The sequence below is a fragment of the Lysinibacillus louembei genome (genome assembly GCF_033880585.1).
In the GTDB taxonomy this organism is placed as follows: Bacteria; Bacillota; Bacilli; order Bacillales_A; family Planococcaceae; genus Metasolibacillus; species Metasolibacillus louembei.
Genome location: NZ_CP137624.1, coordinates 2844215 through 3305587 on the forward strand (window position 1 = coordinate 2844215; position 461373 = coordinate 3305587).

459 protein-coding genes, 6 pseudogenes, 8 CRISPR repeat arrays, 6 riboswitches and 3 other annotated features (2 of these 482 only partly in view) are annotated in these 461373 nt (G+C 38.9%); of the genes and pseudogenes, 164 read left to right on the top strand and 301 right to left on the bottom strand.

Annotated elements, in window-relative coordinates; translation table 11 throughout:
- Window positions 1–509 carry the 3' portion of a YhdH/YhfP family quinone oxidoreductase gene (locus R6U77_RS14140; protein WP_319836121.1) on the top strand. 481 nt of this gene lie to the left of the window's left edge, so the window shows 509 of its 990 coding nt (coding positions 482–990); its start codon lies beyond the left edge, outside the window; its stop codon occupies window positions 507–509.
- A 145-nt stretch (window positions 510–654) separates the two neighbouring features.
- On the opposite strand, the gene R6U77_RS14145 is transcribed toward R6U77_RS14140, so the two are convergent.
- Together R6U77_RS14145 and R6U77_RS14150 are read right to left on the bottom strand one after the other, a co-directional pair.
- The gene (locus R6U77_RS14145) at window positions 655–927 is read right to left on the bottom strand and encodes a DUF1450 domain-containing protein (RefSeq protein WP_293920397.1); all 273 of its coding nucleotides are present in this window, start codon (window positions 925–927) and stop codon (window positions 655–657) included.
- 193 nt (window positions 928–1120) lie between these two features.
- Window positions 1121–1996: a LysR family transcriptional regulator gene (locus R6U77_RS14150; protein WP_319836122.1), complete on the bottom strand. Its 876-nt coding sequence runs from the start codon at window positions 1994–1996 to the stop codon at window positions 1121–1123.
- 119 nt (window positions 1997–2115) lie between these two features.
- Between R6U77_RS14150 and R6U77_RS14155 the strand changes: the two are divergent.
- The 14 genes and pseudogenes from R6U77_RS14155 (at window position 2116) to R6U77_RS14220 (ending at window position 17932) form a co-directional block, all read left to right on the top strand.
- Window positions 2116–3276, top strand: a pseudogene (locus tag R6U77_RS14155) (MFS transporter).
- 12 nt (window positions 3277–3288) lie between these two features.
- A complete protein-coding gene (locus R6U77_RS14160) occupies window positions 3289–4353 on the top strand; it encodes a PQQ-dependent sugar dehydrogenase (protein ID WP_319836123.1) in 1065 nt (354 codons plus the stop codon).
- Window positions 4354–4364: 11 nt separating this feature from the next.
- Window positions 4365–5357 carry a cyclophilin-like fold protein gene (locus R6U77_RS14165; protein WP_319836124.1) on the top strand — a complete coding sequence of 331 codons (993 nt, stop codon included), beginning with the start codon at window positions 4365–4367 and terminating at the stop codon, window positions 5355–5357.
- 321 nt (window positions 5358–5678) lie between these two features.
- Entirely contained in the window at window positions 5679–7343 is a 1665-nt protein-coding gene (locus R6U77_RS14170; RefSeq protein ID WP_319836125.1) for a sensor domain-containing protein, read from the top strand.
- A 203-nt stretch (window positions 7344–7546) separates the two neighbouring features.
- Window positions 7547–9367: a dynamin family protein gene (locus R6U77_RS14175; RefSeq protein ID WP_319836126.1), complete on the top strand. Its 1821-nt coding sequence runs from the start codon at window positions 7547–7549 to the stop codon at window positions 9365–9367.
- Window positions 9368–9429: 62 nt separating this feature from the next.
- Window positions 9430–10551 carry a radical SAM/CxCxxxxC motif protein YfkAB gene (yfkAB, locus tag R6U77_RS14180; RefSeq protein ID WP_319836127.1) on the top strand — a complete coding sequence of 374 codons (1122 nt, stop codon included), beginning with the start codon at window positions 9430–9432 and terminating at the stop codon, window positions 10549–10551.
- Complete coding sequence (locus R6U77_RS14185; RefSeq protein ID WP_319836128.1) at window positions 10544–10936, top strand: nucleoside deaminase; 393 nt, start codon at window positions 10544–10546, stop codon at window positions 10934–10936. Before yfkAB ends, R6U77_RS14185 begins: the two co-directional genes overlap by 8 nt.
- A gap of 83 nt (window positions 10937–11019) precedes the next feature.
- The gene (locus R6U77_RS14190) at window positions 11020–11454 is read left to right on the top strand and encodes a hypothetical protein (protein WP_319836129.1); all 435 of its coding nucleotides are present in this window, start codon (window positions 11020–11022) and stop codon (window positions 11452–11454) included.
- 134 nt (window positions 11455–11588) lie between these two features.
- Window positions 11589–12329, top strand: a complete 741-nt coding sequence (locus R6U77_RS14195; protein WP_319836130.1) for a WGR domain-containing protein — start codon at window positions 11589–11591, stop codon at window positions 12327–12329.
- Window positions 12326–13162, top strand: coding sequence for a CbrC family protein (locus R6U77_RS14200; RefSeq protein ID WP_319836131.1), 837 nt, complete (start codon window positions 12326–12328; stop codon window positions 13160–13162). The genes R6U77_RS14195 and R6U77_RS14200 overlap by 4 nt, the downstream gene beginning before the upstream one ends.
- Window positions 13163–13183: 21 nt before the next feature.
- Window positions 13184–14041, top strand: a complete 858-nt coding sequence (locus R6U77_RS14205) for a YwqG family protein (protein WP_319836132.1) — start codon at window positions 13184–13186, stop codon at window positions 14039–14041.
- A gap of 97 nt (window positions 14042–14138) precedes the next feature.
- The gene (locus R6U77_RS14210) at window positions 14139–15818 is read left to right on the top strand and encodes a DUF6138 family protein (RefSeq protein ID WP_319836133.1); all 1680 of its coding nucleotides are present in this window, start codon (window positions 14139–14141) and stop codon (window positions 15816–15818) included.
- Window positions 15819–16189: 371 nt separating this feature from the next.
- A complete protein-coding gene (locus R6U77_RS14215; protein WP_319836134.1) occupies window positions 16190–17632 on the top strand; it encodes a DHA2 family efflux MFS transporter permease subunit in 1443 nt (480 codons plus the stop codon).
- A gap of 147 nt (window positions 17633–17779) precedes the next feature.
- Window positions 17780–17932 (top strand): hypothetical protein, encoded by a 153-nt coding sequence (locus R6U77_RS14220; protein ID WP_319836135.1) that lies wholly within the window; start codon window positions 17780–17782, stop codon window positions 17930–17932.
- Window positions 17933–18198: 266 nt separating this feature from the next.
- On the opposite strand, the gene R6U77_RS14225 is transcribed toward R6U77_RS14220, so the two are convergent.
- Window positions 18199–20070 carry a right-handed parallel beta-helix repeat-containing protein gene (locus R6U77_RS14225; RefSeq protein ID WP_319836136.1) on the bottom strand — a complete coding sequence of 624 codons (1872 nt, stop codon included), beginning with the start codon at window positions 20068–20070 and terminating at the stop codon, window positions 18199–18201.
- Window positions 20071–20324: 254 nt separating this feature from the next.
- Here R6U77_RS14225 and R6U77_RS14230 point away from each other — a divergent pair, with 254 nt between their 5' ends.
- The 8 genes from R6U77_RS14230 (at window position 20325) to R6U77_RS14265 (ending at window position 32216) form a co-directional block, all read left to right on the top strand.
- Window positions 20325–21155: a DUF2785 domain-containing protein gene (locus tag R6U77_RS14230; protein WP_319836137.1), complete on the top strand. Its 831-nt coding sequence runs from the start codon at window positions 20325–20327 to the stop codon at window positions 21153–21155.
- Between the two features lie 41 nt (window positions 21156–21196).
- Complete coding sequence (locus tag R6U77_RS14235; RefSeq protein WP_293920357.1) at window positions 21197–21814, top strand: hypothetical protein; 618 nt, start codon at window positions 21197–21199, stop codon at window positions 21812–21814.
- 144 nt (window positions 21815–21958) lie between these two features.
- The gene (acnA, locus tag R6U77_RS14240; RefSeq protein ID WP_319836138.1) at window positions 21959–24664 is read left to right on the top strand and encodes an aconitate hydratase AcnA; all 2706 of its coding nucleotides are present in this window, start codon (window positions 21959–21961) and stop codon (window positions 24662–24664) included.
- 716 nt (window positions 24665–25380) lie between these two features.
- Entirely contained in the window at window positions 25381–26742 is a 1362-nt protein-coding gene (locus R6U77_RS14245; RefSeq protein WP_319836139.1) for an S-layer homology domain-containing protein, read from the top strand.
- Window positions 26743–26964: 222 nt separating this feature from the next.
- Complete coding sequence (locus R6U77_RS14250) at window positions 26965–29193, top strand: 5'-nucleotidase C-terminal domain-containing protein (protein ID WP_319836140.1); 2229 nt, start codon at window positions 26965–26967, stop codon at window positions 29191–29193.
- A gap of 326 nt (window positions 29194–29519) precedes the next feature.
- Window positions 29520–31205 carry a methyl-accepting chemotaxis protein gene (locus tag R6U77_RS14255; protein WP_319836141.1) on the top strand — a complete coding sequence of 562 codons (1686 nt, stop codon included), beginning with the start codon at window positions 29520–29522 and terminating at the stop codon, window positions 31203–31205.
- Window positions 31206–31338: 133 nt separating this feature from the next.
- Entirely contained in the window at window positions 31339–31893 is a 555-nt protein-coding gene (locus tag R6U77_RS14260; protein ID WP_319836142.1) for an SF0329 family protein, read from the top strand.
- Window positions 31890–32216 (top strand): antibiotic biosynthesis monooxygenase family protein, encoded by a 327-nt coding sequence (locus R6U77_RS14265; protein WP_319836143.1) that lies wholly within the window; start codon window positions 31890–31892, stop codon window positions 32214–32216. The genes R6U77_RS14260 and R6U77_RS14265 overlap by 4 nt, the downstream gene beginning before the upstream one ends.
- Window positions 32217–32250: 34 nt before the next feature.
- Here the strand turns inward: R6U77_RS14265 and R6U77_RS14270 are convergent, their stop codons facing one another.
- Window positions 32251–32544, bottom strand: a complete 294-nt coding sequence (locus R6U77_RS14270; protein WP_319836144.1) for a YxcD family protein — start codon at window positions 32542–32544, stop codon at window positions 32251–32253.
- Window positions 32532–32996: a hypothetical protein gene (locus R6U77_RS14275; RefSeq protein ID WP_319836145.1), complete on the bottom strand. Its 465-nt coding sequence runs from the start codon at window positions 32994–32996 to the stop codon at window positions 32532–32534. Before R6U77_RS14275 ends, R6U77_RS14270 begins: the two co-directional genes overlap by 13 nt.
- Before the next feature lie 143 nt (window positions 32997–33139).
- Between R6U77_RS14275 and R6U77_RS14280 the strand changes: the two genes are divergently transcribed.
- The 3 genes from R6U77_RS14280 to R6U77_RS14290 all read left to right on the top strand — a co-directional run bounded on the left by R6U77_RS14280 (window position 33140) and on the right by R6U77_RS14290 (window position 36415).
- A complete protein-coding gene (locus R6U77_RS14280) occupies window positions 33140–33709 on the top strand; it encodes a hypothetical protein (protein ID WP_293928196.1) in 570 nt (189 codons plus the stop codon).
- 28 nt (window positions 33710–33737) lie between these two features.
- Window positions 33738–33955 (top strand) — a binding site (T-box leader).
- 45 nt (window positions 33956–34000) lie between these two features.
- Window positions 34001–35674: an arginine--tRNA ligase gene (argS, locus tag R6U77_RS14285; protein ID WP_319836146.1), complete on the top strand. Its 1674-nt coding sequence runs from the start codon at window positions 34001–34003 to the stop codon at window positions 35672–35674.
- A 3-nt stretch (window positions 35675–35677) separates the two neighbouring features.
- Window positions 35678–36415: a metallophosphoesterase family protein gene (locus R6U77_RS14290; protein ID WP_319836147.1), complete on the top strand. Its 738-nt coding sequence runs from the start codon at window positions 35678–35680 to the stop codon at window positions 36413–36415.
- Here the strand turns inward: R6U77_RS14290 and R6U77_RS14295 are convergent.
- Together R6U77_RS14295 and R6U77_RS14300 are read right to left on the bottom strand one after the other, a co-directional pair.
- Window positions 36386–36649, bottom strand: coding sequence for a YqhV family protein (locus R6U77_RS14295; protein ID WP_293928190.1), 264 nt, complete (start codon window positions 36647–36649; stop codon window positions 36386–36388). The two genes, R6U77_RS14290 and R6U77_RS14295, sit on opposite strands and share 30 nt — an antisense overlap.
- Window positions 36650–36742: 93 nt before the next feature.
- On the bottom strand, window positions 36743–37117 hold the full coding sequence (locus R6U77_RS14300) for a nucleotide excision repair endonuclease (RefSeq protein ID WP_042472975.1): 375 nt from the start codon (window positions 37115–37117) through the stop codon (window positions 36743–36745).
- Window positions 37118–37562: 445 nt separating this feature from the next.
- On the opposite strand from R6U77_RS14300, the gene R6U77_RS14305 reads away from it, so the two are divergent.
- Both R6U77_RS14305 and R6U77_RS14310 read left to right on the top strand, forming a co-directional pair.
- Window positions 37563–37949, top strand: a complete 387-nt coding sequence (locus tag R6U77_RS14305; RefSeq protein ID WP_319836148.1) for a MerR family transcriptional regulator — start codon at window positions 37563–37565, stop codon at window positions 37947–37949.
- A 37-nt stretch (window positions 37950–37986) separates the two neighbouring features.
- Complete coding sequence (locus R6U77_RS14310) at window positions 37987–39312, top strand: hemolysin family protein (protein WP_319836149.1); 1326 nt, start codon at window positions 37987–37989, stop codon at window positions 39310–39312.
- Between the two features lie 42 nt (window positions 39313–39354).
- Here R6U77_RS14310 and R6U77_RS14315 read toward each other — a convergent pair whose 3' ends face one another.
- Window positions 39355–40239, bottom strand: a complete 885-nt coding sequence (locus R6U77_RS14315) for a LysR family transcriptional regulator (protein ID WP_319836150.1) — start codon at window positions 40237–40239, stop codon at window positions 39355–39357.
- A gap of 107 nt (window positions 40240–40346) precedes the next feature.
- On the opposite strand from R6U77_RS14315, the gene R6U77_RS14320 reads away from it, so the two are divergent.
- The 8 genes from R6U77_RS14320 (at window position 40347) to R6U77_RS14355 (ending at window position 46180) form a co-directional block, all read left to right on the top strand.
- Window positions 40347–41087, top strand: a complete 741-nt coding sequence (locus tag R6U77_RS14320; RefSeq protein WP_319836151.1) for an acetoacetate decarboxylase — start codon at window positions 40347–40349, stop codon at window positions 41085–41087.
- Window positions 41088–41099: 12 nt separating this feature from the next.
- Entirely contained in the window at window positions 41100–42122 is a 1023-nt protein-coding gene (locus tag R6U77_RS14325) for a ketopantoate reductase family protein (protein WP_319836152.1), read from the top strand.
- Between the two features lie 75 nt (window positions 42123–42197).
- Window positions 42198–42611, top strand: coding sequence for a YugN family protein (locus R6U77_RS14330; RefSeq protein ID WP_293928177.1), 414 nt, complete (start codon window positions 42198–42200; stop codon window positions 42609–42611).
- 57 nt (window positions 42612–42668) lie between these two features.
- Window positions 42669–43556 carry an alpha/beta hydrolase gene (locus R6U77_RS14335; protein WP_319836153.1) on the top strand — a complete coding sequence of 296 codons (888 nt, stop codon included), beginning with the start codon at window positions 42669–42671 and terminating at the stop codon, window positions 43554–43556.
- A gap of 166 nt (window positions 43557–43722) precedes the next feature.
- On the top strand, window positions 43723–44382 hold the full coding sequence (locus R6U77_RS14340; protein WP_319836154.1) for a M15 family metallopeptidase: 660 nt from the start codon (window positions 43723–43725) through the stop codon (window positions 44380–44382).
- A gap of 117 nt (window positions 44383–44499) precedes the next feature.
- Window positions 44500–45018, top strand: a complete 519-nt coding sequence (locus tag R6U77_RS14345) for a hypothetical protein (protein ID WP_319836155.1) — start codon at window positions 44500–44502, stop codon at window positions 45016–45018.
- Between the two features lie 292 nt (window positions 45019–45310).
- A complete protein-coding gene (locus tag R6U77_RS14350) occupies window positions 45311–45655 on the top strand; it encodes an ArsR/SmtB family transcription factor (RefSeq protein WP_319836156.1) in 345 nt (114 codons plus the stop codon).
- A gap of 18 nt (window positions 45656–45673) precedes the next feature.
- Window positions 45674–46180 (top strand): SRPBCC domain-containing protein, encoded by a 507-nt coding sequence (locus tag R6U77_RS14355; RefSeq protein WP_319836157.1) that lies wholly within the window; start codon window positions 45674–45676, stop codon window positions 46178–46180.
- A gap of 393 nt (window positions 46181–46573) precedes the next feature.
- Here the strand turns inward: R6U77_RS14355 and R6U77_RS14360 are convergent, their stop codons facing one another.
- Window positions 46574–47365, bottom strand: coding sequence for a hypothetical protein (locus R6U77_RS14360; protein ID WP_319836158.1), 792 nt, complete (start codon window positions 47363–47365; stop codon window positions 46574–46576).
- Between the two features lie 454 nt (window positions 47366–47819).
- Between R6U77_RS14360 and R6U77_RS14365 the strand changes: the two genes are divergently transcribed.
- A complete protein-coding gene (locus R6U77_RS14365; RefSeq protein WP_319836159.1) occupies window positions 47820–48785 on the top strand; it encodes a hypothetical protein in 966 nt (321 codons plus the stop codon).
- A 141-nt stretch (window positions 48786–48926) separates the two neighbouring features.
- Here the strand turns inward: R6U77_RS14365 and R6U77_RS14370 are convergent, their stop codons facing one another.
- Window positions 48927–49256: a hypothetical protein gene (locus R6U77_RS14370; RefSeq protein WP_319836160.1), complete on the bottom strand. Its 330-nt coding sequence runs from the start codon at window positions 49254–49256 to the stop codon at window positions 48927–48929.
- 230 nt (window positions 49257–49486) lie between these two features.
- Here R6U77_RS14370 and R6U77_RS14375 point away from each other — a divergent pair, with 230 nt between their 5' ends.
- Together R6U77_RS14375 and R6U77_RS14380 are read left to right on the top strand one after the other, a co-directional pair.
- A complete protein-coding gene (locus R6U77_RS14375) occupies window positions 49487–49759 on the top strand; it encodes a hypothetical protein (protein ID WP_319836161.1) in 273 nt (90 codons plus the stop codon).
- Between the two features lie 88 nt (window positions 49760–49847).
- Window positions 49848–50099 carry a hypothetical protein gene (locus R6U77_RS14380; protein WP_319836162.1) on the top strand — a complete coding sequence of 84 codons (252 nt, stop codon included), beginning with the start codon at window positions 49848–49850 and terminating at the stop codon, window positions 50097–50099.
- 118 nt (window positions 50100–50217) lie between these two features.
- On the opposite strand, the gene R6U77_RS14385 is transcribed toward R6U77_RS14380, so the two are convergent.
- Together R6U77_RS14385 and R6U77_RS14390 are read right to left on the bottom strand one after the other, a co-directional pair.
- A complete protein-coding gene (locus tag R6U77_RS14385; protein ID WP_319836163.1) occupies window positions 50218–50832 on the bottom strand; it encodes a stalk domain-containing protein in 615 nt (204 codons plus the stop codon).
- Window positions 50833–51135: 303 nt separating this feature from the next.
- A complete protein-coding gene (locus R6U77_RS14390; protein ID WP_319836164.1) occupies window positions 51136–52236 on the bottom strand; it encodes a type I restriction endonuclease in 1101 nt (366 codons plus the stop codon).
- 325 nt (window positions 52237–52561) lie between these two features.
- Here R6U77_RS14390 and R6U77_RS14395 point away from each other — a divergent pair, with 325 nt between their 5' ends.
- The 5 genes from R6U77_RS14395 to R6U77_RS14415 all read left to right on the top strand — a co-directional run bounded on the left by R6U77_RS14395 (window position 52562) and on the right by R6U77_RS14415 (window position 59444).
- Window positions 52562–52987 carry an acyl-CoA thioesterase gene (locus R6U77_RS14395; RefSeq protein WP_319836165.1) on the top strand — a complete coding sequence of 142 codons (426 nt, stop codon included), beginning with the start codon at window positions 52562–52564 and terminating at the stop codon, window positions 52985–52987.
- A gap of 93 nt (window positions 52988–53080) precedes the next feature.
- Window positions 53081–56803 (top strand): DEAD/DEAH box helicase, encoded by a 3723-nt coding sequence (locus R6U77_RS14400; RefSeq protein ID WP_319836166.1) that lies wholly within the window; start codon window positions 53081–53083, stop codon window positions 56801–56803.
- A gap of 9 nt (window positions 56804–56812) precedes the next feature.
- A complete protein-coding gene (locus tag R6U77_RS14405; RefSeq protein WP_319836167.1) occupies window positions 56813–57517 on the top strand; it encodes a nucleoside-diphosphate sugar epimerase in 705 nt (234 codons plus the stop codon).
- Entirely contained in the window at window positions 57504–58349 is an 846-nt protein-coding gene (locus R6U77_RS14410) for a patatin-like phospholipase family protein (RefSeq protein ID WP_319836168.1), read from the top strand. Before R6U77_RS14405 ends, R6U77_RS14410 begins: the two co-directional genes overlap by 14 nt.
- Window positions 58350–58442: 93 nt before the next feature.
- The gene (locus R6U77_RS14415; RefSeq protein ID WP_319836169.1) at window positions 58443–59444 is read left to right on the top strand and encodes an LLM class flavin-dependent oxidoreductase; all 1002 of its coding nucleotides are present in this window, start codon (window positions 58443–58445) and stop codon (window positions 59442–59444) included.
- A 10-nt stretch (window positions 59445–59454) separates the two neighbouring features.
- On the opposite strand, the gene R6U77_RS14420 is transcribed toward R6U77_RS14415, so the two are convergent.
- Window positions 59455–59991 carry a GNAT family N-acetyltransferase gene (locus R6U77_RS14420; protein ID WP_319836170.1) on the bottom strand — a complete coding sequence of 179 codons (537 nt, stop codon included), beginning with the start codon at window positions 59989–59991 and terminating at the stop codon, window positions 59455–59457.
- Window positions 59992–60110: 119 nt separating this feature from the next.
- Between R6U77_RS14420 and R6U77_RS14425 the strand changes: the two genes are divergently transcribed.
- From R6U77_RS14425 to R6U77_RS14435, 3 genes are all read left to right on the top strand, one after another.
- Window positions 60111–60851 carry an SH3 domain-containing protein gene (locus R6U77_RS14425; protein ID WP_319836171.1) on the top strand — a complete coding sequence of 247 codons (741 nt, stop codon included), beginning with the start codon at window positions 60111–60113 and terminating at the stop codon, window positions 60849–60851.
- A gap of 136 nt (window positions 60852–60987) precedes the next feature.
- Window positions 60988–61094: riboswitch (SAM riboswitch) on the top strand.
- Window positions 61095–61188: 94 nt separating this feature from the next.
- Window positions 61189–62127 carry a homoserine O-acetyltransferase MetA gene (gene metA / locus R6U77_RS14430; RefSeq protein ID WP_319836172.1) on the top strand — a complete coding sequence of 313 codons (939 nt, stop codon included), beginning with the start codon at window positions 61189–61191 and terminating at the stop codon, window positions 62125–62127.
- A complete protein-coding gene (locus tag R6U77_RS14435; protein ID WP_319836173.1) occupies window positions 62111–62524 on the top strand; it encodes a group-specific protein in 414 nt (137 codons plus the stop codon). Before metA ends, R6U77_RS14435 begins: the two co-directional genes overlap by 17 nt.
- Before the next feature lie 43 nt (window positions 62525–62567).
- On the opposite strand, the gene R6U77_RS14440 is transcribed toward R6U77_RS14435, so the two are convergent.
- A complete protein-coding gene (locus R6U77_RS14440; protein ID WP_319836174.1) occupies window positions 62568–62861 on the bottom strand; it encodes a HesB/YadR/YfhF family protein in 294 nt (97 codons plus the stop codon).
- 118 nt (window positions 62862–62979) lie between these two features.
- Window positions 62980–63582, bottom strand: a complete 603-nt coding sequence (gene plsY / locus R6U77_RS14445) for a glycerol-3-phosphate 1-O-acyltransferase PlsY (protein ID WP_319836175.1) — start codon at window positions 63580–63582, stop codon at window positions 62980–62982.
- A gap of 270 nt (window positions 63583–63852) precedes the next feature.
- Here plsY and parE point away from each other — a divergent pair, with 270 nt between their 5' ends.
- The 5 genes from parE to R6U77_RS14470 all read left to right on the top strand — a co-directional run bounded on the left by parE (window position 63853) and on the right by R6U77_RS14470 (window position 70952).
- Window positions 63853–65820 carry a DNA topoisomerase IV subunit B gene (parE, locus tag R6U77_RS14450; RefSeq protein ID WP_319836176.1) on the top strand — a complete coding sequence of 656 codons (1968 nt, stop codon included), beginning with the start codon at window positions 63853–63855 and terminating at the stop codon, window positions 65818–65820.
- A 3-nt stretch (window positions 65821–65823) separates the two neighbouring features.
- A complete protein-coding gene (parC, locus tag R6U77_RS14455; protein ID WP_319836177.1) occupies window positions 65824–68247 on the top strand; it encodes a DNA topoisomerase IV subunit A in 2424 nt (807 codons plus the stop codon).
- A gap of 163 nt (window positions 68248–68410) precedes the next feature.
- Complete coding sequence (locus R6U77_RS14460) at window positions 68411–69598, top strand: MFS transporter (protein WP_319836178.1); 1188 nt, start codon at window positions 68411–68413, stop codon at window positions 69596–69598.
- A 16-nt stretch (window positions 69599–69614) separates the two neighbouring features.
- On the top strand, window positions 69615–70517 hold the full coding sequence (locus tag R6U77_RS14465) for a DMT family transporter (protein ID WP_319836179.1): 903 nt from the start codon (window positions 69615–69617) through the stop codon (window positions 70515–70517).
- Window positions 70518–70529: 12 nt separating this feature from the next.
- A complete protein-coding gene (locus R6U77_RS14470) occupies window positions 70530–70952 on the top strand; it encodes a DUF1801 domain-containing protein (protein ID WP_319836180.1) in 423 nt (140 codons plus the stop codon).
- A gap of 223 nt (window positions 70953–71175) precedes the next feature.
- Here the strand turns inward: R6U77_RS14470 and R6U77_RS14475 are convergent, their stop codons facing one another.
- Both R6U77_RS14475 and R6U77_RS14480 read right to left on the bottom strand, forming a co-directional pair.
- Window positions 71176–71349 carry a hypothetical protein gene (locus tag R6U77_RS14475; RefSeq protein WP_319836181.1) on the bottom strand — a complete coding sequence of 58 codons (174 nt, stop codon included), beginning with the start codon at window positions 71347–71349 and terminating at the stop codon, window positions 71176–71178.
- A complete protein-coding gene (locus R6U77_RS14480) occupies window positions 71346–71885 on the bottom strand; it encodes a ribonuclease FAU-1 family protein (protein WP_319836182.1) in 540 nt (179 codons plus the stop codon). The genes R6U77_RS14475 and R6U77_RS14480 overlap by 4 nt, the downstream gene beginning before the upstream one ends.
- Window positions 71886–72019: 134 nt before the next feature.
- On the opposite strand from R6U77_RS14480, the gene R6U77_RS14485 reads away from it, so the two are divergent.
- Window positions 72020–72478: an NUDIX domain-containing protein gene (locus R6U77_RS14485; protein ID WP_319836183.1), complete on the top strand. Its 459-nt coding sequence runs from the start codon at window positions 72020–72022 to the stop codon at window positions 72476–72478.
- A gap of 50 nt (window positions 72479–72528) precedes the next feature.
- On the opposite strand, the gene R6U77_RS14490 is transcribed toward R6U77_RS14485, so the two are convergent.
- The 4 genes from R6U77_RS14490 to R6U77_RS14505 form a co-directional block, all read right to left on the bottom strand.
- Entirely contained in the window at window positions 72529–74073 is a 1545-nt protein-coding gene (locus tag R6U77_RS14490) for a solute symporter family protein (RefSeq protein ID WP_319838379.1), read from the bottom strand.
- An 8-nt stretch (window positions 74074–74081) separates the two neighbouring features.
- Complete coding sequence (locus tag R6U77_RS14495) at window positions 74082–74402, bottom strand: DUF485 domain-containing protein (protein WP_293927223.1); 321 nt, start codon at window positions 74400–74402, stop codon at window positions 74082–74084.
- Between the two features lie 795 nt (window positions 74403–75197).
- Entirely contained in the window at window positions 75198–76748 is a 1551-nt protein-coding gene (locus tag R6U77_RS14500) for a solute symporter family protein (RefSeq protein ID WP_319836184.1), read from the bottom strand.
- Entirely contained in the window at window positions 76745–77074 is a 330-nt protein-coding gene (locus R6U77_RS14505) for a DUF485 domain-containing protein (protein ID WP_319836185.1), read from the bottom strand. Before R6U77_RS14505 ends, R6U77_RS14500 begins: the two co-directional genes overlap by 4 nt.
- Before the next feature lie 518 nt (window positions 77075–77592).
- On the opposite strand from R6U77_RS14505, the gene R6U77_RS14510 reads away from it, so the two are divergent.
- Entirely contained in the window at window positions 77593–77763 is a 171-nt protein-coding gene (locus R6U77_RS14510; protein WP_293927231.1) for a DUF2197 domain-containing protein, read from the top strand.
- A gap of 324 nt (window positions 77764–78087) precedes the next feature.
- Here R6U77_RS14510 and R6U77_RS14515 read toward each other — a convergent pair whose 3' ends face one another.
- The 9 genes from R6U77_RS14515 to R6U77_RS14555 all read right to left on the bottom strand — a co-directional run bounded on the left by R6U77_RS14515 (window position 78088) and on the right by R6U77_RS14555 (window position 88255).
- Window positions 78088–78855 (bottom strand): GNAT family N-acetyltransferase, encoded by a 768-nt coding sequence (locus R6U77_RS14515; protein ID WP_319836186.1) that lies wholly within the window; start codon window positions 78853–78855, stop codon window positions 78088–78090.
- A 641-nt stretch (window positions 78856–79496) separates the two neighbouring features.
- Window positions 79497–80567: a hypothetical protein gene (locus R6U77_RS14520; protein WP_319836187.1), complete on the bottom strand. Its 1071-nt coding sequence runs from the start codon at window positions 80565–80567 to the stop codon at window positions 79497–79499.
- 461 nt (window positions 80568–81028) lie between these two features.
- Window positions 81029–81844: a hypothetical protein gene (locus tag R6U77_RS14525; RefSeq protein WP_319836188.1), complete on the bottom strand. Its 816-nt coding sequence runs from the start codon at window positions 81842–81844 to the stop codon at window positions 81029–81031.
- Between the two features lie 245 nt (window positions 81845–82089).
- Window positions 82090–82974 carry a serine hydrolase domain-containing protein gene (locus R6U77_RS14530; RefSeq protein WP_319836189.1) on the bottom strand — a complete coding sequence of 295 codons (885 nt, stop codon included), beginning with the start codon at window positions 82972–82974 and terminating at the stop codon, window positions 82090–82092.
- A gap of 27 nt (window positions 82975–83001) precedes the next feature.
- On the bottom strand, window positions 83002–83559 hold the full coding sequence (locus R6U77_RS14535; protein ID WP_319836190.1) for an isochorismatase family protein: 558 nt from the start codon (window positions 83557–83559) through the stop codon (window positions 83002–83004).
- 102 nt (window positions 83560–83661) lie between these two features.
- A complete protein-coding gene (locus R6U77_RS14540; RefSeq protein ID WP_319836191.1) occupies window positions 83662–84093 on the bottom strand; it encodes a MarR family winged helix-turn-helix transcriptional regulator in 432 nt (143 codons plus the stop codon).
- Window positions 84083–84379 (bottom strand): transporter suffix domain-containing protein, encoded by a 297-nt coding sequence (locus tag R6U77_RS14545; RefSeq protein WP_319836192.1) that lies wholly within the window; start codon window positions 84377–84379, stop codon window positions 84083–84085. Before R6U77_RS14545 ends, R6U77_RS14540 begins: the two co-directional genes overlap by 11 nt.
- 122 nt (window positions 84380–84501) lie before the next feature.
- A complete protein-coding gene (locus R6U77_RS14550; protein WP_319836193.1) occupies window positions 84502–87603 on the bottom strand; it encodes an MMPL family transporter in 3102 nt (1033 codons plus the stop codon).
- Between the two features lie 94 nt (window positions 87604–87697).
- Window positions 87698–88255, bottom strand: coding sequence for a TetR/AcrR family transcriptional regulator (locus R6U77_RS14555; RefSeq protein ID WP_319836194.1), 558 nt, complete (start codon window positions 88253–88255; stop codon window positions 87698–87700).
- 152 nt (window positions 88256–88407) lie between these two features.
- Here R6U77_RS14555 and R6U77_RS14560 point away from each other — a divergent pair, with 152 nt between their 5' ends.
- Window positions 88408–88899: a PaaI family thioesterase gene (locus tag R6U77_RS14560; RefSeq protein ID WP_319836195.1), complete on the top strand. Its 492-nt coding sequence runs from the start codon at window positions 88408–88410 to the stop codon at window positions 88897–88899.
- A gap of 65 nt (window positions 88900–88964) precedes the next feature.
- Here the strand turns inward: R6U77_RS14560 and R6U77_RS14565 are convergent, their stop codons facing one another.
- Window positions 88965–89354 (bottom strand): Lrp/AsnC family transcriptional regulator, encoded by a 390-nt coding sequence (locus R6U77_RS14565; RefSeq protein WP_319836196.1) that lies wholly within the window; start codon window positions 89352–89354, stop codon window positions 88965–88967.
- Window positions 89355–89471: 117 nt separating this feature from the next.
- Between R6U77_RS14565 and R6U77_RS14570 the strand changes: the two genes are divergently transcribed.
- Window positions 89472–90014, top strand: a complete 543-nt coding sequence (locus R6U77_RS14570) for a cysteine hydrolase family protein (protein WP_319836197.1) — start codon at window positions 89472–89474, stop codon at window positions 90012–90014.
- Between the two features lie 53 nt (window positions 90015–90067).
- On the opposite strand, the gene R6U77_RS14575 is transcribed toward R6U77_RS14570, so the two are convergent.
- The 6 genes and pseudogenes from R6U77_RS14575 to R6U77_RS14600 all read right to left on the bottom strand — a co-directional run bounded on the left by R6U77_RS14575 (window position 90068) and on the right by R6U77_RS14600 (window position 98645).
- A complete protein-coding gene (locus R6U77_RS14575; RefSeq protein WP_319836198.1) occupies window positions 90068–92038 on the bottom strand; it encodes a Na+/H+ antiporter in 1971 nt (656 codons plus the stop codon).
- A gap of 62 nt (window positions 92039–92100) precedes the next feature.
- Window positions 92101–93888, bottom strand: coding sequence for an ABC transporter ATP-binding protein (locus R6U77_RS14580; RefSeq protein ID WP_319836199.1), 1788 nt, complete (start codon window positions 93886–93888; stop codon window positions 92101–92103).
- On the bottom strand, window positions 93878–95632 hold the full coding sequence (locus tag R6U77_RS14585; RefSeq protein WP_319836200.1) for an ABC transporter ATP-binding protein: 1755 nt from the start codon (window positions 95630–95632) through the stop codon (window positions 93878–93880). Before R6U77_RS14585 ends, R6U77_RS14580 begins: the two co-directional genes overlap by 11 nt.
- 571 nt (window positions 95633–96203) lie before the next feature.
- The gene (locus tag R6U77_RS14590) at window positions 96204–97394 is read right to left on the bottom strand and encodes a multidrug effflux MFS transporter (protein ID WP_319836201.1); all 1191 of its coding nucleotides are present in this window, start codon (window positions 97392–97394) and stop codon (window positions 96204–96206) included.
- A 270-nt stretch (window positions 97395–97664) separates the two neighbouring features.
- Window positions 97665–98180, bottom strand: a pseudogene (locus tag R6U77_RS14595) (GNAT family N-acetyltransferase).
- Window positions 98181–98192: 12 nt separating this feature from the next.
- Window positions 98193–98645 (bottom strand): MarR family winged helix-turn-helix transcriptional regulator, encoded by a 453-nt coding sequence (locus R6U77_RS14600; RefSeq protein ID WP_293927314.1) that lies wholly within the window; start codon window positions 98643–98645, stop codon window positions 98193–98195.
- A gap of 100 nt (window positions 98646–98745) precedes the next feature.
- Here R6U77_RS14600 and R6U77_RS14605 point away from each other — a divergent pair, with 100 nt between their 5' ends.
- Window positions 98746–99342: a YczE/YyaS/YitT family protein gene (locus tag R6U77_RS14605; protein ID WP_319836202.1), complete on the top strand. Its 597-nt coding sequence runs from the start codon at window positions 98746–98748 to the stop codon at window positions 99340–99342.
- Window positions 99343–99383: 41 nt separating this feature from the next.
- On the opposite strand, the gene R6U77_RS14610 is transcribed toward R6U77_RS14605, so the two are convergent.
- From R6U77_RS14610 to R6U77_RS14620, 3 genes are all read right to left on the bottom strand, one after another.
- On the bottom strand, window positions 99384–100367 hold the full coding sequence (locus tag R6U77_RS14610) for a zinc-dependent alcohol dehydrogenase family protein (protein ID WP_319836203.1): 984 nt from the start codon (window positions 100365–100367) through the stop codon (window positions 99384–99386).
- Between the two features lie 148 nt (window positions 100368–100515).
- Complete coding sequence (locus R6U77_RS14615) at window positions 100516–101388, bottom strand: GNAT family N-acetyltransferase (RefSeq protein ID WP_319836204.1); 873 nt, start codon at window positions 101386–101388, stop codon at window positions 100516–100518.
- A 92-nt stretch (window positions 101389–101480) separates the two neighbouring features.
- Window positions 101481–105803 (bottom strand): S-layer homology domain-containing protein, encoded by a 4323-nt coding sequence (locus R6U77_RS14620; RefSeq protein ID WP_319836205.1) that lies wholly within the window; start codon window positions 105801–105803, stop codon window positions 101481–101483.
- Window positions 105804–106167: 364 nt separating this feature from the next.
- Here R6U77_RS14620 and R6U77_RS14625 point away from each other — a divergent pair, with 364 nt between their 5' ends.
- Complete coding sequence (locus R6U77_RS14625) at window positions 106168–107538, top strand: nucleoside-diphosphate sugar epimerase (protein ID WP_319836206.1); 1371 nt, start codon at window positions 106168–106170, stop codon at window positions 107536–107538.
- Window positions 107539–107849: 311 nt separating this feature from the next.
- Window positions 107850–109259, top strand: coding sequence for a VanZ family protein (locus tag R6U77_RS14630; protein WP_319836207.1), 1410 nt, complete (start codon window positions 107850–107852; stop codon window positions 109257–109259).
- 113 nt (window positions 109260–109372) lie between these two features.
- Here the strand turns inward: R6U77_RS14630 and R6U77_RS14635 are convergent, their stop codons facing one another.
- Entirely contained in the window at window positions 109373–111076 is a 1704-nt protein-coding gene (locus tag R6U77_RS14635) for a putative bifunctional diguanylate cyclase/phosphodiesterase (protein WP_319836208.1), read from the bottom strand.
- A gap of 451 nt (window positions 111077–111527) precedes the next feature.
- Here R6U77_RS14635 and R6U77_RS14640 point away from each other — a divergent pair, with 451 nt between their 5' ends.
- Window positions 111528–111683 carry a transcriptional regulator gene (locus tag R6U77_RS14640; RefSeq protein WP_293928465.1) on the top strand — a complete coding sequence of 52 codons (156 nt, stop codon included), beginning with the start codon at window positions 111528–111530 and terminating at the stop codon, window positions 111681–111683.
- A gap of 43 nt (window positions 111684–111726) precedes the next feature.
- Here R6U77_RS14640 and R6U77_RS14645 read toward each other — a convergent pair whose 3' ends face one another.
- Window positions 111727–112677, bottom strand: coding sequence for a tyrosine recombinase XerC (locus tag R6U77_RS14645; protein WP_319838380.1), 951 nt, complete (start codon window positions 112675–112677; stop codon window positions 111727–111729).
- A 13-nt stretch (window positions 112678–112690) separates the two neighbouring features.
- On the bottom strand, window positions 112691–113866 hold the full coding sequence (locus tag R6U77_RS14650) for an MFS transporter (protein ID WP_319836209.1): 1176 nt from the start codon (window positions 113864–113866) through the stop codon (window positions 112691–112693).
- Between the two features lie 55 nt (window positions 113867–113921).
- Window positions 113922–114167 (bottom strand) — a binding site (T-box leader).
- 90 nt (window positions 114168–114257) lie between these two features.
- Here R6U77_RS14650 and R6U77_RS14655 point away from each other — a divergent pair.
- Window positions 114258–114685 (top strand): annotated as a pseudogene (locus tag R6U77_RS14655) (GNAT family N-acetyltransferase).
- 86 nt (window positions 114686–114771) lie between these two features.
- Here the strand turns inward: R6U77_RS14655 and R6U77_RS14660 are convergent.
- The 6 genes from R6U77_RS14660 to R6U77_RS14685 form a co-directional block, all read right to left on the bottom strand.
- Window positions 114772–115224, bottom strand: a complete 453-nt coding sequence (locus R6U77_RS14660; protein WP_319836210.1) for a DinB family protein — start codon at window positions 115222–115224, stop codon at window positions 114772–114774.
- Between the two features lie 162 nt (window positions 115225–115386).
- Window positions 115387–115806, bottom strand: coding sequence for a hypothetical protein (locus R6U77_RS14665; protein ID WP_319836211.1), 420 nt, complete (start codon window positions 115804–115806; stop codon window positions 115387–115389).
- A 303-nt stretch (window positions 115807–116109) separates the two neighbouring features.
- Complete coding sequence (locus R6U77_RS14670; protein ID WP_319836212.1) at window positions 116110–116772, bottom strand: DNA alkylation repair protein; 663 nt, start codon at window positions 116770–116772, stop codon at window positions 116110–116112.
- A 58-nt stretch (window positions 116773–116830) separates the two neighbouring features.
- On the bottom strand, window positions 116831–118561 hold the full coding sequence (locus R6U77_RS14675; protein ID WP_319836213.1) for a SulP family inorganic anion transporter: 1731 nt from the start codon (window positions 118559–118561) through the stop codon (window positions 116831–116833).
- A gap of 24 nt (window positions 118562–118585) precedes the next feature.
- Window positions 118586–118912, bottom strand: coding sequence for an ArsR/SmtB family transcription factor (locus R6U77_RS14680; protein WP_293928458.1), 327 nt, complete (start codon window positions 118910–118912; stop codon window positions 118586–118588).
- A 137-nt stretch (window positions 118913–119049) separates the two neighbouring features.
- A complete protein-coding gene (locus R6U77_RS14685; RefSeq protein WP_319836214.1) occupies window positions 119050–120192 on the bottom strand; it encodes a 3-phenylpropionate MFS transporter in 1143 nt (380 codons plus the stop codon).
- 82 nt (window positions 120193–120274) lie between these two features.
- Between R6U77_RS14685 and yeiL the strand changes: the two genes are divergently transcribed.
- On the top strand, window positions 120275–120943 hold the full coding sequence (yeiL, locus tag R6U77_RS14690) for a transcriptional regulator YeiL (RefSeq protein ID WP_319836215.1): 669 nt from the start codon (window positions 120275–120277) through the stop codon (window positions 120941–120943).
- 26 nt (window positions 120944–120969) lie between these two features.
- Here the strand turns inward: yeiL and R6U77_RS14695 are convergent, their stop codons facing one another.
- The 6 genes from R6U77_RS14695 to R6U77_RS14720 form a co-directional block, all read right to left on the bottom strand.
- On the bottom strand, window positions 120970–121377 hold the full coding sequence (locus tag R6U77_RS14695) for a hypothetical protein (RefSeq protein WP_319836216.1): 408 nt from the start codon (window positions 121375–121377) through the stop codon (window positions 120970–120972).
- Window positions 121378–121447: 70 nt separating this feature from the next.
- Window positions 121448–121759, bottom strand: a complete 312-nt coding sequence (locus R6U77_RS14700; RefSeq protein WP_319836217.1) for a DMT family transporter — start codon at window positions 121757–121759, stop codon at window positions 121448–121450.
- Window positions 121759–122091, bottom strand: a complete 333-nt coding sequence (locus R6U77_RS14705) for a DMT family transporter (protein ID WP_293928450.1) — start codon at window positions 122089–122091, stop codon at window positions 121759–121761. The genes R6U77_RS14700 and R6U77_RS14705 overlap by 1 nt, the downstream gene beginning before the upstream one ends.
- Window positions 122092–122139: 48 nt before the next feature.
- Window positions 122140–122245: riboswitch (guanidine-I (ykkC/yxkD leader) on the bottom strand.
- A 36-nt stretch (window positions 122246–122281) separates the two neighbouring features.
- Window positions 122282–122674, bottom strand: a complete 393-nt coding sequence (locus tag R6U77_RS14710; RefSeq protein ID WP_293928448.1) for a hypothetical protein — start codon at window positions 122672–122674, stop codon at window positions 122282–122284.
- A gap of 1 nt (window position 122675) precedes the next feature.
- Window positions 122676–123533 (bottom strand): aminoglycoside 6-adenylyltransferase, encoded by an 858-nt coding sequence (gene ant(6) / locus R6U77_RS14715; protein ID WP_319836218.1) that lies wholly within the window; start codon window positions 123531–123533, stop codon window positions 122676–122678.
- A 30-nt stretch (window positions 123534–123563) separates the two neighbouring features.
- Entirely contained in the window at window positions 123564–124439 is an 876-nt protein-coding gene (locus R6U77_RS14720; protein ID WP_319836219.1) for a tyrosine-type recombinase/integrase, read from the bottom strand.
- A 225-nt stretch (window positions 124440–124664) separates the two neighbouring features.
- Between R6U77_RS14720 and R6U77_RS14725 the strand changes: the two genes are divergently transcribed.
- Entirely contained in the window at window positions 124665–125459 is a 795-nt protein-coding gene (locus R6U77_RS14725; RefSeq protein WP_319836220.1) for an enoyl-CoA hydratase/isomerase family protein, read from the top strand.
- Between the two features lie 3 nt (window positions 125460–125462).
- Here R6U77_RS14725 and R6U77_RS14730 read toward each other — a convergent pair whose 3' ends face one another.
- The gene (locus R6U77_RS14730) at window positions 125463–126269 is read right to left on the bottom strand and encodes a hypothetical protein (protein ID WP_319836221.1); all 807 of its coding nucleotides are present in this window, start codon (window positions 126267–126269) and stop codon (window positions 125463–125465) included.
- A 199-nt stretch (window positions 126270–126468) separates the two neighbouring features.
- Here R6U77_RS14730 and R6U77_RS14735 point away from each other — a divergent pair, with 199 nt between their 5' ends.
- Together R6U77_RS14735 and R6U77_RS14740 are read left to right on the top strand one after the other, a co-directional pair.
- Complete coding sequence (locus R6U77_RS14735; RefSeq protein ID WP_319836222.1) at window positions 126469–127086, top strand: S-layer homology domain-containing protein; 618 nt, start codon at window positions 126469–126471, stop codon at window positions 127084–127086.
- Window positions 127087–127333: 247 nt separating this feature from the next.
- Window positions 127334–128470 (top strand): aminotransferase class I/II-fold pyridoxal phosphate-dependent enzyme, encoded by a 1137-nt coding sequence (locus R6U77_RS14740; RefSeq protein WP_406601107.1) that lies wholly within the window; start codon window positions 127334–127336, stop codon window positions 128468–128470.
- Window positions 128471–128535: 65 nt separating this feature from the next.
- On the opposite strand, the gene R6U77_RS14745 is transcribed toward R6U77_RS14740, so the two are convergent.
- From R6U77_RS14745 to R6U77_RS14755, 3 genes are all read right to left on the bottom strand, one after another.
- Window positions 128536–128907 (bottom strand): DUF4830 domain-containing protein, encoded by a 372-nt coding sequence (locus R6U77_RS14745; protein ID WP_319836224.1) that lies wholly within the window; start codon window positions 128905–128907, stop codon window positions 128536–128538.
- Entirely contained in the window at window positions 128897–130123 is a 1227-nt protein-coding gene (locus tag R6U77_RS14750) for an AI-2E family transporter (protein WP_293928436.1), read from the bottom strand. The genes R6U77_RS14745 and R6U77_RS14750 overlap by 11 nt, the downstream gene beginning before the upstream one ends.
- Window positions 130124–130194: 71 nt before the next feature.
- Complete coding sequence (locus tag R6U77_RS14755; protein ID WP_293928435.1) at window positions 130195–131133, bottom strand: LCP family protein; 939 nt, start codon at window positions 131131–131133, stop codon at window positions 130195–130197.
- Window positions 131134–131298: 165 nt separating this feature from the next.
- Between R6U77_RS14755 and msrA (R6U77_RS14760) the strand changes: the two genes are divergently transcribed.
- The 5 genes from msrA (R6U77_RS14760) to R6U77_RS14780 all read left to right on the top strand — a co-directional run bounded on the left by msrA (R6U77_RS14760) (window position 131299) and on the right by R6U77_RS14780 (window position 133713).
- Window positions 131299–131817, top strand: a complete 519-nt coding sequence (msrA, locus tag R6U77_RS14760; RefSeq protein ID WP_293928433.1) for a peptide-methionine (S)-S-oxide reductase MsrA — start codon at window positions 131299–131301, stop codon at window positions 131815–131817.
- Between the two features lie 95 nt (window positions 131818–131912).
- Complete coding sequence (locus R6U77_RS14765; RefSeq protein ID WP_293928472.1) at window positions 131913–132626, top strand: AzlC family ABC transporter permease; 714 nt, start codon at window positions 131913–131915, stop codon at window positions 132624–132626.
- Window positions 132623–132949, top strand: a complete 327-nt coding sequence (locus R6U77_RS14770) for a branched-chain amino acid transporter permease (protein ID WP_319836225.1) — start codon at window positions 132623–132625, stop codon at window positions 132947–132949. Before R6U77_RS14765 ends, R6U77_RS14770 begins: the two co-directional genes overlap by 4 nt.
- Before the next feature lie 19 nt (window positions 132950–132968).
- Entirely contained in the window at window positions 132969–133454 is a 486-nt protein-coding gene (locus R6U77_RS14775) for a hypothetical protein (protein ID WP_319836226.1), read from the top strand.
- Between the two features lie 136 nt (window positions 133455–133590).
- Entirely contained in the window at window positions 133591–133713 is a 123-nt protein-coding gene (locus tag R6U77_RS14780; RefSeq protein WP_319836227.1) for a hypothetical protein, read from the top strand.
- A 69-nt stretch (window positions 133714–133782) separates the two neighbouring features.
- On the opposite strand, the gene recQ is transcribed toward R6U77_RS14780, so the two are convergent.
- The 3 genes from recQ to R6U77_RS14795 form a co-directional block, all read right to left on the bottom strand.
- Window positions 133783–135552 (bottom strand): DNA helicase RecQ, encoded by a 1770-nt coding sequence (gene recQ / locus R6U77_RS14785; protein WP_319838381.1) that lies wholly within the window; start codon window positions 135550–135552, stop codon window positions 133783–133785.
- Window positions 135553–135581: 29 nt separating this feature from the next.
- Window positions 135582–136436: a hydroxymethylglutaryl-CoA lyase gene (locus tag R6U77_RS14790; RefSeq protein ID WP_319836228.1), complete on the bottom strand. Its 855-nt coding sequence runs from the start codon at window positions 136434–136436 to the stop codon at window positions 135582–135584.
- Between the two features lie 69 nt (window positions 136437–136505).
- Window positions 136506–137672 carry an MFS transporter gene (locus R6U77_RS14795; protein ID WP_319836229.1) on the bottom strand — a complete coding sequence of 389 codons (1167 nt, stop codon included), beginning with the start codon at window positions 137670–137672 and terminating at the stop codon, window positions 136506–136508.
- A gap of 174 nt (window positions 137673–137846) precedes the next feature.
- Here R6U77_RS14795 and R6U77_RS14800 point away from each other — a divergent pair, with 174 nt between their 5' ends.
- Entirely contained in the window at window positions 137847–139451 is a 1605-nt protein-coding gene (locus tag R6U77_RS14800; protein WP_293928423.1) for an ABC-F family ATP-binding cassette domain-containing protein, read from the top strand.
- Between the two features lie 78 nt (window positions 139452–139529).
- Here R6U77_RS14800 and R6U77_RS14805 read toward each other — a convergent pair whose 3' ends face one another.
- Complete coding sequence (locus R6U77_RS14805; protein ID WP_319836230.1) at window positions 139530–140168, bottom strand: NAD(P)-dependent oxidoreductase; 639 nt, start codon at window positions 140166–140168, stop codon at window positions 139530–139532.
- A 180-nt stretch (window positions 140169–140348) separates the two neighbouring features.
- Here R6U77_RS14805 and R6U77_RS14810 point away from each other — a divergent pair, with 180 nt between their 5' ends.
- Window positions 140349–140780, top strand: a complete 432-nt coding sequence (locus R6U77_RS14810) for an Rrf2 family transcriptional regulator (RefSeq protein ID WP_293928421.1) — start codon at window positions 140349–140351, stop codon at window positions 140778–140780.
- Window positions 140781–140902: 122 nt separating this feature from the next.
- Here the strand turns inward: R6U77_RS14810 and R6U77_RS14815 are convergent, their stop codons facing one another.
- A complete protein-coding gene (locus R6U77_RS14815) occupies window positions 140903–141103 on the bottom strand; it encodes a cold-shock protein (protein WP_004225195.1) in 201 nt (66 codons plus the stop codon).
- Between the two features lie 267 nt (window positions 141104–141370).
- Here R6U77_RS14815 and R6U77_RS14820 point away from each other — a divergent pair, with 267 nt between their 5' ends.
- The 4 genes from R6U77_RS14820 (at window position 141371) to R6U77_RS14835 (ending at window position 143296) form a co-directional block, all read left to right on the top strand.
- The gene (locus R6U77_RS14820; RefSeq protein ID WP_319836231.1) at window positions 141371–141973 is read left to right on the top strand and encodes a hypothetical protein; all 603 of its coding nucleotides are present in this window, start codon (window positions 141371–141373) and stop codon (window positions 141971–141973) included.
- A gap of 261 nt (window positions 141974–142234) precedes the next feature.
- The gene (locus tag R6U77_RS14825) at window positions 142235–142450 is read left to right on the top strand and encodes a hypothetical protein (protein WP_319836232.1); all 216 of its coding nucleotides are present in this window, start codon (window positions 142235–142237) and stop codon (window positions 142448–142450) included.
- Between the two features lie 27 nt (window positions 142451–142477).
- Window positions 142478–143005 carry an AAA family ATPase gene (locus R6U77_RS14830; RefSeq protein ID WP_293928416.1) on the top strand — a complete coding sequence of 176 codons (528 nt, stop codon included), beginning with the start codon at window positions 142478–142480 and terminating at the stop codon, window positions 143003–143005.
- A 135-nt stretch (window positions 143006–143140) separates the two neighbouring features.
- Window positions 143141–143296 (top strand): hypothetical protein, encoded by a 156-nt coding sequence (locus tag R6U77_RS14835; protein ID WP_293928415.1) that lies wholly within the window; start codon window positions 143141–143143, stop codon window positions 143294–143296.
- A gap of 120 nt (window positions 143297–143416) precedes the next feature.
- On the opposite strand, the gene R6U77_RS14840 is transcribed toward R6U77_RS14835, so the two are convergent.
- The 3 genes from R6U77_RS14840 to R6U77_RS14850 are packed head-to-tail and all read right to left on the bottom strand — an operon-like array spanning window position 143417 to window position 146258.
- Window positions 143417–144355, bottom strand: coding sequence for a hypothetical protein (locus R6U77_RS14840; protein ID WP_319836233.1), 939 nt, complete (start codon window positions 144353–144355; stop codon window positions 143417–143419).
- Window positions 144356–144382: 27 nt separating this feature from the next.
- On the bottom strand, window positions 144383–145741 hold the full coding sequence (locus R6U77_RS14845; RefSeq protein ID WP_319836234.1) for a DUF6241 domain-containing protein: 1359 nt from the start codon (window positions 145739–145741) through the stop codon (window positions 144383–144385).
- Complete coding sequence (locus R6U77_RS14850) at window positions 145731–146258, bottom strand: sigma-70 family RNA polymerase sigma factor (RefSeq protein ID WP_319836235.1); 528 nt, start codon at window positions 146256–146258, stop codon at window positions 145731–145733. The genes R6U77_RS14845 and R6U77_RS14850 overlap by 11 nt, the downstream gene beginning before the upstream one ends.
- A gap of 470 nt (window positions 146259–146728) precedes the next feature.
- On the opposite strand from R6U77_RS14850, the gene R6U77_RS14855 reads away from it, so the two are divergent.
- A complete protein-coding gene (locus R6U77_RS14855) occupies window positions 146729–147307 on the top strand; it encodes a histidine phosphatase family protein (RefSeq protein WP_319836236.1) in 579 nt (192 codons plus the stop codon).
- Between the two features lie 20 nt (window positions 147308–147327).
- Here the strand turns inward: R6U77_RS14855 and R6U77_RS14860 are convergent, their stop codons facing one another.
- The 3 genes from R6U77_RS14860 to R6U77_RS14870 form a co-directional block, all read right to left on the bottom strand.
- Window positions 147328–147462, bottom strand: a complete 135-nt coding sequence (locus R6U77_RS14860; protein ID WP_319836237.1) for a hypothetical protein — start codon at window positions 147460–147462, stop codon at window positions 147328–147330.
- A gap of 16 nt (window positions 147463–147478) precedes the next feature.
- Window positions 147479–147643, bottom strand: a complete 165-nt coding sequence (locus R6U77_RS14865; protein ID WP_319836238.1) for a hypothetical protein — start codon at window positions 147641–147643, stop codon at window positions 147479–147481.
- A 198-nt stretch (window positions 147644–147841) separates the two neighbouring features.
- A complete protein-coding gene (locus R6U77_RS14870; RefSeq protein ID WP_406601048.1) occupies window positions 147842–149263 on the bottom strand; it encodes an SgrR family transcriptional regulator in 1422 nt (473 codons plus the stop codon).
- Window positions 149264–149351: 88 nt separating this feature from the next.
- Here R6U77_RS14870 and R6U77_RS14875 point away from each other — a divergent pair, with 88 nt between their 5' ends.
- On the top strand, window positions 149352–149873 hold the full coding sequence (locus R6U77_RS14875; RefSeq protein WP_319836240.1) for an MFS transporter: 522 nt from the start codon (window positions 149352–149354) through the stop codon (window positions 149871–149873).
- A 4-nt stretch (window positions 149874–149877) separates the two neighbouring features.
- On the opposite strand, the gene R6U77_RS14880 is transcribed toward R6U77_RS14875, so the two are convergent.
- From R6U77_RS14880 to R6U77_RS14900, 5 genes are all read right to left on the bottom strand, one after another.
- On the bottom strand, window positions 149878–150579 hold the full coding sequence (locus R6U77_RS14880) for a class I SAM-dependent methyltransferase (protein WP_319836241.1): 702 nt from the start codon (window positions 150577–150579) through the stop codon (window positions 149878–149880).
- Between the two features lie 326 nt (window positions 150580–150905).
- On the bottom strand, window positions 150906–151385 hold the full coding sequence (locus R6U77_RS14885; RefSeq protein ID WP_319836242.1) for an SRPBCC family protein: 480 nt from the start codon (window positions 151383–151385) through the stop codon (window positions 150906–150908).
- An 88-nt stretch (window positions 151386–151473) separates the two neighbouring features.
- The gene (locus tag R6U77_RS14890; protein WP_004230088.1) at window positions 151474–151674 is read right to left on the bottom strand and encodes a cold-shock protein; all 201 of its coding nucleotides are present in this window, start codon (window positions 151672–151674) and stop codon (window positions 151474–151476) included.
- Between the two features lie 242 nt (window positions 151675–151916).
- Window positions 151917–152204, bottom strand: coding sequence for a DUF1033 family protein (locus R6U77_RS14895; protein ID WP_293928393.1), 288 nt, complete (start codon window positions 152202–152204; stop codon window positions 151917–151919).
- A 63-nt stretch (window positions 152205–152267) separates the two neighbouring features.
- A complete protein-coding gene (locus R6U77_RS14900; protein WP_319836243.1) occupies window positions 152268–152738 on the bottom strand; it encodes a hypothetical protein in 471 nt (156 codons plus the stop codon).
- 118 nt (window positions 152739–152856) lie between these two features.
- Between R6U77_RS14900 and R6U77_RS14905 the strand changes: the two genes are divergently transcribed.
- On the top strand, window positions 152857–153480 hold the full coding sequence (locus R6U77_RS14905) for a CGNR zinc finger domain-containing protein (RefSeq protein ID WP_319836244.1): 624 nt from the start codon (window positions 152857–152859) through the stop codon (window positions 153478–153480).
- 42 nt (window positions 153481–153522) lie between these two features.
- Here the strand turns inward: R6U77_RS14905 and R6U77_RS14910 are convergent, their stop codons facing one another.
- The 3 genes from R6U77_RS14910 to R6U77_RS14920 are packed head-to-tail and all read right to left on the bottom strand — an operon-like array spanning window position 153523 to window position 155607.
- A complete protein-coding gene (locus R6U77_RS14910; RefSeq protein WP_319836245.1) occupies window positions 153523–154329 on the bottom strand; it encodes a sugar nucleotide-binding protein in 807 nt (268 codons plus the stop codon).
- Entirely contained in the window at window positions 154326–154967 is a 642-nt protein-coding gene (locus R6U77_RS14915; protein WP_319836246.1) for an HAD family hydrolase, read from the bottom strand. Before R6U77_RS14915 ends, R6U77_RS14910 begins: the two co-directional genes overlap by 4 nt.
- A 16-nt stretch (window positions 154968–154983) precedes the next feature.
- Window positions 154984–155607: an NUDIX hydrolase gene (locus R6U77_RS14920; protein ID WP_319836247.1), complete on the bottom strand. Its 624-nt coding sequence runs from the start codon at window positions 155605–155607 to the stop codon at window positions 154984–154986.
- An 82-nt stretch (window positions 155608–155689) separates the two neighbouring features.
- Here R6U77_RS14920 and R6U77_RS14925 point away from each other — a divergent pair, with 82 nt between their 5' ends.
- Entirely contained in the window at window positions 155690–156379 is a 690-nt protein-coding gene (locus R6U77_RS14925; RefSeq protein ID WP_319836248.1) for an aspartate/glutamate racemase family protein, read from the top strand.
- A gap of 29 nt (window positions 156380–156408) precedes the next feature.
- Here the strand turns inward: R6U77_RS14925 and R6U77_RS14930 are convergent, their stop codons facing one another.
- From R6U77_RS14930 to R6U77_RS14940, 4 genes are all read right to left on the bottom strand, one after another.
- Complete coding sequence (locus R6U77_RS14930) at window positions 156409–156792, bottom strand: VOC family protein (protein WP_319838382.1); 384 nt, start codon at window positions 156790–156792, stop codon at window positions 156409–156411.
- A 107-nt stretch (window positions 156793–156899) separates the two neighbouring features.
- Window positions 156900–156995, bottom strand: a complete 96-nt coding sequence (locus R6U77_RS19880; protein WP_406601049.1) for a hypothetical protein — start codon at window positions 156993–156995, stop codon at window positions 156900–156902.
- A gap of 79 nt (window positions 156996–157074) precedes the next feature.
- The gene (locus R6U77_RS14935; RefSeq protein ID WP_319836249.1) at window positions 157075–158526 is read right to left on the bottom strand and encodes an ATP-binding cassette domain-containing protein; all 1452 of its coding nucleotides are present in this window, start codon (window positions 158524–158526) and stop codon (window positions 157075–157077) included.
- Between the two features lie 235 nt (window positions 158527–158761).
- Window positions 158762–159229 carry a hypothetical protein gene (locus R6U77_RS14940; RefSeq protein ID WP_319836250.1) on the bottom strand — a complete coding sequence of 156 codons (468 nt, stop codon included), beginning with the start codon at window positions 159227–159229 and terminating at the stop codon, window positions 158762–158764.
- A 184-nt stretch (window positions 159230–159413) separates the two neighbouring features.
- Between R6U77_RS14940 and R6U77_RS14945 the strand changes: the two genes are divergently transcribed.
- Complete coding sequence (locus tag R6U77_RS14945; protein ID WP_319836251.1) at window positions 159414–160037, top strand: class I SAM-dependent methyltransferase; 624 nt, start codon at window positions 159414–159416, stop codon at window positions 160035–160037.
- A gap of 77 nt (window positions 160038–160114) precedes the next feature.
- Here R6U77_RS14945 and R6U77_RS14950 read toward each other — a convergent pair whose 3' ends face one another.
- From R6U77_RS14950 to R6U77_RS14980, 7 genes are all read right to left on the bottom strand, one after another.
- Window positions 160115–160531 (bottom strand): hypothetical protein, encoded by a 417-nt coding sequence (locus R6U77_RS14950; RefSeq protein WP_319836252.1) that lies wholly within the window; start codon window positions 160529–160531, stop codon window positions 160115–160117.
- A gap of 12 nt (window positions 160532–160543) precedes the next feature.
- A complete protein-coding gene (locus R6U77_RS14955; protein ID WP_319836253.1) occupies window positions 160544–161269 on the bottom strand; it encodes a hypothetical protein in 726 nt (241 codons plus the stop codon).
- Window positions 161262–161972, bottom strand: a complete 711-nt coding sequence (locus R6U77_RS14960; protein WP_319836254.1) for a hypothetical protein — start codon at window positions 161970–161972, stop codon at window positions 161262–161264. The genes R6U77_RS14955 and R6U77_RS14960 overlap by 8 nt, the downstream gene beginning before the upstream one ends.
- 101 nt (window positions 161973–162073) lie before the next feature.
- Complete coding sequence (locus R6U77_RS14965) at window positions 162074–162619, bottom strand: NUDIX hydrolase (RefSeq protein ID WP_319836255.1); 546 nt, start codon at window positions 162617–162619, stop codon at window positions 162074–162076.
- Between the two features lie 56 nt (window positions 162620–162675).
- Complete coding sequence (locus R6U77_RS14970; RefSeq protein ID WP_319836256.1) at window positions 162676–163224, bottom strand: hypothetical protein; 549 nt, start codon at window positions 163222–163224, stop codon at window positions 162676–162678.
- A gap of 150 nt (window positions 163225–163374) precedes the next feature.
- Window positions 163375–163584 carry a hypothetical protein gene (locus tag R6U77_RS14975; protein ID WP_319836257.1) on the bottom strand — a complete coding sequence of 70 codons (210 nt, stop codon included), beginning with the start codon at window positions 163582–163584 and terminating at the stop codon, window positions 163375–163377.
- 276 nt (window positions 163585–163860) lie between these two features.
- A complete protein-coding gene (locus tag R6U77_RS14980; RefSeq protein ID WP_319836258.1) occupies window positions 163861–164751 on the bottom strand; it encodes a 3-hydroxyacyl-CoA dehydrogenase in 891 nt (296 codons plus the stop codon).
- Between the two features lie 337 nt (window positions 164752–165088).
- On the opposite strand from R6U77_RS14980, the gene R6U77_RS14985 reads away from it, so the two are divergent.
- The 4 genes from R6U77_RS14985 (at window position 165089) to R6U77_RS15000 (ending at window position 168941) form a co-directional block, all read left to right on the top strand.
- On the top strand, window positions 165089–166804 hold the full coding sequence (locus R6U77_RS14985) for a methyl-accepting chemotaxis protein (protein ID WP_319836259.1): 1716 nt from the start codon (window positions 165089–165091) through the stop codon (window positions 166802–166804).
- A gap of 17 nt (window positions 166805–166821) precedes the next feature.
- On the top strand, window positions 166822–167100 hold the full coding sequence (locus R6U77_RS14990; RefSeq protein ID WP_293928364.1) for an acylphosphatase: 279 nt from the start codon (window positions 166822–166824) through the stop codon (window positions 167098–167100).
- Between the two features lie 141 nt (window positions 167101–167241).
- Complete coding sequence (locus R6U77_RS14995; protein ID WP_293929347.1) at window positions 167242–167883, top strand: 5-bromo-4-chloroindolyl phosphate hydrolysis family protein; 642 nt, start codon at window positions 167242–167244, stop codon at window positions 167881–167883.
- A 2-nt stretch (window positions 167884–167885) separates the two neighbouring features.
- Window positions 167886–168941: a toxic anion resistance protein gene (locus tag R6U77_RS15000; protein ID WP_319836260.1), complete on the top strand. Its 1056-nt coding sequence runs from the start codon at window positions 167886–167888 to the stop codon at window positions 168939–168941.
- 41 nt (window positions 168942–168982) lie between these two features.
- On the opposite strand, the gene R6U77_RS15005 is transcribed toward R6U77_RS15000, so the two are convergent.
- The 4 genes from R6U77_RS15005 to R6U77_RS15020 all read right to left on the bottom strand — a co-directional run bounded on the left by R6U77_RS15005 (window position 168983) and on the right by R6U77_RS15020 (window position 171872).
- Complete coding sequence (locus tag R6U77_RS15005) at window positions 168983–169180, bottom strand: DUF6501 family protein (protein WP_293929343.1); 198 nt, start codon at window positions 169178–169180, stop codon at window positions 168983–168985.
- Window positions 169181–169483: 303 nt separating this feature from the next.
- Entirely contained in the window at window positions 169484–170218 is a 735-nt protein-coding gene (locus R6U77_RS15010) for an amino acid ABC transporter ATP-binding protein (RefSeq protein ID WP_293929341.1), read from the bottom strand.
- Window positions 170215–170952 (bottom strand): amino acid ABC transporter permease, encoded by a 738-nt coding sequence (locus R6U77_RS15015; protein ID WP_319836261.1) that lies wholly within the window; start codon window positions 170950–170952, stop codon window positions 170215–170217. Before R6U77_RS15015 ends, R6U77_RS15010 begins: the two co-directional genes overlap by 4 nt.
- A gap of 71 nt (window positions 170953–171023) precedes the next feature.
- Window positions 171024–171872, bottom strand: a complete 849-nt coding sequence (locus tag R6U77_RS15020; protein ID WP_293929337.1) for a transporter substrate-binding domain-containing protein — start codon at window positions 171870–171872, stop codon at window positions 171024–171026.
- A gap of 116 nt (window positions 171873–171988) precedes the next feature.
- Window positions 171989–172175: riboswitch (Lysine riboswitch) on the bottom strand.
- 144 nt (window positions 172176–172319) lie between these two features.
- On the opposite strand from R6U77_RS15020, the gene R6U77_RS15025 reads away from it, so the two are divergent.
- Entirely contained in the window at window positions 172320–172586 is a 267-nt protein-coding gene (locus R6U77_RS15025; RefSeq protein ID WP_319836262.1) for a hypothetical protein, read from the top strand.
- Between the two features lie 150 nt (window positions 172587–172736).
- Here the strand turns inward: R6U77_RS15025 and odhB are convergent, their stop codons facing one another.
- The 5 genes from odhB to R6U77_RS15050 form a co-directional block, all read right to left on the bottom strand.
- Entirely contained in the window at window positions 172737–173978 is a 1242-nt protein-coding gene (gene odhB, locus R6U77_RS15030) for a 2-oxoglutarate dehydrogenase complex dihydrolipoyllysine-residue succinyltransferase (protein WP_319836263.1), read from the bottom strand.
- Between the two features lie 69 nt (window positions 173979–174047).
- Complete coding sequence (locus tag R6U77_RS15035) at window positions 174048–176873, bottom strand: 2-oxoglutarate dehydrogenase E1 component (RefSeq protein ID WP_319836264.1); 2826 nt, start codon at window positions 176871–176873, stop codon at window positions 174048–174050.
- Between the two features lie 245 nt (window positions 176874–177118).
- A complete protein-coding gene (locus tag R6U77_RS15040; protein WP_319836265.1) occupies window positions 177119–178492 on the bottom strand; it encodes a sensor histidine kinase in 1374 nt (457 codons plus the stop codon).
- A 3-nt stretch (window positions 178493–178495) separates the two neighbouring features.
- Window positions 178496–179167 carry a response regulator transcription factor gene (locus R6U77_RS15045; protein ID WP_319836266.1) on the bottom strand — a complete coding sequence of 224 codons (672 nt, stop codon included), beginning with the start codon at window positions 179165–179167 and terminating at the stop codon, window positions 178496–178498.
- Between the two features lie 82 nt (window positions 179168–179249).
- Window positions 179250–181286 carry a diguanylate cyclase domain-containing protein gene (locus R6U77_RS15050; protein WP_319836267.1) on the bottom strand — a complete coding sequence of 679 codons (2037 nt, stop codon included), beginning with the start codon at window positions 181284–181286 and terminating at the stop codon, window positions 179250–179252.
- A 711-nt stretch (window positions 181287–181997) separates the two neighbouring features.
- Between R6U77_RS15050 and R6U77_RS15055 the strand changes: the two genes are divergently transcribed.
- Window positions 181998–182546, top strand: a complete 549-nt coding sequence (locus R6U77_RS15055; protein ID WP_293929324.1) for a GNAT family N-acetyltransferase — start codon at window positions 181998–182000, stop codon at window positions 182544–182546.
- 51 nt (window positions 182547–182597) lie between these two features.
- Here R6U77_RS15055 and R6U77_RS15060 read toward each other — a convergent pair whose 3' ends face one another.
- The 4 genes from R6U77_RS15060 to R6U77_RS15075 all read right to left on the bottom strand — a co-directional run bounded on the left by R6U77_RS15060 (window position 182598) and on the right by R6U77_RS15075 (window position 187422).
- Window positions 182598–183680, bottom strand: coding sequence for an undecaprenyldiphospho-muramoylpentapeptide beta-N-acetylglucosaminyltransferase (locus tag R6U77_RS15060; protein ID WP_293929322.1), 1083 nt, complete (start codon window positions 183678–183680; stop codon window positions 182598–182600).
- Between the two features lie 300 nt (window positions 183681–183980).
- A complete protein-coding gene (locus R6U77_RS15065) occupies window positions 183981–184682 on the bottom strand; it encodes a CAP domain-containing protein (RefSeq protein WP_319836268.1) in 702 nt (233 codons plus the stop codon).
- Window positions 184683–184957: 275 nt separating this feature from the next.
- Entirely contained in the window at window positions 184958–185860 is a 903-nt protein-coding gene (locus R6U77_RS15070) for a CobW family GTP-binding protein (RefSeq protein WP_319836269.1), read from the bottom strand.
- Window positions 185861–185910: 50 nt separating this feature from the next.
- The gene (locus tag R6U77_RS15075; protein WP_319836270.1) at window positions 185911–187422 is read right to left on the bottom strand and encodes a lmo1851 family serine protease; all 1512 of its coding nucleotides are present in this window, start codon (window positions 187420–187422) and stop codon (window positions 185911–185913) included.
- A 173-nt stretch (window positions 187423–187595) separates the two neighbouring features.
- Between R6U77_RS15075 and R6U77_RS15080 the strand changes: the two genes are divergently transcribed.
- Window positions 187596–187958: a hypothetical protein gene (locus tag R6U77_RS15080; RefSeq protein ID WP_293929314.1), complete on the top strand. Its 363-nt coding sequence runs from the start codon at window positions 187596–187598 to the stop codon at window positions 187956–187958.
- Between the two features lie 3 nt (window positions 187959–187961).
- Here R6U77_RS15080 and R6U77_RS15085 read toward each other — a convergent pair whose 3' ends face one another.
- The 5 genes from R6U77_RS15085 to R6U77_RS15105 all read right to left on the bottom strand — a co-directional run bounded on the left by R6U77_RS15085 (window position 187962) and on the right by R6U77_RS15105 (window position 190788).
- Window positions 187962–188576 (bottom strand): DUF2238 domain-containing protein, encoded by a 615-nt coding sequence (locus tag R6U77_RS15085; protein WP_406601108.1) that lies wholly within the window; start codon window positions 188574–188576, stop codon window positions 187962–187964.
- Between the two features lie 127 nt (window positions 188577–188703).
- Entirely contained in the window at window positions 188704–189168 is a 465-nt protein-coding gene (locus R6U77_RS15090; RefSeq protein WP_319836272.1) for an immunoglobulin-like domain-containing protein, read from the bottom strand.
- 6 nt (window positions 189169–189174) lie between these two features.
- A complete protein-coding gene (locus R6U77_RS15095) occupies window positions 189175–189624 on the bottom strand; it encodes a hypothetical protein (RefSeq protein WP_319836273.1) in 450 nt (149 codons plus the stop codon).
- 143 nt (window positions 189625–189767) lie between these two features.
- On the bottom strand, window positions 189768–190472 hold the full coding sequence (deoD, locus tag R6U77_RS15100) for a purine-nucleoside phosphorylase (RefSeq protein ID WP_319836274.1): 705 nt from the start codon (window positions 190470–190472) through the stop codon (window positions 189768–189770).
- A gap of 91 nt (window positions 190473–190563) precedes the next feature.
- Window positions 190564–190788 carry a YozE family protein gene (locus R6U77_RS15105; protein WP_319836275.1) on the bottom strand — a complete coding sequence of 75 codons (225 nt, stop codon included), beginning with the start codon at window positions 190786–190788 and terminating at the stop codon, window positions 190564–190566.
- Window positions 190789–190912: 124 nt separating this feature from the next.
- Here R6U77_RS15105 and R6U77_RS15110 point away from each other — a divergent pair, with 124 nt between their 5' ends.
- Entirely contained in the window at window positions 190913–192703 is a 1791-nt protein-coding gene (locus tag R6U77_RS15110) for a methyl-accepting chemotaxis protein (RefSeq protein WP_319836276.1), read from the top strand.
- A gap of 476 nt (window positions 192704–193179) precedes the next feature.
- Here R6U77_RS15110 and msrB read toward each other — a convergent pair whose 3' ends face one another.
- The 5 genes from msrB to R6U77_RS15135 all read right to left on the bottom strand — a co-directional run bounded on the left by msrB (window position 193180) and on the right by R6U77_RS15135 (window position 196781).
- A complete protein-coding gene (gene msrB / locus R6U77_RS15115; protein ID WP_319836277.1) occupies window positions 193180–193608 on the bottom strand; it encodes a peptide-methionine (R)-S-oxide reductase MsrB in 429 nt (142 codons plus the stop codon).
- On the bottom strand, window positions 193601–194131 hold the full coding sequence (gene msrA / locus R6U77_RS15120) for a peptide-methionine (S)-S-oxide reductase MsrA (protein ID WP_293929300.1): 531 nt from the start codon (window positions 194129–194131) through the stop codon (window positions 193601–193603). Before msrA (R6U77_RS15120) ends, msrB begins: the two co-directional genes overlap by 8 nt.
- Window positions 194132–194710 (bottom strand): YpmS family protein, encoded by a 579-nt coding sequence (locus tag R6U77_RS15125; RefSeq protein ID WP_319836278.1) that lies wholly within the window; start codon window positions 194708–194710, stop codon window positions 194132–194134.
- Window positions 194711–194718: 8 nt separating this feature from the next.
- Window positions 194719–195630 (bottom strand): GDSL-type esterase/lipase family protein, encoded by a 912-nt coding sequence (locus R6U77_RS15130; RefSeq protein WP_319836279.1) that lies wholly within the window; start codon window positions 195628–195630, stop codon window positions 194719–194721.
- 308 nt (window positions 195631–195938) lie between these two features.
- Window positions 195939–196781: a DegV family protein gene (locus R6U77_RS15135; RefSeq protein ID WP_293929294.1), complete on the bottom strand. Its 843-nt coding sequence runs from the start codon at window positions 196779–196781 to the stop codon at window positions 195939–195941.
- Window positions 196782–196975: 194 nt separating this feature from the next.
- Between R6U77_RS15135 and trhA the strand changes: the two genes are divergently transcribed.
- From trhA to R6U77_RS15150, 3 genes and pseudogenes are all read left to right on the top strand, one after another.
- Window positions 196976–197614: a PAQR family membrane homeostasis protein TrhA gene (trhA, locus tag R6U77_RS15140; protein ID WP_293929292.1), complete on the top strand. Its 639-nt coding sequence runs from the start codon at window positions 196976–196978 to the stop codon at window positions 197612–197614.
- 96 nt (window positions 197615–197710) lie between these two features.
- Window positions 197711–198547 carry a DUF6612 family protein gene (locus tag R6U77_RS15145; RefSeq protein ID WP_319836280.1) on the top strand — a complete coding sequence of 279 codons (837 nt, stop codon included), beginning with the start codon at window positions 197711–197713 and terminating at the stop codon, window positions 198545–198547.
- A 99-nt stretch (window positions 198548–198646) separates the two neighbouring features.
- Window positions 198647–199030, top strand: a pseudogene (locus R6U77_RS15150) (DUF6612 family protein); the annotation flags it as partial.
- Window positions 199031–199087: 57 nt separating this feature from the next.
- Here R6U77_RS15150 and R6U77_RS15155 read toward each other — a convergent pair.
- On the bottom strand, window positions 199088–200662 hold the full coding sequence (locus tag R6U77_RS15155) for a flotillin lipid rafts scaffold protein FloT (protein ID WP_406601050.1): 1575 nt from the start codon (window positions 200660–200662) through the stop codon (window positions 199088–199090).
- Window positions 200663–200680: 18 nt separating this feature from the next.
- Window positions 200681–201211 (bottom strand): NfeD family protein, encoded by a 531-nt coding sequence (locus R6U77_RS15160; RefSeq protein WP_319836281.1) that lies wholly within the window; start codon window positions 201209–201211, stop codon window positions 200681–200683.
- A gap of 739 nt (window positions 201212–201950) precedes the next feature.
- On the opposite strand from R6U77_RS15160, the gene R6U77_RS15165 reads away from it, so the two are divergent.
- Entirely contained in the window at window positions 201951–202196 is a 246-nt protein-coding gene (locus tag R6U77_RS15165) for a hypothetical protein (RefSeq protein WP_293929591.1), read from the top strand.
- 525 nt (window positions 202197–202721) lie between these two features.
- Here the strand turns inward: R6U77_RS15165 and abc-f are convergent.
- On the bottom strand, window positions 202722–204347 hold the full coding sequence (gene abc-f, locus R6U77_RS15170; protein ID WP_319836282.1) for a ribosomal protection-like ABC-F family protein: 1626 nt from the start codon (window positions 204345–204347) through the stop codon (window positions 202722–202724).
- Between the two features lie 337 nt (window positions 204348–204684).
- Here abc-f and R6U77_RS15175 point away from each other — a divergent pair, with 337 nt between their 5' ends.
- Window positions 204685–206394 (top strand): methyl-accepting chemotaxis protein, encoded by a 1710-nt coding sequence (locus R6U77_RS15175; protein ID WP_319836283.1) that lies wholly within the window; start codon window positions 204685–204687, stop codon window positions 206392–206394.
- A 21-nt stretch (window positions 206395–206415) separates the two neighbouring features.
- Here R6U77_RS15175 and R6U77_RS15180 read toward each other — a convergent pair whose 3' ends face one another.
- The 3 genes from R6U77_RS15180 to R6U77_RS15190 form a co-directional block, all read right to left on the bottom strand.
- Window positions 206416–206760: a hypothetical protein gene (locus tag R6U77_RS15180; RefSeq protein ID WP_319836284.1), complete on the bottom strand. Its 345-nt coding sequence runs from the start codon at window positions 206758–206760 to the stop codon at window positions 206416–206418.
- A gap of 100 nt (window positions 206761–206860) precedes the next feature.
- Window positions 206861–207286 carry a GatB/YqeY domain-containing protein gene (locus R6U77_RS15185; protein ID WP_293929595.1) on the bottom strand — a complete coding sequence of 142 codons (426 nt, stop codon included), beginning with the start codon at window positions 207284–207286 and terminating at the stop codon, window positions 206861–206863.
- A gap of 19 nt (window positions 207287–207305) precedes the next feature.
- Complete coding sequence (locus tag R6U77_RS15190) at window positions 207306–208013, bottom strand: SIR2 family NAD-dependent protein deacylase (RefSeq protein WP_319836285.1); 708 nt, start codon at window positions 208011–208013, stop codon at window positions 207306–207308.
- A gap of 97 nt (window positions 208014–208110) precedes the next feature.
- On the opposite strand from R6U77_RS15190, the gene R6U77_RS15195 reads away from it, so the two are divergent.
- The 4 genes from R6U77_RS15195 (at window position 208111) to R6U77_RS15210 (ending at window position 211887) form a co-directional block, all read left to right on the top strand.
- On the top strand, window positions 208111–208740 hold the full coding sequence (locus R6U77_RS15195; RefSeq protein WP_293929597.1) for a GntR family transcriptional regulator: 630 nt from the start codon (window positions 208111–208113) through the stop codon (window positions 208738–208740).
- A 232-nt stretch (window positions 208741–208972) separates the two neighbouring features.
- Window positions 208973–210172 carry a quaternary amine ABC transporter ATP-binding protein gene (locus R6U77_RS15200; RefSeq protein ID WP_293929598.1) on the top strand — a complete coding sequence of 400 codons (1200 nt, stop codon included), beginning with the start codon at window positions 208973–208975 and terminating at the stop codon, window positions 210170–210172.
- Complete coding sequence (locus tag R6U77_RS15205; protein ID WP_319836286.1) at window positions 210165–211001, top strand: ABC transporter permease; 837 nt, start codon at window positions 210165–210167, stop codon at window positions 210999–211001. The genes R6U77_RS15200 and R6U77_RS15205 overlap by 8 nt, the downstream gene beginning before the upstream one ends.
- Window positions 211002–211014: 13 nt before the next feature.
- Window positions 211015–211887, top strand: coding sequence for a glycine betaine ABC transporter substrate-binding protein (locus tag R6U77_RS15210; RefSeq protein WP_293929600.1), 873 nt, complete (start codon window positions 211015–211017; stop codon window positions 211885–211887).
- Window positions 211888–211957: 70 nt separating this feature from the next.
- Here the strand turns inward: R6U77_RS15210 and R6U77_RS15215 are convergent, their stop codons facing one another.
- Entirely contained in the window at window positions 211958–213019 is a 1062-nt protein-coding gene (locus R6U77_RS15215; protein WP_319836287.1) for a mechanosensitive ion channel family protein, read from the bottom strand.
- 165 nt (window positions 213020–213184) lie between these two features.
- On the opposite strand from R6U77_RS15215, the gene R6U77_RS15220 reads away from it, so the two are divergent.
- Window positions 213185–213688, top strand: coding sequence for a ferritin (locus R6U77_RS15220; RefSeq protein ID WP_293929602.1), 504 nt, complete (start codon window positions 213185–213187; stop codon window positions 213686–213688).
- Window positions 213689–213730: 42 nt separating this feature from the next.
- On the opposite strand, the gene R6U77_RS15225 is transcribed toward R6U77_RS15220, so the two are convergent.
- Together R6U77_RS15225 and R6U77_RS15230 are read right to left on the bottom strand one after the other, a co-directional pair.
- The gene (locus tag R6U77_RS15225; protein ID WP_319836288.1) at window positions 213731–215005 is read right to left on the bottom strand and encodes a DUF4179 domain-containing protein; all 1275 of its coding nucleotides are present in this window, start codon (window positions 215003–215005) and stop codon (window positions 213731–213733) included.
- The gene (locus tag R6U77_RS15230; RefSeq protein ID WP_319836289.1) at window positions 215002–215469 is read right to left on the bottom strand and encodes a sigma-70 family RNA polymerase sigma factor; all 468 of its coding nucleotides are present in this window, start codon (window positions 215467–215469) and stop codon (window positions 215002–215004) included. The genes R6U77_RS15225 and R6U77_RS15230 overlap by 4 nt, the downstream gene beginning before the upstream one ends.
- A gap of 317 nt (window positions 215470–215786) precedes the next feature.
- On the opposite strand from R6U77_RS15230, the gene R6U77_RS15235 reads away from it, so the two are divergent.
- From R6U77_RS15235 to R6U77_RS15250, 4 genes are read left to right on the top strand one after another with little or no spacing between them, the layout of a single operon-like run.
- The gene (locus R6U77_RS15235; protein WP_319836290.1) at window positions 215787–216302 is read left to right on the top strand and encodes an RNA polymerase sigma factor; all 516 of its coding nucleotides are present in this window, start codon (window positions 215787–215789) and stop codon (window positions 216300–216302) included.
- Window positions 216280–217227, top strand: a complete 948-nt coding sequence (locus R6U77_RS15240) for an anti sigma factor C-terminal domain-containing protein (RefSeq protein ID WP_319836291.1) — start codon at window positions 216280–216282, stop codon at window positions 217225–217227. The genes R6U77_RS15235 and R6U77_RS15240 overlap by 23 nt, the downstream gene beginning before the upstream one ends.
- Window positions 217228–217237: 10 nt before the next feature.
- The gene (locus tag R6U77_RS15245; RefSeq protein ID WP_319836292.1) at window positions 217238–217630 is read left to right on the top strand and encodes a hypothetical protein; all 393 of its coding nucleotides are present in this window, start codon (window positions 217238–217240) and stop codon (window positions 217628–217630) included.
- 20 nt (window positions 217631–217650) lie between these two features.
- The gene (locus R6U77_RS15250) at window positions 217651–217902 is read left to right on the top strand and encodes a hypothetical protein (RefSeq protein WP_319836293.1); all 252 of its coding nucleotides are present in this window, start codon (window positions 217651–217653) and stop codon (window positions 217900–217902) included.
- A gap of 52 nt (window positions 217903–217954) precedes the next feature.
- Here the strand turns inward: R6U77_RS15250 and R6U77_RS15255 are convergent, their stop codons facing one another.
- Window positions 217955–218614 (bottom strand): precorrin-2 dehydrogenase/sirohydrochlorin ferrochelatase family protein, encoded by a 660-nt coding sequence (locus R6U77_RS15255; RefSeq protein WP_319836294.1) that lies wholly within the window; start codon window positions 218612–218614, stop codon window positions 217955–217957.
- Window positions 218615–218695: 81 nt separating this feature from the next.
- On the opposite strand from R6U77_RS15255, the gene R6U77_RS15260 reads away from it, so the two are divergent.
- Window positions 218696–219715, top strand: a complete 1020-nt coding sequence (locus R6U77_RS15260; RefSeq protein ID WP_319836295.1) for a beta-carotene 15,15'-monooxygenase — start codon at window positions 218696–218698, stop codon at window positions 219713–219715.
- Between the two features lie 27 nt (window positions 219716–219742).
- Here the strand turns inward: R6U77_RS15260 and R6U77_RS15265 are convergent, their stop codons facing one another.
- The 17 genes from R6U77_RS15265 to R6U77_RS15345 form a co-directional block, all read right to left on the bottom strand.
- Window positions 219743–220165, bottom strand: a complete 423-nt coding sequence (locus R6U77_RS15265; protein ID WP_319836296.1) for a DUF4362 domain-containing protein — start codon at window positions 220163–220165, stop codon at window positions 219743–219745.
- 180 nt (window positions 220166–220345) lie between these two features.
- Window positions 220346–221539, bottom strand: coding sequence for an acetate kinase (locus R6U77_RS15270; protein ID WP_319836297.1), 1194 nt, complete (start codon window positions 221537–221539; stop codon window positions 220346–220348).
- Between the two features lie 285 nt (window positions 221540–221824).
- Window positions 221825–222665: a CRISPR direct-repeat array (repeat unit 33 nt; unit sequence ATTTCAATCCATTCTCTCTATACAGAGAGAAAC).
- A 401-nt stretch (window positions 222666–223066) separates the two neighbouring features.
- Window positions 223067–223912: a CRISPR direct-repeat array (repeat unit 33 nt).
- A gap of 173 nt (window positions 223913–224085) precedes the next feature.
- The gene (gene cas2, locus R6U77_RS15275; RefSeq protein ID WP_319836298.1) at window positions 224086–224376 is read right to left on the bottom strand and encodes a CRISPR-associated endonuclease Cas2; all 291 of its coding nucleotides are present in this window, start codon (window positions 224374–224376) and stop codon (window positions 224086–224088) included.
- Window positions 224377–224385: 9 nt separating this feature from the next.
- A complete protein-coding gene (gene cas1c, locus R6U77_RS15280) occupies window positions 224386–225417 on the bottom strand; it encodes a type I-C CRISPR-associated endonuclease Cas1c (RefSeq protein ID WP_319836299.1) in 1032 nt (343 codons plus the stop codon).
- Window positions 225417–226067, bottom strand: coding sequence for a CRISPR-associated protein Cas4 (cas4, locus tag R6U77_RS15285; protein ID WP_319838384.1), 651 nt, complete (start codon window positions 226065–226067; stop codon window positions 225417–225419). The genes cas1c and cas4 overlap by 1 nt, the downstream gene beginning before the upstream one ends.
- The gene (cas7c, locus tag R6U77_RS15290; protein WP_319836300.1) at window positions 226057–226905 is read right to left on the bottom strand and encodes a type I-C CRISPR-associated protein Cas7/Csd2; all 849 of its coding nucleotides are present in this window, start codon (window positions 226903–226905) and stop codon (window positions 226057–226059) included. Before cas7c ends, cas4 begins: the two co-directional genes overlap by 11 nt.
- A complete protein-coding gene (cas8c, locus tag R6U77_RS15295) occupies window positions 226902–228806 on the bottom strand; it encodes a type I-C CRISPR-associated protein Cas8c/Csd1 (RefSeq protein ID WP_319836301.1) in 1905 nt (634 codons plus the stop codon). The genes cas7c and cas8c overlap by 4 nt, the downstream gene beginning before the upstream one ends.
- A 1-nt stretch (window position 228807) precedes the next feature.
- Window positions 228808–229524, bottom strand: a complete 717-nt coding sequence (gene cas5c / locus R6U77_RS15300) for a type I-C CRISPR-associated protein Cas5c (RefSeq protein WP_319838385.1) — start codon at window positions 229522–229524, stop codon at window positions 228808–228810.
- Window positions 229525–229547: 23 nt separating this feature from the next.
- On the bottom strand, window positions 229548–231941 hold the full coding sequence (cas3, locus tag R6U77_RS15305) for a CRISPR-associated helicase Cas3' (RefSeq protein WP_319836302.1): 2394 nt from the start codon (window positions 231939–231941) through the stop codon (window positions 229548–229550).
- Window positions 231942–232053: 112 nt separating this feature from the next.
- Window positions 232054–234791: a CRISPR direct-repeat array (repeat unit 36 nt; unit sequence GTTTTACTACTCTCTAAAATTACATTGGTCTAAAAC).
- Window positions 234792–234856: 65 nt separating this feature from the next.
- Window positions 234857–235711 (bottom strand): hypothetical protein, encoded by an 855-nt coding sequence (locus R6U77_RS15310; protein WP_319836303.1) that lies wholly within the window; start codon window positions 235709–235711, stop codon window positions 234857–234859.
- Window positions 235708–236016 (bottom strand): CRISPR-associated endonuclease Cas2, encoded by a 309-nt coding sequence (gene cas2, locus R6U77_RS15315; protein WP_319836304.1) that lies wholly within the window; start codon window positions 236014–236016, stop codon window positions 235708–235710. The genes R6U77_RS15310 and cas2 (R6U77_RS15315) overlap by 4 nt, the downstream gene beginning before the upstream one ends.
- Before the next feature lie 16 nt (window positions 236017–236032).
- Complete coding sequence (gene cas1 / locus R6U77_RS15320) at window positions 236033–236926, bottom strand: type II CRISPR-associated endonuclease Cas1 (RefSeq protein WP_319836305.1); 894 nt, start codon at window positions 236924–236926, stop codon at window positions 236033–236035.
- A gap of 4 nt (window positions 236927–236930) precedes the next feature.
- Window positions 236931–240908, bottom strand: coding sequence for a type II CRISPR RNA-guided endonuclease Cas9 (gene cas9, locus R6U77_RS15325; RefSeq protein WP_319836306.1), 3978 nt, complete (start codon window positions 240906–240908; stop codon window positions 236931–236933).
- A gap of 449 nt (window positions 240909–241357) precedes the next feature.
- Entirely contained in the window at window positions 241358–242119 is a 762-nt protein-coding gene (locus R6U77_RS15330; RefSeq protein ID WP_406601052.1) for a DUF817 domain-containing protein, read from the bottom strand.
- Window positions 242109–242330, bottom strand: a complete 222-nt coding sequence (locus R6U77_RS15335) for a helix-turn-helix domain-containing protein (protein ID WP_319836308.1) — start codon at window positions 242328–242330, stop codon at window positions 242109–242111. The genes R6U77_RS15330 and R6U77_RS15335 overlap by 11 nt, the downstream gene beginning before the upstream one ends.
- Window positions 242331–242341: 11 nt before the next feature.
- The gene (locus R6U77_RS15340) at window positions 242342–242815 is read right to left on the bottom strand and encodes a DUF2975 domain-containing protein (RefSeq protein ID WP_319836309.1); all 474 of its coding nucleotides are present in this window, start codon (window positions 242813–242815) and stop codon (window positions 242342–242344) included.
- A 117-nt stretch (window positions 242816–242932) separates the two neighbouring features.
- Window positions 242933–243322: an NUDIX domain-containing protein gene (locus R6U77_RS15345; RefSeq protein ID WP_319836310.1), complete on the bottom strand. Its 390-nt coding sequence runs from the start codon at window positions 243320–243322 to the stop codon at window positions 242933–242935.
- Window positions 243323–243419: 97 nt separating this feature from the next.
- On the opposite strand from R6U77_RS15345, the gene R6U77_RS15350 reads away from it, so the two are divergent.
- Both R6U77_RS15350 and crcB read left to right on the top strand, forming a co-directional pair.
- Window positions 243420–243788, top strand: a complete 369-nt coding sequence (locus R6U77_RS15350; RefSeq protein WP_319836311.1) for a fluoride efflux transporter FluC — start codon at window positions 243420–243422, stop codon at window positions 243786–243788.
- A complete protein-coding gene (crcB, locus tag R6U77_RS15355) occupies window positions 243785–244138 on the top strand; it encodes a fluoride efflux transporter CrcB (RefSeq protein WP_319836312.1) in 354 nt (117 codons plus the stop codon). Before R6U77_RS15350 ends, crcB begins: the two co-directional genes overlap by 4 nt.
- On the opposite strand, the gene aac(6') is transcribed toward crcB, so the two are convergent.
- The 5 genes from aac(6') to thiM all read right to left on the bottom strand — a co-directional run bounded on the left by aac(6') (window position 244130) and on the right by thiM (window position 247422).
- Window positions 244130–244570 carry an aminoglycoside 6'-N-acetyltransferase gene (aac(6'), locus tag R6U77_RS15360; RefSeq protein WP_319836313.1) on the bottom strand — a complete coding sequence of 147 codons (441 nt, stop codon included), beginning with the start codon at window positions 244568–244570 and terminating at the stop codon, window positions 244130–244132. The genes crcB and aac(6') overlap by 9 nt on opposite strands.
- 2 nt (window positions 244571–244572) lie before the next feature.
- Entirely contained in the window at window positions 244573–245166 is a 594-nt protein-coding gene (locus R6U77_RS15365) for a hypothetical protein (RefSeq protein ID WP_319836314.1), read from the bottom strand.
- A gap of 71 nt (window positions 245167–245237) precedes the next feature.
- The gene (gene thiE, locus R6U77_RS15370) at window positions 245238–245858 is read right to left on the bottom strand and encodes a thiamine phosphate synthase (RefSeq protein WP_319836315.1); all 621 of its coding nucleotides are present in this window, start codon (window positions 245856–245858) and stop codon (window positions 245238–245240) included.
- Window positions 245855–246670, bottom strand: a complete 816-nt coding sequence (thiD, locus tag R6U77_RS15375; protein ID WP_319836316.1) for a bifunctional hydroxymethylpyrimidine kinase/phosphomethylpyrimidine kinase — start codon at window positions 246668–246670, stop codon at window positions 245855–245857. The genes thiE and thiD overlap by 4 nt, the downstream gene beginning before the upstream one ends.
- Window positions 246671–246675: 5 nt before the next feature.
- Window positions 246676–247422 (bottom strand): hydroxyethylthiazole kinase, encoded by a 747-nt coding sequence (gene thiM / locus R6U77_RS15380; RefSeq protein WP_293929793.1) that lies wholly within the window; start codon window positions 247420–247422, stop codon window positions 246676–246678.
- A gap of 65 nt (window positions 247423–247487) precedes the next feature.
- Window positions 247488–247588, bottom strand: a riboswitch (TPP riboswitch).
- Window positions 247589–247682: 94 nt separating this feature from the next.
- Between thiM and R6U77_RS15385 the strand changes: the two genes are divergently transcribed.
- A complete protein-coding gene (locus R6U77_RS15385; RefSeq protein WP_319836318.1) occupies window positions 247683–248255 on the top strand; it encodes a YdcF family protein in 573 nt (190 codons plus the stop codon).
- Between the two features lie 40 nt (window positions 248256–248295).
- Here R6U77_RS15385 and R6U77_RS15390 read toward each other — a convergent pair whose 3' ends face one another.
- From R6U77_RS15390 to R6U77_RS15455, 14 genes are all read right to left on the bottom strand, one after another.
- A complete protein-coding gene (locus tag R6U77_RS15390) occupies window positions 248296–248829 on the bottom strand; it encodes an NADPH-dependent FMN reductase (RefSeq protein WP_319836319.1) in 534 nt (177 codons plus the stop codon).
- A 390-nt stretch (window positions 248830–249219) separates the two neighbouring features.
- Window positions 249220–249522: a CRISPR direct-repeat array (repeat unit 33 nt; unit sequence GTTTCTCTTTGTATAGAGGGAATGGATTGAAAT).
- Between the two features lie 117 nt (window positions 249523–249639).
- Window positions 249640–250781, bottom strand: a protein-coding gene (locus R6U77_RS15395) for an IS3 family transposase (protein WP_319835761.1) whose coding sequence is annotated in 2 segments (ribosomal slippage) — window positions 249640–250508 and window positions 250508–250781 — 1143 coding nt in all. Because the reading frame shifts where the segments join, the coding sequence is not laid out codon by codon here.
- A 587-nt stretch (window positions 250782–251368) separates the two neighbouring features.
- Window positions 251369–251698: a hypothetical protein gene (locus tag R6U77_RS15400; RefSeq protein ID WP_319836320.1), complete on the bottom strand. Its 330-nt coding sequence runs from the start codon at window positions 251696–251698 to the stop codon at window positions 251369–251371.
- 265 nt (window positions 251699–251963) lie between these two features.
- Window positions 251964–254915, bottom strand: coding sequence for an S-layer homology domain-containing protein (locus R6U77_RS15405; RefSeq protein WP_319836321.1), 2952 nt, complete (start codon window positions 254913–254915; stop codon window positions 251964–251966).
- Between the two features lie 421 nt (window positions 254916–255336).
- Window positions 255337–255636: a CRISPR direct-repeat array (repeat unit 34 nt; unit sequence AGTTTCTCTCTGTATGGAGAGAATGGATTGAAAT).
- 169 nt (window positions 255637–255805) lie between these two features.
- The gene (locus R6U77_RS15410; protein WP_319836322.1) at window positions 255806–256243 is read right to left on the bottom strand and encodes a VOC family protein; all 438 of its coding nucleotides are present in this window, start codon (window positions 256241–256243) and stop codon (window positions 255806–255808) included.
- Between the two features lie 105 nt (window positions 256244–256348).
- Entirely contained in the window at window positions 256349–257257 is a 909-nt protein-coding gene (locus R6U77_RS15415) for an ABC transporter permease (RefSeq protein WP_319836323.1), read from the bottom strand.
- Window positions 257235–258158 carry an ABC transporter ATP-binding protein gene (locus R6U77_RS15420; RefSeq protein WP_319836324.1) on the bottom strand — a complete coding sequence of 308 codons (924 nt, stop codon included), beginning with the start codon at window positions 258156–258158 and terminating at the stop codon, window positions 257235–257237. The genes R6U77_RS15415 and R6U77_RS15420 overlap by 23 nt, the downstream gene beginning before the upstream one ends.
- 1 nt (window position 258159) lies before the next feature.
- Entirely contained in the window at window positions 258160–258849 is a 690-nt protein-coding gene (locus R6U77_RS15425) for an ABC transporter ATP-binding protein (protein ID WP_319836325.1), read from the bottom strand.
- Entirely contained in the window at window positions 258849–259211 is a 363-nt protein-coding gene (locus R6U77_RS15430) for a GntR family transcriptional regulator (protein ID WP_319838386.1), read from the bottom strand. The genes R6U77_RS15425 and R6U77_RS15430 overlap by 1 nt, the downstream gene beginning before the upstream one ends.
- Window positions 259205–259981, bottom strand: coding sequence for a hypothetical protein (locus tag R6U77_RS15435; RefSeq protein ID WP_319836326.1), 777 nt, complete (start codon window positions 259979–259981; stop codon window positions 259205–259207). Before R6U77_RS15435 ends, R6U77_RS15430 begins: the two co-directional genes overlap by 7 nt.
- Window positions 259982–260328: 347 nt before the next feature.
- Window positions 260329–260451: a hypothetical protein gene (locus R6U77_RS15440; protein ID WP_319836327.1), complete on the bottom strand. Its 123-nt coding sequence runs from the start codon at window positions 260449–260451 to the stop codon at window positions 260329–260331.
- A 180-nt stretch (window positions 260452–260631) separates the two neighbouring features.
- Window positions 260632–261102 (bottom strand): dihydrofolate reductase, encoded by a 471-nt coding sequence (locus tag R6U77_RS15445; protein ID WP_319836328.1) that lies wholly within the window; start codon window positions 261100–261102, stop codon window positions 260632–260634.
- A gap of 286 nt (window positions 261103–261388) precedes the next feature.
- Window positions 261389–262066 carry an exosporium glycoprotein BclB-related protein gene (locus R6U77_RS15450; protein ID WP_319836329.1) on the bottom strand — a complete coding sequence of 226 codons (678 nt, stop codon included), beginning with the start codon at window positions 262064–262066 and terminating at the stop codon, window positions 261389–261391.
- 83 nt (window positions 262067–262149) lie between these two features.
- On the bottom strand, window positions 262150–263505 hold the full coding sequence (locus R6U77_RS15455) for a hypothetical protein (protein WP_319836330.1): 1356 nt from the start codon (window positions 263503–263505) through the stop codon (window positions 262150–262152).
- Window positions 263506–263745: 240 nt separating this feature from the next.
- On the opposite strand from R6U77_RS15455, the gene R6U77_RS15460 reads away from it, so the two are divergent.
- From R6U77_RS15460 to R6U77_RS15475, 4 genes are all read left to right on the top strand, one after another.
- Window positions 263746–264399: a BMQ_0737 family morphogenetic spore coat protein gene (locus R6U77_RS15460; protein WP_319836331.1), complete on the top strand. Its 654-nt coding sequence runs from the start codon at window positions 263746–263748 to the stop codon at window positions 264397–264399.
- 72 nt (window positions 264400–264471) lie between these two features.
- Window positions 264472–265017, top strand: coding sequence for a hypothetical protein (locus tag R6U77_RS15465; protein WP_319836332.1), 546 nt, complete (start codon window positions 264472–264474; stop codon window positions 265015–265017).
- Between the two features lies 1 nt (window position 265018).
- Window positions 265019–265210: a hypothetical protein gene (locus tag R6U77_RS15470; protein ID WP_293929725.1), complete on the top strand. Its 192-nt coding sequence runs from the start codon at window positions 265019–265021 to the stop codon at window positions 265208–265210.
- 15 nt (window positions 265211–265225) lie between these two features.
- Window positions 265226–265804 carry a hypothetical protein gene (locus tag R6U77_RS15475; RefSeq protein ID WP_319836333.1) on the top strand — a complete coding sequence of 193 codons (579 nt, stop codon included), beginning with the start codon at window positions 265226–265228 and terminating at the stop codon, window positions 265802–265804.
- A gap of 190 nt (window positions 265805–265994) precedes the next feature.
- A CRISPR array of direct repeats spans window positions 265995–266298; the repeat unit is 33 nt; unit sequence ATTTCAATCCATTCTCTCTATACAGAGAGAAAC.
- Window positions 266299–266522: 224 nt separating this feature from the next.
- Here R6U77_RS15475 and R6U77_RS15480 read toward each other — a convergent pair.
- The 10 genes from R6U77_RS15480 to R6U77_RS15525 all read right to left on the bottom strand — a co-directional run bounded on the left by R6U77_RS15480 (window position 266523) and on the right by R6U77_RS15525 (window position 276575).
- Window positions 266523–267002: a hypothetical protein gene (locus tag R6U77_RS15480; protein WP_319836334.1), complete on the bottom strand. Its 480-nt coding sequence runs from the start codon at window positions 267000–267002 to the stop codon at window positions 266523–266525.
- 22 nt (window positions 267003–267024) lie between these two features.
- Window positions 267025–267969 carry a thymidylate synthase gene (locus tag R6U77_RS15485; protein ID WP_319836335.1) on the bottom strand — a complete coding sequence of 315 codons (945 nt, stop codon included), beginning with the start codon at window positions 267967–267969 and terminating at the stop codon, window positions 267025–267027.
- A gap of 275 nt (window positions 267970–268244) precedes the next feature.
- Window positions 268245–269153: a CRISPR direct-repeat array (repeat unit 33 nt; unit sequence ATTTCAATCCATTCTCTCTATACAGAGAGAAAC).
- A gap of 367 nt (window positions 269154–269520) precedes the next feature.
- A CRISPR array of direct repeats spans window positions 269521–269891; the repeat unit is 33 nt.
- A 191-nt stretch (window positions 269892–270082) separates the two neighbouring features.
- Window positions 270083–270910 (bottom strand): DnaD domain-containing protein, encoded by an 828-nt coding sequence (locus R6U77_RS15490; protein WP_319836336.1) that lies wholly within the window; start codon window positions 270908–270910, stop codon window positions 270083–270085.
- Window positions 270911–271018: 108 nt separating this feature from the next.
- Window positions 271019–271606, bottom strand: a complete 588-nt coding sequence (locus tag R6U77_RS15495) for a YpjP family protein (protein ID WP_293929720.1) — start codon at window positions 271604–271606, stop codon at window positions 271019–271021.
- A gap of 654 nt (window positions 271607–272260) precedes the next feature.
- Complete coding sequence (locus R6U77_RS15500) at window positions 272261–272851, bottom strand: YitT family protein (protein WP_319838387.1); 591 nt, start codon at window positions 272849–272851, stop codon at window positions 272261–272263.
- Between the two features lie 111 nt (window positions 272852–272962).
- On the bottom strand, window positions 272963–273571 hold the full coding sequence (locus tag R6U77_RS15505) for a flavin reductase family protein (protein WP_293929719.1): 609 nt from the start codon (window positions 273569–273571) through the stop codon (window positions 272963–272965).
- A 5-nt stretch (window positions 273572–273576) separates the two neighbouring features.
- Window positions 273577–274524, bottom strand: a complete 948-nt coding sequence (locus R6U77_RS15510) for a ring-cleaving dioxygenase (RefSeq protein WP_319836337.1) — start codon at window positions 274522–274524, stop codon at window positions 273577–273579.
- A gap of 27 nt (window positions 274525–274551) precedes the next feature.
- Window positions 274552–275145 (bottom strand): NADPH-dependent FMN reductase, encoded by a 594-nt coding sequence (locus tag R6U77_RS15515; protein ID WP_319836338.1) that lies wholly within the window; start codon window positions 275143–275145, stop codon window positions 274552–274554.
- A 222-nt stretch (window positions 275146–275367) separates the two neighbouring features.
- On the bottom strand, window positions 275368–276156 hold the full coding sequence (locus R6U77_RS15520; protein WP_319836339.1) for a class I SAM-dependent methyltransferase: 789 nt from the start codon (window positions 276154–276156) through the stop codon (window positions 275368–275370).
- Window positions 276144–276575, bottom strand: a complete 432-nt coding sequence (locus tag R6U77_RS15525; protein ID WP_293929715.1) for a BrxA/BrxB family bacilliredoxin — start codon at window positions 276573–276575, stop codon at window positions 276144–276146. Before R6U77_RS15525 ends, R6U77_RS15520 begins: the two co-directional genes overlap by 13 nt.
- A 1192-nt stretch (window positions 276576–277767) precedes the next feature.
- Between R6U77_RS15525 and R6U77_RS15530 the strand changes: the two genes are divergently transcribed.
- The 4 genes from R6U77_RS15530 to R6U77_RS15540 are packed head-to-tail and all read left to right on the top strand — an operon-like array spanning window position 277768 to window position 280530.
- A complete protein-coding gene (locus R6U77_RS15530; protein WP_319836340.1) occupies window positions 277768–278004 on the top strand; it encodes a hypothetical protein in 237 nt (78 codons plus the stop codon).
- 14 nt (window positions 278005–278018) lie between these two features.
- On the top strand, window positions 278019–278567 hold the full coding sequence (locus R6U77_RS15535; protein ID WP_319836341.1) for a hypothetical protein: 549 nt from the start codon (window positions 278019–278021) through the stop codon (window positions 278565–278567).
- Between the two features lie 23 nt (window positions 278568–278590).
- Window positions 278591–278833: an ABC-three component system middle component 6 gene (locus R6U77_RS19885; protein ID WP_406601053.1), complete on the top strand. Its 243-nt coding sequence runs from the start codon at window positions 278591–278593 to the stop codon at window positions 278831–278833.
- The gene (locus R6U77_RS15540) at window positions 278815–280530 is read left to right on the top strand and encodes a hypothetical protein (protein ID WP_319836342.1); all 1716 of its coding nucleotides are present in this window, start codon (window positions 278815–278817) and stop codon (window positions 280528–280530) included. Before R6U77_RS19885 ends, R6U77_RS15540 begins: the two co-directional genes overlap by 19 nt.
- Before the next feature lie 464 nt (window positions 280531–280994).
- Here R6U77_RS15540 and R6U77_RS15545 read toward each other — a convergent pair whose 3' ends face one another.
- The gene (locus R6U77_RS15545; protein WP_319836343.1) at window positions 280995–281633 is read right to left on the bottom strand and encodes a hypothetical protein; all 639 of its coding nucleotides are present in this window, start codon (window positions 281631–281633) and stop codon (window positions 280995–280997) included.
- Between the two features lie 353 nt (window positions 281634–281986).
- On the opposite strand from R6U77_RS15545, the pseudogene R6U77_RS15550 reads away from it, so the two are divergent.
- Both R6U77_RS15550 and R6U77_RS15555 read left to right on the top strand, forming a co-directional pair.
- Window positions 281987–282485, top strand: a pseudogene (locus R6U77_RS15550) (GNAT family N-acetyltransferase).
- 659 nt (window positions 282486–283144) lie between these two features.
- Complete coding sequence (locus tag R6U77_RS15555) at window positions 283145–283321, top strand: gamma-type small acid-soluble spore protein (RefSeq protein WP_319836344.1); 177 nt, start codon at window positions 283145–283147, stop codon at window positions 283319–283321.
- A 67-nt stretch (window positions 283322–283388) separates the two neighbouring features.
- On the opposite strand, the gene R6U77_RS15560 is transcribed toward R6U77_RS15555, so the two are convergent.
- The gene (locus R6U77_RS15560; protein WP_319836345.1) at window positions 283389–283976 is read right to left on the bottom strand and encodes an NAD(P)H-dependent oxidoreductase; all 588 of its coding nucleotides are present in this window, start codon (window positions 283974–283976) and stop codon (window positions 283389–283391) included.
- A 123-nt stretch (window positions 283977–284099) separates the two neighbouring features.
- On the opposite strand from R6U77_RS15560, the gene R6U77_RS15565 reads away from it, so the two are divergent.
- Window positions 284100–284537 (top strand): MarR family winged helix-turn-helix transcriptional regulator, encoded by a 438-nt coding sequence (locus tag R6U77_RS15565; RefSeq protein WP_319836346.1) that lies wholly within the window; start codon window positions 284100–284102, stop codon window positions 284535–284537.
- Window positions 284538–284627: 90 nt separating this feature from the next.
- Window positions 284628–284870 carry a translation initiation factor 2 gene (locus R6U77_RS15570; protein WP_319836347.1) on the top strand — a complete coding sequence of 81 codons (243 nt, stop codon included), beginning with the start codon at window positions 284628–284630 and terminating at the stop codon, window positions 284868–284870.
- 84 nt (window positions 284871–284954) lie between these two features.
- On the opposite strand, the gene R6U77_RS15575 is transcribed toward R6U77_RS15570, so the two are convergent.
- Window positions 284955–285434, bottom strand: coding sequence for a DUF2165 family protein (locus R6U77_RS15575; protein ID WP_319836348.1), 480 nt, complete (start codon window positions 285432–285434; stop codon window positions 284955–284957).
- 307 nt (window positions 285435–285741) lie between these two features.
- Here R6U77_RS15575 and R6U77_RS15580 point away from each other — a divergent pair.
- Window positions 285742–286015 (top strand): annotated as a pseudogene (locus R6U77_RS15580) (hypothetical protein).
- A 41-nt stretch (window positions 286016–286056) separates the two neighbouring features.
- Here R6U77_RS15580 and R6U77_RS15585 read toward each other — a convergent pair.
- The 9 genes from R6U77_RS15585 to R6U77_RS15625 all read right to left on the bottom strand — a co-directional run bounded on the left by R6U77_RS15585 (window position 286057) and on the right by R6U77_RS15625 (window position 295388).
- Entirely contained in the window at window positions 286057–287382 is a 1326-nt protein-coding gene (locus R6U77_RS15585; RefSeq protein WP_319836349.1) for an IS3 family transposase, read from the bottom strand.
- A gap of 125 nt (window positions 287383–287507) precedes the next feature.
- Window positions 287508–288434, bottom strand: coding sequence for an aminopeptidase (locus tag R6U77_RS15590; protein WP_319836350.1), 927 nt, complete (start codon window positions 288432–288434; stop codon window positions 287508–287510).
- A 13-nt stretch (window positions 288435–288447) separates the two neighbouring features.
- Window positions 288448–289209 carry an IclR family transcriptional regulator gene (locus R6U77_RS15595; protein ID WP_319836351.1) on the bottom strand — a complete coding sequence of 254 codons (762 nt, stop codon included), beginning with the start codon at window positions 289207–289209 and terminating at the stop codon, window positions 288448–288450.
- A gap of 88 nt (window positions 289210–289297) precedes the next feature.
- Window positions 289298–290566, bottom strand: coding sequence for a M20 family metallopeptidase (locus tag R6U77_RS15600; protein WP_319836352.1), 1269 nt, complete (start codon window positions 290564–290566; stop codon window positions 289298–289300).
- A gap of 4 nt (window positions 290567–290570) precedes the next feature.
- Window positions 290571–291512, bottom strand: a complete 942-nt coding sequence (locus R6U77_RS15605; RefSeq protein ID WP_319836353.1) for a DUF1177 domain-containing protein — start codon at window positions 291510–291512, stop codon at window positions 290571–290573.
- A gap of 27 nt (window positions 291513–291539) precedes the next feature.
- Entirely contained in the window at window positions 291540–292532 is a 993-nt protein-coding gene (locus R6U77_RS15610; RefSeq protein ID WP_319836354.1) for an ABC transporter ATP-binding protein, read from the bottom strand.
- Window positions 292519–293538, bottom strand: coding sequence for an ABC transporter ATP-binding protein (locus tag R6U77_RS15615; RefSeq protein ID WP_319836355.1), 1020 nt, complete (start codon window positions 293536–293538; stop codon window positions 292519–292521). The genes R6U77_RS15610 and R6U77_RS15615 overlap by 14 nt, the downstream gene beginning before the upstream one ends.
- A gap of 15 nt (window positions 293539–293553) precedes the next feature.
- The gene (locus tag R6U77_RS15620) at window positions 293554–294423 is read right to left on the bottom strand and encodes an ABC transporter permease (protein ID WP_319836356.1); all 870 of its coding nucleotides are present in this window, start codon (window positions 294421–294423) and stop codon (window positions 293554–293556) included.
- Between the two features lie 2 nt (window positions 294424–294425).
- Window positions 294426–295388, bottom strand: a complete 963-nt coding sequence (locus R6U77_RS15625; RefSeq protein ID WP_319836357.1) for an ABC transporter permease — start codon at window positions 295386–295388, stop codon at window positions 294426–294428.
- 211 nt (window positions 295389–295599) lie between these two features.
- On the opposite strand from R6U77_RS15625, the gene R6U77_RS15630 reads away from it, so the two are divergent.
- The 4 genes from R6U77_RS15630 (at window position 295600) to R6U77_RS15645 (ending at window position 300231) form a co-directional block, all read left to right on the top strand.
- Window positions 295600–297216: an ABC transporter substrate-binding protein gene (locus R6U77_RS15630; RefSeq protein ID WP_319836358.1), complete on the top strand. Its 1617-nt coding sequence runs from the start codon at window positions 295600–295602 to the stop codon at window positions 297214–297216.
- Window positions 297217–297350: 134 nt separating this feature from the next.
- Window positions 297351–298415, top strand: coding sequence for an amidohydrolase family protein (locus R6U77_RS15635; RefSeq protein ID WP_319836359.1), 1065 nt, complete (start codon window positions 297351–297353; stop codon window positions 298413–298415).
- Complete coding sequence (locus R6U77_RS15640) at window positions 298412–299563, top strand: amidohydrolase family protein (protein ID WP_319836360.1); 1152 nt, start codon at window positions 298412–298414, stop codon at window positions 299561–299563. The genes R6U77_RS15635 and R6U77_RS15640 overlap by 4 nt, the downstream gene beginning before the upstream one ends.
- Window positions 299560–300231: an AroM family protein gene (locus R6U77_RS15645; RefSeq protein ID WP_319836361.1), complete on the top strand. Its 672-nt coding sequence runs from the start codon at window positions 299560–299562 to the stop codon at window positions 300229–300231. The genes R6U77_RS15640 and R6U77_RS15645 overlap by 4 nt, the downstream gene beginning before the upstream one ends.
- Before the next feature lie 54 nt (window positions 300232–300285).
- Here the strand turns inward: R6U77_RS15645 and R6U77_RS15650 are convergent, their stop codons facing one another.
- Window positions 300286–300759 (bottom strand): excalibur calcium-binding domain-containing protein, encoded by a 474-nt coding sequence (locus R6U77_RS15650; protein ID WP_319836362.1) that lies wholly within the window; start codon window positions 300757–300759, stop codon window positions 300286–300288.
- Between the two features lie 62 nt (window positions 300760–300821).
- Window positions 300822–301274 carry a hypothetical protein gene (locus R6U77_RS15655; protein WP_319836363.1) on the bottom strand — a complete coding sequence of 151 codons (453 nt, stop codon included), beginning with the start codon at window positions 301272–301274 and terminating at the stop codon, window positions 300822–300824.
- A gap of 104 nt (window positions 301275–301378) precedes the next feature.
- On the opposite strand from R6U77_RS15655, the gene R6U77_RS15660 reads away from it, so the two are divergent.
- Window positions 301379–301630, top strand: a complete 252-nt coding sequence (locus R6U77_RS15660) for a translation initiation factor 2 (protein ID WP_293919793.1) — start codon at window positions 301379–301381, stop codon at window positions 301628–301630.
- Between the two features lie 71 nt (window positions 301631–301701).
- Window positions 301702–302865: an endonuclease Q family protein gene (locus R6U77_RS15665; RefSeq protein ID WP_319836364.1), complete on the top strand. Its 1164-nt coding sequence runs from the start codon at window positions 301702–301704 to the stop codon at window positions 302863–302865.
- 106 nt (window positions 302866–302971) lie between these two features.
- On the opposite strand, the gene R6U77_RS15670 is transcribed toward R6U77_RS15665, so the two are convergent.
- From R6U77_RS15670 to R6U77_RS15690, 5 genes are all read right to left on the bottom strand, one after another.
- Window positions 302972–303628, bottom strand: coding sequence for a Type 1 glutamine amidotransferase-like domain-containing protein (locus R6U77_RS15670; protein ID WP_319836365.1), 657 nt, complete (start codon window positions 303626–303628; stop codon window positions 302972–302974).
- Window positions 303629–303672: 44 nt separating this feature from the next.
- Complete coding sequence (locus tag R6U77_RS15675; protein ID WP_319836366.1) at window positions 303673–304485, bottom strand: MBL fold metallo-hydrolase; 813 nt, start codon at window positions 304483–304485, stop codon at window positions 303673–303675.
- 12 nt (window positions 304486–304497) lie between these two features.
- The gene (locus tag R6U77_RS15680) at window positions 304498–305316 is read right to left on the bottom strand and encodes a methyl-accepting chemotaxis protein (RefSeq protein WP_319836367.1); all 819 of its coding nucleotides are present in this window, start codon (window positions 305314–305316) and stop codon (window positions 304498–304500) included.
- A 75-nt stretch (window positions 305317–305391) separates the two neighbouring features.
- Window positions 305392–306108 (bottom strand): reverse transcriptase-like protein, encoded by a 717-nt coding sequence (locus R6U77_RS15685; RefSeq protein WP_319836368.1) that lies wholly within the window; start codon window positions 306106–306108, stop codon window positions 305392–305394.
- A gap of 216 nt (window positions 306109–306324) precedes the next feature.
- Window positions 306325–307905, bottom strand: a complete 1581-nt coding sequence (locus R6U77_RS15690) for a Na/Pi cotransporter family protein (RefSeq protein ID WP_319836369.1) — start codon at window positions 307903–307905, stop codon at window positions 306325–306327.
- A gap of 261 nt (window positions 307906–308166) precedes the next feature.
- On the opposite strand from R6U77_RS15690, the gene R6U77_RS15695 reads away from it, so the two are divergent.
- The gene (locus R6U77_RS15695) at window positions 308167–309090 is read left to right on the top strand and encodes an NlpC/P60 family protein (protein WP_319836370.1); all 924 of its coding nucleotides are present in this window, start codon (window positions 308167–308169) and stop codon (window positions 309088–309090) included.
- A gap of 70 nt (window positions 309091–309160) precedes the next feature.
- Here the strand turns inward: R6U77_RS15695 and R6U77_RS15700 are convergent, their stop codons facing one another.
- A complete protein-coding gene (locus tag R6U77_RS15700; protein WP_319836371.1) occupies window positions 309161–310552 on the bottom strand; it encodes a UDP-N-acetylmuramoyl-tripeptide--D-alanyl-D-alanine ligase in 1392 nt (463 codons plus the stop codon).
- The gene (locus tag R6U77_RS15705; RefSeq protein WP_319836372.1) at window positions 310549–311931 is read right to left on the bottom strand and encodes a Mur ligase family protein; all 1383 of its coding nucleotides are present in this window, start codon (window positions 311929–311931) and stop codon (window positions 310549–310551) included. The genes R6U77_RS15700 and R6U77_RS15705 overlap by 4 nt, the downstream gene beginning before the upstream one ends.
- 157 nt (window positions 311932–312088) lie before the next feature.
- Here R6U77_RS15705 and R6U77_RS15710 point away from each other — a divergent pair, with 157 nt between their 5' ends.
- Window positions 312089–313294 (top strand): ATP-grasp domain-containing protein, encoded by a 1206-nt coding sequence (locus R6U77_RS15710; protein ID WP_319836373.1) that lies wholly within the window; start codon window positions 312089–312091, stop codon window positions 313292–313294.
- Between the two features lie 794 nt (window positions 313295–314088).
- On the opposite strand, the gene R6U77_RS15715 is transcribed toward R6U77_RS15710, so the two are convergent.
- The 10 genes from R6U77_RS15715 to R6U77_RS15760 all read right to left on the bottom strand — a co-directional run bounded on the left by R6U77_RS15715 (window position 314089) and on the right by R6U77_RS15760 (window position 323707).
- Window positions 314089–316317 carry a YheC/YheD family protein gene (locus tag R6U77_RS15715; protein WP_319836374.1) on the bottom strand — a complete coding sequence of 743 codons (2229 nt, stop codon included), beginning with the start codon at window positions 316315–316317 and terminating at the stop codon, window positions 314089–314091.
- Window positions 316318–316417: 100 nt separating this feature from the next.
- Window positions 316418–317695: an FtsW/RodA/SpoVE family cell cycle protein gene (locus R6U77_RS15720; RefSeq protein ID WP_319836375.1), complete on the bottom strand. Its 1278-nt coding sequence runs from the start codon at window positions 317693–317695 to the stop codon at window positions 316418–316420.
- The gene (locus R6U77_RS15725; protein ID WP_319836376.1) at window positions 317685–318080 is read right to left on the bottom strand and encodes a hypothetical protein; all 396 of its coding nucleotides are present in this window, start codon (window positions 318078–318080) and stop codon (window positions 317685–317687) included. The genes R6U77_RS15720 and R6U77_RS15725 overlap by 11 nt, the downstream gene beginning before the upstream one ends.
- Entirely contained in the window at window positions 318080–318613 is a 534-nt protein-coding gene (locus R6U77_RS15730; RefSeq protein ID WP_319836377.1) for a sigma-70 family RNA polymerase sigma factor, read from the bottom strand. The genes R6U77_RS15725 and R6U77_RS15730 overlap by 1 nt, the downstream gene beginning before the upstream one ends.
- A gap of 55 nt (window positions 318614–318668) precedes the next feature.
- Entirely contained in the window at window positions 318669–319883 is a 1215-nt protein-coding gene (gene tyrS, locus R6U77_RS15735; RefSeq protein ID WP_319836378.1) for a tyrosine--tRNA ligase, read from the bottom strand.
- 52 nt (window positions 319884–319935) lie between these two features.
- Window positions 319936–320180 (bottom strand) — a binding site (T-box leader).
- A 48-nt stretch (window positions 320181–320228) separates the two neighbouring features.
- Window positions 320229–320654 carry a hypothetical protein gene (locus R6U77_RS15740; protein WP_319836379.1) on the bottom strand — a complete coding sequence of 142 codons (426 nt, stop codon included), beginning with the start codon at window positions 320652–320654 and terminating at the stop codon, window positions 320229–320231.
- Between the two features lie 13 nt (window positions 320655–320667).
- Window positions 320668–321057, bottom strand: coding sequence for a hypothetical protein (locus R6U77_RS15745; protein ID WP_319836380.1), 390 nt, complete (start codon window positions 321055–321057; stop codon window positions 320668–320670).
- A 116-nt stretch (window positions 321058–321173) separates the two neighbouring features.
- The gene (locus R6U77_RS15750) at window positions 321174–321374 is read right to left on the bottom strand and encodes a thymidylate synthase (protein ID WP_319836381.1); all 201 of its coding nucleotides are present in this window, start codon (window positions 321372–321374) and stop codon (window positions 321174–321176) included.
- A gap of 13 nt (window positions 321375–321387) precedes the next feature.
- Window positions 321388–321918 carry a tubby C-terminal domain-like protein gene (locus R6U77_RS15755; protein WP_319836382.1) on the bottom strand — a complete coding sequence of 177 codons (531 nt, stop codon included), beginning with the start codon at window positions 321916–321918 and terminating at the stop codon, window positions 321388–321390.
- Between the two features lie 10 nt (window positions 321919–321928).
- Window positions 321929–323707: a glycerophosphodiester phosphodiesterase gene (locus R6U77_RS15760; RefSeq protein WP_319836383.1), complete on the bottom strand. Its 1779-nt coding sequence runs from the start codon at window positions 323705–323707 to the stop codon at window positions 321929–321931.
- Window positions 323708–323841: 134 nt separating this feature from the next.
- Between R6U77_RS15760 and R6U77_RS15765 the strand changes: the two genes are divergently transcribed.
- Window positions 323842–324393 (top strand): dihydrofolate reductase family protein, encoded by a 552-nt coding sequence (locus R6U77_RS15765; RefSeq protein WP_319836384.1) that lies wholly within the window; start codon window positions 323842–323844, stop codon window positions 324391–324393.
- A gap of 79 nt (window positions 324394–324472) precedes the next feature.
- Here the strand turns inward: R6U77_RS15765 and R6U77_RS15770 are convergent, their stop codons facing one another.
- The 3 genes from R6U77_RS15770 to R6U77_RS15780 all read right to left on the bottom strand — a co-directional run bounded on the left by R6U77_RS15770 (window position 324473) and on the right by R6U77_RS15780 (window position 328742).
- Window positions 324473–325831, bottom strand: a complete 1359-nt coding sequence (locus tag R6U77_RS15770; RefSeq protein WP_293919947.1) for an aspartate kinase — start codon at window positions 325829–325831, stop codon at window positions 324473–324475.
- A 518-nt stretch (window positions 325832–326349) separates the two neighbouring features.
- On the bottom strand, window positions 326350–326580 hold the full coding sequence (locus R6U77_RS15775; RefSeq protein WP_319836385.1) for a hypothetical protein: 231 nt from the start codon (window positions 326578–326580) through the stop codon (window positions 326350–326352).
- 107 nt (window positions 326581–326687) lie between these two features.
- Window positions 326688–328742, bottom strand: coding sequence for a type IA DNA topoisomerase (locus R6U77_RS15780; protein ID WP_319836386.1), 2055 nt, complete (start codon window positions 328740–328742; stop codon window positions 326688–326690).
- Between the two features lie 126 nt (window positions 328743–328868).
- Between R6U77_RS15780 and R6U77_RS15785 the strand changes: the two genes are divergently transcribed.
- Together R6U77_RS15785 and R6U77_RS15790 are read left to right on the top strand one after the other, a co-directional pair.
- Window positions 328869–329015 (top strand): hypothetical protein, encoded by a 147-nt coding sequence (locus R6U77_RS15785; protein WP_293919954.1) that lies wholly within the window; start codon window positions 328869–328871, stop codon window positions 329013–329015.
- Between the two features lie 375 nt (window positions 329016–329390).
- Window positions 329391–329777 carry a glucosamine 6-phosphate synthetase gene (locus R6U77_RS15790; protein ID WP_319836387.1) on the top strand — a complete coding sequence of 129 codons (387 nt, stop codon included), beginning with the start codon at window positions 329391–329393 and terminating at the stop codon, window positions 329775–329777.
- A gap of 45 nt (window positions 329778–329822) precedes the next feature.
- On the opposite strand, the gene R6U77_RS15795 is transcribed toward R6U77_RS15790, so the two are convergent.
- Window positions 329823–330302 (bottom strand): RNA polymerase sigma factor, encoded by a 480-nt coding sequence (locus R6U77_RS15795; RefSeq protein ID WP_293919957.1) that lies wholly within the window; start codon window positions 330300–330302, stop codon window positions 329823–329825.
- Between the two features lie 650 nt (window positions 330303–330952).
- Here R6U77_RS15795 and proB point away from each other — a divergent pair.
- Both proB and R6U77_RS15805 read left to right on the top strand, forming a co-directional pair.
- Window positions 330953–332044 carry a glutamate 5-kinase gene (gene proB / locus R6U77_RS15800; RefSeq protein ID WP_319836388.1) on the top strand — a complete coding sequence of 364 codons (1092 nt, stop codon included), beginning with the start codon at window positions 330953–330955 and terminating at the stop codon, window positions 332042–332044.
- Between the two features lie 4 nt (window positions 332045–332048).
- Window positions 332049–333299: a glutamate-5-semialdehyde dehydrogenase gene (locus R6U77_RS15805; protein ID WP_319836389.1), complete on the top strand. Its 1251-nt coding sequence runs from the start codon at window positions 332049–332051 to the stop codon at window positions 333297–333299.
- A 39-nt stretch (window positions 333300–333338) separates the two neighbouring features.
- Here R6U77_RS15805 and R6U77_RS15810 read toward each other — a convergent pair whose 3' ends face one another.
- Both R6U77_RS15810 and R6U77_RS15815 read right to left on the bottom strand, forming a co-directional pair.
- The gene (locus R6U77_RS15810; RefSeq protein WP_319836390.1) at window positions 333339–333911 is read right to left on the bottom strand and encodes a hypothetical protein; all 573 of its coding nucleotides are present in this window, start codon (window positions 333909–333911) and stop codon (window positions 333339–333341) included.
- Between the two features lie 41 nt (window positions 333912–333952).
- Window positions 333953–334510: a hypothetical protein gene (locus R6U77_RS15815; protein WP_319836391.1), complete on the bottom strand. Its 558-nt coding sequence runs from the start codon at window positions 334508–334510 to the stop codon at window positions 333953–333955.
- 118 nt (window positions 334511–334628) lie between these two features.
- Between R6U77_RS15815 and R6U77_RS15820 the strand changes: the two genes are divergently transcribed.
- Window positions 334629–335507, top strand: coding sequence for a DMT family transporter (locus tag R6U77_RS15820; RefSeq protein ID WP_319836392.1), 879 nt, complete (start codon window positions 334629–334631; stop codon window positions 335505–335507).
- Between the two features lie 22 nt (window positions 335508–335529).
- On the opposite strand, the gene R6U77_RS15825 is transcribed toward R6U77_RS15820, so the two are convergent.
- The 6 genes from R6U77_RS15825 to R6U77_RS15850 all read right to left on the bottom strand — a co-directional run bounded on the left by R6U77_RS15825 (window position 335530) and on the right by R6U77_RS15850 (window position 342841).
- Window positions 335530–337215 (bottom strand): methyl-accepting chemotaxis protein, encoded by a 1686-nt coding sequence (locus tag R6U77_RS15825; RefSeq protein ID WP_319836393.1) that lies wholly within the window; start codon window positions 337213–337215, stop codon window positions 335530–335532.
- 147 nt (window positions 337216–337362) lie between these two features.
- Window positions 337363–338490 (bottom strand): conserved virulence factor C family protein, encoded by a 1128-nt coding sequence (locus tag R6U77_RS15830; protein ID WP_319836394.1) that lies wholly within the window; start codon window positions 338488–338490, stop codon window positions 337363–337365.
- A gap of 12 nt (window positions 338491–338502) precedes the next feature.
- Window positions 338503–340389 carry an ABC-F family ATP-binding cassette domain-containing protein gene (locus tag R6U77_RS15835; RefSeq protein WP_319836395.1) on the bottom strand — a complete coding sequence of 629 codons (1887 nt, stop codon included), beginning with the start codon at window positions 340387–340389 and terminating at the stop codon, window positions 338503–338505.
- A gap of 213 nt (window positions 340390–340602) precedes the next feature.
- The gene (locus R6U77_RS15840) at window positions 340603–341559 is read right to left on the bottom strand and encodes a S66 family peptidase (RefSeq protein ID WP_319836396.1); all 957 of its coding nucleotides are present in this window, start codon (window positions 341557–341559) and stop codon (window positions 340603–340605) included.
- Between the two features lie 52 nt (window positions 341560–341611).
- Complete coding sequence (locus R6U77_RS15845) at window positions 341612–342316, bottom strand: hypothetical protein (protein WP_293919973.1); 705 nt, start codon at window positions 342314–342316, stop codon at window positions 341612–341614.
- Window positions 342317–342514: 198 nt separating this feature from the next.
- Entirely contained in the window at window positions 342515–342841 is a 327-nt protein-coding gene (locus tag R6U77_RS15850) for an HAD hydrolase family protein (protein WP_319836397.1), read from the bottom strand.
- 99 nt (window positions 342842–342940) lie between these two features.
- Here R6U77_RS15850 and R6U77_RS15855 point away from each other — a divergent pair, with 99 nt between their 5' ends.
- The gene (locus tag R6U77_RS15855) at window positions 342941–343384 is read left to right on the top strand and encodes a hypothetical protein (RefSeq protein WP_319836398.1); all 444 of its coding nucleotides are present in this window, start codon (window positions 342941–342943) and stop codon (window positions 343382–343384) included.
- A gap of 111 nt (window positions 343385–343495) precedes the next feature.
- On the opposite strand, the gene R6U77_RS15860 is transcribed toward R6U77_RS15855, so the two are convergent.
- Both R6U77_RS15860 and R6U77_RS15865 read right to left on the bottom strand, forming a co-directional pair.
- Window positions 343496–344125: an HD domain-containing protein gene (locus R6U77_RS15860; RefSeq protein ID WP_319836399.1), complete on the bottom strand. Its 630-nt coding sequence runs from the start codon at window positions 344123–344125 to the stop codon at window positions 343496–343498.
- Window position 344126: 1 nt separating this feature from the next.
- Window positions 344127–345800 (bottom strand): formate--tetrahydrofolate ligase, encoded by a 1674-nt coding sequence (locus tag R6U77_RS15865; RefSeq protein WP_319836400.1) that lies wholly within the window; start codon window positions 345798–345800, stop codon window positions 344127–344129.
- Window positions 345801–345987: 187 nt separating this feature from the next.
- Between R6U77_RS15865 and R6U77_RS15870 the strand changes: the two genes are divergently transcribed.
- A complete protein-coding gene (locus R6U77_RS15870; protein ID WP_293919979.1) occupies window positions 345988–346188 on the top strand; it encodes a cold-shock protein in 201 nt (66 codons plus the stop codon).
- 114 nt (window positions 346189–346302) lie between these two features.
- Window positions 346303–347628, top strand: a complete 1326-nt coding sequence (locus tag R6U77_RS15875) for an IS3 family transposase (RefSeq protein ID WP_319836349.1) — start codon at window positions 346303–346305, stop codon at window positions 347626–347628.
- Between the two features lie 67 nt (window positions 347629–347695).
- On the opposite strand, the gene R6U77_RS15880 is transcribed toward R6U77_RS15875, so the two are convergent.
- From R6U77_RS15880 to R6U77_RS15895, 4 genes are read right to left on the bottom strand one after another with little or no spacing between them, the layout of a single operon-like run.
- The gene (locus R6U77_RS15880) at window positions 347696–348496 is read right to left on the bottom strand and encodes a VOC family protein (protein WP_319836401.1); all 801 of its coding nucleotides are present in this window, start codon (window positions 348494–348496) and stop codon (window positions 347696–347698) included.
- A gap of 13 nt (window positions 348497–348509) precedes the next feature.
- Entirely contained in the window at window positions 348510–348986 is a 477-nt protein-coding gene (locus R6U77_RS15885) for a YbaK/EbsC family protein (RefSeq protein ID WP_319836402.1), read from the bottom strand.
- On the bottom strand, window positions 348976–349656 hold the full coding sequence (locus tag R6U77_RS15890) for a phosphopantothenoylcysteine decarboxylase domain-containing protein (RefSeq protein ID WP_319836403.1): 681 nt from the start codon (window positions 349654–349656) through the stop codon (window positions 348976–348978). Before R6U77_RS15890 ends, R6U77_RS15885 begins: the two co-directional genes overlap by 11 nt.
- A gap of 12 nt (window positions 349657–349668) precedes the next feature.
- Window positions 349669–350559: a LysR family transcriptional regulator gene (locus tag R6U77_RS15895; RefSeq protein ID WP_293919986.1), complete on the bottom strand. Its 891-nt coding sequence runs from the start codon at window positions 350557–350559 to the stop codon at window positions 349669–349671.
- 234 nt (window positions 350560–350793) lie between these two features.
- On the opposite strand from R6U77_RS15895, the gene R6U77_RS15900 reads away from it, so the two are divergent.
- Window positions 350794–351693 carry a DMT family transporter gene (locus tag R6U77_RS15900; RefSeq protein WP_293919989.1) on the top strand — a complete coding sequence of 300 codons (900 nt, stop codon included), beginning with the start codon at window positions 350794–350796 and terminating at the stop codon, window positions 351691–351693.
- Between the two features lie 200 nt (window positions 351694–351893).
- Window positions 351894–352862 carry an SEC-C metal-binding domain-containing protein gene (locus tag R6U77_RS15905; protein ID WP_319836404.1) on the top strand — a complete coding sequence of 323 codons (969 nt, stop codon included), beginning with the start codon at window positions 351894–351896 and terminating at the stop codon, window positions 352860–352862.
- Between the two features lie 31 nt (window positions 352863–352893).
- Here R6U77_RS15905 and R6U77_RS15910 read toward each other — a convergent pair whose 3' ends face one another.
- Complete coding sequence (locus tag R6U77_RS15910) at window positions 352894–353085, bottom strand: zinc-finger domain-containing protein (RefSeq protein WP_293919995.1); 192 nt, start codon at window positions 353083–353085, stop codon at window positions 352894–352896.
- Between the two features lie 110 nt (window positions 353086–353195).
- Between R6U77_RS15910 and R6U77_RS15915 the strand changes: the two genes are divergently transcribed.
- Together R6U77_RS15915 and R6U77_RS15920 are read left to right on the top strand one after the other, a co-directional pair.
- Window positions 353196–353591 carry a ribonuclease HI family protein gene (locus tag R6U77_RS15915; RefSeq protein ID WP_293919997.1) on the top strand — a complete coding sequence of 132 codons (396 nt, stop codon included), beginning with the start codon at window positions 353196–353198 and terminating at the stop codon, window positions 353589–353591.
- Between the two features lie 100 nt (window positions 353592–353691).
- Complete coding sequence (locus R6U77_RS15920) at window positions 353692–354873, top strand: chromate transporter (RefSeq protein ID WP_319836405.1); 1182 nt, start codon at window positions 353692–353694, stop codon at window positions 354871–354873.
- 39 nt (window positions 354874–354912) lie between these two features.
- On the opposite strand, the gene coaW is transcribed toward R6U77_RS15920, so the two are convergent.
- Entirely contained in the window at window positions 354913–355740 is an 828-nt protein-coding gene (coaW, locus tag R6U77_RS15925) for a type II pantothenate kinase (protein WP_319836406.1), read from the bottom strand.
- 16 nt (window positions 355741–355756) lie between these two features.
- The gene (locus R6U77_RS15930; RefSeq protein WP_319836407.1) at window positions 355757–356818 is read right to left on the bottom strand and encodes a 3'-5' exonuclease; all 1062 of its coding nucleotides are present in this window, start codon (window positions 356816–356818) and stop codon (window positions 355757–355759) included.
- A gap of 164 nt (window positions 356819–356982) precedes the next feature.
- On the opposite strand from R6U77_RS15930, the gene R6U77_RS15935 reads away from it, so the two are divergent.
- Window positions 356983–357801 carry a squalene/phytoene synthase family protein gene (locus R6U77_RS15935; protein WP_319836408.1) on the top strand — a complete coding sequence of 273 codons (819 nt, stop codon included), beginning with the start codon at window positions 356983–356985 and terminating at the stop codon, window positions 357799–357801.
- 630 nt (window positions 357802–358431) lie between these two features.
- Here the strand turns inward: R6U77_RS15935 and R6U77_RS15940 are convergent.
- The 3 genes from R6U77_RS15940 to R6U77_RS15950 form a co-directional block, all read right to left on the bottom strand.
- The gene (locus R6U77_RS15940; RefSeq protein WP_319836409.1) at window positions 358432–359850 is read right to left on the bottom strand and encodes a sensor domain-containing diguanylate cyclase; all 1419 of its coding nucleotides are present in this window, start codon (window positions 359848–359850) and stop codon (window positions 358432–358434) included.
- 45 nt (window positions 359851–359895) lie between these two features.
- Window positions 359896–360207: a hypothetical protein gene (locus R6U77_RS15945; RefSeq protein ID WP_319836410.1), complete on the bottom strand. Its 312-nt coding sequence runs from the start codon at window positions 360205–360207 to the stop codon at window positions 359896–359898.
- Window positions 360208–360567: 360 nt separating this feature from the next.
- Window positions 360568–362562 carry a methyl-accepting chemotaxis protein gene (locus tag R6U77_RS15950; protein ID WP_319836411.1) on the bottom strand — a complete coding sequence of 665 codons (1995 nt, stop codon included), beginning with the start codon at window positions 362560–362562 and terminating at the stop codon, window positions 360568–360570.
- Between the two features lie 190 nt (window positions 362563–362752).
- On the opposite strand from R6U77_RS15950, the gene R6U77_RS15955 reads away from it, so the two are divergent.
- Window positions 362753–362938 (top strand): hypothetical protein, encoded by a 186-nt coding sequence (locus tag R6U77_RS15955; protein ID WP_319836412.1) that lies wholly within the window; start codon window positions 362753–362755, stop codon window positions 362936–362938.
- A gap of 65 nt (window positions 362939–363003) precedes the next feature.
- On the opposite strand, the gene bioB is transcribed toward R6U77_RS15955, so the two are convergent.
- Window positions 363004–364008, bottom strand: coding sequence for a biotin synthase BioB (gene bioB / locus R6U77_RS15960; protein ID WP_319836413.1), 1005 nt, complete (start codon window positions 364006–364008; stop codon window positions 363004–363006).
- Between the two features lie 15 nt (window positions 364009–364023).
- Window positions 364024–364614, bottom strand: coding sequence for a biotin transporter BioY (locus R6U77_RS15965; protein ID WP_293920010.1), 591 nt, complete (start codon window positions 364612–364614; stop codon window positions 364024–364026).
- A 121-nt stretch (window positions 364615–364735) separates the two neighbouring features.
- Between R6U77_RS15965 and R6U77_RS15970 the strand changes: the two genes are divergently transcribed.
- The gene (locus R6U77_RS15970) at window positions 364736–365167 is read left to right on the top strand and encodes a VOC family protein (protein WP_319836414.1); all 432 of its coding nucleotides are present in this window, start codon (window positions 364736–364738) and stop codon (window positions 365165–365167) included.
- Window positions 365168–365493: 326 nt separating this feature from the next.
- Complete coding sequence (locus R6U77_RS15975) at window positions 365494–365937, top strand: GNAT family N-acetyltransferase (RefSeq protein ID WP_319836415.1); 444 nt, start codon at window positions 365494–365496, stop codon at window positions 365935–365937.
- A gap of 430 nt (window positions 365938–366367) precedes the next feature.
- Here R6U77_RS15975 and R6U77_RS15980 read toward each other — a convergent pair whose 3' ends face one another.
- Entirely contained in the window at window positions 366368–366823 is a 456-nt protein-coding gene (locus R6U77_RS15980) for a Dps family protein (RefSeq protein WP_293920012.1), read from the bottom strand.
- 36 nt (window positions 366824–366859) lie between these two features.
- Window positions 366860–367969, bottom strand: a complete 1110-nt coding sequence (locus R6U77_RS15985; protein WP_319836416.1) for a glycerate kinase — start codon at window positions 367967–367969, stop codon at window positions 366860–366862.
- A gap of 328 nt (window positions 367970–368297) precedes the next feature.
- Between R6U77_RS15985 and trhO the strand changes: the two genes are divergently transcribed.
- Window positions 368298–369245: an oxygen-dependent tRNA uridine(34) hydroxylase TrhO gene (trhO, locus tag R6U77_RS15990; protein ID WP_319836417.1), complete on the top strand. Its 948-nt coding sequence runs from the start codon at window positions 368298–368300 to the stop codon at window positions 369243–369245.
- A gap of 42 nt (window positions 369246–369287) precedes the next feature.
- Here trhO and R6U77_RS15995 read toward each other — a convergent pair whose 3' ends face one another.
- The 23 genes from R6U77_RS15995 to R6U77_RS16105 all read right to left on the bottom strand — a co-directional run bounded on the left by R6U77_RS15995 (window position 369288) and on the right by R6U77_RS16105 (window position 392241).
- Entirely contained in the window at window positions 369288–370421 is a 1134-nt protein-coding gene (locus R6U77_RS15995; protein ID WP_319836418.1) for a mannitol-1-phosphate 5-dehydrogenase, read from the bottom strand.
- Window positions 370421–370852, bottom strand: a complete 432-nt coding sequence (locus R6U77_RS16000) for a PTS mannitol transporter subunit IIA (protein ID WP_293920016.1) — start codon at window positions 370850–370852, stop codon at window positions 370421–370423. Before R6U77_RS16000 ends, R6U77_RS15995 begins: the two co-directional genes overlap by 1 nt.
- 5 nt (window positions 370853–370857) lie before the next feature.
- Complete coding sequence (locus R6U77_RS16005) at window positions 370858–372948, bottom strand: BglG family transcription antiterminator (protein ID WP_319836419.1); 2091 nt, start codon at window positions 372946–372948, stop codon at window positions 370858–370860.
- A gap of 109 nt (window positions 372949–373057) precedes the next feature.
- Window positions 373058–374446, bottom strand: coding sequence for a PTS mannitol transporter subunit IIBC (locus tag R6U77_RS16010; protein ID WP_319836420.1), 1389 nt, complete (start codon window positions 374444–374446; stop codon window positions 373058–373060).
- A gap of 491 nt (window positions 374447–374937) precedes the next feature.
- Entirely contained in the window at window positions 374938–376362 is a 1425-nt protein-coding gene (locus R6U77_RS16015; protein ID WP_319836421.1) for an AAA family ATPase, read from the bottom strand.
- 18 nt (window positions 376363–376380) lie between these two features.
- Window positions 376381–377253 carry an NUDIX hydrolase gene (locus tag R6U77_RS16020; RefSeq protein WP_319836422.1) on the bottom strand — a complete coding sequence of 291 codons (873 nt, stop codon included), beginning with the start codon at window positions 377251–377253 and terminating at the stop codon, window positions 376381–376383.
- A 15-nt stretch (window positions 377254–377268) separates the two neighbouring features.
- On the bottom strand, window positions 377269–378291 hold the full coding sequence (gene nadR / locus R6U77_RS16025; RefSeq protein ID WP_319836423.1) for a multifunctional transcriptional regulator/nicotinamide-nucleotide adenylyltransferase/ribosylnicotinamide kinase NadR: 1023 nt from the start codon (window positions 378289–378291) through the stop codon (window positions 377269–377271).
- On the bottom strand, window positions 378288–378998 hold the full coding sequence (gene pnuC, locus R6U77_RS16030) for a nicotinamide riboside transporter PnuC (RefSeq protein WP_319836424.1): 711 nt from the start codon (window positions 378996–378998) through the stop codon (window positions 378288–378290). Before pnuC ends, nadR begins: the two co-directional genes overlap by 4 nt.
- A 427-nt stretch (window positions 378999–379425) precedes the next feature.
- Window positions 379426–379722 carry a hypothetical protein gene (locus R6U77_RS16035; protein ID WP_319836425.1) on the bottom strand — a complete coding sequence of 99 codons (297 nt, stop codon included), beginning with the start codon at window positions 379720–379722 and terminating at the stop codon, window positions 379426–379428.
- Window positions 379723–379737: 15 nt separating this feature from the next.
- Entirely contained in the window at window positions 379738–380718 is a 981-nt protein-coding gene (locus R6U77_RS16040) for an Rpn family recombination-promoting nuclease/putative transposase (RefSeq protein WP_319836426.1), read from the bottom strand.
- 33 nt (window positions 380719–380751) lie between these two features.
- Complete coding sequence (locus tag R6U77_RS16045) at window positions 380752–381222, bottom strand: NUDIX domain-containing protein (protein ID WP_319836427.1); 471 nt, start codon at window positions 381220–381222, stop codon at window positions 380752–380754.
- A 9-nt stretch (window positions 381223–381231) separates the two neighbouring features.
- The gene (locus tag R6U77_RS16050) at window positions 381232–381783 is read right to left on the bottom strand and encodes a histidine phosphatase family protein (RefSeq protein WP_319836428.1); all 552 of its coding nucleotides are present in this window, start codon (window positions 381781–381783) and stop codon (window positions 381232–381234) included.
- Window positions 381780–382013, bottom strand: a complete 234-nt coding sequence (locus tag R6U77_RS16055; protein ID WP_293920026.1) for a hypothetical protein — start codon at window positions 382011–382013, stop codon at window positions 381780–381782. The genes R6U77_RS16050 and R6U77_RS16055 overlap by 4 nt, the downstream gene beginning before the upstream one ends.
- A 120-nt stretch (window positions 382014–382133) precedes the next feature.
- Window positions 382134–382325: a hypothetical protein gene (locus R6U77_RS16060; RefSeq protein ID WP_293920027.1), complete on the bottom strand. Its 192-nt coding sequence runs from the start codon at window positions 382323–382325 to the stop codon at window positions 382134–382136.
- Between the two features lie 13 nt (window positions 382326–382338).
- Window positions 382339–384621, bottom strand: a complete 2283-nt coding sequence (metE, locus tag R6U77_RS16065) for a 5-methyltetrahydropteroyltriglutamate--homocysteine S-methyltransferase (protein WP_406601109.1) — start codon at window positions 384619–384621, stop codon at window positions 382339–382341.
- A 185-nt stretch (window positions 384622–384806) separates the two neighbouring features.
- Window positions 384807–384988: riboswitch (cobalamin riboswitch) on the bottom strand.
- Between the two features lie 120 nt (window positions 384989–385108).
- Entirely contained in the window at window positions 385109–385933 is an 825-nt protein-coding gene (locus R6U77_RS16070; protein ID WP_319836430.1) for a hypothetical protein, read from the bottom strand.
- Between the two features lie 59 nt (window positions 385934–385992).
- Window positions 385993–387060, bottom strand: coding sequence for a pyridoxal phosphate-dependent aminotransferase (locus tag R6U77_RS16075; RefSeq protein WP_319836431.1), 1068 nt, complete (start codon window positions 387058–387060; stop codon window positions 385993–385995).
- Complete coding sequence (gene cbiB, locus R6U77_RS16080; RefSeq protein WP_319836432.1) at window positions 387035–387988, bottom strand: adenosylcobinamide-phosphate synthase CbiB; 954 nt, start codon at window positions 387986–387988, stop codon at window positions 387035–387037. The genes R6U77_RS16075 and cbiB overlap by 26 nt, the downstream gene beginning before the upstream one ends.
- A complete protein-coding gene (locus R6U77_RS16085; RefSeq protein ID WP_319836433.1) occupies window positions 387985–388653 on the bottom strand; it encodes an adenosylcobinamide amidohydrolase in 669 nt (222 codons plus the stop codon). Before R6U77_RS16085 ends, cbiB begins: the two co-directional genes overlap by 4 nt.
- Window positions 388640–390121: a cobyric acid synthase gene (locus tag R6U77_RS16090; RefSeq protein ID WP_319836434.1), complete on the bottom strand. Its 1482-nt coding sequence runs from the start codon at window positions 390119–390121 to the stop codon at window positions 388640–388642. Before R6U77_RS16090 ends, R6U77_RS16085 begins: the two co-directional genes overlap by 14 nt.
- Window positions 390122–390137: 16 nt before the next feature.
- A complete protein-coding gene (locus R6U77_RS16095; protein ID WP_293920034.1) occupies window positions 390138–390488 on the bottom strand; it encodes a DUF4181 domain-containing protein in 351 nt (116 codons plus the stop codon).
- Between the two features lie 21 nt (window positions 390489–390509).
- A complete protein-coding gene (locus R6U77_RS16100) occupies window positions 390510–391778 on the bottom strand; it encodes a D-serine ammonia-lyase (protein WP_319836435.1) in 1269 nt (422 codons plus the stop codon).
- Window positions 391771–392241 carry a YaiI/YqxD family protein gene (locus tag R6U77_RS16105; protein ID WP_319836436.1) on the bottom strand — a complete coding sequence of 157 codons (471 nt, stop codon included), beginning with the start codon at window positions 392239–392241 and terminating at the stop codon, window positions 391771–391773. Before R6U77_RS16105 ends, R6U77_RS16100 begins: the two co-directional genes overlap by 8 nt.
- Before the next feature lie 178 nt (window positions 392242–392419).
- Here R6U77_RS16105 and gdhA point away from each other — a divergent pair, with 178 nt between their 5' ends.
- From gdhA to pepF (R6U77_RS16120), 3 genes are all read left to right on the top strand, one after another.
- On the top strand, window positions 392420–393790 hold the full coding sequence (gene gdhA / locus R6U77_RS16110; RefSeq protein WP_406601110.1) for an NADP-specific glutamate dehydrogenase: 1371 nt from the start codon (window positions 392420–392422) through the stop codon (window positions 393788–393790).
- Between the two features lie 124 nt (window positions 393791–393914).
- The gene (locus R6U77_RS16115) at window positions 393915–394598 is read left to right on the top strand and encodes a phosphoribosylaminoimidazolesuccinocarboxamide synthase (RefSeq protein WP_293920038.1); all 684 of its coding nucleotides are present in this window, start codon (window positions 393915–393917) and stop codon (window positions 394596–394598) included.
- A gap of 372 nt (window positions 394599–394970) precedes the next feature.
- Window positions 394971–396776 (top strand): oligoendopeptidase F, encoded by a 1806-nt coding sequence (gene pepF / locus R6U77_RS16120; RefSeq protein ID WP_319836438.1) that lies wholly within the window; start codon window positions 394971–394973, stop codon window positions 396774–396776.
- Window positions 396777–396826: 50 nt separating this feature from the next.
- On the opposite strand, the gene R6U77_RS16125 is transcribed toward pepF (R6U77_RS16120), so the two are convergent.
- Complete coding sequence (locus R6U77_RS16125) at window positions 396827–397555, bottom strand: class I SAM-dependent methyltransferase (protein ID WP_319836439.1); 729 nt, start codon at window positions 397553–397555, stop codon at window positions 396827–396829.
- Between the two features lie 108 nt (window positions 397556–397663).
- On the opposite strand from R6U77_RS16125, the gene pepF (R6U77_RS16130) reads away from it, so the two are divergent.
- Entirely contained in the window at window positions 397664–399466 is a 1803-nt protein-coding gene (pepF, locus tag R6U77_RS16130; RefSeq protein ID WP_319836440.1) for an oligoendopeptidase F, read from the top strand.
- Between the two features lie 48 nt (window positions 399467–399514).
- Here the strand turns inward: pepF (R6U77_RS16130) and R6U77_RS16135 are convergent, their stop codons facing one another.
- A complete protein-coding gene (locus R6U77_RS16135) occupies window positions 399515–400717 on the bottom strand; it encodes an NAD(P)-dependent malic enzyme (protein ID WP_319836441.1) in 1203 nt (400 codons plus the stop codon).
- Window positions 400718–401104: 387 nt separating this feature from the next.
- On the opposite strand from R6U77_RS16135, the gene R6U77_RS16140 reads away from it, so the two are divergent.
- Entirely contained in the window at window positions 401105–401842 is a 738-nt protein-coding gene (locus R6U77_RS16140; RefSeq protein ID WP_319836442.1) for a sulfite exporter TauE/SafE family protein, read from the top strand.
- A gap of 15 nt (window positions 401843–401857) precedes the next feature.
- On the top strand, window positions 401858–402676 hold the full coding sequence (locus R6U77_RS16145) for a S1C family serine protease (RefSeq protein WP_319836443.1): 819 nt from the start codon (window positions 401858–401860) through the stop codon (window positions 402674–402676).
- A 61-nt stretch (window positions 402677–402737) separates the two neighbouring features.
- On the opposite strand, the gene R6U77_RS16150 is transcribed toward R6U77_RS16145, so the two are convergent.
- The 5 genes from R6U77_RS16150 to R6U77_RS16170 all read right to left on the bottom strand — a co-directional run bounded on the left by R6U77_RS16150 (window position 402738) and on the right by R6U77_RS16170 (window position 407382).
- Entirely contained in the window at window positions 402738–403085 is a 348-nt protein-coding gene (locus tag R6U77_RS16150) for a DUF4351 domain-containing protein (RefSeq protein ID WP_319836444.1), read from the bottom strand.
- Window positions 403086–403232: 147 nt separating this feature from the next.
- Window positions 403233–404783, bottom strand: coding sequence for a YndJ family protein (locus R6U77_RS16155; protein WP_319836445.1), 1551 nt, complete (start codon window positions 404781–404783; stop codon window positions 403233–403235).
- Window positions 404755–405360, bottom strand: a complete 606-nt coding sequence (locus R6U77_RS16160; protein WP_319836446.1) for a DUF4166 domain-containing protein — start codon at window positions 405358–405360, stop codon at window positions 404755–404757. The genes R6U77_RS16155 and R6U77_RS16160 overlap by 29 nt, the downstream gene beginning before the upstream one ends.
- Window positions 405357–406265: a DoxX-like family protein gene (locus R6U77_RS16165; RefSeq protein WP_319836447.1), complete on the bottom strand. Its 909-nt coding sequence runs from the start codon at window positions 406263–406265 to the stop codon at window positions 405357–405359. Before R6U77_RS16165 ends, R6U77_RS16160 begins: the two co-directional genes overlap by 4 nt.
- Window positions 406255–407382 carry an NAD(P)/FAD-dependent oxidoreductase gene (locus tag R6U77_RS16170; RefSeq protein WP_319836448.1) on the bottom strand — a complete coding sequence of 376 codons (1128 nt, stop codon included), beginning with the start codon at window positions 407380–407382 and terminating at the stop codon, window positions 406255–406257. Before R6U77_RS16170 ends, R6U77_RS16165 begins: the two co-directional genes overlap by 11 nt.
- Before the next feature lie 191 nt (window positions 407383–407573).
- Between R6U77_RS16170 and R6U77_RS16175 the strand changes: the two genes are divergently transcribed.
- Genes R6U77_RS16175 through R6U77_RS16185 form a run of 3 tightly spaced genes read left to right on the top strand, consistent with a single transcriptional unit; the run spans window position 407574 to window position 411002 of the window.
- Entirely contained in the window at window positions 407574–408890 is a 1317-nt protein-coding gene (locus R6U77_RS16175) for a spore germination protein (RefSeq protein ID WP_319836449.1), read from the top strand.
- Complete coding sequence (locus R6U77_RS16180) at window positions 408887–409966, top strand: GerAB/ArcD/ProY family transporter (RefSeq protein WP_319836450.1); 1080 nt, start codon at window positions 408887–408889, stop codon at window positions 409964–409966. Before R6U77_RS16175 ends, R6U77_RS16180 begins: the two co-directional genes overlap by 4 nt.
- Window positions 409956–411002 carry a Ger(x)C family spore germination protein gene (locus R6U77_RS16185; RefSeq protein ID WP_319836451.1) on the top strand — a complete coding sequence of 349 codons (1047 nt, stop codon included), beginning with the start codon at window positions 409956–409958 and terminating at the stop codon, window positions 411000–411002. Before R6U77_RS16180 ends, R6U77_RS16185 begins: the two co-directional genes overlap by 11 nt.
- Before the next feature lie 68 nt (window positions 411003–411070).
- Here R6U77_RS16185 and R6U77_RS16190 read toward each other — a convergent pair whose 3' ends face one another.
- Window positions 411071–412756, bottom strand: coding sequence for a methyl-accepting chemotaxis protein (locus R6U77_RS16190; RefSeq protein WP_319836452.1), 1686 nt, complete (start codon window positions 412754–412756; stop codon window positions 411071–411073).
- Between the two features lie 287 nt (window positions 412757–413043).
- On the opposite strand from R6U77_RS16190, the gene R6U77_RS16195 reads away from it, so the two are divergent.
- Entirely contained in the window at window positions 413044–414225 is a 1182-nt protein-coding gene (locus R6U77_RS16195; RefSeq protein WP_319838389.1) for a winged helix-turn-helix domain-containing protein, read from the top strand.
- Between the two features lie 96 nt (window positions 414226–414321).
- Window positions 414322–414816, top strand: coding sequence for a GNAT family N-acetyltransferase (locus tag R6U77_RS16200; RefSeq protein WP_319836453.1), 495 nt, complete (start codon window positions 414322–414324; stop codon window positions 414814–414816).
- Between the two features lie 106 nt (window positions 414817–414922).
- Here the strand turns inward: R6U77_RS16200 and R6U77_RS16205 are convergent, their stop codons facing one another.
- From R6U77_RS16205 to R6U77_RS16235, 7 genes are all read right to left on the bottom strand, one after another.
- Window positions 414923–416611: a methyl-accepting chemotaxis protein gene (locus tag R6U77_RS16205; protein WP_319836454.1), complete on the bottom strand. Its 1689-nt coding sequence runs from the start codon at window positions 416609–416611 to the stop codon at window positions 414923–414925.
- Between the two features lie 277 nt (window positions 416612–416888).
- Entirely contained in the window at window positions 416889–417803 is a 915-nt protein-coding gene (locus R6U77_RS16210) for a copper amine oxidase N-terminal domain-containing protein (RefSeq protein WP_319836455.1), read from the bottom strand.
- Window positions 417804–417996: 193 nt separating this feature from the next.
- A complete protein-coding gene (locus R6U77_RS16215; RefSeq protein ID WP_319836456.1) occupies window positions 417997–419406 on the bottom strand; it encodes a copper amine oxidase N-terminal domain-containing protein in 1410 nt (469 codons plus the stop codon).
- 213 nt (window positions 419407–419619) lie between these two features.
- Window positions 419620–421047 carry a copper amine oxidase N-terminal domain-containing protein gene (locus tag R6U77_RS16220; protein ID WP_319836457.1) on the bottom strand — a complete coding sequence of 476 codons (1428 nt, stop codon included), beginning with the start codon at window positions 421045–421047 and terminating at the stop codon, window positions 419620–419622.
- Between the two features lie 68 nt (window positions 421048–421115).
- Entirely contained in the window at window positions 421116–421931 is an 816-nt protein-coding gene (locus tag R6U77_RS16225; protein ID WP_319836458.1) for an MBL fold metallo-hydrolase, read from the bottom strand.
- Between the two features lie 296 nt (window positions 421932–422227).
- Window positions 422228–423034 (bottom strand): sulfurtransferase, encoded by an 807-nt coding sequence (locus R6U77_RS16230; RefSeq protein ID WP_319836459.1) that lies wholly within the window; start codon window positions 423032–423034, stop codon window positions 422228–422230.
- Window positions 423035–423061: 27 nt separating this feature from the next.
- On the bottom strand, window positions 423062–426691 hold the full coding sequence (locus tag R6U77_RS16235; protein ID WP_319836460.1) for a dynamin family protein: 3630 nt from the start codon (window positions 426689–426691) through the stop codon (window positions 423062–423064).
- 355 nt (window positions 426692–427046) lie between these two features.
- Between R6U77_RS16235 and R6U77_RS16240 the strand changes: the two genes are divergently transcribed.
- The 4 genes from R6U77_RS16240 (at window position 427047) to R6U77_RS16255 (ending at window position 429975) form a co-directional block, all read left to right on the top strand.
- Complete coding sequence (locus R6U77_RS16240; RefSeq protein WP_293920058.1) at window positions 427047–427505, top strand: chemotaxis protein CheX; 459 nt, start codon at window positions 427047–427049, stop codon at window positions 427503–427505.
- 171 nt (window positions 427506–427676) lie between these two features.
- Window positions 427677–427799 carry a hypothetical protein gene (locus R6U77_RS16245; RefSeq protein WP_293920059.1) on the top strand — a complete coding sequence of 41 codons (123 nt, stop codon included), beginning with the start codon at window positions 427677–427679 and terminating at the stop codon, window positions 427797–427799.
- Between the two features lie 30 nt (window positions 427800–427829).
- Entirely contained in the window at window positions 427830–428330 is a 501-nt protein-coding gene (locus R6U77_RS16250; protein WP_293920060.1) for a cytochrome c oxidase subunit II, read from the top strand.
- Window positions 428308–429975: a b(o/a)3-type cytochrome-c oxidase subunit 1 gene (locus R6U77_RS16255; protein ID WP_319836461.1), complete on the top strand. Its 1668-nt coding sequence runs from the start codon at window positions 428308–428310 to the stop codon at window positions 429973–429975. Before R6U77_RS16250 ends, R6U77_RS16255 begins: the two co-directional genes overlap by 23 nt.
- Before the next feature lie 35 nt (window positions 429976–430010).
- On the opposite strand, the gene R6U77_RS16260 is transcribed toward R6U77_RS16255, so the two are convergent.
- The 6 genes from R6U77_RS16260 to R6U77_RS16285 form a co-directional block, all read right to left on the bottom strand.
- Window positions 430011–430553 carry a hypothetical protein gene (locus R6U77_RS16260; protein ID WP_319836462.1) on the bottom strand — a complete coding sequence of 181 codons (543 nt, stop codon included), beginning with the start codon at window positions 430551–430553 and terminating at the stop codon, window positions 430011–430013.
- Window positions 430554–430781: 228 nt separating this feature from the next.
- A complete protein-coding gene (locus R6U77_RS16265) occupies window positions 430782–431636 on the bottom strand; it encodes a DUF4652 domain-containing protein (protein WP_319836463.1) in 855 nt (284 codons plus the stop codon).
- A 322-nt stretch (window positions 431637–431958) separates the two neighbouring features.
- Complete coding sequence (locus tag R6U77_RS16270; RefSeq protein ID WP_319836464.1) at window positions 431959–433461, bottom strand: carboxypeptidase M32; 1503 nt, start codon at window positions 433459–433461, stop codon at window positions 431959–431961.
- 55 nt (window positions 433462–433516) lie between these two features.
- The gene (locus R6U77_RS16275; RefSeq protein ID WP_319836465.1) at window positions 433517–434434 is read right to left on the bottom strand and encodes a hypothetical protein; all 918 of its coding nucleotides are present in this window, start codon (window positions 434432–434434) and stop codon (window positions 433517–433519) included.
- Window positions 434421–434927, bottom strand: coding sequence for an RNA polymerase sigma factor (locus tag R6U77_RS16280; protein ID WP_319836466.1), 507 nt, complete (start codon window positions 434925–434927; stop codon window positions 434421–434423). The genes R6U77_RS16275 and R6U77_RS16280 overlap by 14 nt, the downstream gene beginning before the upstream one ends.
- Window positions 434928–434972: 45 nt before the next feature.
- Window positions 434973–435515 carry a TetR/AcrR family transcriptional regulator gene (locus tag R6U77_RS16285; protein ID WP_319836467.1) on the bottom strand — a complete coding sequence of 181 codons (543 nt, stop codon included), beginning with the start codon at window positions 435513–435515 and terminating at the stop codon, window positions 434973–434975.
- A 154-nt stretch (window positions 435516–435669) separates the two neighbouring features.
- Here R6U77_RS16285 and R6U77_RS16290 point away from each other — a divergent pair, with 154 nt between their 5' ends.
- Window positions 435670–436428: an SDR family oxidoreductase gene (locus R6U77_RS16290; protein ID WP_319836468.1), complete on the top strand. Its 759-nt coding sequence runs from the start codon at window positions 435670–435672 to the stop codon at window positions 436426–436428.
- 41 nt (window positions 436429–436469) lie between these two features.
- Here the strand turns inward: R6U77_RS16290 and R6U77_RS16295 are convergent, their stop codons facing one another.
- From R6U77_RS16295 to R6U77_RS16360, 14 genes are all read right to left on the bottom strand, one after another.
- Window positions 436470–436877, bottom strand: a complete 408-nt coding sequence (locus R6U77_RS16295; protein WP_293920069.1) for an Asp23/Gls24 family envelope stress response protein — start codon at window positions 436875–436877, stop codon at window positions 436470–436472.
- A gap of 330 nt (window positions 436878–437207) precedes the next feature.
- Window positions 437208–438569, bottom strand: a complete 1362-nt coding sequence (gene accC, locus R6U77_RS16300) for an acetyl-CoA carboxylase biotin carboxylase subunit (protein WP_319836469.1) — start codon at window positions 438567–438569, stop codon at window positions 437208–437210.
- Window positions 438570–438583: 14 nt separating this feature from the next.
- On the bottom strand, window positions 438584–439084 hold the full coding sequence (gene accB, locus R6U77_RS16305) for an acetyl-CoA carboxylase biotin carboxyl carrier protein (RefSeq protein ID WP_319836470.1): 501 nt from the start codon (window positions 439082–439084) through the stop codon (window positions 438584–438586).
- A gap of 286 nt (window positions 439085–439370) precedes the next feature.
- The gene (locus tag R6U77_RS16310) at window positions 439371–439907 is read right to left on the bottom strand and encodes a SpoIIIAH-like family protein (protein ID WP_293920072.1); all 537 of its coding nucleotides are present in this window, start codon (window positions 439905–439907) and stop codon (window positions 439371–439373) included.
- Window positions 439891–440274, bottom strand: a complete 384-nt coding sequence (locus R6U77_RS16315) for a hypothetical protein (protein ID WP_293920073.1) — start codon at window positions 440272–440274, stop codon at window positions 439891–439893. The genes R6U77_RS16310 and R6U77_RS16315 overlap by 17 nt, the downstream gene beginning before the upstream one ends.
- A gap of 127 nt (window positions 440275–440401) precedes the next feature.
- The gene (locus R6U77_RS16320; RefSeq protein ID WP_319836471.1) at window positions 440402–440539 is read right to left on the bottom strand and encodes a hypothetical protein; all 138 of its coding nucleotides are present in this window, start codon (window positions 440537–440539) and stop codon (window positions 440402–440404) included.
- Entirely contained in the window at window positions 440536–441447 is a 912-nt protein-coding gene (locus R6U77_RS16325) for a stage III sporulation protein AE (protein WP_319836472.1), read from the bottom strand. Before R6U77_RS16325 ends, R6U77_RS16320 begins: the two co-directional genes overlap by 4 nt.
- A 3-nt stretch (window positions 441448–441450) precedes the next feature.
- A complete protein-coding gene (locus R6U77_RS16330; RefSeq protein ID WP_293920076.1) occupies window positions 441451–441825 on the bottom strand; it encodes a pyruvate formate-lyase in 375 nt (124 codons plus the stop codon).
- A 2-nt stretch (window positions 441826–441827) separates the two neighbouring features.
- Window positions 441828–442037: a stage III sporulation protein AC gene (locus tag R6U77_RS16335; protein WP_293920077.1), complete on the bottom strand. Its 210-nt coding sequence runs from the start codon at window positions 442035–442037 to the stop codon at window positions 441828–441830.
- Window positions 442038–442580: 543 nt separating this feature from the next.
- Window positions 442581–443588: an NAD(P)H-dependent flavin oxidoreductase gene (locus R6U77_RS16340; protein WP_319836473.1), complete on the bottom strand. Its 1008-nt coding sequence runs from the start codon at window positions 443586–443588 to the stop codon at window positions 442581–442583.
- A 100-nt stretch (window positions 443589–443688) separates the two neighbouring features.
- The gene (gene efp, locus R6U77_RS16345) at window positions 443689–444246 is read right to left on the bottom strand and encodes an elongation factor P (protein WP_293920079.1); all 558 of its coding nucleotides are present in this window, start codon (window positions 444244–444246) and stop codon (window positions 443689–443691) included.
- Window positions 444247–444263: 17 nt separating this feature from the next.
- Window positions 444264–445322: a M24 family metallopeptidase gene (locus R6U77_RS16350; protein WP_319836474.1), complete on the bottom strand. Its 1059-nt coding sequence runs from the start codon at window positions 445320–445322 to the stop codon at window positions 444264–444266.
- 5 nt (window positions 445323–445327) lie between these two features.
- Window positions 445328–445768, bottom strand: a complete 441-nt coding sequence (gene aroQ, locus R6U77_RS16355; protein WP_293920082.1) for a type II 3-dehydroquinate dehydratase — start codon at window positions 445766–445768, stop codon at window positions 445328–445330.
- Between the two features lie 18 nt (window positions 445769–445786).
- Window positions 445787–446236, bottom strand: a complete 450-nt coding sequence (locus R6U77_RS16360; RefSeq protein ID WP_293920083.1) for a hypothetical protein — start codon at window positions 446234–446236, stop codon at window positions 445787–445789.
- A 171-nt stretch (window positions 446237–446407) separates the two neighbouring features.
- Between R6U77_RS16360 and R6U77_RS16365 the strand changes: the two genes are divergently transcribed.
- A complete protein-coding gene (locus tag R6U77_RS16365) occupies window positions 446408–447292 on the top strand; it encodes a DUF1385 domain-containing protein (RefSeq protein ID WP_406601111.1) in 885 nt (294 codons plus the stop codon).
- Window positions 447293–447395: 103 nt separating this feature from the next.
- Here the strand turns inward: R6U77_RS16365 and R6U77_RS16370 are convergent, their stop codons facing one another.
- The 9 genes from R6U77_RS16370 to R6U77_RS16410 form a co-directional block, all read right to left on the bottom strand.
- Window positions 447396–448283: a DMT family transporter gene (locus tag R6U77_RS16370; protein ID WP_319836475.1), complete on the bottom strand. Its 888-nt coding sequence runs from the start codon at window positions 448281–448283 to the stop codon at window positions 447396–447398.
- Between the two features lie 99 nt (window positions 448284–448382).
- Complete coding sequence (locus tag R6U77_RS16375; protein ID WP_319836476.1) at window positions 448383–449504, bottom strand: hypothetical protein; 1122 nt, start codon at window positions 449502–449504, stop codon at window positions 448383–448385.
- 50 nt (window positions 449505–449554) lie between these two features.
- Complete coding sequence (locus R6U77_RS16380; RefSeq protein WP_319836477.1) at window positions 449555–449914, bottom strand: DUF4181 domain-containing protein; 360 nt, start codon at window positions 449912–449914, stop codon at window positions 449555–449557.
- An 11-nt stretch (window positions 449915–449925) separates the two neighbouring features.
- Window positions 449926–450705: a lipoate--protein ligase family protein gene (locus tag R6U77_RS16385; protein WP_293920338.1), complete on the bottom strand. Its 780-nt coding sequence runs from the start codon at window positions 450703–450705 to the stop codon at window positions 449926–449928.
- A gap of 173 nt (window positions 450706–450878) precedes the next feature.
- Entirely contained in the window at window positions 450879–451748 is an 870-nt protein-coding gene (locus tag R6U77_RS16390; RefSeq protein ID WP_319836478.1) for a metal ABC transporter permease, read from the bottom strand.
- Window positions 451745–452617, bottom strand: a complete 873-nt coding sequence (locus tag R6U77_RS16395; protein ID WP_293920089.1) for a metal ABC transporter permease — start codon at window positions 452615–452617, stop codon at window positions 451745–451747. Before R6U77_RS16395 ends, R6U77_RS16390 begins: the two co-directional genes overlap by 4 nt.
- Before the next feature lie 11 nt (window positions 452618–452628).
- The gene (locus R6U77_RS16400) at window positions 452629–453357 is read right to left on the bottom strand and encodes a metal ABC transporter ATP-binding protein (protein ID WP_319836479.1); all 729 of its coding nucleotides are present in this window, start codon (window positions 453355–453357) and stop codon (window positions 452629–452631) included.
- A gap of 9 nt (window positions 453358–453366) precedes the next feature.
- The gene (locus R6U77_RS16405; RefSeq protein ID WP_319836480.1) at window positions 453367–454278 is read right to left on the bottom strand and encodes a metal ABC transporter solute-binding protein, Zn/Mn family; all 912 of its coding nucleotides are present in this window, start codon (window positions 454276–454278) and stop codon (window positions 453367–453369) included.
- Between the two features lie 96 nt (window positions 454279–454374).
- On the bottom strand, window positions 454375–454524 hold the full coding sequence (locus tag R6U77_RS16410; protein WP_319836481.1) for a hypothetical protein: 150 nt from the start codon (window positions 454522–454524) through the stop codon (window positions 454375–454377).
- A 283-nt stretch (window positions 454525–454807) separates the two neighbouring features.
- Here R6U77_RS16410 and R6U77_RS16415 point away from each other — a divergent pair, with 283 nt between their 5' ends.
- Window positions 454808–455191 (top strand): rhodanese-like domain-containing protein, encoded by a 384-nt coding sequence (locus R6U77_RS16415; RefSeq protein WP_293920092.1) that lies wholly within the window; start codon window positions 454808–454810, stop codon window positions 455189–455191.
- 195 nt (window positions 455192–455386) lie between these two features.
- On the opposite strand, the gene gcvPB is transcribed toward R6U77_RS16415, so the two are convergent.
- From gcvPB to R6U77_RS16450, 7 genes are all read right to left on the bottom strand, one after another.
- A complete protein-coding gene (gene gcvPB / locus R6U77_RS16420; RefSeq protein WP_293920093.1) occupies window positions 455387–456847 on the bottom strand; it encodes an aminomethyl-transferring glycine dehydrogenase subunit GcvPB in 1461 nt (486 codons plus the stop codon).
- Window positions 456840–458186: an aminomethyl-transferring glycine dehydrogenase subunit GcvPA gene (gcvPA, locus tag R6U77_RS16425; protein ID WP_319836482.1), complete on the bottom strand. Its 1347-nt coding sequence runs from the start codon at window positions 458184–458186 to the stop codon at window positions 456840–456842. Before gcvPA ends, gcvPB begins: the two co-directional genes overlap by 8 nt.
- Before the next feature lie 72 nt (window positions 458187–458258).
- A complete protein-coding gene (gene gcvT / locus R6U77_RS16430; RefSeq protein ID WP_319836483.1) occupies window positions 458259–459344 on the bottom strand; it encodes a glycine cleavage system aminomethyltransferase GcvT in 1086 nt (361 codons plus the stop codon).
- A 165-nt stretch (window positions 459345–459509) separates the two neighbouring features.
- A riboswitch (glycine riboswitch) is annotated at window positions 459510–459602 on the bottom strand.
- A 173-nt stretch (window positions 459603–459775) separates the two neighbouring features.
- Entirely contained in the window at window positions 459776–460288 is a 513-nt protein-coding gene (locus R6U77_RS16435) for a shikimate kinase (protein ID WP_293920096.1), read from the bottom strand.
- 292 nt (window positions 460289–460580) lie between these two features.
- Window positions 460581–461024, bottom strand: coding sequence for a hypothetical protein (locus tag R6U77_RS16440; RefSeq protein ID WP_319836484.1), 444 nt, complete (start codon window positions 461022–461024; stop codon window positions 460581–460583).
- The gene (locus tag R6U77_RS16445; RefSeq protein WP_319836485.1) at window positions 461009–461311 is read right to left on the bottom strand and encodes a type II secretion system protein; all 303 of its coding nucleotides are present in this window, start codon (window positions 461309–461311) and stop codon (window positions 461009–461011) included. The genes R6U77_RS16440 and R6U77_RS16445 overlap by 16 nt, the downstream gene beginning before the upstream one ends.
- Window positions 461301–461373 carry the end of a type II secretion system protein gene (locus R6U77_RS16450; RefSeq protein WP_293920099.1) on the bottom strand. It continues 362 nt past the right edge of the window, so only the last 73 of its 435 coding nucleotides appear in the window; its start codon lies beyond the right edge, outside the window; the stop codon is at window positions 461301–461303. Before R6U77_RS16450 ends, R6U77_RS16445 begins: the two co-directional genes overlap by 11 nt.

Here is a 461373-nt window from a genome sequence, read left to right on the forward strand (position 1 = left end):
GTGGCGTAGGCAGTGTCGCTCTGCAAATTTTATCAAAAATTGGCTATACAAATATTACAGCGGTTGTTCGTAAAGAGCATCAAGTAGATGTAGCCAAAGCTTTAGGGGCTACAGAGGTTATTTTTGCAGTAGACATAGGAGACTCTCAAAAATCATTAAATAAAGCGAAATATCATTATGTATTAGATACGGTTGGTGGTCAGGTTGCAGCAGCACTTATTCCTCAAATTCACTATGGTGGAAGCATGACAATGTGTGGGCATGCAGGAGGGGCACAATTAGCAACAAATGTGCTACCATTTATCTTAAGAGGCATTAATCTGTTAGGCATCGATTCCGTCAATGTGCCGATTGAAAAGCGTGCACCAATTTGGGAAAAAATTGCGCAAGACTGGAATATTAGTGCGACAACATTAGCGCGAGAAATTCCTCTTGAGGAAGTGCCAGAAACAATTGAAGCAGTGAAAAACGGACAGCATTTAGGAAGAACGATTATTAAAATGAGATAGTTGAAAGAGCAGCCAGCGTCAATTGTTGGCTGTTTTTTTCTATGCCTTAAAGTTATTAAAAAAGCCTAAAGCAGGGCGCTTTAAGCTAAACGTAGAATAAAACTCAAAAAACGTAGAATAAAAACTTGAAAATGTAGAATAAACGCTAGACAACCGAATTGTGCGTTAATTCCTCGTCAATTTGCTGCAATAATTCAGATGCGCTATCTGCTGCTAAAGTCTCACCGTTCACGATGGCATAATAGTGATGGTCACACGTTTCACATTGCGAGTTGCAGCCTACCTCGTGAATATCAATATCCTCACGGGCTAATAGTGTATCGATTTCTTCACTATCGTAAATGCGATTTGATACGCAAAGCTCAACTTGATTTTTTAGCTGCTGCGGCTTTGATCGTTGGAAAAGTTTTTTAAACATTGGTATACCTCTTTTTGTTAGTTATCTTCATTTTAAGATTACTTTGTTACAAGAGGCTATACAACTAATGAATGAATTATTGCCTACGTTTTCACAATCTGGACAAAAAGCTACTCATATTATTGGGTGAGCTTCTTAATGTATTGTAGCAGTCACAAAATCTTTTGCACTTTACAGGTGAACTTACCTAGATTTAAAGACTCTCCCTTAAATATTTCAAAAATACCTTCGTAGCATTTGAGAACGCTTGATGTTTTTTCCAAATGATGTCGAGCCTCGCCTCAAGCTTTGGCTGAAGGGGGCGGAAGCAAAGGGCGCTCTCCTCAGAAATGTCCATTAACTTGTCTAAGCAAATCGCATAGCCGATATCCTCCTTTACCATGACAGAGGCGTTATACAGTAGATTGTATGTGCCGATAATATGCAGATTTTCAACTGCTGCGCCGAACCAGCCTGAGAGGACGTTGCTCACTGCACTTTGCTTTGAAATAATCAACGGTTTATCTAATAAATCCTTTGGCTGTATGACTGTTTTGTTAGCAAGTGGATTGTCCTTGCGCATTAGCACGCCCCATGTATCTGTAGCAGGTAGGCGCACATAATCATATTTTTGCTTATCTGCTGGCTCGATGACAACGCCAAAATCCAGCAAGCCGTTATCTAGTTTCACTGTAATGTCGTCTGCGTTTCCGCTATATAAGTGAAATTTAATATTTGGATGATGTGTGACAACTGTTTTGATGGTTTTTGCAATGAAATGCATCGCCTCCGTTTCACCGCTACCAATATAAATTTCTCCACTGACAATATCAGAGGGGTGATTAAAATTGGCTTCTGTTTTATCTACTAAATCAACAATTTCCTTTGCGCGTTCAAGTAAAAACATACCCTCATCCGTTAGCGAAATTTTGCGATTGCCGCGCATAAAAAGCGTCGTACCAAGCTCCTCTTCTAAGTTTGTTAATTGTCTTGATAGTGTAGGCTGTGATAAATGTAGCGCCTCAGCGGCAGCCGATATATTTTCCTGTGTAGCTACTGCGATAAAATAGCGCAAGACACGTATATCCAAAAGCAACATCTCCTTTATATGCCTTTTTGTTATATGAAATTATTCAATATAGGCATTGGTTATTTTTATGCTAGCATTTTATAATGAATTTAACAAAAAAGAAAGAGATGATTGATTCAATGAAGGGTTCTAAAAAATTATTAATTTTTATATTAGCGGTCGGTGTGTTCGGCATTTTAAATACCGAGATGGGCTATATCGGTATTTTGCCAGCGCTGTCAGAGCATTTCGATGTTAGCGTGTCACAGGCAGGGCTAACGGTGAGCCTTTTCGCATTGGCAATTGCGATTGCAGGCCCAACATTACCTTTAGTGTTTTCAGGTATTAATCGCAAGACGGTGATGGTGGCTGTCCTTGTTATTTTTATTATAGGTAATATCATTTCCATTTTTACAACAAATTTCACGGTTGCTTTAGTTGCGCGTGTGCTTCCCGCTTTTTTCCACCCTGTTTATGTATCAATGGCTTTATCTGTAGCAGCAACTTCAGTTTAGGTGAAGGAAGCACCGAAGGCGGTGGCGAAAGTATTTATAGGAGTGTCTGCAGGGATGGTGCTTGGCGTGCCGGTATCGAATTTTTTAGCTAATACGTTTACATTGGAAATTGCGCTAGCATTTTTTGCAGTTGTGAACATTTTTGCACTAGTTATGACGCTATTGTTTGTGCCGTCAATGCCTGTGCAGGAAAGACTTTCTTACGGCTCACAGCTAAAAATTTTAACAAAGGGCATTACCTGGTTGTCAATTCTCGCTGTAACGTTTTTAAATGGCGCAGTATTTGGCATTTATAGTTATTTAGCAGAATATTTAGATGTGGTGACACATATGTCGCCGTATATCATTAGCGTGATGCTGTTCGTTTATGGGCTGGCGAACATTATCGGCAATGTGTGGGCAGGGAAATTGCTAACGATTAATTCAATTCGGACGGTGGTGCTATATCCTGTCATACTATTTGGGCTATATATCGTTTTCTTCTTTGCAGCGGACTTGGTTATTCCAACAGCGATTATCATTTTAATTTGGGGCATTTTAGGTGGTGTTGGTGGCAATATTAATCAATATTGGATGATGTCCTCGGCGCCAAAAGCACCAGATTTTGCGAATGGTTTATTTTTAACATCGTGTAATTTAGGAACAACGATTGGCGCAAGCATTGCAGGCATTATTATTGCGCAATTCGGTATGCATTATATTTTATTTGTAGGTATGCTTGCATTAATTATCGGATTTATTTGTATTATATTGCGCAATACATTGTACAAAACAACAGAAGCATAAGGGGGAATGAAGATGAAAAAATGGCTAGCATCCTATTTCATTACAACGGCTTTACTTGTTGGCTGCTCGGCTGACGAGCCGCAAAATACGGCGGTTGAGCAGCAACTACCAGACACGGCTCAAAAAATTGAGATTGTTGCGGAAAATTTAGCTGCACCGTGGGCAATAAGCAAAATTGATGATACTTTTTTTATAACGGAGAGAGCGGGAAATATTATTAAAATTACAAAAGATGAGATGGTGACACAGCGTGTGGAGCTAGAAAAGGAGCGTTCAACCGCATCTGAGGCAGGGCTGCTTGGCTTTGTGCTCGCGCCCGACTTTGCACAATCCAATGAAGCGTATGCCTACTATACGTACGAAAATGAAGGGGAGCAGTTTAATCGAATTGTTGTACTGCAATTAGACGGAGATGTATGGAAGGAGACAACTCTACTGCTGGATGAAATTCCAAGTGGCACCTATCATCATGGTGGACGCTTGCAAATTGGTCCAGACGACAAGCTATATGCCACAACAGGTGATGCTTCTAACCGCGATATTGCGCAAGATGTCAATTCATTAGGAGGGAAAATTTTAAGGCTAAACTTCGATGGCTCGATTCCAGCAGACAATCCATTCGATAACTCTTATGTTTACAGCTATGGTCATCGCAACCCACAAGGTATCACTTGGGCGCCAGACGGCACGATGTATGCAAGTGAGCATGGTACTAGCGCTAATGATGAAATCAATCGAATTGAAGCAGGGCAAAATTATGGCTGGCCAATTATTGAAGGAAATGCAACACAAGATGGCTTAGTATCACCTCTTTTCACCTCTGGTAGTGATACTACATGGGCGCCATCGGGTATGGGCTACTACCATGACTCTTTATATGTAGCTGCATTAAGAGGCACAGCGCTATTGCAATTTAATTTAGCAACAAATGAAACACGCGAAGTCGTGACAGATTTAGGGCGCATTCGCGATGTATTGATTGAAGGGGCTACCCTTTATTTCATTAGCAATAACTCGGATGGTCGTGGTAATCCATTAGAAAATGACGATAAGCTATATCGTATCGAGCTAAAATAAGGAGGATATATATGCGTAATAAATTATTAATGGCTACACTTGCAATCGCAACACCAGCGCTCATTGTTCCAATACAAGCACACGCCTTTCAGGATGTGCCGAAAACACATGCTGGCTACAATGAAATTATGGCAATGAAAAAGGAAGGCATTATTAATGGTTATTTAGATGGTACATTTAAGCCAGAGCAAGGCATTTCACGCCAGCATGTAGCAAAATTACTAGCACATGTACTGCCATTGGAGCCAATCAGACCAGCAACTACCTTTACAGATGTACCGACCAATCACCCATATTATAACAATATTCAACGCCTTTACCGTGCAGGCATTATCGATGGCTTTGAAGGGAAATTTAATCCAACAGGTGCGTTGACACATGCACAAATTGCGAAAATTTTATGTTTAGCATTTCAGTTTGAGTTAGTGCAAGGCGAAGGTACGCATTGGTCGAAGGATTATGTCGCAACATTATATGCACGCGGTATTATGACAGGTGATTGGCAGCGTGATGCAACGGTCACGAGAGCACATTACGCAATCTGGCTGTATCGCATATTAAATATAGAACAAGAGGAAACACCGTCGTTAATTCCAGCGCCAATTGAAATTGACCCGCCTGTTTACATACAGGAGGCGAGTGCTCCTAAAATCAAGCTGCGCTTTAACAATGAGGAAGTCCTCGTTAAATTAGAACAAAATGCCGCAACGCAAGATTTGATTGCAGCGCTCCCGCTTACATTAACATTTGCAGATTATGCAGGAACTGAAAAAATTAGCTACTTGCCGAAAAAATTATCGACAGCAGCAACAGGGGCAGGGATAGACCCAGCAATAGGGGATTTAGCCTATTATGCACCTTGGGGGAATTTAGCATTGTTTTATCAAGATTTTGGCTACTCCAGTGGGCTAATTAAGCTTGGAGAAGTAGAGGCAGGCTTAGAAAAATTCGCCAAAATGCAAGGGGAATTTACCGTGACAATTGAGCGAGTGGAGGAAAAATAAAAATAGTATATTGACTAAAGGGGGCGTTCAAAGTGAACAGCCCTCATTTTATGTATTAGTCCCTCAAACTATCGCGATATTGTGCCAATTTTGTAAAGTTGCCACCAAAGTCATGCTCAAGGAAGAAAAAATTTTTATCGGAAATGCAAATAATCTAAAAAGATGGCATGAAAGCATGATAATATAGAAAGAAAAATCGAGTTTTCCGCTTTGCTTGAAGGCATAACTTATTTTAAGGCAAAAGCCTTATTGACGATAAATATCGAAATGATTACTATATTAGTTCTTATAAGGAATTGATAAAATATCGAGGTGAGAACGATGGAGAAGATGCTGAAGCAAGTATATGATATCCAAATGGCATTAAATTCGACAACAATATTAGCCATAACGGATGCTGCTGGACGTATTACATATGCGAATCAAAAATTTTGTGATATATCCAAGTATCCAGAGGAAGAGCTTGTTGGCAAGACACATCGTGTCATTAATTCTGGTTACCACCCTTCATCGTTTTTTAAAAATATGTGGAACACAATTAAGACTGGTGAAACATGGCAAGGCGAGATATGCAATCGAGCGAAAGATGGTTCTATTTACTGGGTTGATACAACGATTGTGCCCTCCTGTAATGAACATGGCAAGCCATATCAATATATAGCGATTCGTCATGATATTACAGACAAAAAGCTGTTAGCATTAGAGCTAGAAAATCGATTAATTTATGATGAGGTAACAGGCTTACCAAACCATGTCTTTTTGAAGAAAATGGCGGAGCACAAAATTCAGCAAAATGAGCCGTTTTATTTAGTGAAAATTAATATCGATGATTTTAAAAGCTTTAATGAAAGCTTAGGAACGGACTGTGCTAATGATATTTTAAAGGCAATAGGAGAACGTTTACTAGCATTTTGCGAAGATAAGCCAATGACCTTAACGAAAACATATGGAGATGAATTCATTTTATTATGCTCAGTGGAGCCCCAGCAAATGGCAAGGCATGTCCAAGCACTATTTCAAGCTTTTGAAATGCCAATTGCTTATTTAGATGGTGGCTATTATATTACATTTTGTGTCGGTGTTGCCTATTACCCTGAAAATGCCCACACGTTTTATGATTTGATTCATGCTGTTAGCATGGCGATTGAGCAAGCGAAAAAGAATGGAAAAAATACATATGCTTTTTTCCATCAGGATATGCTAGAAAATTCACGTAAAAGTCTGCAATTAAAAAACAAATTGTTTGAAGCGATTCGCTTAAAATCATTTATGATGTATTATCAGCCACAATGGACGGGACAAGGTGAGCTAATCGGCTTTGAGGCGCTTGTTCGTTGGGAAGATAAGGAGTTAGGCTTTATTTCACCATCGGAATTTATTCCATTAGCAGAGCGGACAGGTTTGATTACATCATTAGGCTACGTTTTATTTGAGCTAATGCTAAATGATTTTGCTCGGCTACAGCAGGCGGTAAATGAGTCGATTAAAGTTTCATTTAATTTATCATTGCGCCAATTTTTTGATACAAAGCTTATCGCTCGTTTACTAGAATTATGTGAGCTTTATCAAGTTCCTCCCCATTTTGTGAAAGTTGAGATTACCGAAAGGGTTGCTAGCTCTAATATCGAGCATGTTATAGCCATCATTCAAAAATTGCGAGATATTGAGATGGAAGTAGAGCTAGATGATTACGGAACAGGGTTTTCAAGCCTGAAATATTTGACCAATTTTCCGATTAATTGCATTAAAATCGATAAAAGCTTTGTTGATAAATGTCTTACATCAGATAAAAACAAGACAATTATTAAAAGCATTATTCATGTCGCGCATGAGCTAGGCTTCACAACGATTGCAGAAGGCGTGGAGACGGAAGAGCAGATGCACTATTTAATTGAGCAGGGCTGTGACAACTTTCAAGGCTACTTGCTAGGTAAGCCGCAACCTGCTAGCTATTATGAAACACATAAATTAACATTCCGCACTTAGTTGTCTGAAAAAGCGTTTTTCAGACAACTAACTCTCAAAAAAATCCTCCCTACCATTATTATATGTATATTTTACTATAAAAATCATACTGTTATAGCGTGTGAAGTAAATATTTAGGTCTTTTTGCTTTTTTATCTTTAAGCAAAATAGACTTATCATTAAAGGTAGTAATAAATAAGATTTACTATGGGGGTTGCGTCACCATGATAGAGAGGAATGGAGAAGTGGAGCAAAATTCATTACATCAACTGATTGAGCGCATGAAGCCATTGCATGTTATGCTAGAGCAAAATACATATATAATGGACACAACGAAGCGTCTAAAGCTAATTATTGAAGATGCGCAGGAAAAAGAGGCGATTCTTTTTTTAGGAAAGGAACGCGTAGGGAAAACGACATTAATTAATGCCTTATTGGGGAGAGAGCTACTGTCTGTCAGCACAAAAAATCCAACAAGTGTCAATACATTTATTAAATATGGTGAACGTGAATGTATGAAGGCCTATTTTTTAGATGGAATGATTGCTACATTTGATCTTGATAAGATTGAGCTATTGACAACAGGAGATACATTTAGTGCGCAAATTATTCGTGAGCATTTAGATTATATTGAAATTTATATTCAGCATGAATTATTGCAGCATGCTACAATTGTGGACACGATTTCCTTGCAGGCAGGGGCGGAAAATACTGCTTATTTTTCAAGCATTATATTAGAGCGCGTACAGGAGGTTTTTTGGGTATTGCGCAATGGCTCACCAGCAACGGAAGAGGAATATAATTTATTAGTAAACATGAATCAGCAAAATATTAAGCCATACTTCGTGGTTAATGCTACTGATCAACGTGGCATCGCAGCAAGTGACTTTGTCAAGGAAGAGCTTGCAAGATACGGCGAACTATGTAAAAAAATGATTAGTGTTTCCGCAATACAAGCAATTGAAGCGAAAAAAACAAATAATACACAGCTACTCATTGATTCCAATATAACGCAGCTTACACAACTTATAAAGGAAGTAGGTAACGACCCTGCTAAAAAATCGCAGCACACCGCTGAACGCTTTAGCAAGTGGTTAAGCCGCTTTTTAAGTGAATTACAAATGATTCCAGAACGTGATCCTTATTTATCTGCATTGACGAATGTGAAAAAATATGTGGAGGAAGCTAATGTAGAATTTTCATTACAGCAACGTGATAAAGCTATATTAGCTGCATTCGAAGAGGACTATAAGCAAGCAAGCCAAGTATTGAAATCTGTTCAGACATTGTATCAGCTATTACAAGTTTTAGCGACGGAGCTTTATTTACGCGATGAAACGATTGAGCAATTTGAAGCGCAGGCGATTGCTTATCAAGAGGCGGTGCGCGATTATCGCAAAGGGCATACAGAATATATGCAGCTACTGTCACAAGTTGAGAAGCAGTTCGAAAAAACATACGCTATCGATTTAAGGGAAGGCTTGCGAAATGGCGTGGAATTATCCGACCTTTTCAAGGAGCAAATTGAGCGACTTGATGCATTGCAACAGCGTTGTGCAGAGCTATTTGCGATGATTAAAGAAAAGGAAAACGATATTTTTAATCAGCTTTATGCGGTGCAAAATCATATTACAGAGCTTGCAGCGGCTCGTTTAAAGGCGATTTTACAGCAAGTAAATGATATAAGCAGACAGCAACAAAAAGAGCGCACATTTATGCAATCATACTCCGATAAATTAAACGAATTTACGTGCATTATTGAGGCACAAAACTTTGTACGCGATGCGATTCGTCCATTTTTACAGGCAGAGAATACGTTGCTAGCATCAGAGCAGCTAGAAGAAACGCTCACAGCAATTGATGCAATTTCGACGTTATTATTGCCGCATGAGCATTTAAATGAACAAATGCCATCTTTATTAAATGAGCATACGATTATTAAATGTGACTTCGATTCAAAATATAAATTACAGCCGCTCCATTTAACAGAAGCAGACGTTGTATCAGCAGAGCTACCGGAGCTGCCTGCAAAGCTGATGTCATAACAATACATTGATAAACTCCCTTACATATGCGAAAATCGTATACGTAGAAAGGGAGTTTTTTTATGAGCACAATGACAAAACCTTATGATCAATGGGAAAGCTATCATGACATTGACCGTTATGGCAAATTAACATTATCCAATATCGAGTTCACAACGACGAACTTATGTAATATGCGCTGCGCCCACTGTGCAGTTGGTTATACATTGCAAACAAAGGAAGCAGCAGCAATACCGAGCGAGGAAATTATTAAGCGCTTGGATAGCGTTGAAACGTTGCGTGTAATGAGCTTTACAGGAGGCGAGCCGTTGTTAACAAAACGAGGCATTCGTGACAATTTGTTGCCGTTGTTAAAATACGCAAAAAGCCGTGGTATAAAGACGCAAATTAATTCTAATTTAACATTGCCAATGTCACATTATGAGCTCGTAGCACCTTATTTAGATGTTATGCATATTTCGCATAACTGGTGCGATGAACGGGAGTTTGTAGAAACGGGATTTGCGATGATGGAGCAGAAGCCCTCTATTGAAAAAAGAGCATCACTGTATCGCAATATTTTAGATAATGCACGTGAGCTATCGAAGGGCGGTATGTTCGTATCTGCTGAAACGATGCTCAATCGTAACACGGTACCGTTCATTGAGAAAATTCATCATGAAGTTGCCGATGAAATGCTCTGTAAGCGTCATGAAATCCATCCGATGTATGCGAGTGATTTTGCAAGTGCCTTAGATGTAATCAATTTGGATGAATATCGTGATGTAGTGAATCAAATTTTAGATTTCCGTAACGAAGATATTTGGATTTTATTTGGCACATTGCCATTTTACCCATGCAGCACAGATGAGCGTGACAAAGCGCTATTAAGCCGCATTCATGAAGCATCTAACATTACGATTCGCAATGATGTAGATGGTCGATCACGTATGAATTTAAATATTTTTACTGGCGATGTATCCGTTTCCGATTTTACAGATGATGGGGCAGCGCTTGGTAATATTAAAACTGCTTCTTTAGAAGAGATTTATACAAAATGGCTAAGCACTAATATTTCATCAAGCATTAACTGTCATTGCCCAGCTGTCAAATGCTTAGGTCCCAACATTATCGTAAAAAATATGTATTACCCAACGCAAAAATTTACAAGTGGTACAGTGAAGGGAGACTATTCACATGCATAAGCAATTTATGGCGCAAGCAATTAAGCTAGCGGAGGAGAATGCGGCACAAGGTAAACAGCCTTTTGGCGCGGTACTTGTTAAGGATGGAGAAGTGGTCGCAACTGCGGTGAATAATGTCGAAGCGACACTCGACCCAACGGCACATGCAGAAACGCTTGCAGTGAAGGAGGCATGCCAAAAGCTACAAACGTTTGATCTATCAGGTATGGTGATGTATGCAAGCGGTGAGCCTTGTCCAATGTGTTTAGGCACAATGTACTTAACAAATATTACGGAAGTATATTATGCAAATGCTTGTCATCCAGAAGGTTTATCTGCTTCGATTTATGCGGAATTAAAGCTGCCACAAGCCGAACGAAAATTGCTGCAAATTAAACAATTGTAATAGTAGGTGTTGAAAGAGCATGATTTGTTATGCTGTTTTCAACAGTTATTTTTTAATATTAAAAACGATAAAGAGGGGTATATATGAAATATATTTTTGTAGATTTTGAAGGGTTTCAATATTGGATAGAAGTAAATCAACATGGCTTTGCATTACGTCAAATAACAAAAGAGAATGATTGTGTCCAAATATCCTGTAGGGATAACTGCCTAGCGGAAGGAATAGTAGATATCGATGAGTATTGTCAACAAATAACGGCTCAACAATTTGAGCATATGTGGCACAATACAACGAAACCATTTCGCCGAATATGGGAGATAGAAAAGGAAAAATACGCTATCGGTCAACGTATATCAGGTGTTATCCAATATTTTTACCCACAAGGAGCGATTTTTTCGGTAGGTAGGATTCAAGGCTGTAGTAATAGGTCAACGTCTCAATCTATTCATAGCGAAATAAGCGGTGTCATTTCGGGCTTTGATGAGAAAAATATGTGGCTTCTTCTTAAGGAAGAATAAGCATGAAAATAGGGATATAGCAGTGATAAATTTTCGTACGAAAGTCATAAGGAAATTGAGTTTTCAAAAAATTACCTACATGTTATAATCGAAAGAGAACATACTTTCGGTTTGGGGGTAAAACTAAAGAGAGGGTGAGTCCAATCAGAAGAGCTTTTATTTACCAAGATGAAAAGTCACATAAATTTTGGACAATTGATTACAGTGACATTGCAATCGGCGTGCATTATGGCAAGAGTGGAACAATAGGGAAATATGAAGTCAAGGAGTATGCCTCACTAGAAGCTTGTGAAAAGGAAGCCAAAAAGCTGATTGCAAACAAAGTGAAAAAAGGCTATCAAGAAGCAGAAACCTTTGATTTTGAAAGTTGTTTTTATATAGACACAGTGGAGTATGGACCACATCCAAAAACATCTCATCCACGCTTTGTAGCTCATTTTACAGAGGATTTTTATTATGATTGTGGAGATGAGGAAGCTCCTTTTGGTAGTGACGAAGGCTCAGACACTTTATCAGAAGTAGAAGAAATGATTAGAAAAAAGCGCCCCATTGCCTTTTCAACACTTCCACAATATATTGTTGAGCAACTATGGGGAATGCAATATATAGCTGTCACGACATTAGATAAAGAAGAAGTCGAGCAAATGAAGCAAAAACAGGAAATAGATATGCAACAAAGTGATATGGTGACCTATTCCTCTGCGTTTGCACAAATTAAAATTACAGGGCAGCTAGACCCAAAATTAAAGAATAAAGCCTTATTGGCACTAAAACGCTTTGCGATAATGTATACAGCTAGTGCTTTCACTGAAACACAGCAAACAATGTATGAGGATTTATTGGCATTTGAAGCAACTGTGGAGGAATCATTATGACACAATATCTTATAGCACAATGGCAGGAGCAAAGGAAATCCTTTAATGCAACAAATGCTGAAAAGATTAATGCTATGCATGAATTAAAGGAGCAAGTGAAACAAGCCGAACCAACTGAGGCTAATTTACGCATGCTTGTAGAAATCTATTGCCTGTTGCGCATGTATGATGAGGCATACAAAATTTTTACATCGATTATGGACTTGCACAATAAAAAAGATCAGAAAAAATATGGTGCCATTCGCTATTGGATTGACAACCCACAAAATGTGACACCTTTATTACCGCGTGTCATTCGAGAGGAAGCTAAGCTGAATACCCCTTTACCAATGTTTAAATATATGCCAAACCCAATGCAAGCAAATATTTTCGAAACAGGTGAAATCGTTGTTTGTGATTGCTGTGAACAGGAAGTCGATATTTATTATAAAGGTGGGATATACGCAATTGAGGAAGTTGAATATTTATGCCCAAGCTGTATTCATAGTGGACGTGCAGCTAAAAAATTTGATGGCGAATTTCAGCAAGATTTACTCAATCCAGAGCTTGTTAACAATGCTGACTATACAAATGAGGTATTGCACTGCACACCAGGCTATTCTAGCTGGCAAGGTAATAATTGGCTTGCCCATTGCACAGATTACTGTGCATTTATTAACTATGTTGGCTGGGATGAGCTTGTAGCGATGGGCATTACAGAGGAGTTAACACATTATGATGACTACAGCAATGAAGAACTAGCTGCTAGTTTGCGCAATAATGGTTCGCATCAAGGCTATTTATTCCAATGTTTAGAATGCCAGCAATACGTGCTTTATTCAGATTTTGATTAACTCGTAAAGGGGATAAGGACGATGGAAAAACTGCGTACAGCATTGCAAGATTTTGAGCTTGGTGAGGTGACAGACCGAATCCTACAATTCGCTAAAAATTCAATACGGGCGATTGCCACGCCAACCATAGAGAATGAAATTCAAATTGGTCAATCGAAAATCGGTGGTGCACCAGATGTACCAACAGATTTTATATGGCCGCAGACAAATGATCAACACCCATTATATTTTTTATGTCAATTGAATTTAGCAGAGATAAAGCCATTTGATTCGAGTAATTTACTGCCTGCAAAAGGACTCTTATCCTTTTTCTATGATGCGGAGAGGCAACCATGGGGCTATGACCCGAATGACTACGATGGCTTTCGAGTTGTTCACTTTACCGAAGAGAAGCTCCAACGTATGGAACAACCTAGCATTTTAAGGGAGCACATTGATAGCGCGATATTGCATTTTAAAAACGAATGGACATTACCCGATTGGGAATCTCCTGATGGTCAAATATTAACTGATCTTTTAACAGAGGAGCAAGAAGAGGCCTACAATGACTTCTTATTTGATTGGGTGGACGAAGAGGAGACCGAGCAGACAACGCATCGCATTGATGGTCACCCGAATACGATTCAAGGGGATATGTATTTACAATGCCAACTTGTCACAAACGGTTTATACTGTGGTGATTCAACGGGCTACGAGCATCCTTTACGCAAGGAGCTAGAGCCACAAGCAAAAGATTGGCGCTTACTATTACAGCTTGATTCTGAGGATGATCTCGGTTATATGTGGGGCGACAGTGGTAAGCTTTATTTCTGGATCCGCGAGCAAGACTGCCAAAATAAAGCCTTCGATAAAGTGTGGACAATCTTGCAATGTTACTAGGCTAGTAGTCATGACGTCTAAAGGTATGTTTGGATAGGGGATAGCAAGGCAATCCATATGTAAAACTGCTTTTGATGAAGAAAAGGAGGACATGAATTTGTCGCAATATATAGCACGGTTTTGGACAGAGGTATGGCAGCAGCTAGAACATTTTTACCAGCAGGAAAACGATAGAATTAGTCAGATAAAAGATTGGAGTCAGCTTCATCTAGGTGTTCATCATTATGTAAAAGTGAAATGGACATCGAAAAAATTGAATAAATTACAATGGGGAACACCTCACTATGGTACGATTTCGATTGATACACATGAGCCATTTAGCTGGAGTGATGATGCGTATAAGATTGCTGCGGGTGATTACATGCGGGAGATAACTGATATAAGCCACATAGAAGCATTATTTTCAACATTATGCAAGGAAATGGATGAAGTTTTCCAATCAAATAAATTTCATGCGAAGCTTTTTGATTATCGATTTCAAATAATATTGGAATTTGAGCATGAGGGGCGTGAGATTAGCTATCAAAAAGAGCTGATCAATCAAGAGAAGCTTGCAGCAGCGAAACAAACAATTGCTGCTTTTATTGAAACAAAAATAATGGCTGATTTACCTGTACGTCCTGCTGAAAAAGATGGGTTTTTCTTTGCGCGTCACCTAATCAATCCAGACTTTTTTGTGCAGCATGAGGCGGTAATTGAACCGTTGAGGCAACGCATAGCGGACAAGTATCGTGGAAATGAAGAGCGCCTCAATCAATGGATGTATGATTATACAATGGCATTTAAAGATTGGGCGGAGAAAAATATTTTATCGATTTACTTTGAATCGGAGGGGGAATATACAACAGGGTGGAGATTGAATTCAGAGCTTAGGCCAACACAGGAGGAGTTGACATTCTTTGTTTACATTGCGCTGCAAATCGGAGCAAAAGAGCCTGACACACGTAAACAATATATTGAATTGGCACAGCAGCTTGGTTCACAAGAGGCAGCGATTTACTTACAGCATGGCATTTGTAAGCATGCAAGCAAAACTGTACATTTTCAAGGTGTAGCCAATGATATTTTGAAAATCATTACAATCCAAATCCTTATGGAGAAGGAAGAAGCTTATCGTGAAGCGCTGCAGTATATCATTGGTTTGCTACAAGAGGGCTTTGTCAAAGGCTATAATTTGCAGCTTGAGAGTGAGCAAGAAAATTATTTGCCTATGCAGGGACTTGCGAAAACTGAGCTACATCAGTTTTTTGCAAATTGCCTTGCATATCCTAATTTGTACCCATTGATAGCAGACTACGCACAAATTGCGATGGAGGAATATGCATGGTATGAGGATGTAGAGCCTAGCGAGTTATCGGCTATGCCTGGAACGTATGCAGTCTTTGGTCTAGGGCTATACAGTGATGCGTATTTCTCACTCGTGCAGCATTATATGTCACTTGTTGATTGTGAGCATCAGCTTGTGCAAAATGGCTATGCAGAAGCATTTCTTGCAGCGCATAACTTATCATTAGACACATTGCCAGTACTGCTAGATATTTTGTTGAGTGCTAATGAAGGAGAGCTTGAGCCATTAATAGGCTTGGTGTTTGATGAGCCAAAGCTACTAGCTGAATTGATTCATCAGCTAGAGCAAAAAGAGGACTATGAACGTGGATATGTACTTTATCGAATTTTTGGTAGTTCAAGAGAGCTAGCACAGCATATTGAGCAAGCGCTATCTCCCATCAAAGAAATGCTGGGAAAATTAACAGAATGGATGGAGGACTACGAATAAAGCTTTCATAATGAGGCGAAGTGAGATGCATATAAATTTATTCCACAAGTGGTAAAGAGATTCCTCACATAGCTATATTGACTTCTAGAGTGGTCGTTAGTTTGTTTTTCTTGCATGATATGATAGACAAAATACTATCGTAGCCTTATTCTTATTGACTTGAAGAGTATTTTAATTATTTTTCAAAGTGGATAATCAAAGATGAGGTACAAGTATTGTTAAAATGGTAAGGTGAAGTAATAAGTGAATTATTAAAATCGCCACTTCTTTTTCATCCAAAAACGATTTTTTCACCAAATTCCATCTTTCCTCTTTTCTTTTCATCTTAAAATTGTTAATGTATGACATGCAGGAAAGGTAAAGGTGACAACATGAATAAAGTATTTATTGCATTGCTGCTTGTAACAGCACTTGCGGCGATTGAAGGGACCATTGTGAGTACCGCAATCCCAAGCATTACTGCTGATTTGCTAGGCGTTGATTTAATTAGTTGGATTTATTCCGCCTATTTATTGGCATCCGCCATTGCAGCAATTATTTTTGGCAAGCTCGCTGACTTATTCGGGCGTAAACGAATGATTATTATCGGTATTATTATTTTCTTAGTAGGTTCGATTTTATGTGGCCTAGCACAAACGATGGAGCAATTAATTGTATTCCGTGCGATTCAAGGAATCGGGGCAGGTTCGATATTACCTATCACTTTGACGATGGTAGGGGAACTATTCAAAACAGAGAAAGAACGAGCAAAAGGACAAAGCTATTTAAGCATGGTATGGGGCGTATCAGGTGTAGTTGGCCCTTTATGTGGTGGCTTTATCGTTGACCAAGTATCATGGCATTTTATTTTCTTCATTAATGTACCATTCGGCCTAGCTTCTATTTATTTAATTGCGAAGCATTATAGCGAACAAGTGGAGGCAGTAAAGCAAAAAATTGATTATTTAGGTGCAGTATTATTTACAGTCGGAATGGTGGCGCTGCTATATGTTATTATTGATAACAGTAAAACGCAGGCGTGGTTATCAAGCCAATCCTTGATAATGTATGTAGTAGCACTTGTTTTTTTAGCGATTTTTGTTCGAGTAGAGCTAAAGGCAGAGGAGCCAATTATTCCATTAACATTGTTTAAAAACGGTCGCTTAATGATTATTAACGGTTTAACATTATGTGCGATGTCCATTGTTATTGGTGTAACGGTTTATATTCCGATATTCGCACAGAGCGTGCTCGGCAAAAATGCAACACAAGCAGGGTTATTATTAACACCGATGTCTATTTTTTGGACAGTGAATTCGATTATGGCAGGTCATTTAATTGGTCGCTTAACGAATAAGCGCATTATTCAAATGGGGACAATCCTCTTAATTACAGGAACGGTGTTGCTTGCAAGCTTATCGGATAGCTCGAGTGACTTCAATGTTTACATTGGCTCCTCTTTAATTGGTTTAGGTATGGGCTTTATTATGCCAATGCTTATGATTTCCATTCAAAAGGTAGCAGATCCGAAGCAACTCGGTACCTCTATTGGGCTAAATTCCTTTACAAATACATTTAGCCAAGCTGTTGGTGCTGCATTTTTCGGAATGATTTTCAATTTGGTAACAAGTGAAAAAATGGTATCATTAGGAAAAGGTGAGATTCAACTAAACGGCGAATTTGCGAAGGGCGGCTTTAGTATAGAAGAAGTAGGTTTCTTGAAGGAAACGATTGCAAGTGGCATTAGCTATATTTACATAGCAGCATTAATTTTTGCTGTCTGCACATTTATTTTTTCATTTTTTATCGCAACAAAATCAAAATCGCAGCTATAGCCAAAGGTGTTACGATATTGCATCGTAGCGCCTTTGTTATTGCTGACAACCCATTTTTAAGAACATTTGTTCTTTTTTGTGTTAACAAATAAGTAAAGGCATGCTATACTGATTACAATAATTCATTTTAGTAAGAAGGGCTTGCAATTGAGTGAACAAAAATTGGATTTGATTTTAGCTGAGTTACAAAAGGTAAATGACCGCGTAACAATGATTGATGACCATGCAACAACAATGAATGATTGCATGACAATAATTTACAATTTTACAACATATATGGAAAAAATATTCAACAGTTGATTCAACTCGTAGGAACAACAAATACGAAACTTAATAAATTTGAACAGACCACTATCAAGTGTTTCAGCCAAATAGATCGCAACCTTCGTTTACTGGAATCTGATTTTGATTTAGTCCTTCAAAAAACAAATGCACATGAGCGTGCTATTAATCGATTGAAGCATGTTGAATAATATAGTAGTCCGAAAAATTTTATATTTCTGAGTAGCTGTGTTGTCATGACAAGCTTCTGCCATACTCTCGACCATTTTTCCTAGCATGCTTTATTAGCAACCTCGTTCTTTCTTTTCATCAATTTGTAAATAATTATTCATTGTGGATTGTTCAATGGACATTTCAGAAAATTGCGTTGCTTGTGCATTTGGGGCTTGTTTATTGTTTGTAAAGGTACAATGTTCAATAGTTGCCTTTGAATGGTGTGAAATATCAACATTCACCGTATGTCCACCAGTTAATTGTGTGTTAAGTAGAGTAATTGCTGAATATAAAGTAGCTATTAACTGTGTATCTCGATGTTGCAATATTTGACATTTCTCAATACGTGCATCGCAATAATTACTAAGAGCAATCGCATTTTGTAGCCCCTTTTCAACAAGGCTATCCAATAGAACAAGCGAACTGTGATTCATCACAATTTGTTGTAAAGGATGTGCGGATATAGTGCTACGCATTATATGAATGAAGCAATTATTGCTTGCTTTAATGGCCTCACAGCGCCCGTTATATAGCTTTGATTCGACAATATAAATTTTTGTCGAATTATTTCCTGTAATTTGTGCATCATTTCCGTCATAAATTGCACTTTCGGTCATATATAATAAAGAGGAGTCCGCAATATACATACCTTTGCCACGAATGAATTTACTTTTGTTAATTGTAATATTTGTTTTTTCTGTTGCCATAATATGAGATAGCTCATTGTCTGAAAAGCGGTTGTTTTCTAACATAACCGCCGCTTCGTGCTGTGCCGTTAAGCCATATCCATTATTTCTTATAATTTGGTTGTTAAGTGCAATAAATTCACTATCATAAATCGCGATGGCAGCTTGCTGGTGATTGCTAACGGTGCTATCAAGCAATGTGCAGTATGAACGTTGCTGTACGACAATTCCTTGTTGTCCAGTGCAAAATGTACATTGCTCAATGGAAGCATAGGCGCTTTCAGATAACAATAGCTGAATTTCTTGCTGGTGCTTGAATATTGTATTAGAAAAATGGGCGACAGACTTTTCTTGTAGCTGAATGCCAATTTTTGTAGGACCGTGCAATGTGCTGTTTGTCATAAATAACGCGCATTGAATAGCACTATCAATATGCGCATCGTGATTTTGCAAAAAATAACATTGGTCAATTGTAGCCTCTGCATATTGGACAAGCTGTAAGCCACATTTTCTACCATGTTGAATTTTGCATTTTTCTATATGAAGTGCACAGCACTGTAGAATGATTTGTGTCATTAGGTGATGCTGGATAAGGGTGTTTTGGAGTTTGATTCGACAGTGCATTTCGCCGCGTAGCGCACTAGTATAACCATTTTCAATTGTGCTATCACGAATAAATAATTCGCTATTATTTTGAACTAGCAATTGGATATGGCGTTGCTTCGTAAAATGGCATTGTATAATGTTTGCTTTCGCATGCTCTTTTAACACAACAGCATGTAAGGCATCTTCAAAATGGCAATCAACAAGTTCAATTTGTGCACGAGTCATTATAATAGATGACGTGTGACATGTTGAAAAGTGACAATTGTTTAGCATGGCATCGCTGTTATTTGTTATGGAAATAGGTGCATTTGTAATGGTACAGGCAGTCATTTTTAGCTGCCCGCAATTAGCTGTGATTGTTTCAGTTTCTATAAAGTGGCATTGATGAAATAGAGCAGTTCCTTCAATTAGAATTTGGCTGTTTTGCTGAAATGTTATATGTTCAAAATGCACTATTACGCCTTTGGGAACCGTTATAGAGCCAGTAATTGTTGCTTTTTTCCCTTTTAATCGTAGTGATTGCTGAAAGAATAAAGGCATATGGTATTGACCAGGCATTAACTGAAGACAATCGTTATGTTGTGCTCTTTTTAATGCAGCTGATAGTGTTTGATAAAAAGAAAATTTAGAAGCAGATACTTTATGTAGCATAGCAAGGAAACCTCATTTCAATATATTTTCCTTGTTAGTGTAACCAAAAATAGTAAAAATTTTTCATATGAATGACGAAAAATATTTCAATATACCTGCTTGTTAAGTACACATTACTTTCGTAATAAAAAAACATTATTGAACTAAGGGAAATAGTGGATAAAAATCTAAAAATTCAAAAATTTATTTAATTTGAACTATGAAAATAATTAGGTATCTATTAAAATAGAAGTAGATATACATGGAGGCGCAATATGACAACAATTTATGAACCATTGCTGCAAATGGATTCCTTGCAGAGAGAACAACATATGCAAATGCATAGGGAGGAAGTACTAACGGAGTTATTGCAGCATATTGGCAGTGCAAACGAAGAGCATCACGACAAAATTGTTTATCGCCTTTTTGGTGAACTGATGACAGAGGGGCTTTTTTTAACGGAACAACTTGCACGTACAGCACTCCTGTTGCCAACGAAAGACTACCTATTTAAAAACATTGCAAATGGCGATGCAGATAGTGTGTTTACACGTTCATTTTCAGCGCTTTGGCTTGTTTATTTATTGTATTACGATGGCCAACTTTCCTTTTTAACGCCTGAGGAGGCGCAATTTGTGATGACAGAAGCAAGCCGTTATTTAGAGAGGGAACAGGATGTACGTGGCTTTGTTGAGGGGCAAGGCTGGGCACACAGTGTCGCACATGGAGCAGATTTATTTGCAATGATGATAACTCATCCGCATTTCCAACCACAATTAGTACCTGTTATTTTACAAGGCATCAAAGTGACATTTTGGAAAGGAACCGTTTATGCAAATGAAGAGGAAGATCGCTTAGCACAAATTTTTGAGCAGCTAGTAAAAACTGACTTCCCAGAAGAAGTATGTATTGAATGGGTTGAACAAGTGTTTGATAAGCTAGCTTTACAGCGTGAGAATGAAGGCTATACGATGCGGTTTTTTGATGCAAGAATGAATGTTTTACGTTTTATGCGTGCATTGTACTTCACATTGAAGTTTTCGCATAAAATGCCGCAATTACAAGGCGTTGTTTCGATTTTTATTGGGAAATGGACAAAACTATAATGCGAAAACAAGCATATTTCGAAAGAGAAAGGATGTGCCAGATGGAACGTAAATCTATTCAAAAATATCATACAATTTTTTCGATTGAAGAGGGACAAATCGATCAGTTTTTTCAAGTATATGATACCTTTCAATATTTATTACCTTTATTAGAACATCAACCTACAGAGAATGTGGAATGGCGCATGATATTCAATAATTGGCTATTTTTCTCGACAGAAAACACAAAACTGCATGTTTGTCCTAACAAAAGCAAGGTTTCTAATCCGACAAGTGTACTTTTTCAAGAATTACTAAAGCGCCCGCTCATGAAGCACTATAAGTATGAAGTTATGCATAATGAAATGTACACTTTTATTGCTGCAGTGACCATCACATTGGAAGTACTTGATTGGTATAAGCAAAATATTTATATAAAAAAAGATGAGTTTCAAATCATTTCCATGTTATTGACGAGTATACAACAAGGACAAGAGTATATGCTTGTAAAGATGAAATCTGTCTTGTTAGAGCAAATGACCAATAACTCAGATTTAGCATTAGAGCTTGATTACTGTCTAACGAATGCTATGGGGAAAGCAAAGCAGCTTTTTAAGCTTTTTTATGATGTGGAAGATTCCTGTAATTATTTAGAAATGCATTATATGAAATTATGCTAATGGCTATAGTCATAAAAAAAACTTATCGCAAAACATAATATTAATGTAATTTACTTATGTATCAAAGTAAGCTATCATAAGAACTGGAGAAAAGAAGCTTTACCATAAATAATCTTTTCAAAAGAAAATATAGGGGGAATAAAAATGGCACAAGAGAATTTACACAACAGCCGCGCTTCATTTGAAGTAAATGGTAAGACATATAACTACTACCGTTTAGCTGCAATTGAAGAAGCCGGTATTGCAAACGTTTCACGCCTTCCTTATTCAATTAAAGTATTATTAGAATCTGTTTTACGTCAATATGACAACTATGTAATTAAAGAAGAGCACGTAAATGAATTAGCTAAATGGGGTAAAGATGCTAATACAGAAGCTGAAGTACCATTCAAGCCATCACGTGTAGTATTACAAGACTTCACTGGTGTACCTGTAGTAGTTGACTTAGCTTCATTACGTTCAGCAATGAAAGAAATGGGCGGCGATCCAGCTAAAATTAACCCAGCGATTCCAGTTGACCTTGTAATTGACCACTCAGTACAAGTTGACAAATACGGTAATGCTGCTGCATTACAAGCAAACATGGATTTAGAATTCGAGCGTAATGCTGAGCGTTACAATTTCTTAAAATGGGCACAAACTGCATATGACAACTTCCGTGCTGTACCACCAGCAACAGGGATTGTTCACCAAGTAAACTTAGAGTACTTGGCGCCAGTTGTGCACGTGAAAGAAAATGCAGATGGCACATTCGAAACATACCCAGATTCAGTAGTAGGTACTGACTCTCATACAACAATGATCAACGGTCTTGGCGTTCTTGGATGGGGTGTAGGTGGTATTGAAGCAGAAGCCGGTATGCTTGGTCAACCGTCATACTTCCCAATTCCAGAAGTTATCGGTGTGAAATTAGTTGGGGAGCTACCAAACGGTGCAACAGCAACTGACTTAGCATTAAAAGTAACACAAGTATTACGTCAACGCGGCGTAGTAGGGAAATTCGTTGAGTTCTTCGGCCCTGGTATTACGAAATTACCATTAGCTGACCGTGCAACAATTTCAAACATGGCACCAGAATACGGTGCAACATGTGGTTTCTTCGCAATCGATGACGAATCATTAAACTATATGCGTTTAACAGGTCGTGATGAAGAACATATCGCGGTTGTTGAAGGCTACTTAAAAGCGAATGATATGTGGTTCAAACCTGAGTTAGAGCCAGTTTACACAGATGTAATCGAGCTAAACTTAGCAGATATCGAGCCAAACCTATCAGGTCCTAAACGTCCACAAGATTTAATTCCTTTATCAAAAATGAAGGAAACATACCGTGGTTCTGTTGTAGCACCACAAGGTACACAAGGCTTCGGTTTAACAGAAGACGAGTTTGCTAAAACTTCTGTAGCGAAATTTGCAGAAGGCGATGTAGAAATTCCAACAGGTGCTGTAGCAATCGCTGCGATCACATCTTGTACGAATACATCAAATCCATACGTTTTAATCGCGGCTGGTTTAGTAGCGAAAAAAGCGGTAGAAAAAGGCATCAAGCCTGCGAAATGGGTAAAAACATCTTTAGCACCAGGTTCTAAAGTAGTAACAGGTTACTTAGAAGCTTCTGGCTTACAAAAGTACTTCGATGAAATTGGCTTTAACACAGTTGGTTACGGCTGTACAACATGTATCGGTAACTCTGGTCCATTATTACCAGAAATCGAAGATGCAATTAAAGACAATGATTTATTTGTAACATCTGTACTTTCTGGTAACCGTAACTTTGAAGGTCGTGTACACCCATTAGTAAAAGCGAACTTCCTAGCGTCACCACCATTAGTAGTTGCTTATGCATTAGCTGGTACAGTTGATATCGACTTACAAAAAGATGCAATCGCAACAGACAAAGATGGCAACGATGTGTTCTTCGCAGATATCTGGCCATCAACTGAAGAAGTAAATGCAGTATTAAGCCAAGTTGTAACACGTGAACTATTCCAAAAAGAATACGAAACAGTGTTCACAGCGAATGAAGCTTGGAATGCAATTGAAACTTCAACTGAATCATTATATACATTTGATGACAAATCAACGTATATTCAAAACCCACCATTCTTCACAGGTTTATCGAAAGAGCCAGGTGCAATCCAAGGTCTTGATAACTTACGTGTGATGGCGAAATTCGGTGATTCAATTACAACTGACCATATTTCTCCAGCAGGTGCAATCGGTAAAGATACACCAGCAGGTAAATATTTAATCGAAAACGGTGTGGCAATTCGCGACTTCAACTCTTACGGCTCTCGTCGTGGTAATCACGAAGTAATGATGCGTGGTACGTTTGCAAATATCCGTATCCGTAACCAAATCGCTCCAGGTACAGAAGGTGGCTTCACTACTTACTGGCCAACAGGCGAAGTGGAATACATTTATGATGCATGTATGAAATACCAAGAGCAAGGTACTGGCTTAGTCGTACTTGCTGGTAATGACTACGGTATGGGTTCTTCTCGTGACTGGGCAGCGAAAGGTACATTCCTACTTGGCGTGAAAACAGTTATCGCACAAAGCTATGAGCGTATCCACCGTTCAAACTTAGTAATGATGGGCGTATTACCATTACAATATTTAAATGGTGAGTCTGCTGATTCATTAGGCTTAACTGGTGAAGAAACAATCTCTGTTAACATTACAGACGCGGTAAAACCACGTGATATTTTAACAGTGACAGCGACATCTCCAGATGGCACTGTGAAAACATTCGACGTATTAGCTCGCTTCGATTCAGAAGTAGAAGTAGATTACTACCGTCACGGTGGTATCCTACAAATGGTATTACGTGCGAAAGCAGCTGAATAATAGCAAAATTAAAAGTGTGTCTCCAATATGTTGGAGGCACACTTTTTCATTTTATGCAGCAAATAAGCTGATATTAAACAGCTAAACAATATATGGGGCTACGGACTATCTTTTAAAATGATAAATTTGTTTCATTTTTAGAAATCTTATTGCTGATGACAAAGTAATTAGCTACATATATTTTTAGCGCTCTCCAAAGAACAAGGCACAGTCCTCCCTTTAAAATACTGTCAACCACAGTTTTGAAGATGAGCTAATTATAATTAAAATAATGAAACCTTTTGCAATTGTTTTTCGTAAAGAAAGAAAACGAAGGGAGGAGAAACATATGGTAAAAGGCATGTTCTTACTAATTATTGTTTTAACTACCATTATCATTCAAAATGTCAGAAAACCTAAGAAAGAATAGCTATATTTCTTTATGGAATGAAGCTAATAATATTGTTTTGGTTACATCTAAACATTTTAGCTTCCTTCTAGCAAATTTCATATTGCTTATCACTTAAAGGCTAGCTCGCTTCAAAATATATGCAACATCACAATTAGTCACAGCACTTTAAAATACCTATTTAGCGTGCTGCATTAAGTAGGATAACAACGTTCAAATGTTTGGTAAATTGTCATAATTACAAAAAAAATACTGTAAAACAACTGGATTTATATCCTATATTTAGATAGAATAATATCATATTGACTTTAAGGGGGATTCTTTCATTATGAAAAAGAAATTTTACACAGTGGCCGTTGCTTCATTAGCAGCAACAGCAGTAGCAGTTGCACCAGCAGCAGCAGCAGATACGTTTTCAGATGTGAAAAAAGACAATGCACATTATGAAGCGATTACAGCATTACATACAGCTGGTGTTATTAGCGGTTATCCAGATGGCACATTTAAGCCAGCAAAAGATGTAACACGCGGACAAGCAGCAAAAATGATCGCTGGGGCACTAGGTTTGGATACAAAAAATGTTGAGAATCCAAAGTTAGCAGATTTACCAAAAACGCATCAATACTACGGTCCAATTGCAGCATTAGCAGAGCTTGGTGCTATTGAATATTATGTAGATGATAACACTGTTGCACCAAATGAAGCTATTTCACGTGGTGAATTTATCTTTATGCTAGCAACAGGTCTTGGCATTGAGGAAGAAATCGAAGTGGAGGATGCAGACGCTACAATTACACGTGGTGAAGTAGCATCATTCATTTATGAAACATTAAGTGAAGAAGCTGAAGAAGAAACAACGACAGAAGATTCAGCAACAGTTGAACAAACAACTGCGGATGCAGCATTATTAGAAACAGTGTTCACAAAAGCAGCTGAAAAGCAATTAGCAACAGAAAGCTTGAAAGCAGCAATTACTATGGCACAATCAATGGTAATTCAAGATGGTGAAGAAGCAGTAACAGTTGATGCAAACATAAAAATGGATATGTCAATTGTCAATAAGCCAATGGCATTCTTTGCTGAAGGTACAGTAGCGATGGTTGAACCAACAACTGGTGAAGCAATCGAGATGCCAATTAAAATGTATATGACTGAAAAAGATGGTATGTACGTGTATGAAGGCTTAACAAAAACTTGGGTTAAATATCCTACTGAAATGTTTGACGAAATTTTAGCACAAACAGGTGCACAAATAAATGCAGCTGAGCAATTAGAAATGCTAAAAAAATTCGCAACTGATTTCAAAATTAAAGAAGAAGGTAATCACTATATTTTATCTTTAACAGGGGCTGGCGATAAATTTACTGAGCTAGTTCAAGAGCAAATGGGTGCATTAAACTTAGGCTTAGATGAGGAAGCTCTTGCTGAAATTAAAAACATGAAATTTGATACATTCACATATGACATCAAAATTAATAAAGAAACATTTGATATCGAAGAAATGGTTATGAATTTCGGTTTTGGCATGAAGGCTGAAGGCATAACAATGGATGTTACAAATAAATCAACAATCAAATACACAGACTACAACAGTGTATCAACAATTACAATTCCAGAAGAAGTATTAAAAAATGCTAAGACATTTGAGGAATTAGATTTATCTGCTATTGAAGAAACAGAAGCAAAATAATAATGAAGCTAGTTGAAAAACATAACAAAACAATAGAGTAAGAAATATATGGGTCGGTTTATGCTAGGATTTTAGTATAAATCGACTTTTTCAATACTATCAATATGACAGGCATGTTTTTTTATTAAGAATATTATTAATTATCTAGAATTCTATAGCGCTTTCATGTAGAATTTAAGTGTACACTTTAGATTTGATATGAAGATGGAGGTAATTTCCCAAATGACGAAAAAACGAAACAAATTTTACGCAGCAACAGCTGCTGTTGCTGTTACAGCTACTGTAGTAGCTGTAACACCTGCATTAGCAGCAGGCACTTTTTCAGATGTAAAAGCTGGCGATGCACATTACGAAGGAATTACAGCATTACATGAAGCAGGCGTTATTAAAGGCTATCCAGATGGTACATTTAAACCAAATCAAAATGTAACACGTGGACAAGCAGCAAAAATTATTGCTGGTGTATTAGGTCTTGATACGCAAAAAGTAGAAAATCCAAAATTTGCGGATATTCCAACATCACACCAATACTATGGACCAATCGCAGCGTTAGCAGCACTTGATGCAATCGAAATCTATGAAGATAACACAATTGAGCCAAACGAAACAATTACGCGTGGCGAATTAGCATTCATGATTGCGCAAGCATTAGGTCTAGAAGCAGAAGGGGATAGCCCGTTCAAAGATGTACCAGCAGATAATGACTATGCATACTTTGTGACAGCATTATATGAAGCAGGTATTGCACAAGGTCTTTCTGAAACACAATTTGGCGTTGAGCAAAATGTAAAACGTGGGCAATTAGCAACATTTATTTTAAATGCTGTGAACACATTAACTGAAGAGCCTGAAACACCAGAAGTAACAACAGGCGATACATTTACATTATCTGTATTACACGTTAATGACACGCATGCACGTGCAGATAAAATGCCTAAATTAGCTACAGCTGTGAAAGAGCAGCGTGAAGCGAAGGAAAACGTTTTAACACTACATGCTGGGGATGCTTTCAGCGGTACATTATACTTCAATGAATTCCATGGGAAAGCGGATTTAGAGCTATTAAATGAAATCGGCTTTGATGCAATGGTGTTCGGTAACCATGAGTTTGATTTAGGTTCATCACCTGAAGGACATCAAGCATTAGCAGATTTCGTAGCAGGTGCTAAATTCTCATTCGTTTCAGCAAACGTGGATTTCTCAGCTGATGATAAGTTCAAAGGCTTATTTACAGACTTAGTTTCAAGTGAGCCTGAAAATGGTAAAATTTATTCAGGTATCGTGAAAGAAATTAACGGTGAAAAAGTAGGTATCTTTGGCTTAACAACGGAAGAAACAAAAGATATCGCATCACCTGATAAAGTAGTATTCTCAAACTATATTGAAGAAGCAGAAAAAGCAGTAGCTGCATTTGAAGGTATGGGTGTTAATAAAATTATTGCGTTAACACATATCGGCTATAATGATAATCCAAACGTTGACAATGATATTTTACTAGCGAAAAGTGTACCTGGCATCGATTTAATTGTTGGTGGACATGACCATACAAAATTAGAAGAGCCATTTGTTGTTGATACAAATACTGTTGGTGAAGACAAAGAGGCAACATTAATCGTTCAAGCAAATGAATATGTAAACTATTTAGGAACAATTGATGTGACATTTGATGAAAATGGCGTTGTCACAGAATATGATGGTAAGCTAATCGACTTAGGTGAAGTAGCAGAGGATGAAGCACTAGTAAAATTATTAGCTCCATACAAAGCACATGTGGATGGCGTAAATAATAAAGAAATCGGTGTGACATTAACTGAAGATTTAGCAAGCCCACGCGCAACTGAAAATAGCTTAGAAAGTGTACGCAGCAATGAAACAGTACTAGGCAATATTATTACAGATGGTATGTTAGCAAAAGCACAAAAATACACTGATAAACCAGTTGTAATGGCATTCCAAAACGGTGGTGGTATTCGTGCAGCGATTCCAGCTGGCAATATTACAGTTGGTCAAGTAATTACTGTACTACCATTCGGTAATACACTAGCACTTATGGATGCAACAGGTGCAGAGCTAAAAGCAGCATTTGAAGTATCAGTGAAAAATGCACCAAAAGAAAATGGTGGTTTCCTACACGTTGCAGGTGCAAAATTAAAATATGATTCTTCAAAAGAAGTAGGTTCTCGTGTTGTATCAATCGAATACTTCGATAAAGCATCTGGCAGCTATGTAGCACTTGAAGATGATAAAACATATACAGTTGCAACTAATGCGTTTACAGCTAAAGGTGGAGACGGATTTGATATGTTTGCAAAAGCATATGCAGAAGGCCGTGTAACAGATTTAGGTTTATCTGATTGGGAAAACTTCCAAGAGCAATTACTTTCATTAAAAGAAGTACCAACAAAGACAGAAGGTCGCATTGTTGATGTTGCACTAGAAGAAGCAAAATAATAATATAATGCTATATTATGTAAAAAAATAGCATTGCAAGCAAAGCCTGAACAAGGAAGTAAACGCAAACATCGAGCGTTTTACAAAATTGTTCAGGCTTTTTTAATTTGCATAAGAAAGCTTATAGCATCATATTTCAGCATTTTTTTGCGAAATCAACAAAATTTCACTTTTATATGATGATAAAGGATAGTAGATTAGATGATTTTTGAAAATAAAAGAAGTTGATATTGCTAGAAAACTTATAACATTCGATTAGCAACATTGACATAGTATAAAAGAAATGCATATAATGAGATTGTGTGTGAAAAAGGGGGTATTTTTGGTTGAGTATTGGGAAAAAATTATACATATCTTTAGGTACATTAGTTGTGATTATCTTCGGTATTTCAGTTTTTAGCTATTTGCAAATCTCAAAGGTCAATAATAGGTATAATGAACTGATAGATAGTCGTTTAGAGCAAGTTTATTTGGCAGCAGATGTGCAGTCACGTATAGGGGGACAAGGGGCTTTTTTACGACAATATGTATTAGCAAAGGGTTCTGACGCACTGTCGAGCTTAGAAAATGAGCAAAAGGCGATTGCAGCTTCATTACAGCGCTTAGAGGAGATTGCATCTGCTGGTACAATGCAGGAATTACTTGCCCAATTAATTGAAGCAAATAATAACTATAGTGAAGCAGCAGCACGTGTAATTGGCTTAGTGGATGATGGGAAAGTTGATAGTGCGATTCCAATATTAAATATTGAAGTGCGTAAAGTCAATAATAAACTAAGTGAAGCAGCGAATGAAATGCTTATCTATAATAAAGAACGATTTACTGAAACGCAAAAGGAAACGGGCAAGCAAGTAGAGCAAGTAACGATTATTTTAGCCATTATTTCGCTTATAAGTATTATTATCGGTATTATAAGTGTTTTAGCAATTATGCGCGTAGTTGTAATGCCATTAAAGGCATTAGCAGGAGCAGTAGACCAAATTGCAACAGGGGATTTAACAGTTGAGGACGTTGCCATAAAGTCAAAAGATGAAGTAGCAACAATTGCGACATCCTTCAATTTAATGAAGGCATCACTGCGTGAATTAATTACTGTGGCGAGTGAAAATGCGGAGCAGCTTTCAAACATCTCGAAAGAGCTGACAACAAATACAGCGCAAGTATCCTCAACGTCTACAACGGTTGCAAGCAGCATTGAACAAATTTCATCAAGCACACACGGATCATCACAAATCGCAACAGATACTTCAGTTGCAATGGATGAAACAGCCTTTGGTATTCAAAATATTGCGGAGTCTACGCAAACGGTACACAATGAGGCACAAAATACGCAAGTCATTGCAAGTAAAGGGCTTGTTACGATTGAAGACGCGAAAGAGCAAATGCAAGATATTTATAGCTCAACGAAATTAACAACAGAGTTAATTTCAAAGCTAATCACACATTCACAACAAATTCAAAGCATTACAAATGTTATTACAGATATTACAGATCAAACGAATTTATTAGCATTAAATGCTGCAATTGAAGCAGCACGCGCTGGCGAGCATGGTAAAGGCTTTGCTGTCGTGGCAGATGAGGTGCGCAAATTAGCAGAGCAATCGAAATCATCCGCTAATTTAATTGTGAGCTTAACGACAGAAATTTTACATGAGACGAAAAATGTAGAAGGCGCTGTTGCAGATAGTTTACAGCGTGTTGAGACAGGTGTACAAGTTATTGAAGTAGCAGGAGATTCCTTCAATCAAATTACTGGAGCAATCGAAAATATGACGATGCGCATTGCGGATGCATCTGCTGTTACAGAGCAAATTTCAGCAGCAACAGAGGAAGTTTCAGCATCTGTTTCAGAGCTAGCTTCCAACGTCAATGGTGTAGCGAACAGTACGGAAGAAATCGTGCTGCAAATCAGTGAGCAAGTGGCATCGATTCAGGAAATTAACGCTGTATCTGCAGAGCTTGAAATAAAAGCAGGAGAGCTTACACAAGCAATTGCGAAATTTAAAATTTAACTTGAATCAACAGAAGTCCCGACGCAATTACGTCGAGGCGTAATTGATTAATCAAACGCAAGAAAGCCATTGTGGCTTCTTGCGTTTTTTATGTACAATAAGAATAAAACTAACAGCATGAATGGAGGAAGCGATGCGATTTAGTAAACAGCAGCAGCAATTTGAGCACTTTTTAGCCGATAAGCTGAAAGGGCAAGTACAGCTTTATGCGACAGTACATCGAAAGGCGCATGACCAGCCTGCAAAAGTATGGCTAGTATATAAAGGTGAGGAAATTTTGCGCACGGATGATTTAGCATTCCAAGTACGTGTGAATCAGCAATATACAAAGCAAGCAATGGAGCTACCGCGAATACCATACAACGAAAATTGGGAAGTGATGATGCAATCAACAGAACGCCAGGCACTTGTGAATTTAAGCGATCAAATCGAACAGCAAGTAATGAATGAGGGACTTTACCCTGCTTGGTTGTTCTATCAAGCATTAGATGCATTTTATGGACTTACAATAGAGGGGGCACTGCATCATGAAAATGAGCTAGTGCAAGTGCTTGCAATGCTTGACCGTAGACTAGGAAAACGCAGACTTGCAGCAATGGAGCCACAAACTCCACTTGCACAAAAATTCCATGCTTTACGCTGCGAAGTAGAAGGTATAATTAAAATAGGCAGGAGTGGAGGAAGATGAGTCATTTAGCGAATACATATGAGCTACCCTATTATGCGGTAATTTTTGCTTCAGAGCGAACAGAGGGTGACCAAGGCTATCATGTGATGGCCACAAAAATGGCGCAATTAGCGAGTAAGCAAAAGGGCTATTTAGGTGTCGAAAGTGCAAGAGATGCACATTTAGGTATTACCGTTTCCTACTGGCAAACGCTTGAAGATATTGCAGCCTGGAAGGCAAATGCCGCTCATCAGGTGGCACAAGAGCGTGGAAAAAAGGAATGGTATAGTCGATTCGCATTACGTGTATGCAAAGTAGAACGCGATTACTTATTTGAAATGTAAATAAAAAACCTCTCGCTAAGGAGAGGCTTTTTATTTACCATGAAACATTGGCAATCATGCCAGCTTCATCATCAATATCAAGTGAGATTCGTGCACTGATTGAATCACGTTGTAGCTTTTCATCGATATAAAGACGTAACGCGGTAATAAAATTAACAGTATTGTATAGTTCAACTTGGCCATTCACATAGGCTTCTGCTGTATAGCCTGCTAAATCATCATACATTAGCTCAACTTCTACATTTTCAGGCTGAACATTTTTAAAGCGTGCATGGAAAATGCAAATCGCATTAATTAAATCCTGCTCGAATAATGTTAGTTGTTCCATGTTTTTGACGTCTCATCTTTCTTTTTACGTGTCATTACTTGGTAAATTTTAATGCATAGGAAGACGATTACCGCAATCGCTGCTGCATTGACCATAAAGCCTAAAATTGAGCCTAAAATACCTAAATCGCCGAATAAGCTACCAAATAATAAGCCCGCTAAACCACCGATAAAGAGACCTTTCATTAAGCCGCCAGAAGTGAAGCCACCTTTTTTCGTTTGAGTGGTATCGCTTTTTGATTTATTCGTGTTATTTTGATTTGTTGTCGCGTTGTTATTGTCCTTATTGTCTTTTTGAATATTAGACTGATTGTTATTGTTGGATTTAAAGCCCTTTTTCCCTGATTTATAAGACTTTGCCTCCACTTGGTGGTCACCACCAAAAAAGATTGTCGTTCCTACACTTGAGAAGACAAGTGTAAATGCTAGAAATACTGCTGCAAGTTTTTTCATTTCTTTCCTCCATAAAATGTTCTACAACTATAGTATAACAAAAGAGTGAATTGAAGAAAAATAAATACACTACAATTTTTGTCCAGTGCTATGCTGATTTTAAAAAATATGGTATCTTTGTACAAGGTGAAAGGGGGATCAAGATGTCGGCACAGCAACAATACAATGGTCTTATTTTATTAGCATCCTACATACAGCGCATTTACATAGCAGAAACAATCAACGAACGTACAGGACAACAAGTGAGCTCAGCACGTCTATCTCAAGCGAAAAAATATTTAGATGAGCTCAATATGCTCATGCCATTGTTTGAGCAAACACGCACATTAACAGATACGCAATTACAGCGTGTAAAAGAAATAACAGCGAGCACAAAGCATTTTATGGAAGGCTATTTTCCGCAGTCTCCTGTGACATTCTTACAAAAGCTTGCCATTGTTGGCTCCTCTTTATATGGCGAGCAGGCAATGAATGCAGGCGTGCTGCGCTTAGGACAGCTATTCCAAAAGGAAGTAGGCAAAGACTTTGCAATGCGCGTCAAATTTTATGAGGAGCGCACACAATTTATTGATGCGGTCGTTCATACGCTGTATCAGCACGAGGAGCTAGAGGAAAATTTACAGCAAATTATCGCCAATTGGTTTGAAGGCATTATCGCCAATCGCCAATACGTACTACAAGATATGGATAAAATCGATCAATTTTTCGCTTGACGCACGTATTGTTCATTGTTAAAATAATTGAAATTCGATGAAAAAGACAGTAGCTATTTGAGTGAGCGAAGCGAGTTAGGGATGGTGTGAGCCTAATATTATGAAAATAGTGAAGCGCACTTTGGAGAAATTACCTGAACAATGAAGTAGGGTCAATCGGGGAGTCACCTCGTTAACAACAGTAAAGTGGTCATTTCGATGACAACTAGAGTGGTACCACGGGAATTTACAGCTCTCGTCTCTATTTTTTAGAGGCGGGGGCTTTTTCTATGCAAAAAAGGAGAGGAAAATATGAAAAAGCAATTAGCAACAATCATTAGCATAGCATTGCAAAATGAGTTATCAGTAACAGAGGTGACAGCATTATTGGAAAAGCCGAAGCATGAGCATTTAGGGGATCTTGCTTTTCCATGCTTCATATTAGCAAAAAAATTGAAAAAAGCACCAGCTATCATTGCGACTGAGCTAGCATCGTGTATTCAAGCAGATTTCATTAAAGAGCTGAAGGTGGAAGGTGGCTATCTTAATTTTTATTTACAGCAGCTACCAATTGCACAGCAAGTTATCGCCCAAATTATGGCTGAACAAGGACAGTATGGCACGCGTTCTACCAACAAAGAAGCAATTGTGCTTGACTTTTCTTCACCGAATATTGCCAAGCCCTTTTCGATGGGGCACTTGCGCTCCACAGTCATTGGGAATGCATTAGCGAATATTGCTGAGAAAATGGGCTATCAGGCAGTGCGTATTAATCATTTAGGGGATTGGGGCACACAGTTTGGCAAGCTGATTGTGGCATACAAATTATGGGGCAATAAAGAAGCAATTGAAGCGGCACCAATTGCTGAGCTGTTAAAAATTTATGTGCGCTTTCATGAGGAGGCAGAGCACAATGATGGGCTAAATGAGCAGGCACGTCAAGCATTTAAGGCATTGGAGGATGGTAATGAAGAAGCACACGCATTATGGCAATGGTTTAGAGCAGCTTCTTTACAGGAATTCCAAGCAATTTATCAATTGCTCGGCATCACATTTGATAGCTACAACGGGGAAGCCTTTTACAATGATAAAATGGCACGCATTGTGACAGAGCTTGAAGAAAAGCAATTATTAGTCGAATCAGACGGAGCCATGGTTGTGCCACTTGCTGATATGTCGCCATGCTTAATTAAGAAAAATGATGGTGCCACATTGTATGCAACACGTGATTTAGCGGCTGCTGTTTACCGTCAAGAAACATATGCACCAGCGAAAGTTTTTTATGTTGTAGGCAATGAGCAATCGTTGCATTTCAAGCAATTGTTTGCGGTTTTACAACAAATGGGCTATGACTGGGCAAAAAATTATCAGCATATTCCATTCGGCATGATGCTCGTTGGTGGCAAAAAAATGTCGACGAGAAAAGGCAAGGTTGTACTGCTTGCAGATGTGTTAAAGGAAGCGATTGATGCAGCCTTCCATAATATTGAGGAGAAAAATCCCACGCTTGTAAATAAGGAAGAAGTAGCAAAAGCGGTTGGCATTGGTGCAGTGATTTTCAACGATTTAAAAAATGACCGCATGCATGATATCGATTTTGATATTGAGCAAATGGTGACATTTGAAGGAGAAACAGGTCCATATGTGCAATATGCATATGCAAGGATTCAAACGCTGTTGAAGAAGGGGGCTTATGTAGCTAATGAGGAGCCAATCATACATGTGGATGAAGCGGCTTGGCCATTAATTAAGCAATTACAGGACTTCCCAGACAGCCTAGCAAAAGCATTCAAAGATGCGGATCCATCGCAAATTGCCAAATATAGCTTACAGCTAGCGCGCAGCTTTAATAAATATTATGCCCAAACGAAGCTACTAAGCGGCGACGAATACCAGCAAGCCCGTTTAGCTATCGCACATTGCGTGGCACTAGTGTTAGGCGAAAGCTTACGCTTATTAGGAATTGCAAGCCCAAAGGAGATGTAGATAATGCAGTTTGCACTTTTGACAGATATTCATGGCAATGCTGTTGCTTTACAGGCAGTTTTACAAGATATAAAGGAGCGAGGTGTGGATGAGGTCTATTGCACAGGTGATTTAATTGGTATTGGACACCAATCAAATGAAGTATTGCAGTTGCTCAGCGCCTTGCCACATTGTGAAATTGTTTGTGGTAATCACGATGAGGCAGCGTTAGCAATTATTGAAGGTCAGCCTTACCCAAAAAGTCATGCGGGCATTCGTGCGCATCATGAATGGCTTGCGGCAAGGCTCGATCCAGCATTGATTCCTTTGTTACAGCAGCTGCCACGTGAAATAGAGAAAACGATTCATACGAAGCGCTTTTTATTTACGCATTATGCGTTAAAAGGAAAGAATATGCCTTTCCATGAAGACCCGTTTGCCTCAATTCATCAGCCATCACTTGAAAATATGGAGAAGCTATTTCAAGCTTATCCAATATATGATTGCATTTGCTTTGGACATCATCATCCAACACATGTCTTTGAAAATGACAAGACCATGTATATCAATCCAGGTGCTTTAGGCTGCAATAGTCCAAACAAGGCGAAATATGCGATTTGCACTGTTGATACAGCTATACATTGGACATTTATTGAAGTGGCCTATGACGGTGCCGCGTTTATTGAGCAATTTAAGCAGACCGATATTCCTGACAAGGATTTTATTTTGACATCATTTCATGCGGAGGCTAATAAAAATTAGCAAAATACCACTAAATAAACAAAGCATTTTTGCGAAGGAAATTTTATCCTGCATCCCAGCTAAGCCGATGCCTGTTGTGACAATAAAAATAATGGGACCAACGAGCGCAAGAGAGGTATTGACAACGAACGCCTTTTCTAAAGCGCCAAGCTTGTACATCAGAAATGCAGCTGCAATATCAATGCTGCCAGATAAAATACGGAGCCAAATCATATAAAGAAGTGCTAGTTCCACTCATGTCCCACCTTTCCTTGCTACTATATGAAGGAGATGGGGGAAATATTAAAAAAGCCTACACGTAAAAATAACAGTGTAGGCTTTCGCTTATTATTCAAAGAAAACTTTATCGATGTTGTACTTCGCACGTAATGTGTTGATTGCGTATGTTTCGTAAATTTCACGTTCCATTGGGTCTTCGATTTCGTACACTTCGATTTTAAAGATTTCATCGCGATATTTTTTCATCGGTGACACATTGTCCTCGAAATGCTTTTTAATGCGCTGGCGAATTTTGCGCGCTTTCCCAACGAATAAAAGCTCGTTTTTTTCGTTGTAAAAGAAGAAAATTCCGCCTTTTTCGCGTGTGATTTTATGGAAGTCGATAAAGCCGTGGAATGGTGTAATCTCTACATCACCTGGTTTTAACACTTGTTCACGTTGACGAATAACAAGATCTGGTTTTGGTAATTCAATTTTAATCAAAAAATTCACGTCCCTTACTGTATTGAAGCTTAATTCTATCATGAATTCATGAGCTTGGCTATTATCAATCATCTTTCCAATGAAATATAGCAATCATCCATATGGCATAGTTATATCAATAACAACTCAAGCAACCTATTAAAGCGTTAAATATACTTAATATGTAAAAAGTGTTGTTATTCAATTTTAAAAATTGTAAAGTATGCTGTATGAGAATTTAGCGTCTCCAATAGATAAATAATTTCATTATACCTACATATTATACGACACCTCATTTTAGAAATTTATTTTTATATCACACGCCCCATACTACTAACAAAACAATATTCAATTCTCGCACAATTTATAACGATAAATGAAAGTGAATATAATTGCAAATTATCTTTATTTATGAGTATACTAAAAGTATCACGTGATAGTTTGGAGGGATTGATTTGGGATCGAGATGCTGAAAATTGGTGAACTAGCTGAAATGACAGGGATTACGAAGCGCACAATTGATTATTATACGAATCTAGGTTTGTTGAAAGCAAAGCGATCTAGTTCTAACTATCGCTATTACAATCAAGAGGCTATTGAGCAGCTACATTTTATTGAGCGCAAGAAAAAGGAAGGGCTTTCATTAGAGCAAATTAAACATTTGATTGAACCGAAGATGGAGGAAATTGATATTCAAGATATTCGTGTGCAGATGCAGCAGCTAGAAAAAGAGGTAGCATTGCTCGTGACAAAGTTATCAAAAGAAGACCAGCTTGCAAAACAAAATATTGTAACAAAAATGAAGCAAGATAGTAACACATTAATACAATCATTACTACTATTAATCACTTAGGAGGTGAAGTCTTACGTTTCAAGCGTAAGACAACTGATTGACGACCAGTATCAACTTAACCATTTTTATTATTTTATTAGCATTAACAGCATTTTTCGTGGCAACAGAGTTTGCTATTGTAAAAGTGCGCCAATCACGTATTGATCAGCTACTTGCAGAAGGTGTAAAAAGCGCACCATCCGCAAAGCAAGTAACGACACATTTGGATGAATATTTATCGGCCTGCCAATTAGGAATTACCGTAACAGCACTTGGTATCGGGATGGTAGGGGAGAAAACGTTTGAGTTTATTCTTCACCCATTTTTTGAAATGCTAGGTATTGGCACAGATTATATTAAGTTTTTCACAATTGGTGGCGCTTTTGTTATTGCCACGTTTTTACACGTTGTTGTTGGTGAATTAGCACCAAAAACAGTAGCAATTCAAAAAGCTGAAAAAGTAACATTGCTGTTTTCAAAGCCAATTATGCTTTTCTATAAAATTTTATATCCATTCATTTGGTTTTTGAATGGCTCAGCGCGTTTATTAGTGGGCTTATTTGGCATGAAGCCTGCGAGCGAGCATGAGCTGTCACATACGGAGGAAGAGCTACGCTTACTGCTTGCAGAAAGCTTTAAGAGCGGTGAAATTAATAAAAATGAATTGAAATACGTAAATAATGTATTCGAATTCGATGATAAAATTGCACGCGAAATCATGGTGCCACGTACAGAAATTGTTGGCTTCGATATTAGTGCTAATTTCCGCGAAATCATTACACTTATTTCAGAGGAACGCTATACACGCTACCCAGTTTATGATGGAGATCGCGATAACATTATCGGCTTCCTAAATATTAAGGAAATTTTAACATTGGGAATTAATAATCGAATTACAGAGGAAACATTTAAATTTGAAGATTTTATTAATCCTATTTTAAAAACAATCGAAACAATTCCAATTCACGATTTACTGACGAAAATGCAAAAAGAACGTGTGCATATGGCCGTTTTATTGGATGAATATGGCGGTACATCAGGCTTAGTAACAGTTGAAGATATTTTAGAGGAGCTAGTTGGTGAAATTCGCGATGAATTTGATGGAGATGAGGTTCCAGACATTCGAAAAGTAGGCGAGGGACATTATATTTTATATGCAAAAATGCTGTTAGATGACGTGTCAAAGCTATTACATATCGAATTGGAAAATCCTGATATTGATACAATTGGTGGCTGGTACTTCTCACAAAATACAGATTTAGTTGATGACGTTGTGATCGAATATGAAAATTATGCATTTTCAATTTACGAAAAAGAAGATATTTATTTGCGTTACATTGAAGTGCGGAAGCTAGAAGAGAAAGAGCTAGTAGTGGAGGAGTAAAAAGACGTCGGGAAATGACAGTTTCCCGACGTTTTTACATTTTTATAATTTATAAAATACTTTATTTCGTTCATAATAATCGATAATAAAATTTCGCAACATTTCAATTGCAGGTGTAGGCATTTTATTTTTATGCCAAGATAGTCCAATTGGGTATGTATAGGCAGCATCCGCGATTTGGACATAATGTAAATTGCCCATGCGACAGGCGGAAATGGGAAGAAGTGCAACTGCCTGATTTAATTTGATGACCTCCTTTAGTAGCTGTGTATCCACTTCAAAGCGTATTTTTGGTGTGAAGCCAGCTCCCTCGCATAACTTTGTTACATAGTCACTGTATTCCTCATTATTGGCAAGCGTAAGAAATGGTTCGCTTGCAATTTCATGTAAGGCAACCTTCTCTCGTGCTATTAATGGATGATGTGCTGGCAATGCTAAGACAATATCCTCGTCCATTAATAAATGGCTCTCGATTTCAGCGTCCTGAATGGGTGGGCCTGCTATGCCTAAATCAATTTCTCCCTTCCTCAGGCTCATAACGATTTCACGCTTTAAGGCAATCCCTTGCTGCAAATGAATGGTCGGGTACGCTGTAATAAAATCACTAATTAAATTCGTTAAAAAGCGTGGATTGGATAGAGTAATTTTGACAGTATTGAACTCCTCTTTTTGTATCGTTTGTACTGCTAATTTTGCGTTTTCCAGTTCTAATAAGATGCGATTGACATGTTGCAAAAAGGCTTTGCCGGCTGCATTTAATTGAATATGCCGCCCATTGCGCTCAAACAATGAGACACCTAGTTCATTTTCCAAGCGTTTAATCGTCAAACTTAAGGATGGCTGTGCAATATTTAGTTGCTGTGCTGCCTGTGATAGATGCTCTGTATGGGCAACTACTTGAAAATATTTTAATTGCAATAGCTCCAACAATGTTCACCTCTTATTTATTTAAATAAATATTATTATAACTTATTATGTATTGGATTAAATAGAAGAACAATACTAAAATTAAATTTCAATAGGAGGGGATTGAAATGAAAAAAGAAGATGTCATCAAACAAATTACAACACCTTTAGATGCAGGAGCATATCCATTACCACCATATCGCTTTTATAATCGCGAATACCTCAATATTGTATATAAAACAGATATGGAAAGCTTGAGAAAAATTGTACCAGAGCCACTAGAGGTAACAACACCTTATGTGAAATTTGAAATAATGAAAATGCCTGATGTTTCAGGCTTAGGCTCTTATACAGAATGTGGACAAATCATTCCAGTAGAGCTAAATGGCGAGCAGGGCGAATATTTGCACTCGATGTATGTCGATAGCTTTCCAGCAATCGCCTCAGGTCGAGAAATTAGTGGCTATCCTAAAAAATTGGGTAAGCCGAATTTATATGTTGATTCAGATGTATTGGTAGGAACACTTGATTATGGAACGCTACGTGTGGCAACAGCGACAATGGGCTACAAGCATTTCCCAATGTCACAGGCGGAAGCTTTAGCTGAAATTACAAAGCCAACATTTATGCTAAAGAAAATACCAGGCTACAATGGCGCACCGCTTGTTTGTCAGCTTGTACGCACAGAAATTACAGATGTTGAAATAAAAGGTGCATGGATGGGACCAGCACGCTTGGAGCTATTTGCACATGTTTTAGCACCAATGAAGGATTTACCTGTTTTAGAAATCGTTTCAGCCTCACATATTGTGACAGAGCTATCGCTCAGTGGGGCTTCCGTCGTATACGATTATTTAGAGGAAGAATAGGAGGCTTTTATGATGAGAATTGCAATTTTAGGTGCTGGTTCACTCGGCACAGTAATCGGCGCATATATCGCTGAGGGTGGACAAGATGTTGAATTAATCGATGTGTATGAGGCACATGTCCAAGCTTTAAATGAAAAAGGCGCCAAAATTATTGGTACAACGGAGATGACAGCGAAAGTAAAAGCGGTCACACCAGAAAAGATGACAGGCGTGTATGACTTAGTGTTGCTATTAACAAAGCAACTATACAATGATTCTGTTTTAACAAATTTACTACCATTTTTACATGACAGCAGTGTGGTTTGCTCATTACAAAATGGAATTCCAGAAAGTAAAATAGCAGAAATTGTCGGATGTGAACGCGTGATCGCAGGTGCAGTGGAATTTGGTGCAACCTTTACAGAGCCAGGTGTTTCAGAGCTGACAACAGAATACAATCGCTTTAAGCAATATGCCTTCCAAATTGGTGAATTAAACGGTGAAAAAACGGCACGCATTCAAAAAATTCAGGAAGTATTAGCCCTTGTTGGTGGCACACATATTTCAGAAAACCTTGTCGGCACAAAATGGTCGAAACTTTTAATTAATAACGCATTTAGCGGGCTTTCTGCAGCGATGAACACAACATATGGCGGCGTATTAGATAATGAAATTAGCGTGCGTAGTGCAGCTCATATTATTGATGAAACAATTAAAGTTGGTCATGCAAATGGTATCACATTTGCCAAAATGAATGACTTTGACATCGCCTCATTAGAAATAAGAGAGGCAGATGATATCGAACAACATATTAAAACATTGCGTGTTATTATTGAGCCAGCCCGTCTGTTAAAAGCAAGCATGCTACAGGATTTAGAAAAAAAACGCAAAACAGAAATTGACTTTATTAACGGTGTTGTGCCGCAATTAGCGAAAGGCATTGCCACACCGTATAACGATTTAGTTGTAGCAATAGTGAAACAGGCGGAGCAAGAAGGAAGTTTACCCGACTTTGATACAACAGTCCTTGCCTTGGCAGAGTTGAACAATAAGTAAATGAAAATCCCTTTTAAACAGCCGTTTAAAGGGGGTTTTTTTAGGCTACACTCCACGATAAGGAGGTAGATTTTTTTGTTATTATTAGAAACAGCTCTTGTAGGGCGTGAGGCAAAATATGGCTTATTGCGTAGCCAAATTTGTAAATATGGATTTTCGATTGGTGGTAACTGGGATTATGACAAAGGAAGCTTTGATGTTGCGTTATGGCGCGAAGGAGGAACGACGATTTATTTGAGAGCTCCTTTCGTTGTAGTAGAAGGAGAAATGGATTGCTATGACTGCATTATTCGCTTTCAAAAACCATTTATTATTAAGCATATCGTCAATATGGGGTTGGATTACGATGAAAGCTCTTGGCTTGATGCAACGGGAGCAAGTCAATTCCAATCCCCAGTTGAAAAGGACGCAGAAATATGTCAAAAAAGCAAATGGATGAACGTAGGGCAGGATGTCATTGAAAATCAATTAATCCCGTATATTCACTAAAAATAACAGGATTCGCGTCTCCTCCTCACGAATATATAGTCGTAAGGAGGGGAACGTATGAGAAGCTGGCAAAGTTTTTTATTTGAGCAATTTTTAATTTGGCGTAAGACGAAGCAAAAGTTTTTAGATGTGCAAGAAATGGCACTTTTTATCGAGGAAAGAAGACAAGCACCAGCCTATGAGCTTGATGAAAAATTTCAAGCAAAGCATCATATTACTAAATATCAATACGATGGTATGCTGTACTATGTTTTGAATGAGCATATTGACGCTCAGAAAAATCTTCTTTATTTTCATGGTGGCGCTTATATTAATGACCCGCTGATGTTTCATTGGCGCTATCTTGTAAAGCTAGCTGAACGCACACAGTTTCGTATTATTGTGCCGATTTATCCAAAGTTACCACATTTTACACATGAGGCATTGTATGAAAAACTGCACTCATTTTACGCTATGCTTTGTGAAAAACATAGCGAGCCCTTTATTTTTATGGGAGATTCAGCTGGTGGAGGGATTGCACTCGCTTTCGCACAGGATGTTATGCTGCAAAATAAGCGACGGGCGGAACAAATCATTTTATTTTCCGCATGGCTTGATGTCTCAGGGGAGGACCCGCGTTATGCAGATGTTGAAAAAATTGATCCGATGCTTGGCTTAGCTGGTGCGCAAATGCTTGGAAAGCTGTGGGCAAACTCTCAAGATATTTCACACCATTTAGTTAGTCCACTGCACGGCCCTTTGCAGGATATTGGACGCATTACATTGTTTGTTGGTACAGGAGAAATGCTGATTGTTGATGCTCATATGCTACTTGAAAAAGCAAAGAAGGAAGACGTTGATCTACTCTATTTTGAATATCCAAAAATGAATCACGTATTTCCTGTTTTTCCAATTCCAGAGGCTAAAAAAGTATGGAAGCAGCTACTGCCAATTTTACTTAGATAATTATTGTTTAGTTTTTGTATAGGCTTATTATGTTATTCTACAAAAGAACGCGCATAAAGTTTCATAAAAAACGAGTCTTCATTCCTGGAGGCTCGTTTTTTGTGTTAGATAACATATAACAACATGCTTGATGAACATAAAATACAAAGAAAGTAGGTGATAATAGATGAGTGTAGAAGCGACTATTCGAGATATAGCGGAGCTTTTACCGACAGCACAAACAGCTTGTAAATTACTATTTCAAGAATGTTATAAGGCAGGAATTCGCAATGTTTTTATTACCGAGACGTACCGCAGTCAAGAGCGCCAAAATTACTTGTATGCACAGGGACGTACAAGATCGGGGGCAATTGTCACATGGACGCTTAGTAGCAAGCACAAATCACGTTTAGCATGGGACATCGCTGTTGGACCACCAAACACCTTGTATGATGCTTCCATATTAAATAAAGTCGGGGCAATTGCCCGCAAATTAAATATTACATGGGGCGGTGATTGGGCAGGCAGCATTGATAGAGTACATTTTGAAATCAATTCAACATGGAAGATGCCGTCTGGCTATAAACTAGAAGGGAATATCGTTGTTCCAACAAGCAGTACTGTACCTGTTCAATTTGATCCAAAGGAGGAAGTGCCAATGTCACAAATATGGAATCCAGGAAGTCCTGCTATGCAAACAGCAGCAGAAGCCTTTATAGCGCAAGCCGTACAAGAGGGCATCATTCAAGCATCACATTTGACAGATTTGCAAAATAAGCAAATGACTACTGACCGTTTGTTAGGCTTGTACATTACGATTGATCAAAGACGAAATGTTACGAAATAAAGTGACTCTGAAGCCTGCCATAAAAGCGGGCTTTAAAGCATATATCCCCTTTTTTCTACATAATTAGTAGTAGTATGTCTCCAAATTATGTATAGTAATAGATAAGGAGGAGAATTTATGAAAAAACTACTACCATTTTTATTCGCATTATCTCTTATTTTAGTAGCCTGTAATCAAAATGTTGAAATCAAGCTACCTGCATCTTTCCTAGAAGGTCAAGATGTAGATGAGGTAATTGCACAAGCAAAAGAAGAAGGCATTGGCGAAATCAAGCAAAACGATGATGGTTCTTTGACATATACAATGTCGAAGGAAAAGCATAAAGAAATGATGAAGGAATTGGAGGACGGAATACTGGAATCAGTTGAAGAAATTAAAAGCACTGATAATTTCCCGTCCATCAAAGATGTCGCTTATAATAAAGATTATACTGAGTTTACATTAACAGTTGAAAAAGAGAGCTTTGAAGGTAGCTTTGATTCAATTGCTTCATTTGGGCTAGCTATCGCTGGCATGTATTATCAAGTGTTTAATGGCGTTGATGCAGACGCATACAAAGTAACGATTCATTATAAAGATGAGGCGAACGGCGAAATTTTCGATACAACCGTTTACCCAGATGATTTGAATAATTAACAAGCAGGTAGCTGTAGGAAATGTATATTTTTATAGCTACCTGCTTTTTTATGAACATAAATGCTAAAGCAACGCACAAAATAGAAAACCTACTTTCTTTTTCTTTTCATAGAAGCAGAAATTGCTGCAAAAAGTGCATCATCTCCTAATTTGTCTAATAGTAGTTACGTTTAGAATAGTAAGAAGTTCCGAAATGATATTGTCCAGTTGAAAAGGTTTTATAATATGCCTTTACAGGAATATTCTTGTTGAGGTATATTTATGATAATCAGCATTTTATGAGGTGAGGAACATGTTAGGGAATAATTCGGGCATAAACATATTGACATTGAGCGCTTTAGCCGAATCAAATCGTATGCATATTGTCGAACTCCTACGCCAAGGCCCTCAAACTGTTGGGGAAATTGCTGACCGATTAGGATTAAAGCAGCCCCAAACTTCAAAGCATTTAAAAGTACTGAGTGACAGCGGAATTGTAGAAGTGCAAGCACAAGCGAATCGACGAATCTACAAGCTTCGACCAGAACCGTTCCAAGCACTGGACTCTTGGATACAATCCTTCCAGTGTGTCATGCAAGAAAGATTTGATAATTTAGATGCGTATTTGAAGGAATTGCAGGAAAAAGAACAATCATAAAACTAAGGAGGATTTACAATGTCAATGGTATCAAGAGTAGAAAACGATCGTGTACTTATACTGGAGCGCATTTTTGATGCACCACGTGATTTATTATTCAACATGTTTAAGGAGCCAGAGCATTTAAAAAATTGGTGGGGACCTAAAGGGTGGGACGTGCCTGTATGTCATATCGACTTCCGTCCAGAAGGCATTTGGCACTACTGTATGAAATGTGTTGACCAAAGCCAAGGGGAATTCTTTGGTATGGAATCTTGGGTGAAGGTGGTTTATAAAGAAATTATCGAGCCAGAAAAAATTTGCTATACGGATTATTTTTCAGATGCAGAAGGCAATCTAAATGACGAACTGCCTTCAACTGAAGTCACATTAGAATTTGTTGATTTAGGTGGAAAGACGAAGTTAATTAACCGTGCTGAATACGTATCCGCAGAAAGTCTTCAGACCGTGTTAGATATGGGCATGTTAGAAGGCATAGGAGAAACTTGGGATCGCCTAGCGGAGCTTGTGCAAACGAAGAAATAGATTGAATTGTGAGCTTTTCGAATAAATAGATAAATTTTGGACACAATACTAATGATGGTTGGTTAGCCATCATGTTAAAAGGCGCTAAAGATTCTAAGGAATCTGGCGCCTTTTGGTTATGTGCAACAATAAAGATAAAGAAAGCCCACCATACTCAAATTTATGCGTATATTGGGCATTTTCTTTATTTTTGAATCTGGATATCATTAAAATGATAATCCTCAAAATATGCATTTAACACAAGATTGATTTTATCAGCGCTTACAGGTTTAAATTTTTCAGTTATGTCAGGTTCAATAAACTCGGCCACATGTTTATCAATTCGAATAGTAACTTCATTAATTGTTTTAATGTACTCTTTAAAATATATTAACTACAAGAAACGTCTTGATATCAATATCTTGAATAAGAACCCCCATCTAAATAATCTCGCCAGCCAAATTCAGTAATTTTAAACTCATCGTATTTTAGCAAGCTATACGCCACTCTAAAACGAAATCGAGTATCTTCATCCTTGGCATATTGGAGGGCCAAAGCATGATTGTCGTATCGTTTATTTATAAAGTCATAGTGTGTTTGTGTTACCTTCCAGTAATCGTCTGGCTGAGGACCCGGCCATTCAATCCCTAGATCAATAGGCTCATAATTAGTCCAACTTAAAGATTTTGATGTGTTATGACCTCGCTGTATATATTTATAGGTATACCAAGAATCATAGTCCTGCCCCAATATTTTTTTGTTAGGCAATTTTTTCATTAAATCTTCTGCCATAGTTTTGAAAAAATCATTTAGTTGTTTCCTTGCTTTTGCGACATCTTCTTGAGCTGTATCTCGATGCTTAATTGATTCCAAATGCCCGTTCATCGAAGCTTCAAATGTCATTGCATATGGTGAAAGCGATAAATCATAGTTAATAAAATAATCATATGGATTATATATACTATCATTTTCAGTTACAGTATAATCAAACTTTACTGTAACAATATCAGTTATTAACTTTGGATATTTTTCCATCAAATAAGTTTGTAGCTCACTAGCTGAATTAATTGTAGGCTCAACGCCATCTTTAGAAGCACTCGCCTTGTTTGTAGTAATGGCTGCTTGTACTTTTTCATCATTAGTTGAAATGAACAACGCTGATACAAGGATACTACTAAAAATGAATCCTAAAAAAATTTTTCTCATGATATTCCTTCTATTCTTATATAAAATTATTTTAGGTAATTTGACATGATTTGTATATAGGGAAAATGGAATGAAGCATGATGATTAGACAAAAGATGCTAGGGAATATGATTTCACCAGTGCAAATAAAGTATTTTAGCGAGTGAAATGAGAAGAAATGTATTGAATTTACACTAACAGTTGAAAAAGAGAGCTTTGAAGGAAGCCTTGAGGTGATTGCCTCATTTGGACTCGCATATATTATCAAGTCTTTCATGGTGCTGACGCTGACGTATACAAAGCAACCATCTGAAGGCAAACGGTGAAAAATACTGCCTAAAAGCGTGCTGCTTTGCGGTTTTGACTAGTTTTTTATTTGGGTTTAGTACTATTGAACCGAGAGCATTGTGAGACTCAGCATAGAAATTTCCTCATTATCCATGTATATTAGTAGTATCAATAGGGAGGTGTGATAGTGAAAATTCTGTGGCGCAGTGCGGCACTATTTTTATGGTTTTGGATGTTGATTTTCGTGATTGGAGGGGTTACAGTTATCTTCCGAAGCACATTCAATCTAGTTGCCTGTTTAACCATTTTAGCTACTAGTGCAATTGTTATTTTATTGTGGCATACTGGTGTATTCTTCTGGAGAAAAGGGGGCTCGTTTAGTACTCCTGTGAAAATACAAACACCCGATAATCGCTCAGCCAAAGAAAATAGTGCAATGAAACAAATAATATTGTTAATCGGAATCTTTCTAGTAGGTTCTTATTTTATGTATGGGTTAATCACCGTCATATCTAAATTAAAAAGCTATCGGATGATCGATTTATTGATTGTGATGACCGTGTTGCTATTCATTTTTTTCCTTGAACTATTTTTAATCAAGGAAATAACGAAAGGAATTCGAAAAAAATTCAACATCAAAATACCACTAAAATTCAAGTGGAAATTACCACTAAAATTTCATATAAAAAGTACATATAAGAAGTTAACTATACCGCGCATAAAAAAGACACTGGTACCTGATGAAACAGAAATACAATTGCAAAAGAATTTAACGATTTTACAACAATCCGTCGATTTGATGAAGTCGACAAAAAATATTGAGACCTTTATTAATCAATATGCTGTCGCAAGTAACACAGCACTCCAGATTGAACAGGCCAAAGCACCTGATATAACAATCAAACAAAAATTCCTGTCTGGCAAGGAAGTCCATGAATTAGCAGGTAAATTACTGCCAACGGTCTTAAATGATTCGTATTTAAGAATGAAAATGGATGCCTTCCAATTTAAAACAAAAACAGAGCGGCGAGAAAAGTTCGAAGAATATTTGAAATTGCTCCAAAAGCGCAAAGATGATTTATATTTGGCTAATAACTATGAGCTGGTTATTTCCAAAGTAGAAGATGACATAAGCGGTTTCAAGGAAGAATAAGCAGCAAATGCGCCTTTCTATATCATGGTGAAGAATTATGAGTTTGGCTAATAATTAAACAGGATGGCTAGATAGCTATCCTGTTTAAAGGCGTAAAAGATTCTAAGGAATCTGGCATCTTTTGGTTACTCGTATAAAATTTTAGGATATAAGCTTCTTCACAAGCTTCATATCCATTTCCAGCTCAGCAATTTTAGCGACAGCGTTATCTAACGAAGGCTGAAGCCTAGCATTGTGAGCTGTTTGTGCAACTACAGTATCCAATGTTACCTGTAATACAGCAATATCCTCACTATTTCGAGCAACCTGCTGTGTGACTACATCTAGCTTTGTATCCATCGATGACACTCTTTCATCAAGTTGTACTAGCTTTGTATCCATTGATGTTACTCTTTCATCAAGTTTCATCAATTTCGTATCAATGTTGTCCATCTTTTTTAAGATGCCCTCAAGTAATTCACGATCCGTCATGAATGCCTCCTCCTTTCCTTCAATGATTTGTTCCTTTTTTATTCAAGTAGCTCGCCATTCTGATTATCTCGTAACGAAATTTGGAACACTCCGCTCACACTTTAATATATTTTATGATGCTACCGACCGAAATAGATAATTTTATTTTATCATCTGGGCTTGGTGGAGAACAATAGATTGATTTTATTTATGGTATATTTGAAGAAAACAATGCAAAGGGGTAAAAATTTATGGATTACTTATTCATTTCTAATATTTATGATCAAAATGGAAATCCTTTAACACAAATTATAAGTTCTGTACCATCTATTACAATAGCAGTCATTGCCTCATCTAGTGTACTCGATAAGCACAATACTACTCATGGCACCTATGTAATTGATTCTATTTTAAACCAATCTACAGTAGAAAATGAAATTGATAGCTATCTATTATCTAATGCAGGTACAAATCATTTTCAAAAAGATATTTGTTCTAATGGAACGATAATGTACAAGTGGTGATTTTAGTTTAATTGCATTTGCACAACAGCATTTGGGGAAGGGATATCATCTTAGTTAGACAACAGCCTACTAAAGGAGGATTATTTGAATGAGTGAAATAGATAAAAGAAATAAATTAAATGAAGAACCGTTTGATTACCAAGTAACGAAAAAAGGAACAATTTTAATCTCTTATAAAGGGGAACAAATTAAAATTGTAAAGGATAAGGAGGCGGAGCGTCTTCTGACAAAAATTAAAGCTGAGGAAAATAATAGCGCCGCAGTCCAGTTATTATTAGCTAAAATTACTGGTAATTTTAAACGGGGTAACGAGAAAGTTGGGAAAAATATTAGAAAGTAGAGCAGGGCATTATTTGTTTCTTTATATATGCAAGTGAAAAATAGGATGACATGCAGCTGCTAAGCAACTCTATGTAAAACTGCCCAGGTGTTCAAAAGAAACCTGAGCAGTTTTGCATTTATTTTTGAATTTTCACGTCGTTGAAACGGTAATCTTCAAAATTTGCATTTAATACGATATTGATTTTATCGCCTGTTACAGGCTTAAAGAAAATAACTGACTTTTCGGTTACGCCAGCTTCAATAAAATCAGCCGCATGAGGTACATCTTTATCGTAATACCTGCTAAAATTAAAATCGAAATCAAAGCCGTGTTGTTTTCCATTCACTACGATTTTTGTTAAGCTATCACCAGTCATTGCTTCCTTCTTAGATTTATTAATATATGATACATAAATCTTTAAAGAATCAGCATCTTGAACAACTTTATCGATTCGAATTGTTACATCTTTAATTGTTTTTGTCATACTACTCTGTGATGCAGGGGCATCCTTAGTTGGAGCTTTGGATGTAACAGCATAAGTTTTAGTTTTGTTATCATATGCGACTTTACCTCCATATAAACCTACAATGCTATCTAGCGGTACATATGCTTTCTTATTGATAATTTGCACATCAACCTCTTTGTTCTTGCCATCAAAAGTGAATTTATACTTTGTTGCAGCGTATGTCCCCATACTAAATGCTAGGAACAATGCAAATACACTAATAATGAATATTATTGATTTTTTCATTAAAATTCCTCCTTTTGTTCCATTTTAGGTAATTTGGCATGAATTGTACATAGTAAAAATGGATAGCTTAAAAAATAAAATTTGGATACTTATAAGTAAATTTGAATATGCCAATTAAGTCAGGAAAATATCTTAACTTTTTACACCTTTAAAAGCCCAAACTACTCAACGAATGAGTACTTGGGCTTTTTTATTAAGCAAATAAATTTGTAACCGAAATTTAAAAAACAAGCTACAATCGAAGAAGTAATGCATGTATATCTACAAGGGTGTTGCATTTAAAGGACGTATGTTACTAAGCTTCTAACTGTTAGCGTATGCAGCAACCAAAGGAATAATTTTCTCTCCATAATTGATCAAGTCCATTGGTTGGTTAAATTCAATAATAGTACGCTCTTTATCAGTAGCTGCATCATTCAACATAATGTAGTTTCTATTTTTATCAAAGAACACACGGATAATCCATTTGCGAATGTTATCATCAACAACAATGTTGAAATAACTGCGGTTATCACGATAGAAAATACGGTCTGGAGCGATTACATCTTTCAAAAGTACTTTGATGATTGAATATGACTCTAATTCTTCAGGTGTTGTCACAATACCTTCGCCTTCTATTTTTTCATTGACAGGTGCTGGTTGTACTTCTTCAGTAGGATCGGGTAGAGTCACACGTACTTTACTGTCACCAGTTGATTTAAGAGCGGCATTTAATTTATCATTTACTTTTTCATTAATCAACTGTTTTATGCCTTTTGATATAATCGGTGTAAATTTTTCAAGTGCGCTCTTCGTCTTTACTCCATCATATATTTGGTTTACTAAAAACTTAACAAACTCTTCATCAGGTGTTTCAAATTGTACAGATAAATAATTCTTAAGTGCGTTTAGATATTTTAAATCCGAAGCTGTACTTGAAATATTTTCAAGGTCAAACGTTTCTTTACGGAATTTAGCAACTTCTTGAATATGGATATCACGTAATTCTAAAATATTAAATGTGAAAAATGGGGTAGTGTCCATTTTATTTGGCTCTTCTAAATCAGTAAAAAGCTTATACTCAATGCCATTTGTTAAAATACCAAATTTTGCTGAAGTAGTACCAAAATATCGGAATAATTGTGAATCATGTTTTGTTAGGTTTTCAGTAATACTTTTACACTCTATTAATATGACAGGTGCACCATCATTTAAAATAGCATAATCAACTTTTTCTCCTTTTTTAATGCCAACATCAGCAGTGAATTCAGGACTAAACTCTAAAGGATTAAATACATCATACCCGAGAATTTGGAAAAATGGCATAACAATTGCAGTTTTTGTTGCCTCTTCTGTTGTAATAGAGCCTCGCAAAGAATCAATACGTGTTGCTAAGTTTTTTAATTGATCTATGAATTTTTCCATGTTTATCCCCCTAATAATAGATTGAGCGTATATACTGGACTACATATTTTAATTCTATTTTTCTAGTATAGTTGCAAGTATATTGCAATTTATTCTTACTTTTGTATGTCTAATGATTTATTAAATCATATTACTATTTTATCATCTCTTATTATGGTAAAACAACCAATTATAAAATATAGTAAGATTTTTTAGTTTATTTAAGATATGAAAACCTTAAAGTTTTAATTTCTTTATAGATATAAGTTTTTTACTTTCTAAAATAACACCTCAAACCTGACAAACTCCCACCCAAAGCGGTATGATAGACCATGAGGTGACCAAAATGCATATATCAGAAAAACAAATTGAAATCCGCTATGCGGAGACGGACCAGATGGGTGTGGTATACCACGCAAATTACATCATTTGGCTAGAAATCGGGCGTGCACAGCTTATCCATGATTTAGGGTTTGCTTATACGAAATTAGAGGATGAAGGCTATTTATCACCTGTCATCGATGTGTCGATTCAATATAAGGCGGCGCTTCGCTATGGACAGATTGCAACGGTTCGTACGTGGATTGAGTCACATTCGCGTTTGCGTACAACATATGGCTATGAGGTATTGCATGAGGATGGGACTGTAGCGGCAACTGCGAAAACAGTACATACATTAGTGCGAAAAGATAATTTCCGTCCGATTTCCTTAAGTAAGGTTGATCCAGCGTGGGATGCGGCATATATTGAAAATATGCGCGTGCAGGAGTAGATGTGCTAGTTTTAGCGCATCTTTTTTTATTTAATAACATAGAGTTTCTTGATATAATGATGTTTGTGTCAAATTTGCAAGGGAGGGTTGTTCATGGTACAGAAGGTTGCCGTTGAAACGGTGCGATGTCATATATTGTTGACGAATACGGCACGTGAAGCCATTCAGCAGCATGTTCAAGATGAACAGGCCTTTTTTCGTTTGCAAAAAAACTTTATTGTTTATATTGAAAAATTAGCGATTGAGCAAACACAGCTCGCGTTAACACTATATTTTGATAATGAAAAAAACCGCGTTTTAAAGGAAAAATTTCAAGAGCGTGTCGTGATTATGGATTGCGTATTTGATTTGAAAAATGGGCTTGTTGCGAAAAGCTTCCGTACAAGGGGGAAGGGAACACCCGTTGCAACAAATCGCCGTGAAAGGCTGTTAATTCATTTTGTACCATCACGCATTAGTGGACATACATATCCGGATAAATTTATTGAAACGCTTGCTGCGCTTCCTGTTGCCCAGGAGCGCTTTGATTATGTCAATAAACGCATCACCTCATGGGAAGGCTATTTAAAGGTGCTGAATCAAAATGCGGATATAGAGGATATCGAAGCGAAATTTACGACACATACACTGAATGCTGATTTCACACATATTACATTCATTTGTAGTGAGATGAATGATAAAGAGTGGAAGCAATTGAAAGGGTTAAGTGCTCGTGTACGTGGCTTAAAGCTTGATTTAGGTGAGGTTGTTAAAGTCAACCGTGGGGCACGTGCTGTTGAAATTGCATTAAAGCCTGATGCGGTGCGTCTTGCGAGGAAAAATGAGCTGCATTTTGAGATGAATACAATCGATTTCAGCAATGCCTCGACAAAATCGCAGCTCAATCGTCTGTTAAAAGGCTTTGATCGTTTAAAAGAAGGGCTTGCAGAAAATGCCAATTTAGAAAATATTTTATTTGAGGATAAGCCTGTAATTGCCGCACACAATGCAGATGTTACACTTGATTTTCATAACCAATTAAATGAATTCCAACGTAAAGCGGTAACAGGGGCAATGAGTGCGGAAGATTTATATGTGATTCAAGGGCCTCCTGGAACCGGGAAAACAACCGTTATTTCAGAAATTTGTTATCAAAATGCCAAGGCAGGCTTGAAAACGCTAGTGGCCTCACAGTCGAATTTAGCGGTTGATAATGCACTAAGCCGCTTGCTTTCCAACAAAGATATCCGCATTTTGCGATACGGACGTACGGAAAGCATCGAAGAGGAAGGCAAAAAGTTTATTGAGGAAAATGTTGCGACCTATTGGCAGCAGCAAACGTATGAGGCGATTAGCCTTGAAGTGTCGCAGCAGCAGGACAAAAAGCAGCTATTAGAGCAGGAAATTATTGATTATGAAGCACAGCTCACACAGCTACAGGAAGAAAAAATTAAGCTTCAGCAGGACATTGAACGAAAACAACAGGCAGAGGAACAGCTTAAAGCACTGACAGAAAAAATCATCGCGCTGAAAAAACAGCTTGTCCCATTAAAAAAAGAGCGTGAGCAAGCAGAGGAGCAGCTCGAAAGGCTAGAAGCATCAAAGGCGGAGCTAACAGCAAGCATCACTACCTATCAAGAGCAGCTTGTTGAGCTTCCAACAGTGCAAGAGCTAGAAGCGTTAGAACAATCGAATACGGAGCAGCTCACACAGCTTAGCGAGGCGATTCAAGCTGCCGAAATAAGCTCAGCAAAGCAACAGCTTGAGCAGCAGCTCGCAAGCGTAACCGGTCAGCTACAACACTTGTCACCAGATGACGGGGCAATGGAGCGATTAACAACGCAAATTACGGAGCTAAAAAAGGTGCAGGATGTAGAGGATTTCATTGTGGCGCATCAAATACGTCGCAGCTTTGTTATTGATCGTCTCCTTGCCTCTTTATCCAAGCTGCAGCCTGAAATAGCGGCATATAAGCCGATTAAAGATTTAAGTGAACGGCTGGAAAAAGCCTTAGCTTACAGTGAAAAAGCATTACAAATTCATGTTACAGCACCACCATTGCCACCGAATCATACGTACTCAATTAATGAGGTGCAGGAATTTTTAACGAAGCTCAGCCATGCCTTTGCAGAGCGAAAAATTAATGCTCAAAATGGCGCACGTTCAATTCAAGGTGTGCTATTGCGTAAAGCATATGTAGAGCAGCTACAGGTGAAATATCAGGATTTATTACGTGAAGTTATGCTTATTTTTACGAAGCTGAAAGAGGAGCTTGTTGATTTATATAAAGAGCAGCTTGGTCAGAGTGAAACACAAGTACAGCAGCTGCGTAGCACAGAGCAGCAATTGCAGCAAAAGCTCCAACAATTGAAAGACGTACCAGCAATAGATGTAACTGTTGAAGAGCTACAGCAGCAGCGCAACGACTTAGAGCACAGCAAGCAGCAGCTTGCACACCAAAAAATGAAGCAGGCAACGCTGACGGTGACTTACGAAGCAAAAACAGCGGAGCTACAGCAAGTCAACGAGCAGCTTACACATGGCAATGAGCTTATCCAATCATTAAAGGAACAGCTTAAAGAAATCAATAGCACGGGTCTTGCATTAGAAAAAGAACGGGAAGAGCTTGAGCAGCTAACAAAGCAAAATCCGGAGGCAGCATTATCCGGAGTCGAACAACGCATAACAGCGACGCAAGCAGAAATCGCAAAAACTGAGCAAAGGCTTGAGCTATTACCTGTCACACAGCAGCTTCAAAGTGAATGGAAAATAATGCTAGAAAATGCAAGTGAGCATGACTTAGAGGAAATTCGCAAGCTGTATGTGAAGCATGCCAACGTTATTGGGACAACTTGTGTTGCATCAGCGAACAAAGAATTTATGGACAATTATCCAACATTTGATGTGGTTATTATCGATGAAGTATCGAAGGCAACGCCGCCAGAGCTATTGCTACCGATGCTAAAGGGCAAGAAAATCATTTTAGTTGGGGACCACCATCAGCTACCACCATTGATTGGGGACGAAACTTTCGAGGAAACGCTAGAGCAAGTCATTAAAAATAGCGATACATTTGAGGAAAAGCGTGAGCTTGAAAAAATGTTAGAGGAATCATTGTTTGAGCGCTTGTATAAAAATTTGCCACAGTCGAATAAAACGATGCTAGCAATTCAATACCGCATGCATGAAAAGATTATGAAGACAATTGTGCCATTTTATAAAAATGAGCATGATGCCCTGCAATGTGGCTTACCTGATTCAGACAAAGCGCGTGACCATTTGCTTGAAACACCTTTATTTAACCGCCAAAATCATTTGCTATGGCTTGATATCCCGCATGACCAAGCCCATTTTGAAGAACGTATGAAGGAAGGGGCAAGCTTATTTAACCGAGCAGAGCTAGAAAAGGTAAAAGAATTGTTAACATCCATTAATGAGGCAACAAAGCAGGCAAAGGAGCAAGGCTTATTGCCACAGGATGCACAGAAATCTGTTGGTGTCATTAGCTTTTATGCGGAGCAGGTAAAACGCATTAATGAGATGGTGGAGCAAGGGTATCCTCATCTGCATATTCGTACAGGCTCTGTCGATAAGTTCCAAGGGATGGAGATGGATGTCATTATCGTTAGCATGGTGCGAAATCATGATGGGCAAGGCAGCATCGGCTTTGCGCAAGATTACCGCCGCTTAAATGTCGCATTATCACGCGCACGCGAATTATTAATTATGGTCGGTAGCACGGAAATGTTTACAAAACGTCCAAAGAAACAAGAAACGCGCCAAATGTATCAGCATGTGCTTGATGTTGTGAAAGCGCAGGATGGCTACCGCGCATAGGAGTGACTTATGGAATTACAACAGCTGGAACGACAAATTCAAAAGCAATTACCGCGTCCTAATGGTGTGGAAATTGTAAAAACAAAGCAATTTTCGATACCCATTCAGACAATTTTAGCGAAATACACGCCGATTCGTCGCATCCCAATGGATATTTTAATGAAAATGATGCTCCTAACCTTTCAAACAGGGCGTTTCCAAGATGTTGAAATGGTTGCGGATGTGCTCTTAGTAGAGGCTTTATTTATTGAAGATTTACTGCAAAAAATGAAGAAAACAGGGCTAGTTACAGTGGAAGAAACCATTCAATTGACAGAAAAGGGCAGGTCACAGCTAGCAGCAGGTATCTTCGAGGAACAGCTAGAGGAAATGGAGCAAGAATTGTATTATAGCCCATTGCACGAAGCGTTTTTACAAGGGGAGCTAGCGGAATTTGATGAGTTTCCTGACGAGCTTTCGCACGAAAAAATGGCTGTATGGACAGATGAGCAAATTGTTGCTGCCTCGTCAAATGATGATGATGATGAGACATTTATTACATCCATCAATAGCGCAGAGGAATTACAAATCCACGATGTGCCATGCTTTCAATATGTTTTACATGATACAAACAAAAATACATTTGATATCCGCGTTTTTAACACATTCACCAATGCATGGGATGTACAGCTAGAGCAATTGATAAAGGCGAGTGAGCAAAATGACAAAAACTAGTTTAATTTTAGAGGGTGGGACATTTCGCACGATTTATACGAGCGGCGTGTTAGATGCCTTTTTAGAGCACAAGCTACATATGCCTTACATAATTGGCATTTCAGCTGGTGCGATTAACGGCTGCTCCTACGTATCGAAGCAAAAGGAGCGTACATTGCGCGTGTTTACCAACTATCGCCATGATAAACGTTATATCGGCTGGCGCAACTTTTTAAAGGAGCGCAGTTTGTTCGGGCTGAATTTTGCCTATGATACCATTCCAAATGAGCTAGAGTTGTTTGATTGGGCGACATATGAGCAATTTGAAGGGCAGTTTGAAATTGGTGTGACAAATGCTTATACAGGGGAAGTTGAATATTTAGATGCGCTGCAAATGGATAGGGCTTGCACGATGCTGCGAGCAACCTGTGCCATTCCGATTTTATTTCCTGAAATCAAATTGGAGAACATTCCATATTATGATGGTGGGCTAGCGGACCCGATTCCTATTACAAGAGCAGAGGAAAAGGGCTTCGAAAAGCATGTCATTGTCTTGACACGCCCACATGGCTATCAAAAATCATTGGATCGTCAAACGAAATTTGCCATTAAAATGCTTGGCAAGCGCTATCCCGCATTAGCAAAGCGCATGCTACAGCGTGCCGCGCGCTACAACGAAACACTCGCTTATTGCAAGCAGCTTGAGGAAGAAGGCAAAGCGTTTTTATTCCGTCCGAACTATGCGATGAACAGCTTTGAAAAGAATTTAACGCAAATCCATAGCAATTATAATATGGGCTATCAGCATGCACAGGAGCAGATGGCAGCATTGCAGCAGTTTTTAATGAAGTAAACTAGAAAAAGCCAAAAGGTTAATGACCCAACCTTGATTTACTTTAGCATATAAGCATATTGCAAGCATCTATTTCCAAATTTCGTTATAGTAATGTGTGAGGTGATCCCATTGTTAAAAAATATTCCCGTGTCTGTTCTAGATTTAGTAACGATTGCAGAAGGACAGACAACATTTGAGGCGTTTCAACGCTCACGCAACTTAGCGGTCTTAGCAGATGAGTTAGGCTATGAGCGTTATTGGGTAGCGGAGCACCATAATAGCCGAGCGATTGCTAGCTCTGCAACAGCTGTCGTTATAAGCTATTTAGCGAATGCAACGAAAAAAATTCGTCTTGGCTCAGGTGGTATTATGCTACCAAACCATGCACCACTCATTGTTGCCGAGCAATTTGGCACACTTGATGCAATGTTTCCAAATCGTATTGATTTAGGCTTAGGACGTGCACCAGGCACAGACCCGTTCACTGCAAGAGCATTGCGCCGTCGTGACGCTGAGGATTTTGAACATAATATAGAGGAATTAGAACGCTATTTAATGCAAGCGAAAGAAACCGACCATATTAAAGCATATCCGGGCTTTGGTGCAAATATTCCGCTATGGCTGTTAGGCTCGAGCTTATTCAGTGCTGAGCTTGCAGCGCGTCGTGGCATGCCATATGCCTTTGCTAGCCATTTTGCACCAGATTATTTAATGCAGGCGATTGATATTTACCGTACACAATTCCGTTCATCAGAAGCATTGGAAAAACCAAAAATGCTGGCATGTATCAATGTCATTATTGCAGACACAGATGAGGAAGCACAAAAATTAGCGACAACGCATTATCAGCTTTTCTTAAGCATTATTCGCCGTACACATGATTTGCTACAGCCACCAGTTGACGATATGGATGAAATTTGGACACCGTTTGAAAAACAGGCGGTGCTACAGCAACGCCAATATATGTTTGTCGGCAATCAACAAACGGTTAAAGAACAGCTTGAAAAATTTGTTGCTGATACACAGGTAGATGAATTGATGGTCACTGCTTCAATTTATGATGAAGAGGCGAGAGCCAAGTCATTTACGTTATTGAAGGAGCTTTTTGAATAAGACAGGGAAATCACCCCTGTCTTTTTTGTACCTTCGCATATATATTGACATCATGTGCGTAACCATCTTGATACATATAATTGCGCAAAGTGCCTTCTTGTTCAAAGCCCTGCTTCAACAACATTTCATTAGACGCTGTATTTTCAATATAAACAGTCGCTCCAATGCGCGTTAACTCCAGCTCCTGAAAGCCGTATTCTACTATTTTCTCCAGCGCCTCGGATGCAAGGCCCTTACGCCAAAAATCAGGATGTATTTCGTAGCCTACCTCAGCTCGTCTATGAACAGGTACCCATAAATTAAAGCCAATTGTACCAATTAAACGATTGTTCCCTTTAATTGTAATACCCCAACGCATACTTCTTTTTCCTTGAAAGCCTTTTGTAAACCCTTCGATTAATTGTTCGGCTTGTTCAATATCCTCCAATGCTTGCATACCATAATGCTTTGTTACATCCTCGTTTGAAAAATAGGCAAAAATATCGCCAGCATCTTCGTGTACAATCTCTCGCAAAATTAATCGTTCTGTTGCTAATGTTGGAAACATGGCTAAACCCCTTTGTTTTTTTATTAACTAAAAATAATAGTGTAACTTACATTTCAATAATAGGATAGTGTTTCCTCCTATGATACAATTTAACTAATATTATGAAGGGAGTGCGTTGAATGAAGTTCGTCAAATGGATCATTGCAGTATCGTTATGTTTTATTGCACTAACGGCTATGGATTATGGGGATGCTCAAGCATCAGCTAGTACCTCTGAAACGAAAGTATCAAAGCAAACTGTGAATCAAACAAAATATGTGAAATCAGAAGGAGGATTAATTGTCAGAAAAGAAGCACATTCGAAAGGTGCTAAAGTAACGATGCTGAAAGATGGCTCGAAAGTTTTTGTATACACAACGGACAGCAACGGTTGGTCACACATCAAACAAGGAAATGTCAAGGGGTATGTAAAGGATGCTTATTTAGTAGTGCAAGAACAGAGCGCTCAAAATAAAAATCGAAAAATTGATTTTTCTATGAGTATAAATCAAGTTGAGAAAGCAGAAACAGCAAAGTTACTTAGAAAATCACAAAAGGGAAATGTGTCTACTTTAGTTTACTCAGCAATGAAATATGGTTACTCAACAGAATTGATATATTATTATGAGGATAAAAAGCTTGGTGCGATTGGATTTGATTTCTTCCCTAATAGAGACCGTTATAGTGATTGGTCGGAAATACAACTTATCCATGACACGCTTTATAAAGAAGGTCTTAAGGAGCTAGGACGTAATGTGGAAACACGTTCAGACGGTAGTTATTATATTTCAAGCTTATGGGATAAAGGCTCTTATTACGTTATGTTAGATGTTAATCGTATAGACGGCTATACGATGGCGACTTTAATATATTATCAGTAAAAAACATGATTCATATAAAAGGGATTGTAAAAATTGTATGGAATTTGATTTAAGAAGTGTAGAGTATTGACAATAGTATTTTAAACCCTATTGTCAAACGCTTTCAATAATGCTACAATAAACAAAATTAAAAAAACACTTATCAAGAGAAGCCGAGGGATATGGCCCGTTGACGCTTCAGCAACCTCTAACATTGATTAGAAAGGTGCTAATTCCAGCGGGGGGACTCCCGAGAGATAAGAGTGAACGGATTGCTTACAAAACCCTCACATTCTCTATGCTGGAATGTGAGGGTTTTTTGTATTGATTTGTTATTTCAAGAAATGGGGGAAAAGCAATGCCAATTAATATTCCGAAGCAGTTGCCAGCAGGTGAGCTACTAAGAAAAGAGAAAATTTTCGTGATGGAGGAGGACCGTGCGAGAACACAGCAAATCCGTCCGTTAAACATTTTAGTTTGTAACCTAATGCCAGAAAAGGAGAAAACAGAGCTGCAATTATTGCGTTTATTAGGGAACACACCTTTACAAGTAAATGTCACATTTTTGAATACAGCAACCTATGAATCGAAAAATGTCTCAAAATCACATTTGCAAACGTTCTATACGACATTTGCTGAGATTAAACACCGCCGCTATGATGGCATGATTATTACAGGTGCGCCAATTGAACGCATGGAATTTGAGGACGTTATCTATTGGAAGGAAATTACGGATATTATGGATTGGGCAAAGCTAAATGTCACATCCATCATGAATATTTGTTGGGGTGCGCAAGCGGCTTTATATCATCATTACGGCATTGGTAAATTTGAGCTGCCGAAAAAATGCTCAGGCGTATACTCACATGTTATTACGGATTTAACGGTAGATTTAGTGCGTGGCTTTAGCGATGAATATGTAGCACCACATTCAAGACATACATCTGTATCAATTGATGAGGTGCGTGCGCATCCAGATTTACGCTTGCTGAGCTATTCAGACGATGCGGGTGTCTTTATTGTACAATCGAAGGACAATAAGCAAATTATGATTACAGGACATTTAGAGTATGATGCGACAACGCTTGCTGATGAATACGAGCGAGATATCGCCAAGGCAGATAATGTAGAAGTGCCTGTGAACTACTTCCCAAATGATGACCCAACGAAAGCACCAAAAAATACATGGCGTGCCCATTCGCATTTATTGTTCTACAACTGGTTGAACTATTACGTATACCAAGAAACGCCATACAAATGGGATTTTGTTGAAGAGGAGATTGAATATCATATTTAGCACACCGAAAAAATTTTACATTGCCTCCAGCTTTCAAAATATAGAGGATGTCCGTTATGTAAGAGACCAATTAACAGCAAAAGGCTTTCAGCATACGTATGACTGGACACAAAACAGCCGTGCAGCCAATTTAGAGGAATTGCAACGTATTGGCAATGCAGAAAAAGAAGCGGTTCAACTTGCTGATTTTTTAATCATTTTATTACCTGCTGGGAAGGGCGGTCATATTGAGTTCGGACTTGCTTTAGCGAATGATATAACCATTTATTTATATTCACCCAATGAGGATATATATGATATGAATTTTACGAGTACATTTTATCATTTGGACAATGTCCGCATCATTGTTGGCACACATCGGCAGCTTCTTGAAAATATTTTCATAAATGAACAATAAAAAGCGATGCAACGACTCCACAAGAGCCTGTTGCATCGCTTTTTTATGCCTGTTTGTACTCATAAGCTAATTCATCTAGCTTTTCATTCACACCTACATGCAAATCATGCTCATTGAAAAACCATTCATCATTGCGCTCTATGTAAAAATGAACGCCATCCACAATCGTTTCTACGCCAATTTCATGTGGTAATTCGCGATTCATACCAAGTGAAAATCCTTCATGGAATGGCGATGACCCACCGTATCTGGCATAAAAGCGTACATAATCACCCTGCTGTACTTCCATTTCTGTGTGAAACCAATTTAAAGCTGCATCCGTCAAAATAATTTTCATGAAGACCTCTCCCGACATACATTAATAATGTTATTTTAGCGGATTTCCTAAATGAGGAACAGCAAATTGCTTAGTTAGATGCCAAAGTGCTGCTAATTCAGACCTTGGCATTTTAAAGTTAAATCCATTTCACTTTCGGTTCTGTGCCAGCTTTAATACGTTTAATATTTTCGCGATGGCGATAAACGATAAACGTAAATAAAATGACAATTAAAATAAATAAGGCGAAATCACCTGTTAATACAAGATAGATTATGCTATAAATAAGGGCGATGAGTGCAACAATCATCGATGTTAAGCTCACCATTTTTGTTAATTTCAATGTAATAAAAAAGGCAACAAATAAAAGCAAAAATAATGGCCATGCGTAGCCTAGTACGACACCTGCAGAAGTAGCTACTGCTTTGCCACCTCGGAAGCTGGCGAAAATAGGGAAGATATGTCCTATGACAGCCACAACACCTAAAATTAATGCATGAATTTGCACATCCGCAAAAAATGGTAATAGCGGTAGCAATACAGCCGCAGTTCCTTTTAACACATCCATAATTGTGACAATTATCCCTGCCTTTTTGCCAAGGACACGGAAGGTATTGGTTGCACCTAAATTACCGCTGCCTTGCTGTCTAACATCTGTATGATAAAAAATCTTACCAATCCATAAAGCAGAGGGGATGGAGCCGATTAAATAAGCGCAAATAACAATTATAGCAATTGACATATATACGCTCCTTTCAAAATTGATAGTTGGTACTAATAGGTTGTAATAATGATTATACACTGATTACCTATTGATTGAATAGTAGATTGATTATTTTTTGTAATGTATGAATAAATACACGGCTCATATGAATAAGAGAAGTAAAGCACTTATTGAAAAATTGTGGTAGAATATCTATTTGTGTAGGGCTTTAGCGTATTGACAGCTAAGCTTATTCTTTAGTACGATAAAAGAAAAGAACGTTTGTTTGTATTTTTAGGGGGTATTTTTTTGGTGAAAGAACAACCAATCGCATACAATGACGATGCGATTCAAGTGTTAGAAGGCTTAGAAGCTGTTCGTAAAAGACCGGGTATGTATATCGGGTCAACGGATGGACGTGGGCTTCATCACTTAGTTTATGAAATAGTAGATAATGCAGTCGACGAAGCACTTGCAGGCTTCGGAGCGCATATTATTGTCAACATACATGAAGATAACAGCATTAGCGTGCGTGACTTTGGACGAGGAATGCCGACAGGAATGCATAAAATGGGTAAACCAACACCTGAAATCATTTTCACTGTTTTACATGCCGGAGGAAAATTTGGACAAGGCGGCTATAAAACAAGTGGTGGATTACACGGTGTCGGTTCATCTGTCGTCAACGCTTTAAGCAGCTTTTTAGAAGTATCGATTCATCGCGATGGACAAATTTATCGCCAGCGTTTTGAGGATGGTGGAAAGCCTGTAACATCGCTTGAAATTATCGGAAAAACAAAAGAAACAGGAACGCTCGTTCATTTTTTACCGGATGCAACGATTTTTTCTGTGACGAAATTTAATTATGATACGTTAGCAGAGCGTTTACGTGAATCTGCCTTTTTATTAAAGGGATTAAAAATTGAATTAATTGATGAACGTCCTGAAGGTATACATGAAGTATTTTATTATGAAAATGGGATTGAAGCATTTGTTACGTATTTGAATGAAGAGAAGGATGTTTTACATCCAGTTAAATATGTAGAGGGCATGCAGCAAGAAATCGAAGTGGAGTTCGCATTCCAGTTTAATGATGGCTATTCAGAAACAATGCTATCATTCGTTAATAATGTACGCACACGTGACGGTGGCACGCATGAAACAGGAGCAAAGGCTGCCATGACGCGTGTATTCAATGACTATGCACGTAAAATTGGATTGTTAAAGGAAAAGGAGAAAAACTTAGAGGGCACAGATGTGCGAGAAGGCTTGACGGCCATTGTATCGGTTCGTATCCCTGAGCATTTATTGCAATTTGAAGGGCAAACAAAGGGCAAGCTTGGAACAAGCGAAGCGCGTTCAGCCGTCGATGCCGTCGTATCGGAGCAGCTCTTATATGTATTAGAAGAAAATGCTGAACTATCAGCATCCTTGGTGCGTAAAGCGATTCGTGCACAGCAAGTACGTGAGGCGGCTCGAAAAGCACGTGAGGATGCACGTAACGGCAAGAAAAGTAAAAAAGGCAGCACGCTGTTGTCTGGAAAGCTAACTCCTGCTCAATCACGCAATGCAGCGAAAAATGAGCTATATTTAGTCGAAGGTGACTCAGCAGGTGGCTCTGCAAAGCAAGGGCGTGACCGTTCGTTTCAAGCCATTTTGCCATTGCGCGGAAAAGTTATCAATACTGAAAAAGCAAAGCTACAGGATATTATGAAAAACGAGGAAATTGCTACGATTATTCATGCAATTGGTGCGGGTGTCGGCTCTGATTTTGCCGTAGAGGATGCCGCATATGATAAAGTGGTGATTATGACCGATGCCGATACTGATGGTGCCCATATTCAAGTATTGCTCTTAACGTTCTTCTATCGCTATATGAAGCCGCTTGTGGAAGCAGGGAAAGTATACATTGCTTTACCGCCACTTTATAAAGTATCGAAAGGCGCAGGCAAAAAGGAAGTAATTGAATATGCTTGGACGGAAAATGAACTAGATGCTGCTATAAAGAAAATTGGCAAAGGCTATATTATTCAGCGTTATAAAGGATTAGGTGAGATGAATGCGGATCAGCTTTGGGATACGACAATGAACCCGGAGACGCGTACATTAATTCGTGTAACGATTGAAGATGGTGCACGTGCAGAGCGCCGTGTAACAACATTAATGGGTGATAAAGTAGAGCCTCGTCGTAAATGGATTGAGACACATGTTAACTTCGGAATGGAGGATGAGGTCAATATTTTAGAAAATGAATTCATCCATCATGAGGAGGACTAAGGAATGACAACGGAAAAATTTCAAGATTTACCTTTAGAAGAAGTAATGGGTGACCGCTTTGGTCGCTATTCAAAATATATTATTCAAGACCGCGCGTTGCCAGATGCACGTGACGGATTAAAGCCTGTACAGCGCCGTATTTTATATGCGATGTTTAATGAGGGCAATACACATGATAAGCCATTCCGTAAATCGGCAAAAACAGTCGGAAACGTAATCGGTAACTTCCACCCGCACGGCGACTCCTCTGTTTATGAGGCGATGGTGCGTATGAGTCAGGATTGGAAGGCACGTTATATGCTCATTGAAATGCATGGTAATAATGGCTCAGTTGATGGAGACCCACCAGCTGCAATGCGTTATACAGAGGCACGTTTATCACAGGTGGCGGCGGAAATGCTGCGTGATATTAACAAACGCACAGTTGATTTTGTGCCAAACTTTGATGATCAGGATATGGAGCCAGTTGTTTTACCTGCTCGTTTCCCGAACCTGCTTGTGAACGGCTCCACAGGGATTTCGGCAGGCTATGCGACAGATATTCCCCCACATAATTTACAGGAAGCATTGGATGCTGTATTAATGCGTTTAGACAAGCCAGGGTGTTCCGTTGATGAATTAATGACGGTCATTAAAGGACCTGATTTCCCGACAGGTGGTATTATTCAAGGTGTAGATGGTATTAAAAAAGCCTACGAAACGGGTAAAGGGAAAATTATTATTCGCGCGGCTGCAACGATTGAAGAAATTAAAGGCAATAAAGAGCAAATCGTGATTACAGAGCTGCCATACGATGTCAATAAAGCGAATTTAATTAAAAAGATTGATGAACAACGCGCTGATAAACGCTTAGAAGGTATTGCAGATGTAAGAGATGAATCGGATCGCACTGGCTTACGTATCGTTATTGAAATGAAAAAAGATGTGCAGGCACAGGGCATTTTAAATTATTTATTAAAATCTACAGATTTACAAATTACGTATAGCTTCAATATGATTGCGATTCATAACCGTCGTCCAACATTAATGACGTTGCCGCTTATGCTTGATGCGTATATTGCGCACCAAAAGGAAGTCGTTAGCAAGCGAACTGCTTATGATTTGACAAAGGCCAAGGATCGTTTACATATTGTAGAAGGCTTAATGAAGGCCTTATCTATTTTAGATGAGGTGATTCAAACAATCCGCTCTTCTAGTGATAAGCGCGATGCCAAAAACAATTTACAGGAAAAATTCCATTTCACAGAAATACAATCAGAGGCAATTGTGAGCTTGCAACTATATCGCTTAACAAATACCGATATTACCGAATTGCGTACAGAGGAAGAGGAGCTTATTCAATTGATTGATAAGCTAACAAATATTTTAAATGATGAGAAAAAGCTAATCCGTGTTATTAAGCAGGAGCTGCTTGATGTGCGCAAGCGCTTTGCGCAGCCACGTCGCTCTGTTATCCAAGCAGAAATCGAGGAAATTAAGCTAACGCTCGATGTGCTTGTACCAAGTGAGGAAGTTGTGGTAACAGTAACGAAGGATGGCTATGTCAAGCGCACAAGCCTGCGCTCTCACAGTGCATCGAACGGACAAGATTTTGCCATGAAGGAATCAGATTACTTATTATATGAAGCAACGCTCAATACGCAGCACTATGTATTGCTATTTACGAATAAAGGCAATTATATTTATCAGCCTGTGCATGAGCTCCCTGATATTCGCTGGAAGGACCTTGGGCAGCATATTTCAAGCATCGTGCCGCTTGATGCAGAGGAATATATTATTGAAGTGATTGGCATTGAGTCATTTGACAAAGAGGATACTTTTATCTTTACGGCAACGAAGGAAGGGCAAATTAAGCGCTCGCCATTAGCAGATTATGTGGTCACTCGTTATTCGAAGCCTATTAAAACAATGAATGTCAAAGGTACTGACGAGATGATTTATGCCTCGTTGTTAACACCTACACAGGAAATTTTATTAACAAGCAATACGAGCTATACAATTCGTTTTACAGCAGAAGAATTACCTGTTACAGGTGTGAAGACAGGTGGTGTTAAGGGCATCGTTTTAAAAGATGGTGAATACTTAGCTGCTGCTAATTTAATCAGCCCTGAGAGCAATCAGGAGCTTGTCGTTGTGACACAGCGTGGAGCGATCAAGCGAATGCTGCTATCTGAAATTGAGGTAGGCAATCGTGCAAAACGTGGTGTCGTCATTTTAAAAGAATTAAAATCGAATCCGCATCGTGTGTATGCGGTGTTACTTGCAACAGCGCAGAATCATGTGCTGTTAGAAACAGAGCGTGGCGTGCAGGAAACGATTCACGTGTTGAACCTATCAAGAGCGGACCGTTATTCAAATGGCTCGCTAAAAGTGGATACAGCTGTAGACGGCGCATTAGTAAGGGCCGTGTTACTGCCGAAAGACTAACAGTAACCCAAAAGGCTGTCTGAAAGGAGGATATCTTTTCAGGCAGTCTTTGCTTATATACTTATCCTAGGGTGACGTTTTTGCTATATTGACATTTCTCCCATAATACTATATCATTCAATTTATTTCGGAAGTCGTTATATCATAGAAGGGAAGCTCATTCATGTGGAAAAATAAAAATGTATGGATTGTATTAATAGGGGAATTTGTCGTCGGCTTAGGCTTGTGGGCAGGCATTATCGGTAACTTAGCATTTATGCAGGAAACGGTACCGTCCGATTTTCATAAGTCGCTTATATTAGCACTCGGCATGATTGCAGGTGTTGCGGTCGGTCCATTAGCAGGTCGTATCATTGATTCATCAAGTAAAAAGAAAGTATTAATTGTAGCGAGCGCAGGGCGAGTTGTCTCGGTGCTCTTTATGTTTGTCGCTTTGGCAACGAACTCGGTTATCTGGATGCTCTGCTTTTTAGTAAGCCTGCAATTGGCAGCAGCCTTTTATATGCCTGCATTACAGGCTGTTATTCCAATGATTGTGAAAGATCGCGATTTAATTACCTTAAATGGCTGGCATATGAATGCCCGTACCATTTCACGTATTATTGGGACTGCAGCGGCAGGTTTAGTACTAAGCTATTTTGATGTAAAATGGTTATATATTGCCTCGATGGTCATGTATATTGTAATGCTAGGCATTACCTTTACGCTGGATTTACAGGAGCAGACAAAAGAGAAGCAGACAAAAGAAAAGAGCAAGGGTAGCTTTAAAGAAGTTTATCCAATGCTAAAAGAGCAGCCAGTTGTGTTAATGACATTGGTGTTAATGGTCATTCCGATTTTATTTTTAGGCTCATTTAATCTTGTCATTATGAAAATTACCGAAATCCATCAATCACAAAGCTTGTCAGGTATGATTTATGCGGTAGAAGGAACCGCCTTTATGCTAGGGGCAGTATTTATTAAGCATTTAACGAAAATTGCCAAAACGGGCACGATTTTATTTATGTCAGTCTTTATTATTGGCTTGATGGAGCTAATGCTCTTTTTATCAGATATTCAATTATTTGCATTATTAACCTTTGCGTTATTTGGCTTTACGGTAGGCTGTTTCTTTCCAACAACCATGACGATCTTCCAGCGTCAAGTGCCGAAGGAATATCATGGACGCTTCTTCTCCTTCCGCAATATGCTAGACCAAGTGCTGTTCCAAATTGTTTTATTATCGACTGGAGCATTGCTTGATTTAATTGGTTTACAGTGGATGGGGGTTACGTTCGGTGTGTTTAGCTTGCTATTAAGCTCTTATTTCTTATTCATTATTCGTCGTCGCAAGCTTGAAATGGCGATGTAAAGGAGGCACGATAGCAATGGCAGTAGAAAATCGCAGAAAGGGGATTGTGCTTGTTCTCCTTGCTGCACTGTTTTGGGGCATTTCTGGTACGGTATCCCAATATTTATTTCAAACGTTACACATGAGCACAGAATGGGTAACGACGATGCGTTTATTAGCTGGCGGGCTCATTTTATTAACCGTTGCTTATCGCCAACAGGGCTCACATATTTTTCACATTTGGCGGCAAAAAGTAGATATTTTATCACTGCTTATTTTCGGCATTATTGGGATGATTGGTGTACAATATACATATTTAGCTGCAATTAATTATGGCAATGCTGCAACAGCAACAGTATTACAATATTTAGGGCCAGCTATTGTTACAGCTTATTTTATTGCTTTAGCAAAGCGCCTGCCAACAGTGAAGGAGCTTTTAGCTGTAGGATTCGCCTTGTTCGGCACATTTTTACTTGTTACACATGGTAATGTGAATTCCTTGTCGATTTCAAAAGAAGCGTTTATTTGGGGAATATTATCTGCATTCGGCTTAGCATTTTATACAATCCAACCTATTTCCTTGTTGCGCCGCTGGGGGGCTATGCTAGTTGTTGGATGGGGGATGCTCGTAGGTGGAATTGCCTTCAGCTTCGTTCATGCACCGTGGAAATTCGAAGGGGAATGGCATATTTCGGGGCTGTTTGCCTTAGCCTTTGTCATTTTATTCGGTACAGTCTTTGCTTTTTACAGCTATTTAGAAAGCATCAAGTACTTAACACCAGCTGAGACGAGCTTACTCGCCTGTGCAGAGCCATTATCTGCTGCAGGCACCTCGGTGCTCTTTTTAGGTGTAGCATTCGGCTGGATTGATTGGTTAGGTACATTTTTCATTTTAGCAACAATCGGCGTTTTATCGATACAGAAAAAGAAACCTAGTTAGGAGATGCAAAATATGATTGAACCGAAGATGAAAGAAAACGACACTAGTGTAGTGGAGTTTATTGAAAGTGTGGAAAGTGATAAAAAAAAGGCAGATGCCTATCAATTACTCGAAATTTTTGAAGAGGTCACAGGCTATCCAGCAAAAATGTGGGGTCCTAGTATAATTGGTTTTGGTAGCTATCACTATAAATATGCATCCGGACGTGAGGGAGATGCCCCTTTAGTTGCTTTTTCACCAAGAAAGGCAAAAATCAGTCTTTATTTAGTCTATGAAGGTGAGGAAAGAGATGCGCTATTAGAGGGCTTTGGTAAGCATACGAAAAGTAAAGCCTGCATTTATGTGAATAAGCTAGCTGATATTAATATCGACGTTTTAAAGAATTTAATTCAACATACAATGGAAACTTATCAAAAGCTTTATCCAAATGAATAAAAATTGTAACCCTATCTTTATTAAGATTGGGGTTATTTTTATTATGATTCATCAGTAGTTGAAGATTATGCCTTGTTATTTTCTAACCATTTGAGCGTATAAGTGTTAGTTGTTTTGGCAAATTCCCTAGAAGTTGATGTTTTTCCTACTGCACTTGCTCCTTCTAAACAAATCAATGACATATTTTCACCTCTATAAAAATTAATCTAAATTTCATCATAATTTATTCCTGAAAATGTCTTTTGTATTTTTTATACGTCTGGTCAATCGTTTCCTGCTTCGTCTTTGTTTTACGTTCATGTGTAGAGAAGGAGGCAGTGCCGCGTTGTTTTGTAACGTCTGTACCACCTGTACGCTGCTTCGCTAAACGTTTTTTCTTTGCCTTCGATTGTGTCATGTTATCACCTCATTTGCTAGACGATTGCGGTGTACTAAGCTCATATCAAAATAGGGGAAGCTGCCTTCTTCAATAAGCGCTAGCACCTCATGGAAGGTACGATAAGCAAGCTCATATTGTTGCTGGGTGATGAGCTGTTTATCAAGTGCCCAAGCTAATTCATCTTTATCCTTTTGAATGACTTCACCTGTTGGCAGTACGACAATATCTAAAAATAAATCGTCCATGTAAGGCCTGCCGTTTTCCACACCGTTCTCATTGGTAATATCAATATACCATTGAATAACCTCTCCATTTTGATCAAACATAGTTGTCACCGCAAAATGCTCATTGAAAGGGAGCTGCTGTAACCAAGAATAGTGCGCATCCACGATACAAAGCTCTTTGTCGCCATATTTTTTCTTAAGTGGCTCCGTCACTTCATGCATCTGAAGGAGTGCGATATAGCCTGTAAAATCATCCTCAATAGGTAATTGTCGATAATTTCTATGAACGATGCGTTGCCAATCACCACGCTGTAAATAACGTCTTTTCATCCTACCACCTCTTTAAGAAAAATTTTACATAAAAGAAGATGAAAAAACAACTGCCTTTATAAAAGCAGGAAAAGTACATCTATGAATTGAATAAGTAAAAGAAGTCTTATTTGTAAAAATAAAGGGGAATGAACATGCATATTAGAAATTCAGCAAAAGCAGTGATTGTGAAAGATGACAAATTATTAGCTATAAAAATACAAGAAAAGGGGCATACATATTATATTTTGCCAGGGGGCGGTCAAGAGCATGGTGAAAATTTGCATCAGGCATTAGTAAGGGAATGTCAAGAAGAGCTAGGCGTAGCAGTGGATATTGGGGAGCTTATTTTTGTGCGCGAATACATAGGGAAAAATCATGAGCTAGCTGCTTACCATGCGCATGCACATCAGACGGAATTTATGTTTTTATGTGATGTCCATCAAGAGACGTTTGATAATGGCACGCAGCTAGACAAAGGGCAAACAGGTACAGAATGGCTGCCATTAGATGATTTACTGCAATATCAGCTATTTCCACGCGCTTTACGGACGCACTTAATTGCATATTTTAATAACGGTAAAGCAACAACTTATGTAGGGGATATTAATTAAAAAAGCAAAGAGGTCATACAGAACGTGCTCTGTATGACCTCTTTTTGCTTTTAGTGAGAAACATCCTGTACAGAAATACCTGTATTTGCTTTTACATCTACTTCGCGGTATTTTGCTTCGTCTGCTTTTTCTTTTGATAACAATGTACCAATCCAACCGCCAAGGAAGCCAAGTGGAACAGAAACTAATGCAGGGTTTGAAAGCATGAATAATGGCTCACCTACAAAAATTGCTTTTCCTTCTGGACCCCAAACGTTTGGAGATACAGCTACAAGAATTAATGCAGATATTAAACCTGTTAACATTGCTGTTACTGCACCTGCTGTATTAAAGCGTTTCCAATAAATTGTGTAAATAATTACTGGCAAGTTAGCAGAAGCCGCAATACAGAACGCTAACGATACCAAGAAGGCTACATTCAATGTTTGTGCACCTAAAGCTAAAACGATCGAAATAATTGAAATTGTAATTGAACCGATACGAGCAGCCATAACTTGCTCTTTTTCAGAAATCTTACCCTTTTTAATAATTTGACCGTAAATATCATGTGATAGGGCAGATGCACCTGAAAGCACTAGACCTGCTACTACCGCTAAAATTGTTGCAAATGCTACGGCACAGACGAACGAGAATAAAATGTCGCCACCTAGGGCCTTTGCAAGAAGTGGCGCAGCCATATTACCTGCGGCATTCGCTGTTACGATTTCTTCTTTACCAACGAATGCTGCTGCACCGAAGCCTAAGAAGATTGTTAAAATATAGAAAATACCTACAATCCAAGTTGCCCAAATAACCGAAGAACGCGCTGTTTGTGCATCTTTTACTGTGAAGAAACGCATCAAAATATGCGGTAAGCCAGCAGTACCTAATACTAATGCAATCAGCATTGAAATAGTATCAAGACCATCTGTATAACGTAAACCTGGATTTAAATAATCTTCACCATGCTCTGTAACCGTTGCCATTTGTGTGAACATGTTAGCAATGCTGAAGTCGAACTTTGCTAAAACTAAGAATGAAATAATAACAGTACCTAACATTAATAAACAAGCTTTAATAATTTGTACCCAGCTTGTTGCTGTCATACCACCGAATAGTACATAGACCGTCATCATAACACCTACTAAAAGAACAGCCATCCAATATTCAATACCAAGTAATAACTGAATTAATGCACCTGCACCTACAAGCTGTGCAATCATGTAGAATAAAACGATTGTAATTGTACTTAATGCAGCTGTACCACGTACTTTTGCTGTATCAAAGCGCGCTGTAATCATATCTGCTAATGTGAAGCGACCTAAGTTACGTAATGGCTCTGCTACGATATAAAGTACCACTAAGTAAGCTACTAAATAACCTAAAGAGAAGAAGAAGCCGTCAAAGCCGAATAGGGCAACTGCACCTGCAATCCCTAAAAATGATGCTGCTGATAAATAGTCACCAGCAATCGCAAGACCGTTTTGCCAGCCTGTTAAGCCTCCGCCTGCTGTATAGAAATCACTTGCTGAAGATGTGCGCTTTGATGCCCACCAAGTAATAACTAATGTTAAACCTACGATGGCAACGAAGAAAAACACCGCTGTAAAGCTCATACCATTCATTAACGTTGCCCCCTTTCATATTCTGCGATAATGGCTTTTGCTTCTTTGTCATACTTGCCAGCTTTCGCTACATACAGGTGTGCTAAGCTCCAAGTCATAATAAACAAGCCCGCTGAATAAATCCAAACCCATGTAATGTCGCCAATTGCCTTGGCATGTAAGATTTTTGTGTAAGAAGTTAGCACAGGTAACAACATGTACGCAATTAAGAAAATAGCTGTTAACGTCCATAAGAATGAGTTCTTTTTCTTTACTAGTTGTTTAAAAGAGTCAAGTTGCGCAATTTTGTCATAGTCAATATGCTTTTGTTGATTTCCCATAAATCTTATCCCCCCATTTTTGTCTAAAATTACTGCATTTTGTACGTAAATTGCTCTATCAAGAATTTACAATTTTCATTCTATTTGACCGTTCACAAAATTGCAATAGTTTTCAAGAAAATTATGTGAAAAAAATTTTTAGAAAAGTAACTTAAGCGAGAAAAATGATAGGGTAAAAGGGGAGAAGTAGGTATTTTTGAAGACGAAATTATTTTACTAAATATTGATATATCAATGTATAAAACGATGATGATAAACAATTTTAGTTCCTGAAAGAGAAAATTTTGTTATTTTCGACAGATTTTTTTGTCTTTTAAAAATGATGTTTTTAAAAGTGTTTCGCAAGAAATTAATATATTATTATAATATTTTTAGGGTATGAAGAATAGTAATTAGATCTTCACTTCAAATAGTATCCTTGACAAGTTAATATGATATAACAAATACAAAAACTGATATTTTGTGTTATAACAATATTAAAACTGTAAATAGATAATCAGATAAAGCTATTACCGATTTTTCGTTTGCTATATTTTCTTATTTTAAACAAAATACAAATCATATTTTCGAGTTGTTGTTATAATTGCTATATAACAAAGGGGAATTATTGATGTTGATTTAAGTATGCTAGCTGTTAAATACAATAGAAAGAGAAGGTGAATATGTGAAGAAATCAATATATTTTAAAGGGTTGATTGATGATAAGCAGAATAAGTAATTCGATTAATCAGAATTTCCCTAGATACAAAACATACGCACAAAGCATGGCCATGCTTTGTGCGTATGTTTGATAAATTAATGTGATACATCAGATACAGATATACCTGTATTTGCCTTTACACGTATTTCTTTGAAAATTTCCTCTGATTGTTTCGTAGTCTGTTTATTTGATGATAAAACAGTTCCTAAATAACCAGCAAGGAAGCCTAATGGAATTGTAATGATTGCTGGTACCGATAAGTTTACTAAAGGTTTTCCTACAAAAATGGCTGATCCTGTTTCACTCCAAAGGTTTGGACCTAATGCACCGAGTATTAAGCAAGAAGCCAAACCTGTTACAATTGCTGCCACAACGCCAGTTGAATTGAATTTTTTCCAATAAATCGTGTACAAAATAACAGGTAAATTCGCTGAAGCCCCTAAACAAAAGGCAAATGATACTAAAAACGATACATTCAAGCTTTGAGCAAATAATGCCAAAATAATAGAAACAATTGCAATAGAAATAGAGCCTAAGCGAGCCGCCATTACTTGTTGCTTCTCTGTTAATTTTCCATCCTTTAAAATTTCACCATAAATATCGTGGGAAATCGCTGAAGCACCTGTTAAAACTAGACCTGAAACAACTGCTAAAATTGTTGCAAACGCGACTGCACTAATAAACGATAACAAAATATTACCACCTAAAAACTCGGCTAAAAGTGGAGCAGCTGTGTTACCGGCAGCGCTAGATGCTTTAATTGCATCCAATCCAACAAAATGCATCGCGCCAAATCCTAAGAAAATAGTTAAAGCAAAGAAAATCGCTGTAATCCAAGTTGCATATGAAATCGATGTTCGAGCTGTACGCGCATCCTTTACCGTAAAGAAGCGCATTAAAATATGTGGTAACCCCGATGTTCCTAATACAAGTGCCATCATCATTGAGACAGAATCAATCGTCGATGTATATTTTATTCCTGGCACTAAATACTCTTTGCCATGATCTGCCGCGATTGTATCAAACATTTTCACTAAATTAAAATCAAATTTATAGAACACTAAAATCGCAAGAAGGGCAGTACCGAATAATAGTAAGCCTGCTTTAATAATTTGTACCCAGCTTGTTGCCGTCATGCCACCAAATAATACGTATGTTGTCATCATCACACCAACAATTAGCACGGCAATCCAATACTCAATCCCAAATAATAGTTTAATTAATGCACCTGCACCAACGAGCTGTGCAATCATATAAAAAATAACGATAATAATTGTGCCTGTTGCTGCCACGCCACGTATCCGCTTTTCATTGAAGCGAGCCGTCAGCATATCTGCTAATGTATAACGTCCTAAATTACGCATTGGCTCTGCAATGACATATAAAAGAACTAAATTGGCTACAACATAGCCAACAGAGAAGAAGAAGCCATCGAAGCCTGTTAAAGCAATCGCACCAGATACACCTAAAAATGCTGCGGCAGATAAATAGTCGCCTGCAATCGCAAAGCCATTTTGCCAGCCTGTCAAACCGCCACCAGCAGTGTAAAAATCACTTGCAGAAGACGTTCGCTTCGCTGCGATATATGTCACGATTAATGTTAACCCAACAATCCCAAGGAAAAAACCCGCTGATACTAAATTCATAATGATTGACCTCCTTCATATTCTGCTAAAATTGCCTGTACTTCTTTATCCAGCTTTGCTGCCAATTTGCCATAAACGGTACATAATATAACCGTCATCACAAAGAGAGCAGCAGAGTATACCCATACCCAAGTAATGGAACCAATTGCACTCTGTTGTAGAACAGTTGTAAACGCTAAAATCGGTAAAAAGATATAAAATGTTAAAAATGCTGCGGTAATTGTGAATAATAGCTTATTTTTCTTTTTGACAAACGTATTAAAGGACTCCATTTGATTAATTTTTTCAAAGTTAATTGCATTTTTTTCTAGTGAAGCACTACGCATAAATATCCCCCTAAATTGTTAATTTGGATGAATTAGCGTGAAGCAAATTCATGTTAGATGTCATTTTAGAAGAAAATTATTTTATTTGCAATACCATTTTTATAATATTCAGAATTTTAAATATCGTAAATAACAATAGAATTACCAAGGCTTATAAGAGATATCCAGAATAAGTAATCACTTTCTTATACTCTATAATGCTATAATAATGACAATATTTTTTATGTAAGCGCAGAAAATTTATACATGAAGTACAAAATTATATTTCGGCAGGCTAAATGTTAAAAAAGGGGCTGAAATAGAAATTGTTATATAACACCAATGGAAATGATAAAAATTTGTGGTGAAAATTTTTTTATTTGTTGATTATATTATCCAATTATCAGGAAAATCGACGGAAATCAATCCAATTTTGGCAGAGTAGATTTTTTTATTCGATTTATTTGCATGACCGTACTAAAATAAAACTATGCGTACAAATAATAAAACAACTAAAAAGTAATATGTCATGTAGGAGGATGCTGATGTTTTACTACGAGGTAACGTGTTCGAGCTGTAAAAACAAATTTAGGGTATATGAAGATTCACTAAGATTTCGACAAGTAAAAGAAAGAACCAGTAAAATTTTTCGCTGTGAGGAATGCTATAGCAAAATCCGTATGGACGCCATTAAAAATTTCTTTAGATAGCTATACAAAATTAGTTGTGCATGATAAAAACACTTTGATAATTTAAACTGGAATGGTGAATAATTAAATTTGAAATGCTTTATTTTCCGTTTCGTCTCAATATTAAAAGTATACTTATTAAAGATATATAACTTCCTATAATTTATATTATGTAAACTAAAATCATTTTACTTGGAGAAGTGCTTTGTTACTGTCATCCTTTGTTGTATGAGGATGTATAATGAATAATTTATGACAAGAACCTGCAGACGTTTTACGAAAAAATTCCATCCAAACTTGTATTTGGGAACGTTATTAGTTTAATTTTGTATGCTTTAAAAATCCTTATTCAAATACAACCATTTCTCCAATATCTATAAATCCAAAGCGCTTATAGATATTTTTTCCATCATCTGATGCTTGTAAGACAACGGGTTTTTGTTTATCTTTTGTCTGTGTAAGAAGGTATTGAAACATTTCACTGCCATATCCTTTACCTCTAAATGTTTCTTTTGTCATAACATCATAAATACCATAACTTTCTTTGCTATCTATTAGTAAACCAGTAGATACAGTTATTTCACCAACACGTCCAATAAACATTTGAATTTCAGAACCTAAATTTACTTCAGAAAATTTATTAAAATATTTTTCTAACGCATCTTTTTCCGTTGTACCTTCAAATAGGCTTAAAAAAACCTCTTTATATTCCTTAAGTTCTTCAAAATTTCTCACAGGAGTAATCATAAGCTGATGAGATTTTCTTTGACAGACATTTAGCGTATTTTCAAGTTTCATCATCACATTACGTTCTGCTTCATTTAGGTCGTATTCTTGTATCAAGTCTTGCCAGCCAGCGTTCAAATACCGAGAGTCAATCCACATACTAAAGGGATATTCTTTAAGAGACATATTTTCGATGCTACTTCTAATATTAGATGCATTTTTTATATGTGCAGATTTCGGCAAAAGTATATTGAATGTATCAGTAGGTATTTCTGTATTCGCTAAAACGAAATCTTCTTCTTTGATAAGCTTTCCATTAACTACATGAGTGAATATTCTTAATTTTTCTTCAAGATTGTTTATAACTAATTGTTGATTTGCAATCATTTCCTTGCCCCTTCCAATTACATAGAGCGCGCTCTCTTTTTATTATAGGGGTATTTCAATAATAATGATACATTGTTCACAGTTTCTATATCCTCCCATAATTTTCAGAAAACTTAAAGTACACTTATTTACTCCAAAGTCCCGTCTTGTATTGAACTGCTTCGTTGAAAAAAGTGCCAAAGCGTCGTTTGGAATGTTATTCAATAATCTAGTCTGATTGCTGAATAAAAAATTCCTCCAAAACAATAAGTTTTATTTTAAATTATTAGATTCTGTTTTAAACTTTATTTTAAAGCCACACCAATACCAGAACCGTGACCTTCTTTTATCCATTTTTCGATTTTAGATGTTCTTGCTCGTTTAGACATAAAAACACCTCTTTAGACAACTATAATCTAAAGGGGCATTTCATCGCAACTTTATTTCAAATCTACAGTAATGGCTATTTCCCCATTTTTGAAAATTTATTTTTTCAGCTCTTTTGCTCATATCCGTGATTAAAGGCTTGTACATTTTACTTCACCTCACATAAATTCGTAATTTTCGGAAAATATAAGGTATAGAAGTTCTTGTCCTCATACAAAAAAGCCTAATTTCTCAAATATAAATGTTAAGAAATTAGGCTTTTTTGTTTTGAAATTTTAAGATGAAAAACTATCATTTAACAGTACTTTCTGCTGAAAATCACTTACTTCATTTAGCTTTACCTTGAGTGGCATATTTCTCGAATCAGCTAGGAGGAAATTTAAAATAAACATACAAAAATAATCCTTTTTTAATTCAGGTTGAAACTCAAGTTGGAAAATATCAAAAGCTTTTTTAAAATGGTTATCCAATTCCCCACTTAGATAGCATTTATAATATTCATAGCGATTATTCACATCCAGTTCATTCCACATGAATTTGAAAAAATCATAAAAGAAAATGTAATCTCCTGATTCATCCCAGTCAATATACCACAATCTTGAAGGTCCATTTTGTTCTTTTCCTAAAAGAACATTTGCTGTCCATAAATCACCATGAAGTTTGATAAATGGAAACTCAGCTTCAAATAATTGAGTATCTATATTGTTAACTATGTGCTTAAAACGTTCTACATGAATTGCATTAGAGCTGGTTTTTAAAAGATCGTTCAATGTATAATGAGCTGGTTGTGATTCACGGTTAATAGTTGAAAAATAATTAGTATAATCATCATAAATGCTTTTCAATATGAATGGATTATCTTGATTACTTTGCCTTTGAAAATTAATATATTTTTCTATCAATTGATATTTATTATCATCTTGATATACCAGTTCTGGAAGCTTGAAAAATCTTGAAAAATACGTATAGTTCTCAATCTTATTCAAATAGTTTTCTTTGTTATTACAAATAATCAATGTTTCAGTTTTAGAAAATATTTTAATGTCTCCATTGCTGCAAAACCAGATAATATTTCCTTGAAACAATTTATGTTTCTCTTTTTTAACTTTTAAGGGTTTTTGCCAGCTTTTCAACTTTCCCTTTGTCAATGGGAGTGACCATTTTTGATCAAAGTCATAAATGTCAAATGAGCTATCGAGAATAGGAGAATTACTCTCCTTCGTATTAAACAAAACTCTCAATTCTTTATCAAACTCATAGGTACCACAAGCTAGATAACGTTCTAATTGACGTACTTTCTTGGTTTTAGCCTTTTTTTCTTGTATATATTGATTTAGTTTGTCCACTGCTTACTCTCCTTCTAAAATTTCATATTTATTTCCCCACCTTCTGATGCTTGTAAGACAACGAGTTAAGGTATTGAAATATTTCACTGTCATATCCTTTCCCTCTAGATGCTTCTTTTATCATAACATCTTAAGTCCAAGCTAACAGTGGACTTGCTGTAGCATTTTTTATTCTTTCTTCACTAATTTTAATTTTTCATAGCCTTTGACAGCTAAAGAAAGTGTTTGCTGTTCATTCTCAGAGGACTTTAAAGCAGATAGAATAAGGAAGTGGAGACCAATAGAGTTAATTATGCTTACCAGCAAACTTAGCTACAAGTAATAAATAGAAACAGCCATCATGCTAAATGATGGCTGTTTCTATTTATTATATTTTAGCAAGCTACTTACTATGTCCTCCCTATCTTCGATTTCTTTTTGCAATGGGCCCAATCGGTGAATAAAGGCTATGATTATAATGCTCATTTGAACACATCAAAGACTTTGCTTTCACCATCTTCATACGGGCAATTAACAATTTGTAGGTCTTTCATTTCCCATTTTGCGGAGCGAAGATATATAAATGACTTATCAAGTTCTACAATATTGTGACTCGTACCATATTGTAAATCGTCGTATTGCTCATGATAACCTGGTTGTTCAATAGTTTTAGGACTAAATAAATTTGGTGGCTGTTGTGTAGTTTTTTTGATTATTCTAGTACTAATATCATATTGATGAGTAAATATATATTGATTAGACGACATAGACATATCATCATTTCCAATAAAGATTGTTGTACCATCTTGCGATACAGATGCCAATATCATTGAAATGCCATATGACTTAATTTGCTCATATGAAATCCGATTCGTAACAATTGAATCTTGCATATTATATACGACTACTCCAAATGTACCTTGCATAACTGCTATCTGGTTATCGGCATATAAAAGTCGAGGCATCTCGGCACCAATATTCATTTGTTCAATGTCAGACAGGTCCACCGCTAATTCTTTACCTTCAGGTAAGGTAATATTTTCATTACCAGAACCCTGTGCAACATACTCGTTTTCTGGAACTATAATTGGACTTTTTAGAAAGGATAGGCTTAGTATGATAAAAATAATTGCTGCAAAAGCCAAAACTGTCCAATATAACGGATTCCCACTTCTTGATTTATAAAACTCTTGTTGAATTTTTAGGTGAATTTTCTTACTTTCTTCAGTCGAAAATTCAACATTTTCTCCTAAATAACTCTTCACTTTACCTGATATCTTCTTATCAAAGTTATTCAAGTTGACTACTCCTTTAAAGACTTATTTCCTTCATGTTCATTTCCTGATAGTAATAAAGAATGAGAACATCTTTGTATTTTCCTGAAAGACCAGCGATTTGTTTTATTATTTCTTTGGAATGTTGTTGTTGAATATATTCATTTTCGGATGAATGACTTGTATTCAATAAATAAATTTCTGGTTTATAAATTAGATTCTTAAGGTTAGACGAATGTAAAGCTGCTTTTGATCCGTTTAAATTGGAATTACACTTCTAATAGGTAGTCCATAAAATATTGTAAGGGTCTTGCTGATCCATCTTTAAAACTACTTGTGAAAACCGTTACTAATTGATAGTCCGGTGCGACAATAATATACTGACCTTCACGTCCAACAGCCAAAAAAATTCTATCTATTTGATTGTCGGATGTTACATTCCACCAATGATACGCGTATGCATAATTATCATCTGTCTTGATCTTTGGACTTGTAGATTCCTCAATCCAGTGATATGGCACAATTTGTTTAGATTTGCATACGCCATTATTTAAATAAAGCGTACCGATTTTTAACATATCAACTGTTTTCATCGCTAATCCGAATCCGCCAATGGCGATACCTTGAGGGTCACAGTTCCATCTATAATCTGTTATGCCCAGAGGTGTAAATAAATACTTTTTAGCGAAGGCTTCTGTATGTAGTCCAGTAGTCTTTTGTAAGATGGCACTTAATAATTGTGAAGAACCACAGCTGTAGACCATTTCATTTCCTGGAGGATGAGCAATGTCCTGCTGCAGCACAAAATTGACCCAATTTTTGCTCGGTATCATCCCATTATTACCTGGCCAGTATAATCCTGATGTCATTGTTAACAGATGCTTAATTGTAATTTTCTCTTTTTCTTTATCTTGATCAAATTCCGGAAAGTAATGACTGATTGGCATGTTCACATGTTCAATAAAGCCTTTGTCAATCGCAATGCCAATCAGTGCGGACAAAATGCTTTTTGTAACAGAATATATTTTATGCTGTCTTTCCTTCATTTTGTTGTTTCGATAATATTCAAAAATCATGGTATTATTTTTCTGTACAAGGACACTATCAATTTTGTCTTTTTTTATTATTTTTTCAAAATCGGTTAAAGATTGCATTTTATTGAGAATCGCCCCTTAATTAAACTATCGGTAATTATTATGAATAGGTTGAAACACATCTTCATTCGCATTTCTAACCATTGAAAAATTGTCGACATTGTAATGTCCATGAAGAATTTTATTATGATGGCCGATAATTTGTTCAGCCGTTAAGCTTTGGGAATCTGTTGTTGAATGACCGTTCTCTATTAAAGTAACATCAAAACCGCTTACAGTTGCTGTCCTGACTGCTGTATCTATACAATGCTCCGTTTTGCAGCCCATTATGACAAGGTGCTGCACCTTGTTCTCTTGTAAACAGCTCAATAATGGCGTACCGTAAAATGAATTCGTTGCCTTTTTATCAAATACTATTGCTTCTTGGGGAATATGGATGGCTTCGTGGACTTCGAAACCTTTACCTACGCCTTCAGCTACATCCTTATCTCTTATAAAAATAATTAAGCTATTTGCCTCTAATGCTTTTTTTACTACTAAATTAATATTATCCAACAAAGATGCTTTATTAAAAACGCTTTGTTCTTGCTCATTCCCATCAATCAATTGTTGTTGTGCATCAATAACCACTAAAGCTTGTTTCAATAGAAAACCCCTTTTCATTTATCATTTCACTTTAGATAACTATAAGCTAAGGAAGTATTTTATCGCAACTATTATAAAGGCTGTACATTAGGAAAACCTTACTTAAAGCTCATCAATAACTAGCGTGAGCTTTTGAAGTGCAGACAAAAAATTTGTTAATTCTTCAAATGACAAGCTTGCATAATATTTTTCTGATATTTGCTGCATAAATCTTTCCATTTCACTTTTATAAAGCAATCCTTTTTCGCCTAATTCAACTGAAAATGCACGCTTATCTTCTGGATGCTGCTTTCTATAAATATAACCTTCCGTTTCAAGTCTTACTAGCTGTTGACTGATAGCGCTTTTCGTAATATTCATTTTTTCTGCTAGCTCTGTAGGTGTGGAGGATGGATGGCGAATAATTAGTGTTAATAACGTATATTGCTGATTATTTAAGTTGAAATTTGTATAAGCTCGTTCTTTTTTTTCAAGTAAGATCCATAGCTCTTCAAGTGTTTGATTGATTTGCTCAGGTAGGTTTTCATTGTCCATCTTGTTGTTTACCCCCTTTTCTTCTCCAATTTTTAGGGTTTAGCTTACTTTTATATTTGGTCACGACTTCTTTTCCGACAAATGCCACACCTATTAAAAACAGGATTTCTCCCACTACTATACATGCTGGAATAATAATCGCCTTTATATGAGTAGGAAACGGGGTAAATGGGACGATAGCAGCAAATCCCCATAATATAGGATAAAGGATAAGAAGCCCTATCCCAAGTTTAAAAAGGAATGGTTTCTTTTGTTTATCTGCGTTAGAAATTATATCTTTTTCCAATTTTAATTCCTCCTAATTTAGTTAAGTTAACTAAATTATATAACGACGCTTTTTTGATTACAACATTTTGAAATAAAAAAACATTTGGTGTTGTTAGCTAGCAACACCAAATGTCTATGCATTTATTTCTTTGTAAAGCCTTTCACCTTATTCATCAAGCCAATCAACCCCGGCAATAAAACCGGCATCGCGATAAAGCTCAAGAATACTAGCCCGATTAACACAACTAGTGCTACTTGAATTAATGTTAAGACACCTGAAGGAATCAAGGCTGCAAACGTGCCGCCTAAAATTAAGGCAGCTGATAGAACGACACCACCGATATGACGCGACGCTTGCACAATTTGCTCTGTTGGATTATCTTCTAGCTCGTTGTAGCGCATCATTAGGAAAATGCTGTAGTCGACCCCTAATGCGACAATCATAATAAAGCTAAAGAATGGAACATTCCAGCTTAGCTGATCGATATTTAAAACGTAGGAGCTAATCAATTCACTTGCACCAAGCGCTGTGAAGTAAGCTAAAAGCAATGAGCCTACGATAAAGATGGAGTGTGCAATTGAACGTGTGATGACCATTAGCACAAGCGCAATGCCAATTAACATAATTGTCGCTGTGTGTAGGAAATCCTGCTCTGAGACATTTTTCAAATCGACATTTTCAGAGGATTTGCCACCAATGGCTGCCTTCGTATCCTGTAAGCTAGTGCCCTCTAAGGCTGTAGCTACTTGTTGCTTGATTTCTTGTACGATTGGCATTGCCTGTTGTGAATATGGGTTAGTCTCTAAAATAATCGTCATTGTTGCGAATTGGCGATTATCGGACATGTACATATTTAAAGCTTCCTGGAAATCCTCACTCACGAGTATATCCTGTGGTACATAAAACTTCTCTGATGACTTGGCTGTGCTCAAATCGCTTAAATAGTCTTGTGATTGTTGTAAGCCATCACTTACCTGCGCAAGCCCCTCAGTGCTTTCTGTAAGCCCTGCCTGCAATTGCCCCATTTGCTCTTGCAAGTCCTGAAGCCCTGTTAATAGTTGCTGCTGGCCTTGATGAATTTGTGCAACACCTTGCTGTAATTGCCCTGTATTGCTAGCAATTTGCTGAGAACCATCCGCTCCTTTTTGGAAACCATTTGTTAATTCATTAGCGCCTTGCTGTAGATGAGCAACGCCTGTTTTCATTTGATCTAAGCCTGTATTTACTTCACCTAGAGCTCCGTTTGCCTTTTTAAATGAAGTCATCGCCATTTGGTGCTGCCCTGCTAGCTGCTGCACTTGGCTTGCAAGCTCCTGTAATTGCTGCTGTGCAGATTTGGCAATACCTAATGTTTGTTGAATGTTGGCATCCTCTGTCAATTCAGGCTTTGTTTCTAGTAAACTAGTCATTAATGCTTCGATTTGCTGATAGCCTGCCGCAGCACCATCAATTGCCTGTGCAATGCTTGTAAAATGCTGATTATACGAAGCTAAGCCGTTTTCTAATTGGTTGTAAGCTGTATGAAGCTGTGCAGTTGCATTTGAAAGAGCTTGAATATTGTTGTTCAAGCTAGTTAAGCCATTTGCTAGCTGCTGTGCACCAGTAGTGCCGTTTGTCAGCCCTGCTGTTAAGTCATTTAAGGCATTGTTTAAGGCAGCTACTCCATTTTTCACTTCACTCGTACCATCAATAAGCTGCTGCACATTGGCTAAGTCATTGGTATCACCACCTGCCATTTGCTCGTTGGCAGAGGCTAGCCCTTCATGAATTGTACCAATACCGCTATTGGCATCGCCAAGCCCTGCTTTTAATTCGTTTGCCTGATCGTTAATATATAATTCTTTAATTTTTTCTCCCGCTGGACGAGTGGGTGCATAAACCTCTGAAACACCGTCAATTTTAGAAATTTTATCAGCTAGCTCATCTAGTATTTGCAACGAGCTGACATCGTCCAATGGTTGCTCAGCCTGAAGAACTAATGTGGCTGGCGATGAGAAGCCTGGTGAAAAATGCTTTTCAATGACGTTAATGCCCTGCTTTGATTCATATTTATCGTCCACTTCCCATAAATCATTGAAGTTCAATGTGTTGGAATAGCTCATAATAAATGGAATGGAGATGACCAACACTAAAATAACAGCAAAGAATGGTCTAAATGCAGCGCTTTTTGCTAAAAAGCCCCATAAACGGCTATCACCATGCCCTTTAAATGTTTTAACAGGATAGAACATCTTTTTCCCTAATAGCACCATAAAGAATGGATTCAATGTCATTAAAACAAGCAGCAGCACGGCTACCCCAATGGCTACTGCCGACGTTGCCTGATACAGCTTGAAATTTGCTAAAATAAGTGAGGCAAAGCCGATTAATACAGCGATACCACTATATACAACCGTTTTTCCAGCGAACTTAAATGTCGCCTTTGTTGCTAAAAAAGCATTGTCCTGACTGCTTAATTCCTCTTTAAAGCGCGTATATAGTAAAATATTATAATCTGTTCCGATACCAAACAAGACGACCACTAAAAATACTTGTGTAAAGTTGGAAAACGGAAAATTAAACTGATCAACAAGTTGTGCGATAACGCCCATTGATACTAAATAAGAAACACCTACTGTTAAAAGAGAAATAACTGGAACAATCGGTGAACGGAATACTAACACTAAGACAGCAAGGATAAAAATCACAGCAATGATTTCCGTCTTTTGTACCCCTTCTTGTGTTGAGTTCATAAAATCTGTGCCTACTAGTTCACTACCAGTTAAATAGGTTTGAAGCGCTGAGCTGTCAATGATGCTATGTAGTGCCTCTGCAACCTCTGTAATACTTCCCTGCTCTCGAGTTACAGAGAGCTGCGTTAAAATTGTCGTGCCATCTTCTGCGACTAATTGCTTTTCTATTTCTTCACCATCTAAATGGGAAACCATTTCTGTAATGCCTAATTGCTGCTTTTTGCTTTGTAGCTCTTTAACAACGTCTGCAACTTGCTGTCGTTGCTCAGTTGACAAAGCCTCCTCATTACCACTGTTAAAAACGGCGATAATGGAATAGGCTTCCCCGCCTTTTGGGTCCATTTCCTGTAGCATCTCGTAAGCAATGGCACTTTGTTCTGTTTCAGGGATAGCAATTTGCCCTTTTTCTTTAATCAGCCTATCCATATCTGGCATTGTTATTAAGACAATAGCCGTGACAAGCGTCCATAATGCGAAGGAAAGCGTTCTCCAATTTTTTAATTTGCTCATCATATATCACCTTTCTTTAAGTAGGAATGAATATTCATTCCGTATATAGCGCTTTGACAGATGAATTCGTTTCATTCGTCAAAGATGTTTCAAGTTAAATCATTCGAATAGCGTTCCAACAGCTTTCTCCAAGCTCCTTTAACAATTCTTCCTTGCCCAACTGCTCCATTTTAAATAGCATAATAAATGCGCCATAAACAATAGCAATTAATGCGTCGGATGGCAAAAGGCGAATTGCCCCCTCTTGTTGGCCAGCTTCTATCGCACGAATAATAAAGGTAAGGAAATCATTATACACGTTGATGCTATCCTCATTCAGATAATAGCCATTACAATGCGAATCAATAAAAAGTAAGGCAGATGGATTATGATTTGCGAATTGCACCATGCGGTAAAAAATATGTGAAAACTGTGCACGCACATCCCCATTATTTGCTGGAAAATCATTTTTCAATAGCTCTGCAAATTGCGACACACATTTAATAAATAAAGAGTTAACAAGCGATTCTTTATTATCAAAATAACGATAAATCGTACCAGCACCAACCTTCGCTTTCTCAGCAATCATTGGAATTGTTGTGCCATCATAGCCTCGCTCTGCAAACAGCTGCATGGCTGCCTCGAAAATATCATCCTGTTTATTTGTAGACATCTTGCTCACCTCATTTCGGAATGAATGTTCATTCCTATATTTTACCCTCTTTTTCTTGTAAGTCAAACTAAAACACATGAAAGAATATTTTGACTTTTATGGAGAGGACAACAATAATGAAGAAGAAGGTATTGATTGAAGGAGGCAGGAACATGAAAGAATTTGTAGTCGAAAAAGCAATTCAAGATATTTATCCAGACGATTTTGCCTGGTGCTACGGATGTGGTCGATTGAATGAGGATGGACACCATTTTCGAACAGGCTGGCAAGGCGATAAAACGATAACGATTTATACACCTGAAGCAAAATATATGGGCATTCCTGGTTTTTTATATGGCGGATTAATCGCCTCTTTAATAGATTGTCATGGCTCAGGCTCTGCCGCCCTTGCTTTGCATCGGAAAAATGGACATGAAATTGGTGATGGCGCCATACCACCTCGCTTTGTAACAGCTAGCCTCAATGTGGATTTCCTAAAGCCGACACCACAAGATGTTGCTTTAAAAGCGATTGGCACGATTGAAGAAATTCATCCGAAAAAATGGAAGGTTGAAACGGAGGTTTACGCTGGGGAGACACTTTGTGCAAAAGGTACAGTTGTACTTGTTGTTATGCCTAGCACGTTTCTGAAGAAGGAAGATTAATATTTTAAGGCTCAGATATAACCTATGATTCGGTTGTATCCGAGCCTTTTTCGGTACAAAGCATATTACTTTTCAGCTATGACTGTGTCAACCGTATATCTGCCCCATGCGGATATGCTGTTAATAAATGTCACTAAGCGTTGATTCGTAAAATGACCGATGATGATGTAACATGCTTGGCCTGATACTTGATAAAGATGTTCTACTTCTTCAAATTGCTTGACCGCTGTTTCAAATTTTGTAAATTGATTTGTGTTCATAAATATGCGAATAAATTGCGTGTTCTCATATTGAATATGCACAGAAAAGTTTTTAAAAATGCCTTCTTCCTGCATTTTTAAAATACGGTTTCCCACTGCCTGCCCTGTCATATGTACCACTTCCCCAATTTCTTTATTGGTTAATCGTCCATTTTCCTTTAATAATGCAAGAATTTTTTTATCTATATGGTCCATTATTTCACTCTTTTCATAATGAAAGTAATTACAAGTTTTGTTTTTCAGGAAGTTATGTACCATTTTTCGAAATCCCGTTAGACTAAGTACAACTAATGAAAGGAAAGAGGGATTCCAATGAAACAAGCACTTCTTGTTATTGATGTTCAAAATGATTATTTTCAAGGTGGGAAAATGGAGCTTCCCCATTCGAATGAAGCTTTAAGTCAAATTAACGAGTTAGAAAAGCATTTTCATTCTTCACAATTACCGATTATTTATATTCAGCATATTAAACATCAAAAGCCTGCTGATTTTTTCGAGGTAGATACTTGGGGGGCACAGCTTCACCCTCATTTGCTGCTTAATGAGCATGCCTATATCCTTGAAAAGCACTATCCAAATGCCTTTCTGCAAACAGATTTACTCAAGGTTCTACAAGCCCTGTCAATCAGGCAGCTTGTCATTACAGGTATGATGACACATATGTGCATTGACTCCACTGTGAGAGCCAGCAGAGAATTTGGCTTTCAGTCCATTGTTATTGCAGATGCCACTGCTACAAAAGCATTGAGCATAGAAAATACAATCGTCCATGCTAGCGATGTACAAACAGCTTTTCTTGCTGCCTTATCTAGCTTTGCAGCTATTCAAACAGCAAAGGAATTTTTAAGTAAATAAGTGTAAACAAAGAGCTCTTTTCATTTATTTAGCAAAGGGCTCTTTGCCGTAGTTTATTCTCCAGCCTCTAATAAAATAACGCTTTCTAAGCTATTAACAAATCTCCGTAATTCCTTCGCAGACTCACTGCTAATTTCGCCTGCTTGATACCACTCATTAATTAAAGCTCTTTGCGCCTCAATTGCAGCTAACGCTAAGTATTCCTTTTGCTCCTCTTGTTTTGTGACATCTGCTTTATAGACAGAGTATTGTAATTGACGGTAGTATAGCTCTATTTTTTGTATGATGTCAGGTGTTAGTTTATTTGTTTCCTGAACATCCTTAATAATAGACTTTGCTATATATTCCGTCAGCTCTCTTTTAATCGTATGAATTTGTTCTACCGTATAGGATGGCAAACGCCCCATTTTACGTCCACGTAAGAAATGGCGGAGCTGGCGTTTGATTAGCGTCAATGTGTGCGTGTCGAGCATATCTTTTCTTTCTTTCATCATGTATTCTAGCTCTTGCTGTATGGATTCGTCTAAGTTACGCTCAGCAAGAAATTGCTTCGTATAGAATATTTCAAGCTCAATGCCGATTTTTCTAGCTTCAAGCATTTGTTGGCGATACTGCTGGAATATATCCTCTGACTGCTGACGCTTAATATTTAATAGCATGGCATTATATTGATTAATTAAGGTCAATGCAACAGAGCCATTTTCCTCTACCGTTTCGAGTTGAATTCGGCGAATTGCCTGCTTGATCATTTGTCGCTTGCGATCTGTTAAATCGTTTTCTTGCACCGTTTCCTGCGGGTTTAGTAAAGGTAGGAACAGCGTTGCAACAATTAAGGTGAATAAAATAACACCTGCTGCTAAAAAGATCAGTAATTGGCGACTTGGAAAAGCAGCGCCCTGCTCTGTTAGTAAAGGTAATGATAAAATACCGACCATCGTAATCGTCCCACGTACACCAACAAGCGTCGTAATTAAATGCTCCTTTAGCGTCACATGGTCATTGTTGCTACTCAATAGCTTACTTGAAAGCATTACCCAGACAAAGCGAATAGATAAAACGACGATACCAATCGCGAGCACGTATAAAATTAAAATGGCATTATGAATTTCTTGGCTCGCTAAAATCGCCTTCGTTGCGGGTGGTAATAACAAGCCTAATAGAAGGAAAATGATGCCGTTCAACGCAAAGGTAATAATGGACCAAACATGCTCTGTTACGACCTGCTCTCGTGCAATAAAGTTCTCTGTTTTTTCCTTAAAAATAGCAGCAATAACCCCACCGGTTACAACGGTAATAACCCCGGAGGCATGGAATAGCTCCTCCGCCACTAAAAATAAAATAAACGGTGTTAATACTTGTAGTAATACATAAAATGTCGAATCAACAATGCCGATGCGGCGCAAGTGGAGACGAATTAAAAAGATGAAAAATGCACCGAGTACCCCAATCAATACGCCGACTAAAAACATATATGTAAAATCAAAGGTTGCTGACTTTAAAGAAAAATAGCCTGTGACAATGGCAGCTACCGCATATTTAAAGCCAATTAATCCCGATGCATCATTAATTAATGATTCGCCGCGTACTAAATTCATAATGCGCTCTGGAATATGTACCCGCTTTGCAATTCCATTTACTGCTACAGGGTCAGTAGGTGATAAAATCGCCATTAATGCAAAGGCTGCCGCTAATGGAATAGATGGAATGAGCCAATGAACAAACAATCCACCAACAATAGTTGTTAATAATACTAATATGATAGCATTTCCAAGAATAGGTAAGCGCATTTTCCATAATTGCTCGCGTGGGAAATGGGCTCCATCGTGATAAAGTAAGGGAGCGATAAATAATAATAAAAACCACTCTGCTTCAATATCGAGTGTAAAATCCTGTGCAACAAGTGCCACGATAATACCAGAGGCAATTTGGATTAAGGCAATGGGGATAAATGAAATATAATGTGCTAATACGTTTGTCACTAATAATAAAACAAGTAAAATTAAAATTGATGTTAAAATTTCCATAACTTCTTCCTCTCACAAGAAGTTATCTGAAAAGGACATGCCTTTTCAGATAATCGACTTTCTTACGAAGCATCCTCAAATTGGCTATTATATAAATCCGCATAAAAGCCTTGCTGGGCAATGAGCTGCTCGTGGCTGCCACTTTCGATCACATCGCCATCTTTCATCACTAAAATTACATCCGCATTTTTAATCGTTGATAGTCGGTGTGCAATAACAAACGATGTTTTGCCTACCATCAGCTTGTCCATCGCCTCTTGAATTAACACCTCTGTTCGCGTATCAACAGAGCTCGTTGCTTCATCCAGAATAAGCAAAGGTGCTTTTTTCACAATCGCTCGAGCAATCGTTAAAAGCTGCTTTTGTCCAACAGAAAGGCTTGCTTTATCATTTAATAGCGTGTTATAGCCCTCTGGCAATGTTTTAATAAAGTGATTTAAGCCAACTGCCTTACAAGCAGCTTCAACCTCTTCATCTGTCACATCGGCTTTGTTATAAATAATATTTTCCTTAATCGTTCCTTCGAATAGCCATGTATCCTGTAGCACCATACAAAATAGCTCGTGGACGTTTTCACGCGTAATTGATTGGATTGGCACACCATCAATGGTAATTTCCCCACGATTTACTTCATAAAAGCGCATTAGCAAATTGACAAGCGTTGTTTTCCCAGCACCTGTTGGACCGACAATGGCTACCTTTTGCCCTGCCTGAATATTCATTGAAAAATCCTTGATAACAAGATGGTCTTCCATATAGCCAAACTGCACATTTTTGAACGCTACATGTCCCTCGACATTTTTCGCCACTAAGACCTCAGTTTTATGACGCTCATCCTCTAACTCGTCTTCCTCTAAAAATTCAAAAACGCGTTTGCTTGCCGCAGCTGTTGCCTGTAAGCTTGTTGCTGCTTGTGCCAATTGTGCTAAAGGCTGTGTAAATAAGCGAATATAGACCATAAAGGAAACAATCACCCCGAAGGTAATGGAGCCTTTAACAACGAGTGCTGCCCCTACAACGCAGACAACAACATAGCCTAAATTACCAATAAACATCATTAAGGGCATCATCATACCCGACATAAATTGTGACTTCCATGCACTCGTAAAGAGACGTTCATTAATTTCATCAAATGTACGTGTTGCCTCTTGTCCACCGTTATATACTTTGACAACATTATGCCCAGAGTACATTTCTTCAATATGGCCGTTAATTTTCCCTAAGTCTTCCTGCTGTCGAATAAAGTATTTTTGCGATTTTGAAATAATAAGAAACATCAGCACAAAGCCGACAACTGTTGCGGAAACTGCTGATAATGCCAGTGGCACATTAATCCAAAACATCATAATGAGCGAGCCAAAAAACATGACACCAGCTGTTACTAATGAGCCGATGCTTTGGTTCAATGTTTGCCCAATCGTATCAACATCATTTGTCACACGGCTTAAAACATCTCCATGTGTCGTTGAATCAAAATATTTCAACGGCAATTTATCCATTTTATTTGAAATATCGTTGCGCAGCTTTTTCGAAATCCGCTGTGTAATCGTCGCCATAATAAAGGATTGGATATATGTGAAGACAAAGCTTAAACCGTAAAGCACCGCTAGAAACAGACCGATTTTGCCAATCGCCTCGATATCCATTGTGCCCATCATGCCCTCTGCGATTAAATCCGTAATATCGCTTAGCTTCTCAGGACCAATAATCGTGAAAACCGTGCCGAAGATTGCTAGAATTAGCGCAAAAATAATAGCAAATAAATAAGGCTTACAATAAGCAATGAGCTTGCCCCATGCTTGCTTAAAGCTTTGTTGTTGCTTTTCAGAACTTTGAGGGTTATTTGTCATTTTCAAGCTCCTCCTTTGATAGCTGTGAATAAGCAATTTCTTGATATGTTTGGCAATTTTGTAAGAGCTCCTCATGCTTACCTATACCAACGATTTTTCCTTCATCTAATACGATAATTTTATCGCAATCTTTAATTGTGCCGATACGCTGTGCCACAATTAATGTCGTCACACCTTGTGTTTCTTGCTTTAAAGCCATGCGCAATTGGCGGTCTGTTTTGTAATCTAACGCCGAGAAGGAATCATCGAAAATGAAAATTTCAGGCTCACGGTTAATCGCTCTCGCAATGGAAAGACGCTGTTTTTGCCCACCAGAAAGGTTTGTTCCGCCTTGTGTGATAGTAGCCTCGTAGGAATCCTCCATTTTTTCAACAAAGTCTTGCCCTTGTGCAATCGCAATGGCTTTTTCCACTTGCGCCTCTGTTGACGATTTCCCATAAGCAACATTGGATTTCACTGTACCTGAAAATAGTACTGCCTTTTGCGATACATAGCCGAGCTTGTCATGCAGTGCCTCCTGCGTATATTCCTTTACATTCACACCATCAATTAGCACTTCCCCATCCGTTACATCATAAAAGCGTGGAATTAAGTTGATTAATGTACTTTTCCCACTACCTGTCGAGCCGATGAAGGCAACCGTTTCCCCTTGTTGAACAGTGAAGTTAATATTTTGTAAGACATACTCCTCTGCATTTGGGTATTTAAAGCTCACATTACGCAGCTCAATTTCCCCTTTACGATTCGTTGGTGCAGCTGTTAGCTGACCATCAATAATTACTGCCTCTGTCGACAATACCTCATTAATACGCGTTGCAGATACAGATGCTCTCGGCAGTAAAATAAAGGTCATCGCCAGCATCATAAATGCCATCACGACCTGCATTGCATAGGCTGTGAAAACAATCATATCGCTGAATAAGCCGATTCGCTCTGTGCCTCCTGCATCCATAATTAAATGTGCACCAATCCAATAAATAGACAGCGTTAAACCTGACATAATTAGCGCCATACCAGGCTGCATAATTGCCATTAGGCGATTGACGAGTAGATTCGTATTTGTTAGTTGTGTATTAGCACTATTAAACTTTTCGCCTTGATACTCCTTGGCATTGTAGGCACGTACTACATGAATGCCCATCAGTCCCTCTCGTGTCACACGATTCAAGTTATCTGTTAATCTTTGCACAATTTTAAATTTCGGTAAGACGAAAATAATTAATGTGCTAATCATAATGAGTAGTGCAAGCACTGCGATACCTGTTGCAAACGACCAATGCCAATTTTTATCGGAAATTTTCCAGATAGCCCAAACGGCTAAAATTGGCGCTTTAATCATTACTTGTAACCCCATTGCAACAGTTTGTTGAATTTGTGCAATGTCATTTGTGGAGCGCGTAATCAAGCTGGCTGTGGAAAAACGATTAATTTCCTGTAATGAAAAGGATAATGTTTTTTCAAATAATGTTTTGCGCAATGTTTTAGCATGTGATGTCGCAACCATTGCAGCAAAATAACCAACAATTACTGCTAATAATGCACTCCCCAGTGCGCACAGCAGCATTTTCCCACCAGCGAGCCAAATATCCCTCGTTCCACTGCTCTGTGTTTGTACAAGTGTTGTAATTTCGGACATATAGTCAGGCAGCTTTAAATCGAGCCAAACTTGTCCAATAATAAAGATGATACTTGTTAGAATAAGCAGCCATTCCTTGCGGCTTAAGTAGGCAAATATTTTCAGCATATTTGCATTCCTCCTTGTCTTGTTAGCGCGCAAACTATAATGAGTAAAAGCTTCGGTGTGATAGATCTCATCCCTATGAATAATCGTTACTGACACAAGACGCCCACCTCAAAATATTTGAGATGGGCGATGAACTGTCCAATTTGATGTTTCATTTTATTCAATTATAGTTTTACATTTTATAGATGTTACTATCTTATGCGAGAATTTGTTTTTTTGCAAAAAAGAAGTCCCTTGAAGCATGATTTTATTGTTTCATATTTAACTAGAAAATCCCTTCTTAACCCGACCTCCTCCGCTGAACACCAATCCTAGTGAAGCTTGATATGACGGGCTATAATTAGAGGGGGCATGCATTTGCTGTGAAATTTTTATTTTCTCCATCGACTTTTGTTAGGGTGAAAGAAAGTCTGATTAAAAATATCACGCAAAAACTCATTCTAGACAAATAAAAAGAATCCATTTTGACAAAAGATTAATCAAAATGGATTCCTACCTGTAAATAACCACTTTCAGATTATGTGGCATGATGGTCAAGTATTTATTTTTTGTTAAAGCATCATGACATTATTCAAATATCGCATCTTTTTTTATAAAGTAAGGGCAAGCTTATGAAAAGCATAACAATCCCTAATGCTAAAAAATATAGTGGCATCGCAAGGAGTGTTCCGTTATGAAAAACACTCATCCCATAGATTGTAGCACTGACGAGTAAATAATAACTTAAGCTAAATATCGCACCCGCAGAACCAATGACGTCTTGAAAATCAATGAGTGCTAAGCTTAAACAATTTGGTAAAGCGATCCCTGTACCAAATAAAATAATGAACACGCTAACAATCATAATTGTCATTTGTAATGTAATCGGCAAAAAATGTACCGATGTGGCTAGTGTTGTACCGATGAGCATAATAGCTAACCCACATACGATAATCTTCTCAGGTTTTGTATGGCTAACGAGTCGTTTAGATAGCATCGCACCTGCGATAGAAGAGAGCGCAACGATAATACCTAAAAAACCATACATTGCACTTGTCAGTGTAAAGTATTTTGTAAAAATAAACGGTGCTTCGGCATAGTAGCTAAATAATACACCGTTAATACCGCCTATTAATATGCTATAGCGCCATAGACGGGCATTTGTAATCATGCGTTTTATTATCGGTATGAAAGGCTTCGTATCGATTGTAGTAAGCATTGTTTCAGGTAAGCGTAAAAACGCATAGCAAAATACAATAACACTCATAACGACTAACACCCAAAATACGACTTTAAAGCCAAAATAATAATCGGTAAAGCCACCAATTAACGGACCAAGGGCAGGTGTGAAGGCAAGGGCAGCTGAAATTTGAGCGAACAATTTATGTCGCTCAATGCCAGAAAAACTTTCGCGTAAAATCGTTTGTGTCACAACTGAGCCAGCACTTGCACCAAACGCTTGAATAGAACGTGCTATTAATAAAACTACCATTTCATTTGCTACTAAACAAAATATGTTACCAACAAAATATAAAAACAGCCCATAAATCATTGCCTTGCGACGACCGATTTTATCGGATAAACGCCCAAAGAAAAATACCCCGAAGGCAAAAGCGATAAAGTACACACTCATCGTAAGCTGTGCATCACTCATAGAAGCTTCAAACGCTTCTGCGATAGAAGGTAATGATGGGCTAAAAATGGTTTCACTAATTTGTGGGAAGCCTACTAATACAATCAGTAATAATAAGCTAGGTGCTTTGTTTTCGATGTTTTTCTTCAAAATAATCCTCTCCTAGATAATTATAGGTTTGAAAGAAAAACATCGTAGCTTGGGAAATGGTGGCTTCATGAGTTTAATTTTTTCTAAATCACTCATGAGTTCACTTCCTTCCATTAAAAATACATAGGAAATCATACTATCTTTTTAGTAAGCATTCAATAAAAAGTTTAATTCTTTCTACTCCATCAATTTAAATTTCAAGAGGCAAATAAAAAGTAATCACCTAGTAATTTAAGATGATTACTTTTTCCATGAACAATTTAAATAGGTTTATATGGATTTCTTCATAATCCAATCTGTTTGCTTATCGTCGCCCATGTAAAAGGCGTGTGCACCTATTTTAATGAAGCCTGCCTTTTGATAAAATCCAATAGCAGCTTCGTTTTTCTCCCAAACACCGAGCCAAATGCTTTGTTTGTTTTGTGCTGTTGCACGCTCTATAGCTTTGTTCATTAAATGTTTGCCTAAGCCTTGTCCTTGATAGCGATTGCGAATATAAATTCGCTCAACTTCAAGCGTTGTATCGCCCATATTCTCACTTTATGCCTCGCTGATATTGACCTTTAAATAGCCTGCTACTTCTCCCCCGACATAAATCAAGTAAAATTCCGAGAGCTCGTTTGCTAGCTCTTTTAGAAGCTGCTCTTCATTAAATGCTTTGGCTAAATAGGTCTCCATATTTTCAGTGCTGTTTTGATCTTTGAACGTTTCTTCAAATGTTTCAATGCTTACTTCCTGTAACTTTTTCACATCGGCTTGCTGACATTTTTTAATTGTAATTGTCATCTATATGCTCCTTTAGTAGTTTCTTTTATGACCTTTTTTGACGAGCTCCCAGTCTATCTCTACATTTTCCCGAACTCTTTTTAGCAGCTGGAAAATTTGCTCTGCTTCCTCAGTTGAGAAGCCTGTTAACGCGATGTTGTTTGAGTGATCATTTTCTCTTTTAATGATCGGAAATATCGTTTTTCCTTTAGTTGTTGGAAACAGCTTTTTAATTTTTTTATTGTGCTCATCATTTCTTTTTTCAATAAAGCCATTCGTTTCTAGCTTTTGAATCGCACGAGCTGCGGTCGTTCGGTCTACTTTAATCATTTCAGCTAGCTTTTCTTGAATAATACCTGGATTTTCACATATTCGTACAAGGTACAAATATTGACCTTTGGTTAAATCATATTCCTTGAATTCAATATTACTAATGGAATCTAGTGCTCTAGCAATCATGCCAATTTCACGAAGAATTTCTGTCATTGCCAACCTCCTTTATGTTGCAAATACAATAAAAAAATTATATAGTTAATATAATTTAATTTTGTTGTATTTGCAACATAAAAATGAGGGTGCAAACATTATGAAGTATATTTTTTATCTGATAGGTATTATGATGTTAACACTTGGTATTTCTTTAACGATTCAATCCAATTTAGGGACATCCCCCTTTGACGCATTGCTAGTAGGATTATCTATACATGTAGGATTGACGGTTGGCAGCTGGGAAATTGTTATTGCGATACTACTGATAGGCTGTAACGCGATTTTAGCGAGGCAAAGACCAGAATTTTTAGGTTTAGTAACAGCATTCATTACAGGGGTTGGTATTGATTTGTGGCTTTTTTTATGGCGTGATACGTTAATGCCAACAGTATGGTATACCCAAGCAATTTGCTTTATCGTTGGCTTAGTTATAATAGGGTTAGGCACAGCTATTTATTTGTATGTTAATTTTGCCCCGATTCCTATTGATCGGCTTACATTGCTTCTTCAAAAATTAATGAAAACAAATTTGCTAATAGCCAGAACGTTAATTTATTTTGTATTTCTAGTGCTAGCGATGCTATTTCATGGCCCTATTGGCATTGGAACAGTGTTAACCGTTTGCCTAGGTGGCTTTCTTCTTCATTTCTTTATGCCCTACACAGAAAAAGCTTTGAGCCGCTTTGTTACATAACGATAGAAGGACTGCTTATAAACATTCGGCAGCCCTTTTTCTCAAACTAAAAAAATTTTACCCATTTTCCTTTTAGCGGCTTCCACATGCTGTACAGCCTCTTTGACATTAGCTAAATCATATGTGGCAACGGCGGGCATAAAGCTTAATTGCCCCTGTTCAATTAATGTCATTAATTGATTGAACGTGTTTTGCCAGTGAGCGATAGAGATTTTTTTATTCCAATGACGCAAATGGAAGATTGCAGCGTTTGCTTGTGCGTCCTTTGCAATTTTTGTCCAATCGACTTGTATACCTGATAGCAGACCAATTGTTAAAAATTGACCTTGTGGACGTAAGGAAAAGGCTAGCTCTGTTCCTGCTGCCCCACCAATTGAATCAATAGCGGCACTTGCCCCTAGTCCATTCGTTAATGTCATTATTTTTTCTCGAACAGCATGCTCTGAGCAAATGACATGAGCAGCGCCTAGTGCTAATAGCTGCTCCGTATGTATAGCTGCTCGTGTAATGGCAATTAAGCGAAAGCCAAGCACCTTCGATAATTGCGCGAAAACATGTCCAATCGCAGAGCCACATGCATTGACAACGAGTGTATCTGTTGGCTTTAGCTTTAGCACCTCCGTACAAATGACCCATGCAGTAATTGGATTAATATACATTTGCGCAGCTGTAAAGCTATCGATTGTTTTGGGAATAGGAATGGCGAGTGCAGCAGGCGCCTTTACATAGTCCTGCCAAGTGCCCTCACCTCTTAGTGGTAGTACGCGCTGCCCAATTAAATTTTTATTCACATTTGTCCCAACATCTTCTACAATCCCAACACCTTCATAGCCTGGGATTGTTGGCAAGGGAATGCGATGAGCATAGGCTCCCTTAATCGGAATTAAATCAGAAGGGTTGATGGGCCTTGCTAGCATGCGTACAAGCACCTCGTCACTTGCTGGTGGTTCAACAGTTGTTTCTGTTACAGTTAACACACTTGCTGGTTCACCAAACTCATGAAATGCGATATATTTTGCTTTCATTCTTGTCATCTCCTTCTTTTTGGTGACTTTTTATGAAAGCCCTATGGACAAGTATATAATTTTTTTAAAATGTATACTACGGTATTCTGTGGCATTATAAAAACCGCTCCATCCCTTGAAGCGGTTTCCTTTTATTCATGAGCTGGCATTACGGTCTTAATATTTTATACGAACTATGAATTTCTATTGTCTGATAAATATAACGTCTAAAAAAACGTTTAAAAAATTTTAATACCTTGTTATCTTGATTCCTCACATCAAAATGAGTATAAGGTATGTGAAGTTGGAGTTGATTTTTTATTACCTCCCCCAATAATGGACGTAAAATATAATGACTTCTACAATCCTCTTTAATAAAGAGAGATGTAACAACTAAATATTCATTATTGATATTTTTACTTAAGATCCACCCAACGATTTCTCCTTTAAAGTAAACCCAAAAGCTTGTTTGTGGGCTCGTTTCACCAAATTGAAAATCCTCTAAGGGTGATAAATGCTTAGGATACCAATTGGCATTACGTAAGGGTTCTAGCTCTGTTTCATGAATTTGATTCAAGCTTTTAATAGAGAAACCTTCAGGAAAAGTGCTCGTTTCAATCCATTTTTCTTGGTTCATATCCTTCACACTAATAATAAAATGCGTCTTATCTAAAGCTGGTGGCATCCACGACTGCTTTCTTAATGTAAATTTCATATTTGGGCTTGTTTCAGGAAAAATATTGGTGTATAAAACTTTAGCTCCTTTTGCCTTCAGTTCCTTTTCGGCAAACTTCAATAGCTTTTCTTCCATGTTTGTATTTTGCGAGTTCTCTCTAACATTGACCGAATAAATGATGCCCATCCTATTTAGCTCTTTATATTCCGCTAAGACAAGCCCAAGTATTTTCTCATTTTTATCCGCTGAAATGCCTATAACAAAGGAGTCGTTGTCTAAATTATTTAATAAAAAATCACCCTTCACATTTTTAAAATGTGCGAATACTTCATTTACTTTTGTTTGCTTTAATTTTTGAATTTGCATGATTTTTACCTTCTATATAAAAATAATTTTAGCTACAAAGATGAAAAGGACCACTTAACATAGTGATCCTTTTCGGTTATTAATAGGCTGTATTAAGGGGGAGTAGCTACCCCTGGAAGACTTTTTATATAAGATGCAGGTTTTTCTGCGGTTGCTTTTATACGGATATGAATATATTGTGGGGAGCTAGCCTGAATTTCCAGAGAAGGAACCCCCGTTATAGGTGTAGCAGTTGCCCATTCTGGTGCATTATCTGCTGCGCTATTATTATTATCAACAAAATATTCATAGCTCTGATTAGAATCAAAATTATATAATTTTGTGAATCCTGCATTAGACGGTAACGATGTATAAATATCAGGTGCTGCAGCAGGCTTAATATCAATTAATTCAATTTGCCCTATGTCTTGTATAGCATTTGTTGGCTGCCCTGGTGGTGCAGCTACACGAATATGCACATATTGCCCTGCATTGATCTGAATATTGTCAATTTCAGTGATTCCTATTAGGGGAGCTGTTACTGCCCCTGCCCAATTTGTACTAGCAGATGTTGTGGCACTGTCATCAACTATATATTCATAAGTAACACTACTTGTTAAGCCTGTCAGCTTTATTGTTCCTGCATTCGTTCCTTGTGCTTTTATTGCAGTAGGTGCTGGTAAAGTAGATAATGGAATATTCGTTATATCTATTGTTTTTGAAATAGAATAAGAATTTTCATCTACAAATTCTTTTTGAGGCTTCGCTTTATTAGAGGCAGCGTCTCTTAAAGAAATATTGTTACCATTATCACTTATTGTAATAGTTGTATTTGGTTCGATTTTTGATACGGTCGTCGCACCTAATGTGACCGTGACCGTATTTCCTGAAAGTGCAAAGATATCATCATTAGCAAAAGCAAATGTAGGATTTGTTTGATTGCTTAATGTGAAATCATCCACTAATTCAACTAAATTACCAGAATTAACATTTACTTCTTCTGAGAAAGTAACGGTTAGCTTGTCTCCTGCATTTACATTGTTAGAACCATCATTGTCAACGAAAGCTGAACTAATAATCACTGGTGCAGCTTGATCCACTGCTGTCACATTAATCCCAGTTATATGCACGCCATTCATATCTACTATAGATACGCTTGGATTTTGAATAACTGTTGGTGTAAAGTGGGTGCCAGTCACTGGTGCAACTCGAATTGTGATATATTGATTTTCACCTTGAGTATGCCTAGAATCAGGTGTTACACCATCACTAAGTAGCGGTGTTCTTCCATTTTTATCTGTTACTTTTATAGACTCCACAGTATAACCAGGAATAGTAAATGAATTAATATTGACTGTCGCTGGATCAATATTTGCTGAAAACTTCAGGCGAATCGTTTCCATTTGCCCATCTTGAGAGCTGACGCCATCTTTCCCGTCTATCGTAACTGTTTCTAATAATGGATTATTCGCTACTGTGTTCGCAATAACTTGTCCCATCTTTCTTGCAAGTTTATCTGTTGTTGTTCTTTCTACTACAACTACGAACTTGCCAGCAGCTGCCGTAATTTTCCCATCTGGTGGAAGTGCATCCCAAGAAGATACATCTGTATTAAATGATGGTTTACCTGTCATAACTGCAACCACATCATCAAAAACTTTATAAGCAAACTCATTTCCTGCATCTGCTGATTCAGTGACTGTGATAGTTACTTTGTCATTGCTTAATGGATCATCCAGTGAAGTAACAGTTAAAGTTCCTAGCGCCTCAACGCTCATGCGCGTTCTTAAACTCTCCGCATATTGTGTCCCATTATCTGCTACTTTTACAATCGCTACATCAATTTCAGTTGTTCCGTTGGCAAAACCAGAGAAAATCGAAATTGTTTTTTCATCAATTCCATCAGGTAGTAAACTCCATGTTAATTGATTGCCTAACACATCATATACAGTAATTATATAATCGCTTATTGGTGAAGGAAGTTTCACTTTCACTGTATCTGCCCCAAAGGCATTGTCAGTAACCGTAATATCATTAATCGCTGGCGCATTCGGGAAAGTCGTTGGTACGCCTTTTTCTACCCTTGCACTTTCTGTTTTTCCGCTCTCTGTCACCGTTACATACACTTTATCAAGACCTAGAGGAAAACCTCCTAGAATGTTTACCATATTAAATTGAGAGACAGTCGTAACTGTCAAACTTCCAATAATATTGCCATTTGTACTTGCATCATATACATTAATGATTGAGCCTATTGGCAATGTAGGTACAGCAACAACATCATTGCCTGGTGTTTCATAATTAATCAATTGGATAGATGAGGGTGCTTGTGATTGTCCTGCACTTGGAACAGACACTGGTGTTGATAAACTTGCTGGTGTGCTTCCATTTGCTGCAAAACGAACTTCATAGATTCCTGCACTTAAGCCTGTAATTTCTGTCGCTAATAAAGGTACATCTACCCAGTTTGTATCAATGATTTGTTTATATTGATAAGTCTTACCTGCATCCAGGCCTGTAATTTTCCCATCATTACCTGCCAGTGTTGGAGATACTCCCTGCAATCCCGTTGGTGCTGCTGGCGCTAATGCAAAGGAATCCGTAACAGTAGTCACCATTGCCACATTCGAAATAGCTGAGCGATTGTTACTCGTATCTACGGCATAAACTGTATAGTAGTATATTGTTCCTGCAACAACAGACGTATCCGTAAATGTTGTTACTCCTTTTCCAATATTACTGCTTACTTTTGTTGCGCCAGTAGTGCCATTTGAATTAGTTGATCGAAATACTTCATAATATGAAAGGTCAGATGCTGTACTAGCTGTCCAAGAAATGCTGTTTTGCAAGCCACCTAGTGCTAGAGGGTTTGTATCTAGACTTGACCCAGTGACCCCTGACACTGCGGCTGGTGCTGTTGTGTCTGTTATTCCACTACCACCACCTCCTGAAGGCACTGCAGGTGTAGGCTCTGAATCCTTTCTTCCATTAATTAGTTCGATTCTTTCTTTTATAGCATCATAGTTTTGAATGACATCAGTAGGCTTTAATCCTGACGGAAGGATTAGATTACCGATTCTCATTTCTGCTCCTATCGTTACTTTTGACTCTTTATTCCTGATTTCAAGAGTGCTCACATTTGAGTTAATCGTAACATCAGTAGCACCTGGAGCAATAACAACCCTAGACAAGCTGTTAGCAGTTAACATGACATTGCTATTAACAATGATTTCTCCTACTGTTGTAGATGTTCCAAGGAAAATAACATCTGCATTTTTATCGATTCCCACATCACCCAACTGGAATTCACTGAAAACAACTCTGCCTCTCGCATTATTGATAGCTACAGGGACAGGATTTGTTGAAGCAAGCTTTGCTATTTGTAAGGAATCATCAATCGTTGTTTTCCCTTCTACTTTCAAAAATTCAGAAAAGAAAGAATTTTCAACACCTTGGCCCACATGGAAATCCGCTTTAATTGTGATATTTTTGATGGTGATATAGTCACCATTTACTGTGACATTCGCATCAATGCTTGCACCGTTTCCATCAAATACAACGTGATTTGCATAGGGATTAGCTGTATCTGTACTTGATGTACCCTTTGCAATAAGTTCAACAGATTGTATTTTTTCGATTTTATTGCCCTTTGATGTTAATGCTAATCTAGCTCCTTCTAGAGCTGCTAAATTACTAGGGTTTATCCATTTCTTTTGTTCGTCTGAAAGCGTGTATGTTCTTTCAGATGTAACGAGAGTTTCATTTGTAATCGTAGCTATTGTTTCATTTACTTGCACAGGTGTGAGCTGGCTTTCACTACGATAAACGAACGCGGCTATTTGCCCACGAGTCACACTTTTATTAGGCGAAAATGTTGTTGGCGTCGTACCAGTTGTGATGTCATTTTCAATCAATGCACCAACATAATTTTTAAACCAATCACCTTGCTTCACATCTGTAAATACGAGCTGCTGTGAATCCTTTATGTCGAAACTATAGGCTAAAGAGAGAATTTTCGCTGCCTGTGCACGAGTGACAGGATGATTTGGTTTGTATTCTCCTTCAAACCCTGTAATAATTCCCTTATTGGCTAAAGCCGCGATATATTTATAGGCACTGTGCCCCTTCGATACATCTTTAAATTCTGGATCTGTGATGTTTGTTGTATCCAAATTTAATGCAAGTGCAATGATTTTCGCTACCTGTGCTCGCGTTAGCGTTTCATTTGGACGGAATGTGCCATCCTCATAGCCACTAATAATATGACGTGCATGCAAACTATTCACAGCCTCGTAAAAGTAAGCATCTGACTGCACGTCCTTGAATGTCGCTTCGGCTGCATTAGCATTTGGTGCGCCTGTCGCTAAAGTACTGACTACAACTGATGCCGTAATTGTAGATGTCATAATTTTATTAAAATTTTTCTTCTTTTTCATAGTCTCACATTCTTTCTCTTATTATTGAGGGGACTGTTATACAGATACATAGTGTCTACACTTTAGGTTGGAATATCTCCCTTTCTTTATATTTAGTTCCACCCTTTTTGGATAGTAATAGGTAAAAATTACTATTTAAACTTTCTGTGACGTTCATACTATAAGTGGTATAAGTAGTTTATACTAAAAAATAAAATTTTTATATAAATTTTTGCTATTTATAATGTTAAGAAAATTTAACTTCCATTGGAGAAAAACCAATTATGTTGGCACCATTTCTTAACTATGGCTTAAAAGCATTGATACGCGGCACTTTCCTACACATTTCTTCCATGAAAGTATATAATAGCTTAGGGGGTTCATTATGCTAAAAATTAAACAAATTGATTTTATAAAAACGGTTTATGATGACTCGATGTCACATAATATTTTTTCCATTGCTAATATTACCTTTTCTAATTATGAGCCAATTTATGGTGCATTGCTTTATTGGTGCCGCAATACAACAAAAAGTGAATATACACCTGAAGGGGATTATAAATTCTTTTACGATATGGCAAATGTTACGTATTTTGCTTCTGTGAAATTTCCGAAGCATGTACGTTTAACGCGCGATCAAAAGCAGGAGCTTGCTTATATATTGCTAGAGGAACGAGGTTCCATCGGGTCATATAGCTTCCCAACACATAGTAATCGTCGAAAATATGATATTCAAAAGGAATTTGAAGCGCTCACTTTCCCGGAAAATTTTAATCCAGAAATGATTGAGCCAACGTTGAAGCAAATATCCATGAAACAGGTATTGGAAATTCAGCAACAGCATCCTGATTTCAGCAAACGTTTTATTAGACAGTATATTCAGTGGCGTTCACGTGCATCGCAAATGCATCCAAATGATTTACAGCCATATTTATCAGTAATTAGCTTTGCACATATATGCTTAACAAATCCATATTTAACGGAGCAATATTTAATTGAGCATTTAGACCAACTGTCACCATCATTGCAATATAACTATCCTGTATTAAATCGTTTAACAGGCTCCTTTAAGCGCTATTTCATTGATTTTTTACAGACACGTCAAGTACCATTAAACGAGGACTTTGCTAATTATGTGGAGCAGTTTATTAACGATGATAACTTTTATGCAAGCCAGGAAGTTCATTATATGGAGCTAGACGAGCTTGAAGAGGAAATGGATTTACAATTTTTTGAATATGATGTTGGCCCAAATAAGTGGAGCGGTAGCGAGCATTTAGTGAAAGGTATCCCATCTTTGGCATGCCAAAAATATGATTCACATGGCTTTAAACGAAAAACAAATAAAGAAATGGACGAGATGATCGCTTCATTTAGCGAGGTACAATTAGATTTGCTTTGTGCTGTTCTGGAGCCGCATTGGCTACATCGTTATCGCAATCAATTAAATTGGACAAAAATTTGCCGATATAATCGCTATTTAGCGGAGGATTTTATTGTTGCACATATTAAATTTATTGATTTTGAAGCGCTCGGTGAGCATACAAGCTGCCAGCTATCTGAGGAGTTTATGTTGAAGTATATGAAACGCTTTAACCATAAACACCCTGTGCCGCTCGTATTGCGCCATTTAACAGTACCTCTTTATGAGGCATACAAAGATATGATTAAAGTGGATTTGCAGCTTTTGCAGGAATATCGCACTTTGATTGCGGAGGAAGACCTGCAGCAATTGCAAAAGCTGTTGTCGGAATAAATTATTAAAAGATTTAACAAGAATGTTACACATTATAGTAGCTTTTTGCAGAATTAGTTGAAGGACTAATTCTGCTTTTTTATATAGATGTAGCTTTTAATAAAGCTTGATTGCAAATGCTGATTTTATACAGAAGGAAACCAACTGTTTTGAAACAAAGTTTAATCAAAACAGTTGGTTTTCTATTTATCTAGGCGAATAGCAACCATCTTTTTGAAATCCTTCATAAAATCTTAAGTTTTACACTAAAAAAACCTTAAGAACTTCTTGCTACAATGAACAAGTCAAATCATTTAGGAGGTTACGTTATAATGGATTTAATTAGTATAGTATTCGGTCTTTTACCATATGTAAAATATTCTATTTTTATCATCGCAATTTTGATGATTGGCTACTTTATATATAGGAAATTTTATCAGAGAAAGTATCCAATACGTTTTTCTAAATTTGTTTTCATCACCTTACTTATTTGTTGGTTCATTGTTGTACTTGGAATCACTACTCTCAGTCGAGGGGCAAGGTATACAGGGCAGATTAATTTTGATTTATTCACCAGTTATATAAATGCATGGAATGCTTGGTCGCTGACTGAATTTCAATTAATCATCTTTAATATGTTAATGTTTGTACCGCTAGGTGTGCTATTACCGTTGATTCATCATAAAAACAAATCATTTTGGCGTGTGCTCGTCATATCAATTATTTTCACGGCTTGTATTGAAATGTCCCAATTGATTACGGGTAAAGGGATTTTTGAATTAGATGACCTTTTGCATAATACCATTGGGAGTTTAGCAGGGTACTTTATCGTGATGGTATTCATTTTATGGAACGAACAACGAAAATTAACATTCATCCCGATTGTGAAAGCTATTTCTATTCCACTAGTTTTTATTGCGTTATTTGGTGTGGCAAATGGTGTGTATAACGCACAAGAATTTGGAAATCTGCCATTCAAACCCGCTCAAAAACAAAATATGGAGCACATCAAAATGGAACTGGAAACGGAGCTTTCCAATAAATCACTTAACGCATGCGTTTATTACAATAAAGATGTGAATGATGTAAAAAAGGGAAATTTAATTGCTCAATCTATTGCAAAACAATTTAATTTGCAACAACAAGGTGGCATGCGGATTGATGGGGATAATCGTATATTTACATTTCAAGATGATGAAGGAAATGCCTATTATTTAACGTATTTCATGTCAAATGGCTCTTGGTCTGTATCATTAGATAATATAAATGATGCCCCTTTAAAAGTTGATATTAAACAACAGAAGCAACTTTTAGAAAATTGGTTAAAAAATGAAGGATTACTACCTAATAACGCTATCTATCAGCAACAAGATGAACGTACAATTCGTTGGGATTTAGCTGAACCAGAGAATTTACAATTCACATGTGAAGATTTCTCTAAAGGTCTGGTTATGATTAGTCTGTTTAATCAGCCAGTACCCGACATCTTATTTGATATTAGTGACAATGAAATGGTTGCGAAAAAGCAATTAATTTCACAACAGCAAGCATATAATGCATTGGTAAACGGAGAGTTTAGCACGTACCAGCCTTTACAAAAAGGTGATACATTAACGATAAAGAATGTTCGCTTAACCTATACTTATGATACAAAAGGTTATTATCAGCCTGTATATGTATTTACATGCAATGTAAATGATCAGGACTACCTAATTGAAGTTTTAATATCAGCTATTCAGTAAATAAGATTGTTTGGTAAGAAAAAGAATGGCAGTCCAAAAATAAGCAAGTCCCATATATTAGATATGACTCGTATATGGGACTCTTTTTATTTTTAAAAATAGAGTGGCTGCTTTCATTTTTGCTTTTGCGCTGCTAGTAATGCTGTTAAATTTTCTACTGTTAATGGTTTACTGAAGTAATATCCTTGCACAGATTGACAATTATGCTTTTTCAATATGTCGAGCTCTTCAGATTGTTCAACACCTTCAGCAACAACATTTAAATTTAAAGCATTTGCTAATGAAATAATCGCTGCAACCATCGATTCACCTGAAGGCGTCGTTCGGATGTTTTGAATAAATGTACGATCGATCTTTAAGGCATCGAATGGAAACTGACGCAAATAGCTTAATGAGGCATAGCCTGTACCAAAGTCATCTAGCGATATTGCAATGCCCATTTTTTTCATCTCTTTTATTTTTTCAATGAGCTCATCGGTGTAATCCATCATCGACATTTCAGTAATTTCAATTTCTAAATGCTGCGGGTTTGCCTGCGTTTCATCTAATATTGCTTCTAATCTCGGAATAAAGGTTGCTTCTGCAATATGAATCGGCGAAATATTGACTGCAACGCGTAAATGGCTATTGTAGGCTTCGTTCCATTTTTTTATTTGCGCAGTTGCTTGTTTTAAAACCCATTCCCCAATTGCAGATATTAAACCACATCGCTCAGCAAATGGAATAAATTGATCTGGTGGGATAAAGCCTAATTCATCATCATTCCAACGTATAAGTGCTTCCATCCCTGTCATTTTATTATCCTGCAAACTATACTTCGGTTGATAATGAAGCTCGAAAGCATCATCTCGAAGCGCTTGGTGTATTTTTGTTTCAAGATGCAGTAAGCGGTCATCGACACCTTTCATGTTTGCTTCAAAGATAACATAATTATTTCTGCTTTTTTGCTTAGCTGCATACATCGCAATATCTGCGCAGCGCAACAATTTTGATATTGTATTACCGTGGTCAGGGAATATACTGATCCCCATGCTAACGCTAATGTAAAACTCATAATCGTAAAAGCTGAAGCTCTCTTTGCAAATATTGATAATGCTTTGTGCGATTGCTTTAATTTGTGAATCATCTTTTAAAAGGTAGACAAACTCATCTCCGTTTAATCGGAAAACCGCATCTTTTTCTGTAGCAATACTATTTAACCGTTTAGCAAATTCCTGTAGGAACATATCTCCTACTTTGTGGCCAAGGCCATCATTTATATTTTTAAAGCGATTGATATCGATGAAAAAAAGTGCAAATTTCGTTTGATTTCTTTCAGCGATTTCCATTTGCCTTTCCAATGTATTTAAAAGGCTACGACGGTTTGGCAAACCTGTCAAATCATCGTGAAAAGCAAAATGCGTATACTTTTTTATATTTTTTTGGGCGGTAATATCTGTGCGTATCGAGATATATTGGTATGGCTTCCCCTTGTCATTTAAAAACGGAACAATTGTCGTTTGCACCCAATAAAGCGTTCCATCCTTCGCCCTATTACAAACTTCCCCGCTCCATGTGTCCCCTTTGCTAATTGTGCGCCATAATTCTTTAAAAAATGCTTTTGGATGATGACCAGAGTTTAAAATGCGATGATCCTGTCCAATTAGTTCTGCACGACTATATTGGGAAATTTGACAAAATCGATCATTGACATTTGTAATAATTCCGCGCCCATCTGTTACAGCTACGATAGCTGATTCATCTAATGCGGCTTTAATATCCTTTAGCTCATCATACGTAAGCTCCATATTCGTTAAAATATGAGAGTTATTCATCATTTAACTTTCTCCCTGTTCATAAATTACTCTTACAAATCAATTACATCTTCGTGTAATTGCTGTCCAGATTTTCGAAAAAATCTGTGACATCCGCCGGAGAATTAACTTGCTTCAGCAAGGGGCTTGAATCCCTTTTGATTGAATTATCTTCTTTTGTAACAGAAAATCGTGCTGAATCGAGTTAAAATTTAGCTAAAATGCACTATCTATAAGTATAATCTATTATCTTTGTTCTATTCAATAGTGATTTTATCATTAGCGCTACTTATTAGAATATGACATTCTTCACATCCGTAATATTTATTTAATGAATATATTTTTTCGAATAATAATATTATGTAAACTATATAATGCGGAATTTTCTGAAATAAATAGGTTGACAGGTAAAGGATTTCTGTACTATATTAATATCATTAAATAAAATCTGTTATATTACAAAGGGGTGTTGTTTATGTCGATGTATCGTGAAGGCTATGAGCATTACTTAGAAAAGTGTGAGCAATTCGGTGTTGAGCCTGTCAATTTTCACTTTTATTTACTGCAATTATCACAAGAGCAGTTAGCATCCTTTACAGAACAGGCACGCACAGTGCGAGCGGGTATTTAATATATGAAGAAAAAACATAAATAAACCAAACTTTATGAGTGGTTCATAAAGTTTGGTTTTTGTCATTTAGTGGATTATTTTTCATCACTTCTTGAATTTGCTCGTCCTCAATATGCGTATAAATTTGTGTTGTTGCTACACTGGAATGCCCTAATATATGCTGTAGGCTGCGAATATCAGCGCCTGCACGATACATTAATGTGGCGGATGTATGGCGCAGCTTATGCGGTGTGAGCTTTTCCTTATTTAGTGTGGCTGTATTCAACTGTTTAACAATTTTCGCAATGGATTGTCTTGCAAAGCGTGTTCCCTTTTGCGATACGAAAAGCGGCTCAGCTCCGTCCCCTTTATAGGTATGGCGTTTTGGTAAATATGCCTGCAAGGCCTCGTAGCAGCTTTCATTCATAAATACAGTGCGTTCCTTATTGCCCTTTCCGATAACTGTAATATGACGTCCTTGAATCGACTGCAAATTTAAGGAGCAAAGCTCGGTAACACGAATACCTAAATTTAAGAAAAACATCATCATACAATAATCGCGCTCGCTATAAGGCTGTGCTGTTGTTGCTGCAATAAATTGACGTGTCTCCTGCAAATTTAAATAAACAGGCGTTTTCCTTCCGATTTTCGGTGTTTCTAGCTCATCTGCTGGATTATCCTCTATTAAACGACGCTTGCCCTTTAAGTATTTGAAAAAGGATTTTAATGTCGCGACTTTACGCGCGCGTGCGGCTGGCGAATTTCCTCGTTGTACCTCGCAATATTCCATAAATAAATATAAATCCTCGAGCGTAATTTCCTTAATCATTTCGATTGTCACATCGGAAATATTAATTTTTTGTAAGTCTGTTAGTGCAATATCCTGCTCGATTGCCTTTAAAAATCGAAAAAACAGCACTAAATCATATTCGTATTCTTTGCGTGTTCGCTGTGATTTTCCTGTAATCGTTGTCAAATATATTAAAAAATCCTTTAAAATTTTCGGAAGCACAATCTTCACCTCCCTTTCAGTATACAGCACTTCGATGCTTGATGTAATAAACCCCGTATAAAAAGGCTAATCCCCACAGCAAGCAAGTGCCTAATAATACAAGTATTCGCAATGAAATGATTTGTGTGCCAATGCTTAGCAGCAGCAAAATAGTGATGGTTGTAAATGCTTCAAGTAAGCTAAAAATAGCAGTAAATCGACCTAACATCGCTGCTGGTAACGCTTGTTGAATATAGGTCATAAAACCGACACTTACAAAGCTGTTTGCGAAGGATAAAATAAAAAATCCAAGTGCGGCCATCCACCAATTTTGTGCTAGCCCATAACATAAATAACCGACGCTACAGCATAACACGCCATAAAAGATAGCGTTTAACGGCTTAACGAGCCATTTCATATTACAAATCGAACCGGCAATAAAGCCGATACCCGCGATGCTGACTAGCAGCCCATATGTGCTTTCTGACATTTGTAATGTTCTGGTCGCAAATGCTGCCTCTAATGAATCGATAGCTGTTAAGCAAACAATGAAAAGACCGTTCAAAATAAAAATAAAGCTAATCGAAAGATGCTTGTGGGCATATAGATAGACGATGCGCCAATCAGCTTGAATCGTTGCAAACGTAACTCGTTGTTGTATGCCTGTCTCGCTTATATGAGGGCATTTTCCGAGAAGTAATGCAGCAATTATTAATGCGATACTATTCATGACAATCGCTAAATGGGCTGTACCGATGAAGAAAAACAGGCCCGTAATCATTGGACCTAATATAAAGCCGGATGATTGTGCCATGCTTCTCCAGGCGTTAAAGCGTTGTTGCTCATTTTCAGAAATTACTTTCGTTGAATAAACAAAGATGGCATTTGTATAAATCGCTGTAAATATTTGAATGAAAAACGTGAGTATATAAATGGTTAGCATATGTGTTGTCATAACGAGTATTAAAATGAGAATAGCTCGCAGAAGATGCAAATAAATAACTAATTTTTTAATATTAACACGGTCAACAAAGGATCCAGCCCAACTATTCGTTACTAGCATAGCGATCGGCATAAATAGATAAAGAATCGTCACGCTTGTCGCGGAGCTTGTTAACGCTAAGATGATTAAATTCAGTGCAATAAAATAAACCCATTCACCGATATTGGCAATAAAAAAGCTTGTTAATAAATAGATTTTTGTTCGTGTCATCAAGTCTCCTCCTTATTTTAAGCAATAAAAAAATCCCACCTCCTAAGATTTTCACCTTAGGGACGGAATCGACTTTTCGACACGTGTTGCCACCCTATTTCACATAATTATCGCTAATTATGCCTCTATCAGTACAATCATACTGTGTCTCGTTAACGGGAGAACCCGTCACATCATCATATGCTTCATCCGATGTGCTACTCCAAGCCTTGCTTCAGCTTCCGTCCACCTGCTCGCTTGCACCTACCCGAGCTCTCTGTTAAGGTATCTTGAAACCTACTCTTCTCTTCAATGTATTTCACTGATTTTAGCATACAGATGTTGTCATTGTCCATAGGATTTTCTATTTGTGTTATAATAACAAAACTATGTGCAAAAGGAGGGGGTTTACATGATTACTTTAAGAGAGATTACATTGGAGAACCGCCGTGCGATTTTTAATTTAGAGGTTGAGGAGGAGCAACGTCGCTTTGTTGCATCGAACTTATCGAGCGTTGCCTCATGCTATGTTCTTGCGACTAATGGCGGACAGCCATTTCCATTCGCTATTTATACCGATGAGCTGCCGTCGATTGCAGATGATAGCCATTGTATTTTGCGCTTGATGATTGACCAGAAATATCAGGGACGAGGCTATGGTCGAAAAGCTATGGCGGAATTTTGGCATTTATACGTACCTTCCCTGCAGGACCTGCACGTTATTGTTGGATTCCTTACAGCACCGATAATCCACACGCTAAAAAGCTCTATGAAAGCTTTGGCTTCCGTGATAATGGTGAAATTTGCGATAATGAGCCAATCATGGTTTTGCCGCTTTAATGATTACATATTGAAACAGTGCGGACAATTCGTGCTGTTTTTAATTACTTAAAAAGTTCCCAAATATCAATTTGGGAACTTTTTCGTTATAGTACTTCTTTTATTTGCGCTATATGATGTAAATCATGTGTCATCAGCCCTTTAAAATAACTAAATAAAGTTAGTTGGGATTGATGAATTGTTATTTCAGTTTCCCAAAGCGCATCTGGTATTTCAGTTAATCGTTCAATCAATCGAGTTCGACCACACAAAAATGCATCAAGGACGACAACGGCTTCCTTTTTACGGGCGGATGCTGCAGCTTGTTCATTGAAAGTGACCACATCTGGTCCAGCAGGGAAAGTGCTATCTTGAAAGAAATACGGTATTCTATCACGAAGTACAAATTCATCCCACGCAATCAAATGACCGATTATCTCTATAATCGACCACTCCCCTTCAGTGATAGGTTTCCGTAACACCTCCTCATCCAACGCACGCAGCAAAGTGATAAATTCTTTAAACTCAAGATGATGTGCAATAATTTTCGTTTTCTCCATACATTTCACCCTCTTAAAAGAACGTTTGTTCCGTGTTTGTAAAATCGCATTTTAACGAAGTGAAAATCGGTTGTATGTACAATGATACATCTCACTTCGTCTGATCGCCTTTTTAAAGATAGGCAATTTTCATTAAAATATAAGCAATATCTCACTCATTTATCAAGAGGAATTTTCCTCGCTCTCAATTAAAGAGACTTTACTTGTCGAAGGGAAATATTGATATTTCCAATAGCTTTTCATTTCATCCCCCTCTAATTCTAATATCTTAACCAAAGTAATGAAGTATTCGGCAGTAGAAGCCTCTACTTCTGTAAATTCATTATTCTCTGATTTACCAGGACGATATTCTATTTGCGAAAAATAGGTCACTGTTTCATTTTTTTCTTTAATCGTAATCGTTTCATCAGGATTAAGTTGAGGGAATTCAGGATGCTTCTCCAAAGCAGTTAAAAGCATTTCCTTATCATAGTTATGAAGCGATTCACTTATTTCAATATTTGTCCCCTTTGAGCTTTGTGGTAAATTACAGCCTGATAAGATAAGAGTTGCCATTGAAAAAGCAATGATCTTCTTATACATGAGTAGCCTCCTACTATTTTAAATTTTATAAGATAAATACTATTTTTCCATGTTAAAATGAAGCGAGTCATGTATTGAAAGGAGCCTTCAAAATGAAAAAACGAACAATCGTCGTTTCCGCTATTTTATGTATCGCAGCAGTACTCGATATTATTTATAAAGGGGTATTTTATAAAATGCTTAAAAAATTTTGTAAATAATTAAGAAAAGCCTAATTGTCAATCAATGAAATTAGGCTTTTTTATTAACAATTGTAACTTTGGAATTGGGGGCTTTGAATTGCTTTACTTTTTTCAAAGACAACTAATTATGATGTCGTTTATTAACTTCAATTGTAATAAAATCTGGTAAATAGCTAGGGGTACATCCTTTGGCTACCATTTCATCTTTGTACAGACCCGTTTGCTCACCAAGCTTCATACAACGCGCACGATTCTTTTCATCATAAACACCTATCCAGCCTGCGGTGAAATTCATAGCCCATTGAACTTCTGGCTCTTCCTGCGTAATATTAGCTTCTATTGCAGCTAGTAAGTTTGCAGTGTTATCAGGTGGTGTTTGTCCAGTCCATCTCAATCGCGCTTGATAATACCAGAAAGTCCGTCTTCGCAGAGCAGAAGGGCTATTTTCCCATGTCTCTATCAACGCAATTTTTTGTTTGTCTTTAGTGAGCTGATTAGCCATTAACCAATCCATTAAGTTATTTCGTTCATCAAAAGTGTGAGTCTGCATATCTTTATCAAGCTCATTTAGCACATCTTGTGAAAGAAGTTTTTTATCCATAATTAAGATTGCTAATAGTCTAGGCAAAAACTCCCCGGTTGACCAAAATTCCATAGCTAGTTCATGATTTTTTTTAATGTCCTTCGCCATTTTCCGTAAATCGCCTAGCTTCGTTTTACTATTGATCTGAGATAGAATGCTTTCTGCTTTTGAAGAGCGTTTTATTTCTATATCTTCATTCATTTTATACACCCCTTTGATTAAAGCGCTGTTTCATAGTAACATAGAATACTAAATGGTCTTAATCTGGTAATTCCCATTGCACCACTCCTTTTGTCAATTGTGCACACTCTCGAAAGGCAAAGTGCTGACAGCCGATGCATTTTGTGTTATCTAAATAGCGTAGTGCGACATCAATTGCCTGACCTGTATGCTCAAAGAAGTACTGTTTGCCAATTTTATCATACAAGCCACTTTTTTTCATGGCTGACTGTAAACGTGGTGATAGACCAGTCACAAGAATGGTTCCCTTAAACTCCTGAACAATATTATCGAAATAAGCCTCACCTGTTGTATCCATAAATGGCACTTTGCTCATACGTAAAATCAATATGTTTGGCTTAGGCTCAGCTGTTGACAAAATCGTTTGCTCAAACATTTGTGCTGCACCAAAAAACAGTGGGCCTTCCATTGTATAAATGCTGATTTGCGGGCAGTCATGCATCGTATTAACGACGTATGGCTGCATCTTTTCATTTTTTCTTGAATGGTCTGGCAACACTTTGAAAATTGTAGGGATATCAATCATTTGCTTTGTAAATAAAATGAGCGCAAGCACTAGGCCTACTTCCACCGCAATCGTCAAGCTCGTAAACACCGTTAATAAAAAGGTTACGATTAAAACGAGCGAATCTGCTGATTTTAATTTTAAAATATGCATAAAATGATGACGCTCACTCATATTCCATGCTACAACCATTAGAATTGGCGCCATGCTTGCAAGAGGAATGTGCGATGCATATGGTGCGAACAATAATAGGACAAGCAACACAAAAATGCCATGGACGACACCTGATATTGGCGATGTCGCCCCACTCTTAATATTTGTCGCTGTTCGTGCAATTGCCCCTGTTGCAGGAATTCCTCCAAACAACGGTGTCACGATATTCGCTAAGCCTTGCCCAACAAGCTCTTTATTGCTGTTATGCCGCGTTTTTGTCATGCCATCTGCAACAACTGCCGATAACAGTGACTCAATGCCACCAAGCATCGCAATGACAAATGCTGGGCCAATTAAACGTTCGATGCGTTCCCATGTGATGTCAGGTAGCTGAAACTGTGGCAATGTATTCGGAATCGCTCCATAGGCTGTACCAATTGTTGGTACTTGCCCAGCAAAAAAGACAATGGCCACAATTGTAGAAATAATGATACCAACCAAAGAACCAGGTATTTTCGGTAAAATTCTCGGCATTATTAAAATAACTGTTAAACAAATGAGGGCAATCACTACATTATATAAATTAATTGTGGCAAGATGCATAACAAGCTCTCGCATATTTGCAATAAAATTTTCGTGCTTTTCAATTTCTGTTAGCCCTAAAAAATTAGCGATTTGCCCTGTAAAAATAATGACTGCAATACCTGCTGTAAAGCCAATTGTCACAGGGCGTGGGATAAATTGAATTAAGGAGCCTAATTTAAAAAAGCCCATTAAGCATAGCAGCAAGCCAGCCATAAGTCCTGCGAGCAATAAATCCTCATAGCCATATGCTAAGACAATGCCTAGTAAAATCGGAACGAAAGCCCCTGTCGGTCCGCCAATTTGATATTTTGAGCCACCAAATAATGAAATGGTAATGCCCGCAATAAACGTTGTGTAAATTCCATATTCAGGCTTGACTCCCGATGCAATAGCAAAGGACATTGCGAGCGGAATTGCGACAATGCCTACAATTAGTCCAGATAAAAGATCTTTTCGAAAATGCGCTAATGAATATCCTTTAAACCTTCCCATTTGCAGCTTCTCCATGCTCAAACCCTTCTTTTCTATTTATTATTCCTCATCTAATTCCTCTAGCATCGTAATTGTATCGATAAGGTGGTTATTAAAAATTTTTCTTGCAACAACGAGCAAATCTAAAATCATCGGGTCTCTCAAAGAATATAAAACTCGTTTGCCATCCTTCACGCCAACTACAATATTTTTAGCCCGCAAAACACTTAGCTGCTGCGAAATCGCAGAGCCTTCTTTTTGGAGTGCATCTTGAATTTCCTGTACACTCTTTTCACCTTCTGCAAGTAGCTCAAGGATATGTATACGTAAAGGATGTGATAATGCTTTAAAAAAATCGGCTTTAAATTGCTGGAGCTCTCCTCCCATCAAACCTCTCCTTTCTATATATACATATTCAAAACTTTGAATATGTATATATAATACGCCTGATTTTTTTAATTTTCAATATAGAAAAGAGAGCGTCTGAAAAGTTATTTCGGGACGCTCCCTTTTTAATCAAAAATTTATTTCTTCTTATTTAAATACAATGCTAAAACAAGTGCAGGTATCGTACATACAACCATTCCTAAAAAGGCGAAGCGCGGCTCGATTTCGTATAAATAACCACCGAGCAATGTTAAAACCGCAGTGCTCCAGCTCATCGCAAAAGCATTGTACATGCCTTGTGCATTTGGAATTTGTCCCTTCGGCAAGTGCTGTGTGAAAAACAGCACGACAGCAAAATGCGCTAAAGCAAATGATACAGCATGTAATGTTTGCGATAAAATAAAGACAGGAATTGTTGGTATAAGTGCAACCATTAGCCAACGCACCGTTGAACCAATTGCGGCAATGGTTAGCAATGTGGCTGGTTTCCATTGTCCAAAAAAGCGATCTGATTGAGCGAAAAATAATATTTCTACAAAAACACCGATATTAATAATCAAACCAATATAATATTTTGGTACATGGAGCTCCTGCAAATAAATATAGCCGTAACTATAATAAGAAGCATGTGCACCTTGTAATAAAATTGCAATAAGCAATACAATTAAAAAATTGGGTGTTTTGAACAATTGCTTCATTGAAAGATTGCCAATTTTTGCTCGTAGCGGCTTCTCTAATAAAATCGCTGGTGCTTGTCGCATATTTAATGCAAACAATAAAATCAATCCACCAAGCAATAGCCAAGCAATTGTACTATCACCGAATTTTCCCGTTATGACACTGACGATGAGCACCATCACGACAAAGCCTACAGATCCATAAGACCGGCTTTTTCCATAATGCAATTGTCCATGTTGAACAAGTATTCCTGCCATGCTATCGATTGCTGGCATCAATGCAGGAAAGCAAAAGCTGAACAATAGCGTAACCATGAATAAGCTAATAAAGGAGCTTGCAGGAATAAAAAATAATACGGTGATGATGGATGCTGCTGCTAATATATCTACTACACGCTTGCTGCTCCATTTGCTTGAAATATACGGAAAGGCAAACATAGTTGAAATCCCTCTTGCTACTAATCCAAAGCTCATAATAAGGCTTGCCTCTGCAACCGTTAAGCCCTTTGCTTCTATTAAAAATCCTGTCCAATATGGTAAAAAGATGCCCCATGTCATATAAAACGTAAAGAAATTTTGTGACATCCAGCGTTGATTATTCATTGTATATCCCTCCATCTGTCTTGCATCATAGCATGCTTTCTTTTAAAATAATGTGAGATATCTCATATTTAGGTGGTTTACGATGCAAATTTTACAAAATGAAGAGAAAAAATATTATATTGAGCAATTTCCAATTCATCATTTATTTTCATTCGATATTACAAATTTAGTGGAAGTACATCGCTTTGAACGTGGTAATTGGATTATTAAGGAGGGGCATTTTCCACAGTATTTATATTTTCTTGTAGAGGGAAAAGCAAAAATTTACATGACACAAGAAAATGGAAAGGTCGCATTAATTAGCTTTGCACAGCCAAATGCCTTTATTGGTGAGCTAGAGCTACTTGATGAAAATTATTATTCCAAAGGTGTTCAAACGATGAATTCTACTATTTGCTTAGCCCTGCCAATAAACAAATGTAAAAAAGAGCTGCTATCAGATGTTGTATTTTTACGCTATTTATCGACGTTTTTAGGAAATAAAACATCAGAAATGACCGCTAAGTTTTCGAAAAGCCTTGCCTATCCGCTCGAAAATCGCCTTGCAGAATTTATCGTACTGCTAGCAGATAACGGCATTTATAAAGAAAAGCATACAGAGGTTTGCGATTATTTAGGTGTTTCCTACCGCCATTTATTACATGTACTATCGCAGTTTTGCGCACAAGGCTTGCTAGAAAAATGTGGCCGCAGCTATAAAATTATCGATATGGACGAATTAAAAAAGCGAGCGATAACAGCCTCTGTCTAGGTCGTTATCGTTCGCTCTATTGAAAATTAAGCTCTTTTTTTCAAATAAAAAATATCTCGATCATGCTCAGCGATTTTCTGAGCAAAGTACTCTAAATCATCCTTCGTCGCCACTTGCTCAAACCGCATCATCGTTTCAGCATGATATTCAGTCAATCGCCCTGTTTGCTCGTAAACAATATGCAGCTTCGCCTCGATACCATCTAAGCGAGCATTTGTTTTTTGCTGTTCAGCCTTCAGATTTTGCACATCTGCTTTCACTTCTTGCATTTCAATCTTTAAGCTTTGCACATCTGCTTTCACTTCCTGCATTTCAGTCTTTAAGCTTTGCACATCTGCTTTTACTTCCTGCATTTCAGTCTTTAAGTCTTGTATGCTACCTTCCATACCTGTTACTTTGTGTACGAGTAATTCTAATAGTTCGCGATCTGTCATTTAGTTACTCCTTCCCTCGGTTCTTTGTACTTAAATTATAGCATATGCTGAAGTGATTTTCATTAAGCCTTTACATCAATTTCAAACCAATTGTTGCACCTAAAATCATCGTAATAAAGACAATACGTCGCCAATCCTTTGATTCACCAAATGCGATCATGCCAAGGATAGCGCCACCAGCAGCACCGATTCCTGTCCAAATTGCATAGGCTGTTCCCATCGGTAATGTTTCCATGGCAATTGCTAGCAAGCCGAAGCTCGCCGAAAAGGCAATAATCATATAAACAAAGGAAGCAATATCGCGTTTTTGATACATGCGTCCCATCATAAAAACACCTAACATTTCACACAATCCTGCTAAAATTAATACAATCCATGCCATTATGCCTGCTCCTCCTTTTCACCAGATACGAGTTTTAAGCCGATAACTCCAGCTAATAAAATAGCGATCAGCACCAATTTCCCTACATGCACAGGCTCACCAAAAATGATCATATCCGCTATAACCGTCCCCGCTGTACCTAATCCAACAAACACTGCATACACAGTGCCAACAGGCAGCTTGCTTCCTGCATGAATCATTAAATAAAAGCTCACAATAATACATACAATCGTTAACCCCCATTCAAGAGGTGTCGTAGCATGCTTTAAGCCAATAACCCAACCTACCTCAAAAACTGCTGCAATAATTACTTGGAGCCATGTTAAATTCATCGTAAATTCCTCCTTAAAAATGACAAAAAGCCAGAGAGAATGATTGCATTCTCCCAGGCTTTTATCCTTCCGTGTAACACACATATGCTGTGTGCGCCTTCTCTCGGACCAGACTAGCAAAAGCATCTGCTACGGAACCCTAGAAAGCTTGATAATTTATTATTTCACAGCACCGCAAATTTTGCAAGCTCTAGACAAAAATATGAATTGTATCTCCGTTACGTTCAATTTTCCAGTTTGATGAAACAAGTGCTGCAATTTCCTTTTCTGTCTCTACATTCGCTGGTACATTATAGGCACCAAACTCCTGTAATTCGTACTGACTCTCATCAATACCGAAGCGCATACGTAAAATATTTTTCAAGCCATTAATTGTTAAAAATTTCACTTGATAGCTTGTTGTATAAGCTTCTTTGAAAAGTGCTTTATCTGTATCATACAGCTGCTGTAATAGTGAGAAATCAGATTGCATCTCTTCAAATAATGATAAATCTTTGTTTTCAAATTGTGCTGCTACTTGTTCATAGCTGTAATTTGGTCGTAATGATTCAATTAAATATGCTTCCATTAATGAGATAGCCATTTTAGTTATTCCCCTTTTTATATGTATTGTCAATCCAGGCTGTAATGTTTTTATCATAGCTTGGATACGCATAGCCAAGCTTTTCGGCTACTTCGTGAGAAATATCGCGGAACATGTCACAGCATAGCTCAAAAGCAAGCCATGTTTGTTCAATTCCAGCTGTTGCGTAGGTACGAAGTAATTTTTCATAGACTTCGGGCGCTAGATGCTGCTGAATAAATTTATAATTTTTCCCAACACTAAATGTAAAGCCTTGGCGAATACCGATGTCCCATGATATCATGCGCAGCAGCTCTTGTCTTATGTTGTTATGCAAGTGATCGATTGCAAATAAAAACTCATTGCGGCGCAAGCCTTTTGCCACATATGTTGCAACGCTCCAAAATTCATTGCAGCAATCATCAAAGCTGCGTGCAGACGGTTTTTGAATCCAGTATTTTTCGTCTGTCGCAATAACCTCCTGCGAGATTCGCTTGTCCTTATCCAGTAGCACCTCCACTAACCCATCTGAGCTTTGGAAATAATTTTTGAGCTCTGTTAATGGGATTAAGCTTAAATCGATTTTAATTCCATCTGCAAAATATAAAATATAAGTAAACCAATTTTCAAAATCTGGAGGGAAAAGCTCCATGTCTTCGGGCTTTTGGACAAAAACAAGCTCACCAAAGTGCTGTAACCAATCATCATTTTCTAAGTAGCTATCCATGCTTGTGACAAAAAAGCTAATATCGTAATCTTGATAATGATCTTGTGGAATATTGCGATTCGTGCGTGAGCCCTCTAGCACCGAAATACGAATGCGTTCATCCTGTGATGCGAAATCTGAAAAAAGCTGAAACATTTCTACCTCTGACCGCATTGTACCGCCTCCTTTTTTAATTATAGCATTTTACTCGGGCTTTTCCATCCGTGTTGCTCGTTCTTGCAGCACACCTTTTCTTGCATAGCCGTATTTTTCATATAAATCCTCCAATTCTTGCTGCTCCTTTTTCATATCCTGTTGAATCGCTGTATAGCGCATATTTGTCGTTGTAACGGCAAAGCCTACTTGCTGTGAGACGTAGGCAAATAAACGCTCTATTGTTTTTACAGTAATTGGATCACCCTGTTTATTACCCAAGCCGAGCCAAATATAATCTACGTCCTGTGCAATCGCAAAGCGCTTGCTCGTTTCTTCTTTATAAAATTGTAATACATCCAATAATGCTTGTGGCAACGGTAAATCGCGATAACTACGCTTACTTAATATACGAACAAAGCCTTCATGGACATGTGACCATTTCATGCGCACAACCTCACTCGATTTAATGCCAAGTGTTGCAATAACACGCATAATCGTATAATTGCGCAATGCCATCCAACGAATTTCGTCCTCCTCTGCCGTTTCATAGGAAATAAGCCACACATGTAATGCTTTACGCATCTGGAATGGAGATAACGTTTGCAGCTCCTTTTTTTCAAAGGGAATTGGGCTGAATAAATCATCAGCAAGTGTAGGAATCACATCGCGCGCTTGTAAAAAATGAACGAAGCTTTTTAAGCTCGCAAGCTTGCGATTGACACTTTGTAATGAGCTGTAATGCTCCAGCAACCATTGTCTATATGCTTGTACAACCTCTACTGTTAATATTTCATATTGCTGTTCTTTCATAAAATTTACGAACTGTGCACTATCTAAGCTATATTGCTTCACTGTATAATTAGATTTTGACTGACTAATCAAAGCTGCTTGAAAACGTTTAACATAAATCGAATAATCTGTCATGCTCAGCACTCCTTATTAATTTGGCGTGAAGGTACTTTTGTTATTAAAGATTTGGTGCGTGTGCTATATTATTTTTACTAAATATAGCGTCGTATAATATGCTATTTATATTCAATGAAAAATAAGAATGTTTGTTCTCATTATAGCGAAACAGTCATTTTTATTCAACTCGGTGCACTTTTGTGGCATACTTGCAGTAATTCAAAAGAAAATGGAGGGCTTTTTGTGCAAATACAAACAGTACGCTTACATGAGGAAGACGCAAAATTGATTTATCAAGAAACAGCTAGCCTTGCGATTATTACTATCCATCGGCCACAAGCTAAAAATGCATTAACAGCAAATATGTGGCGTGAGCTCGCCTCCCTTACCTTACAAGCTTTGCAAAATCCGAAAAATAAAGTGCTTATTTTGCGTGGAGCTGGTGAAAATTTTTCAGCAGGCTCCGATATTAAAGAATTTCATACGATGTCGCTGGAGCAGGCAGAGCAAGCCTTTGTTGAAATGGAGCGTACTATTTCGACAATTGAAAGCTTACCACTTCCCGTTATTGGGGTCATTAATGGACCTGCAATGGGTGCAGGCTTAGAGCTTGCACTTGCTTGCGACATTCGCATTGGCTCAGATAAAGCGAAAATGGGCATTCCCGTTGGAAAATTAGGCATTATGCTAAACAATCGTTTTGCTAAGCGTCTTGTAAACCTTGTTGGTCCTTCTACAACGAAGGATTTTGTTTTCACAGGACGCACCTATAAAGCAGAAGAAGCCTTTCAAGCAGGTATGTTAAATTACTTAGTCGCTGAAAAGGATGTAACAAAATTTATGATTCGCTTAGGAAAGCTTGTAGCAGGCATGTCTCCTGACTCCTTACAGGCGGTCAAAGCAGCGGTGCAACAATGCACAGAATCAACACCTGCTTTATGGCAAGGCACTACTCCGTTTGTTTCGCCCAATGACTTTGCCGAAGGCGTGCGTGCATTTGTTGAAAAGCGCCAGCCGAATTTTACACGCAGCAACTAAGGCTTATATTAGTTTCAGCCCTTTAATCGTAAAATGAATATACTCAGGCTCCAGCTCAAAGGTTTGTACAAATGCTGTTGCGATTTCCTGCTGTAAGCCTTGCAGCTCCTCTATTATATTTGTATGAATCGAGGCCTTTAAAATGATATTGACAGTAATTTTAGGCATCGTAGCCACATTAAATGCTAGCTTTTCTACCTGTGCGATAATAGGGCTCTTACTCATTACATGCAATAACACATCTCGATATACTTGCTTATGAATGGTGATTGTTTCATAGTGAAAGTCAGGCTGAACGATTGTCGTTTCTCCGACTTTCACTCGATTGTTGACAAAAATTGCTCGTCCCTTTCGTACTAAGCGCTTGAAAAAATTTTGCTCTACTTGCTCATATGGAATTGGCATCACATGCTGTCCCTTTGTTTGTCGAATAAAGCGAGCAATTTGAATTTCGCGTGGAGAACGAATATGCTGTACTTGATAAAATTGAGTAATTGGTTCAAGCTCTAGCTGCTCCGCAATTTTTTTCGTCATTTTATCTGATGTCCCAATAATTAAGATGGACGAAGGCTGCGCCTCTTGAATAGCTGCTTGGACTTCCTGACGATGTGCTGGATCTTCAAAAATGGCACGACGCACAGCTGTTAATGTGTTTTTTTCAAATTTAGCACTAATGCCAGCCTGCTTTTTGCCATGAAGGATGAATAAACCGTCATCAATAATTCCTTCGATCCCTTTATCATAAGCAAATTGCAGCGCAGAGGTACTTTTTCCTGTACCACTTGGCCCACTTAATGAATATACTTTCATCTTTCTCTCCCCTTTTCTTATAGTTAATATACACTTTTTTTGAGCGAGAAAAAACTAGTACTTATCTGCCATCTATCTAGCATGAAAGTTGTGTATTGACAAGATAAGTGGAAAATAAAAGGGAAACAGTTTATGATAAATAATGTAGCTTCCGTCCAGAGCAAATAATCAAATCAAATATGAGAGAGGTAATAACAGAATGAAAAAAACAAATTTATTCATTAGCGCAACGATTGCCATCGCAGCTGTAAGCGTAGCTACACCATCGTCAACAATGGCTGCTAGTCAAACATTTAGCGATGTTTCACCTAAACATAATTACTATACAATTATTCAAGAAATGGCGAAGAAAGAAGTCATTACAGGCTATCTAGACGGCACATTTAAACCAAATGAATTAATGACACGCAAGCATGCGGCCGCTTTAATTAGCCGCGCCTTCCCTACGCTTCCAACCGAATATGAAGGCATTTCTTTAACGGATGTTAGCAAGGATAACCCATATTACAAAGATATTCGCCGTGTGCTGGAAGCAGATATTATTCAGCATGCTGATAATTTTGATTTTCGACCGAACGATATTATTACAAGAGGAGAAATGGCACGTGCTTTAGCCATCGCCTATAAGCTTTCTAGCAGCGAGCAAAAAAGTCCACTCATTGATGTATCGCCTAAAGTCGCACCATTTGTCGATGCACTCTATATAAATAATATTACAACAGGCTATGAGGATAAAACATTCCGAGAGGATAAAGGGCTGACACGCGCTCACTTTGCCGTATTTATGTATCGTGCAATGGAAGTAAACAAAAATTAATTTATGCCAAGCTGTTATCTTTAATGATGACAGCTTTTTTCATGTCCTATTGCGCAATACTAATGTGTTCTTAGCTTCGAGTATTAGTGCTGAGTCGAGGATTCTCAGATTGTTCTGTATACAATAGCAATAACTTTAATATTTTTTCTGAATTATTAAAATACATTTACTATATGTTATGTTACAATAAAGTGTACTTTTTAACAGATTAGGAGTGTTCTTTTTGATTATCGAAGCATCATCAAAAATGTCGCTTTTTACAGAGGCGATTTTTGGAAAACTAAAAGCATTTGCTTTACAGCAACAACAAAACGGACAAGAAATTATTGATTTAAGCTTAGGAAGCCCTGATATTCCACCTGCTCCTATGCTACTTGAAAATATGGCCAAGCTTACGGCTAACCCACAATCTTATGGCTATACGTTGACAGGTGTTAAAGCTTTTAACGACGCTGTCTGCCGCTACTACGCAAGAGTCAATGATGTGCAGCTTGACCCCGAAACGGAAGTGCTACAAACAATGGGCTCACAGGAAGGCCTAGTGCATCTACCAATCGCTTTTTGCAACCCTGGTGACATTATTTTAACGACAAACCCTGCCTATGTTGCTTACGATGCAGGTATCCATTTAGCTGGTGCAACTCCCTACTATATGCCACTCACAAAAGAAAATGGTTATTTACCAGACCTAGCAAGCGTTCCAGCAGAAATTGCGGAAAAAGCAAAGCTGCTTCTTTTAAATTTACCTGGTAACCCTGTGCCCGCAATGCCCTCTAAACAGTATTTCGAGGAGGTTGTAGCATTCGCTAAAAAATACAATATTATCGTCTTACATGACGCTGCCTATTCTGAATTTTACTTCACAGGCGATGCACCAATGAGCTTTTTAGCAACACCTGGGGCCAAGGATGTAGGCTTGGAAATCAATTCTTTATCGAAAAGCTTTAGCTTAGCAGGTGCCCGCATCGCCTATATTGTTGGTAATGCTGAAATGATTCGCATTGTTAAGCAATTAAAGTCAAATTTAGACTTCGGTATTTTTGAGCCCGTTCAATTGACGGCCGCGCTTGCTTTAGACAATGCAGAGGAAATTACAGCAAGCTTACGTACAACTTTTGCAGAACGTCATCAAATATTAATGAACGGGCTACAACAAATCGGCTGGGAGGTGGCTCCTTCCAATGGTGGTATGTTCGTTTGGGCTAAATATCCATATGCAATGACAAGTGTAGACTTTGCATTTAAAGCAATTGAGCAGGCTGGTGTTGTGATGGTGCCAGGCACTGTCTTTGGTACAGCTGGCGAAGGCTACGTGCGTCTAGCTCTTGTTCAAAATTCAGCGCTACTTGCACGTGCTGTAGAGAAGCTACAGACAATTCAATAAAGATAAAATAGGACTGCTGACACGTATAGTCAGCAGTCCTGCTATATTTTCTTATCCTCTTTTAATCATTCTTTATCCTCTAAGCGAAAAATACCCGGTATCCAATTTGGCAAAATGCCATGACCACCAATGATTTCCCCATTACATTCATAAATAACTGCCTTAAGTCGCTCGCGCTCTGTGTCACGTTCCTTTAACAAATAAAGAAATTGTGTTACTTCCTCCCCTTCATATTCTCGGAAAAAGAAGAGCTCATTCGCTTCATAATTAACAAGCAATTCCTCAGGCATTTTCAGCACAAAGGTTTCTTTTGCTAGAAGCTTTTTCGCATGCCAGCCGTATTCGCTTAAATACTTATTATGCTGTTCATTTTCTTGTGCACTACAGGCCACTAGTAACAAAATGAGCGAAATAAAATATATCCCTTTACTCCTCATACATATGCTCGTCCTCTAGCTGAAAGCGATTATAGCGTTGCTTAAACACACGGTAAATATGTGTCACTAACACTTTAATGAGCGCATATGTCGGGAGCCCTAAAATAACACCTGGTACGCCAAACAACGAGCCAGCTGTTAATAAAACAAAAATGATTGTAATCGGATGGATGCTTAATGATTTGCCCATAATTTGTGGCGAAATAAACTTCCCTTCGATTAATTGCACAATTGTCCAAACGGCTGCTAGCTTTAAAATCATATAAGGCGAATCGGACACAATTGCAATAATCGCTGCTGGTGTAATCGCAATAACGGGACCTAAATATGGTACAACGCTTGTTACCATCGCCAATACACCGAGCAGCAATGCATAATCTAAGCCGATAACGAGAAAGCCGATTGTCACCATTGCGCCGATACAGATGGACACTAAAATTTGCCCTTGAATATATGAGCTAATTTGCTTGTCCATGTCGTGCAGCACATCTCCTACAAATTTACGCATGCTTGGTGGCGTATTACGCAAAATAAACTTCGGCATTTTCTCGCCCTCATACAGCAAATAAAACAAAATAAAGGGGACGATGACTAACGACAGCACTAAGCCTGTTAGTGCGGAAACAAAGCCCGTAATACCCGTCGCTACGCTTGTCGCAAAGCCTGTTGCAAAATCCTTTACTTGTGTGACAATATCCTCTGTTAAGTTGGTAATCATTTTATCGTATTCAAGATTAATCATTGAAAAATAGTCACTTAAACGCGAATTGTTTAGCCATGACACAATATTTTCAACAAATGCCATGAAATAAGCTGGAAACTCATTCATTAAATTTGTAAACTGATCGCGTAAAAATGGATAGATAAGGACAATCGTTAGCGTTAAGGCACCGATTGCGACAAGATAAATAATTAAAATCGCCCATATTTTTGAAATCTTCCATCTCATTAATAAACGCAAAAATGGTCGTGTTAAATAATATAAAATAACGCCAAGCACCCCTGGTAAAATAACGACTTCAAACAATACGCGTAGCGGCTGGAAAATAAACGCAATTTTATCGTAAATAAAAATGACACAGCCAACAATTAACAGAATGAGCAGGAAGAATAATAAATTTTTCCCACCTAAAAACCGAATAAAACGTGTTGAAAAGAAATTTGATGTTTCCTGCGGTAGTTGCTTATTTTGTGTTCTTGCTTTGCTCTCTTCCAAAAAACCACCTCTGCCAATTGTCAAATTTTCTGTAAAGCTATTGTGCTGTCATTTTATCATGAATTATCAGTTTATTTCATCTGTAAAAACTCATGTAACAACGCTTTATTTTGTTCTTTATCAATTTCTAACACAGAGCCTGCATGCTGATAGGCATTAAATGTATATGTCCCTTCAGCAGGAAGCGTCATTTTTTCAATATCTACACCGCCACCTGTAGCAACAGATAGTGCCATTTTCAGCTCCTCAGCAGACGTTAAATCTGTCGTGATATAGCCTTGTGCAGCACCGACAAATTTCGGCAAATTTTTGGCATTGCCTATTGAAAATAGCTCATTTTTTAATGCATCCATTACCTTTTGCTGACGAGCCACACGCCCAAAATCACCTTCTGCATCTTGGCGGAAACGCGCATAGCCAAGCAATTCCTTGCCGTTTAACTGCTGTGTCCCTTGCTTTAATGACACCCCAATAAATGCTGACATATCCTTTTCAACATCCACTGTAATCCCATCTGGTGCTAACACATCAATCATTGCCTCAAAGCTTTTAAAATCAATCATCGCATAATGGTGAATTGGTACATCAAACATCGTATTTAATGTTTCCTTTAATAGCTGCACACCACCTAAATAATAAGCTGTGTTTAGCTTGTACGATTGATAGCCTGGAATATCTGCATAAATATCGCGCATAAACGACACGAGCTTCATATCGTTCGTATCTCGGTTCCACGATAATAGCATCATCGTATCTGTGCGTGATTTCTCCTCCCCTCGGCTATCGACACCTAAAATTAAAAAGTTTTCAATTTCCCCATTTTTCGCATCTGCCGCAAAATCCTGTGCTGGTGGCTTTGTTTCGCTTGCTAGCTTTAGCCCACTGCGATATTGCTGGATACTATAAGCAGCCCCTGCTAATAAAATAGCGAGGAGGGCAAGAAAAATAAGTCTCCCCTTTCGAAATTTTTTCCGTTGATGACGTGTTTGTCGTTGTTCGTGCTGTTCCATAAAATTCTCCTTTTACCGATTGTATCAGTACGATTATACTATTTTTCCCACATATTATATATGTAATTATTATTTTAGACGATTGTTGTGGAAGAAAGTTCAAATATGTTGTCGTTCGTTTTTGCCACATGATACAATACAGGCTAATGACAAGGAGGAATGACAATGGAAAAAGCAACATTTGCAGGTGGCTGTTTTTGGTGCATGGTAAAGCCATTTGACCAATGGGACGGCATACATAAAGTAACAAGCGGTTATATGGGTGGTCATGTAGAGAACCCAACATATGAAGATGTCAAAGGTGGCAAATCAGGACATTTAGAGGTCGTACAAATTGAATTTGACCCTAGCATTTTTAGCTATGAGCAGCTACTTGAGATTTACTGGATGCAAATCGATCCAACAGATGCAGGCGGTCAATTCCACGATCGTGGCGAATCGTATACAACGGCGATTTTTACGCATAGCAAGGAACAGCAGCTTATCGCTGAAAAATCAAAGCAGGCACTTGCAGCAAGTGGTCGCTTTAAAAAACCAATTGTGACGGTTATTCGAGATGCGGAAACTTTTTACGTCGCGGAAGATTATCATCAGGATTATTACAAAAAAGAGACTGCGCATTATAAGGAAGACCGTGCCAAATCAGGGCGCGATGAATTTATCGATACACATTGGCAAAAGTAAAGGAAAGCTGTAATCAGTGGAGATTTAGCACTTCCCCACTGATTGCTAGGTTTTGCGGTATAACAACTGTCCGTTCATATAGTACAAAGGAGTGAATAAATCTGAGTAGCGCAACACGTGCTGCGCTAAAATTTGCGTTTCCTCAAACGATTCCAATTTTAGCGGGCTTTTTATTTTTAGGCATCGCCTACGGAATTTTTATGAATTCCTTAGGCTTTCATGCGATTTACCCGATTTTAATGAGCCTCTTTATTTTTGCAGGCTCGATGGAATTTGTCGCAGCCAACCTGCTGCTTATTTCCTTTAATCCATTGAGCGCATTCTTTCTGACGCTCATGGTTAATGCAAGACATTTATTTTATGGTATCTCAATGCTTGATCAATATGGAAGAGCTGGTCACAAGAAATGGTATTTAATTTACGGTATGTGTGATGAATCCTTTGCCATCAATAGTACATTAAATATTCCGAATCATCTGGATAAAGGAAAAGTCATGCTATTTGTCACATTACTTAACCAAATTTATTGGGTGGCTGGGGCAACGATTGGTGGCGTTTTCGGCTCATTCATCACCTTCAATACAGAGGGCTTGGAATTTGTTATGACAGCACTTTTTGTTGTGATTTTCCTTGAAAACTGGCTAACTACTAAGCAGCATCATAGCGCTCTAATCGGTCTTGCATTATCGGCACTTTCACTCGCCATTTTCGGCGGTGAACGCTTTATCATTCCTGCGATGCTAGCAATTTTAGGTGTTTTAACGCTTCTTCGTCCATCATTACAAAAGGAAAAGAGGACTGCCCTATGACAATTGCACAGCAAATTATTACAGTCGGTGTGGTGGTGCTTGGTACGATGTTGACGCGTTTTTTACCGTTTTTCATTTTTCCAGCCAATAAGCCGACACCTGCTTATATTCAATATATCGGAAAAGTATTACCTGCTGCCGTTATTGGTATGCTTGTTATTTATTGCTTTAAGGATGTGCGCTTTTTATCAGGACATCACGGATTACCTGAAATTTTAGGGGTACTCGTTGTCGTCTGCTTGCATCTTTGGAAACGTAATATGCTGCTATCCATTGCCGCAGGTACTTGTTTTTATATGGTGCTTGTGCAGCTTGTCTTTTAGGAGGACATGTCTTGAAAAAATGGCTTGTATTTGTTGTTGCCCTCACCTTACTAGTTGGCTGTCAGAAAAGACGGAGAACGTTCTCCCAGAAGAAATGCCTGCCGATTTTAATTTTAAAGTGCAATTTGGCATAAACAAACGAAATAGCATCAATACGTACGACAATACAGTAACAAAGGATTTAATTGTAGATGGCACAGCTTCTACTGCCCTGCAATTAACAGAAGATGACATGCGCGCTATTTATGAAGAAATGAAGGAGATTCATATCGGTACGCCAAAAAAGCTGATTCCTCAATCCACTTGTAAGCAAATACCTTATAGTGAGGACGAATGGCATATTACCATAGATGGACAAACATTTGATTATAGTGTTTCACAACAGTTTTGCGAGCTGACAAAGGATGGCAAGAAGCTTTTAGCTTTGCGTGAACAAATATGGAGCATCGTGCGTGAAAAACCAGCCTATCAGGAATTACCAGAGGCTCGCGGCGGGTATCAATAACGGCTTGTTGCCCTAAAATACTCGTAGCCAAATTTATCAAGCGATATGAAAGGAATATGTTTATGCAAAAGGTATTCGCTCGCGTAGTAATCAAAAAGAGGAAGAAAAAGATCTATTAAGTACTGCGGCAACAGAAGTGATTGCAGATTTTCCTGACATTCCTGTATGTGAGGAGCAATTTATTCATCATCCATCACCTATCAACTTTACAAATGATATGTACTATGATTGGCCGTATGCGAGAACCGATATTGTCTAAATGAACAATAGCCTTCAAAATAGTTATTCTACTATTTTGAAAGCTATTTTATTAGTTTACATAATAATATTATACGTTAGCTGTTTCGAATGTCACAATCGCTTCAATGAACTGTGCTCCATATTTTTCAAGCTTACTTTCTCCTACACCGCTAATCGCTAAAAATTCTGCGGCATTTTGCGGGCGCTTAGCACACATATCATGCAATGTTTTATCAGAGAAAACAACGAATGGTGGCACGCCCTCTTGTTTAGCAATCGCCATACGGACAGCTCGCAGCTCCTCGAATAACGGATCTTTATCGTGCACGACTTGCTGTACAACAGCTTGTCTACGATAAACACGTACATTGCCTAACAGTACCTCTTTTCCGCGCTCTGCCACAAAGATTGTTGGAAACTGCCCATTGCTTACCGCAATTAGCTGCTCTGCGATTAAAAACTCAATAAAGTTAGCAATATCCTTTGCTGACATCGCCTTTAAAATGCCGTATGTTGGCAATTTATCAAAACGAAACTCTGTGACCTTTTTATTGCGTGAGCCTGCCAGCACTTGAGCGGTAATCGTTTTACCGAATTTTTGCCCCATACGCACGATACAAGACAGCACCTTTTGTGCATCCTCTGTGACATCCTCTTTCGGTCTTGCATCTGCACAATTGCTGCATTGTCCACATCCCTCCGCATTTTCCTCGCCAAAATAGCTAATGATATATTGCTGTAAGCAGTTCTCTGTATGACAGTAATCAACCATTTGCTGCAGCTTCGTCAGCTCTAAAGGTATGCGTGTGCGATCCTGCGCCTGATCAATTAAAAAACGCTGTGTTTGCTCATCGCTAGAGGCATACAGCAAAATACATTCACTTGGCAAGCCGTCTCGTCCTGCCCTACCTGCCTCCTGATAATAACTCTCCATATTGCGTGGCATTTGATAGTGCAGCACGAAGCGCACGTTCGTTTTATTAATGCCCATGCCAAATGCATTCGTTGCAACCATTACTTGTGCTTCATCCTGTAAAAAACGATTTTGCTCATCTGCGCGCGACACTTCATCCATGCCGCCATGGTATTTGGCAACACGCACGCCCATTTTGCTAATTTGTTCATATAAAGAATCAACCGCTTTACGCGTTGCTGCATAAATAATGCCTGCTTCAGATTGACTATTTTTCAAGAATTGCTTTACATAGGCATCCTTGCTAATACCCGACTGTACTGAAAAGCGCAAATTGCTACGTGCAAAGCCTGTAATAAAGGTATGCCCCTCTTGAATAGCGAGTATCGAGCGAATATCATCACAAACGGTGGGCGTTGCTGTTGCCGTTAATGCTACAACGGTTGGACGCTCCGCCCAGAGCTGTAGCACATTTTGGATATTGCGATAGCTTGGTCGAAAATCATGCCCCCATTGCGAAATACAGTGTGCCTCATCAATGGCAATCAATGGCACTTTAATTGTCGCAAGTGTTTGACAAAAATAATCATTATCTAAGCGCTCTGGTGCAATATATAGCATTTTAATGCGACCGTTGCGCACATCGCGCAGCACGTCCTGCACTTCCTCCATCGATTGTGAGCTATTTAAAAAGGCTGCTGGCACACCGCTTGCAACAAGCATATCTACTTGATCTTTCATCAGTGAAATGAGCGGCGATATAACAAGTGTCGTTCCCTCTAAAGAGAGAGCCGGAATTTGATAGCATAGTGATTTTCCACCACCTGTTGGCATAACAACTAATGTATCAATACCATCCAGCACTTGAGCGATGGCTTGCTCCTGCCCTTCTCGAAATGATTCATAGCCAAAATACGCTTGTAAATGCTTTTTGGCTGCTTGCATCTTCAAAACGTTCAATTCCCCCTTTTAGTTTACATAATAATATTATGAGCGAAATTACTCGCTAATTGTAATTTTTCCTCATCAATGCCTGTTGCAATATCCATTTTATGCATCAGCTCAACTAGCTTATTTGTTGAAATATTACCTGTTGCCCCAGGTGAAAATGGACAGCCCCCTAGCCCGCCAACCGAGCTGTCGAAGGCAGTAATGCCCGCTTGTAGTGCAGCAATCGTATTGGCATAAGCAAAGCCATTCGTATCATGGAAATGCGCAATAAATTTCATGCTAGGAAAATCCTCACGCAATTTTGCAAAGCGCTCATAAACCATTCTCGGCGTCGCCTGTCCATTCGTATCTCCAATCGAAATTTCATCCACTCCATGCTCTGCAAAATGGCGAACGACACGTGTGACCTGCTCATAGGAAATAGCTCCTTCATATGGGCAGCTAAAGCACATCGACACATAGCCACGCACAAATAAATTGTGCTGCTTTGCTACTTGGAACATGTCTGCACATTCCTGCAAAGAATCCTCAATCGAGCGACGAATATTACGTTCATTGAATGTTTCACTTGCGCCAACAAACACTGCGATTTGCTGCACCCCAGCAGCTAATGCGAGCTGCAATGCTTTCATATTCGGTGTCAATACAAGAAAATCAATGCCTAAGCTCTTCGAGAATGCCACAATTTCCTGCGCATCCGCCATTTGTGGGACAGCTTTTGGATGCACAAATGAAGCTGTTTCAATGCGCTTCACACCCGTATTCACCAACTGCTCAATCAATTGCTTTTTTTGTGCTGTTGGCACAAATTTAGCTTCATTTTGCAAACCATCTCTTGGTCCAACCTCTGTAATCTCAATCATCTTTGGAAAATACATCTATCTCCCACCCCTTATTCACATATACTATTACCTTACCTGAAAAACTGTAAAGACGTCAAAGTAAATTCATGCATTTTTCCCTGCACGTTGAATCGCTAAAACAGCACAAAATAATGCGCAAATTAATACAACAAAAATGACTTTCGTATAAAAATGACTTTGTAGCATGTCATAAACAAAGCCAATCAATAATGGCATAATCGCACTCATCATAAAGCCGCCTGACATGACCATGGAGCTCCAAGCGTTCGCTTCCTGGTTATTGCGTGCTTCATTTAACGGTAATGTTAAGGCAAGTGGGAATAAGCCACCTAATGTCACCCCTAATAGCATGGCCCCCACCCAAATAGCGACAGTCGCATTCATAAATAAGCAGGCAGCGCCTACTCCGCCGACTGTTAACAGCACAAATAACCACATCATTGGATTCGGATACTTTGCCAACACGCTTGGCAATAATGCGTTGGTTGTCAGCTGTACAAGTGACATTACCGTTAACACCGTTCCTGCTGTTACGATAGAAAATCCTTGTGCCATCGCTACAGGCGCTAACCAAGTCGTTAATGAAAAGAACAGCGATGCTTGTAGACCAAAGAATAGCAAGAGCAGCCATGCCTTTTTTGTTTTCCATGGATTGCGCACTTCAGTAGAGAGTGGCGCAAATAATGTCACCCCTTCCTCACGCTTCAATGCGACAAGCCAAATAATAATCGCTGCTATGGCAAGTGCACTCCACACACCTAAGGCGATTGTCCATTGACCAAAATACTCATAAAAAATAGCTGTAAAGCCCGCACTTAAAGCCGCACCTGTGCCCATCGCTAAAGAATAAATGCTGACAACGGTTCCGAGGTTATGTGGAAAATACATTTTAATAAAGGTATTCAGCATGGGGCTAATAATGGCAATCGCAAAGCCTACTAGCAAGCTCGTTATAAGCAGCATGCTATAATTTGTGACAAACGTCCGAGCAAATGTAGCAACACCAATCAGGGCGATCAGTAGCACAATGGAGGATCGATAGTCAAAGCGGCGCTGCATTGGCACAGCAAGCGGCGCAAACAGTCCCATACAAAAAACAGGAATCGCTGTTAACAAGCTGACCTGTGTTCCTGAAATATGTAAATCTGCACGAATCGTATTTAATACAGGACCAATCGATGTAATCGCTGGTCGTAAATTAAGCGATACAATAAAAATGGCAATGATGAGCAATAGCTTTTTATGTTTCATTCAAAATTCCTCATTTCTTTGGTAACTTCCTTTAGTAAGTTAAGCACAAATTTTTCACAATTTCTATATCGTATTTCTTCATTTCCTTTATGGAGAAGTTACGCTATAATAGAAAGTATTGTGTACAAATAAGAGCATATTTGCTCGTTGTTTAATTTGAAGGAGGAAGCTTACATGATTCAAGTAAGTGGCGTTGGTTTACGTTATGGTGATCGTAAACTATTTGAAGACGTAAATATTAAATTCACACCAGGTAACTGTTACGGCTTAATCGGTGCAAACGGTGCTGGGAAATCAACATTTTTAAAAATTTTAGCAGGTGATATCGAAGCGCAGGAAGGCCATGTATCAATGGGCAAGGACGAGCGTTTATCGGTATTAAAGCAAAATCACTTTGAGTACGATGAGCATACAGTGTTAGACACTGTTATTATGGGAAACAAGCGCCTTTATGAAGTAATGAAGGAAAAAGACGCAATTTATGCAAAAGAAGAATTTTCTGATGAAGACGGCATGCGCGCAGCAGAGCTTGAAGGCGAATTCGCTGAAATGAACGGCTGGGTAGCAGAGTCAGATGCCGCTACATTATTAAACGGCTTAGGCATTGGCGATGATCTGCACTATTCAAAAATGGCAGACTTAGAAGGCTCTGATAAAGTTAAAGTATTGCTTGCACAAGCATTATTTGGTGAGCCAGATGTTCTATTACTAGATGAGCCTACCAACCACCTTGACTTAAAGGCAATTCAATGGCTAGAAGAGTTTTTAATCAACTTTGAACATACAGTAATCGTTGTATCGCATGACCGTCACTTCTTAAATAAAGTGTGTACGCATATCGCAGACCTTGATTTCGGTAAAATCCAATTATACGTAGGAAACTACGATTTCTGGTATGAGTCAAGCCAATTAGCACAAAAAATGCTATCTGACCAAAATTCGAAAAAAGAAGAAAAAATTAAAGAATTAAAAGAATTCATTGCACGCTTCTCTGCCAACGCATCTAAATCGAAGCAAGCGACTTCTCGTAAAAAAATGTTAGACAAAATTGAGTTAGACGATATTCGCCCATCTAGCCGTAAATATCCGTTTATCAACTTCCAAATCGGACGTGATATCGGAAATGATGTATTAACAGTTGATGGTTTATCTGCTTCATTAGATGGAGAAGTATTATTCAAAGACCTGCGCTTCTCAATGAACAAAGATGATAAAATTGCCTTTTTAGGTAGCCCAAATGCGAAAACAGCATTATTCGATATTTTAACGGAAAATGCGGAGCCAGATAGCGGCACCTTCAAATGGGGTGTGACAACATCACAAAGCTATTTTGAAAACGACCATGATAAATACTTCACTGGTGATGAAAAAACATTGGTTGATTGGTTACGCCAATATTCACCAGATGACGAAACAGAAAGCTTCCTACGTGGCTTCTTAGGTCGTATGCTATTCTCTGGTGAGGAAGTGAAAAAATCCCCTGCTGTGTTATCAGGGGGAGAAAAGGTTCGCTGTATGCTATCAAAAATGATGCTAGCGAATTCTAACGTAGTTATTTTAGATGAGCCAACAAACCATTTAGACCTTGAATCCATTCAAGCGCTAAACGAAGGCTTAATTCGCTTTAAAGGTGCGATGCTGTTCACATCACATGACCACCAATTCATTCAAACAATCGCTAACCGCATCATCGAAATTCGCGAAGACGGGTCGATTTTAGATAAGCAATTAACATATGATGAATTCCTTGAGTGGAAGGAATCACAAGGGTTGAAGTAATCCACCTAAAAAAAGAGGCTTCTCTGACAATGAGAAGCCTCTTTTTCCTGAAGATAATCAAACCAAACCTGTCTATACTTACTGTGCTTCGCCAACAACTGTAAAACGCTCATTGATATGCTGAGGATTTTCAATTTCATCCATTACCGCAATCGCATAGTCTGAATAGCTAATGTAGCTCTCGCCTTTCGAATTAACCAAAAGGTGGTCTTTTCCAGATTGGTATGCACCAGTTCGTTTTCCCTCTGCATCAAACATGGCAGATGGGCTAATAAATGTCCATGTAATAGTAGCCGTTTCCTGCAACTCTTGTAAATTGCGTCCTTGCCCTTTCGCAGTCGGGGTAAATATATCTGGAAAGTCAGGTGTTTCCATGACCATAAGCGTTTTGTTTTCATCTACGTAAAGGCTTCCTGCCCCACCTACAATAATCGCTCTTGTATCAGTTCCTTTTAGTGCCTCAATTAGAGCATGCCCTGCATCAACATGCGCCTGCTCCTCACCAAGGGGCGCACCGAATGCATTCACAACTACTTCAAATTCTTTCACATCATCAGATGTCAAATCAAAAATAGTTTTTTCCATTACCACAACATTTTTATCATCAATTTTTGAAGCATCTCTTACAATAGCCGTTACTTCATGTCCACGACTAACAGCCTCTTTCAAAATAAGACGTCCAGCTTTACCGCTTGCGCCAATGATTGCAATTTTCATGTTAAGATCCTCCTCAGAATAAAATAAGTTGTAACTACATCAGTTACCTGTAATCATATTAATTACATTTCAGGCATATGTCAATACTTTTTTCATTGCAACTACAATTGAATTATACTTGTAATAAAATGAATTACAGGTGTATTATTATGTTACATGTATACATGAAAGGTGATCAAAATGTCAATTAGTAGTCGATTTTCTGTAGGTATTCATATATTAGCTCTTATTGAAATAAATAAAAGTGGGATAAGTACGTCAGAGTTTTTAGCTGGAAGTGTCAATACAAACCCTGCTGTCATCAGAAAAATTATGGGGATGCTTAAAACTGCGGGCTTAGTAAATGTTCGACCTGGTGTTGCAGGAGCTGAGCTCGCAAAAGAATTATCTGAAATTACATTGTTTGATGTTTATAAGGCTGTAAATGTTGTACAGGAGAAAGAATTATTTACTGTACATGATAGTCCAAATCCTGAATGCCTCGTCGGTAGGAACATCCAAAATACTATTGAACCATTATTCGCATCAGCTCAATTGGCGATGGAAAAGGTTTTAAAAAGTCTTACTTTAGAGGATGTTGTAAAGGATATTGCCACGAAAGAAAATATCTAATCTGTTACAAGAGAAACTTCATGCCAGTTGCCCTAAAACCTGTGGCAACTGGCATGCTCTCTTTAATACGCTCTGCTCACAAATAAAAAAACCACTCAATTAAGAGTGGTTTTCTTCGTAAATTATAGTTTTACGATGTTAGCAGCTTGAGGTCCGCGTTGGCCTTCTTCTACTGTGAATTCAACTTTTTGGCCTTCTTCAAGTGATTTGAAACCTTCACCTTGGATAGCTGAGAAGTGAGCGAATACGTCTTGACCGCCTTCTACTTCGATGAATCCGAAACCTTTTTCTGCGTTAAACCATTTTACTGTACCTTGTGTCATTTGAATGACCTCCATTAATTGTATTAAATAAAATCTTATTACTCGAATCGAAAAAAAATCACATATTACAAAAAGTATCTATCAAAACACGATTACTCTTTGTAATATGTGATTTCATGTCTTCTTTTACAGTTGATTTTATTAACTTAATCTTAAAACAATATCCACCATTTGTCAAGCACAAAACGAATATAATTTATTATTAGCAGGTTTATGCTCAAAGAAAAAGTGGTAAAGTGTTAAAAACCCCAAAAGGAAGTGGTAAAAATGCGTTACTTCTTTTTGTTTTGCACCATGCTATTTTTAGCGAGCTGTAGCAATGAAACACAGCCAATTGAAAGCCCACCTACCGAAGTGCAGGCAAATGAATTGCAGCTCTTTTTTAAAGAAGATGGCTCTACCGCCTTTTTTGAAGGTGAAGGTAATGAATTTGCTAGCTATACGGAGCAAACATTTTGGCTTAGCTCTGATTACGTCCATGTCCGCATTGATAATGGCGGTGCTACTATTAATAAAGTGTATCGAATTACAGATACAGCAATCGAATTAATATTTCAGGAGGTGGAGGATGTCGCTCAGTTCGATGAGGCCGCACTCGACACATACCAAGTAATTTCAACGCTCCTAAAAGCCCCAATTGATATTGGACAGTCTGAGGATAATTGGACAATTACCGACATCTCTGCACCAATAGACACACCTTATCGCACCTTTGACGATGCGATTGTCGTTGTGAAAGAAGTTGAAAATATAACTGAAACAAACTATTATGTGCGCGGCTATGGATTAGTGAAAAGTGTTACGGAAATGGTGGATGGTGATGAGGCATTTGTTGTTTCTTCTACGTTGAAAGAGCTTGAGGTTGAATAATAAATTGTTTAAGAGAGCTGACGAGCAGAAGGTCAGCTCTTTCTCATTGCTATTTACATATTTGCTGTTTTTTCCTGTATGATATTTTGAAAATGCTGGATGAATCATAATTATCCTACAATCATTAACACTAATTGAATCCAAAGTAGCGAGGTTATCCAGCTATATTACCTCACAGTATTTTCAATATACACTATAAGAAATTGTTGTTTTTACAGATAACTGTATAATAAGCATGACTATATAAAAAGGAGCATCTATTTGAAAAATACAAAGCTCAGAATCATTTGGATGATTCCAAATATATTTTGTTACCTCATGTTGCTAGGCTTTGCAACCTTTGTCTTTATAAAAGCAGAAGGATTAATGGCCATTGATAGGCTTACAATATGGGTCATTGCATTATTCGCGTTATTATTTGTTTCGTTATTTGGCAGTTATCGAATTTGGACTTGGATCAAGGAAGGAAAAATGTAATCTATTTATTTTAAAGGAGCTTAAACAATGATTATTATGATTAATGGCGCATTTGGTGTAGGAAAAACAACCATTGCCACAAGGCTACAAAATGAAATTGACAACAGCATGCTTTATGACCCGGAGGAAGTTGGCTATTTGCTGCGCAATGTGGTGCCTCTCGATATTAAGAAAATGGAATCCCCTACCGGTGATTTTCAAGATTTAGCATTATGGAAAGAGCTAACGGTTGAGATGGCACAGCATTTGATGAAAAATTATCAGCGTCATCTTATTGTGCCGATGACCATTCGCAAATTTGACTATTTTCAATTTATTTATGACGGCTTCAAACAAATTGATGAAGCTACCTACCATTTTTGCTTATCCGCAAGTAAAGAGACGATTTACGAAAGGCTTAGACTGCGTGGTGAGGAGGAGGGCAACTGGTGTTTCCAGCAAACGGACAAATGCTTGAAGGCCTATCATACATATGATTTCAGTGAATATATCGATACTGAAAATATGATGGTAGAGACCATTGTACATACGATTAAAGAAAAATTGGTCTTGTAGTAGAAAAAGCGAAAGCCTTTTGCATTTTGCCATGAATTTGCAAAAGGCTATGTATCAATTTCAATCGGCTTCAATAAGTGCTTTTACACGTTTTGCATAGCTAATTATTTTGACGTTTTTAGGAGGAGTTTACCTTTGCATATTGGCTTAATTATTATTTTAATATTAGTGTTTTGTATTGTTCTTTATATCATTATTGAAAAAGCGGTTAGTAGAGGGATTGATATTTCTGAAACGAATGAATTGCTGCGAAAAATTTCAAAGCAATTGGAGGAGCAAAATAAAAAATAGTGGTGCAAAAGAAGGAGCCATGTTCAAAAAACAAAAGCCTTCCTTCACCTCACTACTTTACTCTTGATTTACTATATAAAAAGCAAAAGACTGCTGCTAGCCTTTTGCTTTTTTGCATAGTTACCAAACAAACCCTACTGGCCAAGTAGCAACTTTATAGAGACCTGATAGATTGTGGCGCTCCGCCATTTTTTCTAACATGTCGACTGTCTGTTGATATGTTTCGTCATTGATTGCCTCGAATGGCTTGTCAATTTGGATATAGCCTGATGTTAGCTCTGCTAAATGAAAGGCATGCTGAAATAGAGCTGCTTCACCTACAGGCTCATACTCAAATAAAAAATGTGGCATAACAATCGTGTAATCAAAAGCAACTTGTTGTGTGTCCATTGCAAAGCTCGTACCTTGCTTATAAAAGCCGACGACTTGAAAATTCATTACTTCTGAAATCAATTCCAACGAAAACGTATCGCCAATTTCATAAATCCCTTTATAGGCATACCCTAGCACTACAGGAATAGGTTGATCTGGTGTCACAAGTGTATAATCTGTTATTTTTAGGTTGCGCCCTTCCTCAATCTGCTGATCAAAACGCTGGAACACTCCATCCCCTAATAACAGTGTTTTTAATGGTGTTGCTAAAAATGGATTACCCTCCCAATCTCGCGCTTCGACATTCATTGGGTTCGGCACTTTGCCTGCTTGATATTGGTCATAGCCATCAACGAAAGCAGTGTCACCCTGATAATCTCCTCTGTAAACTAAAGGATAGTCATTTACTAATAAATAATCAAAGGTAGCCTTCATTTCTTCGTACATCGCCCTTACTTTTTTGTGTGGGACTGTATTGACACCGCTCTCAAGCTCTTCAAAAGCGAAAACAGTTTGATAGTATGCTTCAGGCACTGTGGATGAATAGCTAATATACTCGCCATATTCCTCAAATGTAGTGGTCGTTTGTGGCTGCTCTGCTCCACTTGTTTCATCTGTTATCCCACATGCGCTAAGCAATAGTATGCTCATCATTGCTAGCGTTAGCTTCTTTCGTTTTTTGGTCATTTTCGTCATCCTTGTCATGTTATTTTTCTATTGGCTACCTAAAACCTCATCTACTTCCTGTGCAAACACTTGGAATATATAATGAACTTCCTGCTCCTTTGATGCAATGCCTGTTGCTAAGCCCTCAGGTGCTTTAGAGCCTTGTAAATCCATCAGCACATTATGGTCCGCATCTACCATTGAAAAATCCCCTTGCTGCCAACGTGTTAATATATTTAAATATGCTTCATGATGCACATAATGCGCTTTGTTTTGTTCAACCATTTGCAGTAAAGTGTCAATTCGCTTAACTGTCATCATAATAGAGCCTTCTTTGCTTTCCGCAATCACTTTTTGATGCGCCATTTGCTGCATCACCTCTTCGACTAAATTGTCAACAAACGGCTCATCTCCACTTTTCCAAGCATCCAGCTTGTCAGAAAATAAAGAAGTTTCCCAGCCGAAGCTCGTATCGACCGTTGAAACAAGGCGATCATCAAAGGTCATGAATTGCTGTGCAATGTGCTTCAAAAATTCTGGCTCAAATACGGCAAAATACTTGCCGTCCTGCATCACTGATTTTTGCCCATCTATAATAGAAAATGGCTTGATTGCCTTAATTTCTGTTTCTAGGAAAGCATCTAGTGGAGCGTTTGTTTCTAGTCTTTTTGTAAATGCTTGCCATTGCGTATGCTGCATTTTATAAAGAATAACATTCAGGAGCTTTAGCAAATGCTCTCTGCCTAGTTGTTGCCCTTCTGTAGCCGCCATCATTAATGCAACAACTTCCTCCCCATTTAATTGATGAATTCCTCTGTCAAATTCAAATGCAGCTTGTGATATCGCTCTTACTCGAATATCCTCTGGTATACTGTAATCCATATCCTCAGCTGTAGCCAGCCACGCTGAAAAAGTGGATAAATTCATTACTGCATAGTAATCAATTGCTAAATCAAATAGTTCAGCAACTGTTCTTCTCACACTTTCAGCCCCATCTGTATAAGCAAATGTCAGCTTATCCTGTGTAACAGCTCCCCCTTCGCCAAATATCGGCACATACATATCACGTGGAAGCGAGAGCACATGCAATGTCTTGGCTCTTTGACTATAGGCGAGTAACAGATTAATATGTATTCGATCATCCTCCCCCTTTAGCGTAATGAGCGTTGTGACAACATCCTTGTCGCTAGTCTGCTGTCCTTCTTGTATTATCAGTGGTAGCAGCAATACAAAGCATAGGGCGATAACGCACAATGAGGCTGTCAACGGCACTACTGTAGCAAGCCATTTCTTTTTCTTGTTTGGGTGATGAATTTGTTCAAATACTTTTTGGCGATCTTCCTTTGTAAATTGCAATGCTGCTTTAGATGTCGTGAACAAATCATCCTTTAAGCGTTTACCTTCCATTTGGCTCTACCTCCTTTATAATGAGCGCTAATTTCTTCTTTGCCCTTCTTAATCTTGTTTTCACCGTATTAACGGAAATATCCAACACGTTAGCAATTTCCTCTGTATTTAACGATTCATAGTAGTATAAATAGACAACTTCTCGATACATCTTTGGCAGAGAAAAAATCATGTCCTTCATTTCCTCCTGCTCATATTTAGCGATAACCGTTTTTTCTATTGATGGTAAAATTGCCTTTGCTGTTTCATTGATAAAGCTTTTGACTTGCACCATTTTGTAATGCCAGCTTTTCAAATAATCCTTGCTTTCATTAATCGTTATACGATAGAGCCATGTTTTGATTTGTGCATCAAATCGAAATGATTCAAGGCTTTGGTAGCATTTAATAAAGGTATTTTGAACAATATCCTTCGCGAGCTCTGCATCTTTTACATAAGAAAAGGCTAAGCGTACGAGTTCATTGCCGTAGTCAATCATGATTTTTTCCAATATGTCATCCTTTTCTTCTCTGTCCAATTCACTATCCCCCTTTCAAATTTTGCTATTAGACGATTGCCAAAGAAAAATCGGTTCAATTTGAAGTAAATATTTTTTTACATAGTAGAAAGCCTGTATCTCAAATGATTACATCATCATAGATACAGGTTTATTATTCTGCATTGATAAAATTTTTGTCTGGCACCTATGTAATAAAAGCTGCAAAGCCTATAACAAAAGACCAATATATCTCAGTACACGACTTCCTGCTTTTTTGCGAACGCCTAACAAAATAAAGATTTCTTCATTATACTGAGAGGCTCTAATCGATGCTAGATTAGCTCAAACAAAACATATTATACCGATAATTGCATACGTTAGAAGCTGATTCATAAATAACCCTCCTCGTATGAATATTTATTAAGCATATACACTACGGAAAATTTTGTAAAGTTCACTTGCAGTCCTTTGCTCCTTTCCAAAATTTAAGTAAAATAGACAAAAAGGAAGTGTATCCATCATGGAGATTTGTTTCGTTAGACACGGGGAAACGGCTTGGAAAACTACAGGGGCATACAGATGTTGCATTAAATGATATTGGAATCCTCCAAGCCAATGCCTGTGCGAATTTTTTCAATGGCGCAGCGTATGGGCTGATTGTAACAAGCCCTTTAGAACGAGCTAAACAAACTGCCTCGATTATTGCAGCAAAAAATAAATTGCCAATAGTTGAAATGGCTCATTTCCTTGAAAGAAGCTACGGAGATGCAGAAGGATTAACAGTAGAGGAACGCACAATTCAGTTTCCCAATCGCCAATATAGAAACCAAGAGGCAAGAGAGGCGTTAATCGAACGTGTCATGCAAGGGATTCATCAAATTCAGCAGCAGCATCCTGTTAAGAAAGTAATTGTTGTTACACATGGAGCTGTGATTAATAGTATTTTAGCCGCACTGTCCAACAATCGAATTGGCTCAGGAAAAACAAAATTAGCCAATGCTAGTTTAACAATTATCCGATTCGTTAAGAGGGCATGGCATATTGAAAGCTTCAATCACATTGCTCACTTACAGCCTACTTACAACTAAAATTTACAAAAAAGAGCTGTCTACTCTGACAGCTCCAATTTATATGAACGCATTACATCATCTAAAAACTGATTTAGCGTCTCTTGTTTAAATTCAATTGGCTTGACTGGCGCATTTTCAATTACTTTTAATTGATCCGCAGTTGTAATTGTCATATGATATTTCATTTTATCATTTAGAAATAAATAACATTTTAAAATAAACTAACGCAATACTAACAGCAAACAAAATAGCTGGTATATATTTGAGAAGCTTCTTCGATTTTTTCTTGCTAATTTGATAAAGCCATACGGCAATAACTGCTAAAATCAATATAGCAATAGCTAATAAGTACACTATGCAACACATCCTTTTAGTTTATTAATTTTAGTGAACCTATTGATTATTCACTGTGCTGTAAAATGAATCAGCTCAGAGTTCGTGATGATGCTTGCTGATATGCCTATTTTATTTGGGCTGTCCTTTTTTATCGTTGGACATCTATATAACGACGCAGTTGCTGGCGGTATGGCAGCAATTATTTATAGTTTTATTTTATTTTGGAACAGGGTGATTTTGCTTATTAAAGGGTTTCTCACTAAGCATGCTTTCACTGACCCAGCATTTCGTTAAGTTTGGATAGCCATAAATGATTTCGTCGCTTCTTCTAAAATTGCTAGGATAATATATTTCGCGAAAAGCTGTATACAAGGGCGTGTGCCATGTATTATCTACGTACATTGATAACGGGTGCTCTTTGTTCTGCTCTAAAATAAAGGCTGCCACAGGATATTCTCCTATCATTAAGACATCTACTTGCTCAAATAAATGATGCATGGTAGTGTCATCGAATTCCAGCTTGAGTACCTCCGCTTCTATCCTTTGTTGCGCCAAAAATGCTTGTAAAGCTTCCACAAACTTGGATTGATTGACAATATAGCCAATCCGTAATTTCTCTATAGTTGCGTGTTGTAAGCTAGGCAAATTTTCATGTGCATATGAAATTTTTAATGGATCTACTTGTTCAATTTGTTGTGCGAATTGCTTTAATATACCGAGAATAAAAAGACGTGCTTCTTGTCTTTGCCACTTTCGAGAATGGGGATTTAAGTATGCAGAGACAAGACCACCTAGCTCTACATGGCGTTGATATTGCTGCTGTATTGACCATTCTAGTTTTCTTTTTAATGTTGAGGGAATCGTTACAAATTGAATATTGGCAATTAGCGCATGTGGAAGATGGTATTGTGCATTCACCGTTAATTGCACTACGCCTTTCATATTCTGAAGCATTTTATAGGCACCTGTTCCAATGTTTTTTACAAAAGGATGCTGTAAGCTAAAGTCCAATTGAGAAAAAAGTGTGAGCAGCTCCTCTTCCTTGCCATTATAAATAACTTCAAAAGTTGTGCTTGTTCGCTTTTTAATATGTATGACTTTGCGATAAAAATAGCTGTATTTCTCCAGCTCAAATGTTGCTGTAATCGATTGAATAATCTCCTCTACCTTCACTTTCTCACCATTGTGCCAATAAATAAAGGGACGAACATAAAAAATAAAACAATCTCCAACTTGCTCCCAATAATGAACTATATCTCCTTGAAATTTATCTTGCTGCTGCGTTACAAGACGACTATAAATATGTGATAGCACCCAGCCGCTTTCCGTATCTATATAGTGATGTGGATGAAGATTGAGGCTTTTGCTATAAATAGGTATTGTCAGCATCGGGTCCATTGAGTGCGTATTTAGTAGTAGCTGCTCTGTTAATAGTGTCGCTACTTTTTGCTGAAATCCCTCTGTGAAGTAGGTCATCTGAATAGCTGCCAACATGTTGAAATCTTTTTGCTCAAATGCTTGCTTCAATAAAATCAGAAGCTGGTGTTCTACATCCTTTTGCCAGTGAATTGTTGATAGATGCCCTCTCCCTTTTCCTGCATAGTAACAAATCCAGCCCTCCTCCTCCCATTTTTTCAATTTACGTACTACTTGCTTTGGACTTAGCTGTATTTTGTGGCTTAAATCATCAATAGATAGCTGATCATTGCGCAATGACCATAGTATTATGATGATTGGTCAATTAACTTATCATACAACAGTCGGGTTTTTAGCAGCTTATACGTATGAGATTTTACAGTCTACAGCACCGGTTTATGGATTGCTTGAAATAACATTATCCATCAGTGGCGTGTTAGCAGGGCTGCTCGGCGCAAAATATATGAAACAGTTTAAGCAATTTTCTCCAATCATTCTTATTGTAGGGTTAATGCTTTGTCTGCTTTTATTGGCATTGGCGCCAAACATTGTTTTTGTCGTAATTGGCTGTGCTGGGATTGGCTATAGTACAACGTGGCTACGGACAACCTTCCAAGCAATTCAGCAACTAGCTACCGCCCACCAATATCACGGTAGAGCGGCGAGCATTCGCATGTTTTTTAATCAAGGTAGTGTTGTTTGCTTAACACCGCTTTTCGGTATACTCGCTGAGCGTTATTCCATTCATTTAGTCTTTTTCATATTAGCAAGTATCGGCGCTGTTGGCTTGTTTCTTTGTACGATGCGGCAAATACGTGAGCAATTTAATTAAGGTTTTACTTTCTAAAAACCCCTACAATGAACCCGTCCAAACCAAATATCGTGCTTGGCTGTTGGATGGCTTTCATTGGGCGAATTTCAATTGCTTGAAAATCATTAAAAATTACTTGCAGCTTTTCCTGCGTATAGCCGAGTCCACCTTGCAAGCTCCTTTGCTGATAAACTTCCCAATCTGACATTGCCGAGCCGCCATATGCACCATGTTCAGCAAAGCAATTAACCGCAAAATAACCACCCTTTTTCAACGCTTTTTGCACAATCTCAACATATTGCACACGGCGATGTGGGGCAATATGGTGTAGACAGCCTGCATCATAAATAAAATCATAGTAATTTTCTTTAAGTGGCAGCTCAAACAAATTCGCTTGCTCGAATTGAATGTGCGCTTGTGCCTCTGTAGCTCGCTCCTTTGCCCATTGCAAGGCAACATTGGATAAATCCACCGCGTGCACATCAAAGCCTTGCTTTGCTAAGTAAAGAGCATTTCTTCCAGCTCCACAGCCTAGCTCTAATACTTTTCCCTTGTGCAATATGCCTTGCTCCACATATTGCACTAAATTTTCATCTGGTGCATTGACGAAAAACGGTACTTCCTTTTCTCGATTTGTATAAAAGTCATTCCAAAATGTAGTTGGCTCTCGCAGCATGTCATCAAGCATTGTCATTGCATCGTCCATTGTTGTTATAAGCTTTGTCATCAACAGTTCATCCCCTTCTATCATTTAAGTATAGAGCAAGGGGCTTTAGGCTATGTTACAGCATGATTAAAATGCATTTAAATATGAAAAAAATGATGGTGATAAAGTATTATAATTAGCCTTATTTTGGTTGTTAACAGCGCATTATACATAGAACAAATTCGAAGTTGACCTGCTATACTCATTTTTTAAAAAGCGCATAGAAGTGATTGTCATCATGCTAGTGATGTGCAGTACTGTTACAACAGATGTTCAATGTTACAAATATTACAAATTGATGACAGCATTTCTGCATAAAAAAAGAGCATACAAATTGTGCGCTCTAGCTAGACATTTAGTAACTTCGTATATGCTTCGTAAAACTCTTTCCAATCCTCTGTCGGAAATTCCTGTTCACGCTCTCCTCGCAAAACCCCTGCGAATAGCTGCAAGCATATATGCCAGCCAGCTAAATCCTTTGCGTTATGTGCAGTTAACTGCCAAATGCTTTCTGTTAAAGTTAGCATCGTTCCAGTTTCGCCAGGCTGTAGCTCGAAGCGCACATGGTCTTTGCCCCAATCGAAGGCGAATGTCTTAAATTCCTCATAATCAGTAATTTTCATTTCAATAAAAGCGTCTGTGTCATCTAACATATGAAAATGCATTTTACCATTTTTACGTGCGTCTACGATTTCTAAATTACGCATCCACTGCTGTAAATAATGATTTTCCGTTAGCACCGCCCATACTTGCTGCACACTGCTGGGAAATGAACGTGTGAATTGAGCGATGGTCGCATTTGGTTGCTGTGAAATAGTTGCTAGCATTGTTTTGCCTCCTTCATATTCGATGTAAAAAAGCACTTCCCATTACAGGAAGTGCTTTGGATTAACGATTTACATTTAATTCTAAGAATTAAAGTTTAGTTACGTTAGCAGCTTGTGGTCCGCGGTTGCCATCTACAACTTCGAATTCCACTTTTTGACCTTCGTCAAGAGTTTTGAAACCTTCGCCTTGGATTGCAGAGAAGTGTACGAATACGTCGTTTTCGCCTTCTACCTCGATGAATCCGAAGCCTTTTTCTGAGTTAAACCATTTTACTGTACCTTGTTTCATTTGAGAAAACCTCCAAAAAATAAAGTGAACAATATGGAATTGTTTACCGAAATAAAAATTCACATATTACAAAGAGTACCGTCATTTACACCGATCACTCTTTGTAATATGTGAATCCATTGTATCCGGTCAAGCAATTTTATTGTTATCCTTAGTATACCATCATTTTACACTATGTCAATTTATTTTCTTAAATTTTTTTAAAATTTTCGTTTATTTCTGTTAATTGCAAAAAGCCTTTATTATTCTGGCTTTACCTTGATTAATCCGTGATAAATTTGCGCATCCTCATCGCATGCCTCACAATATTCGCATTCATTTTCTGTCCAAAAGGCAAAATATGCCTCTTGCTTTTTGGCTTCTTTTTCATATTGCGCACGAAACTGCTGCAGCATTTGTTGAAAAGCACTCTCTAGTGCCTCTTCTGTCTCGTAAAAGTATGTCTCCTGAATGGTTTCTTCCCAGCCTTCAAATTGCCACCATGGCTCATAATCAGCCTTCATATAAATAATTTTGTACAGAATAGACACCCTTTCATGCATTTACATAACTGTTATTTTAATTGTATTGCAAAAGGATGTCTAATGAAAAGGTCACTGCGCCTTTATAATCTTTAACATTTGTCGGATTGCTCCAAGATGATAGACTGAATGCGCTAAAGAAGGTATCACCACATTGGACAGAACTTCGTTTTCTTCAATTGCATCAATCGCCTGTAAAAGTACTTGATATTCATTGCGCAAATCTTTTTGTATTTGAGCCCATTGTTCTTCGTCTACTGCTTGAATCTCCCAGCTTTTCTCCCATTCCATTTTTGGCTGCTTACCAGTATTTAATATGCCATTCGTTCCCCACATATGGTAACGAATATGATCTGTATGTGCCGCTAATGTTGTGCCATGGATGAGCAAGGAAGCTTCGTCGAAAGTGCTTTCCTCTAATACACCAAAGATGCCCGAATTCGGCTCAGGGTTAGTGAACCAGCTGCCTTTCACTGGAATTGGTGGACCTTCAAATGTTTCCTTTATCATTGCTTTCACTGAATTTCTTAATGTTTCGTCCATGTTTTTTCCTCCAATCATTTTATAACCTTCTAAAAATATTTAGGTGGTTATATCATAAAATTTTTGATTCTAACTGTCAATCCCTTTTATAATAGTTATGATAAGGAGGGCATTAAAGATGTCTAAAATAAATACCAATGCTGTCACTTTTATTGGTGAACGCTTATGTTTAAATTTTACCAACACCGCTAGCTGGCATAATAGAGAGCAGCCAATTGAACAGCTCGTCAATTACGAAACGCTTATTTATTGGAGCAGGCAGATGGAAATTATCACAGCTACTCAAGGAAAGCATTTACTTGAGCAGGCTGAAATTTCACCAATTGAGGCTGAAAAAACGCTTGCACATGCGATAGAACTGCGAGAAGCGATGTTCCGCTTATTCAAAGCAATAGCTACGAATCAGCAGGTCAAGCCTTCAGATTTAGCTATTTTAAATAACTATGTCAATCAGGCATACAGCTTAGTTGAAATTGTCCCAAAGGATAGCGGATATGCTTTCACATTTCAAAAGGGGCAGCAGAAAATGGATTGTATGCTGTGGCCCATTGTCCAGTCAGCGGTTGACCTTTTACTTTCAGAGGATCTAAGCAGAGTGAAGCTATGTGAAGGAGAGCCCTGTGGTATATTATTTTGCGATGTTAGCCGAAATAAAAGTAGACGTTGGTGCTCAATGGAGGATTGTGGCAACAGAGCAAAGGCTCAACGTCATTACAACAAGAAAAAAATCCAGAAAACATAGCAAAATGGCTCTAGTTATCGAGTGAATAACTAGAGCCATTTTTCAAGCTGTTAAAGCAGCAACAATTTGCGCGTTTGTGATATATAAATCACTTGGTAGACGATTTGGTTGCTCTGTTTTTAAGCCAAAGTAATAGGTGCTTTCTGCATTCTCATATGGCACAGGCTCCAGTGTCGCTTGTTCAGGTAACAGTTGCTCATAGAAGGCACTGTCCGTCAGCATATCTGTTGCACCTAAGTGGATGATGCCCGTTAGGTCATTTTCCATAATATAGTGCAATTGTTTCGCAAGCTGTGTGTCTAATAGGAAGCTCCATTGCAAATTACTGTAAGGCTTAATAGGTTTGTTTGCTGCAATGTCCCCCTGTAGCTTGCGCAAGCGTGGACAATCCTTGCCCCATATTCCTGGGATACGCACGATGCAACAGCGCTCTTGTAAGCTTTCTTGCAGCATCTTTTCACGGGCAATTTTAAACTTGCCATAATCTGATTTTGAAATTGGTGTATCACTTTCTATATGATGTCTCGTCAAATCGCCATCAAAAACATTGGTAGTGGAAATAAAATAAAGCGGTGTAGCGCTATGCTGCAAGAATTCAGCCAATGCTTTATGCAGCGCAAGCTGTTTCCTATAATCTCCCTGCAAGCCTGACACAACAATATCTGGCTGTACGCTTTGGAGAATATGCAACAATGTCTCTGGTTCTAAATCCAAGTAAAATTGCTTGTGCTCTGGCAAATTCACCGAGGAGGAAAAATATGTACCATAGACATCAAAATCATGGCGACATTGCTCCACTAAAGCTCTCCCTACAAGTCCGCTTGCCCCTAAAATTAATAGCTTTTTCATGCCAAGCCCCCTAGCAATTTTTTAAATTGTGTAACATCCTTTACAATATGATGTGGCTCTGCCGTAAATGCTTGCGTTTGATAATCTGGTAGCCAGTGCACCCCAACTGTTGTTACATTTGCCTGTAAGCCTGCCACAATATCTGCCTCACTGTCACCTACAAATATGGCTTCTGTTGAATCAACCGCTAATAAAGCTAATGCCTTGAATAAGCCCTCTGGTGCAGGCTTTGGCTCGACTACATCATCCCCTGTAATCATGACAGCAAATAGGCCGTCCATCTGTAACGCCTGTAAGGAAATATCTAAGCTTCTTCTTGCCTTTCCTGTGAAAATACCTAGCTTCATTCCTGATTTTTTCAAATCCTGCAAGAGCGCTGCAATTTCATCATTTGGCTGGACAAACTGCGCATGACTCTCTGCGTACTTTTCATAATACAGTTCAATCGCAGCTTCTTTATTTGGATGCTGCAAATTCGCTTGAATAATACCTGTTTCAGAAGGTCCAAACATTTGGACAATTTCCTGTGCAGTTAGCTCCTTCCCATCGAATTGTTGAAAAACGCTTTGAAAGGCGTAAAAGCAAATCGGCAGGGTATTGGCTAATGTTCCATCAAAATCGAAGATAATTGCTTTCATTTTTATTCCCCCTATTTTAGTCGAAATATGCCTCTTTATTTGGATTGAGCTGATATTCAAACATTAATTTGATTTGCTCTAATGTATTTCTTCTACTCGATAGGCTTAAATCCTCTATTTGCTGGAAATTAAAAAAGGCAACATCCTCTGTTTCCAAGCCTGTGCTGATTTCGCCACTTAGAACTTCGCATTGGATAAATATTTTATAAATATAGGAAAACTCTGGCGCAAAATTATGCTTATATTTGTCCATAATAGCTAATATTTTCATTGGCTCTACCGTCACACCAGCCTCTTCCTTTACTTCTTTTACTGCCACCTCACCTGGAGTTAAGCCAATATCCGCCCATCCCCCAGGTAATGCCCAGCAATTATCGCTTTTTTCTTTTACTAATAACAATTGGTTTTGGTCATTGAATACGACTGCACGGATGTCTGTTTTTGGTGTGGCATAGCCCTCTTCAGCAGAGAAAATCATATTAATTTCTTCATGCTTAAGCGTTGTTAATTGTGCGATTAATTTTTTCGTGATCGCCTCTAATTCTATGTAGCGTTCTTCATCATACGGGTCTTTTGTGTAGGCTAATCCTGTTTGGGTAATACCTCTCATTTGATTTAATAGTTTAATAATTTCTTTCACTGTAAATCCCCCTTTTCTTTTAGGACGTGTACTTTCCGTTCCTAGTTTCGATTATAATAAGTTTACTAAAGGAGGAGATGGCATGAAAGCAATCGGGTTAATTGGAGGTATGAGCTGGGAATCGTCAGCGCAATATTATCGCCTTATCAATGAGGAAGTAAAGCGCCAATTAGGGGGCTTGCATTCTGCGAAATGCTTGTTGTATAGCGTAGACTTTCAGGAAATTGAGCATTACCAAGCAGCAGGGGCATGGGACAAAGCAGGTGATACTTTAGCGAATGCGGCGTTATCCTTGCAAAATGGAGGCGCAGATTTCATCGTCATTTGTACAAATACAATGCATAAAGTCATCGACCAAATCGAAGAAAAAATTAACATCCCGATTGTGCATATTGCGGATGCCACAGCCAAGCAAATTCAACAGGCAAAGCTCAAGACGGTCGGTTTATTAGGTACAAAATATACAATGGAGGAAGACTTCTATAAAGAGCGCATTGAGGCAAATAGTATTCATGTATTGATTCCATCTGCACAAGAGCGGGAGCGCATTCATCAAATTATTTTTGAGGAGCTATGCTTAGGTATTATTGAACCTGCGTCTCTTGCATTTTATCAAGAGACTATCCGTAACCTAATCGCAGCAGGTGCTGAGGGTATTATATTAGGCTGTACCGAAATTGGTTTATTAGTCAAAGAGGGCGATGCAGATATTCCTTTATTTGATACGACCGTGATTCATGCATTAGCGGCAGTGAATCGAGCATTGCAATAAACTGGATGGGCGTGTGACACGCCCATCGTTCAATCATGTATTCCAGTAGAGTTCATTAATACAACCCTCCAACCATCAGGGTCTTCAAATGTGATACCTAGTGCATGCCAATACGGATTTTCTGGCACAACAGAGTGATAGCCCATGATATGCAGTTTATTTGTTATTTCCTGTATTGTCTCAAGGCTAGGAATATAGAATACTAGTAAATTATCTTTAGTTGGCGCAGGGCATGGACTACCATTGATATGTTGAGTAAACTCTAAATGGTAATCAAATTCAGGTAAGCCAATCATCACCCCATCATATCCTGCATGTCCTTCAAAAGAGCCGATTTTTCTTAACCCTAACCCTTCACAATCAATTACGCCTTGGCGTAATTGCGTCGGGATTTTGCATTGTGCAAGCACAATGGACTCCTTTCAAAATCCCTGACATCCGCCGGAGGCTTTATTAGGATTCAGTGAGTGTTTGGTCACCCACTGAATCCAGAGCAATCTATATATTCATCGAACCACCTTTAGAGGGGGGCGTTTTCTACTGAATCATGATAAAAGCGCACTACTTCGTTAAGCTGATTCGTAGGACGTGCTATCCTTACTTGAGCTATTTGCATAAACTAATCCCCTTTGGTTATGTCATATGACCATTTTAACAAAGGAGCTTTAGCAAAAAAATTAGACCTTTGATTGACATCAGCTCATCTTACTTAATTTTATTTTCTTCGTGGCAATTGCATTAACATAATGCTCATTGTGGTCAATGCCAATCATTGTTGGCTGATGCTTTTGAATGGCAGCAATTAACTGGTCAATCGCATATAAATCCAGATGATTTGTTACTTCATCCCATGCGAACAGCGCATTTTGCCCAAGCAATGCCTTTGCTAAAAATGCTTTTTTCGCCTGCCCTGCACTCCATGCGGCACTCGTTCGATCCGTTAGCTTTTCACGTCCCACGTCTAACTGACGCAGCATATGCCAATATTCCTCTCGCTCAGTCTTTGTCAATTGTTCAATGCTCGCTAAATAATTGGCATTGTCTGCACTGTTTTGGTGAAAGATTGATGTATTTTCGGGTAAATGAATACGGTAATCTCCCGTTGTTTCAAATGTTTCTACTCCTAAAATAAACTTGAATAGCGTTGTTTTCCCTACACCGTTGTCGCCTTCAATAAAAAAGCGGTCATATGGATAAACGTCTAACGTAATCGGCTGAAACAATGGCACACCATTTCTTAAAATCGTAAAATCCCTGAAATAGAGCAGCTGCTTTTTTGGATGCTCGATATGCATTTTTAGCTCAGCTATTTTTTCGATATTATCAATTAAATTTATTTTTTCCTCAATTAATGCCTCTGTGCGCTTTTTAATTGCCTTGGAGCGCTTCATATGCTTTGCCGCAGTGCGCCTTGCTGCCGCATCTTTCGAGCTGTTTTCCTTTTGCGTGCCCCAATCACCTACACGCTTTGCAACCGCATCGAGCCTTTTAATTTCTCCTTTTAGCTGTGCATTCGTTTCCTGTTGTAAACGATCCGCGTGCGCTTTTTCATATTTCCATGTAGCAATATTACCTTTGATTAAATCAATCGACGACTTATTAATTGCTAATACATGGTCAATACAGTCGTTTAAAAAGCTTTCATCATGGCTGATGACAATAAAGCCTCTCTTGCTTTTTAAATAATTGCTGACAATTTTTCGACCGTGTAAATCTAAATGATTTGTTGGCTCATCGATTAAAGGAAAACCTTGCGTATTGGCAAAAAGCGCAATGAGTAGGATTTTCGTTTGCTCACCACCGCTTAAGAGACCAAATGGCTGCTGTAAAATTGTAGCTGGCAACCCCATCATCACAAGCTCTCGCTCCATTTCCCATATTTCCAATCCGTCCAAAGTAGCATACACAGGCTGTTGTGCGTCAGGATATGTAGGAAAATAACTGAATGTCAAATTCGTTTGAATCGTTCCCTTATAAGCAAGCTCCTTTAGTAAAAGCTTGAAAAAGGTCGTTTTCCCTCGCCCGTTGCGTCCAACAAGGCCAAGCCTCCAATTACTATGCATACTCAGCTGTAAATTTTCAAAAAGCGGCTTTGTCATCGTATCATATTGAAACGTGACATTTTTTATTAATATGTTATCAGTCATCATCATGTCCACCTTTTTCTATAGATTGGTGTACACGCATAGACAAAAAAAGCCTCCTGAAAAGTTTTCAGAAGGATTAGAATTTCATATGTAGATATGCGAGAAATGGGCATACTAATCCTATTTTAGTTGAAAATGCGTATACATTTTACTTGTAAAATAGAATTATTTGATCATGCTTCATCCATCATCCTCTCGGAAATATTGCTATTACTATAGCATTGACAAAATGGAATTACAAGGAATTTATTAATAAATATAAATAATCCACTTCTAGTAATAAACGATTTAAATCAAGTATCGCTTTAAAAAGCATATAGCATGTGATTGTTGCTGCTATTCCTGCTACAGTGACCGCGCCATTTGTTAATAATGTTTTCCGCTTTTTATAGGCAAATACTACTGCGAGCACGATAAATAGAAGGTAGCCTAGGCATATGATAAAAAAACTAAATGCCATTTTTCCTTCATTCACGGTTATCATAAATTTCTCTAAATAAATTTTGTTATTTATTGTTTCTTCAATTGTCGTAAATTCATGCTGGTAACCAATTTGCCAAATAAATTGCTGGTCTTGCTTTTCAATACTATATTGATAGTCCCTAAACTTACCTGTCGCAATGATGTCCTCCTGCATATTCGAGCTACAGGCAACTAAAAATACGGCGAGGCTTATCAAAATGATAAATAGATTTTTTTTCATGCAACCACCTCTTTCTTTTATATTACCATAAAAGAAAAATATGGAATTACAAAATTATTATTGATACACTAGAAATCGAGATAATTTTCAAAATTATCAAGACTACTAGTGAAGGAGTGCTTACGATGACAACAACATTCAACATTCGTTTAAATAAATATACTTATAACAGGAGGATTCTTTTATGTTAGACAAATTAGGCTTTGACCATTGGGCAGATTATTACGAAAAAACGGTATCGGAGGCGGAAGCAAGCAATCGCTATCCTTTTGCGGGCTATGATAGTTTGCTCGCTATGATTTGTGAGCGCATCGCACCTAATCATACGATTTTAGATGCAGGTGTCGGTACAGGAACACTTGCGAAAAAGCTGTATGATGTAGGTAATCCCGTTACTGCCTTTGATTTCTCGACTAAAATGGTTGATGCTGCAAAGGAAAAAATGCCAAATGCCCATATCTTTGAATGGGATTTAGCAAAAGGTATGCCATCAGCACAGCTTGATTCACAATTTGATGCAATCATATGTACATATGTGTTGCATCATTTTACAACTCAAGAAAAAGTAACGCTTATTGAGCAAATGTGCGAGTATTTAACAACGTCAGGCTGTTTATATATTGGCGACATCTCTTTTATGACAGCGGAGCATCTTGAAACATGCAAGCAGGCGCATCTGAACAGCTGGGATCACGATGAATTTTATTTTGTCGAACAGACAATTTATCCAATGTTAACGGAGAAATACAATGTTCAATATGAGCAAATCTCTCATTGCGGTGGACTATACATTGTGTCACTGAAATAATTCGTTGAGCGAATTTAGCCATTGGATGAGCGAATCACAAACTAGCCCTGAAAATCGAAAATTTTCAGGGCTTTTTTCTAATAATATGAGCCTTGTCTGCGATGGTCACTACCGCCAAAAATGAATACAATAAGCAAGCCTATTATAAGAAGTCCTGACATTTTTTGCAGTAAATAAAAAATGAAAATAAGAGAAAATAGCGCAAGCAATATGCCGAGTACAATATTAACCCACTTTTCCCCTTCTGGATATTCATATTGCCAATTTCGCTTGAAGGTAGGCCTTATCCAAACAAATGCCATAATAGCAAGACCAAGCAAAGACATTAAATTTAGCAAGACAGTTGCATACTCTGCATTTTGTAGCAAGCCTAGCACACCATCGAGCGACACTACCTCCAGCTTTTGATAATTGGCAATGGTCACAATGCCTACAACAATAAACAAAGCAGTCAACAAAGTTTTTACTGGTTGAATACGCAATGTTTTCATCATCATATGTCCCTCCTATTCTAGCAATTCCTCCGTAACGCTTATAATATAATGAAACTGATTTGTGCCAAAGCCTGTTGCGTAACCATGCTGGTCAGCTTCGTGAGGCACTGCTTCTTTATAAACATATTTTGCATAAAATTGAGGTGGTTCCTGATAAGTAAATGTGTTAAACCAAGATGGCTGCGCTTCAAATTGATACTGATTTAGCTGATGAAGCGTTTCACTAAATGCTTGCGACATTGGCTGTACGCCATAATGTTGATTAAGATGAAGCGTTTCCTTCAATTGAATTTGCGGAACGTAGTGCTGATGACCAGTGCTGACAAAAGCGTTGCGCTTCCTCAATAAATAGATGTCCACGCTGTCAATCGCATCCTTTGGGAAATGCCAAACGAATACAATGGAACGAGGATCGTTCGCATCCAGCTGCCAGCCATGCATAAATGTACTGCTCCCAATGCGAACATAGTCGATTTGCCACTTTCCCTTCCTCCATTGATACAAAAGAGAAGCTTGTTGGCCATCTTCAGCTAAGATGGGGACAAAATAATGGCTGTCATCAACTCGGATAATATCTTCAACCGATTGAACTGTGATAGTAGGCTCAAATTGTTTGAGCTGCTGGATGATTTCGGTTTGTTGCACAAAGGCCTGTGGCTTGGAAAGATAAAATCTGTAGGCAGCAAAGCTGATGATTAATAAAAGTAGTACCATTAATGCAACACGTTTTTTAGTCATCTGTATTCCCCCCGCCAATCATTGAATCTTTCAAATAAAAGTAAAACTGCTTCCCTTTATTTATCACAAGGAAACCTTTGCCATTTGCCTCTACAAAAATAGTAGGCTGTATGCCACTGCCCTGTTTAGCTTGTGTGTCGAGAAGTAGGTAAGGGAATTTTTCTTGTACTGGTGTCGTTTGCTCAAATACAATTTCATTGTACCAATCAAACACATCATAGGACTCACTTGGAACTGCTATGATCCCCTCAAAGCTTTGTGGTAAATGAAGCTTGGGCGATGCTTGTGCAGATGGATGAACCGCTAGCAATTGTGCATCCTTTACATCTGCTAAGTAGATTGATAGTTCATCTGTTGGATAAAAGAAGCTGCTAAGCAAATGGTTCAGCAAAAATGATAGTACAAATAAATAATTCGCAAAAAAGCCAAGCCATGCAAATTTTCGATACGTTGCCCAGCTCCCACGATGACGTAAAATGGCCCATAACACCCACAACCCTAAAGGCAATACCGCGATTTGGACCGGCTCATCGAAAAGCGTCCACGTCAGGGATAGGGAAGATAAGCCAACGAACACTGCAATAGTGGCTTTCCAAATTTGGGGTTTCTGCTCCTGCTTTTTATAAATTTTAATCATAGCTGCGATAATCACTAGCCAGCAAATGATTGTGAGCAACCATTCTATAATGCTTATATTCCACAAAAGTAATACCCCATTTCATAGTAAAACTAACCTAATTATACCAGATTTTATTTATTTAAAAATGGCTATTGAAAGCTTCTTTTCAATAGCCACATTTTTATTTATTTGCCTAACTGTCTTCTCGCTAAATAATAGGCGTTCACAGTAAATAATTGAGTGTTGATTTGATTGTTTTGTACTAGTTGCTCGAATTCATCAAAATTCAATAAAACAATTTCGATTTCTTCCGTATTATCTAGTTGCTGGTCGCTTGCTTGATATGCATCAACAATTAAAAATGTAGCTATTTTATTCGTTTGTGTGGCAGGATTAACAAAAAACTCCCCTAGCTTCACAGGCTGTATATCTGATGTATAGCCTGTCTCCTCACGCACTTCGCGTAAAATGCCCTGTTCGAAGGTTTCTCCCTGTTCCATTTTTCCTGCGGGTACTTCCACAAAAAAATCATCTGCTGCATAGCGATATTGCTTCACGAGGACGATTTGCTGCTCCTTTGTTATGACAACAGCATTGACCCAGTCCGCATATTCATTAACATAATAGTCTTGAATGACAAAGCCATTTGGTAACTCACACCGATCCTTTCGCAAATGACCAAAGTTTGATTGATACACATACTCAGAGCTTTGCGTAATCCATTTTTTCACAGACTTCTCCTCTTTCTATCATACAATTTTCATTTATCATACTATATTTCCATATATTAATAAATCGGTCGAGTAAACGCTGGTTGCCAAATGCTCTTTGCATTTTTGCGCATGGTGATAGTCGTTTCCTCCCCTGTCATAGGAGAAAAGAATGTAATAATGCCTGTGTCCTCAGATTGCGCTGTAAATGTACCTGCTTCTAAGCCAGCAAATGCCCTTGCACTGCGTAAACGCTCTATTTCCTTTGTAAAATAAGCTTCGCGTACGAGCTGTGCCTGTTCAATATACTTTCTGATTTCCTTTGTTTCGCGATTGTCCACCGTTGTAAATAAAGCTTTATACATGGCGAAATCTTGCTGCATCTCTGCTACGACATAAATTTTTGCAATGCTTATTGGGTCAATATTGCGGAATAGCTCTAAGTTATGACTTGCTTTGAAGTCGTCATATAACGCTTTTTCCTCTAAGCTTAATTCAAATGTTGGCTCAACCTTTGACACACCGATGACTTTGCCTGCAAGCTGTTGCTCAGAAATCGTGGTAATTGTATGACCATTTTCATTATGGTATAAATATTCGCCATATTGCTCAACGATTTGCTCCATACATCACACCTCCTTCTTTACTTGCTTAGACGTTTGTTAGCTGTAAAATTGTTCAACCTTCATCTAAATGTCAAAAAAGAAAGTCACCTGTGTCGATGCAACAGGTGACTTGATATGCTATAAAAATGGGACTAGAAGATTTATCAGCTTCTACTGTTTTTCACATGAGATCATTTGGTTTGTCGCTGTTTTTGTAATCGTCAATGTATTGTCATTTGTCCAGCTTTGAAAACATTCTTCGATTAACCGTTGATTTGTCTTATGTATATTCGCCAAATCCATCAATTGCAATGCTGTATAGCCTATGATTAGTGCACTTGCCAGTATCGTGATTGCTACTTTGAATTTCGTCTCCTTCATCAATATGCCCCTTTCCCTAAGCTAGATATTTACATTACATTGTAAATTATCACCAGATGAAATACAATCTTAAATAAAAAGGGGCCGACCAGAAAATGAACTTTCTGGTCGGCTCCGCTTTTTTACATAGTCAATTTTTGATTAAAATTGTGCTCCTGCGGTGGTCATAATAGAGCTTTGCTGCGACGAGTAATCGCAGGAGCAAATGGTTTTAACTGCGACGAGTAACCGCAGGAGCAAATTGTCACCATCCTCGTCGCAAAGGGGGCGTCCATATTATTTTAAGAAATCTGGTTGTTGGTAGGCTGGGTTTGGATATTTGTAGAAGCCTTCCCCTGTTGCCACGCCTAGTTTACCTTGATCGATTAATTCTGTTTTTAATTTTTCAGCGATTAATTTTGACACTTCATCGCCTTGTTCAGCTTTTGCTTTCGTTAAGTTATAAGGTGTTGTCATGCCGATAATATCTAAGAAAGCGAATGGTCCAACTGGCGCACCTGTTGAAATCATCCAGTTTTTATCGATTGCATGTGGATCAGCTACTTCGTTTGCCCATAAATACTGAGCCGCATTTAAAAATGGCACTAATAGCGTATTTAAAATGTAGCCTGGCTGTTCTTTATGAAGGCGGAATGTGACCATGTCGATTGTTTTCGCAAAGTCTTCTACTAAGTCTGCATATTTCGCATCTGTACCCGCATGTCCCATTACTTCCGCGATATTGTTTTTCCAAATTTCATTGGCAAAGTGCAATGCTAAAAACTTCTCAGGACGACCTGTGTATTCAGCAAATTGGCTTGGTAGCATTGTCGATGAGTTGGAAGCAAAAACCGTTTTTTCTGGTGCTACTTTGCTTAATTGCGTATAGAAGTTTACTTTAATTTCAACAACTTCAGGTACTGCCTCGATGATTAAATCCGCCTCTTTCACTGCCTCCGCTAAATCTGCGCTATAAGAAAGGCTAGCAAATGCTTTTTCAGCACGCGCTTGATCGTTAAAATATTCCCCGTAAACAGCCGTTAATTTTTCAAAACGCTCTTTAGCTGCTGCTAATGCTTGGTCGTTAATATCGTATACTGTGACATTATAACCAAAAAATGCTGTTTGAAATGCGATTTGGCTACCTAACACCCCTGAGCCCGCAACTGTAATATGTTTGAATGACATATAAAACATCTCCTTGTAGTTGAATTAATTTTATTGTACATCTTCTTACACGTAAATTTAACCTATAACAATAGGTTTTTCTCTTATAAATAGACATACATTTGTAGGTTTAATTATATCCTGCTACCCAACATAAATTTAGTATGCACTTCCGATTTTTATATCATACGCATTGCCTTTGTTCCCTATTTTACAGTTGTCTATAAATACTACCATTGTTAAAAAAGTTTTCATTATTCTGTCTATTATTCCCTTCTTTCCTATGATAGAATAGTCGTGATGTGTTTTTTACAAAAGGGGCTTTTCTCATATAAAAATGGCAACGGGAGTGATTTTTTTGTTTACGGTATTCAAACGAAAAGAAAATGTTCAGGATTTTTTTACAAGAGGTACGGATTTACAAGTGACTGGACGTTTCTATGATATTCTTGCTTTCAATCATTTTTCACAGCAGGACCAACAAAATTTATTAAAAATTTCACAACATATTCAAGATGCTACCCCATCGTTAGAGCAATTTTTAGTGCGACATTTAGATGAAATTGCGCCACCGACTGGACATTCGGTATCTAGCCAACAAATTGCTGCGTATTTACAGCGCTTTTTTAATGCCGAGCGGGATAATGACTATGTCAATCAGCTTATTAAATTTTTTAATATGCTACGTGAGCAGCGCTTTGAAATAGGCAAATTAGTTGTTGTTTGGAACCAATTATCATTTTATATACTGTCACATGTACTACATAAGCAATCTGCTGGAAATGAATTTTTTAAAACGATGGCAGCGGCGATTAATATTGAATTGCAGCTTTTAACAGAGGTTTGTGCTGAGCGTTTTATGGAGGATGTTATTACAGAAGTAGCCACATTAACAGATGCACATGCGCGCATTATGCATATGAAGGATTTAGTAATAAGCTTAAATAATCAAACGGAGGAAATTGCCTCCTCTTCTGCTGGGATAGAGGAGCTGACATCTTCCATTGCTGAGGTTGCCCGCACTTCTACGCGCATTGCCGAAAAGACAAGCGAATCTGTTACTTATGCAGCAAAAGGTCAGCAGGCTATTGAGCATGCCTTACAGGAAATTTTCACGACAGAAGAAACATTTACGACAATTGTTGATGGCTTTACTAACTTGCAAAAATATGTGGATGATATCGAGCAAGTTGTCATTTTAATTAATCAAATTGCGGACCAAACAAATTTATTAGCGCTTAATGCATCGATTGAGGCAGCGCGTGCAGGCGAGCATGGCAAAGGCTTTGCAGTCGTTGCACAGGAAGTACGCAAGCTCGCTGAGGGAACAGTATCAGCTTTAGAGGAAGTCTCTCATAATGTCCATGCATTGAAATCGTATTCAAATTCCGTTTCACAATCGATTAAAGAAACGACGCTGACGATTAAAGAAGCAACTACTGAGGCGAAACAATCATTGCCACTTTTAGCCTCCATTGTGGAAGCAATTGAAGGCATTGATGCGGATGTGACAAATACTGCCGCTATTTCACAGCAACAGGCAGCAGCACTTGATGATATGTCTGCCCGCATTGCAGATATTGCAAGCATTCAAGAGGATGTTCAAAACTTTAGTGATGTTACATCACAGGATATTCATTATTTAGGAAAGGAAATTAATCGTTTCCGTTCAGAGCTAACAAGCAATTATAATGTGACATTATCCAGTATCTCATTATTACAATTATCGAAAGCCGACCATATTTTATGGAAATGGCGTGTTTATAATATGTTCTTAGGCTTAGAATATTTACAGCCAAGCGATGTGTCCTCACATAAAGAATGCCGTCTTGGCAAATGGTATGCAGATGAGCAAACACAGCGTCGTTTAGGCTCACATCAATCATTTATCGAGCTAGATTACTACCATGAGCAAGTTCATCTATTTGCGAAAAAGGCTGTAGAGGCGTACAATAATGGTAATATCCAAATTGCGGATGACTGCTTACAAGAAATTAATCAAGCGTCAGAGAAAGTGCTGCATTATATTAATGATTTAATTGCAATACTTTCGAAGGAAAGACAATCTATTTAAAGGAGTGTCGATTCACGATGAAACGTGCACGTGTGATATTTTCTGGAGATGCTACTGGAACGGGACATCGCTTTTTTGTTAAACAAAAAGCACTTGAGCTTGGCTTAAAAGGTTATTGCGTATTAAATGAACAAAATAATATCGAAGCCGAGATTGAAGGCACTACTCCCGCTGTAGATGAATTTATTCAATTTGTTCAACAAGGTGTGAGCCTACAAGCGCAATCAAACCGTTTTACATTGGAAGTTTTTGATGACTTAAAAGGCTATAAAACGATGAAAACAGATATTATATAAGCTTCGGTTTGTAGACAAAGTCAGCAAAGGCTTTGTCTACATTTATTTTCATCCTTTTCAACGTTAAAATTTGAAGGTGGATGAAACTTTTTGTCAGCTAGCTCGTATTTAGTAGTAACAATCTATTAAGGAGGTACGAAAATGCTTAGCACAATGAATTTTATCAATCGACATGGACTAAGCTTAATCATTAGCTTTGCTGTATTTATTATCACAGTGATTAATTTTGATTTAGGCATTTTTATCGTGCCGCTGTTAACCATCACAAGCTATTATGCAAGTAATAAAGGGATGTTAGCATGGCAAAAGGCGAAGCGCAGCAAAATGCTTGGCTTAACACGCTCAGAATATAGACATATTGAACACCATCTTAAACAGGCAAAAAGTGAATCAACACAGCTTATGCAGCAATATGTGCGCGTCCGCTCTGTACGTTCATTTAAATTAATTAATGAAATGAATAAGCTCGCAAAACGCATTATCAATATTGTGCAAACAAATCCGCAAAAATTTTATGCGGTGGAGGATTTCTTCTATTCTCATCTGCCATCTGCGGTACAATTAATAGATAAGTACACATTATTAACAAAAGAGCAAGTTGGCGGAACAGATATCCATTTAGCATTAGAGGAAACACGCAAAACGCTAAAGGAGCTTTATGTCACAATGGAAGATGACTTAAAGCTTGCATTAAGCTCAGATATTGAGCATTTAAAGCTTGAGCTTGATTTTGCAAAGCTTGAAAACAAAAAAAGGAAAGATCGTTTAATCGGTGGTGAATAATCATGCAACAAAATCCATTTGAAGCATTTAAAAATGCGGGAAGTCGCTTTGCTGAAATTGCTGAAGGGGAATTTCAGCTAGCGCAGGAAAGTTATTCTGTCAGCCCTCTTTACGCCGCACTGAGCCAGCATGATAAAGGCCGTGCACTTACTTTAGCTGGAGAATTAAAAATTCATGTATATGAAAACGTGCTTGCTTTTGGCTTACAGGCGCAGCAAGCACTTCGTGATTTTACAGCAAATATGGCAGTCCATATTCATCGCAAAGATCATAGTAAAGTCGGCGAGGTGCTCTCACAGCTCATTTCTTATTTAGAGCAAATTAACCCCGATGCGCTTGTGCAACAGGAAAAAGGCTTTTTAAGTAAGCTTTTTTCTAAGCAAAAGCAATCGACACAGGAGGTCATGACACATTATAAAAGGCTAAGCAAGCAAATTGACCGCCTTGCCATTCAGCTAGAGCATGCTCAAATGGGTTTATTGCGTGATTTTAAGCTATTAAATGATTTATATTCGTTAAATGAGCAATACTTTACAGAAATTAATGTTTATATTGCAGCAGCTGAGCTGAAGCTAGCAGATGCGAAAAAGAATCTGCCTTCCGTTGAGCCGACAGACCCGATGGAACTACAGCAATTAAACGACAAAAAAATGGCGATTGAATGGCTTGATCGCCGCTTATATGATATGCAAATATCGCGTGAAATTGCCATTCAGGCAGCGCCACAAATTCGCTTAATGCAGCAAACGAATCAGCTATTAATCGATAAAATACAGGCATCTGTAATGACGACGATTCCGATGTGGCAAACGCAAATTTCTACGCTGTTAACAATGAATCAGCAGCGTCGTGTAGCGGAAGCACAGGATAAATTAATGCGTGCCTCTGATGAGCTTGCACGTAAAAATGGAAAAATGCTACAAATGAAATCAAAGCAGGCAGGCATTACACATGCAGATATCGACCAATTTAAGCAAACGCAATTAAGATTAGTACAAGATATTGAAGAAACGTTGCGCGTCCACGCAAAAACAAATGATGTTTTTGAATCTATCTAAAAAACGAGACCAAAGCCTTTAGGGACTTTGGTCTCGCTTTTTCATTCAAAGTAATCTTTATAGTAGCCACCGACATTGCCTGTGTTGTCTACTACAAAAAGAAATTCCTCTGTTTCATTTTTCACTTCGTACTCTTTGCCAACTGTTAGCACATTTGACACTAAATATTTTGCGGCATTCGTATGCACACATTTTACAGTGCGAATCGTTGGTGCTTCTTTCCATTTCAAATGTAACATGAACGCAATAACCTCACTTTATCTACATAACATTGATTTCTTTATTATTTTATATGATTTTTTGCATGAATGATAGCATTTCGCCTAAATAATTATCATCTTTGCCCTTTTTATAGCACTTGTTTGAAGCGAACTTATGGGCATGTTAAAATCATAAATGAGGTGAATACTATGTCAAGCATACCAAGCTGGTTTTGGGCTTTAGCTATTGCATTTGCAATTATTTTCGTCATCGTTTCCGAATGGAATTCAAGACGCTAACTTTACATAGCGGAATAATCAATTGCGCTGAGGCGTAGTTGATTATTTCAATGTACGCTTTAAAAATTCCTTCGTGCGCTCATGTTTCGGGTTGACTAACACTTGTTCTGGGCGACCTTCCTCGACAATAACACCTTTATCCATAAAGACGATACGGTCAGCCACTTCACGTGCAAACTCCATCTCATGTGTTACAATCAGCATTGTATTGCCTTGATCTGCTAGTGTACGCATTACTTTTAATACTTCCCCTACCATCTCAGGATCAAGTGCTGATGTTGGCTCATCAAATAGCATAACATCTGGGTCCATCGCTAATGCTCGCGCAATGGCTACACGCTGCTTTTGTCCACCCGAGAGCTGACGCGCCTTCGCATTTTTATACTTTGCCATTCCAACGATTTCTAAATATTTCATCGCATTATCAATCGCCTCTGCCTTGCTGCGCTTTAGCACTTTTTGTTGACCAAGTGTACAATTGTTCAACACATTTAAATTATTAAATAAATTAAACTGTTGAAATACCATACCTAAATGTGTGCGGTATTCCTCCACATTATGCTGATTGTCTAAAATATTTTCACCATTATAAATGATGCTGCCACCAGAAGGCGTTTCAAGTAGATTGACACAGCGAAGCAATGTCGATTTCCCTGAGCCAGAGGAGCCAATTAAGCAAACAACCTCCCCTTTTGCTACCGAAAAATTCACATCGCGTAACACCTCATGAGAGCCAAATGATTTGCTTAAATTTTTAATTTCAATTACCGCTGTCATTGCACTTGCCCCTCCCGTTCTTTATCTACTTGGTAGGCATCTGCCCCATCGATTTTGCGCTCGATAAGACGCAGAATCCGCGTTGCCGTAAATGTCAAAATTAAATACATCAAGCTGGCAATTAAAAAGGCTTCCGCATATTTAAAGCTCGCGCCTCCAATCGATTTCGTTTGGAAAAATAGCTCCGTCACACTAATAACACTTAGCACGGCAGAATCTTTAATATTCATGACAAGCTGATTGCCTGTTGCAGGTAAAATATTGCGTATCACCTGAGGTAAAATAACGAATACCATCGTTTTAACGTGATTCATGCCAATTGCTTGGGCTGCTTCATATTGCCCTTTATCAACAGATACAATTCCACCACGAACAATTTCAGCCATATAAGCACCTGTATTTAATCCAACAACAACAAGTGCTGCAACAAAGCGATTCAGCTCGATGCCATATGCCGCTAATCCATAAAAGACAACCATCGCCTGTACAATCATTGGTGTACCACGGAAAACTTCCACATAACAAGTTAAAATAAAATTAATAATTTTTAATAAGATCGTTTTCAATGACCATGATTTTGATTTCATTGGAATCGTATGCATAATACCGATAAACAATCCGATAAACGCACCAATAATTGTACTAATAATGGCAATTGCGATTGTCATGTAAGCGCCGCGCAAAAACATCGGCCAGTTATTTTGTAGCATCACTAGCACCGTTTCAAACTGCATAAAATCCCTCCTTCTCCTTCAAGAAATTGTCTGAAAAGCGATATGCTTCTCAGACAATTAGCTTGCCATTGTTATTCAGCAGCTGGCTGATTAGCAATTGCCTCTTCCATTAACTTTTGACGGTCATCCTCAGAAATGCTTGCTAATACTTCATTCATTTTCTCTGTCAGCTCATAGCCTTTACGTACACCAATCGCTACATCTGTTGCACCTGGGTCTGTTTCAAAGCCATCTTCTAGCTCTGCATATGCAAAGTTTTCATTTGCCATTGCAGCGGAAATCGCTTCAGGGCGTTCTGCTACGTAGCCGTCAATTACACCTGATTGAACAGCAATACGCATTGCAGGGAAGTTATCCATTGCTACTTCCTTTTTCACACCAGGAATTTGGTCGATTACTAAATAGTTCGATGTATTTAGCTGTGATGTGATTTTTGCTCCTGAAAATTCAGCTAATGTTTTGGCATTTTCATATGGGCTGCCTTTTTTCACAACGATAACGAAATCAGATGTGTAGTAGTTTGATGTGAAATCGATTGATTGCTTACGCTCTTCCGTTGGGCTCATCCCTGCGATAATTGCATCTACAACGCCTGATTGTAGTGCTGGTACTAAACCATCCCATTCTGTTTTGACAATTTCAAGCTCCAAGCCAAGCTCATCTGCGATTTTTTTCGCGATTTGCACATCGTAGCCCCCCGCATATTCCGCAGAGCCACTAATTTTTACTGCCCCATTCGCGTCTGTCTGCTGTGTCCAGTTGAACGGTGCATAGCCTGCCTCCATGCCTACTTTCAATACTTTTTTACCTTCTTCGCCGCCTTCTGATGAAGCGTTTTTGTCGTCGCTACCCGTGCCACATGCCGCTACAATAAGTGCAGTTAGCATGGCCACAAGCATCATCATTAATTTTTTGTTCATCGTAAATTGCTCCTTTTCTTTAGTTTTTAGGCTTTATTTTATACAAAAAAGCGACCTAAAGAATTTTAGGTCGCTGCCATTTAATAAAATAAAAGCCCAAATCCTCTTAGTTCCATTGATGAGATAGCACAACTTGAGTAAGCTGGAAAGAAATACTCAAGACAGTCCTGCAGTTATTCACTACAGACCCAGCATATCGGATAAGAGCCTCCCGATACACTTCGGCGATATTTCCTTCTTTTCCATTTCACTGTTGCTCAAACTCCATGAAAAACTATTAAATACCGCGCCTCTACCCCACTTGAACGTGAGGCATTACTTATAAAGTTATTAGGTAAATGATATACTACGAAATTACTATTGTCAATATGATTTATGCTGGTTTAACTTGGAAGTAGCTTAATTTGATATAATCATCATTAAGGGCTTGATGGGAGGTTAAATAGTGTGAAGAAGAAGAAGAAAATTAAAATCAAAACCATTATCGGATGGACATTTTGGAGTTTAGTAATGGGGTTTTGTTACTATTTACTATGGATAAGAAGAGATTTAGATATGGATCAATCACTTTGGTTTCAAATTGTTAGTGTAATCTGTTGGTCATTAGTAGCTTCTATGGCTTTTCAGCAAAAAAGATATTTGTGGGCGTTTATTCCTGCTGGATTGGCAGGGCTTCATTTATCGAATATCCTTTTAGTATACGTTATTCGATGAGCGAATTCGGCGATTGGTTGAGCGAGTTTGCATGTTCGTTGAGCGAATTTTGGCATTGGTTGAGCGAATTTCATTATTCGTTGAGCAAATCGGGACTTTTTCCTCATAAAAAAGCAGCCAGACAAAGCGTCTGACTGCTTTCATTTTCAATTATGAGTTTAATAATAAATCTTCTGGGTTCTCGATTAATTCTTTTACTGTTTTTAGGAAGCCTACAGAATCTTTACCATCGATAATACGGTGATCATATGATAATGCCACGTACATCATTGGACGGATTTCGATTTCGCCGTTTACTGCTACTGGGCGTTGAACGATTGAGTGCATACCTAAAATACCAGCTTGTGTACCGTTCATGATTGGTGTTGACATTAATGAGCCGAATACACCACCGTTTGTGATTGTGAATGAGCCGCCTGCCATGTCGTTTAAGCCTAATTTTTTATCGCGTGCTTTTTTCGCTAAGTCTGCGATATCTTTTTCGATGTCTGCAAAGTTTTTAGCGTTTGCATCACGCACAACTGGTACAACTAAGCCTTCTTCAGTTGATACGGCAATACCGATATCGAAGAAGTTGTTTAAGTGAATTTCGTCACCATTGATTTGTGCATTTACGTAAGGGTATTTCTTAAGTGCTGCAACAACTGCTTTTGTGAAGAATGACATGAAGCCTAATTTAATGTCGTTTTCTTTCACGAATTGGTCTTGCTTGCGTTTACGTAATGCCATGATGTTTGTCATGTCGATTTCGTTAAATGTTGTTAACATCGCTGTTGATTGCTTCACTTCTAATAAGCGTTTCGCAATTGTTTGACGACGACGAGACATTTTTTCAATTGTTACGCGATCTGTTTCTGCTGCTGGAGCAAAAACAACTGGACCGTTATTTGTTGCGATTGGCGCTGCTGCCACTGGTGCTGTACCATGTGCTGCTACGTCTTGTACACGCACGCGACCTTGTGGGTCTACTGGTGATACAGCTGCTAAGTCGATACCTTTTTCACGTGCTAATTTACGTGCTGCTGGGCTTGCTACTACACGTTCGTTTGATGTTTCAACAGCCGGTGCTGGTGCTGCAGCAGCTTTTGGTGCTTCCTGTGCAGGAGCAGCTGGCGCTGGTGCCGCTTCTTGTGCTGCTGGCGCTGGCGCTGCGCCTTCGCCTGCTTCTACAACGGCAATCACTTGTCCAACAAGCACTGTGTCGCCTTCTTCAGCTAAAATTTGTGTTAATACGCCTGCTTCTTCTGAAATGATTTCTGCGTTTACTTTATCTGTTTCTAATTCAACGATGAATTCGCCTTTTTCTACGCGATCTCCAACCTTTTTCACCCACTGGGCAATTGTACCTTCTGTAATCGATTCTGCTAATTCAGGGACTTTAATCTCAGCCACTTTCATTTCCTCCTTTAAATTGAGAAAGGCTAACGGAGAGCCTTTCTCGCCTTCTTCAACATTATACTATTATTTTACTTTTGCTGCTTCTGTTACGGCTTCCGCAATAATTGCTGCTTGTGCTTCTTTATGTGCATCTGCATCACCCTCAGATGTTGCGCTCATTGCAGGACGACCTACATAGCGTAGTTTTTTACCTTCTGAAAGCTCATATAAGCTTTCGATTGCATAATTCCAAGCGCCTTGATTTTTCGGTTCTTCTTGTACCCAAACAACTTCCTTCGCATTTGGATATTTTGCAAGTACCTCTGCAATTTGTGCACTTGGGAATGGATATAATTGCTCCACACGCACGATGTGTATGTGATCATAGCCTTCTCCATCTTTTACGCGGTCTGCTAAATCAATCATCACTTTACCTGTACCTAATACGATGCGCTCTACTGCCTTTGCCTTCGTACCTAAGCCTGGTTGCTCGATAATTTCTTGGAATGAGCCGTTAGCTAATTGCTCTGCATTTGCCGCTGCTAATGGATGACGCAATAAGTATTTCGGTGATGCCACAACAAGTGGACGTACACCTTCCGTACCTAATAAAGCAGCTTGGCGGCGCAATAAGTGGTAGTAGTTGCCTGCGTTTGAGCAGTTTGCTACGAACCAGTTATTTTCAGCAGCCATTTGTAGGTAACGCTCGATACGGCTTGATGAGTGTTCAGGACCTTGCCCCTCATAGCCGTGTGGTAGAAGCATAACTAAGCCAGACTTTTGCCCCCATTTTGCACGCGCACCTGAAATAAAGTTGTCGAACATTGCTTGTGCCATGTTTGCAAAGTCACCAAATTGCGCTTCCCAAATAGCTAATACATTTTCTTTTTCCAGCGTATAGCCATATTCAAAGCCAACTACGCCTGCTTCTGTTAGCGGTGAGTTGTATACAGAGAATGATGCTTTTGCATCTTGAATATGGTGCAATGGCGTAAATTCGCTGCCGTTGTTTTTGTCATGTAGCACTAAGTGACGTTGTGAGAACGTACCACGCTGTGCATCTTGCCCTGTGAAACGAATTGGTGTGCCATCTTGCAGCAATGTTGCAAATGCTAACGTTTCTGCATGACCCCAATCAATTTTGCCAGTTTTAAATGCGTCACGACGCTTTTCTAAAATTTTGCCTAGCTTATTTTGTGGCTCAAAGCCTTCTGCAAATACTAATAAATCTTCGTTAATTCCTTGTAAACGCTCCACGCTTGTCGTTGTGTCTACTTGTGGGAAGTCCACTTTTAACGCTTCTGGCATTTCAAGATGCTTATGCTCATCCTTCTCTGCCATTTCTTTCACATGGTCGTATGCCGCTTGCATTTCTGCATATGCAGCGCTATCAAGAGCTTTCAGTTGTTCTTCTGTTACTAGCCCTTCTGCTACTAATTTCGCACCGTAAAGCACACGCACTGTGTCGTGCTTCGATACAAGCTTATACGTTTCAGGATTTGTTACTGTTGGATCATCTGTTTCATTATGACCGTGACGGCGGTAGCCGATTAAGTCAACGATGATGTCCTTACCGAATTTTTGACGGTATTCTGCTGCAAAGCGTCCTACTTGTGCAACCGCCTCAGGATGATCTGCGTTGACGTGAATAACTGGAATATCATAGCCTTTTGCAGGGTCTGATGAATAAACAGATGAACGAGAATCATATAGCTCTGTTGTAAAGCCAATCATATTGTTGGCAATAATATGGATTGTACCGCCTGTTGTGAAGCCCTCTGTTTTAGCAAAGTTCATCACCTCTGTTACGATACCTTGACCAGGGAATGCTGCGTCACCATGCACTAAAATGCCTAAACCAGAAGTAGCATCATGCTTCGCTGAGCCGATTGCAGATACATCATCCTGTGTTGCGCGCGTTGAGCCTAGCACAACTGGATTACCGATTTCTAAGTGAGACGGGTTATAGGCAAGCTTCACAGACATACCTGATTCACGCGTATAAGATGCACCCATATGGTACTTTACGTCACCAGACCAGCCTTTTGTAATTTGTAAGCGACCATGCTCAGGCATAAATAGTTCATTTGATACGTGAGCAAAATCAGAGAACATCATGTCATATGGCTTGTTTAAAATATGTGTTAACACATTTAAACGACCACGGTGCGCCATACCAATGCGTACATTTTTCACATTTTTCGCTTCTACTGCTTTTAAAATTTCATCAAATAACACGATTTGTGTATCTAAGCCTTCTCCAGAGAAACGCTTTTGTCCTACAAATGTTTTATGAATGAATTTTTCAAAGTTTTCCACATGTGTTAAGCGGTCTAATAGCGCTTTCTTTTCTTCAGTAGTTACTGCCTTTGATAGCGCACCTGATTCAATTTGTTCCTGGAACCATTCGCGCTCTTCCACTGTCCCTATATGATTGTATTCGAAGGCAATTTTATCTGTATAAACAGATTTTAAATAAGCAATCGCATCGCGACCATTTTGCACGCCTGCTGGTACATTTTTGAAGAATACAGTAGCTGGAATTTCAGCTAAATCTGCTTGGCTTAAGCCAAATGTGCCTTCATCAATTTTTGCTGTATCAAGTGCGCGGTTGTTTAATGGGTAGATGTCCGCAGCTAAATGACCGTATGTTCGGATGGATTCTGCTAATTTGATAGCAGCTAATAATTTACTAAAATCTGCTTGTGAAGAAACTGCTCCTCCAGTTACAGCAACTTCAACTCCACCTTCCACTACGACAGGTGCCCCGTATTGCTGGAACAATTCAACTAAAGCTGGTTCTACTTCTTCGGGAGATTGTAGAAATAAGTCGTATTGCTCCATGACATAACCTAAGTTAGGGCCTGCAAACGCTGACCAAGGGGAACCATGTAATACATTGTTCGACATGAAAATAACCTCCAAATTTTGCCTGCATGGCAGTTCCATTTTAAAATAAACATTTCTTGGCTCTCTACTACCTAAATGATAGCTGAACCTATTTATTTTTGTATACTTACATTCAATGCTTTTCAGCAGAGAACATTTTTCCACTTCAATCTTACTACTCTCAACAAAAAATACAACTATTTTTCAATAAATAAGCTAAATTTTTAGCGAACTTTAGAAAATCGAAACCATCTAACCGAAATTCCTCACTTTTTCAAAGGAATCTTTAACAAAAATGTTGTTCCTTGCTGAATTTCGCTTTGTACTTTCAGCTCTACATGATATTTTGCTGCAAGCATTTTCGTAATGCTTAAGCCGAGTCCTGTTCCCCCACCATTTTGTTGACGTGATGCATCGACTCGGTAAAAGCGATCAAATATAAATGGCAAATGCTCCTTTGCAATCCCTATACCATTATCCTGAATTTCGATATAAAAGCAACCATCAATTTGTGCTGTAGAAATACGTATTTTTGGTATAGATTCATTATAACGTATGCCATTTTCAATAATATTGCGCAATATTTGTGCAAGCGCTTCAGGTGAAATAGCTAATCGCTGCTGCGATAATTCCTCCACATGGAATTGCGCATTTGGATAGACCATTGCTAATTCATGAATGACTTGTGGCAGTACAGCGCTCACGTCCACCTCTGAAGTGTCGATAGCTTGCTCTCTTCTTGCTAGCTGTAAAAGCTCTTCAATCATTTTTTTCATTCTTTTTACTTCCATGAGTGAGCTATCAATGGATTCATTTAAAATTTGTGGGTCATCCTTGCCCCAGCGTGCAAGCAACGACAAATGACCTTCTACCGCTTGAATTGGTGTGCGCAATTCATGGGAGGCATCTGCCACAAATTGCTGTTGCTGCGTAAAGGAAATGTTCAGCTCCTCCAACATCGAATCATACATTTGCAGCAAATCACCGATTTCATCATCTGCCTGATATGTGAAAGCTTCACGCTCCTTTAAGCCTTTATCGCGCACAGATTGCATCGAATCACGCAATTGCTGAAGCGGACGAATTAAACGATTTGCTAAATAAAAGCTGATAAAGGCAACGAGCAGCAATGCGCCAACACCAACAATGGCCATTGTCGTCAGCACATATTGCATCATTTTATGAAACGTTGTAAGCGGATGTATTAACTGCATATAGCCTTGAAACGGTCCTATTTGTACAACACGTTCAATAATATAAGCATCGTCCGTTTTGCGCATCACTGTATTCAGCAATTCTTCGTAGGTTGCAGTTGTTGGAACGACTGGTGATACATCATTAAACGACAGGATTTGAATACCATCAAAATTCATAATACGCACCGTTTGCTCCTGCTTGCCAATCGTGTTGCTCAACCTTTCCTCTAGCTGCTGAATCGTTGTCGTTGGGCTAAGCGTTTCAAAAAAGGAGCTCATATCGTCCGCTGATCGGAGTGCACTGCGTTCCTCATTGTTTAGTAGCCACGTATGTAAGGAAATATATAAAATAAGGCAAATAAGTACGTAGCTAATAAAGATTGTCGTAGCGGTCGACAGCATCCATTTCTCTTTTAGCGACATTCGATTAAATAATTGTTTCATTGTTTAGCCTCTCATCACATAGCCTACACCACGCACCGTTTCAATATAAGGCTGCTCTGTCGTTTTCAGCTTCGTGCGTAAATGGCGTATATAAACATCCACAACGTTTGTCTCGACTTCGCTATCAAAGCCCCATACAGCCTCTAAAATGCGCTCACGCGTGCAGACTTTATTTAAATTTTGCGCTAAAAATACTAGCAGGTCATACTCAGTTTTCGTCAAATCTAGCCTTTTTTGTTCAAATGTCACCTCATATGCTTCCATATCGATTTCCAAGTTGCGACAAATTAGAAGCTTGTCCGCCATTGTTTGATTGCCCGTACGGCGCATGATGGAGCGAATGCGTGCAAGCAGCTCCTCAATAGCAAATGGCTTCACGATATAATCATCCGCCCCTGCATCAAGCCCTGCCACACGATCCATCACGGCATCGCGAGCGGTCAATAAAATAATAGGCACTTGCGACTGCTGGCGAACTCTCCTACATACTTCAATACCATTGAGCTGTGGCAGCATCACATCAAGTAAAATGCAGTCATAGGGATTGGCTAGCGCCTCTGTCAAACCTTCCCGCCCATCAAATACGCATGTTACATCAAATTGCTCATGCTTTAGCTCCAGTTCAATAAAGCGTGAAATATTTTTTTCGTCTTCTACTAATAATATTTTTTTCATATTGTCTCACCTCTAAAAAATGCCCTAAAGGCTCCATAAAAAGCCTTTAGGACATTTTGATGGATAGCCGCTTTGACTATCCTTATTGTACGTCATCATATATTTTGAAGCCATTTTTTTCAACTGTTTTTGCTTTATATAATGCTTTATCCGCATTTTCTAGTAGCGATTCTAATGTCGTCGCATGGTCTGGATAATAACTAACACCAATTGAGACAGTTGGCTTGAAATGGTTGCCCTGAATATCTGCTCCTAGCTGTAAATTATGCTGAATACGTGCAATGATATCCTGTGTCATCCTTTTACGCTCAGCTTCTATAATCGATAGCTCCGCTAATATAACGACAAATTCATCGCCTCCTACACGTACCGCAAAATCGCTTGAGCGAATGCTTGCTGCAATGCGCTCACCTGTTAGCTTAATAAATTCATCTCCAACATCATGACCATATTGATCGTTAATGGATTTGAAATTATCGCCATCAATATAAAGAACAGCGATGGAACGCATATTATTTTGGGCGGCATTCAGCACGCGAGGAAACTCCTTTTCCAAATATCTTCTATTTGGCAGCTGTGTTAAATTATCATGATATGCCATGAAGCGCAAAGAATTTTCCATTTTTTTACGCTCTGTTATTTCGCGTGATACCATAATAATTTGAAAAGCATTTTCTTTATCATTCTCTTTAGCGGTCTGATATTTCCCCTCAGTCCAAACAATATCGCCATTTTTCGTCTGTAAGGCCAGCTCTATCGTCATATCGTTGCACTGCATATTTTTCAACTGTGAACGCCAAATTACCTCGCTTTCCTCTGTTAAAAATGATGCATAATTTTGGCCAATCAATTCGTCCTCTGTATATTGGAATATGCGAATATAGGATGGAGAAACATATTGAATGGTTCCATCCATATCCATAATCACGATAAAATCATTCATGTTTTCAGTAATGATCCGAAATGTGCGTTCATTATTTTGTAATTCAATCATTAAACGCTTCTTTTCAGATACACTGTAATTTACTGAAAAGTAGCTATCGATTTCCCCAGCGGCATTCGTTAATGGAATAATGGTTGTATCTACCCAATACGTTTCCCCTTGCTTTGAGCGATTGCAAATTTCGCCTTGCCAAATTTCACCGCATCGTAATTTTGCCCACATATTTTCTCCAAATTCAGGCGGATGGTAGCCCGAATCTAATATGTCGTGCGTTTGGCCAATTAGCTCTTCTCTCGCATAGCCTGTGCGTGCAGCAAAGCGGTCATTTAAATCAATAATTTTTCGGTCGACATCGATAATGGATAATTCAATCGCATTGTTAATTGCATTTTTAATAATCGCTAAGCCATGCGATGTTTCACGTAGCTCTTTTTGCTGCTCAATAAAATCCGTTACTTCCTGCAAAATTAAAAATATTGCAATAACATCACCATTTTCACTTGTGAAAGGCGAAAATGTGGCTGTGAAGCTTCTCGTTTGATTTGCTTTATCAATGAATTTCACAATTTTGGAAGTAAAATTATCACCGTTTTGCGCATCGTTTAAATAGCTTTCCCATTCTTTTACATACGGTTCTTGAATGAGGGGCAAGCTTAAAAATGATTGACCTTGCATCTTTGCTAAGCAAATGCCAAAATCATCGATGAAGCGTTCATTTGCCTCTAAAAATTTTAAATCGCTCGATATTAACACTGTTGATAAGAAGGTTTTAAAAAATATGGAGCGCATAAATAAATATTTATCCTGTAAATCTCGGTCAAAGGCTATTTCCTTTGCAATGCCTAAAATAAACACTTCGCCCTCAGAAAATATCGGAAAAACTGTCGTTTCATGTTTACGTACTTCATTGGTATAATAGTCATAATCTTGAAAGTTTTGTTGCTCTTTTGTAGTTACCGCTAAATTATAATATTTTAAAATTGTTTCTGCTAAGTTTTGGGGCATAATTTCGGAGACCATTTTCCCATTTGGCTCCATTTCAAAAAGATGGCGTGCTGCTGTATTAACATACAAATATTCAAAATCCTCGCCCTTTTTTTTCATAAAAAAGACCATATCTTTACTATCTTTAAATATTATATTAAATTGGTTTTCCGAAAGAAATGGCTGTATCATCCTTTATGACACCTACCCTACACTTAGTCTATATCGTTTATCTTTATAAAATCAATTACGCCTCATCTTACTCCCGTCCAGATTTTTGCGACCATGTTTCTAGTAGAGGTTAACCTAAATCCATCATATCCTATGGAGGTGGGAGTTGTACTTGATGCTATCCTTTCGATACAAAAAGAATCTATACAGAAAAGAGCTGCTGAATCATGATACATTTATACAAGATAGAAGCTTTTCACTACAAAAACTGCAATTGTAAATGTATTATAGCAATATTTATCACTTGGATGTACATATTTTCATAAAATACGTTATGTACAAAAGATGATTTTCTTTGCAGAATAATACTTTTCAGATAATTAAGAATAAAAAGACTTTTTCGAGCTATTTTTTGTTTTTTCGAGTTAAACACTTGCATGAATGACCTGTCATATTATATGATATTTTACGAAAATATCTTTTCATTCAGCACTTGTTGAGCTGCTAGAAAATTTCTAGCAAATCACTTGTATTGCTATAACCGTTTACAGTTGATAACGGTTATTTTTTTCCCCTAATTATTAGTATTAGCAGGAATCGAATTTCATATGCAAAGTAGCGAATAACTAAAGGTTGTAACATAGTAAGATGTCTAGGTTATATAGGAGTTAAGTTCGAAATGCATGCCTTGTGATTTTTTTACCTATACTCTTTTTAAAGGAGGCGTTTCGCATGCTGAAACACCGTGATGTACATGAAGCAACTGAACTTTACCAACTATTGAGCCATCCATCTGTTTTTCCTTACGTTCGCCAAAAAGCAACATCCGCTGAAGAATATTTATTTATGACAAAGCAACTAATCGAAGAAGAAGACGCTGGCATGACCATTTCGCGTACAATTGTCGATGAATGGGGACAGCCAATCGGAACAATTAGCCTCTATGATATTCAAGACGGTGCAGGCTTTCTTGGTACTTGGATTGGTCAGCCGTTTCAAGGAAAGGGCTATAATCAAAAAGCAAAGTTATTGTTTTTACAGGAGCTTTTTTTCAAATATGATTTCCATACTGTGTTTTTACGCATCCGCCAAGAAAATAGTCGTTCCAAAGCCGCTGCGTTGAAGCTACCCTATGTAGCTTGTGCAAAGGACACACATCCTGCTCTTTTAGAGCAAATTAATCGCGGAGAGGCTCAGTTTGATTTATTCAGCATCTCTAAAGACTTATTCTACTTAACAACAGCACATGTACAAATGGATGCTGAGGAACAAGCAATGTAACGATAAAGCTGACACACCGCGAATGTGTCAGCTTTTTATTTTTATTAACTATCAATTGTTTCCGTATTGTGTAATGAGCACGACCATTTCATCAGGCGTTTTCGGGCGCTCCGCATCAGCCATGGCATCAATCATTTCATTTTCATGTGCTACAAGGTAACGCAATGCCTCGCTGAACGATTGCTTTGTTAAAGCCTCCTCCTCCAGCACATGGGCAAACTTCTGCTTTTTAAATAAATTAGCATTTAAAATTTGGTCACCACGGCTTTTGCTAGCTGATAATGGAATGAGCAGCATCGGCTTGCGTAGCGCAAGAAATTCAAAAATAGAGTTAGAGCCAGCACGTGATACAATATAATCTGCGGCATGCAGTAAATCAGGCAGCTCTGTTGTCACATATTCAAATTGCTTGTAGCCTTGTAAGGCAGTTAATGATGTATCTACATTGCCTTTTCCGCATAAATGAATAATATTGTAGTCCACTAGCAAATCGGTTAAATTCATGCGTAATGCCTCATTTAACACAACGGAACCTAAGCTCCCCCCCATCACAAGCAATACTTTTTTGGACGTTTGCTCGAAGTGGCATAACGCTAAGCCTTTTTCTCGTGACCCTTCAAATAATTGCTGGCGAATAATGGAGCCTGTGCATGTCGCCTTGTCATTTGGTAAATGCTGCATTGTCTCTTTAAATACAGTGAAAATATGTGAGGCAAATGGCAATGCTAGCTTGTTTGCTAAGCCTGGTGTTACGTCCGATTCGTGCACAACGACAGGTACATTCGCTAATTTCGCTGCCATAACAACAGGAACCGATACAAAGCCTCCTTTTGAAAAAATAACTGCGGGCTTTACTTTGCGAATAATGGCAAAAGCTTGGCTAATACCATATAAAACGCGAAATGGATCTGTAAAGTTTTTGACAGAAAAATAGCGACGCAATTTCCCACTTGAAATGCTATGATACGTTATTTCAGGGAAATTATTGCCGATTAATTCCTTTTCTATGCCATCATAAGAACCAATATAATGAACTTCATATCCTTCTTTTATTAACGAAGGAATAATGGCCTCATTCAGCGACACATGCCCTGCGGTTCCTCCACCTGTTAAAATAATTGTTTGTTGTTTCACATCAATTCCCCTATCTTTCAAGCATATATTTAAACATTTTTCATTTATTTTTTATAATAAAACAATTTACAACAACTTATTGTACTATATGCAACTTAAAAGATATAGATGATATAGAGAATTTTGCAATTATCGTCAAGTGCTACATATAGTGAAAAGGTGTTAAGAAAGGTTTGGCCTTTCTTAACACCCTATGCTTTAGATTATTTTGATGAAAATGCAACAATTCACTCATTAAAAATGAAAGAATGTCGAAAAGCTACGCATTTGCTCGCTTTTCTGACATCCTTCCTTGATGCATTATTTTTGAATAAATTGTTGTGTCCAGTAGTTACCGTTTGCTACATAACCAACACCAATATGCGTAAATTGTGCATTTAAAATATTGGCACGGTGACCTGGTGAATCCATCCAAGCCTTCACGACTTCTTGCGGTGTGCGTTGCCCTTGTGCAATGTTTTCTCCTGCACTTTTATACGTAATACCAAGTGCTTTCATACGGTCAAATGGTGAACCGAATGTTGGGCTCGTATGTGAAAAATATTTTTTGCTTTGCATGTCCTGCGATTTTTCACGTGCTGCTGCCATCAGCTGATCATCCATTTTAAATGGTGCTAAGCCTGCTTTTGTACGTTCAGCGTTCGTTAACTTGACAACCTCTTGTTCAAAGGCACTAACGCTTGAATTTACTGGAGCAGATGGCTTTTCTGTGGCCGGTGGTGTTGTTGGAACAGATGGTTTTTCCACTACCGGTGGTGTTGTCGGAACAGATGGCTTTTCTACTACAGGCGGTGTTGGCACCTTGTTTGACCATTTGTTTCCTTGTTGTTTTGGCATAATGATTTGCCATTTATGATTTGACCATTTATATACGACTTGACAATTTGTTGCTTCCTTCGATGGTACTTGTTTCCCTTCAGAAACATTTGCTGATGCAGACGCCATTTGAATTGGTGCTGCTAATAAAAAAGTTGCAAAAACGGCTGTTAATGTTTTTTTCATTTTGCAATTCCTCCTTCATGCAACTAAGCATACAAGCAAGAATCGCCGCATTTTTCGCCAAGCTTTACCAACCTATCCATCTACATTAAAATTTACTGAAAAATCTATGTTCATTATCGCTTTAATGAGGAAGCATTTGCCACTCTATGAAACACTTACCCTTGAAAGGTGGTTGACAGTTTACAAATTAGAGAGTTATTTAGATGACATCAAGAAATAGCAGGCTATTAAAAATAACCAGATTACAAAAATCGTAATGAAGAATTTTTTCAATACTACTCCTCTCCAATCACTTGAATGTTCGCAATATTTTCACCGATAATCACAAGCTTCGGCTCCATTTTAATATACTCTGGCAGCCATTGCACCATGCCATATGCATATTGAAACAGCATCGGGTTGCGCACGCCTGTAATCGGGACATAGCCCTTCATTCGATAAATAGTTTCAGGCAGTGAGCGCACCCATGCCTCGAATTCCTCCTCGCTAAAGCTTTGTGTAAACTGGATTAAACGCGAGCCGAGATTAAAGCTTTCACCGATTTTTGCTGATACAATACTTTCCTTAGTAGGCTGCACCATCGACTGCATTTGCTGTAAAAACTTAATGGGCACGCGACCATTCGTTGTTTGGAGCAGCACCGCACGTGGATTAAAGCTTTGCAATTCATAGACAACCTGCGCCTGCTCTTCCTCTGTTAATAAATCAATTTTATTGGCAAGTAGTACGTGCGCATGGCGAATTTGTTCCATAAAAAGAGAGCGAGCCTGTGGAGATAATGTAGCACGATTGAGCCAAAGCTTGCTATCTGCCACTGTCACAATACCTTTAATATTTAGCTGCTCTGCAAAAATAGGTGAAAATACTGCATCAAGCGCCTCTACTGGATGTGCTGCGCCTGTCGTTTCAATTAATAGCACATCAAACTGTTGGTCGAATAATAATGATTGAATTTGTGCCTCGGTCTTTTCCGCACCTGTACAGCAAATGCAGCCTTCTAGCATTTCTTTTAATGGTACATCCTCCTCTACTGCCTGTGAATCAAATGCTAGCTTGCCTAGCTCATTCATAATAACCGCAGGCTTCAGCCCTTGCTCCTTAAATTGGCGAATAACATCTGTTAATAACGATGTTTTGCCACTTCCTAAAAATCCACTTAATAAATAAACATCCTTCATTTTTTCACACCTCTAGAAAAAGGGCTGACCATATATGGCCGCCCTTTATTTTATTCTTTATCTGTTGTTTCTTCCGTTGTTGGCTCTTTGCCAGTTAATAAGCTTTTCGCTTTTAATAGCTGCGGATCATCTGCGCGTAATTTTTCACGTAAAGCATCCATTAAGGCATACGTTGTTTTGCCTGTTAAAATACCCGTTTCCTCTAGCTCACTTGCTTTTTGGAACTCCTTGACAGCAGCCTCTGTCTCTTCATCAAACAGATTATCTACTGTGCCTACTTGATAGCCTAGCACTTCAAGCATTTGCTCAGCTGCATTGACAAGCTTCGAGTTTACTTCTAATTTTAGCTCTTCCTTTGGATCAATGTATGGCAATGAAGCATATGGTGCCGTATCTACATCAACATCTGGCTCAATACCTTTTTCATTAATCCAAGTGCCATTCGGCGTTAGCCATTTACTCGTCGTAAATTTCAAGTTCGCACCATCTGGTAAATCAGCCACTGTTTGTACAGTTCCTTTACCGAATGATGTTTTACCGACAACTTTCGCACCAGCTGACTCCTGTAATGCGCCTGCTAAAATTTCAGAGGCAGATGCACTACCTTCATCAATTAGTACTGTAACAGGAACATCGAATTTCTTGCCACCTTCTGCAACCATTGCCTCAGGGTCTCCTGTGCGACCTTGAATTAATAAAATTGGCTTGCCCTCTGGTACAAAGAAGTTTGAAATATCTAGCGCTGCTGTTAAATAGCCCCCTGGGTTTTGGCGCACATCTAGCACGACACCTTTCATCCCTTGTTGCTCAAATCCAGCTAAGCTACGTGCCACTTCTTCAGCTGTTTGCTCACTAAATGATGAAATTTGAATATGAGCAATTTTATCATCGCCCATTTCGCCATGTACTGTTTCGATTGGAATATCATCACGGACTAGCTTCATTTCGATTGGCTCTTCATCTCCACGCTGAATCATTAGCGTCACAGATGTACCTTTTTCACCCCGAATTAGTAAAACTGCCTCTGAGGCGCTCAAGCCTTTTACGCTTTCACCATTAACGGATAAAATTAAATCCTTTGGTAAAATTCCCGCTTTTTCAGCAGGCGAGTTTTTAATTGGTGATACGACCATAATGTAGCCATCTCGCTCTTGAATTTCCGCACCAATTCCTTGGAAGCTTGAAGATAAGCTTTCATTAAAGTGTGCAGCTTCTTCGCTGTTCATATAGTCTGAATACGGATCGCCAAGCGCATCAAACATTCCGTTAATTGCACCATGAATGACTTCCTCATCATCTATTTCAACATAATAATTTTCTTTTAATTCATCAAATGCATCATAAAGCTGTTTAAATTCTGTACGTTCAATAGGTACTTTAACTTCCACTATCTTTTCTTCCCCAAATGTTAAAGCAAAAATCGTTAACCCTGCTGTTACTAAAATTGTCAGGAACATCAGCATAATAAATTTAAACGGCTTAATTCGTATATATTTACCAGCAGGCTTCTCAGGCTGCGGCTGTATGTTTACCTGTTCCTCAGTTCGTTGTTGTTCATCCATTACTTTCACCACTCTCATTTTCCACTATGTACGGCACACTATACCTATCTTAACAGTTTATACAGTCTTCGAAAAGCTTAGACGTTTATTTTTTTATTTAGTTTCACAAAATGTGGAATTTTTTGTACAATGATTCAATAAAGAAGGAAAACACATGCTACGGAGGCTCAATAATGTTTAAAAATTTTCGTGAAGAAATGAAAAAGGAAATAGCAATCGCTAAAGAAGATTTAGCGAAGGATACTTTTAAAGTCTGGCAAGTTGACTATAATGGACATGTCATTCGTGTTGTCAACACGATAGCAGAGGAAACGCTTGCGATTAATAATGAAATTGTTGACCGCAAAGGGCGTGACAGCATATTCAAGCAATGGATGCCTTTCGTTACACTGCGTGGTAAAATTACTGAATCGGATGGTACTGTGTCAAAGGTAGCTGTAAAGCTCGGTGGATTGGTTACATTGAATTGCTGCATAAAAGTAAATGGTACAGTGCTGTTAAAAGAGAAACATAAAATTCCACTAGGCTTAAAATAATATTTACACTCGCTTTTTTTGTAACATACGGTCATGAAAGTGGCTTAGCAATAAAGTAGCTAAAATCGCTCCTAAAAAGGCAAATGTCATGTCCCACTGAGCATCCCATTTATCGCCCTGCATGCCGAGGAAATCCTTCGATGTTTTACTATGTGGCGCAATTTTTGTGCTCAGCCATTCAAGTATTTCATAAAGAGCCGCGATCGCTAACACTATACTAACTGAAATCGTTGATAGCCAAGCTCCTCGCGTTAGTGGTGTAAAATGCAATAATATTTCACGCAGGACAATGGCAATAAGCCCTTTAAAAAAATGACCAAATCGGTCATAGTTATTACGCTTTAAATGAAATTCCTCCTGTAACCAATTGAACAAAGGAACCTCCTCATACGTATAATGACCACCAATAAATGTAAGAATCGATAAAAAGGCAATGATGCAGTAGGAGAATGTCGTAAAGCGAAATTTAGAGTAAGTGATTAGTAAAATAATGATTATCACTACAGCAGGGCCTACTTCAACAAGCCAACTTGTATAGGAAAATGGTCGAATCGCTGACCATAGTAAAACAATTGCGACAATAACTAATAACGCGCTATGTATTTTATTCACCTTCAGCACCTCCTAAAAGGAGTATGTTTTTAAATGAAGGGAATTATACTTATAGTTATTTAGCAAATGAAGTTAGTCATTTATTTTTTCAAATTAGAAGCGTTGTGCCATTAGTTTTTCACAAATAGCAGCTTCACTCCACGGTAAACTCAGCAACCAAATGATATTTATCATAGCCCCCAGCGTTTCTAAAATCCACTATTTCTTTCGCTATACGATACTCACCATGATCTAGGCTTCCATAGAGCCAACCCCAATCAATTTCCACTTCTCTTACATTAAACGAAGCTAAGCTATAACCAATATCCGTAAAAGCATGATTTCCCCCTATTGCAAATGGAACTTGGTACCATTTCCCTTTGATTTTCTTTTCCAATAAAAAATCTGCACCGTAGGTAATTTCCTTGTCAGAGTTATTTTCAAGGATGACTGTCAAGCCAGTAGCAGATACTGCTCCCTCCTTGGCAATCATCGTTACGCCGTCAAGATTGTTGATTGCTTCGAATTTTGTCGGTTCTTCTGTTGAATCTTTTTGTTTTTGAGAACAGCCAGCTAATGCAAGGTATATTGCTGTCACTATTAAAAAAAGTTTTTTCAAATCGGTTTATTCTCCTGGATATTTCTTAGTATAATATTCAATCCCTTGTGAATCCTTAATTGTTCGAGGTCCTATTTTTTCAAATGCTAACGTAAGTTCATCGTCAAGCTTTATATAATATTTTAAACCGTCTGTTTTTATTTCAGCATTTTCATATATCTTTTCGAACCTTTTATGAGGCTCAGCTAATTCTTTTTCTAACACCATATCTAAATCAGTTGTATCTGTCGGTAGTTCCTTCAGCCATGTCCCACTAATCATTACACCTGCATCTGTCCAAGTAATCAATTGATTCAATTTATTTACGTAACCACTATGATGAAAATCCGATGCATCTGCTACCATTTCGCTATCCATATTAGTTTGCTCTTTAGTTGCTTTTTCTTCATCAGAACAAGCAATTAAAAAAGCGCTTAATAACATTATTGGCAAAATGCTAAAAAATTTTTTCATCATCTATTCCTCTCCCTCCTATTCTATACGCCTCAAAATACAGAGGGTTTCAAAAAATTCAATTATTCACCAAGTTTTCTTAGTGCAAATCAAAAAGCAACCGACGTATTTTAGCGTCAGTTGCTCTATTTTCTGTTAAATACTAATTACTCTTGAATCGCTGCTTCAAGCGCCACAACAATCATATCATTGAAAGTCAATTGGCGTTCTTCTGCTGATGTTACTTCACCTGTTAAAATATGGTCAGAAACCGTTAAAATTGCTAATGCTTGGCGACCGTATTTTGCAGCTAATGTGTAAAGTGCAGCTGCTTCCATTTCAACAGCTAATACACCATAGCGTGCTAATTTTTCGTTTTGGTTTTCTTCTGAGTAGAACATGTCAGCAGTCATAACATTTCCTACTTTTAAGCTTAAGCCAGCTTCTTTTCCTGCATTGTATGCATTTAATAATAAATCGAAGTTTGCGATTGGTGCATAGTCAATACCGTTGAAAATGATTTCGTTCATTTTCGAATCTGTTGTTGCAGCTTGTGCTAAAATAACATCACGCACTTTTACGTCTTGTTGGATAGCGCCACAAGTACCTACACGAATTAATTTTTGCACACCGTACTCTGCCATTAACTCATTCACATAAATTGAAATCGATGGCACACCCATGCCTGTCCCTTGAACAGATATGCGCTTACCTTTATAAGTACCTGTAAAGCCGAACATGTTACGCACTTCGTTATAGCATGTTACATCCTCTAAAAATGTCTCAGCGATGTACTTTGCACGCAAAGGATCTCCTGGAAGTAATACGATGTCTGCGATTTCACCTTGATTTGCATTAATATGAATACTCATTACTATATCCCCCATTTCATCATTTCTCACTTCACATCATACTTGTTTTACGCTTTTTTCGCAAGGTTAGACGTCTTGCTTTTAATAATATTTATTCACTATATTTTTCTTCATATAAAGACCATAGTTCATCAAATGTTGAGGCTGATAAAAGATCATCGCCTTGCATTTCAATATATTGTGATAATTCCTCAAAAGATGTCGACATTTTAGGAAAGCTGGAGTCATGAAAGCTAGCTTCTGCAAACTGCGCCTTTGCGTCATTCGCAGCTCCCCCACGGTATGTTAAAATGTAAGAATAAAATGATTTTTTCAAAAATTTCTCTCCTTTTTATTAAAATCTACTTCACAAAGCGTTTACATATAGGTAAACTGAAATAAGAATGAATAATTTATCCTATAAAAAGTTGGTGACAAAATTGCTATTAAAAAGGAATAAATTGAAAAAAGTACCCAAAGCAAAATTATTTACAAAACGAAAAACGAAGCGTCAAGAGCAGGACCCAGTTGATCGCAAAAAGAAAGCAAGATTTTATCAGCTTATTCGCGGACGAGTATTGTTAATTTTCTCGCTATTATTAGCTATTATTTTCGCTATGCAATTGCTATCGTATACTAATATTACTAAATTACAAACAAGCTTGCGAGATTTTGCTGACGAAAATTTGCAGCAGCAAATTCAAATTAATAATTTAGCAAGCGATATTGCGAAGCTGTCGAGTCATGAACAAACATATTTGATTACAGGAAAAGAAGAAATTTTGCAGGACTACGAAAAATCGAAAACAAGCATTAGCACGAATCTCGATGAGCTACAAGTGATTTTGGCTAATCATGAGGAGGCTGCCAATACCCTCGCTTCCATCAAGCAGCTTTACACCGTTTATTTAACACATTCTCAAAACATGATTGATACACGTACAAAATACGGCTTTGAAAATGCGCAAAAGTTAATGCAAAACGGTGGTGGACAATCATTAAAGGCTTATATTGATGATTATTCTGTGCAATTAATCGCTTTATTAGAAACAGAAAATGAAAAATTGATTAAAGAATTAGAGAGCTATGCCAATAATTCTAAAATATCCTTTTTATTTTTAGCGATTATTGCGATGGCTTTGACGATTACATCTGGTTACATATTGTTTAAATCCATTCGTCGCAATACGCATTCCATTAATACATCCATTTTGGATATTGCCAGCACAGGCGGTGATTTAACAAGACGTGTACGCGTGAAAACAAATGATGAATTTGCTCAAATTGCCGATTCAACTAACCTATTAATTCAATCTATTTCGACACTTATTAAGCGCGTTTCTGGCTTAGCAGAAAATGTTTCAGGCAGCTCTCAGGAGTTGATGGCATTGGCAGATGAAAATGCACGTATGATTGATTCGATTGCCAATTCTACACACGATATTGCTAGCGATAGCAATACAATCATTCAGAAAATGGGACAGGCGGCACAAAGCATGCAGCTGCTTGAACAAGCCATTCATGACTTAAATGTCGAAGCTGCTGAGGTACGACAGGCTTCTGAGGAGATGCGCACTGTCGCACGTAATGGTAGTGAATCAGTGAACCACTCCGCAAATGTTATGATGGATATTGAAGAAACGATGGCTAACACAACGACAACGGTGGAGGCACTCGGTAAAAAATCTGGTGAAATCACTTCCATTATTAGCACAATTACAGGCATTGCTGAGCAAACAAATTTACTTGCTTTAAATGCGGCGATTGAGGCGGCGAGAGCTGGTGAGCATGGCAAAGGCTTTGCAGTTGTGGCAGATGAGGTACGCAAGCTAGCTGAGCAATCGCAAAGTGCGGCGAAGGAAGTTACAGGTATTATTTCTTCTATTCAAACTGAAGTGAAATCGATTATCGCACAAAACCACGAAGGCGTACAATCCGTTATTCGCGGTGTTGAAGTGGCAAACGAAACGAACGCTTCACTTGATAAAATTTTACAGCAGACAGAGCGTACGTCAGAAATTATTAGTCGTATGGCTGAAAAAATCAATGGTACATTGGACTATAGCGATGCGGTTAGCTCTTCCTTTGTTGAAGTAAATGCTATCGCTGAGCATACTGCCTTTAGAACGGAAACAAGCGCTTCTGCTGCTATGCAGGGCTCCGCATCTATGGAGGAAATCAATGCTGCCGCTTCTGAATTAGCGACACAGGCAGATGATTTACGTAGCGTTGTTGGGGAATTTAAAATATAATCAAAAGCTCTTGTTTGAAAAATGGTCTAAAGCACCACTACTCAAACAAGAGCTTATTTCATTTACTAGTTAAAAAGAGAAATTGTTCGTCATTTTGCTATTTTATTTGCGCTTTCTCTCATTTATTTGCAACTTTGCCTTTTTATTGGCGACTTCTCCAACTTATTGGCGACTTTGCCCTTTTTATTGGCGACTTCTCCAACTTATTTGCGGCTTTGCCCTTTTATTGGCGACTTCTCCAACTTATTTGCGGCTTTGCCTTTTTTATTGGCGACTTCTCCAACTTATTTGCGACTTTGCCTTTTTATTGGCGACTTCTCCAACTTATTTGCGGCTTTGCCCTTTTTATTGGCGACTTCTCTCACTTATTTGCGACTTTGCCCTTTTTATTGGCGACTTCTCTCACTTATTTGCGGCTTTGCCCTTTTTATTTGCTAGTTTTCTCATTTATTTGCGATTTCGCTCTTTATGATACCTTATTCAAACAATGCCTTATATTTCCCGTAGCCTTGCGCCTCTAGCTCTTCCACAGGGATAAAGCGTAGTGCTGCGGAATTGATGCAGTAACGCAAACCGCCTAACTCTTGCGGGCCATCTGGGAAAACATGTCCTAAATGTGAATCTGCTGTTTTGCTGCGCACTTCTACGCGGCGCATGCCATGCGATGTATCGAAATGCTCGGTTACTTCCTCTACCTCTAACGGTTTAGCAAAGCTTGGCCAGCCACAGCCTGCATCAAATTTATCCAGCGAGGAAAAAAGCGGCTCACCTGATACGATATCCACATAAATACCTGTGTTAAAATGCTGGTCATATTCGTTGCGATATGGTGGCTCTGTGCCTTGCTCCTGCGTTACATAATATTGCATTTCCGTTAATTCCTTTAAACGCTGCTCTTTATTCATGTCTTTCCCCCCAATGCTGTTCTTTAAAGGCTACCCGCCCTGAGCCGATGGCGTAGCGCTCATAATGAGCAGGGTTTTTCTTATAATAATGCTGATGATACGTTTCCGCCGCATAAAATGGCTTTGCTGGCAAAATTTTTACCGCGATCGGCTGTTTGAATTTGCCCGATGCTTGTAATGCTGCTTTCGAGCGCTCTGCGATTTCACGCTGTTCCTCATTATGATAAAAAATTGCTGTCGTATACGATTCGCCACGATCGTAAAACTGTCCGCCTGCGTCTGTTGGGTCAATCAAAGTCCAATAGAGCTCTACAAGCTTTTCGTAAGGATATACGGCTGGGTCAAACGTAATTTGCACTGCCTCTAAATGTCCCGTTGTCTCTGAGCAAACTTGCTCGTATGTTGGATTTTCGACATGTCCCCCTGTATAACCCGAAACAACCGCCTCAATTCCTGGTACTTCATCAAATGGCTTGACCATGCACCAAAAACACCCACCTGCAAACGTTGCATATTGCACCATTTATTTCACCTCTTCTGCTGGAATAATGATATCTAACAATATTTTATCATTCGCTAAATCAATTTCCTTTGCACGCACTCTTGAGCCTGAGGCAATGTTAATGCGCGATAAATCCACATAAATTTCCTCTTCATTCGGTCTGACAATCATCCAGTCAGGGAATTCAATCGCATCCTTCATCAGCTTTAAAACAGTCGATGGTGGAATATTTAATTTCCCTACATTCACCTCTGTTTGCTTTAATCGAATATTGCCATCGCTGACAATCGGCTCAAAATCCATTGAAATAGGTACTGTAATACCGAATACAATTAGCTCACTAAAAAGCTGCACTTGCTCGTTTACTTCCATTTCAACAGGGATTGGTGATTTCCCTAGTGGTCCTTTGCCCATATATTTTTTCGCAATTGCTTCAAATTCCTTCGCTGTTGTCTGCACCGTCAGCACATGCCCGGTTACTTGCGCCTGCTCTGGAATTGCACGTTCCTCCACCTTTGAAGTCGCCATATATACGATAAAAACGACTGTGAAAAGTACTGCTCCTGCTAGTAAAAAAAAGGCGACTTTCCATTTATTCATTTGCTATCTCACTCCTCAAATCCAATCAAACCATCTGACATTTCCTCAATATCGCACTCTTTCATAGCAGCTACAATGCGCTCTGTCATGCGCTCATAGCCCTTCGCATTCGGATGGAAGAAATCCGTATGATACACTAAATCCTCATTCGTATGAAATAAATCTAGCACGGGGACAAAGCAGGCATTATCATCCTGTGCCGCTAGCTCCCTTACGTCATTATTCCACTCTACAATAATTTCTTCAAATGGTGTCGTTTCATCTACTACAATTGAAAAGGGATTGTAAAAACCAATTAAAATGAGCGGCACCTCTGGATTACGTGCACGTATTTCTTTAACAATTTGCTCATAATTATGTTGAAAGTTGACTCTTTCCTCATCAAACATTTCCTTTTTTAAAGAAAATATATCGGTTTTGACAATTTTCATTACATCATTGCCACCCATTGTTAGCGTAACCAAATTAGCAGCCTCTAATTCCTTATCATAGTGCCCTTTTTCCAAAAGTCGTAGCAGCTGATCACTACGTCTGCCCTTTTTACCGCGATTATCTAGCGTAATCGTCGTAATTGCAGGCCATTTTTCAAGCTGTTCCACTAAGCGCTCCGTATAGCCTTGACGCATATATTCATCCCCAACACCATCCGTTAAAGAATCGCCTAGTGCAAGATATTGAATATCCTGTGCATCAATTTCTTTTCTAGTCAGCCAATCTAGCTGAAAAATATCACCTAGCTTTTCTATAATGCCCTCTTTTTGCGCTTTCTCGATATAAAGCGCATCATCTATCGGTATAGGTACACTTGTCGTACCAAGTGATTTTTCATATTCCTCTGGAGATGTTTCAGGCTCATCGACCGTCACTGTACAAGCAGACAATAATAAGCAACAACATAACATGCTTAACCAAAACTTCATTCTTTCTTCTTCCCTACCAATCTATTTAACATATGTACTATTATAATGTATATGACGTAAACAAACACGCTAAAAGGCATGGCGCCCATCAATTGAATAAAGTGAACCTTCAATCAGTGGGGGTTTTCCTCATCCCCCCACTGATTGGTAGTTTCACCAATCGGGTTTTTACAGGCTGTTTGATCCCCCTCAACACCTTGATTTTATCTGCTGTTTTGATGTGGGGGTCTTACAGCCTGTTAATAAGGGATAAAAAGCAAACAGGTGTCTGAAAGTGGCACATTAGCCTGCTTTCAGACACCTCTAACCTATTCTGCAAAATAAATAAAGCCAATTGCTCCTGGACCTGTATGTGTACTAATAATTGGGGATGTAAAGGCAATTTCTGCGCTGTCGAAGCCTGTTTCTTTGATTAAATCAAGCAGCGGCTGCCCCATCGTTTGTAAGCCACCTGCATGAGATAAGCCGACAGCCTTTACTGTTTTGCCAGCAGTATCCTCCTGGAACTGCTTAAATAAATAATTGACTACTTGCTTATGGCTGCGTGCCTTCGATACAGGCGTATACTCGCCACCTTCTAAGCTAGCGATTGGCTTAATATTTAACAGCGAGCCAATCATGCCTTTTCCTTTACCGATGCGTCCACCTTTAATTAAGTTTTCCAACGTATCAACGACAACAAATAAATTTGTATTTGCACGTACCACATCTAAGCGTGCTACAATTTCCTCGATTGAAGCACCTTCATCGCGCATGCGAATAGCTTCTCGAATTTGGAAGGCTAAGCCGAATGCAATAAAGCGTGAGTCGACAACTGTCACATCAGACGTTGTCATGTCAGCTGCTTGGCGAGCCGATTGAACCGTACCACTCATACCGCCTGTCATATGAATCGATAAAATTTGATCGCCATCTTTTCCAAGCTCATCATATAATTCTTTAAATTTCCCTGGTGCAGGCTGAGAGCTTTTTGGCAGTTCAGGAGATTGTTTCATTATATCCATGAATGTAGCAGGCTCTAAATCGATTCCATCTACATATGTATTTTGTCCAATTTGAATTGTTAAAGGTACAATGTGAATACCATGCTGCTTAATTTCCTCTTTTGTTAAATCACACGTTGAATCAGTTACAATATGAATTCGTCCCACTTATGACACATCCTTTATATTCTTCTTCCCTATTATAAGTAACTTGAATCATCACTGTAAAGGTGACAAATGTAATACCTATTACCTGATAGTTGTCTTTTTTCCATATGACATATTGTAGTGACAACTAATGACAATTATGTCTGTTCAGTTATTTCTTATTTTACTATAGTATTTCATAAGGAGTGATGATTATGCAAAACATCGTGTTCGACTATAAAACAAAAAATGAAGAATTATGGAATGCCATCACGCACGGCATTGGTTTATTAATTAGCATCCCCGCTTGTGTCTGGCTTATTTTACAGGCAATTGCAAAGGGAGGTGCTGTAGAAATTGTCTCCTACAGCATTTTTGGGGCATCTTTAATTATTTTATTTTTAAATTCTACTTTGCTGCACAGTATGCCTGAGCGCTTTAAGTATTTCTTTGCCATTCTTGACCATTCTGCTATTTATATTTTAATCGCAGGCACGTACACACCGTTTTTGCTCATTACGTTAGATGGCGCATTAAGCATTACATTGCTGTGCATTATTTGGGGCATTGCCATATTTGGTGTCGTCTTTAAATGCTTATTTATTTATCGCTTTGAAGCATTTTCCTTAGGCCTATATATCGCTATGGGCTGGCTCATTATTTTTGTCATTAAGCCCGTTTACACATTTTTGCAGTTTGAAGGCTTTTTATTGCTGCTAGCAGGTGGTTTATGCTTTACATTCGGTGCGATTTTCTATGCATGGAACCGTCTTCCGTACAACCACGCAATTTGGCATATTTTTGTGATTGCAGGCTGTGCTTGCATGGTGAGTTGTGTCCTATTCTATTTATAAAATAGCAGGACTTTTCTATCGAAAAACAGCTTTCTTGAAACTTTACTACTTATTAAACAGTATTAATAGTAATGAACAATAAAGGAGCTGTAGCAAATGAAAAAGAAAATGTTCGTAGCCTTAGCAGGGGTGGCAGTGATTGCCGCTGGCTGTGGGACAACAGCAACACCGAAGGAAAATACGACCGACAAAAGCGATTTATCACTAGAGGAAGTATTTACGAAAAGCAGTGAGCGACAAAGCGAAATTAAAAGCTTTAATGCGACTGTGACAATGACACAGGCAATGGAGCTAGGCGATGGATCAACAGTGGATACATCCGCTAATATGAAAATGGGTGCAGTTTTAGAGCCAACACAATTTTTTGTTGATGGCACAATTTCTATGACGGAGCCTACAAGTGGTGACAAGCTAGATATGCCGATGAAAATGTATATGACAGCTGAGGACGGCTTTTATATGTATGATGACACATCGAAAACATGGTTTAAGCTGCCACAAGATGCGACGCTTGATGAAATGCTAAGTCAGGCAGGTGTCCAAGCGAATGCAGCAGATCAGCTGCAATTATTGGAAAAATACGTAGATGATTTTACATTCGAGCAAACAAATAAAGAATATATTTTAACATTGAATGCAGGTGGCGATAAATTCAAGCAATTAATCGAAGAGCAAGTCGCATTAACGATGCCGGATGCCCCTATTGAGCAATTCGAAAACATGTCATTCGAAGATACAACATATCAGCTGACAATTGATAAAAAAACATATGATATGAAAGAATTGAAATTAGATATGATCATTTCAATGGACATCGATGGTGTCCAAGCAAAAATTGACCAAAAAACAACGACAACATACGATGATTTTAACAACGCAACTGTCACAATCCCACAAGATGTATTAGAAAATGCACAGGAAATCAATTATTAAATATCACAATAGCTTAAGCCCTTTTCAGCTAAGAGGGTTTAAGCTTTTTTATTTACAAATTTCACACTAGATGCTTTCGGCTTAGATGTTAATACGACGGAGCAATTAAAAATTTTTGAAAAATATGCAGAGGATTTTACATATGAAGAAAAAGGCGAGGATTATATTTTAACATTAAAGGGTAGCAACGATAAGCTCCATCAAATAAGCCGTGAGCAACTAGCCCTTACGATTGCTGAAACAAATCCAATCGCTGAAAGCCTTCAAAATACAAAATTCGAAGATGCCTTTTATCAAGTAATAGTTGATAAAAATACATTTGATGTGAAGACGATCCAATTAGACTGGATGATGAAGCCAACGATTGATGGCGAAGAAATGGCTATTGACCAAAAAACAACAATCGCTTACAACAATATTAATGCTGTTTCGACAATCACTGTACCACAGGAAGTAATCGATAACGCTTATCTCATTGAATAATTATCCACAAAAAGGGATGCTTGAAAAGATTATATCTTTTCAGGCATCCTCTTTTTTCTATTCTTCCGTTATTTCAAGCTCTTCCTTTGGCTGTGCGGGCTTTGATACTGCTACTGGTGTTGGTGCCGGTGCTTGCTGTACGTACTGCTTGATGGCATTTTTACCAACGTATGTTTCAATTAATTCCTTGACATCAATGCCTGATGAAGCTTTTAATGTTTCTTGCAATGACCCCATTAAATTTGTTGCGTAAGAAGTAACTTTGTTGGCGCCGCCACCTTCGCCACCACCTGTGTCAACAACTGTAATTTTGTCAATGTTGGATAATGGGCTTGCGATTTGCTTCGCGTATTCTGGCAACATGCGAACCACCATGTCTAACACGGCTGCTTGACCGTATTGCTCAAATGCTTCTGCGATTTTTTGCTTCGCTTCTGCCTCCGCTAAACCGCGTAGACGAATGATTTCTGCCTCTGCTGCCCCTTGCGCACGCTCTGCGTCTGCTTTTGCCAAACCGTCAAGACGAATGCGCTCTGCTTCAGCTTGTGCCTGTGCCTCGATACGATATTTTTCCGCATCTGCCTGTGTTAATTGCTTCATTTTTTCTGCCGAAGCTTGTTGCTCAATCGCATAACGCTCCGCATCTGCTTTTTTCTTCACTTCAGAATCATATTGACGCTCACGACGTGAAATTTCGTGCTCTTCTAATTCAATTTGCTTTTGACGCTCAATGATTTGTACTTGCATTTCTTGCTCTGTTACTTCCTGTTTCGCACGGGCTGTTTCTAGCTCATAGGCTTGGTCAGCACGGGCTCTTGCAATATCTTGCTCACGACGATATTCTGCTACTTTTAATTGATTGTCTTTTTCCGCTTCCGCAATTTCTGTTGCACGTGCAAGCTCGGCTTTTTGTGCCTCTTGATCTGCTTGTGCACGCTTAATACGCGTTTCTTTATCTGCCTCTGCTGTTGCAATATCTGCATCGCGTTTTACTTGTGCGATACGCGGCTTCCCTAGCGATTCTAAGTAGCCATTTTTATCGCGCACATCTTTAATTGTAAATGATACAATCATCAGACCCATTTTCGCTAAATCTTGCGAGGCAACGCGTTGTACTTCCTGTGAGAATTTATCGCGATTTTTGTAGATTTCCTCTACTGTCATCGAGCCTAAAATCGAGCGTAAATGCCCTTCTAATACTTCACGTGCTTCCATTTCACGCTCATGCTTATCTTTCCCTAAAAATTGCTCTGCTGCTGTTGCGATTTCAGAAATCGAACCGCCAATTTTGATGATGGCTGTACCGTCTGCCATAACTGGTACACCTTGCTCTGTGTAAACTTCTGGTGTTGTTACTTCTAGTTTACTAGATAGCAAGCTAAGTGGCTCTGCCTGCTGGAATACTGGAAATACGAATGTACCGCCACCACGAATAATTTTAATACGATTACCTGTCTCATCTGTATGAACATTTTTTGAGCCTAAGTAGCTTCCTGTCACAATTAATGCTTCATCTGGACCTGCTGTACGGTATTTCGATACGTAAATTCCTAAAAGAGCGATAATAATAAAGACAACTACCCCAATAATAATTAATGTACCTATCATACCTGTGTTGAAAAGATCTGCCATGCTGTTTCCTCCTTTAAATTATGCGTTGGCGAAGCCTTTGTCATATGATGTAACAAAAGCCGTCCCCTCTTTTACTTCAATAATTAAAACCTTCGTGTCATATGGAATTTCGTCACCTTGATAGCTCGCTGCTCGTTTCGAAATGATTCCGTTCACCGATTCGATAACAATTTCACCAAAGCCATCTAGCGGAATTGGTACAATGACTCTCCCCGTCTGCCCTTCTAACGATGCGTCCGTGTAAACGAGCGACACCTCTGCTGAGCGCAACGGGACTAGTAGGAAGAAATACAGCAATGCGGTGAAAATCGCTGCAATTACTAGCGCAATGACGAAAGCGACAATGCTTGTTAGAGAAGTAAAGCGTTCAAGCAAATAGCCACTTGCTGCTGTGATAGAAATAAATGAAAGTATCACAGCTGGGTCGAAAAATGGGATTCCTTCTGCTATACCATCCGCTAAATCAGCAAATACGAAATAGAGTATTGTACAGCTACCAATCACAATCAATATGGTTAAATAAATCGCTGTGAGTGAAAATCCAAACACCTTGGCCATCCCCCTTTCTTATGTATTACCTTATTTACGAATAACTTCCAAGAAAGTTTCGAAAAAATGAAAAAATATTCGCTCAATCAACAATATTCACCATTTATCGACGCTCACCTTATTTTACCAACTTAAACATTCTCCATCAATAGCATATATATACTTAAAAATAAGGAGAGGGAACGCATGGTGATAATTTATTAATATCAAAATTTATGTTTATATGTAATAAGATATTTGCACTCAAAAAGAACACTTAATTTTATTATAAAACTTCTTCAAATTCCTTTACTTAAAGATAATAGGTGAAAGAATGCAAGTAAGTAAGAGAACTTTGAGTTAACAGACTTTTGCTATACTTGCAACTTCAAAAGGGAGAGGAGACGAAACGGATTACAAGACAACTATATAAAAATATAAAAGCAGTGAAGGATATGAATAAAGCATTAATGTATAAAAATTTAATTTCATATGGTAGCTTGTTAAAAGAATTCATAAGGAATTAAAGCTTGACTCATACTGAAGATATTATTGTTATGGCTTAATGGTATGTTGGTTTAAATGATGATGCTGGATTAAAAGAGGATACAAACTTTTCAATCTATATTAGAAATGATTCAGATTATTAATAATGACTGTGGCTATTTTTTATAGCTATAATAGTAATTAAGAAAAAATGAAACATATTATATCTTTTTAAATGTAGAGTAAATTAAATTTTCTAGATGGGGGCTAAAAGATGACACTTAGATGGAAGATAGAAGATACTATATTTGATAGTTTATACGAAGCAGATGTATGGGCTGATTCAATAGGAAATGAAATGTATGCAAGACTGTATGATGGTTATGACACACCAGATTATAAGGTAGCTTATTCTTTAGCTTTTAGACTTGCTGGGATGAAAGGCTTCAGAGTTTTTACGAAAACTATGAGGGATAATGATAATAATAGGAGATATAAAGTTTGGGTAGAATATTCTTAAAACTGAAAATAATTTAAAATCTAAAAACGTATACTTTTGTTAAATAATCGGCTGCCTTTTTGAAGGGCAGTTTTTTTAAAATGTAAGAAAGAGGAGAACGTGAAGGCTGTCAATCGTAATTCATGGGAGCAGAATGAAGTGAACATTTAGTTCTGAATTAATTAATTCACTTCTGTCACCTTTATCAATTGTTAAATTAGAAGATTAAGACCGCAATAAATGTTTTCATTAATAGTTTAATCATGAATAGCTTGATGTAATTAGTACCTATAGTGATTATCGTATTATCAGCATGATTTATTTTTTCAAAGATATCGAAAAGAATTGAAAAGTAAAATTTTGTCTTATTATAATGATAGATTAATTGTTATAGAAGAGTTGTAAAAAGAAGTTGATGAATTATCCATGTTAAATTTATTTATAATTATCTTCTGTTATATAAAGAGATTTAGTTTACTGAAGGGTGAATTGTTGCCAAGGTGTAGTTAAAGAAAAAACAGAGACGCCTAATTAGGCTCTCCGTCTTTATTTAGTTTTCAACACATTAATTTCCTTCGTCAGCTCATTAAAGCGTTGATCTAATTTCATATATTGTTCAGAGCCAAGCTGTGCAAGGCTTAGCTTCCCTAAGACAGCCTGCCGCTCTGTTTCTAATGCTAGTAATACTGCGCTATTGTCCTGCTGAATTTCCTGCTGTACGACATGCTTTTTTAACCTGCCATCTTCAATGATAAGCTGCTCATCCGTGATTTGTTGTAAAAAATATTGGTCATGTGACACCGCTAAAATGGTGCCTGTAAATTGCTGTAATGTCGCCTCTAGCTGCTCACGTGACTCCATATCTAAATGATTTGTTGGCTCATCTAGCAGCAGCACATCTTTATTTTGCAAAATAAATTGCATCAGCTTTAGCTTGACGCGTTCGCCCATGCTCATCGTATCAATTGGGTTTTCCCAATGCACCGCCGTGAAGCCAAGCTGCTTCATTAAATGCTGAACAACGCTTCTGTCCTCAAAGGTAGCGCGATGGAAAATTTGCGCAGGTGTTTGCATTAACGGCAAATCGAAGACATTTTGCGATAAATAGCCGATGGATGCGGTCGGTGAGAGCCACAGCTTGCCGTCATAGGCTTCCTTCCCCATCACCATCTGTAAAAAAGTCGTTTTGCCCGCACCATTTGGACCGATAAGCGCCACTTTTTCACCATGCATAATTGTAAAATGCTGTGCTTTAAATAACAGCTTGTTCCCAATACGCTTTTCAATGCCTGTTGCCTCTAAAAAGCGCTTGCCTCGCTTCGCTGTTGCATGAATTTCGAATTGCACCTCATACGGCTTTGCTACCTGCTCTACTTTTGCCGTCTTTAGCTCCTGCTCTAGGCGTTTTCTTTTTGATTTAATTTGAGAGTCCGTACGCTTCGCCTTCACACGGTGATATTCTTTAAAGCCTTCCTGTTTTGTTGACTGCGCATGCGCTTTATTTGACCAGCTTGTTAAATTTGTTAGCTGCCCCTCAATGCGCTCGATTTTCTTTTGCTGCTGCTCATAGGCATGCTGCTGCGCCTTTCGTTCATCGGCACGAACCTTTTTATAATACGTGTAGTTGCCGTGATATGCACGTATTTCTTTATTTTCAATCGCCCAAATTTTTGTCGCAACCTTATCTAAAAACGCTCGGTCATGCGACGCAACGACAATCGTTCCTTTATATGCTTTCATTTGCTCGATTAATAGCTGAATGCTTGCATCATCTAAATGGTTTGTTGGCTCATCTAATAAAAGTAAGTCCTTTGCCTTTGAAAAGCCCGCTACAAGGCGCAGCTTCAGCTTTTCGCCGCCACTTAACGTCGAATAGTCATTGTCAGGTACATGCCATTTCGCTAAAAGCTCGGCATTGGCGTATGACGTTTCATCATACGTTTCCTGCTCTTGCTGAATGTAGAGCGGTGTTATATGACGCTGCCATTGCATAGTGCCTGTACTTGGCTCCATATCACCATTAAGCAAATGCAGAAGAGTTGATTTGCCTGCACCATTTTTGCCAACGATGCCAACAACATCACCTTCTGTTAACGATAATCGCACGTTTTGCAATAAAACAACTTGCTCGAATTCAAGTGTCACATCATGTATTTTTAATAGTTCTATCATAAAAATGCCCCCTTAAGCTTTAGGAGAACAAAAAAATCCTCCCGTAATGGAAGGATTAGTCGGCAACAAATAAGCTTTTCCGCATAAGCGAAAAAACAAGCATTTTTGGAAAATGGGCAGACTAATCCTGTTTTTTTTCATGCTGAATGATTCATCATGTGTAAAAAATCAGGTTAGTTTAACATCGGCCACCCATCTTCCTTTCCGTTTCGAATTGCTAACAGTATAGCATAATATAGCAAGCATTGCATGCTTTTTTTATGCTGTTTTTTAGAATATTTATCCTTTATTCTATTATAAATATGCTATTATTTAGTTAATTGAAGGGGTGATAATAATGAAACATTGGTCTATTCGTACAAAATTAGGTTTACTATTTTCCATGCCGATTATTTTGCTAATTGTCATATTTATCGTCAATATGCTGCTAAGTCAGCAAAGCTTTACGCATTTAAAAACAATTTTATATGATGAGGTATACACTGCCCAAACAAGCCTGATTGAGGCAGACCGTGATTTATATCAGGCAAATCTAGCAATTATTCGCATGTTTGAGAGCACAAGCAATCAAGAGATTGATGCGAATAAAAAGGATTACGAGGAAAATATTGAGCAGGTAACGCAGCGTGTCCAAAAGGCACGTCAATTGCTGGAAGGAACAGATGCCTTTACCGCATTGTTACATGAACAATCTGGTCAAACAATGGCCCAAAACTTTGATCTTTTTAATGAAAATTTTACACACTGGCAAAGTCAAGCATTGCAGTCCACTTTAGCGGTCGAGGAAATTGATGCGACCTTTGAAATGGCACGCAGTAATTTAGATGAAATTGAGCAATTAATTGATAGCACTGCCCAACAATCAATCGAAAGCTTACAATCAGATAATCAATGGAAGAACATTGTAATGATTGCTGCTTTAGTCATTACGCTAGCGATTGTTGTGAGCATTGGCATCATCGTGATCAAGCGAATTGTCCAGATTATTTTGATGATTATGCGTGAAACAGAGCAAATTGCCAGTGGCAATCTTGCGGGTGAAGCGCTACAGCTAAACCAGCAGGACGAGCTAGGTAAGCTAGGTCAATCGGTCAATACGATGAAGGAAAACTTACGCTCACTCGTGCAATCTGTAGATAACGCAGCTGAAGAGGTTGTCGAAACATCGAATGTAGTCAGCGCTGTTGTAGAGGAAACGACCGTATCTATTGAAAATATTACAAATGCGATTCATGATATGGCAAAAGGCGCTTCCCAGGGGGCAATCGATGCTGAAACAACAAATGAAAAAGTACAGGAAGTATCCCATCAAGTAGAGCGTGTTGCTGAAGTAACGGCGAGCATGCTGACACAATCGCAGGAAGCGACGAGCGCTAGTGCAGAAGGCATGAAGCAAGTAGTGCAGCTACGCGATACCGCAACTGCCTCTACAAAGGTGCTAGCAGATGTCCATGCCGTGATGAGTGAGTTGCTTGCAAAGGTAACAAGCATCGGTACTGTGACGGAGGTTATTTCTGGCATCGCTGACCAAACGAATTTACTTGCACTGAACGCAAGCATTGAGGCGGCACGTGCTGGTGAGCATGGCAAAGGCTTTGCGGTCGTGGCAGACGAGGTAAGAAAGCTAGCCGAGGAATCTGCCAATGCGACAACGCAAATTCGCGAGATGATTCAGCTCATGCTGAAGGAATCAACAAATGCTTCTACTGCCCTCCAGCAAACTCAAGTAATTGCAGGCAAGCAGGAGCAAGTGACAATCGAAACAGAGCAAGCTTTCCAAACGATTTCCCAATCTATTGAAACGATTCAGCACTCTATTTCGGAAGTTTCACAAGGCATGCATAACATTACGAGTTTGCAGAACGGCACAGCTACTGCAATTGAAAGCATGACCGCGATTACAGAGCAAACCGCCGCAACAACAGAGGAAGTAGCCGCATCCGCAGATGAGCAGCATAAAGCGATTGAAAGCGTTGCACGTTCCGCAGATGAGCTACAGACGTTGAGCAAGGAATTAAAGCAGATTTTAAGTCAATTTTCATATTAAATATTCAAAAATAGCGCCTCACTATGTTTGTGAAGCGCTATTTTTATTAGCTATTGCATCAAGAAAATCTGTTAAAGCATGATCCTGAAGCTCGTATAGTTGATTAAAGCCAATACTCATTTTATGATCGTTTACAGGAAAAATATAATCCTTTTCTTTTGAGCTAATAATTAAATAATATTCCGCTGTCGCCTCCTGGGCGCCAAACGATTTCTTTACAGATGCCTGTGATAACAATTGTAATAGCATCACAAATTCATCATCATTTAAATGATAGAGATAGGCATCTTTATCAGAAAAATGTTCAATTGATGTTAACGCAGCACCTTCAATTGAATGTTCAGATGGAAAATTCTCTAAATTCATTAAAGATTGATTCCTATTCAAATAAATTAATCCAGCAACAAAAAATATTAAAACTAAGATTAAAAGGGAAATTATTTTTTTCATCGTCAGTGCTAGCTTGTTAAATCAAGCTTTTCACAGCCTTCGACATCAACGCCCCATCCGCTTTGCCTGCTAAAAGTGGCTTGGCAATTTTCATCGCATCGCCCATATTCATACCTTTTGTAACGCCTGCTGCTGTCAGCTGTGCAACGATTTCCTCTTCCGTTAATTGCTTTGGTAAGAAGCGCTTTAAAATTTCTAGTTTCGCTTGCTCTTTGTCAATTAAATCTTCTCTTCCTGCCGATTGTGCCCCTTCTAACGCTTGATTCGTTTGCTTAATTTCGCGATTGACGATAGCAATCTCCTCTTCTGCTGTTAAAACGCTACCCTTTTCCTTCTCTGCAAGGTCTAATGCTGATTTAACAAGCGTTAATACACCCTTTGCTAGCGTATCCTTTTCTTTCATCGCTATTTTTAATTGCTCAAATACAGTTGTTTTTAACATATTTATCCGCTCCTTTGTTCTATATTGTATCATGCTTAAGCAACGCATCGATTATTTTTAATGTTTCTCCTGCCTTGCCCTCAATTGTTAGATCAAAATGACTTTGCCCACTTTCCAGATTAATATAGACCGTTTTGCCGTTTGTCATGTGTGGCAATTGACTCACTGGATATACCTCTAAGCTTGTGCCAATCACAATAACAAGCTGCGCTGCCTTCATATGGGACAATGTATGATTCCATGCCTCCTGTGGCAAATTTTCACCAAACAGCACGACATTCGGACGCAATTTCCCACCACATGGACATGCTTCTTTTGCTAAAAAATGCTGCATTTCAGCCGCTTGACCGCATTTTTGGCAGCGCACTGAGCGAATCGAGCCGTGCAGCTCGTCTACATTGTCACTACCTGCTAACGTATGTAGCCCATCAACGTTTTGTGTAGCAATATGCTGGATAAGTCCACGTCGCTGCCAATTCGCTAAAATAAAATGCCCATCATGTGGCTTAACATCCTCTAATGCTTGTATTCTAGCCGCATAAAATTGCTGGAACAGCGCATAATTCGAAGTGAGCGCCTCCGTTGTTGCGACAGTGCGTGGGTCAATCTGTTGCCACCAGCCACTTTTCGAGCGAAAATCGGCTAGCCCACTCTCCGTTGACATGCCTGCCCCTGTTAAAACGACGGTATGCTTTGATGATGTTAACCATTCTACAATTTGCTCCATAGGAAAATCACCCCTTCTTATTATATAACAAATACGTGCGCTTTCAGTAGCAATGATATACTATAGGAAGAAGCATACTATGAAAGAGGCAAGCACGATGGAAACAAAAAAATTGCAAATTAAAAAGCCACGCTATCAAACGATTGCCGAAGATATTGCGGCAAAAATTGTGGAAAAAAAATATATTGTTGGTGATAAAATATATGCGCGTTCATCACTCGCATCACAATATGGTGTATCAGCAGAAACAGCCCGCCGCGCAATAGCGGTGTTGCAGGATTTAGAAATTGTGGAAGCGACAAAGGGCAGTGGTGTTGTCATCACCTCCTATGAAAATGCGGTCAAGCTCATTCAACGTCTTGAAGGCGTGCAAACGGTTCGAGAGCTACAAGTTTCATTGCAGCAAGCAATTGACAAGCAAATTAGCGATTTAATGACTATGCAGGAAACAGCGAAGGAATTAGTCAACCGGACAGAGCGCTTCCGCTCCATTAACCCTTTCGTTCCTTTTCAGCTTGAAATTACAGAGGCATGTCCATATTTAGACCAGAATTTAAGTGAAATTAATTTTTGGCATAATACACACGCAACGATTATTGCGATTCGCAAAGATGACCATTTAATTTTATCGCCAGGACCTTATGCAACACTGAATATTGGCAATGTCATTTATTTCATTGGTGATGATGAAGCGATCGTCAAAGTCAAGGATTTTTTACAAATTTAATTTTTTCTTCGAAGTGCAAGAAAAGCATTGTTATCACTGCTTTCCTTGCATTTTTTTGTCGTTGTCATTTTTGTCAAATTGGTTACATTCATTTGACAAAAGTAACAACCTATTGTTAACATTAAGTTGTCGGTTACGATAAATCTAAATATCTACTTATTTGGGAATAAGGATATAACATTGAAAAAGTTCACTTATTATGCCGAGAAACGAAGAAGAAAGAAGTGAGACGATGGAAAAATTAAAAATAGAGCATGTCACCAAAATTTTTGGTAAGCAAACTGCGAATGCTTTAAAGCTCGTAGAACAGCAAAAGAGCAAAACGGAAATTCTTGAAAAAACAGGTGCAACGGTCGGTGTATATGATGCGAATTTCACCGTTAATGAAGGTGAAATTTTTGTTATTATGGGGCTTTCCGGTAGCGGGAAATCTACACTGATCCGTCTGTTAAATAGATTAATCGACCCAACTAGTGGGAAGATTTATATTGATGGGCAAAATATTACGGCTTTAAATAAAGGTGAGCTACAAAATATTCGCCGTCAAAAAATGAGCATGGTGTTCCAAAACTTCGGTTTATTCCCCCACCGCACGATTCTTGAAAACACAGAATATGGCCTAGAAGTAAGAGGCATCTCAAAAGAGGAACGACGATTGAAAGCAGAAAAGGCTTTACAAAATGCTGGCTTATTGGCTTATAAAGACCAGTATCCAAGCCAGCTATCAGGTGGGATGCAGCAGCGTGTAGGTCTTGCACGTGCCCTTGCCAATGATCCTGAAATTTTATTAATGGATGAAGCTTTTTCTGCACTCGATCCATTAATTCGAAAAGATATGCAAGACGAATTATTAGAGCTACAAGCGAACGTTCAAAAAACAATTATTTTTATTACCCATGATTTAAATGAGGCATTGCGTATCGGTGATCGCATCGCTATTATGAAGGACGGAAAAATTATGCAAATCGGCACAGGTGAGGAAATTTTAACGAACCCAGCCAACGATTATATCCGTACATTCTTAGAGGATGTTGACCGTTCGAAAGTATTAACAGCTGAAAATGTCATGGTACGTCCGATGACAGTGAACGTTGAAAATGACGGTCCAACCGTTGCTTTAAAACGTATGCGTGAGGAAGAAATCAGCGTTTTAATCGCCGTTGATAAGCTACGTAATTTCAAAGGCTATATTACAGCAAATGATGCGCTAGAAGGCGCTAAAAATGGCTTGAAGTCGGTACAGTCTTTCGTTAAAACAGATATGCCTATCGTCGATTCAACGACGTTAATTCAGGATATTTTACCAATTATTTCAGATAGCCCAACACCTGTTGCGGTTGTCGATGAGGGTAAATTGCGCGGCATTTTAATCCGCGGTGTCATTATCGAATCACTTGCCTCATCATCACAAGGAGGTGAGCTGAATGAATAACATACCTAAGCTACAAGTAGCAGATGCTGTTGAAAAGGCTATGGAATGGCTAACTGGCACGTTTTCTGGCCTATTTAAAATAGTACAAGAGAGCGGCAAAACGGTCATGGAAAGCGTTACTGCCTTATTGACGATGGTTCCACCAATTGTCTTTATTTTACTCATTGCCATACTCGCCTTTTTCGCAACGAGAAGAAAATTCGGCTTACCGATTTTCTCAATTATTGGTTTGCTGTTTATTTACAATCAAGGATTATGGGAACAATTAATGAATACCTTCACGCTCGTTCTGTTCTCAAGTATTATCGCAATTGTATTAGGTGTACCAATCGGTATTTTAATGTCGAAAAATAGCGTGGCTGAAAATATTATTAAACCGATTTTAGACTTTATGCAAACAATGCCTGGCTTCGTTTATTTAATTCCAGCGGTTGCCTTTTTCGGCATCGGCGTCGTGCCAGGGGTATTCGCATCGGTTATTTTCGCCCTTCCCCCTACTGTACGCTTCACGAATTTAGGGATTCGCCAAGTGCCAAAAGAGCTTGTGGAAGCATCCGATTCTTTCGGTAGTACAGGTAGACAAAAATTATTTAAGGTTGAATTGCCACTTGCCAAGTCAACAATTATGGCTGGTATTAACCAAACAGTATTACTGTCGTTATCTATGGTCGTTATCGCTTCGATGATTGGTGCGCCAGGACTTGGGCGAGAAGTATTATCTGCATTGCAGCGTGCACAGGTCGGCAACGGCTTCGTTGCAGGATTAAGCTTAGTAATCTTTGCGATTATCGTAGACCGTTTAACGCAGAGCTTAAATAAAAAGAAATAGGAGTTGTTTGAATATGAAAAAGAACAAATGGTTTTTAGGATTAACAGCAATGAGCGCAGCCGTTGCATTAGCGGCTTGCGGAGGCGACTCTTCGTCTAGCGATGGAGACAACTTAGGAAAAATTAATTTAGCCTATGTAGAATGGGACACAGAGGTTGCTTCAACGCATGTCGTTGGGCAGGTGCTAGAGGAAATCGGCTATGATGTGACATTAACACCATTAGACAATGCGATTATGTGGGAATCTGTGTCAAAAGGTGAAGCAGATGCGATGGTCGCAGGCTGGCTACCAGCAACACACGGTGCACAGCTTGAAAAATATGGTGATCAAGTGGAGCATCTTGGTGAAAACTTAAAAGGCGCTAAAATTGGCTTAGTTGTGCCAAGTTACATGGAAGTAAGCTCAATTGATGATTTAACAGTTGAGGCAAGCTCAACGATTACAGGGATTGAGGCGGGTGCTGGTGTGATGAGCGCTGCTGAAACAGCCCTTGCCGATTATCCAAATTTAGCAGATTGGTCATTACTACCATCCTCTTCAGGTGCGATGACGGTTGCGCTTGACCAAGCGATTGCCAATAATGAGGAAATTATCGTGACAGGCTGGTCTCCACACTGGAAATTCGCCTCTTATGACTTAAAATATTTAGAGGACCCTAAAGGCTCTTTCGGTGGCGAGGAAACAATTAACACATTTACACGTCAAGGCTTAAAGGATGATGCGCCTGAGGCATATAAAGTGTTAGATGCTTTTGAATGGGCACCAGAGGACATTGAAGAAGTAATGCTGGCAATCCATGACGGGCAATCGCCAAAGGATGCAGCAAATGACTGGATTGAAAAGAACCGCGACAAAGTGGATGCATGGACAAAGGATGTAAAATAAAAATGATGGCTGTAGGGATGCGCTCCCTACAGCTTTTTTATTCTACGTTTTTTTCAGTTTATTCTACGTTTCACATCTGCACCCAAATTTCATCCTCCGCATAGACAATGCCTGCCTGCTCAAAAATATGCTTTGTGGCAAATAAAATATCCTGCTTCACCGCCTGCATTTGTCCCCCATCATTTGTGACGATGAAAAAGCGCACTAATATGCGATAGGATGTTGGGCGCAATTCATCTATATAGACATGAATATTCTCTTTTTCTGTCGCGCTATGCAAATAAATTTCCTTCTGTAAATGCTCGCAAGCTTCGCGCAATATCCCCTCGCTATTAGCTGTCGATACATATAAATAAAATTCGCATTTGCGCTTTTCTCGCTTCGACAAATTATAAATCGGGCGATTCGCTAAATAAGCATTCGGTACGTAAACAAGCCCTTTATCCCCTGTTTGAATAACGGTACTACGCAAATTGACATCCTCGACGATGCCTTCAATCTTTTGGTCCTCTGTTGCAATCCAATCACCTATTTGAAACGGCTTATCAAGTGCAACAGACATTCCACCAAAAAAGTGCCCAAGCGTATCGCGAATACCGAAGGCAATCGCCACACCTGTTAAGCCAATCCCTGTTAGAAAGCCATTAATATTAAAATCCCATAGTGAAGCAATTGCAAATAATGCTGCCACATACACCGTTACTTTGGCAATGCGCAGGAAAAAAGGCATGAGCACATACTGCTTGTGCTGTGTATAAATGCTATCGGGATGCTCAATATAATAAGAAATGACATCTGCAAACCCTTTAAAAATAAAAAATAACATCAACGACCAAAATAAATTGGCCGTTTTCGGATTTGTGATAAGCCAGTTATCCAATACAATGGACAGGCTAATAAAAATAATACAAATTAAAAAGGCGTAGCGAATGGCACTGCTAAATTGCATCAGCACCCTTGCTTCAAACGTTTTACCCCGCTTTTCAAAAAAGCGCCCATTCCAATTAATAAACGGCTTCATAATATATCGCTGCACAATGAGCCCTGTAAACAGCAAGCCAATTGCTGCGCTAATCCTTTGTACAGTTACATCCTGTAAATCGAGAAAAAATTGTTGAAATGATTCCAGCATAAATCTAGTCCTTCCTAGTTTAAATAGCTACCACTATAGTAACCGAATTCCTCATACAGCGCATCTATTTACAGAAAAAGCTTGCCTTCATTATCAAAAAAAGGATAAAATAACTGTATTGATAATCATTATCAATAGCAAAATCATATGAAGGAGGTAACAACGATGTTATCTGAAAAACTACACAAAGCATTGAATGATCAAATGAATTACGAATTTTTCTCTGCACATGCCTACTTGGCAATGGCTGCCTACTGCACAGACGAGGCATACGATGGTTTTGCAAACTTCTTTTTAGTACAAGCGGAGGAAGAGCGCTATCACGCAATGAAATTCTACACATTTTTAAGCGATATGGGCTACCGTGCAACAATCGATGGCTTTGAGCACCCACACAATGACTTCGCATCAGTGCGCGATGCTTTCGAAAAGGCATTAGGTCATGAAAAGGAAGTAACACGTCGCATTTACAATTTAATGGACATCGCATTGGATGAGCGCGAGCATGCAACAACAGCCTTCTTAAAATGGTTCATCGATGAGCAAGTAGAGGAAGAAGCAACATTCGATACACTTATCGCCAAGCTGCGCCGCATCGAGGACGACTCTAATGCGATTTTCATGCTAGATGCTGAATTAGCAAGCCGTACATTTACACCAGAAGACTAAACAAAAAAGGCGTTTTCGATTGTCGAAAACGCTTTTCTCTTCCTAACGAATTGGTATTTCCAGCTCTGCGCTTCCGTTTAAATAAAGCGGATAGTGCTGAATATACATTTTAACAGGGTTGGCAAAGCCTTTGTTAAATAGATAGGAGCTTTCACTTTTCTTGCTGTCATCGATTAAAGAAGAGCTTTGTGTCGAATACCACTCTTCTCCGTTCGCATCAATTAATGTCGAGAATAGTGGCTTGCCATGCCCTGCCTTCTCTAGCGGATGAATGGCATCAATCGATATTTCGCTCGCAATATTCAGCTCGACCTGCAATTCCTCTGGCATATAGAGCACTTGCTTTTGACTAAAATCAACCTCGATATAATCCTTGCCCTTTTCGAGCGCTGTGACATTTTCAACAATTAAAGTTAATGATTTTGGCTCACGGAAATAATTGCTTTGCATAAAGCGTGTAAACATCCCACTGCTAATGCCGCCATAGCCAGTCGTCCCATTTCTCGTTGTCTCCCATTCCTCTCCCACCTCATCAACTAGGCGCAAATCAAAATCTAAAATGCGCTTGGTATTTGTTTCAGGAATGGTAAAGCTCACTTCCACACGCAACGGCGAGATTTCTATGCTATTGACGTAAATTTCCTGTCCATCAATGAACAGCTGCTCATTTAACGGATAGTGCTTGCTCTGTGCTACTGACTTTGACAGTGTGAAAGGCAATGTAAAGGTCGTTTCGAGCTGATCATTTAATTGCACAAAAAGCTCAAAATCATTGCCATTTAGCACCGTATTTTCGACAAAAATAACATCTAATGTGCTTTCCATTATTGACTTATCCTCTGCCCCATCAAAATACATCGTCACACCAGCAGGCAATGCCTCTCCATTTTGCAACAATTTCACCTCTGAAAAATTAACAGGCTGCTGCATCACTTCCCCATTGTCAAAGCGATAAGCAATAAGAAGACCGCTTTCATCTGCGACAACGCTTGTAATCATCAATTTTTTCCCATTGCTTTCCGCCTCAACTACGATATCCTCTGCGTACTCATGCGCTAAAATATCCTCTATCCCTTTATCATATGTAATCATTTGGACAAAGGGTGCAAGCAATGGAATCTTTGCCGCAGCGGTAGCGATTTGTGGTGAAAGGCGGATGCTTGCTGTCAATACGAAGAAAAATAAGGCAGCGACTAGCATCAGCTGCAACGTGCGCCTATTTTTTCGTCGTCTTTTAAGTGCTGATAGCCGCGCTTGCTGCAAAGCGGCTTTTGGCACTTTTATTTGTTCCAGTTTTTCTAGTAGCTCCTTGTTCATCCTCTCTCCTCCTTCCAAAAGCTACGCAGCTTTTTCAGCGTCGTATGTATTCTTGATTTCACAGTGCCCTCAGGAATGTTTTGCCGCACAGCAATATCTTGATTTTTTAAATCCTCTACATATTTTAAATAAATTAGCTCCTGCTCAGCTGGTGACAGCTTTGCAAGCAGCTCAGTCAGCTCCACCGTTTGCGCGTCATAGCTAACGGGCTCCTGCACCGTATCCAATGTGACAGTTGCTTGCCTCTTATTCTTCATATCTAAGCAAATATTGATTAATACACGCACAAGCCATGTGCTCATATATGCTGGCTCACGCACTTTATGCCGATGCTTTAATGCGCGATAAACAAGCTCCTGATAGGCATCCAGTGCATCCTGTTCATGACGCATATAGGCATAGGCAATTTTATAAAAGCGCTCCTCCTGCGCTTCTAATAATTGAAGCAAGCTTTCTTCATCCATCGATTGCACCCCCTTATGTATTAGACTGTTCTACCTTATAAATCGTTCAGAAATTTTTTCAGAGAACGAATGTTTGCGTTTATGATAATAATTTGCTATAATAACTATGTACTGAGTCACCCTTTCAAGTAAAGGATTTAAGGAGCCATCCAGAAAGTGAACTTTCCGGATGGCTCCGCTTTTTTACATAGTCAATTTTTGATTAAAATTGTCACCATCCTCGTCGCAAAGGGTGCGTCCCAAAATGACTTTTCGGACGCACCCCTTTTTTGTTTACTTTTTTCCACTTCAATCGTTATATAGGCAGGAGGGGCGATATGGATGAATTATATAACAGACAGCTACAGGAAAAACTGCTTGCCATTTATAAAACACTGTTAACAATGGGTGCTAATAAAGAGGACGCAGAGGATGTCGTGCAGGAAACAGCCATTCAATTTATTCAATACATCGATGGTATTTCCCCAAATGAAGCAAGCGCTTGGCTCTATAAAGTAGCGATACATAAATATTACGATTTACTGAAAAAGTCACGGTCACAGCACAAGTACCTGATCTCCTTTAGATTAGAGGATTTATTAGAGCTACATACTCCCGAAACGATTATTATGCAACAGGAGCTACAGCAAGAAATCGTCACACAGCTTTCGTCTCTTTCGGATAAGGAGGCACAGCTTATTTTATTAAAATATAGTGCTGACCTGTCATTAAAGGATATCGCTACATTGTTTGGCACGACAGACAAAACAATAAAAACCCAGCTAGCGCGAGCAAAAAGCAAGCTCAAACAACGATTACAGGAGGTTTATAATGGAGGAAAAATCAATTTTTGAACGTGAGGATGACTTTTCAAGCTTAGTGAAAACAGCAAAACGCAAATCATTGAAAAAAACGATTTGCATTTCAGTGCTTGTCACACTAATTGTTATAGCTTTATTATGGGGCGCACTTGCCGCAAGTATTTATTTGATGAATAAACGAATTGATGCACAGTTGGAAGGATTTCAAAACGAAATGTATGTACAAGGAGCCAATATAGAATCGAATGCAACAAGCTTCGATAACTTTTTAGTCGCAACTAAAACGTCCTCCAAGCTTTATAAGCGAGTTGGTCCACACTTAATCGATTGGGGCTCCTATGATTATTTTCATACCATTTTAGGCGCACAAACTGTGCTCCAAGCAAATAGCGCTATGGCGATCAATGATGCTGCCACTTATATGAAGAATCAACGTGCGTTGACCTTCCATGTACCAACAGAGGCAACAGATAAAAATGATTTGGACTATATTGTAAGCTTACCAGACTTCTACAATATTGAAGTAGCCATCTCCTTTCAGGAGCTTTTACCTTTAAGCGAGGTGCAGGCACAATTTCCCACAACACAATGGGCTTGGCTGCTTGATGAGGGCATCTACACTGAAATTGAAGATGCAAAAAAGGCAGAGGCAGAAGCCCCTCCTGAATTAAGAACAGTGCAGCCAAAGGATTTTAGCGCAGTATCCGATACACGCACATATGGCTTTTCCATTTGGCATGACGCAGGCTTGATACAAGCAGCTGAGCTGTTCAAGGAGCAGCTCGCCTATCGACAAGGCTATTCAATAGATATTGTGCGCGGTTTAATCGGTGAACAGGAGCCAAAGGATTGGTCAATTGCTGGGGTTGTATTAACAGGAACGCCAAAGGAGCTTCTACCTTATTTACAGCAAAATAGCGTGCGCACTGTGCGCGTTGGCGTTGTTATACCATATTAAGGAGGAATGCATGATGAAACCTTTTGCCTTCGCATTATTGACTGCCGCTCTGTTCTTCGGCGGCTTTTGGATTTCATTTCAACAGTTTCCTGAAAAATTTATGATGATGGTAAGTATGGTTATCTTTTTACACCTTGCAGGGCTATTGCTGATTCAGCTTACAGGAAATGCAGCACAAATGGCTTATTTAACGCTCTTCGTTGTGCTTATTTTCACCCCGTGCTTTATGACATGGGCAGAGCTGCTTGAGCTAACTAAAAAAATGACGCAGACAGCTATCACACGTGCATTCATTACATTACCAGCCGCCTATATTATGTTATTTATCACTGTTGTTCTTTCATATAATCATTATTTAGGTCGGGAACATAAGCATCACGATATAAAAAGAAAAAATAAGTAACTTTCATGAGGAGAACCTATTTGAACAAATATAGTGTTTTTTTACTTGCTACTGTCGTCATCTTCGTTGCTCTGTTTTTTACAATGTTGAATGGAATTTCGTTAGGTAAGCCATATTTTCTTTCCATGTTTGTGTTCTCTCTATTAGGAATCATTTTAGGATTCAAAGCCAAAAAAGGCTTCTTGAAATGGCTACTAATCATACTTAACATAATTGCAAGTAATGTAATCGGCTATATTACATTGCTTGCTTATAGTATTGCCGAAAGTTAATGAATGGGTTGTAGCTTGCTGAAACAATACATAGAGGACGTATCTGAAAAAATCAGATATGTCCTCTATTTTCGTCTAATAAATTTTGTAAAAAGACCTCACAGCGTGCGATATCGCCTTTAGCTAACCAATCAAATAGCTCTGGTCGCAGCGTTTCCTTTAAGGCATAGCGCTTAGCAGTAGGCTCTGTTATATGGTGAATAATTTGCGTGCGACAATGCTTTAAAAATTCAATGTATTGTGCATAGCTATCATCAAACTGTGTCTCTAGCTCCTTTTTTAGCTTTTTTGTATAGCCCGGACTAGCCCCTGAAGTCGAAATGGCCAATACTAAATCACCACGTCGGATAACGGCAGGTGTAATAAAATCATTTCGCCCTTTCGCATCGACGCGCGATAGATGCTGCCATGGTGCTGTCGCCGCCTCTACCGCCTCATTTACTGCTTTGCTATCTGTTGCCGCAAAAATAAGCACAGCTTCATTCACATCATGTGGCTCGAACATTTTCTCATGCCATTTAACATGTCCCGCTTTTACATATGCTATAAGCTCCTCTGTCAGCTTTGGACTAATGATGTAGATGTGTGCCTTTGCTGGTAATAACGACCTCACTTTTTGCGTCGCGACCTTCCCTCCACCAACAATGACTACTTTTTTATTTTCAATGTTTAGTAACGCAGGAAAATAAGCCATTCTCTCACCCTTTAACATGATATATTTCCTTCACACTATATCACGTTTGGCTAGTCATTTCATTTCCAGTATAATGAAAATTAAAAGGAGTTGTTCCATGTGACCATATTACAGACAAGAAAAAACTGGCTCTGGCTATTTTTAATGCTCGTTCTATTGACAAATATGATGCTCTATAGCACATCGTTTGGGCATACGATTATCCCGCAAGAATCGAACGGTGTTGTCCTTGGCTCATTAATTGATTTCATCATCATTGCACCACTCGTTTTTATGCTAGCCAAAAAGAAATTTAGCATAAAATTAATGATCGGCTTAATGGCAGCAGGCTGTGTACTAGCCCGTCTTATCATCCCGCAAACGATGCTAGCACCCTATTCCAGCTTCACGGCGTTTGGCATCGCTGCTGAAATCATTATTGTTGCTTTTGAGATGCTAGTCATTAGCTCCTTTATTTTGTACTTACCGAAAATTATTAAATCGACACGCACAAGCGATATGCCGCTGTTGTTTGCTTTTCCACAGGCTGTCGATCAGCATATCAAGCGACGCCCAATGCTTCACGTGCTGTGCTCAGAGCTGCTGATGTTTTACTATGCCTTATTTAGCTGGCGTCAACAGGCTCCTGCTGGCTACACGCTGCATAAAAAAACGAGCTATATCGCCTTTCAATTCATGATGATCCATGCCATCGTCATTGAAACATTAGGCATCCATTGGTGGCTGCACAGTAAATATCCGATTGTGTCTGTTATTTTACTTGCGCTCAATATCTATTCAGTGCTATTTTTCCTAGCAGATTTGCAGGCGATGCGCTTAAATCCTGCTCAAATTCGCAACGGAACACTTTATGTATCACTCGGCTTAATGAAACGCGCAAAAATTCCACTAAGCCAAATCACACAAATGACGACAAATGTCTCGGAAGAAAAGCTACCAAAGAATATCGCACAATTTATCGTCAAAGACTTTGAAGCAGGAAAACCAAGTGTTATTCTGCACTGTGACAAGCCAGTTGCCATCACTTTGCCATTTGGCATCGAAAAGCATTATCATCAAATCGCTATTAAAGTCGATGATGCACCAGCATTTATCGAGGAATTAAAAACAGGTGTGTGAACGAAACGCTGTTCACACACCCTCCCCTTAATAATCCGAGAAAATAATATACTGCTCTTCATCTGAGCAATCACTTACATAATAATCCGTCCGACTTTCTACCTCAATCGCATTCAGCTGATTACAAGTCGTCGCAATCATCTTTTTATCACTATATGTATCTTTCGAATAATCAATCTTTAAATCAATTTGATGATTGTGATGTCGAACATCGACATAAATCGGCTTCCCTTCAACCGTCTGCTCAACAATCCTCACCTGATCGCGCTTGCCATTTTCCACATTATCGAAAAACGCATAAAAGCGCTCCACATTATCAATCCCTTTGCGCGTCTTTGACACAATATCCTCCGCAAAAAAATGATATGTATTATGCGGCACAGCCACCTGCTGCGTTACACAACCAGCCAACACCCAACTACAAGCAACGACCAAAAGCAACTTCTTCATAATCAGCCCTCCTTTATACCTTAGACGTAACAGCCACCTAAAAAGTTACATAAAAGTATAAAAAGTTTTGATGTAAAAAATAAATTTTACAAACGTAGATAATATCGTAGAAAAAAACACACAATCCTAGCTGGCAGAGAAAATTCTCAGCGTTAGTTTGTGTGTTTTCTTCATACTTATCTATAGTCCAGCTAACCGAACAACATCACGTGCAATCATCACTTCTTCATTTGTTGGAATAACGATGACTTTAACGGGTGAGTGTGGGTAGCTGATAAATTGCTCTTTGCCACGCACGTTATTTAAAGCAGGGTCCCAATAAACCCCCATAAATTCAAGACCATGTAGAATACGAGCACGTGAGGCAATATCATTTTCCCCGATACCAGCTGTAAAGATGATGGCATCGACGCCAGACATACGAGCAGCATAGGAACCAATGTATTTGTGAATGCGATTAGCGAATACTTCTAGTGCTATAATGGCACGCTCATCACCCTCTTCGGCAGCCGTTGATAAATCGCGTAAGTCACTGGATAAACCTGATACGCCAAGCATCCCACTTTGCTTATTTAAAATATCAAGAACTTCATCCACCGTTTTTCCTGTTTTCTCCATAATGAATGGAATTAAAGCAGGGTCAATGTTACCAGAGCGTGTTCCCATCGCAACACCAGCAAGTGGGGTAAAGCCCATCGATGTATCAATTGATTTTCCACCTTCGATTGCCGCAATACTTGCACCATTGCCAAGATGACAGGAAATGAGGCGAAGATTTTCAATTGGACGTCCTAATAATTCTGCTGCACGTTCAGCGACATATTTATGCGATGTGCCGTGGAAGCCATACTTTCGGATGCCATACTTATCGTAAAATTCATAAGGTAAACTATACAAGAATGATTTTTTTGGCATTGTTTGATGGAATGCTGTATCAAATACTGCAATCGCTGGGATGTCTGGTAATACTTTGTGGAAAGCATGAATCCCAATGATATTAGCTGGATTATGCAGTGGTGCTAAGTCAGATAGCTCTTCAATTTCTGCGAGCACCATATCATCGATGATGACAGAATCATTGAATTTTTCACCACCGTGTACAACACGATGACCGACACCATCAATTTCGTCTAATGATTGGACAATACCGTTTGTAATGAGCTTAGCTAATAACATTTGAACTGCAACAGTGTGGTCTGGAATATCTACTACTTCTGTGTCAGTTGTACCATCAAGGTTAGTAATCGTAAATATGCTATCTGCTAACCCAATTCTTTCAACAAGTCCTTTTGTAAGTACAGTTTCCTGTGGCATTTCAAATAGTTGAAATTTTAATGATGAGCTGCCTGCATTGATTGCGATTATTTTAGACATAGGTTTCCTCCTGAGATTAAATAAATTTCTTTTATAATAGAGATTGACAAGATAACGCTTACAGAAACCCATCATTTTGTGGCAACTATTTTGTCAACGTCCTCTTCGTTTAGTGTATCATTTTTTTTATGAATAATGGTGGGAATATTCTATAAATTTCAGAGGATTTTGGCTAAGTATAGACTAAGAGCTATGGTTGTTTTCGTTTGCAAATACGACATTCTCCCTCATTCTCTATACGGAGAGAGATCATTATACATTGAGAGGCTTTCATTTGTATAGGAGATTTCAATCCATTCTCTCTATACAGAGAGAAACTCTTTTTTATGCTCATAATCAGGTAGTCGTCTGATTTCAATCCATTCTCTCTATACAGAGAGAAACTCGGTGGCTAAGATGTATACCTAGCGCTAGACTGATTTCAATCCATTCTCTCTATACAGAGAGAAACGGTTGCCCTCCACAGGAGCAAGGGACATTATAGATATTTCAATCCATTCTCTCTATACAGAGAGAAACCGGTGCGCGAATCACTGAATTTATGGCAAAAATATTTCAATCCATTCTCTCTATACAGAGAGAAACACCCATGAAATTCAGTGCTGTAGTAATTCCCTGAATTTCAATCCATTCTCTCTATACAGAGAGAAACCTAAACCATTCGGGCAAGACACAATTATATGGCAATTTCAATCCATTCTCTCTATACAGAGAGAAACATTCAGGAATTTGGCTATGCTGATCCATTAATTTGATTTCAATCCATTCTCTCTATACAGAGAGAAACCTGGTTTTACACGTGAACAGTCCTATGCCACGCAAATTTCAATCCATTCTCTCTATACAGAGAGAAACAAATTGAAGATAACTATTAAATACAACAAGAAAAATTTCAATCCATTCTCTCTATACAGAGAGAAACCAATTGGACAAGTAAAAAAAATTGGAGATATGTATATTTCAATCCATTCTCTCTATACAGAGAGAAACCGTGTAGAAAAGCAAATTTTTTATGAGATGAACATTTCAATCCATTCTCTCTATACAGAGAGAAACGTTTACGAGTGTTACAGATCAATATAATTACTTCATATTTCAATCCATTCTCTCTATACAGAGAGAAACTGTGAAAAGACGCATAAAAATATCATTTATCATCGTTTTTCACTTCAAAATAAATTTATGAAGTAATATTAACCCAATTATTTCCCCATGTAAATGGAAAACTCTACTTCTTTTTGGTGCGAATCCCCCTATAAAACCATGTTCGCTTCACATTCGCACCCTTCTTTAATTCTTTTTACTTTTCCAGCGCTCTAAAATATCATCAATTTCTCATTTTTTTGCTAAATCATTAGGATTCAAAAAGTAAATTAGTTAATAATCCTTAAAGTTACTATCTACTCTCTCTGTATATAGAGAGACGACCATATTATTTAACACTTCTTCAACTTCACCAATTTCAATCCACACTCTTCTGTATAGAGAAAGACAGCAAATAAAGTTGATTGATATCTAAAAGTATCGATTTCAATCCACTCTCTCTGTATAGAGAGAGACAAAAGTAACAAAAGGGAAACGGGGAGGAATTAAAATATTTCAATCCACTCTCTCTGTATAGAGAGAGACATTTACCATGAGGATAAACGACGTAAATGTAGGATTTCAATCCACTCTCTCTGTATAGAGAGAGACATTATTTTTTTTGGTAAAGTTCAATAGTATACGAATTTCAATCCACTCTCTCTGTATAGAGAGAGACAATGATGGTGACAGCGAAAAATGTTACTGATACTATTTCAATCCACTCTCTCTGTATAGAGAGAGACTAAACAGCTAAATGAGCATGATAGCTCAGGCGCAATTTCAATCCACTCTCTCTGTATAGAGAGAGACAATGATTACACTTTTATAGCTAAGAGTATACACAATTTCAATCCACTCTCTCTGTATAGAGAGAGACGATGTTAAGTATTCAAATCACATTATCGCACCTGTAATATTTCAATCCACTCTCTCTGTATAGAGAGAGACGTTGTTTCACCTTCTGAGTTGTGTAACATACTTTTAATTTCAATCCACTCTCTCTGTATAGAGAGAGACAAGTTTCGGTGTGCATTTACACTTCGAGATTCATATTTCAATCCACTCTCTCTGTATAGAGAGAGACCGAACGTCGGTACGTGTACGTACAGCTAAAGCGTTATTTCAATCCACTCTCTCTGTATAGAGAGAGACGTTATACGGTTCAATAGATAGGTTTAATGTCTATATTTCAATCCACTCTCTCTGTATAGAGAGAGACGTAACTTGGAATCAAATGGACGCCTTGTTCGGGATATTTCAATCCACTCTCTCTGTATAGAGAGAGACTGTGAAAAACAACCTAAAATTAATAAATATCGTTGTTTTCCACTAAAAAAGTTTCTTTTTAGGTAATATTATCTCAATTCAATTACCAATTCAATGGATAATTAATCAAAATAGAGGTGCGAATCCTCTAGGAAAATCATGTTCGCTTGGCATTCGCACCAATAGGTTTGTTATTATAAAATTAATGTTTCTTCTACATTAAAGCTTTCTTTAGCACCGATATGTTCTACTTTTGATTGATAGCGAGTACCCAATTGATAAAACCGTAAACTATCTTTTTCAGAATCAATGATATCCATCAATTTTAATTTTAATTGCTTAAATTGAGTAGCGTCTACGATACATTCGAAAACAGAATTTTGCACGCGTACTCCATAATTTTCACATGTCTTTGCCACTTTTCTTAGTCTTTTTTGACCTGTTGTTGATTTGGTGGCAACATCATAAGTAACTAAGACTAACATAACAATCCCTCACTTCCATAAGAATGGTGGATATTCTTCTAAATCACCTCGTAGGTGCCGAGCTAATAACATCGCTTGCGCATGCGGCACAAGCCCCCAATTAATTTTTTCTTTGAGGTAAGGATGTGTTAAAGGCTCCTGTTTACGCTCACGCCAAGCGTTGATAAATTTTTCTCTACCTTCATCCGTTAATAACACCGCACCATTTTCCTTCGCAAAGAAATCTTTTCCTGTGATAATTTTTTTATTGATTAGCTTTAATACGAAGCGATCTGCAATCACACCGCGTAATTCCTCCATCACATCAAGTGCTAATGAAGCTCTACCTGGTCGGTCACGATGCAAGTAGCCAACATAAGCATCCAAACCGACATTTTCCAGTGCTGCACTCACATCTTTCGCTAATAATGTGTAGGCTAAAGATAATAAAGCATTGATATTATCTGTAGGAGGTCTGCGATTTCTCGTTTTAAAAAAGAAATCATCCTTCTGTTGTAAAATCATTTGATCAAAGCAGCGGAAATAATGATTGGCAGCCTGTCCTTCCAAGCCACGAAGTATTTCCAAATCTTGCACCATTAAAATTTCCTGTAAATACTCGCTTAATGTAGCGGATATTTTTTTGAAAGCAGGCACATCAATCCGCATTGGATAATCGCGCGTCATGCGCTCCAATATCCATTTTTGATTGGCGACTTTTGCGAAGATAAAATTACGAGCAATTTTTGCACTTTCATTGGTGCTGTCAGAAAGGCGATATTGCGTTTTGCGCAGAACAACATTTCCTTTCGATTCACCGACCACTCTGGCTAAAAATTTCCCGCTCGTTGATAAAAAAGTAAGGGAAATATTACGCTCAGCACAAGCATGCATCAGCTTTGGGCTTGCACCCATATAGCCAAATGTACAAATTGCTTCTAAATTGTGCAAAGGCACTTGACCCAAATGGTCTTCTCCTGCGGTTACGACAATTGTTTCACCTTTTAATGCCAAATAACTATTAGGGGTTGTAACAAACAATGTATTTAGTAATTTTCTCATTACAAAAACCTCTCCATATATTGACGTACGGGTGTTGAATCAATGAGTGTTGGTAAACATAGATTTTCTAAGGAACAGCTTTTACAATGCTTGCCAGGCTTTACTTTTGGCGTATGGCGACGGTCGTAATAATTGTACATTTGCTTAAAAATGAAGCGAACCTCATCTCTCAACTCATTGGTGATTTCGACCTCGACACGACGCTTAATCTCGTCATAAAATAAATACGCTTTTGGTACATCACAAACAAACATTTCTTCTAGGCACATTGCCTGTGCCACAAGCTGCACAATATCCTCTTGCCCTGCCTTTGGTTTCCCGCGTTTATACTCCACAGGTACAGGTATATATTTTCCTTCTTCATTGATTAATTCGATACCTTGTTCATCTTCTATGAACTCAACCACATCACAAATACCTGTTGTTTTTAACTCGTGAGAGCGAACTTGCATCGCTCTCACAATCAATTTATTATGACGCTTCTCACGGATAAAGGGCTGGTCTGCTTTTTCATGGATGTGCTGCCCTTCAATTGTCTTCACGTTTTCTGCCCATTGTTGCTCGATATGAATTAAAGCCCATTGCCTTTGACAGAAGCGAAAATGCTGGATGCCTGATAGCATCAAATAGTTATCTTCGTTATTTTCCATCCAGCTCATATGTTTTCAGCCCTTCTAAAGGTGATAACTTATAGAACTCCTCTTGAAACTCCTTTGCATCTTCAGGCATTTTCACTTCTAATGAGCGATGGACTTTTGCGGAAGAATATTGACCAAGCTTGGAATCGTGCTCCCACCAAATCACTTTATGTACTTCAAGTGACCCTTCTGGACGCGCTGATGAGGCATCGTTTTCAAACAAAGAAACTAAAGCTTCCTGCAATTTTTGCGCATCCTCTCTTGTAAATCCTGTTTTTTCCGCAAGCTGGGTATTGATGCTGCCTACAAATTTATAAACGCCAAAATCCACACGGTGCTTCATCCCCATCGTATCAGAGCCTTTTTTATCACCCGTTACAGAATTTACACTTTTTGTAATTTGAATACTTGTAATATCAATCGGCTGCACGCTAATTGCTGGATGAATCGATACAGGCCCGCGTACACCAACCGATAAATTGCTTCCTTTAAAAGCGAATACTTGTCCAAAGGCGCGCACATCATACCACGTTTCAGCCGCAACTGCTGCAAATGTATCCGCATTCCCTTTCTTATCGGCTTTAATTTTCTTCAATTCGGGAATTGCATCTGCTCGGTCATTTAAGCTTTTAAAGCCATCTGCCGCGCGGTCATCTGATTGCACGAAAATCGCTTCCCCTAAATCCTGTAAACGGTTGCGTAACTTTCTTTTAATACAGACATCAGATACTTCCCCGTAACCGTCAAAATTTTGGCGTGGGCGATTGCCATTCAATGGGTCTCCATTTGGATTCGCATTGTGTACAGAAAAGATAACGGCAAAATCAACTTTGTAATCTAAAATTGTCATGATTGTTCTTCCCCCTCTTTATCCTCTTTTTTTGTATATAAATCTTGGCGTTGGCTATAGTAACCTAACAAATATTTGCCGCTTAATGGCTTATTATTGAAATCATCATATTCAAACTTTGCAGCAATTTCATCAATTAGTTTTGAATAGCGAATACCTTTTTCACGCAATTTCATTTGATATGGCTGCAAATTGCGTTGAATTGTGCTCCACGTGCGTTGCGGGTTGCTTTGGAACATATTCATATAGCGTAGCGCATTGGTTGCACGATTCTCATCTCTCCCTAAAGCGCTTCGTTCCAGCACATCGGCTACTGCTAATAAACGGCCAAACAAATAATCGCGGTCTGTCGTTTCTGTATTTAATGCCACTTGCCATCCCTCCTTTTGATAATGTTTTTTTACTAACGCACACGCCACTGTTAATACTTGCTCCCACTCCCAATTTTGCTCGTAAAACTGTGGATTCGAAGCACGTACAACTGAACTGCGGATAATATCAAGCGGAATATTGCGTCCATCTAAGACACAGGGTAACAAGCGCTCCATTACCCCTTTTACAACTTTATCACTTGGGCGTGGTCCAAAGGCAGCATGGGCAATCGTGTAAAAGGACGGCGAACCCTCAAACTCAATCCATTGATCCCCTTTTTTACGCGTTTGACGCCAGCTTGTTGTGCGATGCCATTCACTTAAACGCTCAAAATACGTCCATATTTGAAAATCGCGATAATACAACACTGCAATTCGCCCTGGTGTCGCCGCGTCTAATGTCAAAATATATACCTTCTCATTTTCAAGCTCTTCAAAGGACATATTTTTTTGTCTGCCAACTAGTAAATGGCGATATTTCTCTGCTAACACTTCTCTTGTCTGCACTTTTTCTTCCTCAGTAGGCGTTTCTTGAAATAAATTCTCTAAATCAAGCTCGAATAAATCATCGGTTGCTGGAAACATATCTAAATATTGCGAGCCCCAAACAAGAAAGACACGCCCATCAATTTGCTTGCCTTGGCGTTCAATTAACCATTTTAACGCGTTATGTGCCTTTTGCGAGACATCATAGCTAATATTGGCTGCCTGTACACTATCTTTAAATCTGCCACGATATGTATAACCTGTGCCATCATTTGCTGAAATGAGCTTTGCCTTATCTCCCGAATTACGTAATTTATTCGGATGTCTCTCAATCATTGGGGCTATTTCACCTGATACATAGCAAATATCTTGTTTCTTTAATTTCGTATTGTAATAGGCTATATAAGCATTAAAAACCTCTTCATTACGCCACAATAGTGGGATTTGTTGCTCTGGTTCATGGATGACGAAACGGACAAAGGCACTGGATTGCTCGCCAGCTAAGACAGAAAAGATTTTTGGCTTTTCCAGTTCTGTATTTGTCCATTGCTTTAAAAGACGGTGGTTTTCAGCATGCAATACCCTCTCGCTAATTAAATCAGCAATCAAACGCCCTTGTTTTACATAGTGATAAATGGCTGTCACATGCGGATGGGCATACGGTGATTCGCACCAATCGCGCAATTGCTCGATATATTTTTGAAACGCATCTGCTTTATCATCCTCGCCTGTATATTCACAGTAATCTCCCGCTACATACATCAACTTATCGTGCAAAACATGGGGGGCAAATTTTTTCCCTGCCCGACTGCCTGATTCCTCTGTAAACGGTAAAATTGTACTTGCTTTATCAATAGCTTCCGCTTTAATTAAATCTCCTGCTAAATTAATTGTAATTTCGATATGAGCCGTTTGTGTCGTATGAGAAATAGGCAGTAACATGTACTCAATGGGTGTGCCATCTTTTGCAGGTTTGGTCGCTACTTTCCCTACTTCATTTTGACTATTCTCATACGTTTCATACAGCGCTTTTAAATAATTCAATTTACTCGCCTCCTTCCATTTCAGCATAGAGCGCATCAACAGATTGCATCGATTGTCCAAGTTGGAATGATTTTGCCTCCATTTCATACAGAGGTCTAACCAATGTACATGCCTCTGGATGTATAAAATGCACCTTGCCATATGTCATTTTTGGCTGCCAAAGTCTTGTTTCTAACATATTTCGACCTGTTTCATCTGGATAATTAATACCATGCACCATCGTGCCAAAGTGAACTTCGTCAATTTTATCGTAAAAACCTTTTCCTTCGCCGTATTGACACGGTTCAACATAACCTTGACATTCCCTTGCCCCTAAAAAGATATCGCGTCGCCCACCTCTTTCAACACAACGCTTAGCAATGTTATGGTGTTTATGTTCATTGAAATCATCCTGCAAATCAGGGCGATTTTCATTAAAAATAAAATGTGCCTTGACTTGATATTTGACATCTCGCAAATAACTATAGTTTGCCAAGGTATTGCCACCGCTCATTTCGATTGGACGTACTCCCTTTGATTCCATACGAATCGCATTCATTACACGTACCTCATCGATAATCCAAATAATGGATGGCTTCCAGTAAATCGACTCTGTAATTCCTTTCAACGCGCTGTAAGTAGGGATTTGTGTCGTCATTTTTTCTCCGCCAAGCTTCATCAGCGGGTCTGTAAATAACGCATACTCACCGCTTACTTGATACTCAATTTGATTGCGAATTTTCGTCATCTTGTCACCTCCTTTTAAAAATTCAAATTATCGAGAGCTGCCTCTCCTTCCACGCTTAAACCATAGGACAAATCATAGGCAGTTTGCTTTGCTACATACACTTTCGTCACACCAAAATCCACTGCCTCCACCAAGCCATTTGTGCATAGCCAATCAAACTCATAAGGATACACATTGACACTATATTGCTGTAAATGTTTTAAAAACTGCGACAAATCTGCAATGCGCTCACCATCAATTAATTGATTAATATACATTTCTCCTTCTTTATAAGGCACAACAATGGCTCTTGTATTCGCCTCAATCACCTCAAAATTTTGTGCTGCCGTGCGAAAGCTAGCACTTGACCAAAATGGATATGTACCTTTAAATTCTTGCTTAAAGGTGCTGTTACTTGTAAATAAAATATCGTACATTGAAAGCGATATTTTTTTCATTGGATAATCCAAAAAATGCGTTAATTGATTATAAAATACTTCGAAATAATATGTGAGCGCCTTTGTTGATAATAAATAGCCATCGTAAAGCGTTGAATCCTTCTGCATATCACGCAGTATCAAATCAGTACAACCTCGTCCTTTGTCAATAGTGATTAATTTTTTTAATGACTCCTCTGCATGATTGATGACATAGACTTCTCGTATCGCCACTTCCCCATTGCGATTGCAACGCCCTGCAGCTTGGGCAATGGAGTCCAGTCCAGCTAACGAGCGAACAACGCATTGAAAGCTCACATCTACGCCTGCTTCTATCAGTTGGGTACTAATACAAATCACAAGCTCATTATCGTCTAACTTTTCTCGTATTTCTTGTAAAATTGCTTTGCGGTGCGCCACACACATGCCTGTACTGAGATGATAAACATGCGCATCATCATCTTTTAATTCCTCATATAATGCTTTTACTACACGTCTGTTATTAAGAATAATCAAAATACTTTGCACAGACTCTAATTTTTCTCGTATAAACTCAGCAATATCGTTTGTATACCAGCCTTCTGGTTTAATTAGGGGGACAATTTCCGTTCGTTTAAATGCCTTGATGACAATAGGTAAATTCTCAATTAATTCTCCATCCACTTGAATACCTCGTTTTACGGAATCCAGTGCTGGCTGTGTTGCTGTACAAAGGAGTATCGTTGTTCCACAACTTTTGCTTAAAAAATTAAGTGTTTCGTTAAATAATGAGATACAAGAAATAGGCACAGATTGCACTTCATCAAAAATCACAACCGCATTGCTTAGATTATGTAACCGACGTTCGTTTCGAGATTTCCCACTATAAAATGTATCTAAATATTGCACCATCGTTGTAAAAACAATAGGAATATCCCAATTATCCTTAGCATTTACTAGCTTTCTTCGTGCTTCCAGTTCGTCATAAGATATAGATTTACCCTCCTCAAAGGTAGGTTCATCCATGACATTGCTATGATGTTCCAATACGTCATCTGTCGTTTGCAATAGCTCTCTAACAGTCTTGGCATTTTGTTCAATAATTGTTGTGTAAGGAACAATATAAATAATGCGGTCTTTGTTGTGTTCTAAGGCGTGTTGTAGGGCAAAACGTAAACTAGCTAATGTTTTTCCACCACCTGTTGGGATGGAGAGTGTGTAAATACCTGTTGGTAACTTGGCTTTTTCAAAACATGTATCGGACATTTGCTGGCGTAGCTTTGTAATTTCGTTGGGTGGGGCTTTTTTCTGCATCTCAATCAATCGTTCTTCTAATTGTTGCAAAAATTGCGTAAAAGGAGGTTCTGTGCTTTGTGCCTCTATGTCTTCATCGAATAAACGAGAATTTGTTCTGTCTGCATCCAGTAAGGCACTAAAAATAAATTTTGTTAATAACGCAACAGCAGCCTGAACCGCTTGCTTTGTCGTCTTCTTATACGTCTCAAAAAACGCCATAAACTCTTTTCTAGCTTGCGCAACATAAGCATCTAGCTCTTCACGTGTACACACTTCGCTAAAAAAGCGCTCTTCAATCACATCAAAATCAATCGGCTTCTTCGGCGTTTTGCGCTTATCAAAAGGAGACTCTCCTTCTGGGTTAAGCATATCCACTAATTGACCATGATGACTATATATTGCATTTGCTACACATTCAATCATTGGCTTTGCTGTTGCATGATAATGCTGCATTAAAAAACGTGCACCTGCTGTCGAATGGTTGACACTTCCTCTTTTTGGTCGCTGAGAGGGGTTATTAAATGCCTCTTGTATGTACACTTGAAAATCATCATTGTATTTTCCCATATCATGTAACCAAGCGGCTAGACCTGTAATGTGTGGAATACCGATTTTGCGACCAATGCTTTCAGCGATTTCCCTTGATTCATTGAGATGGACAGGTAACGGCTGGATTTTCCCGTCCTTTTGACGGATGTGGGCGATGTAGGGTGTCATAGGTTTCCTCCTATACGTTAATTTTCAATAGAGATTGAAGCTACTTAAATGTAGGGAGAGTTCTGTTGTTCCCTAACAAATCTGTTATCTATCAAATTTACTCTTAGCTACGTTTTAACTACTCTCTAAAGTTACATTGGTCTAAAACCCACAATTCAAACCGAAGCATCATTCTATCGTTTTACTACTCTCTAAAATTACATTGGTCTAAAACACAAACACACAACAAGTGGATGGACTAAAAGTTTTACTACTCTCTAAAATTACATTGGTCTAAAACCGTAACTTTAACTTACACCAACTTCAAAAAGTTTTACTACTCTCTAAAATTACATTGGTCTAAAACAAAGGGCGATGAAATCTATCATTCCAAGTCGTTTTACTACTCTCTAAAATTACATTGGTCTAAAACATTGAGTTAAAGCTACTTAAACAGCTTAAAGTTTTACTACTCTCTAAAATTACATTGGTCTAAAACCAAAGCCTTTATTGATGTCAATTTCATTATGTTTTACTACTCTCTAAAATTACATTGGTCTAAAACGAGTTATTAAATACAATGCCAATTACAGGAGTTTTACTACTCTCTAAAATTACATTGGTCTAAAACTGCTACTAAAACTGGTGTTACTGCTAAAGAGTTTTACTACTCTCTAAAATTACATTGGTCTAAAACAGGTGGCTGAGGCGATACATAAAAGTCGCTGTTTTACTACTCTCTAAAATTACATTGGTCTAAAACTAACATTTACAGTAATCATAAAGCTTCTTAGTTTTACTACTCTCTAAAATTACATTGGTCTAAAACCGCAGCCGATGTTGATGTTTCTGCATCTGAGTTTTACTACTCTCTAAAATTACATTGGTCTAAAACATATTCTTCTTTTGGAATGAAATTTGCTCTGTTTTACTACTCTCTAAAATTACATTGGTCTAAAACTTGGGTCTTAGTTATTTTGAACTTGATACTGTTTTACTACTCTCTAAAATTACATTGGTCTAAAACACCACATCAGCAACACTATTTACAAAGCAGTTTTACTACTCTCTAAAATTACATTGGTCTAAAACACATCTTAGAGGAGCAAGTACCCGAAAAATGTTTTACTACTCTCTAAAATTACATTGGTCTAAAACTACGAGGGCGCAAGCTACTCACGACTAGCGGTTTTACTACTCTCTAAAATTACATTGGTCTAAAACTCCATGATGTACCTTTTTTGTTTTCAGACCGTTTTACTACTCTCTAAAATTACATTGGTCTAAAACACATTTGGCGCTGTCAATGTGACAAATATAGTTTTACTACTCTCTAAAATTACATTGGTCTAAAACATGGGGCAAAGATGACCGGTTTAGGTTGTTGTTTTACTACTCTCTAAAATTACATTGGTCTAAAACCTAGTATCGACTGTACTTTATTAGCATTTTGTTTTACTACTCTCTAAAATTACATTGGTCTAAAACGCAAATCATAATTGCTAAACAATGCAACATGTTTTACTACTCTCTAAAATTACATTGGTCTAAAACGTGAAATTGTTTCTTCTGATTGTTTAGCGTGTTTTACTACTCTCTAAAATTACATTGGTCTAAAACCATCTGCGCCCGGTGGACTACCACCTCCGCGTTTTACTACTCTCTAAAATTACATTGGTCTAAAACAAGGAGCTGTATACGATGTATAACTTTTTTGTTTTACTACTCTCTAAAATTACATTGGTCTAAAACCTATTGAAGAGGTGGCTGGAGGGGTTAGAAGTTTTACTACTCTCTAAAATTACATTGGTCTAAAACCAACAAAGGAGTTAAACTACTTACATCTGCGTTTTACTACTCTCTAAAATTACATTGGTCTAAAACTTGTGATATAATGTGTTTGTATTGTCGTTGTTTTACTACTCTCTAAAATTACATTGGTCTAAAACAATCCCCTCCACCTCTTTTGCATAATCAACGTTTTACTACTCTCTAAAATTACATTGGTCTAAAACTCTCTGTCAATACTGTGATTGCACCAGCTCGTTTTACTACTCTCTAAAATTACATTGGTCTAAAACACCTTGTAGTTCCGATGACCATATTATTAGTTTTACTACTCTCTAAAATTACATTGGTCTAAAACCCTTAATTGGTAGGTTTTTTATTCTATTTTGTTTTACTACTCTCTAAAATTACATTGGTCTAAAACACATAAAGCAAGTCATAGAGATTATGACAGGTTTTACTACTCTCTAAAATTACATTGGTCTAAAACATAGAAGTCGATTAGCTACTAGGCATATCAGTTTTACTACTCTCTAAAATTACATTGGTCTAAAACCTATCTTTAGAGAGGATAATTTTTGATTAAGTTTTACTACTCTCTAAAATTACATTGGTCTAAAACACCTATATTGTATCACTTTGCTAATTTTTAGTTTTACTACTCTCTAAAATTACATTGGTCTAAAACTGGTACTTTATATCCTCTATCATCATACAAGTTTTACTACTCTCTAAAATTACATTGGTCTAAAACAGAACATTTAGGATTTATGCTATTAACCTAGTTTTACTACTCTCTAAAATTACATTGGTCTAAAACTGTTGTCACCTCATTATATTATTTTAGAATGTTTTACTACTCTCTAAAATTACATTGGTCTAAAACATACACTTGAAATATTACACGATTTAATTTGTTTTACTACTCTCTAAAATTACATTGGTCTAAAACCTAGAGGCTTTTCAGGAACGAGTTCTTTAGTTTTACTACTCTCTAAAATTACATTGGTCTAAAACAAATGACGTTAAGGTAGACGTTGAATATTTGTTTTACTACTCTCTAAAATTACATTGGTCTAAAACCTCAAATTCCAACGCAATGTATTTGATTTAGAGAGAAAAATACTAAAAATGCATTGGTTTCAAATTTAGTATTTTTGACTTTTGATAAACTGAACCCATCTGTCATCCATTAAACACAACTCATTTCGAAAATCTCGGTACGCTATCAGTGCGGTTAATTGCTCGATAGATAAATCTTCTTGTTGTAAATTGAAGTGTAACAACTCTCGCTGTAAATCCTCTAGTTCATAACGTGCCCGATTTTCTTGAATTAAGTGAATTTGATTTAGTGATAATTCTTTTATCAATACTTCACTTGATGTAAAACAAATGATTGTAATCGGCAAATCATTTGTAAACTCCAACCACTTCTTCCACTCGACTTTTGAAAAATCACTTTCTGGATAATGATACACAAGTATTTTGTGCTTACCATTATTTTTTAATTGTAACCAAATTTTGATTAACAATTTTCTATAATCCAACACAGTTAAAAAATTGGCATCGTTCATAATAGTAATATCCATGTTTTTTAACAATGAATCAAAAATTTGATCATACACATCAAATTCTATTTTTATATCATCTATGGATAATACTGTACCATGAAATGTATTATCAATAGTAGTTTTTAAATTCCTATACAATTCAACTAATTCTTCATTATTCTCAAACATATAACGAATCCATTGATGAAGACTTTTCGTGTCTAATAAATCAAGACAACCACCAAAAATTTCAAGAAAATCTACCTCTTTATTCGTCACATCACATTCTATAATAGAGAGTATACAAAAACCCTCTTCGACTTCTTTTTTACTGCTCCATTCCTTTAACTGTTTACGAAAAAGCAGTTGATGTGCATCACGTTGAAAGCTAATAACATTCAATTGATTATACACAATTGGTAATGAATCAAATAAATTTGTATATATTCTCATAATTCAATGACTCGCTTCATTGAGTTAGTTTCCGTTTTTTCTATTTTCGGTTTACTGAAATGCTCCATATCCGCAAATTGCTTTTCTGTTACTAGCAATGTTTCAACATGTCCTTTCGGTGGCAAATGTTGCTGTATTTTCACTTTTTGTAATTGCAAGGCGGAATGGTTTAAAATAATCTTTGCATAAATGGAATATTGAATCATCAAATAACCATTTTCAATTAAAAATTTCCGAAACCTTCTATAATTCTTTCGTTCAATAGAGGTTTGAACAGGCAAATCAAACATAACAAACAATCTCATAACCCGATGCACATCCTCACTCCTCAAGAATAAATTTATTTAATTGTAAATCAGGAAAATAGAGCTTCTTTTCATCGCCCGTATTTAAAAAATTGAAACAACCATCAATAAAAATTTGAATTGCTTGTGGTAAATAATGCGCACCATTACGAATGAAAACTTTCTGTTCAAACATGCCAATAATTTTCCTTTTTTCAACTTTTCCTAAATATCCATCTACGTAATGAAAAACAAGATAATCAACTATTGGGCGAAATATTTCAATGAAATCGCTCGCTAAGTTAAATTGGTTGTATTCGTTTTTATGATGAATACCGATTTCCGAAAGATAGCCTTTACTGACAATTTGGCGTGTAATAAGTGCATGTAAAATCGCATAACCATAATTTAAACCCCAATTAATCGTTTCTTCGTCGCCCCGAGTAAAATCTGCCCCAAATAATCGGTGGAAATATACTTTGGCTGCATGTCCCTCACGATTTGTTATATCATGAAGTTCCACACCAGCAATCAGTTCACGCAGTTCATCTACACCTTCTTTTTCTAAGTGGAATAACACACGCCCTTGATTATAAATTTTTTGCTTCGTTATCTCTTGCCAAAGCCTTCCTTTATACATTTCATTCCAATTAAATTGTGCTTGCAAATGTTTGCTTTGGCGATGATGCCCATAAATGGTGTGTAAAAAGGTACTCGGATTATGTTTTTGGTCACATAAAATCGTTGTAATTTTATTGTCAGACAGGGCATTTAGAATATGTCCTGTCATTACAATATTTGGATTTTCAATGATAACAATGCCAACTTCCCCAATTGGTATACTCGTTACCTCCTCATTTGTCACGACTAACTGATTCATCCGCAAACTGATTTTAGAGTTTTTTGATAAAATAATCGTTCTCCATGACATCTAATCAGCTCCTACTGTATAATAATGGCTTAGGTTTTCTGTATTTTAGCCCTGTAATGGATTCATTAATAATTTCAATGGTAGTTGCATCTATACTTAAATTGTATAAGCGGCTCGTCCCAAACAGGCTTGGGCTTTCTGCATTGGCGGCTGCAAGTCCATGCAGTGCATCTACACCTATTTTAAATGAATTAAAATCAACTATCCTGTCCATAAATGCATACACATTATTGCTAAAACCTTTATATTTAGTAGGTATACGGCCATTATAAATCGTGTAATTTTCTAGGAAATCCGCTGCAAGACTCGAAAAAAGTTGCTTCAACTCTTCAGCTGGTTGATTTTGCAAATTTTTTGACTGTAATTGTTCAAATAATAATGGTTTCATACACCACTGTTTAGCATTACGTAACTCTACTGTCGAAATAAAGTAGTATGGATGACCTGCCCACATTATTTTCTGATACTTAGGAAATCTCTTCACCAACTTAGCAGAGAGCACAAATTTTTTTCCTTCTCTCTCCACCAATATTTTAGCTACTTCATCAAGGCTAAGATTTTGATATTTACTTTGATCAATTACTTTAAAATCGAATAGCTCCAATTTTTTCTCTGTGCCTTTCTTTTTTTGCATAGTATACTCAATTGCCCAAATCCCTTCTTTTGTCATCCCGTCAACAACAAATACGGAGGCATTCGATAACTTCTCTTTATTCAAATTGGCTTTGGGCGATAATGGTGTTTCTTTATGAAAAGCTCCTTCTATATTCCCCGTCATCTTCGTTGTCTGCCAAGGTAATTCATAAAATATTTCTTTCATAAATAACATCGCTGGGATTGATTTTCCCGTCAATATACTATTAAATGATGCTTTTTTAAAATGCTCAAATACAAAGAAATCTCGGGAATTTTGTACTACTCTTCCCCATTTTTTAGCCCGTTCCTTCGCTTTAAAGCTAAACTCTAAAAAATTATCCCCATATTGTTGCTTCGTGAACTGCACTAGTAAAGTTGCGAGTAAAGCATCCATTGCATGATGCTTGTTGTTATACTCTCGAATTTTAGGAATCTCTAAGGTTTGTCTAAATTTTGATACCATCCCTGCTTTTACTGAATGAATATTGGTATGTTCAAATCTTTCTGTCAGTAAATCTTTCACATGTTGAATAATTTGACGTGTTTCTACCAATTGGCGTTGAATAAATTTCTCTTTATCTGCATCTTCAAACTTAGGTTTTAGTAAACGCTCTAATTTTCTTGAAGATATTAATTTTCTATCACGTAATCGCTGCCATTCATTTTTCATTTTAAATTTCTCACTATCAGAGATAATCTCTAATGGCATCTTTGTACTTCTTTTCTCCTGATTCACCTCTGTTTTAACTAATGCCAAGTTGTCCAAACTATCATCTTTTACATAACTTCTTGGGTAGATATGGTCTACTTCATATTTCTTGGAATATAACTCATTAATATCAATGGCTTCACCTGTATACAAACATTTACCCAACTGCGTTGCATATAACCAAAATCGTTTATCTTTGAATTTATCTTCTGGATAACTGCTTATTTTTGCACAAAATGCTTGATGCTCTATCCACCCTTTCACTGATTCTTCCCATATGTCTTTTCGTGATTTTGATTTACTTGATTTTTGGTCTTCTCTTGCTACTTCTAAAATAATTTCAGTTGGTTCACCAAAAATAGATGTTAATTCCTCAATAATTTTTAGCGCTCGCCATATGCCACGCTTCAGCGCAGGTGAGCCTGCTAACTCTTCAATATCTTTATAGACAATCTTATGAATAGTTTTTTTCGTATTTACCTGTTCAATACCTTTTTTTAATGATGTTTTGGACAGTAATTCCATAAAGTTCTCTGAATAGGCATCCATATAATCAATGACATTATCTGTATCATTCACTTGAATATCCATTAATACTTTCCGTGACAATCTACCCCAACCCGACATTTTAATTCCGCAGAGTTTTTGAATTTGTTCCTCTGTAATATGCGGAAATACCTTCTGTATACGAGAATGAATAATGTCTTTTTCATTATAAACAGTCAACCATTTAATAATTTCTTCAATAATATCTTCAGGTTCATTAGGTAAGATGTCTGAAAGTTTTTTATAAGATGATAGAGTAGATGCAAATTTATCTGATTTTTGCGTGCCAAAAATAGCATGTGTAGCTAAATCTGCCCAATCACTCTTCTTCAACTCTTGTAAAAGTATTTTATGTGTCACTTGTTGATACTTTTGAAACACATTTTCAATCAACCATTGTTTGCATTCAGTATCTAATCGGTATTTTTTATTTGATTCCTCGTTTAAAGGGCGTATTTGTATACTATTTAATTCATTCAATAGTTCAAACTTTTGATAGAGTAACGAATTTTTTGGTAGTACATCTTCCTTTTTTAAATATGTACATTTATTCGTCATTTTTGTAATAAAGGCTTCTGCCGTAACTTCCTTATTAACGCTTTCATCAAAAGTCCATGGTGTAATATTTTGTTCGTTATTTCGTGTAAGCCAAGCAAATTCAGATTTACCTGATTTATCTAATGGACCAATATAATAAGGGATTCTAAAGGAAATAATTTGTTTGACCTTTTCAATTACTTCATCTGTTATAAATGGGTGATGTATCTGTTGATTCTTCAAAATCTTTTCCGCTTCATAAACGTTATTTTGATAAGGAATCGCTGCATTTTGACTATCTCGCTGTCTTCTTAACAACGTACCATCCTCTGCTGTCACAATTAATTTCTTAATCAATCCATGGTCTTGTTGTTCGACTTGCTTCTCGGCATCTTTTAATAACTTTTTTACTTCGCTTTGAAATTTCTCTCCTTCTTTTTTAGAATTCAAATACTGGTCAAACAAAGATAGCACCGATAGATTATGTTTCTGTTTATACACTGTTTGTGCTCTTTTAGATGTAATAAACAGTTTCCGATATGTCTTTTCCCCTGCATATTTATCAACAATGTATTTTAAATCTTTCAATTCCTGTGCAAATTTTTGATAGTCTGCCACTTTTGCCTCTGCTACACAAGTATAATCACCCAGCAAATCGGATAAGACAAATTGCTGATATACAGCTACGGCAGCTTCAATAAATTCATTTTCCTCTTCTGTTAGTTTCGCAACTTCCTCCTCAAATCTTTCAGAAATAATCGAGAATTTTAGCTTGTCTTTTATATAAACATCTATATTATCTGACAGAGGAAATAATTTACTACATGCACTTTCTAAACCTGCTAACAACTTAAATAATTGCTCATACTTTTTATTTGTTTTAGCCACTAAGAATTTCACTTTATCGTTCTTTGTTTTTGTGTTATCTAATAAAATATTTTTCATTTCTGATAGTTCGATTTTATCAAGTAAATAAGAATCCTCATCTTGAACAAAACGCTCATAGCTATCTACTAGCTCATAAAGAGTTTCCGTATCTTCGCCTTTTGCAACATTGCCCGATTCTGCCCAACGTAATCCTTCTTGTAAAAAGTGCCCTCGATATTTGACTAGATGATGGAGAGCTAAATAAACTAACCGTATATCCATTTTTTCCTTCGTTTGCATTAGGTCATAACGCAAATGATACATTGTTGGATACATTCGAGTATTCACGCTTAACTCTCTTAAAGTTCCTGACAATGTACGCTCTTCAAATTGATTGTTATTACGCCAAAAATGTTTCGAAAAATCCTTTGTAAAGAATGTTGAATTAATTTTTGAAACAGGCTCCTCAAACAATTGTTGTAATAATTGTATCCGTTTTTTCCTTCTGTTGTACCGTCTTCGAGTCCCTCGTTTCAACCTTCTTCCCGAGGCTGGCTGTGCCTCTTCAAACTCGTGTACACCAAAAGCATAGCGATTGTTATGTTGTAATACTTGATAATCATCTGATAAACATACCCACCCAATGCTCGTAGTACCAATATCCAAACCAATTGCATAATTCTTCATATAGCTCTCCACCTCTTTCTTGACAGATTTGATTTTATAGATTACCATATGAGGTGTTACTACTCTGTAACATTACATTGGTAAGTTAAAATAAGCTTAAAGCGTAAATGTTGGCTCTTGGAAGCCTCCGCCACTTTAGATATATTTCTGAAGTGGTTTTTTATTTATATTTTTCACCTCCACATTTACCTGAAAATTCAATTACTTTCTATCATTTCATTAAAATTACCATATTTTTTAATGTATTTCAACATATTTTATCTAAATCAGAAAGAAAAATTAATTAGCTACCATCTGCATACACTTTGTATGTACATTTTTAAGTTTTTATCATATTATTAGTAAGATATGTCGTAATTTATTACGTGGATTGAAATTGATTAAGGTATTATATCTTTTAAGGCCAACAAGGGCTGATTGGAATTGATTCCAATCAGCCCTTGTCTTGTCTATCTCCCCTTCACCCTCTTCAACTCCGCAACAATCAAAAAACTCACAATAACCAACAACAACCACGAACTAATTTTCCCAACATGCACCAAGCTCCATGCTTGCGTTTGATTCGGGTATTGCCATGCGCCGAAGAAAGTCGCGATGTTTTCAGCGACCCAAATAAAGAAGCCAATCAAAACAAAGCTCAAAACAATCGGCATGCGATAAGGAATGCCGTTCACCTCATACTTAACAGAGGCTCGCCAAAAGACGATGATTACCAATAAGCCTAGCCACCAGCGTACATCAATCCAAAAATGATGCCAGAAGAAATTAAAATAAATGGCGGCAGCTAGTGGGACAACTAGGAAAAATGATGGCCAGTTGACAAGATCAACATGCAGGCGACGCCATGCTTGGCATAGGTAGCTAGCGACGCTTGCATACATAAAGCCGCTATATAATGGAACGCCGAAAATTTTGAAAAAGCCTTCCTCAGGATATGCCCATGAACCCATATGTACCTTGAAAATTTCGAGTGCGAGCCCAATTAAGTGGAATAATGTAATCACTTTGAGTTCGTCCTTTGTTTCAAGGCCTGCGCGCAGCATCCACCATTGCATGGCGAGACAGATGATAAAGAGCCAGTCGTAGCGTGCTAGGAATGGCAGTGGTATGAATTTTGTTATGGCGAGCGAGGCGAAGATGACAACTGGGAAGAGGCAGGATAGTGCCTGTTCCCGTCCGAAATAGAGCAGCTGTGTTAGTTTATGCTTCATCACCCGCATCCTTTTCGTAGCGTAAAATATCGCCTGGTTGGCAGTCAAGTACCTTGCAGATGGCTTCTAGTGTGGAGAAGCGGATCGCTTTTGCTTTGCCTGTTTTTAAAATGGAAATATTGGCCATGGTGATGCCAACTTTCTCGGATAGTTCTGTGACGGTCATTTTGCGTTTGGCTAGCATGACATCGAGTTCAATAATAATGGTCATAGTACTTCACCTCATATCGTTAAGTCGTTTTCGTTTTTCATAGCGATCGCATTTGTTAGGAGCTGTTGCAGGACAGTGGCGAAAATGCTGACAACAAGTGCTGCGCCACCTAGTACAAGGCCGATGATAATCACACCAGGTGCGTCATCGTGTTCTGCAATAATGTAGAGCAATGGCATACTGATGGCGTATAAGCCTGCGATGACTAAGCCGCTCCATTTGATTTTTTTCAGCGCTGTGACAGAGTCATAGGAGAATGCACTGTTGTCGTCGATGAGGTTTAATAGCTTTAAGGCTTGGTATAGTGCCATAAAATAAGCGGCAGCTGTGCTGTAAAGGAGAGCACCAATACCATACAAGGTCCAAGCAAGTGCCCATTCTGTGGTGTGCATCACAAGAAATGGGAAACCGACAAGGCATATTGCCAATATAGGCAATGCAAGAAGGATTAAAGTTGCTTTCAAGAAAAGCGTTTGTTTTTTCATTATAGACACTCCTTTTTATCGTTTATCAATAAATATATATTGAAAAACAAAAATTTCATAGTATAAGACTGTCTTATTTTTATTTGGTTCCCAAAATAAAAAGCTGTTTGAAAGTGATTACCTTTCAAACAGCTTTTCTATTAACTCTATTGGTCTAACATCGTGTTTTGTTAGCTCATTTTTGGCAAGCCAAACGGGTTCAAATGTGCCGCTGTACAGCTCTGGCTGACTATATTCTGGACCTGTGCCCGTGCCGATTTTGCCCCCAATGATCTTAGCACGATAATATACTTGTTGTCCATTGAATGAAAGCTCAAAAAATAGCCCTTCTAGTTCAACGATGACACCAACTTCCTCTAATGCCTCACGAATAGCAGCCTGCTCAAGCGTTTCGCCTTGCTCGACTTGTCCTCCTGGGAAAACGAAATAGGTTTGTCCTTCTTTCACACGTTTAATCAGTAATATTTTATCATTTTCTTCTATAATAACTGCACTGCGAATTCGCATCCACTCACCTCTCTCTTTACTTCTTAGTATATTTGTCCATTCTGACTATTTCAACGACCGATTATGCTAAAATATAGCTACAGAAGGAAGTGATTGAATGCAATATCTATTTGTTGGGCTTGCAGGGGCACTTGGCGCTTCTTTGCGCTATGCACTGGGCTTTCTTTATATTGGGATGTTTCCTATGATTACCTTACTTATTAATTTAATTGGTTCATTATTGTTTGGCTGGCTGACAAGCTTTTTGCCGCGTGTTCCGAAAGTGAGTGCGAATTTGGCAACTGCAATGACGACAGGCTTTCTCGGTGCCTTTACGACTTTTTCAACCTTTAGTGTGGACAATGTGACGTTATGGCGTGATGGGCATATGCTGGTGGCCGCTAGCTATATCATGGTTAGCTTAGTTGGGGGCTTTATATGTGCACTCGTTGGCTTACGTCTCGGTGCGAAGGGGGCGAGCGTATGATATTCGTTGCCATCGGGGGCTTTTTTGGGGCAATTTGTCGCTTCGCCATTAGCAATTGGGTGAAGGCCCATGTGAACACAGTCTTACCATTAGCTACATTTGGCATTAATTTACTTGGCTCATTTTTATTAGGCATTTGTGTCGGTGTGGGACCTAGCTCCTCCATACAATTGCTGGCAGGCACAGGATTTTTAGGTGCCTTTACGACCTTCTCCACCTTTTCTGTTGAGAGTGTGAGGCTTTATGATAGCCGCGGATTGCTGGCGGCAGCTAGTTATTTATGCATAAGCTGCTTGTGCGGAGGAATACTGGCATTTACAGGCTGGTGGCTGGCGGAGCTATTATTTTAGCTCCGTCTCCAGCTTTTTCGTAAAACAGATAATGCGGTTCGCCTCAGTAAAGCCTAATCGCAAATGCATATTGAGGCTATCTTCATTCGTTAGCTCGCAATCGCTGGCGAATTCTGTGCAGCCTTGCTGACGTGTCCATTCCTCACATGCAGCCACAAGCTTTTTCGCAATTCCTTGTAGACGCACTTGGGGCTCTACATATAAACCTTCCAAATAACCGACAGGGCTCGTTTCCGTCCCCTCTACATAATCATAGCGCACTTGGCATTGAGCAAAGCCGATTGCTTGCTCAGCACTGTAGGCAAGCACAATAAAGACATCCTGTTGCTGTAAAAGCTGCTCCATTTCCCCTTGTAAATCGCTATTTGGCCAAAGCTTTTGAGCTAATGCTGCAGCCTGTGGCGCATCTTCTAGCATCGCTTGTTTAAGCATTGTTACTCACTCTCCGTCACTTTGATTTTCAATAATAGGACGTTCGTGTCATCATGAAGGAGCTGTTGCACCTCTTCCTCATTCGACAAATCATAGCCACTTCGCATCGCATCCTTTAATGAATGGCGGAACGTGCCGATTATGTACTCTGTATTTAACTGCAATGCTTGCTTTTCTTGAAAAGCATATTCCCATGTATACATGCCTGTATCGAGGTTCAAATTTTCTATCGCTTGTGGCTTTGCTTTGACACTTGGTGCGTAAAGAAATAAAGAAAACGCTTCGCCATCCATTAAACCAGCCCCTATATGCCCTTCTTCAAAATCTGATGGGCTCATTCCATATTGTAGGCTCGCCTCAAAATTCTCATCCCTTTGACCATCGCTATATTTCTCCACCCAGAGCTGAACTGTTCGTTGATCTGCTTGCGGTAAGGCAAAATTGAAATCCCATATATAGCCTAGATGTAGCTCTTGAAATGTGCGTGTATACTCTGAGTCTTCAAGCGGCTTAATGGTAATCTCTTCATTCGTAGTAGCTGTACAGGCTGTCAGTATTGCTACTACAGCAATAATTAAAAATAGCCATTTTTTCACTTCTCAACATCTCCCTTTTCCTAATCATACAAAAACTGAGCACAAATTGCATGCTCAGTTTCAAAAATCTACTATTTTTTAAAATCATTTACCGTTTGCGCAATATTGTCGCTTTGGCAAATCGCTGAAATAACAGCGACGCCATCTGCACCTGCTGCCAGCACCTGTGCTGTACGCTCTGGTGTAATACCACCAATTGCAACAATTGGGAAATCAGGATAGCTTGCACGTGCCTTTTGTAAAAACGTCACACCTGCTGGCTCATTGGCATCCGCCTTTGAATTGGTCGCAAAAATAGGTCCGATGCCAACATAGTCTGCACCACCCGCAACGGCTGTCTGCATTTCCTCATTGTTATGAACAGAGACACCGATAATTTTATCCGCAAATTGTGAGCGAATTTTAGCCAGCTCACTATCATCCTGCCCTACATGCACACCATCTGCATCAATAGCTAAGGCAAGTGCCACATCATCATTGATGATAAAAGGAACGCCGTACGTGCGACAAAGCTGTTGGCAGCGTTTAGCAAAGTTTAACAACGCCTCACCTTGTAGCGCCCCCTCACCTTTTTCACGCAATTGGAAAATAGTCACACCTGCCTGCAACGCTTCCCCTAAAATAACGAGTGGGTCACGCTGACAGTTAGTAGTTCCCATAATAAAATATACAGCTAACGACGCACGTTTCAATGTAGCTTCACCTGCCCTTTCATTTGCGCTTTACGGTAGGCAAAATGATTTGTCGGTCCATGCCCATTGCCAATATTTAACGGATGCGCAATCGCTGCCTGAATGAAATGCTTCGCCTCAATAATGGCGTCGCGCAGTGCATAGCCCTTTCCTAAAAAGGCTGTTAAAGCAGCTGAGAAGGTACAGCCTGTGCCATGCGTATGCTTCGTATCGATGCGTTCACTGCTCATTGCGAAGAAGGAGCCATCTGCAAAAAATACCATATCGACCGCTTCCTCGCCTTCTAAGTGTCCGCCCTTCATCACAACACATTGCACGCCAAGTGCTAATATTTTTTTCGCAGCCGCTTCAATGTCTTGCACGCTTTCAATTTGAATGCCTGTAATTTCCTCTGCCTCTGGAATATTCGGCGTTAACACTGTTGCGATTGGCAGTAGCTTTGTTTTTAATGCCTGCACCGCCTCTTGCTGCAATAAGCTAGCACCACCCTTGGCAATCATTACAGGGTCAACTACGAGCTGTACGCTATGCTGCTGTAGCTCCATTGCCACAGCCTCAATAATATCTGCTGAAAAAAGCATGCCTGTTTTCACAGCCTTCACTTGTAAATCCTCAAATACCGCCTTGATTTGTGCCACCGTAAATTCAGGCGAGACAGCTAAAATATCTGAAACACCGAGCGTGTTTTGAGCCGTTAAGGCCGTAATAGCTGATGTGCCATAAACCCCTAGCTCCTGAAATGTTTTTAAATCCGCTTGGATACCAGCTCCGCCACCGCTATCCGAGCCTGCAATTGTCATTACAATGTCCATTCTCATCAACCTTTCGAATACTTTTCTAAGCCATTCAATATTTCTATTTGGAACGAGCCAATATACGCTGTGTTGCGCTCCGCATCCTCTGCAATTTGCTTATATGTTTGTAAAAGCTCCGCTAAATTTGCGACAGGCTCACCTTCCACTGTCAACGCAGCAGTACAAAGTGCACTTAATAGACAGCCTGAGCCTGTCACCAATGTCATACGCTCATGTCCACCTGCTACTTTTTTCACAATTGTTCCATCTGTGACAATATCGACCGCACCTGTTACAACTACAATTGTATCATATTTTTTTGCCACTTCCTGTGCAACTGCGATTGTATCAATATTACCTTGTCCACTATCGACGCCTTTTGCTCGCCATTCCACACCTGCGATTGTAGCAAGTTCGCCCTCATTGCAACGAATTAATGTAAACTTCACTTGCTGTAGCAATTGCTGAATCACTTCTTGACGGTAGCTCGTTGCGCCAACACCAACTGGATCTAACACAGCTGGCACCCCTTGCTTGTTCGCCGCTTTTCCGGCTGCCAGCATTGCAGGCACCTTCGATTGATTTAATGTACCAATATTGATGAGTAGCCCACTTGCAATCGATGTCATTTGTTCAACTTCGCTTACTTCATCAGCCATCACAGGAGATGCCCCGATAGCTAGTAGTCCATTTGCCGTGAAATTTGCGACAACATAGTTGGTAATGCAATGAATTAACGGTTGCTGCTGTCTAATTTTATAGATGGTCATCATTATGTAGCCTCTTTCTTTCAATTTTCGACAAAAAAAGCCCTCTAAAAAATAGAGAGCCTCACATACAAGGTTTGGTTGCTCCCTACGCCAGTGTTAACTGAACAGGTTCAAAGGGTCAGGTTTTAACCTTCTCAACGCTGAACGCGTCCCCCTGCAAATCGTCGTTATTTCTTATCGTAGCACTATTTATCATATTTTCCAATACATTCGAATCTTTTTTCTCATCTATTCGTTATAGTAAGGAAAGAGGTGATGTTATGAAAAAATGGATTTCAATTGTTACTGCCGTTGCTGTTGTATGCGGTGTAGGCTATTATTTCTTAGGCAAGGAAATAAACAAAGGCACCTCACCACAAGCAGATGGCACAAATGACTATATGGTTATTTTAGGCGCAAAAGTTCGACATACTGGGGAACCGTCTCTCTCCTTGCAAACAAGACTTGACACGGCTGCTGCTTATTTGCAGGACTATCCACATGTCAAGGCGATTGTGTCAGGTGGGCAAGGGCGCGATGAGCCTGCAAGCGAGGCGTCCATTATGGCGGCTTACTTAATGAATAAAGGCATCGCAGCAGATCGCATTATACTAGAGGAAGCGTCTACTTCTACATATGAAAATTTACTGTTTTCAAAGGAGCTATTACCAGTGGATATTTCTAAAATCACGATTGTGTCCAACGATTTTCACCTACAACGGGCAAAATTTTTAGCGGGGAAGGTAGGGCTAGAGGCAGATGTGCTTGCAGCAGAAACACCATCATCTGTGGAGAAAAGAGCTAACCAGCGCGAGCGACTTGCGTTGTTGAAGGCGTATTTGTTTGGAAAATAAACAAGCGGCTAAGAAATACTTCCCTTAGCCGCTTTGTATGCTACTTCACCCAAGCGACAAAATTGTCAATTACTTGGTCTAAAAATTTAACTGTTGCTTCGTCTGTTAAGTTGCCTGCCTCGTCAAACTTTGTATGTGCTGCACCGATATATACTTCGTTGCCTTGTAAAACTGGCGAACCAAGACCTTGTGCGAATAAAATATCGCGCAAATGCATTTGTGCTTTAACCGTTCCTAAATTGCCCATTGATGCGCCCATCACGATAGAAGGCTTGCCAATCATCACTTTATCAACGCGTGATAACCAGTCAATTACATTGCCTAGTACACCTGGAATGGATGCATTGTATTCAGGTGTTACCCAAAGTACCGCATCTGCTGCCTTCACTTTTGCCTTAAAATCAATCACTGACTGCGGCGGATTATTTTCCTCGTCTTGGTTATACATCGGAATATCATGTAATGATAAAATCTCGACCGTTATTTTTTCCGCATAACGTTTTTGAATAAATTCAGCTAACATCATATTGTATGATGCTTTACGTAAACTGCCTACGATTGCTACAACGTTCATACTATTGCCTCCATCCAATTGCTTTCTTCGTCAAATATGCCCGAAAATTATCTACTTCAAACATATTCTTATATAGCTTACTCGACAAACAAGATGTCTGACAATTTTTTTGCTCATGCTACTAACCTCCTTCATGACCCGCACTTACCTTCTTCTCTTCCAAAGTTATATTGCTGTGCATTAGAGAAGAAAAAATACTAGATAAGTGTAGCTAAAAGAATTTTTTAAATGGTGCGAATGTGAAGCAAACATGATTTCCTAGGGGGATTCGCACCAAAAAGCAGTAACGTTTTCCATTTACATGGGAAAATAATTGAGTTAATATTACCTTATAAATTTATTTTCAAGTGAAAAACCATGATAAATAATATTTTTATGTGCTTTTTCACAGTTTCTCTTTGTATAGAGGGAATGGATTGAAATTTTTTGCTCCACTTGCTCTTGTGCTACTTCTTTGGTTTCTCTTTGTATAGAGGGAATGGATTGAAATAGATATCGTCAAAAACGATCAAGGAAATGGTATCGTTTCTCTTTGTATAGAGGGAATGGATTGAAATTACGAACTATGGGCGGCATTGCAGATGGTGTACTGTTTCTCTCTGTATAGAGGGAATGGATTGAAATAAAGTTTCCCAAGTTTTTTGTGTATGTGTAGCCAACGTTTCTCTCTGTGTAGAGGGCATGGATTGAAATACTCGGATAGAAGCATCTATAAAATCGTGGATTTAGTTTCTCTCCGTACAAAAAATAAACCCCATGCAACAAAGCCGGCACTGAATACTATTTTTGAGACAGTATGAAAACACCTTATTATACAGCCAGTTGACGGTATTGAACCGGCGACTGGTTGTTTAATTTCGTTTTAATCCGAATATTGTTATAATAGTAAATGTATTCTTCGACAATATTTATGACACACGCATTTGTTGTGCGATAAATATCATCGAGGTAGAACGTTTCAGACTTTAGCGAGGAGTGAAACGTTTCAATTGGGGAATTATCAGCGGGCGTGCCTTTACGAGACATGCTCATGGTCATTCCTTTTTCTTTGACTGCCTTCTGATATGCATAAGATGTGTAAACAGAACCCTGATCGCTATGCAGGATACAGCCTTCTGGTAGATCGGGTAATTGATTTAGCGTATCTAAGACAAAGTCGGTATCTTGTGTAAAACCAATTGTAAACGCAATAACCTCGCCATTAAATAGGTCTAAGATACTTGAAAGGTACATCATAGATTGTCCAAAAGGCAAGTAAGTAATATCTGTTACGAGCCTTTCTAGCGGTTTTAATGCCGTAAAATCACGTGCTAATAAGTTAGGAACAATGTGAGCTGGTTGTCCCGTACGTTTACGTTTCTTTACCTTTACACGACATTGCCAACCGTATTTTTGCATCACACGTTGCACCGTTTTCTCACTAATGTCAGTAAGTAATTCTGTGATTTTTCGATAGCCGTATCTGAATTTGTGTAACTTGCACAAGTCGCCAATTTGTTGGTCTCGAAGATCCTTTTGAGTGAATTTATTTCCATTGACCTTCCAGCGATAATACGACGAACGAGCTACACCTAAATGACGGCAGATTTCACCAATCGGCATCCTTTCTTTTAACTCCTCTACTAGCTCTACTACAACTTTTGGGACCACTTCCTCTCCAACTCTGCGTACTTTTTTAACACTTCAATTTGTTGCTTTAAATAACGATTCTCTGCTTGTAACTTAGCGGTTTCACTTTCATATTCAGGCCCTTTGCCAAATGTATATTGTTTTCCTACTGGCTGTTCAAGACGATGTAATTCGCCGTTCTTGTACCATTTCATCCATGTTTTTAACTGAGAATGGTTACGAATATTTAGCTCCTCTAGTACTTGTTTTACAGGAATGCCTGCTAATCTCATTTCAATTGCTTTCATTTTCACTTCTACTGGGTAACTCACTCTTGTCCCCATAGAAAAACACCTCCACATTGATTTGATAAGGTACAATACCCGTTTTTCAACGAAAGGTGTTTTTATTTGTCTCATTTTTTTAGGTCAGTGCCGCCATCAATGCTCCTTGTTGCATGGGGTTTATTTTCCTTCAAACTCTCCCTTGCTAATTGAAGTTATTTTTATTCAAGTATTTCTCATAGGTCTAAATTTCTAAATGGCGCTTAACTGCAATGAATATGGATATTATCAACATTGCAATAAACAACCAAGAGATTAATACATATGGAATTCCAGAAAACCCTTTACTCAAAACATATATTTGTAAGACTGAAAATATTAAACCATAAGATAAAAGAATACTTGGAATATAGACCCTTATTATTTTATTTTTAATAAATATAATAAAACTGCTAAAAATCCTAAGGAAATAATAAGTAGTGGTAAAGAAGTCGAGAATTCAAATATTCTTAAATTCATTTATATAAAATCACCCCATCTTTTTATTGAGTGACGAAAAGAAATTAAAAGAAAAGTCAAGCTATTCCTATTTTGTATCTATATTTTTATAAAAATTATCCACTATTGGATAAATGTCAGGATTGGTATTATAATAAGTATCCCTCAACTTGATGTAATGTAAATTTAAATACTTTATTCTTATCGTAGAAAGTAATTTGATACATCCATCCTTCGCGATCTCGCTGGTTTTTTCGAGGAGAGAATTCAATATTATTAACCATTTCAAGAAATTTATCAACATCTTCTTCTTTTGTAATTGTTTTAATATCACCTGTAGTTCCATCTTTTAAAATAATTTTATCAACTTTTTCAATACCTCCATCCGTATATAACATTTGTAAAGTTTGAGAATTATCACCACAAGATAGTAAGAGTGAGACACACAGAATAACAAAAATAAATATCCATTTTTTCACGGATGCTCCACCTCTTCTCTAAATTATAACTAAAAAAGAGTAGCATATTAACTAGCTACTCTTTCTATTCTATAAAATTTACACAACAATACCCAATAATTTTGAGGTGTGTTTGCCCATGTATCATGAACTATAACCAGTTTACTACAAATACACAGCTATGGGTAATTGGAATATACTTAAATACAACCTAATTAATTTAGTTTGATAGATTTATCGTTGCATAAATTGCTATATTTCGTTATATATACTCTCACTCTGCACTCTACTTTTGCATAATGCGATATAAAAATGCCACAAACTGTGCTCTTGTGACGGGCTCGTTCGGGTTAAATTTGCCTGCATCCCCAAGTGCAATGCCTTCACGCTCTAACACGGCAATATAGCCTGTACTCCAATGTTTGCTATCTACATCCTTGAATGAGCTTGTGCCTTGTGGTGTTAGCCCAAGCACCCCGACAAGCACTTTGGCTAATTGTGCCCTTGTCATATTTTCTGTTGGATGGAATGCACCATTTGCCCCGTCTATAATGCCCGCTTGTTGTAGTACCTTAATCGCTTCATAGTAACGGTGATTTTTCAGCACATCTGAGAAATCCTCTGCGTTCCTTACAGTTTCGAGTGAAAAGGCTCTCGTTAATAACACTGCCACATGCATACGACTAATCAGGGCATTGGGACGGAAAGTTCCATCTTCATAGCCTTGGATAATACCTTGTGCTGCTAATTCCTCAATCATCTCTTTAGCCCAACTATTTGCAGTATCTGTGAACGACACTTGCTTGTCAGGCTGCTTCGGTTCCTCTGGTGTTGGAGCTGGTACAGAAGACTTTGGTAGCACTGTCACTTTGACAGAAACAGTTTTACTGCCATCCATCGTTGTCACATGAATCATCGCTTCTCCAGCGGCTATTGGTGTCATAAAGCCATTTTGGTCTACTGTCACTATTTTTTCATCACTGCTATGCCATTTTAATTGTTGATTGGTTGCGTTGCTTGGTGTAATTGTCGCTTTTAACAAAATGCCTGCATCCGATTCCTTAAAAGTGTAAGAGCTGAAATTGAGCTCGATTTCTTTTACAGGGATGGATGGTGACGCACCACCCGAAACAAAGCTAGGTGTATTTCTTTTAACAATGATTTTTGCTAAAGCGGTTTTATGGCCTTCTACCGTTGTTGCCTGAATCATTGCTTCCCCTGCCGCTATCGGTGTCACAAAGCCATTTTCATTTACTTTAGCTACTCGCTCATTACTACTGCCCCATGTTATTTGTTGGTTGGTCGCATTCGCTGGCGTAATGGTTGCTTGTAACGCAAAGCCTTTATCGCCTTCTTGCAAAGTGTGTTCAGTGCTATTTAAACGAATGCTCTCTACAGCAATTGGTGCAGGAGAAGCTGTTTGGAATGTAAGGCTTGCAACATTTTGTGAAAGATTGCCTTTGCTATCTTCCGTGACCATGTAAAGGGTATATGCTGTTGCCTCTTTTAACCCTGTTAAGTGAATCTTTTCTTCTGTGTTTGCTGCAACAGTGATATGAGCTGATGCCTTCACTTGTGCAACATCTGGTACAGTTTTATCATTCGTCAAAAGATAATAAACTTTTCCTGCTTCATCAAACTTCACAAGTATTTCAGCGGACTCTCTTTGGATCGCCCCTTTTTTAGGGTAATCCATTACAAAATTCGGTGCAGATTGGTCGATATCCACCTGTATGCTTTGCGCTTGCTCCACATTGCCTGCCATATCCTCGCTCCATACTTTCAATGAATAGGAGCCATCTTTTTGGAAATCTACAGTGTTGCCTATTGTTATAGGTTCATTATCAATTTGATAAAAGGTGTTTTTTACCCCTGATAGTGTATCAGTCGCTGTTAGTGTGATGCTTGTTGTGCCATCTGCTGTAGCAATTGCTGTCACAGGTGCTGTACGGTCGATTTTGATGCCATCGACTGTGGCACTTGCCTGATTATCTGCCCTATCATTGACGGTTGCAGTTGCAGATAAATTATCCCCTTCACCTGTAATGACGCTATCGTTTGGTTGTACAACAATACCTGACAACGCATCATTAGCAAGCCATTTTATCGTAACATCGTCCTTATACCAACCATCTGCATTTGGTTGACTTGTTGCTGTACCACTAATGGTTGGCACTGTACGGTCAATTTTAATTATCACAGTGTTTGAAGCACTGTTGCCAGCCTTGTCTTTTACTGTTCTGGTTATTGAGTGTTCTCCTTCAGCCTTAATTATTTGCGAGCTAGGAATTGTTGTCGGGTTAATCCCTGAGGCGCTATCTGCTACTATCCATTGCAAGTTCACATCACCATTGTTCCAGCCATTCGCATTTGGTTGTGGAGAGACCGTGCCTGTAATTGTTGGTGGTGTTGTATCCTTGATGACATCTACTGTATAAGATTGGGATCCTGAGCAATCTCCTTTTGTCACCGTAAAGACAATGGATTGTACACCTTCATCTACAGTGCGTGTATAAGGTGTACCGCTTTGCCATGTCACCCCATCTACCGTCAAAAACGAGTCGGCAGGTGTTTCCAAGTTGGGTGTTAGTGTAAGACTTGTGGCTGTAGGTAGGACGATGACTTGGTATTTTCGGTTGATTGAATCAGTTTCTATGCTGCGCACAGAGTCAGCCACTAAAAGCTCACTTAAATTAGCAGTAGCTCTACTAGGGTCTCCTTTCTGCATATATAGTTTCAATCTCATTTCCTCACGAGCTAAAAAATCCCCATTTCCCGTAAAGAAGATTCCTGCCATATAGGACTTTGGAGAAATCCCTAACATTGTCACATCTGATAAATCATTATAAACTTTTATGGCATATGTTTTGCCAGCTTCGAGTGAAACAGGCGGTGAAAAATTTATGGTTTCCCAGCCCCTCCCAGAGGACGATATCAGTTTGCTTGTTTGGGCGATTGTTGTTCCAGATGATAGATCATTTACATCTACAAAGACTGTAATTGCTGAACTATTGTAATAAAGAAAATTAAGCTCAAGTTTAGTCAACTCTGTAGTAGAGGGTGCTATAAAGGTTTGTGTCAAACTTTTAAAAAAGGTGATATTAAGATGATTATCACCGCCATTTGATTGGTTGCCAATGCCAAAAACACATGGATTGGACGTGGCGGATGCTGTTAAAGCTGGCATTGACATGAGCAATAAAATCAAGCCCCATGTGATAAGTAATGTCTTCTTCATATTGAATTCTCCTTTCTGCATCCATTCTAAAGAGCAAAGGTTAAATTTAGGTTAAAAAATAAAGAAATTATTGAAAGAAAGTCAAATTCTTTTGATATGTTGGAAAAAACATTATAGTTATTCCTTTTTCATATACACTTGACGCGTTCTCTGACAAATGTAGCTTTGCATTATCGTATTTCTCTCTAAACAAAATGTTCAAATATGAAAACGTAGCGAAGAAAAAATACTAGATATGTATAGCTAAAAGGATTTTTTAAATGGTGCGAATGTGAAGCGAACATGATTTTACAGGGGGATTCGCACCAAAAAACAGCTGCATTTTCCATTTACATGGGAAAATAATTGAGTTAATATTACTTTATAAATTTATTTTCAAGTGAAAAACCATAATAAATAATATTTTTATGTGCTTTTTCACAGTTTCTCTCTGTATGGAGGGAATGGATTGAAATTTGAATAAATACGTTAGTTCCAACCTTTTTAGCGTTTCTCTCTGTATGGAGGGAATGGATTGAAATTTTAGCAAAAAATGCTTCTAAATCAACGAATGCGTTTCTCTCTGTATGGAGGGAATGGATTGAAATATTTCAGCATCCAGGTATTGAGAAAGCATTGCAAGTTTCTCTCTGTATGGAGAGAATGGATTGAAATCAATTAGTGAATTAACCAACAATGCCTATCATTAGTTTCTCTCTGTATGGAGAGAATGGATTGAAATGAGGCAGCTCCAACCATCATCCAAAGTATTGCTGGTTTCTCTCTGCACAGAGAGAATACATATGGATTTCCATCTACGTATATCTTTCTCTTCGTACCAAAAATAAAAGCCATGCAACAAAGACATCAATGTCCCTTGTTACATGGCTTTTATGTTCCCTCAAATAAGGTTATTTAATTTTCTCTGCTAGCTCTAAAATAATTCCCTCTGGACCGCGGACGTAGCATAGCTTATAGCTTTCTTCATATTGCTGTATCTCACTAAAAATTTCCGTACCCTTCAGTTTCAGCTTTGCTATAATTGCTTCGATATCTTCAACAGCAAAGCAAATATGTCGAATACCTAGTGTATTGGCAGAAGATTGTTGAATGCCTTGTTCGTCTGATGGTGAATGAAATTTAACTAGCTCTACCCATACTTGACCATCTGGCATCCCTAGCCCCACACATGCGGTTTTCACGTTAGGAAGTCCCACGATTGTGTCTAATTGTTCGCCTTGTAATTCCCATTCTGCTTTTACTTCAAGCCCTAAATCAACAAAAAAGGCTTTCGCCTCAGAAAGATTATGGACGTTTATGCTTACATGATCTATTCTGTTAATTTTCATATTCCATGCCTCCTATTGTGTCATTCTAATTCGCTGAAAACTAGAAAATATCCTTCTAACAGAAAAATGTTAGACTAAAAGCCTAACATTTTCACAATCATTAAATTACGCCGTCACATCACGCTTCATAAACGACCAGTAGCTCGCCACGATGAAAAGTATCGCGTAGACTGCTAATACTGCAAGTGAAAATGACATCGTCACACCAGGCAGTATATGCTGACCGCCCTGTGCATATTGCGTTAAGCCTGTATGCGCAAGCCATATATATTTTGTAAACCAATATTGGCTAAGCAGCATGACGACCATGCTACCTGTAAATGATAAAAACATCGTTAACCCAATCGCCAATGCACTTGAACGGAACACTGAGCCAATTAAAAAGGCAAAAAGAATCGACATCGCAAAATCTCCTAATGATAATGCTGCGAATTCTATTAAATTCCCCCATACATCAGCTTCTTGCACCTGCCCATTGACAACCTCTAACACCGTTCCATTACTACTTGAGAATAAAATAAGTCCAACGATTCCTGCTAACGCAAAATTCACAGCTAGCATAAAAAAGCCGTAGAGGAAGGTCGTAACAAGCTTCGATGTTAAAATTTTCGCGCGCGAAGCTGGACGTGTCAGCAGCATTTTAATTGTGCCTGTTGAAAATTCACTCGATACGATGCTTGCTCCAACAATGACTGCAAACAGTGTCACAAACATTATAAGCTGTGCACTGAAATCTAGAAAGCTCACAGCAGTCATGCCATTTGGTGGAGCAATATCATGTACTAATCGGTGTTCAGCAATCATCACTTGCTCCTGTGAATATGCATCCTCTTCCTTAGAAAGCTGTTCGATTTTTTCTTTTTCTACAACATGCCAATCGCGCGGGTCGGTTTCTTCATAATATTTATTCAGCCCTCCAACACCAACGATCGCTACAACTAAAATACCTAGCATCACCCATGTTGCTTTTTGATGCCATAATTTCATCCATTCATTTTGTATGAGCTTCAGCAATTTGCCCGCCTCCTGTCATTTCTAGGAATTGTTCTTCCAATGTTTTTTGCTGTGGCTGTATCGCAAAAATTTGAACTTCTTGCGCCACAAGTGCGGTAACAAGCTGCGGCACTTGCTCTTTTGTTATATGCAGCTCCAAGCCCTTTTCTTTCGCACTGTAGTCGATAGCTAATGCTTTTGCTACCTCCTGTACTTTCGTTAAAGGCTCAGCTTCCACATAATAAACTGTTTGTGCTTCATTTTGTACCTCACGTATGTCGATGAGCTGTCCATTTTGAATAATGGCGATGCGGTCACACATTAGCTCCATTTCTGACAGTAAGTGACTCGATACGAACACCGACACACCTTCCTCTGCGGCAATTTTACGTAAATATGTGCGGAATTCGCGAATCCCAGCAGGGTCTAAGCCATTCGTTGGTTCATCCAAAATTAAAAATTTCGGACGATGTAAAAGTGCCTGTGCTAGCCCTAAACGCTGGCGCATGCCTAGCGAATACGTCGATACCTTTTCATGAATGCGATTTTCCAGCCCGACCTGCTGCACAACCTCTTGAATACGTGCTTTGTCAACATTTTGGTGCATGCGTGCAAAATGCAGTAAATTTTTATAGCCTGACATATATTTATACATTTCAGGATTTTCTACGATAACGCCTACTTTGCTGATTGCTTCCTCATAATGCTCTTTTAAAGACTGCCCTTCAATTAAAATCTCACCTTCTGTTGGGTGCATTAACCCCGTCATCATACGGATTGTTGTCGTTTTACCCGCACCATTTGGTCCTAAAAAGCCTGTAATTTGCCCTGGATATAAGTCTAATTGAAGATTATCAATTAGCTTTTTCCCGCGAATCACTTTCGTCAAATTGCGTAGCTGTACAATTGGCTGTTGTGCCATGTTATTTCATCCTCTCTTTCATCCACTCGACTGCATTTTGGTTGTGCTCATCTCGTATCATTTCAAGCTGCCCTTGTGCTGCGATATGCCCATCGCGCAGCAGTAATACCTCATCTAAAATTGGCTCGACCTCGTACAATTCATGTGTTGATAATAAAATTGTTTGCGTTTCCATGTCCGTAAATTGAATTAGCCCTTTCAGCAATGACTCTTTCACGAGTGGGTCTAAGCCTGCAAATGGTTCATCCATGACATAGAGGGGTACTTCACGCCCTAAGGTGGCCGCCATCTTCACACGCCCACGCTGTCCCTTCGATAGCTGACGCAATTTTCGTCCACGTTCAATTTCTAAAAACTCGCCAATGATATTCGCCTTGTCATAGGAAAAATCCGCAAACTGCGTTTCATAAAAACGGAATAACTGCTCTGCTGTATAAAAATCATAAAATAAATCGGTATCAGGTAAAAAGGCAATTTGGCTCGCACTTCTCCGTGTTACAGGTGCCCCGTTAAGCAAAATCTGCCCTTCTGTCGGTTGTAAAATACCTGTTATTAATTGCAATAACGTCGATTTCCCGCTGCCATTTTCCCCGACAAGTCCAATCATTTGCCCTTGAGCAATATTCAGTGAAAGCTGCTGTAAAACGGGCTTACGCACATAGGAAAACGTCACATTTTGTAGCTGTAGCATCAGGCTTTCCCCCTTTGCTGTAACACTTGAAGCATTTCCTCTTGCGAAAAGCCGAGCGCCTCAATCGATGACAAAAAATGATCTGCAAGCTGCGCCTTCATTTCATCACGTAGCTGATGAATGCGCGCTTCATCCATCGTAATAAATGTCCCTTGTCCTCTTTTCGTTTCCGTTAATTGCATCAGCTCCAGCTCCTTATAGACACGTTGTACCGTATTGACATTCACACCACTCTCGACAGCGTACTCCCGCACGGAAGGTAACTTATCACCTAAACGCAAATGCCCCTTAATAATTTCCCCACAAATTCGATCCACCAGCTGACTATAAATCGGTTTATCGCGCGTAAAATCTGTCATGATCGCGATACCACCTTTTCCAGCCATTTGGCACTAACAAGAAAGCATGCTATCAGCAGACAGATATAAAACAGCTCCTGCACGATATACATCGACCCGATCAATATAAACATCGAATCATCTGTCGGCTGCAAGTATCGCTCCAACGGCTCTAATGAAACATAGCCATGATGGAAAAGTACCTGAAACAAGGCGCTCTCCTCAAACTTCGCCATGATAAAAAGCATCAATGCCACTAGTGGAACGGTCACAGCAATAGCAAATCTCCCGATATAACACTGCATCTGCAAATATAAGCTATAAAATATTTGAATAAAAACTAACAGAAAGATTTGCCACCCCAATACAATTACGCTCATCGCTATACTTGCTACAACAACCTGTGCCATTGACCAGCCAAAATACGTAGAAACGAGGCTCAACCCAATCAACAAAACAGTCAACGTAAAGACAGCAGACACACACCAATTAAACAGCATTTTAGCGCCAACAAGCTGATAAATCGATTGTGGTGAATGTAACCACATCTCCTTGCGCCTTACATCGGCCTTCAAGCTCATCATCAACTGCATCACTACACCCATTGTTGCTAACACAAGCCCTAACAACATAAGGGAAAAAACTACCTGCTCAGGTGGTATCGTCATCTCCATGTTTTTATCAATCAAATAGGGTACAACAAACATCAATAACAGACTTAGCACAAACATCACAAAAATCTGCACCCGATAAACAGTCCATTCTTTCTGCATCAAAGCGAAAAAACTTTTCATTCCATCACCTCGCGTTCTAGTGTAATAGTTAAATAGTACACAGAGATTATAAAAAATGCAACCTTTATTTGGTTAATCATTAAAATTAATGATGCGCAGGCTTGACTATTTGAGCGATTTTGCTAGCTATTTGATCACTTTTCTCTTTTATTTGATCACTTTCCCCTCTTATTTTTCTCCGACATGTAAAAAACAAGGTAAATGCACCTTCAATCGCACAGTTACCTTGCCCTTTTATCCTTGATTCAAAGCGATATAAAAATGCGCTCTTATAACAGTTATTTCCTATTCATTCGTTTTTCAAAAGGAAAAAGAGTAACAGGTACATTCCCCTGCTACTCTTTTACTTATTTCATGTATGATAATACTGCGTTTTTGCTGAAGCGTTGTAATGCTTGCATTGCCTCGTCTTTGTTAGTGTACTCAAAAATACGAACGTTCTGTTGCTCAAATACTGTAATTACCCACATATGAAAAGCCTCCATTCAGTTCATTTTAGTATTATAACAGATAAATAAAATATAATCTGTTTTATAACAATTTCTTAATTCATATTCTACACCTTTTTCAAAAAAAGAAAAGCCTCTTTTTTTAATTTCACAAATTGTTCAAAAAAATAGCTGCAGGAAAGCGCTCCTACAGCTACTCGATTATTTTTCATAAATACAATACTTGAAGAAATAACCTTCCTTCGCTTGTACTGGCTCACGTTCACTCACAAGCTGCCAGCCCTCATATGCAGGGAAATATGTATCACCCTCAAATGCATAATCAATCTCAGTAATGTATAAACGATCCGCTAGCGCTAATGCCAGCTTAAAAATTTGTTCGCCACCAATTACCATAATTTCAGGCTCGTCCTGAACCAATGCTAATGCCTCCTCTAAGCTTCCCACTACTTCAATATTGTCTGCCACATATGCCGCATTGCGTGTAATCACAATATTGCGTCTTCCTGGTAGTGCTTTGCCAATGGATTCAAATGTTTTGCGTCCCATAATGACAGGTTTGCCCATTGTCATTTCCTTAAAATACTTTAAATCTCCTGGTAAATGCCAAGGCATCTCGTTTTTATAGCCAATTACTCGATTTTTATCATGTGCTACGATTAATGAAATCATTTAGACCCCTCCTATTTATAAGCATATACTGAAAAAATGCAGACAGCAATAATAGCCATGCAGAAAGTGGCTCATTTGCCTACTTTCCACACAGCTTTGCCAAACTTATCTCGTATTAACGGACAGTAGGTTTAGGAGCAAATCTTTTCTGCGACGAGTAACCGCAGGAGCAAGATGCCTATTTCAAGACTTGAGAAAATGAAAAGGATAGACGATCACTGTCCATTAGTGAAAGCTAGCAATCAGTAGGGGATGAGGATTCTCCCCTACTGATTGCAGTTTCATTTTATGCGATATTTAAACCAGCACTTGCTGTACCTGTAATAATAGCCGCATCTAATAATGCACCAGTGCCTGATGCTGTAAATACCATAATTAATGTGTCACCTGCTGCTACTGGAATTGACGGTAATGTTGCAGTTCCTTGTACTGTTTGTGCTAATGCAATAGGACCTGTTAAATCTGGGCTCAAATCAACCGTTGCACCAACTAATTCTGTATACGTTGTGCTACCTGCTGGTGCGCGATACACTTGTGCATTCACTGTGTAGCTACCTAACGCAACTAAAACCGTTGCTGTAAACGATGCAGAAATCGCTGTTAATGTACCTGCGCGTGGTACTGAGAATGCCTCTGTTACAGGTAATGCAAGTGTTCCAAGTGGTAAGGTAATCGCACCACCTAATATAGAAACACCTGGCACAGACGTACCAAAGCCTACCAAGCTTCCTGTTCCAACTAAACCACCTACAAGTGTAGTTAAAACTGCTGGTATTGTACCAGAAGAAAATGGAATAATTGATCCACCTGTCACACCGTTACCTGGTGGCGTTACGATACAAGCCTGATCAATCGCTTGGAACGGTCCGCTAGATGTACAATTCGCAGAACCTGAACGTCCGCATGAACCGCCACCTCCCGAACAACCGCACCCGCTATGCTGTCTGAAATATTTATTTGTCATTGTTCCACCTCCTTTCGTCTTTATCCTATTCACGGATAGAAAGGAGTGAAGGGCTAACAACTAAACGAGCAAGATGTTTTCTTTTATCTTTTTCGTCTAAAGAAATTCCAAAACGACGCATACTTCTCCTTTTTAGGTGCTTCATCATCGTTTTGTGCTTCTTGGATGTTAGGTGTTTCTAGCTGTTCCACTATGCTCGGTTCAAGCTGATGTATAGGAGATTCGAGTTGTACTGAAATAAAGGCTGGCTCTTCCCTTTGTGTAGGTTCTTCTTGGATTGGGAATTGTTGCTCTATTTGTTGAGGTTCTTCGTGTGTTGTAAGCTGCTGTTCGACTTGTTGCAATTCTTCCTCTGTTGGAGGTTGCTGTTCTACCTGTTGCGATTCTCCTTCGATTACAGGCTGCTGTTCGGTTTCTTTCGGCTCTTCCTCTATTGAATTTTGCCGCTCTATTTGGTGTGGTTCTTCTACAATTGAAAGCTGTTGTTCTATTTGCTTTGGCTCTTCTTCAATTGAAGGCTGCTGTTCTGTTTGTTGTGGCTCTTCTTCGATTGCAGGCTGTTGCTCTGTTGAAAACTGCTCCTCTATTTGCTGTGCCTCTTCTTCAATTGAAAGCTGCTGTTCTATTTGCTGCGATTCTTCTTCGATTACAGACTGCTGTTCTATTTCCTTAGACTCTTGCACTGTTGAAAGCTGCTCCTCTATTTGCTTTGGTTCTTCTTCAATTGAAGACTGCTGTTCTATTGACCTCGGTTCTTCCACGATTACTGGCTGTTCCTCTAGTTGTTCCAGTGCTGTATTATATGAAGTTTGTTGTTCCATTTTTTGAGGTGCTTGTTGCTCCATATTTGTCGTTATTGGTGCTATAGTATTTTGCTTCACTACTTCATTTACTAGTGCGTTTGGGGTAACCATAGATGGCTGAACAAGCACTTGTGCATTCGTCTTTTCCGTTAGTAGCATATTGGCATAGGTGTTTGTATGAATTTTATGGTATGACCCACTATGCAAGGTGTTTGACTGCTCATGGATTGATTGGAAGTAGCTTTCGTTAAAATGCTTTGTGCCAAATGCATTGCCCTCTTCATATTGGATGAGTGGTTCTTCTATTTTATTTTCTTCTGCAGCTTGTATCGGCTGCAGGATTTTTTGCAATTGGCTGAAAGAAAGCTCCTGTGAAGCATCTATCACTTGGCATGGTGGCGCTTCCTGCTCCGCTTTCGTTAATTCCATAAAGCTCGATACTTTTCTTTCTACAGGCGGTTGTTTTTTGTCTATTTGTGGTAACTGATTTTTCAAACGCTCGATGCGTTGTTTCATTTCTAAAATCTCTTCCTTTGTATTGCTATTTTGCACTTTCGTTAGCTTTTCCTTGCATTCGGCAATTTGCGAATGTAATGTCTCAAATTGCCGTTTTGAATGGCGATTCGTATCGCTCATGAATATCCCTCCTTTCTATTCATAACATAGTTTATTTTGTTTCAGCGAGTGTGTCACAGATTTTGAAGAGGAGTTTTGGAGCGCAAGCGAAAAAATCTAACCAGCAATGTGCTGAATTGCAATATTTTTTAAACAGAATAGCGCAAAATTAGAGAGCCTATTCTCTCTGCCTATATACGTTTAGCGTCACGTCATATGATACAAACGAAAGAAAAACTTTTATGGAGGTGTCAACAAAACATGCAAGAAAATAAGACATCGCAGGTACGCGAGTTAATATGCATTAATGTCGACAAGGTATATGATTGGATTATGAAGGAACTTACTTTTGAGCTTACGCCTCAAGGAGCTGTTTCGTTCCCAACATTGCCACCAACTGTCGATTTAACAAATGCATCTATTCAATGTAATGTCGTGCCAGCGCCAACGAATCCTGTTGTTATTTTGAATCGTGAAAATCGCTGCTTTACAATGGGTGGCAAAAACGTTACGATGCAGCAATTAACGATTCAGAAAAATTTTGTGGTAACAATTGCTGTAAGAACGGCAAACTGTGTTGTTTATGAAAGTGCGCCATTTAACATTTCACGCTGTGAGCAAATTACATTATGTGCACCACAAGGGACAGATGTTTCTGTTACGTACACAGATTTAGATTGCTTCGTGTGTTCAACAGGCGCTATTACACCTGATTTCCCACCAGGTGGTACGCCAACAATTACATTCTCAAACTTATCGATTACAGTAAGCGTGTGTCAAAGCATTCAATCGACATTCCCAGTGACGGTTGAATTTTTAGCAGAATACTGCGAGCCACGCGCAGATATCGTAACAGGCTGTTCACAAGCAGCACGTCCGCAAAAATGCGGAAATATTTTCCCAAGCAGCTGCTAATCATAGAGATAACAGCATATTGTAAAGAGAGGCTCGCCCTCTCTTTCTTTCTTTTTTAAAGGAGGCACACCGATGCACATTATGGAAAAAATCAAACAGTTGGAAGAGCAAACGACAAGCTACATCGCCCAAATTCAAGAGCGACTAGCGCGACCACAGCTCGTCAGCTATTTCACCAGCTCCATGACGATTGCCCATCAAGCAGAGGAAGAAAACTTCTGCCTAGGCTCTTACCATATTTGGAATGTTGGCACGCAACCTATTACAAACCCTTCTATTTATTTAAAGCTACATAAACAGACACCCTTTTTCTTTTCGGGTAAATATATGACAAGCCGCATCACACAATCCTTTCAAGACCAGCTCGTTTGGCAGCGTTTTAATGATGAAAAAAGCAAGGAGGAATTTTGGTTCAAGCCTGTCAATGAAACCGTCATCGCACCAAATGAAATGATTATCTTCCCTCACTTTCAGCTTACATGGTCACACCAAAAACCGTATTCTGGCTTAATAGAAGGCTGGACATACTGCGACGAAATACCAGAGGGGCTTATGGTCATTAACCCATTGCATATTGCTAGTGTAGGATATGCAGCGGACGAGGTGGAGGGAACTTAATATGAAAAAATTGATAACGGAGCGCGGCGATACAAGCTTTATGTATTTAGAAAAGGAAACATTACAGCTCGTGCTTCGGTGCTTATTGCAAAATGCCCCTTCATCTGATGATACAGAGGCCATCGCTGCGCTTGATGCCCTCATTCAAAAGCAACAGCAGCAGTTTGAACAATTGCTTGAACAACTCCCCTAGAAAGGAGGCATACGTTTGACAAACGAAGAGCTCAAACAGATTATTGCACATTTAGAGGAAAAGCTCGCCCAATACGAAAAATATAAGCATTACACCACTATTCTCGAATTAGAACAGGACAAGAAAAACCTTGCCGCACAGCTCAGACAAAAAGAAAAGGACTGGCAGCAGCAAGCATTGCACTACAAGCAAACAATTCAAGCTTTAAAAATCGAACGCCGCAAAAAAATCGCTCAAATCGCCTCACTACTCGACGAAAAAAACAAGCTCCGTGCACAAAACAAACAGCTTACTACAGCCAAAAATCAATTGCAGCAAGCTTCCACTGCCAAGCAAAGCGTTAGTGAGCAAAAGCTAATTGCATTTTTCGAGCAAATATCGCAGCAACTAACATCCGCAACCAAACAATTAGAGCAAGCGGCCAACTCACTCCAACAACAAGCTCCCCTACCCTCTCTTAGCGATTTAGAGGCACATACACAGGACCTGTTTAGACAATCGGTGATTGTGGAAAAGCAGTTGCAAGCAAAACTCTCTATGCTGCAGGAGCTAGAGCAGCAGCTGCAATGGATGTCGGAGAATTTAGAGGAATAGCTAACTCAGTTCATGTTTCACATGTATAAATGATTATAATGAAAAAGCTATCTGACAGAGTATGATGACTTTGTCAGATAGCTTCTTTTTGTGCAGAGTGGGACATCATAAGGATTACCAGCGTAGGGATTTCAAGCTGTGCTCTTTATGCAGGGAGAAACACACAAGCAAGCGTTGTTATTTGAAAGCAAATTCAATCTATTCTCTCTATACAGAGAGAAACTGACATCATTTATTATTTCCCTGATGGATCGTGCATTTCAATCCATTCTCTCTATACAGAGAGAAACGAGCAACCAGATGAAATGGGTGCGTATGATCGATATATTTCAATCCATTCTCTCTATACAGAGAGAAACCCATTTGCACCAGCCGAATTACCCGGTCCACGGTTATTTCAATCCATTCTCTCTATACAGAGAGAAACCTCGTATTGGAAACAAACGATTACAAAAGGCAGCATTTCAATCCATTCTCTCTATACAGAGAGAAACGTGAAAAAACGCATAAAAATATTATTTATCATGGTTTTTCACTTAAAAATAAATTTATAAGGTAATATTAACCCAATTATTTTCCCATGTAAATGGGAAACGCCCCTTCTTTTTGGTGCGAATCCCCCTGTGAAATCATGTTCACTTCACATTCGCACTTCACTTTAATTCTTTTGATTTTTCATCTTTCTAAAATATATTGCTTTTGAAAATAGCAATAAAAATTATTTATGTTTATTCCAAATGAGTGCTTGACTATTTTGTTGAATCATTGTTTCTTCAACATAAAGCCTTAGAGATTCTGGTTCAACTTTTGTAAATGACACCCCTATTTGTCCGCCATTTAAAATAATATCCTTTACTTCTAATAATTTAGATCCTGTTGATTTATTTTTCTTGACCAAATGTTGAATCATTCTTTCACGTATATTCTTCGATTTCCTTTGACCTATGTAAACTACCTGCCAACTTGAATTCTTCTCTTTAACATGAATTGCATAAATATTGGCATTATGTTTTAAGCGTCTAAGTAAATCGGCATTTAACAGCTTTATTCTATTGGTATAATTATCCCAGTCTACATCTTTTCCAACAAGTGTATCTGGATAGTGAAATAAAATAGGCTCACTCACAAGTAACTCTGCTTGGCAACTTGTTACTAACTGTTCAAGATGTTTTTTATCAATTGTATGAACTTTTGACATTAAACTTTCTCCCTCGAAGCTATCAAACCGCAATCGGTGCCTTAATTGATGGATGTGGGTCATAGCCTTCTAGCGTAATATCTGCAATCGTCATATCAAAAATTGATTTTCCTTCTGTGATATGCAGTTTAGGTAATGCCCTTGGCTCACGCATCAATTGCTCATTCACCTGTTCCAAATGGTTACTGTAAATATGGGCATCCCCTAAAGTATGAACAAACTCACCAACCTGTAATCCACATTCGTTGGCGATCAGATGTGTTAATAATGCGTATGATGCAATGTTGAACGGCACACCTAAAAAGACGTCCGCACTGCGCTGATACAGCTGACATGATAATTTGCCATCTGCCACATAAAATTGGAAAAACGCATGGCATGGTGGCAATGCCATATCATCAACCTCAGCGGGATTCCATGCCGTCACAATTAAGCGACGCGAATCAGGGTTATTTTTAATTTGTTCAATCACATTGGCAATTTGGTCAATCGTTTCACCATTTGAGGTAGGCCACGAACGCCATTGCTTCCCATAAACAGGACCTAAATCCCCATATTTTTCTGCAAAGGCATCATCGGCTAGCATACGCTCATTAAAAATTTGCATTTGCTGATCTAACACTTTAGCAAATGCTTCATCCTGTGCAGCACGCAACCCGAAATTTGTCATATCAGGCCCTATGTACTCTGGTGACTTCACCCATTTCTCAAACGCCCATTCATTCCAAATATAATTGCGCTCTGCAATCAATGTGCGCACATTCGTATCGCCTTTTAAAAACCAAAGAAGCTCAGACGCAATCAATGTTCGAAATGCGAGTCGCTTTGTTGTTACAATAGGAAACCCTTCCTGCAAATTAAAACGCATTTGATAGCCAAATACACTAATTGTGCCTGTCCCTGTACGATCCTCTTTTCGATTACCATGTTCTAAAATGTGTTGACATAGCTGTAAATATTGTCGCATTATACAGCCTCCTTTATTTTCTTTTCACTTATGAAGCAAATAAATAAGCTTGCATGAAAATGCAAACTCGTATTATCTCAAACGAGAAATTTTATTAATGTTAGTATATCACATTCCTATATAGAACAAATGTAGGAATTGTGTTGATTTGTACTGATATAAAGACAGGAGAATTATTCTACTGTAAAGAAAGATTGTTATGGTACATGTTTTGACCTGGTTTCTCTATGTAGAGAGAAACCAGCTCTGGTAGATGCAACCAACAGAAAATACAAATTTCAATCCATTCTCTCTATACAGAGAGAAACCTCCACATAAAGAACATTCGTTTGCATTCATTATAATTTCAATCCATTCTCTCTATACAGAGAGAAACCTTTCCAACCAATCCACATCATTTTTATGCATTGCAATTTCAATCCATTCTCTCTATACAGAGAGAAACTTTAAAGGAGGAAAATAAAATGAATATCACCAAAATTTCAATCCATTCTCTCTATACAGAGAGAAACTCACTTCAATTTCATTTACTTTTAATTGATAATTATTTCAATCCATTCTCTCTATACAGAGAGAAACTGTACTTTTTCGTCCTGTACCTACTACAGATTGTGATTTCAATCCATTCTCTCTATACAGAGAGAAACCGTACCTGTTGCGTATCAAATATACACAGGTACAATTTCAATCCATTCTCTCTATACAGAGAGAAACTTCACTAGCTGAAAATTCGAATATTTGCAAAGGTATTTCAATCCATTCTCTCTATACAGAGAGAAACGCAGCTTGCTTTTAGCATAATTTAACAATGCTTGTATTTCAATCCATTCTCTCTATACAGAGAGAAACGCCAGGAGCAGTTGAGAGCGATTATTCTGCTACAAATTTCAATCCATTCTCTCTATACAGAGAGAAACACACTGGTATTTTAATAAAACACCTCAAAACACATTTCAATCCATTCTCTCTATACAGAGAGAAACAAATGGGAAAACCCACAAACCGGAAAAATTATGGTATTTCAATCCATTCTCTCTATACAGAGAGAAACATTGTATTAACTGACGTGAGGGATGCAGTCTCAATTTCAATCCATTCTCTCTATACAGAGAGAAACGCAAAATATCCTGGTGGTGGCAGCAGCAATAATATTTCAATCCATTCTCTCTATACAGAGAGAAACTGTAAAAAATCATATAAAAATAATATTTATCATGATTTTTCATCACAAAATATATTTATAAGTGTATATTAACCTACTCTATTCTCCAATTCAATGGAAAATCATCTACTTAATTGGTGCGAATCCTCCTAGTAAATCATGTTTGCTTCACATTCGCACCAACAATTCTATAGAGGTGTACTTTCGACTATCTTTCTTAATTTCCTTATTTCCTAAAATCAAATTTGATACATGTTCAAATTCACCTTTTCAATTTTAAAAATTTTTCTATGAAAAGGTTTAGTAATTGGAAAAAACATTGTTGAAATGGCACTTCTCTTCATACGGAGAGAGACTTTAAAGCATCAAATGATAAAGTGAGCCCCATTATTTCAATCCACTCTCTTCATACGAAGAGAGACGCCGCAGACCATTTCGACACAATTATTATCGATATTTCAATCCACTCTCTTCATACGAAGAGAGACATGAAGATGTTATACAATTAGTAGAAAGTATTTATATTTCAATCCACTCTCTTCATACGAAGAGAGACATAAACCTCACCCTTCAATTTTTGATTTCGCAAAAATTTCAATCCACTCTCTTCATACGAAGAGAGACATGATTTTGAAGGTTATGACTTCCCAGAGTTAAATATTTCAATCCACTCTCTTCATACGAAGAGAGACGAAAGCAATGAGGCATTTAGTGCTTATCTCGAAGCATTTCAATCCACTCTCTTCATACGAAGAGAGACAGTGAAAATTCACAAAAAATCATTATTTCTCATAAATTCTCACTATAATATATATTTCTATAATCAGTTTAACCTACTACCCTTCCCATTTCAATGGAAAATCATCTGCTTAACTGGTGCGAATCCCCCTAGTAAATCATGTTCGCTTCACATTCGCACCTATCTTTAATCGTGAGTATCCGTTAGCATTTTTATTTCATCTCCCGAAACTCCTTAAGCAATCGTTGCATTTCCGCATCCAAATCCCTTTCGATATCCTCGTTTTCTATGCTTGGCTTGATTTCTTTAGATGGTGGCTCTTTATAAAACCATTTTGGTACCGTCTCAACATATTTTCCATATCGACTTTGTGTTTTTTTAGCAGCAAGGCGTTGTTTTGCTGCTTCTGCTTGTGCGATTGTTTTCACTTGTTGTTGGAGCCAGTTTTGCAAAGTTGTTTCAACATAACTCCATCGAAACACATTATTTTCAATTGCTCGCTTCATCGCATGAATTACAAGCTCCTGCCCTATTTGATTGATCCATTTTTCTATTTTGTTCTTGATGTATGTGGTTAGCTTGCCAAAGCCATTTACTTGATAAAAGGTAAAGGCATCCTGCTCATCATCATTATTTAGTAAATCAGTATTTACTAAATTAGTACTTACTAAATTAGTATTTAGTAGTTGCGGGTTTTCCATAGATGGATTAGCCATACACGGATTTTCCATAGATGGGTTGCCCATACACGGTATTTCATAGACGGTTGTCAGCCATTCAAATTCCCCGCGCTCATTGCGACGCCGCACTTTTTTCACATAGCCGAATTGCTGTAATTCCTTCAATCCTGAATTGAAGGCATCTCGACCATCCTTTGCCCATTGCGTCAATTCTGTACTACGAAATACCCAATTATCGGGTCTCGATAACATAAAAAGATGAATTGCTTTCGCCTTCCAGCTAAGCCGTTCATCGTGTAAAGATGTGTTATTCACGACTGTATAATTTTTATTTTTCTCTACTCTAACGATTGTTTTCATACAAGTTCCCCTTTGTTAAAAAATTGAAGTCGGTTGTCCCTTGTATGTTATATTTGAATTTCAGATGGGAATAGGGACAAAAAAAACACCCGCTTTTCAACGAGTGTTTTACGCCATCCATTTTGGCGGCATGTTTTTAGACCAGTAAATTTCGCCCAAATTATAGTGTGTGACGAAGTTGTCCTCTTTTGTGTGGTAGTGGAAGTTGTAGTAAAAGCCTTCATTTGGGCGGTTTTCTGTGCGCACATGGAAGCGAAGCAAGTCCACTTTGCTGCCTTGCTCACGAATATTAAAAATTCGTTCAGCATAGTCGCCGCTTGGATTTTCAGTAATTGTTAAGTATTGAATTTTGTCATCCTCTAAACGTGCTAATGTCATGTCAATTGCTTCTTCCATTTTCGGAAAAATGCGCGTATCGAATTCACCGCTAATTTTTTCAGCAATACGTGGACCAAATTTTATGTAAGATTGTGTTTTTGCAGCGCCTTTTAATGATTCGGCAATGGATGTATTTTCTTCATAAAGCATCGTATCGAGCTGGATAGCAGAAGAAATATCGTTAGCGCTCGGCTCCTGCAAACGATTTGGCTTGAAATCGTCCTCTAAATTATGCCAAATTTCATGATTCGGGTTAATTACCCCGAACGTTAAAAATGCGACAGATACAACTAAAAACCTTTGCATCCATTTTTTCATCATCATCACCCTCAATTTATGTATAAATCGTGTTTTCATCCTTACTTATCTGTACGTTTTATCGTTAAAAAGGTTCCATCTTTTTGTTATTCATTGTACAATACATAGTGTAAATATGTATTGCAAGTTAAAGGAGGCACATTTTTATGGGCACAATTGCTATGGGTATCGGTTTATTATTACTTTTAGGTTACTTAGCATCTCTTTGTATTACGGACTAATTCTTTCGAAAGCTGCGCACAGGTTGCGTAGCTTTTTTCCGTTCAATTAGACAAGGGACGCCCTCATATAGAAGACGCCCCTTTAGTATTTAATAGGTAACTTGTAAAATAAATATGTCTCGACCCAATCATCTGGGGAATCTTATATAAATGTAGAAGCTATTTCTTCTATCTCCAACCGCGGTAAAATTCCACTAAAACCTTCTAACCTAAGCAATGTAGTCCCAACCTGCTACTACATCCTTGCAGCCCTTTAGCGTGCGCCAGTGTGAATAAGTATCTTCAAAAATCACTAGCAGAATGCCAATTTATTTAACATGCTACCTAAAATAGCACAAAATCATTGTAGCATACTATTCTTTAAAAGTAAAATTAATGATTTACAGGTATTCCTAATTTTTTATCTTTGTATAGCTGTCCCTCCATATACCACTCATTCGTAGGCTACTGCATGTCCTTTCCTACTTGTAACAAGACTTGTAGTTATGCCAATAAATAGCAATGTTATAATCGAGAGATAAAATGTCTCTGAGGATAGTAGTAAACCACCTAAAATGATAACAATTGAATCAATCAATAAGATATAAATGCCTACATTTATACCTGTCTTCTCACATAAAAATTGGGCAATAAAATCCGAGCCTCCCGTACTTGTTTGAAAATGCAACATCAAGCCAATCCCAATTCCTACAAGAATACCACCTAGAATAGAGCTGTATATCGCTTCAATTTCGATTAAATTGCTAACAGGTGATAGAAAATCAATAAAAAAGGCAGAAAGCATCATTCCATGTAAACTATTATAGAAGTAGTTTCTATAATGAAACCACGCAAATATAAATATTGGTACACTTAATATAATAACGATTAAGCCTGTATTAAAGCCCCACAAGTAATTTGCTATTAATCCAATGCCTACTGTTCCTCCATCTAATATTTCATGTGGCACCAAAAACAAATTGATACCTAAAGATAGAAGAATACTGCCTATAATTAGTGCCAAAGCTTTTGTTAAAAAGTACAGGAGACCACCTCTTAATATAAACTTTTTTAAACCTATACATATACAGAATATGTTCTTTATTCAGTTTAAAGAAGCAGCTCAAATACAATTTTTTTATTGACTTACCTGAAGCTATACTGGCCGTTCGATTGCAAAAATCTCACCAATCTTTGCATAGCTTGAGCCAGCAAGCCTACTAACTGCGTTTAATTTGCTTGGATTAATGCGTCCTTCATGATAAATAGCCTCATCAATATGGAATTGCACCACTTCGCCAATAAATAAATCACCCGTCTGTTCTTCACCATTCATTAAAGGGATTGCTTGCACTAGGCGACATTCCATACGTACCTTCGCTTCTTGAATGCCAGGAACTTCAATTTGTTGACTGGCGATTAATGTAAAATCAACACGCTCAATTTCACTTTCTGTAACAGGTAAAGAAGCGGCTGTTTCATTGACCTGCTCTACATTATCCTCATCTACAATATGCACAACAAATTGCCCGAGGCGATGGATATGTCGCGCTGTATCTTTTAATTGCCCATTCGGTCTTTGAATCGCTAAAGAAATCATCGGTGGATTGGAGGAGACAATATTAAAGTAACTAAATGGCGCTCCATTGACAATTCCTTGCTCCGATTGTGTGGTGACAAATGCAATTGGTCTAGGTATAATGCTACCAATCAATAGCTTATAGTTGTCACGCTCTGAATTATTTTTAGGGTTAATGGAAATCAAAGGGCTCACTCCTCCGATTCAAGCTCACGCACTTCAATTGGAATTAAGGTTCCTTCCAGTTGCTCGCGATGCTGCTCGTATTGCGATGGTAGCATCAATTGGCTTCCCATTGTTTCAGCCGTTTCATCATGCGCAAATCCTGGTGGGTCTGTCGCAATTTCAAACAAAATCCCACCTGGCTCACGGAAATAAATGGCATTAAAATAGTTGCGATCCTTCACTTCTGTCACATGCTGACCATGAGCCATCACATGCTGTTGCCATTGTATATGATCCGTATCATCCTGCGCTCTCCAAGCAATATGATGCACGGTTCCTACACCCATTTGTCCATGTACGCCTGCAACCATTTTGACATCTACAGTGTTTCCAATAGCTGCATTTGATTTAAAACGAGTATAGTCACCTTCTGTCGCTACTTGCTCAAGTCCCATAACCTCTGTTAAAACCTTCGCTGTTTCTTCAGGCTGGCTTGAATAAAGTGTAGCACCACCAAAACCTTTAATCGCAACCTCTGGCGTTACCTCACCAAATGTCCATTCATTTATCTCGCCCTCAGCACGCGCAACAAGCTCAATATGCAGACCGTGTGGGTCATCAAATTGAATCACCTGCTCACCGAAGCGCTCCGCTTTTTGGAATGGAATTGAAAATTTTGCTAAACGGTTAACCCAAAAAGAAAGTGCCCCTTCTGGTACAACATATGTTGTCACGCCAACTTGCCCATCTCCAATTCTCCCTTGATAAGCATTAGCCCACGGGAAGAAGGTAATAATTGTGCCTGGGCTTCCACCTTTATCTCCAAAATATAAATGATATGTGCTCGGGTCATCAAAATTGACTGTCTGTTTAACTAAGCGTAAGCCTAACACACCCGCATAAAAATCAATATTCTCTTGTGGATGCCCTACAATTGCTGTGATATGGTGAATACCTGCTGTCTGTTTTTTCATAGTACCATGCCCCTTTTGCTTGTTACTTTAGCGAATTGTGTATAATGCTTTAGACCATGGAATTAATTGATCAAGCATTTGATTTACTGAATCTGCTTGAACAGCTTTTGGTTTAAAGTCTGTTCCATTTTCAAAATCTGTGAATAACGATAGTGCTGGATGAACACGTACATCCGCAATTAAAAGCTCACCCATGATGCCGCGTAAATGCTCTGCTGCACGAGCACCGCCTACAGAACCATACGAGACGATACCTGCTGCTTTGTTGTTCCATTCTTCACGTAAATAATCCAGAGCATTTTTTAAAGCGCCTGTAATAGAATGATTGTATTCTTGTACGATAAATACAAAGCCGTCTTGCTTTGCAATAATTTCTGACCAGCCTTTTGCACCTGACGCATCTTGCCCTGGCTCCCCTAATAACGGTAGCTTATAATCTGCAATATCAATAACTGTATAATTTGCGTCTCCACGTTGATCCGCGATTTCCTTTACCCATTGCGCAACTTGTGGACTTACACGCCCCTCACGTGTTGATCCTATAATAATTCCGATGTTTAATTGTGCCATTGTATGCTCCTCCCCTGTTTTTGTACCAAATAATTTATCTAAAAATCCCATGAAAAATACCTCCTTCATGTCAAAAGGAAACAAAATTTCAAAGTCGTTTTGCACCTTTTACATAACTAAATGATTTTATCTCAAATTCAAGATAATTTAATTTGAGATAACTTTATCATCTAATTTAAATTTCGTCCACCTTTTAAAATTTATACTTATTTTTCAAACAAAAATAGGACAGGCTCCTAATGAACCTGCCCTAAGCTACAGAATAGATAAAATCTATATTTTCTCCATAACACCATAATGAAATTTCGCCGTCTGACGTGCAAAGCGCTGAAAGCCATAGCGCTCAAAATAGTCAGACTGATAATGCGCCTTCAACACGACACGCTTTTTCGCCACGCGTAGTGCTTCCTGCATCCACTCAGCTGTCAAAGCTAAATGGCTCCCCGCCTGTCTTAGTGCCTCAAAATTATTCGCTTCCTCAATCGTTTCCTCAAACATCGGGTCCATATACACAACATCAAAGGCATTAGCTGGCTGCTGACGTAAAAATTCAACTGCCTCTGCATGGACAACCTCAATTTGCCGCATGCAAGTTGTCAAAGGCAATTTGGTCGTATCATATGTTTGCATCCCATGCTTTACAATAAAGGCAATATTGCGATTTGCCTCAAGCCCAACTACTTTACCTTGCTCACCTACTGCAAATGCTGCTAGCATGCTATCTGCTCCCATGCCAAGCGTGCAATCTAAAAAGGAATCCCCTTCTTCGAGCTGGCAAGCCTCAAGCAGTGGCTCCATTTCACCACGTGCCACTCGCTTTAAGCGAAATGCCGCAGAATTTGGATGAAAAAAGAAAGGCGCAGTTGCACCTTTCGCATAATATTCATAACGATTTTTCCCCGCAACAATAACATTCGCCTGTAACTGACGACCAAGTGCCGCAACGGAGCGCTTTTGACGTGGAACAAATTCAATTTTTAGCGTTTCACAGACAAACTGTGCTAACTTCTCCGACAATTCATCTGGTCGCCCAGCTGTCGTAACAACTGTTACTCCGCACATACTTGCTTCAATACGTCTGTTAAATGGTCACGCACCTGCTCCATCGGGAAGCCTTCAATATTTTCACGTGGGATGAAATAAGCAAGCTGCCCATCCTTTAAAATTGCCATTGATGGTGAACTTGGTGGTACCTCATCAAAAAACGCACGCATCGTCGCAGTCGCCTCTGGGTCTTGCCCTGCAAATACCGTCACTAATTGATCTGGCTTCACCTCCGCAATTGCTTGGCTCGCCGCTGGACGTGCTAAGCCTGCTGCACAGCCACACACAGAGTTAATGACAACTAGAGCTGTCCCTTTTTGCTCTGCCATAAACTCATTCACTTCATCTGCTGTTGTTAATTGTGTAAAACCTGCATCCACTAATTCTTGACGCATTGGCTGTGTTACTTGTCTCATATATTCATCGTACGCATTCATGTTTTCGCCTTCTTTCATATTTATTCGCAAAGCTTATTATATCAATGTTTTATAGTAGTGTAAAAGAGTTTGATTGACGCTGAATCTCAGCGAAGCTCGGAGTTTTTGTTTTCATGAATAGATTTTGAGAAAGTACAATTATTTACAATAGATCCTACAAAGCTAACCAATAGAGTTGTGAAAATATAACCTTAGGAGTGCTATTCTTTTGTAAAGAGAGGTTTCATTTTACAAGCTCAGTGATACTTACATACTTCTCTTTGATGAACCTCTTGAAATAGGTTATCAAAAGATTATTGTTTTTGCTATTTCCTCGTTATATAGGAAAACCTATTATTTAGAATATACTAAATTTTCTATGTCATTCTCCCATATAAAATCAGCTTCTGTTAAATGATTATCGAAAAAGTTTGTTGATTCTAGTATTTCCTTGACCCTTCTCCTTTCTTTGAGTAACACACATTGTAGAATAACATTAATACCTTGTAGGAGATAACTGCGATCTTAAGATTCCCTTGTAAGCCCTTTTATTTGACCATATAATTATACATGGAATAACGATTGCTAATACTACAATGAAAATGCCGACTATGATTAATATATTTTCTCTTTTAAAATAGGACTTCATTTGGTTTTTATTATATCTTTTTGTTTAGCAACTAAAAGTGTGAGCCTATAATAGATAAATCCAAAATAATCAGCAATGCCCTAATAAATGTTTGATAAAAAATAGATTTACTATTCAAAATTTCCTTACCTCATCCCGTTTCCCATGTTCATTCTTAATTAAAGTGCAATATTCTTCTCTATTCATAATAATAAAATTATCATATACAATTAATTGATTTTATTATACATTAAACTATTAATAGCATTCACTATTTAATTTCCCAAAAAGGATATTATAACCTTTTATCTTTTCAACACCAGTTGTTTTCCCATATTAATAAGTGATAAAATAATAATAGGTGATGAGAAGTACAAATATTGAAATTACTAGGAATATATTTTAAAAATTAGCTTCTCAGATAATGAATCTTTTATTTGTAAGTCTAAAATTCAGTATCCTATAATTAAATAGGACCTTTCCAAAATCAATATTGATTTTACTTCTCCATCCATACTTAAATCATAAAAATGCTAAAATCTTTAATCAGGTTTTAAAAAATAATTAACACAGGGAGATGCTCATATGTCTTTAGATATCATTACTTCTATTTTTACAATTATCGCAGCAATCGCTACTATCACTGCAACTATTATTAGCTTTATAGCCTTGCGTAGGAGTTCAAACGCAACTCAAACTGCACATAAAGCTCTCGAAAAAATATCGAATATTACAAATTTTGGAGACAAAAACATTAATGTTAATGACCAAAAAATAGGGGATAATAGCCATGTTATAAACGGGAATAACAACACTATGTAAAGTAGGTATAAAAAGTGAAAATTAATTCGGATAATATAGATGCACATAATCAATCTATAGGAAATAATAGCCATGTTATAAATGGAAATAACAGTACAATAGAAATTAGTTACTCGCTAAAAACTGTGACCCCCAGTGATATTTACAAAGTATGCGAAATATTAGATGGTAATTTAAATGAAAATAATGATTTTATTTTCGATTTAAATCCAGATTGGTTAGAGAAAATGGAGTATAATTTTTTGGATCATTACAAGGATATCTTCGAAGAATACTGTATATTTTACGAAGCAGTAGAGGAGGTATTTCGTTCAACTAACATAAATGGCACTAGACTTTTAAGAAGAATTAACATTATTTATAAAGACATTTTAATCGAAAATGCTCATTTAAATAGCGATAAAATTATAAAAAATGTAATCAATACTTTAAAAAAGGTTGTTGAAGATAGCTATGAAGAAACTACCTTGACAACCGAACATATTGAAGATGTCATCTTAAGTGTCGTTTTCTTCGCATTTACAAGATGTAAAGTTCTAGAAAAACCACCATTTCAAAAATAAATTGAGAGTTGAAAATTGAAACAATGTTAATCATTAATGATTTAAAAAAACCACAAAACACCATTATTTATTGTGCAGCATGCATAATTTTTATTCTAAAAAAATTAGATAAATCAATGCATATTGACACACTTTTCAACACAATCAAAGTCGAATACAGCAAAAATATGGAATATACTGATTTTATATTAGCCTTAGACTTTTTATTTCTAATAGAAAAGATTAAATTTGATAAAGAGGGGAAAATATGTTTATTAGAAGATTAATCCTTCAGGAAACCTATCCAAAAATCAAGCCAATTAGGGTTATATCATTTAAATTAGGACTTAATTTAATTATAGATGATAGCGAAAAGTCTGGTAATAACGTAGGAAAAACAACTGTATTAAAAATAATTGGTATTTGTTTAGGTGATAAAGACAAAAGTGCTATTTATACTGATCAAGAAACTAATTTAGTAAATCAAGAATTGAAGAACTATATCCATACTAATAAAATTGAAGCCATTCTTGAATTGTCTAAAGATACCTATAACTTAAACAATACAAAACAAGAGGCAGATGTTTATTTATCTGTTGAATTATTTAGTCATGGTAAAAGAAAAATTAATAGTACAATTGAAAATATGGATGATTATTATTTTTTATTACTAAAACAAATAATGTTCGATGATAATAATATGTATCCGTTGTATCTAGATATAATAAAAAAATTTATAAGAGTGGAAGTAGATTCTGGTGCTTATAAACTTTTACGATTTTCTTCAAACAAAGTATTATCTAATCTGACATATCGGTTAATATATAATTTTTTATTTAATTTGATTAGCGTTGAGAATAATATAAAACTTGCTGAAAACCGAATAAATTTAAAAAAGAACGATGAGAATCTAAATAACTTCAACAAATTTCTTCACAAAAAAGAAATCTCTGATTTAGATTTAGAAATACATAATCAGAATATTTTATTAAAAAATTTAAAGAAACAGATTAAAAATGATGTATCTGACGAAAATTTTATCTATAAAATGGACAAATCAAGAGAATTAAAAGCTAAATTAAGTCTATTAAATCAATCATTAGGAACATTAGAATTTCAAATAAATATGCTAAAACAAAACTTAGACTATACTTTTCAAAGTGAGAAAGACTTAAGCCATGAAGTATTACAAAATTTATATGACGAAACCAAAGAATTAAAAATTAATATACAAAAAACCTTTAATGATTTAGTAGAATTCAATGACTCTTTAGTAAAAAATAAAATCAAATATTATCAACATGTGTTAGAAACTAAAATGGATGATTTAAAAGAATTAAAAAAATCTAAAAGATTGTTAACTAGGGAGTATAAAAATCTAATTTCAAGTATTAATGAATTTGATTTTGATAAAACAAGTACACTCTATCAAAATCTAATCACAGAACAAGCCAAATTACTAGAATTGCAATCTTTTCAATCAGAAAGGAATAGTTTAAATATCCTAAAAAACACGAATTTAGATATCATAAATAATTTAGAATTGGAGATTAAATTTAATCCCGAAGAAGCTGATAAAAATATCAGTATATTTAATCAATATTTTGAAATTAATACACATCAAGTACTAAACAATGTATATAAATTAAATTATGACCCTGACATTAGTAACTTTCCCTTACACCTTTTAGCATCGGATGAAAGCATCAGCAATGGTTTAAAGAAAGGGCTTATAAGCATCTTTGACTTATCTTATATAGAATTTGCTGAAAAAATCAACAAAAAAATCCCAAAGTTTATTATTTATGATGTTATTGAAACTATTGAAAATGATATCCTCACTAAATTATTTAGCTTAGCAAATACAATAAATTGCCAATATATTGTTGCAGTTCTTAATGAAAAAATCAAAGGCTTAGATAGTGTTTCAAAAGAAGATACGATTCTATCTCTATCCAAAACTAATAAATTATTTAAGCTTTAAAACTCTTAATCACTATCTTTATTTCTATACTGTTTTCCAAAGTATATTAGGATTATTACTTAATTTCTTTACTAAAATATTTCTATTCGAACAAAGGAATTTAAATAAAATATTATAACATTAGTAGTATGAGCCAAAACTTTGATTTATACTACTATTTTTTATAGTAGATGTGAAGAAAATCAATCAATACCTATGACAATTTACGAATTAGCAAATAAAGCTGGTTCACTTCTCCATTTGAAGTAAATCAGTGTAATATGAGTTTTTCCTCTCTTTCTTTTGTCGTTACTTGATATGTATAATATCGTTGTAACTCATTCTCAAATGCCTTTTTATAAGAGTCGATTATATTGACTTATTCCTATTATAGAATTGATTTTGGATAAACTAAATAGGGCAATAAAAGATGGCAGTGATTTGTTACTGTCAATTTTCGCCTTTTTAACAGCTACTATAGTTACTTATTCAGATTCAATTAAATAATTAATATAAGGTACTACACAAGCTAGGAGAATACAAATTGAAACTCGCTCTATTACATCGGATACTTCTTCCATCAAAAGAATATTTGAACAAACTATGGGAATAAAACCAAAAACTACTATAGCAATTGTATATCTATTTAACATTTTTTTGCAATTAAAGCTCGAACTAAAACTTTTAAAGAAGACTTTATCGCCAAACCATCTCTCAATTAGACTTATAATGATTATTCTGGCATATTTAAATACATAATAAGTAATCCACAAATTAAGTATAACAATAAAGATTATAAAATTCGCCATTGAATCATCTAAATCATTGTATATAATACTTAAAAGATCTTCAAAGTATATACTTATAATATTAATATTAAATGTAGCCAACAATACAAAAAAACAAAACAGAAATATAAATAAACTTAAAACACTTTCAAATAAGAGCAATAAATAAAATCTTATTGTATCCTCTTTAACCTTAAAAAGGACGATAATCCCTGCCCCTATAAAATATCCTCTTAGCACAACTATATATTTACCAAAGCCCAATATGCCTATTGAAAATTCAATTATTGTATATATAACTGCTACAAAAATAGCACTTGGTAAGTACTTCTTCAAAATTCCTCACCTTCATCTCTCTTCAACTGCTTTACCCAGCCTTGATATATCATAACCTTTATCTCTATAAATACAGGAAGTTCTGCAAATTTGGCTTTTCTTCTGACAAAATCAGCACACAATTAGCGGGTAATTCCATTGTATCAATCATAGGCATTCCGTCAACTTTGTCATCATCTTTAATAAAAATCGTTAATATTTTTCCCTCATTATTTTGGTTTAATCAAACCATTCAATCTTGAAGGGGTTGAACTATGCGCAGATGGCCATATTTTTTATTCAATTTATAAAAAATATTGGAGGTAAAAGTATTATTAAAAGAATTAAACACCAAAAGATTGCATTTAAGAAGAATGCAAGTGTCAGACTCACTTAGCTTATTTAAAATTTAGTCTGACCCAGATGTAACTAAATTTATGAACACTTCTAGCTTTACACACGAAACACAAGAAAAAGAAATGATCGAACTCCTAGAAAATTTAGCTCAAGCCAATAAAGCGATTCGCTTTAGTATGATTGAAATGAAATCTCATGAAATAATTGGTACTTGCGGATTTAATTCAATCTACTTCGAAAACTTGAAAGCGGAAATTGGTTATGATATTGCTAAAGCCTATTGGGGCATGGGTTACGCTCCTGAAGGCATTAGAGCACTACTTTATTATGCTTTCCAAAACTTAGGTTTAAATAGAATTGAAGCAAAAGTAGAGCCTGATAATGTCAATTCCATTAGAGTACTGCAAAAGCTTCATTTCACCTTTGAGGGCACGCTAAGGCAATACGAGAAATCTAAAGGGAATTTTATAGACATTAAATATTTATTCAATTTTAAAAATGGATTTTGAAGGTTAATGAATGAATAGCTTCGCCCCACACGTTGCTACCTCAAAAATAATTTGTTACTAATAGTCAACAGTCTATCGGTCCAAATCATCGTTTTAGAAGATTCATCTTTGAGAATTCTGAAGGAAATAAGCTAGGAGTTACAAACCTTGTGCCTCTTGGTCAATAGTCACTCAATTAGCCCTTTTCTAGGGCTAATTGATATATCTCATTTTAGTTGCTTTAATTTTATTAATTTCCTCATTCACTGTTACAGCAGTTTGTGAGGATTCTTTCTTCTGCACCAATGTACTCGCCCCTCTCATCAACTTAGCGTTGCTGCCGTCGTTACAAGGACTGACAATATTACCTTTTTAGCAACTTAAACTTAAAAAAAGATCATCGCTAAAATAGCTGATATTTTAGCGATATCATCCGCTTAACCATTTTAAGGAATAAATAATCATTATTTTTATTGCATATGAATCGATTTATGTAACAAACTTCATCTAACTTTACAGCCTTATTATAACCTAAAACCACGTAACTATAATGACGAATTTCAAGTAATAGTTACGCTTATTTTGTTTTAAACCTAAATTCGGCTGACAATACCATAATTTTCATCTTAAAAATTTACGCATAATAAAAATTTCTTTGAACAAAATAAATCTCAGGAGGTGAAATCCATGCCAAAAAATAATAACCAAAACTTTAATCCAAAAACGCCAAACCCAATGAACGAGGAATTTGGTGCTGAGACTGATGTAAACGAAGTGAAGCAGCAAGTTCAAAAAGCCGAAACTAACAAGCAACAAGCTTCTGGTAAATTCGCAAATAACCGTAACCAAAACGGTACAAAATAAGTCGATGCTTCCCCCCTAAACCGGCAATTCTTTGCCGGTTTTTTCGTTTTCATCATCAGGCTTACTATTAACTCATTACCTCCCGAAAATATCGATGCACTCTTTCAAGCTTTTTCTGCTGTTTCCCCTTTTTACTTTCCATATTGCCAAATTCAAAAAATTTCACGCGTTTGATGCCAACAAAATTGAACAGCGCCCTTTTCATCAATATTTTATGTGCATTGTGTAGCCATAATAGTGGATAGTTTGTTGGTCCCTTCATTGTAGAAATACAGACAACCGATTTGCCTTTTAGCAATCCTTCAGGCAATAAGCCTTTTTTATCTCGATAGGCAAAGTTTGCTGCGAAAAGCTGGTCGATATAGCCTAACAGCATCGCCGGTGGTCTGCCCCACCAAATAGGATAAATAAAAATAATTTTATCTGCCCATGTTAATTGCTCTCGGTATTTTTCCAGCTGAGGGTCGCGGTACATATCACGACGGCGCTTTTGCTCATGAAAGATTAATCTCGGATCAAATTGCTCCTCGTATAAATCAAGCACTTGAATTTCAGTTATGGCAGGGTTTTCCTGACAGCCTTGTACAACCTTCTGTAAAAAAGCATAGTTTAAGCTTTGATGATTTGGATATGTATAAATAATTAACGCATTCATGCTAAAGCCTCCATTACTTATCATTTGATAACCAAATAATACAACATACCATAAATTATTGTCAAATGATAATTGTTTTTAGATAAGCTATTTGTTATCTTGATAAATAAGAGGTGAGAATAGTTGGACAAACATCATTTATTTCAGCAATTTGTAGCTTTTACTACGAACTTACATGAAGTAACACAGTCATTAACGCAAAATGTCAAGCTTGAAAATATTACAGCTCTTCAATATAAGATTTTGGAGTATATTAAAGTGAGTCAGGCTGTAACCGCAACGGAAATTAGCGATTGCTTGCACATGTCCTTGCCAAATACGAGCCGTGAACTACGGAAATTGCAGGAAAGAAAGCTTATTGAAAAAACAAATGACCAAACAGATCGCCGAAAGCAGGTAATTCGTCTTACATTAGAGGGAGAAAAAATGATGACAGAGGCTTTTAACAGCATTGAGGAGCAATTTTTGCTGCTGCTTGATGGCACCTCCTCACAGGATGTAGAGGCTATATCTGGAGCTTTAGCTTTACTGGAGCAGAAAATTTTTCAACACAGCAAATAAAATTGCTCTAACCCCTCTAGTGTCACTTTTCTTCTCTTGAATTCATAGGATACAGGTGAGCTCACTATGCAATTCAAGGGGGATTTGGTCATGAACAAAAATCAATCTTCGGATATAACGGATATTCAAATCGCTAGGCTCGCCTACATCGGTGCTTCTATTGCCGCACTTGGTGACGGTCTAGCTGCTGTTGCAGCAGGCTTAGCGCTTAGATCATTAGAAAAAGCAAATAATCAAAATGCGCCATATCAATCTACAGAGGTAGATGATTTACAAAAACAGATAGACTATATTATTAATGAATTAAAGCAAGTTAAAAAAACGATGCGCTAAATATGAGTTTTTCTATCCTAACTAAGCTTCCCTAAGATGGCTGTTGGGAAAGCTACACTTCTCAACAGCCTACCTTTTCTAGCATTATGCTACTTTTAAATCCTCATCCTTTAAAGCGAGCAAAATGGCAAAGCCAATCCAAACCTCCGTAATATCCATTGCGGTCTGCTTACCATTCCAAATAGCTGATTGCCACATCGCGAACCACTCGCTGCCGATGACAATAAAGCCTAAAAACCAAATTGAGAATCCCACTATAAATGCATAGAAGCCGAATTTTTTAGCGGCATTGAAAGCAGCACCAGAGGCTTTGCGATTTTTAAACATTTGATATGCGCCGAAAATAGCAAGAAAGCTGAAAAGTGCTTCGGCAGCAATGAGCAGCCAATAGGCGATTGTATGCATAGTTGGATTTGTAATAGCTCGCCACATTAGCGCATTGCCCTCGAATGTCGTATCCATTGATAGTACATGCTTAACGAACTGCTCATTCGAGCCATAGTCCATTAAATTTCCAATTAATACAAATAACCCAAAGAGTCCTGCTAGCAATAAAACATACATCTTTAATATTCTTAATGCAAAAGAATTCAGTATCTTTCCCTCCTTTCTATCACTTTATTTCACTTACTGAACCTATATACATTCTTTGTCAGCCGACATTTCAATGTAGTCTATACTTTGTTGCCCTGTAATAGTTCTTCGTTGTAGGTCATATCTCCTTTTACATATGAGGGAAATTTTTTGCCATACGTGTTCAAAGCTAAAACATTTCTATCATTCTCCATACGATTTTTAGGCATTATCGCCTCGTATAAAAAAATTGTATTACTACATACTAAAATCAAAACGATGGACACGGGGTGTACAAATGGCTCACTTTCCGATTATTCATACAAACTTTTGGGATGCTGTTACAGACACAGCTTTGCAAGAAGCTCTTTCATATAAAGCCATTTTGGGTGCCAACCATTGCTTTAATTATCGGGTTGCTTATTTCTATTTTTATCAGTCATAAGCACCACTTAGTGGCAGGCATATTTATGGGCTGGTTTTATGGCTATGCCGCGATTGGTAGCTATGCATCGTTAAAAACGACATGGATTTCCTATAAAATAAAAAAGTACTTTAAAGCAATGCTTTAAATAATATGGTCCCTTAGTCAAGGACAAATGTAAAAAAGGGTTTAGGCTGCCAAGAGATGGTTTCTGTATTGTACAGGAGCCATCTTTTTTAGGTTCCATTGATAGCGATAATTATTGTAGTAGACCATGTAGTGATCGATTTTAGCACGTACCTCGTCTAACGTTTTGGCCATGCTGAAATCAACCTCGTCTTTTAAGTGTCCGAAGAAGGATTCTTGTGGGGCATTATCCCAACAGTTACCTCGACGTGACATCGATTGACCAAGTTTGTAGTGCTTTAAAAGCTTTTGGAATTTAGGGCTTGTATAATGAACACCTTGATCGGAGTGGATGAAAGCATCTGGCTGGAGCTTTACACGTTTATTACGGAAGAGTTTTTTCACCGTTGTTGTGGCGATACCTAGCGTAATACGGTCTGATACATGATACGCTAAAATTTCATTCGTTGAGCCGTCTTTTATGGTCGATAAATAAGCCATCGTTCCGTTGTATGGAATATAGCTGATGTCTGTTAGTAATACTTTACCTGCCACACCTTGTTTGAATTCACGGTTTAATAAATTCGGCACCACGCGATGTTCTTTCGTTGCTTTCGCCATTTGTTTATAGGGATTCGGTTTACGATGTGGGCAAACGACGCCATATTTACGCATAATACGCTGGATTTTCTTTCGGTTCATGACGAGATCAAAATCTTGTTCAAGCGTCATTTTAATCGAGCGTGAACCTTTCTTATAACCACGACGCTTAAAGGCTTTTAAGATCTGGTCGCGTGCTTCTTCATCTCGTTTTTCCTTTACAGCTCGTGCTTCTTCTGTCTCTAAAAAGCGATAATAGCCTGAACGAGAGACGTTTAAAAGCGTACAAAAATACGTCACCATGCGTTTAAATGGAAACTGCTTAAGCGTATCTGCAATGAGTTGAAATACTTTACGTGCGCTTTGTTTTTGACTGTCGCTGAGCAGCCTCCTTTCGGTCACTTCGAGCTTTTTTAGTAGCTCGATTTGTCCTTCTAATAATTCAATACGAGCCGCTTGTCTTTCTACCATTTCTGTCATGGTTAATTCACGCTGTAACGGTCTGCCTGAGCTCGTTTTTCGCGTATCTGTCAGACCAATTAATCCATTTTGATCATACGCTTTTCGCCAACGTGAAGAAGCTTGTTCAACACGCTTCATCCCGAGCACTTCGATATCAAAGCCATATTCGCTAAAGATCTGTCTTGGTGTTTTACCAGCCAAATACTCATCGATAAATTGGCTTTTAAATGTATCTGCGTACGTAATTGTTCGTTCGGTTACTTTGACTACATGTGGATTCTGTTGTAGTTGTTCCATCTGTTTTGGTGAAAATAATTGTTTACTCATCGTTGTTGTCCGTCCTTTAGTTGCTTGAGAATCAAGTATATAAAAAATACCTGTGAAGTGCACACTCTTTTTCAAGTGTCCACTCCACAGGTACCATATTAAAAGTACAAATCTTCTTACTTTCATTACATAATTAATTGTTCACCATCTAAATAAACAACTGGGTTTTTGACAACACAGTCGATATGCACATCTGCTTTATTGCTGCCTCCGAATGGTGCATTGCTACCAAAGGCAATATGAATTGTGCCATAAACCTTTTCATCCTCTAACACATTGCCACAAAGAATGGCGCTCTTGTTTGCACCAATGCCAAACTCAGCAATGATGCGTCCATTCCCTTCACCAAGTAGGGATAAGAGCTTTGGCCCATCTGGACCGATAGCATCCTCTAATCGCCCATCGCGAATTTTCAATAATAGTGGCTCCTGTAATATGCCAATATTGGCGATTGAGCCATCAATTAAAATTTCACCATTTGCCGATGTTTCATTTGGTGCAATATAGGACTCGCCCGAAGGAATATTGCCATAATCTCCTGATTGGCGCACAATACCAGTGGATGGGATACCATTGCGATTAGCGATGCTAAACGTTAATTCATATCCATCCTTTACAATACGAACAACAGCCGCATCGTTCAGAAGCTGTACATAATGTGCGACAAGTGCTTCGATTTCCTCAGCATTTGCATGCAGCGCTCCCTGCTCTAGCATAGATAATGTAACGCCTGGCATTGTCGCTACTCGACCACCTTTTTCACAGGCATTTTTTCGCGCTGCTGTATGTGTTAAGGAATGGGATGTCACGCAAAGCGTCACGTCCGCATTTGCCATTAAATCCGCTACTGCTGGATGTGGCTCCTGTCCTGATTTTTCTAATAGTGGCATGACAACAAATAAAGTATTTTTTGTTATTGTTAAGCCTGCTTCATAAAAGATTTTGGCAATCTCTTGCTGATGAATATCTGTTAAAATTAGCAACGTTTCTGTTGATTGGACTTGTAAATTACCCGTTAAAACATTTAATGCAATTTTATGTAAATGCTGCATAGTGTCCTTCTCCTTAATTGAAATTCAGATGATAGCGACCGATAATTGATTCAATTTCTTTTTTCGTACGCGCTAATGGCTCGATAACGTCACCAATTTTTTGCTCTGTAAAACGATATAAAGGGCCTGAAACCGTAACGGATGCGACAATTTGTTGATTGCTATTAAAAATAGGCATGGCAACTGCTAATACATCTACCGTGTATTCTCCTTGGCTCACTGCATAGCCATTTGTGCGAATATTTTCTAGCTCTTGTCGTATTTCCTTGGCATCTATCATCGTTCTCTCCGTATAAGCAATGAGCGGCTGATCGATTACCTGTGAAATTTGCTCCTCCGTTAAATAAGCAAGCATAGAGCGGTAGGATGCTCCCACATATAGCGGTGTTCTACTGCCACGCGATACAGAAAATTTCACTTTGTTTTCAGGCTCTACCTTTAACAGCGTTAATGCCTCTAAGCCATTTAAAACGGTGAAAATCGCTGTTTCACCTGTTTCCTTTTGCAAATTTTCTAAAATAGGAATACATAATTGGTCGATGTTTAGAGAATCGTACATATTCATTCCTAGCTCCCAAAGTGCAATGCCTAGCGAATATTTTTTCGTCACAGGGTCCTTTGTTATAAATCCATTCATCTCAAAGGTTTCTAAAATCCGATATAAATTTGTATGGTTTAAACCCATTGCAACAGCTAACTCTCGACCACCCCAAGTTGGCTTTTCCTTTGTGAACATTCTTAACACAGCAATTGATAAATTTAGAGTTTTTAACATTTCTCTCACCCTTTTATACGATTAATATTGGAGCTGCCCGAAAGTTTCAGACAGCTCCTTTTGTATAAGTAAGAGAGAACGTTCTCTCTTACTTGTTGTACAAGAAATCAATTGCCGCAGCAATATACACTTTAGCACAGCGTATGATCGCATCAACCTGTACCTTTTCATTATAGCCATGAATGCTTGGCAAATACGCAGGTCCATATTGTAGGACAGGGATATTGTATTGTCTAAAATGACGTGCATCACTGCTTGCCCACTGCATGACACCGTATGCCTCTTGACCTGTCACGAGCGAAATATTATCTACAATCGCTTTACATACTGGGTCCTCAGCAGAAGTATAGTTTGCGACACTTTTAAAGCCAAAGCGCTTTATCGAATAATCGATATTTAACGCATCTAGCTTCTCTGTCAAAATGGCTGTTACTTCTTCCTGTGTAATACCAAATGGTAAACGACAATCGACTTGTACTTTACAATAATCAGGAATAACGTTAGATTTTGTTCCTCCTTCTATTGTACCAATATTCACAGTAATTTTCTCTAAAACTTCTTGATATTTCAAGCGGTCTTTTTCAACCTCTCGCATATACTTTTTGGAAACGTTAATTAAAGGCTGCACCTCTTCAGGTATTTGAATGTTCACATCCCATAATGTACGAATTTCCTCAATTGCGCGAATCGCATCAACAATCGCATTTTTCCCAGCTAACGGTGATAAGCTACCATGCCCTGGCTCACCGCGTGTTTCAAGCTCAAACCAATAGGAGCCCTTTTGTCCTATTGTAGGGTTTAAGTAGGATGATGGCTCGGCAATTAAACAGCCATCTCCCGTTACTAAGCCTCGCTCTAAAAGCCATGGTACACCGTACTCCCCACCTGTTTCTTCATCTGGCACGATAGCTAATGTCAGATGTCCAGGTAGCTCGATATTTAATTTTTTCAGTATTTTCACTGCAAAAATAATACCCGCAAGCCCTGTTTTCATATCGCTAGCGCCTCGACCTAGCATCCAGCCATCCTTTATTTCGCCTGAAAATGGGTCAAAATCCCATTTTGATAAATCGCCTACTGGGACGACATCTGTGTGCCCGCAATAAACGAGCTCCTTGCCCTCACCATTGCCAATTTTCGCTACTAAATTAAACATTTTATCAGCAGATTCATATTTTTCATAGGCAATATTGACATCGCTTAAATACTTTTCAATAAGCGCTGTAATTTCCGTTGTATCACCAGGTGGGTTGACACTTGGAATTTGAATTAATTTTGAGCATAAATCCAGTAACTCTTCTTTATTATTTTCCACTTCATCAATTAATCGAAGCTTTAAATCATGTATATTTTCCATATCCTCATACCTCGCTACCTTTCGTTTGTAAATGATGCATGCTGCCATATAGCTTTTCCATTAACTCAAATTGCTCTTTGTCATAGAAGCTACATTTATTCACACCGAAGACCTTCGCCACCTCTAAAGAAAAGCGCACTGCCCCTTCTACATCCACGACATGTGTAGCACCTGTTGCACAGCCTGCAACCGCTGTCTCGGTTGTAATGGCTACCCCAACTACAGGGCTCGTTGTTGCCACTGCTGGCTGTAAAATACTATTAATATGGAACAAACCATTTCCATAAGGGGTAATATCCTGTGTTGTAATCGGTAATACAACAGGTGCAATACCAGTAGATTGCTTGTAAATATTCAGTAAATCATCACTAATTTTTAAAATATAGCCCTCTTTAACAGTTGGTGTAATCGCAAAGCCTTTATGGTTACAAACTTGATTTCCCTTCGTTGTATCAATCGATAAAATGGCATCCATATCTGGATCGATTTCGTGCTGGTTCATGACACCGATATTTACAGGTGAATCCATAAAAGGCACTGGGTCATGTGGTAAAGTTGGCGCTATCGGACAAATATGTGTCGTGAAAATAACATCGCCCTCTAATTGATCTCCCTTTAAAGCCATATCGATGGTCTTCGCTGCGCTTGCTATGCAGGCTAATGCGCCATCACCATCCGATACAAAGCCTGTCATCTCTGGTCTTGCACCGATACCTCCTAAACGTCCAATAATACCTAATGTTGGCGCATTGCCTCCTGAGGATTTACCGTTTTTCCCCTTTACTACAATTTTCACAAAATCCGTAGAGCCCTTTGCTCCTTCAATTGTTTGAACGGTTACCTCCACATCAGGGTTAATTGCATGTAAGTAGTCCTTCACTACTTCTCCACTTACATGAATACTATCCATTAACTCATAAACTTCCATTACATATTTTAACGACATATTACATTCTCCTTTATACGCTATTAGTTATTTTGTTTGTTCAAATAAATGGCAGGATACTTGATGATGTGTATCTGTCAATGAATCTAGCTGTGGCTGAATTTGCGCACATTTTTCCATCGCAAAGCGGCAGCGTTTATGAAATGCGCAGCCACTCGGTGGATTCACAGGGCTAGGTACATCGCCAGATAAAATAATGCGATCCTTTGTATCAAATGGATTTTCCTTCGGTATTGCTGATAATAGTGCCTGTGTATATGGATGCTGTGGATTGCTATAAATCTCCTCATATGTGCCCATCTCAACAATTTTGCCTAAATACATCACGGCAATGCGGTCACACATATAGTTCACAACATTTAAATCATGTGAAATAAAAATATATGTCAGTCCAAAATCTTTTTGTAAATCCTTTAGTAAATTAATCACTTGCGCTTGAACAGATACATCCAGTGCTGAAACCGGCTCATCACATACGACAATATCTGGATTTAGGGCAAGCGCTCGTGCAATGTTAATACGCTGTCTTTGACCGCCTGAAAATTCGTGTGGGTAACGCTTTGCATGGTAATCGCTTAAGCCAACTGTTTCAAGTAGCTCTATTACGCGCTTTTTCCTTGCCGCCTCATCGCCAATTCCATGAATCACCATCGGCTCTGCAATTAAGTATTCAATCGTTTTTCTTGGATCGAGCGATGCATATGGATTTTGAAAGACCATTTGAATCGATTTACGTGCTGAGCGAATGTCTGCCGTATTTAAACTAGCTAAATCGACGCCCTGAAACTCCACCGTTCCTTCCGTTGGGGCAATGAGTTGATTAATTAGGCGTGCAACCGTTGATTTGCCGCAGCCGGACTCCCCAACAATGCCTAATGTTTCTCCTTTATATAGCTCAAAGCTAACACCATCCACTGCCTTGACATGCTGTGTTACCTTTTTAAAAGGAATCGAATTTTTAATTGGAAAATGCTTTTTTAAATTGCTTACTTTTAATACGAGCTCTTTATTTTGCTGCATTAAAAATCCCCTCCTTACGCGGGATAATTTGCTCCTTCGATTGCAAATGACAGGCTACAAAATGCTGGTCCTTTACTTCCACTAATTCAGGTGCTGTTGTATGACAAAGCTCCGTTGCTAAAGGGCATCTTGCTGCAAAGGGACAGCCGCTAATTGGCATCGTTAAATCTGGTGGACTTCCCGGTATGGCAGGCAATCGCTGCTGTCCATGTGTATCCATCGTAATTTGCGATTCAAGTAGCCCCCACGTATATGGATGTAACGAGCCTTCATATAATTGCTTCGTCGTTGTGGATTCTACAGTGCGTCCAGCGTACATCACATTTACTTTGTCACATAATTCCCAGACGACGCCTAAATCATGGGTAATCATGATGATTGCTGTATCATGCTCCTGCTGTAATTTCTTCATTAAATCCAAAATTTGTGCTTGCACTGTAACATCCAGTGCTGTCGTTGGCTCATCTGCTATTAACAGCTTTGGATTACAGGCGAGTGCAATCGCAATCATGACACGCTGCCTCATCCCACCTGAAAATTCGTGAGGATACATTTTCAGTCGTTTTTCAGGCTCAGGAATGCCTACCATTTTCAGCATTTCTACAGCCTTGACATTCGCCTCTTTTTTAGAGAGCTTTTCATGTGCACGAATAACCTCAACGATTTGATTTCCTACTGTCAGCACAGGGTTTAAGCTTGTAATGGGGTCTTGGAAAATCATTGATATCTCATTTCCCCGTATCTCGCGCATCCCTCTTTCAGATAGCTGCATTAAATCGCGTCCATTAAAATAAATTTTGCCATCCGTTATTTTCCCTGATGGTGCTGGAATCAATCGCATTAAAGCAGTTGCTGTTACACTTTTACCTGAGCCAGATTCCCCTACAATGCCAAGCGTTTCCTTTTTGTTCAATTGTAAATTGACACCGTTCACTGCTTTCATCGTTGTCCCGCTGCTTTTAAATTCTACCGTCAAATTTTCTACACCAAGTAATTGTTCTGTCATACTGTCACCTCCCCATTACACCTTCATTTTTGGATCAAGCGCATCACGCAAGCCATCTCCTAATAAGTTAATACCTAATACTGTGACTAAAATACAGATTCCCGAGAATGTTGCCATTTGAGGATTTAATACTAAGAAATCCTTACCGTCCTTTAAAATACTTCCCCAGGAAGAGGTAGGTGGCTGAACTCCTAAGCCTAAAAAGCTTAATGCTGCCTCCGAAATAATTGCACCAGCTGTGCTCATCGTGCCATATACGATTAATGGCGCTAAGCAGTTCGGTAAAATATGACTGAAAATAATGCGGCGGTGTGTCGCACCTAATGAATGTGTTACTTCAATAAATTCCTCTTCCTTCACGCTAAGTACCTGTCCACGAACAAGCCTTGCAAATCCGGGAATATTGGCAATGCCAATCGCTACAATCACATTGAATAAACCTTGTCCTAAAACCGTCATTAATGTAATCGCTAATAAAATGAAAGGAAATGCAAACAAGCCATCCATTGTACGCATAATAATAGAGTCTAAGCGACCACCAAAATAGCCTGCTACTAACCCGAGCAGCGTGCCAAATACGGCACCGAATAATACGGCAGCAATCCCTACCACAATGGAAATACGCGCACCGTACACAAGGCGACTAAATAAATCACGACCATAGTTATCAGTGCCAAGTAAATGTCCATCCGTGTTAATAGGTAGAAATGCTTTACCAACAGCCATTTCATTTGGTGGATGTGTTGCAATCCATGGAGCAAAAATAGCTACAACGGTCATAAAAGCTACAATCATTAAACCGATTGATGCTAGCTTGTTTTTTAATAGTTTGCGAACTAATGTATTTTTTTTCTTTTTCGCATCATTTGTTATCGCTTGAGACATAGCTATTTTTTCCCTCCATTCGAATCTAAATTTACCTTTGGATTTACTACTTTATAAAGCACATCAACAATCAAGTTTACAAGTACGAAAATAAAGGCTATAAAAATAACAGTTCCTTGTACTACGACAAAATCACGTTTATCAATCGCCTCAACAATCAGGCGCCCCATACCAGGCCAGCTAAAAATAGTTTCTGTTAAAACAGCGCCGCCCAATAAATTAGAAATTTGCATACCTAATACCGTTAAAATAGGTGTCAAAGCATTTTTAAATGCATGCTTGCCAATAACTAAATATTCTTTCAGCCCTTTCGAGCGAGCTGTTTTTATATAATCCTGTGAAATTACCTCCAACATACTAGAGCGTGTAATACGTGCAAAGGTAGCCATCGGAATTGTTGCTAAGGCACATGCTGGCAATATTAAATGCCTTACAAATGGCCAAAGCCCCTCTTCTATATTGCCCATCCCTGTCGCTGGTAGCCAGCCGAGATTAACACTAAAGAATAAAACTAACATGACCCCTAGCCAAAAGATTGGCATCGAAACACCGATTAAAGAAATTAACATAACGATATAATCAACGATTGTATTTTGTTTTCTCGCTGCTAAAATCCCTGCTGGAATACCAATGAGTGCAGCAATTAGTAACGCGGCAATAGCGAGAATAACCGTATTTGGAAATCTTTCCGCAATTAAACTGAAAACCGTTTCACTATAAGAGTAGGAGTAGCCTAAATTTAGCTGTGCTAAGTCTGCAATATATGAAACAAATTGCAATGGCAAAGATTTATTTAACCCCAATTCCTCTCGCAAGTTCTCAACATCCTCTACACTGGCTTGTGGGCCAAGCATGACAGATGCAGGATCACCAGGAATCATTCTTGTAATGACAAAGACGATGATGCCTACTACTAACAATGTAGGAATTAAATTAATTAACCTTTTTAAAATAAATGACCCCACTTTCCCAAACCTCCTTTTTCGTTATTAGAAACATTGTTTCATATTGTGAATAATCATATACTACACCTAACGAACTTTGTTTGTAAATATTTTTCTGAAATTTTTTAATATTTTTTATTTACTTTTTATTTACGAAGTGCTAACTTTAGTTCAAACCTATTTTTGAATCATAGGTTCATATTGTGAAACAAAAATTAAAGGGGGCAATACAATGTCAAAGAAAATTTTTCATCAAAAGTCTTTCTTACTATTAATTCTTGCACTAGTCATCTCAGTGTTAGCTGCATGTGGTGGAGATAATAAAGGTGCGGACAAGGAACAGGAAGCAAATGGAGAAGCAACTGGTGAAGTAACAGCAGGTGGTTCATTAAGCGTCGGTCTTTCAGCGAATGCGAAAACCTTTGACCCTATCAAATACACGGGTGCTTATGAATCTCAAGTTATACGTCAAATGGCTGATACATTAGTTGTGTATAACAAAGATTTATCTGAGGTTATTCCTTCATTAGCTACAGAGTGGAGCGTATCTGATGATATGCTTGTGTATACATTTAAGCTACGTGAAGGCGTTAAATTCCAAAAAGGTCAATATCAAGATGGCCGTGAAATGACAGCAGAGGACGTGAAATATTCATTAGAGCGCTCTGCTAAGGAATCTGCTATGAATCGCTTAAATGGTGTAACAGAAGTGAAGGTTGTTTCTGATTATGAGGTAGAAATTCATTTAGCTACACCGAATGCAGCGTTATTAGCGATGTTAACAGACGCTGGGAATATTATTATTCCAAAAGAAGAGGTTGAGGGCTGGGGCGATAATTTCTCTGAGCACTTTATTGGCACAGGCCCATTCCAATTAACTGAATGGAAAAAGGACCAAGAAGTACAGCTAGTACGCCACGATGGATACTGGGGTGAAAAGCCTCATCTTGATAAATTAACAATGAAATTTATCGCTGATCAAAATATGCTAACAAATGCCCTACGTTCAGGTGATATTGATATCGCAATGGATGTTAAAGGACAAAACCGCGAAATTGTTAAACAAGATAGCAATCTTGAGTTATTAACGAACGCTGGTCTATCCATTGTTTATTTAGACTTAAATAACAAGGTTGGTCCTACAGCGGATAAGCGCGTACGTGAAGCAATTTATATGGCCACAAATGTTGAGGAAATTATTTCTGGCGTAAACCAATGGGGTGGCGGCGAGGTATCTTATTTACCGTTACCACCTGGCTCATGGGGCTACGATGAATCATTAATTGACCTTGTGCCAAAATATGACCCAGAAAAAGCGAAGCAGCTTTTAGCGGAGGCTGGTTATCCAGATGGTTTCAAAACGGAGATTTATGCAGCACAAGCGCGTGTTCCATACGCAACAATTTTCCAAAGTCAATTGAAAAATAACTTAAACATTGATGTCGAAATTAAAGTTGTTGAATGGGGTACTTATAGTGACATGGTTGCGAAAGGCAATGCGCCGATGAATATTGGTGGATGGACATGGTATCCAGACCCATACTTCTTCCTATACCAACTATTTAGCACAAATCAAATTGGGGCTCTTGGCAATGGTAAAGGCTACAGCAATCCAGAGGTAGATGCCCTATTAGCTCGTGCTGTTTCAGAAACAGTTGTACAAGAAGAGCGTGCAGAAATTTATAAAGAAGCATTAAAGCTTATTATGGCTGATGTACCACGTATTGAGCTAGAAGCTACAGAGGCTGTTGCAGCGATTAATAAAAAAGTACAAGGCTTCGAAGTATCACCTGATAACTCAGTGCAAATTGTACATCCAAATGGGACAAACGTTTCAATTTCTAAATAAATTATATTTGATTCCCCTACTGCGGGAATAAGAAAATGGGGCTGTCCAGAAAGAAATTCCTTTCAGGGCAGCCCCATTTATTCATTCAAATACAGAGAAAATATCTTCTCTATTTAAATAGGAGGAATCCATCAATGACTCGCTATACAAATGGACTTGTTTTTAACTACCAGTCACGCACCTTTGAAAAAGGTGATTTTGAAGTGCAGGAGCAATATTTCATAGCACCATCCGCATCAGATATGCCAGCAGTTGATTTAACAAATTGCTATGTGACACCAGGCTTTATTGATAGCTGCTCACAAATCGGCTTGCAAGAGATTGGCATTCGTTGGGAAGGCGACGATAGCTTTGAAATGGAAAGCAATCTACATTATTCTGTGCTTGATGGCATTTACCCTTTTGACAAAGCTTTTCAAATGGCACTTCAACATGGCATTACTGCCTCGCACATTGTCCCCTCCCCTAAAAGCTTAATTGGGGCAAAGACTGCCGTTGTACATCACACACATACAACGGTTGATGAAATGGTCATTGATAACAATATTGCTTTTACCTTTTCCATTGGTCACCATGCAAAGCATACATTTTTTAATGCGACGAAAAAGCCTTTAACGCGCATGGGTATCGCTAAAACTTTAAGAGATACATTGCAGCAGCTTCAACAGCAGGAGCCAGCAATTAAGAAAATAATGATTCGTGCACATAAAGCAGTCGATATTGAGCTGATTCAACGTTTGCAAAAGGAATTTCACTATGAATTCCATATTGTTCATGCAACAGAAATTTCCTTTATCGAGCAGGCTAAATGGAATACAGTCGTTGCAGGCCCAGTATTTCGCTATATCGAGCACAATGAAATGATGGCACTCTCACCAAATCTGTATCAACAGCTTGCTATGATGAATACGCCCTTTGTCTTTTGCACAGATCACCCTACGAGCAGTGCAACACATTTAGCCATTGAGGCAGGCTTAGCTGTGCGTGAAGGCTTATCACGTGCCGATGCACTTTATGCGTTAACAACTGGTGCTGCACAATTTTTAGGCATTGAAAATATGACGGGTTCAATTCGTGATGGCTTATTTGCTGATTTTGTTATTTGGAATAAGCATCCTTTAGATTTAGATGCCCAAGTCATTGCGACCTTTATTAAAGGACAGCAAGTATATAGCCAGAAAGCAGGTGCTCTCATATGATGATTTATCACAATGCAAAATTTGCCACAGCAAATGAACATAACGATGTTGTTGAACAGCTTTGGGTAGAGGATGGCATTATCACTTATGTAGGTAAAGCGCTCGACATTCCTGCGCATGCCGAAACCGTTGATTTACAAGGAGCTGTCGTCACACCAGGGCTCATTGATATTCATGCACATGTAGGAACTTGGGCTGAAGTAACGGAGGATATTAATGATGCAAACGAATATAGTGAGCCCTTTACCCCTTTAATGCACGCACTCGATAGCGTCGATATTCGACACTTCTCCTTCCAGCATGCTATTGAAGGTGGCGTTACAACAGTACAAACAGGACCAGGTAGTGCCAACGTCATTGGTGGTATTTGGAGCATTTTAAAAACTGCAGGCCCAACACTTGAATCGCGTGTCCTTATAGAGCGCAGTGGCTTGAAAGGCGCTTTAGGTGAAAATCCTAAAAATGTTTTTGGCAATCAGTACAAGCGCAAGCCGATGACAAGAATGGCAATCGCACAAATTTTACGGGATGGCTTCCAGCGTGCGAAGCAATTAGATGCAGAGCAGCAAAATATACACATTGACAATAATTTAGAATTGCGTCCATTTATCGAGGTGTTGCGTGGAGTTATGCCATTGCGTCTGCATTGCCACCGCGCAGATGATATTATGACAGCAATTCGTATCGCAAAGGAATTTGATGTGGAGCTTCATTTAGAGCATTGCACAGAGGGACATTTAATTGTCGATGCAGTAAAAGCTAGCGGCTTTAATGCCACTGTTGGTCCCTATATGCTGACACCTTCTAAATATGAAACGCGCCATTCAACACCTGCTATCGCTAAAATTTTTCAAGATAAGCAAATTCCATTTGCCATTATGACAGACCATCCATTTGTCCCTATACAATATTTAAAATATTGCGCCTCTGAAGCGATTCGCTATGGATTAGATGAAGAAACAGCTTTAAAAAGCATTACCCTTCATGCAGCAAAGCTTGTCCAGCTACAGCATCGAATCGGCTCACTGGAAAAAGGAAAGGATGCCGATTTTGTCGTCTGGTCACACCCTATTTTCGAAACGGAAGCAAAAGTATTACAAACATATGTCAGTGGGATAAAATATTACGAAGCGGAGTATGTCAGATGAAAAATATGAAAATTGCAGTTGTCACAATCGGTCAAGCACCGCGTAAGGATATGGCGTCAGACATTATAAAATTAAAAGATGCTGGATTAGACATAACTGAATTTGGCGTATTAGACTTACTTACCTTAGATGAAATTAACACACTCGCCCCTACCTCAAATGACGAGGACATGCTTGTTACATTATTAACAAGCGGCGAGCAAGTGAAGCTGAGCAAACAAAAGCTAATGCCCTATATTCAAAAGCGCATTCATGATTTGTCGAATTTTCAATGGATTCTACTAATGTGCACAGGCGATTTCGCTAATAAATTGTCAGGAAAAAATTTATTGCTGCCTGACCATTTTATGACACATTTAATCAAGGGCATTCACCCTAGCCTACATCTTGGCTTGATTGGCCCTGAGCCTGAACAACAAAATAGCGTCTGTGCTAAATGGCAAAAGGCACAATTTAATGTCTCCTTTGCCGCAAGCTCACCGTATCACTTCAATGAGCAGCACCTATTCATGACAGCTCAAAAATTAGAGGCACAGGGAGCTGACCTTTTAATTCTTGATTGTATGGGCTATTCACATACGATGAAAGAGAGGATTCAGGACAAACTAAATATTCCTGTCGTTATACCAAGGGATGCCCTTTTTACTGTCATAAAAGATGTACTATAGGAAAAACAGTGTGAAATCATAGCATTTCACACTGTTTTTAATTAAAGCTCTAGACTATTTTTTCTCACAAGCCCAGCCATCTTTATCGCGGTCATGCTTTGAGGCATAGGCAGGATGTCCTTGCGCTACACCTTTAGGATAATAAACGCGCAGCTCCGTACAGTTTTGAAAGGAAGTTGGGGCTTTTGGATTGACCGTTGCACTACTGCCCTTTGGTGCTGTAGTAGTTTGATTTGCGCTCGCCTTTGGTGCTACATATTTTGTCACATAATCAATCGGCACCCAGCCTACCTGCTTTTGATAGGAAACTTTATACCAATCACCGCTGCGAGCAGTTGCACTCAGCTTTGTATTTTTCGGTATAATCGCTAATGTTTTGCCCGTTTTCATAGGAGCATTGCGCATAGCAATACTATCTGTTGTAACAATTTCTGCTTTGATTGTACGTTCCTCTGCGGCTTGTGCAGATGGGATGATAATTGCTGACAAAAATAAAATTGCCAATATACCTTGCATCATTTTTTTCATGCTAGTCATCTCCTTTTAGATAGTATAGCATGTACAATTTTGAGAAAAAATAGTTGAAATTTTTATTTTTGGCTTATTCCTGCATCATTTATACTAAAAACGACTTGCTGCACTTCCTGCACATAGTATGTGCCTAGTTTAACAATGGAATCGTTCGGTCTTCCTTTATGATAAAAGCCTGTTCGAGCATCAAATTTATTATTTCTTTTTATCGCATAAACTGCCTGCAAGTTGATTGGCATTTCAATTTTCTCTGCCATTGGTCGCTCGATAATATGCCTCTTTTTAATGGCTTGAAAAAAAGCTTTATGCGGCAAATTCACAAGCTGCTTTTTATAAATGCGTTTATTGTACTCCTTTGCAGTGCTTAATATTGCTGTCATTGATGTTTGGAAAGCTTGAAGCTCGTACAAAAAGCGCTTTTTATTTTGCTTTTGCTGCTCCTTTTCCATACAGTGCAGATGATGCTGTGCAGCTGCTAAATGCTCTTGCATTGCTGTTAATAATTTTGCCATGCTATTTCCTCCATTTCTGCTTATCAAAGATTTCTTTCCTTTTATGTATGTATTCACTTTTTCCGCTTACTATTCATAGGCTAGTGTAAGAAGGAGTGATGGAGATGACTAGCAAAGAGAAAAAAACTGGGCAATCAGCAGAAAGTACGGATATTCAAATTGATCGACTTGCTTATCTCGGCACAGTTATAACAGTATTAGGCTATGCTTTATCTGCCATTGCAGAAGGACTTGAATTAAAGGCATTAGAGCAGCAAAAAGAAGAAAATTTTTCATCGACTGAAATGACAAAATTACATGAGCAAATGGAGGAACTTACAAAGGAAGTCCGCCAGCTCAGGAGAATGCTGCGCTAATTATGTTATATTAGAATAGGTAGAGACATGTGTGGAAATAATAATAAAAATTGTCGCAAGGAGGACTTTCATTGAACGATTATTATGCGGATTTACATATTCATATTGGACGAACGCATAGCGGGCGTGCTGTCAAAATTACGGGAAGTCGCACATTAACCCTTTCTAATATATTACATACAGCAAGTGCCAATAAAGGGCTTGATATGATAGGCATTATTGATTGTCATAGCCCAGAGGTATTGGAGGAGCTGGAGGAGCATGTGCGAACAGGAAAAATGACCGAATTAGCACAGGGCGGCTTACTCTATGAAAAGACAACGCTCATTATGGGCTCCGAGCTTGAAATTTACGATAGTCATTGTCATGGACCTATTCATGTGCTTGCTTATTTGCCTACATTGCAATCAATGCAGGCTTTTTCAGCATGGTTAAGCAAGCATATGAAAAATATTCATCTTAGCTCACAGCGCATTTATTGTGATGCGAAAACATTGCAGCAAAAAGTCGCTGAACTGAATGGGCTATTTATTGCTGCGCATGTGTTCACACCTTTTAAAAGCTTATATGGCAAAGGGGTTAAAAAGAGCTTAACAGAAGTGTTTGACCCTGCAATTATCGATGCCATTGAGCTTGGACTAAGCGCTGATACGGATATGGTACGCGGCATAGAGGAATTAGCTCCCTATACGTTTGTAACGAATTCAGATGCGCATTCGCTTGGCAAAATCGCACGTGAATACCAAAAAATACAGATGGAGGCAGCTAATTTCGAGGAATTGCGACTGGCGCTACATCGTGAGAATGGTCGAGCCATTGTAACAAATTATGGCTTACATCCGTTGCTAGGGAAATATCATGAAACGGTGTGTGCGGCTTGTGGCAAGGCTGTGACAGAAGGCGCTGAAATTTGTCCATTTTGCCATAGCAAGCATATCGTGCGTGGTGTAGCGACACGCATTCAGCAGCTTTCTAGCGCTACCTTTACTCCAGTAGAGCGCCCACCCTATATTCATCAAGTGCCTTTAGAATTTATTCCTGGTCTAGGTAAAAAGACGCTGGACAAGCTATTAACGGCTTTCGGTACTGAAATGAATATTTTGCATCGCACAACGCTTGAACAATTAATGGAAATTGTAGCGCAGCCATTAGCGGAAAAAATTATTCTTGCTCGCACTGGACAGCTAGCGTTTGAAGCTGGTGGTGGTGGTGTGTATGGGAAGGTTAAGCTGTAGAGTAGCTATTCCTTAAATGATTTGCTCAACGAATAAAGAGCGTATTTTGAACAATTGATTTCAAAATACGCTCTAAATATTTTTGATTGCCTTATTTTTTGTGACTCTACAATGTCTCAGCCAATTTGTGAATCTTTGAACGGGACATTAAATAGACGTTGCCTAAAATATCGATTTTCTCCCCTTTTGCACGTACAGCGCAATCTTTGTTCGATACATAAATATTCATTTCCTCAGATAAAGGAGCCAGCTCTCTTTGAACTAGTGCCATGTTATTTTCAAGATCAAAATGTGACAGAATGGAAAAATTATCAAGACCAATTCCGTCGTAAACAGCGTTTATTTCAACTTTATAGCCAAGGTTTTTCGAGCATAACCATTTAGCGGACATGTTGATTGCTCCAGCGCTAGCCCCTAGCACAACTGCTTTACTGTTTTTAATCAAATTCGACAATTCATATTCCATCAAAAATTCATTTTGTGCAAGCGTATTTCCACCTAACAAAAAAATGACTGAAGCATTTTCAATTAAAATTTTGGCATCTTCCTTATGTACACGACAATTAATTAAATGATACTCATCAAACATAATACCCACTTGGTCAAGCCATGAGCGTTCGGTAGTACCATTATCTTCATCGACAAAGGGAGTTGAACTAATCATCACAAGAGATTTTCTCTCAATTATATCCTCCTGTAACACCTTGCCTAGATTATCTGGGAAAAAATCGTTAAACCAGCCTAAATAATAGTGAGTTTTCATAAGTCCCCCATAACAAAATATAAATAACATTCATTAAGTCTATTTTAAACAGTCTTCTGCTCTTCTTCCATCAAGCGAATATTTGCTTGATGGAATGCTCGCATATTACGTGGATAAGCGTAATTGGTAATTAAATAGTCGCTCTCTTTTTGCTGTAAAATGCATTGGCGCAATTGCTGAATATAGGCAAGGGCATCCTGCTGGCGCTTTGTCATTTCTGCCTTGTCCATTGTCATATGCCCATGCCCTGGAATTAAGTAATGAATAGTATGTCGCTGTAATATATGATTCACTTTGCCCAACGTGTCCTCATATGCATAGCTGCTATCATAAATATATGGAAACTCTACATCTGATAAATAATCGCCTGCAATCCAAATACCGAGTGGTTCGACGATTGTAAATAGTCCATCATTCGTGTGCCCTTTTGCCAAATAAAAAGTAAGCTTCGTAGCACCGATTGTCAGTGTTTGTCCATCCTCAGTAATCTCAATATCGACAGTCGGATAATGCAATGGATAAGCACGATCAATATAATAATTATCATCAAATGTGCGAATTTGCTCGACGATTTGCTCCTTGTCTGTGCGCTGCTGAAACGCTTCACTTGCAATGACCTTTGCCTCCGGAAATGCTCCATAGCCGAGAATATGGTCCCAGTCTGAATGTGTAAAAAGCAAGTAAAGTGGTCGGTCATTGCGTATTTTAGCGATATCGGCTTGAATTGTTGCGATTTCTGCTGGCAGCCAAGTCGGATCAACTAAGATAATGCAATCTGCTGTTGCAATAACGGTGGAAGTTGTTTTAAAGAGCTGACTCATATAAACGGTCAATTGCTCATTGTGAAATTGCCTCATTGTGTGCCTCCGTCAATATTTGCTAATGTCCAACAGCTTGCTCGCTGTGTTGTCGATATCTTTATAGGCACCATCAAAGCCCTCAATGCTAGAGGATAGCTGCTCTGTAAATGCAACGATTTCACTCGTTGATAAATTGACGCGGTCGATGGATGCTTTAATTTTTTCTAATTGCTGTGCAATCTCCTCCGCGCTTTCTGTACTGTTTTGTGCCATTTTTTGAATTTCAGCTGCCACGACCGCAAAGCCGCGTCCATGCTCACCAGAGCGAGCCGCTTCAATCGAAGCATTTAAGCCGAGAATTCTTGATTTAACCGCAATATCTTTAACGAATGCCACGATTGTATTAATTTGCTGGATATCCTCATTCATCGTTTCTGAAAGACTTGATAGCTCATCAAGACGCACTGCGACATCATCACTCGCTTTTGTTAAGGAGTGGTTTGTTGTCGTCATATCGCCTACTGTGCTTGACAAATCAGTTGCTAACGTTCGGATACCCTCTATTTTTTCGTTGGAAATAATTGCGCTTACAACGCCAACTACTTGCCCATTGTCTTTGATAGGCTGCGCTGTCGCAATATAAGCAAAGCCAAATAATTCTGGTCCATGCTCCTCTCGTAAATATTGCCCTGAGTATAGCGCTTTAATCGAGGTCGTTCCTTTATAATTATCAACAAGCTGTCCAACCTTAATCGGGAGACGAACCTTTTTTCCTTCTTTATAAGCAATAATTTTTTCCGTGTCTGCTACGATGATACAAGCATCCTCTGAGTATGTTGCGTGGTAAAAATCGATTGCATCTACTACTATTTTTAGCTTTTCATTCATAACATAGCCTCATTTCCGACAAAATTTAGATATCATTAGTTTAGCATTATTTCGACTATTTTCACTATTGATTTTTTATTGCAGCTCCTTCCGCCCATCAATAGTAATGCCATTTAAGGCTTGTGTTGCTAGTCTATCTGCCTCTTCATTTTGCTTTCTTGAGACGTGCTCATACATCGGTGTAATATGCAGCTTTTCTAGCCTTTTGTCAATTTTATTTGCCCATGCCGCTAATTCCTTTTCATAGGCTGGCCAATCCCCTGCCATTTGTCGGATGACAACTTGTGAGTCGCCTTTAAAATGCACGGTTGCATGATGTACGTTTAGCTCCTCTAGCTCGCGAATACTTAAATGCAGTGCTGCATATTCTGCCTCGTTATTGGATATCAGTCCTTCTACAAAGGCATTTTTACGCATGCGATAAGCTTTGCCATCTTGCTCAAAATAAACAACATAGCCTAGGCCCGCTGTTTTTGTATTTTGCTGAAAGCCTCCGTCAAAGTAAATCGTGATATTTTGTGGCTCAGAGGCGACTTCTTGCACATATTTTTTTAGCTCCTTTAGCGTCCATGTGCTGTCATATGCATCTGTTAACACAATATTTTTCACTCGCCCTGTCTGCATGACATCCTCCACAAGCATCAGCACTTGCGCTGCTGGTAATGGCGCTGAATGAAATAGCGTTTCTGCTCCATTTTTCGCCTTATATAACCATTCAATGCGTATATTCACACATCTATCCCCTTTTCCATCTATGATGCTTCTTATTTTACCATGATTCAGCCAAATCATGAATAAAGCCTCCGATATAATGATTTTGGTTTATAAAAAAATAAAAAGCTTAGCCCAACTTGCATTGACGAACATTGAAAGCAGCAATCGCTCAACGCAAATCGGCTGCACCAGAATTTAGCAGAGCAATTACAAGCAGTTATTAATCACTTTAAGCTATAGCACATGCTAAAGAGGTGTCTGTAAGTCGACTTACAGACACCTCTTTTCATTGGCTCAAATGCGCTTTTCCTCATCAAGCTGCTGGAATTCCGCCATTCGTGCGGTTGAACGCCAATAATGATAGACGAGGCGATCAATCCAAAGCAGTGCCCCTACCTTCGAAACAGCTACACCTAGCTCCGTTTCATTTGCTACCGAGCGCTCGAAATATTCGTTACGCTTGTTGCGGCGCGCCTCTGCCATCATGCGTGAATGCCCCTCTAGTATTTGGGCAATATCGCTGATTGGCTGCTCCCCAGTCAAATATTGCTGTACATCTGCTAATATTTCCTGCCACTCTGTCATTAATTGTGGCTGCAATACGAGCGCCTCTAGCTGCTGCTCTTCACGTAGCACCTTGACTAAGCGAACAAGATGGTCCTGTGTATGTAAAATGGCAATATGCTTATTGCGTTCTCTTTTAGATGTGGATTGAATGGCATTTAAAAAATCATTTGTAATTTGAATGGCCTCTTCGACTTCATCCATTTTGCGCTCATAGTCTGCTGTGAGTTTTTTCGTCACCATTAAGGCGCTTTGTGCCGTTGTTAAGACGATTAAAATATCGCGAATCGTTTTAAACGAAACATCCAGTGCAACAGAAGGTACTTCTAAAAGCTTTTTATCTAAATTGCGTGTTAAAGCATTTTCACGCTCTGGTACAATTTTCATTAAAAGCTTTGCGAACTGTTGAATAAATGGCATGAAAATAATCGCACCGAGCACGCTGAATAACGTATGGAAAATAGCTAATGCCATCGTTTCATCAAAGCGTCCAGTTGCCGCTTCTGTCAGCCAACGTACTAATTGTAAAAAGTACGGGAATGTCGCTGTTACAATGGTCGCTGTTACTACATTAAACAATAAATGCGTCATCGCTGTACGCTTTGCCGCTACCGATGCACCAATTGCGGCAAACAATGCCGTTGCTGTTGTGCCGATATTTTGCCCAATGACTAAATAAGCAGCCTGTTCAAAATCAATTGCGCCTGTAAATAAAGCCGCTAATGTCGCTGCCATCGCTGCGCTTGATGCTTGCATAATAATCGTCATAATGACGCCAATGAGAATAAGTAGGATAATCGACATAAATGAATTAGCAGGAATTTTATCGAAGGCAATTAAATTTTGCGCATCGCCCATTCCTTGTTGTAGCATATCAATTCCTAAAAATAGCAAGCCGAAGCCTGCCAAGACACCACCGAATTTTTTAATATCGCGCGGTGCGATAAACGACATAAAGACACCAACGCCAATAATCGGCAATGCCATTGCTTGCAGGCTAATTTTAAAGCCAATTAATGAAATAATCCACCCTGTTGATGTACTCCCAATATTTGCCCCAATAATGACACCGATGGACTGAATAAATGTTAGCAAGCCTGCACTGACAAAGCCGATTGTTAATAAAGTCGTTGCTGTTGAGGACTGCACTAAGATGGTCATAAAAATTCCTGACAGCATGGAGCTAAACGTTCCTCTTGTAAACTTATTGAGCCAACGCTTTAGCGCTTCTCCTGCAATTTCCTTCAGTCCGTTCGTTAGCATCGACATGCCAAGCAGGAACAGCCCAATCCCTCCAAAAATCGTTAGCATACATTCATCACCTCATCTAGTAAGTATTTATATTACCATTTTCCTAGTAATAAATTAACTGAAATTTCATAAATCATTTATAAAACGCCTTTTTATCAGCTTTTTTGTTACATTTGTTACACAACTGTAAATTGCTGTCCTCCCCCCTTGACCTATAACGGTTTCAAATTGTTACATTCCCGATTGGATAAACTTACCTCCCAAATACACAATTTATGCGTGCTACAATCGGGACGAGCTTGAAATCAAGGAGGGACCATGATGAAAAAACAAATACTAACAGCGACATTAGCATTAACGATTAGCTGTAGCTCACTACCAATACTGCCTAGTGCTTTGCAAACAACGGAGGTAGCCGCTGCCACTGTCAGCCAACAAGCAGTCAATCAAAAGGCAGATCAAATTATTGCGACAGGAAAAAGCTTAATAGGGAAAGCCACATATAGCAATACGCAATATAAGCCAACAGCACCTTATAAATTCTCCTGTGCTTCATTTTTAATGTATATTTTCGAGAAAAATGGTGTTGACTTAGGTACGTATAACGAAGATTATATGCTTAAGCAAGGGAAAGCCGTATCAAGAAGCCAATTACAAAAAGGCGATTTAGTCTTTTTCAAAAGTAAAAAAACAGGGACAGACCCTGACCATGTAGGCATTTACATTGGCAATAATAAGCTTTTGCATATGGCGGATACAAAGCAAAATATCGTCATTTCAGATATGAATAGCAAGCCGTATTATAAAGATAATTACTATGCTGCTCGTCGTGTGTTGCCATCATTAATGACTGCTAACCCCGCTTCGACAGGTGAAAAAATTGTTGATAAGGCGTTGCTATATAAAAATAGCGCACGCATCGGCACTGCCAATGTAGCTGCACAAAAGCGCTTTACGGCTGGTGGCTACGTACAATATGTACTAAGTCAAAGCGGTGTGAAAATCAATACAACCGTATTATCGGAGCAAATGAAGCTTGGAACAACCGTTGCCCGCACCAATTTACAAAAAGGGGATCTCGTCTTTTTCAGCAGTGCAAAGGGCTCTAAAAACCCTTCATTAGTTGGTATTTATGCAGGTGAGCACCGTATTATTTTGCCAACAAAGGATGGCGTCATTACGCGTTTGTTGCTAGTAGACTATTATAAAGATCGCTATATTACAGCGAAGCGCATTACGAAATAAAAGAGGGCGTGCCTGAAAAATCAGGCACGCTTATTTTGTGGGCGAATTCAGTGCTTAATCGGGCGAATCACTACTTTAAATCCCCCTTCAATTCATTTGCAAAATCAATCATCGACCTGCTGGACATTGGCCCTTTAATTAAAATTAATGAATTTTTCGTAACGATTTTTTGCAGCAAAGCCATCACACCTTTGACATCTGCAAAGCTATGCACGTCAGCAGTGATGCCATCTGCCTTCGCTTGAAGTGCAATATCCTTCGCACGTTGTCCAATTGTAATTAATGTATCAACAGATTGTTTCGCAAGTAGCGAGCCGATTTCACGATGATATTGCCGCTCATAGCTACCAAGCCTTTTAATATCACCTAAAATAACGATGTGCTTTTTATCTTTGCCAACTGCTGCTAGCACCTTCAACGCTGCTTCAATCGAGGTTGGATTATTGGTCCACGTATCGTCAATAATCGTGCTGCCTGCTAGCCCTTTAGAAAACTGTAAATGGCGCTCCATATTTTTAAAGGTGCGCAGCTTAGCAATCGCTTTGCGCAGTGGGAAGCCCATTTCTGTCGTAGCAGCAAGCGCTGCTAACGCATTATAGACTTGATGCTCTCCGTAGCCTGGCACGAAGCAATCATAGCGCTCCTTTCCTTTATTTAAAGTGAAGCGCATTCCGCCCTCTCCATAGCGTACGTTGCTCGCTTTGAAATCGGCATTTTGCTTAACGCTAAATGTCATGACCTTTCCTTTAAAGGCAGCTAATGAAATTTTTTTGCTGTTAGCATCGTCTGCATTCATAATTAATGTGCCATTTTGTGCGATGCCCTCTACGATTTCTGCCTTCGCCTGAATATAGCCCTCTAAGCTTTTACAGCCATCTAAATGATGGACACCAATATTCGTAATAATGCCAATAGTTGGCTTGTAAATTAAGCATTGATGCTTAATATTGCCTAAATTGCCTAAGCCTAATTCGAAAATGGCTGCCTTTGTTTGTTTATCAACCATCGTTAAGTAATTGAGCGATTGCCTCGGCTCGTTAATGCTACTAACCGTTGCCTGCACTTGCCAATCGCCAAGTAAAATATGACGGAGCATTTCCTTCGTTGTTGTCTTCCCGCACGTACCTGTTAATGCAACGACTGGAATCGCAAAAAGTGTGCGGTAGTAGTCGACAAATTGCCAAAATGCGCCATGCATATTTTTTACTTGTAAAACCGTAATAGAAGCAGGAGCCTTGCGTAGCTCCTCCTCCGCTTTATCTGATACAATTAACAACGGCGTGTGCTGCTCCAGCCTTTTCCAATCGACGCTTTCACTTTTACGAAGGAAAATCAACGCATAACGCTTCACGTTATCCAACTGTGTATAATGCAGCGCCTGCTTCACTGAAAAGTTCGTTGCGCCTTGTAAAACTTGACCGCCTAACAATGCTTGGAGGTCTTTGACAGACAATGCAATCAAGCTAGCTCCTCCCCTCGACGCAATTGCGCGGCTAATTCATGGATTGCCTCGCTATACATATCCCCTTTAATTAAAATGATCGTATTGCTATCAACAATTTTTTTCAAAAGGCTGCGTGCTAACATATTATTTTTAAAGCTGTAAATATCGGCCTCAAGCCCTAATTGCTGCGCCTTTGAAGCCATAATGCTGGCATGCTCGCCGATGGTAATGAGCACATCCACCCCATGCTTGTAAATAATCTCACCCGCTTGCTTATGAATGCTATAGCCCCATGACCCTAAATCAGTAATCGTGCCAATAACCGCAATTTTCTTTTTGCCTTGCCCAAGCTTATTTAATACGTGTAATGCTGCATCCAGCGAGGTCGTTGTAATGCTCCACGTATCATCAATAAGCATTGAACCATTAATTCCTTTTAAAATTTGCAGCTGCTTATTTAATTTGCGGAATGTCGCAAGCTGCGCAATTGCCCTGTGCAATGGCATGCCAATTTCATGTACAACCGCAAGTGCTGCTAAAGCATTGTATACTTGGTGCTCCCCATGGCCAGGTATTTTCACGACATATTGCTTATTTTGGTGATGCAAAATAAAGCGCATGCCACGCTCCGTATACGTAATGCTACTTACTAAAAAATCCGCGTTATGCTTGCCAAAGCGAATAATTTTCCCTTGAAACGCGCGAAGATTTATTTTTTTTGTATTAGCATCATCCGCATTAATAATGAGCGTGCCTTTGCCAACGATTTGCAGCATTTCCGCCTTTGCCCCGATATATCCTTCCTGCGTTTTACAGTAATTTAAGTGATGTGAGCCAATGTTTGTAATGACACCAATAGATGGCTGAAAATAACGCCCTGCGCCTAGCACATCTCCCGGAGCACCAACTGCCGTTTCAAAAACGGCCGCCTCTGTCGTTTCACTAATGCGCAATAAATTTTGGAGAAGCTCCGTTCGGGAATTATTGCTTAAATGTGTCGCAACAACCTCATAGTCATTTGACAATATATGCTTCACCATATCCTTTGTTGTCGTTTTTCCAGCCGTTCCTGTAATGGCAACAATCGGAATGTTAAATTGGCGGCGGTAATATTCCACAAACTGCCAATACGCATTTGTCATATTTTCTACTTTCACAACTGTTACACCATCAGGTATTTCCCTTAGACGATAGCTCCATTCTGTCACAATAACTAACGGAAAAAATGCCGCTACGCTTTGCCAATTGACAATTTTCGTATTTGTAAAAAAAATCGTCCTTTTATGCTTGATTTGTTTCAAACGGTACGCACCATGCTCAATTACAAGATCTGCGGACCCTTTTATCAATTCTCCATTGACTATTTCTACGACAGCACTAACAGGTATAGGCTTCATACACTCCCCCCTTCTGCTTGTAGCATATGCAGAGACATTGCAAGCATTTGGATGAATGTTCTCTTATTTTTATAAGCCGCACGTGATAGTCAACTATATGAAGCCCTATTATGCTCATACATATAGAAAGATAGAATTCGTATATAGGAGTGATGTTGTGAAGACGATTGTTTTTATTGGGACAAATAAAAGTGGCTCAAGTCGTGAAGCTATTAAAGCCGCAGAAGGCCTCGGCTATTTTACGGTTCTTTTTACAAATAATGAAAAGCAATTTCAACAAAGAAGAGAGTACGTCGATGTGCATAAAATGGTATTTGTTGACATCACAAATATGGAGGCAATGCGCACAGCGATTCGTAGCCTACAAAAAACACAGCTGACCATTACTAGCATCGTCAGCTTTACAGACCCATACGTCCATACCGCCTCCCAGCTATGCGATGAATTTTGCAAAAACTATGCACAGTCTGATGCCATTGCTAGCATGGAGGATAAAGAAGTAACAAGGCAGCACCTACAGCATTTCGAGTTCACACCGAAATTTTTTATTTTACACGCAAATGATATGCGTGAGCTGCCGAAAATGAGCTTCCCTTTAATCGTTAAATCCCCAAAATCAACGGGCTCAAAGGATGTCCTTTTCGCCTTAAATAAAAAGCAGCTTACTGAGCATATTGCCTCACTGCAAGAAAAATATCCACAAGATACGATTATGATTGAGGAATACATTGATGGACCACAATACTTAGTTGAAACGATTATTTATAACGGGGAGCCTCATATTATTGCGCTCATTGAGCAGGATATTACACAAGGCAAACGCTTTATTATTACAGGCTATACCGTGCTTGCCCGCGTCCCTGAAAAAATGCAGGATAGCTTGCAGAACATCGTTACATCGATTACTGAGTCCTTCCGTGTGAAAAATGGTGCGATGCATTTAGAGCTACGCCTAACTAAAAATGGTTGGAAGCTTATCGAAATCAATCCACGCATTTCAGGCGGGGCTATGAACCATATGCTAGAAGCAGCTTTTGGCTTTAATTTAGTAAAGGAGACATTAAAGCTTTTAACAGGAGAACAGCCAAATATCGAGCCGCTTCATCAGCGCTTTGTTTATACAAAGTATTTAGTCGTTGAGCGCAAGGGCATATTAGAAAGAGTAACCGGGAGAAATAAAGCCAAAAATAGCCGTGGTGTTGTCGAAGTTTATATTAAGCCAAGGAGAGGGACACTGCTCATCCCTCCACTCTCGATGGGGCACCGCTATGCATACGTCATCGCAACAGGTAACTCCAAACACGAGGCAAAACGCAATGCCTACACAGCCGCCAAAAAAATTCATTTTCATTTGAAAATATAAAGAAATGGCTATCCAGATGCATGTGACATCTCGATAGCCATTTTGATTTGGGGATGTTTGTTGCAGAGCTGGTTGATGATATCAGCGGCTTTTTTTGGATATTTGCGACTTTCTTGATTTATTTGCGACTTCTCTCTTCATATTTGCGACTTCCTCGATTTATTTGCGGCTTCTCCCTGATTTTTGCGACTTCTCCCTGATTTTTGCAACTTTCTCGATTTATTTGCGGCTTCTCTCTTCATATTTGCGACTTTCTCAATTTATTTGCGGCTTCTCCCTGATATTTGCGACTTCTCCCTGATATTTGCGACTTCTCCCTGATTTTTGCGGCTTCTCCCTTCATATTTGCGACTTTCTCGATTTATTTGCGACTTCTCCCTGATTTTTGCGACTTTCTCGATTTATTTGCGGCTTCTCCCTGATTTTTGCAACTTTCTCGATTTATTTGCGGCTTCTCTCTTCATATTTGCGACTTTCTCAATTTATTTGCGGCTTCTCTCTTCATATTTGCGACTTTCTCGATTTATTTGCGGCTTCTCTCTTCATATTTGCGACTTTCTCAATTTATTTGCGGCTTCTCTCTTCATATTTGCGACTTTCTCAATTTATTTGCGGCTTCTCCCTTCATATTTGCGACTTTCTCGATTTATTTGCGACTTCTCCCTGATTTTTGCGACTTTCTCGATTTATTTGCGGCTTCTCTCTTCATATTTGCGACTTCCTCGATTTATTTGCGACTTCTCTCTGATTTTTGCAGGTTTCTTGATTTATCAGCGAAATTTCAAATATATCAGCTATTTTCCCTCATACAAGTCAGCCAAAAACTTCACGGTTTCAAACATGTTCGTTTTGCTTGCCCCTTTGACAAGGATGGTGTCGCCTTGTTTCAAAATTTTCGGCAGCAGCTCATGCAGCTTCTCCTTGTTTGTAAAATGATACATGTTTTTTGGATTAAAGCCCTTCGCCTGCGCAGCTGCATTCATTTCCTCTGTGCGGAAGCCATATGTGATAAAAATATCAATGTCCTGCTCTGCAATATATTCGCCAACCTTTTGATACTCTGCCTCTCGCAAATCACCTAGCTCGCGCATTTGCCCGATAATTGCTACTTTACGACGCTTGGCGATAGCTGACAGCACGTCGATGGCTGCCTTAACACCTTGTGGATGCGAGTGTACCGTATCATCTATTAACGTAATATGACGTTTGCAATGATAAAGCGTTAAACGACGTGGAGGCTTTTTAAACAGCAGCCCTTGCTTGATTTCCTGTGGTGTAAAGCCTAAATAGTCCGCAACGGCAATGGCACTCAACGCATTGTATACATGGTGCTCACCTAAAATTGGAATAAAGAGTGCTATATCCTTGCCTTGCAGCTTCATTTGGAATGTCATGCCGTCCTCTTTATAGCGTATATTGTACGCCTTATAATCGGCGTCTGAATGCACACCAACTGTTAAAATTTTGCCTTTAAATTGCGCTGTCGTTAAATAATTGGAATTGGCATCATCCTTATTAATGACTAACACCCCGCGCTGATCCATCCCTTGAATGAGCTCTGATTTCGCTAATGCCACTTGCCTTACATCACCATCAAAGTTCCCAACATGCGCAAGCCCGACATTCGTCACAATACTCATCGTTGGCTGAATGATGCGACAATGCTCTGTAATAACTCCTTTGTATGCCATACCGTACTCCAGCACTGCTGCCTCATAGCCATTCGCTAGCTCTACTGCATGCTTTTTCGTATGCTCCGTCGTGTTCCAATAATCCTTTGACTCAAAGGTCGACCATTTCGTGCGCAAAATCGACGATAAAAAGGCTTTCGTCGTTGTTTTCCCCGCACTTCCTGTAATTCCGATAATCGGCATATTGCGTGGACGCTCCTTTGGTGCTTGCACAGCAAGCTGATGTTGCTGCTCCTGTACCTGTTCTTGCTTCGCCTTGTGCGCTCGCTTCGTCTGCCTTGCTTTCGCTAACACCTGTCTATTTTCTGCTAAATATTTCGCATAGCGAATTGTATTTTTCACAACATCTAGCTCTAAGTAAAAGGTTGGCGGACAGCCTGGGCGCCAGTTGACCTCATAAATCCATAGGCGCATATTTTGGTCTAAGCCAACATCGACACCGATTTCGTCAATCATTTCGCCAAACTCCTGTATTTGAATATGGTCCAAATGCTTCGCAAGCGCTAATGAAAAATGCTCCAATGTACGCTTTAAATCGAAAGCCTGCTCCGCAAACTCCTGCTGTAAAAATGGCTCTAAATAATTCGTATAGCCACCGTTGTTAATGTTTGGCACCAAGCTACCTGCAGGGGCAACGCGCGGATATACCGTTGTCACCACCCACTCGCCCTCTCCATTTTTTTGTACATGAAGACGGAAATCGAACACTAAGCCTGATTTTGTGACAGAGCGAATATATGGCTGGACAATAAATGTACCTGTTGCTAATTGCTCTGTTAACAGTGCATCAAGCTGTCCCTTCGTATATTTCGTCGTTTCACTATTATGTTTGACGGAGTAGTTCGTGCCCTCTTTGGAAATAAAATAAATTCCCTTGCCTTTACGCCCATCAATTGGTTTAAAAGCAACCGTCGAATACTTCACTAAATATTGATGCACGGTATCAAGCTTTTGAATAATTTCTGTTGGAATAATGTATTTAGCAAAATCCTTATAGGCAAGTAAACGCTTTGCAACATTCCACTTATTCCCTATAGAATTTGTTGTAAATGGCACTTCCTTGCGTAGCTTACCGATAATATCCTTTGATACCGCTAGCTTCTCAGGACTTCCTGCATTGTAAATGACATCTGGAAACGGACACTCCTTTTCATGCCATGTACCGTTTTCATACACTTGTGCCAAAATGGTTTTCTTCGTAAAATTAACGCTTTTCGGTGTGAAATAAAAAAAATCAACACCTTCCGCCTTCGCCACCGCCGCAAAAGCATATGATTTCAACACCGTTGTCGGGTCTTTGCGATGGTGCAGCATCCCAATCGTTGTCAACACGATCCCTCCTTCTACTATCTCTATTTATTAAATTCAAGGAAAGTGAAAACGATTGGGGCAGACGCTGAAAAAACAGAAAAAGGGGCGATTTCTCACCCCTTCATGCACTAAAAATATAAGATTTCCTTCGATAAACGCTAAGCACGAGCCCGATCAGAAAGGCATTAGTAACAGTTGGTGTTAAACCATATGTCATAAATGGCATTGGGATGCTCATAATTGGTGCAAGCCCAGCACTCATTGCCAATGCATATAGTGCCTGTGTCGCAAATAAAGTGCTCGCTCCAACAACGAGTAGCTTGGCAAAGGAATGTGGCTGATTGACACTCAATTTCCACATGCGCATAATAAGCACAAGCAATAAAATTGCCACGATTATGCCGATAAAATAGCCATAATATTTAAGTAGCTGTAGAAAAGCAAAGTCTGTTGAGCTCTCAATGAAAGTACCTTCTGCGCCCCCTGCTCCAAACCATTTAGCATTTGCTATCACTTCGTTAACACGTAAATAAATCCATCCACTACCATCCGCATATTCCTCTGGCTTTAAAAAGCCCAACACACGTTCCAGCTGATAAAGGCGAATCCCTCCATTCCATATACTCACAACAATCCAAGCAATGAAAGCTATAATTGCCGTAAAAACCCCGATAATCATTGCAATTTTTTGTTTTTTCTCAAAATGCCCATTCAATAGCATTATAAGCGACATAACTGAGAAGACGAGTAGAGACGCTATATTCCCAGTAATCCCAATCACAATAAAACTAATGCTAACAAATAAAAGTGCTTTCCATAGCTTCACTTTGCTATTTGAAAATAATATCGCCCATGCAATGCAAAGAAGTGGCAACGTATGCCATACAGACACCTTCCATGAGCCGATGAAAAAGAATCTTGTCCCTTGAATCATATGTGTTGAATAAAGTAACAAAGCAAATAATATGGCAATAACATAAAAAATAAAATTCCTTGTCATTAATTTTCGGACATCAAAAAGCATAAAGCAAACGATGATGATGACCGCAAGACATGTATAAATTGCATGTCGCCATAGTAGCATACCCTCACCAAATAATGAATAGGGGGCAACTGCTATTAAAGGCAAAAAACTACATGCCAATAGCATCGCGACAAGCCCAATCATCAGCCAATCCACTTTTGGCTTATGCACCTTGCCAAGCTCCTGTCCAAGCGTCATTGGGTTGCCCATATGCTCAATTGCTAACGCTTCTGCCTGCGCTTCCTCGTAGCCTTTATCCATCCAGGCCTTTTTAGCATGCTGGATATGCCCGTTCAGCTCCTTCTCCACATGCTGCTGCGCAGGCTTTGAGCGAATAAAGGTTGTCACCTGCTGTAAAAATTGCTTACGATTCATTTGGCTTCACCCCATGTAATAGGCCTTTCAGTGACCATTTCTGCTGTGCAGCTTCTACATATTTCTGCTGGCCTTTTTTCGTTAGTCGATATGATTTTTCTCCTTGTGCATTCCAAATGCCCTCTATCTCTCCTGCTGCCTCCGCTTGATGCAATTTAATAAAAACGAGCCCTTCATTTTGCCAAATGCTTTTGATGCCTTTGACATGCAGTAGCTGAATCAGCTCTGTTGCCGTTTTGCGCTCTGTCAAAAGGCTAAAAAGTGCCTGCTCGATATTTGGCTGCATTTGATTGCGAATTTTCATACGCTGCTCCTCTGAAAAATGCACATCTGCAAATGTATGATTTTTCATTGCTCGCTTTAAGCCTTTCAATCGCTCATCCATTACAATGCCTCCAATCGTGTTTTTAATAATGCCTTGCCTTTGCGCAGCCGCGTTTTCACCGTATTTTCATTGACCTGTAGAAGCGCTGCAATTTGCTTCATCGTATAGTCCTCAAAATAAAATAAATAAATGACTTCACGATAGATGACAGGTAGCTGCATTACTGCATTTGCTAGTGCTGCATCCTCATCCTGCTGAATAATTTGCTGCTCAATTGCCTCGCTGCTTTGCACATTATGTAAAACCGTATCGTCCGCTGTATAGACATTTTGGTTATGCCAGCTTTTCAAATAATCTTTAGCATGATTGATGGCAATGCGCCAAAGCCATGTTTTCAGCGAGGATTTGGCTTGGTAGGTTGGTAGCGCCTTATAGCATTTCAAAAAAATCTCCTGCGTTAAATCCTCCGCCACAGCCTCGTTGTGAACATACGCATAAACGAGCTGTAAAATGCTTTGTCCATACATTTGCATCAGTGACTCTACCGTTTCCTCAACGCTTTGCTCTTTTGGTAATACCATCACATCGTCCATTCGCTTCCCTCCATTTCAACCATTAGACGATTGCTATGTGGAAAATGTTTGCACATTACTTCATAAATTTTAAAAAGCGTTTTTTACCAATTTGAAGGACATCTCCAGTATCAAGCGTTGTCGCTAGCTCTTTTAGAGACAGCTTGCTTTCGTTCAAGGAAACACCATTTTGCTGAATTAATCGCTGAAGCTCACTTTTACTTTTTACAAGCCCTAGTGCAACAAGTGCTGGTATAGCATCATTCAAAGTTATGTGATTATTTTCTAATTGCAATATCGGAATATTTGCAGGAATTTTTCTTTGTTGAAAGGCTGTTTCAAAATAAGCTTTTGCTGTAACCATCGCCTCTTGTCCATGGTATAAAGCTACAATAATTTCTGCTAGTTCAATTTTTATATCTCTCGGATTTTCTCCGTCCGCTAAGCGCTGTTTAATTTGCGCAATCATCGTTGGATGTTCATCTGTTGCAAGTTCAAAGTATTTGATAATCAGTTGGTCTGGCACTTCCATTAGCTTTTTAAACATGTTTTCAGGCGCTTCATTAATGCCGATATAATTATTTAAGCTTTTGCTCATTTTCTCCTGACCATCAAGCCCCTCCAATAGCGGCATGAAAATGGCGATTTGCTTCTCAAGCCCTACATGCTTTTGCAATGTGCGCCCCATTAAAATATTGAATGTTTGGTCCGTACCACCTAGCTCAATATCTGCCTGCAGCTCGACCGAATCGTACGCCTGCATTAACGGGTAGAAAAATTCATGGATGCCAATCGGCACCTGTGCTTTATAGCGTTTTTGGAAATCATCACGCTCTAAAATTCGCGCAACCGAGGTGCTAGCAGCTAATTTGATGACCTCCTCAAATGTCAGCTTCGATAGCCATTCACTATTGAAGCGCACTGTCGTTTTTGTGGCATCCAGCACTTTAAAAATTTGCTCACAGTATGTTTTAGCATTCTCTTTTACGACCTTATCACTCAATGCGACACGTCCCTTTGCCTTGCCAGTTGGGTCGCCAATTCTGCCTGTAAAATCGCCAATGACAATCACTGCATGATGCCCTAAATCCTGTAGCTGCTTAATTTTGCGTAGCACAACCGCATGCCCTAAGTGAATATCTGGCGCAGATGGATCTAAGCCTAATTTAACAATTAATGGCTTTTGCTGCTCATAGGAGCGCTGTAGCTTTGCCTGCAATTCCTCCATATCGACAATCGTATCCGCTCCTTTTTGAATCATTTTCATTTGCTCTGCTGGCTGTAAAAACATTTAAATCTCTCCTTTTTTTCATCAAAATAAAAACGCCCCTTAGACACAATGTCTAAAGGACGTATAATCAACGTGTTACCACCTTTTTTCAAGAGCTGCTCACACAGGCTCTCCTCTACCGGTACGGCTTAATGCGATACCTCCTGCATGGATTACGGATGCAACCCCGTCGTAGCCTACTCTAATTTCGGTACGCAGCTCCAAGATGTATTCATTTTAATTTTCCCCGCGCCTCTCAACAACCGGCTACTTTCTGTCAGTTCCATTAAAATTACTCGTTCTTTTCAACGCTTTTTAATATTAGACTTTATTATATGCATTGTATTTATTTTGTCAACAATTATTTCAGATATCCCAATCATTATACGTATAATACGCTTTATTATCTATCGGCTTATAATCTGCACAAAATGCTAGCAATGTGCGCTTGCGTTCATGTATTTCTGCTTTCTGTATGATTTCACAAACCTCCATCTTGTTGCGCGCCACAAAGCCCTTTAAACAAAAAATTTCATTATCCATATCGCCATAAGGATTGAAATTGCCAAACATACATGTTTGACAAGCGGTGATTTTCATATTTGATGGCAATGCCCTCTGCAAATTTTTCACTGCTAGCTCCGAACAGCTTGTTGGCGCTGAGCGATAGTCTTGTACTTCAAAGTGAACACTTATCGGCTCACCATCCTCATCGTGCTGTAAAAATACGGTCGTTGGTAGCGCTTGAATTTCATCATCTATAGCATAATATACTTGTAACACGTCTTGCATGACTTCAGTCCTTTCACCACTTCGACTCAATAAAGACATTTGCACTTAACAGCGAAGTTGACAGTAGCTGTACCCCTGACAATGTGTCGATATGAATTGTTGCTCGTTTATTTACCTTCTCCAATGTTGCCAGCTCTCCTTCAATCATTACAGGACGTAGAAAAGAAACCGTTAAAAGCCCCCGCTTTGGCGCTATTTTTTCAATTCGAAAATAGCAGGTCGTAAAGGCTGTATCATAATCTGTCATCCGCAAAGGTGTACCTTGCTTTGTCAACAGCACAACTGGAATTGTATCTGTCCCAACAATTTTTAATAGCAAATAATCAAAATGCTTCGTTCGTGATTGCGCAATGAGCTGTTGAAAATAGTGGATTTCCTCTAATACTTCACTTAAATGCGCCAACACACCCCTCTCCCCTCAAGCAAAACCTCTGTACCTTTACCATATGTCAAAAGCCTGCTTGATGACAGGGGGCATCGCCTAGTGAATTGTGTGGAAATTGTGTGTGTGCCTGGCACTCATTTTAGGTAAATGACAAGCTCCTGACGATATATGCCATTTTCCTCATAATGATCTAGTGCATGGAAATCATATTGATAGCTACCAAACGGAAATGTGACGCTCTCCCCTTGTACTGCAGCTAATAAGCCTGCTACATCTGTTGATACCATTTCTAATAGCTGTTCACCTGTTGTTGTTAGTGCAAAAATAACATTCATTTTCTATCTCTCCTTACGAACCTATAAATAATGCGGCTTGGCTAATGGCTGCGAAAAAATCCACTTGCTGGATAGGACTATTCGGTTCAATTTGCAAGGTGACATCAAAGGTATCCTCCTGCTCCTTGTATACCGCCTGCCAGCGTGCAACCACTTCGTCATTCACTAAAAAGCTGGACCAGCCTTCCATCTGTTTATCAATTTTCATCGTGCCATCTGACCAATGAATGGCTAGCTCTGGTAAGCCGATGCGCCAGTTTTCGTATGTGACTGTATAGCGCTTGTCCTGCGTATAAGAAAACGCCTCAAACCAAAGCTTGCCTCGACGAATCTTTTTAGTAATACGGAATGTTGGCTCCTCTCGCATATTCATCACCTCATATGTGAGGAAATAGCGATAATCAAAATAGCCATCGACAAGCCGTTTCAATCTATTGCTATAAACACGTGCCACATAACTGACCGTTTCACCAGCCTCATTGATAATAGCTACTTTTTCTGTCGAGGCAATATTTCCTGTTAATTGATACGTATATTGATTCATTGTAAGCTCCTTAAAATAATATCGTCAATTTATTATAAATACGCTTTAAAAAATAGGTTGCATTACTTAGCATCGTACGACTGTCCTTCGCTGTATCTGGATGATTGGTAATTAGCCCATCCACGCCTTGCTCTAAAAAGTATTGCATATCACGCTCCGTATTGACCGTCCAAATAAACAGCTCCATTTCGCTCTGTTTCGCTTGTTCTATCAATCGACCTGATGCAACGTCCTGCTGTATGGCGATAAAATCAGCTTCGATCGGTGGGATTCTACCAATATAAAGCGCAAAAACAAGCCCTACCTTTAATCGAGGCTCTAATTCATTTAATCGCCAAATAACCTCGCTATCTAACGATTGAATATAATGCTTTTCCAGTGCATCATACTTCACAAGCAGCTCAATTAAACGTTGCAAATAGTCCTCTGTTTCATTTCCATGAGGCTTTATTTCAATCAGTAATGGCATATTAAGCTCCTCACTTTTTTGCAGCATTTCCTCTAAGGAAGGAATTTTATCCTGCAATTTGCCTGCTCTTACTGTCATATTCGTTAGTTCATTTAATGTGAGTTGATGCGTTATTTCTTTACGTCCAGCCATTCTCGCTAATGTTGCATCATGGAAGACAACAAATTGCCCATCCCTCGTTTGCTGTATATCGATTTCTACCATATCAGCCCCTGCTTGTGCTGAGGCAACAAGTGAGCTTATCGTATTTTCTACACCTTTTTCCATAAACCCTCGATGGGCAATTATTTTCGTTGTTGGCTCATACAATGCCTTCTCTAAATTAATCACCTGTACAGCACTCATTAAAAAATAAACGAAAATCGTACAAATAATCGTCCAGTGCATTATCGTTTCACGGAAAGATTCATGCTGAAGCTCAATAGGTGGCTGTCGCGTTAAACGAAAGGCAACAAGTACAACAAGCTGTGAAAAAACAGCCTGTAATAACGTAAATAAAAGCAGCAACAGCCCTTGTGCAAACGTCAATGTAAAGGCTGCTGTAACAAGTGCCCAGCTTGGCATCACCCGCTCAATAATGAATAGTGGTAGAAATGTTAGAGCTAATAAAATAATCGTTAAGCTAATATGCAGCACGAGTATTAACGCTAACATACCAACAAGCTCAAATAAACGGCGCTTCGAAAATTGCCAGCTCATTTTAACCGCCTGTGAAATGGTCGTCCATTGGTAAATTGTAAAATACGGCATCGTCAAAATAAAACGCAAACCAATTACAAACAACAGCAGCATACCAACTATATACAACATGCGCCCTTTTGAGGATGTCATAAGCTCATCTACAATAAAATCAGGGATGCTTAAGCTTTGTGTAATAGTAGATGGCAATATAGAAGAAATCAGTGGCATTACTAGTATTAAATAAAGAAACAGCAAGCCTGTTTCAAAGCTCACAAAGTAGACAACCTTTTGATTTAGACGGCGCCATAGCTGCTGCAATGTATAGGAAATACCTCTTTGCTGATGGTATGCAAGCAAAATGAGCATGCCCATTTCATAATAAATAAACAATAGGACAATTAAAATAATCAGCGTCAGCACAAATAAAAACAGCGGATGTGCAAGGAGCTGTACAATATTTTCCTCTGTAATGCTATCGATTTTTAAAATATGTAATGTAGCAGTTATTAGTAATGAAATAGACGGTAGGGCAATAAGCAATTGAAAAAGTCGAATCGCCAAAAAGACGCGAATATAATCTACTCGATACATGTAAATATTATGAAAAACTAGTCGAGTGATACGCAAAATGCGCTCCATCCACTCACCTCCAGATTCTATTTTACGCAAAAAGCGACAACTTGTATGCAAGAAAGCTCAGCTCTCTACATTGTTTCTTTCCCCTTACAATGATAAAATCAAACTCTTCACCTTAAAGCAAAAGGAGTAAGAATATGCAAAATAACGAAAGAAAAATCATTTTAGATTTAGCAGTGACGTTAGATGGCTTTATTGAAGGGAAAAATGGAGAAATTGATTGGTGCATTATGGAGCCTGATATGAATTTCACCGACTTTTTGAATGACATTGATACAATTTTATATGGCAGAAAAAGCTACGATCTATGGGGGCATTTTACACCTGAAACGAATGAGGAGGAAAAACAATTTTGGGCGCTTGTCCATAGCAAAGAGAAATACGTCTTTTCAAAAACACGGCAGCAAGATGACAGCAAAGCCATTTTCATTCAAGAAAATATTGCCGAGGAAATGACAGCACTTAAAACAAAGCCTGGTAAAAACATTTGGCTTTATGGCGGCGCTAGCCTGATTACAACCTTTATCCATTTAGGGCTTGTTGATGAATTCCGCTTATCCATTCATCCTGTTGTTTTAGGTGAAGGCAAGCCGCTATTCACAAATATAACGGACCGTTTAAACTTACAATTAGTTGACACAAGAACGTTTCCATCTGGCGTTGTGCAATTAGTGTATCGTTGCCAGTAATGATTCGCCCATTAAACTATGAAATTCGCACGCAAGACAAAAAAGAGGCGGTCTTGTTTTCAAGACCGCTCTCTTATTTTTAAACTGTTGTATGGGCAAAAAACTCTTCATATAGCGCTTTTAAAATTTGATTCTCATATTGGCTTAGCACACCGAACACGAGACTAACCTCTGAAGAGCCTTGATTAATCATTTCAATATTGGCACCTGTATTGGAAATAGCTGTTGCTGCACGAGCCGCTAAGCCTGTGTTATGGCGCATACCTTCTCCAACGATCACGACCATTGAGAAATCGTGGCGGAAATGCACATCCTCCGCTTGCAGCTCTTCTTTCACACGCTTCATAATTCGTGCTTCAACTTCATCATTTAATTGGTGAGAGCGCATAATAACTGAAATATCATCAAGTCCAGATGGTGTATGCTCATATGAAATATTTTCTTCCTCGATAATTTGCAGCAAACGTCTGCCAAAGCCAACTTCACGATTCATCAAATATTTCGATACATACAAAATAGAAAACCCGCTATCCGTCGCAATGCCTGTTACAGGGCTACCTGTTGCTGGGCGCTTCGGCACAATACGTGTACCAGGTGCAGCAGGATTATTTGTATTTTTAATATTTACTGGAATTCCTTGTTTATAAACAGGCATTAACGCTTCATCATGAAATACAGAGAACCCTGCGTATGAAAGTTCACGCATTTCACGGTATGTGATTTCCTTAATTTCCATTGGACAATTCACCACTTTCGGATTTGCTGAAAAGACGCAATCAACGTCTGTAAAGTTTTCATAAAGCTCTGCACCAACTGCAGAAGCTAAAATCGAACCAGTAATATCAGAGCCGCCACGATCAAATGTACGTAGCACCCCTGCCTTTGTATAACCGAAGAAGCCTGGGAAGACAATAATTTCCTCCACGTTCGCAAGCTTCTTTAAATTATCATAGGTTTCAGGCAAAGCAAAAGTTCTTTCTGGTAAATCGTTAACGATTAAACCTTCTTTTGGGCTTATATATTTGGCAGGCATTCCGATTGAACTGAAATAAGCTGCGATTAGCTTGGCATTATTATCCTCACCACTTGCCTTAATGCTATCGATAAATTGCGCTTTTTCTGATTGATCCGCCGCTAAACGTTCTCGCAAATCAGCTTCGATAATCTTGATAATAATATCATCTAACCCTAATTCTGCTGCAATATCAGCATAGCGTTCAATCACTCTATTCAACTTCAATTCAACATCTATATTGTGCAATGCGCTATCTGCAAGATCAATTAATAAATCAGTTACTTTAATATCATCGTCCGTACGTTTGCCGGGAGCAGATACCGCAATAATTTTTCTTGCTGGGTTCGCCTTTACAATATTCGCAACTTTTTTAATTTGCTCAGCGTTCGCAACAGAAGTTCCACCAAATTTACATACAATCATTCTACCAAATCCCTTACCTTATAATATTGTTGTATTCCCTGAAAAAACATTTGATTTTACACAGTGTACAAACTTATAAGAAATACGTCAATACTATTTCCAATAAGTTTGTGTATTTTTTATAAAAAATGAACATTTTCGAAACATTTGCACTTATTATATGGTTTTTCATTCAAAAAAGTGCAAAAATTCTAGCTATCAATCAATTACGCCTCGGCGTAATTGCGTCCAGATTTTTTTCAAGCTTGCTTGAAAAGCTCTTTTTCAAAATCTGTGACATCCGCCGGAGGCTTTTATCTTGGTGCAGTGGGAGTTTGGACACCCACTGCACCAAGATAAAACAATTCAGATAAGTTTTCATAAATTACTATACAGAGCATTATTGTAAACGCATATACTATAAAAAACAATAGAAATCTGAGTTGATTAGTAAAGTTTATTTTTAGCTCGAAAAATCTAGCATTCTTTTTAACAAAATGAAAAAGCCTGCACTATGTGCAAGCCTTTTTTTAATATAATTATCCTCTTTTTCTAATTTCCTGTACCTGCTTTACAGACAAGCCCGTCACATCGGCAATCCACCCATCCTCTGAGCCTTCCTTGATTAAGCGAACTGCAATTTCACGAGCTTTTTGTTCAATCCCTTGCGAAACCTCTGGTAAAACCCCCTGTTCAATTCCATCCTCATAAATTTTGTCATACACATAGGCGAATGTTGGAGATAGGTCTTCCCTTCGAATCGATTCCATTTGTAGGTCCCCTCTCTTCATAAATTGCAATATTTCTTGGTTTAATTTTTTAGTAAGTTCTTTCGGTAGTGTTAGTAAATAATCTGTAAAATACAGTTGTTTCCAAACTAAAAAATAAACTCTAACTTCCCCTCCTGCAATTTCAAGCGAGCCTTGCCCTTTTTACCGCTTTTCCATGTGAAGCGGATTTCGCGGGTTTCTTTGCCTGTGAGTAGCTTTTTTGCGTCTGTTGGCGTTACTTTACCTTTCATCAGCACTTTGCTAATCGCAAATTTGCAGGCTTTGTTTTGACATGTATAGGCACGAAAGCCTTCTATAACAGGCTCCTTACATAGCGGGCAGCTTCCTACGATGACGATTTCCTTTTCAGCGACCTCCATTTGCAATGCTTTCATACGTGCCGTTGTGTCTTCTACAAAGGCAAGCATTTCACGGTAAAAGGCAGTAGCATTTAGTTTTCCATCAACAATGTCCTTGAGCTTTTTACTCCAAACGGCTGTTAATACTGGTGAAACGACATCATGATGAGCTAAGCTTGCGATGACATCAATACCGAAGTCTGTGGCGGCTAGTGCTTTCCCTTGACGTGCTAGCATTCCGATTGTTAATAGCTTTTCAATAATTTCGGCACGTGTAGCGGAGGTACCAATTCCTTCTGCATCCTTTAATATTTTTTGTAGCTGTGCATCCTCCACAAAGCGCCCTGCATGGAACATCGCATCGAGCAGCGTGCTATCTGTGTAACGCGGTGGTGGCTCTGTCATTTTCGCTAGCACTTGTACGTCTTCAATTGGCAATAGCTGATCTACTTGCAAAGATGGCAGTGGGTGCTCGCCTTTTTTTCGAAATGCTTCATATAAAGCTGTATAGCCTTTTTCGATAATCGCATTGCCTGTTTGCTTAAAGAGCTCGCCACCTGATTGTAAAATGACAGTTGTTTTATCGAATGTGTAGGCAGGTAAAAAAATCGCTAAAAGTCGTTTACAAATAAGATGGTAGACTTTCCATTCTGCCTCTGTTAGCTTTTTGCGTCCCACTGCTACATCTGTTACCGTAATGGCATGATGGTCGGTCAATTTCTTATCATCAACATAGCGCTTTGAGGCAGTGACCTGTTGAATTTTTTGTGGATTGCCTAAAATGCTAGCCGTCACTTCTTTATATTGTTCCACTGCACTTATCGCTTGTAAATGTGCGGCAATATTTGCGGCAAAGGCTGTTGGTAAATGCTTTGATTCTGTACGTGGATAAGTGATGAGCTTTTTTTCATATAAGCTTTGCGCAATTTTCAATGTCGTGGCAGATGTAAAGCCGTAAAATTTATTCGCTTCCTTTTGCAGCTCTAACAATGAATGAAGCGGTGGTGCAGGCAATATTTTACGCTCTGTGTTTAGCTTCTTCACAAGCGCTGTTGCTGTAATACGTGCGACGATTTCCTGCACTTTGTCAGGCTGTATTTTATTCGTGTTTTGGATTGGATCAAACCATAATGCAGTCATTTCAGGTAGCTGTAGTTCAATCTGCGCATAGGGCTCTGGCTTAAAGTTGCGAATTTCCAGCTCTCGCTGCACAACAATCGCAAGGGTCGGCGTCATAACACGCCCTACTTTAATTGTACGCCCGCCCTTCACTGTGGCAACACGTGTTAAATTTAAGCCAATCAGCCAGTCAAATATCATGCGATACATCGCCGCATTGCGCAAATTACGAATTAATGCATCGTTTTCATCTAATAAATGCGTTAATGCCTTTTGGATAGCACTATCCGTAGTTTGCGATGTCCAAAATCGTTTAACAGGCAGCTTGCAGCCTACTTTTTTATAAAAGGAATAAAAAATATTTTCACCTTCCATTCCTGCGTCACACGCATTAATAATAAAATCATAGCGTCCTGCTTTGAGCTTTTGCTCCAGCTCCTTGTACACTTTATAGGCCGTCTTTTTGACGCGGAATTCGTAGCGCTCAGGCATCATTGGTAAAACAGCTAAATCCCACTTTTTCCATTCCTTTTTATATTCATGGGGCTCCTTTAACTCCACAACATGTCCCACAAATGAGGCAAAGTCAATTGTGTATGGCAACTGCATCCGCTTATATACTTTTTCAATATCTCGCATTAGCGACGGCTTTTCGGCAATGAGTAGTGCTCTCACTTTATACATCGCTCCCTTCTGTTATTTCCATTATATTAGACGCACATATGTTTGTAAATTTCTTTCTAAATACATTTCTATTTTTTCCATATTTAATATATAATGAAACAGAATATTGAATTGAAGGGAAATAGATTGACAGGTTTAGCAATATTACCATTATTAATTATTTATGTTTTACCAATTATTGTTGGGATATGGTTTGCGATTTCACTGATTAAGCTACAGCGCGAGAGGAATATGTTGTTGAAGGAAGTTGTGGAAAAGCTAAGCGAACGTTAATACATAGCAATAAACGAGGATAGGCTGTCCTATCCTCGTACTGTAATTCTTTGCTTATAACAACCAATGCTCATCATCGTCAAATAAATTGCGGACATATAAAAAATGATAAGAAATGGTAGCATGTCTCGTAGCGCAACAATGCAAACAAAATATAAGCATATGCTAGCAAGACTTGCTTTCCAATAATATTTTTGGCTAATAACCGAATGAATAAAAATCCAAACTATTAATATAGGAAAAACAATCATAAAATTCAAACAATTCACCCCTTCGTCTTCATTTTAAGGAATATTTTTGAAAAAATCAATTCATTTTTTTCACTATTCGCACATCATAAGCAAATGCTATAATGCTTGATAAGGAGGTAGAAAAATGAAATTTGGCAAACGTACGATTTTTTGGCTTATACCACTCGGCATGCTTGGGCTTTTTGTTTATTTTTATGGCCCAAAGGATGATATTACAGCAAATCCATACATAGATGAAATGAAGCAGCAATCATTTAGTGTAAAAAATGAAGCAACGATTGAAGAGGTGCTAGACCATTCTTGCACAAAAGGTAAATGGGTCTTTTTCAAAACTCAGCGTGAGCAAGCTGTTGTTGAATTTAAAGGAACATGTGAAGAGCAGTCGGTAAATTTGCAATTTTTAGTTGGAGATAACAACAACCATCAGCTTGGAGCATTGCTTCTTGATAATGTCCAGCAAACGTCAGAGAAGCGCACACAATTTATTGAGCAGCTTTATAGCAACTTATAAGAGTGGCTGAAAAGCGGCATATTCGCCTGCTTTTCAGCCATTTATTTATTGTATTTGATTTTTCAAACGTTTTAATAAACGCTGTCTTCTTTTTTTCACTGTGTCTGTTTTCAATTGTAAGCTTTCAGCAATTTCCTTATCGCTATTTTGCTGCATGTAATAGCTATGCAAAATATAGCGCTCCTCTGGTGTCAGCTCCTCCCATGCAATGGCTAATGCTGGCATCTCAATAAACACCTCATTTTGTTCATGCTCGATAAATGTTTGCAACACATCATCTCCAATTAATAGATGACGATTGCGGTGATTGTTTTGCTTATGCATTTCCGCAATCACTTGATAGCGCATCATAAAATAGGCATATGTTTCAAAGCTTCCCTTTTTGCTATCATATGACTGCAACGCTTCCCATAATGCAACTGTTGCAATATGGTGAAATTCATCAAAATGACCGTATACACGACAGCGATATAACACCTTTTGAATTAACGGTTTATACTGCTCATAGCATTGTTCAAAGTCCATTAAAAAAGTCCTTTTGCATTGTGCACAAGCGGTTTATTCCTAGGTGCTTCAACTATAGCTAGCGCGCAGCAAGCAGACAAATTTCGAAGCAGTCTATTTTCTGCAAAAAAATAATAAAAAAAGCATATTTCCATAAAGTAAAATGTATTTTTATGCAAAATTCAGTATGAATACATTTTTATTTATCCCGTATTAACAGGCTGTAAGACCCCCATCTCAAAACAGCAGATAAAATCAAAGTGTTGAAGTGGGGAATCAAACAGCCTGTAAAAACCCGATTGGTGAAACTACCAATCAATGGGGGATGAGGAAAATCCCCACTGATTGAAGGTTCACTTTATCGGAATATTCTAAATAAATATTGACAAAATTGATAGGATGATGCATGCTATGTAACATATATTTTGCTTATTGAAGACTAGTAAGCGGTAACTGGCTATTAACAGAGAGCGAATTGTCGGCTGTAAAATTCGTATAGACCACCCGCCCAACCTCCTTCAACACGCCCTTAGCCAAACTAAGCGCTCACTCAGCGTTATGAGATAAGTGGAATGCGCGACATGCATTCAATTTAGGTGGTACCACGGAAGCCCATTTCGTCCTAAGCAATTTAGGACGAAATGGGCTTTTTCTAATGAGGAGGAACAAATATGGAACGCAAACGCATTGTTGTAAAAATTGGGAGCAGCTCGCTGACAAACAATAAAGGAGAAATCGATGTTGAAAAATTCAATGATCATATTGCAGCACTTGCGAAGCTGAAGCTCGCCGGTCATGAAGTGCTGCTCGTATCATCTGGTGCAGTGGCAGCAGGCTTTCGCAGACTAGGTTACCCTTCTCGCCCTGTCACGATGAAAGGCAAGCAAGCAGCGGCGGCAGTTGGGCAAAGCTTATTAATTCAGCTTTATAACGAAGCATTTCTCCAGCATAACATCGTTTCTGCGCAAGTGTTGCTGACACGCACCGATTTTAGTGAAAAGGAGCGCTATCAAAATGCCCATGCGACCTTTTCGGAGCTGTTAGAGCGTGCTGTTTTGCCAATTATTAATGAAAACGACACAATTTCTATTGCTGAACTGACGTTTGGTGATAATGATATGCTGTCCGCATTAGTTGCAGGGCTTGTGCATGCAGATCAGCTCATTATTTTAACGGATGTCAATGGCCTATATACAATGAATCCAATGAAAAATCCCGATGCTAAGCGCTTCGATTTCTTAACACATATACCAGATGAGCTGCTTAAGGTAACATCTGGTAGCAGCTCAAAGATTGGCACTGGTGGAATGGAATCGAAGCTACTCGCCGCACGCTATGCTATCGAGGCAGGCAGCCATGTATTTATCGGCAAAGGCATTGGTGCTGACAAACTGCTCCGTATTTTAGCAGGCGATGGCGATGGCACGTATATTGCGAGTGAAACAGCATCCATTTTATCGAATCGCAGACAATGGCTACGCTTATCTGAGGTAGCAGGGAAAATTTTTATTGATGAAGGTGCGGTCAAGGCGTTAACAGCTGATGGGAAAAGCTTATTGCCCGCAGGTGTTTATGCATTGGAGGGGCATTTCAAGGAAGGCGATGTTGTCGAAGTATTTTACCAGCATCACTGTGTTGGGCGCGGTGAAGTGAAGTATTCGAAGGAGGAGCTCATGCAGGCAATGGGCAAGCGTAGTACAGAATTGAAGCAGCCCCCCGAGGTCATTCATCGTGATTATTGGGTACAATTAAAGGAGGTTTAAATCGATGGCAAATGAAGTAATAGAAAAAGGGCGACGTGCCAAAAAAGCAAGCATCCTTATGAATATGAAAACAACAGACGAGAAAAATAAAGCACTTGCAGCAATCTCTAGACAATTACAAATGGATGCGGAGAACATTATCAAAGCAAACCGACTGGATTTACAGCAAGGGGCTGATATAGGACTTTCCACAGCTGTACTTGACCGCATTATGCTCAATGAAACACGCATTCAGACGATGTGTGAAGCCATTCAATTATTAGCTAGGCTACCTGATCCAGTTGGTGAAACACTTGAAAATATTGAGAAGGAAAACGGGCTCCAGATTGTAAAAAAGCGTGTACCGCTTGGCGTTATCGGGATGATTTATGAGGCTCGTCCAAACGTGACAATTGATGCTGCTACATTAGCATTAAAAACAGGCAACGCCATTTTATTGCGAGGTAGCTCCTCTGCGAAGCATTCGAATATAGCCTTAGTTGCATCCATCCATACGGCGTTAGCGCAAGTAAACTTCCCATTAGATGCTGTTCTTTTAATAGAAGATACAAGCAGAGAAACAGCAAAATCACTGTTTCATTTAAATGAATTTTTAGATGTACTTATTCCACGTGGTGGCAAAGACTTAATTGATACGGTTGTGCGCGAGGCAAGCGTGCCCGTGCTTGAAACAGGTGCAGGCAATTGTCATATTTTTATTGACGATACTGCTCCGTTTAAAATCGTATGCGATATTATTCAAAATGCCAAAACACAGCGTCCCTCCGTATGTAATGCGGTGGAAAGTCTAGTCGTGCACCGCCAGTTTTTACAGCAGTATGGCAGCGAGTTTTTTGCCTTTTTGCGAGAGTTAAGTATTACAATTTACGGAGATGAGGTAGTGTGCGAGTTGTGTGAGCAGGCAATTCCAGCGAGTGAAACACATTATGCGGAGGAATTTTTAGCATTGTCGTTAAGTATTAAAACCGTTGATTCTGTGACGCAGGCAATTGAGCATATTCAAAAATATAGCACAAAGCATTCGGAAGCAATTATTACTATGACGCAAGCACATGCCGATTTATTTTTAACAATGGTTGATGCGGCAGCAGTTTACCATAATGCATCCACACGCTTTACAGATGGCTTTGAATTCGGCTATGGCGCAGAGGTTGGTATCTCGACACAAAAGCTACATGCGCGTGGACCGATGGGCTTACCAGCATTAACATCAACAAAATACTACATTTATGGAAACGGACAAATACGAAGCTAAATGAAAGAGAGCTGCCAAAATTCGGCAGCCTCTTGATGTTTATTTGACCTCACTTGCGTCTGTATAAGTAACAGGAATTTTATATTCCTCATATTTCCAGCGCATACCACCTCGACTCTCTTGCACATGCACTGTTTCTTTAAACGTAATGACTTCCCCATTCTTCAATTCCACAATAAATTTTGAGCTTCCTGATTCATTCATCGGCACTTCAACCAGCTCGACCTCTTTAATATCTTCCCAGCTAGCATGCTTTTTGTCAGAGCCAAATACCCCTCTATATGTAAGTCCTTTATCATTCATTGCGATATAGCATTTAGCACTTCCATAAAATAAAACAATTGCCCCTATAAACAGCAAAATCCCTGATGGAATGGAGATTTTTTTCTTTTTCCCGAAGAACAGCACGGCACAGCATGCAATCAATAGTGCCACCCCTATCCCAAAAACAATATAAGTTTCTAGCGGTGTGTAATAAAACCACATATCCCGCTCAAAATAAAAAGTCATTGGAATAGCAGAAGGAATAAAGAAAATAATCGCTGGTGAAAAAATCAACAAACAAACTCCCAATATAAAAAATATATAACGACGTGATACGTTACTTTCCATGTATAATCCCCCTTTGAAAACATGTCCATAAAAAATGTTGATTAATTCGTATAAATCACAGGAATATTATATTTCCCATATTTCACGCGCATTTTGCTGCGCTTTTCTTGCACATGTGGAATTTCCTTGAACGATAACACATCCCCATTATCAAGTGATACTAAATATGTAGCATTACCACTCTTACCGACTGGCACTTCAATACGCTCAATTTGTGTAACATTTTCCCAGCCTGCGTGCTGCTTTTCATACTCAAAGAGCCCTCTGTATGTAAAACCATCATCAGCCATTGTCAGATAGCAGCGAGAGCTGCCATAAAACATAAAAAGTGCCACTAAAAATAAAATACTACTTCCCCCAATTGCCCATCTTCTCATTTTCCCGAAAAATAAAAGTGCACAGCAAATAATAAGCAGCGCAATGCCAATCCCAAACACTACAAAAGTTTTCATTGGCACGAAATACACCCACGTGTATTTCACAAAATAAAATGTGATCGGAATCATGCGTGGAATGATAAAAATAAGGATTGGCGAAGAAACGAGTAAGCATGTACCAATCACAAAAAACACATAACGATTTGGCATCCTATTTTCCATCTATTGACCCCCTTATATAATATATGTAATATTATACAATGATTGCTTAAAAAAATTAATTTTTTAAAAATTCAGAACATATGGTATAATACAGATATTTTAAAAGGAGGAATTAGCAATGCAAGTACAAGCCATCATTAAATTAACAGTTTCGATGGCGATATTTGGCTCGATTGGCTTTTTTACAAAGTATACTGGCATTCCCGCAGTAGAGCTTGTTTTTGTGCGCTGTATTTTTGCGACATTATTTTTAGGAAGCTTATGGCTATTAACAGGCGGTTTAAAAACGGAGCGCTGGGATAAAAAGCAAGTTTGGACAACCGCATTATGCGGTGTTTTTTTAGTGTTAAACTGGGTATTTTTATTTAAAGCATTTGAGGAAATGTCCATTTCTGTGGCGATTTCCATTTATAATTTAGCTCCTATTTTCGTTCTGTTACTTGGTGCCATTTTACTTGCTGAAAAAATGACGTTATCTGCGATTATGGCAACTACGATTTGCTTTTTTGGTAGCATCTTAATCGTTGGTATCGAGCATTTTCAATCGCTCGACCAACTGTTTAATTCCGGCTTCATTTGGGCTTTATTGTCTGCCATTTTTTATGCGCTGACGATGTTTACGAGCAAAAATATTAACGGGCTTTCGTCTTATGCATTAACATTTATCCAAACAGCGATTGGCATTGTCATGCTGCTACCTTTTTGCGATTTTGCTGTATTTGAAGGACTGACAATGACAAATTGGCTATTTATTTTAGGAACAGGCATTATACATACAGGCTTCGTATACTATTTATTTTTTGATAGCATTCGCAATTTATCGACGATTATTGTTTCTGTGCTCGTTTTTGTCGACCCTGTCGTTGCCATTTTACTTGATATTTTAATTTTGTCATTTAGACCTGATACTTTGCAAATACTTGGGATTATTCTTATTTTCGGCAGCATACTGTATATTTTATTTAAGCCACAGCGAAAAAGCAGCTTGGAAGGATAATTCCTTACCAAGCTGCTCTTTTTTAACATTCAAACTTTTCAACAATATTTTGTAAATGCATAGATTGATTTTTTAATTCCGAAGATATCGTATTTAATTCTTGTAATACATTCACTTGCTGCTGGGTCATGCTCGCCACCTCTTGCGTGTAGCTTGCCGCATCATTTGCATCAGATGCAATGTGCGCCACAGATGCTGCCACTTCTTCAGCTGTTGCTGAAATATGCTCTGTGAGCGATGACACGGCACCAATTTCCTCCGTCATCTCTTCAATAGCCGTATGAATTTTATCGAAGGTTTCGCCAGCAGTTTGTACGACGGTTACACCTGTCGCTGCATTTTGCACGCTATCATGAATCGCTTGTGCGACATGCTCCGTATCTTGTCTAATTGCCGTTGTCACTTGGACAATGGCTGCTGCAGAGTGCTTCGATTGTTCCGCTAAACGGCGCACTTCTTCTGCCACAATTGAAAAGCCTTTGCCATGCTCGCCAGCTCTTGCTGCCTCGATTGCTGCATTCAATGCTAATAAATTCGTTTGCTCTGTAATTTCCGTAATTGCTGCTGTAATTTGGTCAATTTCATTGGAACGTGCGATTAATTGATCAATTAAATTGCTCGTTAAAGTAGTCGATTGTTGAATTTCCTGCATTTGTTTCCCAGCTATTTCGATATTGCTGCTTCCTTCGCTTGCTAACGTTTGTGTCGTTAGTGCATTTGTATGGAGTGCAACCGTCGAGTGAACGATTTTTTGCACAGCCTCCGCCGTTTCATCCATTGCGGTCGCGCTTTCATTCGCCGCAGTTGCCGAATGATGTGAGCCTATCGCTAGCTTATCTGCTACTGCTGAAGTTTGCTGAACCGATGAAGCGACCGCATTCGTATTTTTCGTTAGCTGTTCACTTGAATCAGATAATTTTGTTGTATTTTCTGCCACTGATATAATCACTGTTTTCAATTCATTTTTCATTAAATTAAATGAATCTGCTAAATCGCGAAATTCATCCTTTGATTTCACTTGTATGTCATCCTGCTGTAAATTGCCTTGTGCAATGACGCTTAAAGCCGATTGTAGCTTCTTGATTGGATTTAAAAAGTTTTTGCTCATGATAATGCTAATAATAACTGCGACAATAATGCTTAACACAAGGACGATAGCACTTAATAAAGAAGCCGATTTAGCCGCCGTTTTTGCTTCCTTCTGTATTTGTTCTAAATTTGCTTCATAATGCTTTGTTAAATTTGTCGCACGCTGGATTAAGCTTTGGTTTGGTGGACGTAATTGATTGACAATAATGGACTTGGCACGGTCATAATTCATCGCTTTCGTTTGCGAAATAGCATCCTCCATTGCCAAGTTAAATTCCTCCATATAGCCATCAATGGCTAAAAGCTCTTCACTTACATATGTATCTTGATTATTTTGCTCTAATGTTGCTAGTAACCCATTCATCTGCTCGCGTTGTTCAATAATTTCAGGCAAAATGCTCATATCACCCGAAATTACATATTGTCGAATCATCATACCTTGTGTCGTCATATTATTGCGAATATCCGCAATCGTTAAGACATTTGCCTGCTCCTCGTTAATCATCTTTTCATACATCGACTGAACACGCTGAAGCTGTGTATAATTTATTCCTGATGCAATCAACACCATTAGGAGAATAGTTGCAAAGCTAATAAAAATTTTCGTGCGTATAGACATAATGCTCACCTTCTCATTCTTACAAATATGAGTATTAGTATATACGAAATAATACCTTATAGCATCTTTTTATTAAAAGTCATATAATTTCGATTATTTAGATATATAACAAAAAACATATGGGCTATGTACCCATATGTTTTTTTGTTAATTTTCTGAGCGCACATCCGTCATCTGTTTCCAAACAGAGCCCTTTGCTTCCTCGCCTTGCTCGATACGGGCAATCGCCATCTTCACTTGTAGCTTTACTTCAAATTCTTTGTCTTCCGCTGCTTGGTGCAACGCTTGTAGCGCATGCTCCGTTCCTGTTTCATATAAAAACATTGCGGCACGCCAACGCACTAATTTGTTTTTATCCTGCAATGCTTGAATCATCGCATTTTCAAATTGAACGAGGCCTAAATCGCTCATACAGTCCCCTGCTGTTCGGCGTACTGCGGCACTTTTATCTTGCAATGCCTGCTCCAACACAGGAACAACTGCCTCATCTTCAATCATCCCTAAATAAACGGTTGCTAAACGGCGAATGGCCATTTGGTCATCCTGTAGCGCAAAGCTCAGCATTTCAATGTCTTCTACCTCTGGGTCAGGCATTTGGTCAAGCAATTGGAAACGCTCCTGCCAATCTTGCGTTTGCTGTAGCTGCGCTAATGTCACCCTTTCACGAGGGGCTGGCGTATAGCTCGCTTTATTGTTTGCCGCCTCTACAATTGCTTGAATGCGCTCTGCTGGGAAGGTCGCCCATATTTCCTGCAAGATGTTTTCTGCTACTTCTTGTTTGTCGCCATAGCGCACACCATAATCGACCCATTTACGTAGGAAAATATAGTTTTCATCGCTATCTTTCGTTTGCATTTGCTGGAATGCCGTCGTATAAGCTTCACCTGTTGCAACACGCACCTCCCCTTCGCTATCAAAGGCTTTGACTTGCAAAGGAAGCCCTTTAAACATTTGCACATGCACATATACTTCACCGAAATGGTCAACGACTTGATTTTCAACAGAATTCGTTGTGTCATTTTCTCCTAGGGCTGTGCGGATGCCTGATAAAATATTTTCCCATGCAAATTTTGCATTGCGCTCTACCGCTAAAAAATCTGCCACATGATAAATGCCTTTAACACCTTCCACGGCAAAAATTGCCTGAATAAAGGCTGGTGCTTCTGCTACGTTCTCCTTGGTGTAGTTAAAGCTTGTGCCAAATGGCAGCTCTTGATCAATGACCACTTTCATTGAATTTGGACTTGGTGTTGGTTCAATTGTAAGTATTTTCATTCTTCACGTCTCCTATCCGTTGGCAATTTCATCTAAATAGCTCCAGCGCTCAATAAGGTGCTCGTATGTTGCGTTGAGTTCATCAAGCTTTTGCGTTAGCTCCTGCAATTTTGTAAAATCAGCACCTGCTGTCGCAATACCATCTTCTGTATCCATAATTTGCTGCTCAACTTTTTCAATGTCTGCCGCAATTGTTTCCCATTCCTTTTGCTCCTTGAAGCTAAGTCGTTTCTTTTCTTGCTTGATTTTTTCCTGCTTCGGCTTGTCTTGCTTTTCCTCTTTTATTGCCTGCTGTTGTACCTGTGTTTTCTCTATTAAATAATCCGAGTAAATCATTAAGCTTTCCTCGACTTGCCCTTTGCCATCTAGTATCCACAGCTTTTTCGCAATACGGTCTAGGAAGAAGCGGTCGTGGGAAATCGTCATAACAACGCCAGGGAATTGCTCAATAAAGTCCTCCAACACGCCAAGTGTTTCAATATCTAAATCATTCGTCGGCTCGTCAAGTAACAGGACGTTGGGCTGCTCCATTAATAAGCGCAGTAAATGTAGTCGCTTGCGTTCACCGCCCGACAGCTTGCCAATCGGCGTGCCATGCGTATGTACCGGGAATAAAAAGCGCTCCAGCATTTGCGCTGCGCTATAGCGAATGCCATCTGCATCGGTAATATCATTCGATGCCTCGCGCACATATTCAATCATGCGCTGGTTTTCATTCATTTTTGGCAATGCTTGCTTAAAATGCAGTCGCTTCACGGTTGAGCCAACAATAACCTCTCCTTTGTCTGGCTCTAGCTCTCCTGCTAACATATTGAGCAGCGTCGATTTGCCATGCCCATTCGCCCCGATAATGCCGATGCGATCGCCTTGCTGAATTAAAAAGCTAAAGTCCTGTAAAATAATGCGCTCACCAAATTGCTTTGAAATGCTCTCCGCCTCTAGCACCTTTTTTCCTAAGCGCGTTGTTGCAAGACCTAGCTCTAAATTGGCATCATCGTGTGAGCGGTCAATTTTATCATCCAGCTCCTCAAAGCGTTGGATGCGCGCCTTTTGCTTCGTCGTTCTCGCCTTCGCACCACGACGAATCCATTTCAGCTCATTGCGATAACGGTTGCGCAGCTTCGCCTGTGTCGCCGCTGTCATTTCTTCCCGAATCGCTCTTGCTTCTAGGTAGTCTGCATAATTCCCTGTATGGCGATACAGCGTTTGATCGGCTAACTCATAAATATGCGTTGCTACCTCATCTAAAAAGTAACGGTCATGCGTAATAAAAATGACCGCTCCCTTTAAACGTGTCACCATCTCCTGTAGCCATTCTGTCGATTCAATGTCCAAATGGTTAGTTGGCTCATCCAGCAAATATAAATCCGCAGGCTCAATTAGTACGCGAGCAAGTGCTACACGCTTTTGTTGTCCACCTGACAGCTCTGTCACATGATGCTCAAACATATCAATACCCAGCTTTGTCAGTGCCTGCTTGGCAAGTGCATTGACATCCCATGCGCCCTCTGTATCCATGCGCTGCTGTAGGTGAAATAATTGATTTTGCAACGCTTCATTTGTCGGGTCAGCTGCTAATTTGGCAACTGCCTCCTCATATGTACGGTTTAATTGTAAGACGGGGGAATCTCCTGCGAACACAGCCTGTAACACCGTTTCTCCTTGTGCAAAGGTCGGATCCTGCTCTAAATAAGCGACGCGATATTTATTCGGATGGTCCAGCTCGATTTTATCAGCCTCCTGTGTGCCTGCTAAAATCGATAGCAATGTCGACTTACCTGTACCGTTAATACCGATTAGCCCCGCGCGCTCCCCCTCATAAATGGTAAATTCGATATTATTAAATAACGTTTTATCGCCTACCGTTTTCGTTAAATTCGATACGATTAAATGACTCATCTATTCTCATCTCTTTCATGCATTTGTTTTTATTATAGAGGAAATGCGAGGGAATTGCACAGGTTGAGGTTGTCTTAGCAAAATTTAGACTTTATCAGCAGCAGGATTTTGGAAAGCCGCCGATATATTTCAAAAGTCGCCGATATTTCCTCAAAACCCGCTGATATCAGTATAAAGGCGTGCTCAAAAAATGATTTTCGAACACGCCCCTTGTTAAAATTGTATTATTGAAATCTTTTTACTAGCTGTATCCACCGCAATTTCTCCGCCGATTGGCAATGTCATAATTGGCTGTGTATGCCCAAAGTCCACATCATACATGACAGGGATGTCTTGCAATAACGGGTGTTTGTCTAAAATAAAGCGTAGCTGCTCACTTGTCACTTTACTCACTCGTTGAAAACGCCCAATTAATAGTGCCTTCACATCGCTTGCCACTTGTAGCAATGAGGTTAAATCGCGTGCAAACGTTTCAGGCTTTGTTTCTTCGTCATCTTCAACAAATAAAATGCAATCCTTTAGCTCAGGCATGTACGGCGTGCCTTGTAGCAAATTCAATGTGCAAAGATTGCCACCATATAATTTGCCCTGTGCCTGTCCCTCTGTATACACTTTCCATTCCGTCGCCTCATACTGCCTGTTGTCTTGATCTAAAAACCATAAATCATCGCTCCATTTCTCGGATGGCTCAATGTCATATGGCGCTTCGTTCATAAAGCATTCTCGAAAATATTTTGTTTGATATGCCTGTAAACCAGCCATTTGAAAGCTTGAAAAATGCGGTCCTGAATAGGTAATAAATTCGCACTTATGATGAATCGCTGTTGCCAATGCTGTAATATCGCTATAGCCACAGAGGATTTTTGGATGACGAGCAATCAGCTCATAATCTAAATACGGTAGCAGCTCATTGCTATTAAAGCCACCAATCGCCGTTAAAATTGCTTTCACATTGTCATCCGCAAATGCAGCGTGAAGGTCTGCAACACGCTCCTCAATAGATGCAGAGCTTTGCATATCACATGTATAAATATATTCACCAAAGCTTACACGGAAGCCCATATTTTCTAATGCTTGTGTCGCTTTTTTGATGCCTTCCTCACCTAAAATCTGTGCACTGCGGCTCGGCGCAATCACACGTATTTCATCACCTTTTTGTAATTTTCTCATTTGTTCATTCCTCCAATTGTCTACGCAACTTAATAGACAGCCGTAAAATATCTCAAGTAAATTGTGCTTTTTTTAAGTGATTTATATCATCTTCTACGTTAGCAATAGTCTTCATATAGTTGCTAGCAAAAGCGATATCATTTTCATATTTTTTAAGTAAGTGCAGATAACTTTCAAATCTCTCTAACTGTTCTTCTTTTCTGTCTAACTTAAATGTCCCCATCTTCATTTTTAAATATGAATCATTTATTACAATTGGTATTAATCGATTAGTTAATTCACGTAATTCTTTGTCAGACATGAATGTATGATTAAAAGGAATACCAGCCTTTTTTCCTTCCTCAATATTTGATGCCATTCTACAAGCTAAATTAAATCTGTCTAGCAAAAGATCAATACTTTTAGCGGATTTCATCAGCTCCACTGTTTCTTGCAAAAGCCTCAAATCCTCTTGCAGTACCAAATACTGATGCTCTATTCGCTTCTTCGCTTCTGCCTTTTTCTTTCTTTTCACTAGCCATTCATTTTTTAACTTAATTAATACGGATTCGCTCGTTGTTTTTCTTTTGCTCCTTTTCCCCATTTTCCAAAATTGAATACCTCCCCAAAGTAAAAACAAGGATGCTACAATTAAAAATATGGATAGCCCAATAGTTGAATAATCTTCTTGTAATGTTTTAACAAAAGCAAATAGAAAAACACAGCAACCTGTCCAACAAAAGATCATCATATAGGACCTCAAAATTTTCTTTAACATTATATCGCTTACCCCCTCTCTATAGATACTGACCACTCGTCATTTTTTACCATGATTCACTAACAATTACGCCAATGCACAATTGCTTAGTCAACAGATTTTTACCAATCTATTTATTACTTCTTACACAAATATACATAATCGGAAAATGTACTTCCACATAAATTTACATAATTAAACCCTATTTCTTACTTCTTTTTAGTTTAATTTTCGTATAAATTTATTCATTGTCCTAATTGTTTGTGCGACTTCTTGCTCTGTAATAATACGTGATGCAAACTGCGCTACTTCCCCGTTACCGACACAAATGCTATAGCTTGCCTCTTCAAATAAAGTACGATCATTCATATCATTGCCAAACACAATAAAGTCCCCCTGTAAGCTTCTCGCTTTATGAATATCTAATGGGCAAATATCAACGATGTTTTCTGACGCATATTGTGAAATAGTTACAGGGAGCTTCATTAATTCATTCAATGCCCCTTTTGGTACATCAAATAATATAAGCTTACATATGTGCTCCAATTCATCCAATCGTACATTTTATGAATAAAAAGCAAGCTAATACGTATTTTGTAACTTTCCTTTCGCAGCTCCGACTAATTACTAAAGGAGTGATGGACAATGCGAATCGGATTTATTTTAGTGCTCTTGTTATTAGTAGCTGGCTGTGTGGGCAAACCTGCTAGCCCCAATCAGAATATGGAGCCCCCTGCTGTCCAATTAACAATTGCTGATGAGCAAATTAAAACTTATAGAGGAACGTATAGCTGGAGCTATTTTGATGTGAGCTCAGGGCAAACGACTAATGTTATGGCGGACCATGCCCCTCCATATGAGATAGTTGCCATTGACCAAAGTGCAAATGTAAATCTAGCAGCACCTATAAGCTTACATTTTACAAAAGAGCCAACAGAGGTAGAAATCAATTTATGGCGTAATCAAGCGATTGTCGAAACGTATTCTTCCCTTGAAGAAATAGAGGAAAAAGGGGCGTACATTATTGAAATCGTCGCTACTTGGAAAGAGGGTACGGCTACTTATGTCACAGCATTGGACATTAAGTAGCACGCTACATTTTCATGGGCGAAAATCTCCTTCTCACGGGCGAATCACTACTTTCCACCTATAAAAAAGGAGCTGTCTGAAAAGGAAAACCTTTTCAAACAAGCTCCATTTTTAGGCATTGCCATTTTTCTCATTGGCTAGCTGCTGTAAAAACTGCTCCATAAACGCATGGCGTGCCTCTGCCATTTCACGCCCTTTTGCTGTCACCATTAAATCTTTTAACAGTAGTAGCTTCTCGTAAAAGTGTGTGACAGATGCTGTTGACTTTGTGCGATACTCATCTGCTGTCATTTGAAAGCGTGCTTCCTCCGTATCATCGTATAGCTTGCGCCCTTTTGCTCCGCCGTAAGCAAATGTACGGGCAATACCAACAGCACCAATTGCGTCTAAACGATCCGCATCACGCACAATTTTCGCCTCGATGGTTTTAGCTTCAAGTGAGTTGCCACCGTTAAATGAGACCGATTCGATAATATCCTCAATATGTTGACGCTCTGCGTCCGTTAAAACAAGTTGCCCTAAAATATCATTTTGTGCCGATTTATCTGTAACATATTTTGCATCGCTAACATCATGTAAATACACCGCAAGCTTGACGATTTTTTCGTCCGCTGTTGGCTCCGCTTGTAAAATCGCTTCCGCATTCATTAACACTCGCTCAATATGCTGAAAATCATGACTTGCATCCATTTGCTCGTAAATGGCATACACCAGCCTTTGACATTGCTCAATCACATTCATCTTAAAACAACCCTTCTGCGCGGCCATCCGCTGTTACGTCCATTTTTAATGCGGCAGGCTGCTTTGGTAAGCCAGGCATTGTCATAATATCGCCCGTTAAACATACTAAAAAGCCCGCGCCTAATTTAGGCACAATTTCGCGAATCGTAATCGTAAAGTTTTCCGGTCGACCTAATAAAGAAGGTTGGTCAGTCAAAGAATATTGCGTTTTTGCCATACAAACAGGCAGCCCATCCCAGCCTAATTTTTTAATTTGCATCAGCTGCTTTTGTGCACTATCTGTGAAATGGATGCCCGCACCACCATATACTTTTTGAACAATTTTCGTAATTTTTTGCTCTACTGTTTCAGATAGCTCATATAAATGATGGAAATTCTGCTCTTTTGCTAGCACTTCTAACACTTTTTCAGCAAGCTCGATGCCACCTTTTCCGCCTTGCTCCCAGACATTTGTAAGGGCAATGCGCACATCGTTTTCCTTCGCCCATGTTAAAACAACGGCTAACTCTGCCTCTGTATCTGCAACAAAGCGATTTAATGCGATAACTGGCTCGACACCAAATGCACGAACGCTTTCAATATGGCGTGCTAAGTTGGCAATCCCCGTTGTCACTGCTGCTGCATTTTCTATTGTTAGCTCCGATTTTGAAACACCGCCATGCATTTTTAATGCGCGAATTGTTGTCACAACAACGACTGCATCTGGAGAAATACCGCTTTGTCGCGCTTTAATGTTCATAAATTTTTCCGCGCCTAAATCTGCCCCGAAGCCAGCCTCTGTCACAACGATATCAGCGAGTTTACGCGCAGTCCCTGTTGCAATTACTGAGTTACAGCCATGTGCAATATTGGCAAACGGCCCACCATGAATCAATGCTGGCGTGCCACCAAGCGTTTGTACTAAATTTGGTTTAAATGCTTCTTTTAATAATAATGTTAAGGCACCTTCCACACCTAATTGGCGCACAAATACTGGCTCTCGGTCATATGTATAGCCAATTACGATATTTGCTAAACGCTGCTTTAAATCATCTACGCTTGTCGCTAAACAGAAAACCGCCATAATTTCAGACGCTACTGTAATATCGAAGCCATCCTCACGCGGCACGCCTTGTAAAGGACCACCTAAGCCGATTGTCACTTTACGCAGTGCGCGATCATTAATATCTAACACACGCTTCCAAATAATACGGCGTGGGTCGATGTTTAATTCATTGCCTTGATGGATATGATTATCAATAAGCGCTGCAAGGGCATTATTTGCCGATGTAATGGCATGTAAATCGCCTGTGAAGTGCAAGTTAATATCTTCCATTGGGACAACTTGCGCATAGCCACCACCTGTTGCACCACCTTTAACACCCATGACAGGTCCTAATGATGGCTCACGCAATGCGACCATAACATTATGCTTTAGTTGCTGAAAGGCATCGGCTAATCCAACTGTCACTGTTGACTTGCCTTCCCCTGCTGGTGTTGGGCTTGTTGCTGTTACTAACACGACTTTCCCTTTTTTCGTTGAAGCAATTTGATTGACATCAATTTTCGCTTTATAGCGGCCATATTGCTCAATCGCTTCTTCTGGAATGCCTGCTTTTTTCGCAATGTCCATAATCGGTTGCATTTTGGCATTTGTTGCAATTTCTAAATCGGATAAATATTTTGTCAGTGTCATCTTATTCCCTGCTTTCTATCCTTATTATTTTTATTATAAAGCATTTGCTACAAAAATAGCGGGGAAAAAGCGTCAAAATTCGCCAAATTATTGACATTCATACAGAAATCACGTATATTTAATGAATAGTTGTCTTAATTTTTCGACACTTTTCAATTCAATCCGCAAGTATGGGAGGCGATCGCTCATGCATCAAGGAAAGGTTAAATGGTTTAATAACGAAAAAGGCTACGGCTTTATCGAATGCGCGAACGGTGAGGATGTTTTTGTTCACTTCACTGGCATTATTGGAGAAGGCTTCCGTCAATTAGAAGAAGGACAAGAAGTAGCATTTGAAATTGTGGAGGGCAATCGTGGACCACAGGCAGCAAACGTCTCTAAATTATAAAAAACTGGGGCTGTAATATGGTACCTGTGGAGTGGACACTTGAAAAAGAGTGTGCACTTCACAGGTATTTTTTATATACTTGATTCTCAAGCAACTAAAGGACGGACAACAACGATGAGTAAACAATTATTTTCACCAAAACAGATGGAACAACTACAACAGAATCCACATGTAGTCAAAGTAACCGAACGAACAATTACGTACGCAGATACATTTAAAAGCCAATTTATCGATGAGTATTTGGCTGGTAAAACACCAAGACAGATCTTTAGCGAATATGGCTTTGATATCGAAGTGCTCGGGATGAAGCGTGTTGAACAAGCTTCTTCACGTTGGCGAAAAGCGTATGATCAAAATGGATTAATTGGTCTGACAGATACGCGAAAAACGAGCTCAGGCAGACCGTTACAGCGTGAATTAACCATGACAGAAATGGTAGAAAGACAAGCGGCTCGTATTGAATTATTAGAAGGACAAATCGAGCTACTAAAAAAGCTCGAAGTGACCGAAAGGAGGCTGCTCAGCGACAGTCAAAAACAAAGCGCACGTAAAGTATTTCAACTCATTGCAGATACGCTTAAGCAGTTTCCATTTAAACGCATGGTGACGTATTTTTGTACGCTTTTAAACGTCTCTCGTTCAGGCTATTATCGCTTTTTAGAGACAGAAGAAGCACGAGCTGTAAAGGAAAAACGAGATGAAGAAGCACGCGACCAGATCTTAAAAGCCTTTAAGCGTCGTGGTTATAAGAAAGGTTCACGCTCGATTAAAATGACGCTTGAACAAGATTTTGATCTCGTCATGAACCGAAAGAAAATCCAGCGTATTATGCGTAAATATGGCGTCGTTTGCCCACATCGTAAACCGAATCCCTATAAACAAATGGCGAAAGCAACGAAAGAACATCGCGTGGTGCCGAATTTATTAAACCGTGAATTCAAACAAGGTGTGGCAGGTAAAGTATTACTAACAGACATCAGCTATATTCCATACAACGGAACGATGGCTTATTTATCGACCATAAAAGACGGCTCAACGAATGAAATTTTAGCGTATCATGTATCAGACCGTATTACGCTAGGTATCGCCACAACAACGGTGAAAAAACTCTTCCGTAATAAACGTGTAAAGCTCCAGCCAGATGCTTTCATCCACTCCGATCAAGGTGTTCATTATACAAGCCCTAAATTCCAAAAGCTTTTAAAGCACTACAAACTTGGTCAATCGATGTCACGTCGAGGTAACTGTTGGGATAATGCCCCACAAGAATCCTTCTTCGGACACTTAAAAGACGAGGTTGATTTCAGCATGGCCAAAACGTTAGACGAGGTACGTGCTAAAATCGATCACTACATGGTCTACTACAATAATTATCGCTATCAATGGAACCTAAAAAAGATGGCTCCTGTACAATACAGAAACCATCTCTTGGCAGCCTAAACCCTTTTTTACATTTGTCCTTGACTAAGGGACCATATTACTGCCTATGTCTAGGTAGCCCTCTTTTTTATTTCAAAATATATGTCGCATTTTCACAAACAATCGTTTCTGGCTGTGAGGCACCTTCAAATACAACTGCATGGATGCCTAACCCCTCCGCTAAAATTGCATCCCAAATCTCGCCTTCTCCTTGCGCACAGTAGCAAATAATTTTTGCGTTTGGTAAATATAATGTATATTTCATCGCATTAAGCTTGTCATCAAAATGCTCCTCTGCCTGTAGCTTACCTAGCTTTTGCAGCTGCTTCATATAATCAAGGCGATTGACGAAATAAATCACTTCAGTAAGCTTTAAATCACCTTTTGGGTGTGGTGCAATAATATTCAGTGCCTTGTATTCAGCATGTCGCGCCTCTTCCTCAGCCTCCCATTGAATAAAAAATGGAAAATCTAAGCGCTGCTCTGGTTGTCCAATATGTAGGAGCTGCCAGCGCACAACACTGCCGTCTGGTCGTGTGCGTGAAAAATGCTCTGGTCCGTGCACCTCTAAGCCAGCGTGACGAAACATTTGTGCATCTTGCTCAATCGTTGTTGTGCGAATCGCGATGCGCGCAAAGCCATTTTCTCGCCCTTTTTTCGCATACGTTTCATGTAATGTATAAGGCTGACTTGCTGCAATCGTAAACTGTGCCTCATCGTTAATGCCAATCCATTCAATATATGTTAAATCAAAATAGCTTAACGTATTATACGTGCCCCACATTTCATGCTGACCGCCTTGCACTACATGGAAGCCATGTGTCTTCATCTCTTCCATCGTTTTTTCAGGCTTTCTGACAAAATGAACGATATGATCTAGTTCGTACATCTTTATTCCCCCTTTACTTTTGCCAAGCTTTGCACACACTTACCCACTCTTTTGCAGCAGCAAACTGCATTAGCTGTTCGCATGTTAATTCGATTGCTGAATTCGCCGTACCACACGCTGGAAACACCGTTTGAAAGCGCTGTAGCGAAACATCTAAAAAAACAGGCATAGCTGTCGCTAAGCCAAATGGGCAAACACCACCAACTGGATGTCCTGTATGCGCAAGTACATCCTCAGGGCTAAGCATTTTTGCTTTTACCTGAAAGGTCGACTTAAACGCTGCATTATCAATTTTTGCATCCCCAGCGGCTACAACTAAAAATGCGGAGCCATCTGCTGCAGCAAAAGCTAATGTTTTTGCAATGCGTCCTGGCACAACTTGCAAAGCATTTGCTGCCTGCTCCACCGTTGCCGTTGACTCTGCAAATGTTAAAATATGTGCAGCATAGTGCAGCTTTTGAAAATATGCCTGTACGCGCTCACTCGCCATCTGTTTGCCCCCCTAATAATTGCATAAGTTTTTTACTTGCTTCCTTTTTACCATTTGCCTCTGTTACTTGTCCATTTTGATGAACGATTAAATGCAGTGCATTATTGCCATACAATGACTCAGAGCTATTTGCTACAGTATATTGCGCCTGCGATGTTTGCATGCGCAGCCTTGCTCGATCAATTAAATATTGCGGATCTGCTGTTGCTTCTAGCTTGAAGCCAACTAATGTTACATTCGGTGCCCATGCTTTAATTTGCGGCAATATTTTTGGTGCTTTTTTAAAGCGAATTGTTGGTGGCTCATCGGATGACATTTTGCCACCAGCCGCAAGTGGGTTCCCTGCCTGGTCAAACACTTTGTCCACAAGCCAGTCAGAGCCTGCCACCGCCATAATGACGATATCAATATGCTCCTCCTGTAAAAGCTGCTGCAGCTTTTGCGCCAAATCTTCAATGCCCTCAAAGCCAATTTTTCGCATTTCTGCAATGCGCTCAGGCAATTGTGCGAAATAGCCATGCATATAAATGACCTCTGCACCTAAGTTTAGTGCATCCTCCGCTAAATAGCAGCCCATGATGCCTTTTGATAAATTCGTATGCGCACGTACGTCATCCCATTTCTCCAGCGTACCCCCGCTTGTAATGACAATTTTTTTCCCTTGTAGCATATTGTTCTCCCCTTATTTCCTAGCTGTTAAATCTTCCTCATTTTCCTCTAGCCATTGCTGTAACACTTCTACAAATTTTTGCGCTGCTGGTGACAACGTTTGCTTCGTTGCTAAGCCAATCGTTCGAAAGCTCTTCTGCTTCAATGGAATGACGCGCACATTTTCTGGTAGCTGTGACAACACAAGCTTCGGTAAAATTGACACGCCAACATGATGCCCAACCATTGACATAATGCCCCAATCATCAAACAGCTCAAAGCGAATATTCGGCTTAATATCATGCTTTTCAAATGTCGCTACCACATCGTTCATACCTCGATACGAGGGCATAATAAATGGCTCCTGCGCAATTTCAAATAAATCAATCTCCTCTTTATTATAAAGGTGACTTTTAGAAGATACGATACAAAATAAATAATCTTTTTTTAATGGCATGAAATTAAATTGCTTAGAGCTCGTTCTATTTAAAAAACCACAGTCGATTTCTCCATTAATCAACCATTGCTCGATTTCATAATAATCGCCCTCACGTAGCTCAATTTTAATGCCCGGATACTGGCCGTCAAGCGAATGAATAATATTTGGCATCCATTGTGTGGAAATACTTGAGATTAGCCCAATTCGCACTGTTCCCTTCGTCACACCAACAATTTTTGCTGCCTCCTGCTGTAGCAGCTCCTCCGCCTGTAGCACTTGACGCATTGCCAAGAGCATCGTCTGTCCTTCCGTTGTCAGCCTCACACCATTGCGATTACGGTGAATTAAAGCAAAGCCAAATTCCTTTTCCAGGCTTGATACTGCATGGCTCACAGCAGATTGCGTTAAACCAAGTAGCTGCGCCGCCTCTGTAAAGCTTTGCACCTCCGCCACCTTACTTAAAATCTCATATTTTACTAAGCTCATAGCAGCCTCCTTCAAATTTTCAAATCATGTGGTAGCAGAAATCAATTACAATTTCAATCTTCTATATTGCTGTAAAAGCAAAATAATAGGCAATACCCTCTCTAAAATCGGGAACAATCATCTTTATTTTATACATGAAAACTTTTCATATTACCTATTATAAACATTCGTTTTACTAATCGTAAAGCACCGTTTATATTGTTTTTTAGAGCACTATTGGATGGGGTGAATGTTTTGAGCATACAAAGTAAAGCAAATATATTAATGGTGATTGTGACAATGTTTTGGGGATTATCCTATACGTTCATGGTCATGGGGTTGGATGCGCTTGAAACATACAATATTGTTGCGCTCAGATGCCTTATTGCATTTGCAGTAGCTGGGCTTATTTTTTATCAAAAAATGTTGAAAATAAACAAACAAACGTGTTTTTATGCAAGTATTCAAGGCTTTCTGTTATTCGTTGTTTTTTCATTATCATTATTCGGTTTGCAAACGACTTCAGCATCAAATGCAGGATTTATTTTAAGCTTAACAGTTGTACTTGTACCCATTTTTGTGAGCATTTTAGATAAAAAGCTGCCTTCACGCGCTGTCATGTTCGCTATCGTGATGACAATGATTGGTATTTCTGTTTTAACGTTGAAAGGGTCTATGTCATTTCAAATCGGCGATATTTTAATGGCAATTGCAGCTATTTGTTACACAATTTATTTAATTTTAAATAGCAAATTCACAAAAAATGTAGATTCGATTGCCTACGGTGTTTACCAATTAGGCTTTGCTGGACTTTTCGGTGCAGTGTTCTGTTTATTTTTCGAGGTCCCACAAATTCCAACAACAACATCTGGTTGGATTGCGATTTTAGGTCTTGGCATTATTTGTAGCGCATTTTGCTTTATCGGGCAATCGGTTGCACAAAAATATACATCGCCTACACATACAGGCTTAATCTTCTCATTAGAGCCGATTTTCGCTGCGATGTTTGCCCTACTTTTCTTAGGAGAAGTGGTAACAATACAATTAATTATCGGTGGCACTTTTATTTTAGCGGGAAATTTAGTTGCCCAATTAGAGCAATTTTACCAGCTACGCTTTGTTCGCGAGCAAGCAATAGAGGAAAATACCTATTAAAGATTGTTGTCAGAAATTTTTTCTGGCAACTTTTTTGTTCTACTTTTTACCATCTAGGAATATACTAACAATAGGCGCGCCTTATTCTGACAGTTCGAAATATATAATCAGTTTTCAAGTAATGCAACACGCGGTATGATAGAATATGTGATTTTTCTATTCGTGTATATGAAACAATATATAAAGGACGTGTTATTAAAATGATCGGACGTAATGATCCATGCCTTTGTGGTAGCGGCAAAAAATATAAAAAATGCTGTGAGGGAAAAGCACAAATCACTTCAGCTTCACTATTTAATGAAGAAATTGAAACGATTTTACAGAGCTTTTATGAAGCCTATCCTCAACGTAAAGATATTGGACAATATATCGAGCTTGTACAAGCGTGGAGCCCTAAGCTACAAGCACATTTACAAAAAGAGCTAATTGAAGCGGTTGCTTTAGACGAATTTTTCTTCCATGTAAGACCTGATATTTGGACAGGCTATTTGAAGAAAGTAAGCAAAAAAACGGTCCGTCCTGCAACGGCGCGCTTATTAGAAAAATGGACATCGCCTGCCATGTTTATCGGTGCGATTTCTCATATAGATGAACAGTATATCCATGCGACACACGCAATTACAAAGGAAAACGTAAAAATTCGTCGCGAAAATAATAAGCCAATTCCTGAAGAGATGCAAATCTTTACATTTTTATTACCAGATGGCTCAGAGCAGGAAGACCATTTCCTAGCTGTTTCAACATTGATTTTCTTCTCTAGTGAATACGCTAAAGTTTTCCAAAAATTCGCAGTAGATTACCCATCTGTTGAAAAAGCGACAGAAAATCATTTGGCCTTTTGGCAACTGCTTGTAGAGAATGGTTATGCAGGAGAGGAATTTACATCATTTGAAGCAGATGTGCTGACACAAGTAAAGCAGTTTTTACAGCAGCATGCACTGAATGAGGAGCAATTAATTCCTATTGTAGAGGATTATTTAATTGAGCAGCAACCAGCAGCGCGTAAAGCTGCTGCAATTGCCGCAGGTGCTATCCGTTTCGGTCAGGAGCGCTCGTTATTTGAAGCCTCCTTTACGGTAAAGGAAATTGCGGAGCATTTTGGCATTTCCGCAGCATCGCTGAACAAATATTATCAAGATATGCTTGCTTACCAGCTAGCGACTGCATAAAAAATAAGGAGATAGCCTCGGCTGTCTCCTTTTATTTATCGCTGACCTTCATTAATTCTCGCCCTAAAAATTGTAGCTGCTCTCCAACCGTACAGGATTGGATGCAAAATTTATGTGCACCTGGCTTGCCACGCTTTTGTCGCAAATCTCGTATCACAGGGCAGTCGACACAGTACGTATCCGTAATAAAGTCAATTTCCTGCATAACAGACACTTTATTCAAATCTGCTCCCCCTTTGATTTTCACATTTCTTTATTATACTGTGCTACAAATTATTTTGTCCATTGCAAGCTGTTTTACGCTTATAATAGAGAAAGAAAAGGAGGGTTTCGATGTTAGAAATTTATATTGATGGCGCAAGTGCTGGCAATCCAGGACCTAGCGGGATTGGTCTATTTATTAAAGGCGAAGGTCATCACCTTCAAATAAGTGAGTATATCGGCGAGACGAATAATCATATTGCGGAATTTACCGCACTTGTGCGCGGCCTAGAGGAAGCCAAAAAGCTTGGCGCTACATTGATATCCTTGCGCTCTGACTCTAAAATCGTCGTTGCCTCAATTGAAAAAGCATACGTTAAAAATGAAGAATTCAAGCCTTTTTTAGCACAGGCTTTAACCTTAATCGAGCAATTTGAGCTGTTTTTCATTAAATGGATTCCAGAAAAAGAAAATCGCGCAGCAGACGCTCTTGCACGTGAGGCGATTCAAAAAAAGGAAAAACGCTAACAATCAAATGTAAAGGTTTTGTAAAAAATATTGAATTCGCTAGAACCTCGCTATTGCATTGTGCTAACTTTATAAGTAACTACGCTTTAGGAGATACAACATGGCAAATCAAACAAACAAGCAGTCATTATTTGAAATTTTTATTGTTTCCACCAAATTAGGCTTTACTTCCTTTGGCGGCCCTACAGCACATTTAGGCTATTTTCATGAGGAATATATTCGCAGAAGAAAATGGATGGATGAAAAAGGCTATGCGGATTTAGTAGCATTAGCGCAATTTCTTCCAGGCCCTGCCAGCAGTCAAGTTGGCATAGGCATTGGTGTTGCACGAGGCGGTGTTTTAGGTGGCATCGTTTCATTTCTAGGCTTCACATTTCCGTCTGTTCTAGCACTCATACTTTTTGCGCTTGTTTTACAAGGACTGCCTATTGCTGAGGCTGGCTGGCTACAAGGTTTGAAGCTAGTAGCTGTCGCCATCGTAGCACATGCGATTTTAGGCATGGCACAAAATTTAACGCCTGATATCAAACGCAAAGCAATCGCCTTATTGGCACTGATCATCACTTTATTATGGCAGACAGCATACACACAAATTACTGTCATTGCATTAGCTGGTGTAATTGGTTACTTTATTTATCGCAAACAGGCGATGCAGACGCATCCTGTACATACACCCTTTGTCATTTCAAAAAAGCTTGGTATTTTTTGCTTAACGTTATTTTTTAGCTTATTTGCACTGCTGCCGTTTCTAAGGGAGGTCACTTCCTTGCAGTGGATTGCACTATTTGACCGTTTTTATCGTGCGGGCTCGCTCGTTTTTGGTGGTGGACATGTCGTCCTGCCATTGCTTGAGAAGGAGTTTGTTGCAACACATTTGCTTAGTAGTGAAGCCTTTCTTGCAGGATACGGCGCAGCACAGGCCGTTCCCGGTCCATTATTTACGTTTGCGGCATATTTAGGCGCAGTAATGGATGGCTGGCAAGGCGGTCTCCTCGCAACAGTGGCGATTTTTTTGCCTGCGTTTCTATTAATTTTAGGGGCACTGCCTTTTTGGGCATCTCTCCGTCAGTATGCTTCTATTCAAGGTGCATTGATGGGTGTCAATGCAGCGGTAGTTGGTATTTTGATTGCTGCCTTTTATCAGCCGATTTGGACGAGCACCGTTACGCAAGCGATTGATTTTGCCTTTGCAGCGCTGCTATTTAGCATGCTAGCTTATTTTAAGCTACCGCCTTGGAGCATCGTCATAGCTGGTATGCTTGGTGGCATGCTATTGTTGTGAACAAATCAAAAAAGATGTTTGGCGCACCAAACATCTTTTTTATTTTCGACCTACATTTAACAACGCTCCAACTGCCCCCGCAAAGCCACGATCTTGTAAAAAAATCGGCTTATGCTTTTTCAAAATCGTATAGTTGGCAATGACCTTTTGCAAATCGGCATTATCTGCGAGTGTTGAACCAATATAAACGATATGTGACGTTTCTTTTTGCTCTGCAAATTGAATGCTAAGCGTTGTGATAACTTCACCAACAAGCCCTTGCACCGTTGCTAGCACATCCTCCTGTGGATGCTCTGTATGCGCCGTAATCCCAACCTTACCAAAATTGCTCGCTGTCAAGTCTCCTGCAATTGGTGTATCCATGCCTTGATAAATATCGCGCACAAGCAAATCGATATTTTCACGTACACCCTTTGAGGCAAGCTGCTTAATTTTATTGAAATCGCTACAGCCAGTTAACAGTGCTGCAAGCCCTACTAATGTGCCCCCTCCGACACCTGTGCCACCTACACGTATATGCTGCCTATTGTTCATATAATGAATTGATGTGCCTGTACCGATATTTGTAATAATGGCATCATCAATTTGATAGCCCTCACGCATCAGTAAATAGCGCACACCTTTTAATGTTGCTTCAAATTCGACGATATATTCAATCGACTTCATTGTTTCTAGCTGTTCGCGTAGCTGCTCTGTACGTCCACCGGTTAGTCCAATTTCTTCAACTGCTGGGTGCTGCTTAAGCCACTCTTTAACAAGCTGTAAATCATTTGATGGGAAACTTTCTACTATTAGTTGGTCATGCTCATTGACATAAGCAATTTTCGTTAATGTTCCCCCTGCATCGATGCCTATCGACTTCAACATAATAATCCCCTTTAAACTATATGCCAACTACTTCCTTTGGGAATAAATTGCGCTTTTTATACTCCTCAATAATGACATATTCATATTTTTTTAGTAATTGACAAATATTTTCTTCGTACACCTTTACTGTCGGCACTTCGATTAATTTTTCAATGGCTAGCTCCTCTTCCTTCAACAAGCTTTGCCATTTCATATTTTCTGTTTTTGGCATCACACATTGATGTAGGCGCATCCATTTGGAAATTGACTTTAAGCCTGCGTACGTTAAAATAACCTTCCCTACGGACTGTACACTAATTTCCTGCAATGCCCTTTGTAGCTTTTGCGAAGGCTTCATTTTAATATATTGCTTCGTATACACTTCGCCATTTTCATTTACTTGCTCTTTTTCCTGAACAGAGAAAGGCAGACTTTCGCGATGTGTTGCCTGTTGCACGATGTCAATGCGGTCCTTTTGTACTTTACAATGCACATAGGAAACCATCATATCAAACTCGGCATCAAGCTGACGGGAATAGGTGAACAGCATTAGCATATCGGTTGTTTGCTGTCCTTCCATTAACACTTCGCCGTTCGTTGCTGCAAAAATTTGCTGCAAGCTTTCCGCATCAGCTAATGCACGATGCTGTGTGCTCGCCTCTAAGTCTAGCTCCGTCATTAATTTTTGCAAGCTCGGCTGTTCACGTAAGCCATGAGCAATCATATATTTTTGCTGATAATCTACCATTGGAAATAAAAAATCACTGCTTAAACGATGACGCTCCATTTCCTCCTCTAACACTTTGCGATCAAACTCCCCGAACGTAAACAATATATATTGTCCCTCACACCAATCTTGAAATTTGGCAATTGCTTCTTTAAAGGAGGGGGCTGTTAATAGCTCCTCTGTTGTGATACCTGTTAGCTTTTGGATATGCTTATTTAATTTTTTAAATTTATAAGGTTGAACAAGCTGCGTAAAGGTTTCCTGCGCACCATTTGGCAGCCATTTGACCGCACCAATTTCAATGATGCATTGTCGCCCTCGAATTAGTGCAGCCTCAATATCGATAAATATGTACGTTTTTTCACGTGTCATTTAGCCACCTACCATTGTTGTATTGCTTCTACCATTTTAACGTAGATTAGTAAGGAGGAAAACCCCACAGCCGAAAATAAAATAATGATTTTAGCAGTTTGCATTTTATCTTTTCACTATTTTGCGTTACGATAGAGTGTGTATATATTTGAGGAGGCGTCGGTATGACAAATAAAGTGCTTCAAAAAGAGGCAATGCGCGTTTTAAAAGAAACGAGCCGCACTTTTTATATTCCGATAACATTTTTACAAAAAGAATTGAAGATGGCAGTAGCTACAGCCTATTTAGCGATGCGTGCTATCGACGAAATTGAAGACCACGAAGAGATTGATAATGACACAAAGCATGCGCTATTAATGGCAACAAGCGAGCTGTTGCAAAAGCCATTTGATGCAAATGCATATACAGCACTTCTTGCACCACAGCAAGATAAATTACCTGAAGTAACATTGCGTTTAGCCGATTGGTTAGAGGCATGTCCTGCAAGAGCACTGCCACTTGTAACAGCAGCAACGAGCGAAATGGCAACAGGTATGGCGAAATGGGCGAAGGCAAATTGGCAGGTGTCGACACGTGAAGATTTGGATGATTATACATATTATGTCGCAGGTCTTGTCGGTGTTATGCTGTCTGATTTATGGTATGAGTTTGAGGGCATCCAAACAGACCGAGACTTAGCTATTGGTTACGGTCGCGGCTTACAGGCCGTCAATATTTTGCGCAACGAGCAGGAAGATTTAAATGAGCGCGGTGTCAGCTTCGTACCAGATGGCTGGGGGCGCCCTGAGCTATTTGCCTATGCCGAGGAAAACTTAGCGAAGGCTGATGAATATATGAAAAGCATTAACAAGCGCACAGTCTTGTTATTCTGTCGTTTACCATTGGCATTAGCACATAAAACATTAAAGGCATTACGCGATGGTCGTGAAAAAGTGTCGCGTGCAGAAGTAGAGCAAACAGTCGAGGAAATTCAAGCAGATTAAACCGCACAATAAAGGCTTACTGGAAAAGGGCATGTCCATTTCCAGTAAGCCTTTTGTGCTAAGAATCGGTAGATTTATAAAATAGCAAGCATGTTGATTATTCTTTATTTCACATAAAATACTGCAAAACACTTGATAAAATATATCAGGGTTTGTTTTAAATATTCAGAGTTTGCTTTTTTATTTGCGATTTCTCTAAGATATTTGCGAACTCTCAGTTTTATTTGCGACTTTCCCAAGATATTTGCGAACTCCCAGTTTTATTTGCGACTTTCCTGAGATATTTGCGAACTCTCAGTTTTATTTGCGATTTCTCCGAGATATTTGCGAACTCCCAGTTTTATTTGCGACTTTCCTGAGATATTTGCGAACTCTCAGTTTTATTTGCGACTTTCCCAAGATATTTGCGAACTCTCAGTTTTATTTGCGACTTTCCTGAGATATTTGCGAACTCTCAGTTTTATTTGCGACTTTCCTGAGATATTTGCGAACTCTCAGTTTTATTTGCGACTTTCCCAAGATATTTGCGAACTCTCAGTTTTATTTGCGACTTTCCCAAGATATTTGCGAACTCTCAGTTTTATTTGCGACTTTCCCTTTTTATCTGTGAATCCCTTTAATCTATTTTATTTAATCCATCATCACAACTCGATTGCGTCCTTGTTTCTTTGCCTTGTACAGTGCGTGATCCGCTGCGTCAATGAAATCAGTTATTTTTGTATAGTTATTTAAACATGTTGCAAAAATAACACCTGCGCTCGTCGTCACGATTTTACTTTCTACTACTTCATGTTCTATGCCTTCTCGCTCCACCGCTTGGCGTATCGTCTCTGCTACTTCTAAGCATTGTGCTTGCGTTGTGTCTGTTAAAACAACAGCAAATTCCTCGCCTCCATAGCGTGCTAAAAAACCGTTTGCTGGGACTTGCTGTAAAGCCTTTTGTGCCACCGTATGTAGTATTGCATCTCCCTTAACATGCCCATAGTAATCGTTATATGCCTTGAAGCGGTCAATATCCATCAAAATAAGCCCAATATTTATGCCGTGTGAAAGCAGTTTTTCACATTGCTCATTAAAATATTGGCGATTATAGACCTTTGTCAGCCCATCCATCCAAACTTGCTGCTGTAAATGCTCATTCACCTCAAGTAGCTCCTGCGTGCTTTTTTGTACTTTATCATCCAATGTGCGATTCAGCAGCTGCAATTCATTGTTCAAATATTTTGCTCGTTGAAGCTCTGTTGCATAAGAATAGCTTGTTGCAATCACTTGACAAAAGACAAACGCTGTTGCACCATACATGGCAAGCTGACCTGTTGGCAAAAGATTTTGTGCAACTAAATAATCATTAATAACCGTCGCAACCATTAAAAAGCAGCCAATCATGAGCCAGGTGGCCGTATAATCCTTGCGAAAAGCTCGTTTCCATAATAAAAATAGCATATAAACAAATACCGGAATGACTAATAAAAAGATCCATTTAAAATAAAATTGAAACGTTGCCACTTCCGTTGTTAACGTAATAACCGTTAGCACGCAAACCGCCGACAAAATCGTGTAAAACATCCATTTTAATATGCGATCCTGATAAAGCAAATAAACTGTTAACACACAAAGCACGCTGAGCCAGTTCGTAATCAAATATTCAATCCTTGTTGTCATAAGCCATGACATATTGGGGAAGATCGTTGTAATAAAAATATTGCCCGCAAATAAGCCGCGCAATGCCATTAAAAAGCAAAAAACCCCAAACCCTAAAAATAAATACTGCTTTCTTGCGAGTAGCGCAAAAACAGTTGCTGATATCCCAATAATGACAAGAATTCCGATTTGAGAAAATAGCTGATACTGCTGATAATGATAATAATTTGTGACATTTTCTACGCTACCTATGACAAAATCATTATTGACGCCACCTTGTTGATGGTGGAAATTTGAAATTTGCAGGACGATATCAATTTTTGACTCTTTAGGTGTAAAATAGCCAATTTTTGCACGCATCTCTGGCTTGCTTTCTTCCTTTGTTGGTCCCACTTCTCCGACCTGCAACACAAGCTCTCCATCTATATACAGTCGATATGCCGTATACATATATTAAGAATAAACCGCCAGACTTTGATTGACTTGCATCCTGTCTATTGCAATTTTCTTATGAAATGTCGCATAGCCATTGCTCTCCCCCCATAAGCTCTGAAAGGATAATGGCGTTGAGATGCGCTGTGGAGAATAATGCTCGATTTCTTCAGGGCTGACTAGCTGTTGCTTAAACATTTCCCACTCTCCGTCAATTTGATAAACGGCCTGCTCTGTTGTCTGCATGCTATCTTGAATAAATTCTTTCTTAACCCCGCATCCACTAAGAAGCAAAATCGCCCCTACTAGAAAAAAATATATCAATCGTCGCATCACGATTCCCCCCTTATCAATGACCATTCTACTAATAACAGCTATTGCTTTCATTATAGATAGTCCTTGCGCATTTGAATAGGTTAATTTATTAAACTAACAACGTTTCAAATATCAATTACGCTTTGGCGGGATTGTGCATTGTGTTTGGACACTCATTGAATGAAGGGATTCATCGCACAACCTATAGCGGTGAGCATTTTCTACTGAATCATGATAAAGTGAACCTTCAATCAGTGGGGGTTTTCCTCCTCCCCCACTTAAACACCTTGATTTTATGTGCTGTTTTGAAGTGGGGTCTTACAGCCTGTTAATACGGAATAAAAAGGAGCCACCCTTTGCGGGCAGCTCCCATCTCCTTTATACTTTATAATGCCCTGCGACACGCTCTAAGCTATTGACCGTGTCATTTAATTGCGTAATAGCATTAGTCATATTGTCCATGCTTGCCACTTGATTTTTCACTTGCTCTGCCATGTCCTCCATGCTTGAAGTTGTTTGCTTTGCCAAGCTTGAAACATCCTCCATCGTCGCTGTTACCTCCTGCGTGCTTGCCGCCATCTCCTGTGCAGCCCCCGAAACAGAGTCCACCTCTACAGCTAATGAGCGAATATCTGCATTGATGCCCTCAAACGATTGCTGTACTTTATCTGCTGTCATATGCCCTTCATCTAAAACAGTTGCTAATGAGCGAATCACTTGTACAATATCGGTTGTTTCATGCTGTACATTTGTCACAACCTGTGAAATGCGTTCAGCTGCTGTTCTCGAATCCTCTGCCAGCTTGCGCACCTCATCTGCAACGACAGCAAAGCCTTTGCCCGCCTCACCAGCACGTGCTGCTTCAATTGATGCATTTAATGCGAGCAAGTTCGTCTGATCCGCTATGTCTGTAATCACCTTCGTAAATTCACCAATTGTTGATGATAGCTTCACTAATTCCTGTGTGCTCGCAACAGAGGAATCATTTTTTTCATAAATCACTTTCAAATGCTGCTGCAATTGATTCATAATGGCTAAGCCGCCAGTGGCATTTTCTTCAGTTGTACGTGAAATCGTGGCAATTTCCGTAATAGATTCTGCAATATGCTGAATGCCTTGTGCTAATTCGCCCATTGCATAGGCGCTTTCCTGTGTGCTTGTAAGCTGCTGACTAGAGCCTATTGCCGCCTGCTCTGACTGCGTTTGAATGAATTGCGATGCTTGTAATGTTTGACTTGCACTGTGCTGAATCGTTGCTGCTGCGTGCTGAATACCATTTGCCTCCTGCTGTAAATCACGAATAATGTGCTGGAAATTATCCATCATCGCATTAAAGGATACGACAAGCTGCCCAATTTCATCCTGTGAGCTTGCAGCAATACGCTTCGTTAAATCAGCCTCTCCCTGTCCGATATCCTCCAATGAATCTCGCACAGCTAAAATGCGAGAAACTTGTCTTGAGAGCGTTAAATTTGTCACGATAAAAATAACAGCAATCACGATAAGTGCAGCAATCACTGTACCAACTTGAATTTTTGTTAAAATGGCATTGGATACAGAAATAGCTAAATAAGAGCCGTTTGAAAGCTTCTTTACATATTGTGTGACACGTTCATTATCGTATTCTCCTGTCCACTGCTGTAAAGCTTCATCAGTAAAATGCTGACTAGTAAAGCCTAAATCTGTTAAAGCTTGCTCTGATGTAGCAGCTAGCACTTCTCCGCTGTCAGATACCATCGCTGCATATAAAACAGTAGCAGATAAATGCTCCTTTAGCTGATTGACATAATATTCGCTACCGATGCTTGCCTCTAAATCTAACAATTGTTGACCGTTACGCGCCACTTGAACAATCTGCGGATTTGCCACATCCCAGCCACCAACACCTACGAATTTATAAAACTCATTATCAATATCGCGAATTTGCGCCTTTTGAACAATTTGCTGTGCACGTCCGTCTAATAGCTGCATATATTCAGCTGCTTGGCCATTCGGATCAGACCCGAAGTTGAAATCGATAGACGGGGCAACAGATGTCACACCTGTATTGCCTTTATCGTCTGTGCTCCAAATTTCATCAATGCCTGCACGCTCCGCAATTTCTTTTAAATCGTTATATGTAGCCCCTTGCTGAATAATATACGATGCCATAACTGACTGTCCAAGCATCTCTTTTTCCATAATTTCTTCAGCCTTCTCCCGTGAATGGATAGCGCCCTCCATCCCCATTGCAACCGACTCTACTAACGCCTCTCCATTGCTTTTTATATTGTGAGAAGTTGTGTAGTAAATATAAACTGAAAATGCCCCAATAATTATTACAACAACTAACATAATTTCAAACATCATTTTCCACTTCATCGACTTTAGCATTTTACAACCTCTCCTCCATCCCTACATGTAGCGTTATCTCTATCATACATTACTAGTTCAAATATATTAATACTTTTTACACATATATCAGGATATAAGTTTCAGTTTTTTCAATAAAATGTCACATAAAGCAATAATTTTAGTAAATGCTTTTAAAAAATGCTATTATGTCAAAGCAAGGAGGGATTTTATGCAAACATATAGAATTTATGTCACGAATATTTCACAGGCGCTTGCTGTCCTAAAGGAACAAGGCTTTGAAGGGAAAGATAGCGGTACATTTATTGAAATCGCATTCAATCCAAGTCAAAAAATGTCCGTTATTATGCTATTAAATCAAAATAAAATAGTGGTATATGATATTGAGGAAGTCTAAACTTTTAATTGGGGCTGTCTAAAAAAGACATGCCCCTAACTATTTAATGGGCGAATCGCTACTTTTTAACTAGAAATTTCGCAAAACTCCCGTTGCTTCGCTGTTAGCTCAATCTCAAAGCCTAAATCCTCAAGCATTTGATAATCTTTATTTTTCTCCTGCCCCGCTGTCGTTAAATAATCACCAACAAAAATGCTATTTGCCGCATATAGCCCTAACGGCTGCAATGTGCCTAAGTTAATTTCTCGTCCACCGGAAATACGAATTTCCTTCGTTGGATTAATAAAGCGGAACAAGGCGAGCACCTTTAAGCAATAGCGTGGATTTAATTCCTTTGTCCCTTCAAGCTTTGTGCCATCAATGGCATTTAAAAAGTTAACTGGAATTGAGTCTGCATCAAGGGCATGAAGCGCATAAGCGATATCTACCACATCCTGCTTCGTTTCCTTCATTCCAATAATCGCACCTGAGCAAGGCGAAAGTCCATGCTTTTTCGCCATTTCCACCGTATTGACACGATCCTCATACGTATGCGATGTCGTAATATAATCATGGTGCCTTGCGGACGTATTTAAATTATGATTATAGCGATCAACGCCTGCTTCCTTTAGCTGCTCCGCTTGCTCGTCCTTTAATAAACCAAGACAGGCGCAAACCTTCAAGCCATATTGCTCTTTAATTTCCTTGACTGCCTCACTCACGACATTGACATCTTTACGTGTCGGCCCTCGCCCACTCGCAACGATACAAAACGTGCCAATTTGATTGTCAAACGCCTGCTTTGCCCCTGCTAAAATTTCCTCCTTCGTAATAAACGGATACTTGTCAATTGGGGCTGTTGAAATGGACGATTGTGAGCAATAGCCACAGTTTTCAGGACAATAGCCACTTTTCGCATTCATGATCATATTCAGCTTTACTTTATTGCCGTAATAATGCTTACGAATCGTATAAGCACCATGCAATAGCGGTAACAGCTCCTCATCTGGTATGTGTAAAATAGCTAATGCTTCGTGATTTGTTAACATTTTCCCCTCAATTACATCGTTCGCTAGTTGTTGCCAGTTCATATTTTCCCCTACCCTCTATTTAATTGGTAAAATACGCAATGTTTTTTGCAGTCGATATGCCAGTAAGCCTGCCACAATCGCTAAAATAACATCCTTCGGCATCGGTGGCACCATCCATGCCCATGCCATTTTATAGCTAAAGCCATCCGGTGCGGCTGCCCACAATTGATAGGCAAAGTACATCCAATTCGTGCCTAACAGATAAATTAATGTCATTGTAATTAAAGCGCTAGCGATATAAGCCTTTGTTGTTTGGTAGCGCTCCACAATCGCACCAGCGATATATGCACAAATAATAAAGCTAATGATAAAGCCAAATGTCGGTGAAACGAGAGCGGCTGGACCTCCTGTAAATTTCGCAAAAACAGGTGCACCTGCTAATCCAATACACATATAAACCGTACATGCTACGGCGCCTTTCACACGCCCAAGGACAAGCCCTGCCAGTACACCAAAAAAGGTTTGCAGTGTAATGGGCACACCGCCCGCCACTAAAAACGGCACAAACGACGTAATATTTGCTCCAATCATCATTAATGTTGCAAACGCACTGCAATAAAGTAAATCCACCGTACGCCAAGTCGTGCTTTTTGATACTATTTCCATCAAACACCCTCTATTTTAAGTTAACCAAAATATTTTATAGGTTAACGTAAATATTATCGAAATGTTGTATATTCGTCAATATGGAAATTTGCTATAATTTTCAAAGGAAGGGGAAATTATATTGACTAAAGGGCTATTACATCATATCGAATTATATGTCTCCAATTTGGAGCAATCCGTTACGTTTTGGGGCTGGCTGTTAGAGGAATTAGGCTATGAACCGTTTCAAAAATGGGATGGCGGACAAAGCTGGAAGCTCGAAAATACATATATTGTGTTTGTTCAAGCAGAGGAACGATTTTTAGACATTGCTTATCATCGCTGCAGAGTGGGTCTGAATCATTTAGCCTTTCATGCAACCTCACGTGAGCATGTGGATAATATGACAAAAAAACTCGAAGAACGTGGCGTCAAAATCCTCTACAAGAAGCAGCATCCATTTGCTGGTGGACAGCAGCATTATGCCGTTTACTTTGAAGATCCAGACAGAATGAAAGTTGAATTAGTTGCTCCTGAATTACAGGGCTCTGTTGTTGAAAAAACGCAAAAATGAATGGAAGCCCTTACTCTGTAAGATTAAGTACAAGTAATTGTATTTAAAGACAACCAGCCCTTTATTCCTTTGACAGATATTATCATGATTGTTTAGGGCGAATTAGTAAAAGCTCTGCAATATCCTATTTGAATTGTCTACTTCTATTTTCTAAATGGTTAGAGAAAGAAAGTAATTATCAAGGAGAACTGATTCAAAATCAATTGGAGCATTAAGTTCTAGAATTTCCAGGTTGTATTAAGATTTATTTGCTAATTCCACTTTTCAAAAGTTGAATTATTTCCATTAAACATCCTTAAACTATATTTAGAAGGTGATATTTTTTGGTGGAGTTAAGAACAATTAATCAGGACAATTATCAAGAATGTTTAAACTTGCATACAGCTGATACCAATGCGGACTTTGTAGACTCTGTAGCGTGGTCTTTAGCCGAAGCGTGGGTGTTTTATGATGACTCACGCCCCTTTGCAATTTATGCCGATAATGTGATGGTGGGCTATGTTTTAATGTATATTGGCGACAATAATCCCCAAATCATAAATTTTATGATAGATAGTCGTTTTCAAAAAAGAGGCTATGGATCAGCAGCAGCTAGGCTTTGTGTTGAATATTTGTGGGAAGAATACAATGCAAGTAGGATTTCTTTACCAGTTAAATTAGAAAATATAACCGCACAAAAATTTTGGAGCAACATAGGCTTTGAAATAACAGGCGATATGGAGGATGGTTATCTTTATATGCGGTTGTACATACCAGAAAAATATGTCTAAGTATATAAAACGGAACCTATCCCCATGATAAGCATTCTTGTTTCACTAACGGGGGCTTTAGTGCAATAAGAATTTATAGCGTATACAAAACAAATGTAAGTTTGGTTACGTAAAGAGAAGCAACAAACACTGATGGGACAGAGTTTATTGCTTTTTCTTATGAATATTATTTATACATTAAACTTTTTATTCTCCATTCGTTGGCTACCTTTCTCCAATTATGGCTCTTTTTATCCAAACAACCTGCCGTTCATTGTATCAAATTTCGGCATTCTCAATTATTATATATGTATGTTATTTCCAATACAAATGAAACTAATAGAATGTGCTGATATCAATAATTCAAATAAATATCAACCTGAACATCTACTTTTAGCAGAACTAATGACAAAAAGAGCTATATGGAAAAATTCCACATAGCTCTACCCACTTATTGTGCGCTGACGCTTTCACCAAGATAGGCATTCAACATCCACGTATGCTTTTCAATACTTTGATACATCGCATTCAGCATGTCCTCTGTACGGTCATCACCATCTTCTGCTGCAATGGACATCGTTTCATTTAGTGCCTGCATAATTGTTTTAAAATCGGCAACAATAGTAGCAACCATTTGCTCTGCCGTTTCTTTGCCTTCAGCCTCTTGAATTAATGATTGCGCTAAATGCTCACGCAATGTCGCAACAGGCTTCGCATCCTTCGATAAAATGCGCTCCGCTAGCTCATCGAGATTCAATGTTGCTTCATTATACAATTCTTCAAATTTGTCATGCAATGTGAAAAATGATGGACCGCTTACATACCAATGATAATTGTGTAACTTTGTATACAGCACAGAATACGTTGAAACAAGCTCGTTTAATTTTGCGTTTAAATTTTGTGACATACATCAAAACTCCTTTATTTTTTAGTACACTATACTTTACCCATTTTTGAAATTTTTAATCATCCACTGATAAGTTGCCTCTGTTAAATATTTTGCAGGTCTCTGCATCGCCATTTCTACTGTAACATCATTTTGTACAACGGCATGACAAAATTGGAAATACTGTGACAATAATTCGCTATCCTTAATTACTCCCGATAATAAAAGCACAGGGATATTGTGCTTTTTTGCATATGTCAGTACACCAAATGGCGCTTTACCATGCAGTGTTTGCGCATCCGACTGACCTTCTCCAGTAATAATTAAATCAGCGCCTTCAATGATTTGTGCAAAATGTAGGCGCTGTAGTACAAGCTCAATACCTTGTTGAAGCTGACCGTTTAAAAAAGCAATTAACGCTCCACCCATCCCACCAGCAGCACCAGCACCTGGATAATCATGCAGGCGAATACCGATTTCCTTTTCCACGATATTCGCCCACTTTGTTAAAGCTGTGTCAAAATAAGCGATGTCTTCTACACCTTTTTGCTTGCCAAACACGGCTGTTGCGCCTTTTTCGCCAACAAGCGGATTATCCACATCGCAGGCAACTAGGAATGTCGCGTGCTGAATTTTTTCATCCCAATTAGAAAAATCTACTTGCTGCACATCATATAAACCTGCGATTGTATGTGCCACCTCTACACCTGCTTCATCTAATAAGCGCAAGCCTAATGCACGTAGCATGCCAACGCCACCGTCGTTCGTCGCACTGCCACCGATACATATAATAAACTCTCGATAGTCTTGCTCGAGCGCATGGCGAATCAATTGCCCTGTACCATAGCTTGAAGCGATTGCAGGGTTACGTTCTGACTGTTGTAGCAATGTCAGCCCTGAAGCTTGTGCCATTTCAATGACACATGTTGTGCCATCAGCCAATACGCCGTAGCTCGCAGTAATGGCTCTGCCAAGTGGGTCAAGTACCTGTATTGTATGTAATTGCTGTGCAAGCGTTTCTAATGTTCCCTCTCCTCCATCAGCAACAGGCAACAAAACTGTTGTTGCGTCAGGCAGACATTGTTTCACACCACGCTCGATACTTGTAGCTGCCTCGGACGCCGTCATCGTTCCTTTAAATGAGTCTGGGCTAATAACAATTTTCATTCCTCTCACCCCTTTTTATAATTATAGCATTCATTTCAGACCAATTACTGATAGCACTCTTTAGCCATTTTTGATATAATTATCGTCGGCTATCAATTACGCCTGAGTGTAATTGCGTCCAGATTTTTCTCAAAATCTGTGACATCTGCCAGAGGCTTAACTTGAATCAGCAACTCTTTTCTACGACGAGTAATCGCAGGAGTAGGGAGTTTAACTTTCTGATTTAAAAGCCTTTTTTGCATACATCCGACCACTATAAATGTGTGAGATGTCTGCTGAAGCAAGTTAAAAAACGTGTCCTGCAAACACGCATAAGGTGGAATTAAACATGAAAGATTACCGCGTTTTACTGTATTATTTTTATACAACAATTGAAGATCCTGCTGAATTTTCAGCACAGCATTTAGAGCAGTGTAAGGAGCTTGAGCTAAAAGGTCGTATTTTAGTCGCAACAGAGGGCATTAACGGAACAGTATCAGGTACAATTGAAGCGACAAATGCTTATATGGAATTGATGCAAAATGACCCGTTATTTAAAGGAATTGTCTTTAAAATTGATGAGGTAGAAGGTCATGCATTCAAAAAAATGCATGTGCGTCCACGCCCTGAGTTAGTTAACTTAAGCCTAGAGGATGATGTCAATCCGCATGAAATTACAGGCGAATATTTATCCCCTGCGCAATTTTTAGAGCAAATGCAACGTGAGGATACAGTGGTATTAGATGTGCGTAACACATATGAGTATGATGTTGGTCATTTCCGTGGTGCCATTCGTCCAGAGGTTGACAACTTCCGTGATACACCACAATGGGTGCGTGAAAATCGCGAATTATTCGAAGGAAAGCGCGTTTTAACATATTGTACAGGCGGCATTCGCTGTGAGAAGTTTTCAGGCTGGCTAAAGCGTGAAGGCTTTGAGGATGTAGGGCAATTGCATGGTGGGATTGCAACATATGGTAAAGACCCTGAAACGAAAGGTCAGCTATGGGACGGACAAATGTATGTTTTTGATGAACGTTTAACTGTGCCAATTAACCAAGTGGAGCATGTCGTTGTTGGACGTGACCATTTCGATGGTACACCGTGTGAGCGCTACATTAATTGTGCAAATCCAGAATGTAACAAGCAAATTTTAACATCAGAAGAAAATGAAGCGAAGCATTTAGGCGGCTGTACGATTGAATGTACGAAGCATGAGCGCAATCGCTATATCGTTAGACATAATTTAACAGAAGAGCAAGTGCTACAAGCAATTGCTGCGCTTGAGCAAGTATAAAAAATGGATGGAAAAAACGCTTTGTTTTTTCCATCCGTTTTTCTATGCTTCTAGCTTAGCTAAAATTAGGCTAACAAGCTCGTCCTCCTTAGTCAAGCCTGTCACTTCCACAACTACATCTATTAATGGCAGTGTTTTAAGCTTTGTTTGTAGTTCCACGCTTTCAGCATCCTCGGTCACATCAAATTGGAATGCCGCCTTGATACCATCTAATAAAGCGACGGGTTGTTGACCAAGCTGCAATAGCATCATTGCTGGTTTAATAAATCGCTCATAGCGACTTAATTTACGCAATGGGCTACGACCGACACGAATTAGCTCATCGGATACATAAGAATTGCTGAAACGATTTAGCACTTTATCAATGTAGGCACTTTGCTCCTCTTTGTCAAAGTCATATACCGTTGTCAACACATAGCCTGTTTCCTGTAAAACGGCACGCACCGTTGCTACAATTTCCTGATCTTGCATCGCCTCATAAATTGTCGTATAGCCCTTTTGATAGCCTAAATAAGCAACTGTTGCATGCCCTGTATTAACAGTAAACAGCTTTCTTTCAATAAATGGTGTTAAATCTGGCACAAATAAAGCGTCCGCTAACTTTGGCTTCTCTGTCTGAATCATCGAAGCATCAATTACCCATTCAAAGAAAGGCTCAACAGCAACCGTTAACAGCTCGTCATGCTGTTGATTCGGCACAATGCGATCAACGGCTGAATTCGGGAAGCTTGTCGTTGCTAAAATATCTGCTAATTTTTCTGAATCCACATGCTGCTCAATATGGACACGTAAAGTATCGGTAGCGCCAATGGCATTTTCACATGCAATAACAAGCGATGGGCGATTGCCCTTTTGCTCTAAACCTTTTGCAATCGGCTCTGCTACAAAGCGTAAAATATTCGGCCCTACCGCCGTTGTCACGATATCCGCCTGAGCCACTGCCTCCACTACAGCATCCAGCTCACGCTCAGAATTCAATGCGTGAACACCTGAAATCACTTCAGCTGCACCGTTTTCCTCTGCCATTAATACCGTATAACTGCCCTTGTCTTTCAGTGCTTGGATAATGTCAGCATTGACATCCACAAATGTTACATCATAGCCTGATTTAGAAAGAAGTGCGCCGATAAAGCCACGTCCAATATTGCCAGCACCAAAATGAACTGCTTTCATCATTACTCGTCTCCCTCTTCAAATGTTAATAGCACTTCTTCAGCTGAAGAGGCGTTCAAGATGCGTTCCACATTTTCTTCCTCTGAGCAAACAATCGCAATTTTAGAAAGCAGCTCTAAATGCTCGCCACCTGCCCCTGCAATACCGATGACTAAACGCACTTCTTCACCGTTCCACTCAATTGGGTTGGCATAAATCATCACCGCAAGCCCCGATGTAATAACTTGTGCCTTTGCCTCCTCTGTACCATGAGGAATGGCTAGCATATTACCCATATACGTTGATGTCAGCACTTCTCTTTCTAACATTTTCTCAACATATGAAGCCTGTACATAGCCTTGCTCTACTAATACATTGCCGACTTCACGAATTGCCTCATCCTTCGTCTTTGCTTGCCCATTAAAACGAATATTTTCTTTTGCTAATATTGTCATATTAATCACCCTTCACTCGACATTTCTTGTAAATATTGTTTAAATTGATTTGCTAAATGTGCTTTTATTTCCGCTTCTTCACCATATTCATATAAATGAATGGAGGCATCATTCTCAATGATGCTGGCGCTAATGGAGCTAATAAATAAAAGCCGATGCTCCTCCATTTTCTCAGGAGCTAGTAGCAATAACACCCTTTTGACCAAGGTTGGCTGGTTATCCATGCCTTTGCGATGCATTCCTTCCTCTAATTCATACACTGCAAAAACAGGCTCTTTAATATCCCGATGTCTCGTATGGAAAAGAGCTAAATGTGTGCCTGGAATAGCTAATCCTCCACTCTGCTCTCTTGCTAATAAAGATGTAACAACATCCTGTGCTGCATGCAATGCACCCTTTTGGACGTAAGCTGCACAAATGGACATTAAGTTTTCCTCCATTGTCTGCTCTGTTAGCTTACGGGCTTCAAAGTGTTGAAGTATCGTGAGTACATCTTGGTTAATATCACGTAAGCGCTCAAATAGGTTAAGCTCATAACGTGGAACAAGCTCCTTTTGCTGCTTAGAAAATTCCTCCAACAGATTCCTTTGCTTACCGATATAGCTATCGAGCCACCTACGTATTTCCTCAACCTCTTGATAATCCAAATACGGTTTGACATAAATATAATCTTTTCTTCCTGGAACAGGACCAGTGGAGATGACAAGATCATATTGCGCAATTTGCTCCTCACGCAAGTCAAAAAGTGATGCATGATGAAGCTCTGCGATTTCTGGAAATTCCTTCTTTAGTCTACTCGCGAGTAATTTGGAAGAGCCAATACCACTTGAGCAAATGACTAATGCTCGAATATTGACCTTCATTCGCCATAGCTCAATAGCTGAGCCAAAATGCATCACGATAAAGCCTATCTCTTCCTCAGGGAGATTTATTCCTTTGAATACGTTTATAGCTGCACTTGTCACTGCCTCAAATAGCTCTCGGTACTCTTCCTTAATTTTAGCAAGCAGCGGATTATGAATTTTCATTTTATGCTCAATTCGATAGAGAGCGGGCTTCATATGTGCAAATAAGCCTTTATATAATTGCTGGTCCTCAAAATGAATATGATATTTAGAAGCAATTATTTCAATTAAGCTCTTTACTTGGACAGCAAGCACAAGGTCTGAGCCATATAGCACCTCATCCTTTTGTTCATCCCACTTCAATGCATGAATATGCATAGCAAAATAGCCTATCTCTTCCTCAGGAATATCCATTCCAAGTATCATGCTTAACTTATTTGCCAAGCTTTGCGCTAATGCATATTCAGACTCCTCCTGCATTTTCTCTAGCTGGCTGCGACAAAGCTCGATTCGCTCGCCTGCTTTTATTCGCTCCACCGCAAGTGTCACATGAATAATCAGCGAGATATAGGAGCTATCAACAATTCTGCGCTCAACTAATTGACGCCATTCACTAATTGCTTGTTTCACACCTTTAATTACTTCAACATCTACATAATAAAGAAGGTGACTTAATGCCTCTTGAACAATTGTCGGTGGCTCACTATCATCCCTACTAAGTAAATGATAAAAATAATCCTCGCTCAAATTTTCGCTAATTAACTTTTTAAGCGCTGTCCGAACCATCCATTCATCCCCAACTACCTCAACACCATAGCCGCGTTTTTTAACAAGCTGCAATGAAAAGGTTTCGAGCCATTTCTCCGCCTTTTGTAGGTCAGCACTCACCGTTGCTACTGCCACATGCAATTCGTTTGCGAGTGTATATAGCTTAACTGGCTCCACTGCACGCAGAAGATGCGCCAACAGAACAACTTGTCGCTCCTCTGGCGTGTATTCCTCATGCTCAAGGCTCCAAATATATGACATAATATCTACCCGTCGCTCAGTCTCTCCCTTGATTGACAGCGTTGAACCTTCCCTTTGCAAAGAGAGCTGGAATTTCTCTAAAATCGATTCAATCCCTTTAAGGTCACGTTGGATTGTGCGTGTACTGACTTCCAATTCCTTTGCAATCTCACGAATAGGAAGCGCCTTTTCCTGACCGACTAACAATGCCAAAATTGATCGCTCCCTAGCCGATATATACATCGCACTCACCTCGTTTCTGCACTATTTTTATTCTCAGTCAAAATGCCCTTAGCTAGACAAGCGTTTTCACATTGGTGAAAACGCTTATGTTTATTATTGATAATTAACTTTATTTTAAACGATTAATTAATTCTTCATATTTCGGGCTATTTAAGAAATTCTCCACTGAAATATGTTCGGCATTTGGCTGCTGAGCGCGAGCACGATCCGTTAAATCCTTATGCGTAATAATAATATCTGCATCACTCGGCAAATTACTTATCGATGTATTCGTTACTTCAATATCAATTTCTGCCTTTTTGAATTTATTTTTTAACATGGAAGCACCCATCGCACTAGAACCCATTCCTGCATCACAAGCGAACACCACTTTGCGCACTTCTGTTGCTGGTTGCTGGAATGTGCTTGCTACAGAGCTTTTCTTCCCTTTTAACGCTTCCATTTCTTGGCTCGCCTTTGCAATATCATCCTCTGTATCTTTACTTGTTTTTAAAATAAGTGCACTAATCGCAAAGGAAACAATCGTTGCCACTAATACCCCCGCTAACACTGGCAGTAACCCACCACGTGGTGCCATCAAAGATAAAGCGAAAATACTACCTGGTGATGGTGCTGCTACAAGTCCTGCATTCAACAGTGTAAACGTGAACACACCGCTCATTCCACCAGCAATTGCTGCAAAAATTAACGCCGGTTTCATTAAAATATACGGGAAGTAAATTTCATGAATCCCACCTAGGAAGTGAATCACCACTGCCCCTGGTGCAGAGTTTTTCGCCATGCCTTTACCGAATAAGCAAAAGGCAAGTAAAATACCAAGCCCTGGTCCTGGATTTGTTTCTAATAAGAAAATAATCGATTTCCCTGCTTCGGCTGCCTCTGCCATACCAATCGGATTAAATACACCGTGGTTAATGGCATTATTTAAAAATAGCACTTTTGCAGGTTCTACTAGAATACTAACAAATGGTAATAAGCCTGCATTAACGATCCATGAAACGCCTGATGCCAAAATATCGCTAAATTTCACAACAACTGGACCAATTACTTTGAAGGAAAGAATGGCTAATGCGCCACCTAAAATCCCTGCTGAGAAGTTATTTACTAGCATTTCAAAGCCAGACTTAATTTTACCTTCTACTAATTTATCGAATTGCTTAATGACAAATCCACCGAGTGGACCCATCATCATCGCACCGATAAACATTGGAATATCCGTTCCAACGATTACCCCCATCGTTGCAATGGCACCAACGACACCTCCACGCTCACCGTGTATTAATTTACCTCCGCTATAACCGATTAATAATGGCAATAAATACGTAATCATTGGACCAACTAATGAAGCTAAGCTTTCATTTGGTATCCAACCTGTCGGAATAAATAAGGCTGTAATTAACCCCCATGCGATGAAAGCACCGATATTTGGCATAATCATTGAGCTCAATTGGCTACCAAATCGCTGCACCTTCACCTGAAACCCTTTCTTTTCACTCACTACAATAACCCCCTTGTAAAATCTATAAATTAAGTATTTTTTACTACTACATTTATAGTAAGCGCTTTCTTGTCAATTCACCATCAAATCAAAACACAATTTCGTCACATTTGTCGCGACAAAATTAAAAAACTACCTTCAAAAGCTATAAAATCTAGTAGTTGAGGATACTGAGCCCTCAATTAAAAAGCTGAACTATTGTGAAATGCTCCCTAATAGTTCAGCTTTTTGGATTTATTTGTTGGCTTCTCAAATTTATTTGCGCTTTCCTTGATTTATTTGCGACTTCTCACTTTTATTTGCGTTTTCCTTGATTTATTTGCGACTTCTCACTTTTATTTGCGCTTTTCTTGATTTATTTGCGACTTTTCACTTTTATTTGCGCTTTCCTTGATTTATTTGCGACTTCTCACTTTTATTTGCGCTTTCCTTGATTTATTTGCGACTTCTCACTTTTATTTGCGTTTTCCTTGATTTATTTGCAACTACCTTCAATGCTCATTTTTCAATAAATTGATAATGGCTTGCAATATTGTTACGTTATCTACTATAACTAATTGCAATTTTTTACGTGTACGAATAATGGTGTGATAGAGCACTTGCAACGGGTCAATTGTTGCGCTTTTTCTTGCGGCGGATAGACGACCATTTGCCTTGTACGTAAAGTGATTATCGATGATGACACATACACGATTAAATTCATGTCCTAAAATATCGCGTGTTGTCGGTCGTTCAAAATGATAGCAATCGACAACAAGCCAGTTCGTCCGCTTACATTCCTCAATATGCTGTGTAAAAGCTGCCTCTGTGGAAAAATAATGGACGCTAATATTTGGAAAATGCTGTTTCTCAATAACAAGGCGTTGGTCAAAAAGCTGATGCACGAAGGACTGCATTTCCTTGTTATAACGCATAACCATTTTCAGCTCATAAATTTTCGTTGCAAAATGCTTTTCAATATAGCCTCGCACATCAATTCTATGACCCTCACCAAACAAATAATAGCCTGCATCAAGTGAGAAAACAGCTGGTATTTTACTTTCTAATAGCTCTGCTCGAATACGCTGCAGTTGCTCATAGCTAAGCTTTTGTGCCTCGTCGATAACGACAATATCTACATTGGCTAATGACATCACATCCACCGTCTGAATCGTCCAGCCATATTGCTCATTTAAAATACGTTGCCCTTTATTCAGCACATTACCATGTACAAGTACAACTCGTTTCCCTGCTTTTCTCCATGTCTTCACTAAATCATAAGTTAGCAATGTTTTACCAGTACCTGGTGCACCGTCGATGACAACAGATGTATTGTGCTCCACTAAATCAAGTATTTCCCGCTTAAAGGTCATTTGTGGAGAAGTTAAAAAATATTCGCCATTAATAAAGGCATGCGGTAGCTCAAATGGTGACACGAGATAATTAATTGGATCAAATACATCATCAATATTTGTTAGCAGGCGAATTTGCTGATTTTCTAGCACTTTGAGCAAATGCAGAAAGGATACTTTAATCAGCTTATCATCCTTTAATTGATACAATGTTTTCGTTGATGATACAAAGGTAAAGCTCAAAATATCAACCTCTAAAAATTTCAAATAATAAACATTTTGCTGCAATTGCTTGCGCATGCGCTGCTTCGTGCTCTCACTTTTCAGCTCAATATTGACAATATAATTTTTGCCGATACGCAATAAATCAAATTCCTTGCTAATTTGTTTAATTTTATAGCCAACGAAGAAATGATGTAGTGAGGGCTTCCCTGTAGCAGTCAGCTCCTCCACTAGCTGATTTAAATCATCCAGCTCATTCGTCCGCATTTTCTCCATATCAAATTGTGCCGTGTATTGCAGAAAGGCCGATTCAGATAAATCACGATAAGCATCAAGCAATGATTGTAAGTGCATTGCTTTCATAGATTCCACCTACTTTCGTTACAATGAGCCGAATACCCAACGATGATTGTAGCGGTAAAGCTGTGATGGGCGATGCGCTCCCTCCTTCACCTCTTCCCCTGTTGCAATCACTTTATCTGCGATATGACGGCGGAATTGCGCCTTGAATAAACTCTTCCCTAAAATCATTTCATACACTGCTTGTAAGCGAGGCAATGTAAATTTTTCAGGCATTAAATTAAAGGCGATATTCGTATACTCTACTTTATTACGTAGGCGGTATAAAGAATACAAAATAATTTTCGCATGATCAAAGGCAATCGTATTCACAGCATCCTCTACCATTTCAATGGTTTCGCTCGTCTTCGTGCCATATGCTTGCTTGCGTACGCGCAATGTTGCCTTTGCCTGCACATCCTTTTGTGTATTCGTCAATGTTAATAAAATTTCCTCTGTTTCCTCTAGCATTTCCTTCGTTTCTTTATATTCTTTGAGCAAGCTTTCTGTCTTCACCGTAAACCATCCTGCATCCCGTGCATCATCGCCCGCCTTTAGCTGCAATTTATCCTTTGGCGTCAGTGCCATATAGGAGGCACTTAAAATACGCATACGTGGATCACGTGCTACATCCGACCATGTGTAGAGCTGCTCAGCATAAATATTGGTAATACCCGTTTCCTCAGCCAGCTCTCGCTGTACTGCTTGCTCCAATGATTCATCAATATCCATAAAGCCGCCAGGCAGGGCCCAGCAATCTTTATATGGATGGTGTTTCCGTTGAATCAGCAATAACTCTAATGCAGGGCGCTCCTGTGAAACGGTAAATACGACGATATCTGTTGTTACACTCGGCTTTTCATACCGATCCTTTTCCTTCTGATATTGCGCAAGAAATTGCTGTTCATTGTCCACTATAACCATTCCTTTCTATTTGAATAGTGCACGTACAAGCTGTATCGCCTGCTCCATTCGTTCCTCATATGTGCCGCTAATAATTTCTATTGGAATATGACGCTGTGCAAACATTTCTTTTAATAAAGCATTATTTTTTTCACGCACCGTTTCCTCACCTAATACTCTGTAGCCGTCCTCAACCCATGGCACATCAGGCTCTAAGTATAAATATAAATCATAGCGCTGTGTCGCAATTGCCGCTTCGACAATCGGTAGCTCATAACCTTGATACACTTTTGTATAATATTGTGTCACTACTTGCTCTGAGTCAATGAATAACACTTGATTTGCTTCTTTTAAGCGCTGAAACTCTAAATGCTTATGTCCATAAGTAATTGCTTCATAATGACAATCCATAATTAAATTTGAGCCATTGCCGATTTCCTCACAAATTGTCCGACCATATTCTTCAACATACGCCGTTTGAAAAAGCTTTGCTAAATTGCGCACTAACGTACTTTTTCCACAGCTTTCTGTACCTACAATAGCTACTTTTTTTGTGAAAAATGGACGAGCGCTAACGGGCAGCATATGCCAATGCTTATAGACACCCTCTGTTCGAATTTGTGTGGCACTAATTGGGAACATTTGACGTTGTTCATCTAATACGACATGCTCCGCCTCTGGATAAATCACATCAAACCATTTGCTATAGCTGCTCTCAGAGCTAAATACATGGGTAATTGGCTCAGCAATTGCTGCTTTAATGCGCTTGCCACCTTCAAACCAATTATAATCTTCATCCAGCGAGTCAGCATCCTCTATATAAAGCACCTCTATATTCGAGCAATCTCTCGTCTCCTGGGAAATCCATAATGCCCGCTCCTTATATGGAACGTATAGCATATTGCCCTCCGCACAAAGCTTACGATCACGTGCTTCATCATATAAAACAATGACATATAATTTATCCACCATGGCACTCGCCTTTAATGTACTATACAAATGACCTTGATGAAATGGCATAAATTTCCCACCATAAAACCCTACTTTCATTGTCCATTCACCTGCCCTTTCGCAATGCGTAGCCAGTTCACATAGCCGTACACTGAGTTTGCTAAGAAGGCACTCCACATCACGACCATCGTCCAATCATTGCCACCTGTTTGCACAAGTGTAATAACCCATAGTGTAATTGTTAATACATTGACTAAAATCCAAATAATCCATTGTTCCGCAAAGCGTAAAATCATTAAAATTTGTGCGATGACAGACAAAACTACCGCCATGCTATCAATTCGTACTTGCTGTGCATTAATTGACGTTAAAAGCCACCCATAGAGCACCGCACCAATAGCAAAGGCTACCACAACAACTAACCATTGCTTCATAGAAAGTCTTTTTGCATAAATCGTTTCTCCATGCACTGCCTCATTTTCAGGCTTTTTATGCTTTAGCCACATATAGATACCGATAAATTGTGTTGGTAAATAAAATAATAAATTCAGCATCGACTCTCCATACAATTGATACGTGTATGCAATATAGCCATATGTTGCCGTTTGGATGATGCCGAAAAAGTAATTACTAATTCTTCCCTTTGCAACTAAAACGACGCATAGCATCCCTGAAATGGATGAAATTAATCCTAATATCGTGTCATTCCATGCAAAAAATAAAATGAAATTAATTGCGGTGAACAAAGCAAGCCATATGCGCTCAAACCAAGTCCAATCCTGCCATTTGCCAAAAACTGCTGTCATTTTCCTTCTCCCCTTCACTTAGTAACATTTCGATACTTTAATGTTAGTATAAAAACATTACTAAGTATATACAATAGGTCTATTGATTCATTTGCAGGAAGTGTTGCACTTTCTTCTGTATTAACACCCCCAATTGAAAGTTTCCCTTTATGTCACAATATTTTCTGAAAATTGCATGCTATAATAGAAGAAACGAGATGAAAGCGAGGAAATCAAAATGTTTTATTACGTATCAAATTGTATTTGTTGCAAAAAGGATTTCAAAATTTTAGAAGGCACTCGCAAGTATCAGCTCTATAAACAAAATATGAACGGCAGATTTGCCTGTGATGATTGTAGTCACAAAGTGGAATTAGACGCACGTAAAGGTTTATTTGGGAAGTTAGGATTTTAAACAAAAAAGCTATGCAGCGAGTAATACCTTAATCTACTCGCTACATAGCTTTTCAATCTCTTGCTCAGTTAGCCCTGTCGCTCGCTGAATTGTTTCCATGTCTAAATTTAATGCGATTAGCTCCTTGGCTACTTTCAGCACGCCTTTTTCGATACCTTGTTCAAGCCCTTTTTCTAACCCTTCCTGCAGGCTTTTTTCACGCACATCATCCAAACGCGCTTCTTCATCTAAAATAGCCTTTAGACGGGATTGGTACGCAATGATTGTATCCGGTGTTTGGCTTAAGCTTTCCCATACATTGAATGCTTCTAATAAAGTTTCATCTTTCATTGCTAATACCTCTTACTACTTCTTACGTAATTTCTCAATTTCTTGCTCAGTTAACCCTGTCGCTCGCTGAATTGTTTCCATATCCAAATTTAATGCGATTAGCTCCTTGGCTACTTTCAGCACGCCTTTTTCGATACCTTGTTCAATACCTTGTTCAAGCCCTTTTTCTAACCCTTTTTCTAATCCTTCCTGCAGGCTTTTTTCACGCACATCATCCAAACGCGCTTCTTCATCTAAAATAGCCTTTAGACGAGATTGGTATGCAATGATTGTATCCGGTGTTTGGCTTAAGCTTTCCCATACATTGAATGCTTCTAATAAAGTTTCATCTTTCATTGCTAATACCTCCAATTCTCGGTAAATGTCTTGATAGACGTGCTCTTTACGAGCGTCAACCATGCCAAGTAGTAACAGCCACCTCGCTAAAATATCATCCAGTGGTTTGAGCTGCTCTTGATGCCAAGCACTTAAAAATTTGTTCATTTCGATGAAGTGGATTTCTAATACATCATCCTTTGGCTGCAAGCGCTTCAAAGTCGTATCTTCATACAAATGGTATGTGCTATGATAATAATTTTGCTCCTCAAAAACCGTAAAATTACAAATATTAATCGTAATCGTTGGACGCAATGTGCGATAGCCTTTTCCTTTTTGTAGTTGTGCCGCGTATAAACGAGACCAATAATATAATGTACGCTTTAACATATCTTCTTGATTGGATAGCTGCATCTCGACATTAATCCATTCGCCTTTTTGCGTTTTAACAACAATGTCTAAGCGCGACTGCTTATCTTCTTCATACTCGCCACCAGTTTCTTGATTAGCAAATAGCACTTCTTGTATCGTATCACGACCTGTTCGTTGCAAAATAGCATTTAAAAACACAATCGTAATTTCTTTATTCTTTTCACTACCGAACATTTGTTTAAAGGCGTAATCAACTTTTAAGTCCATTAATTTGTGTAAAGGAAGCCGTTTCAGTATCTTTCGATTCATCACAATCACCTCTAATATATTGATTTAACTATATCATACAAGGCGCTTCAAGGACAAAAGATTGATTGCCTGCAAGAGCGCTAAATCCACTTCATCAATTGCCTCAATTGCTGCTCTCATATCCCATAGTAAAATACAAGCCGTTTCCTCATTTTCAACAAAAGGCATCAATTGTTCTATTACCCCATAATATACTGGATTATATTTGACATTATCATTTTGAATATTTCGACTTTTTAGCACCCCATAAAAAGAGAGCTCGGCTGCTATTTGTCCCGTTTCCTCATACAATTCTCGAACAGCACATTGTTTCGGTGTTTCATCTGCCTCACAACCTCCCGCAGGCAACTCCCATTGCTTGCGCCAGCGATTATAGCAAATAAGCCATCTACCCTCGGATTGAATAATAGCATAGGAGCCAGCTAGCTGCTCAAAGCTTGTTAGCTCATGCTCTTGAAGCGGTATAAATTTTTGAAATATATATCCATGATTTTTTATTTCCATAGGTATCTCCTACTTAATTAATCGTGTTGTAGAAAGCAATTGTTTATTTTTAAACTTCGCTACAACTATATCTGGCATTTTCAAGCTTTGCCAAAAATCTATATCATATTTTGGATTAAAATGCTGCAACAACAATGTTAAAATGTTACCATGTATGCCAATGATAATCTTTTCATTTTGATGGCGCATTAATAATTCCTCTAGCACTGGTACCACCCGCTGCTGAGCCATTATATTGGACTCTCCGCCATCAAAAAAGAAAGTTGGCTCTGCCCATACTTTAGCGATGGCACTTGCGAAATCAGGAACACTGCTTTTTGCTAAAATGCGCTCATTCAATGCTTTTTCTTGAGTGATAGCTAGTTTTTTACTTGCAGCAATCGGTTGAACAGTTTCTACTGCTCTTTGATAGCAGCTAGCATAGATTGCCTGAATATCAATTCCTTCAAATACATTGACTAACTTTTGTGCCTTTATCCAGCCTTGTTCTGACAATGGGCGATTATACTCATCCGGCGTGTAATGTGAGTGTGCGTGACGTACAAAATAAATAGTGGTCATTTCACATATGCCTCTGGTATCGGTTTGTCTGGTCTTTGTGGACAATAACGACAGTTGGGGTCTGTGCATTTCTCTTCAAGCCATTTATTGCAGTAGGCACAAAAATAAGCATCGTATTGATCGTTGCGAATTTTCGGGTTGCCACATTGCTCACAGCGCTCTGCTAAAATGTATCCTTCGATTTTAAAATTATTAATCACGACATAATCGCCCTCTTGTTGAATTTTCATTTATTTACCTCCACGATGTGAAATATATGTAAAAATTAGAAATATCAAATTCTATTTTGCTATAAATTCCTATTTTTTGCAAATGAAAAAAGAGCCACTTCGTAAAGTGACTCTTTTTCATTACAGCGCTTCTCCGATTAATTCACGTACCACATTATCATAGGCTCGACGAATCTCAGCTTGGTCTGCTCTATCCTTCGCCACTAATTGTGCTACTTGCTCAGACAAAGTTAGTGAAGCTCCGTTAAGCTGAATTTGCATAATATTTGCTTTTAATACTTGCTCGTAATGTTTAACTATTTGCTGGTCCATCGTGTACACCTCTTTAAATCACTTGCTCGATTTGCTGACGCAATGTTTTGGCTGCTTGCACCATATTGGCAAGTGCCGCCACTGTTTCAGGCTCTTTGCGCGTTTTTAAGCCACAGTCTGGATTGACCCAAAATTGATTGCGTGCTAACACTTGCAAGCTGTCTTGCATAATTGTTAACATTTCTGCTTCGCTTGGCACACGGGGGCTATGAATATCATAAACGCCTAAGCCGATGCCTTTATCGTATGGGTTATGCTGCAATGAGTTAATTAATTCGCCATGACTTCTCGATGTTTCAATGGAAATAACATCAGCATCTAAGGCGCTAATTGGCTCAATGAAATCGTTGAACTCGCAATAGCACATATGTGTATGAATTTGCGTTTCATCCTTGACGCTTGCTGTTGCTAATTTAAATGCCCCTACTGCCCATTCTAAATAAGCATTCCAATTTTCTTTACGCAGCGGTAACCCCTCACGTAATGCAGGCTCATCCACTTGAATAATCGAAATACCTGCTTCCTCCAGAGATTCAATTTCTTTTCGTAGCGCTAATGCAATTTGATATGTGACATCTTTACGTGCAATATCATCACGCACAAACGACCAATTTAAAATCGTTACCGGACCTGTTAACATCCCTTTCATATGACGCTTTGTTAAGCTTTGTGCATACACCGTTTCCTTCACTGTCATGGGTGCCTCGAATGCTACATCACCATAAATAATCGGTGGTTTGACACAGCGAGAGCCATAGGACACGACCCATGCATTTGTTGTAAATGCGAAGCCTGTTAGCTTTTCACCAAAATACTCCACCATATCTGTACGCTCAAACTCGCCATGCACAAGCACATCAATATCCAGCTCCTCTTGGATGGCAATCCAGCGTGCTGTTTCCTGCTCTAAAAAGGCATTGTACTCCTCATTTGTTAAATTGCCTTTGCGCCATGCGTTGCGCTTTTGCTTGACTTCATCAGACTGTGGGAAGCTACCAATTGTTGTTGTTGGGAAAAGCGGCAATTGCAGTGCCTTTTGTTGAATAGCTAAACGTTCTATAAATGGCGTGCTGCGCTCAAAATCTGCTTGCTCAATTGTTTGAACCGCTTGCTGAACTACTTTGTTGTTGCGAATCGGATGATTTTTCAAAGCTTCAATCGCCTTCATACTAGCAGAAATAGCCGTTGATTCTTGTCCTTGTAAATTGGCAACCACCTCTACAATTTCTACTGCTTTTTCATCTGCAAAAGCGAGTGCATCGAGCAGCACCTTATCTAGTTTTGTCTCAAATTTCGTTGTAATCGGTGCATGCTGTAAATGACAAGAAGGCTGAATCCATAGCTCCTTTGCACCTGAAAGCTGCTCGATTGCCTGTATCATTGTCTTCACTTCGGCTAAATTTGCACGCCAAATATCACGTCCGTTAATCACACCTGCCGCTAGCACTTTGTCGCTTGGGAAGCCATGCTGACGCAATGCCTGCATATTATCCTGATAGCCATGCACAAAATCAAGTCCGATACCTTGCACTGGTAGCTGAACAAGCTGCTCATAGGCTGATAACGACTCAAAATACGTTTGCAGCATAATGTTCACTTCAGGTGCTGCTGTTGTAAGCTGTCCATATATTTCTTGTACAAGTTGAATTTCCTCTTGATTTAACGTGGTAACAAGGGCAGGCTCTTCAAGCTGCACCCATTGTACGCCAGCTGCTGCTAATTCCTTGATTACTTGTATATACAAAGGTAATAAGGCTAAGACAAAGGATGCCTTCGATACGCGGTCATAGCCTTTCGTTAGCTTGATAAATGTATAAGGACCAATAAGCGTTGGCTTTGCTGTAATATCAAATGCTGCCTTTACTTCAACAAAATGCTTCAATAAAGTATTTTCTGTAAGCTGTAATGTCTGTCCTTCATATTCTGGCACAATATAGTGATAATTTGTATTAAACCATTTCGTCATTTCACAAGCAACGGCATCTTTATTTCCACGTGCCATCGCATAATATGTTGCTAAATCGACTTTGCCACCTTGCCAATTAAAACGCTTTGGTACCAGTCCAAACATTACCGCTGTATCTAGTATGCGGTCATAGTTGGTAAAATCGCCAACCGAAACTATGTTCAAGCCAAGCTGTAATTGCTTTTCAATACGACTTAAACGAATTTCCTTTTGCTGTGTGACAAATTCGTCTTCTGTTAATTCCTGCTTCCAAAACTTCTCCAATGACTTTTTCCATTCGCGATTTTCTCCGATATACGGATAACCAATTGCTGTTGCTACATATGCCATGCTTTTCATCAACCTCTCTTTGTCATTTTTAAAGTGCGCAAAAAAGCCATTTTCCTTTGATGGAAAATGGCTATAAATTCGAACATTGCAAAAAAACACGAAATGGGTGCTCCATTCGCTATTGTTTGATCGCTCGTACTCGTAACAATTGTTACTTTTCACCACCTATTTCCACGTAGGTATTTGGTGTGTACTAGATGTTGGCAGGTCTCCTGGCTTATCATCACTGCGCCTCACAGCCTTCCCAGTTTCTCACCAGTGGCATTTGTGATTTGCTCCGATTTACAGTTGCGGGACAGCGTCGGATTCGCACCGACTTCCCTTTTAAGTCAAGCTTTCGCTTGACACCAAATCTTACACATTATTCAATTGTGCTATTACTGTATCATACTTTTAAATGAAAATGCTATCTTTTCTTAATATTTTTATTTCTTTACTATACTTTAATAGGCTGTCTGAAAATGGATTTTCAAACAGCCCCTTCCCTTTATTTACGCTTCAAAAATAACAATGCCAGTATTGCAAGCACTGCAATAATAATTGCGGGCATAAGCCATTTGCTTTTCGTATTGTCCTCTGCCACTGTCTGCTCTAGCTGAACATATTGCAAGGCAGCCTCATCATTTGATTGCTGCTCAGCATGGTGATGCCCATGACTACTATTGCTCGTTGTAAAATAAGACAGCTCTACCCTTTTACCAGCCCACTCTTCTGCATTATCCGTCTGTGCAGATATGCGTGGATGTCCTGATAACAAATAGTCTTTGCCATCAATTGTGAGTGTCACAGCGCCATCCGCTGTTTTCACATCATCAATCACACCTGTAGGTCCTTCCATAAAGCCGCCCATCTGTACTAGCGTATGTCCGCCCATATCCTCATTTAAATGCTCAACAATAAAATCGATATACTGTGCCTTTGTTAATGTTGCCTCAGGCTTGTCCAGCTTGAGTTTTTTATGGAACAAGGCTGCATTAAGCTCACCATATGTCAAATCGCCTTGCAAGGAGGACACATATTCCTCCTGCAAGCTCGCATTGGCTTGTTGCTCAAAATTATCCCCTTCTAAATGGAAAAAGCCTGCAAGCCACGCCGCAAACTCCATGCGCGACAAATTTTCATCCTGCCCTAGCTTCATATCCTGACCATTATAGCCAAGCAAGCCTAAGCTATTTAATAATAATATTTTTTGTGCATTTTCAGCTGTGGGTGCTACATCCTCATACATATTGTTTTCTGTCACAGTATGCGCTTCTACGCTTTGTATTACACATAAAAAGCATACCGCTACAAGCATCATTATTTTTTTCATTTGATTCCCTCCTACTTTTTCAGTATAACGTACAAATGTGAGGGAAGTTTGAAATTACTCTATAGAAAAAATTGCTCCATCGCTTGTTGGAAGGCGGTCATTTTATATGGCTCCTTTAGGGCAAGGCGGAACCATGCTCCGTCCATGCCTACAAAATTTTGCGTGTGGCGCAATACAATGCCTTTTTTCAATAATGCAAAATAAAACTCTGTTGGGTCATAGCAAGAAGGCAAACGAAATGCTATATAGTTTGTTTCACTATTTGTCACAGTACAGCCATGCTCCTTTAGCCAATGTGTCACTTTTGTGCGCATTGCTGTCGCTTGTTGCCTTGAATTTTCACAAAATTCCGCTTCTTGCAATGCCTGCATCCCAAGCGCCATCGAGGGCGCACTGACATTCCAATGCGGTAGCTCTAGCTTTAAATTAGCAGCGTGCTGTGTAATCGCATAGCCTAGTCTAACACCTGCCATACTATACATTTTTGTCATCGAACGCAGTACAACTAGATTGTTGAATGATGCTACCAAATCAATAACGGATTGTGATTCATCTGTCCAATCCATAAATGCCTCATCTACAATTAACTCACAGCCTACTTGTTGCCCATATTGTAGCAATTCCAACAGCTTTGACCTAGGTGTCACCACGCCAGTTGGATTGTTCGGATTACAAATATAAACCGCCTCTGCGCCTATCATCGCTCGCTTTAATCGTTCCATTGGTAGTACATAGCTCGTTAGCTCCTCCACAATAAGCGATTGAATGCTTGCATGCTGCTGCATTAACGTTCGCTTATATTCAGAAAAAGAAGGCTCCACAATAATAACAGGCTTTGACCTATAGCGTTTTGCTAATGCCATTATGATTTCCGCTGCGCCATTGCCTATGACAACATGCTCTGCTAGCACATGATGATGTCTCGCCAAGTCGCTACGCAAAGGCTCAGCATCCTCATGTGGGTATAGCGCGATTTGCTCAAATGCCGCTGACCATACCTCCTGAAAGCTTGCTGGTGGCCCTAAAAAATTGACATTTTCGCTTAAATCAACAATTTGTGCAGGCATCTCTAGTTGTAGCTGCTGGTATAATGTAGCTGGATTAGCTCCATGTGCGGGATATCGCATACATCATGCCTCCAATCAATAACGTAAAAAGTATTGTCACCGCATATAAATGCTGAATAGCACGTAAAATATGTACCTTGCTTAGTTCCACTATAGGCTCACCCATGTAGGCACGAAATGAGGTTTTCCCTTGGTAGGTATTTTCTCCACCTAAACGAATGCCTAGCTGCAAGGCGGTTGCTGCCTCTAAATAGCCACTATTTGGGCTTGGGTGCTTTTTCGCATCGCGTAGCCAATAACACAGCCGCTCCTTTAATGCAAAAGTTCCTTCATTTTTCGTAAATAATAAAATGCACAAGCCTGTAAGACGACTCGGAATAAAGTTGGCCACATCATCAAGTCTTGCAGCAAAGCGACCAAACTCCCCATAGCGTTCATTGCGATAGCCAATCATCGAATCAAGCGTGTTGATTGCCTTATAGACCCACGCGCCTGTTGCACCAAATAACAGCGCATAAAAAATTGGCGCTGTAATGCCATCACTTGTATTTTCAGAAACGGTTTCAACAACACCTCGGACAATTTCAGGCTCCTCTAAATGTGCTGTATCACGTCCAACAATCCAGCCAAGCTTTATGCGTGCCTCCTGCATATCGCCTCGTCGCAGCGCATCATAAACGACCATTGCCGCATCCTTCAAGCTCTTTTGTGCAATCGCTATCGCAATAAGCAATATTTCTAGCGCTACTGCAAGCCAAACAGACAGTAATCCAGCTAGATAAATAAGCCCCCAAACAATAATTCCTGTTAAACTAACAACAAATATTGCTGTCATAGCCCCCTTTAAAACATGTGCCGTCCCATGATTCCAGCGCTGCTCAAAAAATGAAATAAGCTTGCCAATCCATATAACAGGATGTGGTAGCCTAGGTGGGTCTCCAACAAGACGATCAAGCAAAATTGCGATGGCAACAATGACGATGTTCATCGCAGCTCACCTTTTTGATAAGCATCATAGCCATCAATCGCTTTATGCAATGTCGCCGCAACACCTTTGCCAATCAGCGCCCCTAAACGAGTAATTGAGCCGCCATATGCATGAAATTCACCACGCTCCTTCACTGCCAGAGCGACGCTATCTGTTGACGTGCCTGTCGCAATTGTGCCACTTTGCTTATCTATAACACCACGCTCATGCAGCACTTTCACCTTTGCCTCAATGATACAATGATATGCTTGGATGAACGCCTCATCGCTCATATCCCCATCCACAAAAACGAAAATATTAATCGTTCCGACGGCTGGCTTATATGTATATTGATAGGATTGTGTTACATCGACCGCATTGCCTAATCCTGCCGTAATAAAAACATCAATCGTAGTTTCTCCATCCACATATTGCTCCCTCATCACAAAGCGTTGCTGCACCGCGGTCATCATCGCAACTGTCATCTGGAGGGGCATTGTATATTGCTGTAAAAATTGCTCATACTCACACTTTGCATCCTCAGGATAATAATTTTTATCAACCGTTCGATTGACGAAATATTGATAACGACCAATCCCTGGATTCAGCATAGCCGAGCTTAGCACTTTTAATGGCTGCTCACTTTTAATAATAAGTAGCTCCTCACCTAGTTCAACCGTCAGCATGTCGTTCCTCCATTTGCATGAATTCATAAATTTTTTCCATATTTAAGTGCATACGAACGTGCTGTGCAAGCAATTCATAGGCTTGATCACGCAGCTCTTCATCGCTTTGAAGCTGTTCATTGATGAACGGCAGCCCCTTCACTTGACGAATCTCGTTCATCATGCGACGCGTGACATGTCGGTTGTGCAGTAGATGGTGTAGCGTTGTTCCAAGCACATGTCCATCCTCTGATACAGCACCATTGTCATGCCCATCCGCCAATTGAATAAATGGTATAGCTCCATTTAATAATGTCACTTCACCTATGTTCATTTCATAGCCAACAATTTGCTCCTTTGTTGCAATAATGCTGCCAGCTACTTGCCTTTTCGTCTCTTGTTGTAAAAGCATTGTCTGTAGCGGCAGTAACTGTAGCCCTTTGTACAGGTTATGCTCGCTCATTATCGTTGCACCAAGCATGTAATAGCCTGTACCAATACCAACAATTTTTGTTGCACGTTGAACAATTGCCTGTGCAAGACCTGTGTCCTTTAGCCATTGTAAATCATGAACAATATTTTTTGAGCTTGGTAAAATAAGAAGGTCAGGGCTACCAAGCTCTGCAACTGTCGTTACCGCACGTACACCAACACCAGGTTCCTCTAATAGTGGATCCATATCTGTGAAATTGACAAGATGTGGTAGACGAATAAAAGCTACATCAATAGCAAACTCCCCTTTTGCAGCCTGCTTCAAACGCAATGATGATAATGCTAATGAATCCTCTGCCTCAATCGGTACATCTAAATACGGAATAACACCTAAAACCGGAATGCCTGTCTCCTGCTCTAGCCAAGTGAGCCCGTCATCAAGCAGCTCCTTCAAGCCGCGAAATTTATTAATCACGATACCTTTGACACGTGCCCTCTCACCGTCATCTAACAACGCAAGCGTGCCAACAATTGTGGCAAACACCCCACCACGATCGATATCTGCTACTAAAATAACAGGTGCATCTGCTAAATGTGCCATGCGCATATTCGCAATATCTCGTGCCTTTAAATTGATTTCAGCTGGACTTCCCGCCCCTTCAAGCACTATCACATCAAAATGCTCTTGCAAATAGCGCAGCGATTTTTCCACCTCTGGCATAACCTTCTCAACAAAATTTTCTCGATAATCCATCGCATCCATTTCAACATAACGCTTGCCATTAAAAATAATTTCTGAGCGCATATTTTGCTTTGGCTTCAATAAAATCGGATTCATTTGTGTTATCGCCTTCACACGCGCCGCCTCTGCCTGCACACCTTGCGCACGCCCAATCTCATAGCCATCCTCTGTAATATAGGAATTGAGTGCCATATTTTGTGATTTAAACGGGGCGACGCGGTATCCGTCATTTGCAAAAATGCGGCATAATGCTGTGCAAATTAAGCTTTTCCCAACATCCGAGGCAGTGCCTTGAATCATAATTGATTGTGCCATTTGCCTTCTCTCCCCCTTATAAGAACAATAAAATTGTTAACGCACAAGCTAGACAAACAATCATATAAGCAAGTGAAATAATATATTTTCGTTGTGCCTTTTTAAAGATATATTCCAGCGCAAGGCGAACTGCAAAGACAAGTCCGAAAAATAGAAACAATAAAAAATACAAATATTTCTCAGGAAAGCCCCTCACTGCCACATTGACGATAAAAAATGCACAGAGCAAAATTTCAAATACAAAATGTGCTTTATTGATATATTGATCCATAAATCTTTCATTTTTTTCAATTTTGAACTTCTTTCTTAATAATAAGTCTAATATGCCAGCCATTATAAAACCGACGATAAAAACAGTTATAATCACAGCCTAAAACTCCTCAAATTTTTATTTTTGTAAATAATGCGTGCGCCATTCATTTGGTACTAAATTGCCGCCTGTTGACCAGACGAGATGATTGGCATTTTTCTGTGAATAAGTGTCCACTAGCTGTATAAGGCCAAAAAAGCCTGCATGTGCAGATGGCTCCATGAAAATATGCTCCCGCTTATACATTTCTCGCAAACTTTCAAATAAAAACGCATCTTTTACAGTATAACAACCACTCACAATCGTTTCCATCTGTGCGCCAACAAATTTCGACGCTCGCCCAACCGCAAGCCCATCCGCCTCGGTTTCATTCGTTAAGCCGATTTGTGCCACATCAATTTCATCATGTAAGCCTGTCATCATCCCGAGCAGCATGCATGGCGATTGCGTTGGCTCGGCAAAGAAAATATGAACATTTTGACCATATAACTGCTTCAAGCCATAGCTAATCCCACCAGGTGCCCCACCAACACCACATGGAATATAAACAAATAGCGGGTGTTCCTCATCAACCGCTATGTTTTGTGCCTCTAGCTGAGCCTTCACACGTAGCGCTGCAACCGCATAGCCTGCGAATAAATCAAGTGAATTTTCATCGTCAACAAAGTGGCATGTAGCGTCCTGCTCTGCCTCTAAACGCCCCTGTTTGACAGCCTCACTATAATCCGCCTCATACTCTATCACTGTGACACCTAAATCTCGCAGCAATTGCTTTTTCCATTCCTTCGCATCCATCGACATATGCACTGTTACATGAAAGCCTAGCTTTGCGCTAATAATGCCAATGCTTAATCCTAAGTTTCCTGTCGAGCCCACTGCAATTTTATAGTTTTGGAAAAATTGGCGGAAGCGGTCATCATGCAATTTGCGATAATCATCTTCCTTCGATAATAACCCGTGTTCAATTGCTAAGCTTTCGGCATGCTTTAATATTTCATAAATACCACCACGCGCCTTTACTGAGCCTGCAATTGGTAATGCATGATCACATTTTAATAGAAGCTTTCCTTCAATTTTCGTTGCATAAGCATTTTCTAAATATGCCTTCATTTGCTCGACTTCGATAATAGGCGATTCAATGATTCCGTCTTGTATTTCTGGGAAAGCGTCTTGCAAATATGGCGCAAAACGCTTCAATCTTGCTTCCGCCTCATAAACCATTGCCATTGAAAAAGGGAAGCTTTGTTCATTATTTACTTGATCGTTAAACCAAATGACAGGCTCAGCTCGTTGTAAAGATGGAATAAGCGGTAAATTTTCTAGCCTTTTTTCGAATGAATTATGCATTATTATTCATTTCTCCTTTCAATTTGACAGCCCGTTCACAAATTTGTTGAAAAAATTTTTTGAAGGCAATATTATTTTCCTCGGTGCGCTTTTTGGGTCCTTTCGTTCTTCCACCTGCTCGGCGGAATTTTGCACTCTCATAACGAAAAGCGAGCAACTGGTCTATATTATCGGCAGTCATTTCTCTGCCATTATGGTCCACAACAAATGCGCCTTTCGCCAAACACATGGCAGCTAATCCATAATCCCCCGTTATGACAATATCATTTTTAGAAAGCGAATTCACTAGCTTAAAATCAACTGAATCAGGTCCCTTTGGCACAACAATCGTTATTACATTATCACGCTCAATGCGATGTGAAGTATCGCAAAATAAGATAGGTTTTATCTTATATTGAGATGAAACAGATAGCGCCAAATCAATAACTGGGCAGGCATCTGCATCAATTAGCAATTGAATCATCAATGATTTCCCCTTTCAAAAAAGCACATTTCTCTCTCTTATTTTATTATTTTTATATAATTTTTTGCCGGCTTTTTCTCCTCCCTTCTCATAAAAGCGAATAAAAATTTATTGAATTGCAAGAAAAATCATAATACTATAACATTTAACCGTATTTTTAGGAGGGAACTTTTTTATGATGACTGATGTAATGAACCATGAACAGCTAGCAAAAGAATATATTGATGGTGTATTTGAAAAATTAAAAAAGAAATATGCCTTTGAATTAGAATTTTTACAGGCAGTTGAAGAAATCTTTTTATCGCTAGTACCTGTTTTTGCCCAAAACCCAGAATATATTCACCATAATATTTTAGCACGTATTGTTGAACCTGACCGCATCATTTCATTCCGCGTTGCATGGTTAGATGATGAAAATAAAGTACAAGTGAATCGCGGCTATCGCGTACAATTTAATAATGTAATAGGTCCATATAAAGGCGGTCTTCGATTCCACCCTACTGTAAACGAATCCATTATGAAATTTTTAGCATTCGAGCAAATATTCAAAAATGCCTTAACTGGTCAGGCAATCGGCGGCGCAAAAGGTGGTTCAGATTTTGATCCAAAAGGAAAGTCTGATGCTGAAATTATGCGCTTCTGTCAGGCATTCATGACAGAGCTCTATCGCTACATTGGGCCTGATTGCGATGTTCCAGCTGGTGACATCGGTGTTGGCGCACGCGAAATTGGCTATCTATGGGGACAATACAAGCGCATTCGCGGGCAATTCGAGCAAGGTGTACTAACAGGTAAAAAGCCGGGCTATGGTGGCTCTTTAGGACGCAAGGAAGCAACTGGCTATGGCTTAGTATATTTTGTCAGCGAAATGCTGCATGATGCCCATCTATCCTTTATGAATAAAACAGTCGTTGTCTCTGGCTCAGGCAATGTCGCTATTTATGCAATTGAAAAGGTGCAGCATTTCGGTGCAAATGTTGTCGCATGCTCTGACTCAGGCGGCTATATTTACGATCCAAAGGGTCTTGACTTAAAGGCAATAAAAGAAATTAAAGAAGTAAAAGGCGCACGTATTAGCACATATTTAGATTACCACCCTAATGCACAATATGTGGAAGGCTGCTCAAACATTTGGACAATTCCTTGTGATATTGCCCTACCTTGTGCGACACAAAACGAAATTAACGGTGACGCTGCACGCACGCTCGTTGAAAATGGTGTCAAATTAGTTGCCGAAGGGGCTAATATGCCATCCGATTTAGAGGCGATTAACGTCTTTTTAAATGCTGGTGTTTTATTCGGTCCTGCCAAGGCGGCGAATGCTGGTGGCGTTGCTGTATCAGCGCTTGAAATGGCACAAAACTCAAGCCGCCATAACTGGGCATTTAACGATGTAGATACGAAATTACACGATATTATGAAAGATATTTTTGCAGAAAGCAAAGATGCAGCTGAAAAATACGGTTACCCAAACAATTTAGTTGTAGGCTCAAACATTGCTGGCTTTAAAAAAGTTGCAACTGGGATGATTGCAGAAGGCGTTTATTAATATTGTAGGCTGTCGACAAATCGACAGTCTATTTTTAATTTCAAAAACGAACATTTTATATAGACAAATACGTAATCGTTCGTGTTAAAATGTAATTATAATTTTGTGAATTGGAGGGTTTCTTGTGGAATTAGTATACACAGGTAAAACGAAAAATGTCTTTCAGCTTGAAGATGGTCATTATTTATTGCAATTTAAAGATGATGTAACAGGTGAGGACGGCGTGTTTGATCCAGGTGCGAACACAGTTGGCTTAACAATTGAAGGCGCTGGCTTAGCAGGACTTCGCCTCACTTCCTTCTTCTATTCAAAGCTTAATGAGCAAGGTGTACCAACGCATTATGTGGATGCCAATTTCGATGATGCAACAATGACGGTGAAGCCTGCTACGGTTTTTGGTAACGGCTTAGAGGTCATTTGCCGCTTTAAAGCAGTGGGTTCTTTCCTTCGCCGCTACGGTGCCTATGTCAAGGAAGGGCAAGATTTAGACGCCTTTGTTGAAGTAACGATTAAAGATGACGAGCGACAAGACCCACCCATTTCAGCAGATGCGCTTGCTATGCTAGGCATTTTATCATTAGAGGAATACGAAATTTTAAAGCAACGCACAATTGAAATTTCGAAATTCGTTGCAGCAGAGCTGGCTAAAAAAGGCTTAACTTTATACGATATTAAGCTTGAGTTTGGTCGCGATGCAAAAACCAATGAAATCCTTTTAATTGATGAAATTTCAGGCGGCAACATGCGCGCATACAAGGGCGACGAATATATCGAGCCATTGCAATTAGAAAAAATTATGCTTGCATAAGAAACTATTTGGAACACAGAGATTAGCTGTGTTCCCTTTTTGTGTAACTTCTCTTCTTTCTCGTCCGCTGTGCACCACAAACACTCGAATACAACATTCCCTGCTGATTATCAGTTTTTCTTTCAATTCAAAAGCGATACTTTATTCTATTTGGCTAGATGCAGCACTGATTCACCCATCGAACTGTGGAATTCGCTCAACCAACAGCCAAATTCGCTCATCGAATGTCTAAATTCGCCCATCCAGCACATAAATTCGCTCAACCAATCTATTGAAACCTACTTCTTTTCTCAATACCGTCATAATTTTTGCGCAATTTCGTAAATGATGGTACAATTTATTTCGAATATCGGAATGACGAGGAGGCTTTTTATGTCAACATTAAAACGTAGTGAAGTAAATATTGAAGAAACTTGGAATTTAGCAGATTTATTTGCAACAGAGCAGCAGTTTGAAGATGCCATTGTGGAAGCGAAGGAAGTTGCTACAGCAATCGCTGAAACATATAAAGGAAAAATTGTAGATACAGAGAGCGCAGTCAATGTAATTGCTGCATATGAAAAACTGTATGAAAAATTAGTTCCAATTGGTACATACGCAAATCTTGCACATAGCGTTGAGCAAACAGATAGCGAGGCACAAATGCGCGCAGCGAAAGTAGGTCAATTCCACTCTGCGCTCGGTGCTCAATTATCATTTATCCAAAGCGAGCTATTACAATTAGATGAGCGCGTATTAGTTGAGGCAAGCGAAAAAGCGCCACAATATGCAAACTATATTCGTAAGCTATTGCGCCAAAAGCCATATCAGCTACATCCTGAAGCTGAAAAAGCGTTAGCAGCTTTCGGCACAACATTTGATGCAGCATACGGTCTGTACAATACGACAAAATTAGTTGATATGCAGTTCCCTAATTTTGAAGCAAACGGTGAAAGCTACCCACTTAGCTATAACTTATTTGAAGGTGATTGGGAGCCAGAAAACGATAAAGAGGTTCGCCATGCGGCATTTGAGGCATTCCATAGCAAGCTGCGCGAATATCAGCATACAACAGCTAAAACATACGATACACATTTAAAAACAGAAAAAACAGAGGCAAACCTACGTGGCTATAGCTCTGTTTTCGACTATTTATTACAATCACAAGAAGTGGACCGCACGCTTTACGACCGTCAAATCGACTTAATTATGTCTGAGTTGGCGCCACATATGCGCCGATACGCAAAATTATTGCAAAAGGTGCATAAGCTTGAGCAAATGACATTTGCTGATTTAAAAATTTCACTTGACCCATCTTATGAGCCAAAGGTGACAATTGATGAATCACGCAAATATATGAAGGAAGGCTTAGCTGTAATGGGCGCTGACTATGCAGAAATGCTAGATCGTTCATTTGACGAGCGCTGGACGGACTTTGCGAACAATGCGGGCAAATCAACAGGCGCGTTTTGTTCTAGCCCATTTGGCTACCACCCATATATTTTAATTTCTTGGACGAGCAAAATGAACGAAGTATTCGTATTAGCTCATGAGCTAGGTCATGCTGGTCATTTCTATTTAGCGAATGCTAACCAAAACATTTACAATGCACGCCCTTCTCTATATTTCATCGAAGCACCATCTACGATGAATGAAATGTTAATGGCGAATCATTTATTACAAAATTCTAACGATGCACGCTTCAAACGCTGGGTCATCTCAACAATCGTGTCACGCACTTACTACCATAACTTCGTGACCCATTTATTAGAAGCAGCATATCAACGTAAAGTGTACGATATTATCGACGCTGGTGGCTCTGTCAATGCACCGAAGCTAAATGAATTAAAACGTAGCGTACTAGAACAATTCTGGGGCGATACAGTGGATATTTTAGATGGCGCTGAATTAACATGGATGCGCCAGCCACACTACTACATGGGCCTATATCCATACACATACTCTGCTGGCTTAACGATTTCTACACAAGTATCGAAGCGTATTTTAGAAGAAGGTGAGCCTGCTGTAGCGGATTGGATTAACGTCCTAAAAGCTGGTGGCACACAATCACCTGTTGAGCTTGCTAAAATGGCGGGTGTTGATATTACAACAGAGGAGCCATTGCGCAACACCATCGCTTACATCGGTAGCTTAATTGATGAGCTTGAAAAATTAACAGCTGAGCTTGGCGAAATTTAATCTAAATAAAGGCTAGCGAGAATGTTGAGATTTTCTCGCTAGCCTCTTTTTTATGAATGTTTTTCAGCCGATAGCAATAAAAACATTGGTCTTCTCATCTCATCCTTCATCGTTTCGAGCATTTCCTCTGATGGGTAGGATTCCTTCATTGTCTTAATTGTAAATCCTGCCTCAATCAATGTATTGACATAGGTTGATACTGTGCGATGATATTTAACAACATCCTCGGCTAAAAATGATGTTTGACGTAGACCCTCTAAGTGATAATCGTCGACGGGCCAATGCCTAGGTTGCCCCTTTTCATCGTAATGCCAATCTTGCTCTGCACGGCTAGTGAAAATCGGATGCTCCACTGAAAAAACGAAGGAGCCACCCTTTTTTAAAACGTTAAATATTTTTTTACAAACTACATCAAATGCTTCAACATAGTGAAACGCCAGTGAGCTAATGACGATATCAAATTGCTCCTCCGCAAAATCGATATCCTCAATCGGCATTTGCAAATATGTAATCGCATCGCTATTTGTAAGCTTCTGTGCCTGCTTTAACATTTTTTCAGATAAGTCGATACCCGTTACAGCGTTTGCACCTTGCTCCACTGCATAGCGGCAATGCCAGCCGAAGCCACACCCTAAATCAAGCACCGTTTTTCTTGCAAAGGGGGGCAATAGCTCCTTTAAAATATGCCATTCCCCTGCCGCCTTTAAGCCATCTACAGAGCGAGGCATTTGTGCATACATATCGAAAAATTTGTCATTATCATATTTATTTTGTTTCATTATCTTCCCTCCATTTAACTATTATACCCCATAAAAATTTTTGAAATATTCAGCAAATAATGCTACAATTTATTTCGTACAGCGGAATAATTAGGGGGCTATTATATAATGACAACACTTAAACGCAGCGAAGTCAATATCACAGAAACATGGAATTTAGATGATTTATTTGCCACAGAGCAACAATTTGACCAGGCAATTGAAGATGTCAAAGCTTATGCTTCCACTACAGAGGCGACGTATACAGGAAATATTGTCAATGCCGACAAAGCAGTGGCAGTCATTGCTGCATATGAAAAATTCCTTGAGCAAATGATGCCAATTACGACATTTGCTTTTCTTGCACAAAGTACGGATCAAACGAACAGTGAATCACAATTACGTTCTGCCAAAATATCACAGCTTTCAGCTTCATTAAACTCCCAGCTATCCTTCATTCAAAGTGAGCTTTTACAATTGGATGAAGCAACTTTGCGTCAGGCTGGTCAGCTAGCACCGCACTATGCTCATTTTATTGATAAGCTATTGCGTCAAAAGCCACATCAGCTTCATCCAGATGCAGAAAAAGCATTAGCGTCATTCGGCACGACATTCGGTGCTGCCTTTGAGCTTTACTACATTACGAAACTAGTTGATTTACAATTCCCTGACTTTGAGGTAGATGGCAAAAGCTATCCGCTAAGTTTCAATTCATTTGAAGGGGATTGGGAATTTGAAAATGATTTGGCACTCCGTCGTGCTGCATTCGAGACATTCCATCAGCAATTGCGCAACTATCAGCATACGATGGCGAAAACATATAACACGCATATCCAACGTGAAAAAACAGAGGCAGATTTGCGCGGCTACACATCTGTGTTTGACTATTTGCTGCAATCGCAGGAAGTGGATCGCACATTATATGACCGACAAATCGATTTAATTATGCAGGAGCTGGCACCGCATATGCGTCGCTATGCTAAATTACTACAAAAGGTGCACGGTATTGAGCACATGACCTATGCGGATTTAAAAATTTCACTTGATCCAGCTTACGAACCACAAGTATCAATTGAAGAGGCACGCCAATATGTCAAAGAAGGTCTTGGCGTTTTAGGTGAGGATTACGCACAAATGCTTGACCGTGCATTCGATGAGCGTTGGATTGATTTTGCACAAAATATCGGCAAATCGAATGGCGCCTTTTGTTCAAGCCCATATGGCTACCATCCATATGTATTAATTTCTTGGACGAGCCGTATGAAGCAAGTATTCGTTTTAGCGCATGAGCTTGGTCATGCTGGACATTTCTATTTAGCAAACACGCATCAAAATATTTTCGATGCACGCCCATCGATGTACTTTATTGAAGCACCTTCGACGATGAATGAAATGCTAATGGCACATCATTTATTGCAAAATGCCACGGATGCGCGCTTTAAACGCTGGGTCATTGCGAAAATGGTATCGCGCACATATTATCATCAATTCGTGACACATTTATTAGAAGCTGCGTATCAGCGCAAAGTGTATGAAATTGTTGATGCAGGAGGTACTGTCAATGCGGCTAAGCTAAATGAATTAAAGCGTAGCGTTATCGAGGAATTTTGGGGCGATACGGTTGAAATTACAGAAGGTGCTGAATTAACATGGATGCGTCAGCTGCATTATTACAAAGGCTTATATCCATACACATACTCTGCTGGTTTAACAATTGCAACAGAAGCATCACAGCGCATTTTAGCGGAAGGTGAAACAGCTGTCACAGATTGGCTCGACATGTTAAAACAAGGTGGCGCAAAAACGCCTGTTGAGCTTGCAAAAATGGCGGGTGTGGATATTACAACTGAGGAGCCGCTACGCAACACAATTGCCTATATTGGTAGCTTAGTTGACGAGCTTGAAAAATTAACAGAAGCGATGAATGCATAAAATATATCCGAAAAGTAGCTTAAAGCGCTGCTTTTCGGATAGTTATTGCTATTCGTATACTGTTATTGGCTGCTGAAACAAATCTGATACACCTGTATCAATTGCAGCGCTGCCAACCGCCTTTGCGACAACACCTACAACGCGCTCATCCAATGCCTTCGGTACGATATATTCCTCATGCAGCTCCGACTCTGTTATTAATGAAGCAATCGCCTCTACCGCAGCCAACTTCATCGTCTCATTAATGTCCGTTGCTCTTACATCTAATGCACCACGAAATACGCCTGGAAACGCCAGCACATTATTAATTTGATTCGGATAGTCAGAACGCCCTGTGCCCATTACACGCACACCCCATGCTTTGGCATTTTCATAGGTAATTTCTGGGTTTGGGTTCGCTAAAGCAAAAACAATCGGGTCAGCATTCATCGAAGTAATATGTGCCTCTGTTAATAAATTGGCAACAGACACGCCGATAAAGACATCCGCCCCTACTAACGCATCCGCAAGCTGCCCATGCTGCAATCCGCTATTTGTTAAATGGGCAATGCTCTCTTTCATCGCATTCATGCCCTCTTTTCGTCCTTTATAAATAATACCTGTCGTATCACACATAAATATATTCGTAAAGCCCATTTGCACTAGAATACGCAAAATGGCAATCCCTGCTGCCCCTGCCCCGTTAATCACGACCTTGACCTCACTTGATTCCTTGTGCACAATTTTCAGCGCATTCATCAGCCCTGCGGCAACGACAATCGCTGTGCCATGCTGGTCATCATGAAAGACAGGAATTCCACACTCAGCACGCAGTCGATCCTCAATTTCAAAGCAGCGCGGTGCCGAAATATCTTCTAAATTAATCCCGCCAAATGTTGGCACAAGATGCTTTACTGTTTGCACAATCTCATCCACATTTTTTGTATTTAAGCAAATTGGTACAGCATCCACATTGGCAAAGCGCTTTAATAATAATGCCTTGCCCTCCATTACAGGTAATGCAGCTTCAGGTCCTATGTCGCCGAGTCCAAGCACCGCTGTCCCATCTGTGACAATGGCTACAAAATTACCCTTTATTGTATAGTCATAAACAAGAGATGGATTTTTTTCAATCTCAATACAAGGTGCTGCTACACCAGGTGAATAAGCTAAGCTTAAATCATAGGCATCCGCAAGCGGCACTCGTGCTTTGATTTCCATCTTCCCACAATATTCCTCATGTAATTGTAACGCTCTTTGCATAACATCCATTCGCATATCTCCTTTTAGTTATCTGAATTTTCTTTATAGTTACGTATCATATCGCCTGCAAAATATGATGTCAATAATAATTTCCCACCCGTTTGAAAAATATATTTAAAGCCATATATAGCAATGGATTGCTCAATGTTTCACAAATAATAAATGGCTAAAAATTAGTTTTTTAACATAGCAATAAAATAGCGCTTACATTTTCTAGCACTATTCAGACAGGCTACTTTTTTGTGAAAATATACACGATTCATTTTCACTGCAAAATTATGAAAATTTTCACAAAGTCACAAGTATAATTCGTCACATTTTAGACACATTCGCAAAATACATTTTAAAAATTCAAAAAATAATGTAAAGTTGAGTATATAGAAAGAAGGCGATTTTTTGTTAACATTATTATTTTTAATTGGTTTTCTAGGAAATATTATTGGTACACTAGCAGGTGGTGGCGGACTTATCACATTACCAACTATGCTGTTGATTGGAATGCCTGTTCACTCTGCAATTGGTGCTAATAAAGTTGCGAGCGCAGTTAGTGCATTATCCAACTTTTATTCGGCTCTGCGTCATAAAGAAGTGACTTTGGCAGAAGCTCGTCCAATAGCTATATTATGCTTTAGCGGCGGCTTGCTTGGAGGATTAATTGCCTCCCTATTACCGAGTAAAGTGTTAACAATGATTGCATTATGCTTACTTATTTTTGCCTTCATTCTCTCTTTTTTAGGCCGAACAAATTTTGGTGAAAAGGTCGTCCTTGAGCTAAAGCATCGTACACGCGCACTGTTAATTGGTGTTGGCATTTATGATGGGATGTTTGGACCTGGTAGTGGAACATTGCTATTATATATTTATGCCAGTGCTGGACTAAGCTATATGAAGGCTGTCGTATTAGGAAGAGTCGGTGTTTTTGCTACTTGCTTTGGTGCGGCAATTACATACATAGTAACTGGGCAAATTTTATGGATGGAAACATTATCATTAATGGCTGGTGCAATTATTGGTGCGCAAATCGGTTTATTGCTTTCACGCAAAGTAAGCAATAAGCTTGCTAGTCAGCTATTGCGTATTATTACAGTAATTTTAATCGCTCAACTCGCTTATGACTTAATTGTGTTATCGTAAAGGAGGAGGAGCTAAATGGATAAGCAACAACAGCCTCAGGAGGAGCCTTTAACAGAGGAAGAATTTTTGGAGCTTGTGCTAGCTGAACAGGAAAAGGCGTTAGAGGAAGAACGGCAGCGTCGTCTCAATGGCCAACCGAAAAAACGACAACAGCGTCCAATCATTCGCTTCGCCGTTTATATTATGGCATTCGCCTTATTATTTAATACATTTGCTATCATTTTTCAAATTTATTCGATTCCTGCAATTGAATTTATTAAAGTATCAACAAAGCTGTCACAGCAGGAAGATATTCAGCAATACAAAAAAGCTATTGTTGAAATTTCATCCGAAAACAGTAAAGGTACAGGCTTCGCTATTTCAGCAGACGGCTATATTTTGACAAATGCACATGTCATTGATGATGCGCTAGCGCTTACCGCTGTTTTCCCTGACAACGGCTTATATAAAGCACATGTCATTGCAAGCAACCCTGAAGTCGATTTAGCTATTTTAAAGGTGGAGACCGAGGAGGGGCTACCGTATCTTCCATTAGCCAATACTTTTCAGCCAAATAAGCAGCATGTCTATGTCATTGGCAACCCTCTTTATTTCACCGGTATTGCCAATGAAGGAACCGTGCTAGAGCCCTTGCAGCTTGATGATTGGCAGGAGCCTGTCATGATGCTACAAGCACCGATTTACAAAGGCAATAGCGGTAGCCCTGTTTTGACTGAGGACGGACAAGTAATTGGTGTCGTCTTCGCTACGACAAAGCATAAGGAGCATGGACGTATCGGTCTATTTGTGCCGCTTGAACTCGTGCAGAGGGAATTGCAATTAATTGGTTTGTAATAAACAATAAAAAGTGTCTGAACTACAATACGTTCAGACACTTTTTATTGTTTCCCAAATGCTATTGTAAATATTTTCGCACATCATCCAAACTTTCAATCGTGAAAATATCCCCTACCAATATTTGCAAAGCTACAGAATCTACATGGAGAATGCTTTGTTGAATATCCTCTGGTAGCTTGCCGAATTTTCGGAACAATAATTGCTGAACAACTTGTGCCATCGTCTCTGTTTTTCCTTGTTGCAGCCCTTGCTGCAAGCCTTGTTGTAGTCCTTCCTCTCGTAAGCTATCTGCCAATGTCATCGTTAAGTCACTCCCCTCTGGAAATTGTTTCTCTACTTCTTGTAAGATATGCTTCATATCGTCTTTCGACAATTGCTTGACTGCCCCCATTAAATAACGAATCATCGTTTCAAAATACTCAATACTTGTTGCTCGATCTTCTAGCTCGTTTAAATAATAGACAGAGCGATAGAAGATTGTTAAGATTTGCTGCGTGTTTGGTTGGTAAATATCGCGTAATAGTGTTAAGCCAATATAGTAATTAAAGGAAAATTAAATTTCTCGCTCAATCTCATAATCAATATGCAAAAAAAGCAAGCCAAATAACGTCATTTGATGTGCTGCTAGTAATTGTGTTGCGGAAATTGCTGTAATTGTGAAACGCTCCTGTAATGGTAGTTTCATGACAGCAGAGCCTATCGCTAAATAAACACCCGCATCTGCGCCATTACGACTCGTTAAATGTAGCTTTCCTTGCTCCTCATACAATGCTAAAATCCCAATCATCGTTGAATAGGGCAATGGCAACGCAATATTCATATAGGTTTGATCAGATGTATGCTGAGAATAAATCGCTGTGAAGACACGACGTCCCTTCACTGTGCGAATCCATGCTCGTGGAAATGTTCGCCCATCCACCTTTTCATCCACGAGCACAATACGCCCTGTCATTTCTGTTTTCGTTTTACTCAATGGCAAATTAATTTGCTGAACCCACCTGCTCAAGCCTTTATAAATAAAGGCGAAGGGTAAAAACCACCACGCCCAACGCACCTGCGCAAATAACCGGTAGGCGGTTGTCTGCTCGTAAAAATGCGCAATAGCTGGATGTAAATTTATCGTCTCCACAAAATCATCTAGCTTCTCGACTAAGCCTTTATGTACAGCTCCCTCATTTACTAGCTTTCCTCGAATTTGGCTAATCGGAAATTGAAAAGCGCCCTGCCTCGTTGCAGGGATATGTAGCAGCCATCCGAGCACCGTAAAAATACCGAAGAAATAGCAATTAACAAAGCCATGAAACTGCAACATATTTGGAATATCAACAATCATATGTCCTGTAAAATTACCATACGCATATAAAACAGACCACAGAATAGAGAAACATATTGCTGCAATGGAGAGACGAATAAAAATCCCCTGCCACAAAGAAAGCTTTGTACGTATTACAAGAAACAGCAGCAAATAAATCGCCAAAATATAAAGCAGCGCTGACAGCATTTCAATAACTGTTGACAGTGTAATGCCAATCGCCATCCATATTGGCCCTGACACAATCACCGCCACAACAAGCTTATATAAAGTACCTCCTGTTAAACGTCCAAGCAGCCCAACTGAAATACAAAGCAGAAAAGCCGAATAATGAAAATGAATCGCAGTTAGCCATGTAATTAAAGGTGTGAAGCCTGTATCAATACCAACCGTATAAGCAAAAAACCACATACCACCAACAACTAAATATATAAGCCCGATATCAATGGCGATTTCTGCTGTATTAGTAAAGCCACGCTGTAAAAAACGACGAAAACCTAGCCAGCTAATCATCGCTGTTGCTAGCAAATAAAGCGCGGCTCCTACAAGCATCACCGTTTTATTTGTCGTAAAAGCTAGCATTGCTACACTGAGTTGACCAAGTGCTACAAGGCTTTGCTGCCCCTTCGTTAATTTCACGATGCCCTGCACAATCGCCGGCACAAATACGAGCTGTGCAAGCGTTAAATACAAGAAAAAATGAGCCCTATCCGCCCCAATCACAACAACGGCAAAAAGAAGCAGACCAAATAGCGATAACGGATTAATCGACTGGCGTAAATTGCCCAGCATACAACATCAGCCTCCCTACTAGCGGATTCATGATGGAAACATGAATCGTATACACCTGCAATGCATCATCATAGCCCTCTTCAACAATGACTCTCCCCTCTAAACAGGGAGGTATCTTCATTTCAAACTTCTTCGCAACAAAGCGCTGTAAGCCTGAGCGAATCAACAAGCGCCCTTCCTTCGTCACAGAAAAATGCAAATCCGAATAAAACAAGGCAGGTGTGCCTAAATAATCCTTTACAATATGCCGCTCTGTATCAACGGTCATTAACGCATCAAAGCGACGCACCTTATCTCCAAAATAAAAGGCACGCTCCCACTCTACTTCGTAATCTCCATTATCCATTTGCTTACAAACATTGCGAAGCGTAAACGGCACATTGCGTCCCGATTCTGGAAACAAAAAATGAAACTTCGTCGCCAATCGATAAAAAGGATGTAATAGATTTGAGCCTGTTTCAATCGTTTGCATCATACCAGTTGCCTGAAACGGCTCATTCAAAGGTAGTGCATAGCGTTCCTGCAATTTCGGATGGAGCCGCTGAAAGCTTTCCCCTAATAGCTTTTCATAAATCATGCCTCTCTCCTCCTTTTGCAGCTTTTCGCTGTAGGGCAATTTTGCTGGCAGAGATAACCGACAATCGATAAAGCAATCAATGCGCCATTTAACGAAATCACATTAAACGGACCTATTAATGTTTCACTGCTTGTCAAGCCTGTGCTAATCGTTAAAATTGGAAACAAGACAAGTTGCATCATATACAGGTGGCTTTTATTAAATGGCAATAGCCAAATTATGCCGAATAATATTTCAGCTACACCAACCAAACGTACAGCCCATTGTGCCATCCCCCCGCCAATACCACTGACCGCAGTAAAAAGTGCTACTTCCTCTGGATGTAGCCCAATAAGCTTCGGTACAAGTCCTTGATAACACCAAATAAAGAAAAACGTCAGTGACAACAATACTGATAAAAAGAAGCGACGATATTGTATGCTTGGTGGCTCTCCTGTATTTAGCCATCTTCGCAATACATCAAAGCTGAGTGCTGTCGCCCAGCCCATCAATGGGCGAAATAATATATCAAAGGCTCTGCCTACTGCACCGAAGCGCACCTGATAATCGTATTGTGTTAGAAAAGTCAGCGTTTCTCCATTCGGCACGTATTGCCAGTACCCTTTTCCCTCTGCAATCGGTGAAATTTTTTTCTCCGTCCCAAAATGCAACGAGGAAGTTCTTGACCCATTTTTTTTATGATGTGTGCCTTTGCTTTCACCCCAGCCTTCTACAGTGAAAAGCGAGCCTACTTTCGTTTTATATGTAAACAATTGTGATGCATCTGGTGTTTCCTTGTCTTTATAATGGATTTCAGAAAAACGCAAATCCCACTTTGCATGCAGTTCCGGATTTTGCGTATATTCCCATAATTGCTCCATCGATGTATCCATCTCGATTTCAACATAAATTGGCTTACTTTTCATGTCGTATCACATCCGTTAACCGATAATTGTCTACATTGATTTCAGTCACTAGCCCTTGTGCCAGTGCTGCTAATTCCTTACCTAAATATGGACCAACCGTTAAGCCACTTGAGCCTAAGCCATTTGCTACAAGCACATTCGAAAATTGCGGCAAGCGCCCAATGACAGGGATGGCATTTGGCACAACAGGACGAAAGCCTACTTTTAACTCACTTAACTGTGCTTCTCGCAAATCAGGGGCTATTTGAAAGGCTTTTTCTGCCATTTCATGTGCCGCACCAATCGTCGGGCGCATATCAAAGCCTTTATCATCCTCATGCGTCGTGCCTACCATCAATCTCCCCTCTTCAAATGCCAGCATGTATAAAGTGGAAGGTGCCATGACAACAGGTAAATGCTCCGTTTTTTCGTTATCTAGTTGCAGCTCTAAAATTTGTGCCTTCTGCGGCTTCACCTGCATATCGAGCTTGAGCGGCTGCAATGTTTCATTGCCCCATGCACCTGTTGTCACAATGATTTCATCTGCTTCAATGACGATACCGTTGACCATTACACCGATCACTTTGCCATCCTCCACTTGTAAGGCAGCATCACCTTCAATATATTTTGCATCTAGCTTAATAGCTGCATTTTTCATTGCTTGCGTTACTTTTCGTCCATCAACCCGTGCACCACCGCTTGCATACGCAGCATGCATTGGCTCTGTTATGTAGGGGAACATTTTCGTTATTTCTTCAGCTGACAGCTTTCTCGTTCCACCAATTTCAGGTGCTTCAGCTTTACGCTTATCCGCCAATGCTAAAATTTGCTCAATGCGCTTTTCCTCTGAATGAATATGCAATGCACCTACTTGTGCATAGCCTGTATCGAATTCACCTAGCTCAGCTAATTTTTCGATAAGCTGCGGATAGTACGCTGCACCGTTTTTCGCTAAAAAATACCATGCTTTATTGCGGCGCTGTGAAAGCCATGGGCTAATAATGCCTGCTGCTACATTTGTCGCCTGGCCCGCGTCATTACGATCAATAACTGTTACCTGTGCCTTATTTAAAGCTAAATGAAGGGCAGTCGAGGCACCTAAAATGCCTGCGCCTATTACGATATATTGTTTTGTCATTTTATCCCCTCTTTTACTATATAGACTTTGCCAATAGCACTATTATGATACCATATTTTCCTTGTCGATAAGGCTGTCTAGGAAGCAAAATATCCTACATTGGTTCTGCCCACCTATTTCAGCATTTGCATAAAATAACCGCTTATTGCCAATAATTATTTTATTGTTGATTTAAATAAGGAGAAGGCTCTATGACAAATATAGTGAATGAACTCACAAATAAATTTTCCAATCATCACGATTTTTTTATAGAGGAAGAGCTGATTGATAATACGATTGTTTATGTAATTGGTTTTACTACGCTTGTAGATGTAACGAAATCAAAATTATATATTCAACAAATAGCTGCTTCATCTATTTCAATAAAAGCATTTTTTACTAATATTAGCAATGAATTAAATGTCCCTGATGAACAGCTGATAAAAGCAATATTGACAGGCTCTATCATCATCCTTTCTAAAGATGCCACGAGAAATGCGGTTGTTGAAGCTTTTCCTCAAAAGCTCGGAAGCGATATTAGTGAGTCAAAAAACGAAAGCCCTGTGCAAGCTTCAATCGACGCCTTTGGCAATCATCTCGATATAAATGTTGGTATGATTCGCAAAAGGCTTAACACAGAGCGTCTCTGCCTTGACTCTTATGAAGTAGGTCAATTAAATAAGCGTAAAATTTATATGCTTTATGTTAAAGGCCGTGCATCTCCTGAGCTAATTAACAAGGTGGAGCAGCAGCTAACAACGGTTCAGCGCGATATTGAGACATTGGACGATTTAAATAACCAATTCGGTCATCGTAGATGGAGTCCTGTCAGCCACTTTTCTGCAACAGAGCTTCCAATACAAGCTGTTGATGCTTTAAAAAACAACCGCATTGTATTTTTTTTAGATCAATTTCCTTTTGCACTTATCTATCCAAATCTTGTTGGAGACATGGTCAGTAGTGCAAATGATCGCAATCTTACTTTTGCGCTAACTGTTATGCTACGCGCTTTACGGATTATCGGCATTTTAGCAACTTTGCTTCTTCCTGCATTGTATGTTGCTTTAGTATCAGTAAATCCTGAGCTGTTTAAAACAGATTTGGCACTGTTTGTTATTCAAAGTAGAGAGGGAGTTCCTCTTTCAGCCTTTCTCGAAACAATTGTAATGGTCATATTGGTGGATTTAATATTGGAGGGTGTTGTCAGGTTACCTAAAAGCGTAGGACCTGCTGTGACAATGGTAGGTGGGATTATTTTAGGACAATCCATGGTAGAGGCAGAATTAGTCAGCAATTTATTAATTATTACAATTACGGCTGTTGTCATCGCAAGCTCTGCAGTTGTTGGTATGCAAAATTCCTTATACTTACGGTTACTGAAATACCCTATTTTATTGTTGGCATCTGTTTTTGGTATTTTAGGCATATGTACAGGCTTCGTGCTTACTATTATCTATTTAGCAAGCTTAACCTCCAATGAAATTCCTTATCTCACATTTCGTCTAGGACAAAAAGGTGATGAAACATGACAAAGCAACTCCAAATTGTAGCGGTTTTCATCATTGTTTCTTTAAGCTATGGCTACTTGCTCTATCCAAGTATTATTTATTCGTTAACCGACACGACTCATTGGCTTGTCGTGTTAAGTCAAGGCTTTATCCAATTAATTTTAGTATGGCTATACATTAAAGGGTTGAAGCGCTTTCCTCAGCATACATTGCTGGATATTTATTCAAAGATGGGCAAATGGATGACGCTGTTATTTCTCTTCCCCTTTGCGCTCAATCTTATAGCCCTTATCACATTTAGTGTACGCATGCACACAGAAACCATTTTATCAATTTTTTTACCTCGAACGCCTTATTGGTCGATTTTACTATTGCTGCTATTCATCTCAGCTTATACAGCCATAAAAGGCTTTGACACGATTTTACGCTCTGCCATTTTTATTGTATTACTTATTCTATTCATTATTTTGTTGAACACCTTTTCATCATTTGTCAATTATGATGTATATAACATTGCATCAGATAAACATGTTTCTATCGCTTTTTTATTGAATCCAAAATTTCTGACTCTTATCGGCTTCTCCTCCTTTTTATTTTTAGGGTTTATTACGAATGACAAGCCTTTAACATTTCCACCATTTATGATAGCGAGCATTGGTGTCATAGTCATTTTATTATCTTTTATTTATATCCCGCTTCTTATATTTGGGCATGAAACGGTTGTCACAATGCCCCATCCTTTATTGGAAGCAACGGATTCCATCAACATTGGATGGTTTGTGTTCAATCGCCAAACGATGTTTTTAGGTATTACATTAATCGGCTTCGTCATACTAGCAAGTGCCGTCATGCTATGGATGATTGGGCAAATTATGCAAAGCCTTCTTCCAAAGTCGAAAAGGAAAAATTCTTTTTGGATTATAATCTTTACCACGTTTTCACTAATTGCAGCATTGCTATTACCAAATCAAGCTGTAGCTGAAAAATACTTTCTATGGGGTGTAGGTATACAAGCTTTCTTTATGGCCATTATTCCGCTAACTATTTTTATTTACGGATTCGCATCAAAAAGAGGTGGTGTAAAGCATGAAAATTAAAAGGTTATGTCTGCTGTTGATACCAGTTCTTTTACTTGCTGGCTGTTGGGATATTAAAGATATTAATAAACGCTTCTTCCCTTTAATCGTCGCCATTTCAAAAGAAAATGATGAAGCCTATACAATTACATTGCAGATGCCTATTCCCCAAAATGTCAATGAGGCTTCAAGAACTGTCACTGTCAAGGCAAATAGCATTGGAAGTGCACTGGAGCAAGTTCAGCTCGATGCAGAGGATGTCATCGATTACTCACAAACACAGCTCATTTTTATTCAAAGTAATTTAGCAAAGGAACAGCAGGCGATGCAAAAATTAATCCATTTTGTCATGAACGCCAAGGAGATTCCTTCAAGGGCATTATTGGCCATTACAGATGAGAACGTTGAGGATTTATTAAAAGACATTAACCAAAAATTAGGCATTCAAACATCCTCTATCTATGATTATTTCAATAAAGGCTATGACTGGGCTCCAGAAATTTTTAGCATACCTATTTGGAAAGCATATCAAAGCCTCTTTTTCCATACACAAGACCTTGCGATTCCAGTTGCTAGTGCCGGAAAGGACACGGTGCTCACATTTGAGGGCTTAGATGTTTTTCGTAAGGGCGAGAAGATGGAAAGAATTAGTACAGCAGAAAGCCTGTTGCTCAATATGGTACAAAATAAAAACGAGGGTGGTACGGTAGAAAGTCTTGAGTCTGCTGATATTCATATTATCAATAGCTCTGTAAAGAAGCATGCAACAATGAAAAATAAGCGCCCTGTTCTATCAGTGGACTTACATTTAACAATGCGTATTTTAGAAAAAAAGCAAGATATTTCAGATAAACATATTCAACAACAGCTGCAACAGCGTCTCGAACAAAGATTCCACACGCTGTTGCAGCGATTACAAGAGGCGCATACAGACATTTTTGGCTTCGGTCAACAATTTCGACAGTTCATTCCTTACAAGGAATTAAAAAATTGGCGAACGACTTATTATCCTAATTTACAAGTTGATTTCAATGTTTCAACTACTATAACACAGTAAATCTATTTTACAAAAAATGTCTGAAAAGTGGCGTATTTAGAGCACACTTTTCAGACATTCATCTATTGCTACACTTTAAATTTTTGGATTTCCGCTTGCAGTTCTTGCGCATTTTCACTTAAAGTGATGGCTACATGTGATACTTCATTCATTGTAGCTGCCTGTTCCTCCATTGCCGCAGCTACCATATCAATATTGCTAGACGTTCTTTCAGCACCAGAGGCAATTTCCGTTACAGAAGCAGCAACTTGCTCTGTGCTTGCAGATAATTGCTCGGCTGTTGCGGATATGTCCTGAATTTGATAAGTCATATCACTTACTGCCCCTACAATTGCTTGGAACGATTCACCAGCTTTTGTAATGACCTCTACACCATCTTTTACAGAAGCAAGTGAGCTTGCTACCGCTCGTTCAACATCTCCTGTATCCTGTTTAATCTCCATTGTTAGCTCGACTATATGATTGGCAGATGTCTTCGATTCCTCTGCTAATTTACGTACTTCATCAGCAACTACGGCAAAGCCTTTTCCCGCCTCTCCAGCACGTGCTGCTTCAATTGCCGCATTTAGTGCGAGCAAATTCGTTTGTTCTGTAATAGCTGTAATGACCTGTGTAATACTTTCAATTTCCTCTGTTTGTTTAGCTAGCTTCTGTACTAGCTCATTCACTGTCGAGGTTGTTGCACTAATCACTTGCATTTGCTGACTAGCATGTTCAACAATTTGCGTACCGTTAGTCGCTACACCGCTTGCATTAAGTGAAGACGAATGCAGTGTTTGAGAAGCCTCTGCAATCCGTTGAACACCCTGTGCTGTTTCTCCCATCGCTAATGCACTTTCATTGGCTGCACGTGTTGACACCTGTGTCGTTTCTGCTGTATCAGTTACTTGTCTCGTGACTTCCTCTGTTGTAGAAGTCATTTCCTCACCACTTGCTGAAAGCTGCTGAGCGGAAGCACTCAGTTGCTCTGCATTCGATTGAACATTGGCAATTAAGCTACGTAAATTGTTTTTCATAATATTAAAAATATTGCCAAGTTGTCCTAGCTCATCCTTGGAAGCAATCGCTATATCTGCTCCAGAAAGATTTCCTTCACTAATAACCGTCGCACTATCCATAATGCTATGTAATGGATTGGTAATTGTTCGACGTATGTAAATCATTAGCCCGATACCAATCATGACACTAATTGCTAAAACAACAAGCGAAATAATGTGAGCCATTGTAATCGCTGAGACTGTAGCATCTTTAATTTCATCCATCTGCCCCATTTGATAGTTTTCCATTTCCGTTGTCACAGCGAATGTCGCTAAATTTGTCTTTGAAATCGCTGTATTAAGCAGCACCATCGCTTGTTCTCTATCATTCTTTTCAACCGCTTCTATAAACCTAGGTAAAACGGTATTAAACTCTTGATTAGAAGCATCAAGCTGCTCCCACCATTCCTTCATTTGCTCTGCTGCTAAATAAGTCTTTAAAGTAGCAATATCAGACTTTAGTTTATCAACAAACTGTAAAAGCGTTGCTTTATTTTCTTGCGATGGATTTTCAATCATCGCGCGAATGTAAACCTCCTGTACCGCCACCCCAAAACGAATTTCTTTAATAGAAAGCATTTGCTCTAAACGTGAATCCATTGCTTCTGTTGTTCGCTGCTCAATCTTATTTAAATTCATATAGTTACTGCCAACAGAAATCGCTAGCAATAGAATAAAAATAATAAAAGAAGCATTCAATTTTTTCCCTACGCTCATTATAAATCCCCCTCCTTTTTTATTATGAGAAAACAGCTAATTTACTCACAATAATTTATAACATTCTCCCATAAACAAAAGAAAAACGAAATATGCAATATACATAAATAACATCAAATAAGTAAAATTAATTCTATATGACTAATTTTTTTAGAAAAAACTGGAACTATTTCTCGTTTTTTAATGTCATCAGCAAAAAGCAAACGCAAGTTCTTATTTTATTCTTTTCTTTTGTCTAAATGTTTTATATGATAAAGGAAAACTAAATGAGAAAGGCAGATGTGTGCATGATTCAATTAACGAACAAGCAAGCACGTCAATTTTTACTATTGAAGCATGGGCTGTTAGGTGAATATAAATTTAATGGAAAGGAAGGAATTATGGATTTTGCCAAACAAGTCAGCTGTATTCAATACGACCCGATCGATGTCTGCGGAAAAAATGCCGAATTAGTGCTACAATCGCGCATTAAAGGGTTTACGAAGGAACTGCTTGCTGAATTGCTGTATAAGGATCGACGCCTTGTCGATTATCCCGATAAAAATTTAGCGATTATTGTTGTGGAGGATTGGCCTTATTTTGAGCGTTACAGACAAGCAGCACGTCAACATGGTGAGCGCTATCCTGAAATGGAGGCATTGACAGCACAAGTACGCACGCATATCGAACAGCATGGGGCTATCAGCTCAGATGATTTAAAATTGGCTGGCAATTTCTCATGGCAATCGGTCATTCACTGGAGCGGTGGTAACAATGTATCACGCTCTGTGCTAGAGCAGATGTATTCAACTGGCGAATTGATTATTCATCATAAAAAAGGAACACGGAAATATTACGATAGCGCCACAAAGTACATACAGTCAAGCTTGCTGGATGCACCAGAGCCTTTGGAAAACGAGCTTGCACATTATAAATGGCGGGTACTGCGTCGAATCGGAGCTGTTGGACTTTTATGGAATCGTGCATCTGATGCATGGCTAAACATACGTGGATTAAAGGCAACACAGCGCAATGAGGTTTTCCAGCAGCTATTACAAGAGGGACGTATTTTAGCTGTTACTGTAGAGCAAACGAAGGATTTGTTATACTGTCTTGCGGAGGATTTACCACTTATTGAAAGCATTTTGCAGAAGCCAGCCTTAAAGCCACGCTGTGAGCTAATTGCTCCATTGGATAATTTGATGTGGGATAGAAAGCTTATTAATGCATTATTTGGCTTCGATTATACGTGGGAAATCTACACACCAGCAAGCAAACGAAAATTTAGCTACTACGTATTGCCTCTATTGTATGGGGAACGCTTTATCGGACGTGCCGAGATTGTTGTGGAACGTAAAACCAAAACGCTTGCCGTTAAAAATATTTGGTATGAGGATGACATAAAGCCAACACAGGCCATGCAAAAAGTCTTGAATCATTGCCTTCAAAGGTTTGCAGCATTCAACGGCTGTGAAACGATTTCAAATTAAATATCTGAATACATTGTCCAAAATTGCACATTGAATGCAGATACAAAGGCACGTATGATAAGTACTAATCAAGTTAAAAATGGAGAGAGGTACAGGATGGTTACATTAAGACATGTAGAAATGGCAGATTTAGAGCAGCTAATAGGAATTGAAAATGAGGGCTTCTCTAGCGAGGAAGCAGCTACAAAAGAGGCATTTATCGAGAGAATTCAGCTTATTGCGGATACTTTTATTGTGGCAGAAAGCGATGGGAAAATAGCGGGCTATATTAATGGTCCTGTCATTTCACAGCCTTACATTACAGATGATTTGTTTAAGAAAATTGTCAAAAATCCACCAAAGGGTGGCTATCAAAGTGTATTAGGGGTAGCCGTAACAAGGCACGCAAGAAATCAAGGCATTGCAAGCATGTTAATTAAAAAAATGGAAGAGCTGAATGAGCAAAATGGGCGTCAAGGTATTACGCTAACATGTAAACAGGAGTTAATTGCTTTTTATGAAAAGCTCGGCTTTGTCAACGAGGGGCTATCTGAATCTTCACACGCTGGAATAGATTGGTATAACATGGTTAAAACAAAAAAGAGCTATTAAAATAAGGAATTACATATTTATTGAGGGCTGCCTGAAAAAAAATCGTCTTTTCAGACAGCCTTCACCTTTGTATTAAATATTCGCTAAGATTTTTCCCTTTTCAACATCACACTTTAAATTTTCGTACTTCCTGCTGTAAAGCTTGCGCATTTTCAGTTAATGTTGTAGCGACATTTGCCACCTGATTCATCGTGGCAGATTGCTCCTCCATTGCTGCGGCAACCGTTTCAATATTGCTCGAAATATTTTGTGTGCCTGTTGCGATTTCTGTCACAGAGGCGGACACCTGTTCAGCACTTGCAGAAAGCTGTTCAGACGTTGCGGAAACTTCTTGAATTTGGTCAGTCATATTTTTAACAGCTCCGACAATCGTTTCAAATGATTCGCCTGCCCTCGTAATCACTTTGACGCCATCCTCCACAGAAGTAAGTGAATTTTTCACAGCTTGTTCTACACTGTCTGTCTCCTGCTTAATTTCTGCTGTGAGCACTGCAATGTTACTAGCAGATGCATTGGATTGCTCTGCAAGCTTTCTCACTTCGTCAGCCACAACGGCAAAGCCTTTACCGTGCTCCCCTGCTCGCGCTGCCTCAATTGCCGCATTTAATGCTAATAAATTCGTTTGATTCGTTATTTCTGTAATAGCATTTGTCATATTTTCAATTGCTTCTGTTTTTTGAGTTAAATTTTGCACAAGCTCATTAACAGCAGAAGTTGAGGAGCTAATTACCGTCATTTGTTGACTTGCATCAGTAATAATTTGCGCACCGTCTGTTGCAACATTGCTTGCATGTAAGGATGAAGAATGCAACGATTGAGATGCCTCTGCAATACGCTGGACGCCTTGTGCTGTTTCCTCCATCGCAAGCGCACTTTCATTGGCTGAATTCGTCGCTGTTTGAGAGGTTTGTGCTGTATTCACTGCCTGTCTTGTTACATCCTCTGATGTTGCTGTCATTTCCTCAGCACTTGCAGAAAGCTCCTCTGCCGATACATTCAGCTGCTCAACATTTGATTGAATATGTACAATTAATGTGCGTATATTGTTTTTCATTGCATTAAAAATGGTACTCAGCTTTCCTAATTCATCATGAGAAGTAATTGTCATATCCTCTTTTGACAAATCGCCATCACCAATCGCTGTTGCTTGTTCCATAATAAGCAGCAATGGACTCGTAATTGTCCGACGAACATAGAACATAACACCGATACTAATTAATATACTAATAGCTAACACAATATAGGAAAGAATATTGGCATTGCTTGCTGTTGAATTGATCTCTTCTTGAATGTTAGCCATCTGCTCTATTTGGAATGCATTCATTTCGTCACCAGCTTCCAATATCCCCGTGTTCACCTCATGAACAGTTGTATTCATAATCTTGACGGCCTGAATCGTATTCCCACCATCTACTAGTGTAAGCAGCTGTGGTACAATCTTTTTAAACTCCTCATTATTCGTATACGCTTTTTCCCAAAGCGCTTTAAATTCAGCTGAATGAATATATCCTTCTAAATCAGCTAATTTTTTATCAAGAATTTCCTCTGCTAGCTTTAAATTTTCTCTATGGATGGAAGCGTCTGGATCTAAAATAATAGCACGCATATGAGAGGCACGCATCCCTGTCTCATAGCGGATAGCTTCAATTAAAAGAAGCTGATTTAAACGATAATCCAATGCTTCATCTGTTTTTTTCGTAATATTACTTAAATTAAAAATACTACTGCCCATTGATATAATTAATAACGCAATAAATATAATAAAAATCACATTCAACTTTTTCCCAATACTCATTATAACTCCTCCTTTTGGAAATCTTTTATTTGTTTATATGATGGATACCGATATTTAATAGATTATACTATGAATACGATCCGCACTTCTTGATATAATAGTTACAACTATTTTTATTCTTTTAAATTATGTATCGAATTTATAGTCCCTCTTTTTATGCGATCAGTTCAAAAATATACTAGATTACCATAAAAATTTCTTTTCTTATAGTAAATCTCCATAAAATAAGGCTGTTAGAAAGTAGAATCTTCCTACTTTTCTAACAGCCTTATTAAGCTTATTGTGCGTTACGTAAAATATAAATTAAATCTTGTTGTACATATGTTTTATTTTTTTCTAATAATGCTGGCGCTTCATCAAAGCTCTTCGTTACACCATTATCTGTATATGCCTTTTGTCCACGTGTAATTTCATAGGAAAGATTGCCTTTTGTGATCACTGCACCTTTTCCTGTTGATTTCACCGCATAGCCATAATATTCAGCTAAATCGCGTAATGGCACCATCGTCACACCGTTTACTTCATAGCTATCCTGTGCAATTAGCCCTGGTAATACATCTAAAATTTGAATAATTGGCTCTGGCATAGCTTCCTCTAATACGATAATTTTAGAAGGTGTTGTTTGAGCTGGGATACTTCTTGTTGAGGCAGTGTAAAAAACAAGTGATTCCTTGCCAACAACATCATCCTTCGTTAATTTTTCATTTGTGATATTTGTAATTTCTGTCTCATCAGCAATATGTAGCTTCAATGTATTTTCCTTATTGACGAAATCGCCGTCAAATGTGCCGATTTCTACTGTACCAAATTCGCCTGTTTCCACAATTACGACTTCTGGTGTGTAGCGTGGTGGATAAATCATTAGCATCGGCTTGTTGGCATTAACATAAGCTGTAAAAGATGCGCCTTCTCGTAGCTCAGCTTTTTTGCCTAAGTTATTTAACACGATTGCCTCCTTATCGATTGTTAGCCAGTAAACTGATTCGCCTTCTTCAATTGTTGTGAAGAATGAGCCATCTTTATTTTGTTCAATTTTCCCTAGCTTGCCTTGTAGTTTTTTAAAGTTTGTTGCCACGTCCTCCCTCACTTCCTTTGAAGTTAATTCTGCATTGTCCTGTGCAAATGCAAGCGGTGCTGCCATGACACTTGTTGCCAATGTTGCACTTAAAATCATCGTCATTGCTTTTTTCATTATACTCTCTCTCCTTCACATTCATTTCATAATATTAGTCGTATACTGGATGAAAAGGTTACATTTTCTAATAAGAAAAGGGAAAGACAGGTTTTTCCTGCTTTCCCCTTTCCTCATTCATATTGGTTGGTAGCCGAAATATGAAATGTCTATTTCATTAAGTAGAGTTTTCCCTACGAAATGCCGTTTTACTTTATTCTCCACGTAAGCTTTCAATGAAAGTCTGTGGCACATATGTTGTATTTTCTTCTAATAAAGTAGGTGCTACGTCAAATGCTTTGATTGCGCGATTATGCGTGTATTGCTTTTGTCTGCGTGTAATTTCGTATGAAGCATTGCCTTTTGTTAGGATTGCACCTTTTCCTGTAGATGTTACTTTATAGCCTAATTCCTCTGCTAAAGCGCGTAATGGCACCATTGTCACACCATCTACTTGCTTGCTATTTTCTACAGCAAGCTCAGCCTCTGGAAATGTCGCTTCACCAAAGACAATCACCTTTGTTGGTGTTGTCTGAGCTGGAATACTTGCTGTTGCTACAGTGTAAAACACTAATGCCTGTGCATTGATTAAATCATCTTTTGCTAATTTATCACCTGTTAAGCCTGTAATTTCAGTTTTATCATCAATCGTTAGCTTTAACGTATTTTCATGATTTAACAAATTTAAATCAAATGTGCCAAACTCCGCTACACCTGCACCTTCCGTTTGCACGATAATCACTTCTGGCGCATATTGTGGTGGATAAATTAAAATTGCAGGCTTCATCACATCTACATACGCTGTAAATTTCATTCCTTTTTGCAGCTCTATTTTTTTCCCTGTGTTATCAAGGACAATTGTTTCTTTACCAACAGTTAATGCGAATGGTTGCTCTTTATCTTCAATAACAAGCAGTTGTGAGCCATTTTCACGTGTTACTACATCAGTAATTTCACCTTCAAATTGTTGGAAATCTACTACTTCCTCGATTGGCGTAATTTCTTCTACTTCATCTTGTACACCGTCAAATACGATGACACGGTATGGATTTGTTTGAGCAGGGATGCTAAATGTTGCTGGTCCGTAAAGAACGATTGCTTCTTTGCCAACGATTGCGTCATGCGACAATTTATCACCAGCTACATTTGTCACAACTGTTTCATCTGATAAATTTAATTTCAATGTATTTTCCTTATTAACGAAATCTTTATCAAATGTGCCTACTTCTACAATGCCAAAATCAGCCGTTTCCACAACTAGCACTTCCGGTGTGTAGCGGGGTGGATAAATTGCTAGCATCGGCTTGTTTTTATCAACAAACGCTGTAAATTTTGCGCCTTCTTTTAACTCTACTTCTTTACCTTGGTTATCTAAAACAAGTGTGCTTTCTTCAATATATAATGAGAATGTTTCGTCACCTTGCTCAATTGTTGTATATAATGTGCCGTTATCATGCTTTTCAATTTTCCCTAATTTACCTGTAAGCTGAATGAAGTTTGTTGCTACTTCCTCCTGCACCTCGTTTGAAGTTGGCTCTTTTTTATCTTGAGCGAATGCTAACGGTGCTGTTATTGCACTCGTTGCTAGTGTCGCTGTTAATGCCATTGTCATTGCTTTTTTCATAATCTTTCTCTCTCCTTTAAGTACGTTTCATAGTATTAGTCGTGTTATATTCAAAAAGGTTACAAAACAATTCATTTTAATTTTCATCTCAAATAATTGCTCAAATTACTAATCAAAATTAAAAGGTATTCTATAAGCCATGAAAATGACGATAGAATACCTTTTACCATTCATACCGGTTGGTAGCCAAGATATGAGATGGGTGGATGCCTTTTATTCTCCACGTAAGCTATAAATAAACTCTTGCGGCACATATGTTTTATTTTTTTCTAGCAATGTAGGTGCTACTTCAAATTTTTTAATAGCACGGTTGTGCGTATATTCCTTTTGATCACGTGTAATTTCATACGAAAGATTGTCCTTTGTCAAGACAGCACCTTTACCAGTTGATTTCACTGTAAATCCTAGGCTTTCAGCTAAAACTCGTAACGGTACCATTTTCACGCCATTCACTTCATAATGATCTTGTTCAATTATTTCAGCAATCATATCTAGCACTTCAATAACTGGTGCTGACGTTGAAGGCTCTTCATTATCAGTTAACACCACTATTTTTGCTGGTGTCGTTTGTGCTGGAATACTTTTTGTTGATACAGTGTAAAATACTAATGCTGTTTGATCGATTATTTCTTCTTTTGTTAGCTTTTCACCAGTTCTGTTCGTAATAACAGTGTCTTCTGCGATATTTAGCTTTAACGTATTTTCTTTATTGACGAAATTTTCATCAAAAGTGCTGACAGTTACAAAGCCCATTTCCTCTGTTTCAATAATAATCGCCTCTGGTGCATATTGTGGTGGATAAATTAAAATAGCAGGCTTTTGGCTATCTACATATGCTGTAAATTTCATTCCTTTTGCTAATTTCACTTCTTTACCAGTATTGTCTAATACAACTGTTTCATTATCAACAGCTAAACTGAATGGATTTTCTTTATCATCATTTACTACTAATTGTGTACTGTTCTCACGTGTAACGATATCGCTAATTTCACCTGTAAATTCAATAAAGTTGCCTACTTCTTCCTCTGGTTGAGCATCCTCTAAAACAACTATGCTAGATGGACTTGTTTGTGCAGGAATGCTAAATGTTGCTGGACCATAAAAGACGATTGCTTCCTTCCCAATGATATCCTCTTTCGCTAATTTTTCACCAGCTAAGTTTGTAATTTGTGATTCCTCAGATAAGTTTAGCTTTAATGTATTTTCTTTATTAACGAAGTCCTTATCAAATGTACCAATCTCTGCAATACCCATATCGTTTGTTTCAACTACAACAACTTCTGGTGCATACTGTGGCGGGTAAATGGCTAGCATTGGTTTGTTTTTGTTTACGAATGCTGTGAATTGTAAGCCTTCTTTTAATTCTGCTTTTTTACCTGTATTGTCTAAAACTAATGTATTTTCTCCAATTGTTAATGAGAAAGTTTCATCACCTTGCTCAATTGTCGTAAATAGCATGCCGCTTTCGCGCTTTTCAATTTTGCCTAATTTCCCTGTCAGCTGAATGAAGTTTGTTGCTATTTCCTCCTGCACTTCATTTGAAATTGGCTCTGCTTTATCTTGTGCGAATGCGAATGGTGCTGATATTGCACTCGTTGCTAACGTTGCTGTTAATGCCATTGTCATGGTTTTTTTCATCATCTTTTTTCGCTCCTTTAAATACGTTTCATACGATTAGTCGTAGGATGCTTAAAAAGGTTACAAAAAACTCAAATTTTGTTTGCTTCTTTTAAAATAGATGTCACGATATGCTGTGAATCCCACTCTCCACGTGAAAAACGCGTAATTGGATATTTTTTCGAAAACAGTTGTCGATCGATTTCAGACACTGTGAAGCCTTGTTCATACAGTGAAAAAGCCTTGTCTTGCACTGTTAATAAATAATCCTCCTTTGCTTGCAATGCCTTCCGACCATTTTTTAATAAGCCTGCATGACTGCAAAATACTTCATCAAAATCATATGCTAATACTTGTTGCAATGAGCGAATAATCGCTGGAATGCTTTCTTCTCTTAAAATAAGCCTTGTCTTTGTCATCACATATAAATCGCCTGTGAATAATTGCCCTGTATTTTTATTCAATAATGCTACATGATCGATAGCATGTCCTGGTGTTTGAATCACTTCCCATGTAGCTGTTTTGGAGGTGAATGTGTTAGCTAGCGGCTGTGCCTGAAACGGTTTACGCGTACCCCAAAACAGCCTGCGATAAAGGGGATATGCTGCTTTTTTAGCGCATTCCTTTAGTAAACTTTCCTCTATATAAATAGGAACACCTTGTTGCTGCAAGAAAGCAGCATTACCTGAATGGTCCTCATGATGATGTGTCAAAACAACTTGCTCAAAGGATTGTGCTGTTAAAAAATGTTGAAACTGCTGTCGCAAAGAATGTGCTCCTGTGTCGATACATACCCCATCAATGATATAACAATAGACATTTAGCTTCACACCTTGAAACGCAACCGTGCCATTGCCATAAACTACTCCATTTATTTCCCCTTGCTCAAATTGTTTTTTTAATAACATACAATCTCTCCCTCCACGATGAATCACTATTCATTTTTCTTCTAAAAAGAGAGAGCCGCCTTTTGACAGCTCCATCAGCTATAGCTGGATTCGATTTCCAATTTTTTGTATTTGATCAATTGACAACTTTAGGGTCATTTCTTACCAAGTATTGAATGCTTTTTATAATACTTTATCCGCCATTGCCAATTCCTATAATATAAATACACTCTATTAATAACTATTTTAGCATGAACATCTGTAACAAACTATCGAAAAACTGCTTTGCAACATCTCATTGCAAAGCAGTCATTTTTTTATTTATTTTCTCCTGTTTCCACATCATACGCTGTAATCCAATCGCTATAGCTGCCAACATATAGGCGCAAATGCTCATAGCCTGCCTCTGTCAACACCGCAAACAAGGGCGATGCAGTGACACCTGAACCACAGTACACAACAACCTCTTCTTCTTTTGCGACTTTTGCCAAAAGGTCGTCACTCGATACAAGTGAAGCACCTTGCTTGATCTGCTCCCAATCAAAGTTTTTCGCTGTTGGAATATGTCCTGCTATTGGGTCCAGTGGCTCCTGCTCTCCGCGATAGCGATTGGCCGCACGTGCATCCAACAGCGTTGCTTGCTCCTTGCCCTCGACAATCACCTTTACATCCGCACGTCCTGCATACAACTGCTCTTGCCATTGCAGCTGTAGCTCTGTTGGCGAATAGTTCATGTGCTCTGCTGTCACATCAAGCTTTTCCGCCAATGCTGCAAAGCCACCATTGACAATATATACTTGTGGGAAGCCTGCATATTTCAGCATATACCAAGCACGCGCTGCAAATGGCATGCCACCTTGGTCATATACATAAATGACATCTTCATAGCGTAAGCCACTACGTTCAAATAGCGCTTGCAATTGCTCCTTTGATGGCATTGGATGACGCCCTTCTTTGCTCGCCATATTCGATAAATCGAGATTTAAATCCCAATAAATTGCCCCTTGAATATGACCCTCAGCAAATAACTGTTGCCCCTCCTCTGCATTTGTTAGTGAAAAGCGCGTATCAATAAAGCGTGCTTTTTCTTTGAGTTCCTCTACCGTTACAAATACTTTTGCCATGAACATCTCTCCCCTTCATGTGAATTGTCAGAATTGTTTGTGTGCCTGGCACTCCAATTGGGCGTAAATCGCTTTCCATACACCTAATGCACTCTCTTCTTGCAGTAAACGGCGCTCTGTGGCGATTTGCTCCAATGCTTGTGTGCGCATATATGCGGCTAGCGCATTCGCTTCCTCTGCTACATAGCCTGCTGCCCATTCACGTAAGCGTGCTTTTTCCACATCTAAATAGCTTTGTGCATCTGGCTTTGTTAATTGCTCTAACGCTTCTTTTAAATGCTCCTTCTCATTTTTCTCAAAGAAGGCTTTGACGTTTTTGAAGTGCGATTTAACCGATGTGTATTTGCTATAATCTGTAAATGGTCCAGCAAATTCAAGCATTGTTGGCTGTGCTGGCTCATAGGCGATAAAAGCAAAGCTGTTGTTCATTTCCTTTAAGCCACGCGCCTCTTCCTTAAAGCGTTCACCGATGCGCTTTTCAACGAATTGTGCTAAACGGAAGTTCGTTACACGCAATTCCTGTGCAAAGTCGAAGCTTAATGCTTGTAGCACTTCTTTTAGCGATGTTTCCAACGCTGCTGCTGCTGACATTGCCGCAAATTGCGATGGGTTATAGCTTTCACGGAAGAAGTCTGGGTAGCGATAGTACACTCGCTGCATCACATAGTACAGCAGCTCATCTAGCTCGTGATTAGCATCAGCTTCTAGCATCGTCGTTTGGGCGTTTGCATACGCCTTTTCAATATGTTGCTCTAGCTGTGTTAGCTCCTCTAAGCGATCATCCTTACGTAAAAGGTTGGCCTCCGTTTGTGCAATTAAATCGTGCAGGCGGGCTTGTGCCTTTTCCACTTCCTCCTGCAATGCCTGCACCGCAAGCCCCTGCAATTCATCGTTTAAGAAATGATGGAATGCCTCTTCAAATGGTGGCATACCTGACGCCAAATCTTGCCCTTGCTCCTTTTCACGTAACGCTTGCAAGCTCGACACGCCATATAAGCGTGGGAAGCGGATACCAAAGCGCTGCAATTCGCTGCGCACATAATTTTTTACATCTTCCTCTTCCTCTTTCGTGTTTGCTAAATCAATCGCATTAACTACAAAGAACATTTTATCTAGCTCGAACGCATCCTTGACACGACCAAGCTGAATTAAAAATTCGCGGTCGGCTTTGGCAAAGGCATGGTTGTAATAGGTAATAAATAAAATCGCATCAGCATTCCGAATATATTCAAATGCCACCCCTGTATGGCGCGCATTAATCGAATCTGCCCCTGGTGTGTCAACCAAAGTCACACCCATGCGTGTGATTGGTGAATCGTAATAAAAATCGATATTGTCCACAAAGCATGATCTATTTTCCTGTGCAACAAATAGCTCAAACTGCTCACGGTCAACACGTAACACTTCGCCAAGCTGCCCTTTAAACTGGTTATAGCCTTCTGCATAGGCACGAATAAATGACTTATGAATATTTAAGCGCTCATCAACTAGCTTTACCGCTAAGCCTTCCTCTGCGCGTGTGTAGGCCTCCTCTAAGGATGAAACCGTTAAACCAATTGCCGCATACGAGCCTTGAATATCTTCAAGCAGCTGCTCTGCTGTTTTTAATTGAACATCCGCTGTTTCATGTGGATGCTCAGGCGTTACAGGACGAATTTTATTGATTGCTGCTGTTGTCGGGTTCGGTGATACAGGTAATACCTTTGAGCCCATTAAAGCATTTGAGAAGCTAGATTTCCCTGCACTAAACGCACCGAATAAAGCGATTGTAAAATCTTTCTTTTGCAGGCGCTCCACTTTTTTCTTTAAGAAGCTTGCTACTTCGGCGAAGCCTTCTACATCGCCAATCGTCTCTGCTGTTTTCAATGCACGCTGAATAACTTCATCTGTTTGATAGTTTGTGCCCGTTGTTTGCTGTTGTTCAAACTGCTCATTAATGTGCTGTTGTTCTTTTGGCACAAGCATTTCCTCACTAAATGGACGAATTTCCGCAAGTGCTCGCTCAAAATCCTGCTGCCATTTAGCTGTTTGCGTTTTAGCGATGGCACGTGTTTCATTTTTCGCCTGCTTCATTTCCTTATCACTATACGCTTTGCGCTCATCAAATAACTGGATTTGACGAATTGCATCCACTTTCGGCTGAAGCGCTGCGGTTTTTAATTTCACTGGCGCGCTCGCCTCTGTTGCAATTTGTGATAAAAGAGGCTTTTGCTCCTCTAGCCACGCATCTGTCGCACGTACGAAAAATCGCTTCGTTGCCTCTGCTACACGGTTCGCAAAATTAAGTAAGGCGTCCCCTGTTACTAATGCCCCTGATTGCACCTGCTCTTCAATCAATGAGAATGGTAGCTTGAAATCATGTCCATCAATTGCTGCAGCTCGCTCTTCATTTAATGCACCAACATTTTTCAACGCTTCCTTCATTAATGCCTTTAGATGCCCGATAATTTGTGATTGCACGATCGTCTGATAGGCACTATTTGCCTCTTCCACACGACGCTCGCGTTCCTCCGCTGTTTTGCGCTTAGCACTAAATAAGCCACCAACTTTAAAGTTTTCCTGCTTGCTCTCTAAAAAGCTGCGCAGCTTTTCACGGAAATCAGCTGGCATAATCGCCGCATTTGCTAATAAATCTTTGCGCTTGTCGTCAAAGGTTTGCTGCCATTCCTCAAAGGAGAATAATGTCGTTTGGCGTGTTAAATAATCATATTGTGCTAAAATATCCTCACGTGCCTCCCAATCTTCTATCGGTAGCACCTCGGCAAACTCCTCAAAGCTGTCTTGCTTTTCTTGTGCTAAATAAGCCTCATGCTCATGATGCAATTTTTGCAGCGTGTTTTTAGCTGTTGATACAAGCTGCTCCTGCCAATCATTCATTGAATCCATCACAATTTTTTTCACTTTCGCAAAATCGTTATGTGGATGCTCCTTATCCTTTAATGATGTAAAGAAAATATCCTTTGGCTCAACACCCCATGCCGCAAATGATTGATGCACGGACTTGCGGAAATCCTCAAACGATAGCTCCGCATCAATGTGCTTATCAATTTGGTTGACGATTAAATAAACCTTCGGATTATATTTCATTAATTGCTTCGTAAATTGGAAGTTCAACTCTGATTGCACATGGTTATAATCCATCGTATAAAAGACGATATCAGCGATATGAAGTGCCGACTCTGTGCTCATCGCATGTGCGTCATCGGTTGAATCAACACCTGGTGTATCCATTACTGTCACACCTAATGGTAAATTTGAGCCGCTATGCCCAATTTCAATTTGTGATACAAGCTCACCATTTTTACTTAGCTCTTTCACCGTTTTAAAATCATAGCCCGCTTCGAATTTAACAGGTTTCTCATGATGCATATAAACAATCGCATAATCCTCTTCAGCTTTATGCACCTTAACAATATTCGCACTCGTCGGAATCGGGCTTGCTGCTAAAATATCCTCACCAGATAATGCATTAATCATGCTCGATTTACCTGCTGAGAAATGCCCCGCAAAGCCGATCACATATTCCTTTTGCAAAATTTTGCGCGCAAATAAATCAAGCTTTTCCATGCGCTCTGTATCTTCATTTTTTTGATAAATTATGTATTGAATTGCAGATTGCTGAAGCAGCTCCTGCAGTTGTTGCTCAAAAACTTCCATTCTACTGTAATGCCCCTTTATTTATATTTTCACATACGTATATAGTAACATAATTTTCGCTCTTTAATTGAAAAAAACGAAGCTATAGCAAATATATATTTGCCTTAAGCTCCGCTTTAAATGGATTTTGTTGTATTTTTTAACACGTATGAGCCAATTGCTACATATGCAGCAATCACGATGCCAACTAGCCCAAAAATCATACGAGCCACCTCACTCCAGCTAATATTGAGAATCATTTTCATCTCTATTATACGAATATTTTTTGTTTGCTGTCAATCTTCATTGTATTCTATATTTTTCGACATTTTCATGATATTATGAAATAAAGTAGATAAAAAGGATGTGGCATACAATGAGCACTTCGAAGCATGTACAAACGATTTTAAACGGAACAATCCACTCATTAAAAACTATTTTACCAATGACTATAGATGTTGAAACCCCCTCTCTTACAAAAGAACCATACATACAACAGGAAATGGGCGTACTTATTGGCTTAGTTGGCGATTTAAAGGGACGTATCATTATTGACAGTAAGCCAGAAACATTTGGTGCAATTGGTGCTTCTATGTTTGGCATGCCACTAGAAGGTGCAATGCTAGAGTCATTTACAGGTGAGCTCGGCAATATGATTGCTGGGAATCTTTGTACACATGCTGGCACTGAAAATTTAGAGCTTGATATTACACCACCTACCGTGATGGTTGGTCATACAAAGCTGTATGGCTTCCAACATGCTTTCCGCCTCCCTGCCGCAATTGAGGGCGTTGGCAACATTACGATTTTATTAACGATTGATGATGAAGAATAATGGTTTCTTAGTTAGCTAGTGGACATACGTCTGCTAGCTTTTTTTATACACTTCACATTTTTTTCACAAAAACCTACAGCAAGTGTGATTTTTATCACATCGTCTACTATGAGTTTTCTATATGATGAAAACAAGTACGAAGTATACATCTAATACATAGGAGGGGTAATAATGGCAAAAAAGAAAAAGTCGGAAGAAAATCTAAAAGGCACGCTATTGATGACCTTTACCGTAGGCGGAATCATTATTTTATTATGGGCCTATTGCTTCAGCCTATTTATGGATCGTTTCTAATGACACTAACTGTTTAAGGAGTTGACAAAAATGCACCTGCATAAGTATGAAAAGTGGTGGCTAGTGTTTGGTACGGGTACTTTAGTAGCGTTTCTCGTTATTTTAGGTATCGGCGCCTTCCATAGCGGCTCACATCCAAATGATACAAAATGGACGATTGATTATGAACGAGTGGAGGACTTTGAGCCATTCAATAATCCAGGCGTGCATAAAGTAGAAGGTAAGGATTGGGATTATGAAGTCGTATTAATCGCTTCTGCTTTCAATTATAATCCAATGGAAATCGAATTACCTCTAAATGCAAAGGTAAGATTTATCGCAACAACAAAGGATGTTATTCATGGCTTCCATATTACAGGAACAAATGTCAATATGATGCTTGAGCCTGGTTATGTATCAGAATATACAACCGTTGTTAACAAAACAGGTGAATATTTAATCGTATGTAATGAGTACTGTGGTACAGGGCATGCGTTTATGTATTCTACATTAAAGGTGGTGGACCCAAATGCAACAAACGATAGCGAATAAAGTAATGAAGGTTGATGCGCGTGATGCAAAGCTAGCAATGGCTAATATGTATGTTGCATTTATCGCATTGCTTGTCGGTGGTTTAGCTGGCTTATTGCAAGTATTAGTTCGTTCAGGTCAATTTAAATTGCCTTGGGGCATTGGTTATTATCAAGTATTAACTGTACATGGGATTTTACTCGGTCTTATTTTAACAACATACTTTATTATGGGCTTCCAAATTGCTGCGGTTAGTCGCACAGTGGGCCCTCTAACAAATACACAACGTAAAATTGGCTGGATTGGTTTTTGGTTAATGACAATTGGCACAGTTGCAGCTGCAACGATGGTGCTATTAAATGAAGCAACAGTGCTTTATACATTTTATGCTCCATTAAAAGCGCACTGGATTTTCTATTTAGGCTTAACATTAGTCGTTGTTGGCTCATGGCTATTATGTGTTCCACAATTTATGCGCTACGCACAATGGCGCAAGGAAAATAAAGGGCAAACATCTCCTCTGCTTGCTTTTATGGCGATTGTCAATAGCTTACTTTGGTTTGTTGCTACTTTAGGTGTAGCAGTAGAAGTGTTATTTATGCTTTTACCATGGTCGCTCGGCTTAATCGAACGTGTGGATGTATTATTAACTCGTACTTTATTCTGGTATTTCGGGCATGCATTAGTGTACTTCTGGTTACTGCCTGCTTATATGGCTTGGTATGCGATTGTACCGAAAATTATCGGTGCAAAAATTTTCTCTGACGCATTAGCGCGTCTAGCATTTATGCTGTTTTTAATCTTCTCTGTTCCTGTAGGGATTCACCATCAGTTAACAGAGCCTGGTATCGATGGCTTATGGAAATTCATTCAAGTTGTTTTAACATTCTTCGTTATCGTACCATCTTTATTAACAGCATTCTCCATGTTTGCAACATTTGAATTACGAGGTCGCGAATTAGGTCGCAAAGGACTTTTAGGCTGGTTTAAAGCATTACCTTGGAAAGATAGCCGATTCTTATTACCGTTCATGGGGATGGTCGCATTTATTCCTGGTGGTGCTGGCGGTATCGTCAACGCATCGCACCAAATGAATCAGCTTGTGCATAATACGATTTGGATTACTGGTCACTTCCATTTAACTGTGGCAACAACTGTTGTCTTAACATTCTTCGGTGTAGCGTTCTGGTTAATCCCACATTTAACAGGCCGTGTCTTAACGAAAAAGCTCAACTTCCTTGGTGTGATTGTAGGGATTTTGTGGGCAACGGGTATGTTTATTATGTCAAGTGCGATGCATATCGTTGGTCTACTTAGCGGTGCGCCACGTCGCTCTGAATTTTCTGAGTATGGCGGTGCATCACAAGCAACAGAATGGATTGCCTACCAAATTGCGCAAGCAGTTGGCGGAACGATTTTATTCATCGCAATCATTTTGATTACGTACCTTGTCATTCAATTAGCATTTTTCGCACCAAAGGGCGAGCAAGATTTCCCTGTAGCAGAAGTAGCACCTGATGCGGAGAAAACACCTGCTATTCTTGAAAACTTCAAAGTATGGGGCGTTATTTTAGTAGCGTTAATCATCTTTGCTTACACGGTGCCAATCTTTGATATTATTAGCAACGCACCACCTGGCTCAAAAGGCTTCAATAATTTATGGTAATGAAAAAACTGGCGGAACAGTTTCCGTCAGTTTTTTTACTCTACTACTTCAAATACGATACGTGCCTCTAACTGATACTTCTTCCCTGTTATCTGTTCTATTCCAAATTCCGTTATCGCTTTAATTTCATACTGCCCTGCTGGAAAGTCCATTTTAGCCATCCGCTCAAATAGCTCGTCACTATAGGGTTTGCCTCCCTGTCCTTCAATATAAGTTCCGCCTGAAAAGCTATATCGTTCAATTAAAGGCTCTCCCTTTGTTAGCTTTGTATAAATAAGCGGCTCATTCATAAATGCTCCAAAATGATAATCCTCTGTTATATTTGTCGTTTCTAAAAATAGCCATGAACCACCATGTGCAATCGTGATTTCATCCTCTTCACCAGCATAAACAAGCTCCGCCTGAATAATAGGCTTTTCCCCGACCTTATATTGTTCCTTTTCTGCTTCAAGCTTTAACGTGAATGGCTGCTGCTCTACTTGTGCTGTTGCTTGATTTTCTATAGGATCAGCTTGTGGCTGTGCCGTGTTACAAGCGGTTAGTAGCATGGTTAATCCTATAATTGACAATATCCTCACTACGCATCCCTCCTCTTTATAGTAATAGACGGTTGAGACATTTATTTGTTACAGCCTATTTTTAAACTCTTCTCTTAGGGAATATTTGCGGATTTTACTGAGTTATCTGCGCTTTTCTAGGACTTATCTGCGAATTTTCTGGGATATCTGCGATTTCTCATGACTTATCTGCGAATTCCCCTAAGATATCTGCGTTTTTCTAGGATTTTATCTACCTAAAGCTCTCTATTAATCGTTTAATTGTTGTTCTATAGCTGATAGTTCTAAAGTTCGGGTTTCCATATATCCTTTGCTCATTTCGTCATCTTCATAAACGTGTACTTCATATGTTAGTAAATTACCTTCTATTGAAAAATCAGTTACTTCCTCCTTAACAGGGAGCTCCAGAATCGGTGTGAGCTCAAGTGTTGTTAAATTTAGGTGATAGAGATTACCTCCACGAGTTACCGTGCCATGAACGAGCCCAATCGTCGTTAAGATTGAGTCATTGTCATACCATGCAATTTTCTTTGCTGTCCATTGAAGACCATGATTAAAATCAATATTCTCCATCGTATTACTATTTAGCTCCTTCAATACAATTGTTCCATGTGCTTCGAATTCTCCAAGCCCTTCAATCATGACTTGTTTTTCACCATTAGGCGATGGAATCCATGCATTTGAAACATCAGGCTCCTTTTCACGTTGCACTCGCTTAAATTCATGCTGAACTTCAATTACAGCAATAAAATTTGCTTTTTTAGTTGGCCATTCGGCTTCGATATTGTAAACATAACGCCCCATTTCATAAGGGATTGAGAAACTATTTAATTTTAGTGGTACATGCTCATCCCAGAGATAAACCGAAATTTTTGGTTCATTCTCAATATGAATAGTAGCTATTTCGTTTGGTTTTGTTGCAATAGTAGGTAGTTGATGAGCATATTCAAACAGAGGAATTTCTTCATTCAATATCAGTTCACTTTTAGTTGTGCCAACTGTGATAGTCCCTTCATCAATTGATTCCTTTGTTTCTCTATTTTCCATTCCAAAACAGCCTGAAAGTATAAGCGTAATAAGTACCATAAACAGCGTTTTTTTCATCTCTTCACATCCTTAAATTTATTTACTCATTCAACCGCCTTCCACTAAAACATCCATTAATCGAAGAAAAAACTTTAATTTCCAACAGATAAAAACTTTGGAGACTTTCTCATGACAAAATATATTCCACTCACTCAAAACATCTCTTTGTCTATGACTTACTTTAATGTTTTTCTAATAGAAATTGACGATAAATGGTAGAATAAGTTACAAATAAATGATAGCTTGTTATGTTAGTTAAAGAAAAAGATGGAATCCCCTCTCGAAGAAAAGCACCGCTAATTGTTATGTACCATACAATCAGCAGTGCTTTTTCTTGTTTCTATTTTAATTGGTATAGCTTCGTATATTTCTCTTTTAAATAATCCGCTAAATATTGCGCATTTAAGCCTTCGCCCGTCGCTTCATTTAACAGCTCAAATGGCTTTTTCAGTGCGCCGTATTGATGCACTTTGTCTGTTAGCCATTCACGGATTGGAAGTAGCTCGCCTTTGCCGCATAGCTCGTCAAAGTTTGCAATGTCTTTATCCATTGCATGCTTCCATTGCGCTGCGTACATATAGCCTAAAGCATATGATGGGAAGTAACCGAAGCTACCACCGCTCCAATGTGTGTCCTGTAGTACACCTTCAGCATCATTTGCTGGGCGAACACCTAAATACTCTTCGTACTTATCGTTCCATACTTGTGGTAAATCCTCTACTTGTAAATCGCCGTTGAACAGCTCACGCTCGATTTCATAGCGAATCATAATATGGAGTGGGTATGTTAATTCATCTGCTTCAATACGAATTAATGAAGGCTCTACAAAATTGATAGCAGCTAGGAACTCCTCTACTGTGACATCACCAAATTGCGCTGGTGAATTTTTTTGTAGCACTTCAAAATTATTTTGCCAAAAAGCAGGATTACGTCCTACGAAATTTTCATAAAATAGCGATTGCGATTCATGGATACCCATTGAGGTACCTGTTGCAAGTGGTAAGCCCATTAATTTCGGATCAATATTTTGCTCGTATAGCGCATGACCGCACTCATGAATTGTACCAAATACAGCCGAGCGGAAATCATTTTCATCATATTTCGTTGTTACACGAATATCGCCACTATTTAAGCCAATCATAAACGGGTGTACCGTCTCATCTAAGCGACCTGCGTCAAAATCATAGCCAAGCTTCTCTAAAAGCTCTAGCGAAGCCGCATGCTGTCCCTCTTTCGGGAAATGCTTAAATAGCATAGATGTGTCTGGTTTGTTTGGTGATGCTTGAATCGCTTTTACTAATGGCACAATGGTTTCACGTAATTGACCAAACACTTTATCTAAAATATCTGTTGTCATATCTGGCTCGTATTTATCAAGCAATGTGTTGTATGGCGAGCCGTTTTTAATGCCCCAATAGTTAATGAATTTCTTTTGATATGCAACGACTTCTTTTAAATATGGTAGGAATAGTGCGAAATCTGATTTTTCCTTCGCCTCTTCCCAGGCATTTTCTGTCTTTGCCTGTAAAATTACATACGCTTTATACTCATCAGCAGGAATTTTTTTCGACTCATCATAGCTTTTTTTCACTTCTTCAAATAAGCGCTTTGTTACAAAATCCAGCTCACCTTGCTTTGCTTCAAGTGCTGCTAGCATTTCACCTAACTCATTTGATGTTTGTAGTGCAAATACTTCTGATGATAGTGTACCGATCACCTCAGCACGTTGCTCTAACCCCTTTTTCGGCGCTCCTGTACGCATATCCCAATAAATAACGGAAATCGCCTCGTGATAATTTTGCATTTTCTTCACATAATCTACAAATTGTTGTTCGACTGTCATTTGTAAGCCTCCCTTTCCACTCTATTATATTAGTTCAGTATTCGGAATGAAAGCGCTAAATTACAAACAGTAATACTACTAGCAGCACAAAAAATATAGTCATCGACGTCCACAGCCAATTTGCTCGCTTAATCCCTTGTTTCACTTCTAAATATTCCTGTAGTACAATCGTTAACATAATGCCACCGCATAATATACCGGCATGCGTTGTCCCTAAATAGAAGTAGGACACAACAAAAGCCATCATAAAAATAATCGTATAAAGGATTCGCCATGACCAATGCAGGCTTTTTTTATTGCCATAGTCATCACGATTATAGCGATTTTTACTAATAAAGGCCGCATCGATTAGTAAAAGGACAATCAATATCCCCCACAAATACTTTTTCCAATCGGAGGATGTTGCCGTTTCATCATCAATTTGCTGCAACAGCAACATTAGCTCTGTGCCATTTGTCAGCACATATTTTTTTTGCCCATACACATCGTATAGCTCAAATACACCTGAATGACTGCCAAATTTCAAATAAAGCTGCTTATCATTTTGAAAGGTTAATAGGAGCTGATATATATTCTCTGGGGACGTTAACTGTCCATCCCACGCCTGTTCAACAACGGTTGGTGCTGTGACAATACGCTGAAATTTCGCTAACAGTTGCTTGTCAGTCGTCACTTTTTTATTGACGTACGAGGCTGAATTCAAATTCAAATTGCGCTCCGGTTTATCTGTCAACAGGACAGTTATTTTTGCCAATTCATCTGTTAGTTGTGCCTGTTGCTGCGGCTGTACTGGCTGTCTTATATCCATCAAATAAAATAACAGCAAAATGCAAGCGATTGTCACAAGTGCAAAGCGTGGTGCGAATAATTGCTTGCGCTTGACACGTACCATTAAGCGCTTCTTTTGCTGTAAGCGCGCTTGCTCATCCCACTGTACACGCGTGATTTGCTGTAAGCGGTCATCTAGTTTCATTAGCCTCACCTCCAAGCAATTTTTGCAATGCCCTCATGCCTCGCTCTGTATGATTGCGTACCTGTGCTTCTGTACAATTTAAAATGCCGGCCGTTTCTTTAATGGAGTAGCCTTCAATTTTGCGAAGGACGATGCACTCTCGATAGGCTAATTTGAGCTGACCGAGCGCCGTATATAGCTCTGCATCTGCCGCTTGCTTCAGTAGCCATTGTTCTGGTATGTATGTTTCCTCTATGCCGTCATATCGCGCTATAAATGGAATAAATTTAATTAAGCGCTTGCGCCTGTAATAATCGTAAACGGTATTGCGCGCAATCGTCACAAGCCATGTTTTCATTTGGGCATCTCCACGAAAGGTCGTGCTATTTTTTAATGCTTTGATAAAGGTGTCTTGCGTTAAATCCTCCGCCGTTTCCTTATGTCCAACTAAAAAATAAATAAATTGGAACAGTTCCTTGCTATAAGCATCGTAATATTCATCAAAACGAAGCATGGGTATCCCCCTTCCCTATTTAAATAGACGGACGATAAACGCATTTTACTCACCTTTTTGGCGCAAAATTTGTACAAGCACCTCACTGAGCTCTTCAGGTGTTTCCTGAAAATCGTGCTGTGCCCATTGCAATGCTACGCCAATAATCGCGTTGCTCTGATAGGCAATGAAATAATCATTGTGAACATGTGCATTTTCCCGTAAATTCACCGTAATCTGCTCAAGCAGCATATAGTAATAGGCTAAAGGTGCATTTTTCGAAAAAACGATGCGATAAAAGTTTTCATATTTTTTTATATGATGGAAAATACGCACCGTTTTCGGATCGAGCTCCTTAATTTTTAATGGTGTTTTTGTCCGCAACGGCTCTAAATAAGCTTCTCGTAAATCAGCAATAATTTGCTCAAAAAAATCCGCGAATAATGCATCGACACTTTCATAATGCAAATAAAATGTCCCTCGATTGATTTGGGCTCTTTGACATAGCACCGATATTTTAATTTTCTCTAGTGGCATCTCCTTTAATAATGCGATAAGTGTTTCATGCAATCGCTCCTTTGTCTTGATAACACGTAAATCCACTGACATTTTTAGCACCCCTATTCAACGTTTTTTCGAAATTTGTTGTTTAATAAACATCCTTGCTTTTATTGCATATTGAAAACGTTATCTACTATCCAGTATAATTTTTATTGAACAGATGTTCAATAAATGACATTTAACTACTTAGGAGGAATTGGCGATGAAATTACAAGGTAAAGTAGCAATCGTAACGGGTGCCGCATCAGGCATGGGCTTGGCTATCGCAGAAAGCTATGCACAGGAAGGCGCAAAAGTAGTTGTTTCAGACTTAAATTTAGCAGGTGCAGAGGAAGTAGTAGCGAAAATTAAAGCGGCTGGTGGCGACGCCTTTGCGATTAGCACAGATGTCACATCAGAAGCGGATTTACAGCATTTATTTGATAAAACGTTAGAAACATACAGACAGCTTGATATTTTAGTGAACAATGCAGGGATTATGGATGGAATGGAGCCTGTCGGTGAAGTAACAAATGACCGCTGGGACAAAGTATTTGCAGTGAATACAACGGCTGTTATGCAATCGATGCGTCTTGCAACAGATATTTTCTTAAAACAAGGCCATGGGGTGATTGTCAACAATATTTCAGCAGGTGGCTTGTATGGTGCACGTGCTGGTGCAGCTTACACAGCATCTAAGCATGCGGTTGTTGGTTTAACAAAAAATACAGCCTTTATGTATGCAGATAAAAATATTCGCTGTAACGGCATCGCACCAGGTGGTGTTGCAACAAATATCGCCTCATCCATGTCGAGCATTAGCCAAACAGGTATTGCACGTCAGCAGCTCGGCATGGCGATTAATCCGCGCATTGGACAGCCCTCAGAAATCGCAGCACTTGCTGTCTTTTTAGGCTCGGATGATGCAAGCTTTATCAACGGCCAAGTCATCGCAGCAGATGGTGGCTGGACAGCTTATTAAACATGAAAAGAGACCGCCGAATCGCTCGACGGTCTTTCTATTTACGCTTTATTAGCGCTCACATTGTCAAATTGAATTGCTGTAATATGCACATTCACTTCGCTTGTTTCAATTGCTGTCATATTCAAAATCGCTTGGCGAATGGAAGCTTGAACATCCTTTGCCACCTTTGGAACGGCAAAGCCATATTTCACTGAGCAAAATACATCAATGACGATGCGTCCATCCTCTGACATCGCAGACTTAATCCCTTTTGAATGTACTTTTTTCCCAAATTTCTCTACAACGCCTGACGCAAAATTGCCACGTGTCGCCGCTACCCCTTCAACCTCTGTCGCAGCAATCCCTGCAATGACCTCGATTACCTCAGGAGCCACTTCAATCTGTCCGAGCTCCTCCTTACCTGTTGGCGTTGGTTGTACAAATGATGTTGGTTGTTTTTCAGCCATGTTCAGCCATCCTCTCTTTCTCTCGCATTGCTACTTAACTATAGCCATCTATCACTTTCTTTATTATACTACATTCCTTATGGAAAATGCTTAGCAATTGCATTGGATTTTTTACGAGGCAATTAACATAACTTCGGAGGCTATTTGATCACCTTTGGCTGTTATTTGAGCGAATTTGGCTTCTATTTGATCACTTTTATGAGTTATTTGATCACTTTTGGCTGTTAATTGATCACTTATAGCAAGTTGAATATTTTTAATCTAAAAAACCCGTTAACTAAATAATTTTAGTTAACGGGTTGAGATATTTCCATTTTATTCCCCAAAAACTTACTTCGCCTTCTCAGCCACACCCAACACATCATTCTCTTCCAAGAACTTCGTGTTGAACTTCGCTGATTTGAATACATCGTTGTTCATCAATGCTTGGTGGAATGGGATGGTTGTGTGTACACCATCTACCATAAACTCGCTTAATGCGCGATTCATTTTAGCGATAGCTTCCTCACGCGTGTCTGCGTGGACGATTAGCTTCGCGACCATTGAATCGTAGTATGGTGGAATTGTGTAGCCTGGATATACCGCTGAGTCTACGCGTACACCGTAGCCGCCTGGTGCTAGGTAGTCTGTTACTTTACCCGCAGATGGCATAAAGTTTTTGTATGCGTTTTCAGCATTGATTCGGCATTCGATTGCCCAGCCATTGATTTTAATATCCTCTTGTTTGAATGGTAGCTTCTCGCCAGAGGCAATTTTTAATTGCTGCTGTACAAGGTCAACACCTGTAATCATTTCTGTCACAGGATGCTCTACTTGGATACGTGTGTTCATTTCCATGAAGTAGAACTTGTCCTCTTGGTAATCGTAAATGAATTCGATTGTACCTGCACCCTCGTAATTACATGCTTTCGCTGCTTTCACAGCGGCTTCGCCCATTTCTGCACGGCGCTCCTCTGAAAGTGCTGGTGATGGCGCTTCCTCGACAAGCTTTTGCATGCGGCGTTGTACGGTGCAATCGCGCTCACCTAAGTGCACAACATTGCCATGACCGTCTGCTAATACTTGAATTTCGCAGTGACGGAAGTATTCGATAAACTTCTCTAAGTATACGCCTGGGTTGCCAAATGCTGCGGCAGCTTCCTTTTGTGTAATTTCAATGCCTTTAACAAGCTCTTCCTCTGTGCGAGCAACACGGATACCTTTACCACCACCGCCAGCAGTTGCTTTAATGATGGCAGGGTAGCCGATTTCAGCAGCCCACTTCTTACCTGTTTCGATATCAGGTACAATGCCTGTCCCTGGTACAAGTGGTACATTGGCTTTTTCCATCGTCGAACGTGCTACATCCTTAATCCCCATAATTTTAATTGAATCTGAGGATGGGCCGATAAATTTAATGCCAGCATTTTCACATGCTTCCGCAAAGTCAGCGTTTTCAGATACAAAGCCATAGCCTGGATGGATGCCATCTGCACCAGTTTTTTGTGCCACGCCTAATAATGCTGGGAAGCTTAAATAAGAATCCTTTGATAAGCGTGGGCCAATGCAATATGCCTCGTCTGCTAGCTTCACATGTAACGCCTCAGCGTCTGCCTCAGAATAAACAGCTACTGTTTCAATACCTAACTCTTTACATGCGCGAATGATACGAACCGCGATTTCTCCACGATTGGCAATTAATACTTTTTTCATGAAAAGCACCCCTCTTATTCAGCTTTTACTAGGAATAATGGTTGACCGTATTCCACAAGTTGACCGTCTTTTACAAGAATTTCAACGATTTCACCTTTCACTTCTGCCTCGATTTCGTTGAACAGTTTCATTGCCTCTACGATACAAACAATTGTTTCTTCGCCTACTTTATCTCCCACTTTTACATAAGCTGGAGATTCTGGGTTTGGTGCTTGATAGAATGTACCAACCATTGGTGATGTAATTTGGTGTAAATCTGCATCCTCTTGGACAGGTGCTTTTTCAACAGGTGCTACAGCTGCTGGCGCTTCCACTGCTTTTGGTGCCGGCGCTGCTTCAACTACTGGCGCTGCTGGTGCTGCCACAACTACCTCGGCTTTCGGTGCAACAACCTCTGTTACATTTCCTTTTTTCTTTAACTTTACTTTTGCTCCGTTTTCTTCATATACAAACTCGTCAATTGATGAAGCATCTACTAGTTTAATAATTTCACGAATCTCTTGAATTTTGAACATGCCAAACTCTCCCTTATTGCTTAATATTATAACTACGATAACTATTTTATAATTTATTAAGCCATTTTGAAATAGTTATTTATAAATTCCAAAGAAATCAGCGTAACACAGCACATCTGAAACAAAAAACGATATTTTCTGACAATTATTTTTTCACTATAGTAGTTGTAGGACCTCCAAGGACTAACAAATTAAAATGAATTTTCGCAAAATAAATGTGAGACTTTAGTTCAGGTTGCTTTTGAAAAAAAGCACCTTAGTAAAGACTCACACTATTATTATAAATTCAATAATAATTTGATTGTACGTTTACTGTTACTTGCACGCCTTCGCCTTGCTCAGACATGACTACATAAATAATTTCATTTGCTTCCTCTTTAGACATTTCGTCAGACATAACCGTTACGGCCACTTTCTCATCCTCTACACGTACGAAAGCATCCGAGTAGCCTAGAGATTTAATAAGCATTTCGAGCATTGCCTCAGCAGAGTCGCGCTTAATTAATGCGTTCATTTCATTATATGCTTCATTTTTTTCCTCTGCTGAATATTGATCAGATGCGATTTTTTGCGTATATTGCTCTCTTAGCTGGCTGCGCTCATTTTCTACCTCCATGCGCATTTGCTCAAATAAATAATTTTCAGATTGCACTGCCTTTGTTTCCTCTGGTAAACCTGTTAACGTTGTTTCCTGCATCGTCTCATCTGAGAAAATCGCCATCAAATTGATATTTCGATCATCTTCAAATACATAATACACAGAAATCACTGCCGCTAAGCTAAAGAGTGTCAAAAACCATACTGTTTTACGTTTCACTTTCATTGTCCATCTCCTTTTTTCGCATCGGTACAATCATAATACGGTGTACAGGAATCTCCATGACACGACTAACGACTTGTACGAGTTCTCGTTGTACAGTCGGCTCCACCGCACCTTCACTGACAATTAAAATGCCTGTTACGCGCCCTTCCTTTGCGCGAAAATAATCACTTAATATCGCCTCACCTTGCTGTTCATAATGCACATATACTTTTACTTGTCCTACACCTGCCATTTCTTGAAGCGTTTGTTCAAGCTGAGAGCTGCCAGCTTGTTCATCTGTTGCAGGTGTCTTCTGATTCATCACAAGAAAAATAACAACTAAAATAATCGGTATAACGAGTAATGGTAGATTTAATCGCTTCTCCACATACTTCAACTTACCCCCTTTAGTTACTTACGCCTCTACTTTAGATTTGTTAAAAAATCTATGACATCCACAAGGGGCTAATAGCTCCCTAGGGGAAAATTACCACATTATATGATAGGCTTTTTCTTTATATGCGCAGGAAATTGACAATGTAGCTGTAAAAGCAAAGGAACAATGCTAAGCGAATATAGACGATAAATCTTGGCTCATCTGCAATAAGTAGCAGGCATTGTCCAACTAAAACGAGTGCAAGTATCGTCATCATAAATTTTTCCCCACCCCTAATTGCATAATGACAAACAGTAATAGCCAAATAAAAATAAAGGTAATGGCAAGCAATATTGCAATGGCACATAAAACAAATAATGTGTTGCCAATATCATCAATAAAGCCGCTAATATTTGCGCTCGTAAATGGCTCGCTTATCGCCGCTAAAAATTTGCAGCTAAACGCATATAAAAGCAGCGTTCCTGCAGGATAAAAGGAGGCGATAGAAAAAGAGCTAACAAGCGTAAAGCCCGTAATCGTCGTTGCGGTACCTTGAAACTTTTGAAACATCGAGAAGCCTTGTACGACAATAGAGCCGACTAATGGAATTGCCTGCTCTACCACCTTTTTTAACGGTGTCGTAACAGAAGCATCCACTGCAAAAAAGGCAACACCTGAAATCGTTAAAATAAGTGAAAGCGCTAAAGAGGATGCTGCAATCAAGCTCATGGACGTCATACGTAGTAAATCTGCTAGTTTTTTAAAGGAAATTCCTTGCACAAAACGGCTGCAAAAATCGAAGAGCAATGCAGCAAGCAGTGCTGGAATCATGATTTTATTTGTTATATGCATCAAAAGCTGCAATAAAAACAAGACAAGTGGACTCCATGCGACAAATGCTAAAATGGATTGAAGGACAATCATAGCGGATGTAAGAATGGGAATAAGTGCTAAGAAAAATGCGGATAAAATTTCAGCGAATTCTCGCATGACGCGAAATGCCTCAACGACAAGCTCTCCTAATGTGAGCGCAAGCAATAAAATAAAGAGTGGCTCTAGCCATGCTTTTGCAGTTGGCACAAATGCCTCAATAATTAAAAAGACGAGCGTGTAAAGTGCTACAACCGAAATGAGTAAGATAACATTAGAGATTGGTTCACGAAAGATATTGATAAGCGTGTCCATCTATTACACCCTTTTGAGCAATGCCGACAACGTTTGCAATGCCGGCTCAAGCTCTGTCATCCAGTAGGTCACAAGCGCGATACGTACAGCTATACGCATCACCTCCCCTAATGCTTCATATTCATGCTCCGCTAACAATGTAAACATAAACTCACTTAACAGAAAAACAATGGCCGTATAGAGTAATGGACGTGCATAGGGCACGTGCTGAACAATCGGAATAAAATGACGAGCCCATGGAATGATAGATTGTACAAAAACAAATTGCAGAAAAATAAATGTGAAAATAATTGTAAATAAAGGGTGTAATGAAGGCATTGCCTGTTTCATCAGTTGCAGTAGCAGCAGCAAAATTACAACAGCGAATATCGTTGTCATCGTCACCCCGAGGAAGTAAGCCATTGAAAGAAAATTAAAATCTCATTAAAAAACAAACGCAAAAAACGAATAAGCTCTGCTGTCATATACAAATAAGCAACGAAAAACAAAAAAAACGAAAACTCCTTTTTCCCTGTTTGCTCAAAAAAGATATGCAGCAAGGCAATCACAAGTCCCACTCCTGCAACGCGTAGTACATCCTGAAGCTCCAAAGCCTAGCCTCCTTACGTACCGCATTATATGTGGTATGGGTGTGAGGTAGAACTTTTCTTGTGAAACAATCGAGCGTACAAAAATAGAGAATCACCTAGTCAATGCAAAACAAAGATATCTCCTTTATTATTAGCAGGTGGCCCCCCTTGGCTTGATTGTGAGATATACGAGGTGTTAGGATGAGAGCATCGTGCAAAGTTAAACCCCGAATATATTTACTATTCGAGGCTCAGTTTCAACTTATGAAAGGAATTTTAATATGCGTATATTACTAGAGCTAGTCAGAGTCATCGTCATTTTTGTACTATTTGGTGTAATCTCTAGCTACTTATTAAATAAATTTTATTTATCTTTGAACTTATCTTTAAGCAATATAGGAAATATATGTGTCAGTGTTAGTTTACTTATATTGCTATTTGTTTTGTACAGAAATAAATGGCAGTTCTCAGGCTTTTATCAAGGTGCGCAGAGAAGAAAATTATCACGAATCGTCAATAGATTGTTGATTTGTAGCATAATCGTCCTCTTCATCGTTGCACCGCTTATTTAACCTCTGCTAGCAATGCCTCTACAATCTCCGCAACCGGTACTTCCTTCGCTAAATGCCCGTTAGCACCCATCCATAGCGATAAAAATTCTGAACGTCCCTGTGCTGTGCTTTCCTTGCGAATCGCCGTTGTTAAATGGTGCTGTAATGGGTACGGTGCAACGACCGCATCCTTTAAGCGTTCTGTGAAATCATTTTTCAACCCGCGTGCATATTTACCAGTGAACGCCTTTGTTAGCGTTGTCTCATCATTTTCAGATTGCAAAATAGCCTGCTTATACGTTGCTGATGCACCGCTTTCCTCTGCAACTAAAAAGGCTGTTCCTATTTGTGCTGCAACTGCACCTTGCGCTAGCACTTCCTTTACATGATGCGCTGTTGCAATGCCACCTGCCGCAATAACGGGGATTTGCACTTGGCCAATTACCTGTGCTAATAAGTCCTGTAAGCTGATAAATGTTAAAGGCTCTGTAAATGTACCGCGATGTCCACCCGCCTCGCTGCCTTGGAGTACCACTGCATCAAGCCCAGCTGCTTCCACCGCCTTTGCCTCCTCTAGCGTTGTCGCTGTACCAATCATATAAATACCTGCTGCCTTTAAACGCTGAATATCAGTTGCGGCTGGTAATCCAAATGTAAACGAGCAAATAGGTACATTTTCATCGATAACTACCTGTAGCTGCGCAGAATACACATCGTTTGAAATAACTGTTTGTACTGGTGGAATATTTAATTCATCGTAAATAGGCTGCAAGGCTACACGAGCCTCCTGCAAAACGAATACATCAATTTTCGGCTCCTCCTGCACAAATAAATTGACAGAGAAGGGTTTGTCCGTTCCTTGTTTTACCGCTTGAATAAATGCTCGTGTTTCCTCGCCATTTAAATAGCCTGCACCAATCGAACCTAAAATACCTGCCTCACAGCTTGCAATAACAAGCTGTGGTGTTGTAACACCTGCCATCGGTGCTTGAATAATTGGTTTTTGAATTTGCTGTAACATTTATTACCACTCCTTTCCTCTATTGTAATACTTTCAGTCAATCGTTACTATCAAAAAAAGCTGGCTTGTAAGCTTAATGCCTACAAACCAGCCCGCCATTTTACGCACGTGAAACGTAAGAGCCTTCTGATGTGTTAATAATTAATTTGTCGCCTTGGTTGACGAAGAATGGTACGTTAACCATTAAGCCTGTTTCCATTTTCGCTGGCTTTGAACCACCTGAAGCTGTATCGCCCTTAATACCTGGCTCTGTTTCAGCAACTTCTAACACAACTGTGTTTGGTAATTCAATTCCTAGCATTTCACCTTGGTATGATTGAATGTGAACTTCCATATTTTCTAATAAATATAGTAATTCCTCTTCAATTTGCGCTGCTGCTAATGTTGTTTGGTCATATGATTCCATATCCATAAATACATGCTCATCACCTTGTGCATATAAGTATTGCATTTTACGGTTATCAATCATCGCTTTTTCTACTTTTTCACCTGCACGGAATGTTTTTTCGTTTACATTACCGTTGCGCAGATTACGTAATTTCGAACGCACAAAGGCCGCACCTTTACCTGGCTTTACGTGTTGGAAATCCAAAACACGGTATAATTGGCCATCAACAATAATTGTTAAGCCTGTGCGAAAATCGTTTACTGAAATCATCTTTATTTTCCTCCAAATTATAAAATAATTAAATCTTTTGTAGAATGAGTTAATTTTTCATTGCCTGTTGCTGTAATTAGTATATCATCCTCGATACGTACACCGCCGATGCCTGGTAAATAAACACCTGGCTCAATTGTTACAGCCATGCCTGGCTCTAACACTGTTTCTGAGCGGAATGATAGCCCTGGTCCTTCATGCACCTCTAAGCCAATGCCGTGCCCTGTTGAGTGACCAAATGCCTCACCATAGCCCTTTGATTTTAAATAATCACGTGCTACTGCATCTGCCTCGATACCTGTCATCCCTGGACCTACTTTTTCTAAAGCTAGTAGCTGAGATTCCAATACGACATTGTACATCTCAACTAGCTTATCTGAAGGCTGTCCTACAGCAATCGTGCGTGTAATATCTGAAATATAACCATTGTATAGTGCACCGAAGTCAAGTGTGACAAAATCGCCCTTTTCAATGACTTTATGTGTTGCAACACCATGTGGTAATGCTGAGCGCACACCACTTGCTACGATAATATCAAATGACGAGCTTGTCGCACCTTGCTTACGCATGAAAAATTCAAGCTCATTCGACACCTCAAGCTCTGTTTTACCAGGCTCGATAAAGCCTAAAATATGTGTAAATGCTTGATCCGCAATTTCACATGCAGCCTTAATAATATTAATCTCTTGTTCTGTCTTAATCAAGCGAATTTTTTCAATTAACCCTGCTGTTGGAGCAAACTCAGCTTTCACTGCATTTTTATAATGCGTATATGTGCCATATGTTAGCGCATCCTTCTCAAAGCCAAGCGTCTGTACGCCCATTAATGCAACTTGCTGTGCTACCTCTTCTACGATTAAGCCTTCATGCTGTACAATGCGGAAATCCTTCACTTGCTCTGCCGCCTGCTCTGTATAACGGAAATCTGTAATAAATACCGCATCATCCTTTGATACGATCGCAACACCTGCAGTACCAGTGAAGCCTGTCATATAACGACGGTTATAGTCGTTAGTAATAAGTAGTGCATCGATTTTCTCATCGATTAATGCCTGACGTAATTTTGCTAATTTCATGTTGTTCATTCCCCTTTTTCTTGTTGTAAAAATTTACGCACAGCTAAATCATAGCCGATTGTACCGAGACCGCAAATTTGTCCGACACATTCTGCCGCTAGCATTGAATGATGGCGGAACGGCTCTCGCTTATGGATGTTTGAAATATGTACTTCAATGACAGGGACTGTAACAGAAGCAATTGCATCGCGTAAAGCAACACTTGTATGCGTGTAAGCACCTGGATTGAAAACAATACCTACCATTCGACGGTCCTCCGCCTCATGAATCCAATCAATGAGTTGTCCTTCATGATTCGATTGACGAAAGTCAATTTCACTTTGAAAGCTTGCCGCAAGCTGCTGCAATCTTGCTTCAATATCTGCAAGTGTTTCCGTTCCATAAATTTCTGGCTCACGCTTGCCAAGTCGATTTAAATTTGGTCCATTTAATACGAGCAACTCCATTATCTATCACCCCTCCTTTTATTTTATCATAGTGTTTTTATACATCAACTTATTTCGATGTGCGAATTTCCTGTTATAATAATGATATTGTGCTGTGTCAATAACAAAACGGCACATAGCAATCGTCACAACGATAAACGGAATCGATAACTTTTTAAAGGATGCCCCCTCTGCTGGCAAATCATAAATCAACCACTCTGCTAAAAAGGCACATGCAATCCCTATCACGAAGGATGTAAAAAATGAAGGAACACGCCAAGCATATTGTAGCAAAATATATAATAGTAGGAATAAAATAAAGAAAACGAGCCCTAACAATAGCCAGCCTGTAAATGCTGTAATTGGCAGCTCCCATTTTTTCACAAACCCTATTGGATGCCAAGAAATAAACGAAAAATAATGTAAAAACTTCAAAATGCATGAAAAACCAATTGCACTCACAGCACTTGTAATGATAGCTAACGACATAAAAATCCCTCCTCTTGCACTATTTTCGCCAAAATATACAAGCGGTATGCATTTTCGTAGTTCTTTTCGAAAAAATTTAGTACAATAATTTAGAAACTATTTAAGAGAGTGGTGTACATAGTGAGCAATGAAGTACCCGTATACGGTGGACAGGCACTATTAGAGGGCGTTATGTTTGCTGGAAAAGAGCATATGGTCACAGCGATTCGTCGCAATGACAATTCAATTGATTATTTTCATGTAGAAAAAAAGAAAAAGCCTTTATACCAAAAATTAAAGAAAATTCCGTTCGTCAGAGGTGTTGTCGCCTTAATTGAATCAGCAGGCTTTGGCTCACGCCATTTACAATTTGCGAGCGAGCGCTATGATGTAACGCCCGGTGAGGAAGAGGAAAATGCTGAGGAGCCATCCAAGCTGCAAATGATTTTAGGCGTAGCCGTTGTCGGAGTGCTTTCCTTCTTATTTGGAAAATTTGTCTTTACGCTTGTTCCAGTTTTTTTAGCTGACTTATTTTCCGCATGGATTCCAAATAAAACAGGGCAAATCTTTTTAGAGACAGCCTTCAAGCTCATTTTACTATTGAGCTACTTACAACTAATTGCCATGACACCTATTATTAAACGTGTCTTTCAATATCACGGAGCAGAGCATAAAGTCATTAATTGCTATGAGGCAGGTCTTGAGCTCACAGTTGACAACGTACAAAAGCAATCGCGCTTGCATTATCGCTGCGGCTCTAGCTTTATTTTATTTACAGTCATTGTCGGCATGTTCGTGTACTTCTTCGTGCCAACTGATCCATTATGGCTACGTGTTGTCAACCGCATTTTATTGATTCCAGTTGTACTTGGTATTTCCTTCGAGGTGCTACAAGCAACAAATGCTTTGCGCAATGTGCCTGTACTACGCTTTTTAGGCTATCCTGGTCTTTGGCTACAGCTTTTAACAACAAAAGAGCCAAAAAATGAACAAGTGGAAGTAGCGATTGCTTCATTCAAAAAGCTTCATGAAGTAGAACAACATCCAGAGGTGGCTGCAACATTGCACCACGATTAAAAAAAGGAGCTTGTCCCAAAAAGACAAGCTCCTTTTTTTGAGTGCAATTGAGCGAATGTGGCTGCCTTGCGGGCGAATCATCACGATAAAAATCAAAATCCCCTTATGTACGTCCCATCTTTTTCAGCATGCGCTGTTTAAAATAGGCGGGCTTCAATTCCGCAATTAAAATCGCTAGCATAATCATCACAGCACCTACCATCATTTTCAACGTCAATACTTCATGCAAAAATAAAATCGCAAATAATGTACCAAACAATGCCTCTGTCGATAAAATAATCGCCGCCTTTGTTGCCGTCGTATATTTATGTGCCACATTTTGTAAAACATAGGCAAGCGTCGTCGAGAACAGCGCTAAATAAATAATCGCATAAATCCCCTCTTTAGCGATAGTTGCAGGAATATCTCCTTGTATTATGACAACAAGTGTCCCAATAACGGCAGCTGTCACAAACTGTACAATAGTTAAAGTAAGTGCATCCTCTTTTTGTACAAAATAATTGGTATAAAAAATATCGAAGGCAAAGCCAACAGCACATATTAATGTTAATATATCACCAATGTTCATCTTGAAGGAGCCTTGCAATGACAGCAGCCCAATCCCGATTAATGCGAGAATGGAGCCAAGCATTTCATAGCCATCAATTTTTCGCTTATAAAAGATAAAGGCAATCAATGGCACAATGACGACATTGACAGCCGTAATAAAGGCATTTTTGGACGCAGTTGTATACTCTAGCCCAACCGTTTGAAAAGCAAAGGCAATATATAAAATGGTTCCTAATATAGCACCCTTCCAAACAACAGACCACCTGAGCCCTTTTAAGCGATAACCAAATAATATTAATAAAATAATCGCCGCTAATAGAAAACGTCCAGCCATCACTTGATAGGCTGTTAAATATTTTAATGCGATAGCTACAACAACGAAGCCACTGCCCCAAACGATTGCCGTTATGAGCATCATCGCATCTCCCATATACTTTTTCACTTCAGTTCCTCCTCACCGCTTCATCATAGCAGAAAAAGAAGAATAAACTGCGCTTTTTCTACAAATTAAGTAAATTTTTCGATAATTCATTGAAAATCTTTATGCATCATAATGCCAGTCTGGTGTCATTGCCCAAATGGCCTCCTTGATTCCAGCACAGTCGTAAATTTCGTACCTTTCTCTAAAATCGGTAATATTCATATAGGCATGAAGTTTATATTTTTTCTGATGCTTTACAAATATTCCATAGCGCAAGCCATCACTTACTATCAACCTATTACAGTTCTCTTTATCTTTAGCATAATTATAGGCTTGTGAATAGGCCATCAAACAGGACTTGCCTTTACGTTTCGCTTCTACTACTGCAATGAGATTTTGATCCTCACGTGGTAAACGGTTGAAAATGGCTATATCAACATTCTTCCATTCAACCGCCATTTTTTGTGGCGTCCATCCCAATGCTCTAAGCAAAGGTATTATAAGATAGCTTTCCGTTTCAAATTCAGAGACATAATCAACTGATTTGTACCATTTAGCAATCATTTGTAAATCATCAATCGCTGACACAAGCCTTTCTATAGAGTTACTTGATGTTCCTTTCGCATATAGAAACTCTGCAATCTCTTCAATTTGAACTTTTTTTGAATCCACTGCCGGCAGATCCTTGACCTCATATTTTTTTGTAAAATCCAAATGAAGGCTATCAATCCATTGAAGAACCTTTGGGTTATCAAGCAACAAGGTTGTCCCTTGCTTTAACACATTTGCTTTAAAATCCTTCGGCAGATACTGCCCTTCACTATCTTTAGGTGCAACCCATAGCCATTTTACCCGTCGAACGTGCTGAATGCTCCAGCCATCTACATCACCAAACAAGTCGCTCCACTGATAATCACCTACAACGATTCCGACAGCATATATTTTTTGTAAGCCAATTTTTAATGCTACAATATCACCGCTTTTCATAATAAAAGCAAATCTTTTTCTATCAGCTATCGCTATTTTTGAAATACCATCATCATGCAAAATTTGAATCGTTTCGTCATTCAATGGTCCAGCATACCCAGGACCATTGAGGATAACTTCAAACTTTATACAAATATCTATATAATCTCTTTCTCCATCGCCACCCCCTTGCTGCCAAAAAACTCTTTTTCCTTGAGGTATCGTTTGGTCATCTGATTTAATTTTTCCATTTATATCATTGTTTAATATATTCATTTTCAACACCGCCCTAAATACTTATATACAAAAAGGAGGCAAATGCCCCCTTACTTCATTAGCGTGCTATAAATAAAAATGCCAACAAACGCTACCATTATCGCAAAAGCTTGGACAAACGAAATGATATGATGGCGCAAATAAGCATCATATTTCTTCTCTAAAATGCCGCGCACCACTAAAATCACGATAAAGCCAAGCGGTACAAAGGCAACAGACCAAAGCTCAAGCTTTGGCGTAAAAAACACGATACATAGCACGGCAGCTATAATAACGGCTATTTCAAATGGTAGCTGCCATTTAGTTTTATATTGATAAAACATCGTCCCATCTACGCGAACATAGCCCACTTTTCGCTTTAGTATAGGAATGAAAAGCCATTGGTATAGTACAACAATGATAAAAATCACTAAATACTCCATTATTTCCTTAAATTCCATTCATCATTTGCATATTTTTTCGCTTCTAGCTCTTTAACATAGACTAGCTGCTGCTCTGTTAATGTGTATGGCACAAGCTCAATATGTAACGCCTTTTCAAAGCCCGTTTTAAATGCCTCCACACATTGTGGTATGGTAAATGGTGTCTCTACAAATTGGTTCATCGCTACCGCTTTTTCAGGCAGTTTATCACGCATTTTCTGCTTCGCTTCCTCAGATGAGAATCTAAAGACAGACAATAGCTTTTCTGCATCTAAATCTAGCAAAATCGCACCATGCTGCAAAATCACGCCCTTTTGACGCGTTTGCGCACTACCTGCTACCTTTTTCCCCTCTACCACTAACTCATACCAGCTTGGTGCATCAAAGCATACAGCACTTTTTGGCTTTTTTAAATCCGCCTGCTTTTCCTCTGTATCTGGTACGCTAAAGTATGCGTCCAATCCTAAGTTTTGGAAGCCTAACAAAATACCCTCACTCAATACACGATAAGCTTCTGTTACCGTTTTCGGCATATTCGGGTACTCTTCTGTCACTATAATTGAATATGTCAGCTCTTGGTCATGCAATACTGCACGTCCACCTGTAGGTCGACGAACAAAGCCCAACCCCTGTTGCTTCACTGCCTCTAAATCAATATCGCGCGCTGCCTGCTGAAAATAACCAATTGACAATGTAGCTGGATTCCATTCGTAAAAGCGAATCACTGGCGGAATACTCCCGTCGCTATGCCAATCAAGTAATGCCTCATCCAATGCCATATTAAACGATGCTGAACAAGGTCCTGAATTAATAAAATACCACTTTTCCACTGCTGTCATCTCCTTGACCAAACTTTCCTCTTCTAAATTACCATAGATAGCAGGTTGATAGGAAAGATTTTGTTTAAAAATATAAAAAGGCATGGGTACAATATAAAACCCATGCCACATTTTTAAAATGAACCTCTGCTAGCAACCGCCTTTTTATTGAACCGTTGCTGTAATTTATCAACGATAAATACTGCAATAAAAATAACACCAACAGCTGCAGCCATCATTCCTGCAATGGATGTATCGAACCATTTTGCTGCATAGTAGCCGATGATAGCAGATGCCATGCCGAAGCTTATACTCCATAAAAACATTTCCTTAATTGATTTGCTAATTAAATAGGCGGTTGCGGCTGGACCAATCAGCATTGCTACAACTAAAATGGCCCCAACACTATCAAAGGCTGCAACCGTTGTTAGCGAAATTGTTGTCATAAAAACATAGTGTAATAAAATCACTGGTAAGCCAATTGTTGTCGCATAAACGTAATCGAATGTTGAGAGCTTCATTTCCTTATAAAATAGTAGAAGAAATGTTACGTTAATCACTAACACAAGCAACAGCATCCAAACCGCCTTTGGCATTGTAATCGATAAAAACGTCCATTTATCCCATGGTACAAAGGAAATTTCCCCCATCAATACATGCTCTACATCTAAGTGAACATTGCTTGCAAATAACGTAATAAGTAAAACGCCTAGTGCAAATAAAGAGGTAAATGTCACACCAATCGCCGCATCTTCTTGAATGCCTGAGGATTGCAATAGCTGGACTAAATAAGCGGTCAAAATTCCTGCTATTGCTGCACCAACTAACATCCATAGCCCATTTAATGATTGTGTAATAATAAAGGCCATAACTATACCAAATAGCACTGTATGACTAATGGCATCTGCAATCATTGACATTTTACGAAGAATTAAAAAGACCCCTGCAATCCCACATGTAATTCCGACTAAGACTCCTGTTAAAATAACCCAAAATTCAATCATTGCACTTCACCTTGCTGAAATTTGTTTTTTCTTATATATTTACTGATTTGTCCAGACTTCGGACTAAATAAATAAGAAATGAAAAAAATACTCGCGGCACATAAAACAATAATTGGCCCTGTTGATAGCCCTACACGTAGCGAGCTAATAAATGTCCCTACAACACCCGCTAAGCCTCCTGCTATTCCACTAAACAATAGCATCGTGCTAAGCTTTTTCGTCCAAAGCTTAGCACTTGCCGCTGGAATAATTAACAGTGCTGACATTAAAATAACACCGACCGCTTGAATCCCTGTTACGATTGTCATGACAATAAGTGCCGTCAAGCAGGCTTTTAATGCCTCCACTGGTAAACCGATGCCCTTTGCATAGACTGGATCAAATATAATTAGCTTCCATTCCTTATACATTAAAAGGCTCACAGCTATAATAATGAGGGCACTTATAAAAAGCCAAGTTAAGTCTGATTTTGTCATCGTTGCTGCTTTCCCAAAAATAAAATCATTTAAGCCACTTTGATTGCCTAATGGGCTGCGATTAACAATCGTTAATAGCACAATGCCTATGCCGAAAAATACAGCTAATACTAGTCCAATCGCCGCATCTGCCTTGAGCTTCGAATAGGTTACAATCCATTGAATGCAGTAAATAGAAAGAGCAGAGGTGAGGGCAGCACCAATCATTAAAACAGGTAACTCTTTTTGCCCTGTTAATAAAAAGGCTAAAGCTATACCTGGTAATGTTGCATGTGCTGCTGCGTCCCCAACTAAACTTTGCTTTTGTAAGAAGGAAAAGGTTCCTGTTATACCTGCCGCTATGCCTAGAAGGGTCGTTCCCATTAACACCCAAAGTAAATTTCCCGATACCATGATACCCCTCCTTACATCGCTTCCATCATTAATAATTTCCCACCATATGTTTGCTGTAGCTTCTCTCTTGTAAATATTTCATCCGTTTTGCCTGCAGCTAAAATGGTTTTATTTAATAAAATGGTGTAATCAAAATACTCTGTTACTGTTTGTAAATCATGATGGACAACAAAAATGCTTTTTCCTTGTGCCTTTAAATTTTTCAAAATATCGATAATGGTTTTTTCTGTAGCAGCATCCACTCCTGCAAAGGGTTCATCTAAAAAATAAACTTCCGCATTTTGCGCTAACGCTCTAGCTAAAAACACGCGCTGCTGCTGACCACCTGAAAGCTGACCAATTGAGCGCTCTGCAAAATCCTGCATCCCAACGCTTGCTAAAGCCTGCATTGCAATGGCTCTATCTTGCTTTGTTGGGCGCTTGAACAAGCCTCGATGCCCATATCGCCCCATTAGTACTACATCAAGGGCTGTTGTTGGAAAATCCCAATCAACAGCATTGCGCTGTGGCACATAGCCAACAACTAAGCTTCTTGGTGAAAAAGCCTTTCCTAAAATCTCAACCTTGCCAATTTTGTTTGGTAATTGATTCAATATCGCCTTTAAAAAAGTCGATTTACCAGCACCATTCGGTCCAATAATCGCTGTCAAATGCCCAATCGGTACAGATACATTCGCATTTTCAAGCACTGTTTTTTTATCATACGCAACCGATAAATTTTCAACAACTAAAGCTTCCATTTTTCCCACCTACTTCAATGCATCGACAATTGTGTCGATGTTATATTTATACATACCTAAATATGTGCCTTCTTCCGTTCCCTCAGCGCCCATTGCATCCGAAAACAATTCGCCACCAATCCTCACATCATGACCTTTTTCCTTTGCTCCCTCAATAACTGCCTTCAGCGCCTTATCCGATACACTAGATTCTATAAAAATTGCTTTGATATTGTTTTCTACTAAATAATTCACCATATTTTGCACATCCTTTACTCCGTACTCAGCGTCTGTGCTCAATCCCTGTAAGCCTCGCACCTCAAACCTTAAGCTTTCACCAAAATAGTTAAAGGCATCATGTGCTGTCACTAAAATACGTTGCGATGCTGGTATTTCCCCTATGCGATTCGTTGCATATTTCTTTAATTCATCTAATTGTGCTAAATAAGCCTCTTCATTTGCCTTAAAATCATCCTTATATGCTGGGTACTCTTCAGCTAGCGTATGACTAATGGAAGCAACAACCTCTTTCCACAAATCAATATCAAACCAAATATGCGGATCATGCAATGCTGCATCCTCTTCATCAGCTAATAAGGCACTTTTATCTAGCTGCTCCCCTACCGCTAACACCGTTTTTTCCTCAGCCATTTGGTCAAAAATATCTTGCATCTGCCCTTCTAAATGTAAGCCATTGTAAAAAATAGCTTCTGCCCCATCCAGCTTTGTTAAATCACTTTGCGTTGCTTTGTATAGATGGGGGTCCACACCAGGGCCCATTAATGTTGTCACTTGCAAATGCTCTCCACCAATAATTTTAATGGCATCGCCAATTTGTCCTGTTGTCGCCACAACATTTCCTTCTTTTGCTCCTTCTTCTCCCTCGTTACCACAAGCTGCTAACAATAAAGTTAGCCCAATAATTGCTAAAAAACGTTTCATTATCACCTAAACTCCCTTTCTATTTTTTTACTTACGTGAAGGTTTAGCTTAAAACAGCAAAGCGTTAGGACTCCCTAATAAAAGATTAGTACTGAATTAAGTTAAATTTTTATGAAGCATATAGCGCAAGCTAATCCATATAACAAAAAATAACAGCGCAATTGTTACTGACTTTGTGATAAACCATGTAAATAACAAGGTAAACCAAAGAATACATAACAAAATTGTTAAACCTTTATTTTTCATACAGGACACTCTCTTTCTAAAACGCTAATATGTTTCCTTAAGGAAAAATATATGCTATTACAAAATAAAATGCAAGCTAAAAATTTTTTACTGTACAATTTTTCATTGCCTTAAAATAAAAAAATGCCATTTGCATAAAAGCAAGTGACATTTTTCAATTAACGAACAGTGAGGTTTTTTCTCTACTGATAATTAGAAAACACTTGTCACATCAACGTATTCTGTACATTTACTCTATTATCTTTTATAATAGATTTTAGAAATAGAAAGGGGTTTACTAGCAGTGAAATTTCTTATTGCACTTCTTATTGTGATTGCTGTTGTCGGCATCTACATTTTTATTAGCTCAATGCGTTTAAAAAAGGCCGTGACAAATTTAACACAAGACGAATTTATTCAAGGCTATCGCAAAGCGCAGCTAATCGACTTGCGCGAAACAAAGGAATTTGACGCTGGACATATTTTAGGCGCACGCAACATTCCATCGACACAGTTGAACGCACGCTACAAAGAAATTCGTCCAGACTTACCAGTATATTTATACTGTCAAAACACAGGTCGTAGCGCTCGTGCAGCACTTACGCTGAAAAAGCGTGGCTACAACCAAATTTATCAGCTCCAAGGTGGCTTCCGCACGTGGACAGGTAAAATCAAATCAAAAGCATAAAACATAGCCATCTGGAAAGCAATTTTCCAGATGGCTATTTATATTTTCAGAAGTTATCTGCGCTTTTTGCTTTATTATCTGCGAAATTCATGGAGATATCTGCGAATTTTAAGCTAATATCTGCGCTTCTCACATATTTATCTGCGTTTTCCCACAAAAATAGCTGCCCGAAAAAATTCGAGCAGCCTTTGATTATTATTTTGTATAGCGAAGTACTGGTGTACGAGCTGCACGCGCTTCATCTAAGCGTGAAATAACAGTCGTATGTGGCGCTTCTTGAACGATTGAAGGATTTTCTTCCGCTTCCTTCGCAATTTGAATCATTGCGTCACAGAATGCATCCAATGTTTCCTTCGATTCTGTTTCCGTTGGCTCAATCATAATCCCTTCCTCAACGTTTAATGGGAAGTAAACTGTTGGTGGGTGATAGCCAAAGTCAAGCAGACGTTTTGCGATATCTAATGTACGCACGCCTAATTTCTTTTGGCGGCGACCAGATAATACGAATTCGTGCTTGCAATGACGGTCGTACGGTAAATCGAAATGCTCTTCTAAACGACGCATCATATAGTTTGCGTTCAATACTGCATATTCTGTTACAGCCTTTAAGCCATCTGGACCCATTGTGCGAATATATGTGTAAGCACGTACGTTAATACCAAAGTTACCATAGTATGGCTTCACGCGACCGATAGATTGTGGACGGTTGTAATCGAAGTGGAATGTACCATCTTCTTTTTTCACAAGGACTGGCTTTGGTAAGAATGGAATTAAATCCGCTTTTACACCAACTGGACCTGAGCCTGGACCACCGCCACCGTGTGGACCTGTGAATGTTTTGTGTAAGTTTAAGTGTACGCAGTCAAAGCCCATATCGCCAGGACGTGCTTTTGACATAACCGCGTTCAAGTTTGCACCATCATAGTAAACTTTGCCGCCTACTTCATGGATGATTTTCGCCATTTCGATGATGTTTTCTTCAAATAAACCAAGCGTATTTGGGTTCGTTAACATTAATGCTGCTGTATCAGAACCTACAACACGACGTAAATCGTCTAAGTCAACTAAGCCGTCTTCACCTGATTTAATTGTAATTGTTTCAAAGCCTGCAACTGTTGCAGATGCTGGATTTGTACCGTGCGCTGAGTCTGGTACAATCACTTTATTACGATGCCCTTCCCCATTTGCCTCATGGAATGCACGAATCATCATTAATGCTGTCCATTCGCCATGTGCGCCTGCTGCTGGCTGTAATGTTACTTCATCCATACCTGTAATTTCTTCTAATGAAGTTTGTAAATCGTATAATAGCTCCATTGCACCTTGTACTGTCGATTCATCTTGTAATGGGTGAACATTTGCAAAGCCACTGAAACGTGCTACTGCTTCGTTAATTTTTGGATTGTACTTCATCGTACATGAGCCAAGTGGATAGAAGCCTGAATCCACACCATGATTGCGTCGAGAAAGCGCTGTGTAATGGCGCATAATATCTAATTCAGATACTTCTGGTAGCTCTGCTGCCTCTTCGCGCACATAGCCTGCTGGCAATAAATCAGCTAAATCGTATTCTGGTACATCAAGTGGCTCTAAGTTGTAGCCAACACGACCTGGTTTTGTAATTTCAAAAATGAGTGATTGGTTTTCGTTATGCATTGTAAGCCCCCATCTCTGCAACGAATGCGTCAATTTCTTCTTTCGTGCGTAGCTCTGTTACAGCGATTAACGCATGATTTTCAAGCTCTGGATATACGCGACCTAAATCAAAGCCACCGATAATGCCTTTTTCAATTAAGCCTTTATTAATTTCCGTCACTGATTTTTTCGTTTTCACAACAATTTCATTGAAGTGTGCACCTTGGTAAGCAACCTCAAAGCCTGCTGCCTCAAACGCATTTTTTGCATAGCGTGTTTTCACGATATTTTGCTTCGCCATTTCTTGAATACCTTGTTTACCAAGTGCTGTCATTGCTACAGAAGCAGCAAGTGCAAGCAATGCTTGGTTCGAACAAATATTTGATGTCGCTTTATCACGACGGATATGCTGCTCACGCGCTTGTAATGTTAGTACATAGCCACGACGACCTTCTTCATCAACCGTTTCCCCAATAAGACGACCAGGTACTTTACGCATTAACTTTGATGTTACCGCAAAATAACCACAGTGAGGTCCACCGAAGCCCTCAGAAATACCGAATACTTGGGCATCGCCTACCGCGATATCTGCACCAAGCTTGCCAGGCGGTGTTAGTACGCCAAGTGCTAATGGATTCGCTGATACAACAAGCAAGCCTTTTGCATCATGTATAATGTCGCCAATTGTTTGAATGTCTTCAATTTGACCAAAGAAGTTTGGATACTGTACCATCACAGCCGCTGTTTGATCATCAACTAACCCCTTTAATGCTTCGATATCTGTTACACCATCTTTTGTTGGCACTGTAACGATTTCGATTGATTGACCATATGCGTATGTTGTCACAACATCCTTGTATTCTGGATGTACTGCACCTGATACAAGAATTTTTTTGCGACGTGTATGACCTGCTGCAAGCATTCCTGCTTCTGCAAGAGATGTACCGCCATCATACATCGATGAGTTTGCTAAATCCATACCTGTTAATTCTGCAATCATCGTTTGGAATTCGAAAATTGCTTGTAATTCACCTTGTGAAATTTCTGGTTGGTACGGTGTGTATGCTGTATAAAACTCAGAGCGAGAAATTACATGGTCCACGATAACTGGCTTATAGTGATTGTAAACACCTGCGCCTAAAAATGAGACGTTTGCTGCTGTATCTTTATTTTTTGCTGCAAGTGCTGCAAGCTCCTTCATTAAAGCTGCTTCAGATTTTGCTTCTTTAATGTTATAAAGCCCTTGGAAGCGCACTTCTTCTGGAATGTCTGCGAATAGCGCATCAACTGAATCAACGCCAATTTTAGCTAACATTTCTTGTTTGTCCTGTTCCGTCATTGGTAAATAACGATGTTTCATGGGAACCCTCTTTTCAACTATTATTTTAATCTCTTACCTGAATTGTATGAGAATTGTGTGTGTGCCTGGCACTTATCGCTTATAAAAAGGTGTCGCTACTGTTACAGCAGGCACTAATTTACCACGAATTTCGATTTCAACCTCTGTTCCAAGTTCAGTAAATTCTGTTTTTAATAAAGCTAAACCGATGTTACGCTTCGTTAATGGTGACTGTGTTCCTGTTGTCACTTCACCGATTTCCACACCATCTTTAAACACTTTATAACCATGACGAGGAATACCTTTGCCAATCATCTCTACACCAACAGATTTACGTGCTAAGCCTGCTTCTTTTTGGGCAATTAGTGCTTCTTGACCGATGAATTTCGGCTCTTTTTGTAGCTTCACTGCAAAGCCAATACCTGCCTCTAATGGTGAAATGTCTTTTGATAGCTCCTGACCGTAAAGCGGTAAGCAGGCTTCAAAGCGAAGCGTGTCACGTGCGCCAAGACCTGTTGGAACAACGTGCTCTGATTCTAAAATTTTATGCCATAGCGCTACGATTGCCTCTGGAGTGCCGTAAAGCTCAAAGCCATCTTCCCCAGTGTAGCCACTGCGTGATACTAACACTTTATATCCAGCAACTTCGACATTATCTTGGAATTTGAAATATTTAATTTCTTTTAAGTCTGTCGCTGTTAAAGCTTGTAGCACCTCTTCTGCTAATGGGCCTTGCAAAGCAATTTGCGCAAATTCATCTGAGCGATTTGTGATTGTTACATCACCTGCTGCATTTTGTTGCATCCATTCTAAATCCTTTTCGATATTCGCTGCATTCACGCACAATAAGTAAGTATTTTCAGCTAAACGATATGTTAATAAGTCATCTACCACGCCGCCATTTTCATAGCACATTGCGCTGTACTGTGCACCGCCTACTGCGATTTTTGAAACATCATTCGATAAGATTTTTTGCAAATAAGCTAGCGCATCTGCACCTTCCACAAAAATCTCACCCATATGTGAGACATCAAATAAACCAGCTCGATTGCGCACTGCATCATGCTCATCTTTAATCGATGAAAATTGTACAGGCAACTCCCATCCACCAAAGTCGATTGTTTTCCCACCGTATTGTGCATATGCATCAAAAAGTGGTGTGCGTTTTAATTCTGCCATTTTTCTTCCTCCTCGCTTCATTTCCATCAAAAAAGGACAGACGAATCCCTTTTTCAGAATTCCCTGTCCTTGCACCTGAAAGTTACACCTATCATTGATGCATGCATCACAAAATAGGCTTTCCCCTTTGGTGGCTACTTTGCTAAGTAACGCTCTCCAGAGTTGCGTCCTGTACGAGTCTTTTGGCCTGAGAGATTCATAGCTTTGCTACTTGCTCCTTCGGCGACGCCACATCACGTTCTCTCCCCGCACAATCATCCGCAGTTATGATGTTTTTATAGATGATTTGACATTCATCTAAACTACTACGCTATGTCTCTCGTAAAGAAAAGACACTATCTAAGCCATATCCTAACATTAGATGTGATAAAAACGCAATCATTTTTTAATTTTATATTTAAATCCGAACAATTTTATATAAAAATATTTTTTCATTCGCCTTTTAGACGATTTACCTGAAAGCCGATATATTCCACAATTAAACGTAGTGTTCGTCCCGCTGTTAATACTTGTATATGCCCAGCCTCTCGATAAAATTTGCGGCGCTCCAAATACAATTGGTGCAATTGCTCCTTTGTCGAACTTTGTACAATTGGTCGATTTTTATCTGTTTTTATGCGCATATAAATATCTTCAAATGTAGCATCAAGGAAAAACACTAAGCCCGTCCGACGCATAATTTTTCGATTTTCCGCTTTCACAGCTACACCACCACCCGTCGCAATAATACATGCTTCATCGCGAAAGTTCTCCAAAAATTCAGTTTCCAATTGTCGAAAATACGCCTCGCCATGTTTCTCAAAAATCTCTGGTATCGTCATACCTTGTTGTCTTACAATTTCTTTGTCCATATCGTAGTAAGGCATCTTCAAAAAAAAGCTCAACCTTCGTCCTATAGCGCTTTTGCCGCAGCCCATAAAACCTACTAAATAAATTTTGCGCATCGCTTTCACCTTCTTATCACATCAAAATCAACTACATCACAGCTAGCTTCCACCCCAAGCTAACCGCCTTTATCATCCTCACTACATACTATGTGTAGATTAGACGCCCTTTACTTGAATAAAATCAATTTATTCATCAATTTTCTTTAGTATATTTATCGTAGCACGAACATTGACGAATTCCAACGAATTATATGCTTTTAGCTTAGATTGATACGAAGCAGCATATGTGATACATAATCCTGTGATAAGAAATAACAAGATAACAGCGATTGGAAACAACACACCTCGTTCATTTTTCAGGTGGAACAATAAATGTCCTCTCCTCCTTTGTACCATCAATGAGCTCAGCATATAGCGTCAAATATTGATGGCTTCTTTTAAAATTTAATGTTTCAGCACCGATAAACAATATTTCATTGCCACCGTTCAATTGCATGCGAATGGTTTCGTTCGATTTGCTCACAATACGGCGATTATAGCCATTTGTTATAAGTATTTCCGTTCCTCTATTACGAACTAAAACCTCATCAGCTTGTACAATGAAAGTTTGTAGGTCCGCAATCAGCATTTCCCACCTCATTTCCTGTACAGCATGCTTTTGATAAAGAGGTGATAATGACAGCATCATTAGCAAGAAAAGCTTCGATAACAGCAGCAAAGCAAAAACTTGAAATATAGCCTCTAAAAACGTAAAGCCACCTTGATTTCTCCCCATTTTTAAAAGCCTATGCATTTTTGTCGTTTCTCCTTTGTATTGTGAAAGTCAACGCAAATTTCTCCGTCTGTATAATGCCAATCATATGTGACATTTTGAATTGTCATTTCACCGCTTGTTAAATGATAGAGCTGAACAGCACGAGCACCATTTAATGCTATCTCACTCGCATGAAGCTCTAGCTTTTGATTGTATAAGCTGCTTTGTAAATGAGAGCTCAAAGGTAACAATGTACCTGCAAGAAAAAATATAATAACTAACCCTACTAATGTATCTACAAGTGAAAAGCCATTACTATTCTGCAAGAAGGCGCATTCTCCCCCTTCCTAAATTAATGGAATACATCGTTCGCCTATTCCCCATAACA

What these genes read in the sequence shown, in the direction of transcription:
- R6U77_RS14440 (WP_319836174.1), bottom strand. Translation starts at nt 62,861, where the DNA reads ATGAAAATTATTTTGACGGATGCAGCTTTAAATTGGTTTCACACAGAA.
- R6U77_RS16270 (WP_319836464.1), bottom strand. Translation starts at nt 433,461, where the DNA reads ATGACAGTCGAACAACAATTTGTAGATTATGTGAAGAAAATGCAAAAT.
- R6U77_RS15680 (WP_319836367.1), bottom strand. Translation starts at nt 305,316, where the DNA reads ATGAATGAAAAGCTAAAAATAGTAGTAGATGCAATCGATTTTTACCAC.
- R6U77_RS16135 (WP_319836441.1), bottom strand. Translation starts at nt 400,717, where the DNA reads ATGGATGTTATGCAAAGAGCGTTACAATTACATGAGGAATATTGTGGG.
- R6U77_RS15780 (WP_319836386.1), bottom strand. Translation starts at nt 328,742, where the DNA reads ATGTATAAAGTGAGAGCACTACTCATTGCCGAAAAGCCGTCGCTAATG.
- R6U77_RS15255 (WP_319836294.1), bottom strand. Translation starts at nt 218,614, where the DNA reads ATGTTAAAGGGTGAGAGAATGGCTTATTTTCCTGCGTTACTAAACATT.
- R6U77_RS15885 (WP_319836402.1), bottom strand. Translation starts at nt 348,986, where the DNA reads ATGGCGAGTGAGCGCGTACAGGCATATTTTCAAAAGCTGCACTATGCT.
- R6U77_RS16125 (WP_319836439.1), bottom strand. Translation starts at nt 397,555, where the DNA reads ATGAAACAAAATAAATATGATAATGACAAATTTTTCGATATGTATGCA.
- R6U77_RS14500 (WP_319836184.1), bottom strand. Translation starts at nt 76,748, where the DNA reads ATGAATTTAGTATCAGCGGGTTTTTTCCTTGGGATTGTTGGGTTAACA.
- R6U77_RS15645 (WP_319836361.1), top strand. Translation starts at nt 299,560, where the DNA reads ATGAAAAATATGAAAATTGCAGTTGTCACAATCGGTCAAGCACCGCGT.
- R6U77_RS14415 (WP_319836169.1), top strand. Translation starts at nt 58,443, where the DNA reads ATGTGTGAGGTGATCCCATTGTTAAAAAATATTCCCGTGTCTGTTCTA.
- R6U77_RS14145 (WP_293920397.1), bottom strand. Translation starts at nt 927, where the DNA reads ATGTTTAAAAAACTTTTCCAACGATCAAAGCCGCAGCAGCTAAAAAAT.
- R6U77_RS14400 (WP_319836166.1), top strand. Translation starts at nt 53,081, where the DNA reads ATGGTACAGAAGGTTGCCGTTGAAACGGTGCGATGTCATATATTGTTG.
- R6U77_RS15510 (WP_319836337.1), bottom strand. Translation starts at nt 274,524, where the DNA reads ATGAAAAAACAGACAGCAGGTATTCACCATATCACAGCAATTGTAGGG.
- R6U77_RS15130 (WP_319836279.1), bottom strand. Translation starts at nt 195,630, where the DNA reads ATGAAGTTTTGGTTAAGCATGTTATGTTGTTGCTTATTATTGTCTGCT.
- R6U77_RS16185 (WP_319836451.1), top strand. Translation starts at nt 409,956, where the DNA reads ATGAAAATTAAAAGGTTATGTCTGCTGTTGATACCAGTTCTTTTACTT.
- R6U77_RS14910 (WP_319836245.1), bottom strand. Translation starts at nt 154,329, where the DNA reads ATGAAAAAGCTATTAATTTTAGGGGCAAGCGGACTTGTAGGGAGAGCT.
- R6U77_RS14160 (WP_319836123.1), top strand. Translation starts at nt 3,289, where the DNA reads ATGAAAAAATGGCTAGCATCCTATTTCATTACAACGGCTTTACTTGTT.
- R6U77_RS14795 (WP_319836229.1), bottom strand. Translation starts at nt 137,672, where the DNA reads ATGAAACATAAAAAGCTATTGCTCATCATTGCCATTTTTATTGTATCG.
- R6U77_RS14610 (WP_319836203.1), bottom strand. Translation starts at nt 100,367, where the DNA reads ATGAAAGCAAAATATATCGCATTTCATGAGTTTGGTGAACCAGCAAGT.
- R6U77_RS15945 (WP_319836410.1), bottom strand. Translation starts at nt 360,207, where the DNA reads ATGCGACGATTGATATATTTTTTTCTAGTAGGGGCGATTTTGCTTCTT.
- R6U77_RS16385 (WP_293920338.1), bottom strand. Translation starts at nt 450,705, where the DNA reads ATGGCATTGGATGAGGCATTACTTGATTGGCATAGCGACGGGAGTATT.
- R6U77_RS16070 (WP_319836430.1), bottom strand. Translation starts at nt 385,933, where the DNA reads ATGAAAAAAATAATGATGCTTGTAGCGGTATGCTTTTTATGTGTAATA.
- msrA (WP_293928433.1), top strand. Translation starts at nt 131,299, where the DNA reads ATGGAAAAAGCAACATTTGCAGGTGGCTGTTTTTGGTGCATGGTAAAG.
- R6U77_RS14280 (WP_293928196.1), top strand. Translation starts at nt 33,140, where the DNA reads ATGTCGGCACAGCAACAATACAATGGTCTTATTTTATTAGCATCCTAC.
- R6U77_RS14335 (WP_319836153.1), top strand. Translation starts at nt 42,669, where the DNA reads ATGAGAAGCTGGCAAAGTTTTTTATTTGAGCAATTTTTAATTTGGCGT.
- R6U77_RS14830 (WP_293928416.1), top strand. Translation starts at nt 142,478, where the DNA reads ATGATTATTATGATTAATGGCGCATTTGGTGTAGGAAAAACAACCATT.
- R6U77_RS15000 (WP_319836260.1), top strand. Translation starts at nt 167,886, where the DNA reads ATGCAACAAAATCCATTTGAAGCATTTAAAAATGCGGGAAGTCGCTTT.
- R6U77_RS14405 (WP_319836167.1), top strand. Translation starts at nt 56,813, where the DNA reads ATGGAATTACAACAGCTGGAACGACAAATTCAAAAGCAATTACCGCGT.
- R6U77_RS14685 (WP_319836214.1), bottom strand. Translation starts at nt 120,192, where the DNA reads ATGAATAATCAACGCTGGATGTCACAAAATTTCTTTACGTTTTATATG.
- R6U77_RS19885 (WP_406601053.1), top strand. Translation starts at nt 278,591, where the DNA reads ATGTTAATCATTAATGATTTAAAAAAACCACAAAACACCATTATTTAT.
- R6U77_RS15490 (WP_319836336.1), bottom strand. Translation starts at nt 270,910, where the DNA reads ATGAAAACAATCGTTAGAGTAGAGAAAAATAAAAATTATACAGTCGTG.
- R6U77_RS16105 (WP_319836436.1), bottom strand. Translation starts at nt 392,241, where the DNA reads ATGATTCAATTGCTAATTGATGCAGATGCCTGCCCAGTTATTGATTTG.
- R6U77_RS16050 (WP_319836428.1), bottom strand. Translation starts at nt 381,783, where the DNA reads ATGACCACTATTTATTTTGTACGTCACGCACACTCACATTACACGCCG.
- metE (WP_406601109.1), bottom strand. Translation starts at nt 384,621, where the DNA reads ATGGCATATGTAGCAACAGCAATTGGTTATCCGTATATCGGAGAAAAT.
- R6U77_RS14680 (WP_293928458.1), bottom strand. Translation starts at nt 118,912, where the DNA reads ATGGGAGGAGAGCTCCAGCAATTTAAAGCCGATTTTTTTAAAGCATTA.
- R6U77_RS14880 (WP_319836241.1), bottom strand. Translation starts at nt 150,579, where the DNA reads ATGACAAAGCTTATAACAACAATGGACGATGCAATGACAATGCTTGAT.
- R6U77_RS16155 (WP_319836445.1), bottom strand. Translation starts at nt 404,783, where the DNA reads ATGCTGGGCAATTTACGCCAGTCGATTAATCCGTTATCGCTATTTGGT.
- R6U77_RS14425 (WP_319836171.1), top strand. Translation starts at nt 60,111, where the DNA reads ATGAAGTTCGTCAAATGGATCATTGCAGTATCGTTATGTTTTATTGCA.
- R6U77_RS16040 (WP_319836426.1), bottom strand. Translation starts at nt 380,718, where the DNA reads ATGAATCGAAAGATACTGAAACGGCTTCCTTTACACAAATTAATGGAC.
- R6U77_RS14945 (WP_319836251.1), top strand. Translation starts at nt 159,414, where the DNA reads ATGTTAGACAAATTAGGCTTTGACCATTGGGCAGATTATTACGAAAAA.
- R6U77_RS15080 (WP_293929314.1), top strand. Translation starts at nt 187,596, where the DNA reads ATGTTTAAAAATTTTCGTGAAGAAATGAAAAAGGAAATAGCAATCGCT.
- parC (WP_319836177.1), top strand. Translation starts at nt 65,824, where the DNA reads ATGACAACGGAAAAATTTCAAGATTTACCTTTAGAAGAAGTAATGGGT.
- R6U77_RS14560 (WP_319836195.1), top strand. Translation starts at nt 88,408, where the DNA reads ATGAAAGAATTTGTAGTCGAAAAAGCAATTCAAGATATTTATCCAGAC.
- R6U77_RS14360 (WP_319836158.1), bottom strand. Translation starts at nt 47,365, where the DNA reads ATGAGAAAAATTTTTTTAGGATTCATTTTTAGTAGTATCCTTGTATCA.
- R6U77_RS14815 (WP_004225195.1), bottom strand. Translation starts at nt 141,103, where the DNA reads ATGACACAAGGTACAGTAAAATGGTTTAACGCAGAAAAAGGTTTCGGA.
- R6U77_RS16160 (WP_319836446.1), bottom strand. Translation starts at nt 405,360, where the DNA reads ATGATTTATGAAAAGCTATTAGGGGAAAGCTTTCAGCGGCTCCATCCG.
- R6U77_RS16285 (WP_319836467.1), bottom strand. Translation starts at nt 435,515, where the DNA reads ATGTCAGTGGATTTACGTGTTATCAAGACAAAGGAGCGATTGCATGAA.
- R6U77_RS16175 (WP_319836449.1), top strand. Translation starts at nt 407,574, where the DNA reads ATGACAAATATAGTGAATGAACTCACAAATAAATTTTCCAATCATCAC.
- R6U77_RS15190 (WP_319836285.1), bottom strand. Translation starts at nt 208,013, where the DNA reads ATGGAGCAAATTGTAGAATGGTTAACATCATCAAAGCATACCGTCGTT.
- R6U77_RS14505 (WP_319836185.1), bottom strand. Translation starts at nt 77,074, where the DNA reads ATGCGTAGTGCTTCACTAGAAAAAAATGCAATTAACTTTGAAAAAATT.
- R6U77_RS16225 (WP_319836458.1), bottom strand. Translation starts at nt 421,931, where the DNA reads ATGTTATTAAAAAAACAATTTGAGCAAGGGGAAATAAATGGAGTAGTT.
- acnA (WP_319836138.1), top strand. Translation starts at nt 21,959, where the DNA reads ATGGCACAAGAGAATTTACACAACAGCCGCGCTTCATTTGAAGTAAAT.
- R6U77_RS15165 (WP_293929591.1), top strand. Translation starts at nt 201,951, where the DNA reads ATGACACTTAGATGGAAGATAGAAGATACTATATTTGATAGTTTATAC.
- R6U77_RS14970 (WP_319836256.1), bottom strand. Translation starts at nt 163,224, where the DNA reads ATGGAGCAAATCGTTGAGCAATATGGCGAATATTTATACCATAATGAA.
- aroQ (WP_293920082.1), bottom strand. Translation starts at nt 445,768, where the DNA reads ATGGAGTTGCTCGTATTAAATGGACCAAATTTAAATCGACTTGGCAAG.
- R6U77_RS15965 (WP_293920010.1), bottom strand. Translation starts at nt 364,614, where the DNA reads ATGGAAATAGTATCAAAAAGCACGACTTGGCGTACGGTGGATTTACTT.
- R6U77_RS15210 (WP_293929600.1), top strand. Translation starts at nt 211,015, where the DNA reads ATGAAAAAGAACAAATGGTTTTTAGGATTAACAGCAATGAGCGCAGCC.
- cbiB (WP_319836432.1), bottom strand. Translation starts at nt 387,988, where the DNA reads ATGAACATCGTCATTGTTGCCATCGCAATTTTGCTTGATCGTCTTGTT.
- cas3 (WP_319836302.1), bottom strand. Translation starts at nt 231,941, where the DNA reads ATGACACCCTACATCGCCCACATCCGTCAAAAGGACGGGAAAATCCAG.
- R6U77_RS15245 (WP_319836292.1), top strand. Translation starts at nt 217,238, where the DNA reads ATGATGAAACCTTTTGCCTTCGCATTATTGACTGCCGCTCTGTTCTTC.
- cas9 (WP_319836306.1), bottom strand. Translation starts at nt 240,908, where the DNA reads ATGAAGAATTATGCAATTGGTTTGGATATTGGTACTACGAGCATTGGG.
- R6U77_RS14185 (WP_319836128.1), top strand. Translation starts at nt 10,544, where the DNA reads ATGCATAAGCAATTTATGGCGCAAGCAATTAAGCTAGCGGAGGAGAAT.
- R6U77_RS16240 (WP_293920058.1), top strand. Translation starts at nt 427,047, where the DNA reads ATGAGCACTTCGAAGCATGTACAAACGATTTTAAACGGAACAATCCAC.
- cas1 (WP_319836305.1), bottom strand. Translation starts at nt 236,926, where the DNA reads ATGTCATGGAGAACGATTATTTTATCAAAAAACTCTAAAATCAGTTTG.
- R6U77_RS14625 (WP_319836206.1), top strand. Translation starts at nt 106,168, where the DNA reads ATGCTAAAAATTAAACAAATTGATTTTATAAAAACGGTTTATGATGAC.
- R6U77_RS15465 (WP_319836332.1), top strand. Translation starts at nt 264,472, where the DNA reads ATGCACATTATGGAAAAAATCAAACAGTTGGAAGAGCAAACGACAAGC.
- R6U77_RS15950 (WP_319836411.1), bottom strand. Translation starts at nt 362,562, where the DNA reads ATGCTAAAGTCGATGAAGTGGAAAATGATGTTTGAAATTATGTTAGTT.
- R6U77_RS15185 (WP_293929595.1), bottom strand. Translation starts at nt 207,286, where the DNA reads ATGTTAAAAACAACTGTATTTGAGCAATTAAAAATAGCGATGAAAGAA.
- cas2 (WP_319836298.1), bottom strand. Translation starts at nt 224,376, where the DNA reads ATGTTAGTCTTAGTTACTTATGATGTTGCCACCAAATCAACAACAGGT.
- R6U77_RS14530 (WP_319836189.1), bottom strand. Translation starts at nt 82,974, where the DNA reads ATGCAATCTTTAACCGATTTTGAAAAAATAATAAAAAAAGACAAAATT.
- trhO (WP_319836417.1), top strand. Translation starts at nt 368,298, where the DNA reads ATGAAAGATTACCGCGTTTTACTGTATTATTTTTATACAACAATTGAA.
- R6U77_RS16365 (WP_406601111.1), top strand. Translation starts at nt 446,408, where the DNA reads ATGTTTGCTGGAAAAGAGCATATGGTCACAGCGATTCGTCGCAATGAC.
- R6U77_RS15480 (WP_319836334.1), bottom strand. Translation starts at nt 267,002, where the DNA reads ATGTCAAAAGTTCATACAATTGATAAAAAACATCTTGAACAGTTAGTA.
- R6U77_RS15205 (WP_319836286.1), top strand. Translation starts at nt 210,165, where the DNA reads ATGAATAACATACCTAAGCTACAAGTAGCAGATGCTGTTGAAAAGGCT.
- R6U77_RS16280 (WP_319836466.1), bottom strand. Translation starts at nt 434,927, where the DNA reads ATGCTTCGTTTTGATGAATATTACGATGCTTATAGCAAGGAACTGTTC.
- R6U77_RS14975 (WP_319836257.1), bottom strand. Translation starts at nt 163,584, where the DNA reads ATGAAGGAGACGAAATTCAAAGTAGCAATCACGATACTGGCAAGTGCA.
- R6U77_RS16230 (WP_319836459.1), bottom strand. Translation starts at nt 423,034, where the DNA reads ATGGCAAAAGTATTTGTAACGGTAGAGGAACTCAAAGAAAAAGCACGC.
- R6U77_RS15005 (WP_293929343.1), bottom strand. Translation starts at nt 169,180, where the DNA reads ATGTTACATTTGAAATGGAAAGAAGCACCAACGATTCGCACTGTAAAA.
- R6U77_RS15610 (WP_319836354.1), bottom strand. Translation starts at nt 292,532, where the DNA reads ATGCAGCAAAATAAAGAGCTCGTATTAAAAGTAAGCAATTTAAAAAAG.
- R6U77_RS14275 (WP_319836145.1), bottom strand. Translation starts at nt 32,996, where the DNA reads ATGAAAAAACTTGCAGCAGTATTTCTAGCATTTACACTTGTCTTCTCA.
- R6U77_RS14600 (WP_293927314.1), bottom strand. Translation starts at nt 98,645, where the DNA reads ATGACAGAAATTCTTCGTGAAATTGGCATGATTGCTAGAGCACTAGAT.
- R6U77_RS16235 (WP_319836460.1), bottom strand. Translation starts at nt 426,691, where the DNA reads ATGGAAGTTTTTGAGCAACAACTGCAGGAGCTGCTTCAGCAATCTGCA.
- R6U77_RS14570 (WP_319836197.1), top strand. Translation starts at nt 89,472, where the DNA reads ATGAAACAAGCACTTCTTGTTATTGATGTTCAAAATGATTATTTTCAA.
- R6U77_RS15440 (WP_319836327.1), bottom strand. Translation starts at nt 260,451, where the DNA reads ATGTGGGTAATTACAGTATTTGAGCAACAGAACGTTCGTATTTTTGAG.
- R6U77_RS14875 (WP_319836240.1), top strand. Translation starts at nt 149,352, where the DNA reads ATGATGATTGGTCAATTAACTTATCATACAACAGTCGGGTTTTTAGCA.
- R6U77_RS15125 (WP_319836278.1), bottom strand. Translation starts at nt 194,710, where the DNA reads ATGAATAAATGGAAAGTCGCCTTTTTTTTACTAGCAGGAGCAGTACTT.
- R6U77_RS14390 (WP_319836164.1), bottom strand. Translation starts at nt 52,236, where the DNA reads ATGGAAAAATTCATAGATCAATTAAAAAACTTAGCAACACGTATTGAT.
- R6U77_RS14585 (WP_319836200.1), bottom strand. Translation starts at nt 95,632, where the DNA reads ATGCTGAAAATATTTGCCTACTTAAGCCGCAAGGAATGGCTGCTTATT.
- R6U77_RS15540 (WP_319836342.1), top strand. Translation starts at nt 278,815, where the DNA reads ATGTTTATTAGAAGATTAATCCTTCAGGAAACCTATCCAAAAATCAAG.
- R6U77_RS15020 (WP_293929337.1), bottom strand. Translation starts at nt 171,872, where the DNA reads ATGAACAAAAAATTAATGATGATGCTTGTGGCCATGCTAACTGCACTT.
- R6U77_RS15705 (WP_319836372.1), bottom strand. Translation starts at nt 311,931, where the DNA reads ATGAAGCCTATACCTGTTAGTGCTGTCGTAGAAATAGTCAATGGAGAA.
- R6U77_RS14565 (WP_319836196.1), bottom strand. Translation starts at nt 89,354, where the DNA reads ATGGACCATATAGATAAAAAAATTCTTGCATTATTAAAGGAAAATGGA.
- R6U77_RS15770 (WP_293919947.1), bottom strand. Translation starts at nt 325,831, where the DNA reads ATGATTGTATGTAAATTTGGTGGAACTTCTGTTGCGAACGCTGAGCAA.
- R6U77_RS14205 (WP_319836132.1), top strand. Translation starts at nt 13,184, where the DNA reads ATGGAAAAACTGCGTACAGCATTGCAAGATTTTGAGCTTGGTGAGGTG.
- cas1c (WP_319836299.1), bottom strand. Translation starts at nt 225,417, where the DNA reads ATGAGAAAATTACTAAATACATTGTTTGTTACAACCCCTAATAGTTAT.
- R6U77_RS16195 (WP_319838389.1), top strand. Translation starts at nt 413,044, where the DNA reads ATGATTCAATTAACGAACAAGCAAGCACGTCAATTTTTACTATTGAAG.
- R6U77_RS15010 (WP_293929341.1), bottom strand. Translation starts at nt 170,218, where the DNA reads ATGACAGCGGTAATTGAAATTAAAAATTTAAGCAAATCATTTGGCTCT.
- R6U77_RS14730 (WP_319836221.1), bottom strand. Translation starts at nt 126,269, where the DNA reads ATGAAAGTATATTCATTAAGTGGGCCAAGTGGTACAGGAAAAAGTACC.
- R6U77_RS16360 (WP_293920083.1), bottom strand. Translation starts at nt 446,236, where the DNA reads ATGTCGTTAGCTATCATTACAAGTGCTGTGAGTGCAATTGGTTTTTCA.
- R6U77_RS15175 (WP_319836283.1), top strand. Translation starts at nt 204,685, where the DNA reads ATGAAACATTGGTCTATTCGTACAAAATTAGGTTTACTATTTTCCATG.
- argS (WP_319836146.1), top strand. Translation starts at nt 34,001, where the DNA reads ATGAAAAAGCAATTAGCAACAATCATTAGCATAGCATTGCAAAATGAG.
- R6U77_RS16200 (WP_319836453.1), top strand. Translation starts at nt 414,322, where the DNA reads ATGGTTACATTAAGACATGTAGAAATGGCAGATTTAGAGCAGCTAATA.
- R6U77_RS16190 (WP_319836452.1), bottom strand. Translation starts at nt 412,756, where the DNA reads ATGAGCGTAGGGAAAAAATTGAATGCTTCTTTTATTATTTTTATTCTA.
- R6U77_RS15870 (WP_293919979.1), top strand. Translation starts at nt 345,988, where the DNA reads ATGCATCAAGGAAAGGTTAAATGGTTTAATAACGAAAAAGGCTACGGC.
- R6U77_RS15575 (WP_319836348.1), bottom strand. Translation starts at nt 285,434, where the DNA reads ATGTATGTTTTATTGCTAGCAGGACTCTTTGGGTTATTTGTATTAATT.
- R6U77_RS15200 (WP_293929598.1), top strand. Translation starts at nt 208,973, where the DNA reads ATGGAAAAATTAAAAATAGAGCATGTCACCAAAATTTTTGGTAAGCAA.
- R6U77_RS16215 (WP_319836456.1), bottom strand. Translation starts at nt 419,406, where the DNA reads ATGAAAAAAGCAATGACAATGGCATTAACAGCGACACTAGCAACGAGT.
- R6U77_RS15225 (WP_319836288.1), bottom strand. Translation starts at nt 215,005, where the DNA reads ATGAACAAGGAGCTACTAGAAAAACTGGAACAAATAAAAGTGCCAAAA.
- R6U77_RS14495 (WP_293927223.1), bottom strand. Translation starts at nt 74,402, where the DNA reads ATGGGAAATCAACAAAAGCATATTGACTATGACAAAATTGCGCAACTT.
- R6U77_RS14700 (WP_319836217.1), bottom strand. Translation starts at nt 121,759, where the DNA reads ATGGCATGGATTGTATTAATTTTAGCAGGATTGTGTGAAATGTTAGGT.
- R6U77_RS16275 (WP_319836465.1), bottom strand. Translation starts at nt 434,434, where the DNA reads ATGAAACTAGATGACCGCTTACAGCAAATCACGCGTGTACAGTGGGAT.
- R6U77_RS15855 (WP_319836398.1), top strand. Translation starts at nt 342,941, where the DNA reads ATGCGAATCGGATTTATTTTAGTGCTCTTGTTATTAGTAGCTGGCTGT.
- R6U77_RS14170 (WP_319836125.1), top strand. Translation starts at nt 5,679, where the DNA reads ATGGAGAAGATGCTGAAGCAAGTATATGATATCCAAATGGCATTAAAT.
- R6U77_RS14190 (WP_319836129.1), top strand. Translation starts at nt 11,020, where the DNA reads ATGAAATATATTTTTGTAGATTTTGAAGGGTTTCAATATTGGATAGAA.
- yfkAB (WP_319836127.1), top strand. Translation starts at nt 9,430, where the DNA reads ATGAGCACAATGACAAAACCTTATGATCAATGGGAAAGCTATCATGAC.
- R6U77_RS15790 (WP_319836387.1), top strand. Translation starts at nt 329,391, where the DNA reads ATGAAATTTGGCAAACGTACGATTTTTTGGCTTATACCACTCGGCATG.
- R6U77_RS14395 (WP_319836165.1), top strand. Translation starts at nt 52,562, where the DNA reads ATGCATATATCAGAAAAACAAATTGAAATCCGCTATGCGGAGACGGAC.
- R6U77_RS15455 (WP_319836330.1), bottom strand. Translation starts at nt 263,505, where the DNA reads ATGAGCGATACGAATCGCCATTCAAAACGGCAATTTGAGACATTACAT.
- R6U77_RS14555 (WP_319836194.1), bottom strand. Translation starts at nt 88,255, where the DNA reads ATGTCTACAAATAAACAGGATGATATTTTCGAGGCAGCCATGCAGCTG.
- R6U77_RS16435 (WP_293920096.1), bottom strand. Translation starts at nt 460,288, where the DNA reads ATGCGCAAAATTTATTTAGTAGGTTTTATGGGCTGCGGCAAAAGCGCT.
- R6U77_RS15725 (WP_319836376.1), bottom strand. Translation starts at nt 318,080, where the DNA reads ATGGATGAGCGATTGAAAGGCTTAAAGCGAGCAATGAAAAATCATACA.
- R6U77_RS15390 (WP_319836319.1), bottom strand. Translation starts at nt 248,829, where the DNA reads ATGAACGTTGTAGCAATCGTAGGCAGTTTACGTAAAGCATCATACAAT.
- R6U77_RS15055 (WP_293929324.1), top strand. Translation starts at nt 181,998, where the DNA reads ATGCTGAAACACCGTGATGTACATGAAGCAACTGAACTTTACCAACTA.
- R6U77_RS15450 (WP_319836329.1), bottom strand. Translation starts at nt 262,066, where the DNA reads ATGACAAATAAATATTTCAGACAGCATAGCGGGTGCGGTTGTTCGGGA.
- R6U77_RS15155 (WP_406601050.1), bottom strand. Translation starts at nt 200,662, where the DNA reads ATGGCAGATCTTTTCAACACAGGTATGATAGGTACATTAATTATTATT.
- R6U77_RS15890 (WP_319836403.1), bottom strand. Translation starts at nt 349,656, where the DNA reads ATGCTACAAGGGAAAAAAATTGTCATTACAAGCGGGGGTACGCTGGAG.
- R6U77_RS16310 (WP_293920072.1), bottom strand. Translation starts at nt 439,907, where the DNA reads ATGAAAGTGAAACGTAAAACAGTATGGTTTTTGACACTCTTTAGCTTA.
- R6U77_RS15935 (WP_319836408.1), top strand. Translation starts at nt 356,983, where the DNA reads ATGACAAATAAAGTGCTTCAAAAAGAGGCAATGCGCGTTTTAAAAGAA.
- R6U77_RS14250 (WP_319836140.1), top strand. Translation starts at nt 26,965, where the DNA reads ATGACGAAAAAACGAAACAAATTTTACGCAGCAACAGCTGCTGTTGCT.
- R6U77_RS15795 (WP_293919957.1), bottom strand. Translation starts at nt 330,302, where the DNA reads ATGGACTTTGAACAATGCTATGAGCAGTATAAACCGTTAATTCAAAAG.
- R6U77_RS14980 (WP_319836258.1), bottom strand. Translation starts at nt 164,751, where the DNA reads ATGTCATTCAAACATATTACAGTTGCGGGCTCAGGGGTGTTAGGTAGC.
- R6U77_RS14630 (WP_319836207.1), top strand. Translation starts at nt 107,850, where the DNA reads ATGGATTTAATTAGTATAGTATTCGGTCTTTTACCATATGTAAAATAT.
- R6U77_RS15915 (WP_293919997.1), top strand. Translation starts at nt 353,196, where the DNA reads ATGTTAGAAATTTATATTGATGGCGCAAGTGCTGGCAATCCAGGACCT.
- R6U77_RS14410 (WP_319836168.1), top strand. Translation starts at nt 57,504, where the DNA reads ATGACAAAAACTAGTTTAATTTTAGAGGGTGGGACATTTCGCACGATT.
- R6U77_RS14805 (WP_319836230.1), bottom strand. Translation starts at nt 140,168, where the DNA reads ATGAAAATTGCAATCATTGGCGCAAGCGGTAAAGCTGGACGTCTTATT.
- R6U77_RS14260 (WP_319836142.1), top strand. Translation starts at nt 31,339, where the DNA reads ATGCGATTTAGTAAACAGCAGCAGCAATTTGAGCACTTTTTAGCCGAT.
- R6U77_RS14165 (WP_319836124.1), top strand. Translation starts at nt 4,365, where the DNA reads ATGCGTAATAAATTATTAATGGCTACACTTGCAATCGCAACACCAGCG.
- R6U77_RS14340 (WP_319836154.1), top strand. Translation starts at nt 43,723, where the DNA reads ATGAGTGTAGAAGCGACTATTCGAGATATAGCGGAGCTTTTACCGACA.
- R6U77_RS15345 (WP_319836310.1), bottom strand. Translation starts at nt 243,322, where the DNA reads ATGCGAATTCGCAGTGCAGTTATTATAGAAGAAAATGATAAAATATTA.
- nadR (WP_319836423.1), bottom strand. Translation starts at nt 378,291, where the DNA reads ATGAAAGTAGGGTTTTATGGTGGGAAATTTATGCCATTTCATCAAGGT.
- R6U77_RS15920 (WP_319836405.1), top strand. Translation starts at nt 353,692, where the DNA reads ATGGCAAATCAAACAAACAAGCAGTCATTATTTGAAATTTTTATTGTT.
- R6U77_RS14995 (WP_293929347.1), top strand. Translation starts at nt 167,242, where the DNA reads ATGCTTAGCACAATGAATTTTATCAATCGACATGGACTAAGCTTAATC.
- R6U77_RS15720 (WP_319836375.1), bottom strand. Translation starts at nt 317,695, where the DNA reads ATGAATCGTAAGCAATTTTTACAGCAGGTGACAACCTTTATTCGCTCA.
- R6U77_RS16090 (WP_319836434.1), bottom strand. Translation starts at nt 390,121, where the DNA reads ATGGCACAATCAATTATGATTCAAGGCACTGCCTCGGATGTTGGGAAA.
- proB (WP_319836388.1), top strand. Translation starts at nt 330,953, where the DNA reads ATGGAACGCAAACGCATTGTTGTAAAAATTGGGAGCAGCTCGCTGACA.
- R6U77_RS15585 (WP_319836349.1), bottom strand. Translation starts at nt 287,382, where the DNA reads ATGAGTAAACAATTATTTTCACCAAAACAGATGGAACAACTACAACAG.
- R6U77_RS14990 (WP_293928364.1), top strand. Translation starts at nt 166,822, where the DNA reads ATGAAACGTGCACGTGTGATATTTTCTGGAGATGCTACTGGAACGGGA.
- R6U77_RS16250 (WP_293920060.1), top strand. Translation starts at nt 427,830, where the DNA reads ATGCACCTGCATAAGTATGAAAAGTGGTGGCTAGTGTTTGGTACGGGT.
- R6U77_RS15895 (WP_293919986.1), bottom strand. Translation starts at nt 350,559, where the DNA reads ATGAGCTTAGTAAAATATGAGATTTTAAGTAAGGTGGCGGAGGTGCAA.
- R6U77_RS14935 (WP_319836249.1), bottom strand. Translation starts at nt 158,526, where the DNA reads ATGACTGATAACATATTAATAAAAAATGTCACGTTTCAATATGATACG.
- R6U77_RS16035 (WP_319836425.1), bottom strand. Translation starts at nt 379,722, where the DNA reads ATGAAAGATGAAACTTTATTAGAAGCATTCAATGTATGGGAAAGCTTA.
- R6U77_RS14905 (WP_319836244.1), top strand. Translation starts at nt 152,857, where the DNA reads ATGTCTAAAATAAATACCAATGCTGTCACTTTTATTGGTGAACGCTTA.
- R6U77_RS15215 (WP_319836287.1), bottom strand. Translation starts at nt 213,019, where the DNA reads ATGCTGGAATCATTTCAACAATTTTTTCTCGATTTACAGGATGTAACT.
- R6U77_RS15530 (WP_319836340.1), top strand. Translation starts at nt 277,768, where the DNA reads ATGTCTTTAGATATCATTACTTCTATTTTTACAATTATCGCAGCAATC.
- efp (WP_293920079.1), bottom strand. Translation starts at nt 444,246, where the DNA reads ATGATTTCAGTAAACGATTTTCGCACAGGCTTAACAATTATTGTTGAT.
- gcvPB (WP_293920093.1), bottom strand. Translation starts at nt 456,847, where the DNA reads ATGCATAACGAAAACCAATCACTCATTTTTGAAATTACAAAACCAGGT.
- thiM (WP_293929793.1), bottom strand. Translation starts at nt 247,422, where the DNA reads ATGACCATCTATAAAATTAGACAGCAGCAACCGTTAATTCATTGCATT.
- deoD (WP_319836274.1), bottom strand. Translation starts at nt 190,472, where the DNA reads ATGAGTATTCATATTAATGCAAATCAAGGTGAAATCGCAGACATCGTA.
- plsY (WP_319836175.1), bottom strand. Translation starts at nt 63,582, where the DNA reads ATGTCAATTGCTATAATTGTTATTTGCGCTTATTTAATCGGCTCCATC.
- R6U77_RS14380 (WP_319836162.1), top strand. Translation starts at nt 49,848, where the DNA reads ATGAGTGAAATAGATAAAAGAAATAAATTAAATGAAGAACCGTTTGAT.
- R6U77_RS15740 (WP_319836379.1), bottom strand. Translation starts at nt 320,654, where the DNA reads ATGCAAGACGTGTTACAAGTATATTATGCTATAGATGATGAAATTCAA.
- R6U77_RS15485 (WP_319836335.1), bottom strand. Translation starts at nt 267,969, where the DNA reads ATGCGACAATATTTACAGCTATGTCAACACATTTTAGAACATGGTAAT.
- R6U77_RS15730 (WP_319836377.1), bottom strand. Translation starts at nt 318,613, where the DNA reads ATGGACGATGTGATGGTATTACCAAAAGAGCAAAGCGTTGAGGAAACG.
- R6U77_RS14510 (WP_293927231.1), top strand. Translation starts at nt 77,593, where the DNA reads ATGCTGATGTTTTACTACGAGGTAACGTGTTCGAGCTGTAAAAACAAA.
- R6U77_RS14790 (WP_319836228.1), bottom strand. Translation starts at nt 136,436, where the DNA reads ATGTATTTTCCAAAGATGATTGAGATTACAGAGGTTGGACCAAGAGAT.
- R6U77_RS16015 (WP_319836421.1), bottom strand. Translation starts at nt 376,362, where the DNA reads ATGAAAGCAATGCACTTACAATCATTGCTTGATGCTTATCGTGATTTA.
- R6U77_RS16440 (WP_319836484.1), bottom strand. Translation starts at nt 461,024, where the DNA reads ATGCATAGGCTTTTAAAAATGGGGAGAAATCAAGGTGGCTTTACGTTT.
- R6U77_RS14225 (WP_319836136.1), bottom strand. Translation starts at nt 20,070, where the DNA reads ATGCTACATAAAGTATCTGCTTCTAAATTTTCTTTTTATCAAACACTA.
- R6U77_RS15750 (WP_319836381.1), bottom strand. Translation starts at nt 321,374, where the DNA reads ATGAATGTTATTTTTGCACTAACAACAACAGGTGAACAGCTATTAGAA.
- R6U77_RS15590 (WP_319836350.1), bottom strand. Translation starts at nt 288,434, where the DNA reads ATGCAGCATTTACATAAAATTGCATTAAATGTTTTAACGGGTAATTTA.
- cas4 (WP_319838384.1), bottom strand. Translation starts at nt 226,067, where the DNA reads ATGGAAAATAACGAAGATAACTATTTGATGCTATCAGGCATCCAGCAT.
- pepF (WP_319836438.1), top strand. Translation starts at nt 394,971, where the DNA reads ATGTCAACATTAAAACGTAGTGAAGTAAATATTGAAGAAACTTGGAAT.
- R6U77_RS16245 (WP_293920059.1), top strand. Translation starts at nt 427,677, where the DNA reads ATGGCAAAAAAGAAAAAGTCGGAAGAAAATCTAAAAGGCACGCTATTG.
- R6U77_RS15410 (WP_319836322.1), bottom strand. Translation starts at nt 256,243, where the DNA reads ATGAAAATTAACAGAATAGATCATGTAAGCATAAACGTCCATAATCTT.
- R6U77_RS16170 (WP_319836448.1), bottom strand. Translation starts at nt 407,382, where the DNA reads ATGACAAAACAATATATCGTAATAGGCGCAGGCATTTTAGGTGCCTCG.
- R6U77_RS16400 (WP_319836479.1), bottom strand. Translation starts at nt 453,357, where the DNA reads ATGGAAGCTTTAGTTGTTGAAAATTTATCGGTTGCGTATGATAAAAAA.
- R6U77_RS15265 (WP_319836296.1), bottom strand. Translation starts at nt 220,165, where the DNA reads ATGAAGAAGTTGCTTTTGGTCGTTGCTTGTAGTTGGGTGTTGGCTGGT.
- R6U77_RS15015 (WP_319836261.1), bottom strand. Translation starts at nt 170,952, where the DNA reads ATGCAGTTTGAAACGGTGCTAGTGATGCTACAAAATAACTGGCCGATG.
- R6U77_RS16290 (WP_319836468.1), top strand. Translation starts at nt 435,670, where the DNA reads ATGAAATTACAAGGTAAAGTAGCAATCGTAACGGGTGCCGCATCAGGC.
- R6U77_RS15595 (WP_319836351.1), bottom strand. Translation starts at nt 289,209, where the DNA reads ATGTTAAAAACTCTAAATTTATCAATTGCTGTGTTAAGAATGTTCACA.
- R6U77_RS15635 (WP_319836359.1), top strand. Translation starts at nt 297,351, where the DNA reads ATGACTCGCTATACAAATGGACTTGTTTTTAACTACCAGTCACGCACC.
- R6U77_RS14615 (WP_319836204.1), bottom strand. Translation starts at nt 101,388, where the DNA reads ATGCAAATTCAAAAATTAAAGCAAACAAAAGTAAATGAAGTATTCGCA.
- R6U77_RS15525 (WP_293929715.1), bottom strand. Translation starts at nt 276,575, where the DNA reads ATGAATGCGTACGATGAATATATGAGACAAGTAACACAGCCAATGCGT.
- R6U77_RS16405 (WP_319836480.1), bottom strand. Translation starts at nt 454,278, where the DNA reads ATGAAACGTTTTTTAGCAATTATTGGGCTAACTTTATTGTTAGCAGCT.
- R6U77_RS14385 (WP_319836163.1), bottom strand. Translation starts at nt 50,832, where the DNA reads ATGAAAAAATCAATAATATTCATTATTAGTGTATTTGCATTGTTCCTA.
- R6U77_RS15825 (WP_319836393.1), bottom strand. Translation starts at nt 337,215, where the DNA reads ATGTCTATACGCACGAAAATTTTTATTAGCTTTGCAACTATTCTCCTA.
- pepF (WP_319836440.1), top strand. Translation starts at nt 397,664, where the DNA reads ATGACAACACTTAAACGCAGCGAAGTCAATATCACAGAAACATGGAAT.
- R6U77_RS14950 (WP_319836252.1), bottom strand. Translation starts at nt 160,531, where the DNA reads ATGATGAAAACATTGCGTATTCAACCAGTAAAAACTTTGTTGACTGCT.
- R6U77_RS15240 (WP_319836291.1), top strand. Translation starts at nt 216,280, where the DNA reads ATGGAGGAAAAATCAATTTTTGAACGTGAGGATGACTTTTCAAGCTTA.
- R6U77_RS15520 (WP_319836339.1), bottom strand. Translation starts at nt 276,156, where the DNA reads ATGTGCGGAGTAACAGTTGTTACGACAGCTGGGCGACCAGATGAATTG.
- R6U77_RS15805 (WP_319836389.1), top strand. Translation starts at nt 332,049, where the DNA reads ATGGCAAATGAAGTAATAGAAAAAGGGCGACGTGCCAAAAAAGCAAGC.
- metA (WP_319836172.1), top strand. Translation starts at nt 61,189, where the DNA reads ATGCCAATTAATATTCCGAAGCAGTTGCCAGCAGGTGAGCTACTAAGA.
- R6U77_RS15515 (WP_319836338.1), bottom strand. Translation starts at nt 275,145, where the DNA reads ATGGGATTTTTAGATAAATTATTTGGTACAAAAACAGGGGAGGAGCAT.
- R6U77_RS14320 (WP_319836151.1), top strand. Translation starts at nt 40,347, where the DNA reads ATGAAAAAAGAAGATGTCATCAAACAAATTACAACACCTTTAGATGCA.
- R6U77_RS14900 (WP_319836243.1), bottom strand. Translation starts at nt 152,738, where the DNA reads ATGGACGAAACATTAAGAAATTCAGTGAAAGCAATGATAAAGGAAACA.
- R6U77_RS15425 (WP_319836325.1), bottom strand. Translation starts at nt 258,849, where the DNA reads ATGCTACAGCTACAAAATGTGACGTTTTCCTATGTGCGTAAGCCCGTT.
- R6U77_RS15435 (WP_319836326.1), bottom strand. Translation starts at nt 259,981, where the DNA reads ATGAAAAGTTTTTTCGCTTTGATGCAGAAAGAATGGACTGTTTATCGG.
- R6U77_RS16180 (WP_319836450.1), top strand. Translation starts at nt 408,887, where the DNA reads ATGACAAAGCAACTCCAAATTGTAGCGGTTTTCATCATTGTTTCTTTA.
- R6U77_RS16330 (WP_293920076.1), bottom strand. Translation starts at nt 441,825, where the DNA reads ATGACAACGATATTCGCTGTTGTAATTTTGCTGCTGCTACTGCAACTG.
- R6U77_RS16265 (WP_319836463.1), bottom strand. Translation starts at nt 431,636, where the DNA reads ATGAAAAAAACGCTGTTTATGGTACTTATTACGCTTATACTTTCAGGC.
- R6U77_RS16340 (WP_319836473.1), bottom strand. Translation starts at nt 443,588, where the DNA reads ATGTTACAGCAAATTCAAAAACCAATTATTCAAGCACCGATGGCAGGT.
- R6U77_RS14345 (WP_319836155.1), top strand. Translation starts at nt 44,500, where the DNA reads ATGAAAAAACTACTACCATTTTTATTCGCATTATCTCTTATTTTAGTA.
- R6U77_RS19880 (WP_406601049.1), bottom strand. Translation starts at nt 156,995, where the DNA reads ATGCAAATAGCTCAAGTAAGGATAGCACGTCCTACGAATCAGCTTAAC.
- R6U77_RS15230 (WP_319836289.1), bottom strand. Translation starts at nt 215,469, where the DNA reads ATGGATGAAGAAAGCTTGCTTCAATTATTAGAAGCGCAGGAGGAGCGC.
- R6U77_RS15815 (WP_319836391.1), bottom strand. Translation starts at nt 334,510, where the DNA reads ATGGAAAATAGGATGCCAAATCGTTATGTGTTTTTTGTGATTGGTACA.
- R6U77_RS15955 (WP_319836412.1), top strand. Translation starts at nt 362,753, where the DNA reads ATGCAAACATATAGAATTTATGTCACGAATATTTCACAGGCGCTTGCT.
- R6U77_RS15820 (WP_319836392.1), top strand. Translation starts at nt 334,629, where the DNA reads ATGCAAGTACAAGCCATCATTAAATTAACAGTTTCGATGGCGATATTT.
- R6U77_RS15985 (WP_319836416.1), bottom strand. Translation starts at nt 367,969, where the DNA reads ATGAAAATTGTTATTAGCCCAGACTCATTTAAAGGAACGATGACGGCG.
- R6U77_RS15335 (WP_319836308.1), bottom strand. Translation starts at nt 242,330, where the DNA reads ATGACCATTATTATTGAACTCGATGTCATGCTAGCCAAACGCAAAATG.
- R6U77_RS14485 (WP_319836183.1), top strand. Translation starts at nt 72,020, where the DNA reads ATGCATATTAGAAATTCAGCAAAAGCAGTGATTGTGAAAGATGACAAA.
- R6U77_RS14640 (WP_293928465.1), top strand. Translation starts at nt 111,528, where the DNA reads ATGTCGATGTATCGTGAAGGCTATGAGCATTACTTAGAAAAGTGTGAG.
- R6U77_RS16085 (WP_319836433.1), bottom strand. Translation starts at nt 388,653, where the DNA reads ATGCTGACGGTTGAACTAGGTGAGGAGCTACTTATTATTAAAAGTGAG.
- R6U77_RS16100 (WP_319836435.1), bottom strand. Translation starts at nt 391,778, where the DNA reads ATGCATAATTCATTCGAAAAAAGGCTAGAAAATTTACCGCTTATTCCA.
- tyrS (WP_319836378.1), bottom strand. Translation starts at nt 319,883, where the DNA reads ATGTTTTTACAGCCAGCAGAGCAAATGAAAATGATTCAAAAAGGAGCG.
- R6U77_RS14770 (WP_319836225.1), top strand. Translation starts at nt 132,623, where the DNA reads ATGACAATTGCACAGCAAATTATTACAGTCGGTGTGGTGGTGCTTGGT.
- yeiL (WP_319836215.1), top strand. Translation starts at nt 120,275, where the DNA reads ATGCAAATTTTACAAAATGAAGAGAAAAAATATTATATTGAGCAATTT.
- R6U77_RS14695 (WP_319836216.1), bottom strand. Translation starts at nt 121,377, where the DNA reads ATGACAGATCGCGAACTATTAGAATTACTCGTACACAAAGTAACAGGT.
- R6U77_RS14480 (WP_319836182.1), bottom strand. Translation starts at nt 71,885, where the DNA reads ATGAAAAGACGTTATTTACAGCGTGGTGATTGGCAACGCATCGTTCAT.
- R6U77_RS14460 (WP_319836178.1), top strand. Translation starts at nt 68,411, where the DNA reads ATGTGGAAAAATAAAAATGTATGGATTGTATTAATAGGGGAATTTGTC.
- R6U77_RS14470 (WP_319836180.1), top strand. Translation starts at nt 70,530, where the DNA reads ATGATTGAACCGAAGATGAAAGAAAACGACACTAGTGTAGTGGAGTTT.
- R6U77_RS15655 (WP_319836363.1), bottom strand. Translation starts at nt 301,274, where the DNA reads ATGGCAAAATTATTAACAGCAATGCAAGAGCATTTAGCAGCTGCACAG.
- R6U77_RS14915 (WP_319836246.1), bottom strand. Translation starts at nt 154,967, where the DNA reads ATGAAAGCAATTATCTTCGATTTTGATGGAACATTAGCCAATACCCTG.
- R6U77_RS14670 (WP_319836212.1), bottom strand. Translation starts at nt 116,772, where the DNA reads ATGAATGAAGATATAGAAATAAAACGCTCTTCAAAAGCAGAAAGCATT.
- gcvPA (WP_319836482.1), bottom strand. Translation starts at nt 458,186, where the DNA reads ATGAAACATCGTTATTTACCAATGACGGAACAGGACAAACAAGAAATG.
- R6U77_RS16220 (WP_319836457.1), bottom strand. Translation starts at nt 421,047, where the DNA reads ATGATGAAAAAAACCATGACAATGGCATTAACAGCAACGTTAGCAACG.
- R6U77_RS16320 (WP_319836471.1), bottom strand. Translation starts at nt 440,539, where the DNA reads ATGATGACGATACTTGCACTCGTTTTAGTTGGACAATGCCTGCTACTT.
- R6U77_RS15840 (WP_319836396.1), bottom strand. Translation starts at nt 341,559, where the DNA reads ATGAGAAAATTACAAAAAGGTGATGAAATACGTGTGATTGCGCCGAGC.
- R6U77_RS15685 (WP_319836368.1), bottom strand. Translation starts at nt 306,108, where the DNA reads ATGATTTGGCTGAATCATGGTAAAATAAGAAGCATCATAGATGGAAAA.
- R6U77_RS16205 (WP_319836454.1), bottom strand. Translation starts at nt 416,611, where the DNA reads ATGAGTATTGGGAAAAAGTTGAATGTGATTTTTATTATATTTATTGCG.
- R6U77_RS14265 (WP_319836143.1), top strand. Translation starts at nt 31,890, where the DNA reads ATGAGTCATTTAGCGAATACATATGAGCTACCCTATTATGCGGTAATT.
- R6U77_RS16045 (WP_319836427.1), bottom strand. Translation starts at nt 381,222, where the DNA reads ATGGAAATAAAAAATCATGGATATATATTTCAAAAATTTATACCGCTT.
- R6U77_RS15420 (WP_319836324.1), bottom strand. Translation starts at nt 258,158, where the DNA reads ATGGCACAACAGCCAATTGTACAGCTACGCAATTTGACGAAAGTGATT.
- accB (WP_319836470.1), bottom strand. Translation starts at nt 439,084, where the DNA reads ATGTTCAAAATTCAAGAGATTCGTGAAATTATTAAACTAGTAGATGCT.
- R6U77_RS14810 (WP_293928421.1), top strand. Translation starts at nt 140,349, where the DNA reads ATGTCAATTAGTAGTCGATTTTCTGTAGGTATTCATATATTAGCTCTT.
- R6U77_RS14860 (WP_319836237.1), bottom strand. Translation starts at nt 147,462, where the DNA reads ATGACAATTACAACTGCGGATCAATTAAAAGTAATTGAAAATGCGCCA.
- R6U77_RS15195 (WP_293929597.1), top strand. Translation starts at nt 208,111, where the DNA reads ATGGAAACAAAAAAATTGCAAATTAAAAAGCCACGCTATCAAACGATT.
- R6U77_RS14230 (WP_319836137.1), top strand. Translation starts at nt 20,325, where the DNA reads ATGACAACAATTTATGAACCATTGCTGCAAATGGATTCCTTGCAGAGA.
- R6U77_RS15235 (WP_319836290.1), top strand. Translation starts at nt 215,787, where the DNA reads ATGGATGAATTATATAACAGACAGCTACAGGAAAAACTGCTTGCCATT.
- R6U77_RS14375 (WP_319836161.1), top strand. Translation starts at nt 49,487, where the DNA reads ATGGATTACTTATTCATTTCTAATATTTATGATCAAAATGGAAATCCT.
- R6U77_RS15350 (WP_319836311.1), top strand. Translation starts at nt 243,420, where the DNA reads ATGCAATATCTATTTGTTGGGCTTGCAGGGGCACTTGGCGCTTCTTTG.
- R6U77_RS16325 (WP_319836472.1), bottom strand. Translation starts at nt 441,447, where the DNA reads ATGGACACGCTTATCAATATCTTTCGTGAACCAATCTCTAATGTTATC.
- R6U77_RS14890 (WP_004230088.1), bottom strand. Translation starts at nt 151,674, where the DNA reads ATGAAACAAGGTACAGTAAAATGGTTTAACTCAGAAAAAGGCTTCGGA.
- R6U77_RS16005 (WP_319836419.1), bottom strand. Translation starts at nt 372,948, where the DNA reads ATGTATATATCGGCTAGGGAGCGATCAATTTTGGCATTGTTAGTCGGT.
- R6U77_RS16395 (WP_293920089.1), bottom strand. Translation starts at nt 452,617, where the DNA reads ATGGTATCGGGAAATTTACTTTGGGTGTTAATGGGAACGACCCTTCTA.
- R6U77_RS15600 (WP_319836352.1), bottom strand. Translation starts at nt 290,566, where the DNA reads ATGGAAAATATACATGATTTAAAGCTTCGATTAATTGATGAAGTGGAA.
- R6U77_RS14735 (WP_319836222.1), top strand. Translation starts at nt 126,469, where the DNA reads ATGAAAAAAACAAATTTATTCATTAGCGCAACGATTGCCATCGCAGCT.
- R6U77_RS16075 (WP_319836431.1), bottom strand. Translation starts at nt 387,060, where the DNA reads ATGCGATATCCCGCACATGGAGCTAATCCAGCTACATTATACCAGCAG.
- R6U77_RS15980 (WP_293920012.1), bottom strand. Translation starts at nt 366,823, where the DNA reads ATGTCACAAAATTTAAACGCAAAATTAAACGAGCTTGTTTCAACGTAT.
- R6U77_RS14650 (WP_319836209.1), bottom strand. Translation starts at nt 113,866, where the DNA reads ATGACACGAACAAAAATCTATTTATTAACAAGCTTTTTTATTGCCAAT.
- R6U77_RS15070 (WP_319836269.1), bottom strand. Translation starts at nt 185,860, where the DNA reads ATGAAGGATGTTTATTTATTAAGTGGATTTTTAGGAAGTGGCAAAACA.
- R6U77_RS15460 (WP_319836331.1), top strand. Translation starts at nt 263,746, where the DNA reads ATGCAAGAAAATAAGACATCGCAGGTACGCGAGTTAATATGCATTAAT.
- R6U77_RS15405 (WP_319836321.1), bottom strand. Translation starts at nt 254,915, where the DNA reads ATGAAGAAGACATTACTTATCACATGGGGCTTGATTTTATTGCTCATG.
- R6U77_RS16410 (WP_319836481.1), bottom strand. Translation starts at nt 454,524, where the DNA reads ATGAAAAATAAAGGTTTAACAATTTTGTTATGTATTCTTTGGTTTACC.
- R6U77_RS15865 (WP_319836400.1), bottom strand. Translation starts at nt 345,800, where the DNA reads ATGACACTGACAAAATATTTATCCGATTTAGAAATTGCAACAAATGCC.
- crcB (WP_319836312.1), top strand. Translation starts at nt 243,785, where the DNA reads ATGATATTCGTTGCCATCGGGGGCTTTTTTGGGGCAATTTGTCGCTTC.
- R6U77_RS15760 (WP_319836383.1), bottom strand. Translation starts at nt 323,707, where the DNA reads ATGGAGCGCATTTTGCGTATCACTCGACTAGTTTTTCATAATATTTAC.
- R6U77_RS15930 (WP_319836407.1), bottom strand. Translation starts at nt 356,818, where the DNA reads ATGACACGTGAAAAAACGTACATATTTATCGATATTGAGGCTGCACTA.
- R6U77_RS15810 (WP_319836390.1), bottom strand. Translation starts at nt 333,911, where the DNA reads ATGGAAAGTAACGTATCACGTCGTTATATATTTTTTATATTGGGAGTT.
- R6U77_RS15755 (WP_319836382.1), bottom strand. Translation starts at nt 321,918, where the DNA reads ATGAATCAATATACGTATCAATTAACAGGAAATATTGCCTCGACAGAA.
- R6U77_RS14200 (WP_319836131.1), top strand. Translation starts at nt 12,326, where the DNA reads ATGACACAATATCTTATAGCACAATGGCAGGAGCAAAGGAAATCCTTT.
- R6U77_RS14740 (WP_406601107.1), top strand. Translation starts at nt 127,334, where the DNA reads ATGTCGCTTTTTACAGAGGCGATTTTTGGAAAACTAAAAGCATTTGCT.
- R6U77_RS15560 (WP_319836345.1), bottom strand. Translation starts at nt 283,976, where the DNA reads ATGAATGCGTTAATTATTTATACATATCCAAATCATCAAAGCTTAAAC.
- R6U77_RS14840 (WP_319836233.1), bottom strand. Translation starts at nt 144,355, where the DNA reads ATGACCAAAAAACGAAAGAAGCTAACGCTAGCAATGATGAGCATACTA.
- R6U77_RS14820 (WP_319836231.1), top strand. Translation starts at nt 141,371, where the DNA reads ATGCGTTACTTCTTTTTGTTTTGCACCATGCTATTTTTAGCGAGCTGT.
- R6U77_RS16150 (WP_319836444.1), bottom strand. Translation starts at nt 403,085, where the DNA reads ATGATTCGTTATTTAATGGGGGCAGTCAAGCAATTGTCGAAAGACGAT.
- R6U77_RS14475 (WP_319836181.1), bottom strand. Translation starts at nt 71,349, where the DNA reads ATGACACAATCGAAGGCAAAGAAAAAACGTTTAGCGAAGCAGCGTACA.
- R6U77_RS14235 (WP_293920357.1), top strand. Translation starts at nt 21,197, where the DNA reads ATGGAACGTAAATCTATTCAAAAATATCATACAATTTTTTCGATTGAA.
- R6U77_RS14800 (WP_293928423.1), top strand. Translation starts at nt 137,847, where the DNA reads ATGATTCAAGTAAGTGGCGTTGGTTTACGTTATGGTGATCGTAAACTA.
- pnuC (WP_319836424.1), bottom strand. Translation starts at nt 378,998, where the DNA reads ATGACAGCAGTTTTTGGCAAATGGCAGGATTGGACTTGGTTTGAGCGC.
- R6U77_RS15630 (WP_319836358.1), top strand. Translation starts at nt 295,600, where the DNA reads ATGTCAAAGAAAATTTTTCATCAAAAGTCTTTCTTACTATTAATTCTT.
- R6U77_RS15330 (WP_406601052.1), bottom strand. Translation starts at nt 242,119, where the DNA reads ATGAAGCATAAACTAACACAGCTGCTCTATTTCGGACGGGAACAGGCA.
- R6U77_RS14955 (WP_319836253.1), bottom strand. Translation starts at nt 161,269, where the DNA reads ATGACTAAAAAACGTGTTGCATTAATGGTACTACTTTTATTAATCATC.
- msrA (WP_293929300.1), bottom strand. Translation starts at nt 194,131, where the DNA reads ATGGTGCAATATGCAACGTTTGCAGGTGGGTGTTTTTGGTGCATGGTC.
- R6U77_RS14660 (WP_319836210.1), bottom strand. Translation starts at nt 115,224, where the DNA reads ATGGAGAAAACGAAAATTATTGCACATCATCTTGAGTTTAAAGAATTT.
- msrB (WP_319836277.1), bottom strand. Translation starts at nt 193,608, where the DNA reads ATGAATAAAGAGCAGCGTTTAAAGGAATTAACGGAAATGCAATATTAT.
- R6U77_RS14665 (WP_319836211.1), bottom strand. Translation starts at nt 115,806, where the DNA reads ATGTATAAGAAGATCATTGCTTTTTCAATGGCAACTCTTATCTTATCA.
- R6U77_RS16165 (WP_319836447.1), bottom strand. Translation starts at nt 406,265, where the DNA reads ATGAAAAGTAAGCCAATTTATGTTGAAATCGAGATGGATACATCGATG.
- R6U77_RS14885 (WP_319836242.1), bottom strand. Translation starts at nt 151,385, where the DNA reads ATGCTAGCAACTATTTCACAGCAACCAAATGCGACCATCGCTCAATTC.
- thiD (WP_319836316.1), bottom strand. Translation starts at nt 246,670, where the DNA reads ATGGACATTGTAATGACAATTGCAGGCTCGGATAGCGGTGGCGGAGCT.
- R6U77_RS14550 (WP_319836193.1), bottom strand. Translation starts at nt 87,603, where the DNA reads ATGAGCAAATTAAAAAATTGGAGAACGCTTTCCTTCGCATTATGGACG.
- R6U77_RS14305 (WP_319836148.1), top strand. Translation starts at nt 37,563, where the DNA reads ATGCTGAAAATTGGTGAACTAGCTGAAATGACAGGGATTACGAAGCGC.
- R6U77_RS15670 (WP_319836365.1), bottom strand. Translation starts at nt 303,628, where the DNA reads ATGAAAACTCACTATTATTTAGGCTGGTTTAACGATTTTTTCCCAGAT.
- R6U77_RS15775 (WP_319836385.1), bottom strand. Translation starts at nt 326,580, where the DNA reads ATGGAATCGATTCGAAGGGAAGACCTATCTCCAACATTCGCCTATGTG.
- R6U77_RS14540 (WP_319836191.1), bottom strand. Translation starts at nt 84,093, where the DNA reads ATGGACAATGAAAACCTACCTGAGCAAATCAATCAAACACTTGAAGAG.
- R6U77_RS14620 (WP_319836205.1), bottom strand. Translation starts at nt 105,803, where the DNA reads ATGAAAAAGAAGAAAAATTTTAATAAAATTATGACATCTACAATTACG.
- R6U77_RS14175 (WP_319836126.1), top strand. Translation starts at nt 7,547, where the DNA reads ATGATAGAGAGGAATGGAGAAGTGGAGCAAAATTCATTACATCAACTG.
- R6U77_RS15270 (WP_319836297.1), bottom strand. Translation starts at nt 221,539, where the DNA reads ATGTCTAAAATAATCGCAATCAATGCAGGCAGCTCATCATTAAAATTT.
- R6U77_RS14245 (WP_319836139.1), top strand. Translation starts at nt 25,381, where the DNA reads ATGAAAAAGAAATTTTACACAGTGGCCGTTGCTTCATTAGCAGCAACA.
- R6U77_RS15495 (WP_293929720.1), bottom strand. Translation starts at nt 271,606, where the DNA reads ATGAAAAAATGGATGCAAAGGTTTTTAGTTGTATCTGTCGCATTTTTA.
- R6U77_RS16210 (WP_319836455.1), bottom strand. Translation starts at nt 417,803, where the DNA reads ATGAAAAAAGCAATGACGATGATTTTAAGTGCAACATTGGCAACAAGT.
- R6U77_RS14515 (WP_319836186.1), bottom strand. Translation starts at nt 78,855, where the DNA reads ATGATTGCAAATCAACAATTAGTTATAAACAATCTTGAAGAAAAATTA.
- R6U77_RS15570 (WP_319836347.1), top strand. Translation starts at nt 284,628, where the DNA reads ATGAACAAAAATCAATCTTCGGATATAACGGATATTCAAATCGCTAGG.
- R6U77_RS14940 (WP_319836250.1), bottom strand. Translation starts at nt 159,229, where the DNA reads ATGAAAAAAAATCTATTTATCATTTTGATAAGCCTCGCCGTATTTTTA.
- R6U77_RS15035 (WP_319836264.1), bottom strand. Translation starts at nt 176,873, where the DNA reads ATGTCGAACAATGTATTACATGGTTCCCCTTGGTCAGCGTTTGCAGGC.
- R6U77_RS14370 (WP_319836160.1), bottom strand. Translation starts at nt 49,256, where the DNA reads ATGACGGATCGTGAATTACTTGAGGGCATCTTAAAAAAGATGGACAAC.
- R6U77_RS15845 (WP_293919973.1), bottom strand. Translation starts at nt 342,316, where the DNA reads ATGTTAAAGAAAATTTTGAGGTCCTATATGATGATCTTTTGTTGGACA.
- accC (WP_319836469.1), bottom strand. Translation starts at nt 438,569, where the DNA reads ATGAAAAAAGTATTAATTGCCAATCGTGGAGAAATCGCGGTTCGTATC.
- R6U77_RS15835 (WP_319836395.1), bottom strand. Translation starts at nt 340,389, where the DNA reads ATGAGTCATTTAATCGTATCGAATTTAACGAAAACGGTAGGCGATAAA.
- R6U77_RS14580 (WP_319836199.1), bottom strand. Translation starts at nt 93,888, where the DNA reads ATGACAAATAACCCTCAAAGTTCTGAAAAGCAACAACAAAGCTTTAAG.
- R6U77_RS16060 (WP_293920027.1), bottom strand. Translation starts at nt 382,325, where the DNA reads ATGGACCAGCAAATAGTTAAACATTACGAGCAAGTATTAAAAGCAAAT.
- R6U77_RS15905 (WP_319836404.1), top strand. Translation starts at nt 351,894, where the DNA reads ATGATCGGACGTAATGATCCATGCCTTTGTGGTAGCGGCAAAAAATAT.
- R6U77_RS14745 (WP_319836224.1), bottom strand. Translation starts at nt 128,907, where the DNA reads ATGAGGAGTAAAGGGATATATTTTATTTCGCTCATTTTGTTACTAGTG.
- R6U77_RS14290 (WP_319836147.1), top strand. Translation starts at nt 35,678, where the DNA reads ATGCAGTTTGCACTTTTGACAGATATTCATGGCAATGCTGTTGCTTTA.
- gcvT (WP_319836483.1), bottom strand. Translation starts at nt 459,344, where the DNA reads ATGGCAGAATTAAAACGCACACCACTTTTTGATGCATATGCACAATAC.
- cas7c (WP_319836300.1), bottom strand. Translation starts at nt 226,905, where the DNA reads ATGACAATTTTAGATTACAAAGTTGATTTTGCCGTTATCTTTTCTGTA.
- R6U77_RS15555 (WP_319836344.1), top strand. Translation starts at nt 283,145, where the DNA reads ATGCCAAAAAATAATAACCAAAACTTTAATCCAAAAACGCCAAACCCA.
- R6U77_RS15860 (WP_319836399.1), bottom strand. Translation starts at nt 344,125, where the DNA reads ATGAATGTGATTGAGCAATGTCAAAGGCTGGTGTATGCCATTTACGAG.
- R6U77_RS16000 (WP_293920016.1), bottom strand. Translation starts at nt 370,852, where the DNA reads ATGACAATATTAGCAAAAGAAAATATTCGTTTTAATGGGCAAGCAAAG.
- coaW (WP_319836406.1), bottom strand. Translation starts at nt 355,740, where the DNA reads ATGTTGAAGTCGATAGGCATCGATGCAGGGGGAACATTAACGAAAATT.
- R6U77_RS15045 (WP_319836266.1), bottom strand. Translation starts at nt 179,167, where the DNA reads ATGAAAAAAATATTATTAGTAGAAGACGAAAAAAATATTTCACGCTTT.
- R6U77_RS15445 (WP_319836328.1), bottom strand. Translation starts at nt 261,102, where the DNA reads ATGATTTCATTAATCGTAGCACATGATAAAAATCGAGTAATTGGCTAT.
- R6U77_RS14705 (WP_293928450.1), bottom strand. Translation starts at nt 122,091, where the DNA reads ATGAATTTAACATGGCTCCAAGTAATTATTGCAGCAGTTTTTGAGGTA.
- R6U77_RS14465 (WP_319836179.1), top strand. Translation starts at nt 69,615, where the DNA reads ATGGCAGTAGAAAATCGCAGAAAGGGGATTGTGCTTGTTCTCCTTGCT.
- R6U77_RS14605 (WP_319836202.1), top strand. Translation starts at nt 98,746, where the DNA reads ATGAAGTATATTTTTTATCTGATAGGTATTATGATGTTAACACTTGGT.
- gdhA (WP_406601110.1), top strand. Translation starts at nt 392,420, where the DNA reads ATGACTGATGTAATGAACCATGAACAGCTAGCAAAAGAATATATTGAT.
- abc-f (WP_319836282.1), bottom strand. Translation starts at nt 204,347, where the DNA reads ATGATAGAACTATTAAAAATACATGATGTGACACTTGAATTCGAGCAA.
- R6U77_RS14575 (WP_319836198.1), bottom strand. Translation starts at nt 92,038, where the DNA reads ATGGAAATTTTAACATCAATTTTAATTTTACTTGTTTTATTATTAGTG.
- R6U77_RS14350 (WP_319836156.1), top strand. Translation starts at nt 45,311, where the DNA reads ATGTTAGGGAATAATTCGGGCATAAACATATTGACATTGAGCGCTTTA.
- R6U77_RS15830 (WP_319836394.1), bottom strand. Translation starts at nt 338,490, where the DNA reads ATGAAAATACTTACAATTGAACCAACACCAAGTCCAAATTCAATGAAA.
- R6U77_RS16145 (WP_319836443.1), top strand. Translation starts at nt 401,858, where the DNA reads ATGGATAAGCAACAACAGCCTCAGGAGGAGCCTTTAACAGAGGAAGAA.
- R6U77_RS15675 (WP_319836366.1), bottom strand. Translation starts at nt 304,485, where the DNA reads ATGAGGCAATTTCACAATGAGCAATTGACCGTTTATATGAGTCAGCTC.
- R6U77_RS15605 (WP_319836353.1), bottom strand. Translation starts at nt 291,512, where the DNA reads ATGTCGTTAAAATATGTAATGGAAGTTTATGAGTTAATGGATAGTATT.
- R6U77_RS15050 (WP_319836267.1), bottom strand. Translation starts at nt 181,286, where the DNA reads ATGATACAGCCATTTCTTTCGGAAAACCAATTTAATATAATATTTAAA.
- R6U77_RS14720 (WP_319836219.1), bottom strand. Translation starts at nt 124,439, where the DNA reads ATGACAGATTATTCGATTTATGTTAAACGTTTTCAAGCAGCTTTGATT.
- R6U77_RS14270 (WP_319836144.1), bottom strand. Translation starts at nt 32,544, where the DNA reads ATGGAACAACTAACATTATTCGAGCAGGATTTAATTAATGCGATTTGC.
- R6U77_RS14420 (WP_319836170.1), bottom strand. Translation starts at nt 59,991, where the DNA reads ATGTTTCCAACATTAGCAACAGAACGATTAATTTTGCGAGAGATTGTA.
- R6U77_RS15690 (WP_319836369.1), bottom strand. Translation starts at nt 307,905, where the DNA reads ATGCTAACGATTTTTGGAGGGATTGGGCTGTTCCTGCTTGGCATGTCG.
- cas2 (WP_319836304.1), bottom strand. Translation starts at nt 236,016, where the DNA reads ATGAGATTGTTTGTTATGTTTGATTTGCCTGTTCAAACCTCTATTGAA.
- R6U77_RS15470 (WP_293929725.1), top strand. Translation starts at nt 265,019, where the DNA reads ATGAAAAAATTGATAACGGAGCGCGGCGATACAAGCTTTATGTATTTA.
- R6U77_RS15065 (WP_319836268.1), bottom strand. Translation starts at nt 184,682, where the DNA reads ATGAAAAAAACATTAACAGCCGTTTTTGCAACTTTTTTATTAGCAGCA.
- R6U77_RS14925 (WP_319836248.1), top strand. Translation starts at nt 155,690, where the DNA reads ATGAAAGCAATCGGGTTAATTGGAGGTATGAGCTGGGAATCGTCAGCG.
- recQ (WP_319838381.1), bottom strand. Translation starts at nt 135,552, where the DNA reads ATGCAAGCAGCCAAAAAGCATTTACAAGCGTATTTTGGCTATGAATCA.
- R6U77_RS15650 (WP_319836362.1), bottom strand. Translation starts at nt 300,759, where the DNA reads ATGAAAAAAATGATGCAAGGTATATTGGCAATTTTATTTTTGTCAGCA.
- R6U77_RS14775 (WP_319836226.1), top strand. Translation starts at nt 132,969, where the DNA reads ATGGCTTGTATTTGTTGTTGCCCTCACCTTACTAGTTGGCTGTCAGAA.
- R6U77_RS14635 (WP_319836208.1), bottom strand. Translation starts at nt 111,076, where the DNA reads ATGATGAATAACTCTCATATTTTAACGAATATGGAGCTTACGTATGAT.
- R6U77_RS15765 (WP_319836384.1), top strand. Translation starts at nt 323,842, where the DNA reads ATGCAAAATAACGAAAGAAAAATCATTTTAGATTTAGCAGTGACGTTA.
- R6U77_RS16055 (WP_293920026.1), bottom strand. Translation starts at nt 382,013, where the DNA reads ATGAAAATTCAACAAGAGGGCGATTATGTCGTGATTAATAATTTTAAA.
- R6U77_RS15660 (WP_293919793.1), top strand. Translation starts at nt 301,379, where the DNA reads ATGACTAGCAAAGAGAAAAAAACTGGGCAATCAGCAGAAAGTACGGAT.
- R6U77_RS14755 (WP_293928435.1), bottom strand. Translation starts at nt 131,133, where the DNA reads ATGGAACAGCACGAACAACGACAAACACGTCATCAACGGAAAAAATTT.
- R6U77_RS16390 (WP_319836478.1), bottom strand. Translation starts at nt 451,748, where the DNA reads ATGATTGAATTTTGGGTTATTTTAACAGGAGTCTTAGTCGGAATTACA.
- R6U77_RS15880 (WP_319836401.1), bottom strand. Translation starts at nt 348,496, where the DNA reads ATGTACGAACTAGATCATATCGTTCATTTTGTCAGAAAGCCTGAAAAA.
- trhA (WP_293929292.1), top strand. Translation starts at nt 196,976, where the DNA reads ATGCAAAACATCGTGTTCGACTATAAAACAAAAAATGAAGAATTATGG.
- R6U77_RS14325 (WP_319836152.1), top strand. Translation starts at nt 41,100, where the DNA reads ATGAGAATTGCAATTTTAGGTGCTGGTTCACTCGGCACAGTAATCGGC.
- R6U77_RS15180 (WP_319836284.1), bottom strand. Translation starts at nt 206,760, where the DNA reads ATGAATTTAGAGAATTTTCCATCTGAACATTCAATTGAAGGTGCTGCG.
- R6U77_RS15095 (WP_319836273.1), bottom strand. Translation starts at nt 189,624, where the DNA reads ATGATGAAAAAATTTTTTAGCATTTTGCCAATAATGTTATTAAGCGCT.
- R6U77_RS16350 (WP_319836474.1), bottom strand. Translation starts at nt 445,322, where the DNA reads ATGAAATTAGCAAAATTACGTCAGGCATTAATCGATGAGAAAATCGAT.
- R6U77_RS15075 (WP_319836270.1), bottom strand. Translation starts at nt 187,422, where the DNA reads ATGGATGAACAACAACGAACTGAGGAACAGGTAAACATACAGCCGCAG.
- R6U77_RS15875 (WP_319836349.1), top strand. Translation starts at nt 346,303, where the DNA reads ATGAGTAAACAATTATTTTCACCAAAACAGATGGAACAACTACAACAG.
- bioB (WP_319836413.1), bottom strand. Translation starts at nt 364,008, where the DNA reads ATGAACTGGCAACAACTAGCGAACGATGTAATTGAGGGGAAAATGTTA.
- R6U77_RS14710 (WP_293928448.1), bottom strand. Translation starts at nt 122,674, where the DNA reads ATGGCTATCTCATTAATGGAAGCATATTTAATTGAATCATTACGACCA.
- R6U77_RS15145 (WP_319836280.1), top strand. Translation starts at nt 197,711, where the DNA reads ATGAAAAAGAAAATGTTCGTAGCCTTAGCAGGGGTGGCAGTGATTGCC.
- R6U77_RS15220 (WP_293929602.1), top strand. Translation starts at nt 213,185, where the DNA reads ATGTTATCTGAAAAACTACACAAAGCATTGAATGATCAAATGAATTAC.
- R6U77_RS14215 (WP_319836134.1), top strand. Translation starts at nt 16,190, where the DNA reads ATGAATAAAGTATTTATTGCATTGCTGCTTGTAACAGCACTTGCGGCG.
- R6U77_RS14490 (WP_319838379.1), bottom strand. Translation starts at nt 74,073, where the DNA reads ATGAGCTTTACAGCGGTGTTTTTCTTCGTTGCCATCGTAGGTTTAACA.
- R6U77_RS15340 (WP_319836309.1), bottom strand. Translation starts at nt 242,815, where the DNA reads ATGAAAAAACAAACGCTTTTCTTGAAAGCAACTTTAATCCTTCTTGCA.
- R6U77_RS15615 (WP_319836355.1), bottom strand. Translation starts at nt 293,538, where the DNA reads ATGACAGAACAATTACTTGGTGTAGAAAATTTGACGGTAGAATTTAAA.
- R6U77_RS14675 (WP_319836213.1), bottom strand. Translation starts at nt 118,561, where the DNA reads ATGGAGAAGCTGCAAATGGGAAGGTTTAAAGGATATTCATTAGCGCAT.
- R6U77_RS15995 (WP_319836418.1), bottom strand. Translation starts at nt 370,421, where the DNA reads ATGATGAAAGCAGTTCATTTTGGTGCTGGCAATATTGGACGTGGCTTT.
- R6U77_RS15620 (WP_319836356.1), bottom strand. Translation starts at nt 294,423, where the DNA reads ATGTCTCAAGCGATAACAAATGATGCGAAAAAGAAAAAAAATACATTA.
- R6U77_RS15310 (WP_319836303.1), bottom strand. Translation starts at nt 235,711, where the DNA reads ATGAGAATATATACAAATTTATTTGATTCATTACCAATTGTGTATAAT.
- R6U77_RS15640 (WP_319836360.1), top strand. Translation starts at nt 298,412, where the DNA reads ATGATGATTTATCACAATGCAAAATTTGCCACAGCAAATGAACATAAC.
- R6U77_RS15385 (WP_319836318.1), top strand. Translation starts at nt 247,683, where the DNA reads ATGAAAAAATGGATTTCAATTGTTACTGCCGTTGCTGTTGTATGCGGT.
- R6U77_RS15040 (WP_319836265.1), bottom strand. Translation starts at nt 178,492, where the DNA reads ATGAAACAATTATTTAATCGAATGTCGCTAAAAGAGAAATGGATGCTG.
- R6U77_RS16375 (WP_319836476.1), bottom strand. Translation starts at nt 449,504, where the DNA reads ATGAATATATTAAACAATGATATAAATGGAAAAATTAAATCAGATGAC.
- R6U77_RS16255 (WP_319836461.1), top strand. Translation starts at nt 428,308, where the DNA reads ATGCAACAAACGATAGCGAATAAAGTAATGAAGGTTGATGCGCGTGAT.
- R6U77_RS14845 (WP_319836234.1), bottom strand. Translation starts at nt 145,741, where the DNA reads ATGGAAGGTAAACGCTTAAAGGATGATTTGTTCACGACATCTAAAGCA.
- R6U77_RS16295 (WP_293920069.1), bottom strand. Translation starts at nt 436,877, where the DNA reads ATGGCTGAAAAACAACCAACATCATTTGTACAACCAACGCCAACAGGT.
- R6U77_RS14355 (WP_319836157.1), top strand. Translation starts at nt 45,674, where the DNA reads ATGTCAATGGTATCAAGAGTAGAAAACGATCGTGTACTTATACTGGAG.
- R6U77_RS15695 (WP_319836370.1), top strand. Translation starts at nt 308,167, where the DNA reads ATGAAAAAACAAATACTAACAGCGACATTAGCATTAACGATTAGCTGT.